We start from the raw sequence: 461,373 nt of genomic DNA, 5'->3' as shown, positions 1-461,373 counted from the left end.
AACTTCCTAATGGGACAGGTAATGAAATTAACAAGAGGAAGAGCAGAGCCTAAAAAGGTCGTAGAAATTCTAAAAAAGAAATTATAAACTTTTATTTTATTATGATATATAGTGATAGATTTAAAATAAATAATAATATAATTAATCTTAATTTTTTTAATATACTGACAGTGTGATTACGGTATTCCTCTCTTTATTAGTTCTTTACTACACGATTTAACCACTTCATAAAATGATAAACCATATTTATGGCTTAAATATTCTATGCAATTTGAAACTATTGCTAAAAATCTAATAAACCCTATATTACTATTTTTAGATGTTAAATAGTTCCCTTCAATTTTTAAAACTGATTTATCCCTTTGATGCTTTTCTTCTATCATAGGTCTCTTGATATATTCCCCTATTATATTTTCTGCCTTCTTTTTATGGTCTATACATACCAAATACTTGGGTTCCTCCTGGTTTCGAAGCGAATCTGAAAGATTCGCTGACTTACAAAAACCCCTTGGGTTTTTGTTAAGTTTCATTAGCACTGCAACGATTTTAACCCTACCTACATTAGGGATATTAACCACTTTATGATATAGTTTAACTTCTGTTTCGTTAATTGTCCTTAATTTAAACTTATTTTCTTCCAAATCCTTCTTAAATAGTTTTTCTATTTGGACTTTCTTACCAAAATACTCAACTATGATGTTTTTCTTAATTTTCCCAATGTAACATAGACCCAATTTCTTAGACTCCTTCATAACATCCTTTGTAGTTATAAAAGCGTCTCCTATTACCGTCCTGATATCGGTGTTGGATAAGAACCCAAGAATATCTATAAATATATTTGTAGATTTTTTGTTTAAAGGTTTTGTTGTAGTATAAATTGAGTATATCCCTTTTTATTATGATAAATACAGCAATTTATTTGTTCTTGATATAATTTTCTATGTTCTTCGATGTAATTATATCTAATAATACATCCATAAACCTTTTCACTCCATCTCCTTATGAATGTTGAATCAATTATTGCAGTGAATCTAAACCTTTTATCATTCAAGATATCGGGAAGGCTTGCTAATTGGTTATATACGCAAATCTCATTTTTTGATAGTTTTTGAATGTTTTTGATGATGGTAGTTCTGTGGATTTTTGAAATACTCTCTGAAAATGCTTTAATGGTCTTTATTGGGGTTAGCACTCTAACCTGTGCAAACCTGGATAACTCATCTGAATAGTTAAATCCTAAACTATTTATAGAATTAGTGAGTACATTATTAAGTGTTTCTAACCTGTTATCACTAAACTTTTTATTTGAGTATGTTCCTTTTAACTATTTTATTTTTCGATGTTAAGGTTGATATCGTTAAATCAAACTACAGTTATTTATGTTATTATGTAGTATTATGGTGAAACTTTGAAAATAGCTTCATTATATTCTGGTGGAAAAGATTCTGCCTATGCACTTTGGTGGGCATTAAATCAAGGCTGGGATGTTAAATATATGGTTAATGTAGTTTCTAAAAATAAAGAGAGTTATATGTTTCATATTCCAAATGTAGAATTGACGGATTTGGTTTCTGAAAGTGCTGGAATTCCATTAATAAAGGTTATTACAAAAGGAGAGAAAGAAAAGGAAATATTGGACTTAAAAAAAGCATTGGAAAAGTTAAATATAGATGGTGTCGTTAGCGGAGCTCTGGCAAGTGAATACCAAAGAACAAGGATAGACCATATATGTGAGGAGCTCGGAATAAAATCCTTTGCTCCACTATGGCACAAAAATCAAGAGTTAATATTACGAGATACTTCAAAGTTCTTCGATTTTAGAATTGTTAGTGTGGCAGCCTATGGACTTGGCAAAGAATGGCTTGGAAAAAGAATAACTGATGAGAATATTGAAAAACTACTTAAAATTATGGAAAAATACCAAATAAATAAAGCATTTGAAGGCGGAGAAGCTGAAACATTTGTTTTTGATGCTCCATTTTTTAATAAAAAGATAGAAATTTTAGATTATGAAATAATTTGGGACGGCATAAGTGGATTCTATATTGTTAAAGATGCCAAATTAGTTGATAAATAAGTTTATCCATATAAATTTATAAATATTTATGTAAAATAAAAATCCAACCTCGCTTCGCTTCGGTTGGAGCCTAAATTAAACCTAAAATAGAACCATTAAAAAGTGGGCTCGGGGAGATTCAAACGCAACTTTTGGAAAAAGTTGCATCAAAAGTCCAAAACTCACTTCGTTCGTTTTGGAATCTAAAATAAACTCTATAAAAAAATATTAAATAAAAGTGGGCTCGGGGAGATTCGAACTCCCGACCACCGCCGTGTCAGGGCGGCATCATAGCCAACTAGACTACGAGCCCAAAGCAATCTATAACCTAATAATATAAATTACTATATAAATTTTTCGGTTTATAATATTTAAATTAATTGGTTATTTGGTTTTTAGGTATTTTAACAGAAGTTTCATTTTTTAAAATTTTTCATAAGTTTTTCCATGAGCTCACATGCTTCATCTTCATTTATTGGTATATAGGGTATTACTTCGTTTCCAAATTTATCTTGAAGTCTTTTAAATAATTTTGCTATTTCTGGAACATCCAAATTTTCATTTTTTAGGAGCTCTATATTTGAGAATACCTCTTTTGGAGAACCTTCATAAACAATAGTTTTGTTTAAAACATAACATCTGTCGGCAATAGACACTAAACTCGGGTCATGTGATACAAATACAATAGTTTTTGATTTTTTATTTAATTCTTTTATTAATTCTTTTATATATCTTTTATTTCTCGGGTCTAAATAGGAAGCAGGCTCATCCATAAGGATAACATCAGGTATCATTGATAAAACAGATGCTATTGAAGCTTTCTTTTTTTCTCCACCACTTATATTGTAGGGATGTCTGTCTTTTAAATTGGTTATTTTTAATTCATCTATTGTTTTTTCTGTAAGGTCCAATGCTTCCTCCTTAGAATATAGATGTAAAGGTCCAAATGCTACATCGTCCCAAACTGTTGGACTGAAAAGCATGATATCGGGGTCTTGAAAAACAAATCCTACTTTACTTCTAAAATACTTCATAAATTCTTTATTTCTAAGTTTTTTTTCTGTAAGTTTTTCTCCTTCAAAATATATTTCCCCACTATCTGGAAATTCCAAACCATCGATTATTTTTAACAATGTGGTTTTTCCTGCACCATTTGACCCAATTATTGCTAAAATTTCTCCCTTATATATTTTCATATTAATATTTTCCAATGCTACGGTTCCATCGGGATATGTATAACCAACATTGTTTAATGAGAATATTACTTCTTTCTTCTCCTTTCCCTCATTATTCATTAAATCACCTAATATATATTTATTATAATTTATTTACAAGTTGTTATCATTTATTATATTTATTGTAATTATATTTATTATATCTATTTATTTTAATTTTATAATATTCATTATGCTATTTTAAATTTAAAAATATCCATTATCGATAAAGTAAAAAGAAAGCCCAATACTTAGCATTATTATCAAGAATAATATATCTTTTACATTAATTTTATATGTCGAATAAGATTTTGCCTCATTTAAATATCCTCTTGAACACATGGCATAATATACATCTTCCCCCATTTGATGAGTTTTTATAAATAATGCCCCCATATTTTTTCCAGCTTCTATCCAACTTTCTTTCATTCCCAATTTTTTGCAGGTCCTTGATTTTCTTGAATACATGGACTCCAAAAGTATATTCATAAGAAGAAATATGTATCTATATGCAATGGTCATAATGGTTACCACAATGTCAGGCATTCCAAGTTTATTTAGTGATTTTATAATGTCGTTCCATGGTGTTACAATAGTCAATAAAATTGCATAGGAAACAGCAGTGGCAACCCTCATAGTAAATACAATGGCATAATTTACGCCTGCATCTGTGATGGTAATGTATGGGTGATTTAACAATATATATATAGGAGCTCCGGGAGTTGTAAATAATATGGGAAGTGCAATAATTCCTGTGAAAATTGGTATAAATAACCATACTCTTTTTATATAATGCAAAAGTGGAATTTTGGATAAATACGCCATAACAAGAGACAATAGATACATAATTAATATAGTTTCTATGTTTTTCATAAAAACCGTTATTATTACAAATGAAATTATAACAATAAGTTTTACTCTTGGGTCAATGTTCTGTAAAAATCCATTTTTATTCTTTGAATATTTTTCTGCAAATACTGATTCATTGATGTATTTTATTACCCCTTCTATTGTTTTATCAAATAATTTCATAAAATCACCAAAAAATGACAATTTGAATTATCTCTTTAATAAATTTAAATTAAAAAAATTAATTTTAAAAAAGTAAGCATAATATAAATAACAATAAATAATTATATGTAATAATATGTGATATATAACTATAATTGTGTAATAACATATATAACCATGATTATGTAATAATATATAACTATAATTAGTAATAATTATATGTCCATTAATGAATTAATAAAAAAATTAAAATAAAATAAAATTATAAAATAAAATTAACCATTATTATTTATTTTTATTTTATATTCCGTTTATTGCCTTGATGCAGGATTTACTATTTTTATCAATGCGTAATATATTGCAATACTTAATATCACTCCAATTATTGCAGAGATAATATATCCTATTGAAGCCATTGTAGGATTATCCCATCCAGGAATATCGTAATCGGGCAATGGGGCATAAGACCATGCATCAGATAAAGATTGAAGTCCTGAAATATCGGCATGGACTTCGTTTGACAAATCTTCAACTCCCCACTCTCCCCATGCATCTCCATTATTCCATGTTAAAAGGATACCAAGGGGAGATAATACAACAAGCACTCCTATTACAATTAAAAATTTTTTAACCAATGGGTCATTAAAATTCAATTCCATTATATCACCATTTAGATTATTTAATTTATTTTATTGTTCCTTATTGGCAATGTCTAATAAATCAGGTCTTGATTTTTTTACATACCAAACTACTATTGCCGTTACTATCGCTGCTGCTGGACCTGCGGTGACTAAATGTGCAATAGCCATTGCTGGAACTGATATTGTAAATGGATATGGACAATATCCTGGCTGAATAAATGGTTGCAATCCAAATTCAAATCCTGCTACGATTGATGCTACAACAATACCAACATAAGCTCCAATTCCACTTGAAGCAACATCCCCTATTTTATTTCTTAATATTTTATAAGTGTAATATCCTACAAATGGCAAAACCACACCCATATTAAAACAGTTTGCTCCAAATGATGTAACTCCTCCATCTCCAAAGAATAATGCCTGTATTAACAAAACTATGGATATTGCAATAGTTGCAGTCCATGGATTTCCCATTAATATGGCTATAAGTGTTCCACCTACCATGTGTGCAGTAGTTCCATCTGGAACTGGAAGATTATACATCATTACTAAAAATGAAAACGCTGTTAAAACACCCAATAAGGGTATTTGTTTTGGATGTAAGTTTTTCATCTTTTTTAATGCCATGACCCAAAAGAATATCATCACTATATAAAATATTGCACAGGTGATAGGACCTAAATATCCATCTGGAATATGCATAAACTCACCTTTTATATTATTTTTTATTATAATAATTTTTTATTTTAAAGTTTGGTATTACTATTCAATATAAAATTAATAACAAGAATAAAATTATCTATATGGTATATATATTTTTCGATTAGAATTTACAATTAGAAATTATATGTGGAGATAGTAAATAATTGGGATAAATTATCGCTCAATTAGAAAAGAAGTATTTAATTTATGTGATATTATGAAACACTTGAAAAGAATGACCTTGATATTATACAATTCCTACGATAAAAGTAGATGGCACGAAGCCCATAAAAGGGCAATAGCAAGGGCTGCACCAATATGCTATGCTTTTAATTGTAATCTGGCTATAATGGATTTTCCATGCAAAAAAGAAGATATTTTATCAATAGAAACCACCATAGGAAATTCAGGGGAATATTTGAAAGAATTAATTGATAACAACCGATTCAGTATTATCGATAAATACAGAGCTCAGTTTGGAGTACCGATTATTACCACATCAAAACCTGATGAAAGAAAATTAATAACTCCAAGGGAAATAGCCAATCTCCTGCTAAAAAAACCCTGTGGGATTTTTGTCGGTCTCGGGAGGCATGGACTTCCTAAAAATATTATTAAACTAAGTGATTATCAATTGGATATAACTGAAAAAAGGGTTTCATTAGAAACATGCACTGCAATAGCTACAATACCTTCTGTAATATCTACATATCTAAAATTTTTATAATATAACTTCTATACTTATAGAAAATAATATAACCTTAAAATTTGATTATAGCATATTAATTACTTAATTTTTAATAATAATTTATTAATACTTATTTATTAGTACTTAATTTTTTTAAATATTTTAAATAAGTAAATTTGTAATGATTATTCATTATAATTAGATTTAAAAAGAAAATTATATATATATGATAAATTAAAGAATGGTTTAAGCATTTTTAAGGAGGTAATCCTGTGGTTGCAATAGACGCTATTAGACAGATAAAGCATGCAGAAAATAAAGCTGTTGAGTTAATAGAAAATGCCAAGAAAGAGGCGGAAATGATAAAATTGAATGCCATCGAAGAAGGTAAGAAAATAATATCTGATGCCGTATCTGAGGCAGAACAGAAGGTTAAAGAAATAATATCAAAAAATGAAGAAGAAGGTAAGATAAAAGCAGATGAAATCGTTGCAATAGAGGAAAAGAAAATACATGAGACTGTATCTGTTGCAAAAGTAAAAATACTGTCTTTAAAATTAGAGGATGTATTGGAACTCTAATAAAAATAAGAAAAATTATGGCATGAGTGCATAGGAATATAACATTTAAAGGTGGTTTTGGTGAAACCCGCAAGGATGAATAAAGTTAGAGCGGTGATATTAGATGAAAAGATGGATTCTATTGTAAGGAATCTCCATGAGAGCGGGTTAGTAGAGTTATGTGATTTAACTCCAAAGCTCGAAAATCCTGAATGGGCTGCACTTCTATCTCAGTCATCACCTGCAAAATACGGTAGGGATGTATCGTCATTAATAATAAAAATAGGAAGGATTCTCGATTTATTTGACAGCGTAAAAGTTGAAGAAAAAAAGGGATTTTCAGAATTGTTAAACCCAGTAATTCCTGAAAAAAAGAGAGTTTCGTTTTCATCAGCTGAGGAAGCGATAACTTATGCAGAAACTACCTTAAATAATGTAGAAAATGAAGTGCAAGCACCTTCTAACAAATTATCTGAGTTAGAAACTAAAAAGAACAATCTCCAAATGTTAAAAAAACAGTTGAAATATCTTATTGATTTCGATTTAGATTTAAAATATATTGGAGAAGGTCCCTTTACTTACATAGTTTCAGGTTTGATTCCAAAAGAAAATTTGCCTGAGCTCGAAAATAACCTATCAAATATAACAAATGATTATGTTGAAATTGTTAAAGGCGGTTCTTTTATCGGTGAAGATAAGGAGGAAAAAGTTTCATTAATTTTAGCTACATTGAAAGAATATAAAGATGTTGTTGGAGCAGAATTAAGAAAATCTGGCTTTGAAAGATTTGAAATATCCAATGTTGAAGGAGCTCCGAAAGAGAACCTAGCTAAAATTGAAAAAGAATTATCAGAATGTGAAAAAGAAATAAGCTCTATTTTGGATAAATTAAACGCCATATCAAAAAAATGGTATGATGAATTACTTGTATTGCATGAAATACTTGAAATTGAAAAGGAGAGAGCAGAGGCATATTCATACTGTGGTAAAACCAAAAGAACATATTTATTGGAAGCATGGGTTCCTAAGAAATATGCAAATAAAATAAAAGAAATTATTGAGAACGCATCAGAAGGTTATGCCGTTGTTGAGATAGCAGAACCTGATGAACCTGAGGAAAAAATCCCTGTGATGTTAGATAATCCAAAGTCTATAAAACCATTTGAAATGCTAACCGAAATGTATGCTCCACCAAAATATAATGAAGTGGACCCTACTATGTTAATAGTCCCAGGATTTTTATTATTCTATGGGATTATGCTTACAGATGCTGTTTATGGTCTTTTATTGACAATTATTGGACTTGCTGTTTGGAAGAGACTTGGGAAAACTAGTATGGGAGCTCACAATCTTGGATATATATTAACACTTGCAGGCGTCTCTACCATAATTATTGGTATTATAACAGGAGGTTATTTGGGAGATTTTGCAAACGAGTTTTTAGGATTTGACATATTTAAAACACCTTATGCATTGGTAAATACCTTTGGAAGTAGTTTATACATTGGAGAAAATAATCCATTGCTTAATTTGTTTGGAATATCCATAAACAACGGTCCAATAACAATATTGGTCTTTTCAATTGCAGTAGGTATATTGCATTTATTTATTGGATTATGCGTTGGTTTCAAAGAGTCATTGAAAGAAGGATTTGGAGAGGCATTTTTAAGCCAAGGTATATGGATATTGTTAATAATCGCCCTTATAGTAGGTATTGCCATAGCAGTTGGTGGTGCTACCTTAATGGGAGGCGGAGTTATACTTGGTGCTGTATTATTGACAGTAGTTTGTTGTATGTATAAAGGTTATAAAGAAGGAGGAGCAATTACCGGAGCTCTTGGATGGATGGACATTACTGGATTCTTAGGTAATGTTTTATCTTATGCAAGGCTTTTAGCTTTATGTTTAGCTACTGGTGGTCTTGCAATGGCTGTGAATATCATGGCTAAATTACTTGGGGATAGTGTTCCAATAATTGGTATAATACTCGCAATAATTGTGCTTATATTGGGTCATTCATTTAACTTTGTAATGAATGGACTTGGTGCATTCATACATTCCCTTAGATTGCATTATGTGGAATTCTTTGGTCAGTTCTATGAAGGAGGAGGTAAAAAGTTCAATCCTTTCAAAGCCAAAAGAGAATATACAATGCAATAATATAATAAATAAAATAAGAATAACAATAATATAGAGTTATAACGCCTATAAATAAAATAATGTTTCTAAATTAAAACCATCTAAAAGGAAGTAAAAGAAAAAAATAATAAATAAAAATAAAATAAAAAAGAAAAATAAGAGAATAAAAAAGGTGATAAGAATGGTATTTGAAAACCCATTATTCCTTGGAGCCGTTGGAGCAGGTTTAGCAGTAGGTATAGCAGGTTTAGGTTCTGGTATTGGTGCAGGTATTACAGGAGCAAGCGGTGCAGGAGTTGTTGCAGAGGACCCAAATAAGTTTGGTACTGCAATCGTATTCCAGGCATTGCCACAAACACAGGGTCTTTACGGATTCCTTGTAGCAATCCTTATATTGTTCGTGTTTAAAACAGCACCAGAATGGGCTATGTTAGGTGCAGGAGTTGCAACAGGTTTGGCAGGTTTGTCAGCAATTGGTCAAGGTATAGCATCATCAGCAGGTCTTGGGGCTGTTGCAGAAGATGAGGGAATATTTGGTAAAGCTATGGTTTTCTCAGTTCTTCCAGAAACACAGGCTATCTATGGTTTGTTAGTATCAATCCTTTTATTAGTTGGAGTATTTAGTGGAGCAGGTGTTACTACAATAGCTGCCCTTGGTGCAGGTCTTGCAGTTGGTTTTGCTGGTCTTTCAGGTATTGGACAGGGTATTACAGCAGCAGGTGCTATTGGAGCTACTGCAAGAGATCCAGATGCTATGGGTAAAGGTCTTGTTTTAGCAGTTATGCCAGAAACATTCGCTATATTCGGTTTGTTAATAGCAATCTTAATTATGCTTGGAATTATGTTCTAAATATATTAAAAATTTTTAATTTTAATTTTTTAAATAATCGATATTATCTATCATAAGGTGGAAAAACATGGGAGCAGATAAAATAACTTCCAAAATATTAGATGATGCACAAAAAACAGCAGATGAAATCAAATCAGAAGCTCAGAAGGAAGCTAATTCCATTTTAGAAAAGGCAAAAAGTGAAGCAGAAATAAAAAAGCAAAATATTCTCAAAAAAGGAGAAAAAGAAGCTGAAATGGTTAAAAATAGAATAATTGCAGAAGCAAGATTAAATTCTAAGAAAAAAATGCTTGAAGAAAGAGAAAAATAATTAATATGGCTATCGAAAAATTAAAAGAAGATTTAATAAAATTACCTCAAAAAGATGATTATAAAGACAAATTATTAAAACTCATAATAGAAGGTATAATATCAGTCGGAGGAGGAGAGGTAGTTTTAGAATTAAATGAAAAAGACCTTGGATTGATTGACGATTCAACATTATGGGCTATTGAAAAAGAAATGGAAGATAGGTTAAAAAAATCTACAATATTGAAAAAAGGAGCTCCTGTGGATATCATAGGAGGATGTATAGTAAAAACAGCCGATAACTTGAAAGTCTGCGATAATAGTTTGGAATCAGTATTTGAAAGAAATCTGGAATCCATAAGGGCAAAGGTTGCAGAATTGTTATTCTAAGGGAGGTGATTATAAGATTTATTTATAACTTAAAGGTGATTCTAAATGGATATGGGTCAAATAATTGCTGGATTGCCTTCCAATATATTTATAATATTGCTTGTATTGGCAGGTATTGTAATATTTTTGGTAGTAATCATATATTTAATAAAATATTTAATGGAGAATGCTCCATTCGCTTATGTTAATGCAAGAGTAAGAAGCATGGAATCCAGATTGTTGGATGAACATAAATTAAATGAATTAATAGAATCCGCTGGAATAACCGAATTGATAGGATTATTGGAAGATACCGATTATGCTCCTTATATTACAGATGCCTCCAATGATGCTATGGGCATTGAAAAGGCATTGAATACTCACATGGCACATGTTTATCAAACACTTTCGGAGATGTCTCCAAGTAAATCAAAGAAAATATTATCATTATTTGAAAAAAAGTTTGATGTTAAAAATATTAAAACACTTTTAAGAGCTAAATATGTTGGATTAAATGCAGAAGAAACTTTTAAATTACTTATTCCATTGGGAACAATACCAGAAAACAAGTTAAGGGAATTATGCGAAACAAAAACCATTGAAGAACTATTAAATGGTTTAGAAGGCACAGAATATTCAAAAATATTGTCAAATGAAGCTGCAAATTATGAACAAACAGGTAAGTTAATTCCATTTGAACTTGCATTGGATAAATATATCCTCGAAAATCTCTGGAAATCCGTAGGCACAGAAGGAACCAATGAAGACATATTTAAAGAATTTATTGGGGCAATAGTTGATATTGAAAACTTAAAAGTAATTTTGAGAGGAAAAGCTGATGGGTTATCCTCAGAGGATATTTTAAACTACATATCAAATGTTGGGTATGAGCTCGCACCATGGAAGTTAAAGGAGCTCGCTGAATCTGAATCCATTGAAGGAATAATAAGTTCATTGGAAGGCACAAAATATGGAGATATAATTTCAGAAAACCTTGAAGAATATGAAAAAACCAAAAGTGTGTATGTATTTGAGAAGGCTCTTGATAAATATGTTGCAAAGGTCGGCAAAAAATTATCCCTTAGACAGCCATTTGGCGTTGGACCAATAATTGGATTAATAACTTCAAAAGAGCAGGAAATAAAAATTTAAAAATAATTATAAAAGGAAAGATGGAAGGACTCTCTTCAAACCAAATAAGGGACTTACTTATGGCATAATAAATTAAAGAAAATATTAAAGGGATATTATGAAAATAGGTGTAGTTGGAGACCTTGATATGACTATTGGGTTTAGATTAGCTGGTCTCGTAGATGTTTATGAGGTTAAAAATAACAATGAGGCAATAGATGCTCTTAAAAAACTCAGTAGTAGAGAGGACATTGGATTGATTATAATTCCTGAAAAAATAGGTGAATCCATAAGGGATGAGCTCTCCAAATTAAATAAATTTGTTGTAGAAGTTCCAGATAAAAATGGACCAATTGTTAGAGAAAATGACCCTGTTAAAGAATTAGTAAGAAAAGCTGTGGGTATTGAACTTAAATAAATAAAAATTAAAAGCATATTAAAAAGCTTAAAACTTATTAAAAATATTAAATATTAAAACTTAATATACTTATTAGCTTAAATTAGCTAAATATATGGAGATATTGAGGTGAAAAAGTATGGTATCAGGCAAAATTATAAAAATAGCAGGTCCTGTTGTTGTAGCCGAAGGTATGAAAGGAGCTCAGATGTATGAGGTTGTTAAAGTAGGTGAAGAAGGATTAACAGGAGAAATTATTCAATTGCAAAATGATAAAGCAATTATTCAGGTTTATGAAGAAACCTCAGGCATGAAACCAGGAGAACCAGTTGAAGGTACAGGAGCTCCGTTGTCAGTAGAGCTTGGACCTGGTATGTTAAGGGCTATGTATGATGGTATCCAGAGACCATTAACAGCAATTGAATCCGAAACAGGCGATATATTTATACCAAGGGGAGTTAGTGTTCCTTCATTACCTAGGGACATAAAATGGGACTTCACACCAACTGTAAAAGTTGGAGATTATGTTGAGGAAGGAGATATTATTGGGACAGTCCCAGAAACAAAGTCCATTATCCATAAAATATTAGTTCCCGTTGGAGTAAAAGGAAAAATTAAAGAAATAAAATCAGGAAGTTTTACTATTGAAGAAACTGTTGCCGTAGTTGAAACAGAAGATGGTGAAGAAAAAGAAATTATAATGATGCAAAAATGGCCTGTAAGAAAACCAAGACCTTATAAAGAAAAATTACCACCTGTTATTCCATTGGTGACAGGACAGAGAGTAGAAGATACCTTCTTTGGTCTTGCAAAAGGTGGTGCATCAGCAATTCCTGGACCATTTGGAAGTGGTAAAACAGTTACACAGCACCAGTTGGCAAAATGGGCAGATGCAGATGTTGTAGTATATATCGGATGTGGGGAAAGAGGAAACGAAATGACTGAGGTAATTGAAGAATTCCCACATTTAGATGATATTAAAACAGGAAATAAATTGATGGACAGAACAGTTTTAATTGCAAATACCTCAAATATGCCTGTTGCAGCAAGGGAGGCATCGGTTTATACTGGAATTACAATTGCAGAATATTTCAGAGATATGGGATATGGTGTTCTTCTAACGGCTGATTCCACATCAAGATGGGCAGAGGCTATGAGGGAGATTTCAGGAAGATTGGAAGAAATGCCTGGGGAAGAAGGTTATCCTGCATACCTTGCTTCAAGATTGGCACAGTTTTATGAAAGAGCAGGAAGGGTTGAATGTTTAGGTAAGGATGAAAAACAAGGATTTATATGTATTGTTGGTGCTGTTTCACCACCTGGTGGGGACTTCTCAGAGCCAGTTACCTCAAATACATTGAGAATTGTTAAGGTATTCTGGGCATTAGACGCTAATCTTGCAAGAAGGAGACACTTCCCTGCTATTAACTGGTTGCAGAGTTATTCCTTATATCTGGATGATATTTCGGAATGGTGGAAACAAAATACGGGAGCTGACTGGAGAGAATTAAGAGACGAAGCTATGAATCTATTGCAGAAAGAAGCAGAATTGCAAGAAATCGTTCAGTTAGTTGGTCCTGATGCACTTCCAGATAGGGAAAGAGTTATATTGGAAGTTGCAAGAATGCTTAGAGAGGATTTCTTACAACAAGATGCTTTTAACGAGATAGATAGTTATTGTTCTCCAATGAAACAATATACTATGTTAAAAGTAATCATGACATTCTACAACAAGGCATTGGAAGCTGTTTCAAAAGGAGCAGACCCAGCAGAAATTTCAAAAGTATCTGTTAAAGGAGACATAGCTAAAATGAAATATGTTCCAGAAGATGAATTCTTAAATAAAAATGCTCCTGAAATTATAAACAAAATAGATAGCGAATTAGGTTCATTAATGTAATTAATGTAAAAACTTACAATAATATTTAATATTTACCATATTAATTATTTATTTTGAATATTTTTAACATTATTATAGTATATAACATTAAAAATAAAGGAGGGTTATATATGGATGCTTTGGAAAAGAACATAGAATATACATCAGTATCAAGTGTTGCCGGTCCATTGATGGTAGTGGAAGGTATTAAAGGAGTAGCTTATGGAGAAATTGTAAATATTACATGCCCTAATGGAGAAAAAAGAACTGGACAGGTTTTAGAAGCAAGAGAAGATATTGCAGTTGTTCAGGTTTTCGAGGGAACAACAGCACTGAACACAAGTGAAACAAGAGTAAGATTTACAGGAGAAACTGCAAAAATCGGAGTATCTCCTGAAATGCTTGGTAGGATATTTAACGGTGCTGGAAAACCAATTGATGGCGGTCCTGAAATTATACCTGAGAAAAAACTTGACATTAACGGATACCCATTAAACCCTGTTTCAAGAAGAAACCCAAACGACTTTGTTCAGACAGGTATCTCCACAATAGATGGAACAAATACGCTTGTTAGGGGTCAAAAGTTACCTATATTCTCAGGTTCAGGTCTTCCTCACAACCTTTTAGCAGCACAGATTGCAAGACAGGCAAAAGTTAGAGGAGAGGGAGAACAGTTTGCGGTTGTATTCGCAGCTATGGGTATTACAGCAGAGGAAGCAAATTACTTTATGGAAGAATTCAAAAGAACCGGAGCTCTTGAAAAAGCAGTGGTATATATCAACCTTGCAGATGACCCAGCCATTGAAAGAATCCTTACACCAAGGATTGCATTAACAACAGCAGAATACCTTGCCTATGAAAAAGGTATGCACGTTTTAGTTATTTTAACAGATATTACAAACTACTGTGAAGCTTTAAGGGAAATTGCAGCAGCAAGAAACGAGGTTCCAGGAAGAAGAGGTTATCCTGGTTACATGTATACAGACCTTGCTACACTCTACGAAAGGGCAGGAAGAGTTAAAGGAAGAGAAGGAACAGTTACACAGATACCTATCTTAACAATGCCACACGATGATATTACCCACCCAATTCCTGACTTAACAGGATATATTACAGAAGGTCAGATAGTTCTTTCAAGAGAGCTCAACAGGAAAGGTATATACCCACCAGTTGATGTTCTTCCATCACTTTCAAGATTGGCAGGAAATGGACAAGGAGAAGGCAAAACAAGAGAAGACCATTCAAAAGTTATAAGTCAGGTATATGCGGCTTATGCAGAAGGTAGAAGTTTAAGAGACCTTGTTGCCGTTGTTGGTGAAGAGGCACTTACCGAGAGGGATAGGGCATATTTAAAACTTGCAGAGGAATTTGAAAAGAAATTTGTCCAGCAAGGAAAAGATGAAGATAGAAGTATCGAGGAAACATTGGATATAGTATGGGAATTATTGACAATATTACCAAGAGAGGAATTAAAGAGAGTTCCAGATGAGTTAATTGAAAAATACCTTCCTAAGAAATAAAATAAAAAGTAAAAATAAAATAATAAAATAAAAATATATAAAAAAATAAATAATAATTCTAAATTCTTAACTATATATATTCTTAATAGTTCTTAACTTTAATTTTTTTATTTTTAATCATCATAATTTCGCTTTTGAGGGATATAAAATGGCAGATGTTAATCCTACAAGGATGGAACTGTTAAAGCTTAAAACCAAAATTAAACTTGCTCAGAAAGGGCATAAGCTATTAAAACAGAAAAGAGATGCTCTTATAATGGAGTTTTTTGAAATATTAGACCAAGCTTCTGGTATTAGGGATAAAGTAAATGATGCCCTTGAAAAGGCATATAAAAACTTAATAATGGCTCAGGCAGTAATGGGAACTTTATCAGTTAAAGAAGCTTCCTTTGCATCTAAGAATGAAAATATTAAATTAGATGCCGATACAAGAAATATTATGGGAGTTACAGTTCCAGTTCTTGAAATTGAAAATGTTAAAAGAAGCATGGCAAACAGGGGCTACGGTCCTTATGGTATATCTTCAAAACTTGATGAAGCTGCAAAAAATTTTGAAGAGGCTTTGGAACTCATTGTAGAGCTCGCAGAAATAGAAACTTCCATAAAGTTACTTGCAGAGGAAATAATTACAACAAAAAGAAGAGTAAATGCCCTTGAATATGTTGTAATACCAAGAATGGAAGAAACAAGAAAGTATATTGCCATGAGATTGGATGAAATGGAAAGAGAGAATTTCTTCAGATTAAAATTAATCAAAGCTAGAATCGATGCAAGAGAAGAAGAGGCATGATGAAGCATGATAATAGGTTCCAAAACGAACGAAGTGAGTTTTGGATTTTTTGATGCAACTTTTTTTAAAAGTTGCAGGGGGAATTTCTTCAGATTAAAGTTAATTAAAGCTAGAATCGATGCAAGAGAAGAAGCATAATAATAGCATAATAATAGATTATATTTCAATAAATAATTGATTTAAATAATTACTTTTTAAAAGCCTTGGTGGTTTTATGTTTAAAATTGTAGGGAGAATCAAAGAGATTGAGGAAGAATTAAAAGAAAATAAATATCCCGGGAAAATTAAATTGGAGGTTCTGGGTAAAAAAGAATGCATAATAGCTGATGAAGATGCAGAATTTAAAGCTGGAGAGGTTAAAGCTATAAAAATAAAAAAGATAGAGCTCTTACCCTATACAATTTCAATTATCAGTGCCTATGCGAAACATAGTATAGGAACAACTCTATCAATTGGAGAGGAAACTCCAATGCCTTATGGTTCAAAAAGAATTGGTGAGTATGCAATATTTGCAGCTGTAAAGGATGGGATTGTTAAAAAGGGAGATGTTATAGGTAATTTATTACTTTTGCATGGAAAAGAGTAAATAGTTTTTTTAAAATATTTTATATACCTTTTTTATAATTCTTATAATTGTTTTATATTATTATAGTATTTATTATTTTATCGTAATTATGGAATTTTGGAATACTTTTTTATAATTTTAAACACTATATATTATTAGGTCAAATATGTTTTTATAATATGTGATAGTATGGATGACAAATCTATTTATAAATTTTTGCATGGTTTAAATACAAATTTTAAGAGAAAAACATTAAAAGAATTATTAAAAGAAGAAAAGCCACATGTAATTATAAATGGAAAAAGACATAGGATAAAAAAAAGGGAACTTGAATTACTGAAAGAATTAAATATTGATGAAAACTTAAAGATACCAATAATTTTAGAAATCGATGCTTCCCTTGAAAGTGGAACTGTAAAAATAGAAGGATATGAGGAGGTAAAAGTAATTTCAAAGATATTAGGTAAGGAAATAAATTTATTTGACGAAGAGAAAATAATTTATATATATAAACCGGAGCTCCGAATATTAAGAAGAGAGTTACCTACAACCACAACCTACCTATTTAAGATGAGCTCCTATTAAGTGATACAATGAACAGAATAAGAAAGAAAAAATATCGAGGCACCGACCCATTTAAAAAAATAATGAATGACCAGAAAAATGTGGAAAAATTATATAAAATATACTACATAATAAATATATGGGTTTGGTTTGCTATATTGTTAGGTTCTATAATTTTTATAATATGGGCATTTAAATATTTGAGTGGTTATTAATTTATAATTATGAATCTAATAATTATAAGTATATATGTATGTTTATTTGTTATATCTATAAAATAAAGATTTATCAAAAGAGGGGATTTTATGAACGAATATGTGTTGTATTTTACAATGTTTGCTCTATTAATCGGTGCGTTATCCTCATTAAAATTATGTTTTCACAAAAATACCTCAAATGTATTGATAGGAGAAGGATTAATGGCAATTATAATAGCTACCTTCTTGGTGATTCTTTCAGCAGAATTCAATGTATCCTTTGGTGAAACTGTGGCACTATTTATACTTGTAGCAGGACCTGTGGGAACAATAGCATTCTCAAAAGTTATGAAAAGGAAATCTGAAAATATAGAATAAAATAAAAATAAATAAAATGAATAATAATAATTAAAATATAAATAATAGCAATAAAAAAAGATATATTATTTATTTTTTTCCTTAAAAGCACACATTAATGTGTTTGCCTCTTTTCCACTGATAAATGCTCTGCTTATTATTCTTTTAAATATTGTTTTACATAATTCTTTCCTATATTCTGGAATATACTCATTTTTATCCACAAATTCATTGAAAATATTTAATAAAACATCTTTTTCAAGTTTAGAAGCCTCCCTCATATTTACATTGTAGGGTTTATTCAGTGATGATACATATAATTCATATAGTATAATAGAAACTGCATGGGATAGATTCATTATAGGATATTTCTCAGATGTTGGTATGGATACAAACAAATCACATAATTCAAGTTCTTTATTGCTCAATCCATCATCTTCCCTTCCAAAGACAATACCCATTGTTCCATCAACTATTTTATACTTCTCTGCGAGCTCATGTGGTGTAATAGGAACTCTTTTTAGATTTCTATCACCTGAAACTGCACCAGAAGTTCCAACTATAAAATCAATATCCTGTGTAGCATCATTTAAATTATCATAAAATTTTGCATTATTCAAAATCTCTTTTGCATGCACCGCCCTTATGTATGCCTCATCATTTAATATATCTTTACTACCAACAATCCTTAATTCATTTACTCCAAAATTCATCATATTTCTTGCAATTGCTCCAACATTTCCACTATATTTTGGATTTACTAAAATAACTATTACCTTCATTCCACTATCACTTTAATTCTTTTTAAATTTTAAGTCATGGTTAAATATAAAGTTATTGCACATAAACTACCCATAAGTGTGCATGTAATATTAACATGTTCGTTGTTAAATATACCTCTTCTTTCAAGCAGAGCTCCGAAAAGACTGTCGGATAAATTTCCAACTATCCCTGATATTGTTCCTACCCATATTAAATTGTAATTATTAAATAATATACCCGATATGATACCTATTAAAAATGCTCCCAAAATCCCTGCTAATGTTCCATATAATGATATCCCTCCATCAGTCCCCCTTTCAACCTTTTCGAGTGTAGTTATTAATCTTGGTGTTTCATCCGATAAAACCCCCAATTCCGATGAGAATGTATCAGATGTGGCAGCTGCGATTGAACCAATATATCCAAATAATGCCATGTTATAATCGATAATTCCAAATATATAAAATAATATAATTATAACAGCCAGAGCTCCGTTTGCAAGCACATTTTTTACCGTTCTTTTGCATTCACCCATACCCATACTGTATTTTTTGGAATAACCCACTTTACTTACTAAGCTTCCAAAAACTAAAAAACACACCATAACAATTAACCAATTTATATTTGTTCCCATCAATATTATAAAAGCCATTATAGATGAACATAAAATCCCACAATTATCCAAAAATCCCTTTTTCTTTGTAATATATGCCAATATTAGAATTACAATTAATGAGGTAACAAATTTTATGTAAATGTCCATTTTTTCCACCAAGACTAAAAATAAATAGAAACATAAAAAATAAAACTTATAATTTATGGATTAAAGCATATATCTAATAAAATTTATATTATCAATTTATCAATTAACTAAATATATATAATTTTTGAATAATTAAATTTTTTTAATTTATATTTTTATTTTATATTTTATTTTATACTATATTATAATTTTATTTAAATATACTAAATGCGATATATAAATATATATGTAGATAAATGTAAAATTAATACATATTTAATAAATGTTATAATAATGTAATAATACAATAATAACGTTTCTAAATAATTATTTGATTATATTTTATATATTAATTTTTATTTTAACATTATGGTGATAATATGGTAAAATTAATGCTTGCTCTTGATGTGATGGATAAAAATAAGGCATTAACAATGGTTGATGAAATTTCTAAATATATCGATGCAATTAAAATTGGATATCCCTTAGTATTATCTTCTGGGTTAGATATTGTTAAAGAAATAAAAGATAAAACAAATAAAGAAGTTATATGCGATTTTAAAGTGGCGGACATTCCTTCAACAAATGAAAAAATTGCTAAATTAACATTAAATTATGCTGATGGAATTATATGCCATGGGTTTGTTGGAAGGGATAGTGTAGAAGCTATTCAAAAGATAGCAAAACAATATGAAATAAAAACACACCATAAAAAAAAGGTTATAATGGTTACCGAAATGTCCCATCCTGGTGCTGTGGAGTTTATGCAACCCATTGCCGATAAACTTGCAGAAGTTGCTAAAATATTAAATGTGGATGGTATTGTTGCTCCATCCACAAGACCTGAGAGATTAACTAAGATAAAAAAAATTGTTGGAAATATTCCTATAATATCTCCGGGCATTGGTGCCCAAGGTGGTGAATTGAATGCTGTATTGGATATATTAGGAGAAGATGACTATATTATAGTGGGAAGGGCAATATATAAAAGTGAAAATCCAAAAGAAAGTGCTTACAAATACAGTATGTTATTAAAAGGACATAATGGATAAAAGACGATAAATAAAGTAAATAAGCAAAAGTAATAGGAAATAACTAAAAAAATAGAAAATGATATAAATAGCAGATAAATTGATTAATAATTAAAATATTAAATAAATTATTAAGTAAAATAAAAATAAAAATATTTAAAATATATATTCATTACATGTTATGGGGATAATATGAAGTTGGATAAGTTAGATAATGTAATAGTGCATGTTGATGATAAAGTTATAGCGAAATCCATGAAAAAAGTTTTTAAGGAAGAAATTGACAAAATAGAGCAGGAGTTAAATGAATTATACAACAAATACAACATTAAAAGTAGCAAAGAAATGGAGATAATGGCATCTCAGGATGAAGAAATTAATAAGGATTTGGAAAAAATTAAGGAGCTCGAAGAGGAATTGGAAAAACTAAATTCTTATTTAAGGGAAGTAAATATGAAAACCATATAAAACTACAATTAATAAATTAATATAAAAGTGGTATTTATGAAAGTAGTAATTACAAGGCCACCAGAGCAGGGAATTGAATTTGCCAATCTGTTAAAGGAAAATACTAATAATAATAGTAATAGAAATAGCAATAACGATTTTGAACCAATATTAATTCCAACATTGAAATTGGTATTTAAAGATGTCAGTGTAGATTTAGATAAATACGATTGGGTGGTATTTACAAGCCCTAGGGGGGTTTTAGGATTGTTTAATAATTTGGATAAATCAGATATAAATAAGATAAAAAACAAAAAAATAGGAGTAATTGGGATAAAAACTGCAAAGGAATTTAAGAGGATATTTGGGAGGGATGTAGATGTAATGCCTAATGAATATACAGCAGACTATCTTTTAAAGGTTTTGAAAGAACATATTAATAAAGATGAAAAGATATTGATACCTACAACACCATCTGCAAGAGATATTTTGCACAAAAATCTAAATGCAGATATAATATATGTATATTCCTCCGAAGAACCCAATAATCTAAAAGATAAACTTAAAGAATTGAAGGACATTATAATTGAGGAGGAGAAAAATAATAAAAAAATAATATTAACCTTTACAAGTGGTTTAACTGCAAAGAATTTTTTTAAAAATTCAGATGACGAGTTATTTAATCTACTAAAAAATCATTATATTGTTTCAATAGGTCCAATTACAAATAGAATTGTTGAGCACTATGGATTTAAAGGCTATATTCCAAATGAATATACAGTTGAGGGTATGATTGAAGTTATTAAATCTCTAAAAAATAGACACTAAATAAAGGTGGTTTTATGAAGATAGGTATTATATCGGATACCCACGATTATTTACCGAATATAAGAAAAGCCGTGGATATTTTTAACAATAAAAATGTTGATATAGTTGTTCATTGTGGTGATTTTGTTTCCCTATTTGTTATAAAAGAATTTGAAAGATTAAATGCACGGATTGTAGCAACCTATGGAAATAACGACGGTGAAAGAACAAAGTTAAAAGAATGGTTAAAAGAACTAAATGAAGAAAATGAAATAGACGATTATTTAAGTTTTGAAGCAGATTCTTTAAAATTTTTTGTTCTTCATGGGACCAACAATGAGATTCTTGATGCAGTAATTAAATCTAAAAATTATGATGTTGTAATATACGGACACACACATGAAAGATTATTTAAAGAAATCGACAATGTTTTAGTTATAAATCCTGGGGAGTGTTGCGGATATCTAAGTGGAATTGCCACAATTGGTATATTGGATACCGTATCAAAAAAATATGAAGAATTTGAATTATAACTTAACTTAATTATTGTTAATTTTAATTATAATTATTTAACTATTATTTTTTCTATTTATTTTATTTATTTAATTATAATAATAAAAATTATGAGGGATTATATGGAGCATATGGAATATATTGCCAAAAAAGAAATAGATTTTAAAGAACCAATAGTAATTACGGGTTTTCCAAGTATTGGACTTATTGGAAATATTGCAACCCGTCAAATCATCAAAGAACTTAATTTAGATTATATAGGTTATTTTGATTCTCCAAATATTCCACCCATTATGACTGTGGAAAACGGAAAGATATATCCACCAATCAGAGCTCATGCAAATGAAAACATAGTGGCAATATTTTCTGAGGTTTTAATTCCTCAAAATATTGTTTATAGTTTAACCGATAAATTATTGGAATATACTTCACATATAAATCCAAAGGTTATTGTTAATTTGGACGGTATAACTTCATTAAATCCAAAAGATATATATGCTGTTTCCACTTCCGAGGATATATTAACTAATATAAAAGAACAAAAGATACCAATTTTAGAATTTGGAATGGTTGGAGGAATGTCTGGGCTTATATCTTTAAAAAGTGCCGATAAAAACATTCCCTCATTATGTTTAATGGCTGAAACTCCTGGTTTAAGACCTGACCCTATGGGAGCTTCCAATGTAATTGAAGTTTTAAATAAATTATATAATTTGAATGTAAATACCGAGGAATTAATAAAAGAGGATGAAAAGATAAAAGAAAAACTTAAAAAACTTGCTGAGGAACACCTTAAACTTATGACTAAACAACAGAAAGTCGAAAATCCTATGTATCTATAAATTAAATAAATAAATTAATTAAATAAAATTATAATTGTTAAAAAATTTATATAATCCATATTACGGATAATATTTAAAATAATAAGATAATAACCTAATATGATAATGAAATAGCAATAATAATATAAGAATATAGAGTAATACAATAAGATATATAATAAAAAGTGATATTATGGAAATTACTGCCTTAACAGGAATATCTCCAACCAATATTTCAGGATTGGTTAAAAATCATGTGAAAACATTTAATCTAAAAAATTTCTCCAATATTCTTGCCTTAACTTCCTTGGATATTGGTGATTATGTATTTATAACTGATGTATCAAAGGAAGATATCATTCCAGGCACAGAGGGAATTGTAGCACAGATAAAAAAATTATCAATATGTTCTCAAAAAGAAAATCCTATGTATTTTGAAGAGATTGATACTGTTGTAGCAAAAGTTCAATTTGAAGTTGTTGGGTATGGTATTTGTATTGATGCCGTAAATAATGATGTATTAAATCCTACCATGGTAGTGGTGAAGATAAAATCTATATATGGATAAATAAAATGAATAAATAATAAAAAATATGTTAAAAATTAAATTAAAAAATAAGAATGATTATAGTAATTAAAGAACAATAATTAATGAATGTATAAAAAATAAAAATTAAAATAAATATAAAATATAAAATAATATAAAATGGTGATTTAATGAAGATTATAGGGATATGTGGCTCTCCAAGAAAAAATGGAAATACATCATTTTTAGTAAAGGAAGCATTAAAAGCTGCCGAAGAAGAAGGTGTAAAAACAGAATATGTATCATTGTATGATAAAGAATTAAATCCATGTATTGCCTGCGATGTGTGTAAGCAAGAAGGTAAATGCGTAATTATGGACGATATAAATGAGATTTTAGAGAAGATGGAAGAGGCCGATGGTATTATTATAGGCTCACCAGTTTATTTTGGAGGGGTTAGTGCCCAAACAAAGATGTTATTTGACAGGTCTAGACCATGTAGGATAGGATTCAAATTAAAAAATAAAGTTGGTGGAGCAATATCTGTTGGAGCTTCAAGAAATGGAGGTCAAGAAACCACAATAAGACAAATTCATGACTTCATGTTAATACACTCTATGATTGTTGTTGGAGATAATGAGCCTACTGCCCACTATGGTGGAACAGGTGTAGGCGGAGCTCCGGGTGCATGCCAAGAAGATGAGTTCGGTATAACTACTGCAAGAAATTTGGGTAAAAAAGTAGCAGAAGTTGTTAAATTAATTAAAAAAGAATAAATATAATTCTTTATCTTTTTTTACAAGTTATTAAATTACATTTTATTAAATTACATTTTATTTAATTACTATTTTATTATTCAAAAATGTATTTAAAAATGAAATATTAAAAATAATATAAATAATTACATAATATAAATAAAATTATGTTCCTTCTCTCCAATCACTTAAATACTTTCTCTGTTCAGGAGTGAGCTCATCTATTTCAACATCCATAGATTTTAATTTTAATGAAGCTATTCTTAAATCCTGTTCATAAGGAATTTCATATACCTTATTTTCAAGCTTTTCGTGATTTTCTTTTATAAACTTAGCACTAAGAGCCTGGTTTGCAAAGCTCATATCCATAACTTCGCATGGGTGGCCATCTCCACATGCAAGATTTACGAGCCTTCCTTCTCCAAGAAGATATAATTTTTTATTTCCTAAATCGTATTCTTCAATATTCATCCTAACAGTTTTAACTGATTTTGAAAGGTTCATTAAGTCATTTTTGTTTATCTCATTATCAAAATGACCTGCATTTGCTAAAACTGCTCCATCTTTCATTACTAACATGTGTTCAGCTCTTATTATATCTTTACAGCCTGTTGTAGTTATAAATATATCACCTATTCTCGCAGCTTCGTCCATTTTCATAACCCTGTATCCATCCATCTTAGCCTCTAATGCCCTAATGGAATTTACCTCCGTAACTATAACATTTGCACCCATTCCTGATGCTCTCATTGCTACTCCTCTACCACACCAGCCATATCCAGCCACTACAACATTTTTTCCAGCAATTAAAAGGTTTGTAGTTCTTATAACACCATCCATTGCACTTTGTCCAGTTCCATACCTATTGTCAAATAGGTGTTTTGTGTAGGCATCATTTACATTGACTACTGGGAATTTTAGAGCTCCTTCCTCAGCCATGGCTTTTAATCTTATAACCCCAGTTGTGGTTTCTTCACATCCACCCATGATGTTATCTAGGAGCTCGGTTCTTTTGGAATGCAGTAAGAATATTAAATCTGCACCATCATCTATAACAATGTCGGGGTTATGGTCTAAAACTTTATTTAAATTTTCATAATATTCTTCGTTTGTTTCTCCTCGCCATGCATAAACATTCATGCCTTTTTTTGCACAGGCAGCGGCTACATCATCCTGAGTAGATAATGGGTTACATCCTGTAATGGCAATTTCTGCCCCACCATTCATTAAAGTTTCAGCCAATACCGCGGTTTTAGCTTCTAAATGAAGTGCCATACCAATAGTAATACCTTTAAATGGTTTTTCTTTTATGTATTCTTCTCTTATTAATTTTAAAACAGGCATGTGTTGTTTAGCCCATTCTATCTTTAATTCTCCATCAGGAGCAAGACTTAAATCCTTAACTTTACTCACAATTTCACCAAGAATATTTTTATTTATCATTTTGTGCTAATTTCTATATTATTATATTATTCTTAAAATTTTATTCTATTTAATTTATTATATTTATTATAATTATGTTTATCATTTTTTAATTTTATTTAATTATATTTATACAATGAAGATTTATGCCTCTTTTTAGTTTTTATAGTTTTATTCTAATTTTATTTAATTATTACATTTATTATTACATTTAGTATTATAAGATATCATCCTATTATTTTATTATTTTATTATTAATTAGTTATTTCTATTATTTTATTATAATTTATTATTTTTTATTATATTGCATAATTTATCATTATTTTACTGTTTTATTATATATTATCATTTTATTCGTTAAATAACTCCCCAAAGTATTTTTCAATAATATACCAAGCACCCTGTGGGGGTATTACACCTATTTCCGTAATAATTCCATCAATATATTGTGCTGGTGTAATATCAAAAGCGGGATTTCTTAATTTTATTTTATTTATATATTGCTCTTCAAATACATGTATTTCATCGGAGCTCCTTTCCTCTATCTCTATCAATTCCCCAACTATGGTTTTAGGATGAAACTTATAAGTCTCAGCAGCTGTTAAAAATGGAACTCTTCTTTCATGTGCAATAAGTGCTATTTGGGATGTTCCTATCTTATTGACCAAACACCCATTTGAAGTGATGGCATCAGCCCCAACAACAACTAAATCAACTTCTTTTATAAAATATCTAACTGCACTATCAACTATCAATGTAGTATCTATTCCTTCATTAGCAAGGTCTTTTGCCGTTAAATATCCCTGATTTCTTGGGCGTGTTTCTGTGCAAATTACCTTTATATGTTTCCCGTTTCTATGGGCTGTTTTTATAACATTCAGGGCAGCCTCTGAATTGCAGTGGGTTAATATTCTATATCCATCTTTTATTCTATTTGAACCGATTTCTCCTATTTTTTTTGTAGCATTTGATGAGGATATTATAAACTCTTCTGCCTTTTTTATTACTGCCTCTTTTGGATTTTTATCATTTAATCCATTTAAAACATATTTTATAGCATTTGGAAGGGATACAGCAGTAGGTCTTGCAGATTTTAAAATATTGCCTGCATCAATCATCTTATTTTTAAATTCATTATCATCTATATCAGTTATGGATTTTGCATAATCCCTTAAAGCTTTTGCCGCAGCTCTTCCTATTCGTCCAGCCCCTCTTATTTCCATGCTTTTTATTTTTTCGTAGGTTTCATAAATAATATCCATACCCATAATTTCATCTCAAAAATTTAAATTAATAAAATAATTAATAAATATTATAAAATAATATATCATTTATATGTTATTTTTTGATTATTATTTATGATTTATTAATTAAAATAATTAAATGGAATAAACAATAGACTAAAATATAGTAAATTTAATAAAAATATTATATGAAATTTATTGGGAGCTCAGTTTTTCTGATATCAATTTTACAATATCCTTTGAACTTAACACTCCAATAATCTTATCTTCCCTGAGCTCAGAGACCACATATAAATGATGTATATTATTCTCAGCCATAAGTGCGGCTGCTTTTTCAAGAGGGGCTGTTGGACTTATTGTGATTAATTTGGATATCATGATGTCTTCTGCTTTTAATTCATCCAAGTTTTCAGTATAATGTTTTAATATATCTATATCAGTTATAATTCCCCAATATACATTGTTATCATCAGAAACTACCACCGATGAAATATTATTTTCACCCATTAATTTGATTACATCCGATACCTTATCCTTTAAAGATACTTCATATATGCCCCTATTCATTAAATCTCTAACGAAATAGTTTGAAAGCATTATTTCACCATCATATTCATTTTATATATTTAATAATCTTATTATCTATTTGATATATGTTCAACATGTTTTATATATTTTATTAATGCATGATTTATTTTATACTTATGAAATATTATAGCTATATTATGGCTTTATAGATTAACTATTGCTGCATAAGTTATACCTATTTACAATAATTACTATAATTATTATTTGTGAAATTATGAGACACAGAACAAATGTTAAAAAAATAAAAAATATAGCACTTGAAAGGATAGATATATTGATGAATCTTGCAGAAGAAGAAGCTAAACAAAACCGAATGAATAGGGCAAGACGATATGTGGAATTAAGTAGGAAAATCGCAATGAAAATAAGAATGCCATTTCCAAAAAAATGGAAAAGAAGGATATGTAAAAAATGTGGAACGTTTTTAGTTTTTGGAAAAAATGCTAGGGTTAGGATAAAAAGTAATGAAAACCCTCCAAATGTAATGATTAAATGTTTAGAATGTGGTAATATTGTTAGAATACCAATAATTAGGGAAAAGAAATTAAAAAGGAAGAAGAATCCAAAGCAGTAAAATTATAATTTAATGCCTCTCAACACACATAAGTATATACACAAAAAATATTAATATATTGAATTAAAAACATTCTAATAAGCACTTATAGGGGCATACTATGGAATCTCCAAATGATATTAAAAAGGATGAAGAATTAAAACCTGAAATAGAGCAGGAATGTTTAGAATCTAATCTGGATATTGAATTTAATAAAAAATCTGAAAATCTAAAAAAAATAGTGAATAGATTACAAGATAGAATAAAATATGCAGTTATTAATAAGGATAATACGGAAAAATCCAATACTGATGAGCAGTTTAATTATTTAAAAGAAGTTAATGAGAAATTGGATAAATTATCCTCTACACTATCTGATACGGATAATTCGAAAATTGAAGATACACTAAATCAAATACTTGAAAAGATAAACATACTGATTGATAAAAATGACGAGTATTCTTCAAAATTAGATAATATCATCCTTGAAATCGATAAAGTATTGGCTAAAATAGATGATATATCTGAAAAAGCTTTAAGATTGTACGAAAGCGGGAACATAACAATATTAGACATTATAAATCTTATAAAAGAAATAAATTTAGGAATTAATGAAATAAAAGATATATTGAACAACTATAAACATGAAAACATAGATAAAGCCATAGAGATAGCAGATAATTTAAATAATAAAATGGATAATTATATAGAAGAATTTAAAAAAATAAAACTAAGTGTAAATGACTAAGAAATAATAATTTAGAAAGAAGGTGATTGTATGATAAAAGTTGCTATTACAGGAGCTCTTGGAAGAATGGGAAGTAATATAATAAAAACATTATATAACAATCCAGAAGACTTTAAAATAGTTGCAGCAATAGATATGCCAAATCATCCCAAAAAAGGAGCAGATGTTGGTGAATTAATAGGTTTGGGAAGCATTGGAGTTCCTTTGGAGACCTCCGATAATTTAGATAATGTCTTAAAAGAAACTAAACCTGATGTTTTGATTGATTTTACTGCCCCTGCACCATGCGTAAATACCGTTAAAATAGCCTCATCAAATGGTGTTAATTTAGTAATTGGAACCACAGGATTTACAGAAGAACAGAGAAAAGAAATAGAGGATAACATTAATAAAAACAATATTGCAGCAGTAATTTCCCAAAATTATGCCATAGGTGTAAATATATTCTTTAAAACATTGGAATTTTTGGCAAAAAAACTTGGGGATTATGACATTGAAATTGTAGAAATGCACCATAGATTTAAAAAGGATGCTCCAAGTGGAACTGCTTTAAGGGCTGCTGAAATTATTCAAAATAATTTAAATAGGGATTCTAAGTTAATATACGGAAGAGAAGGGCTTGTTGGAGAAAGAACTAAGGAAGAAATATGTATCCATGCTCTTAGAGGGGGAGATGTGGTTGGAGACCACACAGTGATATTTGCAGGAGATGGTGAAAGATTAGAGCTCACCCATAAAGCAAGTAGCAGACAGGCATTTGTAAATGGAGTGGTTTTGGCAACTAAATTCATTTCACAGAAAAAAGAAGGAATATACAATACATTTGATGTTTTAGGATTAAACGAGTAATAATTATTATTAATATATTTTAATATGTTCATTTATATTATTTATATTGTTTATTCTTATTTTTTATACTCATGCATGGTGAAAATTTGAGAGAATTTATATTAAAAGCAAATAAGGCAATAACCTCAGGAGATGTCAATTTAAAAGACCTCCCTGGAAGTTGTGGTAGGTTGGATTTGGTATGTAGATGCGTCAGTAGTGCATTTTTTCTTTCCCATGATTTGAGAAGGGATACTGTATTTTACTCGGTTCATTATGGAAATCCAAATCCTCCCGTGGCGTTAAAATTTGTAGGTTCTGAATTAAAAAGAGTAAGTCCCGATGAAAGAAGTATTGCTATTTTCATAAAAAAGGCATTAGAAAAAGAACATTTGAGTGTTTGGAAAGAAAGCACCTCTGGGATTTACCATGCTAAAAAAGAGTTTAGAGATATTATATTGGAAAGAAAAAAGGAAGGAAAACAAATCTTTTATCTTCATAAAAACGGAGTTCCTATTGAAGATTTGATTAATCCATCTAACTGTAAAAAAGATATTGTTTTTGTGTTGGGAGACCATATAGGTATTGGGGAAGAAGACGAGAAATTTTTAGACGAAATTGGAGCAGAACGGGTTTCAATATCTCCATTAGAATTGCATGCAAACCAATGTATTGTTATTGTTCATAATATTTTAGATAAAATTAAATGCACATATTTCTCAAATAGTGTTAGTTAGTTTTTGTAAAAATAATTTTATATTTTTATATTTTTTTAAATTTCTTAATATCAATATTTTATTAAAATTTATAGGTTAATAACTTATGTTAATAGCTTATGTTAATATCAGATAGGTGATGAGATATGGAAGATATGCCAAAAGTTGTTGTTTTTAAACTCTCTTCGAATGAATATGGTTTAAAAGTAGATGAGGTCAGGGAAGTTTTAAAACTTCAAGACATTACAGCATTACCTAATACCCCAGATTATGTTGTTGGTGTTACAAATATCAGGGGTGAAATAACCCCTATTATCGATTTGAGAAAAAAATTAAATATATCCAGTTTTGAAGAAAACCATGATGATAAAGAAATGTTGGTTATGGTAATAGAAATTAATGGAGTTCCAGTGGGTATTTTGGTAGATGCGGTTAATGATGTTATACAGATATCCCATGAGCAGATTGAAGATTTAGGGGAAATCGGGAAAAATATAAGTGGAGAACATATTGAAGGAATTGCAAAAATCGACAACAGGTTAATAATATTGTTAAATATTGACAACCTCATAAATCCACAAGAATTTTAAAAACTTATTATTTTTACGCATATGAGAGGGAAATAATGAAAAAGATAAAAGTATTGGTAGTGGATGATTCTGCATTTATGAGAAAAATAATTTCTGACATATTAAACTCTGATGATGATATTGAGGTAATAGGCACAGCAAAAGATGGTTTAGAAGCTGTCGAGCTCACGCAAAAATTAAATCCAAATGTAATTACAATGGATGTAGAAATGCCTAGAATGAATGGGATTGAAGCAGTTAAGAAAATAATGGAAATAAAACCCACACCTGTACTGATGATATCTGCATTAACAAGAAAGGGCTCCATGGCAACATTTGAAGCTCTGGAAGCTGGTGCAATCGACTTTATTCAAAAACCCTCGGGGACTATATCATTGGATATTAGAAAAGTGGGTGATGAATTAATAAAAAAAGTAAAGTCAGTTTCAAAAGCATATGTCAGGCAAAAGGTCTCTCCGCCTAAAAATGAAAAAAACGAAAAAATACCAGAAAATCAAAATCAAAAAAGTAAGGAAGAAAATCAAAATGTTGGAATATCTAAACAGGTGTCAGCTCCCGATATTAAAATGCCTTCTGAGAAACTTAAAAACATGGCTATTATGATAGGTTCATCAACAGGAGGTCCCCCCGTAGTTTCAGAAATTATAAACAATCTCCCGAAAAACATGCCTCCAATATTTGTAGTTCAGCATATGCCAAAAGGATTTACAAAAATGTTTGCAGATAGAATGAATACAGGAGCTAAATTAAATGTGAAAGAAGCACAGGATGGGGAGTTAGTTAAACCTGACTATGTTTATGTAGCACCGGGAGATTACCAAATGCTTCTTAGAAAAAGAGGAAATGATGTTTATATAGTATTGGATGGTAAGATGCCAAAAGTTCATGGAACAAAACCTTCAGTGGATGTTACTGCGGAATATGTATCAAAAATATATGGTAAAAATACAGTAGGAGTAATTTTAACAGGAATTGGCAGAGATGGAGCATATGGTCTGAAATTAATAAAAGAAAAAGGAGGAAAAATAATAGCCCAAAATAAGGATACCTGTGTTGTGTTTGGCATGCCAAAAGCTGTTATTGAAATGAATATTGCAGATGCAGTATTGCCTCCATCAAAAATACCAGAAACTATTGTAAAATTAATTAAAAATATCGGGGGCGTTGAAAATGGATGAAATGGAACAATATAAAGAGTTATTTATGGCTGAAGCTACGGAACATCTTGAAGCTTTAAATCAAAACTTAGTTGAACTTGAAAATAATCCCGATAATAAAGACATTATAAATTTAATATTCAGGTCTGCCCATACATTGAAAGGTTCTGCAAGAACCCTAGGTTTTGATAATATCTCCAACCTTACGCATCATATGGAGGATATATTGGATAACATAAGAAACGGTGAAATAGCTGTAAATTCAGAAATTATGGATTTGTTATTTAAATGTCTTGATGCTCTTGAAACCATGGTTAATGAAATTGAAGAAGACGCTGAGACTAGCTCTATCGATGTTGATAGTATAGTTAATGAAATAAAAACATTGAAAGAAAAATACATGGGTAATGGGGGAAGCTCTGCCTCAGAAGCTTCAAAAAGTAATGTAAATATTTCAAAAGTTGCAGAAAATGAAGAATCGAAGAAAGAAAATAACAATACTCAAAATACCAAATCCACCATTAGTATAGTGTTAAAGGAACCAAAAACAACAGTAAATATTAAAACAAATTTAAACGATGAAAAAAATGAAGGAAATGAAAACGAGATAAAAAAACCGAAAAATCTTGATGAAATCCTTAGTCAGATGAGTAAATCTGTTGAAGTTCTTAACATTGTTGCTGACGCCTTTAATTATGATGATTTAAAAGAAACACTAACAAAAATAAATGATTTAGTTAATTATGTTCTAAATGAGGATATTATATTTAACAAATCAGTCATGGAAGCATTGAAATGTTCATTAGATGCAATGGAGAAAATTGCAAAATCATTCGAGGAAAATGGCGGTATTGATAATTTAGACATTGATTTATCTAAAATAAATAAAAAAATAGATGATGCAATAACATTGAAGCATGAACATCGGAGCTCATCTGATAATGTTAAAGAATATGGGGTAATATTAGACCATTCCAAGTTTGATTTTAATAAATATGCTGAACATATAAAGGAAATGGTGGATAACGGATATACACTATATCATTTAAAATCCAAAGTCCTAGAAGATTGTGATTTAAAATCTGTTAGATTATCCATGGTTATATCCAATATTAAAAAAATTGGAGATATATTAATTTCAACCCCCAGTGAAGAAGAAATTAAAGAAAAAAGCCATGATGAGCTTGAAATTATTTTTCTATCAAATAAACAATTGGACGAAATAACAAAGGTTTTCGATACCATGTGTGAAATGGAGTACATTGCGGTAGCTCCGATAAACATCGATTTTAAAATTGGAAATATTGGAGGGGTGGATGAAGGAGGTAATAATAATGAAACTGTGAAAGATGATAGAATAAAAGATGCATATAAATTAAAAATAATAATCGATGAAGAGTGTATTTTAAAATCTGTTCGTGCCTACATGGCCATTAAAGAGCTTAAAAATGTGGGAGAAATAATTAAAACAGAACCTTCTTGTGAAAAACTTCAAGAGGGAGAATTTGATGGTAATGAGGTTGTAGTTTATATAATTTCAAATAAAGAAGAGGATGATTTAAAAGAAATAGTGTTTAGTATTCCAGAAATAAAGAATGTCATAATAGAAACCCCTGAATATCTAAAAGAACAGTCAAAAATGAAAAAAAATTCCAAACCACATGAAAAAAGCAGTACATCTACTAAACCACAAAACTCAAAAAAGAAACCTTCTGAAAAATCTGGAGAAAAGAAAACATTAACCCAGACTGTAAGAATAAATATTGAAAAATTGGACAAACTTATGAATTTAGTTGGTGAATTAGTTATAAATAGAGCAAATTTTACTCAAATCGCAAATAAATACAATATTAAGGAATTACACAATGCTGTGAATAGACTTAACATGCTTGCTACTGAGCTCCAGGAAGAAGTAATGGCTATGCGGATGATACCTGTATCTTTTATATTCAACAGGTTTCCTAGAACTGTGAGAGATACCTCAAAAGCCCTTAATAAAGAGGTTGAATTAATAATCGAAGGTTCAGATATTGAACTTGATAGAACTGTATTGGATGAGCTCGCGGAACCATTAACACATATTATTAGAAACTCGTTGGACCATGGTATCGAAACCCCAGAAGAGAGGGAGAAAAAAGGAAAGCCTAGAAAGGGAACGCTAAAATTAGTAGCTACAAGAGAAAGAAATCATGTGCTTATTACAATTGAAGACGATGGTAAAGGAATAGACCCTGAAATTATAAAGAAGAAAGCTGTGGAAAAAGGAATTATATCGGAAGATGATGCCAATAAACTATCAGACCAGGAAGCCATTAATCTAGTATTTTTACCGGGATTTAGCACTGCTGAAAAAGTTTCAGATGTTTCTGGAAGGGGTGTAGGAATGGATGTTGTAAAATCCAAAATAGAGTCCCTCGGAGGTAGTGTATCATTATACTCTGAAAAAGAAAAAGGAACAAAGATAATACTTCAATTACCTTTAACAATGGCAATCATTCTTGCATTGTTGATTAAATTAAGAGACCAAGTTTATGCAATACCATTAACAAGTGTTTTGGATGTTACTCATGTTAAAAAAGAAGATATATCAAATTTAGAAGGTCAGGATGCCATAATATACCGAAATCATATCCTACCTGTGATTTGGTTAAGAGATATACTTAATGATTATTCCGCTGAAGAGTCTGAAGATGTTTATATAATTGTTATAGAACGAAATAGCGGAAAATTAGGCGTAGTGGTTGATGATGTAATTGGAAGGGAAGAAATTGTTGTTAAACCTCTCACAGGTATTTTGAAAAATATCCATGGTCTTGCTGGAGCCACAATATTGGGTGATGGAAGGGTAGCACTCATATTAGATTTAAACAATATTTAGGTTGTTAGCATGGTGCTTAAAGTTAAAATGGGTGGTTTTGAAGTTTCAAAAAGTCCCGAGGTGCTTGAAACATTGCTGGGTTCTTGTGTGGCTATAATGTTGTATGATAGAGGTAAAAAGATTGGAGGGATGGCTCATGTAATGTTACCAAAAACCATGGATGACAATATTAAAAATCCGGGAAAATATGTTAATACTGCCATTCCTGCCATTATTGCAAAGATGGTTATATTGGGTGCAAGAACTGACAGACTTACTGCAAAAATAGTTGGCGGTGCTGCAATGTTTAAAAAATCTAGTGCGATAGACATAGGTAAAAAAAATGCTGATGCGGCAAGACAGGAATTAAAACAGTATAAAATACGCATAATTGGTGAAGACATAGGTGGGGATGTCAGCAGAACAGTTAAATTTTTTTTGAAGGATGGAAAAGCAGTTATTAGATATAGAAATAATGAAAAAATTATTTAAAGGTGAAACAATGGATAAAAAATTGATGTTACTATCTTCGACGCCAGCAATAATTTTATTTTTGACCCTTTGTATGTTGTGTCCTGATATTATAGAAAAGATGATTATATATCTATTCGGTGCTTTGATTATATCCATAGTAATTTCATATGCAATAGGATATAACATTTTAAAAAAGGATTCAAAAACCATGTGTGTTTTTATTGGAGATATGGGTAAATTATTGAATAAAGACTTTACGAAAATGAAAAATAATTCTGAGGTATTCGATGAAATAATAAAAGAACTTGGCGAAGTAATCAAAAAACTTAATTCATGTGAGGAATATAAAAAAGGAACTAGAAGAACTTTTGAAGAAATTACAAATGCCATGATTAAACTTGAAAATGGAGATTTAACTATTAGACTAGATGAATCTGGGAAACATAACAGGCTTCAAAAGGCGTTTAACAAAGCATTGGACAATATAGCAAACATGACAAATGACCTGAAAAACCAAATATCCCAACTAAACCAAGAGATAAACACTATGCAGGAAGAATCTGAAAGGGTAAAGGAAATCTCTGACCAGGTGGCTGATGCAGCATCACAGGTTGCCACAGCAGCAACTGACCAATCTACAAAATTACAGGACCTATCACAAGATTTAGGCGGAACTGCTGAACTTGTAAAATTAACCACTGAAAAGGCTGAAGAAGGAGTAGAAACTGCAAGGGAGGTGGAAGGTTACTCAGAAACAGGTGTTAAGAAGGTAGAAAACGCAATAGATACCATGCAAAATATAGCCAACGTGATAGATGATTTAGGAAGAACTATTCAAGAGTTAGGGGATGAGAGCAAGAAAATCAACGAAGTTACAGTATTGATTAAAGATATTGCAGAACAAACTGGTTTATTGGCATTAAATGCATCCATAGAAGCTGCACGAGCGGGTGAAGCTGGAAAAGGATTTGCAGTAGTTGCAAGTGAAATTAAATCACTTGCAGAAGAGATTGGAAAATCCGTTGATGACATAAATAAAACTATTTCAAGTATCCACAACAGGATTGAAAAAACTATTGACTTAGGTCTAACTGGTAAGGACGAAGTAGATAAAGGCGTTGTTGCAATAGATGAAGTGAATGGTGCATTTCTTAAAATTAAGGATGGAATAGATAAAACTTTGGAAAGAATAAATGCAATTAAAAAACAGGCTCAGGATTCTACTGATAATATTCAGAATGCGTTGAAAAATGTTCAAGATATAGCTTCAATATCCGAAGAGTTTGCTGCTACTGCTGAGGAATTAACAGCAAGTGCCGAAGAACAAGAAGCAGTTGTTGAAGAGAGCGGCAGGGCTATTAAAGAGGCTGTTAATATTGCCAATAAGTTAGCACTATCTGTTGATAAATTTAAAGCTTAAATTATTTTTTAACTATTTTCTATTTTATATTTATAATTTAACTGCTATAACACCTTTATTTTTAAAAATATTGATGCTACACAATTACATACACAAATAATTTATATAATTCTTATTACTAAATTCAATACATCGAATTTTTTAGAGATAATCAAAAATTTTAAATTCATGTTAATTAATGGGGATATTATGAAATTGAACAAAATATCTGTTAAAACCAAGATTTTATCAATTTTAGCGATATTAATACTAATTGTTGCAATAGTATCTTTCACGACCATGATTGTGCATAGTAGTATGCAGCATGATGGAAATATAATTAATCTTGCTGGAAAACAGAGAATGCTGAGTCAAAAAATGACCAAAGAGGCATTTATGATAAGTGCAGGTCATGTTGAGGATAAAAAAGATTTGAAAGAAACATCAGACTTATTTGACAAAACATTAAATGCTTTAATATATGGTGATAAAAAATTAGGAATTCCACCAGCTTCCAATGATGTTAAAGCTCAACTTCTTAAAGTAAAAGAGATATGGAATCCATTCTATGAAAAAATAAAAATAATATGTTCAAAAAATCCAAATGACCCTGAATTTAAAGAAGCGTTGTTGTATCTAAAAGAACATAATATGGAACTGTTATCTGAAATGAACAAAGCAGTTACATTATATAATAAATTATACGATGAAAAACTTAAATTTGCAAATGATGTGGCAATAGCATCTGTTGTATTTGCCCTATTTACAGGCATACTCTCCATAATTATTATACGAAAAACAGTGTTGAATCCTTTAAAAGACCTCGAAAGAATTACTAGTGAATTAGCCAATGGACATTATGATATAAAAGAAAATGTAAAATTCAATGAGGATGAAATTGGAAATATATATCTCAATATCAAGAAACTACATAATAATTTGCGGGAAGATACAAAAAGACAGGAGCAAGAGCGCAAAAAATTGGAAAGCATGTTTATCGAGATACATAATACAATGAATAAGGTAGCTGAGGGTGAACTCACCGTTAGATTAGATGATAGTGGAAAAGATAAAGAAGTTGAAAAAGTTATCAATAAAGCATTGGACAATATAGCAAACATGACAAATGACCTGAAAAACCAAATATCCCAACTAAACCAAGAGATAAACACTATGCAGGAAGAATCTGAAAGGGTAAAGGAAATCTCTGACCAGGTGGCTGATGCAGCATCACAGGTTGCCACAGCAGCAACTGACCAATCTACAAAATTACAGGACCTATCACAAGATTTAGGCGGAACTGCTGAACTTGTAAAATTAACCACTGAAAAGGCTGAAGAAGGAGTAGAAACTGCAAGGGAGGTGGAAGGTTACTCAGAAACAGGTGTTAAGAAGGTAGAAAACGCAATAGATACCATGCAAAATATAGCCAACGTGATAGATGATTTAGGAAGAACTATTCAAGAGTTAGGGGATGAGAGCAAGAAAATCAACGAAGTTACAGTATTGATTAAAGATATTGCAGAACAAACTGGTTTATTGGCATTAAATGCATCCATAGAAGCTGCACGAGCGGGTGAAGCTGGAAAAGGATTTGCAGTAGTTGCAAGTGAAATTAAATCACTTGCAGAAGAGATTGGAAAATCCGTTGATGACATAAATAAAACTATTTCAAGTATCCACAACAGGATTGAAAAAACTATTGACTTAGGTCTAACTGGTAAGGACGAAGTAGATAAAGGCGTTGTTGCAATAGATGAAGTGAATGGTGCATTTCTTAAAATTAAGGATGGAATAGATAAAACTTTGGAAAGAATAAATGCAATTAAAAAACAGGCTCAGGATTCTACTGATAATATTCAGAATGCGTTGAAAAATGTTCAAGATATAGCTTCAATATCCGAAGAGTTTGCTGCTACTGCTGAGGAATTAACAGCAAGTGCCGAAGAACAAGAAGCAGTTGTTGAAGAGACTGCTAGAGCTATTAAAGAGGCTGTTAATATTGCCAATATAGTCTCTCAAAAGGTAGATAAATTTAGAGTATCAGATACTGAATGTGTAAACCTTCCAAAATGTCCATTTGTGCATGACCCTGAACTCAATCCAGAAGTAGCCGAAAAGTTAAAAGATAAATATTGTAAAGGTAATTACGAAATGTGTGAGAGATATAAGTTGAAAAAAATGGGAAAACAGGTTCCTAAAAACCTGTCTCCCGATGGAACATTGGTTAATGATTTCAGAAATTACAGATATTAAGTTTATTCTTTTTTAATCTTTTTTGAACTATTTTTTAATTTTCGATTATTTTATTTTTATAACAATAAACAAAGGTAATGTCTATGAAAACTAACGATGACATATATTTTGATAAAATAAAAAGGGAAATTAGATTTAAGTTAAAAATAAATATAGAACAATATAAAGACGCATATATAAAACGAAGAGTAGCAGTTAGGATGAGGGCATGTAAATGTAAAAATTATCGAGAGTATTATGAATATTTAATCAAAAATAATCCAGACGAATATAAAAAATTGGAAGATACCTTAACAGTAAATGTAACAGAGTTTTGGAGGGATAATACTGTATATAAAGAGATATACAAAATATTGGAAAATCTTATAATGGATAAAAGGACTATTAGGGGTTTAAAAATATGGAGTGCAGGCTGCTCCTCAGGTGAAGAGCCATATGGACTGGCAATTATGATAAATGAATTAAAAGAAAAACATAACAGAAAATTTATGCCTGTAAGTATTATTGGAACTGATTTGGATAGCAAAATATTGGATAGGGCTAAAAAAGGGGTCTATATTCATAAACAGCTGAAAAATATTGATAAAGAATTGATATCCAAATATTTTATAAAATTAAATGAACAAGAATACGAACTTAAAAAGGATATTAAAAAATATGTTAAATTTAAAAAGCATGATTTAATAAAAGAACCCCCTTTAAAAGGAATGAACATTATACTTTGTAGAAATGTCATAATATATTTTGATAAAAAAATTCAAGCTGAATTATTTTTAAAATTTTATGAGGGTCTTGTTAATAATGGATATTTAATTCTTGGAAAAACTGAAATATTGCATGGAAAAGCCAGAACATTATTCACACCAATAAATCATAGAGAAAGGATTTACATGGCTAAAAAAAATTAATTATAATTATATTCTAATTTTTAAAATTTAAAGGATATTAAGATTTTCGACAGTTTCTGGATTAATTAAAATCAGAAGATTACACTTTATTGGGAATTTACCAACAATATCTATTTTATTATCAAATACAAGAGCAATGTCTAAATTGTCACCCATTTCAAGAATTAATGATTCTACCACTGAGAATCCACTGTCTTCAATAAACTCAGGGGGCGTAATATTTATTTCATCCTCTAAGGTATTAGCAAAAACATTTAAAAATGCAGCCACTACAATATTTGCCACTTCACCTATTAGGGAAACTTCCATCTCAGAATAATCCGGCAGTTCTACTTTATTTACTAAACTATCCCAAAGAATGTCTAAAAGAAGAAGTTTCTCTAATTTTACAGCATCTTCTTTTGGCAAAATCATTAAAGTTCTGCCTGAAAGCACACCATTAAAATCTATACGAACAATTTTACAGGTTTCATCTCCAAATTGCTCAGGTAAATACTCCACTGGTACAAATCGAGTTCCTAAAAATTGAACCTCAGTATTTTCCCCAGTTAATCCTTCAAAAGCCTTAGCAATATTCTCCGATGCATCCTGCCCTATGCTTGTTATTTTTTTCATAGATTCTAAAATACTCATTAATAACCCCCTAATTTTAATTTATAAAAGATTATAATTTTTTAAATAATGTATTTATTGAATTTGGAGGCATTACAATCAATACTTCAAAACCTGAACCAATTCCTTGAGAAAAAAGCCCAGATTTAAAGGTTAATACTAAGTCCTGGTTATTTACGCCACAATCTCCAAAAATATTTTCAATTATTTCATATTCAATACCTTTGATAAAAAACGGTGGGGACATGTTCAATGATATATCCATAAAATTAGCTATGGTATCTACATAAGCAGATATAATCAAATTACATGTTTCATTAAGGGCAGATATTTTCATTTCATCTAACTCATCGCTGTAATCCTCCATGCCCATTCCTGCGAGCATAGATTTCGACAGTTTTAATGCACAATCTTCTGAGAATATTAATACACCAATTCCATTTATATCTCCACTGAAATTAATTCCAGTTACTATTTTATAGTCATTTTTAATTTTTTCTTCTTTAATCTCCAATGGAGTAGTAATCATAACATTAACTGATTTGGTCTCCACATGATTTCCAGTCATATCCCTTATAAAACCACATGCTTTTTCAGCAGCAGATTTTCCTATTTCTTCAACTCTGGTTAATCCCATTATACGAAAATTTTTTACAAAATTACATTCCTTTTCAGAATATATCATTTTTTCTTTCATTTCTTCATTAATAATATCTTGCATTATAATATCCCATGATTTAGGCGAAATATATACATTGCCACATTTCATAATAACCCTTTGAAAATTTTGTAATGAAAATAATTATTTATTGAAATAATTTATTAAGTTGTTCAAGAATTTTTGGAGCTTGAAATGGTTTAACTATATAGCCATCCGCACCTGCATCTATGGCTTCAATCATCTTTTTTTCCTGATCAACTGAGGTGCACATTACAATCTTTATATCAGGAAACTCTTTTTTTATTTCCCTTGTAGCTTCTATCCCCGTGAGCTCAGGCATTACAATATCCATAGTGATTAAGTTAGGATTTAGTTCTTTTGTTTTTTCGATAGCTTCTTTACCATTTGATGCTTCTCCCACTACAACATATTTGTTTGTTGAGGCTAAAATTTTTTTTAAAATATTTCTCATAAATGCAGAATCATCAACCACCAGAGTTCTTACAACATCTGCCATATTACTTCACCTATTTAGTTTGTATATTCATATAAATGTACATTTTTAGAGACACGGGTATTTATACATTACGTCCATTAAAAGTTAGATATAATATAGTTAGTAATTGCCCTACCTTTTTCAGTTAATTCTGTCTCTTTTCTTATTCTTACCAAGTCAAGAAGTCCTTTATCAATTAATTTTTCCAATATTTTCTCCACTTCATCAACTTCCAAACCCATCATAGGGGGCAATTCAAGGGATGATATTCCAGTATATAATGCAGTCAATATTTCCTGTTCCTCAGGTTCTAACTGTTCAATTTCACTTTTTATTCTATCGCCACTCCAACTTTCAGATGCTAACTGTGATTCCAATTCATCTTCCGTTTTTGGCAATAGTTTCTTAACCGAATTGGAATATTTTGTTAATGTTGCAATATATCTTAGAACAAATAGCCTTTCTTTTTGAGGTAAGTAAATATATGAAGTCATAGTTTCTCCGCCTTTAATTTGTTTTATTTCAAGAACTTCCACTTCATCTTCTTTTTCCCCCATCGTGATGGTTTTAGATACTCTATCTACTGATTCTATATTGTTAAATAAGTCATAAACTTTTGGTTTTCCGCCGCTTGTTACAGCTACGGCTAAAACCTGCTCATTAACTACTGAGACTCCTTTTTTTATAGGTTTTTGTGCAAACACCAAGAATCCATCTTCCCATGACACTGATGTATCAAAAGAACCTCCCTTAATTATACCATACTGCACTTTTACTTCTTTTTTACTGAGTAATATATAAAAAAGTTTTTTTAAAAACGAATTTACCAATGTTTTTCCATATAGTGATGTTTCCGGTGCAAAACCAATTATAGTCCTATCACTGTCTGGAAGTCTTATAGTGATTGAAGAATAATGGGATATATCTTCAAGAGACGCCTTTGCAATTTCCATAGCTCTTCTTGGTAGTTCAGCGCCTATGTCTTCTATATATTCAAGATTAGCTTCAATTTTTTTATTGCCAAAATTAAATTCAATTTTATCATTAAATAACATTATTTGAAGCTTATTCCACTTTGTGAATGGGTCTTTTAATGTATATGGATTAACAATTATGCCCTTGCCTTCAAATCTAGCGATTGCTTTAGATTTGGATTTTGTCATTGGAATCAACTCCTTTTATAATAATAAGTTTTTAGGTTAACTTAAAATCTTCCTTTATTAAAATTTAAAATTAAAAATAATCAAAATATATATTATTGCATCATTGGGTATTTGATTTATATTTTAAACTTTAAACAAAGAGTTATATATTATAACTACTTAAATTTTTTAAATTTTAGCTTTCATTATATAAATTTATCAAGATTTAATATATTGTATAATCATATTTATAAATTTCCCAAATAAAATAGAATATTGGTGATTATATGCTATCAATAGCCACAGCAGAGTGTTTTACCCATGGAAAAATAGGGACTACAATACATAAAATTGCATCGGGATATAACGAAGTTAAAGAGCATCCATATTATCCTTACATCAATGGTCATGTGAAGGTAATGGCTTCAATGTTTATTCCACTAAAATACAGTGCCGAGAAACTTTTAAATATTAAGTTGCCAATTCCCGATTATAAATACGAATATGCAAAGGCATACTCTGAAAAGAATGATTTAAAAGTATCGTATTTAATGGCAAAAGGTGTTAAAGATATTTTAAACTGCGATATATCCATAGGGACTACCGCAGGTGTTGGAAGGGGGGGTATATGTATTTTAACGAATAAAAATAAATATGTATTTACAACAGATGTTTATGGTGACCTAATAAATGGAAAGAATATAATTGAGAGACAGAAAAATGGTATTAAAAAAACACTTGATGTGTTAGTTAAAATCTTAAAAGAAGAATATAATATTACATATTAATATATTTTAAGTTTTTATTATAGGACAATATAAAAAATGATAAAAATACTATAAAATATTATATCCTACTGAATATATTATATAACATATAAAACTAAATATATATCTCAAATCATATTATTTTTATATATAATTAGAACAAATAATTATGTTTAGATAATAATGATTAATTTATATTAACTTACAGAGGGTGAAAAAGATGAAATCTATTATATTGGCAGGGGGAGTAGGCAGTAGATTATGGCCATTAAGCAGAGAATATTATCCAAAACAATTTATAAAATTTAAATCATTTAAAAAATCTCTTTTTCAAATGACTTTTGAAAGATGCTTAGCACTGAGCAATAATAATTTAGATGATATTTATATTGTAACAAATGAAAAACATAAATTTTTGGTATTGGGTCAAATTGAAGAGCTCGGTTATAACAATTTTAATGAGGATAATATATTGATTGAACCGATTGGAAAAAATACACTTCCAGCAATATATTATGGAGTAAAAGTCATTAAAAATAAGAATAATAATAATGAAAACGACAATAATAAAAACATCGTTGGAGTATTTCCATCTGACCATCTAATCGACAAAAATGATGAGGAATTGTTTATAAATACCATAATGGAAGGAAAGAAAATCGCAAAAGATTATTTAATAACATTTGGAATAACTCCAACAAAGCCACATACTGGATATGGTTATATAAAGCCTTTAAAGAAACTAAATATTGGATATACCGTTGATGAATTTAAAGAAAAACCTGATTTAAAAACCGCAGAGAAATATATTAAAAACGGTTATCTTTGGAATAGCGGGATGTTTTTATTTGATGCCGATTTATTTGAAGAGGAGGTAAAAACATATAAACCTGAGCTCTATGAATTGTTTAAATCTGATGATATAAATGAAGTATATAATAATGTCCCCGATATATCGATAGATTACGGTATAATGGAAAAATCAAAAAATGTAGCAGTTATACCTTTAAATATAAAATGGAATGATTTGGGTAGTTTTGATGCCTTTTATGATGAATTTAAAACGGATGACGCTGGAAATATTGTTCATGGCGAAAATCTTTTTATCAATTCAAAAAATAACTTGATAAATACTGAAAATAATAAATTTACATCGTTGATTGATGTAAATGATTTGATAGTTGTCGATACAAGGGACGCCTTAATGATTTGTAAGAAGGGGAGCTCCCAAAAAATTAAAGAGGTATTCAATACATTAAAAAGAAAAAATGATGAAAGGGTTTTATATCATAAAACGGTTTATAGGCCTTGGGGCTCATATACTATATTGGATGAGGGCAAATTTTATAAAATAAAAAGAATCACAGTTCTTCCGGGGAAAAAATTAAGTTATCAACTTCACCACCATAGAAGCGAACACTGGATAGTGGTTAAAGGCATGGCAAAGGTAGTTGTCGATGATAAGGAGTATTTTGTTAGAAATGGTGAAAGCACATTTGTCAAAAGTGGATTAAAGCATAGATTGGAAAATCCTGGAAAAATACCTTTGGAAGTCATTGAAGCTCAAATTGGGGAGTATCTTGAAGAAGATGATATTATTAGATTCAATGATGATTGGGGACGAAAATAGGTGAATAAATGAATTTTAAAGATTATTATAAAAAATACAAAAAAACACTGGAAAAATCATTAACAATTATATTACTTATTCTATTAATCGCTTCAATAGGTTTAACGATATATTTAATCAATGCTCCGAAGATTGGGGAGAGATTTACAGAATTTTATATATTGAACGAAGATTTAAAAGCTTATAACTATCCTACACAATTACATGAAAATGAATCTGGTATTGTGATTATTGGGGTTAGGAACCTTGAATATAGACCTATGAATTATACAGTATGGGTATTTTTATCAAACGATACCTACGATTATAATTATTCTATAAATATATCTCCAAAAAATGAATGGAATGGAACCTTGTCTTATAATTACGCCTTTTCTAAGAAAATTAGTTTAATGCATAATGAAACGGCTTTGATACCTTTAAATTTTTCAATAGACCGCACTGGAAAACATAAGGTGGAATTTATATTAACCATTGATGATAAAAAAAAGGTTTATAGGGAACTTCATCTCTGGGTAAATGTTTCAAAACCTACTGAAAAATCTTTAATATAACAATATATAATAATTTAATTTTACATTCTCTTAATTATGCCTATTAAATTTCCTGTTTTTATATAAATTATAATATAAATTATAAAGAATAGATATTTTATAGCATTATACTAAATAAAAAATTTATTAAAATTTATATATGGGAAATTAATAATATTAGATGATTAAACCTTTTAAGATATATTTTAAAGGAGATTAAGAAATTAAAAATAAAGTTATTATAAGCAATAAGGGTATAAAATAATATTTAATTTAGATTTTATAAAAATGGATTTAATAAAAGTAATAGAATGATTGTTATATAAAATTATTTAAAATTTTAATAGAATTAAGTATTGAACCTATATATAGCATATAAATTTATTATTTTTTTTATTTTTTAAATATCTTGGAGGAATTTACATGATAGATAATAACAATAACAGTAATAATAACAGTAATAACAGTGATGATGATGATGTTGAATTAATTAAACATAAAAAATTAAGAACTAAATTTCTACTAAATATTTCTAATTTTAAAAAATTTACTGCTATAATTGTAATTGCTGCGGGTTTTGGATTTTTAGGTTATGGATATCTCAATAGCATTATTCATTTTATAAATTTGGGAATTGGATTATTATTGATAGGTTGGGTTTTATTGTCGTTTTCATACGAAAAATATTTAAGATATAATATAGGTTCAAGTGTTTTTAATGATTATATGGATTTGGTTGGAAAATTGATAAAAAGTTTGGATATAAAAAACAGTGGAATAATCATTCCTCCAAGAGAAAACTTAAAAAATGGTGCCATATTTCTTCCACTAAATGAAAATTTCAAGATAAACTTTGGATTAATTGATGACAGTGTTTTATTTGTAAATTCGGATAACAAAAAAGAAATGGGTATTGTATTTACGCCATTGGGGAAAAGCCTTATAAATATATTAAAAAAATATGATGATTTGGATGAGCTCACCCTTGATGAGTATGATGATAAATCTAGTATGATAATAAATATAGAAAACTATTTGGATTATTCCTTAAATCTTTTTCAGCTTGGAAGTAATGTTAATGTAAATTTTAACGATAATAAAACCATCACAGTATCATATAAAATAAACGATAACTCAGTATGTAAAAAACTTCAAAAAGATGGACTATGTAAAAAATGTCCCTGTCCAGTATGCGGTTTTATAGTATTAAGTATTGCAAAATCGTTAAATCGCATGTTAAAAATAGAGGAGATAATCGAAGATAATAGGAATATAATTATTAAATTAAATGTCTTGGATAATAATATATAAAATAATAAAATAATATTTAAAATTATTAAAATAGATAATTTAAAGATATAAAATAGAATATCAAAATAATAATATAATTAGCTCTTTTATATTTAGGTGATTAAATGAAATATGAATTGATATTTTTAATTATACTTATATCATATATTACATTTATATCTATTTTTGTAAATGATATTAAATTATTCCTTGTTTTATTGCTTATATGCTTCTTAATATTGTATGAGTTATTTAGACCTTATTTTAAAAAAGAGTTCAGGAAAATCTAAATATTATGGTTTATATAGGTATTGGAATATTTATTATAATAGTATTTCAAAAAGTATTGGAAATTCTTAATCACTGATGTTTAATTTTATATGTCAGTAAAAAAATACCAGTAAATCCTATTATAAGAGATATTTGGGATTTTGGATTGGACAGTAAATCTGGATAGAATATATACAATAGATATACAATAAATATTGGAATAACAACCATAGACATAATTTTTAATATTAAAATTTTATTTATTTTATACAATTCATCTTGGAAATTTAGATATAATGCATAAATCAAAAATATGCCATATACAATAGTTATTAGATTCTGAAAATTATTTAATACCCTAAATATATCATCTATGAAATACAGTATCAAAGGGATGATAAAAATTGCAGTTTTATCATTTAGGGAAATATCCTTTTTCAAAATGGTTTCTAAACTTAGCAGTGATGGAAATATTAAATATACCAGTGCATATATAAAATCCAAAGAAAAAATATTTTTAATAAATAATTCATTGGATAACCATAACAATACTATTAAATAAATGATAAATCCTAAAAATTTTTTAAAATATATGGCTAACAATGACAGAAAAATACCTACTATCAAATATTCTTTATAAGGAATATTTAAAAAAATTATTCCCTCCAACAGTAATAATATCCTATACATAAATAACACATTAAATCTTTTTAAATTTTACATCTTTTTAATTTATCTATTATATTTTTCATACCATCTTTATTATTTAAATCAACAACAACAATGCCTTTTCTTCTCAATATTTTAATAATTTTTTGCCTATGTATGTAATGCTTATAAATTTCTTGTAATATTTCTTCATTGGATAACTCCTCTTTATGAATATTAAAAGAAGGGCTATATAATGCATATATTATTATGTTAAATCCTTTTTTAGTAAGCATATTTATACTTTTTAAAAGTGGTATAATATTTGAATCCAAATCGGTAAATATCATTACATTTCCAGTTTTCATTTTCATTAAATACCTTGCACATTCAAATATACCTGAGCTCCCTTTTTTCCTCCTCGATAAATATGAATGAATAATATTATTGTCATTATATTCTTGATTTTTATAGTTATGTTCAACACCACTACTACCGAAACTACTACCATTATATCTTTTATGCTCTATATTTGTTATAGTTGGTATGTATTTATCTACCAAAATAGGCTTAATATTTAAGAGCTCTTTTTCAATATACTGTTGAAAGGTGGTATTTTTAGAAAACTTTTTAATTCTTCTTTTATTATTATTGTTTATTGCACTTGATTTTACAATTTTGTAATCATCATACAAAAAAAGATAGTTATCATTTTCATTGTATTTTATAAAATTTAACAGAACTCCTGTTGCATAGTTGATTTTGTTGTTATTTTCATCAATGGAGATTCTCATGCTATGTCCTATATCCAAAAAATAATATATGCTCTGAGCTTCCATGTGAAGTAGTTTTCTAACAATTATAGAATTACTTCCAATGGATTTTTTCCAATCTATTCTCTTAATATCATCGCCAATTTCATAAATTTTTAATTCATCAAGTTCTGGCTCAACAATGCCTCCAAATGTTGATTTTACATACTCATTTTGTTCAATATTGTGTTTTAACCCTTCAAGAGATGGTGCAACATCAAATTTAAAAGATTTTGAATAATCAATGTAATTCAATGTTCTTTTATCGAATATTTTGCCCATTGCATCAACAATAAATTCTCCTTTTTTATAGGGCATTACATTTACCAAATATTTAATAATATGATTATAGGTTTGTAAATTGGATAAATTAGTGTTATTGGAAGAGTTGGAAACATTAAGGGTATTAGTAGCAATATCGGTATTATTAATATTAGAATTATTATAATTGGGGGAATTATTGAAATGATTAAATGAATATTCACTGAAAATATTTGATGAAATTACACCATGTTTTGATTTAAACTTTAAATAAGGTTTTGCATTATTTTTATAGATATTAAATATTAATTTTGTAGGCATATATTCCTTTAAATCCACAATTCTATTGTTATTTTTATCCACAACTGTATCTATTTCAAAATCTACTATTTTTTCTGTAAAATATAGGTATAGAAAAATAAAAACGCCTATGAATGTGGAGTATAAATTATTTAATAAATAGCCATTTGCATAACAAATTATTCCAAATATGGACAATATCTTTGAATATGGTGTTTTATTCATCAAATCCCCTTTTATCCTAATATATATTAAACGCATAACGACTTTTATTTTTATTCTTAAAGTAAATGTTTATGATTATTTTATCTCATATCTCCTAAGTAAAATAATATTAATGATTATTCCCATCTAAATTCCCCCTTTGGAACCTCTATTCTATCGATTATATCAGTTAATATTTCCTTAGTTGGTGTTTCTTCCTCATAATCTACTATCATTCTATGGGATAAAACTTTAACGACATTGTTTTTAACATCATCTGGGAGTACATAAGTTCTATCGTCCAAATAGGCATTTGCCTTTGCAACTTTTAGTAATTGAATCCCTGCTCTTGTGCTTGCCCCCAACACTATACGATTATCATTCCTTGTGGCAACCACAATATCCCGTATGTATTTTAATATAGGTTGCGAAACATGAATACTCTTTACAGTATTGAATACATCGTTAAGGGTTCTTTTGTCCAAAACCGTATTTATTTGTTCAATATTGTTTCCATTACTTTTTTTTAGATTCAATACCTTTAATTCATCATCCTCTTTCAAATAATCCAAATTTAGCTTCATCATAAACCTATCAAGCTGTGCCGCAGGTAATGAGTAAGTTCCTTCAAATTCAACAGGGTTTTGAGTGGCAATTACTATGAAAGGTTTTGGTAAGGTGTATGTTTTTCCACCTACTGATATACTATTTTCTTCCATAGCCTCTAATAGTGCGGACTGAGTTTTTGGAGACATTCTATTTATCTCATCCACTAAGACAATATTTGCAAATAATGGTCCAGGAATATATTGAAATTCACCTGTTTGCATCTTGTATATTTCACCGCCTGTTATATCCGAAGGTATTAAATCTGGAGTACCCTGAACCCTTGAAAAATATAAGCCCATACATTTTGAAAATGATTTCGCCAATGTGGTTTTTGCCAAACCTGGCACTCCCTCTAATAAAACATGCCCCTCTGAAATAAGACATACAAATAAATCTCGAATAATGTCATCCATCCCAATTATTTCTTTTTTCATCTCATTTTTGAGTTTTCTAAATACCATAATACCATCCTATTTTATTCTAAATTTTTTTAAATTTTATTTTAATTTATATTATTTTAATTTACTCAATATCTTATATAATGTAGATTTATCCATATTGTATTTTTTGGCAATATCGTCTAAATTATAGAATTTAATATCATTAATATTATTGTTTTCTTCTGTTAAATATTTAAATAATTTATTATTTCCTACCATATTAGCAATATCAATAATAATGTTATGTATTCTGTTTATCAATATTGTTTGTAATTTATCGCTCTCCAATATAACGACAATTATCAATACAATAATCGACAAATAACTTAGAAATTTGGGGGTTATATTGTTGGAATTTACAACGATTGTAGCAATATTTTGTGGATTTACATCTGAATGATGGTATTCATCGAAATATACAATGCTGTGTTGATTACTGTAATTAAAATAAGTTTTTAAAAACTTTTTATTGGTATTGAATAATTGGTTTGTAAATATATTTGGGTCAGAAATTAATATTATTTTTCCGTTGCCATAATCTTTTTCCACCATTAAAGGATAGGATTTTTCATTGTTTGGTTTTGGATAATTGATTATATTACTCGATGCACTGGATGATATAATTATATGCCCATTTGTGTTGGATATGTCCTTTATTGTTGTAGGATTTTTTAATAAGATATATCCCCCATTATACAATGCTATTGGTTCTATGATATCATAAAGTGGCTTATTGGAAAATCTCTCCGAAATGTTCATATATTTTAAAATACTATTTCCTCTGTTAAAATTATCGGCAATAACAAGGGTATTTCCAGAAGAAACATAATTTTTTAGGAGCTCACCCTCATCTTTTGTAAAATCAACATCTGGACCTATAATAAATAAAACTGAATTTTCTTTTAAATCTGTATCTTTATAGGGATATATCAATGGTTTTACATTGCCTTCTCTATGCATTAAAATTAAAAAATTTGAACAACCCTCATCTTTTGTATTAAATACACTATAAGGTTGGGTGGTTTTAATCGTTGGGATTACCAAAGGCATAGATATAAAACCTATTAGTATTATCATAAGTAAAATATACTGTTCTATTTTCATATATTCACCATCTGCGAGGGGAAATTGGATATTATTATTTTATATTTTATATTATTTTATATATTTTCAAAATACATAATTAATTCTAATTAATGTATTTATATTTAATTATAAAATGTATTATTATACGTTTATTATTTAATTTTTTTATTATTTTAAATCGACATTTAACGAATATATCTTTGTTAAAAATCGAAATGCTTATATAGTAGTATATAACGATAATTATAATGATTAATAATTATAAATTAAGAGGTGTTAATATGAAATCTGGGGATAAATATATACCTCTGGAAAAATTAAATAGTATAAAAAAAGAAGCACTGGAAAATCCTGAAAAATTTTGGGGGGAACAAGCAAAATGTTTAGATTGGAACAAAACATGGGATAAAGTTTTAGAGTGGCATGTTCCCTATGCAAAATGGTTTATTAATGGAAGGTTGAATGCCTGTTATAATTGTGTAGATAGACATATACTAAACAATAGAAGAAATAAGGCTGCCATAATATGGGAAGGAGAAAATGGAGAATGTAGGATATTAACATACTATGAATTGTATAGAGAGGTTAATAAATTTGCAAATGTTTTGCAGAATTTAGGTGTAGAGACTGGCGATAGGGTAGCAATATATATGCCCATGATACCAGAAGCTGCAATAGCTATGCTTGCATGTGCAAGGATTGGGGCTATACATTCAGTGGTATTTTCAGGATTTTCAGCTGATGCACTTGCAGAACGAATAAATGATGCAGAGGCAAAGGTTTTGATAACTTCCGATATACTTTATAGAAGGGGTAAAAAAATAGATTTAAAGGGTATAGTTGATAAGGCACTTTTAAACTGCCCCACTATAAATCATACGGTATATGTAAAAAGAAATAACGATTTAAAATTGATGGAAGGAAGGGACTATTGCTGGGATGAGCTCATGAAGGGGGCAAAAAATTATGTAGAACCTGTGCCTGTGGAAGCAAATCATCCGCTATTTATATTATATACGAGCGGAACTACTGGAAAACCAAAAGGGGTTGTGCATTCAACAGGAGGATTTATGGTTTATACCACAAAAACACTTGAATGGACATGGGGCATTAACGATATGGATGTGTTTTGGTGCACAGCAGATATTGGATGGATAACAGGACATAGTTATGTGGTATATGCACCGTTGGCATGTGGAACTACTATTGTAATGTATGAAGGGGCAATAGATTATCCAAATCCTGGAAGAATATGGGAAATTATAGAAAAACATGGAGTTACCATATTATATACTGCCCCAACGGCAATAAGGATGTTGATGATGTATGGGGAAGAATGGGTAAAAAAATATAATTTATCCACCCTTAGAATGCTTGGAAGCGTTGGAGAACCGATAAACCCAAGGGCTTGGAAATGGTATTACGAAGTTGTAGGTCAGAAAAGATGTCCAATATGTGATTGTTATTGGCAGACAGAAACGGGAGGTCATGTTATATATCCACCAATAGGCATACAAGATATTCCTTTAAAACCAGGTTCAGCCACATTCCCCGGCATAGGTATAGATGCTGATGTAGTGGATGAATATGGAAATAGTCTTCCACCAAATAAAAGGGGGTTGTTGGTCATTAAGAATCCATGGCCTGGAATGTTGATGGGATTATGGAAGAACGATGCACGGTATAGGGCAGCATATTGGGAAAGAATAAAAAATTGTTATTGTCCATCAGATTATGCTATAAAGGATGAAGATGGATATTTCTGGATATTAGGTAGGGCTGATGAGGTTTTAAATGTAGCAGGGCATAGGATAGGAACAGCAGAAGTTGAACATGTTCTCATCTCCCATCCCGCAGTTGCAGAAAGTGCAGTTATTGGAAAACCAGACGATATTAAAGGAGAAGTTCCAGTGGCATTTGTGGTATTAAACAAAGGTTATCAAAATAAAAAGGAATTGAAGGAAGAGCTCATACATTATGTGAAAGAAACAATGGGTCCTATTGCCACACCACACATGATTTTATTTGTAAATAAACTCCCTAAAACAAGAAGTGGAAAAATTATGAGAAGAATACTTAAAAAACTAATAATGGGAGAAGAATTAGGGGATTTATCTACCATAGAAGATAATACAAGTGTAGATGAAATCAGAAAAGAATTAAGTGATTTTAAATATTTATAATATTATTATTTTATTATTTTATTATTTTATTATTTAAATTATTTTTTAAATCATTATTTTATTATCATTTTATTTCCTATATATTAATTTTTATGTTTTGATTATTTTATTTTTTAGGTTTCATTATTCTTTTTTATAGACATGCACATATCGGGTTAAACTCTTATGGATGTATATCTCATACATATCCATTAATCGTAAATCTTCTAAATATACCTTTTTTGAAGATGCAAAAACCATATATCCATTATCTTTTAGAACATTCCCTAAACTATTTAATATACTTTCAATGTCCCCCTTTTTAGATGTCGAGATACCATAGGGAGGGTCTGTAATAATTCCATCTACTTCTTTTATTTTCAATGTATTTAAATAATCTTTTATATATTTTGCATCCCATTTTTTAATAGATATTATATTATCCATTAAATTATAAGATTTAAGATTTAACAATGTTCCTTCAACCATTCTGTCATCGATGTCACTACCAATTAATTTACATCCTATAAATCCCCCTTCAATTAGAAATCCACCAGTTCCACAAAATGGGTCAAGTAATATATCTCCTTCTTTTAATCTTGCTAAATTAACCATACATCTTGCAAGCTTTGGAAGTATGCACCCAGGATGAAAATATGCCCTTAGATGAGGTCTGTTTTTTTGGAAATACTCCTTATCTCTTTTTTCAATTAACAATGCCAAATAAATTCTATCCTTTAATATTATAACTTTTACAACTTTTGAGGGATTTTTAAGATTTACCTTTGCACCAGTTTTTTCTTTTATTATCCTTCCCACTTCTCTTTCAATATCCATAGAATTTGGCTTTTTTATATCTTTTATATCTTTTGTATTTTTTATAATATTTTTTTCATTTTTATCTTCTTTCTGTTTAATTTCCTTGGGAACTTTGAGAGCTCTGACTGCAAAGGTATCTTTTGATATATCTATATTCAATATATTATCAAGAGGCAAATCTATCAAATTTTTATAAAACATATTAATATTTTTTTGTAAATCTTTATCTACATACAGCATTTCAAATAATATTAAATGGCTTTCGTTTATATAGGCACTTCTTTTTGTTATACTTTCTATATTGTTTATAGTTTCCATATATTCTGCTTTTGATATGTTGTTATTTTTGTTATCTTTATCGTTATCGCTATTATCATCATCTAATTTATCTAATACCACATAATTATCAAATATACTCAAATTTTTATCAATATCATATATTTCCAAAAGTGCATTTAGTTCTGAATATGGAAGTGTTTCATGTTCTTTTCCAAGCAAAAATCCTACCTTCATGTTATCAAACTTTATTTTTTATAAAAATATATTTTTATTATTTTTATAATATACATTTTTTAATTTTAATTTTTTCAATTATTTATCTGGGATATATTTTCCACAATATATTTAATATATGAAATTTATAATTTCAGCAATAGTTATCATTTATTATTTATTTAATTTACATCTAAATTACACCTATATCATTTACATTTAAATACTATAATGGTGAGTAATAATTATGAAATTATATATATATCACACAAACCAGTGTGACCCTAAAAAATGCACTGCATTGAAAATGGGAAGACTTGGAATGGCAAAAATTATAAAAAACCATTATAAGATACCAAGGAACAGCATTTTATTAAATCCTTTTGCTGAAACTGCGGTTTCTGTTGAGGATAGACCGATAATTGAAAAATATGGGATAATGGCATTGGATTGTTCTTGGAAACAGGCTGAGAAAGTATTTAAAATGACTAATTCCAAAAACCAGCGAAGTCTCCCATTTTTAGTAGCAGCGAATCCTGTAAATTATGGAAAACCTTGCAAACTTTCAACCTTGGAGGCATTCATTGCTATACTTTATATCACAAACTATAAAAAGGATGCCCTCTCTTTATTAAATGGTTTCAAATGGGCAAAAACTTTTATAGATGTTAATAAAGAATTGCTTGAAAGTTATTGCGGTAAGACTTCCAAGGAAATTATCCAAATTCAAAATGAAGTTTTGCAAAAAATTAAAAATAGATGAAAACTTAATGTTTTCTAATTTTTCTAAAATATTATAAAAGAGTAAATAATATATAGTGGAAAAAATATTTAACTTATTATAACATCAAGGTGAGAAACATGGCATTTGAAGAAGCAATGAATAGAATTTTTAAGAAAAAAATTTGCATGAGATGCAATGCAAGAAACCCATGGAAAGCTACAAAATGCAGAAAATGTGGATACTCAAAATTGAGACCAAAAGCTAAGGAAGCAAGAGGATAAACGAGTTACTTTTCGTTTATTTATTTTTTTTATTTATTTAATTTTTTAATTTACATTTTATATTGCATATAATATTTTGTATTTTCATATCTTTTATATCTTTATTTTTACATTTTTTGAGATATTATTTAATTCTTAATTATTTTAATGTTAATTTATTTTTTATCATTACTTAATTCTTTAACAATTTCTACACATTCTGAGATGGCTTTTTTTAGAATCTTTTCACCAAGCCCCCTATCAATTTTTACACCATGCTTTTCAACAAATTTTGCCTCTTCATCTATGTATTTATTTTGTTCTCTGGCTTCTTTTAATCCAACCATACCTATTTCAGGATATTTATTAAAGTCATGCTCTTTTAATCGGTTTTCAGCTTCATCAGCTATTCCAATTACACTTCCAACAGAGAGCTCCTCCGTTGCAGCATGGGTAAATGTTATATTTTTTAATATTATTCTTACACTATACTGGTTCTCCAAGTCATTTAATAGATTGGATATAAGTGTATTTCCACCATGACAGTTAATTATTAAAAATTTTTTTACACCAAGCTTTTTTCCTTCATTTATAATATATTTTAAATATTCTATAACTTCCTCTGGTTTGTTGTGTATTCCGTGCTTTACATAATCATACTCAGTAGATGGTAGAACCACGCCTAAAAATTTTGCACCAGTTAATATTGCTACATTTAAAGATATATATGAGGCTATTTTTGCATCGGTATCTATTGGCAAAATTGAACCATGGTTTTCCAAAAAAGAACCCAATGCTATTATTCCGACCTCATGAACATTTTTGTTTAATATGTTTCCAGAATTCAACCTTAACTGCACAATATCACCAAAATATTTTAATCAAATGTGAAGTTATATAATATTAATATTTTTATTAAACATATAAACTACCCTATATATAATCAAAACATATTATAGAATATAATTAAAATATAACATTTTTAAAGAAATATTAAAATATAATAATATATAATTAATAAAATATTAAAAATAATAAATATATTATAGAAAATTATTAAAATTATAAAAATAATTAATAAATAAAATAAAAATACATAAAAACGGTGATATAATGGATTATGAAGAATTGACGGATAAATTAACTAATTTTGTAAATAACATGGTTAAAAATGCCAATGCAAATGGGGTAGTAGTTGGTTTAAGTGGGGGCATAGATAGCTCATTGGTGGCTACCTTATGCGTAAAGGCACTTGGAAAAGATAAAGTTTTAGGTATAATAATGCCAGAGAAAAACTCAAATCCTATGGATAAGGAACATGCTGAATTAATTGCAAAAAAACTTGGCATAAAATATATTATTTCAGATATAACAGATATTTTAAAGGCATTCGGAGCAGGAGGGTATGTTCCAACAAGAGAGTTTAATAAACTTGCAGATGGAAATCTTAAACCAAGAATAAGGATGTGTATCTTGTACTACTTTGCAAATAAAAATAATTTACTTGTTGCAGGGACTTCAAATAAATCAGAAATATACATGGGTTATGGAACAAAATATGGGGATTTAGGAAGTGATTTTTTATTAATAGGGAATCTCTTTAAAACGGAAGTAAGGGAGCTCGCAAAATATTTGGGTATTCCCAATGAAATAATAAACAAGGCACCATCAGCAGGACTTTGGGAAGGTCAAACCGATGAAGCTGAGCTCGGTATAAGCTATGAACTTCTCGATAAAATTTTAATAAGAATTGAACATAATATGGACAAAGAATCAATTTCAAAGGAATTGAATGTGCCTATTTTAACAATAGATGATATTCTAAAAAGAATAGCCTTAAACAAACATAAATCAGAACCATTACCTATTCCAAAATGATTTTAATCTTAATTTTAATATATTTTATATGTATTATTTATTTTATGTATATTATTACACCATATTGGTTTTTGCATTATTAAGATTTTTTTATTTATTGTGATAATATGAAAAGAGAGGAATACTTTTTAAAACTTATTGAAACCATTGACGAACTTAAAGAGGAAAGTAAAAACGGCAAACCAATACTTGTTGAAGGAAAAAAGGACATTGAATCATTAAAAAAATTAGGGATAGATGGTAATTTCATAACTGTATCACATACGCCTTTTTTTGAAATTGCAGATGAGCTCGTAAAAAATGGTGTTAAAGAGGTTATTTTATTAACCGATTTTGACAGGGCTGGAAAACACTATGCCAAGGAAATCATAGAAGAACTGGAAAGCAATGGTATCAAAGTAAATACCAATATTAGAAGGGATATATTAATATACAGTCATGGTGATTTAAAGGACATTGAAAGTTTGTATTCTTATATTATTAGGAAATGTAGGGAATACCAATTCAGCGGTAAATGTATGGAATTTATAATGTCCGAAGACGGCAAATAATATATTATTTTAAAGAAAAATATTATTACTGTTTTAGACATATTCATTTAAACTTTATTATTTAACTTTATTCGAGGTGGTATTTTTGGGTGAGCTCCTTAAACCTTATGTTATCTCCAATGTTGGAATGTCATTGGATGGAAAATTGGCAACAATTGACAATGATTCAAGAATTTCAGGTGAAGAGGATTTAAAAAGAGTCCATAATATTAGAAAAAATGTTGATGGTATAATGGTGGGCATAGGAACGATTTTAAAGGATGACCCAAGATTAACAGTTCATAAAATAGATGCAAAAATAGGGGATAATCCCATAAGAATTGTCATCGATAGTAATTTAAGGATACCATTAAATGCAAGGGTATTGAATAAAGATGCCAAAACCATAATTGCCACGACTTTAAAGGATACTCCAAATAAAATAGAGAAGATAAATAAATTAAAAGATATGGAAAATGTAGAAATAATTAGAACTGGAATTGAAAAGGTAAATCTAAAAAAATTAATGGAAATATTATATAAAAAAGGCATAAAAAAGATACTTTTGGAAGGAGGTGGCACATTAAATTGGGGCATGTTTAAAGAAAATCTCGTTGATGAGGTTAGTGTATATGTAGCTCCAAAAATATTTGGAGGAGTAGGAGCTCCTACTTATGTTGATGGGGAAGGCTTTAAAACCGTTGATGAGTGCGTAAAACTAAAATTAGAAAAATATTATCCCTTTGATGAGGGAATAGTCCTTGAATTCAAAGTTAAAAAATAGCATAAATATTATAAGTTATGTTCGGAATATATCTATCCTTCTATTACAATATTAATTTATTATTTTTAAGATATACAAAAATAGAATGTAAATAAAACCGAAAAGTTTAAATATAGGTAAAATACCAACTTAAAGTATAATTAAAATAGATTACATACTTAAATCTAACTATTAAATAAAGATAGGTGATATATATGACAGAACTTCCAATAGCTCCAATGGAAAGAATATTAAAAAAAGCTGGTGCTGAAAGAGTAAGCAGAGAAGCCGCAGTTCTTCTTGCTGAGCAATTAGAAGAAATAGCAATGGATATTGCTCAGACTTCCGTAGAATTGGCAAAACATGCTGGTAGAAAAACAGTAAAAGCTGCTGATGTAAAAATGGCATTGAAATAATTTCTATTTTATTTATTTTATATTTATTATGTTTTTATTTACTTTTTAATTATTATATTGGTTTTTAGTTTTTATATATTTTATATACTTATATTAAAATTTATTATTTACTGGATGAGGTATTTCTACTTTTATTTATCAAATAATCAAATAATTCAAATGCATCATCCATTTTTTCCAATTCTTTTATACTTATGGTTTTTATATTTCCTATATCTCTTGCTCCCTTTTCTAAAATTAATAACGAATGACTATTTAATATAGATGATAATTTATTTACAATTAATGCTTTCTTTCTAGTTTCTTCGGTTTCTGTTTCTTCAATATTTGTTAATAATAATGCATTTATGTTGTATTCCTTATACTCATAAATATCATGTTTTTCAGCAACTGCATCAAATGGAGCTTTTTTTGTCTCAATCATGTTAAATCCCAATTCATCAAGTAATTTCATAACATGCATTTTAAATTCTTCCTCGTATCCACTACTGCTATTATTGTCGTGTTCATTACCATACTTGTCGTATTTATCATATTTATTATATATATTATCCTCGTTGTTTGTTTCAGTGCTTAAAGGTCCATTGTTGTAATTTAGTTCCAAAGGTATTCCTTTGACCAATGGAGCATCTAAATACTGTTCTATTTTTAAAGCAACTTCAATAGAAGGATTTGCTTTATTCTGTTCATATTTATATATGGCTTTTCTTGAAACATTTGAAAACTCTGCGAGCTCACCTACTGAAATATTTAATTTTTCCCTAATTTCTTTCAGTGCCTCTCCATCAATATTTACAAAGAATCCACCCCTGCCTGCATAAATAATAGGGGGACTACCTTCTAAATATAATTTAAAAGTTCCAAGTGTTATTGCCTTTACATTGTGCCGTTCATACACCACATCATTTTCCATTGGAACATTCCTTGTTCTTACCCCGATTAATAATGGAATAGCATTTAATATACGAGATATCTTTATAAGTTCCATGGACTGTTCATGGCTTAAACTGTCTATATTTTTTAATACTTTTATTAGATATTTTTCATCATCTTTTCTAGCAAGTATATCAAAGCATGACCTGCTAAATGACTGTGAAACTATAAAATCATATTTGGTTAATAGGTCCATACACTCTGAAATTATAATCTCTCTCATAATCCCACCTATCTCTATTTTTTAACATATATTTAAATACACCGATAATATCTAATTCTAAACTACCTACTATATATTATTTACGGAAATATATATAAATATATTTCTTCATATAGTGGTAATAATAAGATAAAATAATAGTATGGTAAGATATAACAATACAATAAGATGATAATAAATTTAAATAACTATAATATAATAATATAATTACATATATTGATATAAAATAAAAGGATAATATGATAGAATTAAGGGGAAAATCTGCAAAAGAACTTATTAAAAGGATTGATAATCTAAATTTTGGTGATGAAAAGGAAATATATATAAACACAGAATTATCCAAAAATTTAGTTATTGAGCTATTGGAGAACTCAAATATTGAGATTATATATTTGCCAAAATCAAAATATGAACGAACAAATAAAAAACTAATTGAAGCATTAAAAGACATTGGTTTGGAAGTTAAGCCCATAACGGTAAAAACAGGGAGACCTTCAAAAAATGAAGAAATTATATCTAAATATCTTGACAAACATCCAAAAGAGATTTCAGAACTAACTGGAATAAACTTAAAAACTGTTGAATATCATTATTATAAACTTAAAAACAAAGTATAAATTCACATTTTTAATTAATTTTTCTTTTTTAATAATCTTTTATTCTCATATTTAATTAAAAAGCAAAATATATTTAAATTAATAAGGAGTAAGTTAATCTCCAATATCTCGGTGATTGTATGGTAATCTGTTGTAAAGTTGATATAAAAGAAGGGGAGAAGATAAGAAGATTTCTTTTAGATAATAATTTACTAAATAAAAATTATAGCTTAAAAAAAGAAGACGATTATTTATACATCCCCTTGATAAATTTAAATGAAGATATAAAAAAAGATATAAATGAGCTGATTAATAAAATAATTAATAAAATTGAATTTGTTGAAGTGAATGATGAATATCTAAAAAAAGCAAAAAAAAGACAGATGAATTTTAGAGGATACTTACTTAAAAACTTTAAAAAAGAAGTAGAAGAAGGACTTATAGCTTTATCCTACGATGTTATTGGAGATATTGTAATACTTCAAATATCGGATGAAATTAACGAAGAAATGAGAAAAAAGATAGGAAAAACTGCATTAAAATTAATTCCATCCATTAAATCAGTGTTTAGACGAAAAAGCAATATAAAAGGAGAGTTTAGAATTAGAGAGTTAGAGCTCTTAGCAGGTGAGTATAGAACTTTAACACTTTATAAAGAAAATGGTTATAAATTATGGGTGGATGTTGAAAAGGTCTATTTTTCACCTAGATTGGGATGGGAGAGAAAAAGAATCATGGAAAAAGTAAAATTTGACGATGTTGTTGTTGATATGTTTTGCGGAGTTGGTCCATTTTCCATAGCATGCAAAAATGCAAAGAAAATTTATGCCATAGACATAAATCCTAATGCCATAGAACTTCTTAAAAAGAATATAGAATTGAACAGACTCCAAAATAAAATAACTCCAATCCTAAAAGATGTGAGAATGGTAGATGTAAAAGGAAATAGGGTAATAATGAATCTTCCTAAATATGCTCACTTATTTGTGGATAAAGCCCTAAATATTGTCGAAGATAATGGTATAATCCATTATTATACTATTGGTAAGGATTTCAACGATGCCATTGAGTTATTTAAATCTAAATGTAATTGTGAGATTTTGGAAAAAAGAGTTGTAAAATCCTATTCTCCAAGAGAGTATGTGTTGGTATTGGATATATTGGTTAAAAATATATAAATAAAATAAATAAATAGATAAATATAAATAAAATAGAATATAAGCATGGAACTTTAAGAAAGAAATTAAAATTTTAAAAAAACGCTTCCAATGTTATTTGTTTAGGCTTTTCTTTATTTTTATCCTTCTTATCCTTTTTAGCACTGGATGGTTTGGATTTGTTATCATCTGTTTTATTAAATAGTTCTTTTTCTTTTTTCTCTTTATTTTCAGTATCTTTAATAATTTCTTCAATAGTTTCAATACTGTCTTTTAGATTTTTTTCGTTATTATTTACTTTTTTATCTTTAATCTTCTTTTTCTTTTTAGTCTCATTTTTATCTTTTTCTATTTCAGAAGTCTTTAATTTTGATTTTAATTTTTCTTCTAATTCTCTTTTTTCCTTTATTATCTTAAATATCTTTTTAGCAGTGGTTTTATTTGTTAAATATTCCACTTCATCAACAGTAAATTCATAAAATTCTACGAGCTCCGCTCCAAGTTCGGGATTTGATTTAAGTATAAGTTGTAGATATGATAAATCTTCTCTGGCTCTTTTGGTGGCTACATGGGTTTTTGAACTTATTTTATTAAGTATTTTGTTTAAAATATTTCGTTTTGCCTTTGTTTTCATAAGTTTTGTAAATACCGTAGGTCTAACATAAGAAACAAAACCTCGGTATTTTTCATCCTTTGCAAGAGCTACTCCCGCAGTCATGAGTGCAGAGGCATATCTCCAAAGCCCATAATACTGCCTTTTATAAACTCTTCCTAAAAATATATCTGCCTTTGAAAGATAATCATAAGCACGGACTATATCCTCTTTCTTTTTGTATTCCCTTGGTATATTCTCGGCAATCCACTCTTCAACAGTTCCAATATCTTCCTTTACATCATACACAGAAGATACCGCAATATCGTAATGTGTGGTTTTAAATATAATTCTTATGGCATCAAATATATTTTTTTCAACATCCCTATCTGGGAGCTCCTTAACCTCTTCTAGATTTAAATCATTTCCAAGGGCAAGGGATTCTAAGTCGTTAATGGCAGCCCTAACATCGCCACCTGCATGTTTTGCTATTATTTTAAGAACACTATCATCTACATTAAAACCTTCTTTTAGAGCTATTCTTCTCAATACTGGGACTATGGAATTTGTATGAACAGACCCAATTTTCACGATTTTACAGGCATTTCTCAAAGACATTAACGATGGTTTGTAAATATCATTTGCAGTTAATATTATAGGATTTTTTGCTGTTTTTATTATTTTTAATATCTCGCTCACCCCTCCCCTATCGCTGTTTCCCGATATTCCATCAACTTCATCCAAAATAATCAGAGCTCTTTTTCCAGATAATGACTTTGAAACTGATGCACTTCCAACTACCTGCTTAATAACATCCTTATTTCTTTTATCACTTGCATTTAACTCAATTATTTCAAAACCATAATCATTTGCAAGGGCATTTGCAAGTGTTGTTTTACCGCATCCCGGAGGTCCAACAAGCAGAACAGGTTTTACAGGCTTACCCTGTAAATAATCCTCAATCCATTTTTTTAATTCTTCTTTAATTTTTGTATTTCCAACAACCTCAGCCATGGTTTTTGGTCTGTATTTTTCAACCCAATTCATAAAATCACCAAAAAGATATGAAGATATAATAAAATATTATAATAAAATATAATATTATAATAGAGTATAATAAAATATAGTAAATGATGTATAAATGTAAATTAATATATAAATAAATTTTAATATATAATTAAATATAAATAAAGCTAAATAAGCGTTATAAATTGATAAAATCATATGCTAAATAAATATACTAACTAATAATGTTAATAAAATTAAATAAATAATAATATAATATATATTATGGTAATTATAAATTATTGTTAATTGTAATTATAAATTAGTTATATGTATTTTTTATATTTTTATGTATATTTTGAATAAACCATTTCTGTGATAGATATATGCCACCTGAAAGATTGGATTTTAAGAAATATGGAAAGAATTTAGATTTTTGGACATTTTTAGAACATGCCTACGAGAAAGATTTAAAATTAGATTTAGGTCATTTTATAATATTGTGCATATTGTTAGAAGTTAATAAAACATACGCTAAACTTATAGAAGAGTTTGGGAAAAAAAAAGCCAGAAAAATACTGGAAGAAAAAGGAATATTTTCAAAAAATTCTGATTATATATCTGGTGAATATTTAAAAAAATATATTAACAGGGAGAGCCGTGGAGCAGTTCATTCAAGAATTAAGGATTTAAAAAGTTTGGGTTTTGAAATACACACTAAACCAGGTTTTTTAGGAGGTTATAAATTGTTAAAAACGCCTGAATGGTTTAAATAATTAATGTAAAAAAACTTTAAAATAAATACATATAATAACATCAAGTTTAAATATCTTTAATATATAGATATATAAAAATTATTATAATTTAGTCAAAAATTTTTTTAATATATGGTTCAAATGGGATGATTTCATCCCTTTTCCTTGGACTTATTGTGGCAACTTTTAATACTCTTTTTTCAGGAGACAATCCTATTGTTAATGTTCCAGGTGTTAAGGTGATACTACATGCTAAAAGAACCTGACCTATTAAATTATTAATATCAGTTTCTATTTCAACAATTTGAGGATTTATACTCCCATTTATACTTCTTCCTACAACATCAAGCCATGCTTCACTTAAAGCCTTCAATAAAACAAATACATAACCTACGACACCGAAAACATTCATGATATCACCATATAGCATAATAACAATAATAATAGATTATGCAAAACTAAATTTATAATTATTAATAATTATAAATAGATATATATAGTTTGTGATTTATAAACCATAAAAATAAGATGTATAAAGAGGAATTAAAAAAATTTAGAAAATAAAATATAAAATATAAAATGAATAAAAAAATATAAAAGTAAATATAATAATAGAAATTAATATTTATATTGAATCACAGGTAATTGCAGGTGAAAAAAATGACAAACGAAGAGATACAGAAACAATTTTATGAGTTGGAATTATACAATCAGCAGGTTAAAAAACTTCAAGATGAGCTCGGGAAAATAGAGATTATGAAGATGGAATTAATGAAATCTATTGAATCCATGAATGGATTGAAAGAATCAAAGGAGATTTTAATTCCATTAGGCGGTGGAGCATTTGTAAAAGCAGAGGTTATTGACAGTGAAAACATTATAGTTGGAGCTGGTGCAGATGTGTTCCTTGAAAAAAACATAGACGAAGTTGTTGAAGACTTCAAAAAGTCCTCAGAAGAGCTAACCAATGCAGAAACCATGATTAAAGAACAGATAGAAAAAACTGTCAAATTTATGGAAAAGATGCAGAAAGATTTGGAGAAAAAAGTTAAATTGATGGAAAGTCAAAAACAACAAACTCCTACGGCTCCTGCTCAATAATTGAGATATGGATGTCCATAATAACTATAATATACTTAACATATAATTTTATAATAATTTTTATAAAGTCTCCAAAATAAATTCTGATAAAAAATATAATAAAATTTAGAAAAAATTAATAATAATACCAAACTATATATATGATAAAACATAAGTATAAATAAGTTTTTAGTTAAATTTAGCTAAATTGAAATTAAGCGGAAATCTTTGATTTGATATTTATACACCATATAATTGAAGAAGATTATTTTTTCAATTTAAAAAGTTTTTAATTTTTTGGTAATTTAGCTAAAAATGTGGTGCTTCCATATTTAACCTTTAATATAAGTATCCGTGGAAGTGCCAGTGCTTTCACATACTTTATCCAAAAATGGAAAATCTGCATGATGATGTATTGATGTATATGGCTTTTTTGGAGATATTATATAGATAGTGGGAGCTCACATAACATCATATTTATTCATATTTTGTTATATACAGTAATACATATCATATATAATATGTGATACATGAATAATACACATGAAATAATTAAAAAAATTAAAATAAAGATTAATAACGATTAAATAAGGGGGTTAAAACTTACTTCTATGGACTATTATTTTATAATATTGGGACATTTAAGAGTTAGTTTTATACCCTCCCGATAAAAATTAAAATAGGTTGATTATATGACTATGGCAGAATTTAAAGAATTAGGATTATCTGAAAATGTAATAAATGCATTAGAAAAAAAAGGATTCACAAGTCCAACACCAATTCAAAAGAAAGCAATACCTATCTTATTAAAAGGAAACTTGGATATTATAGGACAGGCACAAACTGGAACTGGAAAAACTGCGGCATTTGGAATACCAATGATTGAAACACTTAAAGAGGATTCAAAGGATGTTCAGGCACTTGTTCTTACACCAACAAGGGAGCTCGCAATACAGGTTTCAGATGAGATAAACTCATTAAAAGGAAATAAAAAGTTAAATATACTTCCTGTTTATGGGGGGCAGTCAATAACTGAACAGACAAGGAAATTAAAAAGAGGGGTTGATATTGTTGTAGGAACTCCTGGAAGAATATTGGACCACTTAAAAAGAGGAAATCTAAAATTACACAATGTTTCTTATGTTGTCCTTGATGAAGCTGATGAAATGCTTGATATGGGCTTTATAGATGATGTTGAGGAAATTTTAAGATATACAAACCCCGATAAAAAAATGCTTCTTTTCTCTGCCACATTACCTAGGAAAATTATGGGATTGGCTAAAAAACATATGAGAAAATATGAAGTAATAAGTGTTAAAAAGGAGCAATTGACAACAGATATGGTAGAACAGATTTACTATGATGTTAGGAGCTCCGATAAATTTGAAGCATTGTGTAGAACAATAGATATGAACAATGATTTTTACGGATTGGTATTCTGTAAAACAAGGGCCGATGTAAATGACATAGCAAATAAGCTTGCAAATAGAGGATATAAGGCAGAAGGTATTCATGGAGATATTGTTCAAAATCAGAGAGAAAGAATATTATCCAGATTTAAAAACAAAAGGTCAAATATCCTTGTAGCAACAGATGTTGCAGCAAGAGGTATTGATATAAATAATCTTACCCATGTTATAAATTATTCCCTTCCACAAAATCCAGAATCTTATGTTCATAGAATCGGAAGAACAGGAAGAGCTGGAAAAAAAGGAACAGCAATTACATTTGTTCAACCAGATGAATTTAGAAAATTGAAATACATAAAGAAGATAGCAAAAACAGATATTGAAAAAAGGGAGCTCCCAACTGTGGAAGATATTATCCATGCTAAAAAGTCATCAGTTATTGAAAATATTTCAAAGATTGTGAGCTCAGGTGAGGTTAGTCAAGAATATCTTGATATTGCTAAAAAATTATTGGAAGAAAATAACAACGATGCCGAAAAAGTTATAGCATCCCTTTTAAAATATAGTTTAAACGATGAATTAAATGAAAAAAAATATGGCAAAATCAAGCACAGTAGAAATAGTAATGTTAAAGAAGTTAAAGAGGGTCAGACAAGATTATTTATAGCTCTTGGAAAAAAAGATGGAATGAACCCTAGAAAACTTGTAGAGTATATTGAAGATGAAACAGGTGTAAGAGGTAGGTATATAGATGATGTTGCAGTATTTGAAAACTTCTCATACATTACAGTTTCTTCAAGGGATGCCGATAAGATTATGAAGACACTTGGTAGAACTAGAAGAAATGGAAAGTCTATTGTAGATTATGCTAAACAGAGAAGGAACTATTAAATAATTTATCTTTTTTATTGTTTTAATTTTATTTTTTTAGGATTATGAGTATCTATTTATTTTCTATTACTTTTTATTTTATTATTCTTATTTTCTTATTATATATTCTTATTATTAATTAAATCTATATATGTATATTAATGAATATATATTCCTAAGCGAGCTTTAAAAAAGCTCGCCAAGCAAAATCCAACCTCCACATTCGTGTCGGTTGGAACCTAATAAATAGTGTATGTATATTAATGAATATATGCTCCTAAAATAAAAATAGTGGGCCCAGCCGGATTCGAACCGGCGACCCTCGCCTTGTAAGGGCGATGTCATAGCCAACTAGACCATGGGCCCAATGTGCTTTTGATATTTCTTATATTATAAGCTTATGGGTTTTTCTTTCCCATGATATTTCAGCAAAATAACCAATGCAACTATCATATATAAAGATTTTGGTTTAGTGATTATTTTTACACTACCGTTAATTAGTATATTATATAAGTAGGTATCTTAAATTATCTTAAACTTATATCTTAAAGTAATATTTTAAAGTATTTAAAAAATAATTCGTAGAAAATTAATATAAAACATAAAAATGTAAGAGGGTAATATGAGCTCACATTTAAAAAATTTTTTAAAGGATAGGAATGAAATAATAAAGTATTCAAAAGAAAAGGATAATAATTGTATAAACCATCTAAAAAAGATTATTGATAATATCAAATCCAAAAAAGAGGGGGAAGAAAAACCAAGTAATATTGTTGCAGATTTCACAGAATACAATCCATTACATAATGGGCATAAATACTGCTTAAATGAAGGTAAAAAATACGGTATCTTTATAAGTATTCTTCCAGCACCGCTTGAAAGAAGTGGAAGAGGCATTCCATATCTTGTTGATAGATATATCCGTTCTGAAATGGCTATAAAAGCTGGTGCAGATGTGGTTGTTGAAGGTCCTCCTATGGGAATAATGGGCTCTGGTCAATATATGCAGTGTCTTATAAAGATGTTTTATAACATAGGGGCGGAAATTATACCAAGAGGGCATATTGAGGAAAATGCCATGGAAAAGGTCATAAACTGTATAAATAGTGGATACCATATAAAAGTTAAGCCCTATAATGTATCATGCATTGAAACGGGTGAGCTCCTATGTGAAAAACTTGAAATAGATAATTATGTTATAGCTTCTATGTCAAATACTATTTATAAAGTTAATAAAAACTACAATATCAATTTTAATCCAAAATTTGTTTTTATAAAACGAATAGAAGGCATAAGTGGGACTAAAATTAGAGAAAGCATACTTAACGGAAAATTTGATGAGATAAGAAATATGCTTCCAGAAACCACATTAAATATTTTAAAGAGATATTATGATAAAGGGAAACTTAATAGTATTATTTTAAAAAGGTTTGAAGATAGGATACTGGAAACTGCAAATGAATATGATTTAAAAAGATATATTCCAAAACATATAGCAGAATATTTAGAAAAGAACAGGCCTTATACTACTGTTGATGAGATAAAAAATGCTATTCCCTATGGATTTTCAAGACATTATAAAGAGAGAATCATATCAAAGCTCGAAGCTCGAATAGATAATAAAATTATTTCTGAATATATAAAAAATTATCCTTCAAAGATAAAAATACTTGCAGTAAATGACGATTTTTAATTAAATAATTAAATAATATAAAATGGTGATATTTTGCAAAAACAAAGATTTTGTTTGGATACTACGGCAATTACAGATAGTGAGGTTAGAAAATCGCTTGGGGCAAATACGATTTCTGAATCTGCTGAGATGATACTTGATTTAATATCAGAATCAAGGGTTCATTTGGATATTTCATGCCATATTCCGTATCCAAGTGTATATGATGAGCTCGCAGGATTTTTGAAAAGGGAGGGGTGTCCAGAAGAAATTTTAATTAAAGTAGATACTTGGCTTGTAAAGAAAACACCAAATAGGTATGAAATAAAACTCCCAGCAGAGATACTTTATGAATATATAAAGGATTTAAGGGAAAGAATAAACAAAGGCATGAGAATAAGTGAAAATGCAATGTATGAAACAGCATCAGAAGCTTATGTGCTTTCACAGGATGACAAGTTAAAGGATGAAAAAGATAAGAAAGATAAAAAATTATTAATAGATGATGTTTTATCAAAAACTGTAAATTCATTTAGGAATAAATATAGAAGTGCTTTGAGAACTGGAACTCTTGATAGTGCCCCAGATTTAGATGTGCTATTACTTGCAAAGGAGCTCGACGCCGCAGTGGTGGCAAGTGATGAAGGTATTGAAAAATGGGCTCAACGCCTTGGATTGAGATTTGTTAAGGCAAGGGATTTTCCATTTATACTTAAAGAATATTTAAATGTCTATGGAAAGAAGATTTAATTAATATATTAATATTTATTTAATATTTATTAATTTATATTTAGTAAAATTAACATATTCGTTATTACAGTTATTTAACTTTAAAATAAAAAACATTTAAAAAAGATAAAACATAATTTACATTAAATTACTTTATTTTAATATCTGCTATTATTTAAAAAAGGGATAATATGAAGTTAAAGAAGAAACAGGAAATGTTAAAAAAACTTGAAAAAACATTATGGGGTAGTGCTGAAAAACTAAGGGGTAGTGTTGACCCTTCAAGATATAAAGATATAGTATTGGGCATTATATTCTTAAAATATGCTTCTGATATGTTTGAAGAAAGAAGAAGAGAATTAATTGATTTATCTAAAAATCCCAAAAGTGATTATTATTGTGAAACAGAAGATGAGCTCATAGGACTTTTAGAAGATAATGAGGAATATATTTCTGAAAATGTTTTTTATGTTCCTGAACAATCAAGGTGGGATTATTTAATAAAAAATGCGAAAAATCCAAATATTGCCAAGTTATTGGATGATGCAATGATTTTGCTTGAAAAACATAACAGTAAATTAAAGGGAGTATTACCTAAGGAATATGTAAGGGCAGAAATTCCACATGAGAAATTAGGGGCATTACTTGATTTATTTAATAATATTAATTATAAGGAATTTATAGAAAACAAGGATGAAAGTATAGGGGATGTATTCGGAACAATTTATGGGTATTTTATGAGGAACTTTTCCCAGAAATTGGGGCAGAAAGGGGGTGAGTTCTTTACTCCTGAATGTATTGTAAAACTGCTTGTTGAGTTGGTGGAGCCGTTAAGAGGTAGAATATACGACCCTGCATGTGGTAGTGGTGGAATGTTTGTTCAGAGCTCTAAGTTTGTAAAGGAGTATTTAAAAAATGGAAATGGTATAGATTTAGCAATATATGGTCAGGAGTTGAATTCCTCAAATGTTAGAATATGTAAAATGAACCTTGCGATACATAGATTATCCCATGACCAGATAAAACAGGGAGACACGCTATCAAATGATAAACATAGGGATTTAAAAGCAGATTATATTATTACAAATCCGCCGTTTAACTACAAGGATTATGACCAAAAGGTTTTGGAAGGAGATGTAAGGTTTCCCTATGGAATTGTTCCAAAAAAGGCAGAAAATGCAAAAAGTGGGAATGCAAACTTTTTATGGATACAGCATTTTATTTATCATTTATCGGATAATGGCATAGCTGCTTTTATTATGGCTAATGGTTCCCTATCTGCTGGTGGTAAAGAAGGGGAGATAAGAAAAAAGATAATAGAAGAAGGTATTGTAGATTGTATAATATCACTACCTAATAAGATGTTTTATACTACGCAAATTCCCGCTTGTATATGGGTAATAGACAAAAACAAAGAGAATGGAAGGTTTAGAAGTAGGAAATGGGAAACTCTATTTATAGATGCAAGGGAAATTTACACCCCCGTAGCAAGAAATCAGAACGAATTTTCAGATGAACAGATTAAAAAAATAGCTGATGTTTATAGATGTTATAGGGGAGAGGATGGCTATCCAGATTATAAGGATGAAAAGGGATTCTGTAAAGTTGCTACGATAGATGAAATAAGAGAACAAGATTATATTTTAACTCCTGGGCGTTATGTTGGAATTGCAGATGTTGAAGAAGACTCAGAACCTTTTGAAGATAAAATGGAAAGATTGACTAAGGAATTATCAGAACACTTTAAAAAATCGAGAGAATTAGAAGAAAGAATAAAGAATAATTTAAGTGAATTGGGATTTAAGGCATAATTTTAATTTTTATTATTAATAAATTTATATGTTGTGATATTATGGACGATTTATATTTACCTGATGGTTGGGAAGTTCGAAAATTGGGAGAAGTTGCAAATGTTATAGGGGGTGGGACTCCTTCCACTAAAAAATCTGAATATTGGAACGGTGATATACCATGGATTACTCCCAAGGATTTATCTAATTATATTTTTAAATATATATGTAAGGGAGAAAGAAACATAAGTCGAGAAGGGCTTAAAAATTCTTCTGCAAAATTACTACCTCCTGGAACCATTTTATTATCATCCCGAGCACCAATTGGTTATGTGGCTATTGCTAAAAATGAACTTACAACTAATCAAGGATTTAGAAGTTTTATAACTAATGAAGATAAATTAAACTATGAATTTCTTTATTATTGGTTAAAAACTAAGAAAAAAGTATTAGAAAGTTTGGCTGGAGGTTCCACTTTTAAGGAAATATCTGGAACCACTATAAAAAATTTAGAAATCCTACTTCCACCACTTAAAGAACAGCAAAAAATAGCCGAAATATTATCAAGTTTAGATGATAAAATTGAATTAAACATTAAAATGAATAAAACATTAGAAGAAATGGCAAAAACAATTTTTAAAAGATGGTTTATAGATTTTGAATTTCCAAACGAAGAAGGAAAACCATATAAAAGTTCTGGTGGAGAGTTTATAAATAGCGAGCTCGGAGAGATACCGAAGGGTTGGAGTATCAAACCTATAAAAAATATATTGAACTTTATAAGGGGGATTGAACCAGGTTCTAAATATTATACACTTATAAAAAAAGAAAACCATATTAGATTTATTCGAATTAGAGATTTAAATTCTAATTCTGAAAAGGTATATATTCCAAAAGAAATGGCAAAAAATAAAATTTTGAATTCTGAGGATATTATAATATCATTAGATGGAAGTTTGGGTGTTGTAAAATTTGGATATAATGGTGCTTATTCATCAGGAATACGTAAAGTATGTCCAATATCAGAATACGATATTCCAAATATGTATATATACTGTCTTTTAAAAAGTGATAATATTCAAAACACTATAAAGAATTATGCTAGTGGGACAACTATATTACATGCTGGAAAATCAGTAGAACACATGAAAATAACATTACCTAAAAAAATAGATGAGATGAAAAGAATTTTAAAATTATTTGGAGATTTAACAAAACCCATATTTAACCAAATTTTAAATAATCAAAAAGAAATCCAAACCTTAACTAAAATAAGAGATACACTACTACCTAAACTTATCACAGGGAAAATTAGAGTAAAACCATAATATATCCAATTAATTTTAAAATATAAACTTTATATTTATTTATAAAAAAATGTTTGATTTATCTTTTAATTTACGGAACTTATCGGAGCTCCGAAGGTGATTATATGAAAACCTTAAACGAAATTAAAAAGATTATCTTAGAACATAAAAAGGAACTAAGAGAAAAATATAAGGTTAAAACTATCGGAATATTTGGAAGTTATGCAAGAGGGGAACAAAAGGAAACATCAGATATAGACATATTAGTTGAGTTTGAAGAAGGATACAAAAATTTTGATAATTTTATGAATCTTTACTATTATTTAAAAGATATTTTTAAAACAGATGTTGATTTATTAACCAAAGAAAGCATTTCTAAGCATTTAAGAAATGAGATACTATCAGAGGTTGAGTATATTGAAGGATAAAAGAAAATACTTACTACATATACTCGATGAGTGTGAATATTTGCTAAACACATCACATAACTTAGATTATAATACATTTATAGAAGACGAAACATTAAAACGAGCATTTGTTCGAAGTTTGGAAATAATTGGTGAAGCTGTTAAAAACATACCAAATGAAATAAGAGATTCTCATCCAGAAATACAATGGCGAAATATCGCAGGCATGAGGGATGTTTTAATTCATAAATACTTCGGGGTAGATTATTATTTAGTTTATGATGTAGTAATAAATAAAATTCCAAAACTAAAACCCATCATTGAAAAAATTTTAAAAGAGTGAATAATATATAAGTCGGAGCTCCGAGGGGAATATATATTAGGTGATAGAATGGGAAATACCAGCGAAGATAAGATAGTAGAACAGCCCGCTATAAATTGGTTAAGTGATGGGGAGGGATACCAATATATACATGGAAAGGAGCTCACCCCAGAAAAAGGAGAAAGGGAAACCTTCGCAGATGTGATTTTAAAAGAAAGATTTCTAAAAGCCATAAGAACATTAAATCCAACTATTCCAGATGCCGCACTAAAAGAAGTATATAAACGAATAATATCATTATCAAACATAAGCATAGAAGAGGCAAACTATAATTTTCATAGATTACTTATAAACGGAATACCCATAGAATATAGGGACAAAGAAGGCAATATAAAAGCTGATATAGTAAAATTAATAGATTTTAACAATATAAATAATAACTCTTTTTTAATATCAAATCAATTTGTGGTAAAGGAAGAAAATAAGGATGGAGTAAGATTTGATTTAATCCTATTTATTAATGGATTACCGATAGCATTATTTGAATTTAAAAATCCAGCCAACTCATCCATAAAAAGTGCATATAAACAAATTCAAAATTATAAGGAGCTCGCACCCCAAATATTCTACTACAACGAAATATTAGTAATAAGCAACCTATTGAAAACTAAAATAGGAAGTATCACAGCAAATTACGAAAGATTTTCAAAATGGAGGGGGATTAACGATAAATACGACTACGAGGAAAAAACAACCCCTTCATTAGAGGTTTTAATTAAAGGATTATTCAATAGAAAAAGGCTTTTAGAATATATTCAGGATTTTATAGTATATGAAATCGACAAAAAACAAATTATTAAAAAAATAGCTATGTATCACCAGTTTTACGATGTTAGAAAAGCAGTAAATAGAACCCTGAAAGCCATAAACTCAAAAGATAAGAGAATCGGAACATTTTGGCACACACAGGGAAGCGGTAAATCTTTATCCATGTTATTTTACACGAGAAAAATTATAAAACTTCCAGAACTAAATAATCCAACAATATTAATTTTAACCGATAGAAACGATTTAGACGACCAAATTTATAAAACCTTTATAAAAACTGAGTTAGGAACATACGGAAAAAAGGCAGAATCAATAGAAGACCTTAGGGACAAGTTAAACATTAAATCGGGGGACATAATATTTACAACCATTCAAAAATTCCAACTAACAAAGGATGAAAAAGGAAATAATAATAAAGATAATATATTCCCTAAAATCTCAGATAGAAATAACATTATAGTGATTGCAGATGAGGCACATAGGAGCCAATATAAAAAACTTGCCCAGAACATAAGAGGAGCTCTACCAAATGCAATGTTTATTGGATTCACAGGAACGCCAATAGAACTTGAAGATAAATCTACAACAAATACTTTTGGAGATTACGCAGGAATATATACTATAAAGGATGCGACAGAGGATGGGGCTATTGTTCCTATTTACTATGAGGCAAGATTTTCAGAGCTCCATCTTTCAAATGAATATTTGGATTTGGATTTTGAAAACATAACAAAAGAGTTGGAAAATTCAAAGGAAGAAAATATAAAAAGAAGATTTTCAGCAGTTGAAACCCTTATTACAACACCATCAAGAATGGAAAAAATAGCAAAAGATATTATTACCCACTTTAACGGCAAAGAATTAAATACAAAAGCCATGGTCGTATGTATAAGCAGAAATGCCGCCGTAGAAATGTATAACTATATGAAAAAAATAAAAGATTGCCCGGAAATAGCCGTAGTAATGTCTGGAAATAAAAGCCACGACCCTAAGAAATTTTGGGAGCATATACGAACAAAGCATGAATTGGAGGAGCTCGCAGAAAGATTTAAAAATCCCAATGACCCTTTAAAAATTGTTATAGTTGTGGATATGTGGCTCACAGGTTTTGATGTGCCTGTTGTGGATAGGATGTATATTGATAAACCTATGAAAAACCACAATCTATTACAGGCAGTTGCAAGAGTAAATAGGGTGTATCCCAATAAAGCAGGTGGCTGGATAATCGATTATATTGGAATTACCGACGACCTTAAAAAATCGCTTGATAGATACAGTGGAAAAGTTGTAAAAGAAACCATGCTCCCACTTAACGAAGCGTTAAAGCTAATGAAAGATAAGTATGATATAGCAAGGCTGTATCTAAATAAAATAGATTATTCCAATTGGAAATCCTTATCAAATACGGAGCTCGCAAAACTTATACAGATGGCATATTACAAAATCACAGAGGATGACAAAAAAGAAAAAGGAATTTTAAGAAATTATTTAAAATTGGTATCGGAATTAACAAAGGTTCATGCACTTGTGAGCCCACACCCTGAGGCAATGAAAATTAGGGATGATTTAGAATTTTTCCAATTGGTAGCAAAAAATCTTAGAAATTATACCTACACCAAAAATAACGAAATATCGGACTCCTTAGAAGATGCACTTATAGAGCTCGTAAATAGAAGCATCCAAGCAAAAGATGTTATAAATATCTTTGGATTAAAGGATACTAAATCTATATCGATATTTGACCCCAAATTTTTAAAATATCTTAATAATATTAAGGTTAAGGATGTTCAAGTTAAGGTTTTAGAAAAACTACTAAATGACCAGGTAAAAGTATTACTTAAACGAAATAGAATTAAAAGAAAATCTTTTCAAGAAAAAATAGAGGAAGCTATAAGAAAATATAACAATAGATTAATTACTGTTGAACAGGTAATGGAGCAGCTTATGAATATCGCTGAGGAATTGAAGTATTCCTCAGATAATGCTAAAAAACTTGGTTTAACTGATGAAGAAGAGGTATTTTATGATGCTCTAATATACTTATATAGCAATTCAAATTTAAACGACGATGAAATGGAAATTATTATAGAAATTGTAAGGGAAATTACCGAAAAAATAAAGAAAAATTTATCCACAGATTGGTTTAGATATGAGAGCTCAAAAGCAAGAGTTAGAGCATCTATAAAACGTATATTGAGAAAATATGATATAAAACATAAAATATTAAAACAGAAAAATATGGATGAATTAACAGATATAATTTTTAAACAGGCTATTGAATTATATCGAGATTATCCATTAACTTCATAATGCAAAACATTTTGATAAATAATTTAACTTTATAAATCAAAAACATTTAAAAAAGATAAAACATAATTTACATTAAATTATTTTATTTTTTATTTTTTATTTATTTTTTAAATAATTAAAAGAAACACGGTGAAGAAGCTATGGTATTACTACTCATACGGGGCGACAATTACGAAAAGATTAAGAATGCTTTGGCAGATATACATAGACATGCAAAATTAACAATAATTGGAAAGCCAAAAATCATGGTTCCAGAGGCTGCGGATGAGCTCCTAAAATACATACTTGGAGGTATTAAAAAACCATGCAAAAAAGCATGTTTGGTTAAAATCGAAGAAAACGCTCCAAGAGCAATAGATAAAATAAGAAAAATCCACCCTCCTGCACATATCGTGGTGATAAGTGAAAGGCATGAACCGTATCCTTATCTTATTGAAGACCTTCCAAAAATGCCTCCATTAAAAGGATATTATAAAAGTAAGGGTGGCGATGAAGAAGAGAACGAAAAAGAAAAAATGGCAGGCCTCCAAAAAAGCAAAAAATTTATAAATCTTCTTCTCAATCTAAATTAAACATAAAAACAGCAAAAAATAAAAGTAAAAAATGATAAAATCAAATAATGATATAATAATGGTATAATAATAATTAAATAATAAAAGGGTGAAGGCATGAAAGAGGTTAAAGGAGCAGTTAATTTTAGAGAAATGGACAAGGAAATAAAAAATTTTTGGGAAGATAATAAGATATACCAAAAGGTAAAAAAGCTAAATGAGCACTATCCAGAATATTATTTTGTAGATGGTCCCCCATACTGTTCTGGTGCAATACATTTAGGAACTGCATGGAATAAAACAATAAAAGACACAATATTGAGATTTAAGAGAATGCAAAAATACAATGTTCTTGATAAGGCAGGATGGGATATGCACGGTCTTCCTATTGAGGTAAAGGTTGAAAATGAATTTAACATAAAATCAAAAAAGGACATTGAAACAAAAATTGGAACAACAGAATTTATTGAAAAATGTAAGGAATTTGCATTGAGAAATAAGGAAATAATGGAAAATCAATTTAAAAACCTTGGTATATGGCTTGATTGGGAAAATGCATATTTACCTATAAAAAACGACTATATAGAAACAGGATGGTGGAGTTTAAAAAAGGCCTATGAAAAAAATCTTCTTTCAAAGGATTTGAGGGTAGGATACTGGTGTCCAAGATGTGAAACTTCACTGGCAGAGCATGAGGTTAGGGGAGAATATAAAGAAGTTCTTGACCCATCAGTTTATGTTAAATTTAAATTAATGGACGAAGAGGATGAAGAGGATGAAATTAAAGAAGGAAATAAAAATAAAAATAAAGAAGAAAAAAACACATACTTGGTAATCTGGACAACAACCCCATGGACCTTAATTGCAAATCTTCTTGTTTCAGTTCATCCAGATTATGATTATGCCTATGTTGAAGTTGTTTTAGAAAGAGATGGGCAAGAAATAAAAGAAACATTGATAATAGCTGAGGCATTAGTTGAAGAAGTTATGAAGAGAGCTCGTAAAGATAACAATATAAAATCATATAATATAATAAAAACTGTAAAAGGAAAGGATTTGGAAGGTAAAAAATACATTCATCCATTGTTGGAAGAAAACGAAAAACAAAAAGAATTTTCAAAACTAAAAAATGTCCATACTGTGGTATTGGGAGAGCATGTTACATTGGATGGCGGAACTGGTTTAGTTCATACTGCACCAGGATTTGGTGAAGAGGACTTTGAAGTTGGTAAAAGATACAATGTTCCAATTTACTCTCCAATAGATGATGAAGGTAAATATATAGAAGGAAAATGGAAAGGAGTGTTTGTAAAAGATGCTGATGAACATGTTATAAAAACTTTAAAAGATAAAAATCTTTTAGTTTCAGCAGGAAAAATAAAACACACATATCCGCACTGTTGGAGATGTAAAACACCACTTTTATTTAGAGCTACTGAGCAATGGTTCTTAAACATATCAAAGATAAAGGATGACATAATAGAACATACTAAAACTGTTGATTGGGTGCCAAATTGGGTAGAAACAAGATACATAAATGGAGTTAAATTTGTTGGAGATTGGAATATAAGCAGGCAGAGATATTGGGGAATACCACTTCCAATATGGGTATGTGAAAAATGTGGAAAGTATGAGGTAATAGGAAGTGTTGAGGAATTAAAGGAAAAGATGATAAACGATGTCCCTCTTGATGACCTTCATAAACCTACAATGGATAAGGTTATTTTAAAATGTAGCTGTGGAGGAGAAATGAAAAGAGTGCCTGATGTTCTTGATGTATGGTATGACTCAGGATTGGCTCCTTATGCATCAATAAATGCAAAAAAACTTAAAAAAGCTGATTTCATTGTTGAAGGAAACGACCAGGTTACAAAATGGTTCTACTCCCAGCATGCATTGAGTGAAATTGTATTCAATGATATACCCTATAAAAAATGCATGATGCACGGATTTGCACTTGATGAAAACGGAAACAAAATGAGCAAAAGTTTAGGCAATGTGGTAAATCCAGATGATGTAGTTGAAGAATATGGTGCGGATTTATTGAGATATTATTTACTCAGTGCAAATAAGGCATGGGAAGATATAAGGTTCTCATATAAGGAGCTCGGTGAAATAAAAAGTTTATTCAATACTCTTTGGAATTCCTACGCCTTTGCAGTAAATTATATGGTGCTTGATAACTTTGTGCCAAACGATGAATATATGAATTATTTAAAGGATGAAGATAAGTGGATAATAAGTAAAATAAACAGTTTAACAAAGGAGATAATTGAAGATTTAGAAATGCCTCATTTACATTCCTATACATGGAAATTAAGAGAGTTCATATTAAACGATTTAAGTAGATGGTATATTAAACTTATAAGAAGTAGAACATGGATGGAAAAGGATGACCCTGAAAAACTTTCAGCATATCAAACATTATACTATGTATTGATGAAGTTAATTACAATTCTAGCACCTGTTGCACCACACATAAGTGAAAAGATATATCAAAACATGAGAACACAAGGCATGCCAGAAAGTATATTTATGAATAAAATAACTGTTGATGAGAAGTATATAAATAAAACACTTGAAGAGGATATAGAAGTTGTAAGGGAAATTGTAGATGCCATATTGAGAGGAAGGGATAAGGTAAAACACACATTGAGATACCCAATATCAAAAATAATACTTCCAAAGAGCCTTGAAAATGTGGTGGAGAAATATGGCTATATCATAAAAGAGCAGGGCAATGTTAAGGAAATAGATGTTGAAGAGTTCAAAGGAAACATGACTGTTAAGCCAAATTATAGGGAGCTCGGAAAGGTATTCAAAAGTGAGGTTCCAAATGTTGTAAAAATCATTAACTCCATAAATCCAAATGAGCTCAGTGAAAAATTAAAAGAAGAGGGAACAGTTGAAATTAATGGATATGAGATAAAACCCGAATATGTCGAATTTAAAATAGAAATTCCAGAAAACATCGTAGGCATGGAATTTTCAAAGGGAAGTGTATATATGGATATTGAACTAACCGAGGATATTATAAAAGAGGGACTTATGAGGGAGGTCATTAGAAGAATTCAATCTATGAGAAAGGACATGGATTTAGATATTGAAGAGAAAATAAAGGTAAAAATAGAAGGCATAGAATTTAACGAAGATATATTAAAGTCCATTGAAAAAGAAGTAAGAGGTATGTTTGTAAATGAAATAAAACCAGATTATGAACAAGAATGGGAAATAAAAACCCCTAACAAGGAAGTTTATAAAATAAAAATATCAATACAAAAATTATAAATAAAAACTATAATGTTCTATATTTTATTATCTTTATTTCTTATTATATTTTATTAAATAATATTTTTTACGGTATATTTTAAAAAATTTAATATAATTAATAATAATTTTAATAAACAAATGAAAAATATATTTATTACTCTATTCTAATTTTATAACATTTTAATTATAAATTTATATATAGTTAATATATATCAATTGGTGAAATTGTGGATGCCTATTTGATGTTTTTTATAATAATCTCATTCATATTTATAATGCCTGAAATATTAAAAAGATTCAATGTTCCGAGTATTACTTCAGTGATGTTGGCAGGCATAATTGCTGGACCTTATGGACTTGGGCTAATACAGCCGGATAATGTAATAGAGTTGTTCTCGTCATTTGGAGCTATATTTTTAATGTTTTTGGCAGGTATGGAAGTAGATAATGAGACTTTAAGGAGGGAATTCAAAAGTTCCATATTCATAAGTTTATTTTCTCTTATCATTCCAGCCATAGGGGGTTATTTAATAGGGACATGGTTTGGACTTAACTTTATAGGAGCTCTGCTATATGCCATAATATTTTCATCCCATTCTGTTGGTATAGTGTATGCATTAATGAATGAATTGAATCTTACAAAATCAAAATTTGGAACTACGGTTCTTGGCTCTACGATTTTGGTAGATTTAATCAGCCTTATAATTTTATCGATAATAATCAGATTAAGTACAGATGGTCAAAATTTTAATGTGGGTTATTTTATAACTTCCGATGTGGTGTATATTGGGGCATTATTACTAACAATCCCGTATATTTCAAAAATAATATTTGAAAAATTCGAAAAATTACATATTAAAAAGATACATTTTGTAATATTTATCATATTAATATCTATTCTCATAGGGGAACATTTAGGCCTTCACCCAATAATTGGAGCATTTATAACAGGAATAGCAATTTCAGAATCATTGACAAAAAAAGAACATGACGAATTGCTAAATAAAAACCTAAATGCCATCGGTTATGGTTTTTTTATACCGATATTTTTCTTTGCATTGGGGATGAATACAAATATCTCAGTATTGTATAATTTAAGTAATGTTGGATTAATTTTAGCCACTATAATCGGTGCAGTAGTTTTAAAAGTTATATCTGGCTATATATCATTTAAACTTGTAGGATATGATAAAATAAAAAGTATGTGTGGAGGATTATTAACCATACCAAAAATTTCAGCATCCCTTGTTGCAGCATCTGTTGGCAAGGAGCTCGGCATAATATCCAATGAATTTTTTGTTGCCATAGTGGTGTTGTCCTTAATAACCTCAATGATAGCTCCAATATTGGTTAAGAATTTAGTTAATAAATATCATGATTCATTTACCGCTTAAAAATAAATTTTCCAGTTTCATCCCTAACAAATTTTTTTCCATTATTTAATTTATATATCAATTCCTTTTCCTTTTTAGACACATTATCAACCAAAAGTTTTGCAAGTGAGGGTTCTATATTTAGTCCTGCTACCGATGTTGTAATTCGTGGGTTTATTTCGAGTATATATATATCGTTATTATTTACAATAACATCTACACCGACATAACCGTTTAATCCTTCTATTCTCTTTAATGCTTTTTCTGATTCTTTAATAATTTCATCTTTCAATGGATGAGATATGTTTATTTCACCGCCACAGTACTTTTTATTTATATATTGCTTATTTAAGCATAACGGATATATTTTTCTATCATAGTCCATATTTTGAACTATAAAACTTATTGAATATGGTTTCCCTTCTACAAACTCTTGGACAATATAATTTTCATCTACTATTTGGTGAGCTCCTCCGCAACCATCGATTTCTTTTACAATATATTTTTTTAATGGAAATGTTTTTGGTGTTTTTACATAATCCTTAATTTTGTTGTATGTTAAATATTTATTTCCTGCTATCTTAATGCCTTTTGAAGAAGAGCCTAAATTTATAACATTGTCATATTTTTCAACTATTTTGGTTAAATCGTATAATATATTGTCGCTTTCTGGTGCAATTATTAACGCCATATCTATATCTCTATTGGATAGTAATTCATTTAATTTTGATTTATAATTTTCTTCTGGTGCATGTATCTCTAAATTCCTGTTTTTTAAATTGGAATAATAATTGCTATTTTTGTTATCAACAATAGAAATAACAGAATAACCCTCCTTTAAAAAGTCGTTAAGTAATTTATCATACATTAATTTTCCTTCTTCAAAGATAGTGTTTTCTACGATTTCACCACTGCCTACTGCATATTCAAAAAGCAATACCTTCATAAAACCACCAAAAAATCGAAGTTTTAAATTAAGTATCATATGTATTAAATTACATATTTTTAAATATTAGATAAAAAAATTAATTTTAATGAGAAATAGGGATTAAATATACCTAATGATATTTTTTTATTTTATCAATAATATATTCACACGCTAAAAATCCCTCTTTCCTATGCCTTGCAAATACATAAATAGATGATACCACATCTCCAACTTTTAAAGTGCCTTTGTTGTGGTAAATTGCAACATCTAAAAGGTTAAATTTTTCAATTGCATCTTTTCTGATATCTTCCAATATATCAAGAATATCTGGAATTACCATATTGTCGGTGGGAATCTTATGTCCTTCTTTGTCAATATTGTAATTTCTTACAAATCCCGTAAATGATACATGGCAACCCATATCGCCCTTGTATTTTTCTATCAATTCATCAACCATCCCTTTAAACTTTTCATAATTGTTGGATATCATTTTTTCACCGTTAATATTAGTTAATATTTATATTTTAATATTTTAATATTTTATTTATATTTTAATTAGTATTTTAAAGAATTATAAAGTGTCCTTTTCATAATATCAATATCTGGCTTAACACCAGTCCATATTTCAAAAGCTATTGCTCCTTGATATACCAGCATCCCAAGTCCGTTAATTGTTTTTGCCCCATGCTTTTTAGCCTCTTTTAAAAGTATGGTCTCTTTTGGATTATATATTAAATCCATTACAACCATATTATCTTTAATCCCATCTGTATCTATAATAGGTTTAGCTTCAATATTTGGATACATACCTATTGGTGTTGTATGTATAATTATATCAAAGTCATCAATATCTACATCTAAATTGTTGTAATATATAGGTTTATTTAGTTTTTCAGATATTTCTTTTGATAGGAGCTCCGCCTTTTCAACAGTTCTATTTATGATTGTTAAATTGTTATTTTTTGCAAATTCAAATGCTACTGCCCTTGCAGCTCCACCTGCCCCTACTATTAAGATATTTTTATTTTCTACCTTTCCAATTTCTTCTTCAAGAGACCTCCTTGCCCCTAATCCATCGGTGTTATATCCTACTGCTTTATTATTTGCTATTTTTACAGTATTTACTGCACCTATGAACTCAGCCTCTCTGTCTATTTCGTCAAGATATTTCATTATATTTACTTTGTGAGGGATAGTTACATTAAATCCGTCCACTGTTCCAAGAGATTTTAACCCATCAACAACATATTTTAAATTTTCTGGAAGAACATCAAATGCGAGATAAACATAATTTAGATTTTTATCTCTTAATGCCGCATTATGCATTATAGGGGATAATGAATGCTCAACAGGATGACCAATAAGACCTAACATCTTAGTTTTTGAATCTATCATATTATTTACCACCATATTATATTTACTTTTTTTACTTATTACTTTTTTATTCTTTTATTTTTATATTATTTTTTATTTATTATTACTTTTTTATTCTATATTTTATTCTATTTCCTTTATTGCGGTATTTATATTAACTTAATTTTTCATTTAAACTAAAAGATATACTATTAAAATATAAATTAATAAACTATTAAATAACTATTAAATTAAAATAAATAAAAAGATGATATACTATATTGATATAAATTACAAAATAAATAAGGGATTTAAAAAATGGAATCATTAGAGCGAATAAAATTAGGGATTGGAACGATATGTGCTATTGTATTATTAGCAACCATAGGACTCATGCATTTTGAGAATTGGGATTTTTTCACAGCCCTATATGTTGTAATAATCACAATGTCCACCGTAGGTTATGGGGATATTATACCCACCACATTTGACGGAAGAATTTTAACATTAATATATGTTATATGCGGCACAGGGGCTATGGCTTATACCGTAGCATCTATTGCAGGATTTTTTATAGAGGGGCAATTCAAAAAAATATTAAGGTTGAAAAAAATGCAAAATAAGTTAAAAAAGATGAATAATCACTATATATTATGTGGATTTGGAAGAATTGGAAAAATAGTGGCTAAAAAATTTGAAAAAGCTGGAGTTCCATTTGTTGTAATTGATGCAGATGAAAAAAAGATTTTAGATGAATTAGACCGATATAAAAATTTGATATATGTTGTAGGTGATGCTACATCGGATGATGTATTGGAAAGGGCTGGTGTAAAGAAAGCAAAGGGATTAATTGCATCAGTTAGTTCAGATGCCGAAAATTTATTTATCACCCTCTCAGCCAAAGGATTTAATCCAAATCTTTATGTTGTTGCCAAAGTGGATAATGATACCTCAGTTAATAAGCTTTTGAAAGCAGGTGCAGACAGAGTGGTCTCTCCATATACCATAGGTGGTTTAAGAATAGCAGAGCTCACATTGAAACCAGAAATTTTAGACTTTGTATCTACTCTAATGGACACCACCCATGATATGGAGATAGGGAGATTTACAATTTCACCCAATTCAGTAGTTGTGGGAAAATCAATCAGTGAATCAAAAATAAGGCAGAGTTCCGGTGCAACAATACTTGCCATAAAAAAGGGAGATAATGTAATTATTAACCCCAGTCCTAATGTTATATTGGAAGTAAATGATGTTATATATGCATTTGGAACTAAAAAACATCTTGATGAGCTTAAAAAAATATTAAAAGATAATAATCATTAATTTACTTATTTTATTTATTATTATGGAATAGTACAAATTTTGCAACCTCTTTCATAACATCAAGTATCTTTTTTGTTGTAATATGGGATGTTGCATCAGGATGATATTCAATTTCAATATATTCTTCAACAATTTTAGCTTTCTTTTTTGCCAATTGGAGGGCTATTATATGCTCTACACTATATCCTTCGCCGAAATATGCATCATTTAAAAAATCACTTTTAATAATCCTAAATCCACTCTGTATATCCCTAAAAAAGTAAATTTTTTTAGAATATATCGAAATTACCAAGGACATAAAAATACTTGCCAAAAAATTCGATATTTGCCTATGTAATGGAATATGGTTATACTTCCTAATACCAAAAACAGCATCTGCATTAGTTTTTTTTAATTTTTTAAACATTTTTGGAATATCTCTTGGTTTATGCTGGTAATCCCCATCCATATATATTATATAATTATATCCTTGTTTTAGCGCAAATTTAGTTCCATCTTCTAATGCTTTTGATTTGCCTTCATTTTTGCTTTTAAATATAGTGTATATTTTATAGTTAAGAGAGTTATTTTTTATATAATTTTCAATAATCGTTTTTGTTCCATCGGTACTTCCATCATCTACAACTATTGAATCAAACTGCTCACTTAAATCACTTAATTTATTTAAATCATCCAATACTTTTAAGATATTTTTTTCTTCATTATATGCAGGTATTACTACGACGGCTAAGTTGTCCATAATTTTCCCTTAAATTAGCTGTATCTGTAAATATATAATAATATAAAAATAGGAGGAGAAATTATAATCTATAAACATATATTACTATCAATGCAGAAATAACACCCATTATTAAACCAATTATACCATAAACTACATAATTTAGCTGATTATCATTATTATTATCATTTGAAGGCTTATTGACTATATTGTTGCTATTGGCAGTAATGCTGTTATTGGTGATGTTGGTATTATTTGTTATTATTGAATTTGCTTTGTGTGTCTTTTTACCATGGGTTTCATTTTTTGATATAGTTGTGGAATTGTTGTTATTGGTATTATTGGTGATATTAGGGGTTGATTTTGATGATTTATTCTCTGTATTTAATAAGGTTTCATTATTGTTTATTAATTTGGAATTATTTACCTTATATACATGAAAATGTTTTATATAACTTATTAACGAATTATTTAATACATATCTAACCGATATAATTATATTGTAATCATTTATACTTTTATTTATAATTTTACCACTAAAATTTTTATATATTCCTTTACCTCCTTCGACATAGGATATATTTAGTGTATTATTCTCAAATGCTATCCCATCAGAAACTAAATTTAAAGTAAAATTGTGTATTGCAAGTGAATTATTTAGATTATATTCAATATATACATTATTCGTAGTATTATCCACTAATTTTGGGCTTATATTTATATTCTCATAACCATAGTTGCCTGCCAATATCAAAAGAGAGATTATCAAAAACAGCCTTTTCATAATATCACAACAATATATTTTAATTTAAAATAATTAAAATAATATAAAATATAAATAATTAAAATATATAATATAAAATACAATTATAATAATATAAAATTTGGAGCAATTAATATTTAAAATCAATTGCAATTATAATGACTTAATCCTTTTTAACCTCTCATTTAATTTTTCCACCTCTTCTCGGGTAAGTCTTGTAGAGTGTTTAACATTATCTAACTCGTTTTTTAACTGCATAAGCTTAGTAAATAAAAGGATATTGAGTATTAAGCTGATAATAGCTATTGCAAAGACTACTGTTATATCTATCATTTTTTACCTCCCCCAAATAATCCTTTAATGAATTTTTTAATAAACGATTTTTCCTCAGTTTTTTTAGGAATATATTCCTTCCCAGTTAATCTTGCTGCAATTTGCATTATAGCTTGTGAAGCAGGAGAATCAGGGTACCTTATTACGATAGGTTCTCCAAATGCTGCGCATCTCCTTATATTTGGGTCTTCAGGAATTATTCCAAGTATAGGGACTTCCAATATTGTTTCAATTGCCTTAGCACTGAGCTCGGAATCCTCTGCGGTAGTCCTGTTAATTATTGTTCCCAATATATTAGTTTCAAATCTTCTTGAAATAGCTACAACCTTTAAAGCATCAGAAATGGATGATATTTCGGGATTTACCACCAATATTAGATGTTCAGCAGTTGATATTGCGGTTAATGCTTCTTTTCCAATACCTGCTGGACAATCAATTATTATAATCTCCCCTAACTCATGCAACTTTGTTAATACCTCTAATAATTTCTCCGGTTTAGCTTTTTTGAAACTATCCAATGATACACCGGCCGGAATAACCTTTACACCAGCAGGACCTTCATAAATAGCCTGCTCTACACTTACACTACCTGCAAGAACATCATTTAATGTTATAGGTTTCCCATCTAAACCCATTACGAGCTCCAAATTAGCCATAGCTATATCTGCATCAAGCACAATTACATCTTTTCCAAATTTTGAAAGTGCTACTGATAAATTGGCTGAAATTGTAGTTTTACCAGTGCCTCCCTTACCAGAAGCTATTGCAATAGTTATTGCCATATTTTCACCGATATTTAGTATTTTTTATGATATGACATTTTTTAATCTTTCAACTGCAACAATAATATCCTTATTTTTAACACCAATTGCTGCATTCATAACAACATAATTATAAGGATAATTGCCCAAATAACAATTACCAAATTTATCTGAGGACATTATTCCCCTTGGACCTGTAATTCTTAGATTGTATAATTTCCCTGCTATTTCCACAGGGTTTGAACCTACGGTAATACCTAATGATATGGGGTTTTTAATATTTAAAACTTTATTATTTGTTTTTTCCGCTAATTCCTTTAAAAGATTATTCAGAAGTTTTCTGCTTTCTTTCTGCTTTTTCATAAGCTCCAAATATTTGTTTAAACCCAAGGATAACATTGAAACCAACATAGTTACAATTGGTGTTGCACATGCTCTGCCTGGATAACAGAATGATACTTCATTTAAGAATTCTTTGTTTTTTGAATAAACTATCCCACCGCCTATTGGGGTAAGTAAATTTTTATCGGATGAGCTCACCACTGCATCCACCCTATATTTAAATGCTTTATTCAATTTATTTATATAAAATTTATTTTGAATGGCATAAGCTCCATTTATTATGTGGGGAATATTATACTCATCACAAATTTTTGCTATTTCTTCAATATCATCACTTTCTCTTGGGGGAAAAAATGTAAGGGTGCTTAAAACACATGGATTATTGTTGGATTTTATTTCCTTTTTTATGGCATCTTCTATATCCCCAACATCAACCTTTACAGCATCTTCATATAACTTAGTTTCAACCAATCTCATTCTAAGTCCTGCAAAAGATACGGCTTTTATCGGACTTTTATGTGCTGCATAAGGATATATAGCTACATTTGAATTGTATTTTTTTCTTGCCGCACTTAAACACAGTGCTATTGACATTCCAGTAGCCACAGGAGTAGCTATTGAATAAACATTCAATCCCAAATTCTTTAAAAAACTTTTTAAAATATTATTTGTCAATTTATACATCACACTTGCTCCGGGGGCCTTAGGCTGAGGGTCGATTAGATTTCCGCTTCTTCCAACGCCATGGCAAAATCCAGAAACAAGTTCTTCCTGAATTTTTGAGGATATCCTACCTTCCCTTTCTCCTATCCTTATAGCTTTTGGGTCTTTATCAGTATCCATAAGAGACAGTAATTTTAAGAATATTTTTATTTTTTCATCATCTAATCCATTTTTTGGTATAGTTCTGTGGTTTAATATCTCTTCAATTTCTTTTAAATTGTCTCTCAGTATTAATTTACCCCTATCCTCCATATTTTTAGGTAACATGCCGTTTATATTTAAATTAAACATGATATATCACTTTTGGATAATTGCATTTATATCGTATATATTATTACGATAAAATCTTACCATATATTTAACAATGTTAATGCCAAGTATAATAATTATTAGTTTATATTGTTTATATTTTAGATATAATTACTATATTAGTCTTCATCTTACTTTATTTTATTTATGCATTTATTTATATATATCATTGTATTATATTTCAAATTACATTATATTATGGTATATATCCTATTATATTTATTAATTATATTTATTATATATTTACATATAAAATTATACCTTTATATTTATGTAGGTTATTAAACCATATAAGCATTAATAGATATTAAAAATCAAATACTATTATTTTTATTATCATTTATTTAGAATCTTAGGCGATAATATGAAGATAGCGATTACTGGAAAAGGCGGAGTAGGGAAGACATTTATATCATCATCACTGGCAAGATTATTTGAAAAAAATGGATATAAAGTTATAGCTGTTGATGCAGACCCTGATATGAACCTTGCATGTGCATTAGGGATTGATGAAGATATAGTTCCCTTATCGAAAATGGAAGAACTAATAGCAGAAAGAACAGGAGCAAAAGTTGGAGAATACGGGGCAGTTTTTAAGATTAATCCAAAAGTAGATGATATTGTTGAAAAATACGCTTATAAAACTGAAAATGGAAATATTCATCTACTTGTTATGGGAACAATTGAACAAGGCGGAGGGGGATGTGTATGTCCTGCTTCGGTGTTGTTAAGGCGACTTTTAAGACATCTTGTATTAAAAAGAAACGAAGTAGTTATAATGGATATGGAAGCAGGCATAGAACATCTTGGAAGAAAAACCACAGAAAATGTAGATATCATGATTGTTGTAGTAGAACCATCAAAAAAATCTCTTTTAACTGCAAAGAGAATAAAGAAGCTTGCAAATGATATAAATATAAAAAATTTATATGCCGTTGTAAATAAAATAAAAAATAACAATGAAAAAGAAACATTCACAAGAATATTTGAGAAAGAGGTGAATATTCCTATAATTGGATATATCCCATACAGTGAAGAAGTTTCATCATCTGATTTAGTGGGAAAACCTGTTGGTTTGGACTCAAATGTGGGGAAAGAAGTTGAAAAATTATACAATAAAATCGTAGAATTTAAAAGTAAATAATAAATCATTAAAATAACCATAAATAACATAAAAAGTAAAAAATAAGGAAAATATAATATGTAATAAATTAAAAAATATAATATATTCAGGATATTTTTTAATCATAGAATATAAACCTTAGACATATATTTGGTGTTATTATGGATAATAAGTTTTACATGTTAATAACAGCCATTTGCTTGTTATTTCTTTCTATATTTACATATTTGCTTCATTTTTTAATATTTAAAGATTTTGGACATATATTTAGTTATTTCCTATTGCATTTAGCCTTTTTACCAATTGATGTATTGTTTATTAGTTTAATTATTGAAAAGATATTGGAATATCAGGAAAAAAGGAAAAAATTAGAAAAATTATATATTCTTTTTGGATGTTTTTTTAACGGAATTGGGGAGGAATTGTTAAAAATTATATTAAAAGCTGATATTGGAGATATGTCCAATTATTTAAAAATATCTGCGGATTGGAATAATAAAAAAAATAAATTATTAAAAAAATCATTGATGAGTTATAATTATGATATAGATATGGAAAAAATAAATTTATATGATTTAAAAAGTTTATTAATAAATAATAGGGATTTTCTCATTAGAATATTGGAAAATCCAATACTATTAGAACATGAAGAATTTACAGAATTGTTATTGGCAGTATTTCATTTAATGGATGAATTACATAGAAGGAAAAATTTAGAAAACCTTCCAAAAAGTGATTTGGAACATTTAAAGAATGATATACTAAGAGTATATAAATTATTGGTTATTGTATGGATATCCTATTTAATGCATTTAAAAGATAGTTATCCTTATCTATTTTCATTACACATGAGGGCTTGTCCCGTTAATCCAGAATCTTCCGTCATAATTAACGATATAAAGAAAAATGAAAAAAATAAATTAAAATAATTAAAAATTAATAACTAAATAAATAATAATTAAATGATATATAGGTATTATTAAAATGTAATAACATTATCGCTTTCTTTTACAAATGCCACCAAATCATGCATTGTAGCAAGTTGCACACCATCAAGTATGTCTTCTTCACTTAACCCCCTTGCTTTACTACATGGACCGCATGCCTTTACAACTGCTCCTGCTTCAATACAGTTTTTTAAGTATTCTAAGTAGTTTGGAACCTCTGCTGGATTTTGAGATGTTTTTGCAACATAAACGCCATCTTCAAGAAGAAATATATTAACATCAATACCTTCTAAAAGTGAGGTCAATGCAAACCTAAGACCTGAATATGCCCTTTCTTTTCCGTATGGTGCTGTTGTAATTATTACTGTAAATTTCAAAAATATCACCTTTTTATTTTTTAATTACAATTTTAAATCCTTTTTCAGTTTCTTCGGTAGATACAACTGTGTGTCCATGTTCTTCAACAAACCTTGCTATATTTTCGAGTGCTGGTTTGTAATTCCCTATTACAGTTAATTCTTCCCCATCATCTATGGAATCTAATGCCTTTTTTGTTTTTAATACTGGAATTGGGCATACCGTTCCACTAACATCGAGCTCCATCCTATCACCATATATTAGATTTTTTAATAACATTCTAAGATATTAACTATTCAAATATAACTAAAAACATTAATAAAATATGGTATAGTAATTTGTTATATAAATATTTTCATTAATTAATCTAATATACTATCAATTATTAATTAATCTAATACCAAATTACAGAATATATAATTTAAATTTTAAATTTGGATTAATAGTTACTTTAAAAAATGCAGTTTTTAAAATAGTAGTGAATTAATATTACCTAATTTACTTTATATTATAGGAGCTCACTTAGTAATTATTCATCCTATATAGTAATTATTTATTACTCATGATTTTTTCCAATCTTTTTTTATCAATTTTTGCTAGAAAATACTTTGGGTTTATTTTCAACGCTTTATCGTAGCATTTAATAGCCTCCTCATATCTCCCCAATTTTTCAAGAGCATTTCCTTTAAACCTCAATACTTTAGTGTAATTCGGGTTTATTTCCAATGCTTTATCGTAGCATATAATAGCTTCCTCGTATTTTTCCAATTTTTCAAGAGCTATTCCTTTAAGCTTCCAGGCAAGAGTATTGTTTGGATTTATTTCCAATGCTTTATCGTAGCATTTAATAGCTTCCTCATATCTACCAACTTTTTCAAGGGCAATTCCTTTAAGCTTCCATGATTTAGCATAATTCGGGTTTATTTCCAATGCTTTGTTGTAACATTCACTGGCTTCTCTATATCTCCCCAATTTTTCAAGGGCAATTCCTTTAAGCTTCCATAACTCAGCATAATTTGGGCATATTTCCAATGCTTTATCATAGTATTTAATAGCTTCCTCGTGTTTCCCTAATTTTTCGAGAGCAATTCCTTTGATTATCCATGATTTAGCTTTTTTTTTCGTATTAAAAAATTTTTTAATAGTATTGAAAAACCCCATGGTATCACATCCATTAATTTAAAATAGGAAATAAAAATAATAAGAGACTTTTATATGCCTCAGATTCCAAACTTATAGTTTAGATGTTATTAATAATAAATTATATTTTGTTAATGATAAATATATTTTGTTAATAAATTATATATAAGGTTAACTTTTGAAAATAACAAAAAGCGCATTTATTATATATTTTATCAATAGATTATCATCAATAGGAGCTCATGTGTTTAATACATCTTTAACTATATTATTATATATATTATAATTGCAATATTTAATAATATATTGATATTTAATTATTATTTAAATTATACCCAATTTTATTATTTATTTAGATAACTAATAACTAAAATTAATAATATAATATTTTTATAGTAATATCATAATTACAGGCAATAAAAAATAAATAAAGGAATTATCACATTATTTAAACTAAAATAATATGTGATTATTATGAAACTTTATTATAAAAAAGGTCAAATTTCTATTGATGCAGTTCTTGCAATTATGTTTTTATTGTTGATATCTACATTAATATATTACAATGTGTTTAATACATCTAAAAGTTTTAAAAATGCTGAATTAGCCGATAGGCTTTATTCAATTGCAGATAGTTTTGAAAATTATGCCTTACTAAGTTATTCAAAAAATGTAACTATATCAATGGAATTAAAACCAATAGGTCTTAAATCATATACTCTGTATTTTGGCAATAAAAGCATTGTTGTAGATACAACAAGAACTATATTTTTTATACCTACTGATAAGGGGGTTAATATAACAGGAGATATCCTATCATCATCGGGAAAAAACCTAAATAAAACCATAAACATAACTTACGATAATAGTAGATATTATATTTTAAAAAATACTTCAATTCAAATTCAATAAATTCACTCAAATAAATAATACAACACCTGAAGCCCATATCAAACGAAGTGCATATAACAAGAAAATAATAATATACCCTAAGTTGATTAGTTATTTTATTTTAAATTTTAATTTCAACGTATATGTGTATAAAGTTAGTGCCAATCACAATGTTTTCTATATGATAAGTGGTGAAATTATGAATACTAAATATATAATTCAGATAATTATTTTGTTTGGTATTGGAGGATTTCTATGGTCATCAAATGGTTATATAATTCCAATTCACTCAGATACTATGAATATAACAAATAGCTCAAACTACACAAATAACTATAACTCTTATATTATTGCATATAACGTAAATGATACTTTAACATTTAAAGCGTTAGCAAAAGATAACATATCCCAAAATATTATAAATAGCGGATTTACAAAATGGGATTTTGGGGATTTAACAGAAACAGATTATGGTTCTAATAAAATAGTTACACATAAATATAACATTCCATTTCCATATCCAGTATCATGGTGCGGATATCTAAATAATACTGCATATTCTAAGGCATTGACTTATAACTGGCTTGTAGTGGGGGACATCTCCAATACAAAATATATTTTTAATGGTAGTCCTTCAAATTCTAAAACTACTTGGGATATTTTATACAACGGCTCAAATAATACTGTTATAATAAAATACTTCTCAAACATTAAAATGAATGAAGAATTTTCTGGATTAAGTATAGATACAACACAAGTTAATGTAAATGCTGATAAAACTGAAATTGTAGAAGGAGACACTGTTAAATTTAGTTATTCGGTAAGTAGAAATATAATATTTACTATGTGGAGTTTTGGAGATGGAACATTTTCCTTTGAAAAATCTCCAACACATACCTATACAAAACCTGGATTTTATTTTCCAAGGGTTTTAGTTGTTGATGATTATGGAAGGGTTATGGTTGGTTATTTAGATGAGGGAATACATGTAAAAAGACATAGGGGAGGGTATATATATTGGGTCATGGGGCCTAATCACTACAATGGAGAAGCTCATACCTATGTATATAATAGTTCAGGCAAACATAACGATAACAGAGGAAATACATATGTTAATCCATATAAAATGACATATAATGTGAATGATTCTATAAAATTTAAAATGAGTGGAGCTTGGGGAAAATTGTGGAAATGGGATTTTGGGGATGGAAAGGAAACAAATTATGCTCATAAAAATTCATTTAATCCATCTTACCATAAATACAAATTTCCGTTTATGTGGCCATTCTTTTGGATGAGCTATGGAAAAGGTAGCTGGTGGAAATCGGATACCTTGAATTTTATAGTTGTTGATGATGTGGGAAATACGAAATACAATTTTCATCCATCAAAAACACATGATAAAAAAAGTTATGATTATGAATATGATAAAGAAAATCATACAGTTGATTTATACTATTATTCAGATAATCCAATAAATAAATCAGATGTTAAATTGAAAGATGGATATTATATTGATATAACGGCTACTGCAAGTCGCACAGAGGTTTCTGTAAATAAAAAAGTTAAATTTAACTGCTCTCCAGTAAATAATCCAATATTTATTATGTGGAGCTTTGGAGATGGAACAATTTCTTTTAAAAAAGCTCCAACGCATAAATATAAAAACTCAGGTCTTTACTATCCTCATGTGTTTATTGTTGATGAATATGGAAATATCGAAGTAGGTATTCCTTCACCAATAGGTGTTGGAGGTTATAATAGTTATCCTCAAATTTATGCCAATCCTACAATAGCCCCAACAAACTTTCCAATAAATATCACAATAGTTGAACCAGCACATTATATAAATAAAATTCACAACATATATTTTGGAGATGGAAATTCTATTTCTATTAAAACGTATCACTCCCCATATACTCTCAACCATAGTTACTCATCCGAAGGTGTATATCACATAGATATGAAAGTGGCACGTTGTGAAAATGGAAAAACTGTGTATATAATTGATAATAAAAATCCAGTAGCAAAATTATATGTTTATCCAAATCCTGCAAGTTATATTGATATGGTATCCTTTAATCCATTAAATAGTCATGACCCAGATGCAAATAGAAATATTCCAGAATATGATTATAAGGGAAATAAAATAGGCAATTATACAATTCCCCAAAACTCCCCAATGGCAAAAATATATGGATTTAACTTAACCGTTTATAATAGTTCAAGAAATATAGTATGGAATTATTCATCAAATGAATTAAAAGTAGTAACTCACAAATTTAAACCTGGAAATTACACTGCAAATCTAACAATTTGGGATGGAATGGGAGGTAAAAATTCCACAATTGTTGAATTTAAAGTTATAAATAATCCACCAGTGGCTGATTTTACCTATTCACCAACATATCCAAAAGTTAATAAACAAGTAATATTTAATGCTTTGTCATCATATGACAAAGAAAGTGGTATAAATTATTCATGGGATTTTGGAGATGGATTTAATGCAAATACAACAAATCCTATAATAACCCATACATACAACAACCCTGGAAATTACACCGTTACACTTACAGTTCATGATGAATTAAACGCTTCAAGTTCAATATCAAAGATATTAACTGTATATTATGTTAAAGCAGATTTCGGATATCCTTCTTCATTAAAGGTTAATACAACGATAAACTTTATAGATAAGTCAAACTCAACACCTGGAAAAATTGTTAGATGGACATGGGATTTTGGAGATGGAACTTCATCAAATAAACAAAATCCAAGCCACATCTACCCAAAAGAAGGACCTTATTACATAACATTAACAGTTTGGAATAATGTAGGCATAAGCGATACAGTGCAAAAACCAATATTCATTGAAGGGATGACAAGTTATCCCCCAATAGCAATATTTGATTTTACAGTTAATGGCTCAAATGTGACATTTAACGCTTCAAAATCTTATGATATAGATGGAAAAATTGTAAAATATATATGGGATTTTGGAGATGGCACTAATACAACCACCACTAACAAAATAATTTCACACAAATATAATAACAGTAAAACATATACCGTTAAATTAACTATTGTAGATAATGATGGAAATAAGGATTCAACCATAAGATTTGTTTCAATCAATGTAGGGGGAATAAAAAGAAGCATACCGATTCCTTTACCAATAAATATACTGTTATTCATAACTACCATTATAACAATAGCTTATATAGGTAGGTGGTATAGATGATAAAAAAAATATTTTCAAACAAGGGGCAATTATCATTAGAATTCGCTATATTATTGGCTGCTGCTGTTGCAGTAGCTTCAATTGCTTCATTTTATTATTTAAAACATGTGAAATCCTCATCAACCACTGCTGAAAATTCAAACACTGAAATCACGACCACCGCCGATAACAATGTTATGAAACAGGTTGATGGAATAAAAGAGGTCACGACCCATGGAAAATAAAAGATATTTAGTAAATTTTTTAATATTATTAATTATAACATATCTTTTTTTAAGAACTTTTGAGATGGAAATTGCTAAGATATTAGCTGTTATAGTTGGTTATTTACTGACGACACCATATTTTGAAAACAATGTTATTTACAATGGAAATATATTTTCTATAATGCCTGCCTGCACATGCTCTTTTGAAATGTCATTATTTTTGGCTTATGTATTTGGAACTCCTAAAACACCCATTAAATATAAATTAATATATTCAATTGTAGGAATAATTATTATAACACTTACAAATATATTAAGAATAATATTTATTTTAAAAAATTCTTCTTATTTAGCGGATTACACTACCATTCATGATATAATAAGTTTTATAATATTTCCAGTGGCTTTAATTTTAAATTTTATATGGGTTAAAATATTATTAAAAATAGGGATAATTAATAATAAAAATAAAAATTATTTAAAAAATGAATAATATAAAATGATACATAATAAATAAAGGACACATAGGAACCCATATATATTAAATAAATAATTCAATAAACAAATATAAGACATTATTGTGGGGAAATTTGGTGAAATTATGTTTAAATCAAAAATTAAATCTAAAAAAGGATATATTTTTACTTATGAAGCTATAATAGTATCTATTATATTTGTCATGGTTTTTTATATTGGTAGTATGGCATATACCCACAACTTTTTAACTGCACTCGAAACTAAAAAAGATATAGATGAGGCACATAATTCATTATTGTTAAAAGATTATTATTTAAAAAAATATTCATTTCCAGGGGATTTTTACAACAACAGTGGCAATTTTAAAGAACACATTGTGGATAGTTTAAGAAATAACAATCTTAAAACTTTTGATATATACCACAATTTTTCAGATGCTGATAAAAAAATGTATTTTATAATATATCCCAATAAATATGATGAGGAATTGTATAATTCAAGTGCCAATATCACAAACAACAATTATATCCTCAACATTACTTTTGACAAATCAAACATTACATGTTATACAAATGTGGCTGATAAAATAAAAACTAAAAATTCGATAAATAACCTTAATAAAAGGGTTGAAGGGAGAGATATTACTGTATTCCACGATGTAGTTTATATTCCATTAATTACAATGGATAATAATTCGCAATATCCAAATGGTTATAAGGCCTATGGTTCCAATGGGGATATCATTTATTTCTACATATCGGGGGTGAATAAAGATTTCTCTGCGAGAATTTTGACCAACAACAGAAACAGATTTAGAGCTTATGCAGACTGGAAATATGCCTCTCCAATAAATGTGCATAGTTTTAATCAAAACGGTTATTATGATGTAAAGGTAGTATTCGATTCTCAAACATACATAAATGATGGAGAAATGAATAAATATTGTAAAGATGTTAGATTTTTAGATGAAAACGGAAATTCCCTAAATTATTGGATTGAACCTCAAACAATAAATACCCATCATACCATAGCATGGGTTAAAATGGATTTAATTCCAAATGAACATACTATAATATATATGCTTTATGGAAATCCAAATGCAGAATCTGAAAGTAATGGAGAAAATACTTTTGAATTTTTTGATAATTTTTCTTCCGGACATATAGATACAAATAAATGGAACAAAAATTTCAATGAAAATAATTTTAGAAACAACTGGAATTTGTTTAAAAATGGCACATACCCCAATGGTATAAACTATACCTATTTAAGATTAAATTATAGTGCCTATACTGGTGCTAATGACTGGATAAGAATATATTCTAAGGATAAATATGGTAGTATCTATGCAGTGAAATTCCATGTGAAATTCCATAAAAAATATGATGAGTGGGCTGGTTTTTATTATGGTAATAATAATGATTATAATAGACAAATAATTTCAAATTACCACTGGGGTGGTGACCATTTAAGATTTGAATCATCAAAAGATAACGATAATGATATAGATTATAGCATACTTCCTATGAGTTTGTACGATAATTGGAATGCCTATGAAATCCAAAGGGATGGGATGAATAGTGTAAATTTAATAATTAACGATAGTGAAAATAATATCTATCAAAGAAATGCCTACATATATGATGGAGATATGCCTATTTCCTTTGTAGCTAGAAGATATGACACTTCAACGGGTGGATATACGCCACCTGAAAATGAAAAAAATGGATATATTGACATAGATTGGGTATTTGTTAGACCTTATATTTCTGAGGAACCAGTATTATCATATGGAGCTCCTGTTGTATTTTCTATAAATGGCAAGGTATTTAGTAAAAATATGAAAACTACATTTACATCCTATGATGATGTAAAAAATGAATTAAATGATGGATTAAATGAAATAAGAATACTCCATTCAGATTACCCCATAGAATTTAATTTAGGAAATGGCAACGGAGGACAATTTCAAACCATTACATTTTCACCAAGAAATATTTCAATAGTGGTGGTAAAATGATATTTGATAGTGATTTGGTGATTGGAACTATTATTCTTATAATCGGTATGGGGTATTGGTCTGTATCGGTGGTAGAGCATAATAATGTATATGTAGATGCCGTTAAAAATGAATACCAGTTTGATAAGGCAGTATCTACAATGGACAACCTTGCAAGTAGTGGGGTATTACAGGACGCTGTTCTTTTATATTATTTTGACAATGGAAGCGGAGCTCTGAAAAATGAATCGGCTAAATTGTTAAATGAATCAATACATCTAAATAATTATAAACTACAAATCGATAATAACACGATATTAAGTAAAAATTTCAATGGGAGCTCCTCTTGTTATGTGATTGCCACCTTAACATTAAATAGAAGTGAGGGTTGGTATGTGATTTATGGAGATGAAAATAATATCCATATTTCAAATGAGCGATATATCGATTATAGTGATGCCATACATGCACAGCCATACACCCAATATAAACTTCACATGCCAGTATATTATTCAAGAAATACAGGCATATCAACTGTTAAATTATATATTAGAGGATGATTATATGTATTTCTCACAAAATTCGATAGTATTGGTTTTATTGGTATTTTTAACCTCTACGATATTTTACCAAACAGTAAATATAAAAACCAACGATGTTGAAAATTCAATAGAAATTAAGAAAATAGCATTATACACAAATAACATAGAAACTGCTGCAAATAGGAATTTGGACAAGATAGTAAATGATGTATTTGTAAATATTTCTTATTCTATTATGAATGGAGATATTCCATTTTATAATAATGCATCCAATGCAAAAGAATCCATTGAAAACAATATATCATATAAATTAAACAATTCATTATCTAAATTAAATAATAGAAATATTACATTATCTGTTGGAAATATCAGTATAACACACACCAATAACCCACTTGTTGTTAATATAAAGGGTAATGTTAATTTATATTACACAAAAGAAGTAAATAATGTATCTATATTATCTCATAAAAATATAGAGGTAAATAAGAATATTAAATTATCCAAAATTCCAGACCCTTATGTTTATAAAAATCATTTTTATTATACTTGGCATAATGAAAGAGAAATAAATATAGATAATTTTCCAAATGATAATAATAATAACAATCATACATTTTGTATTATATTAAACAACTCTAATTTTAATTATAGTCACATGTATAACTCTTCATCACCGAGAGAAATACGAATAATTGGATGGAATTCTACAAGTAATAAGTGGAATGTTCTACTGCCTTATTGGGTTTATATGTGGAAAAATGGTAATAGTAATATGTCGATAATATGGATAAGATGTAATAAAAATCAAATCTATAACTATAACAATGGACAAGGATATATTAAATTATTGTATAATTCAACTACAAAAGTAGATAGACAAAATCCAGAAAATACATTCATATTATTTGATGATTTCAACAATAATAGGATAAACAGGGATATATGGAATGTTAGTGGAGCCTATTATATTGAGGATGGTAAATTGATTGTTCAAGGTCTTGGTTCAAGCGTTTGGACTAATAAAACATACGGACCAGGATATGAGCTAATGTTTAAAGGAAATTTCACACCGGTGCATGCTCAGGCTGTTGGATTCTTTGAAAATAAATCTGACACTGATGGTGTAGGATGGGATTGCTATGAGTGGGATTCTAGATGGTTGTATATGAGAATTAATAATATGACTAATGTTTTTAGTGGAGATTATGTAACTAATGGAGAAAATTATTTAAATAAATTTTATATCTATGACATAGATAGAATGGATAAAGAAGTTAATTTTTCAATAATGGATGGCAATTTATCTGTTGAATATAATAAATCATTCTCTTCATCATTACTCCCCCCTCCATTAAATTTAATTATCGATAAAAACAATCGTCCAATTTCAATAAATACATTTACCAATAGTAATGCAACAGTTTCAATAGATTGGATATTTTTAAGAAATATATCTGATGAAAATATTAAAACAACAATAGGAAATGAAAATACAAACCCCACCTATAAAGAAGAGAAACCAAAAACCTTCACTGGCACTATATATTATGGAGACCCTACTCAATATACACTTGATAATAGTACAGATGGAGGAAATTACTCCATAATAGGCATATTAACAAATGCCACAGATTCGTGGGGTACTATTGGATATAAACCAAAAATAGAAACAGAATAAAAGTAAAATATTTAATTTATTGTTAATTTAATTTTTCCAATTTTCCTTCTAAATATAATTTTATACACTCATCCACATCATCGGTTTCACAGGTATATATTTCAACACCTCTTTTTGATAAATTCTCCATACTATTCCCACCCATATTTATACAAATCACTACATCCGGTTTTTCATCTATTAAAATTTTGACGGCTTTACCATGACCTTGACCATCGCAAGGGACATTTTCTACAACTTTTGTATTTATTATCTCTTTTTTCTCGTTATCGATATTGGCAATTAAAAAATACGGAGCTCTTCCAAAATGAGGACATACTTTATCGCTTTCCATAGGTATTGCAATTTTCATAATTTCACCTTCTTTCTTATGGGATTTCATCTTTTTATTTATATTATTTTAATTTTTTTTATTACATGTCCATTATTTTATTTATTCCATCAATTATTGCCTCAACAGATGCCCTAACTATGTCTTCATTTGCTGCTTTTGCCGTAATTTCTTTTCCATAGCCTTCTAATTTAACAATTACTTCTGCTAAGGCATCAGTTCCACCTGTGATGGCATTTATATGGTATTCTTTTATCTTTATTTTCTCCCCTATCACAGATTGAATGGCTTTTAATGCAGCATCTACTGGTCCTACTCCAACCTTTGAAGTAATATATCTTTCATTGTTTATTATTAATTCTACACTTGCCGTAGGAATTAGCTTATTTCCTGTCATTACTGCTATTTGTTCTAAATTAACAGTTCTTTTTGATTTTATGGTTCTCTTTGTAATATCCTCAACAATTGCTATTACATCGGCATCGGTAATCATCTTACCTTTATCTCCAATGTCTTTTATTCGATTTACAATTTCCTTAAACTGCTCCTCTGAAACATTTTTACCAACTTCCAACCCGAGCTCCTTTAACTTTGATTGGATAGCATGAGCTCCTGTATGTTTTCCAAGTATGATTTTTCTTTTTTGACCAACAATTTCAGGAGGTATTGGCTCATAAGTGAGAGCATGGGCAAGCACGCCGTGGGCATGTATTCCACTTTCATGGGCAAATGAATTTTCTCCAACAACTGCCTTATTTGGCTGGGTGTTTATACCTGTAAGTTTTGACACTAAATTTGATATTTCTGTCAATTTTTCGGTATTTATATTGGTATCTATGCCATAAATCATCATTAATGACATTACTACCTCTTCAAGAGCTGCATTTCCTGCCCTTTCACCTAATCCATTTACTGTGCAATGCACCTGCTGAGCTCCGCCTTCAACTGCACCCAATGAATTTGCCACTGCAAGACCAAAATCGTTATGGCAATGAACTGAAATAGGAATGGAGATTTCCTTTTTTAACTGGCTTATTAAATATGTCATTGCTCTTGGAATCATCACTCCAACAGTATCTGGAACATTTATTCTGTCAGCACCTGCATCTTCTGCGTTTTTATAAACTTCTATCAGATAATCAATTTCCGTCCTTGTGGCATCCTCTGCTGAGAATTCTACTTTTAATCCATGTTCTTTTATATATTCTATGGCATCTACTGCTCTATTTATTATCTCTTCTTTGCTCATCTTTAATTTATATTCCCTATGGAGTGGGGATGTTGCTATAAATGTATGTATGCTATCAACACCGCAGTCTATTGCAACATCTATATCTTTTTTAACAGCCCTTGCAAGACCGCAAATTTCTGCATTCATATTTAGTGATGTTATTTTTTTAATGGCTTCCTGCTCTCCATGGGATGAGATAGGAAATCCTGCTTCTATAATATCTACGCCTATATTATTTAGGTTTATAGCAATTTCTACCTTTTCATCTGGGGTTAAGGATACTCCGGGTGTTTGTTCTCCATCTCTTAGCGTAGTATCAAAAATCTTGACATTTTTTGGTAGGTTTAGATTATTAATGGAATTTTTAATTATATTGTTGGTTTTAGAATAAGGCTCCATAATTTCACCGAATTTTTACTGAATAAATATATGTTATATATTGCTTCTTAAAATAATTTTATATTTAATATTTAATAATTTTTAATGATTTTTCTGATAATTACGAAATAAATAGTTAATACTTATAAAAAATAAATTATTAAGTTAAATATTGAGTTAAATTATGTATTTAATAGTATTAATACTACTAATATTACTAACTAAAATAATCAAATAAATATAAATTATAATATAATAATTAAAATAATATACTCAATATAATGAATGATTAATAATAACTGATAGAATGATATAAATAATTAATTATTAAATTAAAACATATTTATGTTTTTTACCTTATTTTATAAGTTTTTCTTATTTGGTGAGATTGTGGAAATTTTATTGAGTATATTTATTCTTTTAATGGGATTGCTGTTATTAAACTATGGAAGCGATTGGTTTGTTCTTGGGAGCTCGAGGATAGCAAAATATTTAAATGTATCAGATTTCGTTATTGGTGCCACCATAGTTGCATTTGGAACATCATTACCTGAGATAATCACAAGCGTTTATGCATCCTATGCACATTTACCAGGTATTGCAGTTGGAAATTCTCTTGGAAGCTGTATTGCAAATATTGGGTTGATACTTGGAATAAGTGCTTTAATAAGTCCTGTAATAGTTAAACATAGTTCAATTTTAAAAAATTCTTATATTTATTTGATATATACAATTATACTATTTATAATAGGATATAATGGTTTTGGATTTGTTGATGGATTGATTTTATTTGTTCTGCTTTTGGGATATATCTTATATACCATTAAAAATGGAGAAACTCCAAATGTTGAGGAGGAGTCTTCTAAAAAAATGTCTATAATCACAGCAGTAATATATACTATTGTAGGATTATTGGCTGTAATTATTGGAAGTGAATTATTTGTCGATGGGGCAAAAGATATATCCACATTTCTTGGAGTATCCGATAAGATTATTGGATTTACCTTAGTTGCATTTGGAACATCCTTACCTGAGCTCGTAGTTTCAATTACTGCCATTAGGAGAAAACTTGGAGATATAGTGCTTGGAAATGTAATAGGTAGTAACATGGCTAATATAGGATGTGCTTTGGCATTTTCTGGAATGATATGTTATATACCACCTGTTAAATTTGAAATGGAGGTAAATTTAATTCTCGTTATTCTTATGGTTGCCTACATGAGTAAAAATTTAATAATTGATATGGTAAAAAATAGAATTAATAAAACTAATACGACAAATATTACAAAAATTATGAAAAATTTCAAGTATTCAAAAATAGGCAGAATAGAAGGATTATCGCTCATTTTAATTTATATGTTATTTATTCTAAAATTATCCAACATTATTTAAAATAAAATAATAATTACTAAAAATAAATAAAATTAATAAAATAAAAATTAATAAAATAAATATAAGCTGAGAATAATTAAATTAAAAATAAAATAATAAAAATAATAAAATAAATAATAAAAATAAAAATGTGAAATTATGAAAACAGTAAAAATAAAAGTAAGTAGGAATGGAGTATTTGAGGAGTATGAGGTTCCCGAAAATATAACAGTTTTAGATGCCTTAAATTACATAAACAAAACATATAATAAAAATATACAATATCGGGCATCATGCAGGGCAGGTCAATGTGGAAGCTGTGCCATGACTATAAATAACGAACCTAAACTTGCCTGCAAAACTAAGGTCGAAGATGGTATGAAAATAGAGCCATTAAGAGGTTTTAAGGTAATTAAGGATTTAATCGTTGATAGGTCATCGTATTATAAAAAATTATACAATTTACGAAACTATTTACAGTATGATGAAGAGGAAAAAGATAAAGAGGGTGAGCTTCTATCCATATGCCCAAATGACATAAAAGATTTAAAAAATGTAAGAGGATGTATAGACTGTTTGAGCTGTCTTTCCATATGTCCATCTAGGAAATTCTCAGATTATGCTGGACCAACATTTATGAGACAGCTTGCAAGATTCGCATTTGACCCAAGAGATAAGGGAGATAGGGAGAAAGAAGCCTATTTTGAACATATATATAATTGCACAACCTGTGGAAAGTGCGTTGAAGTATGCCCGCAAGAGATAGATATTGTCCATAAAGCCATAGAGAAATTAAGGGCATTATCCTTTAAAAATGGATATTATTTGAATAATCATTTAGCAGTTAGAGAAAATGTTTTAAAAGGCAATAGGTCTGTGGTAAAAGAAAAAACCCCATTATTGGAGGATAAAAATATAAAAGAGGAATATATTGTAGAAAATGAAAAAATGAGGGTGGCATTTTTTACAGGGTGTTTGGTTGATTATCGGCTTCAAGATGTGGGGAAAAGTGCTATAAGGGTATTAAATGCCCATGGGATTTCTGTAATAATTCCAAAAAATCAGGTTTGTTGTGGTTCTCCATTTTTAAGAACTGGTCAAAGAGATGTTGCCCATAAGTTAAAAAAGCATAATTTAAACATATTTAATAATTTAGATGTAGATGCAGTGGTTACTATATGTGCAGGATGTGGAAGCACATTGAAAAACGATTATGTGGAAAAGGACTTTAAGGTCATGGATATTACAGAGCTCCTAAATAATGTTGGACTTATTGAATACAAACCATTAGATATAAAAGTAACATATCATGACCCATGTCATTTAAAAAGAGGACAGGGCATATACCTTGAACCGCGAAATATTTTGAAAAATATGCCTAATTTAGAGTTTATAGAGATGGAAATACCTGACCAATGCTGTGGTGCTGGTGGTGGCGTTAGAAGTGGAAAACCTGAGGTAGCTTCTGCAATAGGTAAGAGAAAGGCTAAAATGATTTATGATACTGATGCGGATTGTGTAATTACAGTATGTCCTTTCTGTGAATATCATATAAGAGATAGTTTAAATAAATTAAAAAGTGAAAAGGCTAAAAAAGAGAATTTAAAGGATATAAAGGATATAAAGGATATAAAGGTTATGAATATAGCTTCACTGCTTGATAAGGTCATTTAAAGAATAAAAAATATATAACGATAAATTAATAAAAAATAAAAATTAAAAGGGTAAAAAATCTATAATAACGAATAAAAATTAAAAATAAAATAAAATAAAAATTAAAAATAAATAGAAAAATTAATTATATTTAAAATAAACATCGATTAAAAATATATTATAGGCTATTGACTTATTAAGTAATATCTCAATATTCAATAAATCATTTTAACTAAATATAAGAAGTGGTATGATGGAAGATATAACAAAAATCGTAGAAAAACTAAAAAACAAGGAGATAAAACCCTATCAACTTGACAATATGTTTGATTCAAAAAAATCTGTTGAGATAAGAAGAAAATACATAGAATCTTTGACAGATACAGCATTTAAACATATCGATAAATACTCTATAAATGAAAAAGAAGCCATGGAAAAGAATATAGAAAATATGATTGGAGCAGTGCAGATTCCTTTGGGTTTTGCAGGACCTTTAAAGATAAATGGAAAATATGCAAATGGGGAATATTATATACCGTTGGCAACAACAGAAGGGGCATTGGTTGCTTCGGTAAATAGGGGTTGCGGAATTATTACCAAATGTGGTGGATGCACAGTTAGAGTAGTCGATGATAAGATGACAAGAGCTCCGGTAATCAAAACCAACTCCATTATCGATGCCATTAAATTAAAGGAATGGATTGAAAATAACTTCCAAAAAATAAAAGAGGTAGCCGAAACCACCACAAAACATGGTAAATTAATATCTATCAATCCCATAATAATTGTTGGTAGATATGTATATCCAAGATTTACCTATAAGACAGGGGACGCTATGGGCATGAATATGGTAACCATAGCCACAGAAAAGGCATGTAATTTTATTGAAAACGAAATGAAAAAGGAAGAGAATGGAAGTATTAAAGTTCATACTGTGGCATTAAGTGGAAATGTCTGCACAGATAAAAAACCTGCTGGAATAAATTTAATAGAAGGTAGAGGAAAAACAATAATTGCAGAGGTCTTTTTAAAAGAGGAAGAAATAAAAAAATACTTAAAAACCACTTCAAAGGCAATAGAACAGGTAAATATGTATAAAAACTTTATAGGTTCTGCCATAAGCAACTCAATGGGATTTAACGCTCATTATGCAAATATAATAGGAGCTCTGTTTCTTGCAACAGGTCAGGATGAAGCCCATATTGTTGAGGGAAGTATGGGGATAACAGTTGCAGAGTGTGTTGATGACGGCCTTTATTTCTCTGTTACACTTCCAGATGTTCCTATTGGGACTGTTGGAGGAGGAACAAGAGTAGAAACTCAGAAAGAATGTTTGGAGATGATTGGTTGTAGAGGTGGAGATAAGGCACTTAAATTTGCTGAAATAGTAGGTGGAGCAGTTTTAGCAGGGGAGTTATCACTTATGGGAGCTCTTGCAGCAGGTCATTTGGCAAAGGCTCATTCGGAGCTCGGAAGGTAAAATATAATAGATAATGGATAACATAATTAAATAAATCTGTTTAAATCTATTTAAATGCATATTATAATAATTTTATAATATTACACGATATGGTGATATTGTGAAAAAGCCAGTATTGCATGTTAAAATACATTACCCAGGTAGTGTATTGGAAGGAGACTTTGATTTTGATGCGGTGGTAAAGCTTAAAGATAAATATCTAAAATTTTTTGAGACAGGCAAGGGACATGGTATGCTGCTTTTTAATGAAAATGAAAAAAAATTTGCAATAATAAACTTTAAGAATATATGTGCAATAGAAGTTGAAAAAACTTTAATATTTATGGATGAATATGAGAAGAAATGGAAAAGCGTTGCCAGTATTAATAATAGGTTATAGATTATAAATAAATTATAATGTGATACTATGAAAAGTGAAAATAATCCAAAAATAGCAAAAAATGCCACAGTAGTTGGAAATGTAGAACTTGGAGAAAATGTAAATATATGGTATGGTGCAGTTTTAAGAGGGGATGTTGATAATATTGTTGTTAAAAAAGGTTCGAATATTCAGGATAACTGTGTAATCCACTGTTCAAAGGGACATCCTACAACAATTGGAGAATATGTTACAGTTGGGCATGGAGCAGTTGTTCATGGATGCACTATTGGAAATAATGTTCTTATAGGCATGAACTCAACAATATTAAATGGTGCAAAGATAGGAGACAACTGTATTGTCGGAGCTCACTCATTAATTACTCAGAACAAAATAATACCACCAAATAGTTTGGTTATCGGAGCTCCTGCAAAAGTGGTTAGGTCATTAACTGATGATGAAGTGAAATCCATAAGGGATAATGCACTGAGATATATTGAATTATCAAAAAGTTTATAAAATGAAGAATATAAAGGAATAATTAATAAAATAAAAATAAATCATATAATATAAAAAATAAATGATATTAAAAAGAAATATAATAAAAATATAAAAAGGTGCAAAAATATGGATTCAATAAAATTAGGATTTGTAGTTGCAGAGTTTAATAGAGATATAACATATTTAATGGAAAAAGTCGCAGAAGAGCATGCAAAATTTTTAAATGCAGAGGTAAAATATAAAATAGTTGTTCCAGGGGCATTTGATATGCCTATTGCAATTAAAAAACTTTTAGAAAAGGAAGATGTTGATGCAGTAGTAACTATTGGGTGCGTAATTGAAGGAGATACTGAACACGATGAAATCGTTGTCCAAAATGCAGCAAGGAAAATAGCAGATTTATCATTGGATTACAACAAACCTGTTACTTTGGGCATCTCAGGACCAGGAATGACAAGATTACAGGCTGAAGAAAGAATTGAATATGGTAAAAGAGCAGTTGAGGCTGCTGTAAAGCTGGTAAAAAGATTAAAAGAATTGGAATAATAAATTATATAAATTAAATGTAAAAATTAATAAAAAAATAAAATAAAATTAAAGATAAGAAGATAAATTATAATAAAATTTAAAGAAATATAATTCCTATTTATAAAATATCGTGGTTCTCATGAAAGATGTATTAAGGGAAGAATTTGATATAATAAAACAGCGTATTAGAGATAAACCCGAAGGTTCTTATGTGGCTTACTTAACAACAGATGATAAAAAAACAGCCTTAAACAAAATCTGTGAAAAGGTAGGAGAAGAGGCAACAGAAACAATACTATCTGCAAAGGATGGAGTAAAGGATGATATTATATATGAAAGTGCGGATTTAATATTTCATACATTGGTATTACTTGCATACTGTGGTGTGGAATACGACGAAGTAATGGATGAGTTTGATAGAAGAAGAAAAAAATAAAATAAGAATATATATAATTTAGTTAATAATTCTCACATTAATAGCTTTTATAATTGCATAAACTTCATCTCCTTCTTTTATTTCCAACTGAGATAATGCATTTGGTGTTAAAATACATTTTGTTGGTGTTCCACCTATATTTAATATTAAATACACCAAATTACCTATTTTTTTAATTTCTTTAACTTTGCATTTAAATTCATTTCTTGCAGAGATATTTATTGGGTTTTTTGAGATTATTATATCCTCGGGTCTTATGGACAATTTTACATTATTATTTTTATCAATGTTATTATCTTTATTGCTTTTATTATAATTGTTATTATTTTCACTATCATCAATACTTAATAAAATACAATCGCCTACTTTTATTTTCGATAGTCCGTCTTCCTTTCCAATTATTTCGCCTTCTAAAACATTTGTTCCAACAAAATCAGCAACAAAGTTTATGGAAGGTCTGTAAAATATGTCATTAATATCTCCCTTTTGTAATATCTTTCCATTTCTCATAACTAAAATTTTTGTTGCCAAATTCCAGACATCGTCAAAATCATGGGTTACATGCAATATAGTAGTTTCATATTTTTCAATAGCTTTTTTAACCAAATTTCTTAAATTTTCCCTAGTTTTTACATCCAAAGCACTAAATGGCTCATCCATTAATAACAATTTTGGTTTTACCACTAATGCCCTTGCCAATGCTACTCTTTGTTGTTCTCCTCCACTTAAAGTATCTGGTTTTCTATGAAGTAAATGAGCTATATTTAATATTTCAGCAATTTGAGTTACCTCTTTTTTAATCTCCTCTTTATCATTAATCTTTTTCTTTAATCCATAGGCTATATTTTCAAAGACTGTTTTAGTGGGAAAAAGGACATAATCTTGATATACTATGCTCATATTCCTTTTTTCAGGCGGTAGATTTGTTATATCTTCCCCTTCAAGAAAAACCCTCCCTTTTTTAGGCTTGTAAAATCCTGCTATTGTTTCTAATAATATGGATTTTCCACTGCCCGTAGGACCTATAATTGTTAGATAATCTCCTTTTTTTATTTCAAAATCAATATCAACAAGGTGGAATTCACCTAAATCTATGCTTAAATTTTCTACCTTTATAAAACCCATTTCATTCACCTGTTATTCCCTTCGAATTTTTCAAATATCAATATAGCTACAAATGATATTAGTATAAGCAATATTCCACTTGTTATAGCCATTCCAAGATTTCCATAGGATATATTTAAATACAATGTTATAGGCAGAATCTCAGTATTCATATAAGAACCGCCAGCAAGGATTAAAACCGCCCCAAATGCTCCCATACATCTCGCAAATGTGATTATTGTAGAGGCAAATAATCCGTTCTTTGCCAAAGGCATTACAACATTAAAAAAAGTCTCAAACTCATTATATCCCAAAGACCTTGAAACAAGTTCATATCGTGGAGATATTCCTTCAAATGTTGTGTAAAGAACCCTAATAGCATAGGGCAGTGCCGTAAAAAATTGAGCAACAACAATGCCTAACTTTGTAAAAACCACATTTATTCCAATATTTTCTAATGCCTTTCCAATAAATGACTGTCCAAACAGTAAAAGCAATGCCAAACCTAAAACTAACTCTGGAAATGCCATAGGTAAATCAAGAATCGATTTTACAACATCTTTTCCTTTAAATTCATACCTCGATAATGCATAACCTATTGGCACCGATAATAATATAGCAAGAAATGTGGATATTAAAGAGGTTAGTATTGACAACTTTAAAGAATATATCATTTCCTCAGTTTTTAATGAATTTAAAACATCCGAAGGATTAGGAACCAAGAATAATGAAGCAATAGCCAAAAATAATAAAAAAGTGAATAAAAATGATAACAATATACAAAAACCCCTAAAATTAACATTGATATACTTCATTGAATCACCACATAAATATTTAATAAGTAATATTAAATGAGTAATAATTATAAATAATTTAATAATAAATAATAACTATTAATCATTGCATGGAACAAAATTCCATTTTTTCCATATTTCTTTTGCCTTATCACTTGAAATATAATCGTTAAATGCCTTAGCAACTGCTAAATTATTATCTTTTTTAGCATAGACTGTTATGGCTGTTGGAATTGTTTTTATCATATTTTTATTCTTTGGGATTTTAACAACCTCGATTTTGCCTTTTCCTTCTGACCAAACAACCATATCTTCCCATATAATTGATGCATCGGCCTGATTCGTTGCCAAATAAATAAGAAGTTGATTAACCGTTGGGGTCTTGACAATAATATTTTTGCTAACATTTTTCCATAAATGGTTCTTTTCTAAAATTTTCTTACTTACCTTTCCAATTGCACATGCGTTTGGGTCTCCTACTACTACTCTAATCCCAGGTTTTGCTAAATCATCCAAATCTTTTATATTCTTTGGATTTCCTTTTGAAACCGCTATAACAGGTATATGATAAGTTATATTTTTTACGGTATTGTTGAGGATAAATCCTTTATTCATAGCATCCTCGGTATATTTGTAAGCCCCAGGAATAAAAATATCGCCTCCTGTTGTTGCTAATACTCCAAATATCTCAGCACTACCGCCGTAATGAACTTTTACATGAGCTCCTGTTTTGTTCTCAAAATTTTGTATAAGCTCATTCATGGGTTTCATCAATCCAGCTCCACATAGAACTACGATGGTTTTTCCCTCAAATGATTTGTCATTATGGATTGTTGAGTCGCTATGGATTGTTGATTGGTTATTTTCATTTAAACAGCCACATAATAACCCAGTGGTTATAATGACTATTGATGAGATAAAAACAAGGATTTTATTGTTCATTTTTTTCACCTCAATAAACTCTAATTAATTATATATAGTTATATATATAAGTTATGTTAATTTAAAAAGATTAACAAATAATAAATACCTATAAACTTTAAAAATTAGAAAATTAAATTATAAGATAAATTAGAAGATTAAATTAGAAGATTAAGTTAATACTACTTATGATAAAATATAAAATAGATATTAAAAAATTAAATAATTATGCTAAAAAATAAAATAATAAATTTAAAAAAAAGATAATAAAAACATAAATAAGTTTAATAATATAAATAAAAATAAAATTAATATAAAATTAATATAAAATTAATATAAAATTAATATAAAATTATCCTAAATCCATAGTCTTTAACCTATTAGATATATAATTTAACATTTCCTTCAAATTTTCTTTATTATCATAATTATCTACAATATTCTTTAACGCTTTCTTATCCATTTTTTTATACTCTTTAACATATTTTGTTAATAATGGAATACATCTTGTTATTTCATCCACTATTGTAATGGTAGATTTTCTTGCAGTTCTTGAAAGTGGATTTAAATCTATGGAAATTACCTTTTTACCCATATTTACAAGAGCTTCTGTTCTATCTCCATCTTCCAAAGGAACTAAAACTACATCTGCGGAATATATCCCTTTTTCTGAAACTTTACCCCTTAAACTGTCTAAGTTTGGTATTTGCCTATTCGCATCATTTAGTCCAAGCAATTTTATTTTATTATTGTTTAGTTTTTCTTTTATAGTTAAATCTTCTTCAAAAGCTTTTTTTATGTTTTCTTCTCTTTCTTTTGTTCTGTAAAATAGATTTACCTCTATTTTTCCATTTAATTCCTCTGCAAGTTGAACAATCTCATCTTTTGCAAGGGCTATTGTATTTCCATTAATTGAAATTACTGGATTCTCAGCCAATACAAGCATTGCAGCAGAAGCTTTTATTGATTTTAATGCTATATCGGTAGTTTTTTCACCAATTAAGTAATCGAATGCCTCACCCCTGCCATGTGCAGTAAGCCCAGCTTTTGCAAGTATTCCTTTATCCAATGCTTCTACTACCTTTTCACGATTTAATAGTGATTTGTATCTTGGATGTGTTTTTGGAACAAAACTTATTTTTTTATTATTATCATTATCCTTATGCTTCATAATGCTTACCTCTAAAATTTATCATATTTGTAAAAATAAATTATATTAAGTATAAATTTCTTAAAATTCATATAACTTAATATAAATTTAATATATAATTCAATATAAAAAATTAAAAAATATAATTAAATATAATTAAAAAACTACAATAAAATTATAATACATAATAAATAAAGAAATATAAAAATTAAAAATTAAAAAAATAAAATAAAATAAATTTATGTATCATATCCTAATTTAATGTCCTAACTCAACAATCCATGATGGAATTTCGGATATTGAGTTTGAAGAAATATCTGATTTTAATTTGTTGATTCTTTTTCCATAATATTTTTTCCATCCTATTAAATTAGGGTCGGAATTTAAGTTTTGAGATATTTTATTGATTATATTTTCAGCATCTTTTTTATCATCTAATTTTTCTTTCACACAACTTAATGCTAAACTTCCCTTAATATAATAATTTTGATGTGCCACTTCTCTGTTTGATATTTCTGGATGATTATATAGGTATTCAAAATCATTCATAGCTTTTTTATAGTAGGTAGTATCGTTTGTATATTCCCCAATTAAATAGTATGACAATCCTCTTTCAAAGTATGCCCCCGGAATATCTGATGGTGAGGTATCCTTTGAGGTAAGTGCATTTGTGCATGTTTTTATGTCATCGTTTAAATACTTAATTGCATTATTTTTATTTCCTTTTTTCATGTTGGATATTGCCATATACCTGTATGCTTCACCAACATAGGCAGAATCTGGGAATTTGCTTGGTATTTCACTGCATAATTTTATAGCTTCATCGTATTTTCCAAGATGGTAGGCACAGATTGCAGCAGGCATCAATCCTAAATCTGAATCCCAGCCATATTTACTTCCAAGAGTTAAATAATCCTGAGCATATTTATATCCTGTATTGTAATCTCCTAAATTCACATATACCCATGTAATATGCTCATAAGCAGAATCAACAGGTGCAGTATTTACGGATAATTTGTAATATTTTAGTGCATCGTCTAATTCAGACATTGCTAAATAAGTTCTTCCAATATTTGCATACAATGCTGCCACTCCTTCTTTTCCAGAATTTTTTGAAATCTCGTCTTTATGTTTTAAAGCCTCAAATAAATAGGGCAATACCTCATATTTTCTATCCAAATAAGAATCATAATAGAGATAATTGCTATTGCCTATACCTGAATACCCAAGGGCGGCATCTTTTGGGTCTAATTTAATAAATATATTATAACATTTTATAGCTTCATCGTATTTTTTCTGTTCATCGGGTAATCCAGCTTCACAGTATGTTTGGCTTGGTAATTTATCGTAATGATGGAATTGATTTTCATTTCCATAGGCATTTCCCATATTATACCATGCCCAAGGATAATTAGGGTCATATTTTAAAGCTTCTTTAAAATATTCAATAGACTTTTCATAGTTTCCGTCGCTGTATTCTTTAATGCCCATATTTGTATATTTTGCAGCCATTTCTTCAGTATGATAGGCTGAATAGGCTGAACCAGCAAGGATTATCACACCTATAAAACATATAATCCCCACTGCTAATTTTGGTATATTCCAATGTATCGAACTCAAATTTATCACCAATTAAGTCTATTACTTAGTGAATATTTTATTTTATTTATTAATATTATAATATAAAACAGTAATACCTATTGATATCTAATATTTAAATTTTACTATTTGATAGTAAATAAAAAATAAATGTAATACTATAAAACGATTATATAAGAAAAATATAAAAAAGTATGATAAAATTTTAATTAATTTTTTTAATGTGGCTTATGCTGATGTATATGAATTATAACCAATATTTAAACAAGTTTTAAAAATTTAAATAATTATTATAAGGATAATTATAATTTAGGGATATTCATGAACTATGATAGTTTATTAAAAATATATGCCAGTTCTTATGAACATGTTAAAGTAGATGAAATTAAGGCAATGCCTATGATTAAATTAAAAGATGTAAGGGAGTTTTTAAAGTTTGCCAGCAAATATAAAGCTAAAATTATCTGTGAATATGATGGCAATAATGGGGATAATAATACTGCTAATAAATATGATAATAACATTAATAAAGGTAATAAGGACGCCACCAATAAACAGGATATTAAAGATTCAGGAATGTTTTTTATTACATTAAATGGAGCAATATATTGGATACCAAATAAAGGATATAAATCATTGTACGATTTATTTGATGGTGTTGAGAAGGGATTTGAATTTGGTGAAGATTATTATAGATATAAAGAATTAGGTTTTTCAAATGCAAAAGAATATTTTGAGTTTAAAGAATCTGGTTTTAAAGATAAAGATGATTATAAAAATGCTAAGAAATTGGGTTTTATCGGAGCTCTAAATAAATTGAAAAAAGAAGGGTTAGCATATGATGATTTACTTAGTGGATGTAAATATATAACCTGCTATACAGAAGAAGGGTACAGGGATGAATACAGAATATGTTCAGATGCAGATTTATATTATTATGCCATTGAAGAAGGATTTAAGGATTTTAAAGAATTATTCAATGCATTATTGTTGGAATTTGGAAATGTTGAGATATATAGAGATGCATTAGATAATGGATTTCAAAATGCTGAGGAATATTACAATTGTTTAGAGAGAGGATTTAAAAACATTGAAGAATACAACAAAGCAAAGAAATTAGGCGTATGTAGTAAGTCCTCTTATGAATTGTATTTAAAGTTAAAAGGTATTATGTCGGAATATAGACTAGCTACCTTTGAGGAGGCTCTCCTCTATGATATAATATTGGATATACCATTTGGTAGCGAGATTACTATTGATGAGATATGGGATAAATTGAAAAATGATAAAAGGATAGAGCTCACACCAGAAGAAAAATTGCAGGTAATGGCAGGTCATAAAGAAAAAGATAAGATAATAAATTATACTCAAAAATGGTTTTCAAAGAGATTTGATAATAAAGAAGACTTAAAAAAATATATGTTAAACGATGAATTTATTAATTCAATGTTAAATTATGATTTGGATAAATACAACTTCAAAAAAACCTGTCCTGTAATACTTTCAAAAAGATACATAATTATAGATGGAATAAATATAGCTCAAAATATCAAAGATGACACGATATTTAAGTATATACATCGCACAATCAACATGGCAAAAAAGATAGGATTTGAAAATATAATTTTTGTAGTAGATAATAGTGATCCCTCCATCCCAAAAACATACTATCATTAAATGTAAAAAAAGTTAATTCAAGAGAGGAAGCCTATAGTTTAATATTAAATTATATAAAGGGGGTTGCTGCATTGGTAATTACAAATGAAACATTTGATGAGTGGAAACAGAAAGATAAGTGGATTGCCAAGAATATCAACAACTATATTATTAACTATACTGTTAAAAATGGAAATATTGAGGTGGATAAAAAGATAATCAAAGGATTATTTGAAAAAATGGTTGAGGATAGATTAGTCAATATAAAAAATAAGTTTAAATAAATACCATATATTGCATTAAATGCTTCCAATTATCTCCAATATAATTCCCACAAAAACTGGAAGAATTAAATTATCATCTATCTTTATTTTTTTACTAATAAATTCAATGCATGCTCCAATAAAGGCAACGGCAATGCCCAATATTCCATAAGGATAATATAAGACAATACCTGCTGAAATAAAAAACGCCAAAAATCCTTCAATAGTTTTTCCAAAATATTCTATTTTTAATTTCCCCCTAACCCCAATTAATGTAGCTAATCCATCTCCAATGGCAAAAACCAATATGGAATAGAATATGGCATTAATATCCTTAACTACAATCAATGTTATCAACAAACCAATTGCAAATAAAATTGCCCCTTTTCCAAATTCTTTTTTCCTTTCACACCTGCTAAGTAAATCAGATATTATTGGGAGGTAATGCTCTTTTAAATAATAATATAAGAAGATTCCAACAACAATTAAGGCTACTAATAAAAATATAAGGGTGTATTTATTAATATACAATACAGAAAAAGCTACAACAATTCCAAAGATTATATGAATGGTTTGACGATATAACTCCCTTATTTTCATAAAAATACCTTATAACATCGTTCTAATTATTTAATAATTAAATAGTAATTACGATAATTATTATTTAATAAAAACTATAAAGTTTCTTTAATTGATTCATATAACTTATCACATAAAAACTTTATTTCTTCCCCAGTAATTGTTAATGGTGGGATAACTATCAAAGTATTAAATATGGGTCTCATATATATGCCCTTTTCAAGCAATTTATCCGCAACTTTGTATCCTGCTTTAAATTCATAAGGATATGGTTCCTTAGTTTCTTTATTCTTTACGAGCTCTATACCAATCATAAAACCTCTCTTCCTAACATCACCAACATGTTCGAGCTCCTTCAATTTATCCAATGAGTTATGTAGTAATTTTATTTTTTCGCCAATATTTTCAAATATCTTGTCGTTTTTTAATATGTCCATCGTGGCAATAGATGCAGCACATAATATTTGATTTCCCGTGTAGGTATGTCCGTGGAAAAGTTGTCTGCATTCTTCAAAATCCCCTAAAAATTGATTATATATCTCTTCTGTTGTAATGGTTGCTGCAAGTGGCACATACCCCCCAGTTATTCCCTTTCCAAGTGTAATTATATCTGGCTTTCCCAATTTCTTCAATGTTTCATTATCTGAAAAAAGGTGTTTTCCAAGTCTCCCGAATGTTGCCACCTCATCGAGTATTAAGATTATGTCGTTTTCCTTACATTTTTTTGCAACTTCTTCTATATATCCATCAGGATATGGTATCATACCTGCTGAACCCATTACCCCTGCTTCAAGAATTACACAAAAAATCTCATCCTTATGATTTTCTATAAGATTCAGCATGTTTTCAAGACATTTCATACTGCATCCCTTTTCATCCCTCTCATCGGTATCTTTAAAATTGTGGTATTCGCACCTATAACAGTACGGAGCTCCGGCATGATATCCCTTAAATAAAAGTGGTTTAAAACATCCATGGAATGTTTCACTACCTCCCACACTCATTGTTCCAATTGTGTCTCCATGATATCCTTCTTTCACTGAAACAAATTTTGTTCTTTTATTATTTTTACCATCTCTTAATTGGTAATATTCAAAAGCCATTTTAACAGCTATTTCTACTGCTTCTGCACCATCTTCTGAATAAAATACCTTATTTAAATGGGGTGGAGTTATTTCAACAAGTTTTTTTGCTAAAACTATTGAAGGGATATTTCCACAGCCTAAAAGTGTAGAGTGACATATCTTTTCAGCCTGATTTTTTATGGCATCTATTATTCTTTTCTCGCTATGACCAAATAAATTGCACCATATAGATGAGACTGCATCGAGGTATTTTTTTCCATTTATATCCACTAAATAGTTTCCTTCACCCTTTTCTACAATTATATTTTTTAATGGTGGATTATACTCTTTCATCTGTGTGTATGGATGCCAAACATATTTTTTATCCCATTCAGCAAGATTTTCTGTGAATTTATCCATTATATCACCTATTGAACTAACATATTTTAAAATTATTGAAATTATTAAAATTATAAATCTTGGAATCATCAGACTAAATATTAATATAGATATTATAAAATATTAAGTATCATTGCTAAAAATAAAAGTAAATAAATAAAAATAAATTAAATTAAAAAAATAAAAAATAAAATATAATGCATAAAATAAAATATAATATACTCATTTTTATTAAATTATAATTATTTAATTTATTATTGGTTCCTTATATTTTTTATTTTTAATGTTTTCTCCAAATTCCTACAAACAGCATGTGGTCTTTTTCAAATGGTTCAATATTTACTTCGTCGATAATTTCAAAACCGCCATTTATTAAAATTTCTTTCTGTTCTTTAAATATCTCTTTTGGATTTCTCACAACATCAACACTTCTGGCTTTTATGGAAATCATTCCATATCCATTTTCTTTTAAAAACCATTTTGCATTTTTTACAAGTATTTCTGCCTGATTTGGTTGTGCAACATCCTCAAATATTACATCCACTTCCTCAACCATGTTAGCATATACATTTGGAGTATTAGCATCTCCCAATATCGGAATTAAATTTTTCCTATCGTTGCAAACTTCTAAAAACTCCCTCATAATCCTTGGTGCAAATTCCACAGAATAAACTGGTCCTTTTTCAGTTATATCGGCAACATGAGATGGTGTTGTTCCCGCAGATACCCCTAAATAAAGGACTTTTGTGTTCCTTTTGATTGGCATATATTTTAAACCATTTATTATGGAAGCTCCCAATTTACTTTTATTTGGATTCCAAATTCTATACTCTACGCCATCTACTTCTATTAATCTTTCTCCATATACTCTTTTTGATGGAACAAGCGATTTTGTAGCTATTCTTTTTATTCCATCGCCCATATCTACTTCGTAAATATTATCAAAAATCTCCTTAATTTTCACAGTATCACCAAATATTTAATTATAGAACATTTAATACATATTTAATATTTAAAATATTTAAAAATGATAATTTAATGTAATTTATAGTTCTCGACATAACAAATTTAACTAATAGAAATTTATTAACCTAATATTATCTCATTTTATTGTATAGAAACTGTAAGTATCACATAGGTTTTATTGTATGTGAATTAATAATTAACAAAGTTCTGTCTTTGACTATATATAATTTAAAGTAATTTATAATACTTAATTACAATTTAGAGGATGTTTTTCCTATTACCTTTCTTTCAGTTTTAGGTCTATCCTTTTTATGACTTTTCTGTTTAGTCTTTTCTGATTTTGCAGCTTTAAATTTTGTCTGTTTTTTTCCTTTTCCAGCGGGTTTGCCCTTGGTTCTACTTCCATCTTTATCTCCTCTACCTTTAACATCTCTTCTACCTTTATCTTTTCCGCTTCTGCCTCTATTACTACCTCTTCTATTATCGTCCCTTCTTACTGGTTTTTTCTTTTTTGGTTCTGGATATTTTTCTTTTATGGATTCTACCTTTTTATTGAGGTCATCTAAGAGCTCATCTGCAATATAGTTTCCATACACATCAGCCCTTACTGCAATTGAAAGTTTGCATGCAAGAGCTCTTGCAACCTTACCTCTAATCCACCATGGTGATGATTGAAGAAGTGGATGCTGGAATATCACACCATGTTTTGGAGGCAGAGCTCCCTCTCTAAGATGTGCAAATAATGCCTTTTCTGCACCCATTACCTGTATTGTAGATGCTGGAAGTTTTGACAACCTATCTATACCCCCTGTTAAACTTATTAATCTTGCACCCAACGATGAACCTGCTATTTTTGTTAAGTTTGGTGCTATTTCTTCCATCAATTCTTCCAAATAATTCTGTAAATTTTCTCTAAGTTTATACATGGACTTTATTTCTTCTGCAAATGTTTTTATAATACTTAGGTCTCTATCTGATAATTCTGCACCCATTGATTTTTTTGCAACTGTGGATAATGTCCTTGCTAATTTTGAAGGGAGAGATTTTTTTAATCTAGTTCTTGTATAATTCTCCCTCTCTGTATATGTGGATGCTACATCTACATAGAGCTCATGTTTTTTTATTAATTTGTCCATTTCTGGAAAATACAATGAATACCACTCTCTAAACCTCTCAGAGAATAAATTTAAAGATTCGTCTAAATCATCCAATGCACTTACTGTCTGAATTATTAATTTATCCCTCTCCTCAGAAGATTTTTTCATGAGTAATTTTGTAAATTCAGTGCCCCATAAATTCATTTTTTCAATGAAATTGTTATAATCTTCAAAAACATTATACTTTTTACCGAGCTCATATAAGTTTTTTCGTATGAGCTCCCCTGCTATGTTAGGTTCGTTCTCGGATAATTCAATGCTTATTTCTTCTTTTTCTTCGTCTTTATTTAAATTCCACTCTTTTTTTAGTTCCTCAACGATTTCAAAATTTCCATTTCTTAAATTATACATAATTTTAGGAATATCTTCTTCTTCAAAGATTTTGCAATATTTTAAGTCGTTTAGTGTTAAATTCTCTAAATTTCCATTGGATTCCAAAGCAAATGCTCCATATGGTGCAAATGTTAAATATATCATAAAATCACCATTGATTATATATATTATTGATAAAATAAAAATAATTAAATAATTACCATATAATAACTAAAAATAGAGTTAATAAATTTCTATTTTTTATTATTTATTCTTTTAATTTTATTATTTTAGTTTTTGTTTTTTAGAATTTTTATATAGAGCTCTATAATATTTAAACTATGGTATTATTTTTTATTATTTATACATTACATTTTTATTATTATTTTATTATTATTTTATTAATTATCTCAATTTTTTATGCTACCTTATGCTTTATTTATTTTTTATTTTTATATTTATATATTAATTTCGTTCCATTTTAAATTAATTTTTTCATTAGAAAACTATATATACCACAGTATATATTATGCTATTGTTAATTTTTTAAAGTAGTTTAACAGAAAAATAAAGATTAAATAATCTAAATAATATATGAACAACATATAAATAAAAAATAAAATAATATATATTAAACATAAATTTAAAATTACTTAAAATCTTAAATAAAAAATGGCTTTGTTTTTAAGCCAGAAAACCACTTTTTTGGAGGAGCAAATATGACAGATGAAAACCTATTGACAACATTAGACACATATTTGGCGTCTGGAATCCATATAGGAACTCAGCAAAAAACAGAAGATATGAAAAGGTTCATTTACAGGGTAAGGTCTGATGGACTCTATGTTTTAGATGTTAGAAAAACAGATGAAAGAATAAGATTGGCAGCAAAATTCTTATCAAACTATGAACCAGAAGATATTTTAGCAGTTTCAAGAAGAATTTACTCAGTTGGACCTTTAAAAAAATTCGGTCAAGTAACAGGCATAAATACAGTAGCAGGAAGATTTGTTCCAGGAACATTAACAAACCCATCATCAAGGAAATTCCTTGAACCAGAGGTTTTATTTTTAAGTGACCCTAGGGTTGATAGACAGGCATTAAAAGAAGCCATAGAAATTGGAATCCCTATCATTGGAATGTGTGATACAGAACATTTGACCTCATTTATTGATTTCATAATTCCAACAAACAATAAGGGTAGAAAGGCTGTTTCATTAATATACTATCTTATAGCAAGAGAATATTTAAAAAACAGAGGATTAATTGGAGAAGATGTGCCATTCACATATGAAGAATTCTTGGAAAGAGCTATGAATGTTAAGGTAAAAATTACCCCACAACAATTCCAGAGAGGCAGAGGAAGGAGAAGAAGAAAATAAGAAAAAAGTAAATAAATTATGCAAAATATGAAATATGATAGATACAAAATATATAAAAAATAATAAAATATATAGGCATATCTCACTACGCCAAGGATGATGAAAATGGATGAAGAATTATTATTTGAATGCCCAATATGCGATGATATAACCCCTCATGAGATACTAAAAAGTCAAGAATCTAAGAAGCATGTTAAACTAACTGTAAAATGTTTAAACTGTGGATATGTTCATGATATTGAAAAAACTTTAAAATTAAAAGATGTAAAGATAATCATAAGCAGATATGGGGAATCCGAGAAAAAGGTTTCTCAACTTCCAGTAGATGAGATTTTAAAAGTTGGGGATGTAATAAATATTTTTGGAGAAGATGTGGAGATAACAAGTATAGAAACTACAAAGAGGGTTATGTCATCGAAGGTTGAGGATATCCAAACCATATGGGCAAAATCTTTAAATATACCTAAAAAGGTCGGTATTTCCATAAATGATAGGAATACTACCTATTCCGTCAATATATTGGTCCCTCAGGATTATGTATTTGATAACGAAACAACCTATCGTGTGGGGAGAATGTTCTTTAAAATAAAGATGATAAAAACTGAGAAAGGAACATTCAAGAGGGAAATTGCAAGAAAAATAAAAAGAATATATGCAAATACTTCAAGACCCATTAGAAACTATGAAGATTTAACAGATAATGTTGTTGTATAATATTTATCCTATACCTAATAATATCCATTACCTATTATATTATAAACTAAGGATATGTTTAGGATATTGATTATTAAGTATTATTAATATTAAAATCAAAAATTGAATTAAAATCACCATAATAAAATACTAATATCACTAATGAGGTGTAATTCATGGCAAGAATGAAAGCTAGGGCTGGCAAAGGAAGAAGAATGGCCAGAGATACTTGGAAAACAAAATCATGGTATAACATATATACTCCACAGACATTTGGTGGGGATTTGATAGGTCATACCCCTGCAAATGACCCATCATTGGTTATTGGAAGAGTGGCAGAAACAAGTTTAAAAGACTTGACAAATGACCATTCAAAACACATGGTAAGAATGTATTTCAAAATAGACGGAGTTAGCGGAACAAACGCAACAACCCAATTCGTTGGGCATGATACAACAAGAGAATATCTAAAATCATTAATTAGGAGAAGAAGAAGTAAAATAACAACCGTAACAGATGTAAGAACAAAAGATGGATACAAAATAAGAGTTAAATCTATGGTATTAACAGCTGTTAGAGCAAGGGACCATCATAAAACAGATATAAGAAAGAAAATGGAAGAAATTGTTAGAGATATGGCTAAAAACGCAACATTCCCAGAATTCGTTCAGGCAATGTTATTGGGTGGCTTAGGTTCAAAAATATATGGGGAATGTAGAAAAATATTCCCTATGAAAAGGGTAGAAATATATAAATCAGAAGTTTTAGAATTTGGAAAACCAGTAGGAGCTCCTAAACAGGAAGAAACCGAAGAAGTAGAAGAAGCTACCAATGAGGCAGTAGAGGAAAATGAGGAAGTAAAAGAAGTAAAAGCAGAATAAATAACATAATTTTTTATTTTATTTTTTAATTTTTTATTCTTTTAATTTAATTTTATTTTTTTATTTTAGAATTTTTATTATTATGGTTGTAATCATGGTGTATTAATTCATATTCAATATTTTTATCTTCAACACATTTTTTAATCAGTTTTTCCCTATGTGATAAAGTCCCTTTTTTTCCAGTTTTTACCTCTATAAATACTATTTTTTTTAAATTATCCTCGCTTAATCCATCAAATACTATAAAATCCACAGGGCTTCCAACGAATCTTGCATCTTTTGGATTATATTTAAACTCTGGAAAGTATGGGACTAAATGTTCTGTTATTTTTCCCATTACAACAGCTTCGCTTCTTTTAATAGCATCCCTTCGTATATTTTTTTCTTCTTTTTGTTTCCACTCACTAAATAGTATTTTTGCTTTTTCCTCAACTTCTTTTTTTAACTCTGTGCTTCTCCATTCCTCGAACAAACTCAATGCCCTGCGTTCTATTTCGTCTTTTAATTTTAAATATTTCAAAAATAATATAATTAATACAAATACCAGCAACAATACTATTAAGTTTAAAATTAAATCCATATTATGACCTTTTAAAATGATTAGTTAATGATATAAGTATAAGAATATAACAGATATAAAAATAAAATATTAAATAAATTATAAAACCAAATAAATTAAAGAACTAATATATATATATATTTTATTTATATTTTTAGCTATAAAAATTATTATTATTTTATATTGCCATATATGAGGTGAAATTATTAAAAATAAATTGATGGTTATTAGTATAATAATGTTTATGAGTATTTTTATAATTTTTTCCGGATGTTTAGATATATTTTCAGATAACAATGGCAATAATAACAATTACAATGGTAATAGTTATGAATATCAAAAGTTTCTCAATAGTCATGAGCATTTCACTGCCAAGGTTATAAAAATCACGGATGGAGATACTATATGGGTTATGGATAAAAATGGGAAAAAATACAAAATAAGACTTTTAGGGGTAGATACTCCTGAAATATATCATAAAAATAGCCCTGAAAAATTTTATATAAATAATCATCCAATTAGTAACATAACTTATTTAAAAGTTTGGGGATATAAGGCAAAAGATTATGCGGAAAGGATGCTGGGAAATAAAACTGTCATTGTAGTTTTTGACAATGAGGCTCCAAGAAAAGGGTACTACGGTAGATATCTCGCATATATATTTATAGATGGAGATGATTTTAACGAAGAATTACTTAAAAATGGATATGCAAGGGTTTATGTGTCTAATTTTGAATTGAAAACTAAATATTTAAAAGAGGAAAGATATGCAAAAGAACACAAAATAGGATTATGGAATGTAAGTAATAATTAAAAAATTAAAATTAATGTATGAGTTAATAATTATTTAGCTATTATTTAAAATAATTTAAAATTAACATTATTCAATGTTGATACCTTTTTTGATAGATACTTCGCTTTTTGGTAATTCTACTATAAGCATTCCATTCTCAAATTTAGCAGATGCATTATCCTCTTTTACAGTTGCAGGTAATTTTATTGTTCTGTATATTTCTTCATCTTCTGGAATTTCTGAATAAACAATTCTTTCGGATTCGGTTATCATCAATGGTGCTCTTTTAGCTCTGATTTCCAAGGTATCTCCAACAGCATTAACAACTATATCTTCTTTATTTACCCCAGGAATCATTGCTATGACCTTTACATTATTATCCCCTTCAATTAATGTAATTGGCATGTATCCCTTACCTGAAATTTCAAGACCTGAGCTCATGGTTTTCATAGTTCTCATTCCAGCCATTGGAGACATGAACATTTCACTCATTAATTTTTCAATTTCTGAAAATGGATCTCTTCCAAACATAACTTTCACCCCATTTTTTTCTATGTTAATATACCGTAATGGTTCTATATAAATATTTTGGTTTAGTGCATTAATATGGCACAACCATATAATAAAATAACTATAAAAATGAAAAAATAAAAAACATTACTGAACAGATATACTATCTATTTTATATTTAGTTATTATCTTTATTACATTTATTATATATTATATTATATTTATTACGGTGATATTATGTTTGGAAGCTTAAAGAAAAAATTAAGTAAGACTGTCTCAAAAATTGCCGATAAAATTTATTCAAAGGGAAATGAAGAAGAAAAGACAGAAGGAAATAAAATAAATAAGATAAATAATGAAAAAAAGGAAATACTTAATAAAAAGGAAAATGAATTATCAGAAGTAGCACAATCTAAAACAGAGGCATATACAAAAGATACAGGAGTTGTAGCTAAATATAATGCACAAATAGAAAGTCCCTCTAAATTAGAAGAGGAGATAGAAAAAAAAGAAAAAATAGGATTTTTTGATAAGTTTAAACTAACAAAAACTATAAAAAAAGTCCTTGGTAAAGATGTAATACTGACTGAGGACGATATAGCAGATATTTTAGAAGAATTGGAATTGGAATTATTGGAGGCTGATGTGGCGTATGATGTTGTTGAAAGGCTTGTTGAATCGTTAAAAAATCAACTTGTAGGAACAAAAATAACAGCAAAGGATAACCCTGAAGAAATTACAATAAATGCTCTAAAAAATGCCATAAAAGAAATATTATCTCAAAAGAATATGGATATATATGAGCTCATAGAGGAAAAGAAAAAATCAAAAGAACCCGTTGTAATAGTATTTGTAGGTATAAATGGAACTGGAAAAACTACATCAATAGCTAAATTGGCACATAAATTAAAAAATAAAGGATACTCCGTAGTTTTAGCAGCAGGCGATACATTTAGAGCAGGAGCCATTGAACAACTCGAAGAGCATGCTAAGAACATTGGAGTTAGAGTTATAAAACATCAAAAAGGTGCAGATAGTGCCGCAGTAATATACGATGCAATACAGCATGCAAAAGCCAGAGGAATAGATGTGGTTTTAGCAGACACTGCTGGACGACAGGCTACAAATATTAACTTAATGGATGAGATTAAAAAGGTAGTTAGGGTAACAAAACCAGATTTGGTTGTATTTGTGGGTGACTCCCTTGCTGGAAATGATGCCATAAATCAGGCTGAGGAATTTAACAATGCTGTAAATATAGATGGGGTAATTCTAACAAAAGTAGATGCCGATGCAAAAGGTGGTGCAGCTCTATCCATTGCCTATGCAATTGGAAAGCCTATTTTATTCTTAGGAGTGGGTCAAAGATATGAAGATTTAGAAGAATTTAATGTAGATTGGATGGTAAATAAATTATTTGGAGATGAGGAAGTCAAATATTCTACTGAAAGGGAATTTTAACCGCATGTTATTAATTTAGTTATTTTTTAATTTTATTTATTATTTTTTATTATTATTTTTCAATATCCCATTTTAAAATACCATATCCTACATATCCAATAGCACAGATTGCCAATGGTTCAAATATTCCAAATAATGCTAAGATTAAAGATATTGCAAATATAATCATTCCTATTTTATTGGGATATTTTGGATATCTAATATCGCTTATCATTAACAACCCAAATATTATTGCCAATATTGGAACGATTATAGAAGCCAGGTTATAATTTACGATATTATATTTTAAAAATAACTCACAGGTAACACTTAAAATAAGAGCTCCCGCAGGTATGGGTAATCCGACAAAATACCTAACATCCAATATACCAAATCTTGCCAGCCTCAGAGCTCCGCATATAAGAAATATTAATGAGGCTATTAATCCAAAGGTTCCTTCAAAATAGTAATAAAGTAAGTAAGCAGGAGCTACTCCAAAACTAACAACATCGCAGATACTATCCAATTCTGCCCCAAAATCTGATACAGTATTTGTTTTTCTCGCAACATAACCATCCATGGCATCAAAAACTATCGCCAGATATATAAATCTAAAATCCTGAAACAATATGGCAAGCATACCAAAAACAATATTTATAACAGTTACATAATCCGATATGGTGATAATATTCTTAATTTTGAACATCTTATCATCTTTTATTTTTTATAAATGATTTTAATTTTTATTTTTAATTTTTATTTTATAACTTTTTGTAAAATCGATTCAAACATCTTCTTGATTTTTCGAGTTTTTTATTCCCCACATCTAACAATATTTTTAAATAATCATCATTCACTATGAGCTCACCATTTATACCTATTGGAACATCCATTTTATAGGTGCTTAATATTTCAACTATTATTCTCCTATCAGTTATAGATTTTATAGATGATGCCTTTAAACCGTTATGGATTGCAAGTTCTAAAAGTTTTTTTGCATAATATATATCCTTTGAAGCAACATGGAGAATTGGAGAATTCATGACAAAGACCATATTTTCAAAATCCTTAGACCTTTTATTTAGAGCTTCAAATAATTCTTTTTCATTGGCGTAATGGTGCCATTTCCCAAGCCATTTTGAATATATCTTAGGATTTTTATTTTTTGGAAATTCCATAATACCACATCTTCCTATACAGGAGCTCGTGGTATAGTAATTATCCATTTCATTTATCTTATTCACTATGAACATTACGCCTTCATCAACAAGGTTGTTTTTTATAGCCTCATTTAACTTTTCCATAGTCCTTTTTTTATCTTCTTTGAACATATTTTCACTATTATATGTACATAAATTAAATTTTAATAGATTAAATTTTAAATTTAAGGAAATTATAAACTACATAAAATTATTTACTATAAATTATCTATAAAATTTATCTATTTTTTATTTTATTATTTATTATCTTATTTTTATTTTATTAATTATTATTTTATCACATCATATCTATCATAGTTTATATTTAAAAATATATGATATAAATATCACAGCCGAAATAAATGCCAAGATTCCTCCATATATAAAAGTTATAGATGGGTTAATTTGCCATAAACATCCTGCAATTAAACTCGAAGGTAGGCTTGCCAATCCTATAACCGTGTGAAATGTTCCAAGTGCAGTGCCTCTTATATTGCCGGAGCTCAGGTCAGAAACATAAGCCCGCTGATTTCCTTGGATTATAGCATAGGATATACCGTATAATGCAAATAATACTATAAACCAACTTAAAGAATGGAGATATGCAAAACCAAAAGAAGTTAATCCATACAAAAAATAACCTGAAATAATAACCTTTTTCCTACCTATTTTATCCGAAAGAATTCCAAATGGGATGGCAAATGATGCATAAAATATATTGAATAAAACATACAATAAAATAGGGATTCCCACAGATAATTTTCCTACGAAATATTCCTGAGCTCGTAATATAAAAAACATATAACTAAAATTGGCTAATGTAAATATGGCTGAAACCAATATAAACAATTTAAGGGGTTTAGATAAACTTTTTAAACTTAATCTTAGTGATAAATACGATTTATTGCTTTTTGGTTCTTTAACAAAATAAATAGGAATTACTGCAAAGAATGAAATTATGGCGGCAATAAATATGATTTCATTAAATCCATATTTTAAAAACCAATACAATATAAAGACTGTTATGGAACCAATAATAGCTCCCAAGGTATCAAATGCTCTATGAATACCAAAACCCTTTCCTCTTTTTCCTACTGTGGAATCCGCTATTATAGCATCCCTTGGTGCTGTTCTAATGCCTTTTCCAACCCTTTCTAACACTGCAAAAGATAAAATACCTAACCATGTCTTTGAAAATGATAATAGTAATTTAAATATCGAGGATGTAAAATATCCCAAAAGAACGAAAATCTTTTTTTTACCTGTTCTGTCGGAGTAATATCCTGATATTACTTTTAAGATGCTGGCTATACTGTCCCTCAGTCCTCCAACTAAACCTATAATTACACTTGAACCCCCCAATGATGAAATAAACATTGGCAAAATAGGCATAATCATTTCGCTACTTACATCTGTTATAAAACTTACAATACTCAACAGAAAAACATTTTTGTTTATACCAAAATATTCTTTTTCTTTAATATTTCCTTTAATTTCCATACCTTATCACAAATTAGTTGAAATAAGAAATATAATGAATAAAAAAATTAATAAAAAAATAAAAATAAAAATAAGATAATAAATAAATTTACAAGAATAATAATATTAATAAGAGAGAAATAAATTATAAGGAAATGAATATATATGGAGATTTAAATAATAATATCAATAATTTCCCCACATTCTGGACATCTCGGAGCTCCTGTTGAAGTATCCAGGTTGTTTTTGATTATTGAAAATCCAGTTCTATCAATTAGCAGAGCTCCGCAGTTTGGGCAGTAAGTATTTTCTCCGTCATGACCTGGGACATTTCCAATATATACATATTTTAAACCTTCTTCAAGTGCTAGTTCCCTTGCTTTCACAAGTATTTCCACAGGAGTTGGTGGAATATTAGTTAATTTATAATCTGGATGAAATCTCGTAAAATGAAGCGGAGTTTCTTTACCTAATTTATCCCTTACAAATTCTATTATATTTCTTATATCCTCTATATTGTCGTTATAGGTTGGAATTATTAAATTGGTTATTTCCACATGTATGCCCAGTTTCTTTGCAACAATACATGTTTTTAATACAGGTTCTAATTTCGCAGCACATATTTCCTTATAAAATTTTTCATTACCTTTTATATCTATGTTCATGGCATCTATTTTTAAATGTTTAAGCGGCTCTTCTTCGATATATCCATTTGTTATCATCACATTGTATAGTCCATTTTCCCTTGCAATGTTTGCCGTATCATACATGAGCTCATAAAATATTGTAGGCTCCGTATATGTATATGCTATCCCATCGCATTTGTATCTTAAAGCTGTTTCTACAATATCCTTGGGATATAACTCATTATATGGTATTTCATCTGGTGGAAACTGACTTATCTGCCAATTTTGGCAGTGTTTGCATCTAAAATTACAACCTCCTGTGGCAATTGAAAACACCGAAGAACCGGGATGAAAATGAAACAGTGGTTTTTTTTCTATGGGGTCAATTGCAGCAGAGCATACCTTTCCATAATTTATAGCATACAATTTACCATTTATATTTTCTCTTCCTTTACAAAATCCCCTTTTTCCCTCAGGTATTATGCAGTGCCTTGAACAAATATTGCACCTAACCTTATTGCCTTCCAATATATCATAAAACATTGCTTCGTGAAGTTCTGATTGCATGATTTAACCCCCATTTTTTAAATAATCTGCTATATTAAATATTTCTGTAATTTCCATAAGAACTCTGTTGTTATAAATTATATCATAGGTTCTTTGAGGTAGTGCATTTTTGTCTGTTTTAAGGTATAATTTAACCGTATTATCTATATCCCCATAATAGATATTTTTAATTTCTCTTCGCGTTTCTAAATTATGTATCTTTAATATTTTTCCAATAGGTATATCAGCAGATAGCAGGTCTTTTTTTATATTTTCCCTTATATTATCGTCGTTAATATTTTTAAGGGGAATTTTTGAAGTTGCATATATCAAAGGAATTCCCTTAATTTCAAGTATAACACTTCTATAATTTACATTGTTTATAATCTCTTGATATATGGTTTTTACAACAACTTCATCATTGAACAATATTTCCAAAATGTTTGTAATGCTTCCATCAGTCCCAAGGAGTATTTTTTCCTCATTCCTTAGGTGGTATTTTTTTGAAAGTTCATTAATTACCTTATATGGCTTTATTATTGCATCTGCCATTATTAACACTCTTGTTATTTATTATTTACTGTTTTACTGGTTTATTGCTTATATATTATTCTGGATTTTTGTTATTTTCTTCTTTTTCTTCTCTTTCTGTTATGTTTTCTTTATTGTTATGTTCCTTCAATTTTTTATACAATTCCTTGGATTTTTCTTTTAATTTATTTATTTGAGAATATATCTCTATCAACTTTTGATGACTTTCTGCACTTATTTTTGCATTTTCAAGGACTTGCTTATGTTCTTCTGCTGATTTTTTAACGAATTCTGAGATTTCTTCTGAAATTTCGGCTATTTTCTTGTTTAATTCGTCAATAACATTGCTTTTTTCAAGAAGTTTTTTGTATGATTCAATTTCAGCAACTAATTCTCTCTCTTTTTCTAATGATGGGCATTTGGTTTCAATTATTGTTTCCAATTGTTGTATCTTTTGATTTATTGAATCCTTATTTACCTTCAATTCTTTAAATTCAATTAATAACTCTCCCCTTTCTTTTTTTAGATTTCTTATAAGTTCTATTTTTTCTTTAACTATTTTATTAATGTTTTCTCTTTTTTCTTTATGTAATTTTACCTCTTCATTTGCATTATTTCTTTTTTCCTTTAATTCTTTTGCCTTTTCATAGAGCTCTTTTATTTTATCATTTAATGTTTTTAATTCTTCTTTTTTTATGTTGGTAGTTGTTTCCATTTTTCACACCCAAATTTTGGATATTATATATTATACTACTGTTGATATATAAATATTTTTAGATTTATTAAGTCATATTTATAGTTATATTTATGTTCATATTTTTATAAATAGGTCATATTTTTCATATTTTTATATTAGGTATATATTTTACATTTTTACACATACTTTAAAATTTCTCTTAAATCCTTTTTATCTATGCATATATCAGCATTTTTCTTTAAAATATCCTTTGCACAAAATGCTATTTTTAAACCTGCCTTTTTAAACATACTTATATCATTTGCACCATCCCCTACAACTACGGTATCTTTTAAATCGATACCTTCTTTTTTTGCTATTTTTTCTAATATTTCCCCCTTTGCATATGAGCTCATAATAGGTCCTACCACTTCCCCAGTTAATTTTCCATCTTTTGTTATAAGTTCATTTGAATAGGCATAGTCAAGACCAAGGATATCTTTTACTCTGTCTGTGGCTATCGTAAAACCCCCACTTACAACACCTACTACATATCCTCTTTTTTTAAGTTCTTTAACTGTTTCCTCTGCTCCTTTTGTGAATTTTAGATTTAAAACCAATTCCCGTATATTTTCCAAAGGGAGACCTTTTAAAAGCGATACTCTTTTTCTCAAAGCTTCTCCAAAATCCAATTTTCCGTCCATGGCTTCCTTAGTTATTTTTTCCACCTCATCTCCAACACCAGCTAACTTCGCTATCTCGTCTATTGTTTCACAGTCGATTAATGTGCTGTCTAAATCAAATAAAATAAGCTTTTTTTTATTTTTTTTATGATTATTATCCATTTAATCACCAATAATTAAAATATATATTGATATTATGTGATTAATTATTTTTTTTTAATATTTTCTTTTATTTCTATAATATACTCACTTTTTATAAATATAAAAATATAATAATTATTGCATTAAATTTAGGGTTTAAGATTTAAAATATATAAAATAATAATTCCCTATACACTTCAACCATAACCTGTATTATGTTTAGATTATTATACTTTGCATATTCATATATAAGCCAATCCAATGGCTCCAATGATGCCGCAATTCCAATGAGTATAAATATAGCTATAATTTTTAACATATCCTTTAATATGCTTTTATCATTTATCCCCTTTATTATACTCATTATATTTATGGATAGTTTTCTATCTTTTTTATTTTCACCTATATATATCTCATTTAATGGTAGAATTTTATTTGCTATTGTGATACCCATCACTATTGAAAGTGCAAATCCTGCAAATTCAAAAATACCATGAGGTAATAATACTGCTATATCTTTAATATTGATATTATAACCCAAAATTCCAGTTAATGGATTTATTACAGTTATGATATAAAATAAAATCATGGTATTTAAATAATCTTTGAGGGAGCTCCTATTATTTTCTATATTATTTTTTATATTATCTTTCATATTATTTGCCATATCTTTTTTATACAAATAGGCTACAAGAGGAAATACCAACAGTATTACCACACATGCTATAGAATTACTTATAAAATACGATAAAGATATTGAAAGATAGTTATAGCCAACCTGGTGTGAAACTGCACCAGATATAACTTCAAATTTTTGAGATGCAACATTTCCCGCGACATTTAAGGTATTTCTACCAAAAAGAAAATACAATATTTTAGAAAAAAGAACCATGGATAAAAATCCACTCCAACAGGCAACATATGTTATAAAAAATTTCTTCAAAAAACTTAATTTTAAAAAATATTTAAACATATTTTGTAAAAATTCGGCTTTATTTTGCATATTAATCCTCTTTAAAGAATTTATCATATTTTTCGATATCTTCTTTTTCAGGTTTTATATTACCATAATATACCTTTTCAAAGATTTTTGTTATAGTTTTTAAACCTTTTATATGGTTATATCTATTACATATTTCCCTTGGAGTTAAAGATTTTTTAATATTTAATTTATTAACAAACGAGCAATATGCTTTAATTATTCCTTCGACATATTTTTTATTAGATATATATTTTTCAAATTCTGAATATATGTTCTTTATTTTTATATCGATATTGTTGTAAATGGTATCATCACTTTTAGCATTTATATTTACCATGTTTTCATGTTTTTTCATCCTGTATGATATCAAAACCATCAAAATAATTAGTATTATAAAACTTAAAATATATCCATTGTTGGAGGTTTTGCTGAATAATGGCATGATATTTTTATCATTAATTAACTTTTTAGATGGCAGGTATTTATAATCCCCTTTGAAAAATATATAACATCTACCAAGGCTATTATTTGATATATTAAATTCAAAAATTCCATTTTTTGTTTTTGAAGTATATGTTTTATTATCAATTACCAAATAGATAATTTTATTGTTCAATAAATTGTTATTTTTATCAAATAGGTTGCCAATTATTTTATCTTTATTATAATTTGCAGTTATATAGGTAGGAATCCTCACAAAATTTATGGTGATTGTTTTTTTGGAGTTGTTATGGATATTATTTCCGTTATATATTATATTTACAGTTATATTTTTCTCTAAATTTGATTTTATACTTAGGTTTGTAGGAGCTCTAACAGTTTCATGTTTGTTTAAATAATGAATATATATATTATCCCTTAACTCATTGCCGTAATAATCGTATAATTTTATTTTTAGGTTTGCATTATTGCCCACATATTCTTTATTATTGTAAATTACATCTATATATGTTGGAATCTTTAAACAGGTTATATTTAGTATGTTTGAAGTTTTTGACGATGATTTTGCGTAAAATATATGGTTCCCAAGTTTATTTAGTAAAAATGTTTTTGAAAAACTATTGTTTTTTAGTGTAATATTGTATGATATATTATTGTGATAGAGAGTTATTGAATTTGCTGTTTTATTTAATGTTTTGTTGATTATTGTGTTATTTATTATGTTATTACCAACATATCCATATATTGTTATATTAGAATTAATAAAAACGCTATTTTTATCCGAGTATATAACAAAACCTTCTGGTTTGATTTTGTTTAATTTATTGGAATACTTTATAGTATCTTTTAGCATAGTATTTATATCGCTTCTAACATTGGAAGTATCAAATTTTAAGACTTTTCCGTCCTTATCAGTTAAAGCTATGTTATCTATTTTATTTAACGAATCATTTAAAACCATTAAATTTCTATGAACATTTTTTAAAGATGTTTTAAAGATTATATAATCGTGTGAATTTTTAACATCCCTATATTTTATCATATTGTTGTAATTGATTGTAATATTGTTGATAGAATTGTAAAATTCCTCAAAAACTGGGGCAATATTTAAAATTGTATGATTTACATTGTGCTTTTTTAAATCTTTTGAAACATTAAAAACATTGGCAGATAGGAGCTCTGCTTTATTGCCCTCAATTAATAAATTTAGATTGGTATGTCCATCATCGATAAGGCTTTGAAAATAATTGAATATTATTTCATTTTCACCAATAATCTGGTCGCCAAACACTATTGGACATGAAAATAATATTATAGTTAGTAATAGACATTTTTTCATTAAAACACCATAATATCTATATTTTCTGAAAATAATAATTTAATCTACCATATATTAGATTATAGAATAGTAAGATTAATATATTAAGAAATATCAGGTATTAAACATTAATTAATATAAACATTATTAAATTTTAAATAATAAACTTAATATAATAAAATAACTATAAATATATTATGTATAACATACAGCAATATACATACCAAATAAAAAAATGGGAGGATTTCTATGAAAGCATATTCTATACTGCTATCTTTGATAGTAATTTTAGGGGCATTACCTTTGAGTTTTGCCTCAGAGACTACTGAAAATGTAGCAGTTGTAGTATCTACCCCAGCAGATGCCGTTGTTGCAGCACCATACGCCAAAGCAATGGGATACAAGCTGGTATATACTCCAACAGATAAATTATCAGATAACGCCAAAAAAGAACTTGAAGTAAATGATATTAATAAAGTAATAATTGTCGGAGGTCCAGTTGCAGTTAGCAACAATGTGGAAAGCCAAATAAGTAAGTTAAATATAAATACCAACAGAATATGGGGAGAAACAAGGGTTGAGACTTCCCAAAAAATGTATGAAGTTATTAAAAAAGAAAAGCCTGAATTGGCAAATAATATTGTAATTGCAGAAGGATTTGATGAGAAAATAATTCCTGTGGCAGTGAGCTTCGGAGCTCCTGTTGTATATTATGGATTAAATAAAGATGATAAAGTAGCAGATTTATTAAAAACTACAAAACCAGAAAATGCAGTAATTATAGGCAGTAAAGTTCCAAAAATAATAACAAATACAGTATCAACACAGGCAAAAAATACATTTATTGCATCAGGCAGTGAAGATTCAGTTATAAAAACTGCATTATCGTTTGTTCCAAAAATAAACCCTAATGCTGAAAATAAAGATGTTGCAGTTGTTTATGCTGAAAAAACCAACAATCCAGTAATGGATGCAATAGTAAGTTTTGTTAAGGGTTATGTGGGTGCAATAGCTCCAATTCCAGTATCAAAAGAAAATATAATAGATAACATAATTTCAAAACTTACATTTGCACCAGGGATTTCAGTTTCAAGTGATAGCACATCAATATCAAGCATTATATCAAATGTTGCAAGTAATTTGGGGGTATCATCTACCACAATAAAAACTACTCCATCAGTTAGTGGAGGTAGATACACACCACCAGTAGATGAAAAACCAGTTATAAATAAATTTGATATTTCAGTTGACGGATTAAAGGCAACATTTAACATAAATGTAAGTGATGACAAGGAATTGAAAAAGATTGTATTAAAATACGGTGATGGAACAAAAGAGATAAAAAATATCTCAGGAAAATCAAACAGTTTAACAATATCAAAAAATTACTTAATGCAGGGAAAATATACTGCAACACTAACAGTATATGACGATAAAGACCAAGCTACTACATCATCTGAAACTGTGAATTTAAAATACTTTGATATAAGTCCAGAATATTTATCAAAAATTGTTAGTGGAAATGTAGATGAATCTATTCCTATAACCATTACAAATTATAAAAATAAGAGCATAACTATAACAAACACATCTACAAGTCTTAATGTTAATACAAATACTAATTTAGTAAATACTTCTGAAAATATAACATGTAACATTAAAAATACCTCAGCATTATCCACTGGAAAATCATATCAGGCAAAAGTTATATTTGCTTTGAAAAATCATCCAGAAATAAATAAAACATTTGTGATGGATGTTGTAATTCCTAAGATAGAAGTAAAAACCACGAGCTCAGGTAAAAGTGTTTCGTTGCAAGTTGTAAATACAACCACAACAACAAACACAAGCATTGAAATAAATGATAATGCTACAAATGCATTTGTTATAAATACCACAGTAGGGGCTAAATCGTTAGATATTGCAATACCTACAACAAATACTTCAAATACATCTGGAATAGAAAATACTACAATTCATTTAGAAAATGTTAAAGATGCATTAGACAGGGCAGAAGAAATCCAAAATACTTCAACCTTAACAGAAACACTTATAAAACCAGTAGTTGTTGCAAGTAAAGATGTAAGTGATATATCAGTAGATGTTAAAAATATCAGTATTAATGGAGATACAAATAAAGCTACGGTAAATACAGAGATTAAATTTAATAAATCTACAAACGATACCTACGCAGTAGTAGCCATACCAGTGGGCAATAACCCAGTAGATAATGTATATAAGGAAGGATTGGGAGCTATACCACAATATGATGGAACCGGAACGCAGAGAAACTACTACAAATATGATGCAGCTAATGGGGTTTTAATATTATTCTTAAAAGATGACCCAATAGTAAGTTTTACATTGAGTATGAAAGCAATAAACCAACCACCAATAATAGATCATCCATGCATCGAAAATGGATTAAATGTATTAATAAATGCGTCAAATTCGCATGACCCAGAAGGTAAAAATTTAACATTCACATGGTCAGCACCAGGAGCTCAGAGTGTTTCATACCTCGATGGTGGAAAAACAATAAACATAACCTATCCAGCAGATGGAACCTACAATATTACATTGACAGTATCGGATGGAGTATATGATGTTTCAGCTGTAATAACAGTTTCAGTAACTCAGCCAGTTGCAGAAAAACCAGCAATAAAAATTATAGCAAATGGAAAAACTATCGAATTCGCAGGGCAGGATAACAATACATTATCAATTGCAGGAACTAAAACTATTAATCTACCACATATAACAGCAAATGTAAATGTTGTTAATAAAAAGGATACAAACAAAGGTATAGATATATACTTTAAAGATAATGCAAGTGTGGAATCAGTAATTGAAGCAATGAACAATTACAACACAGTATCATACAATGGAGATAACATTACAATAACCTACAACAATGCAAATATGAATGGTAAAAATGTTACACTTTCAGTAATAAGCAATAGAAAATCTCTAAGAAATGCCATAAATAAAATGCTCAATGGAAATGCAAGTGATTTAATTGGACTCATTGAAATGAACCAGTATAGCAAATACAACTGCGTCCAAACAGTATCTAATAATAAGGCTACATGGACATTACCAGCAAGTGATTTCAGCGGTGATGTAGCCGTAGTAATTACAGAAGGAGGATATACTCCATGGAATGCCACTTATGTAAAAATCCTTGCAGTAGGCGGATTTGAAGTAATGAAATACAATATGACATTAACCTATGTAGGAACAAATCCTTTCGCCAATGGTTCAATATACAACATCTCAATAAATGACACTCCAACACATAATGTAAGATATGGATTGGCAATGATAAATAAGAATGCAGGAATAACCTTAAATGTAGTTGGAACAAATCCAAACAACAACTTATTCAATGTTTCAGTAGCTGGAAACAGTGGAACAGAAATAGTAGTAAATAACAATGATTTAATACCAATAAATGCATCAAAAATAAACGATATAGTAGGAACAATATTCACGCCAGATACTGCATCAGCAACATACAGTCCATCTACAACAAGTAGTTCAGTTACCTTAAAACTACAAAATATATCAAATGCCTATGTTATAGGAACTGCCTACGATACAGTAGATAAAAAAATTGTTGCAGTAGAGCAACAATAAATAATTATTTTATTTCTTTCTTTTTTAGGATATATCTTTTTTAAATTTAAAAAATTATAAATATGATAATTAAAATTTTATAATTATTAAGTCATAAGGAGGGGTGATTTTTATTAAAAATATAACATTTTTTACAATGGTGGTTATTTTTGGATTATTTTTGATTAACTCAAATTGTGCTATTTCAAGTATATTTATAAATCCATATATTCCAAATATAGATGATAATATAACATTAACAGGAATGGCTAATCCAAATGAAGATATAAACTGTCAGGCATGGTTTGAAGTAAATCCTATGGTATCACCACCCTATTATGGATATATCATGAATAATGTTGAGATACCAAATACTCCAAATAATTTTAAAGTTATTGGAGAAAATGTAAATGATTTATCAATTTCTGTAAAAATGGGTATTTGGGTCACAAAAAGTGCCAATGCAAATTCAGAAGGAATAGCAACAGTTTCTCAGTCAAATGTGCCTACTGGAACCTACGATATAAAAATTTGGGGAACTGTTAAGGACACTTCAAAACCTATAAAATTAAAAATCATTGCATCTACAACTGTAAAGGCAGATGATAATGGTAATTTTAAATATTCATATAAGGTTATAAATGCCATACCTAAAACCACAATCTTACATCTAACTGTTGGAAATATTAGCAAAAATATATCCATTGCAGGACATAAATTATACCTAAATAAGGGATGGAATGCCATATCTGTTCCTTATAATTCAAATATATCATTTAGCAATAATTCCAATATCAAATTGATAATATCATATGGCAATCAAAAATGGATTTTAAATAGAAATAATAGTTTAAATGCACTTTATGGATATTTTATATATACTAAGAATGATACAGAAATGAATGTATATTACTCCAACAAAAAATCCAATTATTCAAGAATTGTTTATAAAGGGTACAATTTAATAGGAACTACACCAAATAACAACGATTGGAATCTTAGAAATGGCAATATTCCAATTAATGAATTATTCAAAAATTCCAATATATATTATAGGATAATATCTACCGAGGGTGAAATCTACCAAAATAACTCATACCTAAAACCTTTTAAAACATACTGGCTATTTACCGATAAAAATACCACTTTGTCGAGGTGAGGCATATTAAAAAAATACCACTATTTCTAATCATTTTTGGATTTATTGTTTCATCGGCATATGCAACAGTATCCAATATTCAAATAACGCCCTCAAACCCAAAAGTAGGGGATACTTTAACATTAACAGGAATGACTAATCCAAATGAAGATATAAACTGTCAGGCATGGTTTGAAGTAAATCCTATGGTATCACCACCCTATTATGGATATATCATGAATAATGTTGAGATACCAAATACTCCAAATAATTTTAAAGTTATTGGAGAAAATGTAAATGATTTATCAATTTCTGTAAAAATGGGTATTTGGGTCACAAAAAGTGCCAATGCAAATTCAGAAGGAATAGCAACAGTTTCTCAGTCAAATGTGCCTACTGGAACCTACGATATAAAAATTTGGGGAACTGTTAAGGACACTTCAAAACCTATAAAATTAAAAATCATTGCATCTACAACTGTAAAGGCAGATGATAATGGTAATTTTAAATATTCATATAAGACAAACAACATTCCAGAGGGAACCACTGTATATTTGAATATCGGGGGAGTAAATAAGGCAATAACAATAGAAGGCAATACGCCAGTTCCACCTGCTCCGCCAGTAGTTAATAATACGAATTCCTCCAATAATAGCACGGATAAAGAACCTCCAAGAATAACAATATTATCTCCATCAAAAAGAGATTATAATATCTCTAATGTTAATTTTGATGTAATTGTTGAAGATAAATCGGATTATAATGTAAAATTTTATTTAAACGATAATAAATTAAATTATAAAAAATCAGGCAATCATTACACCGGAGCTCTTACTTTAAAAGAGGGCAACAATACATTCAAAATAATTGCAAAAGATAAATACAACAATGAAAACAGTAAAATTATATACATTAACTATCAAAAACAGGAAAATTCTGAAAATAAAACAGTTAAAAGTGATAACAATACAAATAATATGACATACCAAAATAAAAGTAAAAATGATGCAGATAACACAGATAATAAAAATAATATAAATAGTAATAACAATAAAAATAACAATATAAAAGAAAACAACACCAAAAACAGTCAAAATCAAGGAAATATAGTATATGGCACAGTAATAAACCATGTGGGAAATGCTACATTGATAATATCCGATGGAACAAAAATTAGCAAAGCTGGAGATATACAGATAAAAGAGGTAAGTCTTCCAAATATTACATTAGCTTACTACATATCACCAAATAATGCAGAATTTAACAAGCCCTTAATTCTTAAAATATCCATAAATATTCCAAAAGACAAGGAATTAAAAATACTATATTATGACGAGCAGATAAAATCTTGGAAAAGCATACCTTATGTTTATGATAAAAATAACAGTAAAATAACCATTGACATATCAAAATCAGGATATTATGCCATTAAAGAAAAGAATATTTCTAAGGAAAAAAATAATACCTCCATATTCGGTGAGATAGCAATGGTTGTTAAAATCGTTATGAATGTCATTATAAATCTGATAAAATCCAAACTAGGTATTACATAATACATAATCCTGTCTAAAATTAAAATGAAGCCAAAACTAAAAAAATTTATTAGGAAAAAGGTAATAATTTAGAATGATATTAAATTAGAAGAGCTCCTCCTTATATATAATATCGGAGCTCCAAATGGAATTTATAAAATTATCTCTCAACCATAATGGTGGTTAAGGCTAAGTTTGGAAAATAGGTGGTTTCATGGAATTTTTTGATAGAAAAAAGGAGCTAAATGATTTAAAAAAACTATTACTATTTGAACCTAATTTGATATATTTTATATATGGTCCTATAAATAGTGGCAAAACCACTTTAATAAATGAAGTAATTAAAAATTTGGATGAGGAATATGTTGCTTTTTATATAGATTTAAGAGCTCACTTTATATCAAAATATGATGAGTTCATAAAGGTTTTATTTGAGGTTTCATCTTATGACAGTAGGAATATTAAAAAATACTTTAAAGATTTATTAATTGATATGCCACACAGTTTGGAGGGTATTCCAGTACCTAAAACACTATTAAATGAAATATTAGATGAAAATAAATCAGAGGATGTATTTATTATATACTAAATGTTTTTTTGAGAATTTAAAGAATAATGGGAAAAAACCAATACTAATAATCGATGTCTTGGAAAACTTTGTTTTCCAAAATCTTTGTCGCTCCGCTCCAAAGAACCTTCAAGTGATAGAGGATTTAAAAATAAATGGATACTTAATTTATAAATTATTTAACTTTTTTATAAGTTTAACTGAACAGAGGCATCTTAGTCATGTGGTTGTTTTAACCTCTTATAGTTTGTTTATAAATAAAATATACAATGAGGCAATGTTGCAGGATAGATACAAATACTACTTAGTAGATGATTTTGATTATGAAACTACAAAAGAGTTTTTAATGAAAAATAATTTTAATTTAGAAGAAATAGAAACTGTATGGCATTATTTTGGTGGAAACTTATAAAATTAATAGATATTATCCAAGAAAAATCACTCAATAATAATGTGGAAGAATACTGTAAAAGTTCGTTAATATTCAGAGCTCGGCAGATAAAAGATACTCTATAAATTGAAAAGAGAGAACAATATATTATATAAAAATGTTTTAGTTTTATTTGGCAGATATAAACATGCTGATAGTTTTATTTATGAGGAATTAACGGATGATATAATTTGGGCAGTTAAAAAGAATATACTATTTGTTAATATCAAAACTGGGGAGTTAAAACCACAGGGGAAGTTGGAATTATTGGCAATTAATGAAGTGTTGAAGGATTTTCAAAGTACTATTTCCTAAGCTTTCTAACCTCGTTTTTTATATATTGCATTTTATATGTTAGTATAAATAATAAAAAAATGAGTTAAAAATATAAAAGTATGGGAGCTCCGAATAGGGTTTAACTTTATTATATGAGAGCTCCAAAAATTATGATTATAAAATATAGAGGGATGAATTATGAAATTCTTTAACAGAGAAAAAGAAATTAAAGAAATAACTTCAATACTCGAAGGAGAACCTAACCAGATATACTTTATCTATGGCTCTATAAACAGTGGTAAAACAACCTTAATCAACCATATAATAAATAATAAATTGGATGATAATTACAAAGTATTTTATATAAATTTTAGGACTTATTTAATATCTGAAAAAAAGGACTTTATAGAGGCGATATTTTCAACTAAAAAGGATGATTTCCTTGAAACTATAAAAGATAAATCAGAGGTATTAAACCTAATCACAAAAGGAGCTCGGATACTAACAGGAGTTCCTATTCCTGAGGTAGAGTTTAACAAATTATTTGAGGAAAGAATAAATGATGCATTTCAATATCTAAATAATATAATGTTGGAAACAAGAAAAAATGGAAAAACTCCAATTTTAATTCTCGATGAGTTGCAGATGATAAAAGACATAACTACCAATGGACAGAAATATCTTTTAAAAGAACTATTTCAATTCTTAGTATCTCTTACAAAGGAACAACACTTATGCCATGTGTTTTGTTTAACATCCGATAGTTTATTTGCCGAATATGTTTATAATACAGGGGAGCTCGAAGGTAGGGCAAAACATCTTTTAGTTGATGATTTTGATAAGGAAACCTCTTTAAGATTTATGGATTTCTTAGCAAAAGAAATATTAAACAAACCAGAACTGCCAAAAGAACAAAAGGAACAAATCTATTCATTAGTTGGTGGAAAACCAGCTGATATTTACAATATAATTGATGAGATAAGATATAAAAAACTAGATGATATATTAAACCAAATGCTTAAAGTAGAAGTCTCTAAATTAAATATGTTTTTAGAAATAATGGAATATTCCAAACCAAAAATAGAAATTGGAAATAATATTATTGAAATCAATAAAAAAGATGTATTAAACGCCTTAAAATTATTTAAAAACAAATATAAGATACCTATAAAAGAGATTTCACTACATATTTACAGTTATTTGATTAAGGAAAATATTTTATTCTTAAATCCTACTGAGGAAACATTAAAACCACAGTCATTCTTGGTATGGAATGCTATTAAAAGAGTAGTTTAAGATAAACTAACTAAATAAGAAACTGTATGGCATTATTTTGGTGGAAAACCTATAAAATTAATAGATATTATCCAAATCACTTGGTAATAATGTGGAAGAATACTTAAAAGTTCTTTAATATTCGGAGCTCGGTAAATAAAAGATACTCTATAAATTAAAAAAACTGGGGAGTTAAAACCACAGGAAAAGTTGGAATAATACTTCGGAGCTCCGATAATATAAATGAAAATTAATAAATAATACTTTATTTAGAAAATTATATAAAATAAAAACGATAATAATATATATACATAAACATATACATAATAATATAATACAAAATAAAATGAGAGGTAATTATGAGAGCTCTTATTACAGGCGGTGCAGGATTTATAGGTTCCAATATTGCATTGGAATTGCAGAATAAAGGATACGATACAGTAGTTTTAGACGATTTTTCAAGTGGGAATTTTAAAAATCTCCATGGTTATGAAGGGGATGTTATTTCTGAGAGTATTTTAGATGTTGATTTAAATAAATTTAAAGATATCGATGCTATATTTCATGAGGCTGCCATAACAGATACAACAGTTAAAGACCAAAAATTAATGATGCAAATAAATACAGAAGGTTTCAGAAGACTTCTAAATTTTGCCGTTAAAAACGATATAAAGTTTATTTATGCATCCTCTGCGGCAACTTATGGTAATGCCAAATCTCCTCAAAAGGAAGAATACGCTGGAAAACCAAATAACATATACGGTTTTTCAAAATGGATATGTGACTGCATAGCTAAAAAATATATGAAAAAATATCCTGACAGTCATATAGTAGGATTAAGATATTTCAATGTTTTTGGACCAAGGGAACAGTATAAAGGAAAAATGGCCTCAATGGTTTGGCAGTTGGCTAAACAGATGGCTGATGGAAAAAATCCAAGAATATTCAAATGGGGAGAACAGAAGAGAGACCAGGTTTATGTTAAAAACATTGTTCAAATAAATTTATTGGCATTGGATGCTAAGGAGAGCTACATTGTAAATGCAGGTAGTGGAAATGCTGTTTCGTTTAATCATATTATAGAAGTTTTAAATGATGTTTTAGGTTTTGATTATAAACCTGAATATTTTGATAATCCCTATGAAGAATTTTATCAAGATTTTACTCAGGCAGACCTAACAAATGCTAAAAAATATTTAGGTTATGAACCTAAATGGAATTTTGAAGATGCCGTTAAGGATTATGTTGAATGGTTAAAGGAAAATAGGTATATTTAAAAATATTATTGGTGATATAATATGAAAAAGGCACTTATAACTGGTATAACAGGACAGGACGGGTACTATTTAACAAAATTACTTTTGGAAAAAGGATATGAAATTCATGGAATTGTTAGGAGAAATAGCCAAAATTCCTTGGGAAATTTAGAACATCTACCAAAGGAAGAATTGGAACAAATAAATATTCATTGGGGAGATATTACAGACAATTTGTTTATTGATGAGACTATTAAAAAAATTCAACCTGATGAAATTTATCATTTAGCTGCTCAAAGTTTTGTTGGATTCTCCTTTAAAAACCCAAGATTTACCTATGATGTTAATATTGGTGGAACTTTAAATGTAGCTAATGCAGTGAAGGAATATTCACCATCTTCAAAACTTTATTTTGCTGCAACATCTGAATTATATGGAAAGGTTCAAGAAATTCCACAGAAGGAAACCACACCCTTTTATCCAAGAAGCCCTTATGGAGTTTCCAAATTGGCAGGATTTTGGACAATTAAAAATTATAGGGAAAGCTATAACTTATTTATGAGCAATGGTATCCTGTTCAATCATGAGAGCCCCATGCGTGGCCCAGAATTCGTAACAAGAAAAATAACAATGGCTGTTGCCAAAATATATAATGGATTACAAGATTATGTTGAATTGGGGAATCTAAGTGCTAAAAGGGATTGGGGTTATGCTGGGGATTATGTTTATGGTATGTGGAAAATATTACATCACGATAAACCAGATGACTTTGTTTTAGCAACAAATGAAACCCATACAGTTAGAGAATTTGTTGAAAATGCCTTTAAGGTTGTAGGAATTGATATTGAATGGGAAGGGGAAGGAATTAATGAAATTGGTAAAGATGCTAACACTGGAAAGGTTTTGGTAAAGGTCAATCCTGAATTTTTCAGACCTGCGGAAGTTGATATATTAATTGGTGATTACTCAAAGGCTAAGAAGGAGCTCGGATGGGAACCAAAAGTTAAATTTGAAGAATTGGTTAAGATGATGGTTGAGAAGGATTTGGAAAGGATTAAATTGAAATAAATTTAAAGGGGAGTCATATGCTCAGTAATAATTTTTATTTTTAAAATTTTTAAGATGAGGATATCATGAATAAAAAGAAACTTTTAGCATTAATACCCGCCTATAATGAAGAAAAATCTATTAAGGTAGTAATTGAAAATATCAAAGATATTGTTGATGGAATTTTAGTTGTTGATGATGGGAGCTCCGATAATACCACAGAGTATGCAAAGGAATGCGGTGTTGAAGTAATTACCTTTGAAGAGAATAAAGGGAAAGGGGTTGCAATTAGGGAAGGTTATAAATATTTTATTAATTCTGAGTATGATATTTGTTTTATTTTTGATGCCGATGGGCAGTATAGAAAGGAGGATATTTTACCAGTTTGCGAACCTATTATAAATGATGAAGCAGATATAGTTGTAGGTTCAAGATTTATTGGTAAATATAGTGATGGAGCAAATATAAATTATAAGACAAGAATATTATGCAACAATATATCCACCACTGTAACAAGGATTATGTCGGGAGTTCCAACAACAGATTCACAAAGTGGTTTAGTTGCAGTTAGCAAGTATGCAGCCAAACAACTTGATTTAAAGGCTGATAGATGGGGTATTCATCAGGAAATTATAATAAGGGCTGGTAAAAAAGGTTTGAGATATAAAGAAGTTCCAATTATATTTGAAAAAAGAATGCATGGAGTTTCTCGATTAAAGGTTTTGAAGTATCCATTTATAGCATTTCCTGTAATGTTAAAAGCATGGATTAGGAAATAGCTTTTATTATTATTGCCATTGCGATTTTTTCTATTCTTGATAATAGTATTAAAATATAAAGGTGAAATTATGAAAAATGTTAATGTTGGACTAATTGGACTTGGAAAAATGGGGATTCTTCATACAGGCATATTAAATAGTTTTAACGATGTAAATGTTGTGGCAATAGCTGAAAAAGAAAAATTAATATCTTCAAATATTAAAAAAGTTTTAAAAAATGTTAATGTATATACAGATTATCAAAAAATGTTTAGTAAAGAAGATTTAGATTTGGTATATATCACAACACCTACCGCGTTTCATACAAACATGTCAAAAAGTTGTGTGGAATCGGGAATAAATTTTTTTGTAGAAAAACCACTCGGAATTTCAAAGAATGATTGTAGCGATTTAATCAAATCAATGAACAATGCAAAAGAAGTTATAAACATGATTGGATACTGTAAGCACTTTGTGGATACTTTTGCAAAGGCAAAAGAGATATTAGACAGCAAAATAATTGGGGAGCCAATATATCTTAATTCACACATGTATGTGTCTCAATTATTTTCTAAGGGAAAAGGATGGAGATATAAAAAAGAATCAAGTGGTGGAGGAGTGTTAAATATACTTGCAACACACTTGGTTGATGTATTGTTATGGTATTTTGGAGATATAGCAACAGTATCGGGGAGCTCGAAATCATATTATTCTAATGAAGTGGAAGATTTTATCCATTCATACATAATATTTAACAGTGGATTAGAAGGATATTTGGATGCTTCATGGAGTGTAAGGAATTATAGACTTCCAGAAATAAAAATAGAAATTCAATGTAGCGAAGGCATGCTTGTTGTGAATGACGACTATCTAAAATATTATAGAGACAGCGAAGAAAAATTTACAACTCTCTACAAACAGGATTTATATAGAGGCGTAGAAGTGGATATTGGAGGTCCAGAATATACTCGGGAAGATAGATACATGGTAAATTGTATAAAAAATAATGAAAAATCAAATATTGATGTATTTTATGGATATAAAGTCCAATGTGTTAATGATGCAATATATGAATCTGCAGAAGAAAGAAAAACTGTGGATGTTGATTATGAGGTGATTTAAATGACTACTAATATTGACCCGATTGTTTTAGGACATAATCAATTTTTTGGAGTTAATCATCTTAGCCAGGACGCTGCAAGAAGTAGAGTTGAGAAATTTAGTCAGATGAAAAATATAGGGGATGTTATAAAATATTCATTGGATAATAATGTAAAAGGAATGATGCTATCAACACACCCAAAGGCAAAAGATATACTCAGTTATCTAAAAAATGAAGGATTAGCTGATGAGATAAATTTTTATCCAATGTTGCCTTATGCTCAGGGCTATGTTAGAAAAGCAAATGAAAAGGGAGTTATGGGGTTGTTTAATGAAATATTCGGCTCAGTAAGCACATCTAAAAAGTTGAAAATATTATTTAAAGGAGGTATGGGCGTATTGCAACAAGATATTGGTAAATTACTATCAACGCTAATTGATATAGAATTAATTCCATTCAATGATTTAAATGTAAAGGCAGTGTTTTTTCACAATGTATTTGCTGATCTGGCTCTTGCAATGGATGCTGAAGAGATTTTTGGAACCTATATTGACCATGTGAAAGATGAATACGATGCTATTCCTTCATTTGGAACATTTAATTTTGCAAGAATGGTTATGAAGTTTGATGAATGGGGGTTTAAAAAACCGCTTATTATGGCATCATTTAATAAAGTTGGTTTTCAGATGAACCCTTCAAAAGAAGAATGTGAAAGAGTTTTAAATGAATATGATGTTGATGTAATGGCAATGAGTACATTAGCCGCAGGTTATTTAAAACCAAAAGAAGCTTACGAGTATTTAGGCACATTACCAAATATAAAATCTGTTGTTGTTGGAGTATCCACAAAGGAACATGCTGATGAGACATTTGGGCTTATTAGGAAATATTGCTTATAAAGAAATATTTAATATGATAAGATACAACTGATAAATGGGAAATTATGAAAATATGTATTCTTGCTACAGGGTATCCTCGATGGAAAGGGGATTTTGATAGTATTTACCTACATCAACTAGCTAAAAATCTTGTAAAATTAGGTGCTGAAGTTCATGTTATTGCACCACATGCAAATAATTTATTAAGTGAAGAAATTATGGATGGAGTGCAAATACATCGATTTAAATATATGTATCCACAAAAATTTGAAAATGTTGCATATTTTCCAGGAATTCCTGAGAATGTCAAAAAAAACATGGTTAAAATTCAACTTTTGCCGTTCATAACATCAATGAGCATCGCATTGCTAAAACTTACAAAAAAATATAATTTTGATATAATAAATCCACACTGGGCTATTCCTTCAGGATTTCTCGCAACAAGTTTAATAAATTCTAAAAAAATACCTATAGTCACGACTATTTATGGTGCAGACATTGCATTAACAATAAACAAATATTCCTTTTTAAGATATATATTGAGGAAGTCCCTGCTTTATTCTAATAAAGTGGTATCCATAAGTACATTCACAAAAAAATTTACATTGGATAATCTCGAGAATATCCCCAAAGAACATATAGAAGTAATAGTTTATGGAGTAGATGAAAAATTCTTTGAAAATTATGATCCAAATGAATATATGTCAAGTAAATCCTCTGGGAAATACACAATAATGACTTGTGGAAGGTTGGTTAAAAGAAAAGGTATTAATTATCTTATAGAATCAATGAAAGAAGTTTTAAGGGTATTTCCCGAATCTAAATTGATTATTGCAGGAGACGGGCCTGAAAAAAATAATCTTATAAGATTATCTCAAAAATTAAATATATCAAAAAATGTTGAGTTTTTAGGGGCAGTCTCCGAAGAAGAACTGATAAAATCATATAAATCCTGTGATTTATTCGTACTGCCATCAATTGTGGATTCTTCAGGAGATACTGAAGGTTTAGGATTAGTATTGGTTGAAGCGATGGCATTAGGCAAGCCAGTAATTGGGACAAATGTTGGAGGAATTCCAGATATTATTCCAAAAAATGCTAATTATGGATACTTAGTAAATCAAAAAGATCCAAACGAACTTTCTGAAAAAATTATTAAAATATTATCTAATGACGAAACCCGATTGAAAATGGGTATCAATGCACGAAAAACTGCGGAACATAAATTCCGTTGGGAAAATATTGCAAAGAAGTACTTAAATGTGTTCCAAGAAGTTATAAGTAAATAATAGTCTAAAAAGGTAATAATTATGAAAATAGGTATTATTTCAGATAGATTAAATAGAACATTAACTGGAAGGGGATATTATATTTAAAATTAAATTATTAGGTGAAATTAATGAAGGTATATTTTATAAGTACTTTTCCAACGAATGGTTGTGGGATTTCAGAGTATTCTTTAAATATTATAAATGAATTAAAATCGCAAGGAATAAATATAATTTCTCGTAAGTCAAATTTTTTAAAATCTAAAAACCCATTTAACCTACTTATATATTTTTTAGAAATAATATTAAAAAAACCTGATATAGTTCATATACAATATACTCCATCATCAGTAGGTATATTTTTTCCGTTATTTATGATTCTCATGAAATTATTTGCTAATTCAAAGGTAGTGATAACCTCCCATGAAAAACCCGAATCATATTTAAAACATTTGGACGCCCCAATTTTAAAAAAATTATTTTTGGCATATGAAAAAATATCTTTGAAATTTGCAGATATTGTATTAGTACATACCGACGAACATTTTGAGAAACTTTTAAAATATTATGGATTAAAAAACATTCAAAAAATACATTTTCCAATACCTACCCCACAAAAAACTAAAGATGGCATTAAACATATTCTTAAACATTATGGCCTTGACAACATTCCATGTGATACAATATTATTTTTGGGTGCAATACGTCCAAATAAAGGGCTGGAATATTTAATAGATGCGGCGGTTATCTTAAAAAATAAAGGTATTAATTATAAAATAATTGTAGTTGGAGGCATACCTAAAACATCAAAAAATTATTTTAAAGAACTATTGGGGAAAATTAATGAGTATGGATTGATGGATTATTTCAAAATATTAGGATATGTTCCAGACAAAGACCTTCCTGCCATATTTGCCATTTCAGATATTGGTGTATTGCCATATACTGAGATAACACAAAGTCAAACACTACATCAGATGATAGCTTATAAAATACCTGTAGTGGTTACGAATGTTGGAGGCATTAAAGATATTGTTAAACCTAATAACATAGGGATAATTGTCAAAAAAAAAGATCCTGGAAATCTTGCTGAAGGTATTTTTACATTGTTAAATAATAAAAATAATATACTGACATTTAAGAAAAATTTGGAAAAACTAAATGATGCATTTTCATCTAAAAAAATAGCTGAAGAGCATGTTTCCCTATATAAAAAACTATTAAATGAGGGGAAATAATGAAAATAGGAATTATTGCAAATTCAATTGACGATATAAAAACTGGAATAGGTTCATATACTTATAATGTATTAGTGGAACTTTTTAAAATAGAATATGAAAAAAATAGTGATAATAAATAACTATAATTCATCGTAAAAAGTGCGAGCATTTAAATAATATGTTAAACAAATACAATTTTTTAAATGAACTTATAATTCCCGTGCCTAATATACCTTTTGGACATGAAATTCAAAAGATGATAATAACACCAAATACATTAAAAAAACATGATTTTGATATAGTTCATGATGTGTATCATTTTGGACCTTTTTTATCATTAAAAAAACCTAAAAAAATTTTAACTGTTTATGATTTAACTCCATTACTGTATTCCGAAACCCATAAAAAAAGTAAAGTATTAATGCATAAATACTTATTTCCATTAATTTTAAAGAATTCAAATAAAATAATCTCAATCTCACACCACACAAAACAAGATATAATAAAATACTTTAAAATTCCTGAGGATAAAATAAAAGTTATTCATTTAGCAGCAAATGAAAACTACAAACCACTAAAAGAAAAAGAAATAAATGAAGTAAAACAAAAATACAATTTAAATTATCCATTTATTTTATATGTTGGAGGATTGGAACCAAAGAAAAATATTCCAACATTATTAAAAGCACTTTACAAACTCAAAAAACAAGGTATAAATCATAAATTGATATTAACTGGAGTAAAAAGATGGAAATACAAATCTATCTTTGAGACCATAGAAAAACTAAACCTCCAAAAGGATGTTATATTCACAGGCTATGTTCCAGATGAGGATTTACCAGCATTATATAATGCAGCGGATTTATTCGTTTATCCTTCTCTTTATGAAGGTTTTGGATTACCTCCTTTGGAAGCTATGGCATGTGGAACACCAGTTATAACCTCAAATACTTCTTCATTACCTGAGGTTGTAGGGGATGCTGGAATAATGATTAATCCTTATAATGTAGATGAATTAGCTAAGGCAATGAATGAAGTTTTAACCAATGAGGGATTAAGGGAAGAACTATCTAAAAAAGGATTAGAAAGGGCTAAATTATTTAGTTGGAAAAAATGTGCTGAGGAGCATTTAAAAGTTTATGAAGAAGTTTATAATAAAAAATTAAGGGATAATTATGAAATTTGAAAATCCATTTAAATTACAAAACTGGAAATTTAAAAAATTTTTAATAGTTATTTTATTTTTTCAAATATCTTTATTGGGCTTATTTGCACTAAATAAATTAGGGGTTAATACTCCAATTATAAGACCGTTAGTTGGATTTATTTATTTATCTTTTATTCCCGGGTATTTATTGTTAAGAATTTTAAGATTGCATAATTTAAGTAGTATTGAGAGTTTTTTATATGCCATTGGGCTGAGTTTATTTATGGATATGTTTGTTGGATTTTTAATAAATATGCTTTATCCAATTTTAGGTATTACAGATAAACCAATCTCAGAAATTCCTATAACTTTAACCATGGCAGGGGTTATATTTTTATTATGCATTGTTGCTTATTTTAGAGATAAAAATTATAATAATCCTGATTTTATAGATTTAAAAGATATATTAAACCCACAGGTTTTGTTTCTTAGTTTAATTCCATTTATGGCAATATTTGGAACTTATTTAGTGAATTATTACCATAATAATATTTTGTTAATGATTATGATTGTTGTTATTGCATTGGTTGCATTGATTGTTGGTTTTACCAACTGGATTGATAAAAAATATTATCCTTATGCTATTTGGGTTATGGCTATTGCATTAGTATGGCATATTACATTAATAGGAAACAATGTTCATATAGCAGATGGTGAAAGATATGTTCCAATATTAACATTAAGTCATGGCATGGCAAATCTCAACATAAATAATAATTATTTCTCAATAGTTGGAAATACTATATTAACGCCAATGATGGTATTGTTCTTTGGATTAAGCATTACTACAATCTATAAATTAGTATATCCCTTTATTATCTCTTTTATTTCATTAGGAATATATTCATATATAAAAATTTTAAAAATTTTAAAAATTGAAAAAGAAATATTTTTTGCAGTGTTTTTGTATATCTCAAAAGGTTCATTTTTCAGTGTAGTTATTCCTAGAAAGCAAGAATTAGCAATGTTTTTTTTAGTTTTGATATATATGGTATTGTTCAAATCAAAGTCAAATTTAACAGCTAAAAATATATTATTAATAATATTTATGATATCCTTGTTGTGGTCACATTATGGAACTGCAAGTTTATTTATTGGTATGATTTTATCAGCACTGATAATAATGCATTTATTGAATATTTATATTAAAAACATAAACTTTAAAACTATAAATTTTGTTGTGTTGTGTTATATTATATTATACGGAGGATGGTATATCTTTATTTCGAATTCATCAGTTATTGATAGTATAGTTAATATTGGAAACGCAGTAATAAATTCAATAATCTACGATTTTAACATTGAATCATCAAGAGGAGGAGTTGTATTAACTGCGGTAACATCAATATTTTCTATAATATCAAAAGCGATAGGTATATCTTTACTTTTATTTGCAATTATAGGCTGTCTAAAATCAACAATAGACATAATACTTAGAAAGGTAAATAATAAATATTTACCAATATATTTATCATTTTCATTATATTGGTTTGTGATATTGATATCCACATTACTTCCATATTTCGCAGTTATGGGTGTAGATAGATTATCTCTTTTAGCATACATACTACTATCACCATATACAATAATAGGTTTTAAAACTATAATTTTTGAAATTTATAAGAGATTAAGAATCAATAATACAACAACCTACAACTTGATTATAACGAAAAAAAGCATTAAAATTTTTTCTGTAATTTTGTCTTTTTATTTGCTATTATCCACGGGATTTATTAATGAAGTGTTTAAATGTGATGTTCATTCAATATCTTTAAGTAGGGACTCTATTATGAATTATGGAGATATGCGAGATATTGGAACACTTTATTTGTTTTCACCCCAAGATTGTGATATTTTAATGGCAAAATGGATATCAAAAAACAGAAACAATTGTCTAAAAATATGGATAACCAAAGGTAATTTAGATGCAACAGGAGTATTTCAAACATTTGGGCTTATACCTTACAATGAACTACATCCTTTAACGCAAAATATAAACATATCAAAACTTCAAAGTTGCTATATTTGTCTTGTTAGATTAAATATCAAAGAAAAAATAGGTGTAGAAAACAATAAATATGCATCTAAATTAATTTGGTATAATATTACAAATTCTAAATATTATTCTCAATTGAAATTATGTAATAAAATCTACGATAATGGTGGAAGTCAGGTTTTATTATCTTAAATTCCTTTTCCACCTTTTCCTTTAATTCCATCTAAAATTCCTTTATAGTAATATTTCAATAAATAAGGTTTTTTCTGCAAAAAAACAAAATTAACAAATCTTCGAGCGTGTTTATATGTTAGTAAATATATTAATGAACAATACATCCATTTTTTGTTATTTTTCTTTATAAAGTATAGACAATTTCTAGCAGTAAGATATGCGGTGATTGGAGAGCTATCTCCTCCAGAACTAACAGAAACCTTATGCCATAAAACAGATTTAGTAGCACAAACTAATTTATAACCTAAATTTTTACATCTAATGGATAAATCAGTATCTTCATAATAACAGAAATAATTTTCATCAAATCCATTTAATATTTTTAAGACATTATTTTTAACTAACATTGAACATCCTGTAATATATCCACATTCAATAATATCTTTATATGTTTTATCGTCTATTTTTTTAAAGTAATAATGCCAAACCCTCCCAGTTTTTAAATCAACTCCTCCGCCACCCAATCCCCAAATCACATCGTCCCTACCTTTATAATCATAATAATAAATCTTACTTCCAACTATCCCAATCTTTTCATCACACTCAGCAACTTTAACCATTTCTATTAAAAAATTCTTATCTACAACAGTATCATTATTTAACAACAAAATATAATCAGGATTTAAAACATCCAAAGCAAATTTAATACCAACATTATTCCCCCCAGCAAAACCATAGTTATCTTTGTTCTTAATTAGAATCATTCTTTTATTTGGTTCTAATGTTTCATATTTTTCTTTATCTAAAAATTTATTATTTCTTGCTTCATTCTCTGAAAGTTCAAAAACTCTAATGGGTTTGTTTTCATTTGAATATTTAAAAAACTTAGAATTAACTTCAATCGGAGCGGAGCGAAGAGCTACAAATTCTGGAAGAATTTGTTCAATATTACCATTGCAATATTCTTTTATTTTCTCAATAGATTCATTTTGAGAATTATTATCCACAACAATTACATCATAATTTGGATAGTTAATTCTATAAAGAGATTCTAAACATTCTATTGTATCTTTCCAACCATTCCAGTTTAAAATTATTATTGAAACTCTTGGATAGTTCATAATTTCACCATTTAAAATATATTGTATTTCTCATTTAATTCATTTATGGCATCAATAACTTTTTCAGGTTTTATGTTTTTTATACAGGGTGGAACTTCTCCCTTTTTTAAATTTACATATTTACATCTCCAACCACACTGAAAACAGTCCATTTTATTATATGTACACTTAACAATATCATCAAATTCATCCCAAGGTAAAAATCTGCCAAAATGCCCGCCCCCAAGAATACAAACAGTTGGAACTCCTGACAAATAACCTAAATGAGTTAAACCCGTTTCATTACCTATAACAAGGGATGCATTCATTACTATTGACATAGCCTCTTCAAGTGAGGTCTTTCCAGTTAAATCTATAAGATTTGGATGTTTTAGAGGAAATTTATTTAATCCTATTTGAATAATTTTAACATCTTTTGGTAAATTATTTAGTATTATTTGCCATTTATCTCGTGGATATTTTCTAAATGGTGCAGATGCATCAGTAATAATACAAACATATTTAAAATTGTATTTTTTGGTCAATTTCTTTTTTAAATCCATAAATGCATTTAAATAAAAGTCTTTTATGTTGGATTTAAATTTGTTTTCTTTACATAAATGATAATAAATGGTTTTTTCATGTTCAAATATATGATAATATTTTTTATTCTCATTTTTTAGACTTTCTAAATAAGGAATTTTTTCATTATAAAATTTATTATAATAATATTCTGAATTATTGATATTTATATCATCCCCTACATAACAAATTTTTTTATGTGAATTACATATAACAATTAGTTCGTCTGCGATTTTTGGATATCTATGTGGTATAAGATTAATAGCATAGTCAAAATAGTAATCATTTATTAATTTTAAAATATATATCCTATATTTTAAATTTAAACGATACTTTTTAAAATCAATTGCAATATAATTTTTTGTATATTTTTTAACAATAGGTTCATGGATTTTATTTATCAAAAATATATGGTTATTAAAAATTTTTATATATCTTAAAAAAACGGAAAAAATACAAAAAAATCACCTAATAAATCCATCCTTACTAATAAATATTCTTTCCTTTTTAAATTTTCAGTCCTTTCAACATTTGTAATACATTTATCCAATAAAATTAATATATCTTCTTTAAATTTTTTGATATATCCCTTTAAGCTTCCCATAATAACCACCTAAATTATTTTTTACCTTTTAATAATTCTTTAATTATGTATAAATCTTTTTTTGAAAATATAAATAATGATAAAATTTCTGATTTATTTATTTTTAAAAATTTACAAGCTGAATAAATATATAGCACAAACATTAATATTTCGGTAATAACGGTGGCTATTGCAGCACCCTCCATACTATATTTTGGAATTAAGATTATATTTAATATTACATTAATAATTGCTCCAGCACCTGCTCCAAAAGTCACCAACCTTTGTTTATTTGTAGCATTTAATAATCCACTAGTTATGGAACTAACGCATATTATAAAAAATGCCCATATTAAAATTTGCAATACCATTACACTAGGTAAATAACCATATCCATAAACAATTAAAATAATATATTTTGCAAAAACTACGACAAAAATCGAAGTAGTAATACCAACAATAAAGGATAAATTAAATGCTTTAATCCAAACTTTTTTTAAATCATTTATTGAATTTAAATATTTAGACATTACGGGAAACATTACAGAATATATTATTGAAGGTACAAGCGATGATAAAGCATCAATAAGCCTATATGATGCTGAGTAGTATCCAACAACTTCATTTCCTTTCATATAGGATAACATTATAGAATCTATTCTAAAATAGATAATAACAAAAAAACCTATAAGAGCAAAAGGCCAAGCCTCTTTTAACAATTCCTTCCAAAATTTTAAATCAATTTCAATTTTTGGTTTAACAAACTTCCATGTAGAAATAATTAAATTATACAGCAAAACACCAATTCCAGAAATCAAATATATATATGCAAACCCTTCAACATTAAATCCAAGATATATGGCAATAAAAACACCCACAAACATTAAAGAACTATTAATTATATTTCCAATACCAACATACTCCATCTTTTCATGACCTTGATAAATGGAATAAAACATACCATTAAATGAATTAATCAACACACTAAATGCAATTAAATAAACAACATAAACAGTTTCTGCTGGATAGTTCATTAAATTTATAGTTAAAACAATTAACACAAAAGTAATTATTCCTAAAATAGATTTTATCGCTGCAATATTTCCCAAATACTTTCCACTGAGCTCAGTATTTCTTGCAACCTCTCTAACAGTTAAAGGCTGCAAACCCATATCTGCAAGCACACCGAACATTCCAGTAAATGCTAATGCAAAGGATAAAATACCAAACCCCTGAGCTCCTAAATATCTAGCCATATATATGGTATAAACAAAACCAAATAATTTGGATATAATATTGGATACAAATAAAATCCCCGTGTTCTTAGCAATCCTTTTAACTGAGCTCATCCTATACACCAATACCAAAAAATTAAATCTTAACTTATATTACTCCTCTTTTTATTTAAATATTCTCATTGGTTTTAATAATAATGGGAGCTCCCACAATAAAAATGAAAATTTATCGGAGCTCTACAAAAATCTAAAAAATAAAATTAAAAATATATATTATGTTTATCGGAGCTCATAAAATTAAACTACTCTCTTAATGGCATTCCATACTAAATAAGATTGTGGTTTTAATATTCCTTTTTGAGGATTAAGGAATAAAATATTTTCTTTGATTAAGTAAATATATACAGGCGTGCTAATAGCCTTTTTATCAATCTCATATTTAGTTTTAAATAATTTTAGTGCATTTACAACATCTTCTTTTTTGATTTCAATAATTTCACTTTCAATGGATATTTTTGGGGTTATATAATCCAATTTATTTAGAAGCATATCTAATTTTTGAATACTGTCATTTAGTACTTCATTTAAAATATCCTCTAATTCCTTATATCTCATTTCATTAATTATATAGTATATATCAATGGGTTTTCCACCAACATAGGAATAGATTAGTTCTTTTTGTTCTTTTGATAATTCTGATTTTAATAATTCTTTTGCCAAAAAATCCATAAATATTAAAGAGGTTTCTTTATCAAAATCTTCTATTAATATATATCTTGCCCTTCCTTCGAGCTCACCCGTATTATAAACATACTCAATAAATAAACTATCAGAACTTAAACAGAATACATGGCATAGATGTTGAACCTTAGTTAATGCCACTAAGAATTGAAATAAACTCCATAATACCAATCTATTTCCATTTAAGGTTAGTCCTTTAATCATTTGGAGCTCATCGAATATCAATATTGGTGTTTTACCTTTTTCATTTAATTTAGCAAATAAATATTCTATATATTGATAAACATCGCCAGATTTATCTTTTTTAGTAAAAATTTTGTCAAATAATGATTTTGGAATTTTTATCGGAGCTCCTAAATAATACTTGCTTAATTCCTCCGACCCATTAATCAACAAATCAGCTAATGATTTGGCATACTCCCTAAAATCATCCACTTTTGATTTTTCATCCACTTCAAATAAACATTCAATAAAGTTATCCACATTTAATACATTCCTTGTTCTAAAATCTATAAAGAATGGAATATATTTTGATTTATCCAACTTATTTGTTATGATTTCTCTAATTAAAGTGGATTTTCCACTATTTATAGGGCCGTAGATGAAATATATTAAGTTGGGTTCCCCCTCTAAGATATGAAGGATTTCATTAATTTCCTTTTCTCTATTAAAGAATTTCATGGTTTCACCAATATATACATAGCTAATATATATTAATATGAGCTCCTATTAAAAATTAAACCACCCTCTTAATAGCATTCCATACTAAATATGACTGTGGTTTTATCAATTCTTCAATGGGATTTAGAAATAAAATATTTTTTCTTATTAAAAATTCTTTTATGTCCTCATCTATGTTATATTCGTTAGTTATATATTCTTTTTTAAATAAAAAAAGGGCATTAATTACATCATTATATTTTATTCCTTCATATTTGCCATTTTTTATTCTAATCAACAATTTTTTTAGTTTTGACATTTCTATTTTAAGCATTTCATTTAAAATATCCTCCAATTTCTTATATCTCATATCGTTAATAACTTTGTAAATTAATATGGGTTTTCCACCAACATAAGAATATATCTTTTCTTTATCTCTATTGGAAAGTGAAACTCTATTTTCCTTTGCTAAAAAATCCATAAATCTTAAAGCAGTTTCTTTATCAAAATCATCTACCAATATATAATCGGCTCTATCTTCGAGTTCACCTGTATTATAAACATACTCAGCAAATAGACTATCTGAGGTTAAACAAAATACATGGCATAAATGTTGTTCCTTTGTAAGAGATACTAAAAATTGGAATAACTCCTTTAAAAGATACTTCTGTCCGTTTGTTGTAACATCCTTTATCATCTGCAATTCATCCAGTATTAGTATTGGTGTTTTACCACTCTTTTTGGTTTCCAAAAACACATCGTTTAGATACTGAAAGGCATCGTTTATTCTTTCCTCAAATAATTTGTTAAACTCTACTTCTGGAATAGGGACTCCTGTTAAAGTTTTTGTAGTTTTGGTGATTAAATTTATTACCTCTGATTTATTCTTTATTTTTTCTAAAATACCCTCTTTTTTTGTTGTAAATATGGCTTCTATAAAATCTCTTTTTTCTGATACTAAGTAGGTTCTAAAATTTATATAAAATACCTTATAATTATCGTTTAATTCATTATTTATTATATGGTTGATTAATGTAGTTTTACCACTGTTTATAGAGCCGTATATAAAGTATATTAAGTTGGGTTCCCCCTCTAAGATATGAAGGATTTCGTTGATTTCCTTTTCTCTGTTAAAGAATTTCATAATTCCAACCTCTTAATAGCATTCCATACTAAATAGGATTGTGGTTTTAATATCCCTTTTTGTGGATTTAGGAATAAAATATTTTCTTTGATTAAATAAATGTAGATGGGCATACTAACATCATTTTTATCAATCTCATATTTAGTTTTAAATAATTTTAGTGCATTAACAACATCTTCTTTCTTAATTTCAATAATTTCATTTTCAATGGATATTTTTGGTGTTATGTAATCTAATTTATTTAGGAACATATCCAATTTCTGAATACTATCATTTAGTAAATATTCCAAAACTTCTTTCAAATCTTTAAAACTACTTTCTTCAACTACATAAGCTATATCCTTTGGTTTTCCCCCAACATAGGAATATATTTTTTCTTTATCACTATCGGAGAGTGCGACCCCATTTTCCTTTGCTAAAAAACTTATGAATCTTAAAGAGGTTTCTTTATCAAAATCATCTACCAAAATATATTTTGCCCTTCCCCCTAATTCTCCCGCATTATAAACATATTCGGCAAATAGACTATCTGAGGTTAAACAGAATACATGACATAGGTGTTGTTCCTTTGTAAGAGATACTAAAAATTGGAAAAGCTCTTTTAATAAATATTTTTGTCCGTTGGTGGTTATGTCTTTTATCATTTGAAGTTCGTCAAGTATTAAAATGGGAGTTTTCCCATTTTTTCTGGTTTCCAACATTATATTATTTAAATATTGAAATGCATCATTTATTCTTTCCTCAAATAATTTGTTAAACTCTACTTCTGGAATAGGAACTCCTGTTAATATTCGAGCTCCTTTTGTGATTAGGTTCAATACCTCTGATTTATCTTTTATGGTTTCAAGAAAATCGTCCTTTTTAGTTGAAAATATCGCTTCTATAAAGTCCTTTTTTTCAGATATTAAGTAGGTTCTAAAATTTATATAAAATACCTTGTAATTATCGTTTAATTCATTGTTTATTATATGGTTGATTAATGTAGTTTTACCACTGTTTATAGAGCCGTAAATAAAATAAATATCATCTGGTTCCTTGTTTAAAATATGAAGAATTTCATTAATTTCCTTTTCTCTATTAAAGAATTTCATGGTTTCACCATATATAGTAAATTATTCAGTTATGTATAATATGAGCTCCTATTATTTCTTTATTATTTATATTATATTATTGCTTATATATATGGCTACATTAAAAGAGAATAGAAACACTTATTAATGATTAAATAAAATAATAATTAATAAAAATAATAACTGCTGTGATGAGTGCCGACTTCACTGATTTGTGATGACAACGGGGACAGCTGAGCGGTTCTTTTTATTTATACAGTCATTATTAACTGTATATTTATATTATTCAATAGAATTATATTGAAAGTCTCATCTGACCAAATTTAGTATCTACACCGAGCTCACTTAAAATCTTCCTTGCTATTTTTTCACCCAATAGATTTATAATATTTTTTTGGTTATTGATAATATCATTTGCATTTTTTATGCCTGCATTGTATAATATCCGAGCTCTGGCTCTACCAATATGTTTTATTTTTAGGAGCTCTATAATATCCTGTTTTGCACCATATTCCATTCTTATCTCTAAATCATTTAAACAATCTTTTATAACTTTATTGTCGATATTTAGTAAATTAAATATTTCCTTTGCAGAATGAATCATCCATTTTGCCTGTTCTACATTATACCTTAAAATTCCTGGTTCGATATTATAACCCAGCAATAGTTCTTCCTCTGGAATTTCATTAATCCAATCATAAAACAATTTAGCATTTTTAAAATATTCTAAATTTTCCGAAGATATGCCATATATAACATCATCAACATCTATATCCAACTTTATCATATCATTAATTAAATCATTCTCCTCCTTTCTTCTTACTCTTAAAACTGGTTGCATTTCAGTAGTTTTTGAGATAATATATAGTATGTGAAGGATATAACACTCCATATTTTTAGGATTAGATAATGTTTTTTTATGTAGATTTTTCAATCCATCAATAATATACTCTGCACTTAATGGGTCTATGTAGAGCTCCGATACCTTTTTTCCAAGGGGCGTAATGTTGTAATATACATCTTCCTCATGCCTTGATTTAATGGTTAATGAATTATTATTGTCCAATACAAGCATTTTAATACTGTTGTTAGTATTTGAAATATTTTTTTTGTTGTTATGGCTATTATTACTTTTATCTTTATTTTCATCCCTTCTATAATTTAATTCTATAAATCCATTTTTCTCCAAAAAATTAGTTATTTCGTAAATATTTTCTAAAATTTTTTTAGTATTTTGATATTGATAGGCGTAAAATGTATTTTTTATAAATTCCTCCAAATCATTTTTATTTTTTATATCCCCTGTGGTAATCAGCCCAAGCATGTGGGTTCTTAATACTTTTTGGTTGGATAGTTTTGAATAGATTTCCTCCACATTTCCAATTAAATAGTTTTTTGCATTTTCTATGAGCTCTGGGTTTTCGGTGTTATTTATATAAATTATTCCCTCACCATAAGGGTCTAAATTTGGCCTGCCTGCCCTTCCAATACATTGGTGGATTTCCATTTTTGGAATTGGTATATATCCCCTACTTGAAAATCTTTTTAAATCCCGTATAATTGCCCTTCTACACGGCATATTAATTCCAGCGGAAAGCGTTGGAGTGCAACATATGGCCTTTATAAGCTTTTTTCTAAATCCCTCTTCAACAATTTTTCTCTGTTCATAGGTTAAACCTGCATGATGAAATGCCACGCCCTTTTCAATACATTCTGCAAGGTCTTTACAGGTTTTGGTTGGATTATCAAGAACACTTAGAACTTCCTCTTTCAAATGTCGGAGCTCCGATATTTCATCAGGTGATAAATATTTTTTTAGATTTAATTTCTTTGCTTCACCAACTGCTCCCCTCTTTGAATTGCAAAATATTATGCATGAACCGTCCTTTAAAATACTATCCACTACAAGATTAAACATATTATTTTTAGAAATTTCATCAACAATAACTTCATTTATTGTATTTCCATTATCATCGATAAACATTATTTTATTTCCATATCCAATGCCTTTTTTTAATTTAACAGGTCTCCATTCATCCACGATAAGTTCAGCATTTAACCATTTGGCAAGTTCTTCTGGATTTCCTATTGTGGCAGATAATCCAATTATTTGAATAGTTTTTTTAGTTTTTAATTTTGTAAGCAATACCTCAAGGGTGCCTCCCCTACTTTCATCCCCTATTAAATGGATTTCATCTATAACTACAACAGATATATCTTTTATCCATTCTACCTTATGCCTTATAAGTGAATCAAGTTTTTCAGCAGTGGTGATTATTAAATCATATCCCTTTAAGTCCTCTTTTTCGTCAAAATCTCCAATAGATAATGCTATTTTTAATCCGTATTTTTCATATTTTCCTTTGAATTCCTCATATTTTTCATTTGCAAGTGCCTTCAATGGAACGATAAACAGTCCTTTTTTATTTGTGGGTGTTTTATTATTATCCAAAAGATGATTTATAAATGCCATCTCACCGATGAGTGTTTTGCCACTTGCCGTAGGTATGCAGATTAAAAAATTTTTATTTTTATTTAATAACCCTCCCTCGACTACTTTTTTTTGTGGTGGCCTGAGCTCGGCAATACCATTTTCTTTTAAAACTTCCATTAACATTAACATCAATTACACCACATATTATATTTTATTTATTTTTATTCATTCATCATATTTTCTTTTCTTTTTTTATTTTTTATCTTTTTAGTTATTTTAGCTAAATAAAAGTAGAACAATGATAAATTTATTATAATATTTATAAACTATAACATAATTAAGTATATTTTAATATCTATGTCTATTATGCTTAAATTTCATAAGATATATATTTGATTAAAATAAAAACCATATATAACCATATATATGGTAAATCATATAAAATCATATAATATCTCACTAAAAAGGTGAAAAAATGAATGTGGAAAAGTTATATGTCATTCATGCGTTGTGTGAATCGGAAATATTTGACAACCTAAGAATTTTAATTGCAGAAAATGTTTCAAGAATCTACGATGTAAAAATTACAAACACATTAAATCATAAGTATTATTTTTTAAAATTTATAGTAAAAACCACTGGTGAAAACTGCACAAGACTCTGTGAGATTTTACAGGAAAATAATGTTATACTATTAAATTGTTATGAATTGGTTTTTCCATCATATAGGGTCAGGATAAAAGGAGATGCAGAAAAATGTCTTAGTATCCAAAAAGAACTATTGAATGCATTTATATCTTGTGGTGCCATTCCAATCAAAACTGAAATTACATCTAATGATTTTATAATTGCTACCTGCGATATTATTGTGACTAATAAAGACCCATCAACATGTGTGAAATTTTTGGAAATCCTTAGAAAAAACAAAGATATATCCTATACTGTAACCCCCGTGGAATCCTATGAATGTTAATTTAGGATTACTGCATTTTGATATTCATGGTAAATCATTTAAAATATTGGGTGATTCAATAATGACTATCCCTTTTTTTCGCTCAAAATCTAGCAAACTAAAAAAACTTATAGAGGAGGGGCGACTTCATGAAGCTCGGAAATTCGTAGAAAATGACATATCACTAATGGATTCACTCATGGGGTTTATAAATTCAAATAATCCTAAAATAGTATCAAATTCAATATATCTTACAACAAAAATATTTCTAAAACATAATAAAAATATTGAACAGCTTATGCCTTACATTAAAAAAGGTCTAAAAAGTGATAACGAAGACCTTATACTAAACACACTGATTTCTCTGAAAGGTATATTGGCTCATAAACCAGAATATTTTAATATGGTGGAAAAAGAACTTACTGAGATAAATGAAAAATATATTAACCTTCAAATAAGAGAACATACATGGGAATTGCTAAAAAAATATGGCAAAACTACTACTGATGTAGAAATTGAGACACGTCAGAAAACATACGAGAAAATTAAACAGTTAATGAGGTCTGCCAAACAGGAGTCATTAATTAAAAGATTATTTAATACAGGATTGTCATTACTTAATCTAGATAAAATAAACAAGCTAAATATAACAAAAGAAAAAATTAATTCATCAATATCTAAAAAAGACCTAAAAGGGACTCTTGAACTCATGAAAAATGAAAATATTGAGAAGTTAAGTCCATTAAATATAGCCTATTGCCTCTCCACATTATCAACCTTAAATGAAAAGGAATTGAATGGTGTTATTGAAAATGTTTTAAAACTTTTGTTTAGTGAAAATGATATTGTTAGACATATGGCACTAAATGCTGTTTATGAGGTTTCCAAACGATACCCTGATATAATATATAAAAATATAGATACATTAACAAAACATGGTAGGTTATATGGAGAATCTACACTATATATTTTAGTACTAAAAGAGATTTCAAAAAAATATGATTTAAGAAAAATAGTTAGGGTTCCACGTTAATATTTATAAGGGAATTCTTTTACAATATTGTTCATTTTTTCTTCATCAATATATTCTTTATTTCCTATTTTTAAGGTTTTTTCCTCGGTTATTTTTCCAAATGGAATAATTGGACATCTATTGTTAATTGCTATATCCATGGCATCATTTAAATCATTCTCATCCATACAAACAAGATAGGTTCCCAAATATCGTGTAGCCCTTGGATATGGAATTGCATTTATATTAATGCCTTTTTTTGCCTTTGCAAGCATTTCAAGTATGTTGCATAACCATCCGCCTCTTGAAGCATCTTTGCAGGCATGCACATCTACTCCACTTTCTAAAATTTTTAAAAATGTATCGTATTTATTTTTTGCCCTTTGAACCCTATCCCCAACATCCCCCTCTACGGGATGACCAAGCATAACTACAACATCACCTGCCTGAGCTCCTCCATCAATAATTACCTTATCATGTAGGAGCTCACCAAATATTACAATACTAACGCAAGATTTTAATTCTTTTTCTGTCTGAGTATTTCCGCCCACAATAGGTATATTTAGCCCTATGGATTGTTTTTTTAATCCATCTACCGCCATTTTTATTTCTTCCTCATCCCTTGCCTGAATTGCATCCATGGCATACAATGGTTTTGCACCCATTGCCACTATATCACATGATGTATGGATTAAAGCAGTTTTTGAACCAAGTTTTAAAGGATAAGGTCCCTCCATATTTATAACCCTTTTTCCTATTACTACTGCGTCATCTCCTGCCCTTATTCCCCTTATTAAATCTGGAATTTTTGAATCCATATCCCATAATTTTTTTCTTGGATAATTTGTTTCCATCATATGCCCTATTGCGTGTTTTATTTCGTATTCAATATGTTCCATATTTTCATCTCGTTTTTATTTTTTTATTTTATTTTCTTTTATTTTATTTATCTTATTATTTTATATTATTTCTTTTATTCTACTTTATTTTGCTTATAATATATTCACCACCATGTATTTTATAATTTTATAATAATTTTATAATAAATCTTTATAATCCTAAGTTTTCTAATTTATAATTTTTTTAATTAATTTTTTATTTTATTTTCTCATTTAAGATTTATAATTATATTCAATATTAATCACTATATGTTATACACCATAATGATATACAATTATAATATAGCTTAAAAATTCAAAAAAGTTAATGTAAATTTCATTATAATTTTTATGTTTATATCATATATACTGTAATACTGATTAATGATTTAAAGAATAATAAAAAATATATACGATAATAACATATTATGCATATTTTTAAGTTATATTCCATTAATAAAAATTAGTATATAATATAATCTTATTTTAAACATAATTTTTTCTTTTAATTAGTTTTTAAAATTTTTTACATTTTTTTATTTTGGTGATTTAATGAAGAAATATAAGATATGTGTTATAGAAGGAGACGGGATAGGTAAAGAAGTAATACCTGAAACTATAAGGGTTTTAAAGGAGCTCGGAGATTTTGAATTTATCAAAGAGCATGCAGGTTATGAATGTTTTAAGAGATGCAATAGTGCCATACCTGATAGAACAATCGAAACTGCCAAGGAATGCGATGCAATATTGTTTGGTGCAGTAACTACACCAAAACCAAAAGAATTAGAAAAAAAACTATATAAAAGTCCAATATTAACACTAAGGAAAGAATTGGATTTATACGCAAATGTTAGACCTATTAATAACTTTGAAGATATTGATTTTGTAATAATAAGAGAAAATACCGAAGGATTATACACAAATAAAGAATATTACGATGATAAAAAAGAAATAGCTATTGCAGAAAGGATTATTTCTAAAAAAGGGAGTAGTAGGATAATTAAATTTGCATTTGATTATGCATTGAAACACCACAGAAAAAAGGTATCTTGCATACATAAGGCAAATATTTTAAGAATAACCGATGGTCTTTTTTTAAAAATATTCAATGAAACTGCTGAGAAATACAAAAAATTTAATATAAATAGCGATAATTATTTAATAGATGCCACTGCCATGTATATTATAAAAAATCCAAAGATGTTTGATGTTATGGTAACCACAAACTTATTTGGAGATATATTATCTGATGAAGCTTCTGGATTGCTTGGAGGTCTTGGATTGGCACCTTCTGCAAATATTGGAGATAAACATGGGTTATTTGAACCAGTTCATGGTTCGGCACCAGATATTGCAGGTAAGGGTATAGCAAATCCAATAGCTTCAATATTAAGTGCATCTATGATGCTTTATTATTTGGGTATGAAAGAAAAAAGTAAATTGTTAAGGGATTCCGTTAAATCTGTATTAAAAAAAGGATATAAAACCCCTGATTTAGGTGGAAATTTAAAAACTACTGAGCTCACGGATAAGATAATTGAGGAAATAAAAAATAAATAAAATTAAAAAATAAATAAAATTAAAATCATTAAATTTAGTAATTAATGATTAAATTTAATATAACTATCAATATATATTACTTAAACCTATAACCATAAATATTAGTAAATTAAAAATGGATTTATTTTATAGTTTAATGTTATATAGTTTATTTATTAGTAGTTTTTATTTATTAGTTTTTTAGATTATTATATTATACTGGAAATTCATTAAAATTAAATTATAAAATATAAATTAAGATATAAAAATTGAATAGGGAGATAAAACGGTGAAATAATGAAATTTGAGTTAAAAGGAAAAATCATATTTAGTAAGGAATTAAATGAAGATGCACAGAAAGATATATCAGAAGTATTAGACAATAGCAGGGAGATATTTTTAAAAGGAGTTCCAGAAGGAAAAGAAAATGAAGCTTCAAAAATAATAAACTATGATTTTGATGGAAAAGAACTAAAATTAAATATTGTATCAGGAACTTATGCACGAGCTCATGAGGCATTGATGAGATTGAAAAAACCAATAATGGAAAAGATTGGAAAAAAACATAAAACAGGTATAAGGGATATAATTATAGAGCACTACGAAATAACCATACCTGCTGAAAAACAGAACCTTGAAAATATAAAAGATATTAAAGTTCCAGAATGTGAAACAGAGATTGATTATAACAACAATGCTGTAAAGATAATATTTGAAAATATTGGAGATAGTGAATTAAAAAGAAATATTGTAGATAGAGCCATAAAATTCGTAAGAAATGAACTTGAAAAGGGAGAAGAAAAAGATTTAACCTTCGATGTTTGTGCAATAGCTCCTGGAACGATAGTTAGTGAGTATAAAGCAAAAAGAGAAATTACATTTGATAAAGACCCAACAGAAGTTGCCGAAAAACTCGGATGGGTCAAAAGATTTGTTGGAAAGGGACAGTGGTTTTATACGCCTCCTATAACAAAATTGTTTAGAGCATTTGAGGAGCTCATAATGGAAGAATGTGTAAATAAAATAGGTTATAATGAGTGCCTATTTCCAAAATTGATTCCATTGGAAGTTATGTATAAAATGAGGTATTTGGAAGGTCTTCCTGAGGGCATGTATTATGTCTGCCCACCAAAAAGAGACCCTGAAATGTTTAGGGAGTTTGTAAATGAAATGATGATAAAAAAAGAAATACCTATCCATAAGTTAAATGATTTATTGAGAAATCCAGGTTATGTTTTAGCACCTGCTCAGTGTGAGCCATTTTATCAATTCTTTGACCACGAGCTCGTGGATATAGACAATCCCATAAAATTCGTGGATAAAAGTGGATGGACATACAGATGGGAAGGTGGCGGTGCAAAAGGTCTCGATAGGGTTAATGAGTTTTTAAGAATAGAATGTGTAGAGCTCGGTAGTCCAGAATTTGTTGAAAAAACAAGGGATGAAACATTAAAATATGCTGAAAAACTTGCTGAAAAACTAGATTTGGAATATTGGACTGAGGTTGGAGATGACCCATTCTATCTTGAAGGTAGAAAAAAAGAGGATAGAAATATAGAGTTCCCAGAAATTCCAAAATATGAAATGAGATTATGGTTACCACACATAAAGGATGAGAGAAAAGGAGTGGCTGTAACATCTGCAAATGTTCATGGAACTCATTTTGTTGAAGGATTTGGAATAAGAGACTATAAGGGAAGAAAGGTATGGACAGGATGTACAGGATATGGTTTAACAAGATGGGTAGTTGGTTTCTTAGCACAGTATGGATTTAATTATGAGGATTGGCCTGAATTGGTGCAAAAGAAAATAGGAAAAATGCCAGAAATTCCAAAGGTAATTACTTGGCCATAAATCTTTTATTTTTTTAATTATACTGTTTTATGTTATTATTTTTTATTTTATTATTATTTTATCATTCATATTTAGTTTAGTTTTGTTATAAAATAAATTATTATTTTTAAAGTATCAGATATCCTAAAATCAAACTTAAAATTATTACTAACAGTATATTATATTTCTTATACAACCCAATAAATGCTATTAAACCTATTATTACAGCAGATAATGTCCAATCTACTGATAATGCAAACCTTATAGTTACAGCAATCATTAAACCAACAAAAGACACCAATATGCTATTGAATATATTTTTAAAAATTATGTTATTTTTAAGGCTGTCAAATATTGGCACAGTGGATAGCAATATTATAAAAGATGGAGTAAAAACGCTTATAGTGGCAATAATGCTTCCAACTAAACCTTTAACCAAATAACCAACAAATGTAGCAGTTATTACAATAGGTCCTGGTGTTATTTGACCCAATGCAATACCATCCATAAATGTTTTGGCATCTATCAATTTTTCAACATCTACAACCTCGTGCAACATAAACGGCACAGAGCCATAACCCCCACCAAATGCCATTACATCAACCTTCATCATAAGCGTTGAAAGCGAAAAGAACTCTGGATTGATTAACCACATTAATAAATTAAATAATGTAACAACAATCAAGATACAGGCAACATATTTATATATTTTTAATTTTTTTCCATCAATGTGAGGTTTAGATGATAGTAATAACGATAATTCTGTAAAATCTTCCCTATGCATTAAAAATCCTATAATCATTGCAATAAAAATAACAACAAATGGGCTAAATTTTAATATAAACAAAATTGCAGCTACTGCAAGCAAAAATACATCCTTTATATTTTTAATACTTTTTTTACCAAAATTTAATGTTCCATTGGCTGCTAATGCTACAACTACTATTCTTAAAGCCTCAAATATAGATGCTGTTTCAGGAACTGTTTTTAAATGAATATATATAATTGTTAAAATTAACATCATAAAAAATGCAGGTAATACATATGCCATGAAAGCTGCAAGAGCTCCTGCAAAACCACCAATATTAAGCCCCACATATGCCACAACCTGCATTACAGAGGCACCCGGAATTATCTGAGATAATGCCACTCCATTGTTAAAATTTTTTTCATCCATCCATTTCTTCTTATCCACAACCATTTCTCGAACATAGGCAATAGCCGTAGGTCCTCCAAATGCTATTAATCCAAGTTTTAAAAACGAAGTAAAAATTTTTAAAGCCGATGGTTTAGGTTCCATGTTTTCACCAAAAAAATAAAATTATAAACTAAATTTAATATAAAAAAAATTATAAAATTTATTTATTAAAAAGTAATCTTTTATAAAAATAAATAAAAATAAATAAAAAATATAAATTAAAAGATATTATAAAAGATTTATTATTTCGTTATTTAGTTTATCAAATATATTTTCTTCTTTTCCATTATTGTTATCTTTGATTGCGATTTTAAGGAATTCTGATTTAATAGCATTAAAATATCTATCAATATCACAATTTTCAATGCCATTTGATTTTAGCATATCATTTATTCTACCTTTATTTATGCCTTCAAACCCATGAGCTACTATTGTTGTATGTCTTAAATTGTTATAATCCTTTTTATACATCTTTTGTATTTTTTCATATACCCTAATTTCATCTGAATAATTTCCATACAGATATTTTATTAATTTGTAATATAATGGTGTATTTATGTTAATTTTATAATTTATCGTGTTATTGTTGATATTTTTACAGTTTTCTTCAATAAAATTTACTAACTTTCGCACACCTGAATGATGATAATTATTATTGTATTTATTATTTTTAATACCATTTGCTAAATATTTTAGATAACTTTCGATTTTTTTATTTAAATTATCTACGCCTACATCCTTAGCGTCAATAAGACCTGATGAAGGGGCATCTTTGCTTAATTTATAGCTAATTTTAGTGTTAGTTTTTTCAAACCACTTTAAAACAAAATACTGACCCATGGCTTCTTCCAATCTATAAACCCTTGCTAAAAAGTTTGCATAGTTTCTATTTCTTAATTCGATTTCCATGTTATCTAAAAGTTCAAGAATAAGGTATTTTAGTCTTTCAATAGTATTGTTTTCATTATCAAGTTTCTCCAATCTTTCTTCATTATAAGATTTTAAGGCATTGTCAAAATCAAAATTTAATCTATAATTTAAATGTTCTATTAGATTTAGTATTTTTTTATCATCTGTATAGTATTCTTTAAATGATAATGCCCCTACATAATTGTAATTTTTAATTAAATCTTTTACTTTTTCTTTTATTATTTGTTTTTCAAATGAGCTCATATTTTTGTTATCAATTTTTCCTTTAACTTCTACTACCTCTATTTTTTCTTTAAATAATGATGCCAATCTTATGGCTTCCTTGCTTGTTGGGACTCCCCCGCTTACTTCAAATATTATTTTATCAAATATATCGTGGTTATTATCGATTATAGTTAGTATATGTTTAAACCACCTATCCAAATTTGATGCATCGAATCTGGCTTCTTTTATCTCAACTTTACCTTTAAAACCATTTTCTTCTAAAAATCTTTTAATAATTTCTGCTTCAATAAAGGTATCTCCTGCTTTATGATTAGGACTTACATTTTCTTCATTTTGTTGATTTGTTGGAACTAAAATAATTTTTTCTACTGTTCCATTTAATTGCTCTTTTATATAATCCAAACAGGTCTGCATAATCGCTAATACAATATAGTCCTTTACTCTATCATAATTATCTAATATTTTTTTTGAATATTCTAAGAAATTTCCTTTTGCTATGATTAAGTCATTAGAATCATGGTCTTTATTTTTATCTAATATGTTTCCCAAAATATCTTTTAATTCATTTTCATACTCTTTTTTAAATTGAATATCCCTATTTCCAAGTGTGCAAATTAAACAGGTTTTATTCATATATTCACCTATTATATTTATTATTGTCGATTATTTTATTTATTATCAATTAATTCACTAATTATCTCTTTTATATTATCTAAATCACTAATTATTTTCATTTCGTTATTGTTATTTTTATCATATCTATTTACTATATCAGTTTTAGATATGCCCTTAAAACCATGTGCCAATATTGACTCATTTCGGAGCTCCGATAATTTTTCCAAGTTCTTACTAAATCCATATATTTTAGCATATTTTTTCCATTCTTTTTTACCTTTATTTACCATATAACCCAATATCCAATCTAAAACTCTGTTATTTGGTTCTTTTCTTCCGTTCCAATCAGTTTCCTTTTCTAAATAATCGTATATCTTTGGATTGTTATCCAAAAACTCTTCAAATTCCAACCATCTTTTAATCTTTTTCCCATTTTCTTCAACATTTTTAGGATTTGTTGATATGTTAAATTCTTTTTCTATAATCATTCTAAGTAATGCCTCTTTTAATCGAAATATTCTTCCTATAAAATCTACATATTCGCCATTCTCCCATTTAATTTTAGCATTTTCAATTAATAAATCAATTAATTTAGCGTAAAGATTAATATTGTCTTTAATTACAATATTATTAATATCTATCTTTTCAAAATCTTTTATACTATTAATTTCCTTTTGAATTTCTTTTTTATCCTTAAAATTAACATTATCGCATTTGTATGCCTTATCAAACTCTTCTAATGCCCTTTTAAAATCAAAAAGTTCTTTATAATGCAATCCCAATAAATAATGGTATTTCCAATCTGGTATTAAATTATAATCCTTTCCAATTTCAGCACAGAGCTCATACAAATGTTTGTCATATAATGTGATATATTCTCTGTTTTTTAGTATATTGAATAGTTTATAACCTATATCCATATAAGTAGGTTCATTTTTGAATAATGATTGGTATAATACCTTAGCCTTCAATTCCCATTTCAGAGCTCCACATATTATTAGACCAAAAGATAATGCAGGAGTTCCTCCTGTAATTCCTAAGTAAATGGATTCGTAATCTTTATCATTTTTAAAATTGTTAAGTGTCTTTTTATAATATTCAAACATTAATGAATAATCCGATGGATTGTCGTTAATTGCATAAACCTTTATACTATTTATTTTATCTCCAAATTCTTTTTTTATAATATATTCAATAATACTTGCAGAATAATATGCGTCTGTTTTATAACCCCCATTTTGTAGAGTTCCAAATAATACTACATCTATTGAATCGTGGAGTTCTAAAATTTTTTTTATCTGGTATTTTATTATTATTGGTTCCAAATCTAATTTCCTATAAACTCCACTTGAATAAAGTTCTTTTGTAAAACTGAACAATTCATCAGCTTTTAAATCTTCTCCTGTGATTTTTTTATATTCTTCTCTACAATATTCCTTTAATTCATCCGATTTTTTATTCGGTTTGTTATCAAACAATGGCGTTTTATCCTTTCCTAAATCCCTATTTCCAACATTTGATAAAAACAATGCTTTACTCATTTTTATCCTCCGTTATTTTTACCCATCCCATTGGAATGTTTTTATTACTGTCTAATACCCTTGTTCTTGGAAATTCAATATAATGTCTTGCACCTTTTAAGGAAGCCTTTAATTTTCTATTTCTCTCCTTTTCAAATATGTTTTTCATAATATTTAAGTATCCTTTTTTATTACCTTTGTCGTGTTTCCATAATAGTAAATATATAGTTTTAGATAAATAAGAACTTCCAGAACCAATAGCCAAATAGAATGAATTGTCGTTATTTTTTATGTTGTTAAGTAAATTGTTGTAAAATTTAATTGTTTCCTGCGGTAAATATTTGTTATTTAATTCAAACTCCACTACTGTTTTTGAAAACTTGTTGCACATGTTTTTTATATCTTCAAAATTTTTTGGAAAACCATCTTTTATGGTGAGCTCTACCCTGAGCTCTGAATTTTTTTTAAGGACTTCTTTTGGTTCTGGGATAGTATTGGATTTTTTACCTTTTTTTGCATCCATTGTATTGTATCTTATAGTATTGATAAATTCAAAATTTTCTGGTGGTATAATATTGCTATCGGTAATTAATAAATATTTAAAGAAATCATCTTTGATACCACCAATAGCAGTTTTTACAACCTCATTTCCTTTTTTATTGTCATGTATTTTTTTATTTTCTAAAATATTAACTAATTTATCAATATGTTTATCATAATAGTCAAAGATATAAGCCGTCCTTATGGCACCTTTTAAGGAGCTCCCTGGAACATAGTATTTTCCATTTTGATTTATGAATTTTTTAACCTGTATTTTTGCGTCCATTTTAATATTACAATTGACTTCTTTTAAAATATGCTCATCAAGATAAAGGCCTATACTTTCATAAGCTTCTTTTACGCTAAGTTCCATTCTATTATTGTTCATATTATGTTTTATTAATTTTGTTAATTCATCTATTTTATGTATGTCTTTTATATTTTCAAATAATTCTTCCATATTGATTATTTTTGCTTTACCATTTTCAATATAATAATCCATATTGGAATAAACATCTCCATTACCAATATTTAAAGGAGATATTGTAGTTATTTTTAGAACTTTTTTAGTGGATTTTATTCCATTATTTTTAGTTTTTGATTCATCTGGTCTAAATATATTCATAATCAATTCACCCCCTCTTCATTATAATCTTTAAGTTCTTCATAGAATACTACGGGAATAGTAATGATATGTCCATTTAATATTACTTCTTGATTTATGCCATCAGGTTTTAAATCTTTTACATCACCGCTAATTTCTTTATCACATATAGAACCTTCTGCAATTGCATATATATTCTTTTTAAGTTTTGTAATATATTCCATTTTATTTGGTGAAGGATAGATATAACCGCCAATTTTAATCAGTTGATAATTACAAAAACTTTTAAATTCCCCTTCATCTTTTGGAACGGTAATTGACAAAGTTAATCTTTTCTCTTTGGAGATATATTTTTTATTTAAATCTTCATATTTAATATCTAAATCTTCTTCATTAAATTCATCAATTATAATATCCTCAAAAGTTCCAGCACCAATACTCCTTTTTCCACCCAATCCCTCATCTTTGATTAAATTTATGGATGCATTGATTTTCTTTACTATATCTTTATCTTCATTAATGCTATTAAAATCAATTAAAAAATAAAATCCAACGATATTTATTATATTTTTATTTTTATCCTTTTTTCTCAAAGGTTTTATAAATTCGATTGAATATAACTGCCCCTTTTCATTATCTTCAAGAGTAGTTCCTTTTATTCTATCTATTGAAACCTTTTGTTCCATTATTTTTTTAAATAAATCCATATTTTTTGGGTTTTGATATTTAAAATCGTCTTTTTCTTTATTAGTTATTAGATACTCTTCACCAATAGTTATTTTTTTCAATTCCTTTTTATTATGCTTTTTTAAGGCATTTAATGATATAAATTTAATTTTTTTAATATCCTTTGGTTTTTCTTTAATTTTTTCCTCAGTTTTACTATCAAATCCCAATTTTAACATAGGTTTTGGTATAAATAATATTTCTTTATCGATTTTATTTAAATCTAAATCAAATTGATATATTGCAGGATATAGCGATGATATTTTCAATTCTTTTATTTTCTCCTTATATTTCTCAAATTCCCCATCGCCGTATAATTTAACAAAATTATTTACAATCGCAGAAAACAAACTATAGGAATGAAATACTATTGAACTTTCGGTTAAATCTCCTTCTCCAAAATGGTATTTGCTGTTTTCCTTCGGGATAAGTTTTATAATATTATACATTGTTCCCCTCTAATAATTTTAAAAAATAAAAAAATAGTTATTGATTTTTAATTAAAATAATTCGCTAATGTCATTAGTTAATTGGTTTAAATCATCTGTTGATTTAGTCTCTTTTAGATTTTCTTCTCCTTCATAATATTCTTTTGGTTTATATGTTGCCTCTAATTCTTTGAATTTTACCTTACCGTATCCTCTTGAACCACTTCCTCCCAAATAATCATCTTCCAATAGTTTCATACCTTCAATAAATTTTTTAATTAATTCTTTATCTTTATTTTTATCATATATATTAAAAACAACTTCATAATTGAATTCGCTTCCTGCAACCACTCGTTCAATATTCCTAATCCCTCCTTTAATGGTGGTTCCACTAACTCTATCTATTGTATTCTCTGCTTTTATTTCCAATTTTTCATATACTTCGCTCATATCATTAGCTTTAAGGTATCCATCCCTTATAATAACTCTTGATGGTTCTTTTATATTTGAACTATGTGGTCCAAATATCAAGCACACATCACACTCTCCGCATTCACATGGTTTTCCAGGTTTTCCTTTTTCATAAGTTATCTTGGCGTATCCACTTATTTCCATTAAACTCCTAATTTTTCCCTTCAATGAACTTCCTGGAATAAATACATTTCCATTTTTATCTTTTATTACAGGGTTATCAGCACCCCCAATCTTTAAGGTTTCTGCTGTTCCTCCTATATGCATTCCTGTTAATAATTCAATTTTACCATTTATTATTAATTTTCCTTTTAATGTTATATTATCCATATAATATCCCCTCTCTTTATTTTATTTTGATTTTGTATATTGTTTATGATAAGCTACAACAGCCTCAAAAAAACTTCATAAAATTATCAAAATGAGATTTATTATTTTTATCAATTTTATTTAATATTTTATCAATTTCTCTATTAAATAGTTCTAACGCCTTTCTTCTATCTGATTTCTCAGGTTCTTTACTTGCATTATATACCATTTTTGGTTTTAACAACATTAATTTAAGATACCAATCAGACCTTTTAGACTCTTTAATTTGAACTGCATAGTCATAAAAATTCCTCAACTTTGATGATGAAATTCTTTCAATTCTTTTCCTTCCTTCAATTTTATCTCCTATTTGTTCCGCCAATAATTTTGCTTTTTCAATAAATAAATTAACATTTTCAGAGCTCAGGTTTAATATATTATCTATATCCTTATCATTTAATATTGATGGCATCTCATTCTGATTTTTTGTCTGATTTTTTGGTTTTGGGTCTTTTTGGGTTTTCATAATATTACCTCCCTTATTTTTGAATTTAACATTTGGATGATTTTTCCAGTTCATTATTTCCCTCCTTTCTACTTTTTAACTCTGCAATTCTTGAAGCTATTATTATATCATTGAAAATTATATTTGTTTTACAGGATTTGATATTGTCTTCAATATTTGTCAGATATTTATCTAAAAATTTCACATATTTCCACTCCTTGTCATTTTTATAATTTCTATAAAGATAATATTTCATTCTCCAAAGATAAGGAATATTTACTCTTAACTCTTCATTATCATTATCATTTCTAACCAATGCTTTTTTTAGATTAGAACAAACTTTCTGACTTAGATGGATTATTCTTTTTTTGTTTGTATTTTTAATGGCTTTTTCGAATTTTGTTTCATAATCCCCTTCCTTTTCAATATAATCCCATGATAAAGCATTATTAAATATACTTATTGAATTTTTTTCTTTTTTTCTATCTTTTTCGTTTTTATCTTTTTTTCTATCTTCTGTTTCATCATTTTTCTTATCTTTTTCTTTTTCGTCTTTTTCTACGATGTTATCTTTTGCATTTTCTAACTCTTCTTCTGCTAAATATGCTCCTTTTCTGTATTCAAATTTTGGATTGACAATAACCATTCCTGCACTTAATGTAATATCTGGATTATTACAAACAAATTCTTTAAACTTATCGTTTATCTCTTTTGCCAAATCCCATACTCTATCCCATGCTCCAACAATTAATGTGTCATCACCTCCTGAGTAAGTTAAATAGATAGTGTCATTATAATCATTATTTGATTTGATTAAATAAGGTATATAACCTGTAAAGAACAAAGTTAGCATAGAGCTCAGGGTACTTAACCTTGATATTGTTGCTATATCACCAAGACCTCTTGTGATGATTTTACCTAAATTATCAACATCCATTTTTAAGATGCCTATTTTGTTTGTGCCCGTCCTTTTTTCTGCATCTTCTCCTAATTCAGAGAAATCTTTTATTATTTTTTTATCTTCCATTGGAAATGCTATTGAACCTAATTTATATGGAATATCTAAATCTCCAGCATTACTTTTTTCTGAATCTCCAGCATTACCTTTTGGAAGATTGTATTTTGTATTTTCAAATTCAACTAAATCAAAAAATTCCTTTAATGATGGTAATTTATCAAAAGTTACAGTTTTTTTAAATATATTTGAGTACCCATATAATTTATAATCCATAACATTATCTTCCCCAAATTTCTTTAAAAAATTGGTAATTTCAACGAATGATGCACAATTTTCACAAACTTTTGTTTTATCGTCTAATTCATAAATTTTATTTTCTTCTTCTTTTTCTTCTTTTTTCATTTCAGCTTTACATATTTTACATCTTTTGTTTTCATCCCCGCTTCCTTCTGCTTTAAATAATTCCATTCCTTTATATTCAAATTTTTTCATTTTCTTCTTAGAAGTCTCCTCTGCTGCTTCCTTCCATTTATAAGGTATTCCAATTTTGGCATCTTCATCCATACAATCTATTAAAAAATCAATAGGTCTTAAATCCACCATTCCAATTGCCACATATAAATCTGCACCGAATTTATCAAATAATATGTCATTTATTTTTTCTTCAAATACTGATAATTTATTATTATCAATTTTATGACTTAAAATGTAAAAATGACCTCCTCCGTAAAATAGTATATTTGCAACAGGCAACTTTAACTCTTTAATAATATATCTTGCACAGAGCTCCGTTAAAAAATCCAAATAAAAACTTCTACCTTTAAGGGATTTATTTGCTCCTTTTGATGTTATATTGAATATAAAGTCCTGAACTCCTGAAATATCCCCATGTATAAGAGAGAACATATTTTTATTTCCATATTCCATATTCTTTAATGTTTCTTCTATTTCTTTTGGTTTATTACTGTTTTCTTTATTGCTCCTATTTGCTCCTTTTTGATATTTCTCTTTAATATCTTTTATTTTATCTGATTCCTTTTTTAGATTATTTAATAGATTTTTAAAATACTCTTCATACTCTTCGTTAAGTTCATTAATTTTATTATTCTCTTTATATAACCTGTATAAACAACAGGCAATAGCACAGGTAGTTTTTGAGTGGTCAAATAATGAAACATCAGGCAAATAATTACTATGCCCTATTTTGTTGTATGTTGAAGGAACGCACCAGGTGTATTTTTGAACAAACAACATTAAATTTTCAAAATTAACCTTTTTTCCAGATGTATCTTTTTTTACTAATTTTTCAAATTCATTATCGAGAGTATTACAATCTACATCATAACTATCTTCGCTATTCTTCTTAGGAAATGATTTATTAGATACATTTAAAGGTATTAATGGATATTTATGATATTTTTCATAATTTATAAAATTCTTACTATTTTTTTCATTTTTATTTTCATTATTTTCATTATCTTTATTGTTATTTTCATTGTTATTTTTGGGAAGTGATATATTCTCAAAAATAGATATTAATTGTTTATATTTTTCGGAGCTCACATCTTTATTATATCCTATTAGTTCTCCATTGCTTAATTTATCTGAAATCTTTAAAATATTTAATAAAAAATGTTTTTTAACATCATAAGGATTTTCAATATTGTTGTGATGATTTTCTACCAAATATTTTACAATTTCAATATTATCATTATTTTCATTTCCTAAGTGTTTTTTAAATTCATCAACAAATTTAACTCCTAATGATATATGGTCTTTATAAGATTTATTGGTGGTATTATCATCATCCACAAGTTTATACCATTTTCCAATATCATGCAATAATGCACCTATCTTCAATAATTCATACTCATTATCTAAATCTGTCTTTTTAGATACCATTATATAACCCCCGATAAATAATACTTTATTATTCTACTATGATGTTGAAATTTATAGTATATAATGATTATTATTAACTATTATAGTTAATAAAAATCTCATTAATTATAATTATTACCCACATTATAACTTTTTTACTATTTTATTACAATTTTTATTAATTAAGTTAAAAATTTATTTACTATAAAAAATTAACGCTCATTTATACATTATTTCGTTTAGATATTTTTAAATATATACCTAAATTTTGCCATAAATAATAAATACATATCTATAAAAACTTTGAAAAGAGAAAATTTATCGGAGCTCCGATAAATAATAAAATTATAATTTATTTAACTTTTTATTAATATTTTTAATCTTCCTTTATTTTCCAATCAATATTTAGTAATCTACTGTATTCGTTCATAACTCTTTTTATGTATTCTTTTAGTTTGACTTCCCCCTTACTGTTAAATTCCAATGCCCACTTATCATTTCCAAACTCCCCTGCACCAGCCATTATCAAATCTTTAACTCTTTGACTTTCTATGTAGGGTGGATATCCTATTTTTTTATCGTATTCACAGATATCCTTAATTAATTCTTTAATTGTGCTATCTAAATCTACATCGGTTATTTCCTTTAAAAGTGGTTTAATTATTGGATAAATCCATTTTCTGTGGAATCTGCAAATACCTAAATCTTCTATTGTTATTTCCATTATAACTCTTTCAACACTAAGTTTTGCCAATTCTTCTGGTTCTAAGAATTCCCCACATTGATAATATGTTAAATATTTCCCTTGAATTAAATAAGGCATAAAATTTCCAATAGCCCAATATTGAGTTGGGGATATCTCTCCATTATCACCAAAAGGAATATATACACCAAAATCTTCGAATTTCTCATAATTGAATTTATCAGCATTTTTAGTCATTAACCTATCTTTAAATTTATCGTTAAGTATTTTTGATGCCTTTCTTTTTCCAAGTGATAGTATTTTAGCCAGTTCATTCTTTTTAAATGCTATTATATTTGCAAGTTTCACTGCGAGCTCTGCATTATATTGCGAATTTTTTAAAATATCATCGTCGGTTTGGTAGTGTGTTATATCAAATATGGGTTTATCTATCCCAACTTCCTCTGGTTTTAAAAGCCCCACATGAAGTAGTTCAAATACATAGGATGCCAAATTTCCAAATTCTATGGCATCAAAACCAAGGGCATCCACAGTATGCACGATTTTATCTGCGGCATGTATATCAAATATACCAAGTAATGGACCATTGGACTCATAAGGTTCATAATCCACTTTTAAGCCATTTCTATATTTTTTGCACAATACAGGGCATGGTTCTCCACAATTAGTCCATTTTTTAGGTTCTATGGATTCTTTATTAAATGTTTCTACAAAATACTTCATTATTTTTTTATGAAGTTCTATTCTATCATTTTTATGAATATAGGGCATTCTCCAGTTAAATATAGGGGTAATATCAAGTGTATAATGGTAATTATTTCCAAAAGTTCCCCCTGTTTTTGTTTTTTCATTATATCTGTATTTTTTAGTATGTTCAAGAACAACAGTCATATACGGTTTTTTATAGTGTTCTTCTACAATATTCCTCAGTCTTTTTTCAATATCCTTCTGTTTTTTTACCTCTTCATCCGTTCCATTTTTACCATAATATACCACCCCTAATATGTTATGAGCTCGGCATAATACAGAACCTACACCACCCCGTGCAGCCCAATCCTCAGAGCCTTCAACTAACTTTCCGTTTCTTACAGTTTGAGAGAATATTCCCCCCATATTTGTATTTAACGATGCAGGACCTACAATAAATGCCCTATAATTCTTTTCATTGAATTTTTTTAGAATATATTCATTCAAATCATATATATTTTTATAATTTTTTATATCAAATCCATTACTTTCGTTAAGTTCCATAAATTCTACTTTTAAATCTTCTCCTTCACCATCCAATATCAATAAACTTGGTTTTTCACATTTTCCAATTATTGCAACATTATGTAATCCTGTGTTTTTAAATACATATCCTGCACCTCCCATTGCTGAGAAATGGAATCCATCCCAAAGTGGAGACCTGAAAGAAAATATAAGCCTATGACCTCCAATTATTGGTATAACCCCTCTTCCAAAGCAGAATATATTATGTTCATCATAAACATCATATTTCCAGGTTTCATATTTCTTATGGAGGTATATTCCCCAATTTATGGGAAAAAATTCTTTATTTATAGTTTCATATTTTTTATTGGAAGCATTTATTAAAATATTCATACTCTCACCAGTTTTATTTTTTTATAAGATTATTTAGTCAAATAGTTGATAGTTAATATAGTTAATATAGTTAATAATTTAGGCTAAATTTAGTTATTAGTTATTGATAATTTAATAATTTATAAATATATAATTATGGATATATAATAATATCGTGAAATAGTATAAAATAAATATTTTTTATATTTGATATAATGTATAAATTTAGTTAATTTAATAATATTAATAATACTTATTATGTTTGGATTTTATGTTTAAAATATGGTGGGGATGCAGAACATGAACAACGAAGAATATCGATTATTAATGAAAATATTTGTATTGGGGGTATTTTTAGCCATTGTTTATATGACATACCCCTTTTTAGATACGCTGGCACTTTCATGTGCATTTGCCTACATGGGAAAGCCCATATACGATAAACTCAAACCTCACACGGGAAATACATTAGCTGCAATAATATGCCTGTTGGCATTTATCATACCAACAGTTATTGTGGGATATATTGTATTAAAAGAATTGTTGATATTTTTACAGCAAATTAACATACAAAGTCTGAATCTGCAAAGTATGGATACTGTTGAAAGATTGAATAACTTACTCTATAAGGTATCAAGCATTTTTGGATACTCTTGGCAGGTGGATGAACAAACATTATCCAACTATATCTCTCAAATTTTGTCGTATTTGGAACCTTACATAAAAAATTCATTGGCTCAACTTATGATTTTGCCAGAAATAGCCATAAAAACGATGATTGTTTTATTCATGACATACTATTTTTTAAAGGATGGACATGTGGTGAAAAAGGCTATATTAGCACAGGTGCCTGATAAATACTATGAAAAAACAGAACTATTTCTAAATAATTTGAATGAATCCTACAAGAATCTATTTATAGGAAATGCCTTAACATCCATAGCCATTGGTGTAATTTCAGGTATTGGTTATTATATTATCGGAATCCCCAACGCTTTTATTTTGGCAGTTATAACGGGTGTTTTTGCACTTTTACCAATAATAGGAGGATGGACAGTATATATACCTCTGTCTATATATTACTTAATGACGGGTGAAATTGTAAAAGGTATTGAATTACTGCTATTTGGATGGATATTCTTATCCACTCTGCCAGATTTTGTCATAAGACCATTAATTGTTAAAAAAGAAAGTGATGTCCATCCTTCTCTAATATTGATAGCCTTCCTAATAGGACCTCTTACATTGGGACTTGGTGGATTTGCAATGGGTCCTTTAATTGTTGGGGCATTTGATGCTCTATGGCGGGTGAAATTGAGAGAAAGTAAATAAACTATAAAATTTGTTTATTATATTCTCCTTTTTTTATTCTATTTTTTTATAATTTTTTTATTTTTTATATAATTTTTATTAATTTTTCTTATTCATTAGATAATTTTTCGAAACATTCCTTACATACAACTTTTCCGTTTATTAATCTTCCTTTAATTTCCATAAAATATTCCCCACATTCTTCACATTTAAGTGATGGATATATCTTAGCTTTCTTAGGTTCTGGAATATCCACCTCTTCAATATGCAGGAGCTCATCCTCAGGTAAATTCAATATCATTTCTATACTTTTATTTTTTAATTCATCGCTAAGTTTCTTTTTTTCATCTTCATCAGAGATGTCCTTTAACTTCTCCTTCATTTTATTCATTTCTTCATACAATATATCTTTAAATGAAATTCTAATGCCTTTTTGATGGTCTCTTGAATAAAAGACATAAACATATTTTCCATAATCCTTAAATATTAAATTTCCTTTTCCAAATGTGCATCCAAGTAAATATTGAATTGCATCGATACTGCACGATTTATTATATACTATTGCCACGAGCTCCTCATCTTCTGACCTTTTATAGTGATTTTTAACATATTTTGCCACTCTATAACCCATAGCTAAACCTGCGCAAAAATGTCCATGGAACTCTATTGTTTTTTTTAAATCCTCTTCCACTGTAATCACCTATGTTTCATTATTATTTTTTAATTTTTTTATTTCTTTTTATTTTATTATTTTTCCAATCGTTATTATATTATAGTATTTATTTAGATTATTCTAAGATATTTACAACATCTCCAATTACTATAATGCCCGGTGGTGCAATATCGTTTTCTTCTGCCTTTTTTACTATATTTTTTAGCGTGCCTTTTACTATCTTCTGGTTTGATTTAGTCCCATTTGTGATTATAGCGACTGGTGTTTGTTCATTTCTACGACTATTTTTTAGGAGCTCTGCAACATGATGCTTTAAATTTGTAATGCCCATAAGTATTACAATAGTATCTGCGTTTAATTCGCTTAATTTAACCTGTTTTTTATCCTTATCTTCTGCTTCATGTCCTGTAACTACTGTAAATGATGTAGCCACTTTTCTATGTGTTAATGGAATATCTGCAACCTCTGGAACAGCTATTGACGAGGTAATACCCGGGATTACTTCATAAGGTATGTTGTGTTTTTTCAGTTCAAGTATTTCTTCACCCCCTCTTCCAAATATAAAGGAATCTCCACCTTTTAATCTAACTACGGTTTTATTTTCTTTTGCCTTTTCAACCAATATTCTATTAATTTCTTCCTGTTTGTGAGAGTGCTTTCCTTTCCTCTTACCTACATATATCAATTCTGCATTATCTTTTGCATATTTAAGAAGATTTTCACCAATTAAATCATCATAAACTATTACATCAGCATTTTTTATTGCATTTAATCCTTTTAATGTAATTAATTCTTCATCTCCTGGTCCAGCACCCACCAATATTACCTTCATTATCTCACCATATTTGATTTTAATATATAATTCTCATTTTATTTTTTTATTTTATTTTTTAATTATATTACTTATACTAATCACTTCTATTTAATTAATAATTTTTTATTATTCTTTTATTATTTTTTTATAGATTAATGATAATAATGGTATTATGTTATAATCTTATATTTGGGATAGGTTATAGGAAATATTTATATTAATCACTATGAGGGATAAGATGATAATAGTTGGAGTAAAGGATGCAAAAATAAGAAAAGATATATTCTATTTAAAACATCCATTTCAAATATTAAATGCCGACTTAATAGCCACAAAAAAACATATAATTCATGCCATAAATCAGGCAAAATCAAAAAAACCAATTACAAACAGTTTTTGGATGGAAATACTTGTAAGGGCATCGGCACAACGGCAAATATCCAATGCCATAAAAATTATTGGAGTGAATCCTGAAAAGGAGAAATCAAATGTCTGTATAGTATGCGAAGATAAAGAAACACTAAATAAACTGATAAATATGATTGGTGGTGTAGTTGATGATTCAGTTTTAGAGCTCACCCAATCAAAAATGGAAAATATAATAAGGGCATATAATATCAAGGGATTAAGTTATGATTATAATAATAAAGACGAATTAATTAAAAGAATATGTGAAAAAATAAGTATTATCGAAGTGATGTAATAATTAAATTACTATTAAATTTAGATATATAAATGTTATTAAAAAGTTAAAAATTAAAAAATAACTAAATAACTAATTTAAGATAAAAATAATAGATGATAAAAGTTAATAAAAGAAATAATTAAAAGAATTAAAATAATATGCTGAAAAATAGGAATAATAAAAATATAATTTAATATAAAATTTAATATATTAAATAAAAAAATAATAAATAAAAAATAATAGTAAAAAATAAGATAATGAATAAAATAACAAAAAGGAATAGGTAATAAAAAATAAGAGAAAGAATAAATTAATATTATATCCATCATTATCATCAATTGAGGAGAAATTATGATAATTAAGAAAATAACTGATTTAACAGATGAAGAGAAAACTACACTAATTAATAGAAATAAAATGAATCTTGAAAATATATATCCTATTGTAAGAGAAATATTGGATAATGTAAAAAATAACGGGGACAGTGCATTAAAAGAATATACAAAAAAATTCGATAAAGTTGATATTGATGATTTTAAAGTCCATAAGGAAGAAATTGAGAAGGCTTACAACAGGATAGATTATAAAATCATAGAGGCAATAGAAAAAGCTCACGATAATATAAAATCATTCCATGAAATACAGTTTAAAAACCTTAAAGAATGGGAAATAAATAAAAACGGCATAAAAGCCGGGCAAATAATAAGACCAATAGAAAAAGCAGGATGTTATGTTCCTGGGGGAAGAGCATTTTATCCATCAACAGTTTTAATGACTGTGGTTCCTGCAAAGGTTGCAGGTGTGGAAAAGGTTGTTGTGGTTTCACCGCCAAATGGAACAGAAGGTAATCCTGCAACGCTTGTGGCATCGGATATAGCAAAGGCTGATGAGATATATAAAATTGGAGGAGCTCAGGCAATAGGAGCTCTGGCTTATGGAACAGAAACTATACCAAAGGTAGATATTATTGTTGGACCGGGAAATATATTTGTAACTGCGGCTAAAATGATGGTTTATGGCAATAATGTGGCAATAGACTTTCCAGCAGGACCTTCTGAGGTATTGATAATATGCGATGAAAAAGCAAACAATGATTATGTGGCGATAGACTTTTTAGCACAGGCTGAGCATGACCCTAATTCTTCATGTATAATTACAACTACTTCAAAGGAAAAAGCAGAAGCTATTAAAAATAAAATTATGGAGTTAATAAATAAAAATATAAAACGAAAGGAAATAATAAATAGCTCATTAAAAAACTCTGCAATATTATACGGAAACCTTGATGAATGTATAAATCTATCAAATGAGTATGCACCAGAACATTTGGAAATAATTACTGAAAATCCAAGGGAAGTTTTAAAATATATAAAAAATGCTGGAAGTATATTTTTAGGGAGCTATTCACCAGTTCCTGTTGGAGATTATGCAAGTGGAACAAACCATGTTTTGCCAACAAGTAGATGTGCAAAGATGTATTCAGGTTTAAGCGTTGATACATTCATAAAAAAACCTACTGTGCAGGAGCTCACAAAAGAGGGGTTAGAGAGTATATCCGATATTGTAATCACACTTGCAGAAGCAGAAGGATTATATAATCATGCTGAATCTGTTAAAAAAAGGTTAATTTAACTATTATCTAATAATTAAATGTATAAAAAATATTTAATTTTTGGTGGATTTTATGCTGTTAAAATTTTATAAAACCATATTGAAGTTAGTCATTCTACTCGTTATTTTTGGATTTCTTGTTAAATTCATGTCAAATACTGGATATGATGATATATTGCAGAATTTTCAAAAAAATACCGATGAGGATAATTTGTTTAATGTAAATAACTATCTAAAACTTACTGAAAAATCCCTGAATACTACGGAAAATATACTGAGTAATGATGTGATAAATGGTAACCTGAGCTCCGTTGATAACAATAGTTTAAAAGAGATTGACAGCAGTATTAATGAATTTAACAGCACTTTAAGCACTATGGTAAATTTAAGTAAATAAAATGAGTAAATAATAAGTGTAATATTAATATTTTAATTATAAATTATATTTTATCTTATTATAGATTATTTAATTATCTTAATAATTATTTTTAATTGATTTTTTATATTTTGAAATTAATTTATTGTATTAATCATAAATATATCTTTATTTTAGTTTTAATTTTACTGGTGGAATATATGCTGTTTAAAGAAGTATGCGATATATTTAATAAAATAGAAAGCACAACAAAAAGATTGGAAAAGATGGACTATTTTATAGAATTAATAAAATTAACAAATAAAAAAGGTTCAGCAGAGGATTTAAAAAAAATATGTTATATTACCATAGGGCGAGTATTTGCAGAGTATGAAAATAAAGAGCTCGGTATAGGTCCAAGCCTTTTGATAGAAGCTGTGAAAACAATAGGCATAGATGAGAAAAAGTTATTGAATACCATAAAAGAAACTGGGGATATGGGAATGGCAGTTGAAAAACTGAGCTCCGATATAAAACAAATATCCCTATTTCAAACACCACCGACTCTTGACGATATATACGACACTCTAAAAAAAATATCGGAAATTGAAGGAGCAAACTCTCAGAAAAAAAAGATAAGACATATTTCAAGCCTACTTCTAAAAGCTTCGCCACTGGAAAGGAGGTATATTGTAAGGCTTATTTTAGAGGATATGAGAATAGGAATGAATGTTCCAACAATTTTAGGTGCATTTTCTGTGTATTTCAATATTCCAAAGGAAAAATTGGAGAAAATCTATGCAGTTGTAAATGATATTGGGCTTATTGCAGAAAAATTAATGTTAAATGTAGATATTGACAATGACGAGGATTTAAAGCTAAGAATATTTAGACCTATTAAACCCATGCTTGCACAACTTATACCTTCAATTGATGATGCCATAATTGAAATGGGAGCTCCGCAGTTTGAAACAAAATACGATGGTGCAAGGGTTCAAATCCATAAAAAAAATAAAGATGTTAAAATATACAGTAGAAAACTGGAAGATATTACAAATTCAATCCCTGAGATAGTGGAAGAAGTAAAAAATATGGATGTAAATAATATAATAGTAGAAGGAGAATGCGTAGCTATCGACTTAAAAACTGGACATCCAAGACCATTTCAGGACATATTACGAAGATTTAGAAGAAAATATGATATTGACAAAATGAAAGAGGAAATAAATTTAAGGGTTTATTTATTTGATATTTTATATTATAATAAGCCATTAATTGATTTACCACTAAAAGAAAGAAGAGAAATACTTGAAAATATAGTAGGAACAAATGATTGGGAAAAGGATAAAATAAAAATAGAAAATGAGATAAAATCAAAGAAGAAAATAGATATATCCTATAAACTAACAACAGATAACATAAAAAAAGCATTGGAATTTTATAAGTGGAGTTTAAGCATAGGTCATGAGGGGGTGATGATTAAAAATCCAAATGCACCATATACCCCAGGTAGCAGAGTAAAAACGATGTATAAATTTAAACCTACATTGGAAAGCCTTGATGTAGTGATTACAAAGGCAAAAATAGGTATGGGTAAGAGGAAGGATTGGTATGGTTCCTTTGAAATATCTGTTAGAGATGAAGAAGGAAATTTATATCCAATTGGTCATGTTGGAAGTGGGTTAAGTGAGGAGGAGCTCGGCAAATTAACGGAAATGATAAATTCAATTAAAATAAATGAAATAGATGGAGAAACAATTGTAGAACCAAAAATTGTTTTAGAGGTGACCTATGAAGAAATTCAAGAATCCGATAAATATGAATGTGGTTATGCCCTTAGATTTCCAAGGGTTGTTAGGATAAGAGATGATAAATCGGTTGATGATATAAATACCATTGATGATGTAAAAAGAATATTTGCAATTCAAAAAGGTAAATCTAAAAAATTTATGAAAGGAGATTAAACTCTACTAATAAGTTTTTTAATAATGCATAAACTATCCCTGTAAATATTCTTTATTTTTTTATTATAAGAATTATTTAATCTTTATTTTTTTAAATCTCTTTAAATCATCCGTCGTAAATCGATGGATTTTTTAGTATAATTAATATATTTAAATAAACAAAATTATAGAGATTTTTAGGAGATTTTTTATATATTATGTTATTTTTAATCCTTCCTTGTAAATTTTTTAGATTTTAAAAAAATATAAATTTAATATCGTTTATATTCCTAAATATCTATAAATCATCCGTCGTAAATCACCCTTAAAACTATATAAATAACAAAAATCAATGTGATTCGAGATGCAAGGTTTATATAGGAGTAATGCAAAGCTATTTTATGTAAAATAAGAAAAATTTTAAACTGTTAAAATCAGACCATTGATGGATGGAAATTTACGGCTCCGAGGATTGCCCTCATCATCGCTCAAAGTTAAAATCAGACCATTGATGGATGGAAATTGTGTATAGTGTCACAGGGACATAATTATTGTATATGTTAAAATCAGACCATTGATGGATGGAAATTAATTTACAATACCAGCGTTTATCATATTTACATTATGTTAAAATCAGACCATTGATGGATGGAAATAATTTTGCACATACTCCGTTAGGTGGACAATCTAAGGTTAAAATCAGACCATTGATGGATGGAAATGTAATCATATTGGTAGGAATTACAGAATTATTACTTCCGTTAAAATCAGACCGTTAAAATCAGACCATTGATGGATGGAAATAATCATGCTGGGGGAAGGCTCATCATCAGAATGTGTTAAAATCAGACCATTGATGGATGGAAATCATGATTTAGTTTTAAATTTAGACATATTATATACCACGTTAAAATCAGACCATTGATGGATGGAAATCCAAACCCCATTGATATAATAATAACGGGAAAATTATGTTAAAATCAGACCATTGATGGATGGAAATTAATATTAATTTTATCGATAACATAATAATAACTGGGTTAAAATCAGACCATTGATGGATGGAAATTTGAATATAAAAATGGAGTCAGAACTTTATGGTATGGGTTAAAATCAGACCATTGATGGATGGAAATATATAAAAAAGAATATAATGTGTGGCGTAATAAAAAGTTAAAATCAGACCATTGATGGATGGAAATACAAATTCTACGATGCGATACATTTAGTTCCAAGAGAGTTAAAATCAGACCATTGATGGATGGAAATTCTTATATGCTTCATCTGTTGGGTCATAAAATAAGCGTTAAAATCAGACCATTGATGGATGGAAATTCTTATATGCTTCATCTGTTGGGTCATAAAATAAGCGTTAAAATCAGACCATTGATGGATGGAAATTTGAATTTATTAACATATCTATTTTATTTATACAGTGTTAAAATCAGACCATTGATGGATGGAAATTCGATTAATTCATAAGTCCTTGTTTTGCTTTTATTAAGTTAAAATCAGACCATTGATGGATGGAAATTTTTAGTTCCTTCCTCCAATAATCCCTTTTTAGTTGGTTAAAATCAGACCATTGATGGATGGAAATGATAAACAGATTGAAAAAGAAGTTAAAGAGATAGAAGGTTAAAATCAGACCATTGATGGATGGAAATGGGTTCAGTGCTGTAAATGAATGGGGGCAAAATCTCGGTTAAAATCAGACCATTGATGGATGGAAATAAAGATACTGCAAGTTATAATTTTTATGCAAAATCGTTAAAATCAGACCATTGATGGATGGAAATGTAATTTGTAAGGATGTGAAATGATGTTTTTTAATTTAGGTTAAAATCAGACCATTGATGGATGGAAATAAAGTTATTCAACGATTCGCTAATAAATTATCGCTAGTTAAAATCAGACCATTGATGGATGGAAATTATATGAATACATCCCCCAATCTGCTAATATTGCAGGTTAAAATCAGACCATTGATGGATGGAAATTTATATATTGATTTTTGAATATTACTAAATAATTAAGTTAAAATCAGACCATTGATGGATGGAAATTTACTTTTTTCATTAGCTTTATAATATTTGTTAAGTTAAAATCAGACCATTGATGGATGGAAATTATTGGGCAAGAAGCAGTGTAGCACCGTGTATAATCCGTTAAAATCAGACCATTGATGGATGGAAATGCAATATTGTTTTCAGGGGGAAAAGATAGCACTGTTGGTTAAAATCAGACCATTGATGGATGGAAATCAGTATATATAATGTCATTGATAATAAAATACGCGAGTTAAAATCAGACCATTGATGGATGGAAATACATCTCTTTTAAAAAATAATAATCATTCCTGCTATGTTAAAATCAGACCATTGATGGATGGAAATATAATTATATCCTTTCCCTTCTTTGTTTTAATTTTATGTTAAAATCAGACCATTGATGGATGGAAATTTATATAATTATATAACTAATTTGTCCTGTTTTATCAGAGCTCCTATTACACTTTTTTTAACACATTTTGCAATTATTTCCCCCAACTTAGTATGACCACCAGTATAGTCTGCCTTTTTTCCAAATCCTTTGACAACAATTATATTATCTGTCCCTGTTCCTGTGGCGGTTAGTTCTGGATGTTTCGTGCTTTTTATATTTAATTCCTGAAATGCATTTGTTTTTGCTTCGGTGATTGTAATAATTGCCCTTGCCATTGCTCCGTCCGTTAAATCCGCATTTGTTATAAGTATTATATTAACAGTCCCAATTTTTTCTTTTTCCTTTTCTTTTTCGACCAATTTTCCATTAACAACTTTATATGTCTTGAAGTCCTTTTCAATATAATCGGCCTCTTCATCGCCCAACCTTATGGCATTATATTTTGCCCCTGCTGTTGTAAATGCTATTGCGTAAAATTCATCAAATTCCTCCTTTGCAATGGCTAAATTGTCCATATTTGCACCAGTGGATAATAGGGCAATATCTTTTTTATTTATGCCTATCCTTTCCAAAACCTGATTTTCATAATCCTTGTAATCATGGACTTTATCCCAAAATGGAACTGGTATTGAGTTATTCCCAACATATTTAACAGTTTTAAATCCCTCTCTTGTAGATAAAACTCTTCTATTTTTGTTAAATTCAATTACCAATGTTTTTGTGCATTCTGACTCGTTTTCAATTTCTACTGTATGGGGTATTTTCAGAGCTCGCCAATCATCCATACTATAAATGTTTTCAATCATGTTATCACCAAATTTATTTATAAATTTTAAATGGTATTTATTATACTTATAATTTAACCAATATTCAAATATTTTAAAATAATTTTAAATAAAAATTGAATAAATAAAGTTATAAATATATAACCATATAAAATTTATGATAAATACAACAGTAATAAATAATAATAAATAAAATAAAAAATATTATTTGATAATATGATGGATAAAGTGCATGATGACATACTGGATGAAAATAAAAAAATATTCGATATAGTAAAAAAACATTATAAAGAATATTTTATTTATGCAATTAAAAGAAAGTGGCTGGAAATTCCTGATGAATTGCCATATAAAGAAATAGGTTTTGGATATTTAAAAAAGGTAGATAACAGAAACATATCTTTTGACTCTGAAAAAGAATATTTAAGATGGGTTTTAGAAAATGCTCCATTTCATCTATATAAATCTCTATCATATATGGAGTATCCAGAAGCTGTTGGCGGAGCTCACCAAAAAAAGATATTAAAAAGAGAGATGGCATTTGACATAGATGTCCATAGGGTAAAAAAATGCACACATAAAGACGATAATTGGATTTGTAAATACTGTTTGGAGGAGGCAAAACATCAGGCTTTTATTTTAATCGATGAATTTTTAATACCTGATTTTGGTCTTTCAAAAAATGATTTAAAAATAGTTTTTAGTGGAAATAGGGGATACCATATTTATATAAAACCACAGGACGAGGATATAAAAAATATTATAGAACATTGGGATAGGTATCAAAGGCGGTATTTTATAGAATATATAATGGGAAAGAATTTAAATTTAAATTATGTTGGGAGTGGATGGAGAAGGAGGATATTAAATAATATAAAAAATAAGCAGATAAGAAATCAATTAAGTAAAACAAGAAATTGGAGACAAATAATTGATAAAAAAAATGAAAATGATAAAAACAAAATACTGTCTGCAATAGAAAATACTAAAAATAGGTTAGAACTTGACGAGAAGGTTATGGAGGATGATATTAGACTATTAAGGGTAGTAGGCTCTTTACATGGTTATACGGGATTTAGGGTTAAGGAGATAAAATATAATTCATTGGAATATTTTAATCCATTAAATCATGCGGTATTTTCTAAATTCAATAAAGAATATTACAGTATAAAAATAAATCAAAAGATTGATTCATTGAGAATAGATGATAAACTATATACAAGTAGAAGTAAAGAAATACCTGTAAGTGTGTTATTATTCTTATTCGGTCATAATGTAGATTTTGAAATATTGGATTAATCTTAATAATATAGTTAATTATTTAGATTTTAAATAAATCCAAACTTATATCAATAGCACGGGCTGAATGTATCAAACATCCCATGGATATTACATCAATATCGTATTTTGCATAATCCAACACATTGTGTTCATTTATTCCACCGCTAACTTCAATAAGTGGTCGATATTTGTTTTTATTTTCAAATTCATCTATTATATTAAGGGCATTTTCAATATCATCCGGTTTAAAATTATCCAACAATACAATATCTGGTTTGTGTTTTAATACCTCCTTTAACTGCTCTAAATTATCTACTTCAATTTCTATCTTTTTTGAGAAACTCAGTTTTTTTATCTCTTCAAAGCATTTTTCAATTCCAACGGCTTCGATGTGATTATCTTTAATCATCACCATATCATCCAATCTAAATCTATGGGTATCACCTCCTCCTATATAAACTGCATATTTTTCAACCATTGATAACATAGGCAAGGTTTTTCTCGTGCAGGCAATTTTTACATTTTTGTTTATTTTTCTTACCATTTTTACTATACTGTAGGTTTTTGTAGCTATCCCAAATAGATGCATTAAGAAATTTAAAATTGTTCTTTCAATAGTTAAGATTATTTTTGTATCTCCATAAATCTCCATAATATTGGTATTTTTCTTAACAATATCTCCTTCATCTACAAAGGTTTTGTGTTCTAAGTTATAATCCTTTAAAAAACTACCTATAAAATTTAGACCACAAACTACTGCATCCTCCTTAACTACTATTTTAGCCTTGGATTTTTGGTTTTTTGGAATAATTAACTCTGTGGTTAAATCTCCAAAACCAACATCGTAAATAAGAGATTCTTTTAATAATTTTTTTGCATAATCATCCATCATAAAATCAACCTTTTTTATGAATAATATAACTTTTATATATTTACATCACTTTAATTTTTATTGCATTTTATTATAATGTCATATTTATACCCTATATTGATATATTACTATATTTTTATTGTATATTATAATTATATATTTTTTATTTATTTTTATTTATCTTATTTTAAGGGTATAATATTTTTTATACCATAATTTTAATACCATAATTTTAATTCCTACGGTTTTATTAAATTCTATTTTAATTTTTATGTAAATATAATTTTATATATAATTATAAATGTTAAATGGTTATAATTTATAATACTTATCGGTGGTAATTATGCTTAAAACACTTCCTCCCACATTAAGGGAAAAGAAAAGATATATTTCGTTTAAAATTCTTTACCATAAGGAACTATCTGGAAGCGAGGTAGTGAATATAATAAGGAATGCTGTTATTAATTATTATGGTGTTTGGGGATGTTCAAAGAGCAATCCTTGGCTAATTGATTATAATCATCCAAAGGGTCTTTTAAGAGTATGCCGTGATGAAGTGGATTTTGTTAAATCTGCCCTTATATTATATAATGAATATAAAAAATATCCAATAAATATAATAATATTGGGTGTTTCTGGGACTATTAAGAAGTCAAGAAAAAAGTTTTTAAAAGTGCCTCATGAGGAATACTATAAGGTTATTCAGAGAAGAAAAAGGGAATAATAAATAAAAAAAGAAGAAATAAATTATAAAATAATAGAATAATAAAAAAAGTAAAATATAATTGATAAAAAAATAATAGATAAAAATAAAAACTAAATTAACTAAGAAAATTAATATTTATTAATATAAAGGTGTTATTATGTTAAAAACCTGTATATTTGGTATTGATTTTAAAAATCCTGTATTTTTAGCTGCTGGTGTTATGGGAGAAACTGGAAGTGCATTAAAAAGGATGGCAAAAAATGGTGCAGGAGCTCTATGCACAAAGTCAGTTGGAATAGAAAGAAGGGAAGGACATCATAATCCAACAGTGGTTGAAGTTAATGGCGGTTTCTTAAATGCTATGGGACTTCCAAATCCCGGAGTAAGGGAATATATTGGAGAACTTGAAAGAGTGAAGGATGATTTAAAACGAATAGATACAAAACTAATAGGTTCTATATATGGTAAAGACCAAAAAGAGTTTTCAGAGGTTGCAGAAATTATAGAACCCTATGTGGAATTAATAGAATTAAATATATCATGCCCACATGCAGGAGGTGGCTACGGAGCTCAGATAGGTCAAAACCCAGATTTATCATATAAGGTTGTTTCCGCTGTAAAGGATGCCGTAAATATTCCTGTTATAGCAAAACTCACTCCAAATGTGGTAGATATAAAAGAGATAGCAAAAACAGTTGTTGAAGCGGGAGCTGATGGCATTACTGCAATAAACACATTGGGTCCTGGTATGGTAATAGATATAGAAACTCAAAAACCAATACTTGGAAATAGGTTTGGAGGCATGTCTGGACCTGCTATAAAACCAATAGCTATAAAAAATGTATATGATATTTATTCAGTTGTTGATGTCCCAATAATTGGAGTCGGTGGAATAACTACTGGATACGATGTTATTGAATTTATGCTTGCAGGAGCTCAGGCTGTTCAGGTAGGAACTGGTATTTATTACAGAGGATACGATATATTTAATAAAATCTGCGATGAGATGAAATTGTTTTTAAAAGATAAAAATCTTAAACTTAAAGATATTATAGGGGGAGCTCATGAGTGAAGGTAATAATAAAAATAATTTTGATGATTTTAATGAATTTGTAAGATTTTTAAACTCAAACGACCCATCCGAGGTAATCGATAAGTTAAATCTAATAAATAAAATAGAAAGCGGTAAATGCAATAATAATGTGGATAATGATAAAAAATATGATAATAATAAGAATAATACTAAATATAATAATAAGAGTAATAATAATAAAAAATATATAACCTATTCAAAAAATGTATTTATACCATTATGTAATTGGTGCAGGAATATTTGCGGATACTGCACATTTAGAAAGGAAAATTACAAATTAATGAATAAGAACGAGGTTAAAGAAATCCTATTAAAAGGGGATAAATACGGTTGTAGAGAGGCGTTATTTACATTTGGAGAAAAAGTCGATGAAAACGAAAATATAAGGAATGATTTAAAAAAAATGGGATATGATAATATTTTAGAATATCTCTACGATTTGGAGGATTGGTGCCTTAACAATACTCAGTTATTACCCCATACAAACTGTGGAATATTGGATTATGAAGAGCTAAAATTATTAAAAGAAGTTAATGCCTCTATGGGACTTATGCTTGAAAATTCAAGCGATAGACTTTTTAAAACCATTGCACACAAAAATAGTCCCGGAAAAGAACCAAAAAAACGACTAAAAATGATTGAAAATGCTGGAAAATTAAAAATTCCATTTACAACTGGTATATTGGTTGGCATAGGTGAAACAAACGAAGAAATTGTTAAATCACTATATGATATAAAGGAGCTCAGTGAAAAATATGGTCATATTCAGGAAGCCATAATCCAAAATTTCAGGTCAAAAAAAGGCATACCTATGGAAAATTTTAAAGAGCCGTCCCCTTTAAAAATGTTGAAGGTCTTAATAGTGGCAAAACTAATATTAAACGATATATCTATACAGGTTCCTCCAAATTTAAATTCTGAAACTGGGCAACTATTCCTATTTGCAGGTGTTGATGACTGGGGCGGTGTTTCTCCATTAACAAAAGACTATGTGAATCCAGAAGCTCCATGGCCAAAGATTGAGGAATTAAGGCGATATACTGAGGAATTTGGATATAATTTAAAGGAGAGACTGCCAGTTTATGAAAAATATATAAATAAAACATGGTTAAGCGATAGGGTGTTCGAAAAAATTATGTCTTATAAAAACAGAATAATATAAGTGGATAATAAATAAAATAAAAATATAAAATTAGTAATAAAATAAAAAATAACAGAAATAAATTACTTGATTTTAAACCAGCAATAGCCATCTTTTTTCATTAATATTTTCCCATTTATTAAATGTATCTTATGTGTTTTTTTCCCATTTAATTCATTTAACATGGAAACAATCATTGATGGAATAGGACATGCACTTCCAGGTATTTCAGCTTCTCCTATTTGTTTTGGGCAATATCTACATTTATCTGACTTTATTCCAATTATTTCATCTTCAACGATGTAGTCGTCACACATATCACAAAATTTTATTAAAAATTTTATCAATTCTTTTTCATCGTTTGGAATATCTGGATGTATATCTTTTATACATCTTGCAACCTTCTTCCCTACCCCTTCACCTACAACATTTGTAGTTCCTTGATTTAATATACCAATTTTTGAGAGCTCCGCCATCAATGAGGTTAAAACAATATGCAAATTTTTTAAGTGTCTATCTTCTACTAATTTTTTATAGGAATCAACTACCATGATACCTCCCCTATAAATAATGTAATTCATAAATACATACTATAAAATCTTATTAAAATATTATCCAAGCAATATATAAATTTTTCCATAATATTTTATTATTCATAAAATTAATTTTAATTAAAATAGATGTAAATTATTATAATATTATCGTGTATATTTACTTAAAAATTTAATTACTTCTGTTAAAAATAAAATGGATTCAGGTCGGGTAAGTATCATCATAAAATCAGATAACCCTCTTTTCATCATTATCCATTTTTGTTTTATATTATTTTGAGTATAAGCTAATCAATACCTCCTACTATATATAGTTTTTAATGAATTTATAAATTTTATAACATTATAACTATAAAATTATATATAGTTAAATTTAAATAAGATATTTATCTTAGTATTTTCTGATATATTCTAAGTTTTATAGATTTTTATATTAATAATAACAATACCTATTGGAGATAGAATGTCCAACCCAAAAGCTAAACTTAACGCCATTAGATGTAGAATAAATGAAATAGACGAACAATTAATAGCACTGATGGCTGAAAGGACGCAGTTTGCAGGAGAAATTGCTCGTCTAAAAATGGCATTAGATATGCCGATAAACGATGAAAAGAGAGAACGAGAAATTCAGGAAAAAACACGAAAATTGTGTGAAAAGTATAACAATTTCAACCCTGATTTAGCGTTAAAGATACTAAAATTACTTATGGATTATAATAAAGAAATACAGATGAAAGAATTAAAAAATAAACAATAAATTATTTAAATAATGATTATATTATATTAGTTGATATTACAATAATAATTAATAGAAAAATTAAAAAATATTAAAAAATAAATAATAACTAATAGTTACTTCCAATAATAAATAAAAATGAATAGAAAATAAATATATAAAAAAGATAAAAGAAGAAGTAAAAAGGTGATACTTTGGGAAGAATTAGACAAACATTCATAAAAAGAACAGGCGATGAACTTTTAGAAAAGTTCGAAGATAAATTCACAACAGATTTTGAAACAAACAAAAAAGCTGTTGAAGAAGTTGCGTTAATCTCTACAAAAAGACTCAGAAACAGGATAGCAGGATATATCACATCAAGAGTAAAAAAAATGAGTGCATAATTGGAGATGATTTTTTATGCAAGGAGTATTTCCTGCAATTGTAACTCCGTTTAAAGATGGTGGAGTATATTATGAAGGACTGGAAAAAAATATAAATTTTTTAATTGATAACGGTGTTAGTGGCATTGTTTCAGTAGGAACAACAGGAGAATCCCCCACCTTAACCTACGAGGAACATCAAAAAGTAATCGAAAAAGCTGTTGATACAGTTAATGGAAAGGTAAAGGTAATAGCTGGTAGTGGCTCGAACTCTACAAAAGAAGCCATCGAGCTCTCACAATTTGCAGAAGATGTTGGTGCTGATGCAGTGCTTTTAATAACTCCCTACTATAATAAACCTACTCAGGAAGGTTTAAAAAAACACTTTGGAAAAATAGCAGAATCTATAAATATTCCAATAGTATTATACAATGTCCCGTCAAGAACAGCGGTTAATCTTGAACCAGAAACAATAAAGTATTTGTATGAAGAATACAGTAATATTACAACGGTAAAAGAGGCTAACCCTAACTTATCACAGGTTTCAGAGATTGTGAGCTCCTGTGATATAAATGTTCTTTCTGGAAATGACGAGCTCACCCTCCCAATAATATCACTTGGAGGGAAAGGAGTAATTAGTGTTTTGGCAAATATTGTTCCAAAGGAATTTGTTGAAATGGTGGATTACGCATTAGAGGGTAAATTTGATAAGGCGAGAGAAATCCACTGTAAATTATTTAATCTTATGAAATTAATGTTCGTCGAAACAAATCCAATACCTATAAAAACTGCCATGAATATGTTAAACATGCCTGCTGGTGAGTTAAGGCTTCCATTATGCGAGATGTCCCAAGAAAATAAATTAAAGTTGGAAAGTGCATTAATTGAAGCTGGCCTATTGAAGAAAAAACTATAAAAATTTTAAAAATATATAATTAAAAACATAACCTATATATATAATAATCTTTGTGATATTTATGGTCGATATAGAAAAAATTCAAAAGCAGGCAGAAGAGATTGTTGAAAAGTTTTCAACAGTCCTTGAAAGTTTCGAATTAGGAAATGAAGAAGAATATTATATCCTTGAAACTAAAAATGTTTTAAGGGATGATGACGAACCTGTTTCAGATACTTCATTTAGAAAAAATGCATTAAATATTGCTCCAAAAACAAAAGATGACTATATCGTCGTTGAAAAAAGTAAATGGAGCAATTAAAAGAAAATAAAAAAGAAAATTCAGAACAAAGTGAGGAATTTTCACTTTTGATGCAACTTTTTTTAAAAGTTGCGTTGAGAAAAGTAAATGGAGCAATTAAAAAAATAGAAAAATAAAAAATAAAAAAGGAGCGTGGTACTATAAAAAGAAGTTCAAGAAGATGGAAAAAGAAAGGTCAAATGAGATGGAAACACTACAAAAAGAGAATTAGAAGAATGAAAAGAGAAAAAAGAAATAAATAATTAAAATAACTTTTTTATTTTTCAACTAATAATAATTTTATTTTTTAGATTTTTTTAAATAATTTGATTTAAATAATTTTATCTAAAATCATTGAATGATATTTCGTCAAATTTATAGTCGAAATCTTTTGAAATATACATTTCAAATTCCTTAGGTGTCAATAGTGGTTTTTTATAATTTAAATAATCGTCCAATACTATTCTTGGACAGGCACATATTATGTATGCATCGACATCATATATCAAATAATTCGGTGAGATGTTATTTAGGAGTATAGGCGTATAATTTATACTATTTTCTTTTAAAATACCCAATATATTGTTAAAAACATTTATTCTACACTGTCCTTTTTTTGTTGAAAGCACCACTCCTATTTTTTTTGGAGGATTTAAAAGCAACTTTGAAATAGCCCCTATTCTTTTTTTAATGAATTTTTTTATTTCATCATCTGTGATTTTAGAGAGCTCACCCGTTATTGGATTGTATATATCCACAGGCTTTTTAAATTTATATGCCAGCATTAAAGGATGAAATCTTCCCGTTCCAACAAATAATATATTATCTATATCTTCTGCTTCTTTATCACCAATATTAGCCCTACAACCTAATATTACAGCAGGATTATAATCCTTTAACATTTTTTTAAACTGTATGGTTGTAGCTACAATGGTATGACCTTTACCGTAGGTATTTAAAATTTTTTTAATGTCATCTCTAATGATTTTTAGCCTTTCATCATCTGGTTTATAGTAGGCATGAACAAATATGGTCGGTATTTCAGGTTTGGCATAGGGGAGCTCCTCATGACCATAGTGAATTATCAAATCAATACCAATAGATTTCAATCCTTCAATATCACATAAATCACAGGCTCCAAAACAACTTTCACCCCACAGGATGAGCTCTACCTCTTCACTATTGTTATCGATATTATTATAGTTATTATCCGCTTTAAGATATTTTTTTATCCTATCTATCTCCTTTTCAACGGATAATTTTAAACCCTCAGGAGCTTGAAATAATATTCTTTTTGCATTGTTTTGTTTTATTTCATTTATTACTCTTTCTGTTTCTAAATCCCACATCATATCACATACTAGTTATGTATTACTATATAAGATAAGGTTATTTAATGTATTTATTTGCATAATTCAATATGTTATCAATTAAATTATTATTCCTTAAAATGTATTATTAACTACATTATTATTCATTTTTGATTTTCTTTATAACTTTTATCCCATATATTTCAGTACTTTGATATTGGCCATTTTCGTCCTTCTCAATAGCTTTTACCATATCCCAAATTGTTAAAAGTGCAACAGAAACTCCTGTAAGTGCTTCCATCTCTATACCTGTTTTATAGGTAGTTTTTACCCTTACCTCAACTTCGATATTATCCTCATGCACTGTAAAATCTACATTTATAGAGGTAATAGGTAATGGATGGCACATGGGGATTATATTTGAGGTATTCTTTACAGCCATAATTCCTGCAACCTGTGCTGTTGTTAATACATCCCCTTTTATAACTTCCTTTTTAGTTATGGCTTTTATTGTAGAAGGTTTTAACCTTATAAATCCCCTTGCAATACATATCCTTTCAACATCTTTTTTATTTGATACATCAACCATTTTTACGCCTTTTTTATCAACATGAGTCAGCATAATATCTCCTCTGTATTATTTTATATTTTATATTAAATATTAGATATTCAGCAGTATGTTGCTAATATTATAAATATTATATAAAATAAATAATGGAAATTAAATAAGAAAAATAAGAAATTTAAATATAATTAAATATAACTTAAATAATGATTAATATTAATAATTAAAAGATTAGGGATTAAATAGATAAAAATATAATATAAAAGGCCAACATCTAAATAATAGGATATTTAATTCTTAAAAGCCGTGAAAAAATGAAACTTGAAGGGACTACAAAAAAGATAATGGAATTACTAATTGAATATTCAACTACTAAGGATATTGCAGAACATTTAAATTTACATCCAAAAAATGTAGATAGGTATATTAGGGTTTTAAGAGATTTAGGTCTTGTGATAACAAAAAAAGGAAAAAACGGCGGAGTATTTTTAACTGAGGAGGGAAGATATTTAATTGAGAAAAAACATATAAGCTTAATAACTGTAAAAGTTCAGATAGTGGCAGAAGACAGGATAGGACTTTTAGCAGATATTTCATCTAAAATATCTAAAATGGGTGGAAATATATTATCCACTACCCTTGAAAGAGAGAATGACAATGTAATTATTTGGCTTGTAATAGAAAATATTGAATTTAAAAAGCTAAAAGATATTTTAAAAGATGATGTAAAAAAACTGGTGATATTATGATAGAGGTTGAGTTAAAAGCTAAATTGGAAAAAGATGAAATATTAAATTTTATTCGTAAATTAGAGGACTTGGGATTTAAAAGGATTATTAAAAAAGAGGAAACAGATATCTATTATAATGGTATAGATAGAGATTTTAGAAAAACTGATGAAGCACTTAGAATTAGAAAGTCCGTGAATATGGATGGTATAGATAATATGGATATCAAATATGTAAGATACTATTTGACATACAAAGGTCCAAAAATGGACAATATTTCAAAAACTAGAGAGGAGCTCGAAGTTCAAGTAAGTGATGGAGAAACTACAAAAAAAATCCTTGAAAAACTTGGTTTTAAACCTGTGAAACCAATCGTAAAAATAAGGGAAATATATAAAAGGGATGATATAGAGATATCCATAGATGAAGTAAAAGATGTAGGAAATTATGTTGAATTTGAAAAGATAGTGGAATTTACATCCGAAAAAGAGAATGCCATAAATGAACTTATAAATTTAATGAAAAGTTTAAATATTAGTAAAGATAAACTAATAAAAACATCATATCTGGAACTGAGGGATAAAAATGAGTAAAAAATACTATAATAAATCCAACAAAAAAATAAATGGTAGAAAATTGGTAGCAATATTCATTGGAATAGCCATGATTTGCTCAGTTATTCCATTCTTTTTAATGAAATTGTAACTATAGTTGAAAATTATTTTATATTTATTTTATTTATAGTTATATATAATTATAAATATAACCCAAACCACTATTTAGCTACTATTATATTAGCTACCCTTATATATAGTAGGATGTATATTATTATCTATAATCTTTATCCATAATCTAAATCTTTTTTATAAAAGTTATCATAAAAAAAGTTATCATATGTTTAACATGTTTATATATCAATATTTCCTTTTTTAAATAATATCAAAATTATGTGTTTATTTTAATTTAGTATAATATGGTGATAGGTATGGCTTTAAGATGTCCAATAGTAAGTGTTCTCGGCCATGTTGACCATGGAAAAACGAGTTTGCTTGATAGAATAAGAAAAACAAGAGTTACAAAGAGAGAAGCAGGGGGAATTACTCAGCATATTGGTGCAAGTGAGATTCCAACAGATACTATAAAAAGAATATCAAAAGATTTGCTTGGGATGTTAAAGGCTGATTTAACAATTCCGGGGATTTTGGTAATTGATACACCCGGTCATGAGGCATTCACATCATTGAGAAAAAGAGGAGGAGCTCTGGCAGATATTGCTATATTGGTAGTTGATATAAATGAAGGTTTTAAACCTCAAACTGTTGAAGCGGTTAATATATTAAAACAGAATAGAACACCTTTTATAGTTGCAGCAAATAAATTGGATTTAATTCCCGGGTGGAACTCTGTTGAAGGACCTTTTGTTTTAAATTTCAATGAAAAAAAACAGCATCCTAATGCATTAACAGAATTTGAAATCAAACTATATGAAAATGTAATAAAACCATTAAATGAGCTCGGTTTTGAGGCAGACCTTTTTACAAGAGTAAAGGACATCACAAAAACTGTAAGTATAGTGCCAGTATCTGCCGTAACTGGGGAAGGCATTCCCGATTTGCTTGTTATGCTTGCAGGATTGGCACAGAAATTTTTAGAACAGAACCTAAAATTAGATGTTGAGGGTCCTGCAAAGGGCACAGTCCTTGAAGTTAAAGAAGAGAGAGGATTAGGAAAAACTATTGATGCTATAATATATGATGGAGTTGCTAAACAGGGACATTATCTTGTGGTAGGTAATCCAACAGGCGTGGTAGTTTCAAGAATTAAGGCACTTTTAAAACCAAAACCTTTGGATGAAATGAGAGACCCACGAGATAAATTTAAACCAGTAAAAGAAGTAGCTGCGGCATCAGGGCTTAAAATATCTGCACCAGATTTAGATACTGTTATAGCAGGTAGTCCATTAAGAATAGTTCCAAAAAACAAAATAGAAGAAGCTAAAAAAGAAATTATGGAGGAAATAGAAGAAACTGCTATACCAACAGATGACGAAGGCATAATTATTAAGGCAGACACTATGGGCTCATTGGAAGCTCTTGCAAATGAATTAAGAAAGAAAAATGTCCAAATTAAAAAGGCAGAGGTAGGGGATGTTTCTAAAAAAGACATTATAGAGGCTTCTTCTTATGGTCAATCCAATCCACTTAATGGTGTTGTAATAGCCTTTAATACAAAAATACTACCCGATGCAAAGACAGAAATGGAAAAATCAGATGTAAAAGTGTTTGAAGGAAATATTATATATAAGTTAGTTGAGGATTATGAGGTGTGGTCCAAAGAAATGGAGGAGCTCATGAAATCAGACGAATTTAACAAACTTACAAAACCTGCAATTTTGAGGATACTTCCAAATTGTATATTTAGAAAAAGCAAACCTGCAATATGTGGGGTAGAAATTGTATATGGAACTTTAAGGGTAGGAAGTCAAATAATGAGTGAAGATGGAAAAAGATTAGGTTATGTCAAAGAAATAAAAAATAAACAGCAAGAAAATATAAAAGAAGCAAAAGTTGGTATGCAGGTGCCTATTTCTATTGAAGGCAATATTATGCTTGGAAAACATGCAAAGGAAAACGATATATTATATGTGGAGGTTCCTGAAAATGAAGTTAGGAAACTTCTTCACGAATATATGGATGAATTAAGGGGTGATGAAAAAGAGGCTTTGGAGAGATATGTTGAATTAAAAAGAAAATTGGAAAACAACATGTTTTGGGGTATTTAATTTAAATATATAACATATTATACTAATTTTTTATAATAATTTTTTAAATAAACTAAAATTATATTCAAGTGAAGTACTCCTCCCTTACGGGAGGGGCTTCCTGACTCATAGGGGATACTTGCCCAGAGATTACCCTTATATAAGATATAACTCTGAGTAGAGGTTTCCCCTCCGCAGGCACAACGGACTCTCCCAGCCCTGACTTAATACCGTTTTAGAGGACTAAAACAAAGAATGATTATAAAATAATTTATCATCTGAGTAGCACTCTCAGCCTTCTCAGATGATAATAGTGTAGATACCTCTATAATTACATGGTTATATATGATAATACTACCATATAAATGTTTTGCCCGCATTTCCGAGCGAAGCGAAGGAAACCGTACAAATCCCGAAGGGATTTTGAGGATTCATCCCCTCCCTTACGGAAGGGGACTTCTTGCGGAATAAGTTAAAAAATCGTAAATAATATAAACAATATCTGCAAATAAATAATAAATAAAAATTTAAGTTTAATATATCAATAGTATATATCAATAGTAATTTTAACTTAAATTTCTCTATTCTTTGGAGGCATATTATGATATTAATTATAGGTTATGGCTCTTTTGGTCGTAAGGTTGTAAATTATGCCAAAACCATGGATAAAGTCGTTGTAATTGATAAAAATGCTTCGGTATTTGACTCTCTTGAAAAAGTTGATTTTACCTATGTTATAGGAGATGCATCTGAAAAAGAAACGCTCGAAAGGGCATTTATTAAAGATGCAGATACTATATTGGTACTAACTAATGAATATGAAATAAATAAAAAAATAGCAGAATTGGTGTCTGAACTAAATCCAAAAGGATATTTGATAGTTAGAGGAATTGTAAAATATCCTGAGTTATATTCGGGCATTAAAGTAAATAAAATAATTTATCCAATAGAATGTGCGGCTAAGGAAGTCATACATGAAATTGAAAAATCTAAGCTAAGAAGAAAATTAATGGATTTAGAAGAAGTAGTTATGAATGTTAAAATAAGGCATCACAATAATATTTCCGAAAATCCAAAAACAGCTGAAAACAGCGAAAATGGTAATGGGGATAATAAAGTTCCTTTTTTAATAGTTATGCATAATAATCCAGACCCTGATTCAATAGCTAGTGCAATGGCTTTAAAAAGAATAATGGAAAAGTGGGGCGTAGATTCTGATATAACCTATGGTGGAAAAATAGGTTTTGATGAAAATAAGGCTATGATTAATTTATTGGGTGTGAAATTAACCCATATAGAGGATATTAATTTGGAGAATTACGCAGGTATTGCAGTAGTGGATGCTTCATCCTCAAAGGTATTGCCGATAGATACGAACCATTATAAAATTGATATTATTATTGACCATCATGATAATGGGGATTTAACTGCTAACTATATGGACATTAGACCAGATATAGGAGCTGCGGCAACTATTTTGACAGAGTATATAATACAGTTAAACATGACACCAAAACAGGATTTAGCCACTGCCCTTTATTATGCCATATGCACAGATACAAACTATTTTAAAAGAAAGACCTCTAAAAAAGATTTTGAAGCTGCGGGATATTTGCAGGATTTGATGGACCCAAAAACACTGGAAATGATAGAAAATCCTGAAATGGATACTGAAACTATGGATGTATTGGCTAAGGCAATTATTAACAGAAAGATAATCAGAAGTAGTATAGCTTTATCCTATGTTGGAATGATAAAAAACAGGGATGCTCTACCAAAAGCTGCTGATTTCCTACTTAAAATGGAGGGAATTACAACGACTTATGTTTTTGGAATCTCTGAAAATAAAATACATATAAGTGCAAGAACAAAGGATTTAAGGATTGATGTAGGGGACATAATGAAAAGGGCTTTTGGAGGGGGAGGACACCAAAATTCTGCTGCGGCCAGCATAGATTTAGGAATTTTTGAATCAGTTTCAGATAAAGATTCCCTTAAAAAATTAGTTGAAGAGGCAATCCAAACCAAAATACTTGAAGCCATGGGCATCGAAGAAAGTAGTGGTGGAGAAAAACCCAAAGCTGAACAATAAAAATAAAATAATAAGATAATTAGATAATAAACATAAATTAAATAATATTATCAATCAATAAATAACGATTATATATGATATCATGCTCAAAGAACTAATTAATAAAATAATTTGGCATCCAAGCTATGACCCAAAGGATTATGAAATAGTTTATTTACATAGGGTTAGCAATAGCGAAAAGAAAGAATATGAAGGTCAGTCTGTTCTTAATAAAACTATTACAATGGACAAAATATCCATAGAAGACTCATTTATAGTATATAAGGTCAATAACCAAATAAGGCATATCCCATTTCACAGGATTTTAGAAATCAGAAATAAAAATACTGGGGAGATATTATATAAAAAAGTAAAGAAATAGATAAAAAAATGATATTTATACTTAATTTTTTATATTATTTTATTAATTTTAAAGTAAAAAAGGTTATCTATATGGTGAAGGTAGAGGAATATATGACTAAGAATGTGGATTATGTCAATCCTGAGGATAAAGTAAAGGATGTGATAGAGCTCATTAAAAAAACATCCCATGATACATTTCCTGTGGTGCTAAATGGTAAATTAATTGGCATTGTTTCAGTCCATGATTTAATTGGTAAAGATGAAAATGAAAAAATAAAAAACCTTATGACTAAAAGAGAAAATATGATTGTTACTAAACCTGATGCAAATGTTAGGGATGTTGGAAGAATTATGTTTAGAACGGGATTTTCAAAACTTCCTGTTGTAGATGATGATAATAATATATTGGGCATAATCACAAATACCGATGTAATAAGGTCCCAAATAGAAAAAACTACACCAAAAAAATTGAATAAGATAATAGAAACCTATAAAAATTTGGGATATGACCTTAAATTAAAAAAAGGAGTAGTGCCTGTTGAGAAAATCAAACCTACTCAATCAAAGGTATATGAAGATGAATTGTTTGGGAGACTTTATGAGTTAAAAAGGGGTTTAGCAGAACCTATAATAGTTATTAAAACAAAAAAAGGGGATAATTATATATTGATTGATGGACACCACAGGGCAGTGGCATGTTATCTATCCAAAATACCAGAATTGGATGCATATATAATTGAAATAAATACGGATAAACCATTGGGTATAGAAAAAACCGCTGAAAAGCAGGGTTTAAAAACACTATCTGATATTGATATAATAGATGAAGATAAAAATAATTCATGCGAGATGTATGAGCTCGGCTCTAAGATAGCACATTTGCATTAATATTGCAATATAAATTTATTATTTAAATTATTATTATTTAATATTTTACCTATTGTTTATTTTTTGGTGTTTTTTTATTATTTAGTAGTTTTACAATTTCCATATAGATAAATGTGGAAAAAGATGCAACCAAACATATTGTCAAATCTTTTAATCCCAGTGTAGTAAATTCAAAAATGCCCCTCAAATATGGGGTGTATAAAATAACCAATGTTATTATGGATATAAAAACTACTGCTAAAATCAATATCTTGTTCATCGGAGCTCCGATTTTAAATACTGATTCATCCAATGACCTAAAATTAAATGTATTGACTATTACCATCCCCACCATTGTTGTAAAAACCATGGTTCTTGCGTATTCTATATTTACTATTGGATTGGATATAATAAACACTATAAATGTTACAAAAGCCATAAAACTGGCTAATTTGATTACTAAAAAAAAGTTTCTTTTAGTCAATATCTCTTGCCCGATTTTTCTCGGTGGTTTGTTCATGACATCCTTTCTTACAGGGTCCATACCTAATGATATGGAAGGGAGCTCTTCACCAACTGCATTTATAAATAAAATATGTAATGGTAATAACGGCAGATAATTAAATCCAAATATAAATATTCCAATGGCTATAAGAATAATCTGCATAAAATTGTGGGATATTAAATAACATGTGAATTTTTCTATATTTTCGTATATATTTCGACCACTTTTAACTGCTTCCACTATTGTGGCAAAATTATCATCTTGGAGAATCATATCACTGGATTCTTTTGCAACATCTGTTCCTTTTATACCCATGGCTATGCCGATATCTGCCATTTTTAAAGCTGGGGCATCATTAACACCATCGCCGGTCATAGCTACAATATGGCCTTTTCTTTTTAGGGTTTTAACAATCTTTAATTTCTGTTCAGGCATAACTCTTGCGTATATCTCCACAACATCAACAACAGATTCAAATTCTTTTTCATCCAATATATCCAGTTCGTTCCCAGTCATGATTTTTTTGGATGTTTTATTGATATTGTAGTCATTATTATCATCTATCAACCCAATTTTTTTACCTACTGCCTTTGCAGTTTCTTCGTTATCTCCTGTTATCATTATTACCCTTATACCTGCTTTTTTACAGGTTTTTATTGCCTCTTTTACCCCCTCTCTTGGCGGGTCAGTCATACCAACTAACCCTAAAAAAATTAAATCATCTTCAATTGATTCTTTCTTTAAATTGTTATGGCTGTAATCTCCACAAATTTTTTTATATGCCACACCAAGAACACGATAGGATGAGCTCGCCAGCTCCTTATTCATCCTAATTATTTTTTCTATTTCATCAGTATTAATTTCCCTTATTTCATTATCTTTTTTGATAAATTTACATTTTCTTAATATAGCCTCAGGAGCCCCTTTTGAAAACACAATTAACCCATTATCTTCTTTATGAACTGTTGTCATCAATTTTCGTTCAGAACTAAATGCTATTTCTTTTATTCTTGGGTATCTTTTTTCTAAATCCTTTTTCCATAAATCAGCCTTTGCACCAGCAACGATTAATGCCACTTCTGTTGGGTCTCCAATGGTTTCCCACATACCATCTGTCTTTCTAATTACTGCATTGTTGCACAAGGAAACAGCCTTTAACAGTAAAACTAAATTTTTATGGGCATTTACTTCAATATTTTTATTTCCTATAATAAATTCTCCCTTAGGTTCATAGCCCTTTTTAGCTGTTATCTCATAGATTTTATCGTAGATGAAAATCTTTTCCACAGTCATTTCATTTTTTGTTAAGGTGCCTGTTTTATCAGTGCAAATCACAGTAGTTGAACCAAGGGTTTCCACCGCAAGCATCTTTCTTACAACTGCATTATGCTTTGCCATATTATGCATACCTGCCGATAAAGTAAGTGTTAAAGTAAGTGGAAGCCCCTCGGGAACAGTAGCCACGGCAAGAGCAAGTGCAACCATTAACATCTCAGTAATGGGAGCCCCCATAAAAATACCAAATCCAAATACTACTGTGCTAGATAATAATGCAATTAATGCCAATCTTCTTCCCAAATTGTGTATTTTTATTTGAAGTGGTGTTTTTTCCTCTTCTTTTTCAATCATTCCTGCGATTTTTCCCAATTCTGTCATCATTCCAGTATATATTACATATGCATTGCATTTTCCCCGCACTATCTGAGTCCCAGCAAAAATTAAATCCTCCTTGGATTTTTTTATCGCTTTACTCTCCCCAGTTAATACTGATTCATCAACCTTAAACTCCCCGATAGTATCTATAATTTTTGCATCAGCAGGGATTTTATCCCCCATTTCTAAAACAAGAACATCTCCTGGAACAACTTCCCTGCTATATATTTTTTTTAATCTCCCCTCCCTTATAACATGAGTTTTGTACTGAACAAATTTTTTTAAAGATTCCATGGCTTTTTCTGCCTTGTACTCTTGAATAAAACCCATAATGATAACAAAAATAATTACAAATAAAATCATCCAGAAATTAATTATCTCTCCAATAATAACAGATATGGCCATCGCTACAATAAGCACCCACACTAAGAAATTACTTACAAACTGCCGGATTAAAATATTAAGCCATGTTATTCTTTTTTTAGCTTTTAACTCATTGTATCCGTATTTTTCCAATCTCTCCTTAGCTTCCCATTCCGTTAAACCCAATGTCATTGTATCACAAAATAATATAATAATAAAAACCGATAGAGAACAATAAAAATATATATTAATAAAAATGAATATCTAAATAAATATAAATAAATGATATTTAAAACTTGTAATATTTGCAATTTATAATTTATAATTTTTGTATTTGTAAAATATTCTGCAAGTTCCCTCCTCAGAAACCATACAACTTCCAATAGGATTTAATGGATTACAAGGGTTTCCAAATAATTTACAATCAGTTGGCAATTTTTCACCCCTTAATATTTCACTACAAATACAACCTTTAATTATTTTTTCCTTTATTTCTGGGATATCTTCATGGTTAAATATGTCAAACTTTGTATATTTTTCTCTAAGTTTTAAACCACCATCTTTTATAACTGGAAATCCTCTCCAAGCAACATCAGCAGGTTCGAATACTTCGTTTATCATTTTTTGAGCTACAATATTACCTTCATCCCTTACTCCTCTTTTATATTCATTTTCGACCTTTGGAGTGTTATTCACTATCTGTTTTAAAATCATGGCAATGGATACCAAAACATCGATAGGTTCAAATCCCGCTACAACCATCGGAGCTCCGTATTTTTTACAAGGTTCATAATATGGTTTTAAACCTGTAATTGTTGAAACATGCCCTGGGCATATAAATCCATCTATATTTGTTTTTCCACTGCTAAGCAAAAAATCCATTACAGGTGGTGTTTGCCTATGGCAGTTTAATATATAAAAGTTTGAGTCATTTTTATCATTTTTGCCTAATTTATTGTTAAGATGTAGGAGCTCTGCGGCTGTTGTTGGTGCTGTTGTTTCAAAGCCTATTGCCACAAATACAACTTTTCCTTTATTGTTCTTTTCCTGCTCTTTTGCAATTTTTACTGCATCTCCTATACCATATACAATCCTTACATCAGCCCCTTCTGATTGAAGTTGCATCAATGATTTTTCACTTCCCGGAACCCTATACATATCTCCCAATGTAGCTATTGTATATCCATTTTCAGCTAAATAAATTGCAGTATCTATCTCTTTTTGAGTGGTCACACATACTGGACATCCAGGACCTGGTATAACGGTAATATTTTCAGGAAGAACATCCCTTATCCCATATTTACATATGGTATGTTCATGAGAACCGCAGACATGCATTATATGTATGTCGTGGTTTATTTTATCCGATAATTTTTTGATAGATTCTATTGCTTTTTTTATCAAAGTTTTGTCGTTAATGTTTATCATAATAATCCCTACCATTTAAATAATATAATTCTCAATATTTATAAAAAATAAAATATTTATCCCATATAAATTTATTTATGAATTATAAAAATATAAAATTAATATAAAATATATAAATCTAAGTATAAATATATAATAATTAAAAAATATAAAAGTATAACTAAATATAAATAAAAAAAGGTGAAATATATGTTTCCTGGAAGAATGAATCCAAGAATGTTAAAACAAATGCAAAAGATGATGAAAGATTTTGGAATGGACGCTGAGGATTTAAAAGCCATTAAGGTAACAATCGAGTTAGACGATAAAATACTCGTGTTTGAGAAACCAAAAGTTCAAGTAATGGATATGATGGGAAACAAAACCTACTCCATAACAGGAAAGGCAAAAAAGGTTAAGAAAGAAACCGAAAAGTCAGAAATAAAAGATGAAGAAGTTAAGTTAGACATCACAGAGGAGGATATTGAAATGGTAATGGACCAGTGTAATGTTTCAAAAGAAGAAGCCAAAAAAGCACTGGAAGAATGCAAAGGAGATATAGCCGAGGCAATTTTAAAATTAAGTGAATAAATATAGTAATTACTTATAAAATCCCTCTACCTTCTTGTAATATCTAATTACCCATTATATCAGTTATTTACAGTTATTTATTTACTATAATATAATATATTTATATATTATAATTTATTTTTTAAATTTTCAAATTTTATTAATTTTATTTTTATGTATTATTACTTATTATTATGATTATTATTATATTTTACAAATAGCATATATTTGTGGTGAAAAAAGATGGATATTGAAGGATATGTAAAAAGATGTTTGGAGAAAAAAATCCCTGAAAATAAAATAATAGAAGATGGATTCAAAAGAATTATGGAAATAAAAAAAATAGATGAAGATATAGCAAAGGAATTTGTTGAGGCAGTCATTAAAGAGGTAAAAACCACACAGTCCTATAAAAAAATAGATGATAAAAAATTAAAATACCTATTGGATTATAAAAAATCGGGGGTAAAAATGGGAGAAATGGGAGGAGGCAGTAGAGGAAAGGGGGATTTTTATATTCATAGGCAGATAGCAAGGATAATTGAAAGCACAAATCAAAAAACAGAAGTTGATAGCAGGGAGCAGGATGATGCAGGGGTTGTAAAATCAAAGGCAGATTATATAGTCGTTGCAGTTGATGGAACTCATTCAAGATTAAGCGATTTTCCTTTTTTAGCAGGTTTTCATGTTTGTAGAGCATGTCTTAGGGATGTTTTTGTGATGGGTGCAGACCCTGTTGCACTTATAAGCGATATCCATTTGGCAGATGACGGGGATGTATCCAAGATATTTGATTTTACGGGTGGTATTTGTGCAGTATCTGAGGCAATAGGCGTTCCTTTGGTTTCAGGAAGCACATTAAGAGTTGGAGGGGATATGGTATTGGGGGATAGAATGGTGAGCTCCGTAGGGGCAATAGGTGTAATTAAAGATAACAAACCTACGGCAAGAAAAAGGGCAGAAATTGGAGATGTAATTTTAATGACCGAAGGAAGCGGTGGAGGAACAATATCCACAACGGCTTTGTATTATGGCATGTTTGATGTAATTTATGAAACACTCAATGTGGATTTTTTAAAGGCATGCAAAAATCTCATAAAATATGATTTATTAAAATATATCCATGTAATGACCGATGTAACAAACGGGGGGCTTAGAGGGGATGCCTACGAAATTTCAAAAACTGCAAATGTTTCACTGGAATTTTATAAAGATAAAATATACGATTTGATAAATCCTAAGGTTTTGGATATGCTTAATAAATTGGATATTGACCCATTAGGTGTTTCAGTTGATAGTTTATTGATAATAGCTCCAAAAGAATATGCAGATGAAATCATGAAAAAAACTGGTGCAAAAATAGTTGGAGAGGTGAAAGAAGGAAACATTAGTTATTTAATCGATAATGATAAAAAAATACCATTAATTCCAGAATTTAGGGAAGCTGCATACACCCCAGTTAAAAAAGTAGTAGGTAAGATGAAACCTAATGAAGAAGAATTTGAAATTATGAAGGAAAAGGTTAAAAAGGCATGTGATGAAGCCATCAAAAAGAAGGAATTTGTAAAGGAATTATTGAGCAAGGATTAATATAATATTATTTATTATAATATCTTCATTATACATTATATTGTTTATAATTAATTTAAACTATTATTACTTATTATTATTACTATTATTATCGAGTATTGGTATTTTTAGAATTTTGTAATGTCCTAATATTTAATTAAAATTTATAATTTTTAATATTATTTGATTTAGTTTTTTTATTTTCTACATTATTTTATTTTTTAAATAAAACTGTCTAAAAATGTTCTATAAATAATATATATAACTTTTATAAATCATAAATATATAACTGGAAAAAGAAATTAGGTGATAGCATGAACTGCATAGAATAATAATATATAAAAAACACTTTACTAATCCTTTTATATAATTAATGATTTATTTAACTGATGGACATATAACTAATAAAAACTCTTTAATATTAATATGGAGGTGAGTATATGTTAAAAAAATTAATGGTGCTATTAACACTTATAGCATTATCGGCATCCGCAGTGTCTGCATTTTCAGTCTCTTCAAAAGATGTTATACTTGTAAGTGATAATTGTGCAGACCAGACCGCAGCTTTAGAAATTGCAAATGTATTAAACGCAACAGTGGTTACCACAGCATGGGGAATATACAACGAAAGTATAGTTGAAAATATAAAATCACTTAACCCAGACAAAGTAATAATCATCGGTGGAAGTTCAGCAGTTGTTGATGACTATGTTGAGGCATTGAATAATGATGGCATATCAGTTGAAAGAATAGGTGGCAAAACAAGATATGATACAAATGCAAATATTACATTGAAATTCCAAAGTAAATTTGCCAATACATACGGTAATACAACAATATGCGTTGTCCATGGATTAGATGAAGCATCATTAAATGAAACAGCAACAAAAGTAAAATATAATCATTGTTTGGTAATATTATCAAATGGCACAAACTTATCAGTAGAACCTACAAAATTACATTTAAAAATTAATAAGGTAGAAGTAATTGAAAATCCGGCATGTCCATGCAATAATTCAAAAGTAATAGCTAGATTGACGCATAAAGGATTTAATGTATCGGTAAATAGCATCCCAGAAAATAAATTAAAAATGATAATACAGAATAGAATAAGACATATGGATATGAAAATCAAGATGTTAAAGAGAAGAGGAATAGATACTACCGAATTAGAAGTAAAATTAAACGAAGCTAATGAGTTAATGAGTCAAAATAAATATAAAGAAGCATATAAGACAGTTTTACAGTTAGAAGGAGAGCAGATGGCATTGGTTAAATTAAAATTGCATGCTAATGGCCATGGTCATGCTAAACTAAAAACTAATATGACACTCAATACTGAAACCAATTCCAGTTCAGGAGCTCATGCAAATGGTAAGGCATCTGTCCATGTAAAAGCTCATGCAAAAACTAACTCAAATGCAAATAGTGATAATAACTTTACAAACGCAAATGCCAATGCAAGTGTTAGCATATCTACAAATGGTGGTATGAGCTCATCACAGTAAAACTATATTATTATTAACCTTTAAATCTTTTTTATTATTTTATTAATCTTATTAATTAATTTTATTCTACTTTTTAATTAATTTAAATTGACACATTTATATGTTTTATAGTTATAGTTATATTTAAGTAAAATATTAATAAAAATATAATTATTTTTTAGATAATTATTTTTTTAGTTTTTATTTAATTTTTCATTTTTTTATTTACTGCAATAAATTAAATAATTAAAATAATTAAAAATAGTAATAATTAAAGTAATTAATATAAAATAATAAAATAAAATTTATCGATGATATTATGATAAAATTCGGTGAAGCCATTCTTGGAAAAGATTTAAAAGCAGTAGTTAATGTTATAATTGGTAAAGGAAACGAAATAGATATTGCTTTCTCAAACGCATTAACCAGAACACCATCCCCAATATTTGCCAATTTAAGAGATAATTTAATTGTAAAACCGTTATCCATTGTTGTTCCAAGACATAACATTGACAATGAAATACAAGCTGAGCTCCTACATGGAGTGATACAATATGGTGCAGCAAAAGCCATTGCAGATTTAGACCTCGATGAAGATTTAAAAATAGTAATTACTGTTTCAGTTCCAGATGTCCCCTACACTACATTGAATAAAAGAAAGCTGTTCCATTATTACTACGGTGCAACAAAACTTGCTATTACCAGAGCTCTGAATGAATACCCATCAAAAGAAAAAATAAAAAAAGAAAAATATAGGGCATTGCATCCATTGGTAGGTTTTAGAGATGTTAGGTTGGAAAGACCACCCTATTTACAGGTTGCCCTCGATGTTCCCACAGTTGAAAATATGGAATTTATAATCGAATCCCTTCCAAAAACCGATAGAATAATAATAGAAGCAGGAACACCACTTATTAAAAAATACGGTATAGAAATTATAGAACATATAAGGGAACTCTACGATGGGTATATCGTGGCAGATTTAAAGACAATTGATACGGGTAGAGTAGAGGTTAGAATGGCTTTTGAATGCACGGCAAATGCAGTAGTTTTAAGCGGTGTTGCTCCAAAGGCTACGATTTTAAAAGGTATTCATGAATGTGAAAAATGTGGAATAATGAGTTATTTGGATACCATAAATATAGAAAACCCATTGAAATTATACAATTCCTTAGAATTAAAACCTGATGTTTTAATGGTGCATAGGGGTATTGATGAGGAAACATTTAATAAGGATAGGTTATATTTAGATACAGATAATGAAAAAGACAAAAAATTAATATTGGGAGTTGCAGGGGGCGTTTCAATAGATAATATCGATGAATTAAAAAATAAGTATGATATATTGGTTGTTGGACGAGGCATTACAAAATCAAGAGACCCGGGAAGAGTTGCTAGGGCTATTGTAAATAAATTGGGCGATGATATAGAACAGTATAGGTTATACTTAGATGAGGATGAGGATATTAATTTATAAATATAATTAATACAAAAGGAGAATTTTAATAAAACTAAACACTATGAAATTAGATTGGAACTTAGGAAGAGGATTTACCTGATGAAGAAGAAATACTTAAAATCATAACTGAAAATAAACCCGTGGGAATACTAAAACAAAAGGATGGAAAATTTAAAGTGTATTATGAGAACAGCGAAGAGTATGATATTGTAGTAGTTATTAGTATAAAATCAGTAGAACCTTTGTCCATTAATTTAATCACAATATATCCACAAAATAGGAAACGGAGGGAGAAATAATGACTATTAGTGTTGATTATGATTTTGAAAATGATGACTTATTTGTATATAAAAAAGGTGCAAAATCAAAAATGACTATTGATTTAGATGATGTTTTATTGGATTTTGATAACAAAGGTATTGTAGGGATGGAGATATTGGATGCTTCAAAGATATTCAAAGTTGATAAATACGATTTATTAAAAAATTTAATTAAATTTGAAGCTGTAATTAAAATAACAAAGGATGTAATTAAATTAAATATGAAATTGGAAGTATTGAAAAGAAATAAAGAGATAGTTAGAGAATCTACCATAAAAGGTTTAAATTACAATGGATTAAATGAAGGTGAAATGGAAATTACCTGCTAAATATTATATTTGCCTATAAGCCTATAAGGTGGTGTTATGTCAATAATATCTATAAATGACAATAATGGATTTTTAGATAAAATAAAAAATAAAAAAGTCCAATTTTCCTGTGTAATTTCATCAATAGAAACCACAAAATATATTCCAATATCTGGGGTAAATAAAAAGGTAATTGAATATACTCCAGCAGCAGACATGGAGCTCGTAATAATGGGTAAGAGCTTATCCATACCAACACCACCAATAGATGCCACAGGATGTCCAAGCCCAGCTACCATTACAAGGGCAAATGTAGATTTAAAAAATATTCCAGTTTTAACGGTGGATGCAGGAAGTGCTATAAAACCAAAAATACCATATATCTCCGTGGATGAAAAACCAACGGGGGATATTTACAAAGGCAGAGCTATGAACAATTCAAAGGAATTATTTAAAATGGGGGAAATAATTGGAAAAAATTTAACATCCGATGCTTTAATAATTGGAGAAAGTGTTCCAGGTGGGACAACCACGGCATTGGGTGTGTTAATGGGATTAGGATATGATGCAAAAAACAGGATGAGCTCAGGCTCTGTTAAAAATCCAAAGGAGTTAAAATTAAATGTCGTTGAAAATGGTTTAAAATATGCAAAATCAAAGGATGTATTTGATATTTTAAATGCAGTAGGCGATAAAATGATGCCTGTTGTTGCAGGTATGGCGGTCTCATCAGTTAAAAAAGGAAAACCCGTAATATTGGCAGGTGGAACTCAAATGGCTTCTGTGCTTTCTGTTATAAAGGAAATAAATAAAAACCATACAAAAGAAAATATATTAAAATCAGGGTTGATATCAATAGGAACAACAGAATTTGTTTTAAATGATAAAAACGCAGACTTAAAAGGAATTATTGAGCAAATAGATGAGAATGTGCCTATATTCGCTTCAAAATTCAATTACGATAAATCACATATTGAAGGTTTAAAATCATACTGCAAAGGTTCTGTAAAGGAGGGTGTAGGAGCAGGTGGAATTTCAGTGTATTCTTATGTAAATGGGCTAATTCCAGATGATATAAGGGCTTATGTTGAGAAAAACTATTACAGATGGTTTAAAAAAGATGTAGAATAATATAAATTAATAAAAATATAAATTAATAAAATATTAATAAAATTATAAATTGTAAAATATAACTAAAATGTAATAACTAACATATATATAAAATAAAAATATTATATTGGATATGAGATTATATTTTTAGATATAATGTTGAAAAAATTAAAAATATATTTAATTTAAAATTATATTGTAATTGGTGGTAGTATGAAAACAAAGGTAATTGTTTTAGCAGAGGATGCCAATACTTCTCCTTCAAAGCTATTCAGGTATTTAAATTCATTGAATTATGATATAAAAGTTAAAGAAACATGTTTTGGAGCATATATTGAAGGGGAAGATGAACTTGTAGATAAAATAGCAGACATGGTTAGAAATCTTGAAAAAAATAAAATATTTTGTAAGGATAGGGGATTTCCTATATGGGATAAGAGAAGATGTAGGGCATTTAGAAAAGGAGGTCCAAGAGAGGGATTTCACCAACTTGAAGCAGAACAGAAAGCATTGGAACTAATTTCAAAAGGTTTGGAAGAGGTTGAAAAAGGAGAATTAAATATCGATGAAATTGACAGAAAATACAATTCCATATTGGAAAAAAATAAAAAAATAAGTATAGATGAATTTAAGAAGATTGCTGAGGCTGTTAAATAATATTTATAAGATATTGATATATTATTAGCATTATATCTATTTTTATTATTTAATATGCTATTTTATTTAATATGGTGTCTATTTGAAAGGATATAAATATAAAAAAGGTTCTAATTTTGAAAGAGAGCTCAAAAAAATGTTTGAAAATAAAGGATTTGCAGTTGTTAGAAGTGCTGGAAGTCATGGTATCGATTTAATTGTTGGAAAAAAAGGAAATATCTATGCATTAGAATGTAAAATAACCTCAAAAGAAAAATTTTATATTTCAAAGGAAGATGTGGATAAACTTATAAATTTTTCAGAAATTTTCGGAGCTCAGCCATATATTGCATTAAAGATGAATGGAAAAATTTTGTTTATAAATCCATATCTTTTAACAACATCTAAAAAGAATTATTTATTGGATTATTATAAGATATGCCCTATTGCTAAGGATTTTAAAGAATTAATAGGGGAAGGAAAGCAGATGAAATTTACTATTTAGAATTTAAAAGTTATTATTTAAAATTTGCTAATTCTTTTAAGGAGCATGCCTTCGACTTTCACAGGATAGGTTCTTCTTGCAAGATTAACTGCGGCATTTAGCCTCTCTTCCGAGCTCGAATAAATGGTATATAATACTTCCCCTTTATCCACCTTATCCCCTACTTTTGCATGCAATAGAATTCCTGCCTTTTTATCCTTCGGAGCTCCTGCCTCTTTTGCCACATTTGTAATTAACTTATTTGATATATATGTTATATATCCATTATCAGGAGAAATTATATCTGCACTGAAATTTCCCACTTCAATTTCATCGGGTTTTGTTTCTTTTCCACCCTGTTCAGTTATTATCTCATTAAATTTCTCCAATGCTTTTCCTGATGATAAAATTTCCCATGCCAATTTATTACCTTTTCCGGGCTGTGCTGCTCCTCCAAGTTCTAATAACACCCCTGCAAGCGAAGTGGATTTTTCAATTAAACTGTTTGGAGCTGATTTGAAATCTGTTAATGCCATTAAAGCTTCCCTCGCTTCAAGTGCAGGACCTATTGCCCTACCTATTGGCTGACCACCGTATGTCAAAACACATTCAACACGAATTCCAAGTAAGTCCCCGAGCTCTATAAATTTCCTTGCTAATTGGTTTCCCTCTTTTTCATTTTTTATCTTTACACCAGGTCCAATGGGGATATCAATTACGGTGTAGTTTATACCTGTTGCAATCTTCTTTGCCATAACACTTGCAAGCAATTGAGGTTTAGGGTCTATTGCAAGTGGTCTCTCCACATTTATTATGATATCATCTGCTGGTGCAAGATTAACAGCTCCTCCCCAAACTAAACATCCGTTTGTAGCTTTTACCACTCTTTTTATCTCTTCTGCATTTAAATTTACATTTGCAAGGACTTCTACAATATCAGCTGTCCCAGCTGCTGAGGTAATGGCTCTTGATGAGGTTTTTGGAATGATTATACCGGCAGATGCCACTATTGGGATGGTGAGGAGTGCATATTTATTTCCAGGAACACCCCCAATACTATGAACATCCACAATAGGGCTATTCTCCCATTCAAGTTTTTCTCCTGTATCAGCCATTCTCTTCGTCATTTCGACAATTTCATTTGTTTCCATACCATTTATATAGTTGGAAACTACAAATGCAGTTAATTCAATGTTTGATAACTTTTTAGATACAATTTCATCCACTATCGTATGTATCTCATGAGGTTTTAAAGTCTGACCTTCCATTTTTTTCTTAATATAATTTAAAGATGAAGGTTTTTGAGCGTGTCTTATTCTAACCTCTTCCCCTTCTTTCAAAGGCATAGGCATGATAGTCTTACTAAAACCCACTTCTCCCGGAGATACCATCGTTTTTGTTGAGTATAATGTTCCTATAAAAGAACCTCCTGAGGTTTCCACTAAAACCCTATCATGAGGGTAATATGCAGTTCCTTTTAAGTCTTCCTCATTTATAATAATTGCATTAGTTTCTAAATCCAAATCTAAATATTTAACCTTTAAAAACAGCATAATATTCCCTCCTATCTATTAAATAATGAGATTATAAAATATATGTTTTAATAATATATATAGTTTATAAAATAAATAAAAAATAATAAAAAATAGAATCCATTGAGAATTATAATTAACTGATAGTGTGATTTAACGATATCAACCTTAACATCGAAAAATAAAAATAGTTAAAAGGAACATACTCAAATAAAAAAGTTTAGTGATAACAGGTTAGAAACACTTAATAATGTACTCACTAATTCTATAAATAGTTTAGGATTTAACTGTTCAGATGAGTTATCCAGGTTTGCACAGGTTAGAGTGCTAACCCCAATAAAGACCATTAAAGCATTTTCAGAGAGTATTTCAAAAATCCACAGAACTACCATCATCAAAAACATTCAAAAACTATCAAAAAATGAGATTTGCGTATATAACCAATTAGCAAGCCTTCCCGATATCTTGAATGATAAAAGGTTTAGATTCACTGCAATAATTGATTCAACATTCATAAGGAGATGGAGTGAAAAGGTTTATGGATGTATTATTAGATATAATTACATCGAAGAACAATAGAAAATTATATCAAGAACAAATAAATTGCTGTATTTATCATAATAAAAAGGGATATACTCAATTTATACTACAACAAAACCTTTAAACAAAAAATCTACAAATATATTTATAGATATTCTTGGGTTCTTATCCAACACCGATATCAGGACGGTAATAGGAGACGCTTTTATAACTACAAAGGATGTTATGAAGGAGTCTAAGAAATTGGGTCTATGTTACATTGGGAAAATTAAGAAAAACATCATAGTTGAGTATTTTGGTAAGAAAGTCCAAATAGAAAAACTATTTAAGAAGGATTTGGAAGAAAATAAGTTTAAATTAAGGACAATTAACGAAACAGAAGTTAAACTATATCATAAAGTGGTTAATATCCCTAATGTAGGTAGGGTTAAAATCGTTGCAGTGCTAATGAAACTTAACAAAAACCCAAGGGGTTTTTGTAAGTCAGCGAATCTTTCAGATTCGCTTCGAAACCAGGAGGAACCCAAGTATTTGGTATGTATAGACCATAAAAAGAAGGCAGAAAATATAATAGGGGAATATATCAAGAGACCTATGATAGAAGAAAAGCATCAAAGGGATAAATCAGTTTTAAAAATTGAAGGGAACTATTTAACATCTAAAAATAGTAATATAGGGTTTATTAGATTTTTAGCAATAGTTTCAAATTGCATAGAATATTTAAGCCATAAATATGGTTTATCATTTTATGAAGTGGTTAAATCGTGTAGTAAAGAACTAATAAAGAGAGGAATACCGTAATCACACTGTCAGAAAATTAAAAAAATAAAAAATAAAAAAGTAATTAAGGTTTATTTATTTTAATTGCTTTGTTATCTTTCCATTCTACGAATATAGGTTCTGATGGAATATCATCCAATGTTTTAAAGTATTCTACTGCTGCTTTTGTTCCGTATCTATCTGAACCTGCCAATAATATTACATTATGTCCGTTTATTATCTGTTTTTGGATGACTCCCATATGAGCTCCTGGGTAATCATTTGTTACTTTAACTGGGAATGTCCAGAGGAATTTTTTAACCAATGGGTTAGCTACTGGACCTCCTATTAATATACAGTCTTCTTTTATTTCCAATGGTTTATTTATTAATTCTGATGTGTTTTTAAGATGTTTTGCTGACATGTTATTGTCAATTTCTGAACCTAATATTAATTTGTAGTTATGAACGATTTCTTTAATCTTTTCTGATTTAATATCTTGTGCTACATCTGAATAAGTTTTTATCGTCATATGGTGGCTTCCACCACCTCCACTGTAATATGTTGTAGTTATTGATGGAAGTGTGGCAGATAATATAACATTTACTTCAGGGTCCTTAACTAAGGTTATTTCTAATACCCCCTTAGTTGGTATTGTATACCATCCTATTTTACTGGAATAATCATTTTCTTTTAAGGTTATGTTTTTTGTTCCATTATTTACAGTTATACCTTCAACATTTAAAGGACCTATTGGAATTCTTGTTATCGAAAGTCCCTTAGTTGATGTGTTTGTTACATTAAATTTAATTGAAGATATCACTTTATTGTTTTCTTTTTTAGTTTCCTTTGTTATATTTGTTATGTTAAATCCTGTATTTACGATAGGTTTGATTTCCGTATTATTTATTATTTTATATATATCATTTTCATTTTCAATTTTAATATTGTTAAATTCAGTAGCTTTTTGTTTAACCTCTTCCAAAGTCTCAACATTTTCTTCAGTAAGGTTTATGGATATATTTTCTAAGATAGGTATTCTAAGAGTATCATTTTCTATTGGAACTACTGTTATATTAAAGCTTTCAGAGATTATATCTATCTTATCTAATTCAGTTAGATTCCATACTTTAGAATCCATATTAATGGATTTTAATGCTTCATTTATTGTTTTAGTTGTAATTGTATTGTTTAGGAATATTCTCTTAAATTTATACCCCTTCCAATCTGACAATACTGCATGTTTTATTATCAAGTAAGAGGTATCATTTTTATTAATAACTTTAAATGTTATATTTCCAATATTGAATTTTCCAGATTTTGAGAAGTTGTATCCACTTACAAATAAACTGCCATTAGTTAGATTCCAATAACATGTACCAATTCCACTTATATTTAAAATTTCAACATTTTTTAAGGTTAAGCCAAGGTCATAACCACTGCAAGGTCTTTTAGGATTTATGGAGTCTACATCAATAGATGCCGTTATGGTTCCATTAGATTCAGATCTGTTGTATAATTTTAGCCAAACAGGTTCTTCAACAACATTCACCTTCTTAACCAACTTATTATCGCTTTCGTTTTCTTCTTTAACAGCATTGAATTTATCTGCTATTGCAACAACTGTATATGTTTTAATATCTGTTGGTGTCCAATTAAATGATAAAGTTTTTGTTTCCCCAATTAACAAATTATTTACTGTTTTTGTTCCTAAATCATTTGAATCTACATATAAATGAACATCAAATGACTTGTTTATAATATCCTGATGACCATTATTGGTTATTGTTATATTTATTGTAGTAGGTGCTCTGTATAATGATGGATTTGAAACATCTATACTTGTAATTTTAATATTTGGTCCTTGAACTACAACAGTTTTCGGAGTAGTAATTACATTATTAAATTTGTATCCGTTTATATCCGATACCGCAACTCCACATAATCCAATTTCTGAGTTTCCAACATCCAGTGCTTTAAAGGTTGCTTTACCTATAACAGTTGGTTTGGTTATATTTCCATCCATTATGCTAAATAATACCTTTCCATTTTCGAATGTTATATTTTTAAGGTTTTCTGATGCATTTATTGAGAATGTAACGTTTGTGCATTCCAATATTTTTGAATCATAAGTTAAAACTCCATCTATACCCTTAGCAGGTCTTTTATCAGTTATGTTGTTCAATTTAATATCTACTGTAAATGTTTCGCCTGTTTTTGTTAAGTTTGTCGATGGAACTAAGTTTAATGAAATAGGTTGTTCAACTATCATCACTTTTTTAACTAATTTATTATTTGATACATTCTCATCAACTGTTGGATTTATTAAAGCTACAATTGTATAGTTCTTTTTATCTTGTGGTATCCAATTAAATGATATGGTTTTTGTTTTTCCAATTGATAAATTATTTACTGTTTTTGTTCCTAAGTCATTTGAATCCACATATAAATGGACATCAAAAGTTTCTGTTGAATCCGCATGTCCTTTATTAGATACTTCAACTTTAACTATTGCAGGTTCTAAATAATATGGATTTTCAACGGATATATTTTTAATATACGCATCTGGACCCTCAACAGTCATTGTTTTTGGATATATAAATATCTTATTAAATTTGTATCCATTTATATCTGAAACAACGACATTTTCTAATCCTATGTTTGAGTTACCTACATTTATTGCTTTAAAGGTTGCTCTACCTATAACAGTTGGTTTGGTTATATTTCCATCCATTATACTAAATAATACCTTTCCATTTTTAAATGTTATATTTTTAAGGTTTTCTGATGCATTTATTGAGAATGTAAAGTTTGTGCAGTTTAATACTTTTGAATCATAAGTTAAAACTCCATCTATGCCCTTAGCAGGTCTTTTATCAGTTATGTTGTTCAATTTAATATCTACTGTAAATGTTTCGCCTGTTTTTGTTAAGTTTGTCGATGGAACTAAGTTTAGTGAAATAGGTTGTTCAACTGCTTCAACAATTTTTACATATTTATTATTGGTTTCATTAGTTTCTTTTATTTTTCCAGATGAATCAACAACTGCAACTAGGGTGTAGTTTTTATTATCCAAAGGCATAAATGTAAAGTTTGTAGTTTTTGTTTTTCCAATAGTTAATCCATTTACTGTCTTTTTACCAATTTCATTAGCATCCATATATAATGTAACTGTGAAATTATTTGAAATGTTTCTTTCTCCAATATTTTTGACAGTGATTGGTATTATATTGTCTTGATATGATTTTAAGCAGGGTATTGAGATATTAGTAATTACCAGATCCGGTCCAGGGATGTAAATATTTATAATATCAGAATTTTTAACGACACTGTAATTTTCAATATCTTTAATTGCAACATCTCTTAACTGAGTTGCAGTAGATCCTACATTTATTACATTATAAGTGACATTTATTGTGAAATTTGATGATTTATTAATATTTTCTATTTTAAAGAATCCATTTGATATATTAAATGAAACTATTCCATCACTTGATGATAAATTAACAGGATTCACTATTGTTTTATCATAACTTAAAGTTCCACAAATTTCATTTATAGTTTCATTTTCTTTTGGTGATATAATTATAGGAATAGTTATATTCTCTCCGAGCTCACTATTTGCAATTTTAGGAGTTATTATATCAGCTATGGGTTTGATAATTATATCCATATTTGAGTTTTTAAGAACTAATGATATGTTAGGATTATCCTCAATATGCTGTCCATTTGCATCAGATACAACAGTATTGTGGAGTGATACATTTCCAGTTCCCTCATTTAATGCCTTAAATGATAAGGCTGCTATGGTAAAATTACCTGAAAAATCTTTACTAAACCATAATGAAATCCAAATTTCTCCATTAGATACAGTTATATTTTCTTTGCTTATGCTTCCGGATACATCTTTTAAAACAACATCGTTCTTTGATATATTCAACATACTTGAATTATAATAAATATATGTTTCAAAACCTTCACATTTTAAGTTATCTGGCACATTTTTTACAATCAAATCTAAATTAATAGTATCTCCAACATTGGCTGATATATTATTTGGGATTAACTCTACGGATACATTTTCTGCATAACACATCCCAATTAATGAAATCATCAAAACTGAGAGTGTAAAAAACTTCCACTTCATAAGGTATCACCAGGTATAATATCATATAATAAAAAATCAATAATAAAAGAAATAAAGAATATTTTATTAATAATTATTTAATATTAATTTGCAGTGTATGGAACTGCTGTATTGTTATTTGGATAATACCTAAGGAAATAATGTGTTGTTCTTCCTTTAAAGGCATCTGGGTGTATGATTGTTCCTAAATCCATTAATACTTCATCAGTATTCATAAGTCCTAACTGCCAATAATCTCCGCTTATACAGAATATTCTACCATTCTGAACTGATTTAAAGGTATCATATCCTGGGTTATTATCTTTGAATGAAGATAACCAAGTTGTTGATGACGGCACAACCCAAACATCAGCACTTTTTGCTCTTTCTGCAAATGTTTCATAATCTATATTAGTACTACCTGTTCCAGGATAATCACTGAATATATAATTTCCGTGACAATCATCCATTATTGCCTTAGCCACATAGGATTGAGCCTTAGGTACATAAGTTCCCCATGATGACTTTGAACCCCATGCAACTGAAACAGGTTCTTTACCTCTTGTTAATCTTCTAACATTCAAAGCCTTTTTTTCAACTTTTGTAAAGTATTTATTTGCTACATCTTCTTTATTGTAGAATGCGGCAAACATCTTAACCCATTCACATCTTGCAAGATATGAATCTTCCAAATATTCTGCATCAGCCACATAGGTTATATTCAAGTCTTTACATTTTGCAATAATACCATTACCACTGTATCCAGGATATACAAATACAACCTGTGGAGATATGTTTATTATTTCATCATAATTTGGACTGTATGATGAACCAACATCGATTATTGAACCATTTTTAAGACCTTCTTCAATGTCTTTGAAATACCATTTATATTTTCCGCCCCACATAATTCCTTTAACGGAAGCAATTACTGAACCATCAGTATTTAATGGTTCCATTAGTGCTATATGTGTAGAGCTCATAACAACTACATTTTTTAATGGAACATTTATTACTTTGTCATATTTTCCATTTGCCCATGAAGGTATAGATTGAGATGCATTTTTTAATAAGAATTTCTGCCCTGTGGCATCTTCAACTATTTTATAAGCGTATGAATCGCCATTGTATGGATTTACTTCATTTCCATTACTGTCGTAGTATGTAATTTTTATATCGTTAGCGTAATGTATAGGTTCTCTATATTTATCGTAGTTTTTGAATAGATATACAACATCTGCAATATCTATGGAATTATCGCAGTTTAAATCTCCATCTTCAATAGGCACATTTCTATGCTTGAATAGATATACAACATCTGCAATATCTATGGAACCATCTCCATTTATATCGCCTAATCTGTGGTTGTAATCTCCATCTGCAAATGATGGAGTTATGCATATTAATAAAGATAATACACTTAGTATTATCATAGGATGAGTATTTATATTTTTCGACATACATATTCACCCAAAAAGTTTTTAAAGTAGTATTATTAATTACATCTATATTAATTATTAGTTATATACAAGAAAAATTTAATAATGATATATTATATATAGATTACGGTTTAATTTATATTATATAAAAATATGTTTATTACATGGTTGGACATTATGAATTATAGTAATGAAATGGTGATGGTATATGAAAAAAATAATTTTATTTATTATTATGTGTATATTATCCACACCTATTGTATTGGCAAACAATATCCATTTAAATGTAGATATGCCAAGCAAAGTCAATGAAGGAGATAATTTTACCATTAATGTAAATGTCAATCCAATGGCTAATAATATAACAGGTTTTGAATGTGCAATGAAACCCCCCTTTGGAAAAGAAAACTACATTAAAATAATAAATGTCAAAGGAAATGAAAAGATAAAAAAAGAAGCAGGAAAATTTTATAGTATTGATAAAAAAAATTCATCAGTATCTATTAAATTTATCAGTTTTAACAAGCCTTTAAATTCAGATTTTCATTTAATGACTATAAAAGCAGTAGCATTAAAAAGCGGTAATTTATCGCTTACATTTGAAGCAGTAGCCTCTGACAAAAATGGAGAAAAGATACCTGTTGATGAAAAAACTATTAATTTATTAATAATCAATAATAGCAATAATGGAAATGATATTCAATCCTCCTCTAATAGAAATTTTTTATCATCCTTAATTAATGCCCTAACAAATTTCTTAAAATCTATACTTGGTGGTTAAATGAAAGTGAATAAATTATTAATTATTCCTCTCCTTTTTTTGATGTTAATTTCTGAAAATTTCGCATTAAATGATGTAGTTATAAAATTAACTCCTGATAATATAGAAACAGATGGAAATTTGGTAAAGTTTAATATTACAGTTGAAAATATACCTCCAAAGGAAAGTTTAGGTATGCCCTCAGGTTATGATGACTCAAAAATAAAAGATGGAGGATGTCAAGGTGTAGATATTTGCATAAATTATTCAAATGATTATTTAAGCCCCATAGGTTTTAATTGGAGCGATAAATATAAGGATGTTAAGATAAAGGAATATCACTTCGAAAATGGAACTTTTTTTTTATCCATAATGTTTGATGAACCTATATACGACAGTAGTATAAACTTAGGAACAATAGTATTTAACCCAATTAAAAAGGGAAAAACGAACTTAAATGTTAGTGGTAAGGTGAGCTCCGAATATGGTATTAAATACGATAGTCATAACCAATATTACATTGATTATGGTGGAAAATCAGGTAGTAAAGTGCCCTACCCCGACACCAAATTTTATGGAGCCACAGTAAATATTAAAAAAACAGGAAATTACACAGGTTCTACTAATTTAAATGGAGAATTAAATGAAAATACAGTTTCATCCTCTTCATCAACAACAATTAATAAAATAAATATCATTACAAACCAAAGTATGCCTGAAATTATTGTAAAAGAGGTAAATATTTCGGAGGAGAAGCCAAATATAACCGTTATAATAAACAGTGATGGAAAAAGTAGTCTAAATTATAATTTATTGATATCTATTTTTATCGGGAGTATATTATCTGGAATTATATTTGGATTAATATTTAGAAGGATGATACTATGAAATATGCAATAATATTATTTTTATCTTTTTTTATTCTTATATCTGGTGTATTTGGTGAAAATGTATCCGTAGAGTTAACCCCAAATAATATATCAGCCAATGTTGGAGATACTATTAATTTAGATTTGGTTGTAAAAAATATTCCTTCTGATAAAAAATGTGCTGGGTTTGAAACTAAAATACATTATAACACTAATCTTTTAAATTTAACAAATATTGTATTAAGCAATACATCCAATACTGCTAGCCTAAAAACAGTGGATATTTCTAAGGGAAAAATAAGCTTAATATGGTTTAATAACCCCCCATACGGAAACTTCACAATAGCAACCCTATCATTTAAAGCTTTAAAGGATGGAAATGATTCAGTGGATTTAACTCAAACTTCCGTATCTGATGCAAATGGTGTAAATTATGATATAACTTTAAAAAACTCAAATATAACAATAAATCCATTAAACCAGACTTTAGGAATCATTGCATTGAAAGATTTTGAACTGAATAAAAATATCGATGCAGTTTTATCTATAACTGGGGCAAAAACTCCTATAAAGAATATTTCAGGTATCATTTCATTCAAGAACATAACAATAGAAAATAATCCTACTCTAATAGATATATTTTGTAATAATTTCAGCTATGTAAAACATAATAATAATATTTCATTTTTTATTATTCCAAATGAAAAGGACGAAAATAAAACCATATTTAATCTTTTAAAAATACCCATTAATGTTAATGATACTAACTATAATATTTCAGTGGATTTAATGATAAATGGGGAGCAAATCAAGAACATAACAATAAAAACGGAAGAAAAACATGAAAATATCTCAGAGTATAAAGGGTTGGCATTCTATGTAGATTCCGGACATAATGAAAAAACAAATATAACTTTTGGTCATTCAAAAGAAATTAAATTAAAAGTATTTAATATTGACAAAAATTTAACAAATATTTCAGGATATATTTTTATAAATAATTCCTTATTTGATGTTTCAGATTATGGAATTCCAGAATATTCTGACATATATAATACGATAAACACATCAAATATTACTTTAAACAATAATTATCTATATTTAAATATTTCCCTCATAAATGGAACAAATGGAACATTTAGTATTTTAAAGTTTAAAATATCCCCAAAGGTGGATAAAAATATTTCTTCAACAATATATCTTAAAAATCTATCGGTATATGCCAATAATACAAAGATAAACCTAACTGTTAAAAATTTGACAATAGATATTGTAAAAAGAAAAACAAATCATCCACCAAAATTAAAAATGGCCTATAATATATTTAATAACAATGAAGTCCATTTTTATGCACTGAGTTATGATGAAGATAACGATGATTTAAAATATATATGGAATTTTGGAGATGGGCAAAATTCAACAGATGAAAATCCAATCCATAGGTATTCGAATTATTCAACATATAAAATAAAATGCACTGTTAAAGACCCATTAAATGGAACAGATGAAGTAGTGACTATTATAGAACTCAAAAAATATTATGTGGTGAATTATTCCTTTTCAAAAGATTCTTTCTTGTCAGACGATAATAAAAATAAAACCGTTTATTTAAATATGACATTAAGAAATCCACTTACCCATAATGTTAATGGATATATCAATTTTTTAGATTATAAGGATTATACTCCTTTAAAAACCCAGTACAATATAACATTAAAACCAAATGAAACAAAAAAACTAATTATTCCTATAAATGTATCAAAATCATGCAATATTAATTGGAATGTTGTGTATTATCCTGCTATAAAAAATAATGGAAAATATAATGTTGAGATGGGATATTACCAATGGAATTTTGAAAAAAAGATAGAATTCACATCCAAACCACAAGTAAAAGTAAATAATTATACAAAAATTATTAAACTCAATAATACAAAGGTGGTGTTAAAAGTAAATAAAGTCAAGACTGTTAAAAATTATGTTATAAATAAAACCATAACATCAAGTGATAATTATATGGCTCCATATTATTCATTTGTATCTCTATTTGGATTTATGATAGGGCTTATATTGATTAGATTTAAAATTAAATAATTATACTTATTCCTTATGTATTTTATGTAATATTTTATTATTTATCTTTTATATTTTTTATATTAAATTTTATTTTATAATTATTACAATTTTCTTTTATAATATTTATATGATAATAATTATTTAAAAATAAGTAGTAAATTTTAAATACTATTTTTATAATATTATCATTTTAGTAATAATATAATACTAATTATTAATAAATAAAAAAGGTGTTATCATGAAAAGAATATTAACACTTACTATTTTGACATTAATATCACTAGTTCCATCAGTAATGGGAACAGAGATAGGCGATATAAATGGAGATGGTTCCATAGATATTGCAGATGTTGTATATCTATTCAAGCATAGAAATGTGCCTATCGAAGATGGAGATTTAAACTGCGATAATTCCATTGATATTGCAGATGTTGTATATCTATTCAAAAACTACGATAAATATAGAGAACCTGTTATATTTGCTAAAAACTTCCAATTGGACCCTCACTGGGATGAAGGATACTGTTATGTAGTGGATTCAAAAGGACATAAATTTGTTTTAGTAAATGAAAATGCAACAGCACCAAATATACAAGGTGCAAAGATACTAAGAGTTCCTGTAAAAAGCATTGATACCATATTTTACTGTCCAATCGTTTCAACAGCAGATATATTAAACGATTCCTCATGTTATGATAGTATAAAAGGAGTTTCGAGTTCAGTCTTGAAATATTCACCTGAGCTCTCAAAAAGATACAATGAAGGCAAAGTTGCAAATATTGGCACATCATCTACTATGAAGTATGATGTGGTAATCAACACAAGCCCTGATATTGTAGTATTAGGAGCATGGTCACAGCATGACGAAATGGAAACTAAATTGAACGAGTTAGGAATTACTGTTTCAAGGGCTTTTGCCTATGATGGGCCCACATTTCTGGGAAAAATAGAATGGACAAAATATGCTGCTGCATTATGGGGTAAAACGGCATATGACAAAGCAAATGATTATTTCCAAACATCATGGAAAAAGAAAAATAAATTGGTAAGAATTACAAGAAATGCAAAAGAATACCCAAAAGTTGTTAATTTCTGGAAATACAGCGATACAAGCACCCCATATATTCCAGAGGCACAGAATTATTACAGTAAATTAATAAACAATTTTAGAGGAGATTATGCATTTAATGATTTGCCAGGAACAGGCTCCGAAAAGATAGATACTGAAACATTTATGGAAAGGGCTTCAAATGCCGATGTAGTGATATTAAGACAGTGCAAGGATATAAAAACAAAACAGGATTTACTAAATAGGTATCCAAATTCAGGCTTTGAAAACTTTAAAGCATATAAAACTGGAAGATTCTATGTTTCAAAACCTGATTACTATATATGGGAGGCAAAAGACCCTATCGGAACTATGGAAGACTACGCTAAAATGGTTCATCCAGAATTATTTCCTAATGGAGATAATGATTTAAAATATTATGTCAAACTTCAATAAATTTTTATTTTTTAGTTATCTTTTATTTTTTTATTTTAGTATATTTATTCTATTATTTTTAGTTTTTAGTTTTATTTTAGTTATTTTTATTTTTCATTTTTATATAATTAATAAAGTTATATAACTTAAAATGTTAAGTAAATATATTAAAAATATTACATTATTAAAATAAAATTTAGAAATATAAAGTGAAATAATGAAAATCATGCAAAAATATTCGGTATTTGTAAATTGGTTTGAGGATTATGTAAATAGTTATAATTTAAATCCAAAAGACCAAGAAAACATAAATTTAAAAATACACCACACCTATCGTGTTTGTAAAGAGATAGTGGATATTGGCAATAGTTTGAATTTAAATGAGCTCGACATATTTTTGGCAAAAACTATTGCATTGTTCCATGACATTGGAAGATTTGAGCAGTATGCAAAATACAAAACCTTTTCAGATGCCAAATCCGAAGACCACGCATTATTAGGTATAAAAATACTTCTAAATAATAATATCTTGGAGGAGCTCGGTAAATCCAATATTAAAATAATAATAAATGCAATTCAATATCATAATAAGGTAAAAATACCTTCCAATTTAGATGCTAAAAGTTTATTATTCACCAAATTAATCCGCGATGCAGATAAACTTGATATTTGGCGTGTTGTAATTGATTATTATGAGAAAAAATCAAACAACGAGAAAATAGGGCTTGGATTACTAAATGAGCCATACATATCTGATGAAATATATAACGCTATAAAAAATAAGGAAATTATTGGATATGATAAATTAAAAACAATAAATGATTTAAAACTGCTACAAATGGCGTGGATTTATGATATAAACTTTCATAGAACCTTTGAAATAATAAAAGAAAGAAATTATTTAAAAAAAATATACGATACATTGCCAAAATCTGAAAGAATTTATAATATATATAAAGAGATGGAAAATTACCTAAACGAGATGGCTAAACAATAAGAATAAAAATAAAATAAATAATTAAAAAAATAATAAGAATTTAGATAAATAATAAAAAATTAAAAAAATAAAAATTATAGAAATAAAGAATATGAGGCATATTATGGATATATTTCATTCAAAATATAAAACACTAAAATATGATAGAAATATGGTAATTAAGATAAGTGGTGAGCTCTTCCAAGATGAGCTCTGCAAAAGATGTGGAAGATGTTGTATAGTAAATGTATATATCGACCCTGAAAATAAAAGCCCTGTAATCACATACTGCAAACATTTTGATAAAGAAACAAAATTATGCAAAATTTATAAAGACAGATTTAAAAAGGAAAAAACATGCCTGTCTATGATGGAAGCCATAATGGCACAGGCTTTACCTAAGGATTGTCCCTATGTAAAAAATATAAAGAATTATAAAGAACCTAAATGTTATGAAATACTTAGAAATTATGAAAAAAATAATAATAAAAATAATAAGTTATAATAAATAATAAAATAAATAAAATAATAAATAATAGTATAATAATATTACAAGTTATTAATTAAATATTGCCTGAGCTCGTCAATACTCATCCTTTCCTTTGCCTGTTCTGTTGGTATAATGTATATGAATTTTGGTTTATCGGGCTTTCCCTTTAATCCTAAAATTATTGCATCAGTTTTAGGTTTATTGTCTTTATCGTATAATCTAATAATCTCATTTATTGGATAGGATTTTTTATAAACTGGATAAACCAATTTATCGTTATAATACAATAAATTATTTTCAAATTTAAGTCCTTTTTCTATCAAGTATCTAATAAATTCTTCTGTTTCTTCGTTTATCTTTTTAATTCCTTCTTTCTCTTTTTCCATTAATGGCTTATTTACATTTATAATAGTGTCTTTGTCATTTACATTTTTAGTAGTATTATTACTGTTATTATCTTTTTCTTCTTCTATTGAGATAGATTTAGCAAAATGTATCTTTACCTCCCCATTTTCTGATTCATTTTTTATTTTTATTTTTTTCTTTCTTATTTTCATGATAAACCTGTTTATAGATTTTTTAAATTTTTTATAACCCAAATAAATCAATATTAATAGGATTAGTCCAATAAACAAGGGAGATAATATTATTGCCAGTATTATTAATAAAATAATCAATAACAATAAAATAATAATCCCCGAAACTCCGTCTAATCGATATACCTTAATCATATTATCACTTAAATAAATTTAAAACCATGATTCAATAGTGGTTTGACTTTTTTTCTTATTAACTATTTTTTCCAACTTTTTAAGGGATGGCAATATCCTATTTTCTGAAAAATTATTTTCATCAATTAAAAATTTTCTTAATTCTTCAATATTGGGAGCTCCTAATTTTAAACTATATTCATCCGTTACTTTTGGATGTTTAAATATATTTTTTATAACTTCATAGTTTTCAATGTTTTTTATATATTCCCCCATTTTATTATTTTTTACTATATCCAATGCCTTTTTTGGACCTATGCCTTTAACACCGCCTATATTATAATCTGTTCCTATTAATATAGCCATATCTATAAGATTATCAAGTGTTATATTCAGAGCTCCTAAAACCTCATCAAGTTCGATTAACTCCAATGGTTTGTTTGATGCTGTGATGTTCCTAACAGTTCTCGGAGCTCCGTATAATAAAGCATCGTAATCCTGACTTACAACTGCATAGACATCTCCTTTTTTTGCCATATATGAGCACTGAGCTTCTCCTTCTGATGGTGCATTTATGAATGGTATGCCCATTAAATTTAGAAGTCTTTTTGAATTTTCCACAACTTTTGGCTCTAAATAGTTAATTCTTTTTGCATATTTCTGCATATCTTCGAGATTTCCTTCTTCTTTTGCTGAGATGTATTCTTCCATTGCTTTTTCTTTTACCTTTTTTCTTTCTTCCCTTGTTTTATGTTTCAATTCTGGCGGTTTTCCATCAAATACCCATATAGGTGTAATATCATTTTCAAGCATATATATATTTTTATAGAATATGCCGTTGTATGTTGAAGTGATTTCCCCCTTTGAATTTCTAAGCGGACTCCCATCCCTTAATCTTATACTTGATAGAAATTGATATAAAATATTCATAGAATCTATTGCTACGGTTTTGTTTTTTAAATCCTTTAAAGATATTTCTTTTTTAGGGATTAAATCATTGAATTGCACTCCCATTCTATTCACCGAATGTTTAAAATTTATATAAAATTATATAAAAATTATAGTATTTATATTAATCATATATGTTAATCATTTGGTTATTTAGCTATTATTTAACTATTATTATTTAGTTATACCTATAAACTATACAATTATCTTTCCATTAATAAGCAATGGTGGTGAAATAAGCTTTCCACGCTGTTCAACATTATCCAATGGTATGGCATCTTTAAAAATTTCAAATATATTTCCAGAAAGCATACCTTTTTTAACTGGTATCTTTTCGCCGTTTTTCACTATATAACTGTTTCTTATTTCTACTGAAAAGTCCCCTGTGATAGGATTCGAAGTATGAGCTCCGATTAAATTATTTATGCATAAATATTCATCAAAATCATCAATTTTTTCAACGGGTTCTATAATAAAATTTGAAGCTGAAACACTTGGCAAACTGCTGTATCCCCTCATTCCATTTCCCGTAGATTCTTTTCCTTCTTCTATATTTGCCCTTTTTATATCATACAAATAATTCTTTAAAACTCCATCTTCAACGAGAATTGTTCTTTTTGTGGGTGTTCCCTCACCATCAACCTTGGCAGAGTAAAGTGCATTATTTAAAGTTCCGTCATCGATGATATTGATATTATCTCCAAATATTTTTTCTCCAATTTTTCCAGTAAGAACAGACCTTTTTCTTTGGACATTCTCAGCATTGAAGGAAGGTATAAGAGTATATCCCAAAAGAGAGTTTAAAGCTTTTGTATTTAATACAATATTTCCTTTATATTCTGTTTTAATACCTTGTGGTAAGGTTAGTAATTCTTTAACCTTATTTGCCATTTCTTCGACATTGAATCTGTGAGTTTTTGTCAAATAGTCATAGGCAGTTTCACCATCTTTTATCCCAGAAATTGATGCTGAATAGTATGTAAATTCCTCTCCAATATCCAATCCTTTTGAATTTACTATCCTATTGTATTCGTAGGATTTGCCTATGCCACCACCTGTAATAGTAATATCACTTTCTTTCAATATATCTTCCATAGTAATTAAATCACTTATGAGCTCCTGCTCGTCCATATTTAGTATATCTTTATAGAATATACCACTTGGATTTGGGTAGTTTTTTGCGAGCTCTGGAAAATCTGTATATTTATCTAGAACAAGGTTTTCCATGGCTTTATATATCACCTTCTCATTTTCATCGGATGAATATGCAAAGCCTATTTTATTATCCTTTAATACCCTAACTCCAATGCCAAAATCCTTATTTTCTTCAATACTATCTAAGCTATCTCCATCCAAATCTGCACTTGTGCTTTCTGATTTTGATAAAAAAATATCCACTTCAAAACCATTTTTTTCCCCAATTTCTAATATTTTATCTATTAAATAATCATTATCCATAATAACACCTAAAAATCTTTTAAAAATAAAAATTAAAAATTTAAATAAAAATTTAAATAAAAATAATTTTATAATATTTTATAATATAACTATATAATAATATATAATATACCATTTTAGACACTAATATTATAAAATAATGTATTACTTAGTTCTTTTTTTATTCAAATACAAATTCAATTTCTGATAATCTCCTTTTTACCTCATTTAATACTCTGTCTTCCTCCTCTTCTGATACCTTTCCGTCTTTAAATGCTGAGAAACATGCAGCCAACCTTACAAAGCTTCCTGCATCATCCCATGGAACAGTTGAAATAAGTTTTTCTTTTATTAAATATTGTGAAAACTCCTCAGCATTGTTGAATACAATACCATTCTTTGTTCCTTTTGGTATTTTTAGGTATAAATAAAATGTTCCACCGGGCATTTTAGCATCAAATCCTAATTCGTTGAATATATTTACCATTTTCTTCAATCTTCTTTCGTATTTTTGTCTTGTTCTTTCAGTAATCTCCGGATGTTTTAAGCAGTATATGCCTGCCTTTTGAATGGGTATAAACTGACCACTATCAAAGTTATCTTTAACTGTTGCAAAACCTTTCACTATTAACTCGTTTCCAACAACAAAAGCCAATCTCCAACCTGTCATATTAAATGCCTTTGAGAAGCTGTGAATTTCCACACCAACATCCTTTGCACCATCTACCGATAAAAACGATAATGGCTTGCTGTTGTAAGTAAGAGCTCCATAAGCAGCATCCTGAACAACAATTATATTGTTTTCCTTTGCAAATTCAACAACTTTCTTATAAAATTCCACAGTAGCCTGAGCTCCGGTTGGGTTGTTTGGATAGTTTAAGTATAATATTTTTGCCCTCTTTTTTACATCCTCAGGAATGCTTTCTAAATCTGGTAAAAATCCATTTTCTTCCAATAATGGGAGCGTATAAACCTCCCCACCATACCATTTTGTGTGTGTTGCAGTTACTGGATAGCCTGGTGCAGTCATAAGTGTAATATCTCCTGGATTTATGAAAACCGATGTAATATATGCCAATGCAGGTTTTGAACCTACTGAATGTATTACTTCATTTACTGGGTTGATACCTTTAACACCATATACCTTTTCCATATATTCAGCAGCAGCATCTTTTAATTCTTGAATACCGTTGTCTGCATATCCCCTGTTTTCGTGTTTTTTTGCCTCATTATATAATACATCTATTACCTCTGGGTCTGCCATTTCATCTGGTTCTCCTACACCCATGTCTATTAGTTCAACATCTGGAAATCTACTTTTAGCTTCCCTTTTTGCTCTTTTTATCTTCTCGAACTTATATATTACATCCTCTTTACCAAAATTTTTTCCTCCAATTCTCTCAGCAAACAGATTTTGGATATAGCTTTCCATATTATCACCCGTATATGTTTTATTATGATAGTTTATAGTTTTAAATTATTTTAATTAAATTGATTTATACTTATTACATTATTACCAATATTATTTATTTATTGATTTAATTCTTACTTCTTACTTTTTGTACAATATAATCAAATAATCGATTATATAATAAGTATTATTATAATTATTAATATTATTATTTGATATTGTAAGATAAGATTAATATCTAATCATACTTTTATAAAATTTAAATATATATTATTATCATCCCACTACATTTACTTATAATTTTTTATTTATTATTGCTAAATTACTGTTTATATTTTTTTATTTAATTAACAAGTTATATGTATATTAGTAATAAAATAAATACTTAAATACTTATTAATTTTGGTGAAATTATGAAGATTGTGGTAGTTGGTGGGGGAACATCGGGTTTATTGTCTGCCTTAGCACTTGAAAAGAAGGGTCATGATGTAGTAGTCCTTGAAAAAGATAAAGTTGGCGGATTATGTAGAAGCGAATATATAGATGGTTATACTGTTGATATTGGAATCCATGCCATCACCATGTTAAACGATGGACCGTTGATAAGGTTATTGAAAAAATATTCAAGATATCTTCCAAATTTTAGACCTTATGGGGATTACTACATTAGAACGGATAAATTATACAATATTCCCGTATCCATGCAGGAATGGACAACCACACCAGTAGTGCCAAATAAGGATAAAATTTTAATTACTACAAAAATAATAGACCTAATGACAAGCGGTTTTTCAAAAGAAACCTCCGTTTATGATATAATTAAGGATATGAATTTAAGCAAAACATCTATTGATTTTTTTAACACAATATGCTATTTTTTAAGCGGAGAAGATGCTAAAAAAACACCATTATGGAGATTATTCACGGGTGCAGGGTATATACCAGAAGATGATATATTACCTTTTATATATAAAGATTTAAAAATAAATCCATTAAAAACCGTATTATTTAAAAAATTTAGCAGAAATAAAATCATGGATATATTAAACGCGGGTTTTTTATCATCTATAAAAAGTGGCTCCAAGAAGTATATCAACAAATTTATAAATAAAAACAGATACTGGACACAGGGTTATCCTCTCGGAGGAGTTCAATCCATTTGTAATTGCATATTATACTCACTAACCAAAACAGATATTAGAAATGAAGAGGTAAAAAGAATTATTGAAACGAGCAGTGAAACTAATAGTAATAGTAATGATAATAGCAATAATAATAGCAACAATAACAATAATCATAAAAATGGCTATATTGTTGAAACCGATAAAAACAGCTATTATGCGGATATTGTAATATATTCAGCTCCTTCTCGGTATCTTCCAGATATTGCACAAATACCTGAAATTCAGAAAAATAAAAAGGATTTTAAAAATATAAAATTTACAAAATCATTAACTGTTTGGATAGGTCATGAAGAAAATCCATTTCCATATATGGGTTCAGAGGTTTGGATAGACTATCCGTGCTGGGCAACATGCACATCAAATTACGATAAAAGCTTAGCACCCAATGGAAAGCATTTGCTTGGATTTTCATTTACCAATACAAAAAAAGAGGAAGTTTTAAATATTATAGAAAATAAACTAGGTTTAAATCTAAATAAAGCAGATATGATTCACTTTCAAGAGGCTATTCCTGAGCAGGCATCCTGTGCAGTTAATCAATTCTTTGTTTATCCAAAGGTTAAGGATAATTTTTATGTTGTTGGAACAGATGCTGACCCGAGAAGTATGGGTATTACAAGGGCAGCATATTCTGTTGAGGTAATGTTATCTGAGCTCGACAATACATTTAATAAAAATAATAAAAATAAATAACAAATTAAGTAAAAATAATTAAAAAATAAAAAGATTTAAAGATTAAATTAATATATATCAAGTATATGTATAAAAAAATGTAAAATAAAAATAACCAACATAAAAAACTATACTGGTGATACTGTGAATTTATTGGAGGATACCTTAAAATCATGCCCAATTGTAAAAAGAGGGGAATATAATTATTTTATACATCCAATAACTGATGGAGTCCCTTTAATGAATTCTCAACTGTTGAGGGAAGTAGCCACGAAAATTATAAAAATCTCAGATATGGACATTGATAAAATAGTTACGGCTGAGGCTATGGGCATACCTATTGCAACCACGATATCGTTATATACGGATATACCTTATGTTATCATGAGAAAAAGGAAGTATTTACTTGAAGGGGAAATTCCTGTTCATCAGGAAACTGGATATAGTAAAGGTGAATTGTATTTAAATGGGGTTAATAAAGGAGATAAAGTTTTGATAGTTGATGATGTCATATCAACAGGAGGAACAATGGTGGCAATAATCAAAGCCTTGGAAAAAGCAGGAGCCCATATAAAAGATATTGTTTGCGTAATTGAAAGAGGAAATGGTAAGGAAGAGGTAAAAGAGAAAACAGGTTATGATGTAAAAACTCTTGTTAAAATAGATGTAGTGAATGGAAAAGTCGTAATTTTATAAATTTTATAAAAATAACATATATATAATAAAATAAATTAAATGAAAATAATAAAAATAAAATAAAAAAATAAATATAAAATTAAATAATTATTTTTTTGGGATTTTATGGGAGCTATGAGAATATTAGATATAGATTTAGATTTCTTTTTAAACAAAATAATGTTTTGGAAAAAGGACAATAAACGATTAAATGAAAAGGAGTACATACCTTGGAAAAAAGAGAAAGTAATTGATTTTTTAGAAAATAGATGTGGATTATCATCAGATAATAAAATTAAAGGTAGAATTATCAAAAAACATCATGAGGCATTTTACTTTTGGAGGGAGCTCATATACAGAGGTGAGCTCACCCTACCATTTGAGGTTGTGCATATCGATGCCCATGCTGACTTGGGATTGGGAGACCTGTCTTATAAATATATCATGGAGGAGCTCCTTCATAAACCATTAAATGAACGAGATAATCCTAATCCAAAATATATATGTGAAGGAAATTATTTGGCATTTTCAATTGCTAATAGTTGGATAAGTAAATTAACTTATATTACCCATCCAAAAGGTGGAAATGACCTTTTAAAAGAATATTTTATGGATTATAATTTGAATAGTGGATATATTCAAATGAAGAAAATGAACGATGTAAATAACCCAAACAGCATAATATCCCTTGAACCAAAGGTAAAGTTTGAGAAAATACCTTATAAGGATTTTAAGGATAATGGGAATTTCAACTATATTGTGTTGGCAATTTCACCGCGATATACTCCAAAGCGGGCAGATGCACTTATACCAATATTTAGAAAATATATCGATGAGATATAAATTTATAAATATACATGCATATTATATTTAATATTACATTTATATACTGCATCATTAAAATAATAGATAATAATAAAAAAGGATTTGATACTATGACATTGAATATAAATCCAACAAAGATAATCTGTGTAGGTTTAAACTATATTGACCATGCAAAAGAACTTAATATGAAAATTCCAGAAGAACCAGTTATATTTTTAAAACCAACATCCTCCATAATATATAATAACGATAAAATAGTCATACCCCCACAATCCCATCGAGTAGATTATGAGGCGGAGCTCGCAGTAGTGATTGGCAAAAAATGTAAAAATGTAAAAAAAGAAGATGCATCAAATTATATCAAGGGATATACCATATTAAATGATGTTACGGCAAGAGACCTTCAAGAAAAAGACGGACAATGGACTAGGGCTAAATCATTTGACACATTCTGCCCAATAGGTCCAAAATTAGTTAAAGATGTTGACCCTCATAATTTAGATATTCAATTAAGGGTAAATGATGAAATAAAACAAAAATCTAATACAAAAAATATGATATTTACCGTTGAAGAACTGATAGAATTTATATCTTCCATTATGACATTATATCCTGATGATATAATTTCAACAGGAACTCCCCCTGGTGTTGGAAAATTAAACCGTGGCGATATAGTTGAGGCAGAAATCGAAAATATTGGCATTTTAAGAAATTATGTAATATAAAAGAAATAAAAATAAATAAAATAAATAAAAATTAAAATGTAGAAATGAAAAAACAAAAACGAATATTTATTCAATTAATATATTGTAATTATTATAATTTAATCTTTTTTATTATTTTAATCAATTTTTATTAATATAATATTTACAGCATAAAATTTATTGCATATAATATTTTTCCAAAGGAGGAACGACCTGTTTCTTTCTTGACATCACACCATCTAAAAATATGCTGTTATTATTTAGTTTTACATTGAATGCCTTTTCAAATGCTTCTTTATTCCCTACAACTAAAACTTCGCTTCCTTCCTTCATTATGTCAGTGATAAGGAACAATATTAAGTCATAGCCTTCTTTGAATTTTTCTTCAAGTGCCTTATATATGTCCTGTTTTTTTGCCTCAACTTCTGAAACATCTATTACTTCAACCTGTCCAATGCCTACTTTTTTACCGTTAAACTCAAAGTCCTTATAATCCATATTAACAATTTCCTCGGGGTCCATACTACCTACTGTGGATTTTGCTTTAAGCATTTCCATACCATAGGCATATATATCGTTGATACCTGCAATTTCTGCAAGTTTTTCTGCGAGCTCCCTATCTATATCTGTTGTTGTAACAGATTTAAACAATATGGTATCTGATAAAATAGCTGAAAGTAATAATCCTGCTAAATCAGGTTTTAACTCCTTATTTTTTCCGCCGATAAATTCCATCATTCCTCTAAAATAAAGTTCTGATATTACTGTTGCTGTTGAACCTACGGGTTTTGCAATATACAATATTGGTTCTGAGGTGGTAATGCCGATTTTGTGGTGGTCGATTATTCCAATAAGTTTTCCGTCATCTAAATCATCTAAACTTTGGGATTTTTCAGCGTGGTCCACAAGTATAATTTCTTTATCCTTTGCAGATTTTATTAATTCTGGTTCCATAACGCCAAATTTTTTTAACACAAATTCAGTTTCTGGATTTAATTCTCCCAACCTTGCCGGAGCTCCGTCTAAAAAATGTGCCAAAACTATTGCTGAACATATACTATCTGTATCTGGGTTTTTATGTCCTGTAATATACAACATAATACTTCCTCCATTTATATTTTTATATTTTCAATTATTTAGTTTTTTAGTTTTTTATTTTAATTTTATTTATTTTTTATTATCCATTTTATGATTATGTATTAAATATTTTTCCAATTAATATACATTATATAAAAATAGTTAGCTCCACATAATTTTCTTAAATATTCTATTCTTAAAATCGTATTAATTTAATTTATTTAATTTATTTAATTATTATTATTTATTTTAATTTATTATTACCAAAAGGTATTTTAAAAGAAAAATCCATATTTATAAAAAATCTTTATAAAAAATCTTAAAATAACAACTTAATTTATATAGAATATATGGTGAAATTATGGAAAATAAGGGAAAAATAGAAACTGGTGAAAAAATACAATTCAGAGCAAAAAGAGGAAAATGGTTTGTTGTTAAAAAAATGGATATTAATGAAAACACCGAAGACATTGAAATTGCAAGGCTTTTAAATTCCATTGACAAAACCATTAATAAGAAGATATTGGAATTCCTTCCATTTGATATAAAAAAAATCGAAGAAATGGCTGATGAAATATATCAAAAGAAAAAAGGTAGAGTTAAAGAGGAGGATATAGCAAATGCACTTTCAAAATTAAAATCTCCATCAACAACAAGAAAATTAAATAATATAACGGAATTAAAAGAAGGTAAAGAGATATTGAAAATAATATTGAATAATATTATATTAGAAAGATTAGGTATAAAAACAAAATTAGACACTAAATTAATTGATAAATACATAGAAAAAAGCAGTGATTAAAAATTAAATAAAAAAGATTAAATAAAAAATATCAATAATAAATAAAAATCATTTAATCATTAACTAATTACTCCTTTTCCGAACCATACATTGGAGGGAGCTCATCATCTACACCAGGTATAAATCCAACAGTGTCTCTATACCTTAACTGCATTCTATGATATATACAGCTCAATGGAATCTCCATTGGACAGACATCCTCACACTGACCGCAATTTACACAGCTAAAACTCATGTGGGATAGCCTTATACCTTGGAACATTATAGGGTCTGGTGGAATTTTTCCTTTATCTACATAATCCTCATTTAAAACACATTCCTTACAGAAACATATTGGACAGACGTCCCTACAACCGTAGCATTTTATACATCTGTTCCAATACTCATTCCATTTTTCAATGGATGGATATTCCTCTTCAAGCTGTTTCTTTTGAGATGATTTGGATAATTTAATCATAATTTTTTCAATCTTTTCTCTGATTTTAATGTTATTTTCAGATGGGGTTTTAATCTTAATATATCCTTCTTTTTCAGCACTTTCAATTAACTCTCTTCCTTTTTCTGAACACACTTCAACAAAAGTCCATCCTTTCTCTGCCCCCCAATTTCCACAGGCGATATCGGCATTTCTTGGTATTTTTAATTCACATCTTTGACAGTTTTTTCTTCTACCATATCCCTTTTCTTCCAATTCATCTATTTTTATTCCTTTTTCTGTTCCATCCTTTAATTCAATTATAAATTTTCCTTTATCTATTTCTTCCTTAACAACATCCTCAGGATTTACATCATAAAATAATTCTATCATTTTTATGGCTGTTATGGGTGGAACTGTTCCACCGCAGTTTAAACCTATGGTATAGATATTATCCTTATTTATTTGATACCTTTTTTCGAGCTCCTTTATAGCCATAGCATCACATGGTTTTACAGCTACTGCTAACTTTAAATCGTATAGATATTTGCTTATAATTTTAGCAATATTTGTTGGAGCACAGTGTAATGAACCGCATGTTTGTATTAATTCCTCTGAATTTTCTACAAGAGTAGGTATTCCGTCATAAACATCTTCTCCTTTTTTTAGGGTTAAAACTCCATCAACAAGTTTTTTATCAAGTAGATATTTGAATAACGAAGTTACTGCCCCACCACATTCTGCATGTTTTAATATATTTTCATCTGTTGATTGGACTAAGAGATATTTCATGGTACCACCATATATAATATAAATTAAAATAAATATAAAATATAAAAAAATTATAATAATTATAATTTATCAATTTTTACTGCACATACCTTAAATTCTGGTATTTTACAATACGGGTCAAATGCAGGATTTGTAAGCACATTTGCAGCACTTTCTGCAAAATGGAATGGCATAAACACTACTCCTTTTTTAATATTCTCAGTGATTTTTGCCCTAACTTTTACATCCCCTCTTCTTGATGAAACCTTTACCAATTCTTTATCCTTAATATTTAATTTTTTGGCATCCTCTGGATGTATCTCTATAAATCCTTCGTTTATTTCAGATATTATGTGCTTACATTTTCTTGTCATTGTTCCCGTGTGATAATGGAATATCACCCTTCCAGTAGTTAGCATCAATGGATATTCCTCATCTGGAAGTTCTGCGGGTTCTCCATATTCAATAGCAAATAGATTTCCTAATCCATCTGGTGTAAGGAATTTTTCAGCATGTAATACTGGGGTTCCATAACTATCTTCTGATTTACATGGCCATGGTATTCCATTTATACCTAATTTTTTATAGGTAATTCCTGAATACTGAGGCGTGACTTTCCTAATTTCTTCAAATATGTCAAGTGCTGAATTGTAATTGAACATGTTTCCATATCCCATTTTTTCAGCAAGTTTTTTTATAATAACCCAGTCTTCAAGTGCCTCTCCTGGTGGATTTACAGCTTTTCTTATAAGCTGAACTTTTCTTGCAGTATTTGTAAATGTTCCGTCTTTTTCAGCCCAACATGCAGATGGCAATACAACATCAGCCAGTTGAGCTGTTTCAGTTAAAAATATATCCTGAACTACAAGGAAATCGAGGGATTTTAATGCATGTTCTACATGGTGTATATCAGGGTCAGAAACCATAGGGTTTTCACCCATAATATATAAACATTTTATACTTTCTCCAGCTTTTTCAAGCATTTCTGGAATAGTTAAACCTTTTTCATGATTTAACTCTGTGTCCCAGAGCTCCTCAAATTTGTTGTATATTTCAGGGATATGTACTTTTTGATAACCAGGATATACATCAGGCAGAGCTCCCATATCACATGCTCCTTGAACATTGTTTTGTCCCCTTAATGGATTAACTCCTGTCCCTCTCTTTCCGATATTTCCGGTTATTAGTGCTAAATTACAGCAACTTTTAACATTATCCACACCGTGTGTAAATTGAGTAACTCCCATACAGTATAATAGTGATGATTTTTCAGAGCTCGCATATAATTTTGCTGCTTCTTCTATTAATTCTGGTGAAACCTCGCAAATCTTTGAGGCGTATTCTGGGGTGTATTTTTCCACAGTCTTTTTTAACTCTTCAAATCCTTTTGTTCTGTTTTTTACAAAATCTTTATTTACTAAATTATTATTTATGATTACATTCATTAAAGCATTTATTAGAGCAACATTAGTTCCAGGGGTTATTTGCAGATATATATCTGCCTGGTTTGCAGTCATTGTTTTTCTAGGGTCAATAACTATAATTTTAGCCCCATTTTCTTTTGCTCTAATAACCCTTCTTGCAATTAAAGGATGCTGTTCAAATGTGTTAGAACCTATAATAAGTATGCAATTTGCCTCTTCAATGTCTTCAATTGAGTTTGTCATGGCACCAGACCCAAAAGCTTCCCCAAGACCTGCAACAGTAGCAGAGTGTCAAATTCTCGCACAATGGTCTATATTATTGGTTTTCATTACCGCTCTCACAAATTTTTGGAATACATAATTGTCTTCATTTGTGCATCTTGCAGATGAGAAAAAGCCCATTTCATCAGGGGCATATTCCTTTAATTTACTTGCAATTAAATTTAGAGCTTCTTCCCAAGTGGATTCAACAAATTTTCCATCTTTTTTAATTAGTGGTTTTTTTAACCTCTCATCGCTATGGACAAATTCATAACTATAATTACCTTTAATACATACCTTTCCTTCATTTATAGGATGTCTCTTAAATGGATGAGTCCCAACGATTTTATCATCTTTTACGACTAAATCTATTCCACATCCACATCCACAATATGGACATATTGTATGGACCATTTTTAATCTGGTCATATTATTCACCTTTTTTAAGTTAAATTTGCCATAAATTATTAATTATTAATTATATCTATTAATCATTTATTTTTCATTTTGGGAAACTTTTTGGTCTTTTTTCGATTATCTACTCCAATGGTTCGTAGATAACAGGGTGCCTAATTAAATGATAATTTATTATAAATTATAATAATCATAATACTTAAATATTAAAATGTAAAAAGTATATTTTAAAGAAAAATGTTAATATGGTGACTCATGGGCATGTGTCGGCATATAGCTTCATCCACATTTAAATATACTTAATTATTTAGCATAACTGTTTTAGATTTCCAGTAACAATATCTAATATGTATCCTTTAACCTCGATATCTTTTGGAATTGCAGGATGGTTTTTTATTAAATCTGTTCCCTTAATAACATTGTCCTCCTCAGAATCAATTTTACCTATCCACTGTTCTAAATTTGGAGTAAAATATGGATTTGCCCCTCTCTCAATCATTTTATTTTTAATATCCTCAATATCCACTGATTTCATTCCACAGTCTGTATGTCCTACAATCATGATTTTATTTACATCAAGTAAATATATTGCAACTACAAGTGACCTCAGCGTATCATCGGTTATTATATTTCCAGCATTTTTAATCACTTTGGCATCTCCGGGACCTATTCCAAGTCTTTCAGATAGGAAATTAACCAATCTGGTATCCATGCAGCTAACAATTGCAAGTTTTTTCCTAGGCTTGGCATTATCGCTCAAATTATGACCTCCAATATTTCGACGTTTTTTACTGTATTTATATTATATTATGATATATGTAGAGCTCCTATTCTATTCCTCCAACATTGCATAAATCCAAGTATCAAAATATAAATATAATATAAAATTACAGTATATAATAACATTAGAGTTTATCAACACCAATTCCAAAAATTTTTGGTTTCCACAATTTTGGTATTCCCATAAATCCAAAGTATTTATAATGTTTTGATACAATCCCGTATAGAGCTATTTTATCCCCTTTTTTTACACCCTCAGGAAGTGGAACAATGAGAAGTGTGTATATCTCTCCGGTATCGTCTCTAATTTTAATGGTGGGTTTTGGAGAAATGCCATAAATTATTTTTTCCACAGTTCCTTCAACTTTAACCTTTTGATTTAACATCTCTTTTGTAATATTTCCTATTTTAGTTGTGGAAAGGGTATTTTCATACTTTGGAAGCAATTCCTGGGAGATATCATAATTCATGCTTGAAATTTTTAAAGGAATTAAGGTAAGTGCTATTATAAATGGTATGGAACACACTAATATCCATATATTTTTGGACATTATTGTGGCCCATATTGCTATTGCAGACCAGATTATCAGAGATAATGTGGCAGAAGGCATGGTTTTAGCATGCCTTAAAATATTATTTAAATTAAATTTTTTTACCATATGCATACTGATACACCATCGCTACAAATATTACTGCTCCTATAATATTTCCTATTGTGGCGGGCAACTCGTTCCATAGCCACCATCCCGATATAGATACATTTGCACCAAGCATCATTCCAGCAGGGATGAAATACATGTTTGCAACACAGTGCTCGAATCCAGATGCTACAAACGCCATTATTGGGAACCATATCATAAAGAATTTACCCAATACGCTTGTTGCAGTCAAAGAACCGATAACTGCAAGATTAACAAGCCAATTACATCCTATACCTTTTACAAGACAGGACAGCCATCCAAGAGCTCCTCCTGCCATGTAGGGTAAAACTTTTGCTTCTGCTATATGTATCGCAGTTTGACCAAATGAATTAACAGCCCATTCTCCAGTTTTGCTATTGAATGACCTTAATGGTCCATATACCATTATTGCAGCATATATCAAAGAACCTATAAGATTTCCAATATATACCCAAAACCAAACCTTTAAAAGTTGGGAAAATGACGCTTTTTTTTGGAACATTGCAATAGGTAATAACATCATGTCTCCTGTAACCAGCTCCATACCGGTTAATATAATTAATATAAGCCCAACAGGGAATACTGCTGCACCTATAAATTTTGCGATACCTGCTCCGAGATATTGAGATACACCCGTAACACACACCGTGCAAAGCCCCGCACCTATTGCGATGTAGGCTCCCCCCATAATTCCTCTTATAAATAATTGATTAGCTCCTAATTTCCCTTTATATCCTCCTACATTTCCTGCTAATTCAACAGTTTTATCAGGTGGGTTAAAATCCATAATATTACCTCCTTTCCGGTTTTTGTTTATTGTGGTCTTGTGGGGTGCTAACCACATATATGGAAGTCATCTATTATATAATTTTTGGTTTAAATCATTTCAAAAACTATATATACTAGTTATTTTAAAAAATTGGCAATTTAAAAGCATTAATCAATAAACAAAAAAGAAATTAAAATTAATTACCAACATAAGAATGTTTCTAACATATTAAAGTTAAAAATAAAAATAATAAATAAATAAAAAAATAATAAAAACTTATATTTTTTAATAAACAGCCCATTGACCTTCAACATCTTTAACAGCAGTTCCATATCCTATTAATTTTACATTATTTCCATCATATACCGCAGTTGTTTTAAATCCTATTATGGCTATGGCTTTCATAGATTTTGCTTTTTCTTTCATTAGGTTTAACAATTTATCCATATTATAGCCTTCAACAGACTCTGAAACTATACCTAAATAATATAGCTCTATCCCAGGTATGGTATTTGTAGTTGTAATTATAAATGAATCCAATTTCATGCAAACACCTCTGCTTGTGAATACCACACCCCACAATCCACATAATTATATTGTTCTTTCCAATATATATAATTTTTGATATGTATCTTTCATTTATTCAATAATAATTATAAAATTAACTCAATATAAAATAAAAAATATTAATTTAAAATAAAATAAATAAACTTAACTAATTTTGTTAGAGCCCCAATAATGCAAAAATAAGCCCTATAAATGCTATTATTGTAGTATATAACGAAATAGGGTATAATTGCCTATATGTTAAGACTGGTGAATATGCACTAACAACCGAGCTCAGTATGGGGAATATCAATGCCACTGCAAAATTCTCAACAATTGTTATTGGGTTAGATATCTCTGGTGCAATGCCGAGATAAAGTGTTGCAAATAAACTTCCAAGTGTTATCATTAGGAGCTCCTTTACAGATAAATATATTGCCCTGTATTTTCCAGAATATTCCAAGGTTGGACCTTCAATAACATCAGCCTTTGTATGCATAATGGCAAATGGATAATCATTTGTTAATACGAGATAACCTATAAAATATGCTATTGCCCCAAATATCCCGCCTATTGTAAATAAAAAATTATTTCCAACTATGCTATCCAAATATATGCTTTTATGAGCTATAAATGGAATGAACATGGCAGTATAAAATGGAAATGAACCTATTGTAATCATTTTAAAAGCCCTAACAGCCCCTAATTGTTCAAGGGACATTTTAAGAGTATTTAAAAAATTACTGCCTTTACATTCATCAACATAAGGCATCCTTACTCCCATAACCGAGCTCGCAAGGGAACCCATGATTACATAATCCATCTCCTCTATTTTCAAAAGCCCTACTATAAAAATTAAGTTAGATACAGCCTTAACCTCTGTAATTGAGGTAGATGCAAGAATTAACCATATAGCTATAAAGCTCACTATGGGAAGAAATTTGTATAATTTTGGCATTGTGCTATATGGTTCTTTTGTTTTTTTTGCTAAAAACTTAAATAACGCCCAAAAACCCGGCGTTAATATTGAAGGTCCTATTCTCTGCTGAATTCTCGCTTGGATTTTTCTATTAATGCCTGGAATCCATGTGGATACTCCAAATGCTATCAACGGAACGCCCAATATTGAGAGTATCTCTTCAATCATTGCATACATAAAAATACACCTCATTTATTTAATCTCCATTTATAACCTTTGGAAGTGCCTGCACGATACCCTGTATAACATCCTCAGGTCTTGGAGGACATCCTGGAACTTTAACATCTACTGGAATAATATTTTCAACAGGACCATCTATCCAATCGGAAGTTCCCAAATCTCCACCTATATTTCCATATACTCCGCCCATCAATGCACAGCATCCTACTGCGACTACTGCCTTAGGTTCAGGTATAGCCTCATATATCTTTTTAAGTGGTTCAGTCATTACCTTTGTAACACATCCACTTACAACCAATATATCGGCTTCTCTTGGATTCCATGTTAAAAGAACATTGTATTGCTCAGCGTCATAAAATGGAGATAAAACACAATTCACAACCTCGATATCGCAACCATTGCATCCCCCCGTATATGCCACCATGATATGAATACATTTTTTTCTTGCATGTTTTTTAACCATGTATTCACCTTTTTCTTTTTTTTCCTTTTTCTTTTTCTTTTATTACTTTTACTTTTTATTGCTTTTTTAATTTTTATCTTATTTTATTATTATTTTTTATTTTATTATTTATTTATTATTTCATTTTTGGATTATTCATTTTTCTTTTCTTCTTTAACCATTTTTGAGAGATTTATTGAAAGGATATTGGCTATCTTTTTTAACTGTTCTTTTGGAATATCCACAGGTTTTTCAAACATTTTAGTTAAATCAACTTCAATATATTCATCACCAACATGCCTTGGATGAATAGGAGATATTTCATTAAATATAGAAAATACAGGGCAAAAATCATGACAGTATAAACAATAAACACATTTTTCTGAGTTTATTACTGGAATATACTCTTTTGTGTAATTTTCAGTTATTTTCACAGGTTCGATTTTTACCATCTCAATACATCCAGTTGGACAGGCATTTGCACATCCTCCACATCCAATGCAGAGCTCATTAAACACACTCCTTGGAAGCTTTACCCCTGAAAGTATATTATTTCTCATCTCCATAGAAGTATATCTATCCGTTCCAAAGATTATCCGTTCAAGATTTTCATAAAATCCAGAAATGAATATTTTTGCAAGATTTTTAAAGGATGGATTGCTCATAATATGCACCTTAGAGGAAATTTTATCCATTTTTTTAGTACTATTATTTTATTTTTATTTTTTAATAATAATTTATTTTATTTTTCAATCCATGTTCTATATATTGTAATGGCATGTGTAGGGCATATATTTGCACATGCTGAACAAAATTCGCATTTATCCAAGTCAAATTTACCCTTATCTACTGCATTATTTGGACAGATTTTATTGCATAATCCACACTGCACGCAGAAATCAAAGTCTGTTCTTATAAATGAGTTATTTTTATCGACAATCTTTTTATATCCTGTGATATTTGGAATTACATCCCTTGGACAGTGTATGGCACAATTTTCACACATTACACAGTTTTCATTAAATATAACTTCTCTTTTGATGGATTTACAGATTTCATTTTTGAATTTTATAATTTTTACTGTAATGGCATCGTTTGGACATACATTTGAACAGGTTCCACATCCTATACAGTTATCATCCCTAATTACATCGAATTTTTTGATTTCTTTTATAGATATGGCTTTATTTGGGCAGTTATTTTCACATATACCACATAAAACACATCCACCATCTATAAATTTTCCTTTATTGATTCTAACCCCTTGAGGACATATATTTACGCAGGTATTGCACAATTTACAGGAGCTCGGGTCATAAAGCACCTTGTTATCTTCAATCTTTAAAGCACCAGCTGGGCAGTTATCAGCACATAAACCGCAATTTATACAGTGTTTTAATGGTATGGTCTTTTTATCTTCTTTAATTTTAACTACCTTAAAGTTTGATATTTGCAGGGCATCCTTTGGGCATTTTTCAATACAGTTTCCGCACAATATACATTTTTCATTTTTCACTTCACCACAGTTTATGGCATCCTTTGGACAAACATCTCCACAAATATTACATCTTGTGCATCCATCTACATTCTCTTTTTCTAATATCGTGTTTTTTGGACATAGGTAGATACATTTTCCACATTCTTCGCATTTTTCTCTGTCTATATTTATTGAAACTCTAACACCTGACCTATCGGTTTTTGGTTTTGATAGTTTTGATTTTTCTTTTTTACCCTCCTCGTTTTTTCCTTTTAGTTGCTCTACACTTCCTATCTCCTTAATACCTCCTTTATTAAATATATCTAAATACCTCTCTGCCAGAGCTCTGTTCTTTTTATCCTTCAAATCTTTCGGGTCAAAATACATTCTTGCATCATAGGGACAAACTTCTACACATAATCCGCACATTATACAAATTCCATCGGGATATACAAAAGCCCTTTTACCGTTCTTTACAGTTTTTTCCACTTTTTTCATTTTGATTATATTTATTGGACATACCTTTTCACAGGTTCCACAGCCGTTGCATCTTCTCCTATCCACATAATATCCGCCAAATTCATTTTTCTTTATGGCATCGTTTGGGCATTCCCTTGCACAGGTCCCGCAGGTAATGCAGGAAAATGCTTTATTATCTATCAATATAATAGCGTTTGTAGGACACACTTCCATGCATTTTGAAATTTCCTTAAATGGACAGGTTTCACACTTTTCAATGCCTCTACATTTGTTTATATCCGTTATAATCATAATATCACATTATTATTTCAGTTTAATTTTTTAATTTTTAATTTTATGTTTATAATTAAGATTTTTATATCCTTTTTACTTCAATATCCTGTTTATTATATTTCCAATTAGCAATCCTATCAATGACAGTATAAACGAATAAGACATAGGAAATTTGTAATAAGGTAGAGCTCCTAATAGGTATGCTATGAATACCCCTACAATCAAATAAAACCATATATTTAATTTTGCATTTACCCTTATTCCCAGCACAAGACCCACAAGCATGCCTATAATCGGCAAAAACATGGTATTTACTGTAATCAAGCCATAGTTTATCATAATATCACCATTTAATTAATCCGCAATATTTTTCATGATGATTTTTTCACCTGCCAATAATGTGGTAATTGTGGATAATCCAGCCAATACCTTTAAACCTACTACTATGTTTAGATATGGTATTATCCCAGCATGTTCAAGTCCTAATGGCGAAGGAAATATGCTTATTCCAAATAATGTGTGTATATTAAGCAAGTAATATCCTGAAAATACCATGCCCAATACTCCAAATAATAAAAATAACAGAGCTCCGAAACTTTCAAGAGTTTCCAAAAATTTATGGCTGAAATTAACAGGGCAATTTTTTAATCCAAATGAAACAATTGCCAATATATAAGCACCTGCTATCAATGAACCTCCCTGGAAACCACCACCAGGCGTAATATGTCCTCCAAGTATTACCACTATTCCAAGAACCATCAATATTGCACTCATAGGCATTGCTAAAACTTTAATTATAGGCGTAAATCCACCCATATCGCCATTTTTAATGTTATTATTGGTAGTATTTTTATTTATTCCATAAACCTCTTTAAGAAACTCAGAATTAAATAATCCTCTTCCAAATACCATTCCTGTAACAAGAACTGAATTAATCAATATCAAACATTCTCCAAGTGTATCAAATCCTCTCCAATCGAATAAAACTGCACTTACAAAATTAGGTATAATATAATTGTGGGTATAAATGGCATTTACACCTTCAACTACATTTATATTATAAACAGAATAAAGTATGGCTGCACCGAAGAACATAAAAGACAATGAAACTGCAATTTCCCTGCTATTGTTAGATTCAGGCATTGTATCACCAAAATATTAATAATATTTATTATTACTTAGCAAAGTATACCACAACGGATAAAATACCTACAAATATGGATATCCAGAATAACTGCATGTTTATATGATTTGAATTTTCTTCATTGAATTTAAACAATACTGGCATAACTGAAAGCATTAATCCAATTACTGAAACCCCCATAATTGCAAATAATATATCGCTGAATACCCTAAATAACAGCAAAACAGACATAATCAAAAAACCATATAATATGGATTCACCTGTTAGCCCTGCACCAACGGATATTCCATCTCCATGTCCTTCTTTTTCCATTTCCTTCTGAAATTTATCGTATTCCATAAAACCACCATTAGTTATATTGCATATTATTACCTATAATCTTCAATATTTTCTTTTACATCCTCATATTCCTTATATTCCTCATCATTTAAGATTTCAGTAATAAATGGGTCGATATCTTCCTTTTTAAGAAGAGCTCCGGTTAATAATTTTCCAGTATATTTGTTATTTTTAATCTCCCAAAACATATAATATTCAGGATATTTTTCCTTTAATTTACTATATGCTACGCCATATTTTGATTTTTTCAGTGGATTCTGCTCAATAAAGAAATGATTATCTGAAAGTTCAATTACATAGAGCTCGGCACCAGATTTTGTTATTACCTTTTTAAGTTCAAGGCTTTTTGACTCCAAAGTTTTCATAATTATCCCCTTTTATTTTTCCATTTTTTACTCTTCGTTTTATTTTATTATTTTAATTTATTATTTTTATAATATTTTTTTATTTTAACTTTAATTTAATTTTTTATTATTTTTTACTTTAATATCCAAGATTTTCCGAGTTCATTTGCATAAGGAGCTATGTTATTTATTACAATATCTGGATAAACACCTAATAAGATACACAATATCGTCAATATAGCCAAGGAGAATATAGAATATTTGGATACCTTTGTATTTTTATATTCTTCAATCCTTTCTTCACTGCAAGGTTTTAAGAATATTAAGTAAAATGCTTTCATCATTGAAACAAATGTCCCTATACTTACCAATATCATTATAACTGCAAGTTCTGGCATATTTACATTCATAGCCGCTTCTGCGAGCAATAATTTACTTTGAAATCCATTAAATGGCGGAACTCCACTTATTGCAAGTTTTGCACACAATATCATAAACGCTACTGCTGGCATAACAGGTAAAAGACCCCCAAGTTTTGTTAAATTTGATGAACCTTTTTTACTTACAATATGAGCTCCTAAAAATAATGCACTTTTAAATAGAGCATTGTTTATTGCGTGGAATACCCCCGCTATAATACCCAATGGCGTTCCAATGGCAAGTCCTGCTGCAACATAACCGACCTGACTTATGGCGTGATATGAAAGAAGTTTTTTATAATCGCTTTGCAACAATGCCATTACAACACCAAATACCATTCCAAATACAGATAATGCTATCAATACGCCATGAGATGCATTGAAGTAGGATAATCCACCAAATAACTTTAAAATTACAAGCATTATTGCTACAAGAATAAATTTTGAATAGGTTTGCAACATTGAAGCTACAAATGGTTTTGCTCTGGCATATACATCCGCTTTAACTGTGTGGAATGGTGGAAGACCACTACCATAACATAAACCTATAATTAACATCAATAATCCGCCGTATATGGTGGGTGTTGCAGGATTATTTGCAAGGTAATTGTGCATATCGCTTATATTGAGAGTTCCTGTTGCAGACATTAAAAAGGCTATTCCCAACAATAACAACGAACCTGCCATATTACCTACTAACATATATCTAAATCCTGCTTTGTAGGCATTTTCTGTTCCAGATGCCAACACCAATCCAGTCTGAACTATTGCCACAATCTCGTAAAATACATATATGTTAAAAAGGTCATCTGCCAAAATTACCGCTGAAACGCTTGCAAGTCCCATTAATATAAGTGCTACAAATAATCCGTTTAATTTTTTTTCACCCATTCCAGTAATAAGCACCAATGAACCTATTAACATCAATATAAAAATCATTAACTGCTTTGCAGAATTAAATATATATGCTATCCCTGAGACTAAACCACCTTCTACACCATGAGCTCCGAAGAAGTATGCTCCATAACTTCCCAAGAATGGGAGCACCATAAGGGATAATGCCATTAATAATGCTAAAATCCTAATTACTTTACTTTTATAAATGTAATTAAATATTATAGCCATGATTAATGGAAACACTACAATTAATGGCAGTAGATTCATTATTTTCACCATATTATTTTAATAATAAATTAATTTTAATAATTATTTAACAATTATATTGTAATAAATTTAATCTTCCTTCAATATAATCGAGGATTTAAGTGTTTTATATTTTTTATAAAATACTATGGAGAGTGCAAGCATTATAGCGAGCATTGAAGCTTCAATAACAATATTTGTTAATACAAGTGCCTGAGGTAGGGGATAAACTGTTTTTGTAGCAAACAATGTAAATTCCATATTGGGCATTTTAATAGGAACAATTCCACCGACCTTGTATCCAATAGCAATAAGAGTTAAATTTACCCCATTTCCAAGTGCAGACAGGGCTATGATTTTTTTTAAAACATTATCTACAAAGAAGACACCATATAATCCTACAACAGCTAAAATCCCAGCAGCTATAAATGAGGCAAGTTGTAAATCCATATTCATCACCAAAAAGGAAAAATCATTAATTTTAATTATAATTTAATAATTAGAGCTATGTAATAATATAATGATATGAGGTAAATATGTAATAATATGGAAATAATGTGGTAATTATAGCAATATGTAGTATTAATGCCATATAGTAGCATATTGTAATAATATATAATGTAGCAAAATAATAAGTAATACTCTATGATAAAACTATGGTATAGTATTACGATAGGTGATATATTAATATAATAATGCGAAGCTATAAATAATTTGTCATTAATTATAATGATAAATATTTTTTAAAATATATAAATATTATGGTAGAAAATAATAAAAAAGTGAAAAAACTTAAGAAGTTTTATATAAAATTATTATTTAAGGTGAGAACTTTGGATATAAAACCAATTTTAGAGGAATATTTAAAAGACTGTAAAAAAATAGCTATAATGGGTATTGGAAATACTATGAAAGGGGATGATGGCTTTGGAGTATTATTGATTGAAAATTTGGTAAAACATTATAAAAACAAATATAATTTAGACCTTAACAACGAAGTAAATAACATAAGAGATAAAATTATACTTCTAAATTGCGGGGTGGTTCCAGAAAATTTTACGGATGTTTTAAAACAGGAAAAACCTGACAAAATACTTATAATTGACGCTGCACTTATGGGGAAGTCGCCAGGAACATTAAATATTGTAAATAGTGAAGATATATCAGAAATTGGATTTTCCACGCACTCATTACCTATGAGCGTAATAGTTAAATACCTGTCATATTATATAGATACAGAAATACTAATAATAGGTATTGAACCAGAACAAATAGATTTTGGAAAATCATTATCAAAAAAAATTTATGAAAAAAATTTAAAATTTACAGAAATGCTTATTAATTTATTGGATTCTTTTTTAAAAATGAAAATAATGAGAAATAATTAATAAATAAAAAATGAAAAATAATATCTTAAAAGGTGAATATATGTTTTCCATTAAATTTAAAACAACGGATGAACTGCCAGAGCCTTCACCACGACTAATAGACCAAATAATAGGTCAGGATGAGGCTCTTAATATTGTATTAAGTGCGGTTAAAAATAAAAGACATGCCTTACTCTTAGGAGACCCCGGTGTAGGGAAATCCATGATGGTTAAAGCAGTAGGTGAGCTCATAGAAAAATCCAGCACAGACTTTAAACCATACACCATATTGGCAAAACCCAATTTAAAAAATCCTGAAAAACCTATTGTAGAGTTAGTTGAAGGTCATTATGAAGAAAAAGTCGAAATTATAAAACCAAGCATGGTTAGGCAACCACCAAGTATATTAACAATATTAATATTTATGATTGCATTCACTGCAATTACCTCATATTTAATGAAAGGACTTCCAGATTCAAAAGTTCTTGGAATAATAGCTACTGTTTCAATTGTGGCATTTGCCTTGGCATTTGTAATTATTTTCTTAACAGTATTTGGAGCTACAAAAGGTTCTATGTCAAATGCTGTTAGTCCTATGGATTTAAAACCCGTGGTGCTTTACGAATGTAAAAAAAGACCTCTCGTAAGAGCCAGTGCATATAATGTAACCAAATTGTTAGGGGATGTTAAACACTGCCCTCTCGGAGGTAAGCCACCTCTTGGAACCCCACCTCATAAGAGAATAATTCTTGGGGCAATACATGAAGCCCATAAAGGTATCTTATATGTGGATGAGATAAAAACCATGCCTCCAGAAGTTCAGGATTATATATTAACTGCATTGCAGGACAAATGCCTTGCAATAAGCGGTAGAAATCCAAATTCAAGTGGGGCTACTGTTGAGACAAATCCCATACCTTGTGATTTCACATTGATAATGTCTGGAAACATGGATGATGTAAATAATTTAAGAGCTCCGCTACTTGATAGAATTGACTATAAAATTGTTCTCAAAAATAAGATGGAAAATACCCAGGAAAATAGGGACAAATTATTACAGTTCATAATTCAGGAGATAAGAAATAACAATTTACATCCAATGACCTATGAGGCATGTTGTGAAATAGTCAAAATAGCTCAATTGCTTGCAGGTTCAAAGGATAGATTAACTTTAAGACTAAGAAGACTTTCAAATATTATAAAAATGGCAAATGATATAGCAATGGGCAAAAATATAAAGGACATAATAAATGAAATGTCAGAAGAAGAAAATATTAAAAAATCAGAAACACTACCAGTAAATGTTGATAAAGATAAATTAAAAAGCATTATGGGCGTATTAAACAAAATAACAGAAAAAGATAAAGAGAATAAAGAGGAAAAAGAAAAAACAGGAATAACAGCAACAGATAAAACTAAATATTCTAAAAAAGAAATAAAAGAAAAAGAAAAAATTTATATCGATAGGGAGCATGTGCTGTCTGTTGTAAATACTGGTATATACAGCATGACAAAACAGGTTGCCATTGACTACCTGAGAAACTTTAAACGATACAAAAATATCGTCCCAAATGATAGTCCAAAGGTTGGTGTTATATACGGTTTAGCAGTGCTTGGTTCTGATGGTATAGGCGATGTAACAAAGATAATTACCCAAATAGTTGATTCAAAAAATCCAGGAACTCATCTATTAAACATTACCGGAGACCTTGCAAAACATAGTATTACTTTGGCATCAGCATTATCTAAAAAATATGTATCCGAGGGTAAATTACCTTTAAAATCTGAGGAAGAAATTGATTTAAACTCGAAAGAAATATATATACAATTCAGTCAATCCTATTCAAAAATCGATGGTGACAGTGCAACTGCGGCAGTTTGCCTAAGTATAATTTCATCCCTTCTAAAAATTCCATTAAAGCAGGATTTTGCAATAACGGGAAGCCTTGATTTAAACGGTAATATACTTGCCATAGGCGGAGTAAATGAAAAGATAAATGCTGCAAAAGAATATGGATTTAAAAGGGTAATTATCCCAGAATCCAATATGATTGATGTAATAGATTCGGAGGGAATAACGATAATTCCTGCTAAAACCTTGGAAGAAATAATCCCCCTTGTATTTGAAAATACGTCTTTAAAAAGTAATTAATACATAATAATACCTATTAAATTTTAGTTTTTTAATTATGCTCATGTTATATTGGATAATAATTATTTAGTTATGTTATTTATCGGAGTATCAGAGCTCCGATAAAAATAAAAAATTAATCTTTTCGTAATTTTTCTATTACTTTTAATAATCTTTTATTGGTGTATATCTCATCATGATGTGCAAAATCCACAAATATAACCTTCTTTTCATTATCATCTACGGTGAATATTAAAACAAAACTTTTATCAATATGAACTCTTTTAAAATCTTCCATGGGCTTTCTTAAATTTTTATAGTGATGTGGATTTTTAGCTATTTCACTAATTTTTTTCAAAATAATTTCTACTTTTTTTCTATCTTTTTTGGATAATTTTGTAATAGCTCTATCCAATGAAGGCATAATTTCAATATCATACATTTATTCACCTAAATATCTTTTATTTAATTCTTTAACAGAGCCTATATGGATAGGTGTTTCGTTTTTCATAATTTTCTTTATCTTCTCAACATAATCAGGTTTTAACTCAGGTTCTAATAATAATTCCGTATATTCTTCTATTATCTTATTTATAGCTTCACTTTTGTCTTTAAGATTATATTTTGCCTTTATAATGTTAATTATTTGGTTGTTTTCATCTGAAATATTCACTATTGCTTTAACCACTGATACCACCATTTTATTTATACATTATTAATATGGTATTAATAGTATATATATTTTAGGATATGCCATAAAAAAATTATTTATGATGCAAAAAAAATAATTAAGTAATCTATCGGAGCTCCGATAAAATGATAAATATTATTATCTAAATGACTAAGATATAAAAAACATAGCGTTGATTATAATTTATTTTTTATCCTGTAAAGCATATTGCTTAATTCCACTATTTTTTCAATATTTAATGTGAAAACTCTCTCGTTTAAATCAAATTTTGATAAATTTAAGTTATTTAAGGTATCTATCATATTTTTAATTTCATCACGATTCAAACCCATCTCATGGCATGAGTTTATAAGTGCCTTTTTGGCAGTTTTATTTTTATGCTGAAACAGAGCTCTGACAACATTTTCAAAAAACTCCTTATCTTCTAAATAATAAAGTTCATTGGGTTCTTTTTTGGTAATTTTAACAATTGCAGAATCTACCTTTGGTTTTGGTGAAAATGCAGATGGTGAAACCTTACATACAAATTGCACATTTGCATAATACTGCACAGAAACGCTCAATCTTCCGTATTCCTTTGTCCCTTCCTTAGCTATCATTCTTTTAGCAAATTCATATTGATACATCAAAACTGCAACATCAAAATCTTTTTTTAGAAATTTAAATGTAATTGGAGAGGATATTTGATAGGGAAGATTTGCCACGATTTTGTTAAAATTTAATTCATCCAAATTAACCTTTAATGCATCATTCCAAATTATCTCGACATTTGGATATTCGGCAATTACCTCTTCTGCAAAAGGTTCTAATCGCATATCTAATTCTATAACATATACCTTTTTTGCATTTTTTGCCAATTCTTTTGTTAATATTCCTTTACCAAGACCGATTTCTAAGACTATGTCGTTTTTATTTATGTCGGCAGCATTTACTGCTTTTTTTACGATATTTTTATCTTTTAAAAAACATTGCCCTAATTTCTTATTCTGTTTCATAATCTCACATCTAGGTTCCAAAACGAGCGATAGCGAGTTTTGGACTTTGGATAGCAACCTTTTTTAAAGGTTGCTTATAAAAGCACTGTCCTAATTTCTTATTCTGTTTCATAATCTCACATCTAGGTTCCAAAACGAGCGATAGCGAGTTTTGGACTTTGGATAGCAACCTTTTTTAAAGGTTGCTTATAAAAGCACTGTCCTAATTTCTTATTCTGTTTCATAATCTCACTAAAAATAAAAATATTAAGTTAATTAATAAATAAAATAAATAAACTTATGATAAATAAAAATAAAACAATAATAAAATAAATAATAAAATTAAAATTAAAAATTATTATTCTAAAAAGATAAAATTACAGAACTTATATTTATCTTATTATCTTAATAACTCAATAATCCTTTCTTCAATCAGTTCCTTAGGTTTATTTGTTATATTGGCAAGCCCCTCTGCAAATATGACAGCATATTTCAAAACATATTTCTTTTTCTGTTCTTCTTCCTTTTCTCTTCTTATTTTCGATATGTGTTTTTCAAGTCCTCTTGCACATATCATTAATGCCTGCCTTATTTCATTAAATATTTCTTCATTCTCTTCGCTACTGCATGCCACAGCTTGCTTTCCAGCCGATGTATATGGTATATGCGTGGAGATTAAATTTACAAATACCGTCAATGGAACATCTTCATCACTTCTAAGTCCATATCTTCTCCAATTTATACTTTTCACAGCATTTGTTATACCGCATCCTGAGGTATCAAACAACAATGGCACATGATTTGCAAATCTCATTATTTCCATTTTTCGCGTATTATCAGATATCCTACCTGCATCTCCACCGTATGCAAGCCCAGCTTCTACTGCAAAGGGAATACCTCCTTTATAGGTTTTTGGTCTTCTTGTAATAGTTTTAACAAATTCTGGATTTAGGGTTTTTAAGGATTTCTGAATATTTTCTTCACCAATAGGTCTTAAACCTGCTGTTGATGGTGCCATAAAATCCATGTCTTGAATCACTCTAACAATGAGCTCTGCATCGTTCCAATTCATATCCCTTGGATTCTTTTTTAGGAGATTCTTTACTTCATTTTTGAATCTTTCGAGCTCAGCCTCTGACACCATTGCCATATTTACCAATGAATCTACAAATTCTTTTGGACTTTTTGTAATAGTTCTAAGTTTTCTGTTGAATTCATCCATTAATGAAGCATTTAAATAATTTTTCTCTGCAAATTCGATGAAATTTTCAGGTTTCTTTTTAAAGTGCTTCTTAATCTCATTGATGGTTTCTTCATCTAATTTCTCAATTAAATAATCCATTATCAAGTATTTTAAATAATAAATCTTTAATTCTGATAAACTATCTGGAAGTGTGTTTATAATCTCTTTAACATCTGAGATTTCCTTTTTATCCACATATTTAGCATATTTTTCAATATAATCATTAATTTTTACATTTAAATAACAATCCACTACAATATCCCAAAATGTGCTATCCCTATAATTTTCAAGCAGTTTATCTCTCAAAATGTATTCTTGAAGCTCCTTGATTCTTTTTGAAGTCATCCTCGATAATTCACTTGTGAGCATGCTTGAAATTTTTATAGATTCAGTTTTTCTCGATATGTATAGGAGCTCATCTGGAGTTAAACCATAAGGATGAGGTTTCATTTCTTCCGGTCTCTCAGGAATATCCTCAACTGTTCTATCAAAAACCACAGTTTCCTCGGGGTCTTTAAGGGTTATTTTAGCATGAGGTGTGGATAAGCTTATTCTCCTTAGATATTCAAAAGGTCCCTGCTCTCTTCTATTGTATGTAACTTCCTTAAATTCTCCTTCAACTTTTGTTCCCCTCCAAAAACCACTCCTTACTTCATGAGAAACTACATCCCCTTCATTTTTTTCAATACTCATCTTTATTTCCATTGTATGTATTTCTCCGTTTCCTGTTGAAGTGGTAATCTTTAAAGGTTTTCCTGTTGTTATCTGTGCAAACAAAAGAACCCCTGCTGCACCAATTCCCTGCTGACCTCGGGATTGAACAAGCCTGTGCATCTTTGAACCTGCAAGCATCTTACCAAAGACCTTTGGAACAAATTCAGGAGGAATCCCTGGACCATTATCTTCAACAACTACTTTATAATGGTCTGCTCCAAGTTTTTTGATTTCTATGTCAATATCTGGTAAAATTTCTGCTTCTTCACAGGCATCCAATGAGTTTGTTACGAGCTCATGGATAATTGTAGTCATGCTTCTTAATTTACCACTGTATCCAAGCATGTGCCTGTTTTTTCTAAAAAATTCAGAAATTGAATGTTCTTTAAATTCATCAAATATGACATCGCTTTCAGCCATTTTTTCACCAATGCTAAATTAAAATAATAAAAAACGCATAATTTATGTATATAATCATAAAATTAAACTATAAAAATCATATATATTGCAAATATAAATATTTATAAAAATTTTAAATGAATATATAATTTAACATATATTTAAATTATACTATAAAAAATAAATCTGCAAATAACAAAATAATTAAAATAAAATAATAAAAAAATAAATAAATAATTAAAATAAATGATAATATAGACAATTTAAAAATTAAAAAAGTGAATAAAAAGTTACATATAACTTATTTTCCTAATTTTTTATTAGCTCTTATACTAGGTCTTACTTTCTCAGCGCCTTTACCTTTGTTTCTTAATCCTCTTCCTTTTTTACCTGCTGAGGTTAATCCTCTAAATGCTCTACCTCTATGTGTTCCTGAGCATATCCAGTTATAGTTTGGGTCATTTTTAATTGATGGATGGTTAGGGTCAATTAATATAACTTCATACCATTTTCTTTTTCCGTCTTCGCCTACCCAGTAGGAGTTTAAAACTTCCATGTTGGGATATTTCTTTGAGGCTCTTTCTTCGGCTATTCTTTGGATTGATTTAGCCATTGTAATTTTTTTGACACCCATTGTAGCAGGTTTTTTGGAGTGTTTTGGCCTAGGTTTTCTTAAACCTCCTCTTCTTACCTTAACTCTAACTACAATAATTCCCTGTTTTGCCTTGTATCCTAAATTTCTAGCTCTATCTATTCTTGTAGGTTTTTCAATTCTTACAACAGCAGGTTCTTCTCTCCAATCCTGCATTCTTGACCATAATAATTCTTTTACATAGGTTTCCTTTGGAGTTTTCCAAGCATCTCTAACATATTTATACATACTCATGTTTATCTCCTATTTTTACTTTTTTTGCTTTTATTTATTTTTAGCTCTATTATAATTACATCACTGGCTATCACTGTTTATGGGTTCAGCTTTTTAGCCACATACCCTACGGGTTTAATCGCCCGTTACTGATATCAATATTTACCTTTTTATGGTGTGTAGTAAGTAGTATATTAATCTAACGGTAGTTATATATATAAGTCATAGATATATATTTTAATATTATTATCAATGATTAACAGCAATAATAAAATAATTAAAATAAAAAATATAAAAAATTATAAAAGTAAATTAATAATAATTAATTAATAACTAATTAATAACAATAATACTGAATAATAACTAATTAATATAACTTTAAAATTATACTATTATTTCGGTGAGAATATATGAATACAGATAGTGAAAATTATTATGATTATGATGGTCTTTTAAAAAGGGCTATTAGCCAACTTCCAGAAGAAGTATTTAAAGATGTGAGATTTGAAATTCCACATGCAGAAAGTTTTGTTGAAGGAAACAGGACAATAATTAAAAACTTTAGAGATATTGCAAAAGCCATAAATAGGGATGTGCAGTTCTTTGCAAAATATGTAATGAAGGAGCTGGGGACAGCAGGGGATGTTGAAGGTCAGAGATTAATACTTCAGGGTAAATTTGGAAATTACATGATAAATTCAAAGATTAAAAACTTTGTAGAAGAATATGTTTTATGCCCAGAATGTGGAAAGCCAGATACTAAAATCGTTAAAGAAGGTAGGATTCACTTCCTTAAATGTATGGCATGTGGTGCTATGAAACCTATCAAATTAATTTAAATTATTAAATAATAAAATAAGATTAAATTAATAATATTAATTAACTAAATTAATTTATAATTTATATTAAAATGATTGAAATGCTTAAATTGATAAGACATGGCATATGTGATGTGTATTTTACGATATTTTACCTACTTTTTTAATTTTTTATTTTAATAAATTTTATTTATTTTTTATTATTTAGTATTATAATTTAAAAAATTAATAAATTAATATAATAGAAAAATATATGAGTGTGAAATTATGAAAGGATTTTGTTATAGGTGCGGTCATGAAGATGAATTAATCGATGGATTGTGTAAAGTATGTTATGCTCAACTCCATCCATTATTCGATATTCCAGACGAAATAAAGGTTGAAGTATGTCATATGTGTGGCTCCTATAAAAGAAGAACTTGGCAAAACCCAAAAGGTAGGGACCTTTATGGGATACTTGACGAAATAGTCTATTATGCTGCAAAGGATAATTTAAAAACTGCCCATAAAAATATGGATATTGAAATAATACCGCAGGAACCAAGACAACTTCCCGGAGGTAAAAAATCAAGGGTGGAAATTCCTGTAAAAATAATAGCCACAGGAAAACTCGCAGGTGAAGATGAGGAACGAACCGAAGAAAAAGATATAACGGTATATTTAGCAATGGTTCAATGTCCAAGATGTTCAAGATATATGTCCAATTATTACGAAGCCACATTACAAGTAAGGGCAATGAATAGATTTTTAACAGAAGATGAAAGAGAGGAGCTCGACAACTTTGTAAGAAATGAGACAGATAAAAGATTAAAAAAAGATAGAATGGCATTTATATCCAAATTTATACCCCAAAAAGAAGGATTGGACTATCAAATAGGTTCTATGGGCAGTGCAAGAAATGTAGCCTCTGCAATAAAATCTAAATATGGTGGGAAGATAAATGAAACTGCAAAACTTGTTGGTGTTGAAAAGGATACTGGAAAGAATCAATACAGAATAACGGTTGTTGTTAGAATTCCAGAGTATAAATTAGGAGATATTGTAGAATATAAAAATAAACCGCATAAAGTAGTTTCAATGAATGAAAACAAACTATATTTAGAAAATTTAACAGGTAAGCATGAAAAGATATCATTACAGTGGAATGATGCCGAGAAAAACACAAAATTATTAAAAAAAGGTGATGAATGTCCTACTGCCACAGTGATTTCCACATCACCAAACAGGATAATTGCCATGGATGATAAAAACTACGAAGTATATGAATATGACAATTACGGTAATATATATAGCGATATAAAAGAAGGAAATATATTAAAAATATTTAAGAATGAAAGTATAAATTATATTGTAGAAGTTATAAAGTAAAAGTAAAATAACCTAAATTACAATATTCTAATTAATAATGATTTTAACAATTCTATATTTATAGCTAATTTATTTACAGTAATATTTAATATAATATTTTATTAATTTATTCAGTTTATTCAATTTATTATATTAATTTAATTTATAATGTCATAAGTTAATAGTTATTCTAATAATAATTTTATATAAACTTATTAAAAATTTTAAAAAGTTAATTTAAAATAATAACTGAATATGGCAATATACTACGTGTATATTAATTTATACATAATATTATAAGATTATAAAATTTATAAAGGTGAAAATATGGCAATTAACATTAAGGAAATAGAAGATTTAAAACAAATAGCTAAAAAAATAAGATACGATGTAGTAAAAATGATAGGATTGGCAGAATCTGGACATCCCGGAGGTTCATTATCTTCAACAGATATAATTGTGGCATTATATTATAAATTAATGAATCATGACCCAAAAAATCCAAATAAAAAAGATAGGGATAGGTTTGTTTTAAGTAAAGGACATTGCTGTCCCGCATTATATGCAGTTCTTGCAGAGCTCGGATACTTCGATAAGGATGAGCTCTGGAAATTAAGAAAAACCGGAGCTCTGTTGCAGGGGCATCCAAATATAAAAATCCCAGGAATAGAAGCAAACACAGGTTCATTAGGTCAGGGCTTTTCAGTAGCTGTTGGAATGGCATTGGGTTGTAGAATAGATAAATTAAATAATAATGTTTATGTTCTTTTAGGAGATGGTGAGTGTCAGGAAGGTCAAGTCTGGGAAGCTGCAATGGCGGCATTTCATTACAAATTGGACAATTTAATAGGAATTGTTGATAGAAATAAACTTCAAATAGATGGTTGCACAGAAGATGTAATGTGTTTAGGCGATTTAAGAGAAAAATTCAAAGCATTTGGATGGGATGTATTTGAAATAGATGGTCATGATTTTAAACAAATTGTTGATACCATTGAAAAGGCAAAATCTATGAAAAATGGCAAACCAAAAATGATTGTGGCAAATACCATCAAGGGTAAGGGAGTGTCATTCATGGAAAATAATGTTGGATTTCATGGCAAAGCTCCGAATAAGGAAGAGTTAAAAATAGCTCTTAAAGAACTTCAATAAGATAAAAAAGGTTATATATTAAGGCTAAAATTTGATTAAAACCTTTTCATTAAATATGTATTGTTATCAATGTTAAAATATAAATGAATAAACAAAAGAATAAACATGAAAGAAAGAATAAAAAAGGCGTAATTATGGTAAAAATAGGAGCATCCATATTATCGGCAAATTATGGCCATCTTGAAAAAGAGGTAAAAAAAGTAGAAAAAGCAGGCGTGGATTTTATCCATATAGATATGATGGATGGGCATTTTGTTCCAAATCTAAGTATGGGTATTGGTATTTCAAAATATATAAAAAATATAACTGGACTACCAACAGATGTTCATTTAATGGTAGAAAATCCCGACTTATTTATCCCAATACTTGCAGATGATGCCGATATGATTACATTTCATATAGAAACATGTAAATTTCCATTTAGAACTATAAAATTAATAAAAGATAAAGGTGCTGAACCAATAGTAGCATTAAATCCTTCAACACCAATTGATACCATCGAATATATTTTAGAAGATTTATGTGGCGTCCTTATAATGACTGTTGAACCAGGGTTTTCTGGTCAAAAATTTATTAATCCTATGCTAAAAAAGATAGATAGATTAAAAAATATAATTCTTAAAGAGGGATATAATACGAAAATTTTGGTTGATGGCGGCATAAATTCAGAAACTGCTCCAAAGGTTGTTGAAGCTGGTGCCGATGTGCTTATTGCAGCATCTGCAATTTATAATAAGGAAAATATTGAAGAGGCTGTTAAGATTTTGAGAGAGTCTGCGAAATTTAAAAATAAATTTATAGTTCTCGACATAATAATATCAACCAATGAAATATTAATTCAATAATATTTCTCATTAAGTGTTGAAATAATCGTTATTTACATAGTTATTGTTATGAGTAATTCACCAGAAGTATATAAAGTTCCGTCTTGAACTATAATTTTTTATTTAACTATCTACAATACTGTTAGTGTAATATTATAATTATTATAATTATTACTATTATTACCTATTGTTATTAATAATAATTATTTATCGATATAAATTATTTAACGGTGAAACTATGGAATATAAAATTAAACTTGGAGAAAAGAAAGCTATGAGAAATGCCTATGGAGAAACATTGGTTGAATTGGGAAGAAAATATCCAAATTTGGTTGTTCTTGATGCAGATTTATCTGGCTCAACAAAAACAGGTATGTTTGCAAAAGAATACCCCAATAGATTTTTTAATGCAGGTATTGCAGAACAGAACATGATGGGCGTGGCAGGAGGACTTGCAAGAACTGGAAAAATAGTATTTGCCTCAACATTTGCCATGTTTGCAAGTGGAAGGGCATGGGAACAAATAAGAAACACCATATCTTATGCAGGATTAAATGTAAAGATTGTTGCAACCCATAGCGGTATAACCGTGGGAGAAGATGGAGCTACACATCAAATGACAGAAGATATCGCCATAATGAGGGCAATACCAAACATGAAAGTGATAGCTCCAAGTGATTACTACGAAACAAAAAATGTAATAAGATGGTGTGCCGAATATAACGGACCCGTTTATGTCAGAATGCCGAGAGGAAATACCAAAACCATATTTAGTAGTGAAGAGGATGCTAAATTTGAATTTGGAAAGGCAAGATTATTAAAAGAAGGAAATGATTTAACAATCATAGCCACGGGGGAGTTAGTTCCAGAAGCCATAAAGGCATCGAAAATATTAAAAGAAAATGGAATAAATGCGGAAGTAATATCTATGCCCACTATAAAGCCGATTGATGAAGATGCCATAAAAAACTCCAATGATTTTATAGTTTCACTTGAAGACCACAATATTATAGGCGGTTTAGGTGGTGCAATATCTGAGGTTATAGCAACATATGGATTAAATAAAAAACTTTTAAGAATTGGCATAAACGATGAATTTGGAATTTCTGGAAAAGCCGAGGAACTTTTAAAATATTACAAACTTGATGGCGAAAATGTGGCTAAAAGAATAATGAAAGAATATACTAAGCAATAAAACTGCAAATAATAAAAAATAAATAAAAATTAAAAATAAGTAAAAAATAATTAAGATATTATTGTTGATGTAATATAGATGTAATATATATTACATTTGGATAAATAATAGCTAATAATAAAACAATAAATAACAATATTTACTTTATTTTTAGTGATATATATGAGAAAAATAGGGATTCTTGAAATTTTGGTCATACTCGCTATATTGATTACCTCCGGAGCTCTGATATATAAATTTTTAAAATCCAATAGTGAAAATGATAACTACGAATTTGATGGAGACCAAATGTATAAATGTGCATGGATTTCTGAGAAAATACTAAATAAAAATTTTCCATTATATGCTTATGTGGAAGGAAAATGGTCTTCTTCTAAGGAAGAATTTAACGATACTGTATTGATTACCGGAGCTCATGGTGGAACCCTTTATGCAATATATAAAAACCAACCTATTACAATTGGAGGGGAAATGGCATATAAAGAGGATATTGCTGCCAAAAAGATAATTTTAAAGCCATTAGGTAATTCAATAATTACATATTCTCTAAATCCAATTAATGGAAACTCATTTGAAGAAATCAATAAAAAAATAAAAGATTCAGAAAAACCTTATAAGCATAACAATTTAACGATACTTGATACTTACATCGGTGGTTCTCTTGCAGTAGATTCAAAAACCTTTACGCCATCAGAACAGCAAAATATTAAAAATAACCTGCATTTGGATTTAAATAATAGAAATAATAAGTTATCAATTAATTTTGTTGAAAATGGTTTATTTTTAACAGGGAAATTGGATGTGGATACATTAAATATGTTAGATAACCTTATAAAACCTCATAACATCATCACTTCGCAAATAACAGTATATTTAATTGTAAATGAGACAATTAATAACATACCTAAAAACATAACTACATATCACAATAATTCAATGATTATACCTCTAAAATAAATAATAAATGAGTATATTATTAATAAAACATTAAATATAAGGAATTGATATGGAGCTCCTAAAAACCTATTTAAAAAATATGCCTAAGTATGAAAAAATTAAAGCCCATCATTTATTTTTGCTAATTACTTCTTTTTATATTTTAGCGTCCAGTGTATCCTATTATTCAGGTTTTTTAGCTTTATTTAGTGCAATTTTCTTTTATATTTCATTTATTGTTGGCGAAAGGTTATATTACATCTTAAATTTAGACGATATTTCCAAATATTCCAGTATATTTAATTTAAAAAAACCATATAAGCCAAACTATTCAAAACATTATAAATTTGGGATATTATTAATGTTTATAGGTATATTATTCATATTTTTTGATATTTTATGGGTTAGGGATATTCCGCTTTTTGACCCCACTTCAAGAAGGTTTTTAAATGTGCCATTTACTGCTTTATCCCATCTTTTACTTTTAGGCTGGGCAATAGTAGTAGCTTCAAATCTATCTTTGGATAGGGTAAAGATTATTTTATATTCCATTATTTTTTCAGGACTTATCATGCTTTTGGGGTATAGAACAAATGTTATGATATTGTTTTTATCCATATTGTTTGTAATGTATTATTCCAACAGAATAAAAACAAAGGAGCTAATTTATTCGGCATTTGGAATATTTTTAATACTTCTTTTCATGTCAATATTAAGGCTTTATGTATTGGGTAGTGGTGGAAATCCAATATTTTCAAGAGTAGATTTAACCATGAGTATTTTTGATATTATAGTCAAGAATTTTAATGGAATGTTTGGGGGACTTCTACATTATTGTGCAGTTTATTCCTATTTAGGATTATCACCTGGTCCAAGAACAGTTATTGCAAATAACATAGGCGTATATGGAGCCACAATAACTCCAACGATTTTTGGAGCTGTAATTGGAGATTATGGAACTATTGGAATAATTCCATATTTTGGTATTTTGGGCATATTTTTAGGCATATTTTATAAAATCTCTGAAAGTTTAAAAGGCATCTATTTGGGAGTTTATAGTATCTTAGTATCCTATTTGTTGGTGGGTATTGAAACAGGTATTTTAGATTTAGATGTTATTCTTTACTATTTCTTTGGGTTGGTATTATGCATATATGTGATATTATTGAGAATATTAAAAAGATAAACTTATTCCATCCTATTTCTATTGTTGTATTTGGTCATTTGATAATTTTTGTATTGGCATTGCCATATTTGGGAGATATTGGGACATATTCACTACTTAAAATTTTAGGGGTTTTATTTATTTTTATTTTAGGTTTTTCATTGCCGTTTATTTTTCCAGTGCAACTTAATCTTAATAAAAAATCATCGTATATTTTATTTTTATATATTTCATCTTTTATATTGTCTCTAACCGTAATTTACGGAGCTTATGAAGTTAGCCATTCATTACTACTGTCTATTATATACTTGGCATTTATTTTTGTAGTTGTAGAGCTCTATACAAAATTATATAATAAAAAATTATTTGTTGATGCAATCTTTGGTATTGGGGTAATTTCTTTTATACTGGTAATTTTAATATACGGTGGAATACCATTATTTGATTACAACATAAGGATGAGCTCCTGCTCAGAACCTTTAAGATTGATATCCACTGGGGCTTTAATATATGCTGGAATAGAAAATAAGATATACTTTATAATTTCTCTTATAATATTAACACTTTTTGGATATAAAGGAAGTATATTAATGCTATTTGTATCTTATGTAATTTATAAAAAAGCCTCTTTTAAGCATCTTTTAATTTATGGATTTGTTGCCTTAATACTTTTGAGCGTTGTTGGAGAGATTGTATTATTGACATCAAATCAGCACTGGAAAATTCACGCTATTGAAATTTTATGTTACAGAGCTCATCTCGATTTAACGATATTCCTAAAAATAATAAATTCTAATATCCACACCTACGGACAGATACTATTTACACCCAATGGTCAAAATAGTATTGGAGATATATTGTACAATTACCACCATAACCTTACAACAACCATGTTTGGAACATCATATCTTGATTTTGGATATTTTGGTGTTTTGATAGCTGTGGTTTTAGGATTATTCTCAAAATTCATATATGAAGGGGATAAAAAATTATATGCAATTTATGCTTCGATACTGTTATCTTACTGTGAAGTTGGGTTAAATTACGGAATATGGGTCATAGTTGCATTATTATTGTATATAAACATAAGATTGACTAAATATAATAAAGAATAAAAATAAAGGTAATAAAAATAATAATAAAAATTTAAAAAATTAAATATATATTACTTAAAATATATTTTATATTCAAAGAAGCAAAAATTATTATAAATATATATCATATATATTTCTTATCTTGATTTAATTTACTTTATTTTAATCAATATTTAATTATATATTACCATATTTTAAATTATGTATTGTTATTTCTTATAATTTTAATTAATCATTTATAATTAATCATTATAATAATTATGAAAAATAGTAAAACTCTGTGGTAGTTATGGTATCTCATGCAGATAATAATATGAATAACGCTGTTAATAATGTTGTTAATAATGTTAATATTAATAATAATAGTAAAGATTTTCAAACCAAAGATTATAGTCCAATGGAAAAAAACAATAAATATCTTGTTATTGTTCCAGATATGGACGATGACTTAGGCAGAAAGGCAAATATCAAAACACCAATTTTAGGTAGGGCGGATTCTATAAACTCTGCTATAAAATTGGGATTATCGGACCCCGGAGATACCGATGTAAATTCAATACTTGGGGGTATAAAATTCTACGATGAATTGAAAAAAGAAGGAAAAGATGTAGAGCTCGCCATAATATCTGGACATAAAGATGTAGAATCTGAGGAATGTGCAAGAAGAATAAAGGAACAGCTTGATTTTTTAATGTATTTGTATGAACCAGATTTTATATATCTTGTATCGGATGGGCGAGAAGATGAGATGGTATTAAAATATTTAGAAAATAAAGATGCATTTGTGTGGAAAAAGAGAATTATTGTAAAACAAAATGAATCCTTAGAATCTACCTATTATTTAATTCAAGAATTCCTCAAAAAAACCATGTCTCAATATGTTCCTTTCATCTTTACATCCGTTGGTTTTGCCATGGTTATTTATGCCATATTTGCAGATTTAGGGTGGAGAATAATCATGGGAATGGTCGGCTTATATATTCTTTCAGAAGGTTCTGGATTAACCCGTGCATTAAAAAAATCATTTAGTGAAGGTAAAAAAGGACTTGAATTTGGAAAACTCGCGCCAATAGGGAATATTATAAGCGTATTAATTGTTGTTGTGGGAATTATATATTCTTACAACGCCTCTTACCATCTAAATTTTATTAATGCCATTGGGATTTTTATTTACAATTTTGCCAATCCATTGACACTTGGTCTTTTGATATACATTACAGTTCATTTTATAGATGATATAATATATACAAATAAAGAGATATTATCATTATTAAAGAGATTTTTCTTTAAAATAATAGTTATATTTATCACAAGAGAAATGTTATTTGAATTTTCAAAATTCTTAAATGGAAATGCTTTATTTACAGTAGTTATTGCTTATGTAGTGATATATATTGCCATTCTTATTATACTGTCTTCGATATTGTTTTATAAAGAAAAAGAATAATAATAGAGTAATAATTATAAACCACTAAAATTAAAATAAATAAAATAAAAATAAAATATTAAAGTAAAATATTAAAATAGACACTAAAATACTAATATTTTAAAGAAGCATAAGTTATACTAAGAGATATACTAAAATACATTGGAATACTTTAAAATATATTAAAATAATGGTTTTGGGAGAATATGTTAAAAATATTGGGATATATCAATAATGATTTAAAAAAAATAACTCTAAATGAGCTAAGTGAAGAATATTCATTAATTTGGATAGATTGTTATGCTCCATCCGATGATGAGCTCCTACAATTATCCAAAAAAATAGATATTGAAATAGAGGAATTAAAGGTAGGATTGGATGAACAGGAAGTTCCAAGGGTCGAAGAAGAGGATGAATATTATTTAATAATTTATAAAGCACCACTGTTTGAGGAAGATATTACAACTACCTCTTTTGGAATCTATATAAAAGATAATATTATTTTAACCCTCCATATCGATAAAATAAAATCCATAGGTAAGATATACAATCTTTTAAAAACCAAAAAACCAAAAATTCTACTTGATAGAGGAAAAGGGTTTTTTTTATATAATTTATTAAACCAAATTACTTTAAGTTATTCAAAAATTATTCTTAATTTAGAGGATGAATTGGATAAGTTAGAAAGTAATCTTCTACAAGACCAAAACAATATAACGGGGGAGATTCTTCAACTCAGAAAAACACTTGTATATTTCCATAAGGCTTTGGTGTCCAATAAAGATGTTCTTTCTATTTTAAAAAGAAAATATCTTCCAATCACCACACAGGATGATAGGGAACATATTGAAGACCTTTACTACGATACATTGCAGTTAATAGATATGGAAACTACATATAGGGAATTGCTCGTTTCAATGATGGATATGAGCTTATCTCTTGAAAATATAAGAATGAACCAGATTATGAAAGTTCTAACTATGGTTACCACTTTATTTGCAGTTCCTGTTTGGATAACAGGTATTTATGGTATGAATTTTAAATATATGCCTTTATTGAATAATCCTTATGGATTTTGGATTGTTATGGGAATTTCAGCCATTATAATTTTAATACTGTTATATGTGTTTTTAAAGGAAAAATGGATAAAATAATAATTAATTTAAGGAATAAAAGTTAAATAAAAAATAAAATATAAAAATATAAATTAAATAAAAAATAAAAATAAGATATAAAATAAAAATTAAAATATTTAATGTTAATAAAAGTAAAATAACTTAAACTAAGATAATAAAAAATATATTGAAATGTGATATCATGAAAGAAATAATCATCTGGCCTGTATATATAGATGTTGAAAAAAGCAGAAAAGAGGGACGAAAAGTGCCGAAAGAATTAGGGGTTAAAAATCCAAAATTAAAAAATATATTTAATGCATTAAAAAAAATGGGATATTCTGCCGAAATCGTAAAAAATAAATCTTATCCAAAGGAGCATTGGGAAATATCCGGCTATATTAAAGTAAATATTGATGATGAAAATAATATTTCAAAATTGGGTTTAATTAAAAAAATTTGTAGGTATTTAAATTAAAATTAATAATACGGGGAAGATAAGTTAAATATTCATCATCCATTCTTTAACAATGATACATAACCAATAAAAGCACCTGATGATATTGTATCGCCTAATCCTACCGTAGATTTTGGATTTTTAACCAATCTTGATGGCACCAATGCAATTTTATAATTTTTATAGGTTTCATCATTTTTTAAATCATCTACGATTGAATATAATATATTGCCATATTTATTATAGGGAATAAGGATACCCTCTTTAATATCCTCAATCTTTGATATATCTCCAAGTTTTGCCTTAGTAGATGCAAGAATAGTGGCAAATTCCAAGGTTTTTTCAAGGTCTTTTTCAGATAATGGATTATCCTTTCTACATAAACACATAATATAATACATCGTATGGGTCTGCACGAGCTCTAAATTATCATATTTATCCAATAGAATTTTTGAAGCTTTGACAACATCTTCAACCATACTATTTTTAATAATCTTTTTGCTGAGCTCGTCATATCCCATAACATGTATAATATTTGCAATTTCTGTATCATCCATGCCTAAGCAATTAACATTTGGAATTATTTTATCTGCAATCTTTCTTCTAAGATTTATACTCTGAATAGATGCAAATTCTAAATGAATTTTTAAATTTTTATTATTTTCTTTTAAAAGTTTTATATCCTCTTCTGCCTTTTTAAAATAATATTCATCGGTTTTTCCATCGCTATATTTTTCTTTTATGCCTTGATATCCTGAAAGTATTGCACAGTCAATAATTTCTCCTATTTCAGGTAGTTTTTCTTTTAATTCTTCTTTTATCTCAAATCTCAATGCATCGGGTCTTGAAGCTGCAATAAATCTATTGGCCTGTGGAGTTGTTATTTTTTCATCCCCAAGGTAAAATTCAATATTGGCATCATATTCAAAAATCCTATTTATCTTTAAAGGGTCGTTCTTTTTATACGATTCAATGGGTTTTTTTAAAACTAAATTTCCATCTATAACAGATGGGTAAAGTAAATTTTCCCTATTTACAAACATTTCTGCCTGTTTCTTTGACAAAATTGGGGTATATGCTATTACTCGTTTTAAATTCAAAATTGATAAAAGATTGGATATAATCCCAACCTGTCCTCCCATTCTCTCTTCATCATATTTTAATCCATCAAACCATTCATTTAATGATTTATCTTCTGAAATGGGAACTTCTGATGGTTTTCCAGTTTTCATGGAATAAATCAACCGTGCAATGAAATCCAATGGATTATTTATTATTCTTGGATATTTATTAATTGTATTGATAATCTCATTTTCATCAAATAGGTTAATGAGCTCCTGCACCTGTTGCCCATCTTTAAAGAATTTTATGGCATCTACATTGACATTATATGCCAAAAAAACACCCATATTTGAAAAATTATTAAGATGATTAATACATTTATTATAGAGCTCCTCTAAATGTTTATTATTTTTATCCATATATCCCACCATTTTAAAAAAGATAAAAAATTTAAAGATTTAAAAGTTAAAAAATTTTTAGTTTTTAATATAATAATTTTTTATTTTTTGTTATTGCTACATTTTTACTTTTTATATATGTTATTAATTTATAACTAAAATATTATTTCATTAATCTTATATTCTACATCTCAATAATATAATTTTTATCATAAGATTTAAAACCAGTTAATTCTTCGATAGATTTACCTCTTAACAACTCACGGGTTATTCTTTTGCCATCTTCAACAGCAGGTTGGTTGAATGCATTTATTTTTAGGAGCTCACCCATAAATGCAGTTTGCATCTCATACAGATATATAAGTTTCCCAAGGGTGTATTCATTTAATTCGTCGATTACAATAGATACATTTGGGACATTTCTTGAAGTTAATGAAGCCTCGGTGCCCTCCTGTTCTGAAAGTAGGAGCTCCGATAAATTATGACCACTTAAATAATTTGAATTTTTAATAATTAAATCATTTTTAAATTTATTTACCCTTAAAAATGTAATTATTTTATCCTTTGGACCTTCCAAATAAAGTTGAAGTTGAGAATGTTGGTCTTTTGCTCCAACAGATACAACAGGAGTTTGTCCCTTTCCATCTTTTCCAAGGCTTTCTCCCCATAACTGCCTATACCACATACCAAATTTATGCAATCTTTCAATATATGGCATGAGAACAGCAACTGTTTTGCCCTTATTGTATAGTATATAATGGATTACAGCATTCATAAGGGCAGGATTTTTAAAAATATCCTTGTTTTTACATAATTTATCCATATCCCTTGCTCCATTTAATAACATCTCAATATTTATTCCCATACATGAAAGGGGAGCCAATCCAACAGCGGATAGCACTGAAAATCTCCCACCTACATTTTTAGGAACATCAAAAAGCATATAACCCTCTTTCTCTGCCATTTCCCGTAGCATTCCGTCGTTGGCAACTATCACTATATTTTTAACATAATTTTTGATATTATTCTTCAGCCTATCTCTAACAATTAAAAAATTCGCAATTGTTTCAGCAGTATTTCCAGATTTGCTTATTGCAAATACAAGCGTTTTTTCCAAATCAACTAAATTAAGAACTTCGAATGTTTTTTCTGGGTCGGAATTATCTAAAAAATAAACTTTTTTATTGGTAGTATGTTCATTGTAATAAATTCCTTTGATGGCTTCATACACCATCTGAGCTCCTAAAATAGAACCGCCCATTCCTATAATAATAATATATTCAAAATCTTTTGAATATTTTTTTAACTCGTTATATGTAGTCAAATCCTTTTGATATATCAAATCCATAAACCCTAATTCTTTATTTTCATATTTCTTAAATAATCGATTATATGATTCTTCTATTTCATTTTTTATATGTTCAATGTCTGTTGATAATACCCCATCATTACCTATTGTTTTTTCCATAGCATTTGTATAGTTAAATAAACATTTGCCTTTCATCATTCCCCTCTATAATAATTATACTTATTTTACTTTTGAATTACATAATATTAGTTTAGTAATTATTTTTTATCTCTTTCTTATCTATTTTTTATTTATATTTTTTTTATTTTATATATTATTATTAGGTATTATTATTTTTATATTTAATCATATATTATATGATAAAAGTTAATAATAAAATGAATTAAAAATTAGAAATAATGATGATATATTGCTCCACCGTATAATGCCTTGTATTTATCTGCACTGCCGTTATTTTGCCAGCTTAGATTTTTATAAACATGGTTGTGACAGTTTTTCATTAATACCGTTAAAGGACTATCTTTTTCATAAGGACTTTCTGGACAATTAACATGTTTGTAAGTTGTAAATAAACATATATCTTTTAGTCTGTAAAATGTCCAGTTTAAAGCATGTTCTATTCCCCATTTTAAGCCATATTTATCATAATACTTAAATAAAACCCCAGTTGCTTTGTCAAAGTTAGGGTTAGCTAATGGGTCTGGATTTAAAGATATGATAGTATCTGCCAAACCTCCAACTTCCCGGGCTATTACTGGTGTGCAGTATGCCATAGATTCCATCTGAGTTAAACCACAGGGTTCCCAAACTGATGGCACCATTGTCCAATCACTTCCCGTATAAATAAGGGATGTTAATGGAGGGCAATACCCTACCAATGAGATAACCTTACCATCGTATCTTTCAGCTAAATCTTTCATGCCATCTTCTATATATTTCTCACCTTTTGAAAGCATCACCAATCTTAAATCATGTTCTTCAAATAACTCAGGAAATGCCTCAAATATTACATCAAATCCTTTTTGATATGTGGCACGTGCAACAAATCCTATTAATGGAGTAGTTATATCGCCGCCTTTTATATCCCCATATATTTCAACATCTGTTCCAGAAATTTTACTTTTATCCATATTGTTCCAATCTTCGATATACTTTTTTAAATTTTCAGAGTTGTAAAACCATGCATATTTTATCTTAGGTTTTACTATATTGGCATCATTCATGCCGTAATCACAGGTAAATGCATATTTTCGCGGGTCTAATTTATTATCAGATAATGATATCATTCGCTTTATCATATTGCTTGAATTAAATATTTCAAAATCTATACCATTTAATATCCCATGAAATGGCTTTATATTACTTTGTTCTCTTATGAATTCTATTGATTTTATTTCTTCTGCATGAGTGGGGCTTACAGTATTAAACGCATCACTGAAGTAGATACCCAACTCTAAAAAAGACATGACAAGCCCCTTATATTCTTTTATAGGACCTTTAAATGCTTCATTATGTATTGTGATTGTGGTTGGTAAATCGAGTTTTTCATGACATTTCGCAATTGCAAGACCACAAGGCCAGTCATGACCTGAAATACAATCTACCTTACCAAATTTATCAAAATATGCCACCACTAAATCTGCAAAAATATCGTATTTTATAGGGTCCCATTCATCTAATTCATTAAAGTTTTTGTTGCTAAATGCTATTATATCTACGCCTGTAAGCGGATGTTTTGTTTTTAAAACATTAAATTCAAAATTTGACCCCTGGTAAGTTATATTTAGTGTGGCTATTTTTTCATGAGGGATATTAGAAACCTTATTACTATGGTCATAAGTTATAACTATTACTTCGTTTCCACTGCATTTCAAAAATTTTGGTAAATCCTGCATTACATCCCCTAAGCCCCCAATAGATGTCAAAGGTGCTATGGTAGGCGTTAATATTGCCACTTTCAAAATATCACCTTTATAACGCAAATTAATGTATAATTATTATAATCATAATAGCGGATATATCTTCATATACAAAAATATATATGGTATTAATCCTATAAAAATATATGTTAAGAATTATATTAAAAATGCATTAATGTATTAAAATTAAAAATATAACCATTAGTAATAATATTAGTAATAATTAAGTGATAATATGAAAATAGCTATGATAACATGGGAATATCCACCGATTATGGTGGGGGGATTATCTGTTCATTGTAAAGGTCTTGCTGAGGCACTTGTTAGAGCTGGACATGATGTCGATGTAATTACCGTAGGGTATGAGCTCCCAGAATATGAAAATATTAATGGGGTAAATGTTCATCGTGTAAAACCCATAGGGCATCCTAATTTTTTAACATGGGCTACATTTATGGCTCATTTCATGGAAAAAAAATTGGGTTCATTAGGTGTAGATAATTACGACATAATACATTGCCATGATTGGATGACGCATTTTGTGGGTAGTAGTGTAAAACATCTCCTTAACAAGCCATATATTCAATCCATTCATAGCACAGAACAGGGGAGATGTGGAGGAATTTACTCAGATGATTCAAGGGCTATAAATGACATAGAATGGTGGAGCACCTATGAATCCCATGCCGTTATTACAGTTAGCAACTCCATAAAAGAGGAAATTTGTTCAACATTTAATACCCCTTGGGATAAGGTAAATGTAATATACAATGGAATAAATCCATGGGAATTTGATATACCTATGGATGATAATGAAAAAAATGAGTTCAGAGCTCATATTGGAATCCAGCCTTATGAAAAAATGATATTGTTTGTAGGAAGGTTGGTTTATCAGAAAGGTGTAGAATATTTAATAAGGGCCACTCCTAAGATTCTTGAACAGCACCCAAATTCAAAGATAGTAATAGCTGGTTCTGGCGATATGAGGGGATATTTAGAGGATTTAGCATTTCAACTTGGATGCAGGGATAAAATACTATTTTTAGGATTTGTAGGAGGAGATATGCTAAAAAAACTTTTTAAATCTGCGGATGTAGCTGTTATTCCATCTGTTTATGAACCATTTGGAATTGTAGCACTTGAAGCTATGGCAGCCGGAGCTCCGGTGGTTGCAAGTAGTGTTGGAGGATTAAAAGAAATTATACAGCATGAGCATAATGGAGTTTTGGTATATCCTAAAAATCCAGATTCTATTGCATGGGGTGTTAATAAGGTTCTTTCAGATGAAGGATTCAAGGAATGGATTGTAAATAATGCAAAACATGATGTATATACAAAATACAGTTGGGATGTTGTAGCGAATAGAACAGTTGATGTATACAATAAAGTGATAAACTCCATTTAATTAAAAAAATAAAAAATAATATGAACTAATATATAATAAAAATATAATAAAAAATAAATTTTAATAATAATAAAATTAATTAAAATATAATAAAATAAATAAAATAAGTAAAATATTGGGAAATGAAATAAATAGGTATATAAGATTTTTTACATTATATTTATATATTAATTATGAGGTGGGATTATGGAAGATATATGGCTAAAAATAGGTGAAGCCGCTGGTAAAATTTATCACATATTAGAAGAGGGTGAAAGAAATATTTCAAAATTAAAAGAATTACTTAGGAAAGAGGGCTATAATGAAACCATTGTTGTTATGGCAATAGGATGGCTTGCAAGGGAAGATAATGTGGTTATTATGAAAGACGGGAGGAAATGGATAATAAAGTTAAAAAAATGATTTTATTTTTATTTTTTATTTCATTTTTATTATATTTAGCAATAAAGTGATACTATGGTAGGAATTATAGGAAATGGGAAATCTCTTGCAAAATTGGATGATGCAGGGTCTATTGAATACATGTTCTTTCCACATTTGGGTTTTGAAAAGCATATATTCGATTCTGCATTTGCAATATATTGCGAGGGCAAATTAAAATGGCACTGGGATTATTCATGGAAAATTAGTCAAGGATATTTAAAAGATACAAATGTTTTAAAAACAATATATGAAGATGATGACTTTATAATAGTATTTAGGGATTATATGTCCATATCCCATGATGTATTGGTTAGAAGAATAGTTATCACCAATAAAAAAGAAGAAGAAAAAAAACATTTAAAGCTATTTTTTTATGAAAATTTAAGAATTGGTGAATACCCAAAGGAAAATACAGTGAAATTTTTAAAAAATAAGAATTGTTTAATTAAATATGATGGAAAGTATGTTTTCTGCATAGGGAGTGGAAAAAAAATATCATCCTATCAATGCGGTATAAGGTCTTCTGAAAGTAGTGCCTATAACGATATTGAAAACGGCATATTAAAAGAACAGGACACTGCTAAGGGGTTAATAACAGATAGTGCATTATGCTGGGATATTGAACTAAAACCATTCCAAAAGGCAGTTATTCCAATATATATACTTGTAAAGCAATACGATAACGATTACCACAAAATTATGGATTTGATAGATGTATTTAAGGTGGTTGATAAAAATAGTAGGGATATATATAACCTTTCTTTGACATATTGGAAAGGCATTATTCAAGATATGGCTACCCATATATCTACAAATATTGCAATAAATATTAAAAATGGAAAATATATTGATACATGTAAAAGGTCTTTACTAACAATCCTTATGCTATGTAATCATAAAGGGGGCATAATAGCTTCACCATCATTATACCCTGATTATAGGTATGTATGGAATAGAGATGCAACTTATATGGCTGTTGCATTGGATTTATGTGGAATATATGCCATGAGTGAGAAATATTTTGATTGGTGCAAAAAAACCCAAAATAACGATGGTTCATGGATTCAAAATTATTACATCAATGGAAACCCAAGATTAACTGCAATACAAAATGACCAAGTTGGCACCACTATATGGGGAGCCCTTATTCATTATAGAATTACCCATGATAAAACATTCTTAAAAAGACATTGGAATATGATAAAAAAAGCTGCAAATTATTTGGCAAAAACTGCGAAGAACCTTTCTCCATGTTATGATTTATGGGAAGAAAAATATGGTGTATTTGCATATACAGTTGGTGCAACATACGGCGGTTTAAAATCTGCCTGTAATATTATGGATATATTGGAAAAAGAATGTGAATATAAATTCAATGATGACGAAAACTGTTTCGAATTATGGAGCTCAGCTATCAAGTCATTAAAAAACAGCGTTGATAATTTATTTTATTTAAAAGAAGAAAATAGATTTGCAAAATCTATAAATCCACTTGATAAAACCATAGATACAAGCATATTGGGGTTAAGCTTCCCTTATAATTTAGTTCCAGCGGACGACCCAAGGATGATAGCAACGGCATTGCAGATTGAAAAGGCATTTAATTACAAAATAGGTGGAATTGGAAGATATCCTGAGGATGTATATTTTGGAGGCAATCCATGGATAATAACAACCTTGTGGTTATACATGTATTATAAACAGTTGATTAAATTGTTATCAAAAGATATAGAAAGTATGAGCATGAATATTAATACGAATATGATTACGGAAAATATCAAAAGTAATAAAAATAGTAATAAAAATAGTAATAAATATACTAAAAATACTAAAAATAATAATAACAATGAGAAGGAGACAAAAGAAGATAAATTTATTAAATCCCTCAATATAAAACATATAAACAAGGACATACTTACAAAAGAAGACCTTATTAAACACTGTAATGAAAAATGCAACGAATTGTTTGATTGGGTATTGGAGAATCACCAATATAATGGGCTATTTCCTGAACAGGTGCATAAAGATATAGGAGCTCCGATATCTGCAATTCCACTTGGGTGGTCTCATGCCTTTGTAATAATGGCAATCCATAACAATGACTACGATATATTACTTCCATAATATTATTAATAAAAAATAATAAAATAATAAATAAATGAAATAATAATTTTTAATAAAAAAAATAAAAAAATAATACTAAATATCTTATAAGTTATATAAATCTATTAATAAATATAATAGAAATAGGGGGAAAGTATGTTAATTTCATTTAATTTTGAGGTTCATCAGCCCCATAGATTAAAAAAAGCTGTTGATGAACATAGCAATAATATATGGGATAGGTATGTTGATGTTAAATTAAATAAGGAGATATTTAACAGAGTGGCAAATAAATGTTATATCCCTGCAAACAGAATAATTTTGGATTTAATAGATGAATACGACATTAAAGTGGCATACAGTATTACGGGAGTATTTCTTGAACAAGCTATGGAATTTAATGATGAGGTTTTGGATTTATTTAAGGAACTGGTAAAAACAGGAAATGTTGAACTTATAGGTGAAACATACCACCATTCACTTTCAAGTCTATTTGAAAATCATGAAGAGTTTAAAGATGATATTGAAAGACATAGGAATCTTATTAAAGAATTATTTGGATATAAAACTGAGGTTTTTAGAAACACCGAATTAATGTATAATAACAAAATAGCAGAAACTGTTAAAGAAATGGGATTTAAGGGAATATTTACAGAGGGTGCCGATAGAATACTTGGTTGGAGGTCTCCAAATTATGTATATAAGGCACTCTGTGGATTGAATGTTCTTTTAAGAAATTATAGATTGAGCGATGATATTGGATTTAGGTTTTCATGTCCCGACTGGAAAGAATATCCCCTAACTGCTGATAAATATGCATCATGGTTGGCGAGCTCCCCTGGTGATTGCATAAATATATATGTGGATTATGAAACATTTGGAGAACATCAATGGAAGGAAACAGGAATTTTTGAGTTTTTAAAACATCTTCCCAATGAAATTGAGAAATATCCTAACCTTGAATATGCAAAACCTTCTGAAATACTAAATAGATGCATACCAAAAGGCGAAATAGATGTCTTTGAATTTTCAACATTATCATGGGCAGACTCTGAAAGAGATGTAAGTGCATGGTTAGGTAATAGGATGCAAAAACTTTCATTTGAAAGGTTAAAAGGACTTAGACCATACCTTGGAAGGTATCTTTCATCAAAATATGGCAAACAATGGGAAAGTATCAAAGACGATGAAATAATAGAATATAAATTATATAAAAATCTCCAAACAAGCGATAATTTTTATTACCAATGCACAAAAGGATTTAATGATATGGATGTGCATTCATATTTTAGCCATTTTAATACCCCTTATGATGCCTATGCAGCTTATATGGATATTCTTTATGATTTCAAAAATCATTTAATTATTAGCCATATTTTAGATAAATATATTAAAAAAATTGAAAGTTTAAACTTGGAGATAAAATCATTGAAGGAAAATAATAACACTAATAATAGTAATAGTAGTAATAATAGTAATAGTAAAAATAACGATTTTTATGAAAAGAAAAATGAAATAGAGCATTTAAAGAAAAAACTAAACACATTGGAAAATGAGTTAAATATTAAAAATAAAGATATTCAAAAACTGAAAGATGAAAATAATAAATTAATACATGAGCTCGTATTATTAAACTCAAAGATTACTAATAATTCCAAGAATAATAATGAACTAAATAAAAATACAACAATAAAAGAAAAATCGGATAAAGTAGAAAGAGATATGGATGATAAACCTAAAAAGGAAAAAAACATAATCTTGATGAATTTATAATCGGTTCATAAATATATATAATAGTTCATAAATAATATAAAATATATAAATTTAATAATATATATTTTCTAATGGTTTATGAATAACCATATAAACTTTTCAAATTATATTTTATATTTTAATTGCACTTTCCTTATCATTTTATTAATTTTTTAAATTAAATTAATTTATAAATCTAAATTTAAGAGGATAATTATGGACGATGAATTTAAAAAGAATCTTGAAAAATTTAAAAAAATGGCTAAATCAAAAAATATTGAAGAAAAACCTCAAGTTATCGTTGTAGGACGCTCCAATGTTGGAAAATCCACACTTGTAAGATTAATTACTAAAAAAAATGTTAGAGTTGGAAAAAAACCGGGTGTAACCTTAAAGATAAACAAATATGATATGGGAAATTATATATTGGTAGATTTACCAGGATTTGGATTTATGACTGGTCTTGATGATAAGGTTCAAGATAAGATAAAGGATGAGATTGTAAAGTATATTGAGGATAATAAGGAAAAAATTGCCTGTTCTATAATATTAATAGATGCTAAGGCTTTTCCAGAAATCGTTGATAGATGGGATAAGCGGGATGAGATTCCTATAGATATTGAAATGTTTGATTTTTTGAATGAACTAAAATTAAATCCAATCATTTTAATAAATAAAATGGATAAGATAAAAAAGAATTTATGGGATGAACATTTGGATGATATAGTTGAATTATTTGGATATCCTGCACCTTGGAGACAGTGGCTCGATATGGTAGTTATTGGAATTCTAAAAGATGGAGAAGGATTAAAAGATATCCTTTATAAAATAAATTATCATGTGAGCTTATATATAAAAAGGAATAAAAAGTAAAAATAATAAAAACTAATAAAAACTAATAAATAAAAGCTAAGCATATTCACATTTTTACAAAAACTTTATATATCACCTTAACATAATGAGGTTTAACTATTCTATTATTTTTATAAAATGCGAAAATATATATAAAATAATATAATTTTATTATATTATATAATTAAAACAAAATTAGATAAAATTAGATAAAATTAAACACGATGGAGGAATAATTATGGCACTAAGACCAGGTAGATGTTATAGAGATGTAGATAAACCAGCATATACAAGAAAAAAATACATAAGAGGAGTTCCACAACCAAAAGTTGTTCATTATGTAATGGGTAATGTTAGTGTTGAATTCCCAGTAGAAGTGCATTTAATAGCCAAAGATAATGTCCAGATAAGACATAATGCATTGGAATCCGCAAGGATTGTAGGAAACAAATACACACAAAACAAATGCGGTAAATTAGGATATAAATTCCAGATAAGAGTATATCCTCACCAAATATTAAGAGAAAACAAAATGGCAGCAGGAGCAGGAGCAGACAGGATTTCCGATGGAATGAGATTGGCATTTGGAAAACCTATCGGAACAGCTGCAAGAGTAAAAAAAGGTCAAAAAATCATTACAATTTCAACAACTCCTGAAAAAGTAAATGATGTTAAAGAAGCTTTAAGAAGATGTGCTATGAAAATGCCTGTAAAATGTAAAATAGAAATAGGAAAAGGAGCAGAATTGGTTAAAAACTAATTATTTATGCATTTTTTTATTTTATTCTTTTAATTTTTTATTTCTTTTTTTAAAATTTAATTATTAAAAATTTAATTTTATTCTAAAATATTATTATAATTATTCATCATCAGGAATTTTAGCCCTAATAAATTCATCCCTATTTTTCTTTAAGCTTATTGTAGCATCAATGCCCATTTTTGCTGTTAATTTATTTTCATGGTCTCCTGATGGGTCTAATGAGGAACCTTTTGCATCTTTTATAATAATTATATCCCTATCTGCCTGAGCTCTTGTGGCTATGGCATACTCCACATCATTTGGGTCATAGATGTTTATATCGTCATCTACAACTACAACATGTTTTAAACTTGGATGAGAGGCAAGTGCTGCAAGTATAGCATTTTTTCCATCTCCTTCGGTTTTCTTTTCAATCGAAACCACAGCATGTAGCCAGCAACATCCACCTTCTGTTAATGCTACATTTTTTACCGATGGAATGGTGTTTCTAATACCCCTATACATTCTTGGCTCCTGAGGTAATCCCATTAAAATCTTATGCTCAACTCCACCAGGAAGTAAGGCGTGGAATATGGCATCTTTTTTTCTTTTCAGTGCAGTTATTTTTATTACAGGCTGCTTTCTAACAGTATCGTAGGTTCCAGTAATATCCACAAAAGGACCTTCATCATCCATTTCTGAGGTTATCTTTCCTTCAATAATATATTCACCAGCAGGGACTTCTAAATCCACAGTATCGCATTTAACCAGTTTTAAGGGTTTTTTCATTAACGCAGAGGCATATTTCAATTCATTAAATGTTATATCTCCCGAGGTTGCTGCTGCCAATAGCACAGCTGGGTGAGCTCCTATAACTACTGCCACATCTACATCCCCATCTTTAATATTTTTATTGTAAATATAATGCAAATGTCTCTGCTCTACCATCCTAATTACTAAATGGTTATCCTTAACCAATATTCTGTGGATAGAAGCATTTACCCCATAATCTTTATCCTTAACTATTACAACCCCCGATGTAAGATAAGGTCCAGCATCTTTTTCATAGTATATAGGTATGGGATATTCATTTATTTTATCCAAATCATCACTTATATACTGTTCCTTTAAACTATTGTCCACTATCAATTCCCCATTTTTTTCATTATCCATGGCGTTTAACATATAATTCATTAAATCATTTACATCTATTCCAAGACTTCTTGCTATTGTTTCCCTATTGCAAAGATTCCCTATAACTTTATAGCCATTCACATCTTTTATATAAACGGGCTTTCCATCGTATTTTTTTAAAATCTTTGTTATCTCATACTTTTTGTCTGCTGATTCTATTTCAATTTTGTCTATTGAATTAATCAATTCCTTAATCATAATATCCACCAAATCTGACTTATCATTATCAATATATAATATTATACTATTAATATTAACAATATAAACCAGTAAATTTATTTATTTTCTTTTATTTTTATTTTATTTTTATTTTATTTTTTAATTATATTCTTTTAATATTTTTATTATTTTATTATATTTCTTGTTTTTATTTTTATTTACTTAAATATATTAATTATATACTCAAATTTAATATTTCATTGTCTCTTTTTTCTAGCAATTTCTTTCTCTATTTTTTCACCAGTATCCTTTAATCTACTCGATACACTTCTTGGCACATTGCCATATTCTGATAATATCTTTGCAATGCCACTCGAAAGTAAAAATATGGCGTAGGTATGTTCAGATTTTGTTCTATGTATGTGGTGGGGATATATTTTCAATGCATCGTAATTTTCAAAATATTCGTCAATTGAATGCCCAAATTTTTTTGTTAAATTCTTTCTCATATATACCAAAAGTTGATGTAATTGGATGAGCTCATCCTTATGCATGCAATCACCTAAATGATAAAAGGTTTTAAATAAATTTAAATAGATATATCGAATAATTTAAAACTAAATAAAAATAAATAACTAAAAATTATAAAAAAATATAAATAAGAATATATAAACTAATTATGTTGTTTAAAATTATTATATGAAAAAATTCTTAAATTTGCAGGTTTTTTTGCAATATCTACTTCTTTACCTATCATTATTGAAGTATTTTTATAAAATAAATCCACTATCTTTTGAGTTATGGGCATATCCGATATAAAAAAATCGATATTTAAATTATCTGCACATTCGCACAATTCTTCGATAGATTTAACTTCTTCAAATCCTTCTCCAATTATTTTTACTTTGTTAGTTCCTGAAATCTCTCTTATTGAAGATATAATATAATTTAACTGTGCTTCATAGTCATCAGTTTTAAATACCTCACAAGACATTGGAGCATATGAATCTAACTGTAAATAATCATTATTAATATTGTGGATTTCTGTGGTGTTTTCTTTGTTTTCTAATATATCACTTGATGTGTTTAAAACATTGGATGAATCTTCAATATCATTCATATTGTAATTAGTTTCATTATCATAATTATATTCATTATTGACATCATTATTTACATTAATTTTATTATATTTATTGATATTATCGTCATTATTATTATCGATAGCAGTGGTTCTTTCTTCATTAATTAAAGATCCTGCTGCTTTAAATGTAGCTTTTTTATTGCATATATCGTAGGTATTTAAAAGATTAGTTTCTTTTATTACTTCATTAGTTTTACCATTCTTACTACTTATATTAGTATCACAGCAATTTGTAATACTGCTCTTGTTGGCATTTAATTGGATATACTGTTCAATTGGAATCTTTGACCTTAAATATTTCACAATCTCTTTTTTGGATAACTCCTCAACTTCTCTTCCATGCGGAGCTCTTGCAATATAATCTATGTCACATGTTTGAAGAGCTTCCTTTAATATGAGCTCCCCTCCCCTATCACCATCGGTAAATATTGTCGTGGTTTTTTTCCTTGAAAGTTCCATTATAGATTTTGGAATTGATGTTCCTTCAACAGCTATGGCGTTTTTTATACCGCATCTTAATAGATTTATAACATCAGCCCTGCCCTCTACTACAATTATGGCATCTGAATTGTCTATATTAGGTCCAGCTGGAAGTTTATCTTCCCCATATTCAATTATTTCCTCAGTTCTTATGTATTCTTTTATCTCTTCGGTAATTTCGTAGGTATCAACCATGCTATCTACGAGAGTTTTTAGGAGCTCCTTTGCCCTATTTGTAATATATTGTCTCTTTTTAATACGGATATCCTCGACATTCAGCACCTTAACAGTGGCTAAACAAGGTCCCACCCTATCGATTGTTTCCAATGTGGCTGCCAATATGGCTGTTTCCACCTTATCCAAACTCGATGGAAGAACAATTTTAGCATAGGATTTACCATTTGTATTATCCAACTCCACATCTATTCTTCCAATTCTACCGCTCTTTTGAAGGTCCCTTAAATCAAGGTCACTACTCAGAAGACCTTCTGTCTGTCCAAATATTGCTCCAATGATATCGTGTTTTTCAACATATCCATTTGCCATGAGCTCGGCATAAATAATATATTTTGTTGTTCCTAATTCCATCATAATAATCCCTCCAATACATATATATCTCCCCGTCTCTCAGATATGAATAAACAGTCTCTCAATAATATAAAATTCATAAGATATAATAATTGATATTATTAGTAAGTTATTAATACTAAATATTCATAAATTCAACAATAATTAAAATGATATAAAATCATATAAGATATAATTGTTATTTTATATATAAATATAATACGGTTTATGCTTTTTTTAATGTGAAATGGAGTATGGAATAAAAATTCTTATTTTACTATAATATCAGCATAGTGCATTATTGTAGTTAGGATTCATAATGAATTAGAGCTCTAAATTTAGAATTATTCTAAAAACTATTTTAGAAATTTATATATATTATATGAATATACTCTGTAATTGTTATATATTACTAAATTTAATTAATATCAACTATAAAAAATTACTATTATTAAAAAGTTAAAAATTATAAAAAGTTAAAGATTAATTAACAAGATTTAAATTAATAATTAATTAAAGGTTTGATATAATGATTGGTGTATGTGATGCAAAAGATATGTTGAATAAATATTTATTTAATAAATTATTTAACAAAAAATCCTATGTGGAGATATACGATTCATACGGCAAGGTTTTAGCAGAAGACATTTTTTCAACAGTAGATATTCCATTTTTTAATAAATCTGATAAGGATGGTTATGCTGTTGTAAATCTAAATTCAAAGAAATATACTATAATAGATGAAGTCTTTGCAGGAGACATGCGAGATTTAAAAATCAAAAATAATGAATGCGTTTATGTTGCCACGGGTGCAAAGATTCCCAAAGGAGCTAATTATGTAATACCTGTTGAATATGCTAAAAAATATCGAAATGAGCTTCGTTTAATGGGAAACATTGAAGAATCCAATATAATAAATATAGGGGAAGATATAAAAAAGAATAACAAGGTTCTAATAAAAGGAACTATAATAAATGAGAGAAACATAGGAATTCTTGCATCATTGGGCATTAAAAAAGTAAAGGTTTATAAAACTCCTAATGTCGGCATCATATCCACAGGAAATGAATTACAATATATAAATGAAGTTAATTCCAAAACAATTTTTTCCATTGTAAAAAAATCAAACTGCCAACCGATATTTATTGGATGTGCAAAAGATGACATTAGCGACTTAAAACGTAAGATAAATAAAGCGTTGGAGTCTTGCGATATTATTATAACCTCTGGTGGAGTATCTGCTGGAAAAAAGGACTATCTTTCAAGGGTAGTATCAGATATGGGGAATATAATATTTCACAAGGTCAGAATGAAACCTGGAATGCCTATGCTTTTTGGAGAAATTAATGAAAAACCGATTTTCTGCATGCCCGGAAATGTGGTATCCTGTTTAACTTGTAGCTATGTGTTCTTACTTCCATTTTTAAAAAGGATGGCACATATTCCATTTTCAAAGAAAGTTTTCGGAGCTCAGCTATCGGAAGATATACATTCTGAATATGGTATGACTTATTACCGCCCAGTTAAATTAAAAAATGGTATGGCATATCCTACATTTAAAGGTTCTAATTTGATTACTTCAATTGCCTATGCTGATGGATTAATCGAGATAAAAGAAGATGAAATTTTGAAGAAAAAAGGTGATATTGTTAATGTATGGGTTTTTGATTAAATAAAAATAAAATTAAATAAAAAATTATAAAGATAGTCTTTTAACTATGTATTTAGTTTTATAAACATTTAACTTAAATTGATTAATTCCTTTTTTTATATTTATTTCCATCTTGTTTTAATCTCAGAATTCACTTCGTGAATTCATACGACTTACTCGCTGAGCTCGTAAGACTAAGAAAGAAAAATTAAATTTATTAATAACATTGATTAAAATATTATTAACATTTATATATTCCAAAATTTTAAAAATTGATATTTAACTTTTATTTTAAAAATAGTAAATATTTAAGGTATATTTTATTATAATAAACATAAATAAAACAAATAAATAAAAGATAATAAATTTCCACTGATATTAATAGTAATACTTTTTTATATTTTTCTAGTACCATTTGCATAGGGGTATATAAAAGCTAGAAAAATATATAAAAATTATAAAATTAAAATAAAAATTATAAAAAATAAAAAAATATATATTTAAACCTCTATTCTCACATCACTTGCTGTCCTTTCTGGATTATTATTTACTTTCTCTTTTATTTTTTCAAATAACTGTTTTAATGTATCATAATTACTTTCCGTGAATGAAAATGGTGATTTTGTAAATGGTTTATAGTTAATAGGCACATTATCAAATCTATAAAATGTCCCACCGCATTCCATAGCATCAATTACACCGGGCAATACCACATCGGCTAATGCTGTTGTTGGGCATGGTGCTATATCGATACATACCACAGGAATATCTTTCATATACTCCACACACTCTTTTGGTAGGTGAGCTCCTAAATCAGCACCTACTACAAATAAAGCATCCACTTCTTTGTTTAGTAATAAATCAACTGTTGTAGTTTCCCCTGGATTATATCTTGGATATCCTCTAAGAAAATCTATTCCAAATGGATATCCATACATCCAAGAAGCAATCTGGTTAAATCCTGATACATTGCAATGTCCCCTAATTGCCCCTATGGTGAATTTTGTATATTTATTGAGCTCGGCTATTAATTTCATAATCATTTCAATATTTCTATGTTTTCCCTTTGATGAAGCCAATCCCAATCCACCATACAGAGCTCCAAACTGACAGGTGCTCATTTTATGTGCCAATTCTTTTAATGCCTCAATAGATATTCCAGTAATTTCCTCTATGGATGGATGTGGTTCTTTTCCTCTTAATATTGTTAGTAATGCTGCAAATGCCTCATAATCGGAGTTAGGTTTTATAGGAATATACCAATCAGATGCCTTTGCCGTGGCTGTTCTTCTTGGGTCTATTGTAATTACAAATCTATCATTTTTACCTCTTTCTCTAAAAAATCCTCTTGTATATACTGCATATCTTGACATGTGTCTTGGCATTGAGTCCATTGGATTAGTTCCCCAATACACTACTAAGTCTGCTCTATTTTTTATCTCTCCAGCGGTAGCTCCTGGATGTCCTGATTCTTGAATACCCATTACCGTAGGTCCGTGTCATATGGTAGAATTGGAATCAGCAACGCCCCTTAGATATTCTGCCATCTGCAATCCAACTCTCATAGCCTCTGTTGATGTTTCACTTCCCATAAAAAATAGGGGTCTTTTTGCATTTGCAAGTATTTCAGATGCCTTATCCAAAGCTTTATTCCAGCTTACATTTTCAAATTTTCCATCTTTTTTTATCATAGGATTTCTGATTCTGTGGGGGCTATATATCTCTTTAAATTTTGCTGCACCCATCTTACAGGCATTTTTAACTACTATCTCTTCTTTTTCGGAGTCGATTTCCACTTCAATATCATCACAGGAGCCTCCACAGACTGGACATACAATATTTTTATATACTTTTTTCATTATTTCACCTGTGGATTTTTTAATATTTTTTAATAATATTTTTTAATACTTTTTAATATGATTTTATTATATCCTCTGCACTCAATATAGTATCATCATCAGAAGCAGGCTCTACAACTACCCTGCCTCCTTTATAATTTGGAGAACCTGTGCCTTCAGTATAGGCCTCTACGATAACATTTGCCCAAATACTCCTTGGAACAAAAATATTGCCTCTTTGGAGATTATTATTGGGAAATGCTCTTAAAACTACATAATATCCATTTCTTGATACTCTGACCTTTTGCGGTTGCCCCAATATGTCGTAATCATTTGGATGTAAATAACAAACTGCACATTCATTAACATATTCTTCTGTGAATTTATTACCTCCTTTAATAATAGCTCCTTGCACGATGGTGCTTCCTGAGTTAAATATTGCTTCAATTTTATTTTTTCTCATTTCATTAATATCATTGTTAATATTACTATTATTGCTAATATTATCATTAATACAGTTATTAGATTTTGATTTAGATTCTATAAGATGCTTATTATGTTCTTTTAAAACATACAATACCCCTTTTGGTTTTTTTCTGGAATTGTCTCCTATAAATTTAAGGAATGTTCCATCCATCCCGAGCTCCGTTCCATCTATCTCATCGGTTAATTCAAAACCTGGATGAAATTTATCAATAGTTCCACAAATTATAACCTCTCCTTTAACCATTTCAGCACCGACATTTCTTTCAGCATTTCCACCAACAAAGATTTTTCCACCTCTTAGGTTAATACCGCAGAATTGACCCACATTTCCTTTTATAATTATTTCTCCTTTAAGAGCTCCGCCTCCAATGTTATTTCCCGCATCTCCTTCAATAATTATAGTGCCTCCTCTCATCCCCCTCCAATCCCCTCTGTATGCACATCCGATATAATCTTCTGCATTCCCTTTTATGTGGATTTTACCTCCTTTCATTTCACTTCCTACAAACCTATCGGCATTGCCATTTACTGTAATCTCTCCACCTCTCATCTCATAGCCTAACTGCATACCTACATTGCCGTTTATTGTTATTTTTCCAGAGCTCATATTTGAACCGATGTATTTTACCCTACTCACATCACCGTTAATTACAATAGCGGGTTCTTTTGAAGGAGCTCCTATTATGTCAAAAAATTCTGATAACGGAGCTCTCGTATTTCCCTGCCAAACGAGTAACGATTTTATTTCATCGAGGGTTTTATTTGCAAAGACATCGGGAGAAATTACATCAGCCTCAATGGGCATACCAATGTTATTCCTTGGAACAAGCGTAATTGTATCCATTCTATCACCAAATAGTTAATTTTTATTATTTATTTTTAATTTAATATTATTATCATTCTTACTTACAACTGGGGCATATCTTTTCTCCATTGTATGAAATAAATGGTTCTTGACAAATATTGCATAATTCTATTCTTTTTTTGGGTTTATATGGCACTTCAACAGCTAAAAATTCATAGGAATATACTGATTCCCCAGCATTAACAATATCCAATATTACATTATCATGAGGAATCTTTTTTGTATTCATATACCAGGCATGAAGTGCTGGATAATTAACAGTTTTTTTATCGTCAAGAATAATCCTAACGCCTTTAATGGTTTCTCCTTCTTTTCCCATTTTATTTACTATAACCGCCATTTTTCCTGTATCTTTTATTTTTAATCTTTTGTTTCCTATTGTGCATCTTCCAAGAACTTGGAATGCATCAGGTAGGCAGTTGTAAGTTTCACATGTTGCATATATCCGTTCTCCATTACCAATATTTAGAATGCTTTTAGCCATATTAAACATATAAACCCCTATTAATGCCCCAGGACTTAAACAACCATGAAAATCAACGACCTTTTTTATTTGCTCTTTTATTTCATTATTCTTCAATTTTTTTAGAAACGGATAATTATTTATGTCCATGGTTATCAGCTGGTGATATTTCGATATATCTTTTTATTTTTTTATTTTTAGTTTTTATTTTAGCCATACTGCCAATATTGCTATTTTAACATCTGTTATTAATTATATTTAATTACATAATACATTATTTATTAATAGAATATAATTTAACTGTAAATGAGGTAATATATATAAATTTCTATTTGTAGCAATATGAAACTTAATTATATTAAAAATTAGATTAAATATTTAAATACATAGTTAAATCTCAAAATATGCTAGACCATAATCTATATATATAACTTTGAAGGATATAGGCACTAGCCACTCTTTTTAATACCATGATGATATGAGTGGGCATAATCCGGATAAAAAACGATTTTTAAAAATGAAGGAGGTCATACTATGGCTATATATGTAAAATTTGAAGTTCCACAAGAAATAGAAGAAAAAACAGTAAATGTAATTTCAAAATCAGAAAAAGTTAAAAAAGGAGCAAATGAAGTAACAAAAGCAGTAGAAAGAGGAACTGCTAAATTAGTAGTTTTGGCAAAAGATGTCCAACCAGAAGAAATCGTTGCTCATATACCTGTAATTTGCGAAGAAAAAGGTATTCCTTACTCATATGTAGCTACAAAAGAAGATTTGGGAAAAGCCATTGGCTTAGAAGTTCCAACATCAGCCGTAGCTGTTATAGCTGAGGGAGATTCAAACGCATTAAAAGAATTGGTAGAAAAATTAAACGCATTAAAAGCATAAATAAATATAAAATTATACGGATAGGTGATTAAATGTCTGATGACATGGTCTATAAGGAGGCAACAGCCGCAGAAGTTCTCCAAGTAAGCGGAAGAACCGGCGTAACAGGAGAAATATTCCAAGTAAGATGTAAAATCCTCGGTGGAAAAGATACTGGAAGGATTTTAACAAGAAATGTTAAAGGTCCTGTTAAAGTTGGGGATATTATAATGCTTAGAGAAACAGAAAGAGAAGCAAAACCATTAGGTAGAAGAAGATAAGGTGAATAACATGGAATGGAAAACATGTAATTTTTGTGGCGGAAAAATTGAGCCAGGAACTGGAAAAAAATATGTAAAAAAAGACGGTTCCGTTATATTTTTCTGCTCATCAAAATGTGAAAAAAATTTCAAACTCAAAAGAGTTGCAAGAAAGTTAAAATGGACTCCTATATATCATAAAAATAAACAACAAAAATAATTTTATTTCTTTTTTTTAAATTTTGGATTAGGGTTATTATTAAAAAATATATTTATATATTATATCATTAAATTATATCGTTATATGTGAGTATATTAGTATATGTAATTATATTAATATTAATAGTTAAAAAATTATATAAAAAATTACGAAAATTATTAAATTATTAAAAAAATTTATATTAACTGATAGTGTGATTTAACGATATCAACCTTAACATCAAAAAATAAAAATAGTTAAAAGCAATATACTCAAATAAAAAAGTTTAGTGATAACAGGTTAGAAACACTTAATAATGTACTCACTAATTCTATAAATAGTTTAGGATTTAACTGTTCAGATGAGTTATCCAGGTTTGCACAGGTTAGAGTGCTAACCCCAATAAAGACCATTAAAGCATTTTCAGAGAGTATTTCAAAAATCCACAGAACTACCATCATCAAAAACATTCAAAAACTATCAAAAAATGAGATTTGCGTATATAACCAATTAGCAAGCCTTCCCGATATCTTGAATGATAAAAGGTTTAAATTCACTGCAATAATTGATTCAACATTCATAAGGAGATGGAGTGAAAAGGTTTATGGATGTGGTATTAGATATAATTACATCGAAGAACATAAAAAACTCTATCAAGAACAAATAAATTGCTGTATTTATCATAATAAAAAGGGATATACTCAATTTATACTACAACAAAACCTTTAAACAAAAATCTACAAATATATTTATAGATATTCTTGGGTTCTTATCCAACACCGATATCAGGACGGTAATAGGAGACGCTTTTATAACTACAAAGGATGTTATGAAGGAGTCTAAGAAATTGGGTCTATGTTACATTGGGAAAATTAAGAAAAACATCATAGTTGAGTATTTTGGTAAGAAAGTCCAAATAGAAAAACTATTTAAGAAGGATTTGGAAGAAAATAAGTTTAAATTAAGGACAATTAACGAAACAGAAGTTAAACTATATCATAAAGTGGTTAATATCCCTAATGTAGGTAGGGTTAAAATCGTTGCAGTGCTAATGAAACTTAACAAAAACCCAAGGGGTTTTTGTAAGTCAGCGAATCTTTCAGATTCGCTTCGAAACCAGGAGGAACCCAAGTATTTGGTATGTATAGACCATAAAAAGAAGGCAGAAAATATAATAGGGGAATATATCAAGAGACCTATGATAGAAGAAAAGCATCAAAGGGATAAATCAGTTTTAAAAATTGAAGGGAACTATTTAACATCTAAAAATAGTAATATAGGGTTTATTAGATTTTTAGCAATAGTTTCAAATTGCATAGAATATTTAAGCCATAAATATGGTTTATCATTTTATGAAGTGGTTAAATCGTGTAGTAAAGAACTAATAAAGAGAGGAATACCGTAATCACACTGTCAGTTTGTAAATATTTGATATCTGATGAATTCTTTAAAATAATCGAAGAAGAAAATGAGACATATAGTAACGATTATAAATTTAAAACATTGTTTGAAATGGTAGAAACACTACTTTAATTTTTAACTATATACATTCAATTTATAAATAATCATGTCTGAGCTCATACTATAAGTTTTTATTATCACTTCGGAGCTCCGATATAAACCGTATATAAAAATATGTATATATTAAAAGTTAAGATTAATTGATTTTATTTTTGTAAATTATAATATTAATTTTTATTTTATTTTATAAAATAGCAATTAAAGTGATAACATGATATTTATTACAGGAACCGACACAGGAGTTGGCAAAACTTATGTTTCATCCATTTTAGGAAATATTTTAAAAGAAAAAGGTATCAATGTTGGATACCTTAAACCAATAGAATCAGGGGGGAGAGAGGACACAATAACCTTAAAAAATACACTGAATTTAAAGGACGATTTAGACTTAATAAATCCAATAAACTTAAAAAATCCACTATGCCCAAATATTGCCTTTGAAGTTGAAAATTACAATATTTCTTTGGAAGAAATAAAAAACAGAATAAAAAATTCCTTCAATATTTTAAAAAACAAATACAACTTTTTAATTGTAGAAGGGGCTGGGGGAGTTTGTGTTCCAATAAAAGACAACTTTTTGATGTCCGATTTAATAAAATTCTTAGAGCTCCCTACGATTATAGTTTCAAGACCTAACTTAGGAACCATAAATCATACACTTTTAACAATCGAGCATCTGAGAAACAAAAATATATCTGTTAAAGGAGTAATTATAAATTGTATAACTGATTTAGGTGATATTCCTTACTATGAAAAAACCTTTAAAACAATAGAAAAATGTGGAGATATAGATATTATAGGTATCGTTAAAAATAAGGATAAATACGATATAAATGTTAAAAAAATTTTATGATTAATTATTTAATTAAGGGCATTTAATATATTTTCGGAGGATAAATCATCAATTTTATAATATTTAAATCCATATTTTTTAGCAATATTTTCTCCAATACCTATTTTTATAAATGATTTTGGTTCAGTATCTATTAGTATTACATTTATTTCATCTTCTGCAAATTTTTCACAGATATCATATACTTCTTTTATATAATCTTTTTCCATGGCTACATTTGGCTTAAAATCACTTATAAATACAACTATTGGAATGATATTTGGATTTTTTCTCATGTTGTTTTTAATCACTTCATAAGATTTTAAAAATGCCTTTGAAAGAGGAGTTTTACCGCCTGTTGGGGTTTCACTTAAACATTTCTCTGCGAGCTCGACAGATGATGTGAATGGTAATAGGAGCTCCGCACTATCTTTTCTAAATGTAATCATAGATACCTTATTTCTCTTTTGATATGCATCCATTAATAAGGATACCACAGCCCCTTTTGCAGCTTCCATTCTTTTCATAGCCCCCATAGAACCGCTTGCATCCACACTAAAAAGTATATTTGTTGAAATTTTTCTTTCCCTTATTTTTTCCCTTAAATCTTCCTTTTTAAGATACAATGCCACATTTTTATTATCGGATTTTTCTTTTCTATCCTTTTGATACAATGCACTTGCCCTTAGTGTGGCATCAAATGCTATATCGGTCGTTTTTCCATTTGGAATCCTGTATTTTATGTATCTACCTTTTTTACTTATACTTTTAACATGCCTTCCGCTTGAATACCTACTTATATTATCTTTTAGTTGTATTTTTATTATATTTGGGTTTATACCTCCTTTGGCATTAAACATCTGTTCCTGAGCGTTGCTGTCTTTATTATTTTTATTATTACTATCATTATCTTTATCGTTATTATTGTTACTATTATTATCGTTATTGCTATTATTATTGGTATTTTGGTTATTATCGTTTTCATTGGGATTGTCCTTTTTATCTTCTTTATCTTTATTATCGTCATGCACATCTGTTTTTTCGTCCTGTTCTTTTCGTTCTTTATCGTTTTCATTTAGTTTTTTTTTAGATTATCCTCTTGTCCATTTTTATTCTCTTCCTCATTCTCATTTTGATTATTATTATTTTTTTTGTCATTTTCATCGTTTTTATTATTTTCATTATTTTTTTCAAAATCGTTTATCATTTCCTCTATTTTTTCATTGTTTAATTGTGGTGGTTCAAATGGTTTTCTTCTCATCCTATGGGGCAGTGCCAATTCGCATGCTTCCTTGATATCATCGGTATTGACATAATCCCTTCCATTAAAGGAAGCTATGGTTTTTGCAGTTCTTGCCACAGTTATATCTGCTCTATTTGTGGGGATGTTTAATTCTATACAAATCTTTGAGATTAATTCCAATAAATCATCGCTAATTTTTACACTATCCAATATTTTTCTCGCATTTTCTATTTTTTCCCTTAGTTTAATCTGTTCTTCTTCATACTCTTTAAATATTTCGTCTGGATTTGTATTAAACTTCTCAACTCTCTTTATAACTTCCACTCTCTGTTTAACATCATTCAATCCTTCCACATCAACCATTAAACCAAATCTATCCAATATCTGTGGTCGGAGCTCACCTTCTTCTGGATTCATCGTTCCAACCAATATAAAATTAGATGGATGTTTAACTTTTATACCTTCCCTTTCAATAGTATTCCATCCCATGGCTGCTGCATCTAAAAGAATATCTACAATATGGTCATCCAATAAATTTACCTCATCGATATACAGTATATTTCGGTTTGCTTCTGCCAATATACCGGGTTCAAGTGCTTTTACGCCTTCTTTTATGGCTCTTTCTATATCGAGTGTTCCTATTACTCTATCCTCTGTGCTTCCTATTGGTAAATCCACAACCTTCATCTTTCTTTTAATGGTTTTTAATGTTCCTTTTGTTTTGTTTTCTTTACATATATCGCACATATCACCATTTGGATTGCAGTTAAAGGGACAATTTTCCACAACCTCAATTTCAGGCAGGAGCTCCGCCAACGCCCTTACTGTTGTGGATTTCGCTGTTCCCTTTTCACCTCTAATCAATACACCGCCTATTTTTGGATTAATTGCATTTAATATTAGTGCTTTTTTCATTTTTTCCTGTCCTACTATTGCTGTAAATGGAAATACGACCATAAGATTACCTCTTTTAATGTTAAATTTATTATTAATTATTAAAATTATTAAATCTATTAAAATAAATTTAATTTTATTATAAATATTTTTAATTATATATATTATTAGGTTATTTTTATAATTTTCAATTCATCATTATTAATCATTACAATAATAGTAACTTATATATAAGATTAACTATAATTTTTTAATATTGCTATAATAATTATATTAATATATTATGGTGTTAATATGATAATAGACAAAAAAAGTATTACCAAATATATAACACAGGATATAACAATAACTGTGGTAATGTGGGCATCATACTGTTCAATAATGAATGAAGCATACAAATCCTTAAAAAAGGAACTTAAATATAACCATAATATTGACCTTAATTTAAATATTTACTCCACACGAGATATATCCGATAAATTAGAGGAATTTTTAAAAGATGCAAAAAAATCCGATATTGTTTTCATGTATAGGACTTCGTCCGATGAATTTTATGATAGTATAAAGGATAATAATAATATAAACTCAGATTTTAAAAATTTAGTAATTACTGGGCAAGACCCTACATATTGGAACTCCAAATTATCCTCAAAGGCTTATTTATACACGACCTATGGTGGCATTGATAACTTCAAAAATTTAATATTATATCTATTGGCAAATAGCGATTTTGGTAGTAGTAATAATATTAATGAAAATAGTAATAATAGTAATAATAATAGTAATAGTAATAATAACAGTAATTTTGTGGAAATAAATTACAATGAACCAATAAAACTTCCATTTCAGGGCATATATTCAAAAAATAAATTATCCAATAAAGGAATACTTTATGAAAAATTAGAGGATTTCTTAAAAAATAGTGAGTTTGATAAGAAAAATACCATTGGTGTTTTATTTTCTAGACATTACCTTGTAAATGAAGATATGGAGGTTATAGATAAACTAATAAATAAATTAGGTGTATATTTTAATGTTATTCCAGTATTTACCTATGGTGCAAAGGATGAAGATTTAGGTGCCTTAGGAAGTGGAGAGAGTGTTTTAACATATTTCTTTAAGAATGGCACACCTATAATCGATGCATTAATTAATTTATTATCATTTCCATTGGGCACCGTTAAAGATAACCATAACCATTCATTGAAGAAAATTACGAGCTCCGAAATATTAAAAAAATTAAATGTTCCAATATTTCATCCTATAACGAGTTATTATAAATCTTACAATGAATGGAAAGAGGATATTCAAGGATTATCATCTGAAATTGGATGGAATGTTGCATTACCTGAATTTGAAGGAGTTATTGAACCAATAATCATTGGAACTACGGAAAAAAATGAGAGTTTAGAGAAAAAAAAGTCTATTGAAGATAGAATTGATAAAGTGATTAGCAGAATAAAAAGATGGATTGATTTGAAAAATAAAGCTAAAAATGATAGAAAAGTAATATTTATTTTACATAATAATGCATGTGCTTCTGTTGAGGCTACGGTTGGAAGTGCCGCACATTTGGATACATTTCAAAGTGTAGTAAATATCATGAAAAGAATGAAAAAAGAAGGATATTATATTGAAAATATTCCAGAAGATGGAAATAACCTTGCAAAGATGATTCTAAATAAAAAGGCGATATCGGCATTTAGATGGACTACTGTAAATGAAATAATATCCAAAGGCGGAGCTCTGTATTTAATGGATGAAAAAGAATATATGGATTATTTTAATACCCTTCCTGAAAGTGTTAAAAATAAGGTATTGGATACATGGGGAGATTTAAATGGAAAAGACGATGGAGTTCCACCAGGAATGATATTTAAAAAAGATGGGAAGAATTACATTGTAATAACTGGATTGAAATTTGGTAATGTCTATATCTGTGTTCAACCAAAAAGAGGCTGTGCTGGTGCAAGGTGTGATGGAAAGGTCTGTAAGATACTTCATGACCCTGAATGTCCTCCAACTCATCAATTTTTAGCATCATATCATTACTTTAACAAAATTGGCGATGTAATTGTCCATGTAGGAACGCATGGAAGTTTGGAGTTTTTACCTGGAAAAAATGTGGGATTATCGAGTAAATGTTATCCCGATATATGTATAGGTGATATCCCCCATCTATATATCTATAATTCCGATAATCCGCCTGAGGGGACTATTGCAAAGAGAAGAAGTTATGCTACATTAATTGACCACATGCAAACAGTCATGGTTGATGCATTTTATGATGAACTTGAAACGCTAAATAACTATGTAGAAGAATATTTAAAAGAGATGGATATATCAAGAAGACATCAATTAGAGCATTTAATTGTTGAAGAGGTTAAAAAAACCAATTTATTAAAAATTAAGAAAATAATTGAAAATATTGAAAAGGATAGAGATAAATCCATCCATGATAATTTTAATAAAATATTTCCAGAAATACGGAATACATTGGAAATGATAAAAACATCTAAATGTAACGATGGTATGCATATATTTGGTGAGCTCCCGCAGGGAGATAAAAGAATTGAATTTATAAATGCAATATTGGAATTTGATTATAAAGATAAAAATTTAAAGGATTATTCACTTCGAGAGAGTATAAAAAAAGTATTGAATGGTGAAGATATAAATGATGGACATTTAAAAGAAAGGATAATTGATTTAAATAAAAGATTAAATGATTCAAAAGAAATAGAAAGTTTGTTAAATGGATTTGATGCAAAATACATTGAACCTGGACTATCTGGATTAATCACAAGAGGAAGAGACGATATTTTACCAACTGGACGGAATTTTTATTCATTAGACCCATACAAAGTTCCAACCAAGGCAAGTTATAGAGTTGGGGTATTACTTGCTGAGAAACTTATTAATAAATATTTAGAGGAAGAAAAACGATATCCAGAAAATGTGGCTATGTATTGGATGTGTTCAGATATTATGTGGGCTGATGGAGAGGGAATGGCACAAATACTACATTTATTAGGGACAAAACCAAAATGGAAACATGGAAAGGTTGTTGGTGTAGAAATAATCCCATTGGAAGAATTAAAAAGACCAAGAATTGATATAACATTGAGGGTAAGCGGGATTTTAAGGGATAATTTCCCAAATTGCATGGAAATTGTTGATGAGGCAGTTTCAAAGGTTGCAAAGCTTGATGAACCTGATGAGATGAATTTTGTTAAAAAGCATGTAATGGAAGGATTAAATAATGGGTTATCATTTAGGGAGGCAACATACAGAATATTCTGTTCAAAACCAGGAACTTATGGAAATGGTGTTAAATATGCCATATATTCAAGTGCATGGGAAAATGAAGAGGATTTAAAAGATGCATTTATGTTTTGGAATTCCTATGCCTATGGAAAAGGTGTTTATGGAGATAAGGCAAAAAAATCATTTGAAAATATATTAAAAAGTGTGGATTTAACATTTAATAAAACTGTAAGTGATGAATACGATTTATTTGGGTGCTGTTGTTATTTTGGGACTCATGGCGGATTGACAAATGCTGCAAGGGTTATTTCAAAAAAGGATGTTAAAGCATACTATGGGGATACAAGAAATCCAAATAATGTGGAAATGAGGACTTTAAATGAAGAGATTGAAAGGGTCTCACTTTCAAAACTATTAAATCCAAAGTGGATTGAAGGCATGAAAAGACACGGCTATAAGGGGGCAGGAGATATATCAAAAAGGGTTGGAAGGGTATTTGGTTGGAGTGCTACAACAAAAGAAGTTGATAACTGGATTTTTGATGAAATATATAATACATATGTGAAAAACGAAGAAAACAGAGAATTTTTTAGAAAAAATAACCCCTACGCCCTTGAAGAAATTGGAAGAAGATTGTTAGAGGCATATCAAAGGGGATTTTGGAAAACTGATGAAAATAATATAGAGGATTTAAAAAGAATATATATGGAGATTGAAGGGGATATCGAAGATACCTATGGAGATATTGATATTGGGGAATTTCAAGGAGGTAGCATTGATATCGATATGATTTGGAAAGAAAAATTAAAGAAAAATTATGTAAGACTTTAATTTATTTATTTTTTTAAAATCCCTGCTATTTTTAAATGCATATAATTATTTTATACTTTTTAAAAAGAATATGTTATGTATTAAGTAATAAAAATAATAAAAAATAATTTACAGTTCTTTTTTGTCAATTAATTCTTTTAATATCTTTGGAAATAATGCTCCTTCAATGAGTTTTAACACATCTGTTCTTGTAATAATGCCTATTACCTTACTATCTTTATCTACAACTATCAATCTACCAACACCTTGTTTTTCCATTAGAATAAGGGCATCATACACTTTTTTATCGGGCGTTATCGTTAAAGGATTTTTAGCCATAATCTTTTCTACGGATTCATTTTCTAAACTGTTTGAAAGGGCATAGGCAAGGTCGTGAAGTGTTAATATGCCCACCAAGTTGCCGTTGGATATTATCGGAGCTCCGTTTATATTGTTATCATAAAATATTTTAGCAGCATCTTTTATGTTTGTATCTGGACTTAGCCATATTAAATCTTCTTTAATTGCTATGCTTTTAACAGTTATATTTGGAATACTTGTAACACCTATAACATCTATTAGCAATATATGGTCTATGTCATCCCTTCCAGATACCTTACCAAAGATTATTATTTTATTGTGGTATGTGGGCCCTATTTTTACAATATCCCCTTCATTGAATATTTTTGTATCTCCTTTTATATATATCATCGAAGAACAGGATTTTTCATGTGCAACGGTATCAAAAACTATTTTTTCAACATAGACTCCTTCAACCCTTTCATCCCCTTTATAAATAGGCACACTTATTTCTTCTTCACCTGATATTAATCCTACGGCCCTATATGCACTACTTGTTGGAACATATCCCCCTTTTGGTCCAGGCACCCCATCTACTAAATTTAATGCTCTTAAAGCCTGCATCTGATTTCTAATAGTCCCCGGGTTTCTATTTAATCTAATTGCTATTTCTGTTCCTTTAACTGGCCTATTCTTTTCTCTGTATATGGCTATCAATTCTTGAAGTATCTCTTTTTGGACAATAGTTAAATCCATAAAAACACCCATTACAAATGATTATAATTATTATTATAAATTATGATATATAAAATATAAAAATGTTTTTATTTATTTTTTAATTATAAAAAAGAAAGAATAAAAATAAAAAAGAAAAATAAGAAAAAAAATAAAAACATAAAAAAGAAAAGCAAGAATATTATTAAAAATCCAACGAAATCAATTCAACATTTAAATAATCCTCAATATATTTTTTAAATAATTTTAAGCCATAAACTTCTGTTCCATAATGTCCTCCATCTATCACACATAAACCGAGCTCCTCCGCAAGTATCTTTGAGTGGTGGGTTAAATCCCCAGATATATAAACATCTGCAAATTTTGATACATAATTAATCGATTTTTGAGATAATCCATAACCTGAGAGAATAGCAACCTTTAAATCTTTTTTATTGTTGTTTTTACTGTTATTATTTTTATTATTTACAATTTCTGCATTTACAACAGTGGGATTTTTTGTAATATATTCTTTTGTAATATTTAAAATATCCTCAAATGTTCCATTAAATATACCTAACCTACCTAACCCATTATCGTATAGATATTTAACATCTTTTAAGTGATATAAGTCTGCAAGTGCATCATTTAACCCATTTTTACATATATCCAAATTTGTATGGGCAGAGTATAGTATGATTTCATTTTCCATCAATATCTTTAATTTCTCATACATAACCCCAGTAAATGTCCTAATGGGGTCTTTCAAAATAGGATGGTGAGTAAATAAAAAATCGACTCCTTTATTTTTTGCCTTTTTTACAACACTTAATGAAGGGTCTAATGCTATACCGATTTTTTCAATATCTCTGTTTAGATTACCTCCAACTTGAAGTCCTATATTATCCCCTTCAATTGCGAGCTCAGGTGGTGCAAATGTTTCTATAAATTTTATAATATCTTTGCTTTTAACATCCTTAATATGCATACTATCCTCTCTTAGCTGTAATTATCTGTAATTCCTCATAAGGGAATTTCATTGATGCGGTTTTTTTAGCCTCAAATCCATGTTTTTTTAATAATGTTAATGTTTTTTCTTCCCCTGTTAATGATGACTGAACTATTTGAATTATACCATTTTCTTCTAAATAATGGCTAACTTTATGGATAAACCTATCAAGAACTTGTCTTCCATCAATGCCCCCATCAAATGCATAATTTAAATATTTTTCAAGTTTCTCCTCCTCTGAGGTTGGAAGATAAGGGGCATTAAATAGTATTACATCGAATTTTTTGATATTAAGTTTATCCATTATCTCGTCCATATTTTTAAATAAATCACTTTTAAAAAAGAAAATATTTCTGTTTAATTCCAATTTATTCAATAATGCATTTTCCTTTGCTATTTCTATTGAATAAGGATTTACATCCACACCAATTACTATTTTAGCACCTTTTTTTATGGCATTTATTGCCTGTATCCCTGTCCCTGTTCCAACATCCAAGACTGTTTTATTTTTCACATTCACTAAATTATCCAATAGGAGCTCGCTATCCTCAGCAGGTTCATAAACTTTTGAATGGGTTTTTATTAAAATATCTTTTATCTTTAATATTTTCATAATATGCCTGTAATTTTTTAGTTATAATTATTATTAATATTTATAATTAGATATTTGCAATTATTAATATTTATTGATATTCTTAAAATTTCCATATGTCATCCCCAATGTAATGAATAGTTTTAATAGCCCTGCCTTTATTTGATTCTTTCATTTCTTTTCCATCCATTAAAGCTTCTCCAACACATAAAGGTCTGCCATGTGTTTCATCCACCACAAAAACCACATCTCCCTTTTTAATATTTTCATCGGCATCGACTATTCCAGGAGCCATTACATCGGCACCTTTTGCTAGAAATCTCACAGCCCCCATATCAACTACAACCTTACCTTTATTCAACTCATGAGTTAATAAGGTTTTTAATGTTGGATAAATTTTATCATTTAATTTAAATGCTATTGGTTCATTGTTTAGTAATATCATCTCGTAATTGTCTGTTATGGCGAGCTCACCATTGGCATTTTTTGGAATTACTTCAATTCCAAATATATTATTTAATTCTTCTCTTATTCTTTTTAATTCCTTCTTTTTTAAACAATATCTCCTTTTTATTTCCAACTTACCACCAATGCTATATATAATATATTATTATCTTTATATCATTATATACTTATGTATTTATATATATTTAAGATATTTTTTAACAACTATATATTTATACCCTATAAAAATATAAAAATATAAAAAAAGTATAATATTTTTTATTTAATTATTTATTCCTAATTTATTTTAATTCTTCAAATACTTTATTTTTAAGTGTTTTAAGGTCATCTAAACATTTACCCTGTGCTAAGTTATCTTTTCCTCCACCTTTTGCTATTTTTCTCAATAACTCACCCATGCTAATATCTACACCTTCGCCTTTTTTACATAAAATATAACCGTTATTATTTAGAAGAACAACAATAGAACCTTCTTTTATCAGATTATCTGCAATTGACATCAATTCCTTTGGATTTCCTTCAACCTGCTCAACTAATATATCATAATTTCCAACTTTTTCAAATTTATTTGCGAGCTCATATTTTTTATATTCTCCAATTTTCTTTTGAAGTTCTTCAATTATTTTTTTCTGCTCTTTCCATTCTTCAAAGAACCTTTTAACAGTTTTTGGAAGATTTTCAATAGGAACGCCCAATATTTCCGAAGAGTTGATTAATATATCCTCCATTGCACTTACTTCCATAACTGAATTTATTCCGCTTGTGTATTCAAGCCTTTCAACTCCATCTTGGATTCTTTCGGTTTTTAATATCTTTATATAGCCAACTTCTCCCGTATTTTCGCAGTGTGTTCCACCGCAGGCCTCAACATCTATGCCTTCTATATTTATTATTCTTAAAACATTTCCTGGAACTACCCCACCTTGATATATTCTAAATCCATATTTTTGCTCTGCTTCATTTCTGCTCATAAATGTGCTTTTTACGGGAATATTATTTAAAACAATTTCATTTGCAATTCTTTCTATTTCTTTTATCTCATCCCTACTTATTCTTTTATAGTGTGTAATATCCAACCTTGCCTTATTAGGTTCAACATTAGAACCAGTCTGCCAAATATGTTTTCCCAAAACCCTCTGAGCTGCGGCATTTATTATGTGTGTTGCAGTGTGGTTTCTCATTAGATTAATTCTATGATTCCAATCTATTACGCCTTTTACGACATCTCCTTCATTTAAACCATTTACATCGGATAATTTATGATATACAATATCATCTTTTTTCTGAACCTCAATAACTTTTTTGCCGTTGATAGTCCCAATATCGTATTTCTGACCACCGCCTTCTGGATAAAATATTGTTTTATCGAGAATAATATAATTATCAATTATTTTTAAGATTTTTCCTTCAAATTCTTTCTGTTTTGGATTTTTGTAGAATAATAATTCGGTTTTTTCGATATCTTCATTCAGCTCTGGAAGTGCTTTTTTCTGAGAATTTAATTCATCGGATTCTTCTGTTTTTTTCTGCTCATGCCTTTCTGCAACTATTGTATAAAAATTGTCTGGGATATTTAATTTTATGTTTCCGCTTTTTTTGTTTTGAGTATTACTTTTACTGTTTATTTCACTTACAATATCCTTTACTACCTCTGGTGGAAGACCTTTACTATCATACAATTCTATTAAATCATCAAGGGTTATCTCATTTTTGGATTTAACAAGCCTTTCTACAATACCTCTTCCTTTGTTTATTGTTTGAAGATATTTTCTCTCCTCCTCATCGACTACATCCATCATATAATCTCTCATTTCAAGCAATTCTGGATAGAGCTCCTTTAACTCTTCGAGCTGTAAATTTATTATCTCCTTCAATGGCATTGTAATACCAACATTTTTCATATACCTTAATGTTTTTCTTACAAGCAACCTTGCTAAATATCCATCTTTTACATTTGATGGAACGATACCATCTCCAAACATAAATGCAAGGCATCTTGTATGGTCTGCTATGGCATATATATTTTCAAGGGGCGTGAGTAATTTATCAAGTTCATCCACATTCATTTTAAGTTTTTCAGCAACCTTTTGTCGTAAAATTCTCAAATCTCCAACATTTTCTATATCCATAAGTCCCGCAAGTGTGGCACTCTCTGCAAGTATTCTTTCGTCGATATTTTCAATATAATCTATACCTGCATTTTCCTTCAATTTTTTAACGATATTTCCAAATATAGCGTCATATACCGTAGGAGTCCCCTGAGATGCCCATACAAACCTTTCAATACCATATCCTGTATCAACGACTTTTAAGGGCATTTCTTTATATTCATTTCCAATTTTCTCATACTGCATAAATACCAGAGTGGCGAGCTCTACACCATGAGTGATTACCTCATAACATGGTCCAGCATTTCCTCCACCTTCCCACCAACTCTCTATAAAGGTTATGGATTTCTCATCAATACCGAGTTTTTTCATGAAATTAAAGCATAATTCTACGGTTCTGTCTGTCCAATATTTAAAATCATTTACTTTATTGAATGCGTGGTGACCTCCCATTGTAAAGCATGTTAAATGCCTTCCTGTCCTTCCAACATTGTCTATGTCGTTTAATCTAATACATGGCTGAGCTATTACAAGTGGATTTGCAACAGGTTCTACGATTCCTTTTGTTACCCACGGCTGAAATACGGCAATAGATGCAATTGTTAAAAGAATATCATTTCTCCATCTTCTCGCAGTTACGGGATGCCTTTTTATTGGAGTATGTCCATTTTCTTCAAAGAATTTTAAAAACTCCTTCACCATTTCATTATATGTATATTTTTTATTGGTAATCGGGGCTCCGATGAATGAATATTTATCACAGGGACTATCCCCACAGGTTTCTCTCTCTGGGTCTAATGTCCAAAAATACTGTCCGCATTCTTTACATTTTTTCCTCATGAATCCTTTTTCTTCAAATAACTGCACTTTATAATCATGGTTTATTTCCATAAAATCACGCCTTTTTTTAGTTTTTCTTTATTATTTTTTAATATGATATTACTATAAAAATTAACATGATAATGATAATAATGGTTTTTTAAAAAATAATTTTTAAGGATATATAATAGATAAATAAATATTTAAAAATCTTTCGTTTATTTAACCCATTAAAAAAGTAATAATATTTACCAATAATAAGTGCAATAGAGATATACTATTTAGTTTTATATCCAAATTTTTTATTATATTTTTTATGGTCTAAAATATCCAAAATAACCACGATAATATTTATCCCATAATTGGTAATAGTATAAAGCATTCTCCAAAACTGCGGCAATTCTACTCTAAATAAATTAGAAATTCCGTAATTATTAATATATTCTTTTGGAATTAGTCTTTTACTTATTGCATCTCCATAATGAACATTACTTTTGAGAATTTTAACTTTATCGTTTATAGCATTAAATAAAGAATTATTTTGTTTATAATTCAAATTATTTTTTAAATAATTATAAACATCAAATGCATCAGGGGATAAAATTACCCTAATTTTTTTCATAATTCAAACCCTTCATTAATTATCTTTTGTAGTTTCTCATTATTGTTGTATATCCAAGAAATGCCTTTTTTTGATATTATGATTTTATTGGAATTCTCCAAATAATCAAGAATTTCTTTTAATATAGAAATATTTATGTTTGTTTTTTTAGATAGTTCGTCAATTGCAATTATTGAATATTCCTTTAAAGTATTCTCGACTAATAAAATATCATTTAATGTTGGGCAGGTTCTTATTTTCGAAGGATTTATTGCCATGAGCTCACCTATTTTTATTATATTTTAAATGATACATCGGTAAGTTTTAAACATTATTATAAAAATTTATATTTATATCTTAAATATCTTAAAGTTTCTTTTCTATTTTTTCTAATATAGTTAGCATTTTCAATTGGATTTCCTTTATTTCGTCCTGACCTTTTTTAACTTCTTCTAAAACTCCAAATATCATTTTAATATATTTAACCCCTTCATCAAGCTTCTTATTTAATCGGAGTGAGCGAAGCGAACGGAGAGCTACGAAAACATTGGTTTTCGTTCAACTCAATTAAATCATCCGCCGAAATTCTATTTATTCCCCTAGGAAATTCAATAAAGCGTTTAATTCTTTTTCTTCAATTTTTTCTATATTTATTAACTCATCTTTTTTTCCCAGTAGTTTAATATTGTTTTTAAATGCTTCTTTTATTTTTTCATCATCAAAATTTGCCAAAATTCTAACTGTTCCATCCCTATAATTATAAACTACTCCATTAACACCTATGCATGCCCTAATTTTCAATTATGTCCTTAAATCCCACATGCTGAGTTTTACCATATATTTTTAATTCGTAGGTTGTAGCCATGAAATCACCAATTATATATCATGTGCTTTTTATGTCCTTAATTATATATAAATTATTCGATATAATTATTTATAACACCTAAAAATCAATCTTTTGAAGTAATATAAAAATAAAATAAAAAAGTAAAAAATTATAATTAAAAATAAAAATATTATTTATTTAAAAAGGACATCTGAAATTTTTTCCAGCATATTTTGGATAACCGAGCTCCTCTTCAATTCTCATAAGTTGGTTATATTTTGAAGTTCTTTCTCCTCTTGCAGGAGCTCCTGTTTTTATCTGTCCTGTATTCAATGCAACTGCTAAATCTGCTATTGTCGTATCTTCTGTTTCTCCACTTCTGTGGGATACTACAACGCCATATCCGTTTCTAAATGCAAGATTTGCCGCATCTATTGATTCGGACAATGTTCCTATTTGATTTACCTTTAACAATAAGGCATTTCCTGCACCAACTTCAATGCCTTTTTTCAATCTTTCCGTATTTGTAACAAATATATCGTCTCCAACCATTTGAATACCTTTTAATTCCTTTGTAATTGTTGCAAATCCCTTGAAATCCTCTTCATGAAGTGGGTCTTCAAGTGATACTATCGGATATTCATTTACTATTTCTTTATATAATGATATGAGCTCATCTGTGGTCATAGCTTTTCCTTTTACAATATACTTCCCTTTTTCTTTATCGTAGAATTCACTCGCTGCACTGTCCAATGCAAATACAATTTTATCCTCGTATCCTGCTGTTTTTACAGCCTCATTTAATAAATCCAATGCTTCTCTAATGTCATTTACTGGTGGTGCAAATCCTCCTTCATCTCCAACATTTGTAGCATCTTTTCCGTATTTATTTAGAATTACATTTTTTAAGGTATGGTAGGTTTCTGAACACATTCTTATGGCTTCTGCTACTGAATCAGCACCAATCGGCATAATCATGAACTCTTGAAAGTCGAGCTCATTACCTGCATGTTCCCCTCCATTTAAAACATTCATCATTGGAACAGGCATTACATATGAGTTGCATCCTCCAATATATTTGTATAAAGGTAATGATGCATTATCTGCTGCTGCCTTTGCAACTGCCAATGAAACAGCCAATATAGCATTTGCCCCTAATTTTCCTTTATTTTCTGTGTTGTCTAATTCTCTCATTATTATATCGATTTCTCTCTGCATTCTTGAATCATAGCCTATTAATTCGGGTTTTATAATGCTATTAACATTATCTACTGCCAATAATACCCCTTTTCCTCCGAACCTTGGCTCTTTATCCCTGAGTTCTACGGCTTCGTGAGTCCCTGTTGAAGCTCCGCTTGGAACTATGGCTCTACCATATCCACCACCAACTGTTAAGACCTCAACCTCTACTGTTGGATTTCCCCTTGAATCGATTACTTCCCTTGCTTTAATGTCGTATATATCAAATGAATCGTCCATGTTTTTTAACAAATTCTCACCTCTATGCTAATGGTATTTTTATGTTATGTGGTTTATAAAATATATAATAAATGCAATAACAATTATAGCAATAATATGGCAATATTGATAACATAAATTTATTTAATAATAATATATAATAATTATAACTTTAATATTTTAATGATAAATGCAAATAAATGTTAAAGTATAAATGAGCTAAACCTAAAACATTACATAAATACAAAGTCAAAAAACTAAATATAAAGATTAAAAATAACTATTAAAGAATATAAATTAATAGATATGAAATATACCCACCATTGGAAAATCGCATGTTCATTGAAACCTGATGGCTACTCCATACGACCGCCTTATAGGTGGGAATTCTAAACGCAGTATCATCAAAATCAACTGCAATTATAATATTGTCTTTAAACTATATTAATTTTTTTATTCATTTATTTTATATCTATTTTATAGTTATTTGGTTTTAATAAAATTAAGTTAATTTATTGAGGTTTAAAATGTATAGTAAAAATAACTCCATTAATCATAATATATGCAACAATATGGACGATGATATAAATTACAATAATAGTAATAATATAGATAATAATACTAATAATAACAATAATAAAATAATACTTGGTCTGGATGAAGCTGGTAGAGGTCCTGTTTTAGGTCCTATGGTAATTGCACTTGTTAAAGCCACTGAAAAAGACCTGCCAAAATTTGATGAATTGGGTTTAAAAGATAGCAAAAAGTTGAGTAGGCATAAGAGAGAGGAGCTCTATAAAATTATTATGAATAATTATGAAGTTAAGAGCATCATACTTGAAGCAAAAGATATAGATAAAATGATGGAGAAAACCAATTTAAATAAAATTGAAATAATGGTATTCTCAAAACTGATAAATAGCGTTTTAAAGGAAGAATATAAAGATTATAAAAATAAAAACCACAAATTAAATAATAAATTAAATAATAATGAAGTAAATGATAAAATAAATAGTAATAAAGTAAATAATAATAAAATAAATAATAAAAAAATAGATATATACATTGATGCATGTAGTAGTAATGAAAAGGCATTTTCAAACCAGATAAAATCTAAATTAGTAGTATATAATGATAATATTAAGATTATAGCTGAACATAAAGCTGATGATAAATATAAAATTGTATCTGCGGCTTCTATCGTAGCAAAGGTAATTAGGGATAAAATTATTGACAATTACAAAGAAATATATGGAGAGATAGGTAGTGGCTATCCAAGTGATAAAACCACCATAAATTATTTAAAAAATTATGTTAAAGAACACGGAACTCTTCCAGAAATAGCTCGAAAAAGTTGGAAAACTTCTAAAAACATACTGAAAGAATTTGAAGATGAGATGAATAAAACCAATAGAAATAATAGCCAACAAATGAAGTTAATTTAAATTCATTCTTATTCTTATCTTATTATTTATCTTATTCTTATTATTATAATCCTATACTATTCTATGTTTATTATTATTTTGGTTAAAAAAACTTATAATAATTATGCATAATACACATTTTATAAAGATATAATGTATATATAACTAATATAATGGTGAAACTTTGAAAAAGACTAAAAAACTCATAATAGATGAAAGAGGAAAGAAATATCTTATAAAAAATGAAGTGAATAAATTTGGAAATGATTTAGGAGTAATTGATTTAGAAAATATGGATGAAGGAACTGCAATAACTTCACATAACAACCACACCTTTTATCTCGTTGAACCAACAGTTTATGATATTGTAAAAAAGATGAAAAGAAGCGTAACAACTCTTTTACCAAAAGATATAGGTATGATATTAACATACTGTGGGATTGAAGATGGCGAAACTGTTGTGGAGGCAGGCACAGGTTCCGGAGCTCTGACAATATATCTTGCAAATGCTGTGGGAAAAAATGGAAAAGTAATTACCTATGAAAAAAGACCTGAATTTGCAAAGATAGCTAGAAAAAATTTAGAAATTGTTGGAGCTGTGAAAAAAAATCAAAAAATCATTGGTTTAGAAGAATATGAAGAAAGCAATGAAAATAACGAGGATAATAAAAATAATGAAAATAATAAATTAAAGGAAAATGAAAATAATAATAACAATGGATTATACAATGTAATTCAAAAAATCGGAGATATTACCGAAGGTATTGAAGAGAAAGATGTAGATGTGATAGTTTTAGATATGCCTGACCCTTGGAATGTTGTTGAACATGCTAAAAACTCGCTGAATAAAGCAAAGGGGAGAATTGCCATATATGTTCCATATATAGAACAGGCTAAAAAAAGTGTAATGGCTTTAAAGGAGCATAATTTTTTAGATATTCAAACTGTTGAGTGCATTGTTAGAAATATTGAAATTACTGAAAAAGGAGCTCGACCATCTACAAGGATGATAGGTCATACTGGATATATAGTCTTTGCAAGAGTGAGACCAACAATATGTAATGAATAAAAAGTATATCATACTATTTTTAATTTTTCCATACACTAAGAGACTCATCCATTAAGATAAACATGACCACAAACTATATATAATATATAACTATAATTCTAATGAAGTCGTAATGACTTTGAACTGGGAATCATCGGAAAATAAATATAAAATGAATAATGGGCGTGATATAATGGCAAGATTGCATTCAGGAAAAAGAGGTTCCTCCGGTTCAAAGAAACCTTTAAGGACAGAAGCTCCTAAATGGGTTAATTTGACAGCTGAGGAAATTGAAAACAAAATCGTAGAAATGGCTAAGGAAGGAAAACAATCCGCACTTATTGGGACAATTTTAAGAGACTCCTATGGAGTTCCTGATGTAAAATTAATCACAGGAAAAAGCATAAGTCAGATAATGAAAGAAAACAATGTTTATCCTGAAATTCCAGAAGATTTATTCAATTTAATGAAAAGAGCAATTAATTTAAGAAACCACCTTGAACAAAATCCAAGGGATATTCATTCAAGAAGAGGATTACAATTAATTGAATCAAAAATCAGAAGATTGGTAAAATACTATAAAAATACAAAAGTATTACCTGCAAAATGGAGATACTCACCAGAAACCGCAAGGTTATTGGTAGAATAATTTTAATTAATTATTATTTATTTTTTCCTTCTTATTTTTATCTAAATTTTATTATTTTTTTATTATTTTTTACTTCCAAAATTCATTGTAAAACAATTCAAAGTCTTGGTTATACTTTTTTCCAATTTTTAATGCAATCTCTGCCTTTTGTAGTTCTTTACCTAAATATGATGCATGGTCTATTTTTTTAATAAGATTATACCTTATGGCAGTTTCATATATTTCCTTGGGAGTTTTTCCTTTGATAATATATTTTGGGTTTTTTCTTCTGTCGAAGTAGATAACAACAATTAGCTTATTTTTTCTATCCAACTCAATTTTAAAACTACCTTCATCTAAAATCTGCCTTTCATTTTCCTTTGCCATTATTACAGGAACATCTTTATAATTTTCATGGGTGGTGAGCTCATCAAATTTTTTATCCTTGTAATTGATTAAATCAAATCCAACATCTTTTGGAAGTGAATTTCTTTTTTTGGCTAAAAACATCATTTTTGTAGCTATCTTTAACTCCTTTATAGAAAATTTACATTTTGATGAAGCCTCAGGAGTAAATAAAATATTAGCACCAATTTCAGAACCTATTGCAGTAAGCAGTGCATGAGCTCCGTTGCTATCTACATCAAATAATTCGGTAACATTACCTATCCCAAAAAACATTGGAATATTATTTTTCTCCTTAAACATCTTGCATGCAATCACACTTTCTGTAAAATTGCATCCGCTGTTATTTATTGGCTCTAATATTGGGTCTCCAACGACTTTTATATCATTTTCAATTAACTTATTTACATTTCCCTCTAAACTTTTTATTTTGCCTTCTATTGTTTCTGGAACATAATTTATCCTGTAATTCGTTGGAAGAACAACTGCTACTGTATCTCCCTCTTTTAAATATGGTATAAGTTCCTCAGCATTTCCCCCATCTACACTTAATACCATATCCACTCCAAGATTTATGGCTTCAATAAGTTCTTCTGTATTGAGGGTATCTACACTTATGGGTTTATCGGTAATATCTCGTGCAATACCTACTATTCTTTTTAAATCTTTGGAATGGTCTTCATTGGATACCATTCCTAAATCAATCATATCTGCACCGCTGTTTAAGTAATATGTTATCTTTTCTTCAAGTTCCTTATCGCTTAACCATGGGGTATGAACAATTTCACCAAGAACTCTCATGGGATAATCGTCCCCTACTTTCAGAGCTCCTATTTTTATATTAACATTTCCCTTTGAATTCAGCGGTTTTTCTTCTGCTTTTTTTATTTCCTCCTCAGATTTCTGTTTTACAAATTTTATAATTTGGTCATCGGCATAATCTCTTGTGGATAAGGTTATATCTTTTAGGTTATCTATTAAAAGTGGAATATCCGAGGCTTCCCTTGTTGATTTATAACATTTTATTCCGGTTTCTTCTTCTACCTTTTTTAAATCATGTCTAATTAATCCAGTAACCAATACAAAATCGTAAATTTCTGACAATCTTATATTTTTTTCTTTTTCTAATAATTTAATTTCATTAATAATCATATTTGGAGTTAAAAACGCTGCTATGGATATATTTGTTTTATGAACATCTATAAAATTATATTTTTTTACAGCGTTTTTTACCTTCTGATACGCTTGTTTTCCAGTAATTATCAATATTTTCATAATATCACAATAATAATCCATTTTTTACGAAACCGAATAATTTATATATGAGAAAATTTTATTCTATGTGAAAAAATATAGTAAATTTAAAAGATAACATTAAATTAATTATAATATTTAATAATTATATAGTATTACAACGATTATTCGTATCTTCATCAAATTACAGGTATTATATTAAATTATTGATTATTATATAACTTATATAAAATTTACAATATAACATACAACATATACAACATATACGATATATATGGAGGTGCTTATTTTATGGATAATAAATCTTGCTGTTCAGATATGGGAAGTCCTATTCACTCTCCATTCAAAGTTCCAAATACAGTTTCACTTGTTGCTGGAGTTGGTGATGCAAATAATCCATTAAATGCCTTTGATATGGCACTTTTGGATGCAGGAATAGGTAATTTAAATCTAATTAGAATAAGTAGTATCATGCCACCAAAAGCTGAGGTTATACCATTGCCAAAGATTCCAATGGGTTCATTAGTTCCAACAGCCTACGGATACCAAACAAGCGATGTTAAGGGAGAAACAGTATCTGCTGCTATCAGTGTTGCCATTCCAAAAGATAAAGAATTATGTGGGCTTATAATGGAATATGAAGGCATTTGTGGTAAAAAGGAGGCAGAAGATACCGTTAGAAATATGGCTAAGGAAGGATTTGAAATGAGAGGCTGGGAAATAGATAAAATCATCTCAATAGCTTCCGAACATGTGGTAGAAAACATAGGATGTGCATTTGCCGCAGCAGCACTGTGGTATAAATAATATATCTGTTATGTGATATAAGATAAATAAAGTAAATGATATAACTAAATGCAAATAGTGTAAAAATAATTTAATGTAAATAATTACAATTACATAATATCTAATAAAAATAAATAAAATAAAAAATACAGTAATATAATTATTTGCATCAATTTAAGTTATAATTATTAATTTAACAAACTGCAATATTAGGAGGTGAAAATAATTGAAACACTTAGGAAAACACCTGATTTTAGAATTATGGGGATGTGATAATAAAGCTTTGGATGACCAAGTAGGTATTGAAAACATGCTTGTAGATGCTGTTGACGCCTGCGGAGCTACTTTGATATGCGTAAAAACTCATAAATTTTCACCACAAGGAGTTACAGGAGTTGCCGTTCTTGCTGAAAGTCATATATCAATACACAGCTGGCCTGAGCTCGGGTATGCTGCAATGGATATATTTACCTGTGGGGAACATGTGAATCCAGAAGATGCTATTCCAACAATAAGGTCTTTTTTAAAACCTGATAATTTTGAAGTTATTAATATTCAAAGAGGAAATATAGTAGATTAAGTTTATTAATATATAAGAAATATAATATTGTAAAATATTATTAAATATTAAATACAATATTATAAAATAATAATAAATATGTGATATTACATTTATAATTATTACTATTATTATATTCCTCCTACTAAACTTCTATTTTTATTAAAATTTTTATATATGTTAAAATTTTAAGAGGGATGTATTATGAAATGCGAATTATGGTTTTCAGAGTATCAAACAAAAGCACTTAAATTATCAACAAAAGTAAAGGATGTATTATATACTGGAAATTCAAAATATCAAGAGATTCAAATATTGGATACTGAGGAATATGGTAGAGCTCTGATATTAGACAACACCTATCAAACAACAGAGAGAGACGAATTTATATACCATGAGTTAATATCCCATCCTGCATTATTTACTCATCCAAATCCAAAAAAGGTGTTAGTAATTGGAGGAGGAGACGGTGGAACAGTTAGGGAAGTTGTTAAACACGAGACTGTTGAAAAAATTGATTTTGTAGAGCTCGATGAGAAAGTTGTTGAAGTATGTAAAAAATACATGCCAACTCTAAGCTGTGAAATCGACAATGAAAAGGTAAATACAATATTTACAGATGGAATAAGGTATGTTGCTGAAACTAATGAAAAATACGATGTAATTATTGTAGATTGCCCCGACCCTGTTGGACCTGCAAAAGGATTATTTGAAAGGGAATTTTACAAAAATGTATATAAATGTTTAAATGACGATGGAATAATGGTTCAGCAGACAGAAAGCCCACTATTTAATAAAGATTTAATAAAAAACATTCACTTCTATTTAAAAGAGGCTAAATTTAATATAATAAGACCATTGGTAGTAACTATACCTACATATCCAAGTGGATTTTGGAGTTTCACCGTAGCTTCAAAAAAATATGACCCATTAAAAGTAGATTCTGAAAAAATTAAAGAAAAACTTAATAATATAAAAACAAAATACTACGATGAAGAGGTTCATAAGGGAGTATTTTTAGCAGTTCCTAAATTCTTAAAGGAATAATTTTATTTTTTATATTTATTTTCTTCATTATTATTTATACATTTATTTCTTTTAAAACTTCATCTAAATCAGTTTTTATTGGTTCTGAAAACCTTATTATGGCTTCTTTTTCATTGTTATATCTTGGAATTATGTGAAAATGGACATGTGGAATTTCTTGTCCTGCTATTGGTTTATTATTGTTTAATATATTATAACCATCAGGATTAAGTGATTTCAAGATATTAACAACTTTTTTAATAGTTTTTATTAGATTTATAGCAGTTTCTTCTGGGAGCTCGTCAAATGTTTCATAGTGTTTTTTTGGTATTACAAGTGTGTGCCCCTTGCTTCTTGGATTCACATCTAAAAATGCCATGGTATCTTCATCTCCATATATTATTTTTGCAGGAATTTCTTTATTTGCTATCTTGCAAAATATGCACATAATATCACCCATCATTTAACAATAATTTAATTTATAAATAACTATATATATATAAATAACCTATATTATAATCAAATTAATATATTTTCAGTAAAATACCGATTATTTAAATTTATGTTTAAATCATTTAGTAATAACTTTAAATTTATTTTAGATGAAATTAATATTAATTAAGTTTAATAATCAGTAGCATAAATAATAAAATAAAAAATTAAAATAAAATAAAAAATTAAAAAATTTAAAAATAAACATAAAAAATATAAAAATAGAAGGTGAAATCGTGCATAGTAATAACACCCAACAACAACCTACAAGAGTTAGAACACCAAGAAAAGACCAAAATGAAATTTTAGGAGTAATAGAACAAATGTTAGGGGCAAGTAGAGTTAGAGTAAGATGTATGGATGGAAAAACAAGAATGGGTAGAATACCAGGAAAATTAAAAAGAAAAATATGGGTAAGAGAAGGAGATGTTGTAATAGTAGTCCCTTGGGAAGTTCAATCCGATGAAAAATGTGACATAATATGGAGATACACAAAAGGACAGGTTGGTTGGTTAGCTAAAAAAGGATATTTAAAAGAACTATATTAATAATATTAATATAATTAGATAGGATGAAAGGATGGATAACCAAGATAACACCAATACCAATTATAGCAACCATAATAATTATGGCAATGACTACAATAACAATGATAAAAGTGATAATAATAAAAACAATAACAATAAAGACGATAAAGAGCTAAAACACGAAAAACTTTTAGATAAAGAATATCAGAAAAAAATTGTGGAAAGAAAAAAAAGGTTTTTAGAGGAGTTAAAAACAGAAGATAGCGTATTTGATAGTAGAACTCTTTTAACACTTCATAGTTTATTAAATGGAAAACATATCGATGAATTGCTTGGGGTAATTAATTCTGGAAAGGAATCAGTGGTTTTTTCAGCAGTCAAAGAAAATAAATATTTTGCTGTAAAGGTATATAGAGTTTCCACCTGCGATTTTAAAACCATGTGGAAATATATTCAAGGAGACCCAAGATTCCATTTAAGGAAGAGCTCTACAAGACAAATCATACATGCATGGGTTGAGAAGGAATATAGAAATTTAAAGAGGGCAAACTATTATGTTAATAGCCCTAAGGCATTACTAAGAAGAGAAAATGTGCTTCTTATGGAGCTCATACATGACAATAACGGAGCTCCTTCACCAAGATTAAAAGATGTAAATGTTGATTATGCCAAATTTTATGAAATAATAAAAGAGGACTTAAAAACACTTTATAATGATGCTCAGCTTGTTCATGGTGATTTATCAGAATATAATATATTGGTTAAGGATGATAAGCCTGTATATATTGACTTTTCACAGGGCGTTATTGTTCAGCATCCTCTATCAAAATCCCTATTAATTAGAGATATAAAAAACATAACTAACTTCTTTAAAAGAAAAGGGATTGAGTGTGATTACAAAGAATTATATCGATATATCACAGGGGAGGAGCTCCGACCAATAGATGAAGAGCTCGCAAATAACTATTAAATATAACACGATGTAATGGTATAAGAGTTTATAAAATCATATATATTGATAAATATGAAAAAACTATTTTCTATATTTTTGATAGTAATATTGATTACATTATCTGCAATATTGCCTATATGGACAGTAAATCCCAATTTCAAAAAAACCACTTCATCATACGACCCATTAGCTAATATATCTTCGAATACTCATCAAAAACCAATAATACTTATACACGATGTTAGTCCAGTGTATTTTAATGAATTAAAAGATATTGAAAAAATAATAGATAAAAATCATTATCAAAATAGAACCTACCTTTTTGTAATTGTAAATCATGCTAATGAATATAACTTAAAAAATTATCCAAAATTTACTAAATATTTACACCATTTGGATAATGAAGGATACCATATAGAATATCACGCCTATAATCATATAGGAGCAGAATACAAATGCAATAAAACTGTTGCAAGTGAAAAACTAAATGATTCCTTTAAAATATTAAAAGATTGTGGATTTAATACTAAAAAAATAAAATATTTTATTCCCCCAAGATACAAACTATCAACTGATGCAGAAAATGTATTTTTGAATAAAAATATAACCATTATAATGGAATATTATATTTTAAAAAAGGAAAATAATGGTATTAAAAGGGTTATTATTACAAATAAAGAATACACTTGGTATATGCCAAATATTGTTGTTAAACCTATGATTTTACTGGCAATGTTGGATTATAATCTATCAAAACATCAATTTTGCTTATCCATCCATCCAAAAGCTGTAAATTATGGAAATGGATTAATATTTTTAGATAAATTTTTAAATGCTACCAATAAATAACATAATAGCCTAAATTAAATTAAAAATAAAATAAATAAATGATGATATTTTTATATATTATAAACTATGTTATATCGTAAATTATTATATATTTTTAATATTTCAATTATTATCATTCAATATAATAAAATATTATAAATTATAAATATTTCAATAACATACATAGAATATATAGAGCAAAATATAAAAATGTGAGATTATGGATATGGAAGGAAATATCGAAGTTTTAAAAATCCCAAAGGATAGAATAGGGGTTTTAGTTGGAAAAAAAGGAGAGACCAAAAATAAAATCGAGAAGGAATTAGGCGTGGAAGTAGTAATAGATGAGGATGGCGAGATTACAATATTTTCCACCGAAGAGCAGAAAGACCCACTGGCAACATGGAAGGCAAAGGATATAATAAGAGCCATAGGAAGAGGATTCAATCCAGAAAAAGCTTTAAAACTGATTTCAGATGATTATATTCTTGAAATAATTGACATTACAGATTATGCAAATTCAGATAATGCCATTAGAAGACTAAAGGGAAGAGTAATAGGCAGTGGGGGAAAATCAAGAAGATATATTGAGGATTTAACAGATACCGATGTGTCTGTTTATGGAAAAACCATAGCCATACTTGGAGAATATGAACCTGTCCAAATAGCGAAAGAAGCGGTATCTATGATTTTGAGAGGTTCATCCCATGCCAAGATGTATAAATATCTTGAAAGGCATAGGCAGGATATTAAAAGAAGAGAGTTAGAGCTCTGGAAATAAAAGTAAAATATAAAAAATAATAAAAAAAGGAATAAAAATAATAATCTAATTTAGATATTTTTTCTTTTCGGAGCTCCTTTATTCTCTTTATCATAAGTCCTTTTTCTTCTTGAATATCCTCAGTTATATTAATTGTTCCTTTTTCTCCCTTCTCCTCATCAATTGCTTTAAAATCAATTAGTCTTAATATTGGAGATTTTAAATTTCTATCGAATGGTTTTCCTAAAAATTTTTTTCCAACAACATAAACCTCTGCACTTACATCCCTTGAAGCTTTTGGTTTTGTAGTTTGAACCTTTTTAAAGTAATTTTTTAATAGTGCAACATAATCGTTAAATAAACTACCTTGGAATACTTTAACAACAAAATTACCGTCCTTTTTTAACAATTTTGTAGCTGTTATAAGTGCTATTGTAGTCAATTCCAATGACCTTGTATGGTCTCTTTCCCAAACACCACTTATATTGGGTGATGCATCGCAAATTACGGCATCCGCTTTTGAAGGTAGGAGTTTCATAAGTTTTTCAATAGTTTCTTTTTTAGTCATGTCCCCCTTAATTGCTATTACATTTTCATATTTTAAAGGTTTTACGCCCTGTAAATCTACGCCTGCCACAAATCCACCTTCTCCTACAATATCCCTTGCTGCCTGTAACCATCCACCAGGAGCACATCCTAAATCAACTACCACATCATTTTCTTTTATGATATTGAATTTTTCATTTAATTGAAGGAGTTTATATGATGCTCTGGAACGGTATTTATTTTTCTTTGCTAATTTATAATAAAAATCCCTTTTTCTCTGTAAAACCCATCGTTTGTCTTTTTTTCCCATAATTATCACAAAATACTTTATCAGTTATTATTTTATCTATGTTATATTATTAGTTATTCTATCAGTTATTTTTTATTTTTTTAGCTATATTTTTAATTATTAATTAGTTATAATCATTTTATAGTTATAACCTACAAGGATGAATAAAACCGCTTCTAATCATTAAATCTGATAGTGTAATTGCCACCATAGACTCCAAAACAGGAATAGCCCTTGGAACAATTATAGGGTCATGCCTTCCACCTATTATTAGTTCCTGATTTTTTCCTGTTTTCACATTAACAGTATGTTGGATTTTTGAAATAGAAGGTGTCGGTTTAATTGCTACCCTTATTACTATCGGAGCTCCGCAACTTATACCCCCCAATATGCCACCACAGTTATTGGTTTTTAACTGTATGTTATTTTCGCTGTTGTAGTAATATTCATCATTCATCTCGCTTCCATAGAGCTCTGCACTTTCAAAACCCCTTCCTATCTCCACACCTTTAACGGCATTTACACCCATCAGAGCTCCTGCGAGCTCACTATTAAGTTTTCCAAATATCGGATTTCCCACGCCTGCTGGAACATTTAGTGCCACCAGTTCCACAATACCCCCAACACTATCTTTGTTTTCCATAGCATTAAGCACATAATCCTTCATTTCATCAACATTTGAAGAAGGGCATCTCAACGGATTATTTTCGATTTTTTCAATTATGTCGTTTATATCTGAATGGAATATTTCCTGTTTTGAATAATAATTAAAATCTCCCTCAATTTTTCCAATTTTTACAGTATATCCTATTATTTTAATATTATGACTATAATCTAAAAGTTTTTTTGCAATTGCACCACCTATAACATGTCCTATTGTGGTTCTTCCACTACTTCTTCCACCTCCGCGGTAGTCGTAATTCCCATACTTTACGCCGTAGGTATAATCGGCATGTCCAGGTCTTGGGGTATCCTTTATCTTATTATAATCCTTTGATTTTTGATTTTTGTTATAAACCAATGCTGAAATCGGAGCTCCTGTTGTTTTTCCTTCAAAAGTTCCAGAAAGCAATTCAACTTCATCAGGTTCCTTTCTTGGTGTGGAAAAAATACTATAACCCGGTCTCCTTCTGTCGAGCTCCTTTTGAATATCTTCCTCTGTAAGTGGTAAATTTGAAGGACAACCATCAACTACGGCACCTAATGCCTTCCCATGACTTTCGCCCCATACTGTTACCCTAAACATCTTTCCGAATGTATTCACAATATCACCGATTAAATAACTTATAAAATAAAATAGTTTTTCCTTTCATTTATCATTTTTTTTTACTTTATTTTTCTTTTTATCTTATTTATTAATTAATTCTTATTTTATTGTTATTTCTTATTTATTTATTCTATTATTATTTTTATTTTTTATTTATTAACTAATCTTAATTTTATTATTTCTTATTATTATATTTTTTATTTTTTTATTTTTTTTATTATTATTTCCTTAATTTCTTTTGCATGAATCATTTATAACGCCAACCTTAATAACATTGGTTTTTTTCTCACCCATAGGATGACCAAGTGTAGTTATGTATATGCCTTTGTCAATAAAGCTTTCTGCGATTTTATTCGATATTTCCAATATATTATCCATGTTATTCACTTCATCAACATGATAAGGAACTACGCCCCAGACCAATTTTAATTTTTTAAATGTTTTCATATTTGGAGTTAAGGCAATTATAGGAACCTTCGGTTTAAATTTTGATATTAAGGTAGCACTTTTTCCAGACCATGTTGGTGTTATTATTATCTTTGGATTTAGTTTTAAATATAATGTATGTGTGGCATGGGCTATGCCCGTTGAAATGGAGGAACCATCTAAATGAGTTTCTACGGCAAATTTTTCCATATTATTTTCTGAAATCCTTGCTACTTTATCCATAACATTTATAGCCTCTATCGGATATTTTCCAACTGCTGTCTCATTGGATAACATTAAGCAATCTGTTCCATCAAATATGGCATTTGCAATATCCGTTATTTCCGCTCTTGTAGGATAGGGATTGGATACCATAGAATCAAGCATTTGAGTGGCTGTTATTGTTAATTTTCCTTTCTTATTTGTTATATTTATTATATTTTTTTGTTCTATTGGTATGTATTCGATAGGAATTTCAACACCTAAATCCCCCCTTGCAACCATAATACCATCGGAATATTTTGCTATTTCCTCTATATTTTTTAAACCTTCTTTTGTTTCAATTTTGGCTATTATCGAAGTAGCATTATTTTTATCGTATCTATTTAGTATATCTCTTAAATTGATAATATCATTCTTATTTCTAACAAAAGACAATGCAATATATTCAAAATCATGTTCTACGGCAAATTTTATATTATTTATGTCTTCATCAGAAATTATAGGCATTTTTAAATGAGTGTCTGGTAGATTTACCCCCATCCCTTCCTTTATAATGCCTCCAACTAATACCTCTGTATATATTAAATCATTCTCTACTTTTTTAACCTTTAATTTTATTCTTCCATCGTTTATAAGTATGAAATGTTCCTCTTCTGTCTCATCCTTTGGATGGTAGGTTAGTATTATATCCCGTCCAATTACGAGCTCATCCCCAGTTTTAAATACTGATTTAAAAGTCTTTTTTATCCTTATTTTATTCCCCTTTAAATCCATCAACTTTGCAATGTTGTTTTTTTCTAAAATATTTAAGTATTTTTTAATATATTCTACATTTGTATGAGACATATTGAATCTAATACCATCTATCAATTTGACTGCATCTTTTAACTTATTTTCAACTGATGGACCCATGGTTATTAATATTTTTGTTTTACGCTCCAAATTTTTCATTTTTCATCCCCCTCATAATTATTTAAAATTTAAATTTATAATAAAATCAAATTCATAAAATTTTATATTAAAATTATTATATTTTACATTAGTTATGTTAGTTTTATAATTTATAATATATACATCTATTTAATTTTTAATCCAAAAGTAATATACTTTAATTCATATTCCATTGATTATTAAATAATTATTTTAAAAATTAAATCTTCTCCTTTTTTTAATCTTTCCACGATTTCACGATTTAAATCCTTTGCACTTTTATCCGAGTTTATCATTAATGTTCTTGGACATATAAAATTACTTTTTCTTATCACAATATCAGTTGGGTGATTTAAAATTAAATCCTTATGTCCTTTTCCCATTATAGTCTCTTTTAAATTTCCAATAATGAGCTCTACAATAATCTTATCAGAACTTCTAATTTTTTCCCTAATTTCTTCTGAAAAATCAGCCATGGACTTATCGGCTTTTATCCCAATAATACAATCCCCTTTTGGTGTTAAATAATCATCTTTTGTAATTTCCAATGTTGTTTTATGGGTGGATTTAATATTTGGATGTCCCTTTCCATGAATTGTAATTGTAAGTTCCACAATTTCACCATAATTTTATAAGTATGTAAAGGTATAATATCATAAAATAATAAAAAATAAATTAATAAAAAATAAATTATTAACTTATTTAATTATATTAATTTAATTATATTATTATTTATTATTCTTAGGTATTTTAATTATTAATTATAGTTATTTTATTATTTTTATTTAACTATATTTTAATTTTTTAAATTTATTTTTATTAAAGATTTAGGTATATTAAAAATAATTTATTGCGGTGATACCATGAAAGAAAATATGGTGAAGATTAAAGAAAATGTATGGGAGCTCCCAAAAGATTACAAAAAATGCATGAATGTTCCAGGTAGAGTTTATTTAAATGACGAGCTCTTTGAAAATATGGAAAACGATGTGCTTGAACAGGTAGCTAATGTAGCCTGTTTGCCAGGCATCCAAAAATATTCCTTAGCAATGCCGGACTGTCATTACGGCTATGGCTTTTGTATAGGTGGAGTGGCAGCATTTGACGAAAAAACAGGAGTAATAAGCCCCGGAGGTGTGGGCTTCGATATTAATTGCGGGATTCGACTTGTAAAAACCAATCTTACAAAAGAAGATGTTCAACCTAAAATAAAGGAGCTCGTAAATAAACTTTTTAAAAATGTTCCATCAGGTCTTGGGAGTAAGGGAAAGATAAGAATTACAAAAAATGAAATAGATGAAGTTCTTGAAGAAGGGGTAAATTGGGCAATAGATAATAACTACGGATGGAAAGTGGATAAAAAATATATTGAAGAAAATGGATGTGTAAAAGAGGCAGATGCTTCATTAGTTTCAGATAATGCTAAAAAGAGGGGACTTCCACAGTTAGGTTCATTGGGTAGTGGAAACCACTTTTTAGAAATTCAGTATGTGGATAAAATATTCGACGAAGAAGCTGCAAAAGTGTATGGTGTTGAAAAAAATCAGGTATTAGTTATGATTCATACGGGTTCCAGAGGACTTGGGCATCAAATATGTTCAGATTACCTTAGATATATGGAAAAAGCTTCTAAAAAATACAATATACACTTACCGGATAGACAGTTGGCATGTGCTCCAATAACTTCTGAGGAGGGTATTAGATACTTCAAAGCTATGAACTGCGGTGCAAACTATGCATGGACAAATAGGCAACTTATAACGCACTGGGTAAGGGAAAGCTTTGAAGAGGTGTTTAAAACACCAGCGGAAGACCTTGAAATGAATATCCTATACGATGTAGCACATAATATAGCTAAGAAAGAAAAACATAAAATAAACGGTAAGTTAAAAAATGTGATTGTGCATAGGAAGGGTGCCACAAGGTCATTTGGACCAGGTTGTGATGGCATACCTGAGGATTATAATAAAATAGGACAGCCTGTAATTATTCCAGGAGATATGGGAACAGCATCCTATTTAATGCATGGAACAGATATTGCTATGGAGGAAACATTTGGTTCAACTGCCCATGGTGCTGGAAGAACTCTCAGTAGAGCAGGAGCTCTAAAATTATATGACTCAAATAGTGTTAAAGCTGAGCTCGAAAGAAAGGGCATATATGTTATGGCTGATTCAAAAGGTGTAATAGCTGAGGAATGTCCAGAGGCATATAAAAACATTGAATTAGTTGCAGATGTTGCCCATAACTCAGGAATATCTTTAAAAGTAAGTAGGATGAAACCTATGGGTGTAGTTAAGGGATAATTACTTATTATTATTTATTTTATTATTTAATTATTTATTGGTTAAATATCACTTTATTATAAAATACTCTTTCTAATAAACTTTAAAATAAATAGGAATATATTTTAATTATGCCATTTAATTATTTTAGTGGATTATAAGGTTATTTTATATTATTATTTTTTATTATATTTTTTTCATTATTACATAACTTAAATTTAACTAATTTATAATTTTAATTTACCTATGATAGTATAATATGGAGGTTTGTTATGAAACTTAAATTAAGCGTTCCACAGTGGCATTATAGCATGCTTCTTGATAGGGAGAGAGTGGCAATTTTTAAGGAAGCTATTAAAAAAACCGTTAAACCTAATGATGTAGTTTATGATTTAGGAACTGGTAGTGGGATATTGGCAATGATTGCATCTCAAATTACAAAAAATGTTTATGCCGTAGAGCTCGACCCTATCACATACGCATACGCAAAGGAGAATATAAAAATCAATAAATGTGAAAATATAAATTTAATAGAGGCTGATGCTTCGGAGTATAATTTTAAAGAGCCTGCTGATGTGATTATTGCTGAAATGCTCGATACTGCATTAATAACAGAACCGCAAGTTCCAGTTTTAAACGCTATTATTAAAAAAGGACTACTTAAAGAAGGAGGAAAACTAATTCCTGAGCGAGCTCATAATACAGCACAGGTAGTTATAGCTAAAATGGGGCATATTTACTATGATGAGGAGGTAATTTCAAAACCAGTCTCGGAGGAAATATGTTATAGCACGGTTGATTTTTACAATATAAACAAAGAAGAAGTATCATATAATTTGAAATTTAGATTAAAAGACAATAATATTAACAATAACAATACCAACCTAAAAAACATTATCTTAGGCATTCGTTTAAATACCTATACAGAATTAAACGAAAAAATAATTGCTGGAAGCACCCCTATGCTAAATCCACCTTTAATAATTCCAATAAAAAATCCAATAATTGATAATGGAATATTAAATGTTAAATTATCCTACAAAATGGGCGGAGATTTAGAAAGTATTAAAGTAAAATGCTTGTAGGTGGTAATATTAAAATTGCTATACTTTGTCATAAAAAAACACCTGAAAACATGATGATTTACGAAAAATTAAAGGATAACCATGATGTATCCTTTTTAGATTCATTAAATGTTGTTTTTGGACTAAAAAATAATAAAAATAATAATTACGATTATGATTTAATCATATCACGAGTGGAGAGGGATTATCTGTTAGAAGGTATTTATGCATTGAAATATATTGAAAGCATTGCTAATGAAAATAATATAAAAATAATCAACTCATCGGAATGTATAGAAGTTTGTCAAAATAAATACTTAACATATATAAAATTAAAGGAGCTCATGCCAGAATCATTTTTAACCTATACGGGCGATTTCGAAAATATAAAAAATACATTAAAAAATAATAATTTTGAGTTTCCAGTAGTTGTAAAGCCAATATACGGCGGTTATGGTAATGGTGTTTTAAGGATAGGTAGCATGGATGAATTAAAAAATATTTTTGAGATATTAAAATTCAATAAAAGAGAGATATTCATCCAAAAATATATTCCATATAAACATGACATAAGAGCTCTTGTTGTTGGCGATAAAATTATAGGGGCTATGGAAAGGATTCCAAAGAACGATTGGAGGGCTAATTATTCCCTTGGTGCAGAAATTAAAAGGTTTGATTTAGATGCAGAAGTTAAAAATATGGTTTTAAAATCTGTAAAAAAAGTAAGTGCGGGTATTGTAGGCGTTGATATATTGATTGACGAAAACAACAAACCATATATTTTGGAGATGAATATTACGCCACAATTTAGGGGCATCATGCATTTTGTGGATGTTCCAGAGGAGATTTTAAAATATATCGAAAAGATATAAGTAGATGAAAAATAAAATAATAATAAAAAATTAAAATATAAATTAAAAAAAGTGAAAAATTATAAAATTCTTTCAATAGGCACTACAAGTATGTCCTTAGCACCGAGCTCCTCCAATTTAGCTACAATATGGAACACATCTTTTTCATCAATTACAGCATGTATTGCTACAACACCATTATTTGATAAAACCTCTGAAATTGTAGGTCCGCTCATGCCTGGTATAATACTTCTTATCTCTTCTATTTTGTTTTTGGGGGCATTCATCATAATTAATCTTTTTGTTTGAGCATAAAGAACGCTTTTTATTCCTGAAACTATTTGATTTATTTTTACCTTTTTCTCTGGGTCATTTATACTATTCTTATTTGCTATTAATCTCGTAGTGGATGAAACTATTGTTTCTATTGGTTTTAATCTATTCAATTTCAATGTTGTTCCTGTGGATGTTAAATCGCTTATAAGGTCTGCAACACCAATAAATGGTGCAATTTCTGTTGCCCCACTGAGCTCTATAATCTCCAAATTAAGATTTTTGCTTTTTAAATATTTCTCTGTAAGGTGTGGAAATTCCGTTGCTATTTTCATTCCATCCTTTATATCGTTGATAGAATTTATATTTGAATTTTCAGGTGATGCAATTACTAAATTTGCCTTTCCAAATTCAAAATCGAGTAAGAATTCAATTTTATTTTCAACGCCCCTTTCAAGTATTAAATCGTATCCTGTAATACCAACATCTGCTACACCATCTGCAACAAACTCAGGAATATCGCGAGCTCTGGCAAACATTACATTTATATTTTCATCAACAGTTTTAGCAAATAAACTCCTCCCTTGAACAGTCATTTTTAATCCTGATTTATCTAAAATTTCATTGATAGGTTCTGAAATCCTTCCTTTATTTGGTAATGCAAGTAAAATCAAAAATATCACCCAATACTATATATAATAAAATGTAGATATATGGAAACAGCATATAATAATAACATATTAATAAATGTAAGAATAAAATATTATTTTGTATATTATAATTTTATCAGTTATTTTTATTATTTATTTTTATTTTTATCTTTTATTCTTTACTTTAATATGATAAATATATAATATAATAACTATTTAAAAGATAAAAATATAATGTATAATTATATAAATTATAAAAATATAAGGGGATATTATGGAGAAATTAACACTTGAAGAAGGAACTTTTGCAGTTAAATTTGCACGAACAGTTATTGAAAATTATTTAACAGGTAAAGATACGACACTCTGTGATTTTCCTGAAAAATTTAATGAACCAAGAGGGGTTTTTGTATCCTTACATACCTATCCTGAACATAATTTAAGAGGATGTATTGGAATACCTGAACCTGTAATGCCCTTAATTGAAGCATTAAAAGAGGCCTCAATAAGTGCAGCAGTTAGTGACCCAAGATTTCCCCCTGTAAGCCTAAGCGAACTGGATGAAATTGTTATTGAAGTTAGCATATTGACTGTTCCAAAATTAATAGAAGTGGATGACCCCACCGAATATTTAGAAAAAATAGAAATTGGTAGGGATGGACTGATTATAGAATATGGGGCATATAGGGGATTATTATTGCCACAAGTGCCAGTTGAATTTAATTGGGATGTTGCCCAATATTTAGCAAATTTGTGTTTAAAAGCAGGTATGCCACCAGATACTTGGTTAAAGCGTAATGTAAATATATATTCATTCCAAGCACAGATATTTGAAGAAATAAAGCCAAATTCCCAAGTTGTAGAAAAAACTATGTATTCTGGTTGTCAGTAATGCTATATGCCCAATAATATTCATTTAATTATTATTTAATTGCCATATTATATGAGATATTATATATTAATGAATGATATTACACAGTTTATACTGTGGTTATATGAAAATATATTATCATCTATTTTTACATTTTTATTTATAATTTTATAATTTTTTATATTATTATATTTATATTATATATTATTATCCTATTTTTTTAATGCTTAGGAAATTTTAAGATTTTTAAAAAATTATTTCCTTGCATGGCAAATATTTATATTATACATATTATAAACAATAGATATAATTGAAATATTGTAAATAAGCGTAAAATTTAGTTAATAACGATTAATGGGATTTTTATGATAACAAATATATTTAAGGACAAGGAAAGTATTCAGAGATATAGGTCTATTTTAAAGAAGATTACAGAAAGGATTAAAAATCATAATGGGTTGATTAGAGTAATTACACATCACGATACAGATGGACTAACCTCCGGAGCTCTGATTATAAAAATGCTTTATAGATTAAATAAGGAGTTTCATCTTTCTATCGTAGAATATTTATCAAAGGAATTTGTGGATAAACTTGGTGAAGAATATAATAATAGATATAATAATAACGATAATAACAACAATAACAATGAAGACAATATATTGTATATATTTTGTGATATGGGGAGCTCCCGTATAAATGATATATTAAATCAAGGATTGAATGCTATTATATTAGACCATCATCCGCCTGTAATAAATGATTTGGAAGTTAAGGAAATTTATCAATTAAACGCCCATATTCTTGGCATAAATGGGGCTAAGGAAATTTCTGCAAGTGGAGTATGTTATTTGGTTGCAAGAGAATTCGGTTTTTATGATTTGAGTGCTTTGGCAATTACTGGGGCTATCGGTGATATGCAACATAAACCATTCTCTGGAATGAACAAATATATAATAAACGAAGCTCGGGAACATAGGTATTTAACAGGTATTTTAAAGGATATAATCTATAATTGCTATGATTTACCCGTTTGGAAGTCCATGTTATACAACACTCAACCGTATATTAGGGAGCTCAACAATAAAGAAAAAATCATTAATTTTTTGAAAAAACTAAATATAGACCCAGAAAAAAGAAACCTTAATGAAGAGGATAGGCAAAAATTGAAAATTGCACTTATGCCGTATGTAGAAAAGGAAGAGGACATTATTGTAGATAGATATGTTATAAAACATAAAGTGGATGATGCATTTTATCTATCGGAGCTCCTAAATGCATGCGGTAGAAAAGGATTGGGTTCAGTTGGTATCGGAGCTGCGGTTGAGGATGACGAATGTATAAACATTGCAAAGGACATTTACATCGAATATAAGGAGGAAATCATACAGGAGATAAGAAATACTCAAATAAACTCACTAAATAATATAGAATACTTCTTTGGAAAAAAAGGCATGGTAGGTATTATAGCATCATTATTTGTGAAGGATAAGCCAGTTTTAGGTATTTATGAAGAGGGGGAATATTATAAAATATCATCGAGAGGCAACAAAAACCTTGTAAATGAAGGATTAAACCTTTCAGAAGCAATGAAAATCGCATATAAATTTGGAGGAAATGGAGGAGGACATAATGTAGCATCTGGTGCCAGAGTTCCAAAAATTCATTTAGATGAATTTTTAAAAGAAGTTGATGAAATCGTTGGAAAACAGCTTAAAAAGTAAAATAAAAGAATAATTAAAAAATAAATAAAATATAAAGATAAAAAATTAAAATAAAAGAGATAAATAAAAAAGATAAAATAATAAAAATAACAACCATAATAAGATGGTAATAAGATAATAAAAGTTTAAAATAATAATAAAAATAATAAAAATGGTGGTATCTTGCGGGTTTTTGAAATTAAAAGAAAAACGGGTGAAACCGATATAAATTTAAAGATAAATATAGATGGCACTGGAAAATATGACATAAATACAGGAATATCTTTTTTTGACCATGTGTTATCATCCTTTGCAAAACACGGCTCTTTTGATTTGTATTTAAATGCTAATGGGGATTTAGAAGTGGACGACCATCATACTGTTGAGGATATCGGCATTTGTATGGGAATGGCACTTAACAAAATTGAAAAGAAAAATATAAAAAGATTTGGATGGGCTATTGTTCCAATGGACGAAGCAAGAGCCATGGTTTCAATTGATTTGGGTGGAAGGTCTTATGTTGTTGGAGACTATATGCCACATAGAGATAAGGTGGGTGAGCTCTCAACTGAAAATATAATCCATTTTTTTGAATCTATCGCAAACAATGGAAACTTGAATATACATTTTGAAGTTATTGGAAAAAACGAACATCATAAAATAGAAGCACTATTTAAGGCTTTTGGTATAGCACTTGATAATGCCACTCGTATTGATGAGAGAAAAGGTATTATAAGCACCAAAGGAGTTATTTAAGAATATAAACTAAAATAATTAAATATTAATAATATAATATGGCACATATCAACAAATCACTTAGTAATTATTAATATATAATATAGGCGATATCATGGACATATTATGCATAGATATTGGGAAGGGCACTCAGGATATAATCTATTTCAATACTAAAAAAAACAGAAAAAACATAGAAAATGCCATAAAATTAATACTCCCATCACCAACAAGCATGATTGCAAATAATATAAGAAACATGAACGAAGATTTAAGAATAGATGGAAAAATAATGGGGGGAGGTCCAGTAAATAAGGCAATCGAAAATCATATTCAAAAAGGTTTTAAGGTTGAAATCTCCAAAAGAGCGGCAAAAACTATTAGAGACGATTTAGATGAAGTTGTAAAAAAAGGAATAATTATAAAGGACGAAATAAAAAATCCAAATATCATATTTAGAGATTTAGATTTTAACATGCTAAAAAATATTTTTAATGCATTTGGTAAAGAATTTAAACCTGATTTTGTGTGTGTTGCCTGTCAAGACCACGGTTTTGTTAAGGGGCAAAGTGATAGAATTACAAGATTTAAATATTTTAAGGAACAATTGCAAAAAACTACAAATCCCTATGAATATTTATTTTTAGATAATGATAGTTGCAATTTATCTTTATTTTCAAGATTTAAAAGCATACTAAAAACATTAAATGAAAATAACTACAAAGGATTTGTAATGGACAGTAAGATAGCATCTATATGTGGAATACTAAATTATGCCACTGAAAATAATATAAATGAATTTGTGGGTCTTGATATTGGAAACGGACATACTTTGGGGGTTTCCATTAAAGATGGTGAGGTAAAAGGAATATTTGAACACCACACGAAATTATTAACACCTGAAAAATTAAAAAATATTGTTGATAAACTTTCAAATGGAACCTTAATCAACGAAGAAATATTCAACGATAACGGGCATGGTGCAGCAGTTGTCGATAAAATAAATCCTGAGGATATATTAATTGCAGGACCAAATAGAAGTTTATTTAAGAAGTATGGAAAATATGCCTATCCCGGTGGAGATGTGATGATTACGGGATGTGTAGGTCTTTTAAAGGCTTTTGAGTATAATTTTGGTGAAAAATAAAATATCCATTGATTAAAATAAGAATAAATTTAGATGCATAAGGTTGAGAGAATGCAGAGAGAAAATGTAGATGATTTAGAAAAAAAGCTAATACCTAAGGGAGAAGTTTCAGTAATTGGATGTGGAAGGTTGGGAATTAGAGTTGTAATGGATTTGCTCGAAGTTCATAGAGGCGGAGCTCAGAAGATATATGTATTCGATAATGCAAAAATTGATAAAAATGATATAATCCACCGAAAGTATGGCGGAGAAGTTGGAGAATATAAGGTTAAATTTGCAGAGAGGTTTTTTAGCGATAGAGTTGTTGGAGTTGCTGAGAATATAACCCTAAATAATCTTAACCTTATTAAAGGAGATGTTGCCATTGTATGTATTGCCGGTGGGGATACAGCGCCTATAAGAAAAGGAATACTAAAATATTGTGAAAAAAATAGTATAAAAACCATAGGGACTAATGGAGTTTTTGGAATTGACGAGAAAGTTAAAGTTTCCGATGCAAAATATGCTAATGGACCAGTCCAATATATGAACATCAAAGAAGAGGGGCATATTGTTGTTGGAACTGGAAGATTTATAAGGGATGGTGAGCCAATAACACCCTATACCCTTGATGAAATATCAAAAAAGATGGTAATCGAATGTTTAAAGGTTTTGAATAAAAAATAAAAACTAATAAAAAAGATAATGATAAATAATATAACATATTTTTTATTTTAATATTATTTTAGTATAATCCTCTATTACTATTTTAAATATATAATCATAAATAGGCGATATTATGGATATTACAAATATTGTGGAGAGAATAAACACATTAAAAAAAGAGAAAAATGCTATTATATTGGCACATAATTACCAGCCAGAAGAAATACAAAGGATAGCCGATTTTATGGGCGATTCATTGGAATTATGTATAAAAGCTAAGGAAACTGATGCAGATATTATTGTGTTCTGCGGTGTAGATTTTATGGCAGAAACTGCAAAGATACTTAATAAAGATAAAAAGGTTTTGATGCCTGAAATAATAAATACAGAATGCCCTATGGCACATCAACTCCCACCTGAGATAATAGAAAATGCTAAAAAGCAACATCCTAACGCAAAAGTTGTTATATATGTAAATACTCTTGCTTCAGCAAAAGCTCTTGCAGATGCAACATGCACATCGGCAAATGCGGATAAAATTGTAAATTCATTTGAAGAAAATGAAATATTATTTGGACCAGACCAAAATCTTGGGTATTATGTGAAAAAAAGAACAGATAAAAAAATTATAGGCATACCCGAGGATGGACACTGTTATGTTCATAAAAAATTTACAGTTGATGATGTAGTAAATATTAAAAAACAATACCCCAACGCTGAGGTATTGGTGCATCCCGAATGTAATCCAGAAGTTCAGGATATTGCAGATTATATTTATAGCACAAGTGGTATGGTTAAACATGTCCTGAGCTCCGATAATGATGAGTTTGTTATTGGGACAGAATGCGACATGATAACAAGGTTAAAAATTGAACTTGAAAAGCTTGGAAAAACAAAAAAATTAATACCACTTAGAAAGGATGCTATATGCGAACCTATGAAACAGATAACTCTTGAAAAAGTTGAAAAATGTTTAGTTGAAGAAAAATATGAAATTACATTGGATGATGAAATAATAGAAAAGGCGAAAAAAGCTATTGAATATATGTTAAATGTTAAATAGAAATTTCCAAATGTAAAATTAATTACAAGATTATAAAATTATAAAAAATAATATAATAAATAATAACATATATATACTAAATTAATATAATATAATATGCCTTCAATAAACCGACCTACATGGAGCTCATGGATGACCTTGCAATGATAGCGGGTTCGAAATTGAAGGTATAATTTTTAATGGATTTTTGGGCGAGTCGTGTGATAGGGAATTCTCCCTTAGGATGAGCACGATACAGCAAAAATCCTATATCGCTCTCGGCGTGGGTTAGCCCTCAGACATGGCTTTTGCCAAGGATGAAGATAGGGTGTTATCGTCGAGAGATACTTTTAAAATAAAAAATAATAAAAAATTTAGTTTTATAATCTTTATGTAATTTATAATAGATTAATATTATGATTATGCCATACTATATCTAATGCTATATCTATATAGTTATATATTTAGTTAATTTATATTATTATTGAAAAGTTAATACTCCATTATTTTTGCATTGCTCAATTTTTTAAATCCATTTCTTTTAACAAGGTATAAATCTTCAATTCTTACTCCAAAATCATCAAGATAAATACCTGGTTCTATTGTAATCACCATACCTTCTTTTAAAATAATATCTTCTTTAACCTTTGAAGAAACTGCTGGTTCTTCGTGGATTTCTACACCAACGCCGTGTCCCAATGAATGAATAAAATATTTTTCATATTTTCCCATAGATTTTCTTGCTATTGAGTCGAGCTCCTTTACTGAAACTCCCTCTTTAAGATATGCTTCTGCCTCAGTTTTTGCACTATTAACAAGGTTGTATATATCTTTATACCTTTTATCTTGGTTTAAAATGACAGTTCTTGTAATATCAGAATGATAACCTTCATAAACAGCTCCGATATCCATTAAAAGTATATTTTTAATAGTATTACTGGAAGGCATACTGTGGGGTAATGCCGTTTTTTTATCTGAAACAGCTATGGTATCAAATGATGGTTTTATACTGCCTTCCTTTTTCATGATGTATTCGATTTCTGCGGCGAGCTCACATTCAGTGATGGGTTTATCAGTATTTAGTATAAGTTCTGTTGCATGTTCAATTGCCTTATCGCTTATTTTAGCTGCCTTTTGGATTAATCCTATTTCTTTACTGTTTTTTATTCTTCTCATTTCTCTTATTTTATCAGATATTATTTTGTAATTATCAAGATATTTTAAGAATTTTAACGGAAGAGAATCCTCAACACCATCACATCCCTTAAATACCTCTTCAATTTTTTCAAATAACTCAATATCAAGGTATTTATTTTTATATGTCAGAGCTCCCCTATATTCCAATTTTGGAACTTTCAAAACAGCCCTATCATGTTTTACATCAAAGACTAAAATCGAAAATGTTGGAGGATATCTTTCTAAAAAATAATTTATATTTTCTTTTTTTAAAATTACCGCCTTTTTTATGTTGTTTTCATTCAAATAATTTAAAAAACTTTTTATTTTCATTTTATCACTCTTTAATGTTAATTAAAAATAATAATATAAAATAATACATGGTGATGTAATGTTATTATGTCATTTAAGATAAAAATATTTTATTTACATGTAATATTTGCCCCAATAGACTTCATAACATCTACAAAGTTAGGAAACGATATTTTAACAGCATCTTCTCCTCTTATTATTGTTTCACCTTCTGCCATCATTCCAGCAATTGTAAAAGCCATTACAAGCCTATGGTCATGATATGTTTCAAGTTCTGCACCTTTTAATTTTCCAACCCCTTCAATTACAAGACCATCAGGTTTTTCTGTTATTTTTGCCCCCATCTTTGACAATTCTTTTGCACAGGCACTTAATCTATCGCATTCCTTCAATCTAACATGCTCTCCATTATATATTGTAGTTTTACCTTCTGCAAAACATCCCAAAACTGCAATAGTGGGAACCAAATCAGGTATATTTTTCACATCTACCTTTACTCCTTTTAAATTATGAGGTCCATTTATTATAACTTTATCGTCCTTAACTTTAATATGAGCTCCCATATTTTTAACGATATTTATTATTTCTTTATCCCCCTGTTTTGAATCCTTAAATAAATTATTTATGGTTAGCTCTGAATTTAAAAGAACTCCTGCGGCTATAAGATAGGATGCCGATGAATAATCCCCTTCCACAGTATAATTGCAGGATTTATATTTTTGGCTACCTTCAATAAAAAATCCTTTTTCAGCCTTATCTTTTTCGTTATCCAAAGGTTTAACAGTTATTCCAAACTTGCTAAGAACATCCAATGTTATATCCAAATAAGGAGCCGATTTTAAGGGAGTGGTTAAAATTATCTTTGAATCTTCTTTGGCAAATGGTAAAGTCATCATCAATGAGGTAATAAATTGGGAGCTCATATCCCCTCTTATCCTAACAGTATTATTTTTTATCTCACCACTTTTAACAATAATTGGAGCAGTTCCATCCATTTTTGATGAAAAAGCTTCAATACCAAGCTGTTTCAAGGCATCGAGTAGCGGTTGCATAGGTCTTTTTCTTATGGATTCATCCCCAGTTAGTATGGCATATCCCTTTTTTATCTGTGATGAAATCCCCGTTAATATTCTTAAAGTTGTTCCACTGTTTCCTATATCGATTATATTTTCAGGTGTTTTTGGGCTGTTATTGTTTCCTTCCACAATCCATTTATTTTTATCATCTGTATCTATATGAGCTCCGAGCATTCTTGCACCATGAACCGATGAAAGACAGTCAGCACTATTTAACGGATTTTTTATCTCTGAAATTCCATCGGATAAAGATGCACATATTACAGCCCTATGTGTGTATGATTTTGAAGGAGGGGCATAAATATTTCCTTTTATTTCATTAGTTTTTTTCACTATAATCATAATAATCACCAAAAACTCATATTTTATTATTATCACTATATATTTTACTGTAATTTTATATTATTATTTTTAAACTATCATCAAAATATAAAAGTAATATCACCAAATACCATAAGCATAATATTATTTATAAAATGCCATAACAATTATAATAGTTAATTATTTTTATTGGTAAATAATTATTAGGAGTATATTATTTATAAAGGTAAAAACATAACCGTAAATTATATATATTTAAAATCGGAAATTTATTTCCGATAATCTATAAATGAGGTGTAATAGATGACCACTGTTGAACAGGCATTGGAATATATACAGGCAAATGATGTTAAATTTTTGAGATTCCAATTTGTAGATTTATTGGGAGTTCCAAAAAATGTAGCATACCCAGTAAAATCAGGAGAAAAAGGAATTGATGAATTAAGAGATGTTTTAACAGATGGATTATATTTTGATGGTTCATCAATTGAGGGATTTGTTTCCATAGATTGCTCAGATATGATATTAAAACCCGACTTATCAACATTATCTGTTCTTCCATGGAGACCTTCTGAAAAATCAGTAGCAAGAGTTATCTGTGATGTGTATAGAACAGATGGAAAACCATTCGAAGGAGACCCAAGAGGATGCTTAAAAAGAATTATGGGAAAACTTAAAGAAGAAATGAATGGAGAATACTTCGTAGGTCCAGAACCAGAATTTTTCATAGTAAAACCAGACCCACACAATCCACACAAAATGGTTCCAGCTGATAGCGGGGCATACTTTGATTTAGAACCATTGGATGAGGCACCAGATATCAGAAGAAACATTGTATTTGCCTTGGAAAACTTAGGATTCCATGTTGAAGCTTCTCATCACGAAGTTGCACCAGGTCAGCATGAGGTAGATTTCAAATTTGATGATGCCCTTAAAACAGCTGACAGTGTGATTACATTTAAAACAACAATTAAAATGATTGCTAAACAATATGGAGTTATGGCAACCTTCATGCCAAAACCATTCTTTGGTATGAATGGTAGTGGTATGCACTGTCACCAAAGTATATGGTTAAATGGGGAAGCTTCCTTCTATGATGAAAATGCACCATATCAGTTAAGTGCAACCTGTATGAACTATGTTGCAGGTATATTAGAACACGCTAAGGCAATTGTAGCAGTTACAAACCCAACAGTAAATTCGTACAAAAGACTTGTTCCAGGATACGAAGCTCCTGTAAATATTGCATGGGCAAATTCAAACAGAAGTGCCATCATCAGAGTTCCAGCTGCAAGAGGCAAAGGAACAAGAATTGAATTTAGAGCTCCTGACCCATCATGTAACCCATACTTAGCATTCACAGTAATGCTTGCTGCGGGATTAGATGGTATTAAAAGGAAATTAGAAGCACCAGAACCAGTTGAAAGAAATATCTTTGCAATGAGTGAAGCTGAGAAGAAAGAGCTCGGTATTGATTCAGTCCCAGCTAACTTAAAAGATGCACTTGACGAATTAGAAAACGACACAGTATTAAAAGAAGCTCTCGGAAAACATATATTGGAAAACTTCTTAGAATTAAAAACAGCTGAATGGGATAGGTTCAGAATCTCAGTAACAGACTGGGAAACAAAAGAATACTTAAAAATCTAAAATAATTAAAATAAATAATTAATATCTTTTTTATTTTTATTCATAATTTTTAAATTTTTACTTTTTATGGTATATTGAGGTATATTTAAAGGCATTTTTAACAGATTTTAACAGATATATTTATTTTATATCTTATAAATTTATATATTACCTAAATTTTATTATCTCAATTAAATAACCTACTATTAATGCAAAACCCGGTGCAGAAACCCATCCCAATATAACATTTCGCAATGTCTTCCATTTAACCGTCTTAATTCCTTTTGTTAATCCCACTCCAACAACACCGCCGATTATAGCCTGAGTTGTAGATACAGGCATCCCAAACTGAGTAAATACAAAAACCCCTATTCCTGCGGATAACTGAGCTACAAATGCTGCTAAGGGATTTAATTTAACAATATTAATACCAACAGTTTCAGAAACTCCCTTCCCAAAAAGCAGAGCTCCGGTTATAAGTGCAATTCCCCCCATAAAAAAAACATATGTGCTATTGGATATTGCACCAAGAGCTGTGGGAAGGTCATTTGAACCTAAATTATAAGCTATAAGTCCCCCACTTATTATTAATCCATATTTTATTAATTCTACTCTTTTTAACACTGGTATATCTGAATGTTCAAATAATTTATAAAGTGTAAATGAAATTAATGCAGTTAATATTGGTGAAATTACCCAACTCCCAATAATTTTTATAAACAATCCCATGTCAGCTGAGCTCATATTCAATCCAACCAAAGCACATACAATTACCTGGTGAGTGGATATTGGTATTTTTTTGTAGGTAATTATTGTAATAATTAATCCCGCAATAACAAGTGGAAGAACGGTATTTCCCGATACAATAGAACCCACAGTATGACCTACTTTATGGGCATTTAAACATCCTAATAATACAAATATTCCAAATACCAATACCAATTTTTTATAATCCATTAAATTTGCTCCAACTGATGTGCCAAGAGCATTTGCCGTGTCATTTGCCCCAATTACAAATGCAATGTATATCCCGCTTAATAGAGCTATTAATTCAAATATATTAATCACCGATAATTTAAATATATTATTTGAAATTCATCAGATACATTCTCGATATAGTCGCTTATTTCAGTTATTTTATCTACGAAATCGCTCATAAGTTTCCCTTCCCAAAAGGAATCTATTTTCATATTCACCATATATCTATAAATTTCGTGATGAATATCATCGATTGCCTCTTCTCCTGTTTTTATGTTTTTTATATGCTTTTTAAAGTCCCCTCCATTCTCAAATACATCTATTAAACTATACATAGAGTTTAACATATCCAATGATATATTTAATATCAATTTGCACTTTTCTTTAATGGTTTTATTTAGCTCAAAAATTATCAAATCATATATCAGAGCTCCATGTTTGATGCTGTCGAGAACCTCATCAAGAATCTCTATGGAATATGTTAATTCTTTTTTCATACTTGGCAAAAATGCTTCGTAAAGATTTATTATTACTTTTTTTCTTATATCATCCCCTTCTTTTTCAAGTTTTGTAATTTCCTGCAATTTGCTATTATCCTTATCATCGATATATTCATTCAACAGTTTAATACTACTTATGGACAATGAAACATGAGCTCTTAGTAGGTCTATAACTTCCTTTTCAGGTTTTCTTTTAAATAAAAAAATGGTCAAATTACCGCCCCCTATTTTATGATTCATATATGTTAAGATTATTACATCATTATGTATATTATATATTATATGTTGATTGTAGTGGTGCATTTATGAGAATATGAATAAAAATATCACCAACCGATAAATACAGATGAGCTTTAATCTTTTAGTAAGTTAAATAATTCTTTTTTCTGTTTCTAAATATTAAGTATGCAATGTAGTTTTTATATTATATTGTTATATTTTATTATTCAAATTTAAATTAAATTATATATTGAATTAAATAAAGTAAAAAATGATAAAAACTATTAGGTTTAGTCCTATTAAATAGATTAAACAATAACATCGATATTTTTTATTGGACTATACTTATTAAGTTTATAAGAATATTTTAGTTAATTCATCCATAATAAACTGTATTATGTTCCTAAGGAATTATTATTTTATTATGAGATATTATTACCTCTGCAATTATTATTGTTATAATTTATATATCTACATTATTAATTTTTTTATGTGCCAATAAAATATTTGCAAATATATTTAAAAATAAAATAAAAATTCATTAAATTGGTGTATAATTATGGTACAACATCCTAAAATATTATTTGATAAATTTTACACTGCATCATTAGAAGGTTTAAAACTTATAGCATATGCCATGATTATGTTGGTAATTAATGGAGTGGTAAATCCTAATGCTAACATTAAATTAATAGAAGGGTTGTTATTATTATTTAGTATATTATTTTTCTTTGGATTTATGGTATCCTCATTTATATTATATGATTTATATTTACAAATTAAAGATTAATTGCAAGTAGATTCTTTCTTTTTTAGGACTCCAAAGTAAAATATGGCAATCATAATAATTAATCCAAAACCCATTAATGCCAGCAAGATTGCACCATATGTAATTATATCAATGTTCATAACATCACCATTATTATAATCTTAATAATCACATTCAATTTATTAAATAAGTATACTTAACTCATAGTATAAGTTTTTATTATCACTTCGGAGCTCCGATTATAATTATATATAGATTATAATTATATATATCTTGTATTTATATATTATTAATAAATATAAATATACAGCAGTTTTTATAGCAATTATAAAATTTATTTGGTGATTATATATGGTTAATGTAGAATCCGTAATGAAAAAACCTATTGTTGTTAATCAAAATAACGATGTTAGGGAAGTGATTAAATTATTTAGGAAATATAAAATAAGCGGAGCTCCTGTGATAGATGATGACAGAAATCTTGTAGGAATTATATCAGAAAGCGATATAATAAAAACACTTACAACCCATGATGATAGATTTGATATTATATTACCATCCCCCTTTGACTTGATTGAATTACCATTAAAAACCACACTAAAAATAGAGGAATTTAGGGAAGATATAGAAAAGGCATTAAAAACAAAGGTAAAGGATGTTATGACAAAAGATGTAATTACTGTTTCACCGGATACCCCAATAAATGAGGCAGCGGAAATAATGATTAAACATAAAATTAAAAGATTACCTGTAATTAAAAACGGAGAACTTGTAGGCATAGTTACAAGAGGAGATTTAATAGAAGCTTTGGTTTAATGGTGAATATTATGAAATCAAAGATAATATCTCCTTCAAGAATACACATGGGGCTTATAGATTTAAATGGCAGTATTGGTAGAGTAGATGGGGGTATTGGTATAACATTGAACAACCCAAATTTTATAATTGAAGGAAAGGAGAGCTCCGATATCGAGATAGAATTTGACAAAAATATAACAGATAAAAATATAACAAATAATGAGATAGAAAAAAGAATATACGACATATCAAAGAAAGTTTTAGAGTATATCGGAGAAAAAGGTATTTATTTAAAAATAAAAAGTGTAATACCACAGCACAGCGGTTTAGGAAGCGGAACTCAGATGGCTCTTTCAACGGGAAAATTAATATCGTTGATATATCAAAAGGAATTAGATAGTAAAACCCTTTCTACTATAACAGGTAGAGGAGGAACATCTGGTATTGGCGTTAATGCCTTTGAAAAAGGAGGTTTTATAGTAGATGGAGGCCACTCATTTGGAAAAGGGAAGGATAAAGAGGATTTTAGACCATCATCTGCATCAAAAAATGTAAGAGCTCCGCCAGTTTTATTTAGGCATGACTTTAATTGGGATGTTGTTTTGACAATTCCAAAGGGAGAATCTATTTACGGTAATAAAGAGGTAGATATTTTTAAAAAATACTGCCCCATACCATTAAATGAAACTCAAAAAATATGCCATTTAATACTCATGAAAATGATGCCTGCCATAATTGAAAATGACATATCCTCCTTTGGAGAGGTTGTTAATAAATTGCAGTATATAGGTTTTAAAAAAGTTGAATTGGGACTTCAAAAAGATATTGTTAAGGAATTATTGGAAACTCTTCAAAAGGTATCGTACAGTGGTTTATCAAGTTTTGGACCTACAATTTATTCTATATGTGATGGAAAAGATAGTGTAAAAAATGTGGTTGAAACTTCAAAAGAATTTTTTGATAAATATAGAATTGATGGCGATATAATAATTACAAAAGGAAATAATAGAGGATTTGATGTTAAATAATAATAAATGAAATAATAAATAATAAAAAGAATAAAAATAATAAAAATAAAATAATAAAAAAAGTAATAAATAATTATTAAATAAAAAATAAATAAAATAATAATTAATTAAATTAAATACATGGTTTTTCTCATATCTTTTTCTATTTTATCCATTTCTTCCCCATATTTAGTGGCTATTTTTTCCATTATATCAATAATATTTTGATTATCATGTATATCAATTCCTAAATCACCTAATGAAGAAGTATTGATATAATCCGGAGCTCCGATATTTGAAACATTTATACCTAAATGGATTTTTGCCGAAGATATTCCACGGCAGGCTATACTTACAGATAATTTTCCATTATTATAATATAAATCATCTCCATTCCTTTTTAATTTTTTGTTGGTTATTTCTTCAATTATTTCCTTTGCTATTGATACCAATATCCTCTGCCTTAAATATATCATCTTTAAATCAGGGTTATCAAAATGCTCCACTATAAAATTTATGGCATTTGATGATTTTATTAATACATCTCCATATTTAGATTCTTCTTTGATATCTTTTAAATCTTTCATATTTTTTACACTTACATTCAGAGCTCCGTTAAACGCAATTATACTATCCTTTTGAATATTAAATTTTTTAAATGCCCAAAGTGGTTCTATTTCACTACCTGTATAGTTCAATTTTTCATCATCCAATATTACTACTGAGATGCTGTCAAGATTTAGTATTTTCATAATTTCACCTTTATATTTTAAATAAAAAATATATATGGTATAATTTATAATATAACTTAATATAACTTATAAAATCCCTATACATCATATATATCTATTTACAGTATATATTGTAATATATAAACGGAGGAAATTAAATGTGGAAAAATGCACCGTCTCATATATGCAGAGGAGGAGATTTAAGAGGGCTTGCCTTTTGCTGTCCCCCCATAAAAAACTGCCCGATACATAAGGCATTAAATATATTAAAAATGACGCCCCAGGAATTCATAAAAATAAAAGAAAATTTCGGAAAAAAAACAAGATTAGGCGAAGGAAAAAATACCTGCTTTGGTAGTTTAGTGTGGTGCTGTAAAATAACAAAGCCCTGCCCTTTCAGAGATAGCGAACTTTTAAGAATTGGAATGGGTGAAGATGAATATATGGAATTAAAAAAAGAGCTCGCCGAGGAGATTTTAAAAAATTCAAAATTTTTTGAGGAAGCTGTGGAATTTTTCGAAAAAAAAGGTTTTAAAAAGAAGACGCTGAAAAGGCATTGCTTGAAACAGGTGATTTAAAAAAAGCCTTTGATATGTTAAAGAAAAAACTATAATTATTAATAATATATAAAATAATATATAAAGTAAAATAAAAAATTAAATAATTATCCATAATATATTTTTAAAGCTTCATCAACGCTTTTATTTTCAATAGTAATAGCATATATTGCATTACACATCCTTACAGCTTCTTCGTAGGATTTTTGGTGTATATTCCTGCCTGTGGCATTTCCTGCTGCACCACTTATATGTATTTGGTCATAGAGTCTCTGCAAAAATAGTTTTGGGTCTGTGGAGCTCCCACCTGCACATACAACCTTTGTTCTACCTGCGGCTAAAACCGCCTCTTTAAATGCTTCGGCTGGATTTTCACATTCAGGATAATTTACTTTAACAAAATCTGCCCCTAAACATGCTCCAACGCCCGTAGCTCCTGCTATTAAATGTGGGTCTTTTTCGTTTTTAACTGCCTTTCCTCTTGGATATATCCACAATATTGCAATTAATCCATTTTTGTGTGCCTCATATACTACCCTTGATGCCTCTGAGAGCATTTCATGTTCAAACTCGCTTCCCAAATATATTGTATAACCTACTCCAAGTATATTTAAGCCAGAATTATTCTTAAACTCTACAACATCAGCTACATCTATCAACGATTTACTTATTGGGTCTCTTTGAGAGGTTTTAACAAGATTTGTTTTTGAATTTATTTTAACTATATAATTTATATCCCTATAATCTACGCCGTATCTTGCTATTAATCCTAACTGTGTAGCAAAGGCCCCTATTTTTGAATTTGAAGCTACTTTAAAGAAATGTTCAGGTGTGGCATCATCCTTTGATATCCCTTCACCATAAAAATCATCATTTAAATGTTCTATTTTTTGGTCTCCTGCAAAAAGCATTAGCCTACCGGTATTTTTTGTTAATTCAAGGTAATTTTTTATATATTCCTCCTTTTTATTTGCTGGAATATCTGCTGGAACCAGCACATCTTTTTTCAATATTTTAACATCTTTCATAAAACCCCTCCTTTTTATTAATTTTTATTATAATTATATATTGTGTTATTATCTCTATTATATTTTATATTATCTAATTACAGTTTATACTTTTATAATGTTTATATTATTTATTTAATATATATTTAACTTTTATTTTCTTTTAAATTATGTTCCATCACTTAGTATATGTTAATTTTAATTATTTATTTTTATATTTTTTATATTTTTGATTTTTTTATTATATTTTTATTATATTTTATATTTCAGTATTTTCACCTAATGAGCATAAATTATTTTTTTAATTTATTAATTTATTTATTAATTCAAATTTTAGAAATAAAAAGCTTTATATATAATAATCTCACAAGGAATAATTGTGAAACAGGAAATATACTTCCTTATTAATACAATAAAATAGGAATTATATTTCCTAAAATAAAATTAGATAAAATAATTCAAAGAGGTGTATTATATGAGTTTTGACGAAATAGCTCCAGATGCAAAAAAAATAGCAATTTATGGAAAAGGAGGTATAGGGAAATCGACAACAACGCAAAATACTGCCGCAGCTATGGCATATTACTTCAATAAAAAAGTGATGATTCATGGATGTGACCCAAAAGCAGATTCAACTAGAATGATTCTTCATGGAAAACCCCAAAAAACCATCATGGATGTTCTTAGAGAAGAGGGAGAAGAAGGAGTAACTCTTGAAAAGGTAAGAAAAGCAGGATTTAAAGATATATTATGTGTAGAAAGTGGTGGTCCAGAACCTGGTGTAGGATGTGCAGGAAGAGGGGTTATTACTGCTGTGGATATGATGAGGGAGCTCGAAGGATATCCAGATGATTTAGATAATCTATTCTTTGATGTCCTTGGGGATGTTGTGTGTGGTGGATTTGCCATGCCACTTAGAGATGGTCTTGCACAGGAGGTATACATCGTTACATCGGGAGAGATGATGGCATTGTATGCTGCAAACAACATTGCAAAAGGTATATTAAAATATGCTGAACAGTCAGGCGTAAGATTGGGTGGGATTATCTGTAATTCAAGAAATGTGGATGGAGAAAAAGAATTGATAGATGAATTTGTTGATAAATTGGGAACAAAATTAGTACATTTCGTTCCAAGAGACAATATTGTCCAAAAGGCTGAATTCAATAAAATGACCGTTGTAGAATTTGACCCAGAATGCAATCAAGCTAATGAATATAAAACACTTGCCAAAAACATTAATGAAAATGACGAACTTGTAATACCTACGCCATTAACAATGGATGAATTGGAAGGATTAGTATTAAAATATGGATTACTTGATTAAGATAATAAAAAATATTATTAACTTATTTGATTTTTAGCCAATAACGCCTAATCCATAATTAATCGATATTAATAAATAATAAACTTAAAAGGTGAAATAATGAAGTTATTAAAGGCCATTGTTAGACCTGAAAAAGTAGATGATGTAGTAGATGCTCTTGAAGAAGCCGGATATCCTGCTTTCACAAAATTAAATACCGTAGGAAGAGGAAAACAGGGAGGATTACAGGTTGGAGAAATATACTATGATGAATTACCCAAAACTCTTCTATTACTTGCCATAGATGATGACGAGGTAGATGAAGTCGTAGGGGTTATTAAAGCCTCCGCATTTACAGGAAATTTTGGAGACGGAAAAATATTCATTCAGCCATTAGAAGAAGCCTATACCATTAGAACTGGGGAAAAAGGAATTTAAAATTATTTAAATTATGATTATAAATTGGGTGAAATTGTGAAAGAAATAATGGCAATAGTAAGACCAAATCTCGTGAAGAAAACCACCGATGCCCTTTCCAGTGTTGGATTTCCCGCCATGACTATGACAGAATGCTTTGGTAGGGGAAAACAGAAAGGATATTTTGCAGCTAATATGCCCGATGTTGTGGATATGGAGAAGGTAATAAAGGAAGGAAAGGAAATGGGATTGTATTTAAAATATATTCCTAAAAGGTTGATTTCCATAGTTGTTGAAGATGCCGATGTCCCCCTTGTTGTGGGAGTTATTATGAAAATAAACAGAACTGGAAAACATGGGGATGGAAAAATATTTGTTCTTCCAACAGAAGAAACTATAAGGATTAGAACAGGAGAAACCGGAGATATAGCAATAGGAAATTAAAATAAATTAAAATAAAGTGATAAAATATTAATTTAATGGATTATAAAAAATAGCTATTAAATAGGTGAAATAATGCCTTATATACTACTGGATTGTGATAAACCAATCCCTGAAAGAATGAAACATACCTATGTGTATGACCCAGAAGAAAAGATAATCCCAGCATGTAATATAAATACAGTTCCAGGAGATATGACGGAAAGAGGCTGTGCATATGCAGGAGCTCGTGGTGTGGTTGGGGGTCCTATTAAGGACGTAATCCATATGATACATGGGCCTGTTGGCTGTGCATTTTACGCATGGGGAACACGAAGAAATCTATCTGATAATGAATTACATAGAAGATATTGTTGGACTACGGATATGCAAGAATCAGATATTGTTTATGGTGGGGAAAAAACCCTTGAAAAAACATGTATTGAAGCCTTTGATGAATTTCCACAGGCAAATGGTATGATAGTATATACCAACTGTCCTACGGCACTTATTGGAGATAACATAGATGCAGTAGCCGATAAAGTTGAAGAATACGTAAAAAAGCCAATATTTCCAATGAACTGTCCTGGATTTGCTGGAGTATCTCAATCAAAAGGTCACCATGTATTCAATACCATGTTTTACAGATGGTTAAAAAAGAAGAGAGAAGAATATCCTGAAAAATGTTTAAAAGAAGAAGAAAAAACCCCTTATGATGTTGCATTAATTGGGGATTACAACATGGATTGGGATGTTGCAGTAATTAACGATTTATTCAAAAGAATTGGAGTAAATAATGTTGTTACATTTACAGGAAATGCCTCAATAAATGATTTATTTAAACTGCCAGATGTAAAATTAAATGTTGTTCATTGCCAGAGGTCTGCTGAATATATAGCGCACATGATTAAAGATGGATTTGAAATACCATTTGTAAGGGTTTCATTCTTTGGAATTAAACAAACCACCGAAGCTCTATACAATATAGCTGAAAAATTGGGAATACCTAAGGAAAGAGTAGATAAGGTAATAGAAAAAGAATTATCTGCAATAAAAGAAGAGTTGGATTTCTACAAGTCAAAACTTGAAGGTAAAAAATGTATGGTCTATGTAGGAGGTCCAAGAACTTGGCACTGGGTTAGAGCCATGAAAGAGCTCGGAATTGATTATGTGGTGGGATGTTGTACATTCTCACATGATGATGACTATGAAAAACTAAATTCAAACCTCAAAAAAGCTGGTATAAAAGATGCCCTCATAATAGATGCTCCAAATGAGCCAGAATTGGAAGAAGCGGCAAAAATGTATAAACCTGACTTTATGCTCGTAGGGTTAAAAGAAAGGTATCTATTCAGAAAATTCGGAATTCCAACAATAAATTCACACAGTTATGAAGAAGGACCTTATGCAGGATTTAGAGGATTTGTGAATTTTGCAAGAGATATTTACAAGGCTGTTTGTCATCCTGTTTGGAATGTAATTCAGGAAAAAGAGGATAAATTTGAAGAATACAAGGTGAAACAATGAATGATGCTGCTGATGCTGGTGGTAATATAACATATGTTAAAAAGAAGAGAAAAGGAACCATAAACCCCAACAAGATATGCCAACCTATTGGAGCAATGTGGGCAACAGTTGGAGTTTGTGGAGCCATTCCATTTATTCAAGGTGGTCAAGGTTGCACGACTTATGCAAGATATCAGTTTGCAAGGCATTTTAGAGAACCTGTGCCTATTGCATCTGCATCATTCCACGAACATGCTGCTGTTTATGGAGGTATGAAAAACTTAGTTGATGGGGTAACAAATCTTGTATCAAGATATAACCCAGATGTAATATCTGTAATTACAACATGTTCATCAGAAACCATTGGAGATGACATAGAGTCATTTATCAGAGCAGCAAAGAAAAATATTGCAAAAAAACTTGGAGAAGAAAAGGCAAAATTGCCTATAATTCCTATCCATTGCCCATCGTATGTAGGAAGCCATGCCACTGGATATGATAATGCCTCAAAGGCATTTTTAATGTATTTTGCTAAAAAAAATCCAGAAGTAGAACCTAAAAAAATAAATATAATTCCAGGATTCGGAACAAATCCCGGGGATATACTGGAAATAAAAAGGATGCTTAAAATTATGGGTTTAAAAGAAGGGGAAGATTTCTCCATATTATTTGATATTAGTGAGAATCTATATAAGCCTTTAAGATACCCCCTTGAAGAAATACCTTATAAGCCTACTGCTGGAACCAAAATTGAAGAATTTGTAGATGCTGGAAATGCCAAGGCAACATTTGCATTCTGTCAGTCCGCAGGTGGAGCCGGAGCTCTACTATTAAAAAGGAAATTTAAAATACCTGACTTCTACGGTGTGCCCATTGGAATCAAAAATACCGACGATTTCATTATAAATGTTGCAAAAATTACGGGCAAGGGCATACCTGATGAACTATTAGATGAAAGAGGTAAATTATTGGATGCTATTGCCGATACTATTCATTATACAATGGATAAAAAGGTAGGTATATTTGGAGACCCTGACCAGGTAATTGCCATTACAAGATTCTGCTGTGAAATCGGCATGAAACCTGTTGTAGTTAATACCCAAACACCTTCAAAAATTTATAAAAAAGAAATGGAAAAAATTGCAAAAGAATATGGCATAAATATAGAAGTGCAGTTCTCAGACCTTTGGGACTTTGAAAAATCTGTAAAAGAAAAAGATGTAGATTTACTTATTGGACATCCAAGGGGTGGGGCTCTAATAGCAAGGGATATGGGAATTGGACTTGTTAGGACAGGTTTTCCAATTTATGACAGAGTAGGATATGCAAGATGGCCAATAATGGGATATATGGGAAGTTTGAGATTCTTTGACGATATAGTAAATACAATATTGGACACGAAAATCCCATGGGATGAAAAACAGCAATAATAGCACAGGGAATTAAGGATAAAGGTGGTAAAGATGTCTGAGGTGAAGATTGTGAGAACAGGATATTATGATAAATATGGGAAAAAATCAGAAGAGGACGAATTTACATATATCACCTTCAATATAGGTAAAGAAGGTAAGCCAAACAGTGGAGACTTGTTTGTTCAAATTACCAATATTAAAGGTGTTCCTATACTGGTTGCAAAATATGTTGCCGATGAATTCGGTGGTAGTTTTGAAAGACCTGATGATATAATTACATTGGATGAGCTCAAAAAATATGGATTATCCGAAGATATTATCTCTGAATTAAAAGAAATATGTATCTCAAAAGGTATTAATTGGGTTTAATATCTTATTTAATTAAGTTAATTACCTATTATTATTTATTATTATCACTTATTACTTACTACATTTTATTTATTTTTTTAAAAGAGGAATATTACAAAAATAAAATTAATAAAATAAAAAAATCAAAAAATAGCTTGAAAATCAAAATTTAAAAATTATTTAAAATTATAATTTTAAAATATAAAACTACACTTGGGTGAATAATATGGATACAAAGGTATTGAATCAGATAGGTGGAAGAAAAGATAGAATAAACCATTGTATTGTTAAGTGCAATGACCGTACCGTCATACCAGCATGTGAAGAACCTACACAACCCGGGGATTTTTCAGAGAGGTCATGCACATTTCATGGTTCAAGGATTATCATAAACAGTCATATCAAAAATGTAATCCATATTATTCACTCTCATGTAGGTTGTGCATATTATTCGTGGGATTATAGGCCATCCACATATTCATATTGCTTTACAACAGATATGAAAGAAGAGGATATAATATTCGGTGGTGAAAAAAAATTATATGATGCAATAATAAAAACTGCCACTGAATTCAAACCTGATGCCATTTTTGTCTATGAAACCTGCCTTCCTGCATTAATTGGGGATAATGTAGATGATGCAGTAAAAAAGGCTAATGAAGAGCTGAAAAAATTGAAACTAAACATACCAATACTTGCCTTTGAATGTGCAGGATTTAAAGGAAAAACCCAAAATAGGGGACATATGATAGCAAATAAAAAACTCTTTGAATTGGTGGCTACAAAGGAATTAAAAAATCCTTCACCCTATGATGTAAATATTATAGGAGATTTCAGTGTAAAAAGCTCCAATGCAATAGAAGATATGCTAAGTAAAATGGGAATAAGAGTATTATGCTCATTTACTGGAAATGCCACAATTGATAAAATAAGAGTGATGGATAATGCGAAATTGAATATTGTTCATTGTATGAAGAGCTCTATACAATTTGCTAAAATGATGGAAAATGTATATGAAGTTCCGTATATTGTCTCCAATTTCTTTGGTGTGAAAAACTGCTGTAATGAGTTAGAAACCATTGGGAAAATACTTGGTATCGATGAAGAAAAAATAAATGAAACAAAAAATTACTATCTAAAAAAGAACGAGGAAAAATTGAAGTTCTATAAAAAGGAGTTAAGAGGTAAAAAGGTATTTTTATGCCACGGAGCTCAGAGAGTTCTTAACTATATAGGTCCAATAATGGATGAACTTGGTATGGAAGTTGTAGGCGTTGCCACATACTTTGCAAATAAAACCAACTATGAAGAAATTATAAAAAAACTTCCAAATGGTGCCATAATATTAGACAATCCAAATACCTATGAACTGGAAAATGCACTTATGGAATGCAGACCAGATGTGTTTATATCAGATAGTAAAACCAAGGAGTTGGTTCATAAAATGGGTATCCCCTACATAAATGGTAGAGCTCCGAGCACGGTTTATGTAGGATTTGACGGATTTGTAAATTTCGCAGAAGATGTATATGGGACTATAAATTCTAAAATATGGAAGTTAATAAGATAAAAATTAAAAAATAGCCATTAAAGAAAATAAAATTAAAAAATAAGTTAATAAATTAATAAAAATAATTATATTAAAAATAAAAACGGAAAAAGGGGGTGAGAATATCCTAAAAACCAACGAAAATATAATAATGGATAAATATAACCATAAAATAATTACAGAGGGTAATAAAAAATCACTTACAATAAATCCCCCATACATGAATCAATTGATAGGAGCGGTATTTGCATCTATTGGGATATATAAATGTGTTCCACTTGTGCATGGTTCATTGGGATGTGCAAACTATGTAAAGCATATCCTTGTGGAACATTTTAAAGAACCTCTTGATATAGCCACTACGGGATTTTATGAGTCAAATGCCATACATGGTGGTATATCCAACTTAAATACTGCCATTGAAAATATTGAAATTAGTAAAAATCCTGAATTGATAGTGGTATTAACAACGGGACTCATAGAAACCATTGGAGAAGATGTTAAATCAGAAATCAGAAAGAATTATCCAAATAAAAACATTGTTGCAGTAAATACACCATCATATATTGGGACACATATTGATGGATACAACAATGCAGTAAAAAGTATTATTGAAGGTATTTTAGAAAAAAACAAAGATATAATATATAAAACTTCTAAAACTGCTAAAAATGAAATAATTAATGTAATTCCCGGTATTGTAAATCCGGGAGATGTGCATGAGCTCGAACATATATTCAAAACTTTAAATATTAAATACAATTTATTGACAGATATAAAGGCATTGGATAGGCCATTAATACTGCCAAAGGAAGAATATCCAAAGTGCAATACAACAGTAGATAATATTAAAAACGCTATAAATTCAAAAGCCACCATATCCTTTGGAATAGAAGGCGTAGATGGAGGAAAATATTTAAAAAAGTTTGGTGTAGCTTCATATAATCTAAAATATCCAATAGGCGTAAAAAATACAGATGATTTTATAAAAATTTTATCAGAAATATTTAGCACAGAAATACCTGATGAATTATGGGAAGATAGGGGATATGCATTGGATGCCATGGTAGATACAAATCATATCATTAGAAATAAAAAGGTTGCCATATATGGAGACCCTGATAAAGTTATAGGTCTTGTGGATTTTGCTCATGAAATGGGAATGGATGTTGTAGCTGTGCTTCCAAATACTAAAACTAAATATTTCGCAAAAGAGATAAAAAGAAGCAATACTGCAAATAATAAAAACACAGCAATAATTGATGGTGATTTATATGAGCTCCAAAATTTCTTAAAATCTCATACTGTTGATTTATTGATAGGGGATTATAGGGGAAAATATGTGGTTGATATCTTAGATATTCCATTATTAAGAGTAGGATTCCCTGTAATAGATAGATATGGCCATACTAAAAAGCCTATGATAGGATACAATGGTGCTATGAATATAGCAAATGATATTGCAAATATATTATCATAAAATATAAATATATATTATAGATATATAAAAAAGGTGATATTATGTGTTATGGTGAGGTTGGAATTATTAAAGGATTTGTTTATAAATGTGATGTTAAGATTCCATTGGTAGAGCTCGGTGAAAATATTTTAGAGATGGCATTACCTTTAACAGATGATGTAAAGATAGGGGATAAAATTATGGTGTATAACTCCTATAAATTTGATTATGAATTCAAACCTATTGAGATAAATATTAGTGATAGCATGAAATCACTAAAAACTAAAATTAAAACCAAATTAAATATTTTATATTTAAAAAAGACATTAATTCATTTATTCAAACTCTCTAAATATTACCATTATTATTAATCTAAATTTTTATTTTTTTAATTTATTTTTTATATTTTAAGTTATTATTATTATTTTTTATATTTTTTTTAATATTTTTTATTTTATATATCTTTTTCATTAATCTTTAATTTCCTTGCAATATACATTCAATTTAATATAACCGTCAATCAAATAATCAAAATCGATTTCCTTATCCCATCCAGCATTTTTAAAGATGCCCATAAAACAAATACCAACAATCTTTTTAGGTGAAAGTTTTTGTATGAGCTCCTTAATCATACATATATCTGTGCCATATTTTGGCATTGCTAAACCACCAAATAATACCACTGCATCTATATCCCTTAAATCTCCAAAATCTTCCATTTGCATACCAATATCTTTAATAATAAGTTTTTTAGTGTTATTTAAATCTCCACCTGGGATAAAATAACATTCTTTATTTCTTACTGCATATCCAAACAATTCTGCAAAGGGCTGACAAACCCCAATAGAACCAACAAATGCCACACTTTTTATGTTGTTATTTTCTACTAAACTCCTAAATTCCCTTAACATAGGACTAAGTCCATTTTCCTCTTTTAATAATGTTAATACCATAATATCACCGATTTTTTTATTTTTTTATTTCTTCTAAATATTTTATCTTTTTATTGATTTTTATTTTAGTAAATATTTTATATTTAAGAGCGATATAATAATTATAATTAAATTACTAAATCTAATTATATATTTAATAATATTTATTTATTGATATTTTTATTAATTTATTCATTACAACATAGGGAACTTTTAAATATTTTAATTAAATAATAATATATAAAACATAGAGGGATATTATGGCTAAGATATATGTAGATTGCAAAGATAAGGCTGGAAAAGAGATATATGATAAAATTATCCAGACATCTCTTGAAGATACAATACTTGGAAAATCGTTAATTGAAGTAAAAATGATTTGTAGGGAAGATGAACCATTTTTTGTTATCGGAGCTCTTCCAAAATCTACATCAAAACCTATAAAAATGAGGGATATTGTCTCCATAGAAGAAACAAAAAAAGAGAATGGAAAAACCATAACAAAACTAAAAATAGAGGATGAAACTTACGCCCCACAGTTGCTAAAAAAAATAAATATTATAGACCAACCTTCACGATTCGAAATAATTACCGACTCTCCAATAGACATGGATGAAGTAATACACGATGCAAAAGATGATTTTATATTAAAGCTCCTTGATTTTATGAATAGAGTATTTCCCGAAGGCATGAGGATTAGAAAAACCTTTTATGGAAAAAGTATAGTTATGATAGCATCCGAAAAACCATTTACAGAAGAATGGATTAAAAAAGCCTTGGAATTAAAAGAAGAGTTAGAAAAAAATAATTAAAATAAAAAATAAAATAAAAATAATTAAATTCTATGCATGTATTTGAATATATCTTCGTGCTGAATTATTACCTTAACACCAATTTCATTTCCAATTTTTTCCAATTTTTGTTCTAAGACCTCAAAACTCTCCTTTGATTCTGAAATATCTACAAGCATAATCATCGTAAATAATCCATCCATAATAGATTGCCTTATGTCCAAAATATTTACATTGCTTTCTGCTAATGCATTTGCTATTTTTGCTACAATTCCTGTTCTATCCTTTCCAGTAACTGTTATAACTGCTCTTTCCATATTAATACCACCAAATAATTAATTAATATTATTAAATTTTATTTTTTAATCAATGTGAAAAATGTTTTAAATCATATATATTTAACTCTTTCCCTTCACCACCAAGATGCTTTTCCTCAGATAATAATCCTACTGCATCTGCCCTACATTGCCTACATGCTCTAAACTGAGGCAAATACTCCTCGCATTCATCCCTAACTCTGCTAATTTCTTCACATGTAGGCCTTCTTAGATTTTCCATTTTATACATTGGTATAAGCGGTATAATATTTTGAAGATAGGCTGTATCTTTAAATGTTTTTGCAATTTCAACAATATGCTCCATATTTATCTCAGGTATAAGCACGGTATTTATTTTTATAACTAAACCTAAATCATACGCCTTTTTAACACCTTCAATCTGATTTTTAATTAATATTTTTGCTCCTTCTTCACCTTTATGAACTTTTCCTTCATAATAAACCCAATCTACAATATCTTTAAGTATTTCAGGCTTAACTGCATTAACAGTTACAGTTAAGGTTTTTACATTTAAATCTGCAAGTTTTTTTGCATATTTTGGAAGTAAAAGACCATTTGTTGATAAACATTTTATTAAATCAGGGAATTTCTCATTAACTATTTCCAATGTCTCAAATGTTTCTTTATTGAATAAACTATCCCCGGGACCTGCTATACCTACAACTTTTAAATTTGGCATCTTTTTTATTAAATCTCTTAAATATTCCTCAACCTCTTCTGGTTTCATTATATGATGAGCCACCCCAGGTCTATTTTCACAGCATGACTCCTCCCCAATACTTCTTCTGCAAAATCTACATGCTATATTACATTTTGGTGCTACTGGTAAATGCACTCGTCCTATTTTATCGTGTAATTTCTCATTATAACAGGGATGAACCTTTGTAACATGTGCAAATTTGGACATTTTTATTTCTTTATTCATCATGGTATCACGAAAATTTTATTTATTTTATTCATTTTTTATTTTTTATATATTTATTTATTTTATTATATCGATAATATTAATAATATATAATAATGCAATATTATACTATAACCCATAATAATATAAAAAAGTTCTTAATAATTAAAAGCAGATATATAATACTATAAAATAGTTATTAAATTGACTTAATTAACTTAAAAACTTTATCATTTTCCCTTACAATATTATTTAATTTTACCCCAATATTATCTCCTTTTTTTCCAATATTTACGACTTTGTGGTTTATTTGCATAGATTCTATTTTTTCCTCCACACATCCCGTTTTATTGCCTATAATCAATATATCATCTCCTACATTTAAATCGTTTATAAGTTTTATCTCTGCAACTCCAACTTTTTTATAGAAATTAACAACAGTTCCAATTTCAACCTTTTTATATGGTGAAGCATTGCCCTCTATATCATACTGGAAATCGTGATTATTGGTTAAATCCCTAAAATAAAACCCTGTATCATATTCTCGGTTATAGACCTTTTGGAGCTCCTTCTTAAAGTATGGAATTTTTTCATTATATGTTCCATCAATTACAGCATCAATAGCTTCTCGATAGGTTTTAACGGTTCTCATTACATAATCTGCATTTTTTGCCCTACCTTCTATTTTAAAACTATCCAATACCTCCATGAGCTCAGGTATATACTCAATCATGCATAAGTCCTTTGGAGATAAAAGGTATTTTCCTTCACAAATTATCTCATTGGTGCCATCAGCATGTTCATTTATTAATTTCCACTTTCTTCTGCATGGTTGAAGGCAGTCCCCACAATTTGCGTTTCTGTTGAATAGGTAGGAGCTTAAAAAACATCTTCCACTTATGGCTACACACAGAGCTCCATGTATAAATCCTTCGAGCTCTAAATTATGGTAGCATTTATTACTTTTTTCATTACTTTTATTTTTTAAATCATTTTTTAAATTGTTTCTAATATCTTTTATTTGGTTTAAAGTCAATTCTCTCGATAAAATTATCCTTTTTGCAAATTTTGAATAAAATTTAGCAGTTAATGAATTTGTAATATTTGTTTGAACACTTGCATGTATTCTAAGACCATAATCTTTTGCAACAGTCATAGCTCCCAAATCACTTACTATTACTGCATCAACTTCTGAGCTATTGGCAAAATCGAAAATATCATTCAATTTTTTTAAATCATCTTCATAAATAATGCTATTTGTGCATAGATATAATTTTTTGTTATTGTCATGTGCAAATTTTATTCCTTCCTTTAATTCATCTCTATTAAAATTTTTAGCTGTAAATCTCATATTTAGTTCTTTTAAACCGCAATAAACTGCATCTGCACCATAATTAATAGCAGTTTTTAAACATATTAAATCTCGTGCAGGTGCAAGCAATTCAACCATATTCTCACCAATTACTTATTACTTATTTTAATATTTTATCTTATAAAATAATTAGAAATAATTATGTAAATACTCCTATTTTTAAAATACATTTAATATAATTAATATTATATCATAACCTATTTATACTATAAAAATTAAATTATGACCTAATAATAAGGACATAATATGTGTTTAGATGCATCTAAATATATTACTATAATTACATACATTTATATATTTATAACGAGGTGTTAATATGTGTAAGGATACTAATATCAATAACCATGAAAATAATAATAACAGCAATAATAACGACGATGATAACAGTAATAAATCAGAACATCTTGATACGGATAAGATTGATACAGAAAGTGAAGAAATAAAATTAAATAATAATAAAAGTAATAATGATGAAATAAAAGAAATGGTGGAAAATGTTAAAATTAAGGAAAAGGATAAATCAATAGTAATAAAAAAAACCATTGAAAATATAGATAAATCGTTAATAGATAATTTATCAAACCTTTTATCAAGTGAGGTAAAGGCTAAGATATATATCTACCTTAGAAAATATGGAAAAAGCACGGTGGATGAAATAGCCCATGGAACTGGGATATACCCTTCCACAGTTAGGGAAGTAATTTTGGATATGTATAAAAACGGTATAGTATGCAGGGAAAAATTGGATAAGGAAGGGTTGGGTAAAAAACCTTATATATATTCAGCAGTATCTCCATCGGAGCTCGTAAAAAAATTATCAAAAGGACTTCAAAATAAATTAAACGAAGTAATAATGATTGATAAAAAAATTAAAAAGAAAGAAATTAAAATACCATTTTTACCTGTTAAGATAGTTATTAATAATGATATTGATGAAGCGAAATAATTAAATATCAAAACTATATGAGAATAAAACATCAGATATTGTTATTTTATATTATCAATATATATAAATTTATTTATACAATCATGTGGAGGGATTATTTTGAAAACCATATCTTTATGTCCTGTATGTTTAAAGAGAATTGAAGCAGATGTATTTGAGGAAGATGGCAAAGTAATAATAGAAAAAGAATGTCCTGAACATGGAAAATTTAGAGATGTTTATTGGAATGACAGCGAAATGTATAAACGATACAATAAATATGAATATATTGGGAATGGGATAAGAAAAGCAAATACTGAGGTTAAAGATGGCTGTCCTTTTGACTGCGGTTTATGTCCAAATCACAAATCCACAACGGTATTGGCAAATTTGGATGTAACAAATAGATGCAATTTAAACTGCCCCATATGTTTTGCAAATGCAAATAGAACTAAAAAGGTATATGAACCATCGGTTGAAGAGATAAAACAGATGATGATTAATTTAAGGAATGAGGATGTGCCATGTCCTGCAATACAGTTTGCCGGTGGAGAACCAACCGTTAGAGAAGATTTGCCAGAACTAATAAAAATGGCTAAGGAGCTCGGGTTTAATCATGTTCAAGTTGCCACCAACGGTATAAAATTAAAAGATATTGAATATATTAAGAAATTAAAGGAAGCTGGATTATCCACAATTTATTTGCAATTCGATGGCTTAACAGAAAGACCTTACTTAATTGCAAGGAATAAAAATCTCCTGCCTTTAAAATTAAAGGTTATAGAAAATTGTAGAAAGGCCAATTTTAACAGTGTTGTTTTGGTTCCAACACTTGTAAAAGGGGTTAATGATGACCAGATGGGGGGTATAATAAGATTTGCCGCTAAAAATAAAGATGTTGTTAGAAATGTAAATGTTCAACCTGTTTCTTTTACTGGAAGAATCGATGAAAACAAAAGATTGGAGCAGAGAATAACCATTCCAGATTTTGTTAAACTTGTTGAAGAACAGACCGATGGAGAAATATTAAAAGATGATTTTTATCCTGTGCCATTTGTGGTGCCAATATCCTTATTTGTCGAGCTCTGGGAAAATAGAGAAGTAATAAAATTGAGTGCTCACCAACACTGCGGAGCTGCAACCTATGTATTTGTAGAAAATGATAAACTTATACCTATAACAAGATTCTTTGATGTTGAAGGTTTTATAGAAGTTCTTAAAGAAATATATGAGAATTATAATGATAAAAATAAACTATCTAGGATAGAAAAAGGAAAAATACTTTTAAAGATTACAAAAGCACTGCCTAGTTTAGTAGATTCTTCAAAAATGCCATCAAATATAAAACTTATGGAAACTTTAATAAAAATATTGAAGGGAGATTATAATGCCCTCTCAAAATTCCATTTTAATACGATTTTAATTGGATGTATGCATTTTATGGACCCATATAATTTTGATGCTAAAAGGATTCAGAGATGCGTCATACATTATGCATTGCCAGACAATAAAATAATACCATTCTGCACATACAATACATTATATAGAAAACAGTTTGAAGACAAATACTCAATACCTATTGAGGAGTGGAGGAAAAGAAAAAATAATGAATAATAAGTAATTAATAATAATAAGATAATGGTAGGTAAAATACCAAATTATATTTATATTTCTAAGTTTTTATTAATATTTATTTACATGTATTTATGGACATAAATGCAACTTTGAATTATAATATATTCTGAATTTTTAGCGGAGCTCTGCTGATTGGAGGTATATAAATAATACTCTGATGGGACATTGTTATTTACTATATTGTTGATGCCTTTTTTGACATGATTTAAACTTATTTTATTTATCATACCAAGGAATTTTTTGCATTTTATTTTTATGGTATAATCAACCATTATTTTATTATATTCCACCCGTTTTCCGTAATTTTTATATCATAATAATATACACCATCCTGTGAAGATAGAAAAAAATCCAATTTACTATATACATCGCTTTTTAAATTATCTTCCAATTCACTATGGTTTTCAAATGCTGATTTTGTTAATGCCGATATTTCATCCTCTGAGGGTGGTCTAATACCCAGTTTATTTAGGAGCTCCTCCCTCGATAAATCAGTAGTATTATCCCCTACATTAATTTTGTCAGTAGCGGATGTGGTATTTTCCATAATATTTCATCCCCTCATTTTTATGGATTTTTATTTATTATTATCACTATATTTCTATTAATAGATAGGGAAAGTAAGATATATTTATTCAAAATGCTTAAAATCAAATTCTTCTTCTTTTATTCTTTCCCCCGTTATCATATATACCACCCTATCTCCAATTGAAGCCACTAAATTACTACTTCGCTCTAAATACTTCCCAACAAATATAATTTCCGTGGCTTTTGTAGTGTTCTTTGGATTTTCTACTATATAACTAATCATTTCCCTGTAAAGCTGGTTATACAATGTATCTATTTTTTTATCTCTATTATAAACATCCCTTGCAAGACTTTCATTTTTAGTTTTAAATGATATCAAAGCGTCCTTTAACATTTTTTCTAAATATTCAAGCATTACATTTAATACCTCATTCTTAATAGGTCCATCGAGTTTTGATTTTAAAGTGATTTTGGCTATTTTTGAAGCATTATCTCCTATTTTTTCCAATTTTGAAATAATTTTAATAACTGTTAATATGGTTCTTAAATCCGATGCAACAGGTTGTTGAAGTGCTATAATAGATACGCATTTTTCTTCGATTTCCATTTCTTTTCTATCTATTATATCGTCGTTTTCTCGGACTTTTTTTGCTAACTCTTTATCGCATGACAAAAATGATTCCACAGCATCCTTTAAAGCATCCATACACAATGTTCCCATATCCATTACATCATTTTCTACTTCTTCTATTTTAGTATATAGTAATTCTCTTGTCATAATACCACCTATTGATATTAACATATTATATTGGTTTTACTTATAATTAAACTAATTAACCAAATCTACCACTTATATAATCCTCAGTTTCTTTTTTGGATGGTTCAAGGAATATTTTTTCTGTTTTGTTGAATTCTATAAGTTTTCCCATCAAGAAAAATCCAGTATAATCCGAAACCCTACTTGCCTGTTGCATGTTGTGTGTAACAACTACTATTGTATAATCCTTAGCTAACTCTGCCATCAAATCTTCAATTTTTAATGTAGATATTGGGTCAAGTGCCGAAGTTGGCTCATCCATCAATATCACATCAGGTTTCACAGCTATTGTTCTTGCAATACACAGTCTCTGCTGCTGACCTCCTGATAACGAAAGGGCATTTTTATTTAGTTCATCTTTAACTTCATCCCATAATGCAGCCTTTTTTAATGACCATTCTACAATTTTATCAAGCGTTTTTTTATCTTTGATACCGTGTATCCTTGGACCAAATGCAATATTGTCATAAATACTCATGGCAAAAGGATTAGGTTTTTGAAAAACCATACCTACTCTTTTTCTTAAATCATAAACATCTACATCATTGTCGTATATATTTTTTCCATCCAACAAAACATCCCCGTTTATTTTAACGGTAGTTATTAAATCGTTCAATCTATTCAAACATCTTAAAAATGTAGATTTACCACAACCACTTGGACCAATCAGTGCTGTGATTTTGTTTTCATGAACTGGAAGATTTATATTAAACAATGCCTGCTTATCTCCATACCATAGGTTTAAATTTTTTGTTTCCATTTTTATATTCGTATTGTCCATGCTATCCCTTTTAAAGTTTTATTTCGTCTTTTAAAGCATATCTTATAGGTACAAATAATGCCAAGAATAAAATAAGCATAACCAGTGCTGCTCCCCAAGCCATTTGATGGTCTTCTATGGAAGGGCTTTGAACCAATGTATATATCAGCAGCGGAATTGCTCCAACAGGTTCCAGAGGATTTGAGGGATAAGATTCATACAATCCACCCGCTGTAAATAGTAGCGGAGCAGTTTCCCCTGAAACCTTAGCCATGCCTATCAATATTCCAGTTAATATCCCTTTTTTAGCCATTTTTGTAATTACTTTAAATATCACCTGAGCTCTGGTGCAACCTAATGCATATCCTCCCTCCTTATATATTCGTGGTATTTCTGCCATAGCTTCTTCGGTATATACTGAAACATAAGGGGTAAGTATAAGTGCCAATGCCAGAGCTCCTGCAATTGCAGAGAAAGAACCCATAGGAACAACCAATATTCCCATGACAAACACACCTACAAGTATCGTTGGAAACTCCAACATGATTTGTAAGAGCATTTTTGTGGTTCTTCCTATAAAACTGTCGGGATATTCATAGCTGTATGCCCCAGCCAAGAAAGCCAATGGCAACCCTATGAGAGTGGCCAATAATGTCAGCATTAAAGTTCCCACTATTGCTGGACCAATTCCCCCTTCACTCAATGTTCCAAATATAAATGTTGAACCGTTTTTTAAGATAATTGGTAATCCTTTTATAATTATTGAGATGATGATGTGAAAAAGTGGGAGTATGGCAATTAATGTTAGAGCTCCCACAGTTATTAAAAATATCTTATCTTTAACCATTCTAATTTTTTTATGGTGGCTACTGGAATTATTGCTATTATTACCATTGGTGTTAGTGGGTGACATTTTCTCTCCACCTCTTCAAATAATAAAGACCTATAATATTGATTATCAAACCTACGACAAATAGAACCAGTCCAGCAGAGAAAAGAACTGATGTCATGTATTTGTATAGTATGGCATTTCCAAACTGATTTGCTATAAGGGAAGATATGGTATATCCTGGGGCAAATAGCTTATAGGTTAGGTTAAAGGAGTTTCCAATAACAAGGGATACTGCAACCGTTTCACCAAGAGCTCTACCAAATGCCAATATAAATCCAGACATTATTGCAGGTTTTACATATTTAATTAAAACCTTTGTAGTTTCATACCTTGTAGCTCCTAATGCCACCAATCCTTCCCTATACACCGATGGAATCATCGCATAAGCCTCCCTTATAATTGCCGAAGCAAATGGAATAACCATAATTCCAAGCAATATCCCCGCTGACAGATAGGAATATCCGGATAACGGTGGATAATTAAACAACGGTATAAATGAAAAATGATTGTATAAGAATTTCATTAAATTATCCCTTAAAAGAGGCACCAATATAAATGCACCCCAAATACCATATATTATTGTAGGTAATCCTGCCATTATATCGGATATAATAATTAAAGGATATTTTAATTGTTTAGGTGCGTAATCATTTACAAATATTGCATAACATATTGACAGTGGAAGGGCTATTATAATTGCAATTGTGGCAGTGTAAATGCTTCCCCAAATTGGTGCCGCTAATCCATAAACTTCATTTATTGGATTTTCTGTGGCTTTCCAGATATTTTGTAAAAACAGATTTATGCCGTATTTTTCAATAGCTGGTAAAGCATTGTAAAAATAAACAGCAAGCATCAACACGAATAAAACAAAAACTATAGCTATTGCAGGTGAAGTTATCAATTTAAAATCATCTATTTTTTTTAAGAGCTCACCAATACCCATGATTTTCAACCTTGATATATTTTGTAATTATAATATATATTAAAAGAAATAAATAATTATCATAAAATAATTACCATGCTTATTATATATATTTTATTTAATATATTTTTAATGAAATTTTTGAAATTTTAAAAACTATAATTCTTTAAAAAAATAAATAAGAAGAAAAATAATAGTAATAATAATTGTTATTTTTTATCCTTAATATTTTTATTCTTTTATACTATTTACAGCATTTAATCCTATATTTGCTACACTTTTAGGTAATCCTACATATCCTGGAGCCCAATGCTCAGGTTTTTGTCCTTCGGTTAATACCCATGTTAAGAAGTCTTTTATAGCTTTTGCCTTTTCTGGACTGTAATGCTTACCATTTTTATTTTCCCAAACCAATATATGAGTGAATGCTACTATTGGATAGGAATCATCTCCTGGTGCATTTAACATCTGTTTTAAATCTTCCTTGTATCCTTCTGTTGGATTTGGTATTTTGGATTTGACACCTGTAACAGCTGCTGGAATTGATTTGCTATCTGGAACTACGAATTTTCCGTTTTTGTTTTTCAATGCTGCAACAGGCAATTTTTCTTCAATTGCATATGATAGTTCGGTATAGGCTATGGAATAAGGTGTATTTTTTAATATGGCTACAACGCCTGGATTACCTTTTCCTGCTGTTCCTCTTCCTTGTTTGTCAGCAGGCCAGTCAACTAATTTTCCAACTAAACTATCAGGCCAGTTTGTGCTTGCAACACTTAAATATGTAGTAAATATCTCAGTGGTTCCACTTGCATCACTTCTGTGGATAACGGTAATTTCTTTATGGGGTAAATTAACACCGGGATTTAATGCCTTTATTTTTGAATTATCCCAGTATTTTATTTTTCCTGAGAAGATATCTGATAATGTATTAGGGTCTAATTTCAATGGTTTATCTCCAAGTTCTGGAATATTGTAAGATACAACAACAGCTCCCACAATTTCAGGGAATTGTAATGGTTGGTCTCCTGTTGCCGTAAATCTATCCCACATACTCTTTTTAACAGGAGGGTCTGACCTTCCTATATCTGTTAAGCCTTTTAAGAATACTTCCTGTCCATGACCGCTTCCGCCACCTTCATATTCAATTTTAACATTTGGATGGGTTTTTTGATAATCTTCTATCCATTTTTGTATCTGATATTTAGGGAATGTAGCACCTGTGGTTCTTAGACTTATGGTTTTTGTAGCAGAGCTCGCAGAGGATTGTTGTTCGGAGGATTGAGAATTGCCTCCTCCAACACATCCGGCTAAACTTACTATTGGGACTATTAAACATATACCCAATACCAATGCCAGTATTTTTTTCACATCATCACCTTATATATGCCAATTATCACTAATAATTCTTGATATATTTTAAATATATTTACGATAATTCCTATACCTTATTATATATATAAAGTTTTCTATTTAGAATTAAAGTTCATATTTTATGAATAAATGCATTAAAGATTTAAAACCATTAAAATAAAATAATAAAAAATAATAAAAAATAAGATAAATAAAAAATTGATATACCTATGTAATTTAAATATTATTTATATCCTTTAATTTTACCCACTTTTCAAAATATTCCTGAGAATTACAGTCTTTTTGTTCAGTTCTTATATAGGTTCCATCGGGTTGCATAATTCTGGCTTTTGTGGTATCTCTTAGTTGGATGTTTAATATTTCTTTAATATACTCTTTTATGGTGTTAGATTCCACGGGAAACATTGTTTCTACCCTTTTATTGAAGTTTCTTGGCATCCAATCGGCACTACTTAAATACAAAATTTCATCACCATTATTTTTAAAGTAAAACACCCTAGCATGTTCAAGGTATTTTCCAACAATACTTCTTACCCTGATATTATCGCTAATTCCTTTAATCCCGGGTTTCAAACAGCATATTCCTCTAACTATCAAGTCTATTTCAACACCTTTTTGAGAAGCACGATAAAGCTCTTTAATTACATCCATATCCACAAGAGAATTCATTTTAGCTATTATCCTACCGTTCGAACCATGGTTAGCCTCATTTCTTATACATTCAATAACCCTTTCCTTTAATTTATGAGGGGATATATATTTTATTTAGTTTGGGATGTTGGAAATAACCAGTAATGGCATTAAATATTTTTTCAACATCCTTACCCAATATTTCATCGGAGCTCATGATACCTAAATCTGAATATACCTTTGCAGTGGTATGATTATAGTTGCCAGTTCCTAAATGAACATATCTTTTTATACCGCCATCTTCTTTTTTTACAACCATAATCATCTTTGCATGTATTTTTAATTTAGGTATTCCATAAACCACATGCACGCCCTCTTCTTCAAGACATTTTGCCCAAGATATATTACTCTCCTCATCAAATCTTGCTTTTAATTCAATTATAGCAGTAACTTCTTTTCCATTTCTAACGGCTTTCTTCAATGCATCTATTATTGGGGAATGCCTCCCAGTTCTATATAGCACTATCTTTATTGCCAATACATCAGGATTTTCAGCAGCATCGTTTAAAAAATCTATAATAGGTTCAAACGAATCATAAGGTAAAAATAATACTAAATCTTTGGATTTTAAGGTAGAAAATATGTCAATATCAAAAATTGATGATAAATAAGGTATATATGGTTTATATTTTAAATTTATATCATCTATACATTCATAAAGTTGCCATAAATCGGTTAAATTTAGCGGAATTTTCATTTTATATATATCCATATCCTCTAAATCATATTCATCCTTTAAAAATTCTTGGAGATATTTATTTCCCCCTTTACCAGAATTTTCATATATTTCCAACCTAACAGCCTTTCCAAATCTTCTTTCTTTTAGACCTTTTTCAATCTCTTCAAGTAAATCATCTGCTTCATCCTCTTGGATTCGAATATCTGCATCCCTTGTAAGTCTAAATGTTATCATCCTTTTTATATCCTGATGTGGAAATAACTTATTTATATGTTCCATTATCAACTCTTCAAGGAGTATAAAGTGCCTTTCACTGTTTTTGCCATTTTTATTGTTATTGTATATCTCTATGAATCTTGGTATATTTTTAGGTATAGGCACAAGTCCAAGTTTTATACCTTCCTCACTGTTTATCTCGATTAATATGTTAAACCCTAAATTTACAACATGCGGAAATGGATGGGTAGCATCTATCCCAAGAGGCGTTAATACTGGCAATATGTATTTTTTAAAGTATTCCTTTGCCTGATGTTTTAAATCATGGTCTATTTCACTAAATTTATGTATGTAAATACCATGATTTCTTAATTGGTCTATAAGGATATTGTATTGTAATTCAGAATATTTAAGCAGTTTTTTTGTTTTTTTATGAATTTCCACCAGCTGTTCATAAGGTGTTAATCCGTCGGGGGATTTTTCCAAAATATTTGCAGATACTCTCTGTTTAAGCCCTGCAACTCTTATCATAAAAAATTCATCTAAATTTGAATTGAATATTGCCAAAAATTTTAATCGTTCCAATAATGGATTTGATTCATCACTCGATTCTTCTAAAACTCTCTTATTAAACTCTAACCAACTTAACTCCCTATTTATATAATAATTAGGATTATTTAAGTTTAGTTGCGATTCAAAATTATTATGTTCGTTATTATAGTAATTATCTTTGTCATATTTATTATTAATATTGTTGTTATTATTTTCATTATAATTATTATTATCGTTATTTTTTGATAGATATTCTATTTTAGCTATTACCTCATGTTTATTGTTTTTGCCATTGGCATTATTATTACTGTTATTGTTATTTTTATTATTTTTTAATTCTTCTTTTTTTACCATGTATTTTCCGATAGTTTTTGATGAATTGCCTTTATTCTCAGTATTTTTCCCCATAGTTTTATCATTATTGTATTTTTCAGAACCTAATCTATTTATGGTGTCATTTGAATTTTTAATATTCTGATTATTTAATCTATTCTTAACATTTTTTACGAGCTCCGATATATCAATCATACTATCATGATTGGAATTATGATTATCCATATAATCCCTCATCTTTTTTTATTCTATTCTTATTCATTATATTGTTCTATTTTACGATTATTATTGTTTTATATTTATTTTATAGTTATTTCATTATATTTGCTTCTTTTTCTTTTTCTTTTTTTATTTTTCCTATATTTTACGGTTTTTCACCATTTAAAAGTAATTTTAAAATTATGCCCTCCCTAATACCATATTTAGATATATACAAAGTCTTACAACCATAAATATTCATCAATTCAGACATTGCAAGTGCTGCTGAAACTACGGTTTCTGACCTCCTTTCAGATATCATATATTTTTCAGAAATTTCATTAGGTGTCATATTTTTTATTTTATTCAAAGTTTTATCAAGAACCGTTTTTTCTATTTTCTTTTTATGTGTAATTTTTGAGAGAGCTCTTATACTGCCTCCTACACCTACCATTGTTTCGAAATTTTGGCTGGGTTTTTTTATAAATTTTCTAATCTTATTTCTTGCCCCTTCTTCATTTATCAATATTCCATCCGGAAAGAAGTCTTTAAAATATAATGTTCCAAGGGGATAACTATTGCAGTGTTCAATATCGTTGTTTTTTACAGAACATACCTCCAAACTTCCCCCACCCATATCACATATTATTCCGCTTTCTAAATTAATATTCAATAACGCCCCATACGCCGAATAATACGCTTCTTCCTGTTCTGACAATATCCTTATGTCGAAGTAGTCTTTCATTTCATTTAAAAATTCATCCTTATTATCCGCCACTCTTATTACATAGGTTGCAAAAGCTATAAGTTTATCAGGTTTATATTCATCCACTTCCTTTTTAAAATGTTCCAGTACTTCTTTTGTTTTAGAAATACCTTTCTTTGATATAATTAATTTCTCACCATGGGGAGAATTACTTTTAATCAAATAATTAAATAATCTCAAATATATTGATTGAGTATATTTTGGTATTAATTTACCGTTTTTATATTTATATATTACAAGTTTTACAGTATTAGAACCTATATCAATTACGCTGATAATTTTTTCCAAAATAACACCCACTTATTTTTTATAAAATACTAAATACTATATTTATTTATTTAAATAACCTTATAATCGTATGGATTAAAATATATATAAACATTACGATTATTGAACATATATTCATAAATTGTGAACTAAATTAAAAATAAAAATAAGATAAATAATTAAGATAAAATAAAAGAAAGTAAAAAAATCTATATCTTATTATTTATTATTACTATAATAATTTAATATAAGAATAAGGGATATATTTAAAAACCATAAATTCAATATATAATATTGTTATTTTAATAAAGTGGAGGTAAATTATGAAATTGATAGCATGGTTGGACGAACTTTCTAATAAAGATGTAAATCTCGCAGGTGGAAAAGGAGCTTCACTCGGTGAAATGTGGAATGCAGGACTTCCTGTACCCCCTGCATTTGTAGTAACTGCTGAGGCATACAGATATTTTATAAAGGAAACGAAATTAGATGAAAAAATAAGAGAAACTTTAAAGGGTATTGATGTAAATAACACGGATGATTTAAAAGAAAGGTCAAAAAAGGCAAGAGATTTAATTACAACGGCAAAAATGCCTAAGGATTTGGAATTGAGCATCATTGAAAGCTACAATAGACTCTGTGAAATTGATGGAGGGGGAGAAATATTTGTGGCAGTTAGGAGCTCAGCCACAGCAGAAGATTTACCAAATGCAAGTTTTGCAGGACAGCAAGATACATATTTAAATATTAAAGGAGCTGATAATGTAGTAAATGCTGTTCAAAGATGTTTTGCATCACTATTCACACCACGGGCAGTATTTTATAGAGAACAGGAAGGATTTGACCATTTCCAAGTAGCATTAGCCGCAGTTGTTCAAAAAATGGTAAATGCAGATAAAGCAGGGGTTATGTTCACAGTAAATCCAATGAACCAAAATTATAATGAAATGGTAATAGAAGGAGCATGGGGGCTTGGAGAAGGTGTTGTAAGCGGTATAGTAAGCCCAGACACATATATAATCGATAAAACCAACTTATCAATTAAAAACATATACATAGCCAAAAAGAAAACAATGTTTGTTAAAGATGAAAATGGAGATACCAAAGAGATACCTGTTCCAGAAGATATGCAGGAAAAAAGGGTATTATCCGATGAAGATATTAAAAATTTAGCTGAAAAAGGAATTCTTATTGAAAAACATTATAAGAGACCTATGGATATTGAATGGGCTTTGGAAAATGGAAAAGTATATATGCTTCAGGCAAGACCTATTACAACATTAAATAAGGAGAAAAAGAAAGAAGCAGAAAAAACAGAAGAAGAAATCGAAGCAAAAATACTTTTAAAAGGTATTGGAGCATCACCTGGTGTAGCCTCAGGAAAAGTAAAAATACTTCACGATATCGAGGAGATAGATAAAATTAAAGATGGGGATATATTAGTTACAGGTATGACTACCCCAGATATGGTCCCTGCAATGAAAAAGGCAAGTGCTATCATCACCGATGACGGTGGATTGACTTGTCACGCTGCCATTATTTCAAGAGAGCTCGGAACACCCTGTGTTGTAGGGACCCAGAGGGCAACGGAAATTCTAAAAGATGGTATGATAGTAACCGTTGATGGTGAAAAAGGAATTGTATATGAAGGAGAAATTAAGAAAAAAGAAGAAACTGCACCTGCTCAGGTTGTAGTTGCAGGAGCTCCGATAATAACTGCAACAGAGATAAAGGTAAATGTATCCATGCCTGAGGTTGCAGAAAGAGCTGCGGCTACTGGTGCAGATGGAGTAGGTCTTTTAAGAGCAGAGCACATGATTCTTGGAACAGGGGTTCATCCAATTAAGGTGTTGGAGGAAAAAGGTGAAGATGCACTTGTAAATATATTTGCAGAAGGTATTAGAAAAGTAGCAGATGCATTTTATCCAAGACCTGTAACATATAGAACATTGGATGCCCCAACAGATGAGTTTAGAGGTTTGAAGGGTGGAGAAGATGAGCCAGAAGAACACAATCCTATGATGGGATGGAGAGGTATTAGAAGAGGTTTAGACCAGTCAGAAATTTTAAGATGTGAATTACTTGCCATTAAAAAATTAAGGGAAGATGGATATAAAAATATAAACATAATGATACCACTTGTAACAAGTCCTGATGAAGTTAAAGAGGTTAAGAAATTAGCCCATAAAATTGGGTTGGAACTTGGAAAAGATATTGAATTCGGAATAATGGTTGAAACGCCAGCAGCTGCATTAATCATTGAGGATTTTATAAAAGAAGGCATTAACTTTGTTTCCCTTGGAACAAATGATTTAACCCAATATACAATTGCAATAGACAGAAATAATGAATTTGTTGCAAAGTATTATAGGGAAAACCATCCAGCAGTTTTAAAACTTGTAGAATCGGTAATAAAAACCTGTAAAAAATATGGCGTTAAAACTTCAATCTGCGGTCAGGCTGGAAGCAGGCCTGCCATTGTTGAAAAACTCGTGGAATGGGGTATCACAAGCATTTCTGCAAATATCGATGCAATAGACACCATAAGAAAAACAGTTGCAAGAACAGAGCAGAGGGTAATTCTTGATGCCATTAGGAATAAAAAGAATAATAATTATAAAATGGCATTAATTATTTTTTATTTTTTTAAAACATTTTTAAAGATTAAAAGAGGATGCTAATGGATATTAACTGCAATAATGGTAGTAATAACAGTAGTAATATTAACAATATCATCTCGAATAAAAAGTTATATAATTATTTAAGCAGAACAGAAGAAGCAATAAATATTATAAAAAAGGGTTTTCCACCAAAGAGAAGTTTATTGTATGATGTTGCAGAAGATTTTTTATGTATGATTGAATGTTATTTTAACGATGCAAAAACATTTATAGAAAAAGGAGATTATGTTAATGCGTTCGCATCATTAAATTATGCTTATGGTTGGATAGATGCCGGAGCTCGGTTAGGTATTTTTAATGTGGGCGATGATGACATAAGATTTACATTGGCAAAATAAAGGAAAATGCGAGAAATATATAATAATTGGTGAGATTAAATGACAAATTATCATGTAACATTACAGGCGCCCTATATAGTAAAAAATGTTGAAGATGTCGAAGATGCCATAGGAGTGGCAGTATCAAATATAGGCAAAATATTAAACAAAAAAAATATGGAATATGTTGATATAGATGTTGGATTAACCATCTGTCCAAAATGTGGAGAACCAATAGACTGTGTTTTGGTTGTTGCAAGGACGGCTATTGTAGGTATATTATTATCTATGAAGATTTTTAATGCGGAAAGTCCAGAACATGCTGTGAGAATTGCAAAATCTTCAATAGGAAGAGCTTTAAAAGATATTCCTCTTGAAATAGTGGATGTTGTTGAAATTTAAATGGAGTTTATATTTATTTTATTAATTATTTCTTATTTATTTTATTTTATCATAATTTTAATTTATTATTTATCATAACTTATTATTTTTAATTATATTGGTATGATTTATTATTTATTTTTTATATCACTTTCACCCGGTGGTAGAGCTCTGAGTATATCCTCATCATCCACACCGTATTCCTTAAACTCTATTTTAAGTTCTTTTATTAATTCACCTTTTTTCTTTTTAGCAGGTTTTAATAGAACATATTTTTTAAAGTTTTTAATTGTTTCTGGTGGTGCTGTGGTTAATCTTTCCTCATTGTCATATTCAACAATACCTATTCCAAGTTCAAGAGGCACACTTCTTATAAAATTCCTTTTGCCTCTTATTACAAATGCTCCCTTTTTAAGATACTCTCCACTTTCAGCGGTTTTAGAAATTTGCTCGGGTTTTACCCAATAAACATCGGCACTACCCAATCCAAGCCTCCAAGCCTTTGAATGAGATGCTGCAAATTTTGCAGTTTCATTTAATAAAAATTCTCTCTCATCTTCATTAAGTTCATCTATGTTTTTACCATTCATTTTTATTACTGTAAAAGGAGCTCCTTCCATAAGGGTGTGGAATACTATATCGTCCTTTTCAGTATATCTTTTTATAAGCATTTCGTTTGTTGTAGCATCCTTACCTGCAATTATTAAATAATTATTTATTACTGTCCATTTGAATTTTTCATACCATTTTCTTTTCTTTCTCTCTTTTTTCTCCATAGTTTTTTCTTCTCTCTCTTTAAGGGACTCCATTTCAATTTCTTCTTTTTTCTTTAACTTTTCAAGTTTTTCTTTTGATAGGTTTATGGCTGTTTTAACACCTTCTATCTTGTTTTTAAACTTTTTGGATTTACTATAATAGTTATCGGCATTTTCAAAGGCATTTTTCCTTATATCAAGTGAAACATCCTTTTCAATAAGTCCATTTCCATAATCTGCGGATAATTTTAATGTAATTTCTCCATTTTTTTCGTTAATATATACTATTTTGCTCAATATTGGATTATCTTTATTCTCCTTAACTATCTTTTTTATGGAGCTCCAATCCATCTTTTCTCGTGCTGATTTTAAGGTCGTTATTATTTCATCTACAAGGGCATAATTTGCATAAATTAAATCTCCTTTTATCTGGTTCTCTTTTGCCTGTTTTTCATATTTTTTCAAGGATTCAATTTGATTGTTTAATATTCTTTCCTGTTTTTTTACCATCTTCTGCAATTTTGTTTCTTCCTTTTTAATCTCCTTTTTTAATATAAACCGTGAAAAATAATCATCCAATGCCGTTAAAAATTCTTCATAATATTTTTTATCATAATCTTTATCTTTATATTTCATTAATTCTATCGGCGTAACATCGTAGTATTCTCCATTTTTTAACACGATTTGAGGTCTCTTTTCATTGAATAGTTTATTAAAAAATATTTTTGTTCCATCAAATAACTTTTTTATCTCTTCATTAGAGGGATTTTTTATTTTTTTATCAACTTCTGCTAACTCACAAATTTCTTCGGCATATATTCCTGCTAAACCAAATATTCTTGAAATAACCCTTACACATTCTGTATCTTTGTTTTCATCCTTTTTAAACTCGTCTTTAAATATATCATAAGCCACGCCATATTCTATATTGAAAGGTGTCAAATCCTTCTGTGGAGGAAATTTATATATTTCCTTTGGAATAATTCTTCTTGTGCTCCATTTTTCAATTTTTAATGGAAGAATAATTTTATCCTCATTATCAAGTAATATAATGTTTCCATCACCAAAGAGCTCTACAACTAATTTATAACTTATTTCACCCCATTGAAATGTAAATTTAACAATCCTATCAAAGTTATGCTGTTCTATACTTGTTATTTTTATATTTTTCAGATGTTTTCTAAGCAACATCGCAAATGATGGAGGGTTCTTTGGTTTTTCTCTGCTGTATTCTGTCAATGTAATATATTTATATTTGCCTGTGCCTATGGCGAGCTCCCTTGTTCCAATCTCTGGGATATGGAGTTTCAATATGAGCTCCTTACCATCCTGAGAATCCACTAAAAATGCCTTATCAAGTTTTCCATTTATTATTTTTTGGAGCTCCTTTACAGCGACATGGATATCCACATTTGTTAATTCTGTTTTCATAATCTCACCATAAATAAATAATAATGATTAATGGACAATGATAATAATAGAATAAGTTAAATTAAAATTATAAATATAATTTCATTCCTCATATATATTAATAGTAATATAGTAAGTGCAATCTATATAAAATTATGATTATAAAATAACATAAAAATTATAATAAAAATATAAAATTATAGTGAAGTATAATGATATAATAATGATATAATGGAGTATAAAATTACATCTAATTAATTTAAAATTAAAAATTAAAATTAAAAAGATTATGATATAACTATAATAATTAAAGTGATAAAATGATTGAAAAAAACATAATTGAAGCACTGTATAAAAAAATAAATGAATTAACAGGAGAATCAGAAGAAAAAATGGAAACAATAAGATTGGAAGAGCCTCCTTCTCTAAATTTAGGTGATTATTCAACGAACATAGCATTTAGATTGGCAAAATTATTGAAAAAATCGCCCATGGTTATAGCAGAAGAAATAGCAAATTCTTTAAAATCTGAAAATATTGAGGGAATAAAGGATATAAAGGCTGTAAATGGATATATAAATTTTTTCCTAAATTACAATAGCTATTCAAAAAAAGGTGTAAAAAAGATACTGAATGAAAAAGATAATTTTGGAAAAGGGGAAGAAAAAAACAAAAAGATAATATTGGAACATACCTCCGCAAACCCAAACGGACCTTTACACATAGGACATAGCAGAAATGCCATTGTTGGAGATAGTTTAAAAAGAGTGCTTGAATTTGCAGGATATAATGTTGAAACTCAATACTATGTAAATGATATGGGAAGGCAGGAGGCAATAGTGGTATTTGGATTGAGTAAATTTAAATTGGATAAAAATAAAAAACCAGACCATGCCATAGGTGAGGTCTATGTGGAAACCAATAAACTTTTGAATGAAAACCCCGAGCTCGAAAAAAATATATTGGATTTAATGAAAAAATATGAGGAAGCTTCTGAAAAAAATGAAGAAAACGAAATAACCAAAAAATTCGAATATGCTGTGAATTATGCATTAAGCGGATTTAAAGAAACTTTAAAAAATCTCAATATTAAACATGACAAATTTGTATGGGAGAGCTCCTATGTTAAAAACGGTATGGTAAAAGAGGTTATAAAAAGACTAATGGAAACTGGAAAAGTGGAAAAAGATGAAGTGTATAGACTAAACCTTTCAGATTTTGGAATAGAGAAAAAATTAGTTCTTGCAAGATTAAACGGAACAAGTTTATACTCCACAAGGGATATTGCATATCATATCGATAAGATGAAAAACTGCGATATAGGTATCAATATACTTGGTGCAGACCATAAACTCACGGCTGAAATGGTAAATGCAAGTTTAAAATTATTAGGTTATAACACGCCAGAAATCGTATTTTATGAGTTTATATCACTTCCAGAGGGCTCAATGAGCACTAGGAGGGGAAGGTTTATAAGTATAGATGAGCTCTTTGAGGAGGCGAAAAGAAGGGCAATTGATGAGGTTAAAAAAAGAGGCGTGGCAACAGATAAGGATGAAATAAACGAAATTGCCCATAAAATAGCTACGGGTGCTGTAAGATACAATATCGTTAGAATCTCACCAGAAAAACCCATGGTATTTAGATGGGATGAAGCACTTGATTTTGAAAAGGTTGGATGTCCAGTAATACAGTATGCCCATGCCAGATGTTGTAGAATTCTTGAAAATAAAGAAAATAACTACAATGAAAAAAATATTAATTTCAATGAGCTATTTAACTATGAATTAATCGATAATGAAAAGATATTAATAAAAACATTACTAAAATTCCCGAATATAGTTGAAAAATCTGCAAATGCGAGAAAACCGCAAATAGTAGCAATTTACATGCTTGATGTTGCACAGGCATTTAATAGATTCTATGGAAATTGCCCGATATTAAAAGAAGAAAACCAAAATATCGTTTATTCGAGGTTAAAACTTGTAGAATGCACAAAAATAGTTATAGAAAATGGATTAAATATTTTAGGCATTGAATGTCCTGGTAAGATGTAATTATCTATTTTAAATTATTCTTTAAAATATTATTTTTTTTATATATTTTAATTATCTACATTTTAATTATTTTTTATTATTCTTATTTATTATTATTTTTTAGCTCTTCAATTCCCTTACATATACAAAATTCACATAATGAATATTCATTTTTTTGCCTATTTTTCACAGGACAGTAATATATTCCGTTTTTTTCAATGATACGCTTTCCACCGGGAAATCTCATTCCAATAGGATGAAGCGGTTTTTTAGCAATAAAAATTAAATAAGGAGTAACAATATGTGATAATTTGATAAATGAGTCTTCTCCCTTAGTGTTTGTTTTAAATTGATTTATTCGATTATACAGTTTATTTAATATATCTTCATCAATTTCAAAATCCTCCAATTCCTCTTCATTCTTTTTTCGCAATTCTTTCAATGTATTTATAAAATATATAATTTGGTCTTTAAGGTATGATTCCTTATATTCCTTTGGCAAATACTCCATATCCTTTTCCAAAAATAACCTTACATTCATTAAATCATGAATGCTGAATTTAGATGCATCTTCTTTTAGTTTTTTAAGTAATTCTTTGGATTTCATATTTTTACCACTTTTATCACTTAAACATGTGTTCAATTGTAAAACTAATCAATGCTACTATTAATCCACCCAATACCATTTTAAGCCCAGATATTGCTAAATTCTCCTTAGATATTTTACCTATAAATACCCCAAGTCCAAATAATATTGCCAATGTTATAATAATTGCAGTAATTACTGCTAAATCCTTTCTTAAAAATAAGAACGGTATCACTGGAATAACTGAACCAAAGGTTGTAGACACCCCATCGCCTATTCCGCTAACTGCTGTTTTATTAAGTGCTTTTTTGTAAAATAATGTGGTTTTTAAAGAGCCTTCTTCCTTTAAAAGAGCCTTCTCTTGTGATGACCTCATTCCCTCTAAAATTGCTCTTTCTGCTGTTAATGCTCCGAGTATATTGGAAATACCATTAGCCACACCCCCCCCTATGCCTGCGGCAATTATTATAGAAACATCTCCACCACTAGCTCCTATTACAACACCAAGGGATGATAAAGAACCATCAATAAGTCCTCTTATTATATATCTCATATCAAAGTTTTCTATTAACCTCGATATATCTTTTAATTTCACTCCATATCCCCTTTATTTTTTCTTTTTTTAATTTTAATTTTAATTTCTTTTATTTCATTAATTATTTTATTATTTTATTATCATTTTTTTCATTTATTTCAATAATATCCATTACCATATTGTAATTAACAAAATAATCGTCAAGTATATTTTTTAATGAACCTATTGTGTTTGTTTTTACGAGTAATTCCAAATTTTTTAAGTTTTTGTTGTATGTTGTTTTTATAATTAACCCATTTTTTATATCATCAACCTCTAAGCTTTTAACGATATTTTCATTTGAAGGTATTTTCATTTCAAGTGTTATCATAATATCACTTCATTATTTTATCATTATCGTTATTATTGCCATTTTATTTTATTATATTGCTATCGCTATTATAATCGTTATTAATCTTTATCATTATCATAATATTTTAAATCAAGCCCTCTCCTTCGGAGCTCCGAATATATCTCATCAGGAACATCAGGACATTTTAGCACTTCCATGGCTTTTTTTCTATCCATTAACCCATATCTCACCATTGCACAAACCCTATTGAATTCAAAACTAAAACCATGTTTTTTATGGAATTCTCTCAAAGCTGGTGCAAGCACTAAACAGTTTGTGGTATATCCCCCTAATTCTGGGTCTTTCCATGGGAGCTCCTTTAATATATTATACCTATCATCGTCGGTTAATTTATAGCCTGTGAGTAATCTTATCATGGTAATGCTATCCTTTAAATTCTTAAATGGAGAGGTTCCAAATGGGAGCTCATGCCCAGTAATTATTTTGTCAATATTTAGCATTTTTGCCATCTTCCAAATCTCTCTCATTATGAGCTCAGAGCATCTTCTACACGGAGATTCCCCCCTTAAAATACTATCTTTGAATAGTTCTGTATAGTCCCTATTTAATACTATCCAATCTACATTTAAATATCGAGTGATATTATAACAATTTTTAAGAGCTCCTTTTGACATATATTTGTTATCAACTGTAATGCATAAAGGATTTACCTTAAAATCTTTCAAAAGTAAATACAATGCCACAACACTATCTTTTCCACCAGAAAATGCCAATATACAGTTATATTTTTTATTAAGGTTTTTATCATTAGTTTTATCATAACTATTAGTTTTATTTTTGCCCGTTTTATCTTTTAAGATATATTCAATTTCTTTTTTCATTTTTTTAAAGTCCCGTGGATACTTTATAGAATAATAACATTCAATACATATATTTTTTCCATTATATTCTATTATTTTTGATGTTTCACTAGTATTTAAGCACATTTCGCATTTTAATATGTTTTTAGCATTGTCCATACTATCCATTTTTATATTTTTAAATTTTATATCATTAATTTAATTTTTTATATAATAACTTAATTTAGCATATTAACGAATACTGATAATACTAATTGATAATGATTAAGATAATTAATAGTAACTAAATATTAATAATAATAAATTAATATAAATGAAAATTTATTTATTTATAAAAAGCATTATCTATAAATAATATTTAAAATATTAATAATTAATAATTCAAGATTAAGAAATAAATATTAAGAGATAATAATATGAAGTATAATTTATGTTTATATGGTGATTATAAGGAGCATATATTACATCTAATCTATTTATACCTATTCTATTTATTATTTTAATATTTTATTTTTAATTTCATTGGTGGTATCATGACAGTAAAAATAGCTGAATTAACATGCGGTCCAGAATATAGTGGAGTTCAAAGCGAAATTGAAAAAGCAGCAAAGGATGTAGGCGGGGAAATTGTATTTCCAGAGGTAGATTTAGATTACATTAATAAAGTTGATGAGCATATGGGATTTGAAGTAGCATCCCCTAATTTAAAACTCATGTTTGCAAGAGCCATGTCCGTTATTGAGGGAAATACCGATGCAGAGGCAGTTTTTATAGCAACATGTTTTAGGTGTGCTGAGGGAGCTCTGGTTAGAAACGAGGTAAGAAAGTTAATACAAAAAAATACAGATTTGCCTGTTGTTATGTATTCATTTACAGAGAGAACAAAGGCATCAGAATTATCAACAAGAATGGAAGCCCTTGCTACAATTGTAGAGCGAAAATCACTATTGGGTAGAAAGAAACAGGAAGGTATAAGTTTAGGTCTTGATAGTGGCTCTACAACAACAAAAGCCATAATTATGCAGGACAACAAAATCATTGGAAAGGGATGGGTATATACAAAGGATGTTATAGAATCGGCACAAAAGGCTGTTGATGATGCATTAAAAGAATCTGGTTTAAAGATGGATGATATAGAAACTATTGGAACCACAGGATATGGAAGACATACCCTTGGGGAGCATTTTAAGGCAGACCTTGTTCAGGAAGAATTAACAGTTAATTCAAAAGGTGCAGCATTTTTGGCTAATAAACAGGAAGGAGAAGCTACCGTAATTGATATTGGAGGTATGGATAACAAAGCCATATCTTTAAACAATGCCATACCTGATAACTTTACAATGGGAGGTATCTGTGCTGGTGCAAGTGGAAGGTTCTTTGAAATTACAGCACGAAGATTGGATGTTTCTATACAGGAGCTCGGGGATTTAGCAGCAGAAGGGGATTGGAGAAAGGTTATGATGAACAGCTATTGTATTGTATTTGGTATCCAGGATTTGGTTACAGCTCTTGCAGGCGGTGCAGACCCCAAGGATGTAGCAGCAGCAGCAGCTCATTCTGTTGCAGAACAGATTTATGAACAACAATTGCAGGAAGTGGATGTAAGAGACCCTGTAATACTTGTTGGGGGAAGCAGTCTTTTAAAAGGTATGGTGCTTGCATTGGGTGAGATACTCGGTAAAAAAATTGTTGTTCCGCCATATTCACAATATATTGGTGCAGTAGGTGCAGCATTGCTTTCATCAGGATACAAATACTTTAAAAAATAAAAAGATAAAAATAAAATTAAAAAAATAATAAAATAAATAATAATATATAATAATATTTATATTTTTAAATATTTCTTCAAAAAATAAAAAGAAGAATTAATAGGAGCTCTTAGTATAAAGATTTCCAAAGTAATAGGCATAAACTAATTGAAGATAAAATCCTAAAATTGCTCCGATTATCCAACCTATTATTGGAATAGCAGATATAAATCCTGCCACCACATATAACACTATCATTACAACATAGCAAACAATATACTCGCTAACAACAGATTTTATTCTACCAATTATTTCACCCAACTCAAACGCAGCCCCAAAGCTACCCTTAGCCACATAATTTGCAAGAGCCATTGGGAGTATAAATCCAATTATAATCATTAATATCCCAGAAACTGATATTCCACTTACAAACAATCCTGTACTCTTATGTCCATAGCTAAATGTCGTAATTATCATAATTATTATTGGTATAATTAAGTATATTATTGATATTATTATTCCCATAAAACCTTTTATGAACTTAGAACCAAATTCATCCCATTCAGGAAGATTAGTTTGATTTTTATTAATGATGATGGATTCCATGGTTTCCAAGGCATAGCCAAAACTTATAAAATTTACAATTGGGATTATGTTTAATATACCCCCTATAATGATTTTTTTAATCCATTCAGTATCCTCCATAGGATATTTTAATCCATCTGATAACTCCATTTTTTTCACCCCTTATATAAATAAATATTTTTATATATCTATATAGTATATAAAATTTTTTGTAATTAATGATAATATAAGTTTAAGTTTAACAGGAGCTAATGAATATATAGAAATGATAAAAATTAATATGAAAAAATTTTATTTTTATAACTTTTAATATTCTATCCATATTATTTTTATATTGTTAAGTATATATTATTAAGAATTTAAATCAATAAGGTGAAACATTGAGAAATACTATTCTAAAATATGTTCTTCAAAATTCTATTAAATTCAAAGGAAAAGCAAATCCAAAGGCAGTAATAGGTAAAATATTGGCAGAAAATCCAGATTTAAGAGTAAAAGCAAAAGAAGTTTCCAAAATAGTGGCGGAAATAGCAAAAGAAGTTGAATCAATGACTTTGGAAGAACAAAAGGCAAAATTGGAAGAAATAGCACCAGAATTTTTAGAGGCAAAAACTACTACAAGAAAAAGAAAGGAGCTCGCATTAAAAAATGTGAAAGATATTGTTGTAATGAGGTTTGCACCAAATCCTTCTGGACCCCTACATCTTGGACATGCCAGAGCTGCGGTTTTAAATGATTACTTTTCAAAAAAATACAATGGAAAACTAATTTTAAGACTTGAAGATACAGACCCAAAAAGAGTTCTTCCAGAAGCCTATGACATGATAAAAGAGGATTTAAAATGGCTCGGAGTAAAAGTAGATGAGGTTGTTATCCAATCCGATAGAATGAAAATTTATTACGAATATGGGAGAAAATTAATTGAAATGGGACATGCCTATGTTTGCACATGCGACCCTGAGGAATTTAGGAAACTCCGAGAAAATGGTCAAGCATGTCAATGTAGGGATTTAGGTGTGGAAAGGAACCTTGAACTTTGGGATAAGATGTTAAATGGCGAGCTCGAAAATACAGTAGTTAGATTAAAAACTGATATAGCCCATAAAAACCCATCAATAAGAGATTTTCCAATATTTAGGATTGAAAAAACACTTCATCCAAGAACTGGGGATAAATACTGCGTATATCCATTAATGAATTTCTCTGTTCCAGTAGATGACCATTTACTCAGTATGACTCATGTATTGAGAGGAAAGGACCACATAGTTAATACAGAAAAGCAAAAGTATGTATTTGATTACTTTGGATGGAAAATGCCAGAATACATACACTACGGTATTTTAAAGATAGAAGGACCCGTTTTAAGCACCTCAAAAATGCATGCAGGTATTTTGGAGGGAAAATACAATGGATGGGATGACCCAAGATTGGGAACCCTTAGAGCTCTAAAAAGGAGGGGCATAAAACCAGAGGCAATATATAAATTAATGACTGAAATAGGCATAAAGCAGGCTGATGTTAAGTTCTCATGGGAAAATCTCTATGCAGCCAATAAAGATATAATAGATAAAGACGCAAAAAGGTTTTTCTTTGTGGAAAATCCAAAAAAGGTTGTAGTAGAAGGTGCAGAATATAGAGTTTTAAATTTAAGAGCTCACCCAGATAGAGAAGACTTAGGAACAAGGGAGCTCATATTTGATGGGAATATATATGTCTCCGATGATTTAGAAATAGGTAAAATGTATAGATTAATGGAATTATTTAATATAACCGTAGAAAAAATTGAAGATAACACGATATATGCAAAATATCACAGTGATGATTTTAAAATAGCAAGACAGAATAAGGCTAAAATCATACATTGGATTCCAGTAAGTAATGCAGTAAAAACAAAGGTAATTGATACCAATGCAAAAGAACATAATGGATTTGCAGAAAAGGACTTTAATACAGTAAATATTGATGAAATCGTCCAATTTGAGAGATTTGGATTTGTAAGAGTGGATGAAAAGAAGGGTAATGAAATAATATGTTATTTTGCACATAAATAATTAAAATAGTTAAACTTAGATATTTTTCATTTTTTTTAGGCATATCTTAATTATATTAAGTTATATTATTGGAGGTTATTTATTTTAATTTTTTATTTTATTAACTTTTTTATTTTATTTTTATTTACAATAATCTTTTTATTTTAGGATTTACAATAATAATATACGGTGAAAAAATGCTGCTATTAAAAAACTGTAAAATGATAAAAAATAATACTATCATTGAAGGGGATATTTTAATAGAAGATGATAAAATTAAAAAAATAGGTAAAAATATTAATATTAGTTATAATAGCGGGCAAAAAATCGATTTAAAAGGAAAAATTGTTATTGGTGGGGTTATTGATGCCCATGTTCATTTTAGATACGGACAGCCTAAAAAGGAAGATTTTATAAGTGGAAGTGAAGCATCTATTAACGGTGGTGTGGCTTATGCCATAGACATGCCAAATAGCAACCCGCCGACTACAACAAAGGAGCTCTTCTATAAAAAATATCATGAAGGAAAAAAACAAAGTAAAATAAATATCGAGTTTAATTTTGGAATCACCGAAAATAACTACATGGAAACTATAAAAGATGCAAAATCCTATAAGATTTTCATGGTAAAGTCCGTTGGAGACTTATTTATAAAAAACTATTCAAAATTGAAGGATATTTTAAACCAAGATAAACTATTTACGATACATGCTGAACATAAGGACATAATTGCTGAAAATCTGAAAAAATATGAGCTCACCAGTTGGACTGACCACTGCAAGATAAGGGATAAAAAAAGCGAAATTGAAGCTATAAAAGAAGTCCTAAAAAATTTAGAGGCAATCGATAAATTGAATAATAAAACGCCACATATCCATTTCTGTCATATATCTACGAAGGAGGGGCTAAATTTAATATCCAATGCAAAAAATACATTTAAAAATGTTAAAATTACCGTAGAGGTTGCACCACATCATATATTTTTAAATATGGATATGGCTGAGGAATTAAAAGGAATGGGGAAATTTAACCCACCACTTAGAACAAAAGAAGATAATAAGGCACTTATAAATGGAATAATAAATAAAAAAATAGATATAATAGCAACAGACCATGCACCACATACCTATGAGGAGAAAATCAAATCTGTGGAAAATTGCCCTTCTGGAATTCCTGGAATTGAAACCCTTGTTCCATTAACCTTAAATTCAGTAAATAAGAAAATAATTAATATATTTGATGCCATAAGGTTGATTTCAGAAAATCCATCAAAAATATTTAATATTGACAATGAGATAAGGGAAGGAAATAAGGCAAATCTAACGATTATTGATTTGAACAAAGAATATACAATAAAAGGTGAGAACTTTAAATCTAAGGCTAAATTTACTCCATTTGAGGGGTGGCATGTAAAAGGAGCTCCAATATATACCATTATAAATGGAAAAATATATGATGCATGCGGAAATATTTAAAGAAAAATTATTAAAAAAATATATATACTATAATGTCATATTTTATTTTAATTAATTTTTATAGTATTTATAGTATTTATTGTTAAATAAGGTGCAAATATGGAATTATCCAATAGGACAAGACTATCAACTATATATAAAATGGATACTTTTTTTAACAACTACTCCAATGTAGCTTGGAGATGGTGGTAATTTTTTAAATAGTTTTAAGTGCAAATATTAAATGTTTTTAATTATTAACTATACTGTTATTCGTAGTATTATCCAATAATTATTAACTTATATATTTTAATTTAATGATTATAGATATAAATCTAAATAATTTAATAAATAGAATAATTATAAATCCAAAAAAATAAACATAAATTTAGTTATGGGTGGTATTGTGAGAATGACCAATTCAATTATTAAAACAAAAAATAAAAATCTAAATCCTATTATAGCAGAAATAAAAGTCCATTCTCCTAAATATGGAGATATGCTCAAAGGAAGAGATGAATTAAACATTCTTAAAATATACGAAAATGCAGGAGCTGCGGGAATATCATATATTACCGATAAAAAATACTTTAATGGAAACTTTGATATGTTTAAAAAAATATGTACATCATCGGAGCTCCCTGTTTTAAGGAAGGATTTTATCACATCAAAGGATGAGATTGAAAAAACAGCAGAAGCCGAAGGTGGAGCAATATTAATAATAGCACGACTGTTAAAAGATAAAACAGCAGAATTCGTAGATTACGCCCTTGAACATGGATTGGATACTCTTGTAGAAGTCCATAATAAAGAAGAAATTGATATAGCAAAGGATACAAACACCACCATGATTGGTGTAAATAATAGGGACATCTCAAAGTTAGAGCTCGATGATGGAACTGTATCTCTTACAGAACAGTTATCAGATTTAATTCCAAAGAATGTAATATTTGTCAGTGAAAGCGGTATTGGTTCAATAGATGATTTAAGATTGGCTCTAAGGTATGCCGATGCGGCACTCATAGGAACAAGTTTTATGAAAGCAAAAAATATGGAGGAATTTGTTAAATCATTTGTGGAGGCGAAATTATGAGCGATTTATTAAATAAAATAGTAGATAAACATGATTTAACCTATGAAGAAGCATACAGGTTATTCAATAACCTTTTAAATGAAAGTGAAATAAGAATAGGAGCTTATCTTGCAGCACTTCAAACTAAGGGCTTTACTTCCGAAGAAATTGCTGGTTTTGCAAGAGCCATGAGGGATAACGCCGTTAAGGTAGATTTGGGAAGTGTTTGTGATACCTGTGGAACAGGAGGGGACGGTTCTTCTACGATAAATGTTTCCACTGCTGTATCTATCTTATTATCATGCTTTAAGAAGGTTGCAAAACACGGTAATGTCTCCATTACTTCAAAAAGTGGTTCTGCAAATGTTTTAGAAGCATTGAATATTAAAATCGATTCTACCCCTGATGAAGCTAAAAGGATGATTGATGAAACAAACTTTGTATTTTTATTTGCTCCAAAATACCATCCTGCATTGAAAAAAATAATGCCTGTTAGAAAAGAATTGAGAATAAAAACGATATTTAATATATTGGGTCCCCTTGCAAACCCTGCAAACCCTGATTACCAGATTATAGGTGTAAATTCTCATGATTTGGTTGAAAAAGTTGGGAATGCATTAAAACTTCTTGGTGTTAAAAAAGCACTTGTAGTTTATGGAAATGGTTTAGATGAGTTAAATCCAAATAATTATTCCACAATTTTAGAAATAAACGACAATAAAAAGGAAGATGGAAATAAAATATATAAAATACACCCAAGCGATATTGGACTAATCCCTTCAAAGCCTATTCCATGCAATAGTCCAGATGAAAGTGCCAAGAGAATAATAAGCGTCTTCGAAGGAAAAAAAGGAAATTCAGAGATTACTAATGGAGATAGAAACTTTATACTATTAAACGCTGCTGGAGCTCTTTATGCATCAGATGTAGCATCAGATTATAAAGAAGGTCTCGAAATAGCAGAAAATGCCATCGATGAAGGAATCGTGCTTAATAAACTTAGAGAAATTCAAAATTACAGATAATAGATGATAATAAATATTATATTAGATGTAAATTAGATAATAAAATTATAAAAATTTAAAATAAAATAAAAAATAAAAAAATAAAATTAAGTAGGTTAAACTAAATAAAATTAAAAGTAGGCACTAAAAATAAGTTAAATGTAAAAAATGGGATAATATGAAATTATTTAGGCAAAAGTTTGATTATATCGACCCATTGAAATTATATGGTGTTATGAGGGAGGAAGGAAAATATCCTTTTATTTTAGAATCAAGGGATAAACATCCTTCAAAAGCGAGATATACATATATATCTTCAAATCCAGAGTTTGTTGTAAATATTAAAAATAATACAAAAATAGATAATAGCACAGTTTCAAAGGAAAGTAATCCATTTAAGGCATTGAAAGATATATTCGCATCTGAAATAAAAAATAAAAAAGAAATAATGAATATAGATTCAAATGAGAGATTTACAGGAGGTTTTTTGGGATATTTTGCCTACGATACGATTCACAATTATATCGGCGGAGATATAGAAGAGCCTTCTGTATTTGGATATTACAACAGTGTTTATGTTTATGACCATATACTGAATAGATATTATTACCTTTCGTTGAATAATTCCATTGAAGAAATGAAAAACGCCGAAAAGATTATTGAAAAGGCAAAGAAATATGAAATAGTGGATGAAAAAGGTGGAACAAATATTATCGGATGCGATGCAGATAAAAAGGATTTCATGGATATGGTAAAGAGAACAAAAGAATATATTTATAGTGGAGATGCCTTCCAAGTTGTAGTATCAAGGGAATATCAATTAAAAAGCGATTATTCCGCATTTAAAATATATCGAAATTTAAGGGAGCTCAACCCAAGTCCATATATGTTTTTACTTGAATTTGGAAAGGATGTTGTAGGTGCCTCCCCTGAAACAATGGCATCAGTTGAGAACAATATTTTAAAAATAAACCCAATTGCTGGCACTACAAAAGTTGGAAAAACCGAGGAAGAAACAAAAGAACTTGCAGAAAAACTTCTTAATGATGAGAAGGAACGGGCTGAACATATGATGCTTGTTGATTTAGCAAGAAACGATGTAAGAAAAGTATCTAAATCTGGAACTGTTAAGTTGAGCAGATTCTTTGAGATAGTTAGATACAGCCATGTTCAGCACATAGAAAGTGAGGTAACAGGGGAACTAAAAGACAGTGCTACAATGTTTGATGCCTTAGAGGCAGCTTTTCCTGCTGGAACATTAACCGGAGCTCCGAAATATAGGGCAATGGAAATAATAGATAAACTTGAAAAATCACGGAGAAAAGTATATGGCGGAGCTGTGGGGTATTTCTCACTTAGCAATCATGCAGATACTGCAATAGCTATAAGAATGGCAGAAATAGATAATAAGATTAGATTAAGGGCAGGGGCTGGAATTGTTGCAGATTCTGTTCCAGAAAATGAATATATTGAAACCGAGAGAAAAATGGCAGCTGTTATGCGTGCATTGGATGTAGAGCATGATATTGATGAGTAAATTTATAAGATATGATGATTTCCAAAATCCAACTTCGCTTCGCTTCGGTTGGAACCTAAAAAGGTGAGAATATGATTTTAATAATAGATAATAAGGATTCGTTTGTATGGAATTTGGCAGAATATGCCTCTATTTACGATAAGATAAAGGTTGTTCCAAACACCATAACTCTTGAAGAGATTAAAAAAATAAATCCAAATGGGATTATTATATCACCTGGACCCGGAGCTCCGAATAATAAAAGGGATGTTGAAAACTGCCCAGAAATTATAAAAAATGTAGATGTTCCAATATTGGGCGTTTGTTTAGGTCATCAAATTATAGCTCATGTATTTGGGGGAAAGGTAGGCAGAATACCTCCTGTTCATGGTAAATCAAGTTTAATCAGGCATGATGGAAAAACCATATTTAAAGGCATTAAAAACCCATTGAAAGTTGGAAGATACCATTCCCTCGCAGTTCTTGAAGTTCCTAAGGATTTCGAAGTATCCGCTGTTACAATTGATACGAATGAAGAAATTATTATGGGCATAAGGCATAAAACAAAACCTATTGAAGGCGTTCAATTCCATCCTGAAAGTGTATTAACTGAATGGGAAAATGAAGATTTACAATCCAAAGGATTTTGTAGCTCTTCACTCCTTCGGAGCTCCGAAGGATTAAAAATTATAAAGAATTTTGTAGATATAGCGTTGAATTATAAATAGGGATTTATATGTTTATCAAAATATGCGGTATCAAATCAAAAGAGGAGTTAAAAGTAGTTGAGAAATATGCCAATGCCACGGGGGTAATTGTTAAAAGCGAATCTAAAAGAAATATTTCTCTTGAAAAAGCGAAAGAATTAATGGAAATTGCAAATATCCCTGTTTATGCTGTTTCCACTGTAAATAATTACAATGAGTGGAAGGATATAATAGAAAAAACTGGAACAAAATATATACAAATTCATTCAAAGATGGATGCAAATGAAATTGCTAAATTAAAAAATAGTTATAATATCAATATAACAAAAGCGTTTAAAGTTCCCTCGTTAAGTTCAAATCCTGAAAAAGATGCTGAAAATCTAATAAATGAAATAAAAAAATATATTAATATCGTGGATAATATACTTCTCGATACTGGAAAAGGTTGCGGAATTACACACGATTTAAGGGTAAGCAAAATAATAGCAAAAAAATTTAATATAATACTTGCAGGAGGTCTTAATCCCGATAATATTAAGGAAATCGTTAAATATGTGCAACCTTATGGTGTAGATTTATCCAGTGGTGTTGAAAAGGATAATAGAAAAGATGAATCATTGATAAAATCATTTATTAAAAACTTAAATGAAGCATAATGTGCAAAAATAAATAATGGAAATAAAAAATAACACATCATAATTTATAATGAAATAAGAAAAATAACATATGATTAATAATAAAATAAAAAATAATAAGATTTAATATAGATTTAGTATTTAATAAAAAATTGGTGATAGAATGGAATTTAAATTTGGAGAATATGGCGGTCAATATGTTCCTGAGGTGCTTATACCCTCATTAAAGGAGCTCGAAAAAGCATATAAAGAATACAAAGATGACCCTGAATTTAAGGCTGAGCTCGACTATTACCTAAAAACCTACGCAGGTAGGGAAACCCCCTTATATTTTGCTGAAAACCTTACAAGAAAGATGGGCGGAGCAAAAATATATTTAAAGAGAGAAGATTTACTTTTAGGCGGAGCTCATAAAATAAACAACAGTTTAGGTCAGGCTCTTCTTGCTAAAAAAATGGGTAAAACACGATTAATTGCTGAGACTGGTGCAGGGGAACATGGTTTATCAACTGCAATGGTAGGAGCTCTATTTAACATGAAGACAAAAATTTACATGGGGGCAATAGATGTAGAAAGGCAGAAGTTAAATGTTTATAAGATGAAACTACATGGTGCAGAAGTAGAACCTGTTGAATCTGGTTCAAAAACCTTAAAAGATGCCATAAATGAGGCACTTAGGGACTGGGTAGAAACATTTGAAAATACGCACTATCTAATAGGCTCTGCTGTTGGTCCATATCCATATCCTTCAATGGTTAGGGATTTCCAGTCTGTAATAGGTAGAGAGGCTAAAAAGCAAATATTAGAAGCAGAGGGAAGACTTCCTGATTGTATTGTTGCCTGCGTAGGTGGAGGTAGTAATTCAATAGGTATATTCAACGAGTTTAGAAATGATAAAGAAGTTCAACTTGTAGGTGTTGAGGCTGCTGGTGAAGGTCTTGATACAGAAAGACATGCTGCTTCACTGTTAAGGGGCAAAAAAGGAATATTGCATGGTATGTTCTCATACTTCTTACAGAATAACGATGGACAGATAAGGGAAACATACAGTGTATCCGCTGGATTGGATTATCCTGGTGTAGGTCCTGAACATGCCTACTTAAAAGATATAGGAAGAGTGCATTATGCAGGAATTACAGATGAAGAGGCATTAAATGCGTTCTTAGAGTTATCCAGAACAGAAGGGATTATACCAGCTCTTGAATCATCCCATGCAGTAGCTCAGGGTATGAAAATGGCAAAAGAAATGGATAAAGATGAAATTGTAATAGTAAATCTCTCAGGAAGAGGAGATAAAGATTTAGGAACTGTTATGAAATATATTAAATTCTAAGTAGATTTTAAAAATCTTGAAGTAAGCATCTTGGAATAAAATCTTAAAGTTTTAAAATTAAAATTATATAGCATATAAGGTATATAAGAGGTGTTCTTAATGGAAAAAAAACTCGTATCGTTTATTGTTGCAGGAGACCCTTCTCCAAATGCTACATTAAAATTTATGAATGCACTTTCCAAATACTCGGATATTATAGAATTGGGAATTCCATTCAGTGACCCTATGGCAGATGGAAAAACAATCCAAAAGGCAGATGTAAGGGCGTTAAATAATGGCATGAAGGTTTCTAAGGTATTTGATATAATAAAAGAATTCAGAAAAACTTCCAATACTCCTGTTGTCGTAATGACTTACTACAATCCAGTATATACTATGGGTGTAGAGAATTTTATTAAAACACTTAAAGAAGCTGGTGGAAATGGACTTATCGTTGTAGATTTGCCTGTTGAGGATGCTGAGGAATATTTGAATATCTGCAAAAAATACGATATTGGAACAGTATTTCTCGCTGCCCCAAACACATCAAAGGACAGGTTGAAGAAGATTGATGAGGCGAGCTCTATGTTTGTATATCTCGTGTCGGTATATGGAACAACAGGAGCTCGGGAGGATGTTTCAAATCTTGCATTGGATTTCCTTAATAGAACGAAAAACTTATGTAAAAAACCAGTCTATGTTGGATTTGGAATATCAAAAAAGGAACATGCAAAAGAATTCATAAAAAGCGGTGCAGATGGTGTTGTAGTTGGAAGTGCCTATGTGAAAATAATTGAAGAATATGGGGATTCCGACGAAACCGTCAAAAAACTTGAAGAAAAAGCTAAGGAATTAAAAGAAGGAGTAATTGAAGGTTCTAAATAAATTATTTTATTTTTTATTTTATAGTTTTTATTATACTTTTTTAGTTTTATTTTTATTATTTTTAATTATTTTTAGTTATTTTAGTTATTTCTATTATTTTTTTACAATTAATCCATTTCCACATAAATATCTTTGTTCTGTTTCATGGCATTTAGGAGCTCCTTTCCAATATTTGTTTTTTTAGTTATTTTGACAATTCCGCTTGAACCCACTGTTGCATTACATAAGAAATCCCCATCCACATATATCTTAACATTTGCTCCTGCAAATTCTTCTCCAACTTCAACCAAGATATGAGATTTGGACTCCACTAATTTTGTAGTTTCATAATCATTTACAAATTCATATCTTGCGTATTCCTCAGATTCTCCAAAATCCGATGTATTTATGTTATTGATATTATCAGTATTAATATTTCTATTATTTTCATTTGTATTATGGTTTTTTCTTTCAACATTTATTCTAAGACCAAGTATATTTTCCAGTTTTGATATTTCCTTTCCACCTTTTCCAATAATTGCAGGAATATATTTTTCTGGAACTGATAAATTTAAGGTATGCTCATCTACAATATTTAATTGCATATCTTTTCTTGCCTTTTTTGGGATATGTTTCATTAAAATTTCCCTTATTTTTTCTTCCGCATATCTGTAAATTGGAGGTTTAGATGCCACTCCTTCTTCATTTATGGGCATGACCACTACCTGCTCACCATAGGTATATATCTCATATTCTGGTTTTTTTGTCTCAAAATCCCGAACTTCAATTACCGGTCTTGCCAAATCTGCCTCTTTCATACCGTGTGGAACTTTAACCGTGAAATCCACTTCATAGACCTTTTTTATTTGACCGTTTTCTATATATATTACAGTATCTACTATCTGAGGTATCATACCGAGCTCTACCCTACTGATAAGACGCTGGATAGCATCGATTGGTTTTGAGGCATGAACAACCCCAACCATTCCAACACCCGCCATTCTCATATCGGCAAATATTTCAAAGTCCTTTGTTTTTCTTACCTCGTCATATATTGTGTAATCAGGTCTAACAAGCAATAATATATCGCAGGTATTTTCCATGTTACCTTCAAGTGGTGCATACTGCGTAATGGTCTTCCCAACTTGAAGGTCCCTTGGACTCTCCATTGTCTTTACTATTTTGTTGTTATTATTGTAAAATTCTGCCAATGCCGATACAAATGTCGATTTTCCGCTTCCAGGACTTCCAGAAACGAAAATTCCCTCTGCCTTTTCCTTTAATCTCTCCAAAAGTTTATCGGATAATTTATAATCATCAAGAGAAACCTTTGCAATTGGTCTAACTGCGGTAATTTCAAGTCCTTCTGAAAATGGGGGTCTTGCTATTGATATTCTTATGTTTCCAAGCTGAATTACTGTGGCTCCCCTCTTTTGAATCTCGATAAATCCATTATTTTGTTCAGTATATTTTAATATATTATCTATTAAATATTCCATCTTCTCTCTTGTTAATACCTCATCTCCAATTGAAACAAGTTTAACCTCACCAGGTTTTCCTTTTTTTGCATAAGGAACACAGTTTTCTTTTAAATGAACAGAAGATGTTGTTTCATCGAAATAATCCTTTAAAGATAATTCAACTTTTTCTTCTTTATCTTTAACCTCTAAATAATAAGATTCTATACCCTGAGCTCTTGCAAGATTATACTGTATCCTATCACTTGTAAGTAATAGCGAATTTGTTTCTTTTGCTACTTTTCTAATCATGGCATCTATTTCGCCAGATTTTGCAAGTGAAACAATATCTACTGACGGTCTTTCTCCATAATATTCTATTTCAATGTTATGTTCCTTTGCAATATCCACCAATTTTGTTAATTCTTCTATTCCTAAATATCCTATTTCTCTGCCCTTATTTGCCTGAGCTTCCAACTCTGATACAACGGCTTCTGGAATAATTATTTTGCTGTTCTCCATACTGCCCTTTTTTATGAGCTCAGATATTCTCCCATCAATAACCACACAGGTATCAACTGTAATTTTTTTATTCTGTAAATTTAAATTCTCACTATCAATCGTCATCATAATTTCCCTCATGATAAATTAGTATATATTAATATTTATTAATATTTATATATTACTATAATATATTGTTATATTATATATTTATATATTGTATAATGTAAATTAATTAACCTAATGTAAATTAATACATGTGATAATTCCAACTAATATATAACCAAGTAATATATATAAGAAAGTTTTTCTTTTTTATGTTCATAAATATGTGGAACAAGCATAAGAAATGTTCCCAAAAATATCCCTCCCGAAAATGCCAATAATATATGTGTAGATATATTTTTTAATATTATTAATCCAAGTAAAGTTCCAATAACAGTCCCCAATGATACAAATATACCGGGATAAAGGGGATTTTTATAAACTCCTTTTAATGGTGAAATTAAAACAAATCCTGCTGGAAATTTATGAAGCAGTATGGCAAGATATAATGGAAGTCCTACACCGCTTATATAAGAAATAGCAATTATCAAGCCATCTATAAAAGTATGAATAAAAAAGGATATTGGATAAATAAATTTAATTTTAAAATCTTCTAAACTACCACACTCTGCACAATATTTTTTTGACAATGGACAGTAAGCTAAATATCTCTCGATTAAATAAACTGTAATCATCCCTAAAATTACATACAATGCAAATAATACAAACATGTTTGAATATGCCTTTGGAATTAGTATCAGAGTTGCAACCCCAAATATAAATCCAAATGAAACTGCTTCAAATTCATATTTAAATTTCAAAGAAACAGAATAATTGGCTAAAATTTCCCCCATAAGCATGATGATAAAACTTAAAATTGCAATATATATTGGAATTTCGTCCATCATAATAACACCACCAAAAATTAATTTATAATAATTTTAATCCAATAATAATTAATTAATTTTTATTATATTATCTTAATGCATCCCATATATTTTCTATTTAGTTACTACATATATTATGCCATCTCATACATTCAAACTATTTAATTTATTAATGCTACAATATACCTTAATTATTTATTTTTATAGGATATTTAGGTGATACCATGCTATTTAAATACCAAATAAAAACAAATTCAAGGGAGGAGATGATTGATATTACAAATTACATAGTAGATTCCATAAAAAACTCAAAACTAAATGATGGAATTGCCATAATATATATTCCACATACCACCGCTGGCATAACAATTAACGAAAATGCTGACTCGTCTGTTAAAAAAGACATTCTAAAATTTTTAAATGATAAGATACCGAAAAATTATAATTTTACGCATTTGGAAGGCAACTCCGATGCTCATATTAAGAGCTCCCTTTTTGGAAGTTCATTAACTGTAATAATATCACATGGAAAACCACTACTTGGCACTTGGCAGGGTATTTATTTCTGTGAATTCGATGGACCAAGAAAAAGAACATTTTATGTCAAAATTATGGGGTAATTATATGACGATAAAAAAGATAAAAATCATAAATTGGGATGAGCTCACTTCAAGATATGGTGAAGATTATGTATGTGTTGAAAATCATTATAAATTGTATATTAACAATAAATTTATAGGAAATATTACGGCATCACCAAATAATTTAAAGGAACTTGGGGTTGGTCATGTTATTTCAGAGGGCTATTTAAAACCAGAATCCATTAAGGATATTCATATTGATAATAATAAAATAACTGTAATAACTGATGAATTAGGTATAAAATTAATAAATAATGCAAAATCAGGAAATAATATAAAAATACCGTTAAAAACCATTTTTAAAATCATGAAATATATGTCAAATATCAGGGGGATTTGGAATATAACAGGAGGGACTCATTGGGCATGTTTGTTTGATTTAAATGGGAATGAAATAATTACTATTGAAGATATTGGAAGACATAATGCAGTTGATAAAGTAATAGGTTATGGAATATTAAATAATATAAATTTGGATGACAAAATATTGGTTTCAAGCGGAAGACAGCCTTATGGTATGGTAAAAAAAGTAATTAACGCTAAAATACCTGCAATAATATCAAAATCCCCATCAACGGATAAAGGTATAGAGCTCGCAAAGGATAACGATATTATATTAATAGGTTTTGCCAGAAAAAACAGATTTGTAGTATATAACGGTTTTGAAAGAATTATCGATAAAGATAAGATAAATAAAAATGAATAAAAAAAGATATATAAAAAATAAAAAGAATAATATTGTAAAAAAATAAAAATATTGATGGATATTATGGAAAATAATGTAATATTTACTCAATGGACACAGATTAAAAGAAATCTAAAAGATTTAAATCAGTTAAAAAAAGATATAATAAAGAATTTTGAAGAAAATAACTTAAAAGATAAAAAAATAGTTTCTATGCTTAGTGGTGGAAAGGACAGCTCAACAGCACTCCATATTGCAAAGGATTTAGGTTTAGATGTTTGTTTGTGCGTCCATTTTGTTCATAAATGGAGTTGGAATTTGGCTAAGGAACAGGCTAAAAAAATAGCCGATAAATTGGATATTCCTATAATATTTTATGACATAACAGGAGACTTAAAGAAACGAACAAAAGGTGCAAAAGGGGGAAGCATCTGTCGAATCTGCAAAGACATAATGAAGGATAAAATTATAGAAATAGCCAAAGATGAAGGTGCAGAAATCATACTAACAGGAGATACTGCACTTGAAAAGATTTCAGGACCCATATTTCAGCATTTGAGGGAAACATACGGCACTGAAAAATTTGATAAGATGGAGCTCACCCCAGTTCCAAAAAGATATAATAAGATGTTTTTTAGGCCCCTCATAAGGTGCGGTTATGACGATGTTATTAAGCTCAAAAATTATTATGGACTAAATATAGAAAGAATCCACGAAGTAGGGGATAAATTTGGATATTGGAGAGAAGGTTGCCCATTGCAATACTGCGATTATGATACAACAATAACTGAGGAACTTTTAGATAACCTATATCATTACAATAAAAAAATCACAGAATTGGCAAGAAAATACAGGTTTAGAGCATCCATAAAACTTCCTTCAAAAGAATTAATGATTGTTCCAAATAAAAAAGAATATGTAAATATGGTAAAGAAATATTTATATGATTTATATAAAATATAAGGGAATATTATGGATAAAAAATACCAAAATGACGATATGAAATATATTTTTGCAATAATATCCACGCTTATGTTTTTTGTGGTTATCATTACTATTATTATCTTAATAATCACATATAATAATTTATATTGCATATGGGTTTTATTTATACCATTGATGATTCTATTTTGGTTAATATCATTAGGCTGGGCAAATAATGGAGATTTGGATAAAGGTGAAATGAGGAGAGCTCTTGCAGGTGCTATTTTCAGTGTTTTTATAATCATTATATTACTTGTTTTAACGGGAAATAATTTAATAAATGATAATAAAGATATTATTAATTTCTTCTTTGGAGTGGTGTCAACAATCATAGGATTCTATTTTGGATACAGAAGTGGAAGGGAAAAGAAAAATAGTGTATAAGAAGGATAGATAATAAATCTAACTTTCTGTTAGTATTTCTCCAAGGCGACCAGTATCTGCAATATAACAACTTTTTCCTCAAATTTATTATTATTTTACCCAAAAACCTATTACTCGTTTTATGAATTCTGCCTTTTCCAATTTTCCCAGGGGGTTTAAGTTTAGGAGCTCCAAGGTATCAGCCACTTTTATTTTAATTTTATATATTCATTAAAAGCCTCTCTTGAAGTGCCTACGACAACTCTTTTATAATCACCATAAGGTGAGCTCACCCCTTCCAATTTTCCTCTAACAACTACCTTTTCACCATTAAAAGCCTGTCCTGCATATGTGTGAGTAAATGAGGCAATTTCTTTAATATCGTTGGGATTAACTTCCAATTTATTTTCCGCTATATTGGAAAGAATTTTAACATTATCTATCTTGTAAATTGCAGGATTGTCAAAGATATAATCGTCATTAATTATATCGCATTCAATGTTAATAAATCCTAAATTTTTATAATAGAATTCTCCATATTTTGAAGTTATTTCTTCCCAATCTCTCGTGGCTAATAAATCAAACATTGTGTTGTTTATTACGCCCCTATTATATTTCCTCTTCTCATGCCATACAAATTCATCGTAGGAAAGGGTACCATCTTTTATTCTTTTATGGTATGCCTTTTTCCAAAACTCATCGGATAATGGATGTATATTTAATTTTTCATCTTTATCTTTATTTTTTTCTTCCTCAAATATCGTTTTTAAAATATTTCTCGCTTTTTTGTGGTTTTTCATTCCATATATTACAAAGTCAATATCGGAGCTCTCATTGTTTAATTTTACCACAGTTGAACCTGAAACCCCCATATGGTTATAACTTAATCCATAATCATGAAGTTTATCTGCTAAATATTTACATTTTTCCTCAAATTTGCTATTATTATTCTTATTACTATTTTTATTATCATTATTTTTATTTTCGTTTAATATTTCCTTTAATCTATCATTTGGTCTTAAAACATTGATTATATACTCATTTGGAACTGCGTGTAATGTAATGTCCTTTGTTTCATCGTAATATAAATATTCTGGAAAATAATTTTCTAAAATTCCATAAGTTTTTGCAGTATCTGTTATTTTTATATATTTTTTTCCATTTTTCTCCCTTATGTCATCTTTATTTAGATTATATCTATCTATTACATCCTCTCCTACTGATGCTAAGTTTAAATATCTCAAAAAAGCAAAAACTCTATCTTCCGGATGTTCGTAGGCATTTACTGCAAAAAACCCAACTTCTGTTTCTACAAAATCTCTTAATCTTACCTTTATCATGATTTCACTTCATGTTTTTAATATATAATTATGATATTGCATAATACTGAGCATATATATTATTATAATTAATAAGTATATGAAGGATATAAATAGAATATATTTGGTATAATTAAAAATATAATTTATAAGATGATTAAAAATTTAAAAAATAAAATAAGAATAAAATAAGATTATCCTTTTTTAAATCCCAATGCAAATCCAGCAACAAATCCTGTTCCCAAAGATGCGGAATGAATCAATCCCGCAGCCTGACTACCATAAGAAATAATGGAAGATTCAACATTACCCATTAATCCCGTAAATGCTTCTTTATTTATAGATATTACACCAAGTTTTGCCAAATATAGAAGACTTAAAAAATAAAGCCCCACCAATGCAACAACTATTTTTATGGCCTTTTTTATGCCCCATCCTATAATTGCTCCACCTATAAATCCTGTTCCCAAATCTGGTAAAAATTGAGATATATCCATTTGAATCACCAAAATATTTGACTTATTGAATGATTACTTTTTTTATTTTATTGTTTGTCGTAATATTTTTTATTTATTTTCTGAAATACTTATATCATCAAGATTTTCTATTTTATCTGTAATTACACATACTGACCCATATTCCAATTCTTTATAGCATGCATATTGCCTTCCTATGTTTTTGTAAGAATACTCCACAACATCCCATCCATTATAGGAACTCTCTTTTACTTTTTTCAAATTTTGATTTTTTAACTGTTCATCAATTATATTTTTTATAGTTTCTTTATTTACAGGTAATTTATATATTGAAATTATTTCGTTTCCTTTACTGTATGTATTTTGGTCTTTTTTATTCCAACCATTGACTTTAACATCAATTGGAACATAATATAAATCAAAATTGCCCATATTCATAAGTTCATATATGTTGGCATCCAATTTTAATTTTCCTATTAATACATTATCTTTGGTTTCAGCATTTGAACTTATAACCTTTATACCATCAATACTTTTTAATCCACTTATCAACTGCTTTATAGATTCATTGTTATACATTATTATATTTATGTCGGTGTATTTATCATGAGCTCTTGCACATATTGCACTTTCGTTGGAGTATATTATCACATCACTTGGAGTGAGGTAATTTACCCATTTATCATTTGGTTTTCCTACATATTTAGAATTTATAAATATATACCCATTTTCAGGATTGAGGTTATTGCCTGACATAAACAATTTTCCAAAGAACCATAATGGAGTTTTTATAGCTACCTCATTTGGATTATTTAGGTTGGAATATACCCCGTCTATAAAGTAAAATAAAAATGAAGGTATATTTTTTCCAGTATTATGTGCTATAATCTTTGGCACTATGGAATTATCGGCGTATATAAACTCAGGATATGGACTGTTATCCACAATCTTAACAACATCTGCGGCATTTACCGAACATAACATAAAGGATAAAACCCCTATTGCCAATATTGTTTTTAATTTACTTAGATGTGTTAAATTTAAAAAGCCATTTTTGATTTTCTTCATATGTCCCATATAACCACCCATACATATCATTCCACTACGCATACACACAGATATGAAAAATTCATATGCGCAATATTATTTAATTCCTCATATATTATTCTTTCGTTTTTATATGTGAGGTTTTCACAAACTGTTATTTTTTTATTGGGGTTTATGCCGTTGTTTAACAAATATTCAATATCCTCTTTCAAATTATTAGGTAAGAATATTACTTTTTTATTATTTTTTATTAAATTTAGAAGAATTTTTCTGTTTTCCTCCTTTCCATGAAGCGTTAATACATGGTAATCCTCCCATGAAATTTTTAATCTTGAAGCTACGACTTGGATAGAGGATATACCTGGAATTACTTTTATATCTTCTTTTTTTGCAATATCATATTTTAAAACTGTTTTCAACAATCCACTAAAACATGGGTCTCCTGTGGATAATAGAGTAATAGTTTTATTTTTATTGTTTATAACCAAATCTTTTAATTCTTCAACTAAATTTTTTGTTAATATATATTTTTTATCCTCTTTTATATCAAATAACTCCAATGCTCTACGGCTACCTGCTACAATATCGGAGCTCTCCACAGTTTCAATTGCATTTAATGTAAGATATTTTTTATTTCCTGGACCTATTCCCACGATATATATCATAATTAAACCTTAATTTATTTTTTATATTTTTTATTTTTTTTACTATTTACTTTTTTATATTATTATTTTCTTTTTATTTGTTTTTTATATTCTTTTATATTAGTTTATATATTTATATTTTTATATATTTAAGGTTATTTAAGTTATTTTAATTTTTTGGATATATTTTAGATATATTATAATAACAGGACATTATAATTCGATATAATATAGATATATATAGCACACATGTTAAATCCGATAATTTATTAAATTATTAAAAAACTTTATATATTAATATTATTAAATGAAATATTGCAATACTATGATGTGATATTATGAGAGTTATTGGAGTAATTGGTCCAAAAAAATCTGGGAAAACTACCCTTATATGCGATATTTTAAAAAGATTAAAAGAAATGAACATCAATGTCGCTACTATAAAGCATAGCACCCATGATGTAAAAGTGGATAGGGAAGGAACAGATTCCTACAAATTCAAACAATGTTCAAATGTATCTGTTATAGCAGATAACAATAAAACTGCGTTTTTTTATGACAAAATGGACTTATGTGATATACTGCCTAAATTAAATAATAACGACTTTGTTATAGTGGAAGGATTTAAAGAGCAGTTAAAGGAATTAAATATTCCAAAGATACTGATGGTTAAGGAAGATGAAGGTTCGGAGCTCTGGGATTCTCAAACTGTTATGGTAATCAAAGATTACAATTATAACATTGATGAAGTTATGGAAAAAGTGCTTGAAAAAAGTATAGTTCCAACCTACAATCTAAACTGTGGTCATTGCGGATATAACTGTAAAATATTTGTAGAAAAAGTTGTAAGTGGAGAATTGAAATGGAACCAGTGTGTAGCATCCTCAGGGGTAGAAATGGTTGTTAATGGAAAAACTATACCAATGAATCCATTTGTTTCAGACATAATTAAAAATACACTAAAAGGTATAGTGGGCTCGTTAAAAGGTGCAGATAACCCAAAAACTATATCTATAAATATTAAGGATATCTAAAGCCTTCATATATTATTTTTTTATATATTTTTAAAATTCGTTATATACTATTTATCCATAATAATTTATCCACAATAATTCATTACATATGTTATATAAACTAATATAAACCAATAATTAAATATAATTGATAAACATAATTAAATATAAATATTGAAAAATATATAAATACTATAAAGATATTAATAAAGCTGTTAAATAATACAGAATAAAATTTTATATGTAAAAAATTAAAAAAATTTATAAAATCATAAAAGTTTTGGTGATAAAATGGTTGTAGATGAAAGCAAATATGAAAACATGGCAGAAATTTTCAAAGCATTTGCTGACCCAACGAGATTAATGATATTGAGGTTGTTAAGTGAAAACGATAGTATGTGTGTATGCAATATAATAGATAAATTAAAAAAGCCTCAACCAACTATATCCCACCATTTGAATATTTTAAAAAAATCTGGTATAATAAGAGCTAGAAAAGAGGGAACATGGAATCATTATTATATTGTAAATCCAAAAGTTAAAGATATAATATCTTCAATGGATGAGATGATTAATGAATAATATTATTTTTCTTTTTTATTTAAATTTAAACATTTTTGACCTTCTTCTTAATTGATATTGATTATCACAGAGATTTTATATTTTCAACATAATCATAATGAAATTTAAAAATAATTTAAAAATGACCTAAAAGTAATCTAAAATATAATTTAAAAGTAATAATATGCAATAATTAAAATAATTTAAAATTTTGAAATTTAAAATTTATAAAATTAAAACTTATTTTAATCTGGTGAAATTATGGGGATTCAGGAAGAAATTAAGAGATTAGAAGATGAAATAAAAAATACGCAGTATAATAAGGCCACTCAAAAACATATAGGTATATTAAAAGCTAAAATTGCAAAATTAAGGGACTTACAAAACAAACCAAAAAGCACGGGAACAGGATATTCTTATGCAGTTAAAAAAACAGGGGACGCCACAGTAGCTTTTGTAGGGTTTCCATCAGTAGGTAAATCCACATTATTAAATAAACTTACAAATGCCAATTCAGAAGTTGGAGCTTATGCTTTTACAACATTAACGATAATACCTGGAATCTTAGAATATAGAGGGGCAAAGATACAGGTATTGGATGCTCCGGGAATTATTAGCGGTGCAGCATTTGGAAAAGGTAGAGGTAGTGAGGTATTGGCAGCCATTAGAAATGTGGATTTGGTGATGCTTGTTGTAGATGTGTTTTCACCTGAACACATCCCAGTTATCGAGAGGGAGCTCTACAATGTGGGTATAAGATTAGACCAAAGACCACCAGATGTTAAGATTGTAAAAAAGGATAGAGGGGGAATACACATAAATACCACCCTTCCTTTAACAAAAATAGATGAAGAAACCATTATCGCAATTCTACACGAGCATAGAATACATAACGCAGATATTGTAATAAGGGAAGATATTACAACAGACCAATTTATCGATGTGATTAGTGCAAATAGGGTATATATACCATCCCTTGTAGTTGTGAATAAAATAGACTTAGCTGAGAAAGAACATATTCAAAAGATTGAGGAGGTTTTAAAAGACAGAGCTCATATACTTGTATCAGGTTATAAAAATATAAATATTGAAGAATTGAAAGAGAAAATTTTCAACAGTCTTGGATTTATGAAAGTTTATTTAAAACCGCAGGGGAAAAAACCAGACCTTGACGAACCATTAATCATTTTAAGAAATTCTACCGTTGAAGATGTATGTAATAAGCTTCACAGGGATTTTGTAAAGAATTTTAGATACGCTTTGGTATGGGGAAAATCTGCAAAACATCCTGGTCAAAGGGTAGGACTTAATCATGTATTGGAGGATGAGGATATTCTTACTATTGTAATCAAAAGAACATGATATAGTAATTAATTAATAATAAAATAACTTTAAAAATTAAATAATAAAAAAATAAAAATAATTAACAATTAAAAGAAATATATAAAAAATAAAGAAATAAAAAAATATAAAAATATTCATAATTAATAAAAAACTAATAAAAAATAGAAGGGATTACAATGGATAAAAATATCAATAATAATGCGGATGAAGATAGTCTAAATGAAGAAAGTGAAATGGTTAAAAAACTAATGAAAGCTGGAGAAATTCATGCCGAGGTAATAGAAGAAGCAGAAAAACTTATAAAACCGGGTGCTAAACTTTACGATGTGGCAGAATATGTTGAAAACAGAACCCGTGAGCTCGGAGGAGAAGTTGCATTTCCTTGCAATATTTCTATAAATGATATTGCAGCTCACTACACACCCGTTTATAAGGATGAAAAGACATTCTCTGAAAATGATGTTGTAAAATTGGATATAGGAGTTCATGTTGATGGATATATAGCAGATGGAGCAAGAACCATTGATTTATCCTGTTCATACAACGATTTAAAAAAAGCATCGGAAGATGCACTATATACCGTAATTAAAGAAATTGTGCCACCGATGAATATTGGAGATATGGGGGCAATTATACAGGAAGTAATCGAAAGTTATGGATATAAACCAGTGTCAAATTTATCTGGACATGTTATGGAACAATATGTCCTTCATTCAGGCATAAGCATTCCTAATGTAAAAGAAAAATCAAAGGATTATATCGATGTAGGGGATATTGTAGCGATAGAACCTTTTGCCACAGATGGATATGGAGAGGTTATGGATGGAAATGAGAAATATATATTTAAATATATAAAATCAAGACCTGTTAGATTGCCATCTGCAAGGAAGATATTAAAGATTATCGAGAAAAAATACCCCTACCTCCCATTTGCAGGGCGATGGCTTGCAACTGAGGATTCAAAATATAAAATTGCCCTGAGAACTTTAATGAGCTCAGGTTGTCTCTATGGCTATTCAACATTAATTGAGAAAAACCACGGCATGGTAAGTCAAACCGAACATACCGTTTTAATTACTGAAAATGGAGCAAAAATCACAACCAAAAGATAAAAAATAAATAAAATAAAATGTTATTATAAGTGTAATAAAATGGTGATTTTGTGATTGTAATATTAAACAATGGCGGTCAATATGTCCATAGAATACATAGAAGTTTAAGATATTTAGATGTAGATTCAAAAATAATTCCAAATGACACACCATTAAGTGAAATTGAAGAGAATGAGAAAATAAAAGGCATAATATTAAGTGGAGGTCCAGACATTGAAAAAGCTTCTAACTGTATAGATATTGCTTTAAATTCAAAACTACCTATATTGGGTATATGTTTAGGTCATCAGTTAATAGCTCGGGCTTATGGTGGGGAAGTTGGAAGGGCAGAATCAGAAGAATACGCTCACACAAAAATATATGTTAAAAATGAGAACGATTTATTTAAAAACATACCAAAGGAATTCACAGCATGGGCTTCTCATAAAGATGAGGTTAAAAAAGTCCCAGAATGTTTCGAAATTCTTGCATATTCCGATATATGTGATATAGAATCTATAAAACATAAGGAAAAACCAATATATGGTGTGCAGTTTCATCCTGAGGTATCCCATACAGAATATGGCTCTGAAATATTGAAAAATTTTTGTAGAGTTTGCGGATTAAATAAAGAAGAATAATATGTATATAATAACTATATACTAACATTATTCTAAAAATTTCTTTCCTAACTCAATATATCTTTTAGTTCCTACCTTTTTAATGGTCTTAAAATAATGTTCCATCTCATCTTTTATATTTTTTCTTTTCTCATCATTTACAATATTTAATCGTGAATATAGTATTGCCATTTCCACAATAAGACCTTCTGCTCTGTTATATGGCTTAATAGGTAGAATATTTATATCCTTATCCAATACAACAGAGCTCCTAACAATCATAATCTTAGAGCTCCCATACTCATTTTTTGATTCTATGATTTTTCTATTGGTTATTTTTGCCAGATATATTTTATAGGATTCCTTTAAATACGGTATTGAACAGTTGTTATACTCTAAATATCCGTAATTTCCGTTATCGTCAAGGACTGATTTGGCTATTAAATAGGGGGAGCATATATTTATTATAAAATAATCCTCATCTTTTAAATTGTTATAGGTGTGAGAACCTTCGTATAGGTGCATTACAATTTCCTTATTTCCTTTTATAAATATTCCAATAGGAGCTCGGTTGTTACTATTATCTTTATTATTTTTGGATGTAATTACCACTTCACATTTCATAAAATCACTTATTTATTATTAAAATTTAAATCCTCCTATTCTATTCTTATAATATATAATATATAAATAAAAACATTAAAAAATATTTTTTAGGTTAATCTATTAATTTTAATATTATATATTTAATGTAATATAATTATTATATGTGCCTTATATCCGCTTAATGATTAATTATTTTTAATACTTAATAAATTAAAAAGATGATGTATGATGAAGAAAAAAATAGTAGTGACGGCTGGAACTTTTGATTTATTGCATCCTGGACATTATCATACTCTAAGTTATGCGAAAAGTTTAGGGGATGAATTAATTGTTATCATAGCACGGGATGAAACTGTAAAAAAAATAAAAGGTAGAAAACCAGTAATTCCAGAAGAACAAAGGAGAATGATGGTTGAAGCAATTAAACCAGTTGATAAAGCAATACTCGGAAGTTTAACCGATAAATTGGAACCAATATTAAAAATAAAACCTGATTATATTGTATTAGGTCCTGACCAGACCACATTTAAAATTCAGGAGTTAAAGGATGAGTTGAAAAAACATAATTTAAAAACAGAAGTTATAAAGGTCAAAAATTATACAAAATGTCCGTTCCATAGTTCCTACGATATTATTAAAGAAATAGTTAAAAGATGGTGTAATAAAGAATTACAATAATTTAATATATTAATATTTAAGTAATATGATTTATTATTTTAATTTATTTTTATTTTATTATATTTTATATTTTTATCTTACCTTAGCTACTCTTCTGGCAATGGCAATTTCTCCAATTTTTATTAATCCTGCAAAGAATTTCTCCAAACCTCCACAAGCCCATAATGCCTGACCAAATGTTGTGTTTTCTATCCTTTTTTCGTATTCCTTGGCGGATATATCTTCACCGGTTGTATGTTTTGTTACAACCGCCGCTGCCTCCATGAGCTCATCCCATGTTATACCTTTTAACTCCCTTTCAAAAATTTTGAATAAATTATAAACAGGAATGTCGTATAACTTAGCAAGTGTTTTTGTTATATCGCAGTTTCTAACCATTCCCACAACTTTTCCTTCATTATTTAAAACTGGTATGCTCGTTACCTTATGCTCTACAATTTTTATAACGGCATCTCTTGCAGGGTCATTTTCATGCAATATAATTATTTCATTAAGGGGATGCATTATTTCCTTTATCTTTTTAGATTTATCATCAATTAAAGCCAAATCTATCGACATAACCCATCCAACTAATTTATCCTCTTCATCAAGAACTGCGGTGCTATATCTCTTTTTTTTATACATGAGCTCTATGGTTTTTTTAGCAGTGTAATCTGGATATATTTTTAAAAATTTAGTGTCCATTAAATCCTTCACTCTCATAATAACCTACCCTATTTTTAGATTTATTCTACTAATTATTTTTTATTTTTTTATTGCTTATTATTCTTCTTATTTTTATTTTGTATTATTCTTTATTTTTATTATTTAATTTTTTAATTTCAATGGCATGCACAGGACAGACTTTTTCACATCTTCCACAGAATATACATGACGACTTATTTATTTCCACCCCTTCTTTAATCTCTTTTATTGCATTAACAGGACATTCATCAACACAGGAGAGACATTTTATACAGGTATCGTTATCTACTGTTATATCCTTATTAAATGGAATTTCTCCGAGTTCATTTTGGACTTTTATTACTTTTTTTGGACAAACATTTTCGCAGGCTTTACATCCTACGCATAAGTCCAAATTCACATCGAAACTTTTTCTTCTAACAACATGGATTGCATTAGTTGGGCAGTATCTTTGACAAACTCCGCATTTTATGCAATTTTCCAAATCTATATCGTATTTTACTAGTCTAACAGTCCTATGCTGAATTTCGGTTTCTTTTAGTTTATATATTACCCCCTCATTTTCCAAATATACTTTTCCCTCTAAAACCTCAATTGCATTAACAGGACAGGTTTTAGCACATATTTCACATTTTACACATTTTTCAGGTATTATTTCAGCAGGTTTTCTTATACTGGGCTTTGTTATTGCATCAACAGGACATTCCTCATAACACAATCCACATCTTATGCATCTTTTTGGAAATACATATATATACCTTTCAGAGATATTCGGTGTTTCTTTAACTATTTTACGGATTTCTTCCTTATCAAAACCTAAATCATCCGAAATATTTGATATTACCTTTTTAACAGGTTTTTTTATGGTTATCATTAAAACCACCATTTAAATTTTAAATTACTTAGGAGCTCCTTCAAAATCTATGGCATCCACTGGGCAAAGGCTTCCACAATGTCCGCATAATCGGCATTTTTCCATATCAAATTTAAGACCTTCTTTTGATTTAGATATGGCATAAAATGGGCAGTTTTTCATACATACGAGACATGAAACACATTTTAGATTATCGTATATTAGTTTTTCATTTTTAGCCCAATTTTCAATAATAATTTTACCTTTGAATATTTTAGCTACAATATGGGTAATTTCTATGGCATTTACTGGACAGACATTTACACAGGTTGAGCAATAGATGCACTTTTTACGCTTTATTTTTGGCGGAAGGGGGGTATCTGACTCAATAATCCCAATTGGACATGCATTAACACATTTATTACAGGATAAGCATTTTTTACAGTCAATATCAATCCGCTTTCTAACGATTTTGTCATCTATGCTTAATTCAACATCTAAACCCCTAAAATGTCTGGATACTACTTCCTTGGCAGGTATAACTTTCGATGACATATCAATCATTTTTTTACTTTTTTACATTTTTCTCATATGTATCTATCTTCCACATTATTTTCTATGTTTTACCAATTCCTCATTAGCCTTAGCTTTTGCAAATTCCAAAATATCGTTCTTTGACATTAGATAGTTCTTAGAGAATTCTTCTAAATCTGACCTAATTATAGACTCAAATTCATCTCTTATTTTTCTAAGTTTGTATCTTCCGAAAACTTCTTCGGTTTTTGTTAAACCTATTGCATCAACAGGACATTCCCTATAACATAAACCGCATCTTACACAGTATTCTGGATTTATATATGGTAATCGTGTTTCACTTGATATTGATATGGCGTTATCAACATTGCAGACCTTATAACAAATTCTACATCCAATACATTTATTTTCGTCTATAATATAACATTTATCCCTTATTTTTGGAATTCTTGGAATTTCTCCAATTCTCATGGCATTAGTTGGACATACTTCAATACATTCTCCGCATTTTATACATTCCACTACATTGTAGTTTTTTAAATCAATATATCCGGGGCACACATCCACACAGTTTCCACAGGATATACATAGACTTTTTACGATTCTTGGAATCTCTGAGATTTTATTATTTTTATTATTGTCATTACTGTTATTATTTGTATTATTGCCTACACTATCTCCATTACTGCTGTTTTCTTCTTTAATAGCTAAATTAGCATCTAAATTTTTATTATTATCTTTTACACATTCTTTATTCTCATGTGTTAGCAATCTTTCAAATTTTAAATATTGACTTTTATCGATTTTTTCTTTTAATATCTTTTCGTCATAGGTTTTTATAGCATCAATTACAGGGCAGGCATCAATACATCGATTACAACCGATACATATATTTTTGTCAATAACATGAGATACCCCATTATAATCAATTGCATCAACAGGACATACCAACTTACAGGAACTACAATTTACACAGAGCTCCTCATCAATTATCAAATTGGTATATTTTGGAACATTCCAAGGAAGACCTTCTGTTTCTTTCATTAAAACTCCAATCTCTAAAACTTTTGTAGGACATGATTCTACACAATTTCCACAGGATATACAACTCCCTACATCTATTTCGGGGATTTTTTTATTGTATTTTGGATTATTAACCAGTTCAATGGCAAATGAAGGACATGAACCTTTACAGGCTCCACAGCTTATACATTTTTCAGGATAAACCACAGTAGGTGGAACTTTTCGGTATCGTTTAGGTGCTATAACAATCTCTTCTTCTGTTTTAGCGTCTAAAAACTTTTTAATCCATTTTTTTCTTACAAATTCATAGAGATACCATATCGATGATGACATAAATACCCACCCAATTTTTATTATTTAGATATTTTAGATATTTTTCTTAATTACACAGTATATTTGGTTTTTAATTTATTTTTTAATTTATTATTTAGTTTTATTTAATGTTTAAACATTATTTAAACGAATAAGGAGAAATTTTTCCCGTTTTTTATCTTTTAATACAATTGTTCGTTCAGTGCAAGATACACATGGGTCAATTGAAGTATAGGTGGTAACTGCATCTGAAACCGTTGGACAGGTTTTTAGCATGTATTTATAGGCTTCAAGATTCATAACTGTTGGAGTTCTAATCATTATTCTTTTAATCAATCCTCCATCTGTAATGGCTATCTTATAATAAACTTCACCTCTATGAGCTTCATTTTTCCACTCACCATAACCTCCTTTTACATCGGCTTTTATTCTTACGCCACCTGAACTCTCCTCATATAATTCCAAAGCTTTCCTTATAAGACCTATACTTGCCATAACCTCCTCATGTCTAACCATCATCCTAGCGGAATTATCTCCCCCATCTTCCCAGACAGGTTTGAATTTTAGTTCTTTATAGGTGGAGTGCCTTAATCTCCAATCACTTTCAGGTAATGCCGATGCCCTAGCTACTGGCCCTACTGCTCTTGTTTTCATTATTTCCTTATACCCAAGAACTCCAATACCTTTACCCCTTAGATTTATTAAAGGACCAGTTTTAAATACTTCCAATATGTTTTTTACATCTTCTTCAAGTTCATCTACTTTTTTATAAATTTTATCTATTATCTCTTTATTAATATCCAACCTAACCCCACCAATTACATTAAACCCCGTATTTACCCTATTTCCTGATATCATTTCTAATAAATCCATCACATGTTCCCTTGCATTTAAACACCACATTGCAAGTGTTTCATGTTCAATAGACATATCATATACTGCGGCTGCTATTAAATGGCTATGTATTCTCTCCAACTCTGTTGTAATTACCCTTAAATATCTTGCCTTATCTGGAACTTCTATATTTGAGATATACTCAATACATTCTGCAAAGGTCTGAGTATGTATGTATGAACATATACCGCATACCCTCTCTGAAAGGTATATGCCTTTTAAATAATGCTTTCCTTCCATTATTTTTTCAATACCTCTATGGACATAACCCATTTCTATCTCTGAGCCTACAACTCTTTCACCTTCAACCACAAGTTTTATTCGTACAGGTTCTTTTAACACAGGATTTATGGGTCCTATGGGCACTACATTCATTATATCACTATTTTCAATTTTTTATTTTATTTTAGATATTATTAATCATATTAAGTAGTAAATCATCATGTAATTCATTAATTATTTGATACTCATAGCATATGCATATTAATTATACATATTATGCTGATTTAACTGCTTTTTCTTTTTCCTGTTTTTTAAGAAGTTTTTCTTTTGCTGCAATGGCATCTGGTGCTACTTTTAATACTGCTTCAATTATCTCAGCAGGTCTTGGAGGACATCCAGGAACTTTTGCATTAACCGGGATAATCTTATCCACTGGACCGCAAACATGACCTTCTTTAAATATGCCACAGCTTAAAGCACATGCTCCAACAGCTATAACAATTTTTGGTTCTGGTGTTTTTTCATATATCTCTTTAAGTCGATTTTTCCAAGGAAGTGTAACAGGTCCTGTAACAACCAATATATCGGCTTCTCTTGGATTGTTATGCACATGTATTCCATACTGTTCAATATCATACCTTGGAGCAAGGGTAGCTACGAGCTCGATATCACATCCATTACACCCTCCTGTATTTACGATACAAACATTTATGGACCTCTTTCTGAAAAATTCTTTTATCATAATGTTCCTCCAATCATTATCCATATATAATTATTAAATACTTGTTAAATATTTATATAATTATTAATTAACGCCTATTTTAACTCCTATTTTAACTATTCTTCTTTTAACAGGCCTATAACCAATTTTCTACCAATCTCCAATGCTTCCTTATAGGGTTTATGGTGCATCAGTGTATCTTCAACCACTTTTTTTCTTATTAAATCGGCGTCTTCCCTTGAAATTAAATCAAAAAAATCAGAAATCCAGCAAAGTCCTAAGTCTATATCTACTTTTCTTCCTAAACATGCCATTCTTGCCTGTTCAGCGAAGGCATGGGTTTCATACAGTGCAGTTCCATCATACTTTTTTATAAATATTTCAATAACCTCTTCCATTGGAAGTTTTAAGGCATTTGAAATTGGGACAATAACTTCCTCCATTATGTATCTGTTGTCCTTTATGATATTGTATTTTTGCTCCAAAGTTCCTTCACATTGGATTTCATCTATTTTTTTTAAATTATCTGAGTTACATACCTCTGTATTAATATTTCCATTGATATGTCCCTTATTATACTCATTATTACTATTATCCGTCATATTATCACCCCCACAAACACATCTTAATTAAATATCCTGCAAATGCTATAATAAGTCCAATATATAACTCTGCATTTCCATATCCTGGTCTCATTCCAAATGGAATTCCAATTAAAAGGCATGAGATTGGATAATTTATATGGTATGGTAAATCGATTAGGAAGATTATTCCTCCAATTATTGAACAAATTAATGCAAATTTATCCCTAATTTTCTCCACATAAGGCATTTGATATTTTTTATAACTGTACGATAACCCAAAAAATCCTCCAATTACAAGGCAAATGACACTGTAAAGTATATTGTAGGGCACTTCATTCATAGAATCACCTTATTTTATAATAACAAGTTGGTATTTGCAGAATACATTGAATAACCTAAATAAAGTAATCCTACAAATACCAAAAACATAAATATTAACTCTAAATTTTCCATAATATGTGCAGTAGCAGCACTTTTTGGTTTAAGGGCTAATGCTATTATTACAAGAAATATTGCAATAAAAAGCCCAATTACTGATATAATATTAATTTGAAATATATTTATTGAAATCAAGACGCCCACTATGGTAAGGCACGATATAGCCAATAGATAAATGTAATTTCTCATAATATCACCTAATGAATAACCCTATACAGTAAATCTATCATAGTTAGGGATGCAATCAGTATTTGAAGCATAACTGAGTGGTTTGGTGTTAATAGTGGTGTTATAGCACATATCATAGATACGATAAAGGTTAAAATCACCATTCCAACCAATGTTAATAATGGACTTGATACCAATGCTGGACCTATAAATAATGCTATAAATAGCCAAAGTAGAACAAACCATGCTATTGCCTCTGCAATCATTATAATGGATTCAAGAGTCCCAAAGTGTTCTGTTGAATATCCGCTGACAATACATTTGTCCTTAACTATACCAAATGGGCTATGTGGTGCCTTAGAAACAATTAATATAAAGAATGCAAATGCTGCAAATGGTAATTTAAATAATATTGGACCATTTATAGCCTGATAGTTTATTATATCGCTTATCATCAATGAATGGGTCAATATATAGATTATTCCAATTACTGCAAATAATGGAACTTCGGCAGCTGCTGAGAATACACTTCTAACCCCTCCAAGTTTTCCATAAGGAGAACCACTACTAAGCCCGCATCCGTGTTCAACAATTTTTTGAAGAACATATAAACCAATTAATATCAATAAAGAGTATTCAAATACCACTCCAACAAATAATGCAGACATCCAGACCATGATATCCATCAATGCCACAAATAAATAAAGCGGATTTCCAGCAGTTATAGGAAATGTAATTTCCTTAATGTAGAACTTAAATGTGTCTATTATATACTGAATTATTGGAGGTCCAGGTCTTCCCTGCACTCTTGCAGTTATTTTTCTGTGAAATCCAAGCAACAATCCTCCAATTAAGAAAGCATATAATGTATATGAGAGAGCTCCGGTTATGTGTCCAAATGATGATATTATCTCCATAATTACCACCCTCTAAATGGTAGTTGTCCTTCATCTTTTCTTCGAGTATTTGGATTTAGTAATATCCCAAATCCATAAATTATAAATGGTGTAAATAGTGCAGTTCCCATATAAATTAAAAATATATTTGAACATAATATGAGATATACATATCCAATTAATCCTATAATCAATGAAATTACTCCACTCTTTTTTTCTGGCGTCATATAATCACGCTCTTTTATTTTAGAATATAATAATGGTTAAACAATAAATTAATAATTTGATATATCTTAATTGATAATAAATTTATATTAATTAAAGATTATAAGCCTTTAATGGATAGATAGCAATATTTCAGCGGTTCTTATAATTATAAGCAGTGATGAAAGATGTATCATTAATATATATGGAGCTCCCGGAGCTCTGAACATCTCAGCCTTTGCAGCATAAAATGGAGCTATACCTGTTTCACCAACCATTCCCATGGCATAAATTACTTTTTGATAGAATATATCATGGGCTGTCTTGGATAGTTCAAATATTGATAAAGTCCCAGTTTTTGCCAATATTAATCCCGCAGCTCCAAATAATGGAAGGGATGAAATCATTGCAATTATTCCATATTGGTATGCTGCATTTAGCACCCATTCCTTCTTAACTGCTGAAACTATACCTATGTTGGCAATACCTATTACCGCAAGAAATAAGGCATAGTCAAATATATCCCCCGTTAGCATGGCAAATGCTGTGCTTATCCCACAAATAATAGCCATTAATCGTCTTATCTTTAATTCTTTTAAAGATACTGTATTAAACTTATCGCCAAAGTCATTTATCTGAGCTTCCAACTGCTTTTCGGGTTTTGTAAGATACACCACCAATGTAAAGAACAATGCAACAAGAAATGCTATTACTGAAAAATCCGTTAAATAGAATACAATATCCCCGAAAGGCACATACCCATAGAAATTCCCTGTGATTGGGTCTATTAACATAACATCACCATATTTTATCCTATTTGCCCATATTTTATTTATTTTCAGTTATTTTAGTTATTTTATTAACTTTATTTCAGAATGTCACCAATCAATCCAAGTTTAGAACCAACTTTCAATGCCAATGCACATCCTGCTATCAATAGAAAATATAGGTATTTTTGAGGAAATAGGAAGAATCCTATAAATCCAAATAATATCCAGAATGCCCACATAATACCTGAAAATCCAGAAATTGATTCCCATGTATGTTTTATATTATTCAACGATATTCCATTCCCTGTGGCTCCAAGTGATAAGAGGTAAAACAGCAAACCGCTTGCCATTACTGCACCCCCAGTAAATCCAGTTAATAATGCACCGTATATTACCAATATAAATGCCATAAATCTTGGAGCACTAGATAACACCTCCATTTTACCAAATTTAATATCTTTACAATGGGGTATCTCCTTTACAATAAATTCTTCAAGAAGTTTTGATTTTTTATGTTTGTTATAATTATTAGCCCTCATTTCATTTCTAAGAACAAGCACCTCTGAAACTGCCAAGAGCTCTGCCATACTAACAACCAACCCTGGAAGTACAAGTGCCTCTGCAAGGTCTGTTCCAACAGCAGCTATCACCACAAGCATGGCACATTCCACAAGGTCTGTTAATAAAAGCATGTGTATATCGGATTTTTGACGAGATATTGCATACAATGACAATATCCCAATTATAAATCCTGAAACAACAGTTTTATTGAATAAATAACTTACAATATCCATTATTTCACCTCATCTCTATTGAGGTATATCCAGCTAAATATTATAAATGAAATTAACAATGTGGTAGATTCAAGCACCGTGTCAAATCCTCGCGTATAGTATAATATCTCATCCAATATGCCCCCAGGGGTAGAAACTATGGTTGTTCCAAAGTAGGGAGTTTTTTCACTAATCCATATTGATATTGGAGTTAAATATGCCGTTATTTTTCCTCTTATTGGTTCAAATTGTGGGTATTGAGTTTTAATATCTGCGGCTTTTTTAAGGGGAGCTCCTCCTCTATCATAGGGAGCAAGTGGAGTTTTGAATATTTGACCCTGTGGAACATCTTTTGGATAGAGTTGGTTTCCATTAAATGTTGTAGGGGCAAAAAACTCAACAAATAATACCAAACATAGGAATCCTGCAAATAACCTTGGAACTACCTCAGGTTTTGACATGTAATTCCATATTTTACTGAGTTTTCTCATATTACTCCTCCATTTCCTCATTTTTGATAATTGCCCTAACTAACACAAGCATAAGTATGGCATTTACTGCGAGATAAGTCATAAGTGCAAGCGTTTCATTGTATGCCAAGAAGATTAATGATACCCCCATTGAAGGCACTTCCATGTTTAATAGCCTTTTAAATGGGTCATCAACCATTGGACCAAATATTGCACCAATTGTTCCTACTATTAGTAGAAAATAACCAATGTATGTTGTCAATATGATTAGATTCATAATATTCACCATTGCCTCATATTTATCTTGCAAGTATTGGAACTTCTGAACTGTATTTTTTCTTGGTTTTTTGGGTATGGTAGTATTTTAAAGCACCCAATAATAATATGATTGTTCCTATGGGTTCCAATATTGACGAAATCATGGCTACATCCAGATAATAAAACGAAACGATTAATCCCGTTAATCCAGCTTCCAAGAATGCAAACATGATAATCTTATTTATATAATCGGTGTGCAAAATTACACCAATTCCACCAAGGATACAGCATAATATGGATACTAATGGTAAAATATCCATTTAATCACCTGTTTTATCTTTATTTCTTTTTATTTTCTTTATTTTATTTTGATACCTTTTCAATTTTCTTCATTTCACCAATTGTGTGGGCTATGGCATTACTTGATACCGTGGAGAATATAAAATACACTATTGCTGCAATAGCACCCATTGGGCTTTTTACATATAGCACAATTAATGCCGCTATGCAGAAGTTTAGGCAACATATGTATGGTAGTTTCAGAGCCCTACTTCTTGTTAGGAATACCCTCAATCCTACAATAACGGCGACAATACCTATTGACAATGTTACAATATCCATTTATATCCTCCCCATCTTTTTTGCTATACTTCCCAATATTTTGGAGGCATAGGTATGGTAGAATCCTTGAATAGTAAATATTGCAATTACCATTCCAGCTATGAAATATTGGGGTTCTATAAAGCCACTACATAGGTATATCAAGATTGTTGCAGTTATGGTTCCAATGGTTCCAGCATAACCTGGGTCATTACATAACCTATTACCTATAAATACCAAAAGTGCAGCTATAAGGCCGCCTTCAAAACCCATTACATAGTAAAATATAGAGGCCATCAATGTTCCAGCTGAGGCATCAGGCGAACATACTATATTTCCCATGAAATACCCTCCATTAATATTTCCTCCAATTTTGTCTATCTTTTTTCCAATTACATCAGCACCAGATACACCGGGTTTTTTTGGCAATCCAAAGTATGTATCCACTATTACAAAATTTATCCAACATATTACAGATGCAATAATCAACTTCACAACCTCAATGAGTAGCATAATCAACACCTGGGAATATCCTATTTGCATATTTTGAAAATAAAGCAGAAATTATGCCAATTACAATACCTGCAATCAGGTATGAAATAATATCCATATTTATATTGAATAAGAAGTTGGTAATTGCCGTTAATCCCAAAGCAACAAATATATTTGGGAATAGAACATTACCTTCAAAAGAATCCATATCTGGTTTTAAAGGTAATCTTATCAGAGCTCCGATGATTAGTGAAGAAATCACTGAGCTACTATACAAATAAATTAATAATGAATTCATAATATCACCAATATTAGAGCCATTTATAAATTCAAAATATTATTAACCTTATTAATTTATTATAATTTTTTGATTTTATTATTAATTTATTACTATTAATTTATTATTTTTATTGGATTTATTTTTTATTTTACTTATTACCAACAGTGTATTACAATACCATCTTTTTTAATGGAGTAAATTGGTGGCATCTCTTCTTTTGGAAATATCTGGATAATTGTTTTTTTCCAAGGACTTTGGAAATTTTAGTTTCCAATCGTCTAATATCGGAACAATCCAAGAATATGCAAACATCCCTATTATCTGAATATATACCTTTAACCTTTATTCTTCCCCTAAAAAATTCCACATTTTCAATAGTGATTACTTTAAGATTTTTTTTAATATACTCGGTAAATGAATCCCTATCAACAATGAAAACTGGGTATCCTTCAATGTATCTTTTATGTGTGCTATTTTTAGATAGGAGCTCCTTAACAAGTTTAACAATTGTAGATTCAAGTTTTGTCAATGATAGGATATCCAATAGATATAGAATTGGATTCTCTTTATCCCATATATCACTGCATTTTAACAACCCCAAAGTTATTGCCGCAGCATGAGATTTCGTAGCTTCTCTTTTTCCTTTTTCAAGCATGCTCAAATGGGACTGACTAACACCACTTTCCTCAGCAAGTTTTGACTGAGTTATTTTTAATTTATTACGGAATATTTTGATATATTTAGGGTTCAGTAAAATGGCATGTTCTATAATATCAAGCTTTTTGTACATAATGTCCCTTCACATAAGAAATTTAGAGATATATTCAAGAATATTCAAGGTTATTTCACATAGGAATTATACTTCCGATATATATCATATTCAATAATTATCTATTTCATAAGAATAATATTATTCTTGACGGATGATATATATATAATTTTTCCCTACAATCAAATCAAAAATTATATATATTATAAAAAATTTCCAAAACTTCTAAATTTCTAAGCCCGTATAAAAAATAAAATACGCTAATTAGAATTATTTGGAATTAATGAGAATATCTAAATAATATATTATAATAATATATTATAATTAACAGTTTATAATTAATAAATAAGTTATAAAATAATTTAAGTAAAATATGGTAAAATAATATGGTAAAATATATAGTAGAATATAGATAATAATTTTTACAAAAATAACATATTATAATGAATATTGGTGAAAACATGGAAACTAAATCTGTAAATGTCATAGACTGTCCCATATGTGGTGCTAAAAATTCATTGAAAATTATAACAAATGAATTGGATATTCCATATTTTGGCAAGGTTATTGAAACTACTATGATATGTGATAAATGTAAATATAGAAAAAGTGATATACTGCCTGTGGAGGTTAAAGAACCAAAAAGGTTTATTTTAAAAATATGTGGGGAAGAAGACCTAAATAAAAGGGTTATAAAAAGCTCCACAGGTTATATAAAAATACCAGAATTGGGTTTTGAGGTTAAACCAGGCCCTGCTTCACAGGGCTATATTTCAAATGTTGAAGGGGTATTAAATCGTCTTGAAGATTCCCTAAAAACCCTGATTAAGTGGACAGAAACTAATGAGGAAAAGAAAAAAGCAGAAGAAATAATGGAAAAAATTGAAGATATCAAAAATGGTAAAGAAACTGCAACACTCATAATTGAAGACCCACTTGGGCATAGTGCTATAATTGGAGATGGTGTCAAAGAGGAAACCCTAACAGAAGAGGAAGTCAATTTATTGAACAGTATTAATGTTATATTTATGGATAAAAATGAATTAAGTAATAAAAATAATAAAATTATATAAAATATAATGAAAAATAAGAAGTATAACATAATAGAATTTAAAAAATTATATCCAAAGTTTTAATAATAATCTTCCAAAATCTGTTATTTTTATAAGTGCATGTTCCTTTTCAACAAATCCATATTGAAGAAGGGGTTCTATCCTATCATAAGCCGTTCTTCTATGAATATTTAAAGCCCTTGCGAGCTCTTCTATTTTAACTTCCCCACCCATTTCGTTTATTTTTAATATAGTTTCCTTTGTAGCAGGATACTTTGTAACCATGTGAATTCCATCCTTTGCACTAATAGAAGCTAAATCAGGGACTATGGAACACATTGATACTGTATAATTCATATAATCTCTTAAAGTTATCTCACCATAGGTTGAAAATCCAAAAAGATTTAAGGGACAAGATTTCAAACTATCTTTTACAGATTCTTCTGATATTTCAGGCAAATATGTAGATGAACAGCAGAATGTTAATGGAGATTCATATTTTGGAGTGGTATTAATTAGTAAATTTGTAGAGCTCCTAAACAATTCTTTAATTTTTTCGTTGGTTATATTGACCATTTTTAATTCATTTCTTTCAATAACATTAGAACCGCATATTAAAACTCCATTTTTTATAGATATGGGTCCCTTTAAAATTATTTCACCATTTGCATTTAAAAGACCGAATGCATGGGATAAATAAAATTGCCTATCTTTTTGGAGCTCCTCATAAGAACCGTTAAATTTTGAAATGTTTTTATAATAATCGAGTGCATTTATACTGTTTAACTTGTATATATATCGTTTATTTGTTTCTGTTATCACAGTTTTAGTTTCTTCAATGTCATTATATATATATGGTTTATATGGCTTGGATTGTTTATTGGACTCTGAATAATTTCCATAAGCCATTTTAGGTAAAATATCTCCACCAAATGCCACACAAACTACACTATCAAAATAAACATCATTGCAATATTGGTAAGTTTTTTTAAATTCAAAATTGTCGGTGGTAGTTCCACCAAATATCGGAATTGTAATGCCCAATACCTCTGTTATTCCTTTTAAAACCTCTTCTTCAAATTTACAATAATCTATAAATACCATAACGAATTTTGGAACCATGCTAAGGTTTTTCATCGCATCGCTGATGGCTTTTTTCCCAGACTCTTTGGGATTTATAGAGACCCCCAAACCTACTCCAACTCCAACATTAATATATTTTGAAGATAGGATGCCTACCCCTACTCCATTTTTTAATAGTTCATTATTTACAATTTGAAATCTGGAACTTCCTCCTACAATCGGTGTTTTAGTATTGGTTATAAGTTTTACTCCGTTTAATATTTCTTCGGGATCATAATCAGGAGAAGAAAATAAAAAAATAACATTTGGGCGTTCTGAATATTTTAACTGTTTCAATGCATTCGATGTAGCATGAGCTCCTGCTTTTAATGGGTTGTCATCATCGGAAAATCCCTGTCCAAACTCTATGAATCTCACATTAACACCGCCGTATCGTATTTAGATAAATAAATTTAATCTTTTAAATATATTGTATAATTAATACAGACCTATAATAAATAATTATAAAGTAAAATTTTAGAAAATTAAGTAAAATTAAGTGTAAGTTATAGAATTAACAATATTATGTAATTAAACAATATTATGATACTGATTAATCTCATAGTTATACTTATACCTAATAATATGATTATATTTTATTATATCTATTATAATAATATTTATGAATATTTATAATAAATTTTAACCATAGCCTACTATGTATAATTGGATATTCTCAAAAAATTTCGTTAATACTTTTATTAAAAAATAAAAAATAAAAAATAATGATAAAAAATTAAATTAAAATAAAGTAAAAAAGAAAAATAAAAAATAAAAAATAAAATTGTGATAATATGGCTAAAATTCTTGTAGTTGAAGACAATGAGGATATATTAAATCTTGTAAAAATAATATTGGAAGTAAATAATCACGATGTTTTAACAGCATCCGATGGTCATGAAGCCATAAAATTGATGGAAAATAAACCCGATTTAGTATTACTCGACATAATGATGCCTGGAATGAGTGGTTGGGATGTTTTAGATATTATAAGGTCAAGAGACAAGTGGAAAAACACGCCAGTAATAGCATTAACCGCACTTGCTCAGAAAAAAGACATAGAAACGGGAGTAAAAAAACATGTAGATGGTTATATCGTAAAACCCTTTGAAAAAAAGGAACTACTAAATATTATAAATAAAGTTTTAGGAGAACACCCTAATAAATGATATAAACATGAAAAATATTTATTAATTATTAAAAATATTTATTAAAAAATATTATTAATCTCATTAAAAACATATAAATATGTGTAGTATTAAATATACAAATATATGATATTAGGTGTAAATATGGGCAAATTACCCAGTATAAAAAAATTTGGAACTAAATTGACGATTTATTCAATAGTTGTTGCATTAATACCTATATTAATTTTAGGTATTGTATCCATAAATACCATAACAAAAACCATGGATGAACAGGCTCAGGAAAAAATAAACTCTGATTTATCCACTGCTGAGGGCTTTATGGAAGACCAAAACGACAAATTATCTACTGTATGCAAATATGCCTCTAATTCAAAAGATACCATAAACGCTCTTAAAAATGATAATATTTCAAAATTAAAGGAAATAGCTCTGCTAACAAAAAAATCGGGAAATGCAGATTTCACAACAATATTTAACAGTAAAGGACAGGTTGTGGTAAGGTCAAACAGTAATATATCAAATGATACCGAGCTCCTACCACTTGTAAAAAAAGCACTTAACGGAAAAAGTATATCTTCTATTGAACTACTAAATGAAGATATCATAAAAAAAGAAAATCTTGAAAATAAAACAAGAATAGAAATTATTGAATCGAAAAATTATAAAAGTTCAGGAAACTTAATTACAAATAATTCAGTTAAAAACAAATCTGTGGAAAAAGCCCTTGCATTGGTATCCATTAACCCAATAAAAGATGAAAATGGACATATTATTGGAGCTTTAATAGTATCAAAGGTTCTAAATAAAGACAATTATCTTGTCGATAAAATAAAGAGGGATACAAAAGATACTGCAACAATATTTTTGGATGGTCTTAGAATATCCACAAATGTTAAAGAGGATAACAAACGGGCAATAGGAACTTTTGTTTCAGAGGAAGTATATAACAAAGTTATAAAAAAAGGAGAAACCTATTATGGAAAGGCTTTTGTTGTTAATAACTGGTATATAACTGCATATACGCCTATAAAAAATAGCGATGGTAAAATTATTGGAATGTTATATGTGGGAATGCCTGAAAAACCATTTATAGCTCTTCAAAATAGTATTAAAAACTCGATATTTGGAGTCGGAATATTGGGGTTATTAATAGCTTTAATGGTATCTTTTGTAATAAATGATAAGATTACAAAACCACTAAAAGAGTTAAAAAAAGGAGCAAGGACAATAGGTAAGGGAAATTATAATTTTAGAGTTAATGTAAATACAAACGATGAATTTGGAGAATTGGCTAAGGCATTTAATAAAATGGCTGATGAGATAAGAAAATCTAACGAGAAGTTGAAAAAACAGGCAGAAGAATTAGAAAAATCATATAATGAACTTAAAGAATTGGATAAACTAAAATCAGACATCGTAGCAATAGTATCCCACGAGTTAAGAACACCATTAACATCAATAAAAGGATATGTAGAGCTCGTGTTAGATGGAACGATGGGGGCAATAACTGAAAGTCAGAAAAAATGTCTTGAAATTGCAAATAAAAATATTGATAGATTAAAGAGATTGATAGATAACATGCTTGATTTATCAAAAATAGAGCATGGAGAGTTAGAAATGCATATGGAAGAAATAAATTTAAAGGAGCTCGTAGAAAATGTTGTTGATACCTTAAAACCACTTGCGGATGAAAAAAATATTAATATAATCTATAAAATAAATGATATAATTATGAAAGGGGATAAAGACAGAATAACTCAGGTTTTAACCAACCTAATTGAAAATGCCATAAAATTTTCGCCAGTAAATGGAAAAGTAGAAATTCAGGCATTAAAAGAGGGTAATTCTGTCCATATAAAAATTATAGATAATGGCCCGGGTATTCCTAAGAAAGATTTGGATAGAATATTTGACAGATTTTATCAGGTGGATTCCCCTGAAAAACGAATAAAAGGAGGTTCTGGATTGGGTTTGGCAGTATGCAAAAGCATTATAGAAACCCATGGAGGAACTATATGGGTAGAGAGTAAATTAGGTAGTGGAAGCGTATTCCATATAATTATTCCAATAAATTAAATATATTTTTGAAAATTAAAAATAATATACCTAATTAATGATATGTGGTTATATAATTAACAAGTTTTAAATATAATAATATAATTAAAAATTTAATCTCAAATATTTTAATTTTATATTCTTGACTTTATATAATAATTTTATAAAATTTATTTCATGTGATTTATGTTTATTTATGTTATATTGGTGATAATATGCATTTATTGACTTTGGGAGATTTAGAAAGAAACGATGTTGAAAATATTATTAAAGATGCTATTTATTTTAAGCAGAACAGGAAAACCATGGATATATTGAAGGACAAAAATATAGCATTGATATTTGAAAGCCCCTCAACAAGAACAAGAATAAGCTTTGATATTGCAGTAAATGAGTTAGGGGGACATTCTTTAATGCTAAATACAGGGGAAACCCACTTGGGAAAAAAAGAGAGCATAAAAGATACTGCAAGGGTAATGAGTAGGTATGTTGATGGAATTGTTGCAAGAGTTAAAAACCATAAAACACTTGAAGAACTGGCAAAATACGGTAATGTTCCAGTAATTAATGCATTAAGTAATTTAGCACATCCTTGTCAGATATTGGCAGATATATTAACAATAAAAGAGCATAAAAACAAATTAAAAGGTCTTAAATTATCATACTTTGGTGATGGAAATAATGTATGTAATTCATTATTGATTGGGGGAGCTCTACTTGGAATGGATGTATATGCTGCTACACCAAAAGGTTATGAGCCAAATGCAATGTTTGTAAAAAAGGCACTGGAAATAGTGGATAAATATGGAGAAGGTAGCATAACACTAACAAATGACCCAAAAGAAGGAGCAGAAGATGCAGATGTGCTATATACAGATGTTTGGATAAGTATGAGTGATAAAAATAAAGATTTGGATGAAGTAAATAAGATATTCCCCCCTTACCAAATAAACGAAAAACTGTTAAGTTATGCAAAAAATAATGCCATTGTAATGCACTGTCTTCCTGCAAATAGAGGGATGGAAATAACCGATGATGTAATCGATGGAAAACAATCCGTTGTTTATGATGAAGCTGAAAACCGATTACATGCTCAAAAGGCTGTGTTTAAATATATATTTGAAAAGGAATAAAAATGGTTTAATTTAGGTTCTAATACGAACGATAGTGAGTATTGGACTTTCGATAGCAACCTTTCGAGCGATAGCGAGAAATCAGAAAAAATCCTACGGATTTTTTTACTGCCTACGGCATCGTATAACTTGACAAAACCTTTTCAAGGTTTTGTAAGTCAGCGAATCCAAAGGATTCGCTTCGAATTCACGAAGTGAATTTTGAGATTTTTAAAGGTTGCATTTGAATATATATTTGAAAAGGAATAAATAATCATATATTAAAAAATATTTTATTATTTTTATTTTATTTTTTATTATTATATTATTATTTTGCTTTTACTACAAATGAATTGATTTTCTCCATATTTTTTGATAATATCCTATCTATTTCTGGGATAATGTATTCATCCAAACAACTTACAGTTATTGCAGGTGCATTTACCTCACCTATAAACTTTTTAGCATCTTTTTCATGGAATAATATGCCCTCATAATACTTTAAATTAGGTAATGCATAAAGCACACCATCGAGCTCCTTTATTTCAGCACAGGAATCAAGCACAGTGTCGATAGTTAAGGTCATAGTTCCAGAAGTTTTTGAAACCTTTGATGACCTAAAAGTATTCAACAAACCTCTTTTTTTGCCAGTGTTTAATCTATCCATAGAATTATCTATTTCAAAAATATCCTTATCGTATGTGCATTTTGGATTTTCTACGATAAGAACCTCGGGATTAAATTTTGATAAAATTTCAGGACTTATACCACCAATTCCAGTTATATCAACAATTAAATCAGGATTTAGTTTCCCATTTCTCAATGCTAAATTGAATTTGTTTGAATCCATAAAGGTTATTTTTTCACTAACTATCATGTCTTTTAAATGCGGATAAACATCTACAAGAATTACCTCATCAGAATCTTTTAACAGTGCATGTGCCATATAATTTCCGCATAAATAAGCTCCAAAAACAATTGTTTGATTGAATTCCTGCCCTTCTAAGAAATATTTTATAGCGTTTGTCTTCTTTTCTACTATATCGTAAATAATATCTTTAACTTTTATTTTTGATTTTATGGTTTTTACGGTTTCTGTTATACCATATTTCATAATATCACCAATTACTATCTATTACTATCTAATCCCTATCCTTTTTAGTGCATCTATTAATTCACTTTTTACAGTATCTTCAATATTTCTTTTATGGATAACCGATGGTGGAGATAATGAACCAGTTAATATTCTTCCTTTATTATCCATGATTAATAGCATTGAACCAGAACCCGGGACTCCTAACCTACCTCTTGCAATAACAATATCTGCGTTTGAAATATCTACGGCAATTAATCCCTTATTTAATACAGGCATTCTTGTTAAATCTGAAACTTCTGTGTGTAGGTCTATTTTTGATACAGATATATTGTTGTTTTTTTCTTTATCCAATATCTCTAAGAGAATATCCTTTACTACTTTAAATTTTTTTGGATTGTTTGTTGCAATAACAATATTTTTAGCATTTAGTATTGTTTGTCTGATTAATTCAACCTCTTCTTTTTTGTCCCCCATTCTATTTCCATGACATGATTCTTCATAGGCGCGCTTTATCGAATCTTCAATTTTCATAATTTCACTTTATGTGTATTTACTATTTACTACTTCTTTTATTAATTATTCTAATTTATTTTTATTAAATATTTTTAATTATTTTATTAATTTATTACTATTTTATTTACTATTTTATTATTTTATCAGTTTTTTATTATTTTATTAATTTATTAGATATTTGCCCTATATTTAACTTTTTTAAGCCAGTTTAGTTCATTTCTATGGAGCTCCCTTATATCATTTAATCCCAATCTAAGCATAGCTAACCTACTCAATCCAATGCCCCACGCTAAAACGGGTTTTTCTATTCCAATAGGTTTAAGCACCTCAGGTCTAAACATTCCAGCACCTAAAAGTTCAAGCCATCCTTTTCCTTCTAAATAAACCTCTGCTTCCAATGAAGGTTCTGTGAATGGGAAGTATGAAGGTCTTACTCTAACCTTATCAAATCCTAACCTTTTTAAAAACTCTATCAAAATGCCCATTAGATTATCAAAATTAACATCTTCGTCCATAATTATTCCTTCACATTGGTAGAATTCAGGTAGATGCTTATAGTCAATAGCCTCGTTTCTAAATACTCTATCTATGCAAAATACTTTATGAGCTCCATTTTTTTCCTCATCAGATAGTGAAGCCAAATATTTTATGGATGAAACGGTTGTATGGGTTCTTAAAACCGTTCTTTTTGATATATTTTCATCAAATTTATAATTCCATCCCTTAGAAATCTTTTCACCGTTAAATATTCCTTTTTCATGCATCTCCTTAACTTTTTTTAGGAGCTCAGATGGGACATCTCCCTTATTTGGATATCTTAAAAAGAATGTATCTTGCATATCTCTTGCTGGATGGTCTTGTGGTTCAAATAATACATCAAAATTCCAAAATTCTGTTTCAACAATAGGATTTTTTACTTCCTTAAAGCCCATTCCAATTAAAATATCCTTAACTTCATGTATCACCCTTGTCATAGGGTGTAATTTAGCGGGATATATATCTTCTGTTGGAATATTGACATCATAAGGTCTTATATGATATTCTTTCCATTTTCCACTGATAATATGTTCTCTTGTTAATTGTGAGATTTCCTCCTTTATTTCAATTGGATTTTTTATAAATTCTTTTCCTTTTTCTGTCAATTTAATTATTCTATCGATATCTTCTTCAATCTCAATAAATCCTCTTTTTTTTAGATTATCAATGGCTTTTTTATTATCTACATTATTATATTCTTTTAAATTATTGTTTGTTTTTATCTTTTTTAGGAGCTCCTCCTCTTCATCCACATAGTCTAAATCATCTATAACAATATTTCCTTTATCAATCCTTGCAATCTTTTTTTTCTTTAAATTACCTAATGCGGGGCTTATTTCGGATTTATCCAAAATTTTATTTAAATCCTTAATGGGTATTGAATTTATACCTTTTTCTTTTAAATAATTTGCAATTTTTCGTTCTGGAAAACCTTCATTTAGGGCTTTTTCTCCTCTTTCTGTTAATTTAATATATTCTTTCTTATTTTCAATAATTTCTACCAATCCTTTTCCAGACAGCCATAATGCAGTTCTCATAACCTTTGTTTCTGAGCCCATCAATTCATTTTCTGCCAATTCTTTAACATTAAATTCCTCTTTTCCACTATCTTGAAATATTTTTAAGAGTTTTTTTTCATCTATATGTAATTCCATTATTCCACGCTCCAATGTATTCAAAATTATAAGAATTATAATTATAATTTATAATTATGAATATCTTTATATTTTATAATGGTATTGCTAACTTCAAGCTATTTTAACCATATATTCTTCATAACCACATAATATAATATCAATAATAATTAATACTTAATCATTAATACCAATACTTCACATTTATATTCTAATAGATATAATTATAATGCCATAAAATAATAATCATGATTATTCATTATATTCATTATAATTCATTAATTAGTTTATTAATTTTATTAATTTAATTAATTAGTCTATTTTATTTAATTTATTTAAAATATTTTATAATTCGATGAGTGTATAACAATAAAATAATTTAATATTAAATGGTGAGCTCATGGCAATAAAACCTAAAACCAAGTATGAAAAGGATGCTAAAATTGATATTAATAAAATTAATACTAATATAAAAAGTATAGATTGCAATAAGATATCTTCTAAAAATAATAATATTGTTAAACCTATCGATAAAAATATTATTGATAGTATCTATTTGAAGGGATTTACCATAGCACAGTATGGATTATATTTAAAAAAGGCAAAACCCTATAAAACCTTTAAAATACCTGTTGATGCAGGATTTTCATGTCCAAATAAGGATGGCACTCTCGATACAAAGGGCTGTATATTCTGCCCAAAGATGGGAAGGCCTATAAGCGTTAAATATTGTAATGTGAAATATACATTAAAGGAACAGATAGAAAAACAGATAGAAAAACAGAAAAACAAAGGCATTGAGAAATTTTATATATATTTTTATCCTGGAACTAATACCCATGGCACTCCTGAAAGATTAAAGGAGCTCTGGGATTTTGCATTGTCTTATCCCGATGTAATTGGGTTATCCATAGGAACTCGACCTGATTGTCTTGAAGATGAAAAATTAGATATTTTGGAGGATTATGTAAATGAAGGTTATGAGATATGGATTGATTTGGGAATCCAATCCATGCATCAGAGAACCTTGGATTTTCTGAACAGAAGACATAATGTATCCGATACTATTAAGGCAATAAATAATTGCAAAAAGAGAAATATTTTTGTATGTGGTCATGTGATTTTAGGACTTCCAAATGAAACATGGGACGATATGATAAAAACTGCACAAATATTATCCGACTTGGAAATTGATGCACTGAAAATATACCCCTTAGTTGTAATTCAAAATACTGAATTGGAGGAGCTCTATTGGAGAGGAGAGTATAAAACCCTTGATGAAAAACAATATGTAAAACTTGTATGTGATTTTTTAGAACATTTATCCCCTTATGTGCTTATTCAAAGGTTATCAAAAGATAAAACCCCCGATGAAATAAAAGTATCTCCTGAATGGAACTTACACAGATTAAAGATATTAAATGAAGTTTCCAACGAATTAAAAAGAAGAAATACAAAACAGGGCGTATATTATAAATATAAATATTAAATATATAAAAAATATAATAATTTAAAAATATTTATAATAAAAAAGGAATACTAAAAATTAAAAATAAATAAAAAATATATTATAAAAATAAAAAATATTTAATTATTAGCTTTATTTAATTTTTGGGGATGGGCATGGATAGAAAACAGGGTTTAAATGTATTTAAACATATTTTTAAATGGACAATAATATCGGCAATTATTGGGGTAGTTGGTAGTCTAAGTTCTATTATCATTACAAAAATTATTATTTTATTATCCCATTTATCTCATAATAACATATATCTTATTCCAATTGTCCTTGCATTTGCAGGGTATCTTGTAGATAGATATCCTTATTTAAAAGGTCCTGGCGTAGATAGAACATTAAATGCATACAATAACAAAATATTATTAAATCCATTTATTGGATTTTTAAAGGTAATTATATCAGGTATTGTAATAGGTGTTGGAGGAAGTGGGGGGAAGGTTGGTCCGTCCATTCAGGCTAGTGCCTCTTTTGCAGATTATATATTTAAGAAATTTAAATTAAAAAACAGAAAGGCACTTTTTATAAGTGGTATTGCAGGTGGAATAAGCGGTGATTTATGTGCTCCACTTGGTTCTGCAATATTTGCAGCAGAGATTGTAAAGAGAGAGGGATTTGAATATATATCGTGCTTTCCAGCAATAATGTCAAGTATTTTTGGATATTTATCATTTTTTTGGATATTTAAACAGGAGAGATTATTTACTCCCCCTATTTACCATATCACCATATTGAATCTTCCAAATATATTCTTATGTGCCATTTTCTGCGGTGCTATGTCCTATATATACATTCATACTTTTGATATTGTAAGAACCTTTTTTAATAAATTGCCCTATCCTCAATATTTAAAATCATTTATAGGTGGCTGTATTGTTGCATCCATTGGATATTTTATTCCACAGTCATTGGGCTTAGGTGCTGAGTTGGTGCATCAATTTTTAACATTGAAATATGGTATAGTAGCCCTTTTTTTGATTTTATTTGGAAAAATATTTACAACCTCATTTACCGTTGGCTCTGGAACGCCTGGTGGGTTGGTAATACCATCTATTGTTATTGGATCCTCAGCAGGAGCTCTGTATGGAACACTAATCGGAGCTCATACCCTCGTGCCTTTTGTTGTTGTTGGCATAGCAACAAGTTTATCTGCTATGGCAAATGTGCCATTGGCTTCTGCAATATTATGCACAGAGATATTTGGTTTTGATTGTGCAATACCATCAGCAATCGGAGCTCTTATGGGCTTTCAACTTGTAAGATGGAAAACCATTTATGAGAATATTAAATTTTAAATATATTATTAATTTTTATATCATTAATTTTATTTATTTTTAGTTTTAATTAATATATTCTGTTTTATCAATATGTCTAAAAATGTTCTATAAATCATATATATCTTTTTTAAATATTTCAATTATCAAAAAACACTTTAAAAAAAAGATGGAAAAAATAAAAAAAGATAAATAAAGAGGTATGAACATGTGCGAAGTTAAATCAGATAATATAATAAACAAAAAAGAACATAGGGAAGATTTACTGTTAATGGATAAAGAGGGATTAATTATAGTCCCTATTCGTTCATCTGTTGAAGAATATGTAGGAAATATAGCATTAACAATATACTGTGCTTCAAACAATATGATGGATAGATTAAATAAATGCAATGAAGATATCGACAATAACATAACTAAAATAACTATTGAATGAAAAAATGGACAGGTTGTTATTGAAGATATGGGAAATTATTTAAAACTTTCAAAGTTATAATACACGGTAATATTTATTTTTATATTTATATTTTTTATAATATACTACTTTTTTATATTTTATTTGCAACAATTTCAAGAGCATTCATAAAAGCATCCTTCTCGGGTATTACAACTGCAACGGGGACTCTTACTACCTTTTCAATGCTTGAACTTACAATAGGGGCACAAATTATAGCCTTAACTCCTTCCCTTTCTGCCTGTATCGACGCAGTAATACATTCCTCCAAGGAATTTGCAGGATATTCTTTTAATAGATAATCTTTACCATTCACAGAATATATTTTGGTTTTTATTTTATTTAATGAAGGTCTAGCAGCAATAACAGCTATTTTGTCAATTTCATCCTTACCTTTCTCAAATTCCTTTATAGTATCTATAATTTTTTTGAGGGTTGATACCCTAAAATCCCTACCTTGCACTATTTTATAAAGTGTGCTATATGGAATACCTGATATTTCGGAAAATTCCTTTAACGGTATATTAAGTTCCAGTAGAATTTTTTTAAATTCATCTATAAATCTATTTGAATCCAAGCTTAATAAAAGCCTCTCATGCACTTTCATGGTTTCACAAAATAAGTTTTATGGTAATAAATCTTAAAATAAATATTATTATCGTTTAAGTTTATAATTAAGTTAATAATAGGTAATAATGGCTATAAGTGATAAATTATAAAACATACATTCAGTAATATAAAGGGGTAATGATAATATAATAAATTAAAAGGATAAAAAATTAGGGGATAGGCATAATATACATGTAAAAATTAGGTGGGAAATTATACAATATAGTCAATGCCTAATGATTTACTTTTTTGAGAAGATTTAGGAATTATTCTTCTTCTCGGCATATCACCACTTCCAAATATACTTGAAGATTTTACACCAGTTATTATAGCCATAACTCTAATGCAACCTTCCATAGCTGGGTCAATTCTTGCACCCCAAATTACATTTGCACTGGGTTCCATATTTTCAGTGATGCCTTCACCTATTCTGTTAGCTTCTCCAAGTGTTAAATCGGGACCTCCTGTAATATGTATCAGAGCTCCTGTGGCACCTTTATAATCAACATCCAAAAGAGGACAGCTTAATGTATCCTTGACAACTTTTTCTACCCTATCTCCTTTTGTCTCATAATCTACCTCACCAACGCCAATCATTGCCACTCCACCGTCGGTCATAATTGACCTTACATCAGCATAATCTATATTTATTAAGCTTTTCTTTGATATAGTTTCAGTGATGCCTTTAACTGCCTGAGCTATTATCTCATCTGCAACTTTAAATGCTTCATTTATGGGTAAATTTGGCACAAAATCAACAAGTCTGTTGTTGTCAATTACAATAACTGTATCACATCTTTCTGTTAAATTCGCAAGACCTTCATCAGCCTTTTTTAATCTTGCCCTTTCTATCTTAAAAGGATAAGTTACCATTCCAATAACTACTGCACCATTTTCTTTTGCTATTTCAGCTACAATCGGTGCAGAACCAGTACCTGTTCCACCACCCATTCCAGCAGTGACAAATACTAAATCTGCATTTTTTAAAACATCTTCCAAAACATTTTTTGCGAGCTCAGCTGATTTTTTTCCAATCTCAGGATATCCTCCTGCTCCAAGTCCTCTTGTTAATGTGGAACCAATTAAAATTTTCTTATCAGCGTTTATATGCTCTAAATGCTGTTTATCGGTGTTTAAAGCGATAGTTTCTGCACCTTCAATACCTATCTCCATAAGTCTATGAACTGTGTTATTTCCTGCACCTCCGCAACCTACTACAATAATACTGGCATTTCCAAAATCATCTTTTGACATTTGTTTATTGTATAATTCGTTGTTATTTTTTGACAATGCTTCATTGACCAATCTCATACTATCCTCCTTCTTACTGTATAAAAAATATAACTATAATATGATTATAATATAAATTAATATACATTTAATTTTATACTATCACATATTTATATTTTCCTTTTTAATTATATTAAAGATATTAAATAAGAATGAAAATTTAAATAATAAAATGAAAAATGTAAAAATCGTAAAGTATATATACATTAAATATAAATAATAGTTTGGCTAGGCTGGGGGGTTAGGCGTCCCCTGTAACCCGAAATCGCCTTATGCGGGAGCCGAAAACTTGGGGGCGGTATGGGCATCCTCCTGCTCATTCCCAAGTTCTGCGTTGACATTTCGTCCTGTGGGGTAAGGCGGTGGAGGAACCTACTCTGTAAGGAGTGGGCAAACCTCCTTAATCCACCGAACCCCGTCAGGCCCGGAAGGGAGCAGCGGTAGGTGGGACGCTAACGCTCACAGGGTAGCGGAATCGAGTAGAACTTGGGGCAGATGAGCAGGGGGAGCTCATACCCACCCCAAGGAAGCCACTTTTTATTGGTATATAAATAAATTCATATGAGATATATGGATTATTATCAAATTTATTTAACTATTTTTGGATATCTGGTTAATTTTATTTTTATTTATAAAAAATTTTATTGAAATTATTATTTTACGATTAAATTAGTTATATTATATTAGCAATACAATACATAGATATTAATGGATAATATTATATAGCCTATTATTTAGCATATCTCTAACTTAACATGCCCATATTTAAAGAATAGGAGGGAATAATTTGATTATAGGAGTTATTTCAGATACACATATAGGGGATAGGGCAGACAAATTACCAAAAGAGATAGAGGATAAATTTTCAAATGTAGATTTAATTATTCATTGTGGAGATATTACTTCAAAATCTGTTTTGAATGAATTAAATGACATAGCAAATACAATAGCAGTTAAAGGAAATATGGATTATTTAGAACTTCCAAGGGAAGAGATTTTAAATATTAATAACTTTAAAATAGGCATAATTCATGGAGATATAATCCATCCAAGAGGGGATTTATTAAAGATGAAATATTACAGTTTAGAAAAAGGCTTGGATGTTCTTATATCTGGACACACCCATGTTCCCCTTATAAAAGAAATAGAAATATCTGAATTAAACAAAAAAATCCTTTTATTAAATCCTGGAAGTCCAACAGTTCCAAGGTTTCCACTTAAAACCATCATGAAAATTGAAATCGAAAATAACACAATAAATCCAAAATTAATTCCAATAATAAATAAGGAGTAATAATAAGGTCATATAGGTTAAGTAAATAAAAAATATGAAATATCCATTTAATATATAGAATAAACTAAAAAATAATAAAATATTATTATAAATAATTAAAAATTAAAATAATAAAATATAAAATAATAAAAATAAAATAAATAATAAATTAAAAAAATAAAAATAAAATAATTTTAAATTTCAATGTTTTATATATTTATATATTTTTATATTATACTGGTGTTATTAATTAATAATATTTATAATATTTAAATTATATTTATAATTATAATAAAATAATAATTTGGTGAAATAATGATAATTGGAACCCCTCTTTTTTCAAATGCAACTAAGATATTGTTGTTAGGTAGTGGTGAGCTCGGTAAAGAATTAATTTTGGAGGCTCAAAGATTAGGTATAGAATGTGTTGCAGTGGATAGTTATCAAAATGCCCCTGCAATGCAAGTTGCACATAGGAGTTATATCGTTGATATGAAGGACGGAGACGCCCTAAGGGAAATCATTGAAAAAGAAGTCCCTGATTATATTATCCCAGAGATAGAAGCAATAAATACTGAAACTCTCATAGAAATGGAAGAATTTGGAAATATTGTAGTTCCAAATGCTAGTGCTACAAAAATTACAATGGATAGGGAAGCCATTAGAAGATTGGCAGCTGAAAAGCTTAATTTAAAAACTGCCAAATATGAATTTGCAGAATCATTGGATGAATTAAAGGATGCAGTAAGTAAAATTGGTATGCCCTGCGTTGTTAAGCCTATAATGTCATCCTCTGGAAAAGGTCAGAGTATTGTTAAATCAGAAAAAGATATTGAAAAAGCTTGGAATCATGCTACGAGCTCCGCAAGAGGTATCGGAACAAAGGTCATAGTTGAGGAATTTATAGAATTTGACTATGAAATTACCCTTTTAACTGCAAAAACCGAAGAGGGAATTAAATTCTGTCCCCCTATTGGACATATTCAAATAGATGGTGATTATCATGAGAGCTGGCAACCCCATCCCATGAGTGAGGAAACTTTAATAAGAGCTCAGGACATGGCATACAAAATAACAAGCATGCTTGGAGGTCGCGGTATATTTGGCGTGGAACTATTTGTTAAAGGAGATGAAGTAATATTCAGCGAAGTTTCACCAAGACCCCATGATACAGGGATGGTTACTATGATTACCCAAAATATGAGTGAGTTTGAGATACATCTTAGAAGTATATTGGGACTTCCTGTTGATATAAAATTAATAACTCCCGGAGCAAGTCATGTAATAAAATCAGATATTTATAAATGGGCTCCACAATACGATATTTCGGACGCTATGATGGTGCCAAATACAAAGATAAGAATATTTGGAAAACCATTGGCAAAGATTGGGAGAAGGATGGGAGTTGCATTGGCGTCTGCTGATGATATTGAAACTGCAAGAGAAAACGCTAAAAAATGTGCCCATGCCGTTGAAATAAAATAATATAATAATAAAACTAAATATGGGAAACATCTCTCAAAACATTTAAATAATAATATATTCTTAAAATATATTTTTTTTCCATATAAAATAAGCTACAACTAAAAACCATAAAACCATAATTATTACTGCTTCTTTTTTATGAAATTTATAATTTAAAGGATATAATGCATTACATCCAGCAGGGGTTAGACTATCTCCGACTATGTGGGATAAATATCCCAATCCTATGGGTATAATGTAATGATACATCCCCTGAAAAGTTATAAGAGGATTTACTTCCGAAATGATTAAATACACACCTATCCAAACAAAAACACATATTGCTATTACTTTACCGAGAAGCTTATCATTTGTAACCATTATTAAGGCAATTATTCCTGCAATTATAGGAGATATTATAGATAGTTTATAAGCTAAAAATCCTAATATTGGAGAAATTACTACTAAACTTAAAAATGTGTGGGTAATACCCCTATGTTCTGCAAAATAAGGAATTAAATAAATCAACAATATAGAAACTGCTCCGACAAAAAGACCCAAATCAAAATACTGAGGTTTAAATATATAAACCAGAAAATCTATAAGAATAAGAACTCCTGAAAAATATATACCTCTCTTCACAATCTCAGACTTTACATTATGGTCTAAGTCTGGATACAGAGCTCCGGCAACAACCAAAAAAATCTGTTCAGGAGATGACAAAAAAGGCAGTCCCATTATTATTCCCAATATTGTATGTCCTTTCCAGTTCATAATAACACTTTATTTTTTATTATATTTTTTATATTTTTATTTACATTTTTTTTACAATTATTATTTTATCTTTATATTTTTATTATTTTAATATGCTATTATTTTATTTATAAATTAAATTGTTTATTCCTATTAATTATTTTATTTATTTTATCTATAAAATATCTAATATAACATAACTTAAAATATTAAATATTATCATATATGCAATTAAGGTGATAAATTGGATAAATTGATGATTACGAGAATGCAAAAATTCACTGTTGAAGATTTAATGAGGTGCATATTAGGGCTCCAAGAAATAGAAATTAGGGTGTATTTAGAACTTATGGAGTTAAATGAGGCTTCCGTATATGATATAGCAGATAAAATTGGTAAAGACAGAACAACCGTCCAAAAAGCACTTAGAAGTTTAGTAAATTGTGGATTGGTTAAAAGAGAAAAAGTTACAGAAACCGTGGGTTATAAGTATATGTATAGAACTGTTGAATTTGAAAAGGTAAAGGAGCTCATGGAAAAACTTTTGGATGAATGGTATATTGGTGTGAAGGAGTGGTTAAGTAAGAACTAATTTTTTGGTGAAAGGATGGATATGCTTGATATAGTTATAAAAGTGGCTGAAAATATTGAAAAAGGGGTAAAACCATTAATTGGATGGGAGAAATCCGATGAGATTGTAAAGATTGGGGCAGATGGGACTCCAACTAAAAAAATAGACTTAATAGCAGAAAACATAGCTATAAAATCTATTGAAAAATATTGCAGTGCACTGCTTGTAAGTGAAGAAATAGGTTTTAAAAAGATAGGAAAGGGCATTCCAGAATATGTCATTGTCTTAGACCCCATCGATGGAACATTCAATGCCTTAAACGATATACCGATATATTCAGTTTCAATAGCCATGGGGCATTTGAAAAAATCAGCTTGCAATAATATCAAAAATGATTATGATGAAAATGATAAGAATGATGATTTTTATGAAAATCTGTTAAGTGGTATGACTATTAATGATTTAGAAGTAGGAGTAGTAAATAATATAGCAACGGGGGATATTTATTGTGCAAAAGTTAATGAAGGAGCATATATCATAGAAAGTCCCAATAGAGAAAAAAGGAAAATAAATGTTTCAAATATAAAAAATCTGAAAGATGCCTCTGTTGGAGTTTTTGCCTATGGTTTAACAACAAATACGCTTGATTTTATAAAGGATAGAATGGTAAAAAGGATAAGAATTTTTGGTTCCGCAGCATTGGAAATGTGCTATGTAGCAAGGGGGGCTTTAGACGCATTCATAAATGTAAATAAAACTACGAGATTATGCGATATTGCAGGAGGTTATGTGATTCTTAGGGAATCTGGGGGTATAATCACAGATAAAGATGGAAAAATAATCGATATGGGATTAAATGTATATGAAAAAACATCGCTTATATGCTCAAATAATGCCCTTCATAAAAAATTTGTTGGAATATTTGGAAATAAATGGATGCTTAAACCAACAAAATTTGGCATTATTTCAAGGATTGACAGAAGAGATGCCCTTAATTTAGTCCTAGATGTTATAAAATATTTGGATTCAAAACATATTAAGTATGCACTGGAACCTTCACTATGCGAGATTATCAATAATTTCAACAATAACTGCGATAACAAAGATATTAACAGCAATAACAATAACCAGAACAACATGAGCAAGGATATAGGTAATAATAATATAGATAATGATAATATGGATAATAAAAATAATATTACTAGTAATAATAACAAACCCATTGAATACGAACCTATGACTGATTTAAATGATATATCCCATATAATATCTATTGGTGGAGATGGAACAGTTTTAAGGGCTTCACGAGTTATAAATGGTAATGAGATACCAATAATTCCAATAAATATGGGTACAGTAGGTTTTTTAACGGAATTTAATAAAAATAAAGTATTTGAAGCAATAGATAAGATTGTAAATGGAAACTATGAAATTGAAAAGAGAACAAAATGTGCAGGATTGATTAAACATGCAGATTACTCTTTAAGTAGCGGTTGTGAAGATAAAGATAATAAAAATAATTTTAATAACTCACATAATTATAATAATTTCCAAAAAATACTTCCTGATGCCTTAAATGAAGTGGTTATAATAACAAAAAGTCCTGCAAAGATGCTTCACTTTGAGGTGTATGTAAATGGAAACTTTGTAGAGGATGTTAGGGCAGATGGTCTTATTGTATCCACACCAACAGGTTCAACGGCATATTCATTGAGTGCAGGCGGTCCAATTTTAGAGCCTTCGGTTGATGCATTTGTAATTGTTCCAATATGCCCATTTAAATTGTTTTCTCGCCCAATAGTTATTGATGGAAACTCAGAAATTAAAATAAAAGTATTAAAAAAATCCACACTTGTTGTAGTGGATGGAAATATTGAGGATGAGGCTAAAAAAGGAGATGAAATAATTTTAAGAAAATCCAATTCCTACTCCTATTTTGTTAAAGGATGCAATTTCTACAACAAATTGAGAAAACTTAGTATTATTGGAAAAAGGGATGAATGTTAATTTTTTAATTCATCTACCTTTACAAGAGGTATTAATTCAACACCCATATCCTTTAAATATTCCTCAGCACCTTCCATTCTATCTACTATTACAAATACCTTTTTAACAATTCCTCCATTTTTTCTTATTTCATTTACCGCCTTTGCAACACTTCCGCCTGTGGTTGTGACATCCTCCACAACAACAACTTTATCGTTTTTATTCAATGTTCCTTCGATTTTATTTTTAGTACCATAATCTTTTGCCTTTTTTCTTATAATAATCAAATCTTTTTCTGTTTCGATAGATACTGCTGTGGCTATTGGAACCGAACCCAATTCAACACCAGCAATTTTTATATTTTCATTCAATTCATCTTTTAAATAAGATTTTATCAATTGTGCAGCAGTTTTTAAAACCTTTGGATTTGTGGTGGCTTTTTTAATATCCACATAATAATTACTTGTTTTTCCAGAAGCCAGAACAAATTCACCAAATTTTACGCACTGGACTTCTTTTAAAAGAGAAATCAACCTTTCCTTTAATTGAGAAGTTTTGGAGTCAGATTTTGTAGTAATATCGGAGCTCCTATTTAAATGGCTTTTACTATTCAATATATCACCATATATATTAAATCTTTTAAAGTTAATTATATTAATTATAAATAATAATTATGTATTATCATGATATAATATTAATCATAAGTATAAGTTAATGTTATAAATATTTTGGTGATTGTATGAGAATGAAAATGGGATTATTAATATTGATAGGTTTTTTTATAATAATAATGTCGAGCTCTGCCATAGACCTGAGTAATAGTCCGTTGATTGTTGTAAATAAGGATAGTCCAGATGCACCTTATGCCAAAATGATTATGGACGAATTTTATCCTTACAAAAAAATTCAGATAGTTAATAACACAATAAAGGTAAGCGAAAATATACATTACAATATTCCTGCAAATAACAGTTTTAAAATAGATAACAATAGGGGAGAGTTATATATAAAATTTGAAAAAGATTCCAGTGGCGATATTAAATACAAAAATATTGAATATCGTGAAAATTTTGGTAATGATAATATAATGTTTTTAGGCAAAACCTACAAGATATTAAATCGTACAGATGATAAGATTGTCCTTTACAACGATGTTAAAAATATATCCACAAATAAATCATTTGAATATAAAAATTATAAGATTGTTTTAAAGGCAATATCTTTTGACGGTAATGCATTAATATTGGATATATCTAAAAATGGAAAACCAGTATGTAATGATTTAAGAATAACTAAGGGAGATTTAGTAAATATTAAAAATTCAAATATAGCGATATGTTATAAAAATATGAGCAAACAGGGGAAGACCAATATCTTTTTATTCAAGATATATAACACGATTGAATTAATTAATAATAAAGATTTTGAGTTGAATAACAATTTTAAAGTCAAAATTGACAATAATGAAATCATCTTAAAATATAAAAATCCAGAAAATCTTAAAGACTTTAATATATTTAATTACAGTATAAAATTGACGAATAATAATAAAAATGGATTAACCTATTTTGATGTAGATTATAAACATAATTATGAAATAAAAAAAGAGGATATTGATGGAACAGAATGCCTTGGAAACAATATATGTGTAGTTAAAAATGGGGATAACCTTCACCTGTATAAAAATGGAAAAGAATATAACAATATAACACATTATTATGCTTCAAATGTTGTTTTAGGCAATAATATATTAAATACGGACAGTAATTTTATATTAATAGGCGGTCCTGTATCTAACAATATAACAAAGAAGATAGAAAATAATTTAAAAATTCCTATAACAAATAGTAATCCTGGAAAAAATAGGGGGGTTATTCAAGTTATAAAAAATCCATATAATCCAAATTACAAAATAATGGTTATAGCAGGTTCTGATAGAAATGGAACTAAGGCTTGTATATTGGCATTATTAAATGGTATATATAATAGTAGCAATGAAAAAGCAATGACTTTTGAATTGGATAATGGCAATGTTAAAATTGTAAAATAAAAAAAGATAGAAATAAATGTAAAAGTATATATATTATAATTCAATAGGAGCTCCTATCTCAGGAATGATTACTTCGACTCCAATATCTTCTACCTTTTTTACTAAATTCAAAATAGTTTGTTCATCCTGTTCAATTGCAGGAAATGTATTGTAATGCATTGGAATAAATATTTTTGGTTTTAAATATTCAACTGCATTTATAGCTTCTTCTGGACCCATGGTATATCTTCCACCCACTGGAAGCAATGCTATATCTGGACTGTATAACTCAGCTATGAGTTTCATATCGCCGAATAACCCTGTATCCCCTGCATGATATACCCTATCATTTACAATATAGCCCGATGCCACACCCCCAGAGGTATTCAAATCAATATCTGAGGAATGTTCTGCGTTAACCATTGTTAATTTTGAATTATTTATAAATATAGTTCCCCCAATATTCATACCTTCTGCATTTACGCCTTTGTTAGATAAATATATGGATATTTCATGGTTTGAGACTACTGGGACATCATATTTTTTTGCCAAATATTCTGCATTTCCCAAATGGTCAGAATGTCCATGGGTTACTGCTATAACTTCCACATCTTTCATAATTTTATCATAGGAAATGTTGCACATTGGATTTGGAACATAAGGGTCTATTAAAACATTATCTACTTTAAAGCAGGAGTGACCATACCATACTATCATAATATCACCAGAATTATATTCTGTCAATTATCTTTATTATTTTTAGGGTATATATTATTTAATTAACATTTAATAATATTTATTTTAATTAACTTAATTAATAATTCCCCTTAATATTATAAAAAATTTAGGATATTTTTAAAATAAAAATATATAACGCCCCTGCCGGGATTTGAACCCGGGTCGGCGAATCCGCAGTTCGCAAGCATGTCCTGACTAACCCACAGGGGCATATTCTATTATATTATTATCTTATATTTTATTATTTTATATTTATTACCTTATTTTTCTCTTAAAAAATTAAAAATAATATTATTTACACAATTTTGATAATTCTTTTACGAGCTCACTTTTTATAGTGCCATTATTTCTATCCCCTTTTGTGCATGCTGCTCCTCTAACTCCCACAATATCGCAATTTATGTCTTTTAATATAGGTATCTCTTCTTTTTTTATGGAGCCTGCTAATGCACATTTTAAACCATAAGAGTGGGTTTCCTCAACAAATTCAGCGAGTATTTTTTCATTTAAATGGTCAAATAATGTTTTACCATCTTTAACAGCAGTATCCAACATAGCAACATCGCATCCAGCATCCCTTGCAATTTTAGGGACTATAAGTGGCTCAACTGCTCCAACCCTATGAGCATCGGCATATCCAGCAGCTACAACGATTTTATTTTCATCTACTCCTTTAACAGCCTTAACAACTTTTTCCATCAAATCCACAGCTTCATTATAGGATTTTGTTCCGTATAATCCTACTTTTATATAGTCTGCACCACTCATGGCAGCTCCAAGTGCAGCAAGTGCAACGGTTCCTGGTTTATAAGGAACATCCCCAATAGCCGCACTAACAAATAGGTTTTTTGGTGTAATTTCTCTTATTTCTTTTATTATCCATGGGAAGTTCGCACCCAATGAACCTTCTGGTGGGTTTTTAACATCTACAATATCAGCTCCACCTTTTATTGTTTCAATAGCTTCATTTACATCTTTTGGACTAACGAGTAATATCATGAGCTCACCTTTTAATTATAATTTATATGATATCATCATATTTTTATATATTATTATTTTATTAATTATTTTATTATTTTTTACCCTACAAGATTTAATAATAATTGATAAATCATAATTCCAAAAGGATTTAGTGTATATATATTTAACGATTTAATATAATCAGAATATTGATAACTATTAATAGTTATTTATATATAGAAATCTAAAAACATTTTAACATTGGTTAATTTATATTTCATCCTATCGATTATAATATACTTATTATTATAGTAAAAGATTAATAAAATAATATTATTATTTTATTACTTATTTTTTATGTTTTTAATCATTATGTATCATTAATAAATAATTTATTATAATAAATATTATTATCGTTATCACATAATACTTAAATGGAAGTTATGAAAGTTATGTATGTTAAAAAATATATATCATATATAATTACAATATGAAGGATAAAACACGATAAGTATTAGGTTTTAGATATATTTTAATAGATGTTACCATATTATTGTTTAACTATATTTAAGGAAACATGATAAGAAAAGGTGTTTTAGATGGAATTAGCCATTATAATTGGATATATCTCCTTATTGCTAATATCCGGGTCAATAATTGCAAAAATAGGGGAAAAATTAAACATTCCTGATATTCCATTGCTTTTAATATATGGTTTGATTGTGGGTCCTTTTTTAGGGATTATTTCCACAGGTTATGCCCAAGACATTTTTGGATATGTTGCCACTATGGGGTTGATAATTATTTTGTTGGGAGGAGCCTTTGAAATGAGGTGGATTGTATTAAAAAAAGTTTTAAAAACCGTTTTAAAATTGGATACTATTGCGTTGATTGGTACATTGGGTGTTTCAGGACTTATATTCAATATGATATTTAAAATTCCGTATTTTAATCCAATAGGGTATTTATATGGTGCTATAACATGTGCTACTGACCCTGCAACATTAATGCCTATATTTTCTAAATCAGACATTAATCCAGAGGTAGCAATAACTCTCGAAGCTGAAAGTGTATTTAATGACCCACTTGGTATCGTAGCTACAACTATAATTTTGGCAATGATGGGGTTGGCCAAGGCTGTTAATCCAATACTCAATTTTTTAAGTCTTGCAGTTGGGGGGATAATACTCGGTTTTATTGGTGGAAAAATATTTGAAAAGACCATTTTAAAGTGGGATTTTAAAGAATATGTGGCACCGCTTATTATTGGTATGGCTATGGCATTGTGGTATTTTGGAGATGTGATATTTCCATATATTGCAGGCTATGAGATAAGCGGATTTATGGCGGTAGCAATAATGGGTCTTTATCTTGGTAATACTCTCACTAAATATCCTGAACAATCTAAAAATGTAGAGAATATAGTTGGATTCTGTGGGGATTTATCCACATTAATAAGAATATTGATTTTTGTATTTTTAGGGGCAAGTATTAGTCTTTCTATTCTTACAA

At 28.9% G+C, this 461,373-nt stretch carries 446 protein-coding genes, 3 tRNA genes, 1 other RNA gene, 6 pseudogenes and 1 CRISPR repeat array (2 of these 457 cut by a window edge); of the genes and pseudogenes, 249 read left to right on the top strand and 207 right to left on the bottom strand.

Going from position 1 to position 461,373, the window contains the following annotated elements:
* Window positions 1-87 carry the end of an Asp-tRNA(Asn)/Glu-tRNA(Gln) amidotransferase subunit GatB gene (gene gatB / locus METOK_RS07420; RefSeq protein WP_013867602.1) on the top strand. It extends 1,317 nt beyond the left edge of the window, so 87 of the gene's 1,404 nt are visible here — the last part of the coding sequence; its start codon lies off the left edge, out of view; the stop codon is at window positions 85-87.
* Window positions 88-176: 89 nt separating this feature from the next.
* Here the strand turns inward: gatB and METOK_RS08750 are convergent, their stop codons facing one another.
* Window positions 177-752, bottom strand: coding sequence for a hypothetical protein (locus METOK_RS08750; RefSeq protein WP_013866559.1), 576 nt, complete (start codon window positions 750-752; stop codon window positions 177-179).
* Window positions 753-853: 101 nt separating this feature from the next.
* On the bottom strand, window positions 854-1,192 hold the full coding sequence (locus tag METOK_RS08510; RefSeq protein WP_232210803.1) for a hypothetical protein: 339 nt from the start codon (window positions 1,190-1,192) through the stop codon (window positions 854-856).
* Between the two features lie 216 nt (window positions 1,193-1,408).
* On the opposite strand from METOK_RS08510, the gene METOK_RS07410 reads away from it, so the two are divergent.
* Window positions 1,409-2,077 (top strand): diphthine--ammonia ligase, encoded by a 669-nt coding sequence (locus METOK_RS07410; RefSeq protein ID WP_013867601.1) that lies wholly within the window; start codon window positions 1,409-1,411, stop codon window positions 2,075-2,077.
* Window positions 2,078-2,295: 218 nt separating this feature from the next.
* Here the strand turns inward: METOK_RS07410 and METOK_RS07405 are convergent.
* From METOK_RS07405 to cbiM, 5 genes are all read right to left on the bottom strand, one after another.
* Window positions 2,296-2,369: transfer RNA gene (locus METOK_RS07405), tRNA-Val, on the bottom strand.
* 103 nt (window positions 2,370-2,472) lie between these two features.
* Window positions 2,473-3,351 carry an energy-coupling factor ABC transporter ATP-binding protein gene (locus tag METOK_RS07400; RefSeq protein ID WP_013867600.1) on the bottom strand — a complete coding sequence of 293 codons (879 nt, stop codon included), beginning with the start codon at window positions 3,349-3,351 and terminating at the stop codon, window positions 2,473-2,475.
* A gap of 126 nt (window positions 3,352-3,477) precedes the next feature.
* The gene (gene cbiQ, locus METOK_RS07395; RefSeq protein ID WP_048057949.1) at window positions 3,478-4,302 is read right to left on the bottom strand and encodes a cobalt ECF transporter T component CbiQ; all 825 of its coding nucleotides are present in this window, start codon (window positions 4,300-4,302) and stop codon (window positions 3,478-3,480) included.
* A 290-nt stretch (window positions 4,303-4,592) separates the two neighbouring features.
* Window positions 4,593-4,934: a PDGLE domain-containing protein gene (locus tag METOK_RS07390; RefSeq protein WP_048058102.1), complete on the bottom strand. Its 342-nt coding sequence runs from the start codon at window positions 4,932-4,934 to the stop codon at window positions 4,593-4,595.
* A gap of 36 nt (window positions 4,935-4,970) precedes the next feature.
* A complete protein-coding gene (gene cbiM, locus METOK_RS07385; RefSeq protein WP_013867597.1) occupies window positions 4,971-5,624 on the bottom strand; it encodes a cobalt transporter CbiM in 654 nt (217 codons plus the stop codon).
* A gap of 217 nt (window positions 5,625-5,841) precedes the next feature.
* Between cbiM and METOK_RS07380 the strand changes: the two genes are divergently transcribed.
* The 14 genes and pseudogenes from METOK_RS07380 to METOK_RS07315 all read left to right on the top strand — a co-directional run bounded on the left by METOK_RS07380 (window position 5,842) and on the right by METOK_RS07315 (window position 17,939).
* Entirely contained in the window at window positions 5,842-6,351 is a 510-nt protein-coding gene (locus METOK_RS07380; protein WP_013867596.1) for a DUF531 domain-containing protein, read from the top strand.
* Window positions 6,352-6,584: 233 nt separating this feature from the next.
* Window positions 6,585-6,893: an ATP synthase archaeal subunit H gene (ahaH, locus tag METOK_RS07375; protein WP_013867595.1), complete on the top strand. Its 309-nt coding sequence runs from the start codon at window positions 6,585-6,587 to the stop codon at window positions 6,891-6,893.
* Between the two features lie 60 nt (window positions 6,894-6,953).
* Window positions 6,954-9,032 (top strand): V-type ATP synthase subunit I, encoded by a 2,079-nt coding sequence (locus tag METOK_RS07370; protein ID WP_013867594.1) that lies wholly within the window; start codon window positions 6,954-6,956, stop codon window positions 9,030-9,032.
* Between the two features lie 160 nt (window positions 9,033-9,192).
* Window positions 9,193-9,861: an ATP synthase subunit K gene (locus tag METOK_RS07365; RefSeq protein ID WP_013867593.1), complete on the top strand. Its 669-nt coding sequence runs from the start codon at window positions 9,193-9,195 to the stop codon at window positions 9,859-9,861.
* A gap of 67 nt (window positions 9,862-9,928) precedes the next feature.
* Window positions 9,929-10,539, top strand: a pseudogene (locus METOK_RS07360) (V-type ATP synthase subunit E).
* Between the two features lie 45 nt (window positions 10,540-10,584).
* A pseudogene (locus METOK_RS07355) lies at window positions 10,585-11,738 on the top strand (V-type ATP synthase subunit C).
* 29 nt (window positions 11,739-11,767) lie between these two features.
* Window positions 11,768-12,067 carry a V-type ATP synthase subunit F gene (locus tag METOK_RS07350; protein WP_013867591.1) on the top strand — a complete coding sequence of 100 codons (300 nt, stop codon included), beginning with the start codon at window positions 11,768-11,770 and terminating at the stop codon, window positions 12,065-12,067.
* 118 nt (window positions 12,068-12,185) lie between these two features.
* Window positions 12,186-13,946: an ATP synthase subunit A gene (locus METOK_RS07345; protein ID WP_013867590.1), complete on the top strand. Its 1,761-nt coding sequence runs from the start codon at window positions 12,186-12,188 to the stop codon at window positions 13,944-13,946.
* 110 nt (window positions 13,947-14,056) lie between these two features.
* The gene (locus METOK_RS07340) at window positions 14,057-15,445 is read left to right on the top strand and encodes a V-type ATP synthase subunit B (RefSeq protein WP_013867589.1); all 1,389 of its coding nucleotides are present in this window, start codon (window positions 14,057-14,059) and stop codon (window positions 15,443-15,445) included.
* Window positions 15,446-15,593: 148 nt separating this feature from the next.
* Window positions 15,594-16,235 (top strand): V-type ATP synthase subunit D, encoded by a 642-nt coding sequence (locus METOK_RS07335; protein WP_013867588.1) that lies wholly within the window; start codon window positions 15,594-15,596, stop codon window positions 16,233-16,235.
* Window positions 16,236-16,449: 214 nt separating this feature from the next.
* On the top strand, window positions 16,450-16,821 hold the full coding sequence (locus METOK_RS07330; protein ID WP_013867587.1) for a DUF22 domain-containing protein: 372 nt from the start codon (window positions 16,450-16,452) through the stop codon (window positions 16,819-16,821).
* A gap of 168 nt (window positions 16,822-16,989) precedes the next feature.
* Window positions 16,990-17,385: a DUF61 family protein gene (locus tag METOK_RS07325; RefSeq protein WP_013867586.1), complete on the top strand. Its 396-nt coding sequence runs from the start codon at window positions 16,990-16,992 to the stop codon at window positions 17,383-17,385.
* A gap of 8 nt (window positions 17,386-17,393) precedes the next feature.
* Window positions 17,394-17,579 (top strand): hypothetical protein, encoded by a 186-nt coding sequence (locus METOK_RS07320; RefSeq protein WP_048057947.1) that lies wholly within the window; start codon window positions 17,394-17,396, stop codon window positions 17,577-17,579.
* Between the two features lie 90 nt (window positions 17,580-17,669).
* Window positions 17,670-17,939, top strand: a complete 270-nt coding sequence (locus METOK_RS07315; RefSeq protein ID WP_013867585.1) for a hypothetical protein — start codon at window positions 17,670-17,672, stop codon at window positions 17,937-17,939.
* 65 nt (window positions 17,940-18,004) lie between these two features.
* Here the strand turns inward: METOK_RS07315 and METOK_RS07310 are convergent, their stop codons facing one another.
* Window positions 18,005-18,700 carry a TrmJ/YjtD family RNA methyltransferase gene (locus METOK_RS07310; protein ID WP_013867584.1) on the bottom strand — a complete coding sequence of 232 codons (696 nt, stop codon included), beginning with the start codon at window positions 18,698-18,700 and terminating at the stop codon, window positions 18,005-18,007.
* Between the two features lie 29 nt (window positions 18,701-18,729).
* Window positions 18,730-19,443 (bottom strand): TIGR00297 family protein, encoded by a 714-nt coding sequence (locus tag METOK_RS07305; RefSeq protein WP_013867583.1) that lies wholly within the window; start codon window positions 19,441-19,443, stop codon window positions 18,730-18,732.
* Between the two features lie 359 nt (window positions 19,444-19,802).
* Here METOK_RS07305 and pyrF point away from each other — a divergent pair, with 359 nt between their 5' ends.
* The 7 genes from pyrF to METOK_RS07270 all read left to right on the top strand — a co-directional run bounded on the left by pyrF (window position 19,803) and on the right by METOK_RS07270 (window position 24,343).
* Complete coding sequence (gene pyrF / locus METOK_RS07300) at window positions 19,803-20,474, top strand: orotidine-5'-phosphate decarboxylase (protein ID WP_013867582.1); 672 nt, start codon at window positions 19,803-19,805, stop codon at window positions 20,472-20,474.
* A 171-nt stretch (window positions 20,475-20,645) separates the two neighbouring features.
* A complete protein-coding gene (locus tag METOK_RS07295) occupies window positions 20,646-20,921 on the top strand; it encodes a hypothetical protein (RefSeq protein WP_013867581.1) in 276 nt (91 codons plus the stop codon).
* Between the two features lie 36 nt (window positions 20,922-20,957).
* A complete protein-coding gene (locus tag METOK_RS07290; protein WP_013867580.1) occupies window positions 20,958-21,728 on the top strand; it encodes a uroporphyrinogen-III synthase in 771 nt (256 codons plus the stop codon).
* Between the two features lie 14 nt (window positions 21,729-21,742).
* Window positions 21,743-22,240 (top strand): MJ0936 family phosphodiesterase, encoded by a 498-nt coding sequence (locus tag METOK_RS07285; RefSeq protein WP_013867579.1) that lies wholly within the window; start codon window positions 21,743-21,745, stop codon window positions 22,238-22,240.
* Between the two features lie 102 nt (window positions 22,241-22,342).
* Window positions 22,343-23,062 carry a proteasome assembly chaperone family protein gene (locus tag METOK_RS07280; protein ID WP_013867578.1) on the top strand — a complete coding sequence of 240 codons (720 nt, stop codon included), beginning with the start codon at window positions 22,343-22,345 and terminating at the stop codon, window positions 23,060-23,062.
* 172 nt (window positions 23,063-23,234) lie between these two features.
* Entirely contained in the window at window positions 23,235-23,609 is a 375-nt protein-coding gene (locus METOK_RS07275) for a DUF473 domain-containing protein (protein ID WP_013867577.1), read from the top strand.
* Between the two features lie 149 nt (window positions 23,610-23,758).
* Window positions 23,759-24,343 carry a flavodoxin family protein gene (locus tag METOK_RS07270; protein WP_013867576.1) on the top strand — a complete coding sequence of 195 codons (585 nt, stop codon included), beginning with the start codon at window positions 23,759-23,761 and terminating at the stop codon, window positions 24,341-24,343.
* 144 nt (window positions 24,344-24,487) lie between these two features.
* Here METOK_RS07270 and ahcY read toward each other — a convergent pair whose 3' ends face one another.
* The 3 genes from ahcY to METOK_RS07255 form a co-directional block, all read right to left on the bottom strand.
* Window positions 24,488-25,765 (bottom strand): adenosylhomocysteinase, encoded by a 1,278-nt coding sequence (gene ahcY / locus METOK_RS07265; protein ID WP_013867575.1) that lies wholly within the window; start codon window positions 25,763-25,765, stop codon window positions 24,488-24,490.
* A 329-nt stretch (window positions 25,766-26,094) separates the two neighbouring features.
* Window positions 26,095-27,006 carry a ribose 1,5-bisphosphate isomerase gene (locus METOK_RS07260; RefSeq protein WP_048058099.1) on the bottom strand — a complete coding sequence of 304 codons (912 nt, stop codon included), beginning with the start codon at window positions 27,004-27,006 and terminating at the stop codon, window positions 26,095-26,097.
* Between the two features lie 177 nt (window positions 27,007-27,183).
* A complete protein-coding gene (locus tag METOK_RS07255) occupies window positions 27,184-27,585 on the bottom strand; it encodes a CBS domain-containing protein (protein ID WP_013867573.1) in 402 nt (133 codons plus the stop codon).
* 205 nt (window positions 27,586-27,790) lie between these two features.
* Between METOK_RS07255 and METOK_RS07250 the strand changes: the two genes are divergently transcribed.
* The 11 genes from METOK_RS07250 to METOK_RS07200 all read left to right on the top strand — a co-directional run bounded on the left by METOK_RS07250 (window position 27,791) and on the right by METOK_RS07200 (window position 40,062).
* Window positions 27,791-28,150 carry a ribonuclease P protein component 4 gene (locus METOK_RS07250; protein WP_013867572.1) on the top strand — a complete coding sequence of 120 codons (360 nt, stop codon included), beginning with the start codon at window positions 27,791-27,793 and terminating at the stop codon, window positions 28,148-28,150.
* 100 nt (window positions 28,151-28,250) lie between these two features.
* A complete protein-coding gene (locus tag METOK_RS07245) occupies window positions 28,251-28,877 on the top strand; it encodes a hypothetical protein (RefSeq protein ID WP_013867571.1) in 627 nt (208 codons plus the stop codon).
* Between the two features lie 30 nt (window positions 28,878-28,907).
* Window positions 28,908-29,726: a 4-hydroxy-tetrahydrodipicolinate reductase gene (gene dapB / locus METOK_RS07240; protein WP_013867570.1), complete on the top strand. Its 819-nt coding sequence runs from the start codon at window positions 28,908-28,910 to the stop codon at window positions 29,724-29,726.
* 86 nt (window positions 29,727-29,812) lie between these two features.
* A complete protein-coding gene (gene trmY / locus METOK_RS07235) occupies window positions 29,813-30,442 on the top strand; it encodes a tRNA (pseudouridine(54)-N(1))-methyltransferase TrmY (protein WP_048057945.1) in 630 nt (209 codons plus the stop codon).
* Window positions 30,443-30,567: 125 nt separating this feature from the next.
* Entirely contained in the window at window positions 30,568-31,011 is a 444-nt protein-coding gene (locus METOK_RS07230) for a chemotaxis protein CheW (protein ID WP_013867568.1), read from the top strand.
* A 35-nt stretch (window positions 31,012-31,046) separates the two neighbouring features.
* Window positions 31,047-32,189 carry a protein-glutamate methylesterase/protein-glutamine glutaminase gene (locus METOK_RS07225; RefSeq protein ID WP_013867567.1) on the top strand — a complete coding sequence of 381 codons (1,143 nt, stop codon included), beginning with the start codon at window positions 31,047-31,049 and terminating at the stop codon, window positions 32,187-32,189.
* On the top strand, window positions 32,182-35,046 hold the full coding sequence (locus METOK_RS07220) for a chemotaxis protein CheW (RefSeq protein WP_013867566.1): 2,865 nt from the start codon (window positions 32,182-32,184) through the stop codon (window positions 35,044-35,046). Before METOK_RS07225 ends, METOK_RS07220 begins: the two co-directional genes overlap by 8 nt.
* A gap of 9 nt (window positions 35,047-35,055) precedes the next feature.
* Window positions 35,056-35,517: a chemotaxis protein CheD gene (locus METOK_RS07215; protein ID WP_013867565.1), complete on the top strand. Its 462-nt coding sequence runs from the start codon at window positions 35,056-35,058 to the stop codon at window positions 35,515-35,517.
* Window positions 35,518-35,527: 10 nt separating this feature from the next.
* Window positions 35,528-36,919 carry a methyl-accepting chemotaxis protein gene (locus tag METOK_RS07210; RefSeq protein WP_013867564.1) on the top strand — a complete coding sequence of 464 codons (1,392 nt, stop codon included), beginning with the start codon at window positions 35,528-35,530 and terminating at the stop codon, window positions 36,917-36,919.
* 189 nt (window positions 36,920-37,108) lie between these two features.
* Entirely contained in the window at window positions 37,109-39,154 is a 2,046-nt protein-coding gene (locus tag METOK_RS07205; protein WP_232210802.1) for a methyl-accepting chemotaxis protein, read from the top strand.
* Between the two features lie 83 nt (window positions 39,155-39,237).
* Complete coding sequence (locus METOK_RS07200) at window positions 39,238-40,062, top strand: CheR family methyltransferase (protein WP_013867562.1); 825 nt, start codon at window positions 39,238-39,240, stop codon at window positions 40,060-40,062.
* Between the two features lie 27 nt (window positions 40,063-40,089).
* Here the strand turns inward: METOK_RS07200 and METOK_RS07195 are convergent, their stop codons facing one another.
* The 4 genes from METOK_RS07195 to METOK_RS07180 form a co-directional block, all read right to left on the bottom strand.
* Complete coding sequence (locus METOK_RS07195) at window positions 40,090-40,695, bottom strand: chemotaxis protein CheC (protein ID WP_013867561.1); 606 nt, start codon at window positions 40,693-40,695, stop codon at window positions 40,090-40,092.
* 31 nt (window positions 40,696-40,726) lie between these two features.
* Window positions 40,727-41,443, bottom strand: coding sequence for a chemotaxis protein CheC (locus tag METOK_RS07190; protein ID WP_013867560.1), 717 nt, complete (start codon window positions 41,441-41,443; stop codon window positions 40,727-40,729).
* A 37-nt stretch (window positions 41,444-41,480) separates the two neighbouring features.
* Complete coding sequence (locus METOK_RS07185) at window positions 41,481-41,852, bottom strand: response regulator (protein ID WP_013867559.1); 372 nt, start codon at window positions 41,850-41,852, stop codon at window positions 41,481-41,483.
* Window positions 41,853-41,929: 77 nt separating this feature from the next.
* On the bottom strand, window positions 41,930-42,994 hold the full coding sequence (locus METOK_RS07180) for a CheF family chemotaxis protein (protein WP_013867558.1): 1,065 nt from the start codon (window positions 42,992-42,994) through the stop codon (window positions 41,930-41,932).
* A 266-nt stretch (window positions 42,995-43,260) separates the two neighbouring features.
* On the opposite strand from METOK_RS07180, the gene METOK_RS07175 reads away from it, so the two are divergent.
* The 5 genes from METOK_RS07175 to METOK_RS08505 all read left to right on the top strand — a co-directional run bounded on the left by METOK_RS07175 (window position 43,261) and on the right by METOK_RS08505 (window position 47,483).
* Window positions 43,261-43,761, top strand: a complete 501-nt coding sequence (locus tag METOK_RS07175; protein WP_013867557.1) for a UPF0254 family protein — start codon at window positions 43,261-43,263, stop codon at window positions 43,759-43,761.
* 199 nt (window positions 43,762-43,960) lie between these two features.
* A complete protein-coding gene (locus METOK_RS07170; protein ID WP_013867556.1) occupies window positions 43,961-45,370 on the top strand; it encodes a mannose-1-phosphate guanylyltransferase/mannose-6-phosphate isomerase in 1,410 nt (469 codons plus the stop codon).
* An 8-nt stretch (window positions 45,371-45,378) separates the two neighbouring features.
* Window positions 45,379-45,924, top strand: a complete 546-nt coding sequence (locus tag METOK_RS07165; protein WP_013867555.1) for a DUF1616 domain-containing protein — start codon at window positions 45,379-45,381, stop codon at window positions 45,922-45,924.
* A 402-nt stretch (window positions 45,925-46,326) separates the two neighbouring features.
* On the top strand, window positions 46,327-47,214 hold the full coding sequence (locus METOK_RS07160; protein ID WP_013867554.1) for a hypothetical protein: 888 nt from the start codon (window positions 46,327-46,329) through the stop codon (window positions 47,212-47,214).
* Between the two features lie 104 nt (window positions 47,215-47,318).
* Window positions 47,319-47,483: a hypothetical protein gene (locus METOK_RS08505; RefSeq protein WP_013867553.1), complete on the top strand. Its 165-nt coding sequence runs from the start codon at window positions 47,319-47,321 to the stop codon at window positions 47,481-47,483.
* A 70-nt stretch (window positions 47,484-47,553) separates the two neighbouring features.
* Here the strand turns inward: METOK_RS08505 and METOK_RS07155 are convergent, their stop codons facing one another.
* The 4 genes from METOK_RS07155 to METOK_RS07140 form a co-directional block, all read right to left on the bottom strand.
* Window positions 47,554-48,153 (bottom strand): hypothetical protein, encoded by a 600-nt coding sequence (locus METOK_RS07155; RefSeq protein ID WP_013867552.1) that lies wholly within the window; start codon window positions 48,151-48,153, stop codon window positions 47,554-47,556.
* Window positions 48,154-48,173: 20 nt separating this feature from the next.
* On the bottom strand, window positions 48,174-49,709 hold the full coding sequence (locus METOK_RS07150) for a DUF58 domain-containing protein (RefSeq protein WP_048057944.1): 1,536 nt from the start codon (window positions 49,707-49,709) through the stop codon (window positions 48,174-48,176).
* A gap of 116 nt (window positions 49,710-49,825) precedes the next feature.
* Window positions 49,826-50,758 carry an AAA family ATPase gene (locus METOK_RS07145; protein ID WP_013867550.1) on the bottom strand — a complete coding sequence of 311 codons (933 nt, stop codon included), beginning with the start codon at window positions 50,756-50,758 and terminating at the stop codon, window positions 49,826-49,828.
* Window positions 50,759-50,809: 51 nt separating this feature from the next.
* On the bottom strand, window positions 50,810-51,841 hold the full coding sequence (locus METOK_RS07140; protein ID WP_013867549.1) for a DUF4350 domain-containing protein: 1,032 nt from the start codon (window positions 51,839-51,841) through the stop codon (window positions 50,810-50,812).
* 263 nt (window positions 51,842-52,104) lie between these two features.
* On the opposite strand from METOK_RS07140, the gene acs reads away from it, so the two are divergent.
* Window positions 52,105-54,006 carry an acetate--CoA ligase gene (gene acs / locus METOK_RS07135; RefSeq protein WP_013867548.1) on the top strand — a complete coding sequence of 634 codons (1,902 nt, stop codon included), beginning with the start codon at window positions 52,105-52,107 and terminating at the stop codon, window positions 54,004-54,006.
* A 123-nt stretch (window positions 54,007-54,129) separates the two neighbouring features.
* Here acs and METOK_RS07130 read toward each other — a convergent pair whose 3' ends face one another.
* Window positions 54,130-55,317, bottom strand: a complete 1,188-nt coding sequence (locus METOK_RS07130) for a THUMP domain-containing protein (protein ID WP_013867547.1) — start codon at window positions 55,315-55,317, stop codon at window positions 54,130-54,132.
* A gap of 226 nt (window positions 55,318-55,543) precedes the next feature.
* Between METOK_RS07130 and METOK_RS07125 the strand changes: the two genes are divergently transcribed.
* Window positions 55,544-56,059, top strand: a complete 516-nt coding sequence (locus METOK_RS07125; RefSeq protein ID WP_013867546.1) for a DUF367 family protein — start codon at window positions 55,544-55,546, stop codon at window positions 56,057-56,059.
* Window positions 56,060-56,157: 98 nt separating this feature from the next.
* The gene (locus METOK_RS07120) at window positions 56,158-56,301 is read left to right on the top strand and encodes a 50S ribosomal protein L40e (RefSeq protein ID WP_013867545.1); all 144 of its coding nucleotides are present in this window, start codon (window positions 56,158-56,160) and stop codon (window positions 56,299-56,301) included.
* A 155-nt stretch (window positions 56,302-56,456) separates the two neighbouring features.
* Here METOK_RS07120 and arfB read toward each other — a convergent pair whose 3' ends face one another.
* On the bottom strand, window positions 56,457-57,140 hold the full coding sequence (arfB, locus tag METOK_RS07115; protein ID WP_013867544.1) for a 2-amino-5-formylamino-6-ribosylaminopyrimidin-4(3H)-one 5'-monophosphate deformylase: 684 nt from the start codon (window positions 57,138-57,140) through the stop codon (window positions 56,457-56,459).
* A 253-nt stretch (window positions 57,141-57,393) separates the two neighbouring features.
* Between arfB and METOK_RS07110 the strand changes: the two genes are divergently transcribed.
* The 4 genes from METOK_RS07110 to METOK_RS07095 all read left to right on the top strand — a co-directional run bounded on the left by METOK_RS07110 (window position 57,394) and on the right by METOK_RS07095 (window position 59,867).
* On the top strand, window positions 57,394-58,158 hold the full coding sequence (locus tag METOK_RS07110) for an NAD+ synthase (protein WP_013867543.1): 765 nt from the start codon (window positions 57,394-57,396) through the stop codon (window positions 58,156-58,158).
* 107 nt (window positions 58,159-58,265) lie between these two features.
* Entirely contained in the window at window positions 58,266-58,709 is a 444-nt protein-coding gene (locus METOK_RS07105) for a toprim domain-containing protein (protein WP_013867542.1), read from the top strand.
* 127 nt (window positions 58,710-58,836) lie between these two features.
* Window positions 58,837-59,472, top strand: a complete 636-nt coding sequence (locus METOK_RS07100) for a 2,5-diamino-6-(ribosylamino)-4(3H)-pyrimidinone 5'-phosphate reductase (protein WP_048058096.1) — start codon at window positions 58,837-58,839, stop codon at window positions 59,470-59,472.
* Window positions 59,473-59,666: 194 nt separating this feature from the next.
* Entirely contained in the window at window positions 59,667-59,867 is a 201-nt protein-coding gene (locus METOK_RS07095) for a histone family protein (protein WP_013867540.1), read from the top strand.
* Window positions 59,868-59,970: 103 nt separating this feature from the next.
* Here METOK_RS07095 and METOK_RS07090 read toward each other — a convergent pair whose 3' ends face one another.
* The gene (locus METOK_RS07090) at window positions 59,971-61,023 is read right to left on the bottom strand and encodes a transcriptional regulator (protein ID WP_013867539.1); all 1,053 of its coding nucleotides are present in this window, start codon (window positions 61,021-61,023) and stop codon (window positions 59,971-59,973) included.
* A 239-nt stretch (window positions 61,024-61,262) separates the two neighbouring features.
* Between METOK_RS07090 and METOK_RS07085 the strand changes: the two genes are divergently transcribed.
* Window positions 61,263-61,640 carry a hypothetical protein gene (locus METOK_RS07085; protein WP_013867538.1) on the top strand — a complete coding sequence of 126 codons (378 nt, stop codon included), beginning with the start codon at window positions 61,263-61,265 and terminating at the stop codon, window positions 61,638-61,640.
* Between the two features lie 119 nt (window positions 61,641-61,759).
* Entirely contained in the window at window positions 61,760-62,797 is a 1,038-nt protein-coding gene (trm5b, locus tag METOK_RS07080) for a tRNA (guanine(37)-N1)-methyltransferase Trm5b (RefSeq protein WP_013867537.1), read from the top strand.
* Between the two features lie 73 nt (window positions 62,798-62,870).
* Here trm5b and METOK_RS07075 read toward each other — a convergent pair whose 3' ends face one another.
* Window positions 62,871-64,415 carry a replication factor C large subunit gene (locus tag METOK_RS07075; protein ID WP_013867536.1) on the bottom strand — a complete coding sequence of 515 codons (1,545 nt, stop codon included), beginning with the start codon at window positions 64,413-64,415 and terminating at the stop codon, window positions 62,871-62,873.
* Between the two features lie 344 nt (window positions 64,416-64,759).
* Between METOK_RS07075 and METOK_RS07070 the strand changes: the two genes are divergently transcribed.
* The gene (locus METOK_RS07070; RefSeq protein ID WP_013867535.1) at window positions 64,760-65,149 is read left to right on the top strand and encodes an HTH domain-containing protein; all 390 of its coding nucleotides are present in this window, start codon (window positions 64,760-64,762) and stop codon (window positions 65,147-65,149) included.
* Window positions 65,150-65,237: 88 nt separating this feature from the next.
* Here METOK_RS07070 and METOK_RS07065 read toward each other — a convergent pair whose 3' ends face one another.
* Entirely contained in the window at window positions 65,238-65,558 is a 321-nt protein-coding gene (locus METOK_RS07065) for a monovalent cation/H+ antiporter subunit E (RefSeq protein ID WP_013867534.1), read from the bottom strand.
* A 230-nt stretch (window positions 65,559-65,788) separates the two neighbouring features.
* Here METOK_RS07065 and pfdA point away from each other — a divergent pair, with 230 nt between their 5' ends.
* Both pfdA and METOK_RS07055 read left to right on the top strand, forming a co-directional pair.
* Window positions 65,789-66,229, top strand: a complete 441-nt coding sequence (gene pfdA / locus METOK_RS07060) for a prefoldin subunit alpha (protein WP_013867533.1) — start codon at window positions 65,789-65,791, stop codon at window positions 66,227-66,229.
* Window positions 66,230-66,906: 677 nt separating this feature from the next.
* Entirely contained in the window at window positions 66,907-68,508 is a 1,602-nt protein-coding gene (locus tag METOK_RS07055) for a DEAD/DEAH box helicase (RefSeq protein ID WP_048058095.1), read from the top strand.
* Between the two features lie 271 nt (window positions 68,509-68,779).
* On the opposite strand, the gene METOK_RS07050 is transcribed toward METOK_RS07055, so the two are convergent.
* Window positions 68,780-68,853 (bottom strand) — tRNA-Val (locus METOK_RS07050).
* Window positions 68,854-69,109: 256 nt separating this feature from the next.
* Here METOK_RS07050 and METOK_RS07045 point away from each other — a divergent pair.
* The 10 genes from METOK_RS07045 to METOK_RS07000 all read left to right on the top strand — a co-directional run bounded on the left by METOK_RS07045 (window position 69,110) and on the right by METOK_RS07000 (window position 83,067).
* A complete protein-coding gene (locus METOK_RS07045) occupies window positions 69,110-70,180 on the top strand; it encodes a nucleotidyltransferase family protein (protein ID WP_013867531.1) in 1,071 nt (356 codons plus the stop codon).
* A 33-nt stretch (window positions 70,181-70,213) separates the two neighbouring features.
* Entirely contained in the window at window positions 70,214-70,909 is a 696-nt protein-coding gene (locus tag METOK_RS07040) for an RNA ligase partner protein (RefSeq protein WP_013867530.1), read from the top strand.
* A 170-nt stretch (window positions 70,910-71,079) separates the two neighbouring features.
* Entirely contained in the window at window positions 71,080-72,699 is a 1,620-nt protein-coding gene (locus METOK_RS07035; RefSeq protein WP_013867529.1) for a type I restriction-modification system subunit M, read from the top strand.
* Between the two features lie 41 nt (window positions 72,700-72,740).
* Window positions 72,741-74,006 (top strand): restriction endonuclease subunit S, encoded by a 1,266-nt coding sequence (locus METOK_RS07030; protein ID WP_013867528.1) that lies wholly within the window; start codon window positions 72,741-72,743, stop codon window positions 74,004-74,006.
* A 104-nt stretch (window positions 74,007-74,110) separates the two neighbouring features.
* A complete protein-coding gene (locus METOK_RS07025; protein ID WP_013867527.1) occupies window positions 74,111-74,413 on the top strand; it encodes a nucleotidyltransferase family protein in 303 nt (100 codons plus the stop codon).
* Complete coding sequence (locus tag METOK_RS07020; protein ID WP_013867526.1) at window positions 74,376-74,735, top strand: HepT-like ribonuclease domain-containing protein; 360 nt, start codon at window positions 74,376-74,378, stop codon at window positions 74,733-74,735. The genes METOK_RS07025 and METOK_RS07020 overlap by 38 nt, the downstream gene beginning before the upstream one ends.
* 48 nt (window positions 74,736-74,783) lie before the next feature.
* Window positions 74,784-77,852: a type I restriction endonuclease subunit R gene (locus METOK_RS07015; protein WP_013867525.1), complete on the top strand. Its 3,069-nt coding sequence runs from the start codon at window positions 74,784-74,786 to the stop codon at window positions 77,850-77,852.
* 140 nt (window positions 77,853-77,992) lie between these two features.
* A complete protein-coding gene (locus METOK_RS07010; RefSeq protein ID WP_013867524.1) occupies window positions 77,993-78,424 on the top strand; it encodes a DUF356 domain-containing protein in 432 nt (143 codons plus the stop codon).
* Window positions 78,425-78,520: 96 nt separating this feature from the next.
* Entirely contained in the window at window positions 78,521-81,691 is a 3,171-nt protein-coding gene (gene ileS / locus METOK_RS07005; RefSeq protein WP_013867523.1) for an isoleucine--tRNA ligase, read from the top strand.
* Window positions 81,692-81,900: 209 nt separating this feature from the next.
* On the top strand, window positions 81,901-83,067 hold the full coding sequence (locus METOK_RS07000) for a cation:proton antiporter (RefSeq protein WP_048057941.1): 1,167 nt from the start codon (window positions 81,901-81,903) through the stop codon (window positions 83,065-83,067).
* Here the strand turns inward: METOK_RS07000 and mfnD are convergent.
* From mfnD to aroE, 3 genes are all read right to left on the bottom strand, one after another.
* Window positions 83,057-83,992 carry a tyramine--L-glutamate ligase gene (mfnD, locus tag METOK_RS06995; RefSeq protein ID WP_013867521.1) on the bottom strand — a complete coding sequence of 312 codons (936 nt, stop codon included), beginning with the start codon at window positions 83,990-83,992 and terminating at the stop codon, window positions 83,057-83,059. The genes METOK_RS07000 and mfnD overlap by 11 nt on opposite strands.
* A 112-nt stretch (window positions 83,993-84,104) precedes the next feature.
* Entirely contained in the window at window positions 84,105-84,464 is a 360-nt protein-coding gene (locus METOK_RS06990; RefSeq protein WP_013867520.1) for a molybdenum cofactor biosynthesis protein MoaE, read from the bottom strand.
* Window positions 84,465-84,529: 65 nt separating this feature from the next.
* Complete coding sequence (gene aroE, locus METOK_RS06985; protein ID WP_013867519.1) at window positions 84,530-85,369, bottom strand: shikimate dehydrogenase; 840 nt, start codon at window positions 85,367-85,369, stop codon at window positions 84,530-84,532.
* A 276-nt stretch (window positions 85,370-85,645) separates the two neighbouring features.
* Between aroE and METOK_RS06980 the strand changes: the two genes are divergently transcribed.
* The gene (locus tag METOK_RS06980) at window positions 85,646-86,653 is read left to right on the top strand and encodes a potassium channel family protein (protein ID WP_013867518.1); all 1,008 of its coding nucleotides are present in this window, start codon (window positions 85,646-85,648) and stop codon (window positions 86,651-86,653) included.
* Between the two features lie 10 nt (window positions 86,654-86,663).
* Here METOK_RS06980 and METOK_RS06975 read toward each other — a convergent pair whose 3' ends face one another.
* The 5 genes from METOK_RS06975 to spcS all read right to left on the bottom strand — a co-directional run bounded on the left by METOK_RS06975 (window position 86,664) and on the right by spcS (window position 90,584).
* Window positions 86,664-87,392, bottom strand: coding sequence for a glycosyltransferase family 2 protein (locus tag METOK_RS06975; RefSeq protein WP_013867517.1), 729 nt, complete (start codon window positions 87,390-87,392; stop codon window positions 86,664-86,666).
* Between the two features lie 61 nt (window positions 87,393-87,453).
* A complete protein-coding gene (locus METOK_RS06970; RefSeq protein WP_013867516.1) occupies window positions 87,454-88,155 on the bottom strand; it encodes a hypothetical protein in 702 nt (233 codons plus the stop codon).
* Window positions 88,156-88,287: 132 nt separating this feature from the next.
* Window positions 88,288-88,467, bottom strand: coding sequence for a hypothetical protein (locus METOK_RS06965; protein WP_013867515.1), 180 nt, complete (start codon window positions 88,465-88,467; stop codon window positions 88,288-88,290).
* Complete coding sequence (gene minD / locus METOK_RS06960; RefSeq protein ID WP_013867514.1) at window positions 88,464-89,249, bottom strand: cell division ATPase MinD; 786 nt, start codon at window positions 89,247-89,249, stop codon at window positions 88,464-88,466. Before minD ends, METOK_RS06965 begins: the two co-directional genes overlap by 4 nt.
* Before the next feature lie 24 nt (window positions 89,250-89,273).
* Window positions 89,274-90,584 carry an O-phosphoseryl-tRNA(Sec) selenium transferase gene (gene spcS, locus METOK_RS06955; RefSeq protein ID WP_013867513.1) on the bottom strand — a complete coding sequence of 437 codons (1,311 nt, stop codon included), beginning with the start codon at window positions 90,582-90,584 and terminating at the stop codon, window positions 89,274-89,276.
* Between the two features lie 382 nt (window positions 90,585-90,966).
* On the opposite strand from spcS, the gene METOK_RS06950 reads away from it, so the two are divergent.
* Together METOK_RS06950 and METOK_RS06945 are read left to right on the top strand one after the other, a co-directional pair.
* Window positions 90,967-91,746, top strand: a complete 780-nt coding sequence (locus tag METOK_RS06950) for an ATP-binding protein (RefSeq protein WP_013867512.1) — start codon at window positions 90,967-90,969, stop codon at window positions 91,744-91,746.
* A gap of 140 nt (window positions 91,747-91,886) precedes the next feature.
* Window positions 91,887-92,654, top strand: coding sequence for a hypothetical protein (locus METOK_RS06945; RefSeq protein WP_013867511.1), 768 nt, complete (start codon window positions 91,887-91,889; stop codon window positions 92,652-92,654).
* A gap of 50 nt (window positions 92,655-92,704) precedes the next feature.
* On the opposite strand, the gene METOK_RS06940 is transcribed toward METOK_RS06945, so the two are convergent.
* From METOK_RS06940 to METOK_RS06930, 3 genes are all read right to left on the bottom strand, one after another.
* Window positions 92,705-93,049 carry a DsrE/DsrF/TusD sulfur relay family protein gene (locus METOK_RS06940; RefSeq protein WP_013867510.1) on the bottom strand — a complete coding sequence of 115 codons (345 nt, stop codon included), beginning with the start codon at window positions 93,047-93,049 and terminating at the stop codon, window positions 92,705-92,707.
* A 13-nt stretch (window positions 93,050-93,062) separates the two neighbouring features.
* Window positions 93,063-93,275 carry a sulfurtransferase TusA family protein gene (locus METOK_RS06935; protein WP_048057939.1) on the bottom strand — a complete coding sequence of 71 codons (213 nt, stop codon included), beginning with the start codon at window positions 93,273-93,275 and terminating at the stop codon, window positions 93,063-93,065.
* A gap of 303 nt (window positions 93,276-93,578) precedes the next feature.
* The gene (locus METOK_RS06930) at window positions 93,579-94,190 is read right to left on the bottom strand and encodes a tetratricopeptide repeat protein (RefSeq protein WP_013867508.1); all 612 of its coding nucleotides are present in this window, start codon (window positions 94,188-94,190) and stop codon (window positions 93,579-93,581) included.
* A 453-nt stretch (window positions 94,191-94,643) separates the two neighbouring features.
* Between METOK_RS06930 and METOK_RS06925 the strand changes: the two genes are divergently transcribed.
* The 7 genes from METOK_RS06925 to METOK_RS06895 all read left to right on the top strand — a co-directional run bounded on the left by METOK_RS06925 (window position 94,644) and on the right by METOK_RS06895 (window position 103,206).
* On the top strand, window positions 94,644-95,081 hold the full coding sequence (locus METOK_RS06925; protein ID WP_013867507.1) for a hypothetical protein: 438 nt from the start codon (window positions 94,644-94,646) through the stop codon (window positions 95,079-95,081).
* 178 nt (window positions 95,082-95,259) lie between these two features.
* Window positions 95,260-98,301 (top strand): PIP-CTERM sorting domain-containing protein, encoded by a 3,042-nt coding sequence (locus METOK_RS06920; protein ID WP_048057938.1) that lies wholly within the window; start codon window positions 95,260-95,262, stop codon window positions 98,299-98,301.
* Window positions 98,298-98,525 (top strand): class III signal peptide domain-containing protein, archaeosortase D/PIP-CTERM system-associated, encoded by a 228-nt coding sequence (locus tag METOK_RS06915; RefSeq protein WP_013867505.1) that lies wholly within the window; start codon window positions 98,298-98,300, stop codon window positions 98,523-98,525. Before METOK_RS06920 ends, METOK_RS06915 begins: the two co-directional genes overlap by 4 nt.
* Window positions 98,515-99,000: an archaeosortase D gene (artD, locus tag METOK_RS06910; protein WP_013867504.1), complete on the top strand. Its 486-nt coding sequence runs from the start codon at window positions 98,515-98,517 to the stop codon at window positions 98,998-99,000. The genes METOK_RS06915 and artD overlap by 11 nt, the downstream gene beginning before the upstream one ends.
* A gap of 108 nt (window positions 99,001-99,108) precedes the next feature.
* On the top strand, window positions 99,109-101,004 hold the full coding sequence (locus METOK_RS06905; RefSeq protein ID WP_048057937.1) for a DUF2341 domain-containing protein: 1,896 nt from the start codon (window positions 99,109-99,111) through the stop codon (window positions 101,002-101,004).
* Window positions 101,001-101,543 carry a hypothetical protein gene (locus METOK_RS06900; protein ID WP_013867502.1) on the top strand — a complete coding sequence of 181 codons (543 nt, stop codon included), beginning with the start codon at window positions 101,001-101,003 and terminating at the stop codon, window positions 101,541-101,543. The genes METOK_RS06905 and METOK_RS06900 overlap by 4 nt, the downstream gene beginning before the upstream one ends.
* A gap of 4 nt (window positions 101,544-101,547) precedes the next feature.
* Window positions 101,548-103,206 carry a DUF2341 domain-containing protein gene (locus METOK_RS06895; protein ID WP_013867501.1) on the top strand — a complete coding sequence of 553 codons (1,659 nt, stop codon included), beginning with the start codon at window positions 101,548-101,550 and terminating at the stop codon, window positions 103,204-103,206.
* A gap of 22 nt (window positions 103,207-103,228) precedes the next feature.
* Here METOK_RS06895 and METOK_RS06890 read toward each other — a convergent pair whose 3' ends face one another.
* Window positions 103,229-103,558, bottom strand: coding sequence for a NifB/NifX family molybdenum-iron cluster-binding protein (locus METOK_RS06890; protein ID WP_048057936.1), 330 nt, complete (start codon window positions 103,556-103,558; stop codon window positions 103,229-103,231).
* Window positions 103,559-103,619: 61 nt separating this feature from the next.
* On the bottom strand, window positions 103,620-105,167 hold the full coding sequence (locus METOK_RS06885) for a 2-isopropylmalate synthase (RefSeq protein ID WP_013867499.1): 1,548 nt from the start codon (window positions 105,165-105,167) through the stop codon (window positions 103,620-103,622).
* 324 nt (window positions 105,168-105,491) lie between these two features.
* Between METOK_RS06885 and METOK_RS06880 the strand changes: the two genes are divergently transcribed.
* The 7 genes from METOK_RS06880 to hisE all read left to right on the top strand — a co-directional run bounded on the left by METOK_RS06880 (window position 105,492) and on the right by hisE (window position 111,473).
* Entirely contained in the window at window positions 105,492-106,538 is a 1,047-nt protein-coding gene (locus METOK_RS06880) for a calcium/sodium antiporter (protein WP_013867498.1), read from the top strand.
* 138 nt (window positions 106,539-106,676) lie between these two features.
* Window positions 106,677-108,191, top strand: coding sequence for a fumarate reductase (CoM/CoB) subunit TfrB (tfrB, locus tag METOK_RS06875; RefSeq protein WP_013867497.1), 1,515 nt, complete (start codon window positions 106,677-106,679; stop codon window positions 108,189-108,191).
* A gap of 232 nt (window positions 108,192-108,423) precedes the next feature.
* The gene (gene hmgA / locus METOK_RS06870; protein ID WP_013867496.1) at window positions 108,424-109,650 is read left to right on the top strand and encodes a hydroxymethylglutaryl-CoA reductase (NADPH); all 1,227 of its coding nucleotides are present in this window, start codon (window positions 108,424-108,426) and stop codon (window positions 109,648-109,650) included.
* A 97-nt stretch (window positions 109,651-109,747) separates the two neighbouring features.
* Entirely contained in the window at window positions 109,748-110,029 is a 282-nt protein-coding gene (locus tag METOK_RS06865; RefSeq protein WP_048057934.1) for a hypothetical protein, read from the top strand.
* A gap of 27 nt (window positions 110,030-110,056) precedes the next feature.
* Entirely contained in the window at window positions 110,057-110,527 is a 471-nt protein-coding gene (locus METOK_RS06860) for a gamma carbonic anhydrase family protein (protein ID WP_013867494.1), read from the top strand.
* Between the two features lie 108 nt (window positions 110,528-110,635).
* Entirely contained in the window at window positions 110,636-111,055 is a 420-nt protein-coding gene (ribH, locus tag METOK_RS06855; RefSeq protein WP_013867493.1) for a 6,7-dimethyl-8-ribityllumazine synthase, read from the top strand.
* A gap of 121 nt (window positions 111,056-111,176) precedes the next feature.
* Window positions 111,177-111,473 carry a phosphoribosyl-ATP diphosphatase gene (gene hisE / locus METOK_RS06850; RefSeq protein WP_013867492.1) on the top strand — a complete coding sequence of 99 codons (297 nt, stop codon included), beginning with the start codon at window positions 111,177-111,179 and terminating at the stop codon, window positions 111,471-111,473.
* A gap of 18 nt (window positions 111,474-111,491) precedes the next feature.
* Here hisE and METOK_RS06845 read toward each other — a convergent pair whose 3' ends face one another.
* The 5 genes from METOK_RS06845 to METOK_RS06825 all read right to left on the bottom strand — a co-directional run bounded on the left by METOK_RS06845 (window position 111,492) and on the right by METOK_RS06825 (window position 117,062).
* The gene (locus tag METOK_RS06845; protein WP_013867491.1) at window positions 111,492-112,598 is read right to left on the bottom strand and encodes an ATP-binding cassette domain-containing protein; all 1,107 of its coding nucleotides are present in this window, start codon (window positions 112,596-112,598) and stop codon (window positions 111,492-111,494) included.
* A 5-nt stretch (window positions 112,599-112,603) separates the two neighbouring features.
* Window positions 112,604-113,392, bottom strand: a complete 789-nt coding sequence (locus METOK_RS06840) for an ABC transporter permease (protein WP_013867490.1) — start codon at window positions 113,390-113,392, stop codon at window positions 112,604-112,606.
* 78 nt (window positions 113,393-113,470) lie between these two features.
* Window positions 113,471-114,313: a molybdate ABC transporter substrate-binding protein gene (gene modA, locus METOK_RS06835; RefSeq protein WP_013867489.1), complete on the bottom strand. Its 843-nt coding sequence runs from the start codon at window positions 114,311-114,313 to the stop codon at window positions 113,471-113,473.
* A gap of 331 nt (window positions 114,314-114,644) precedes the next feature.
* Entirely contained in the window at window positions 114,645-115,463 is an 819-nt protein-coding gene (locus METOK_RS06830) for a 4-phosphopantoate--beta-alanine ligase (RefSeq protein WP_013867488.1), read from the bottom strand.
* Between the two features lie 237 nt (window positions 115,464-115,700).
* Window positions 115,701-117,062: a tetratricopeptide repeat protein gene (locus METOK_RS06825; RefSeq protein ID WP_052293969.1), complete on the bottom strand. Its 1,362-nt coding sequence runs from the start codon at window positions 117,060-117,062 to the stop codon at window positions 115,701-115,703.
* A gap of 300 nt (window positions 117,063-117,362) precedes the next feature.
* Here METOK_RS06825 and METOK_RS06820 point away from each other — a divergent pair, with 300 nt between their 5' ends.
* Both METOK_RS06820 and METOK_RS06815 read left to right on the top strand, forming a co-directional pair.
* Window positions 117,363-118,718 (top strand): hypothetical protein, encoded by a 1,356-nt coding sequence (locus METOK_RS06820; RefSeq protein ID WP_048057933.1) that lies wholly within the window; start codon window positions 117,363-117,365, stop codon window positions 118,716-118,718.
* Window positions 118,719-118,789: 71 nt separating this feature from the next.
* Window positions 118,790-118,981, top strand: a complete 192-nt coding sequence (locus METOK_RS06815) for a hypothetical protein (protein WP_048057932.1) — start codon at window positions 118,790-118,792, stop codon at window positions 118,979-118,981.
* 15 nt (window positions 118,982-118,996) lie between these two features.
* Here METOK_RS06815 and METOK_RS06810 read toward each other — a convergent pair whose 3' ends face one another.
* The 4 genes from METOK_RS06810 to METOK_RS06795 form a co-directional block, all read right to left on the bottom strand.
* Window positions 118,997-119,560, bottom strand: a complete 564-nt coding sequence (locus METOK_RS06810; RefSeq protein WP_013867486.1) for a diacylglycerol/polyprenol kinase family protein — start codon at window positions 119,558-119,560, stop codon at window positions 118,997-118,999.
* A 74-nt stretch (window positions 119,561-119,634) separates the two neighbouring features.
* Entirely contained in the window at window positions 119,635-121,023 is a 1,389-nt protein-coding gene (gene bioA / locus METOK_RS06805) for an adenosylmethionine--8-amino-7-oxononanoate transaminase (RefSeq protein ID WP_048057931.1), read from the bottom strand.
* A 259-nt stretch (window positions 121,024-121,282) separates the two neighbouring features.
* On the bottom strand, window positions 121,283-121,981 hold the full coding sequence (locus METOK_RS06800) for a fibrillarin-like rRNA/tRNA 2'-O-methyltransferase (RefSeq protein ID WP_269595620.1): 699 nt from the start codon (window positions 121,979-121,981) through the stop codon (window positions 121,283-121,285).
* A 238-nt stretch (window positions 121,982-122,219) separates the two neighbouring features.
* On the bottom strand, window positions 122,220-123,602 hold the full coding sequence (locus METOK_RS06795; protein ID WP_013867483.1) for a hypothetical protein: 1,383 nt from the start codon (window positions 123,600-123,602) through the stop codon (window positions 122,220-122,222).
* 554 nt (window positions 123,603-124,156) lie between these two features.
* On the opposite strand from METOK_RS06795, the gene rpsB reads away from it, so the two are divergent.
* From rpsB to METOK_RS06780, 3 genes are all read left to right on the top strand, one after another.
* Window positions 124,157-124,819, top strand: a complete 663-nt coding sequence (rpsB, locus tag METOK_RS06790) for a 30S ribosomal protein S2 (protein ID WP_013867482.1) — start codon at window positions 124,157-124,159, stop codon at window positions 124,817-124,819.
* Window positions 124,820-124,924: 105 nt separating this feature from the next.
* On the top strand, window positions 124,925-125,533 hold the full coding sequence (locus METOK_RS06785) for an HVO_0476 family zinc finger protein (protein ID WP_013867481.1): 609 nt from the start codon (window positions 124,925-124,927) through the stop codon (window positions 125,531-125,533).
* 155 nt (window positions 125,534-125,688) lie between these two features.
* Window positions 125,689-126,393 (top strand): 30S ribosomal protein S3ae, encoded by a 705-nt coding sequence (locus tag METOK_RS06780; RefSeq protein ID WP_013867480.1) that lies wholly within the window; start codon window positions 125,689-125,691, stop codon window positions 126,391-126,393.
* Window positions 126,394-126,445: 52 nt separating this feature from the next.
* Here METOK_RS06780 and METOK_RS06775 read toward each other — a convergent pair whose 3' ends face one another.
* A complete protein-coding gene (locus METOK_RS06775; RefSeq protein ID WP_013867479.1) occupies window positions 126,446-126,973 on the bottom strand; it encodes a Holliday junction resolvase-like protein in 528 nt (175 codons plus the stop codon).
* 217 nt (window positions 126,974-127,190) lie between these two features.
* On the opposite strand from METOK_RS06775, the gene ecnA reads away from it, so the two are divergent.
* Entirely contained in the window at window positions 127,191-127,766 is a 576-nt protein-coding gene (ecnA, locus tag METOK_RS06770; RefSeq protein ID WP_232210797.1) for a calcium-activated nuclease EcnA, read from the top strand.
* A gap of 66 nt (window positions 127,767-127,832) precedes the next feature.
* Here the strand turns inward: ecnA and METOK_RS06765 are convergent, their stop codons facing one another.
* Complete coding sequence (locus METOK_RS06765; RefSeq protein WP_013867477.1) at window positions 127,833-128,276, bottom strand: Hsp20/alpha crystallin family protein; 444 nt, start codon at window positions 128,274-128,276, stop codon at window positions 127,833-127,835.
* A gap of 216 nt (window positions 128,277-128,492) precedes the next feature.
* Between METOK_RS06765 and ftsY the strand changes: the two genes are divergently transcribed.
* The gene (gene ftsY / locus METOK_RS06760) at window positions 128,493-129,716 is read left to right on the top strand and encodes a signal recognition particle-docking protein FtsY (RefSeq protein WP_013867476.1); all 1,224 of its coding nucleotides are present in this window, start codon (window positions 128,493-128,495) and stop codon (window positions 129,714-129,716) included.
* A 52-nt stretch (window positions 129,717-129,768) separates the two neighbouring features.
* On the opposite strand, the gene pssA is transcribed toward ftsY, so the two are convergent.
* From pssA to METOK_RS06715, 9 genes are all read right to left on the bottom strand, one after another.
* Window positions 129,769-130,401, bottom strand: coding sequence for a CDP-diacylglycerol--serine O-phosphatidyltransferase (gene pssA / locus METOK_RS06755; RefSeq protein WP_013867475.1), 633 nt, complete (start codon window positions 130,399-130,401; stop codon window positions 129,769-129,771).
* Window positions 130,402-130,456: 55 nt separating this feature from the next.
* Window positions 130,457-131,026 (bottom strand): tRNA(Phe) 7-((3-amino-3-carboxypropyl)-4-demethylwyosine(37)-N(4))-methyltransferase Taw3, encoded by a 570-nt coding sequence (taw3, locus tag METOK_RS06750; RefSeq protein ID WP_013867474.1) that lies wholly within the window; start codon window positions 131,024-131,026, stop codon window positions 130,457-130,459.
* Between the two features lie 180 nt (window positions 131,027-131,206).
* The gene (locus METOK_RS06745; RefSeq protein WP_013867473.1) at window positions 131,207-132,394 is read right to left on the bottom strand and encodes an MFS transporter; all 1,188 of its coding nucleotides are present in this window, start codon (window positions 132,392-132,394) and stop codon (window positions 131,207-131,209) included.
* Window positions 132,395-132,546: 152 nt separating this feature from the next.
* A complete protein-coding gene (gene amrS, locus METOK_RS06740) occupies window positions 132,547-133,566 on the bottom strand; it encodes an AmmeMemoRadiSam system radical SAM enzyme (protein ID WP_013867472.1) in 1,020 nt (339 codons plus the stop codon).
* Between the two features lie 3 nt (window positions 133,567-133,569).
* On the bottom strand, window positions 133,570-134,097 hold the full coding sequence (locus METOK_RS06735; RefSeq protein ID WP_013867471.1) for a chorismate pyruvate-lyase family protein: 528 nt from the start codon (window positions 134,095-134,097) through the stop codon (window positions 133,570-133,572).
* A gap of 55 nt (window positions 134,098-134,152) precedes the next feature.
* Entirely contained in the window at window positions 134,153-134,791 is a 639-nt protein-coding gene (locus METOK_RS06730; protein WP_013867470.1) for a DUF7121 family protein, read from the bottom strand.
* Between the two features lie 158 nt (window positions 134,792-134,949).
* Window positions 134,950-135,597, bottom strand: a complete 648-nt coding sequence (gene serB / locus METOK_RS06725; protein ID WP_013867469.1) for a phosphoserine phosphatase SerB — start codon at window positions 135,595-135,597, stop codon at window positions 134,950-134,952.
* A gap of 142 nt (window positions 135,598-135,739) precedes the next feature.
* On the bottom strand, window positions 135,740-136,579 hold the full coding sequence (locus tag METOK_RS06720; protein ID WP_013867468.1) for a hypothetical protein: 840 nt from the start codon (window positions 136,577-136,579) through the stop codon (window positions 135,740-135,742).
* 1 nt (window position 136,580) lies between these two features.
* Window positions 136,581-138,338, bottom strand: a complete 1,758-nt coding sequence (locus METOK_RS06715) for a hypothetical protein (RefSeq protein WP_013867467.1) — start codon at window positions 138,336-138,338, stop codon at window positions 136,581-136,583.
* Between the two features lie 228 nt (window positions 138,339-138,566).
* Between METOK_RS06715 and METOK_RS06710 the strand changes: the two genes are divergently transcribed.
* The 17 genes from METOK_RS06710 to METOK_RS06645 all read left to right on the top strand — a co-directional run bounded on the left by METOK_RS06710 (window position 138,567) and on the right by METOK_RS06645 (window position 158,078).
* The gene (locus tag METOK_RS06710) at window positions 138,567-141,956 is read left to right on the top strand and encodes a PKD domain-containing protein (protein WP_013867466.1); all 3,390 of its coding nucleotides are present in this window, start codon (window positions 138,567-138,569) and stop codon (window positions 141,954-141,956) included.
* A gap of 103 nt (window positions 141,957-142,059) precedes the next feature.
* Window positions 142,060-143,094, top strand: coding sequence for a hypothetical protein (locus METOK_RS08500; RefSeq protein ID WP_013867465.1), 1,035 nt, complete (start codon window positions 142,060-142,062; stop codon window positions 143,092-143,094).
* Window positions 143,091-144,626, top strand: coding sequence for a hypothetical protein (locus METOK_RS06700; RefSeq protein ID WP_013867464.1), 1,536 nt, complete (start codon window positions 143,091-143,093; stop codon window positions 144,624-144,626). Before METOK_RS08500 ends, METOK_RS06700 begins: the two co-directional genes overlap by 4 nt.
* A 193-nt stretch (window positions 144,627-144,819) precedes the next feature.
* A complete protein-coding gene (locus METOK_RS08970; protein WP_269595250.1) occupies window positions 144,820-145,194 on the top strand; it encodes an ATP-binding protein in 375 nt (124 codons plus the stop codon).
* The gene (locus METOK_RS08965; protein ID WP_269595249.1) at window positions 145,157-145,585 is read left to right on the top strand and encodes an ATP-binding protein; all 429 of its coding nucleotides are present in this window, start codon (window positions 145,157-145,159) and stop codon (window positions 145,583-145,585) included. The genes METOK_RS08970 and METOK_RS08965 overlap by 38 nt, the downstream gene beginning before the upstream one ends.
* Before the next feature lie 105 nt (window positions 145,586-145,690).
* Entirely contained in the window at window positions 145,691-145,918 is a 228-nt protein-coding gene (locus tag METOK_RS08665; protein ID WP_157198885.1) for a hypothetical protein, read from the top strand.
* Between the two features lie 159 nt (window positions 145,919-146,077).
* Window positions 146,078-147,175, top strand: a complete 1,098-nt coding sequence (locus tag METOK_RS06690) for an ATP-binding protein (RefSeq protein ID WP_013867463.1) — start codon at window positions 146,078-146,080, stop codon at window positions 147,173-147,175.
* Window positions 147,176-147,513: 338 nt separating this feature from the next.
* Complete coding sequence (rfaD, locus tag METOK_RS06685; RefSeq protein ID WP_013867462.1) at window positions 147,514-148,431, top strand: ADP-glyceromanno-heptose 6-epimerase; 918 nt, start codon at window positions 147,514-147,516, stop codon at window positions 148,429-148,431.
* A gap of 21 nt (window positions 148,432-148,452) precedes the next feature.
* A complete protein-coding gene (gene gmd / locus METOK_RS06680; protein WP_013867461.1) occupies window positions 148,453-149,478 on the top strand; it encodes a GDP-mannose 4,6-dehydratase in 1,026 nt (341 codons plus the stop codon).
* A 65-nt stretch (window positions 149,479-149,543) separates the two neighbouring features.
* Window positions 149,544-150,236 carry a glycosyltransferase family 2 protein gene (locus tag METOK_RS06675; RefSeq protein WP_013867460.1) on the top strand — a complete coding sequence of 231 codons (693 nt, stop codon included), beginning with the start codon at window positions 149,544-149,546 and terminating at the stop codon, window positions 150,234-150,236.
* Between the two features lie 69 nt (window positions 150,237-150,305).
* Entirely contained in the window at window positions 150,306-151,337 is a 1,032-nt protein-coding gene (locus tag METOK_RS06670) for a Gfo/Idh/MocA family protein (protein ID WP_013867459.1), read from the top strand.
* Window positions 151,338-152,216, top strand: a complete 879-nt coding sequence (locus tag METOK_RS06665; protein ID WP_013867458.1) for a hypothetical protein — start codon at window positions 151,338-151,340, stop codon at window positions 152,214-152,216.
* Window positions 152,217-152,260: 44 nt separating this feature from the next.
* Window positions 152,261-153,484, top strand: a complete 1,224-nt coding sequence (locus tag METOK_RS06660) for a glycosyltransferase family 4 protein (RefSeq protein ID WP_013867457.1) — start codon at window positions 152,261-152,263, stop codon at window positions 153,482-153,484.
* Window positions 153,485-153,594: 110 nt separating this feature from the next.
* A complete protein-coding gene (locus METOK_RS06655) occupies window positions 153,595-154,701 on the top strand; it encodes a glycosyltransferase family 4 protein (protein WP_013867456.1) in 1,107 nt (368 codons plus the stop codon).
* Window positions 154,701-154,823 carry a hypothetical protein gene (locus tag METOK_RS08960; RefSeq protein WP_269595247.1) on the top strand — a complete coding sequence of 41 codons (123 nt, stop codon included), beginning with the start codon at window positions 154,701-154,703 and terminating at the stop codon, window positions 154,821-154,823. Before METOK_RS06655 ends, METOK_RS08960 begins: the two co-directional genes overlap by 1 nt.
* A gap of 38 nt (window positions 154,824-154,861) precedes the next feature.
* Window positions 154,862-155,869: a glycosyltransferase family 4 protein gene (locus METOK_RS06650; RefSeq protein ID WP_083810054.1), complete on the top strand. Its 1,008-nt coding sequence runs from the start codon at window positions 154,862-154,864 to the stop codon at window positions 155,867-155,869.
* Window positions 155,859-158,078 (top strand): DUF2206 domain-containing protein, encoded by a 2,220-nt coding sequence (locus tag METOK_RS06645; RefSeq protein WP_013867455.1) that lies wholly within the window; start codon window positions 155,859-155,861, stop codon window positions 158,076-158,078. The genes METOK_RS06650 and METOK_RS06645 overlap by 11 nt, the downstream gene beginning before the upstream one ends.
* Here METOK_RS06645 and METOK_RS06640 read toward each other — a convergent pair.
* From METOK_RS06640 to METOK_RS06610, 8 genes are all read right to left on the bottom strand, one after another.
* Window positions 158,075-159,181 carry a glycosyltransferase family 2 protein gene (locus METOK_RS06640; RefSeq protein WP_013867454.1) on the bottom strand — a complete coding sequence of 369 codons (1,107 nt, stop codon included), beginning with the start codon at window positions 159,179-159,181 and terminating at the stop codon, window positions 158,075-158,077. The genes METOK_RS06645 and METOK_RS06640 overlap by 4 nt on opposite strands.
* A gap of 11 nt (window positions 159,182-159,192) precedes the next feature.
* Entirely contained in the window at window positions 159,193-160,146 is a 954-nt protein-coding gene (locus tag METOK_RS06635) for a glycosyltransferase family 9 protein (RefSeq protein ID WP_013867453.1), read from the bottom strand.
* 32 nt (window positions 160,147-160,178) lie between these two features.
* The gene (locus METOK_RS08660; RefSeq protein ID WP_013867452.1) at window positions 160,179-160,346 is read right to left on the bottom strand and encodes a hypothetical protein; all 168 of its coding nucleotides are present in this window, start codon (window positions 160,344-160,346) and stop codon (window positions 160,179-160,181) included.
* Window positions 160,347-160,360: 14 nt separating this feature from the next.
* Complete coding sequence (locus METOK_RS06630) at window positions 160,361-161,674, bottom strand: flippase (protein ID WP_013867451.1); 1,314 nt, start codon at window positions 161,672-161,674, stop codon at window positions 160,361-160,363.
* A gap of 183 nt (window positions 161,675-161,857) precedes the next feature.
* A complete protein-coding gene (locus METOK_RS06625) occupies window positions 161,858-162,982 on the bottom strand; it encodes an ATP-binding protein (RefSeq protein ID WP_013867450.1) in 1,125 nt (374 codons plus the stop codon).
* Window positions 162,983-163,037: 55 nt separating this feature from the next.
* Entirely contained in the window at window positions 163,038-164,105 is a 1,068-nt protein-coding gene (locus tag METOK_RS06620) for an ATP-binding protein (RefSeq protein WP_013867449.1), read from the bottom strand.
* A complete protein-coding gene (locus METOK_RS06615) occupies window positions 164,102-165,196 on the bottom strand; it encodes an ATP-binding protein (protein WP_013867448.1) in 1,095 nt (364 codons plus the stop codon). The genes METOK_RS06620 and METOK_RS06615 overlap by 4 nt, the downstream gene beginning before the upstream one ends.
* Before the next feature lie 274 nt (window positions 165,197-165,470).
* Window positions 165,471-167,798 (bottom strand): DEAD/DEAH box helicase, encoded by a 2,328-nt coding sequence (locus METOK_RS06610; RefSeq protein ID WP_013867447.1) that lies wholly within the window; start codon window positions 167,796-167,798, stop codon window positions 165,471-165,473.
* Window positions 167,799-168,084: 286 nt separating this feature from the next.
* On the opposite strand from METOK_RS06610, the gene METOK_RS06605 reads away from it, so the two are divergent.
* Window positions 168,085-168,582, top strand: a complete 498-nt coding sequence (locus METOK_RS06605) for a hypothetical protein (RefSeq protein WP_013867446.1) — start codon at window positions 168,085-168,087, stop codon at window positions 168,580-168,582.
* Window positions 168,572-169,594 (top strand): hypothetical protein, encoded by a 1,023-nt coding sequence (locus METOK_RS06600; protein ID WP_013867445.1) that lies wholly within the window; start codon window positions 168,572-168,574, stop codon window positions 169,592-169,594. The genes METOK_RS06605 and METOK_RS06600 overlap by 11 nt, the downstream gene beginning before the upstream one ends.
* On the opposite strand, the gene METOK_RS06595 is transcribed toward METOK_RS06600, so the two are convergent.
* Window positions 169,591-170,472, bottom strand: coding sequence for an AIR synthase related protein (locus tag METOK_RS06595; protein WP_013867444.1), 882 nt, complete (start codon window positions 170,470-170,472; stop codon window positions 169,591-169,593). The two genes, METOK_RS06600 and METOK_RS06595, sit on opposite strands and share 4 nt — an antisense overlap.
* Before the next feature lie 531 nt (window positions 170,473-171,003).
* Between METOK_RS06595 and aksF the strand changes: the two genes are divergently transcribed.
* Together aksF and serS are read left to right on the top strand one after the other, a co-directional pair.
* On the top strand, window positions 171,004-172,011 hold the full coding sequence (gene aksF, locus METOK_RS06590) for a homoisocitrate dehydrogenase (RefSeq protein ID WP_013867443.1): 1,008 nt from the start codon (window positions 171,004-171,006) through the stop codon (window positions 172,009-172,011).
* 276 nt (window positions 172,012-172,287) lie between these two features.
* A complete protein-coding gene (gene serS / locus METOK_RS06585) occupies window positions 172,288-173,844 on the top strand; it encodes a serine--tRNA ligase (RefSeq protein ID WP_013867442.1) in 1,557 nt (518 codons plus the stop codon).
* A 106-nt stretch (window positions 173,845-173,950) separates the two neighbouring features.
* Here the strand turns inward: serS and METOK_RS06580 are convergent, their stop codons facing one another.
* The 9 genes from METOK_RS06580 to METOK_RS06540 all read right to left on the bottom strand — a co-directional run bounded on the left by METOK_RS06580 (window position 173,951) and on the right by METOK_RS06540 (window position 187,041).
* A complete protein-coding gene (locus METOK_RS06580; RefSeq protein WP_013867441.1) occupies window positions 173,951-175,123 on the bottom strand; it encodes a chromate transporter in 1,173 nt (390 codons plus the stop codon).
* A gap of 126 nt (window positions 175,124-175,249) precedes the next feature.
* A complete protein-coding gene (locus METOK_RS06575) occupies window positions 175,250-176,809 on the bottom strand; it encodes a hypothetical protein (protein WP_013867440.1) in 1,560 nt (519 codons plus the stop codon).
* 35 nt (window positions 176,810-176,844) lie between these two features.
* Window positions 176,845-178,332, bottom strand: coding sequence for a hypothetical protein (locus METOK_RS06570; protein WP_013867439.1), 1,488 nt, complete (start codon window positions 178,330-178,332; stop codon window positions 176,845-176,847).
* Window positions 178,325-179,476: a type III-A CRISPR-associated RAMP protein Csm5 gene (csm5, locus tag METOK_RS06565; RefSeq protein WP_013867438.1), complete on the bottom strand. Its 1,152-nt coding sequence runs from the start codon at window positions 179,474-179,476 to the stop codon at window positions 178,325-178,327. The genes METOK_RS06570 and csm5 overlap by 8 nt, the downstream gene beginning before the upstream one ends.
* A gap of 2 nt (window positions 179,477-179,478) precedes the next feature.
* Window positions 179,479-180,630, bottom strand: a complete 1,152-nt coding sequence (csm4, locus tag METOK_RS06560; protein WP_013867437.1) for a type III-A CRISPR-associated RAMP protein Csm4 — start codon at window positions 180,628-180,630, stop codon at window positions 179,479-179,481.
* Window positions 180,631-180,681: 51 nt separating this feature from the next.
* Complete coding sequence (csm3, locus tag METOK_RS06555; RefSeq protein ID WP_013867436.1) at window positions 180,682-181,410, bottom strand: type III-A CRISPR-associated RAMP protein Csm3; 729 nt, start codon at window positions 181,408-181,410, stop codon at window positions 180,682-180,684.
* Between the two features lie 64 nt (window positions 181,411-181,474).
* Window positions 181,475-181,969, bottom strand: a complete 495-nt coding sequence (csm2, locus tag METOK_RS06550; RefSeq protein WP_013867435.1) for a type III-A CRISPR-associated protein Csm2 — start codon at window positions 181,967-181,969, stop codon at window positions 181,475-181,477.
* Window positions 181,941-184,754: a type III-A CRISPR-associated protein Cas10/Csm1 gene (cas10, locus tag METOK_RS06545; RefSeq protein ID WP_013867434.1), complete on the bottom strand. Its 2,814-nt coding sequence runs from the start codon at window positions 184,752-184,754 to the stop codon at window positions 181,941-181,943. Before cas10 ends, csm2 begins: the two co-directional genes overlap by 29 nt.
* A gap of 355 nt (window positions 184,755-185,109) precedes the next feature.
* Window positions 185,110-187,041, bottom strand: coding sequence for an aldehyde ferredoxin oxidoreductase N-terminal domain-containing protein (locus METOK_RS06540; RefSeq protein ID WP_013867433.1), 1,932 nt, complete (start codon window positions 187,039-187,041; stop codon window positions 185,110-185,112).
* A 279-nt stretch (window positions 187,042-187,320) separates the two neighbouring features.
* Between METOK_RS06540 and METOK_RS06535 the strand changes: the two genes are divergently transcribed.
* Complete coding sequence (locus METOK_RS06535) at window positions 187,321-188,352, top strand: AI-2E family transporter (RefSeq protein ID WP_013867432.1); 1,032 nt, start codon at window positions 187,321-187,323, stop codon at window positions 188,350-188,352.
* A gap of 88 nt (window positions 188,353-188,440) precedes the next feature.
* Here the strand turns inward: METOK_RS06535 and METOK_RS06530 are convergent, their stop codons facing one another.
* Together METOK_RS06530 and cobA are read right to left on the bottom strand one after the other, a co-directional pair.
* Window positions 188,441-189,022, bottom strand: coding sequence for an FmdE family protein (locus METOK_RS06530; protein WP_013867431.1), 582 nt, complete (start codon window positions 189,020-189,022; stop codon window positions 188,441-188,443).
* Between the two features lie 97 nt (window positions 189,023-189,119).
* The gene (cobA, locus tag METOK_RS06525; protein ID WP_013867430.1) at window positions 189,120-189,836 is read right to left on the bottom strand and encodes a uroporphyrinogen-III C-methyltransferase; all 717 of its coding nucleotides are present in this window, start codon (window positions 189,834-189,836) and stop codon (window positions 189,120-189,122) included.
* Between the two features lie 220 nt (window positions 189,837-190,056).
* On the opposite strand from cobA, the gene cgi121 reads away from it, so the two are divergent.
* From cgi121 to METOK_RS06505, 4 genes are all read left to right on the top strand, one after another.
* Window positions 190,057-190,521: a KEOPS complex subunit Cgi121 gene (cgi121, locus tag METOK_RS06520; RefSeq protein ID WP_013867429.1), complete on the top strand. Its 465-nt coding sequence runs from the start codon at window positions 190,057-190,059 to the stop codon at window positions 190,519-190,521.
* A gap of 333 nt (window positions 190,522-190,854) precedes the next feature.
* A complete protein-coding gene (hisD, locus tag METOK_RS06515; RefSeq protein WP_013867428.1) occupies window positions 190,855-192,135 on the top strand; it encodes a histidinol dehydrogenase in 1,281 nt (426 codons plus the stop codon).
* Window positions 192,136-192,187: 52 nt separating this feature from the next.
* Window positions 192,188-192,511 (top strand): hypothetical protein, encoded by a 324-nt coding sequence (locus tag METOK_RS06510; RefSeq protein WP_013867427.1) that lies wholly within the window; start codon window positions 192,188-192,190, stop codon window positions 192,509-192,511.
* A 179-nt stretch (window positions 192,512-192,690) separates the two neighbouring features.
* Window positions 192,691-194,433, top strand: coding sequence for an ATP-dependent DNA ligase (locus tag METOK_RS06505; RefSeq protein WP_013867426.1), 1,743 nt, complete (start codon window positions 192,691-192,693; stop codon window positions 194,431-194,433).
* Between the two features lie 406 nt (window positions 194,434-194,839).
* Window positions 194,840-196,875: direct repeats of the CRISPR family, unit length 30 nt; unit sequence GTTAAAATCAGACCATTGATGGATGGAAAT.
* Window positions 196,876-196,883: 8 nt separating this feature from the next.
* On the opposite strand, the gene METOK_RS06500 is transcribed toward METOK_RS06505, so the two are convergent.
* Window positions 196,884-197,663: an adenosylcobinamide amidohydrolase gene (locus METOK_RS06500; protein WP_013867425.1), complete on the bottom strand. Its 780-nt coding sequence runs from the start codon at window positions 197,661-197,663 to the stop codon at window positions 196,884-196,886.
* A 222-nt stretch (window positions 197,664-197,885) separates the two neighbouring features.
* Between METOK_RS06500 and priS the strand changes: the two genes are divergently transcribed.
* The gene (priS, locus tag METOK_RS06495) at window positions 197,886-198,941 is read left to right on the top strand and encodes a DNA primase catalytic subunit PriS (protein WP_048058084.1); all 1,056 of its coding nucleotides are present in this window, start codon (window positions 197,886-197,888) and stop codon (window positions 198,939-198,941) included.
* 22 nt (window positions 198,942-198,963) lie between these two features.
* Here priS and nadC read toward each other — a convergent pair whose 3' ends face one another.
* Window positions 198,964-199,815 carry a carboxylating nicotinate-nucleotide diphosphorylase gene (nadC, locus tag METOK_RS06490; protein WP_013867423.1) on the bottom strand — a complete coding sequence of 284 codons (852 nt, stop codon included), beginning with the start codon at window positions 199,813-199,815 and terminating at the stop codon, window positions 198,964-198,966.
* Window positions 199,816-200,137: 322 nt separating this feature from the next.
* Here nadC and METOK_RS06485 point away from each other — a divergent pair, with 322 nt between their 5' ends.
* The 3 genes from METOK_RS06485 to cofG all read left to right on the top strand — a co-directional run bounded on the left by METOK_RS06485 (window position 200,138) and on the right by cofG (window position 202,755).
* Window positions 200,138-200,518, top strand: a complete 381-nt coding sequence (locus METOK_RS06485) for an Rpp14/Pop5 family protein (RefSeq protein ID WP_013867422.1) — start codon at window positions 200,138-200,140, stop codon at window positions 200,516-200,518.
* A gap of 139 nt (window positions 200,519-200,657) precedes the next feature.
* Complete coding sequence (locus METOK_RS06480; RefSeq protein ID WP_013867421.1) at window positions 200,658-201,572, top strand: dihydroorotate dehydrogenase; 915 nt, start codon at window positions 200,658-200,660, stop codon at window positions 201,570-201,572.
* Window positions 201,565-202,755 (top strand): 7,8-didemethyl-8-hydroxy-5-deazariboflavin synthase subunit CofG, encoded by a 1,191-nt coding sequence (gene cofG / locus METOK_RS06475; protein ID WP_013867420.1) that lies wholly within the window; start codon window positions 201,565-201,567, stop codon window positions 202,753-202,755. The genes METOK_RS06480 and cofG overlap by 8 nt, the downstream gene beginning before the upstream one ends.
* A gap of 62 nt (window positions 202,756-202,817) precedes the next feature.
* On the opposite strand, the gene METOK_RS06470 is transcribed toward cofG, so the two are convergent.
* A complete protein-coding gene (locus METOK_RS06470) occupies window positions 202,818-203,285 on the bottom strand; it encodes a hypothetical protein (RefSeq protein ID WP_013867419.1) in 468 nt (155 codons plus the stop codon).
* A 463-nt stretch (window positions 203,286-203,748) separates the two neighbouring features.
* Here METOK_RS06470 and METOK_RS06465 point away from each other — a divergent pair, with 463 nt between their 5' ends.
* From METOK_RS06465 to METOK_RS08955, 5 genes are all read left to right on the top strand, one after another.
* Window positions 203,749-204,045: a chorismate mutase gene (locus METOK_RS06465; RefSeq protein WP_013867417.1), complete on the top strand. Its 297-nt coding sequence runs from the start codon at window positions 203,749-203,751 to the stop codon at window positions 204,043-204,045.
* A 173-nt stretch (window positions 204,046-204,218) separates the two neighbouring features.
* Window positions 204,219-204,410: a 30S ribosomal protein S17e gene (locus METOK_RS06460; RefSeq protein ID WP_013867416.1), complete on the top strand. Its 192-nt coding sequence runs from the start codon at window positions 204,219-204,221 to the stop codon at window positions 204,408-204,410.
* A 16-nt stretch (window positions 204,411-204,426) separates the two neighbouring features.
* Window positions 204,427-205,305 carry a 4-hydroxy-tetrahydrodipicolinate synthase gene (dapA, locus tag METOK_RS06455; RefSeq protein ID WP_013867415.1) on the top strand — a complete coding sequence of 293 codons (879 nt, stop codon included), beginning with the start codon at window positions 204,427-204,429 and terminating at the stop codon, window positions 205,303-205,305.
* A gap of 61 nt (window positions 205,306-205,366) precedes the next feature.
* Window positions 205,367-205,606, top strand: a complete 240-nt coding sequence (gene gatC / locus METOK_RS06450; RefSeq protein ID WP_013867414.1) for an Asp-tRNA(Asn) amidotransferase subunit GatC — start codon at window positions 205,367-205,369, stop codon at window positions 205,604-205,606.
* The gene (locus METOK_RS08955) at window positions 205,594-205,722 is read left to right on the top strand and encodes a hypothetical protein (protein WP_269595240.1); all 129 of its coding nucleotides are present in this window, start codon (window positions 205,594-205,596) and stop codon (window positions 205,720-205,722) included. Before gatC ends, METOK_RS08955 begins: the two co-directional genes overlap by 13 nt.
* Window positions 205,723-205,926: 204 nt before the next feature.
* Here the strand turns inward: METOK_RS08955 and dph2 are convergent, their stop codons facing one another.
* Both dph2 and moaC read right to left on the bottom strand, forming a co-directional pair.
* On the bottom strand, window positions 205,927-206,934 hold the full coding sequence (gene dph2, locus METOK_RS06445) for a diphthamide biosynthesis enzyme Dph2 (protein ID WP_048057930.1): 1,008 nt from the start codon (window positions 206,932-206,934) through the stop codon (window positions 205,927-205,929).
* A 121-nt stretch (window positions 206,935-207,055) separates the two neighbouring features.
* Window positions 207,056-207,517 carry a cyclic pyranopterin monophosphate synthase MoaC gene (gene moaC, locus METOK_RS06440; protein ID WP_013867412.1) on the bottom strand — a complete coding sequence of 154 codons (462 nt, stop codon included), beginning with the start codon at window positions 207,515-207,517 and terminating at the stop codon, window positions 207,056-207,058.
* A gap of 257 nt (window positions 207,518-207,774) precedes the next feature.
* Here moaC and METOK_RS06435 point away from each other — a divergent pair, with 257 nt between their 5' ends.
* The 6 genes from METOK_RS06435 (at window position 207,775) to METOK_RS06410 (ending at window position 214,271) form a co-directional block, all read left to right on the top strand.
* Complete coding sequence (locus tag METOK_RS06435) at window positions 207,775-208,209, top strand: Rrf2 family transcriptional regulator (protein WP_013867411.1); 435 nt, start codon at window positions 207,775-207,777, stop codon at window positions 208,207-208,209.
* Window positions 208,206-208,781 carry a class IV adenylate cyclase gene (cyaB, locus tag METOK_RS06430; protein ID WP_013867410.1) on the top strand — a complete coding sequence of 192 codons (576 nt, stop codon included), beginning with the start codon at window positions 208,206-208,208 and terminating at the stop codon, window positions 208,779-208,781. Before METOK_RS06435 ends, cyaB begins: the two co-directional genes overlap by 4 nt.
* A 392-nt stretch (window positions 208,782-209,173) precedes the next feature.
* Window positions 209,174-210,970, top strand: a complete 1,797-nt coding sequence (gene infB, locus METOK_RS06425; protein ID WP_048057929.1) for a translation initiation factor IF-2 — start codon at window positions 209,174-209,176, stop codon at window positions 210,968-210,970.
* A gap of 580 nt (window positions 210,971-211,550) precedes the next feature.
* Entirely contained in the window at window positions 211,551-213,041 is a 1,491-nt protein-coding gene (locus tag METOK_RS06420; RefSeq protein ID WP_013867407.1) for a DHH family phosphoesterase, read from the top strand.
* A gap of 82 nt (window positions 213,042-213,123) precedes the next feature.
* Complete coding sequence (locus tag METOK_RS06415) at window positions 213,124-213,402, top strand: RNA repair domain-containing protein (RefSeq protein ID WP_013867406.1); 279 nt, start codon at window positions 213,124-213,126, stop codon at window positions 213,400-213,402.
* A 71-nt stretch (window positions 213,403-213,473) separates the two neighbouring features.
* On the top strand, window positions 213,474-214,271 hold the full coding sequence (locus tag METOK_RS06410; RefSeq protein WP_013867405.1) for a CBS domain-containing ParB/RepB/Spo0J family partition protein: 798 nt from the start codon (window positions 213,474-213,476) through the stop codon (window positions 214,269-214,271).
* Between the two features lie 49 nt (window positions 214,272-214,320).
* Here METOK_RS06410 and METOK_RS06405 read toward each other — a convergent pair whose 3' ends face one another.
* Window positions 214,321-216,963, bottom strand: coding sequence for a cation-translocating P-type ATPase (locus tag METOK_RS06405; RefSeq protein ID WP_013867404.1), 2,643 nt, complete (start codon window positions 216,961-216,963; stop codon window positions 214,321-214,323).
* Between the two features lie 120 nt (window positions 216,964-217,083).
* The gene (gene hypD, locus METOK_RS06400; protein WP_013867403.1) at window positions 217,084-218,199 is read right to left on the bottom strand and encodes a hydrogenase formation protein HypD; all 1,116 of its coding nucleotides are present in this window, start codon (window positions 218,197-218,199) and stop codon (window positions 217,084-217,086) included.
* 189 nt (window positions 218,200-218,388) lie between these two features.
* Between hypD and METOK_RS06395 the strand changes: the two genes are divergently transcribed.
* The 9 genes from METOK_RS06395 (at window position 218,389) to hjc (ending at window position 226,142) form a co-directional block, all read left to right on the top strand.
* The gene (locus METOK_RS06395) at window positions 218,389-218,769 is read left to right on the top strand and encodes a nascent polypeptide-associated complex protein (protein WP_013867402.1); all 381 of its coding nucleotides are present in this window, start codon (window positions 218,389-218,391) and stop codon (window positions 218,767-218,769) included.
* Window positions 218,770-218,991: 222 nt separating this feature from the next.
* Entirely contained in the window at window positions 218,992-220,338 is a 1,347-nt protein-coding gene (locus METOK_RS06390; protein ID WP_013867401.1) for an AIR synthase related protein, read from the top strand.
* A 419-nt stretch (window positions 220,339-220,757) separates the two neighbouring features.
* The gene (locus METOK_RS06385) at window positions 220,758-221,825 is read left to right on the top strand and encodes a cell wall-binding repeat-containing protein (protein ID WP_013867400.1); all 1,068 of its coding nucleotides are present in this window, start codon (window positions 220,758-220,760) and stop codon (window positions 221,823-221,825) included.
* Window positions 221,826-222,123: 298 nt separating this feature from the next.
* Window positions 222,124-223,281 (top strand): bifunctional 5,6,7,8-tetrahydromethanopterin hydro-lyase/3-hexulose-6-phosphate synthase, encoded by a 1,158-nt coding sequence (locus METOK_RS06380; protein ID WP_013867399.1) that lies wholly within the window; start codon window positions 222,124-222,126, stop codon window positions 223,279-223,281.
* Between the two features lie 122 nt (window positions 223,282-223,403).
* On the top strand, window positions 223,404-223,562 hold the full coding sequence (locus METOK_RS08920) for a hypothetical protein (RefSeq protein ID WP_232210795.1): 159 nt from the start codon (window positions 223,404-223,406) through the stop codon (window positions 223,560-223,562).
* On the top strand, window positions 223,562-223,912 hold the full coding sequence (locus METOK_RS06375) for a DUF2283 domain-containing protein (RefSeq protein ID WP_013867398.1): 351 nt from the start codon (window positions 223,562-223,564) through the stop codon (window positions 223,910-223,912). Before METOK_RS08920 ends, METOK_RS06375 begins: the two co-directional genes overlap by 1 nt.
* Window positions 223,913-223,948: 36 nt before the next feature.
* Window positions 223,949-225,022, top strand: coding sequence for a nicotinate mononucleotide-dependent phosphoribosyltransferase CobT (gene cobT / locus METOK_RS06370; RefSeq protein ID WP_013867397.1), 1,074 nt, complete (start codon window positions 223,949-223,951; stop codon window positions 225,020-225,022).
* 192 nt (window positions 225,023-225,214) lie between these two features.
* Window positions 225,215-225,658, top strand: coding sequence for a methanogenesis marker 6 protein (locus tag METOK_RS06365; RefSeq protein WP_013867396.1), 444 nt, complete (start codon window positions 225,215-225,217; stop codon window positions 225,656-225,658).
* 82 nt (window positions 225,659-225,740) lie between these two features.
* Window positions 225,741-226,142 carry a Holliday junction resolvase Hjc gene (gene hjc, locus METOK_RS06360; RefSeq protein WP_013867395.1) on the top strand — a complete coding sequence of 134 codons (402 nt, stop codon included), beginning with the start codon at window positions 225,741-225,743 and terminating at the stop codon, window positions 226,140-226,142.
* A gap of 17 nt (window positions 226,143-226,159) precedes the next feature.
* On the opposite strand, the gene METOK_RS06355 is transcribed toward hjc, so the two are convergent.
* The gene (locus tag METOK_RS06355; RefSeq protein WP_013867394.1) at window positions 226,160-227,674 is read right to left on the bottom strand and encodes an AMP phosphorylase; all 1,515 of its coding nucleotides are present in this window, start codon (window positions 227,672-227,674) and stop codon (window positions 226,160-226,162) included.
* Window positions 227,675-227,977: 303 nt separating this feature from the next.
* On the opposite strand from METOK_RS06355, the gene METOK_RS08915 reads away from it, so the two are divergent.
* The gene (locus tag METOK_RS08915; protein WP_232210793.1) at window positions 227,978-228,232 is read left to right on the top strand and encodes a hypothetical protein; all 255 of its coding nucleotides are present in this window, start codon (window positions 227,978-227,980) and stop codon (window positions 228,230-228,232) included.
* Window positions 228,233-228,418: 186 nt separating this feature from the next.
* The gene (locus METOK_RS08745) at window positions 228,419-228,994 is read left to right on the top strand and encodes a hypothetical protein (RefSeq protein ID WP_013866559.1); all 576 of its coding nucleotides are present in this window, start codon (window positions 228,419-228,421) and stop codon (window positions 228,992-228,994) included.
* Window positions 228,995-229,037: 43 nt separating this feature from the next.
* On the opposite strand, the gene METOK_RS08485 is transcribed toward METOK_RS08745, so the two are convergent.
* Both METOK_RS08485 and METOK_RS06335 read right to left on the bottom strand, forming a co-directional pair.
* The gene (locus tag METOK_RS08485) at window positions 229,038-233,099 is read right to left on the bottom strand and encodes a CARDB domain-containing protein (RefSeq protein ID WP_013867393.1); all 4,062 of its coding nucleotides are present in this window, start codon (window positions 233,097-233,099) and stop codon (window positions 229,038-229,040) included.
* Window positions 233,100-233,182: 83 nt separating this feature from the next.
* On the bottom strand, window positions 233,183-234,538 hold the full coding sequence (locus METOK_RS06335; RefSeq protein WP_013867392.1) for an ABC transporter substrate-binding protein: 1,356 nt from the start codon (window positions 234,536-234,538) through the stop codon (window positions 233,183-233,185).
* Window positions 234,539-234,725: 187 nt separating this feature from the next.
* On the opposite strand from METOK_RS06335, the gene METOK_RS06330 reads away from it, so the two are divergent.
* From METOK_RS06330 to METOK_RS06305, 6 genes are all read left to right on the top strand, one after another.
* Window positions 234,726-235,298 carry a cellulosome anchoring protein cohesin region gene (locus tag METOK_RS06330; RefSeq protein ID WP_157198884.1) on the top strand — a complete coding sequence of 191 codons (573 nt, stop codon included), beginning with the start codon at window positions 234,726-234,728 and terminating at the stop codon, window positions 235,296-235,298.
* A complete protein-coding gene (locus METOK_RS06325; RefSeq protein WP_013867390.1) occupies window positions 235,299-236,165 on the top strand; it encodes a hypothetical protein in 867 nt (288 codons plus the stop codon). It begins immediately after the preceding gene.
* A complete protein-coding gene (locus METOK_RS06320) occupies window positions 236,162-238,240 on the top strand; it encodes a PKD domain-containing protein (protein ID WP_013867389.1) in 2,079 nt (692 codons plus the stop codon). Before METOK_RS06325 ends, METOK_RS06320 begins: the two co-directional genes overlap by 4 nt.
* A gap of 220 nt (window positions 238,241-238,460) precedes the next feature.
* Complete coding sequence (locus tag METOK_RS06315; RefSeq protein ID WP_013867388.1) at window positions 238,461-239,726, top strand: ABC transporter substrate-binding protein; 1,266 nt, start codon at window positions 238,461-238,463, stop codon at window positions 239,724-239,726.
* 196 nt (window positions 239,727-239,922) lie between these two features.
* On the top strand, window positions 239,923-240,702 hold the full coding sequence (locus METOK_RS06310) for an HD domain-containing protein (RefSeq protein WP_013867387.1): 780 nt from the start codon (window positions 239,923-239,925) through the stop codon (window positions 240,700-240,702).
* Between the two features lie 103 nt (window positions 240,703-240,805).
* Window positions 240,806-241,186 (top strand): hypothetical protein, encoded by a 381-nt coding sequence (locus METOK_RS06305; protein ID WP_013867386.1) that lies wholly within the window; start codon window positions 240,806-240,808, stop codon window positions 241,184-241,186.
* A gap of 44 nt (window positions 241,187-241,230) precedes the next feature.
* Here METOK_RS06305 and METOK_RS06300 read toward each other — a convergent pair whose 3' ends face one another.
* The 4 genes from METOK_RS06300 to METOK_RS06285 all read right to left on the bottom strand — a co-directional run bounded on the left by METOK_RS06300 (window position 241,231) and on the right by METOK_RS06285 (window position 245,698).
* Entirely contained in the window at window positions 241,231-241,902 is a 672-nt protein-coding gene (locus METOK_RS06300; protein WP_013867385.1) for a hypothetical protein, read from the bottom strand.
* Between the two features lie 18 nt (window positions 241,903-241,920).
* Window positions 241,921-242,895 carry a flap endonuclease-1 gene (fen, locus tag METOK_RS06295; protein WP_013867384.1) on the bottom strand — a complete coding sequence of 325 codons (975 nt, stop codon included), beginning with the start codon at window positions 242,893-242,895 and terminating at the stop codon, window positions 241,921-241,923.
* Window positions 242,896-243,024: 129 nt separating this feature from the next.
* Window positions 243,025-244,287, bottom strand: coding sequence for a TldD/PmbA family protein (locus METOK_RS06290; protein ID WP_013867383.1), 1,263 nt, complete (start codon window positions 244,285-244,287; stop codon window positions 243,025-243,027).
* 160 nt (window positions 244,288-244,447) lie between these two features.
* The gene (locus tag METOK_RS06285) at window positions 244,448-245,698 is read right to left on the bottom strand and encodes an LL-diaminopimelate aminotransferase (protein ID WP_013867382.1); all 1,251 of its coding nucleotides are present in this window, start codon (window positions 245,696-245,698) and stop codon (window positions 244,448-244,450) included.
* Between the two features lie 392 nt (window positions 245,699-246,090).
* On the opposite strand from METOK_RS06285, the gene METOK_RS06280 reads away from it, so the two are divergent.
* The 4 genes from METOK_RS06280 (at window position 246,091) to METOK_RS06265 (ending at window position 249,758) form a co-directional block, all read left to right on the top strand.
* Window positions 246,091-247,554: an FAD-dependent oxidoreductase gene (locus tag METOK_RS06280; protein WP_013867381.1), complete on the top strand. Its 1,464-nt coding sequence runs from the start codon at window positions 246,091-246,093 to the stop codon at window positions 247,552-247,554.
* A gap of 123 nt (window positions 247,555-247,677) precedes the next feature.
* Window positions 247,678-248,229, top strand: coding sequence for a hypoxanthine/guanine phosphoribosyltransferase (gene hpt, locus METOK_RS06275; RefSeq protein ID WP_013867380.1), 552 nt, complete (start codon window positions 247,678-247,680; stop codon window positions 248,227-248,229).
* A 114-nt stretch (window positions 248,230-248,343) separates the two neighbouring features.
* Window positions 248,344-249,051 carry a peptide arginase family protein gene (locus tag METOK_RS06270; RefSeq protein ID WP_048058080.1) on the top strand — a complete coding sequence of 236 codons (708 nt, stop codon included), beginning with the start codon at window positions 248,344-248,346 and terminating at the stop codon, window positions 249,049-249,051.
* A gap of 92 nt (window positions 249,052-249,143) precedes the next feature.
* Window positions 249,144-249,758, top strand: a complete 615-nt coding sequence (locus tag METOK_RS06265; RefSeq protein WP_198005231.1) for a fumarylacetoacetate hydrolase family protein — start codon at window positions 249,144-249,146, stop codon at window positions 249,756-249,758.
* 156 nt (window positions 249,759-249,914) lie between these two features.
* Here the strand turns inward: METOK_RS06265 and METOK_RS06260 are convergent, their stop codons facing one another.
* Entirely contained in the window at window positions 249,915-250,835 is a 921-nt protein-coding gene (locus METOK_RS06260) for a manganese-dependent inorganic pyrophosphatase (RefSeq protein ID WP_013867377.1), read from the bottom strand.
* A gap of 340 nt (window positions 250,836-251,175) precedes the next feature.
* Here METOK_RS06260 and METOK_RS06255 point away from each other — a divergent pair, with 340 nt between their 5' ends.
* Window positions 251,176-251,616, top strand: a complete 441-nt coding sequence (locus METOK_RS06255; protein ID WP_013867376.1) for a DUF2666 domain-containing protein — start codon at window positions 251,176-251,178, stop codon at window positions 251,614-251,616.
* 67 nt (window positions 251,617-251,683) lie between these two features.
* Here the strand turns inward: METOK_RS06255 and METOK_RS06250 are convergent, their stop codons facing one another.
* From METOK_RS06250 to METOK_RS06170, 16 genes are all read right to left on the bottom strand, one after another.
* The gene (locus METOK_RS06250) at window positions 251,684-252,823 is read right to left on the bottom strand and encodes a Coenzyme F420 hydrogenase/dehydrogenase, beta subunit C-terminal domain (protein WP_013867375.1); all 1,140 of its coding nucleotides are present in this window, start codon (window positions 252,821-252,823) and stop codon (window positions 251,684-251,686) included.
* 59 nt (window positions 252,824-252,882) lie between these two features.
* Entirely contained in the window at window positions 252,883-254,916 is a 2,034-nt protein-coding gene (gene fdhF / locus METOK_RS06245) for a formate dehydrogenase subunit alpha (protein ID WP_083810053.1), read from the bottom strand.
* A 292-nt stretch (window positions 254,917-255,208) separates the two neighbouring features.
* Window positions 255,209-255,661, bottom strand: a complete 453-nt coding sequence (locus tag METOK_RS06235; RefSeq protein WP_013867373.1) for a beta-class carbonic anhydrase — start codon at window positions 255,659-255,661, stop codon at window positions 255,209-255,211.
* 145 nt (window positions 255,662-255,806) lie between these two features.
* The gene (locus METOK_RS06230) at window positions 255,807-256,346 is read right to left on the bottom strand and encodes a hypothetical protein (protein WP_013867372.1); all 540 of its coding nucleotides are present in this window, start codon (window positions 256,344-256,346) and stop codon (window positions 255,807-255,809) included.
* Complete coding sequence (locus METOK_RS06225; RefSeq protein ID WP_048057926.1) at window positions 256,324-257,148, bottom strand: formate/nitrite transporter family protein; 825 nt, start codon at window positions 257,146-257,148, stop codon at window positions 256,324-256,326. The genes METOK_RS06230 and METOK_RS06225 overlap by 23 nt, the downstream gene beginning before the upstream one ends.
* A 267-nt stretch (window positions 257,149-257,415) precedes the next feature.
* Complete coding sequence (locus tag METOK_RS06220; protein ID WP_048057925.1) at window positions 257,416-257,676, bottom strand: selenium-binding protein; 261 nt, start codon at window positions 257,674-257,676, stop codon at window positions 257,416-257,418.
* Between the two features lie 178 nt (window positions 257,677-257,854).
* On the bottom strand, window positions 257,855-258,823 hold the full coding sequence (locus METOK_RS06215) for a respiratory chain complex I subunit 1 family protein (protein WP_048058077.1): 969 nt from the start codon (window positions 258,821-258,823) through the stop codon (window positions 257,855-257,857).
* 28 nt (window positions 258,824-258,851) lie between these two features.
* Window positions 258,852-259,298, bottom strand: coding sequence for an NADH-quinone oxidoreductase subunit B family protein (locus tag METOK_RS06210; RefSeq protein ID WP_013867368.1), 447 nt, complete (start codon window positions 259,296-259,298; stop codon window positions 258,852-258,854).
* A 131-nt stretch (window positions 259,299-259,429) separates the two neighbouring features.
* Complete coding sequence (locus METOK_RS06205; protein WP_048057924.1) at window positions 259,430-259,942, bottom strand: 4Fe-4S binding protein; 513 nt, start codon at window positions 259,940-259,942, stop codon at window positions 259,430-259,432.
* A gap of 77 nt (window positions 259,943-260,019) precedes the next feature.
* Window positions 260,020-261,525, bottom strand: coding sequence for a 4Fe-4S binding protein (locus METOK_RS06200; RefSeq protein ID WP_013867366.1), 1,506 nt, complete (start codon window positions 261,523-261,525; stop codon window positions 260,020-260,022).
* A 75-nt stretch (window positions 261,526-261,600) separates the two neighbouring features.
* On the bottom strand, window positions 261,601-261,846 hold the full coding sequence (locus METOK_RS06195; protein WP_013867365.1) for a hypothetical protein: 246 nt from the start codon (window positions 261,844-261,846) through the stop codon (window positions 261,601-261,603).
* A 15-nt stretch (window positions 261,847-261,861) separates the two neighbouring features.
* A complete protein-coding gene (locus tag METOK_RS06190) occupies window positions 261,862-262,650 on the bottom strand; it encodes an MnhB domain-containing protein (protein WP_013867364.1) in 789 nt (262 codons plus the stop codon).
* Between the two features lie 31 nt (window positions 262,651-262,681).
* Window positions 262,682-262,990 carry a hypothetical protein gene (locus METOK_RS06185; protein WP_013867363.1) on the bottom strand — a complete coding sequence of 103 codons (309 nt, stop codon included), beginning with the start codon at window positions 262,988-262,990 and terminating at the stop codon, window positions 262,682-262,684.
* Window positions 262,991-263,019: 29 nt separating this feature from the next.
* Entirely contained in the window at window positions 263,020-263,355 is a 336-nt protein-coding gene (locus METOK_RS06180; RefSeq protein ID WP_013867362.1) for a DUF7132 family protein, read from the bottom strand.
* 113 nt (window positions 263,356-263,468) lie between these two features.
* Window positions 263,469-264,917, bottom strand: a complete 1,449-nt coding sequence (gene ehbF / locus METOK_RS06175) for an energy conserving hydrogenase EhbF (RefSeq protein ID WP_048057923.1) — start codon at window positions 264,915-264,917, stop codon at window positions 263,469-263,471.
* A gap of 69 nt (window positions 264,918-264,986) precedes the next feature.
* Window positions 264,987-265,346: a cation:proton antiporter subunit C gene (locus tag METOK_RS06170; protein WP_048057922.1), complete on the bottom strand. Its 360-nt coding sequence runs from the start codon at window positions 265,344-265,346 to the stop codon at window positions 264,987-264,989.
* Between the two features lie 311 nt (window positions 265,347-265,657).
* Between METOK_RS06170 and hycI the strand changes: the two genes are divergently transcribed.
* A complete protein-coding gene (hycI, locus tag METOK_RS06165; protein ID WP_013867359.1) occupies window positions 265,658-266,284 on the top strand; it encodes a hydrogenase maturation peptidase HycI in 627 nt (208 codons plus the stop codon).
* 40 nt (window positions 266,285-266,324) lie between these two features.
* A complete protein-coding gene (lonB, locus tag METOK_RS06160) occupies window positions 266,325-268,415 on the top strand; it encodes an ATP-dependent protease LonB (protein WP_048057921.1) in 2,091 nt (696 codons plus the stop codon).
* A gap of 115 nt (window positions 268,416-268,530) precedes the next feature.
* On the opposite strand, the gene METOK_RS06155 is transcribed toward lonB, so the two are convergent.
* From METOK_RS06155 to METOK_RS06135, 5 genes are all read right to left on the bottom strand, one after another.
* On the bottom strand, window positions 268,531-268,836 hold the full coding sequence (locus METOK_RS06155; protein ID WP_013867357.1) for a YafQ family addiction module toxin: 306 nt from the start codon (window positions 268,834-268,836) through the stop codon (window positions 268,531-268,533).
* A complete protein-coding gene (locus METOK_RS06150) occupies window positions 268,837-269,082 on the bottom strand; it encodes a DUF2683 family protein (RefSeq protein ID WP_013867356.1) in 246 nt (81 codons plus the stop codon). It lies immediately after the preceding gene.
* A 179-nt stretch (window positions 269,083-269,261) separates the two neighbouring features.
* Window positions 269,262-270,080, bottom strand: coding sequence for a 16S rRNA (adenine(1518)-N(6)/adenine(1519)-N(6))-dimethyltransferase RsmA (gene rsmA / locus METOK_RS06145; RefSeq protein ID WP_048057920.1), 819 nt, complete (start codon window positions 270,078-270,080; stop codon window positions 269,262-269,264).
* A 379-nt stretch (window positions 270,081-270,459) separates the two neighbouring features.
* Entirely contained in the window at window positions 270,460-272,436 is a 1,977-nt protein-coding gene (locus METOK_RS06140; RefSeq protein WP_013867354.1) for a DNA topoisomerase VI subunit B, read from the bottom strand.
* Between the two features lie 280 nt (window positions 272,437-272,716).
* Window positions 272,717-273,301 carry a 50S ribosomal protein L15e gene (locus METOK_RS06135; RefSeq protein WP_013867353.1) on the bottom strand — a complete coding sequence of 195 codons (585 nt, stop codon included), beginning with the start codon at window positions 273,299-273,301 and terminating at the stop codon, window positions 272,717-272,719.
* Window positions 273,302-273,690: 389 nt separating this feature from the next.
* On the opposite strand from METOK_RS06135, the gene METOK_RS06130 reads away from it, so the two are divergent.
* The 11 genes from METOK_RS06130 to METOK_RS06080 all read left to right on the top strand — a co-directional run bounded on the left by METOK_RS06130 (window position 273,691) and on the right by METOK_RS06080 (window position 284,830).
* Window positions 273,691-274,119, top strand: a complete 429-nt coding sequence (locus METOK_RS06130) for a translation initiation factor IF-2 subunit beta (RefSeq protein ID WP_013867352.1) — start codon at window positions 273,691-273,693, stop codon at window positions 274,117-274,119.
* A gap of 246 nt (window positions 274,120-274,365) precedes the next feature.
* Window positions 274,366-275,466, top strand: coding sequence for a 60S ribosomal export protein NMD3 (locus METOK_RS06125; protein ID WP_013867351.1), 1,101 nt, complete (start codon window positions 274,366-274,368; stop codon window positions 275,464-275,466).
* 306 nt (window positions 275,467-275,772) lie between these two features.
* Window positions 275,773-276,597, top strand: a complete 825-nt coding sequence (locus tag METOK_RS06120; protein WP_013867350.1) for a transketolase — start codon at window positions 275,773-275,775, stop codon at window positions 276,595-276,597.
* Between the two features lie 134 nt (window positions 276,598-276,731).
* Complete coding sequence (gene rpe, locus METOK_RS06115; RefSeq protein ID WP_048057919.1) at window positions 276,732-277,442, top strand: ribulose-phosphate 3-epimerase; 711 nt, start codon at window positions 276,732-276,734, stop codon at window positions 277,440-277,442.
* Between the two features lie 217 nt (window positions 277,443-277,659).
* Window positions 277,660-278,616, top strand: a complete 957-nt coding sequence (locus METOK_RS06110; protein ID WP_013867348.1) for a transketolase family protein — start codon at window positions 277,660-277,662, stop codon at window positions 278,614-278,616.
* Between the two features lie 162 nt (window positions 278,617-278,778).
* A complete protein-coding gene (locus METOK_RS06105; protein ID WP_013867347.1) occupies window positions 278,779-279,573 on the top strand; it encodes a TrmB family transcriptional regulator sugar-binding domain-containing protein in 795 nt (264 codons plus the stop codon).
* Window positions 279,574-279,622: 49 nt separating this feature from the next.
* Window positions 279,623-280,738 carry an oligosaccharide repeat unit polymerase family protein gene (locus METOK_RS06100; RefSeq protein WP_013867346.1) on the top strand — a complete coding sequence of 372 codons (1,116 nt, stop codon included), beginning with the start codon at window positions 279,623-279,625 and terminating at the stop codon, window positions 280,736-280,738.
* A complete protein-coding gene (locus tag METOK_RS06095; RefSeq protein WP_013867345.1) occupies window positions 280,699-281,832 on the top strand; it encodes a hypothetical protein in 1,134 nt (377 codons plus the stop codon). The genes METOK_RS06100 and METOK_RS06095 overlap by 40 nt, the downstream gene beginning before the upstream one ends.
* 268 nt (window positions 281,833-282,100) lie before the next feature.
* Window positions 282,101-283,258, top strand: coding sequence for a DUF373 family protein (locus tag METOK_RS06090; protein WP_013867344.1), 1,158 nt, complete (start codon window positions 282,101-282,103; stop codon window positions 283,256-283,258).
* Between the two features lie 185 nt (window positions 283,259-283,443).
* Window positions 283,444-284,391: a magnesium/cobalt transporter CorA gene (corA, locus tag METOK_RS06085; RefSeq protein WP_013867343.1), complete on the top strand. Its 948-nt coding sequence runs from the start codon at window positions 283,444-283,446 to the stop codon at window positions 284,389-284,391.
* A 163-nt stretch (window positions 284,392-284,554) separates the two neighbouring features.
* Window positions 284,555-284,830 (top strand): signal recognition particle subunit SRP19/SEC65 family protein, encoded by a 276-nt coding sequence (locus METOK_RS06080; RefSeq protein ID WP_013867342.1) that lies wholly within the window; start codon window positions 284,555-284,557, stop codon window positions 284,828-284,830.
* Between the two features lie 35 nt (window positions 284,831-284,865).
* Here METOK_RS06080 and pfkC read toward each other — a convergent pair whose 3' ends face one another.
* From pfkC to METOK_RS06065, 3 genes are all read right to left on the bottom strand, one after another.
* A complete protein-coding gene (gene pfkC / locus METOK_RS06075; RefSeq protein WP_013867341.1) occupies window positions 284,866-286,290 on the bottom strand; it encodes an ADP-specific phosphofructokinase in 1,425 nt (474 codons plus the stop codon).
* A 163-nt stretch (window positions 286,291-286,453) separates the two neighbouring features.
* On the bottom strand, window positions 286,454-287,773 hold the full coding sequence (gene pgi / locus METOK_RS06070) for a glucose-6-phosphate isomerase (RefSeq protein ID WP_013867340.1): 1,320 nt from the start codon (window positions 287,771-287,773) through the stop codon (window positions 286,454-286,456).
* Between the two features lie 194 nt (window positions 287,774-287,967).
* Window positions 287,968-289,539, bottom strand: coding sequence for a glycogen synthase (locus METOK_RS06065; RefSeq protein ID WP_013867339.1), 1,572 nt, complete (start codon window positions 289,537-289,539; stop codon window positions 287,968-287,970).
* A gap of 193 nt (window positions 289,540-289,732) precedes the next feature.
* Here METOK_RS06065 and METOK_RS06060 point away from each other — a divergent pair, with 193 nt between their 5' ends.
* From METOK_RS06060 to rplJ, 6 genes and pseudogenes are all read left to right on the top strand, one after another.
* Window positions 289,733-290,902 (top strand): glycosyltransferase family 4 protein, encoded by a 1,170-nt coding sequence (locus tag METOK_RS06060; protein ID WP_013867338.1) that lies wholly within the window; start codon window positions 289,733-289,735, stop codon window positions 290,900-290,902.
* Between the two features lie 186 nt (window positions 290,903-291,088).
* Window positions 291,089-291,304 carry a winged helix-turn-helix domain-containing protein gene (locus tag METOK_RS06055; RefSeq protein WP_013867337.1) on the top strand — a complete coding sequence of 72 codons (216 nt, stop codon included), beginning with the start codon at window positions 291,089-291,091 and terminating at the stop codon, window positions 291,302-291,304.
* A gap of 54 nt (window positions 291,305-291,358) precedes the next feature.
* Complete coding sequence (locus tag METOK_RS06050; protein ID WP_013867336.1) at window positions 291,359-293,449, top strand: glycoside hydrolase family 15 protein; 2,091 nt, start codon at window positions 291,359-291,361, stop codon at window positions 293,447-293,449.
* A gap of 135 nt (window positions 293,450-293,584) precedes the next feature.
* Window positions 293,585-294,823: pseudogene (locus METOK_RS06045) on the top strand (glycoside hydrolase family 57 protein); the annotation flags it as partial.
* Between the two features lie 573 nt (window positions 294,824-295,396).
* Entirely contained in the window at window positions 295,397-296,053 is a 657-nt protein-coding gene (engB, locus tag METOK_RS06040; RefSeq protein WP_013867334.1) for a GTP-binding protein EngB, read from the top strand.
* A gap of 217 nt (window positions 296,054-296,270) precedes the next feature.
* Window positions 296,271-296,792 (top strand): 50S ribosomal protein L16, encoded by a 522-nt coding sequence (rplJ, locus tag METOK_RS06035; RefSeq protein WP_013867333.1) that lies wholly within the window; start codon window positions 296,271-296,273, stop codon window positions 296,790-296,792.
* Between the two features lie 99 nt (window positions 296,793-296,891).
* On the opposite strand, the gene METOK_RS06030 is transcribed toward rplJ, so the two are convergent.
* The 3 genes from METOK_RS06030 to dnaG all read right to left on the bottom strand — a co-directional run bounded on the left by METOK_RS06030 (window position 296,892) and on the right by dnaG (window position 300,333).
* On the bottom strand, window positions 296,892-298,163 hold the full coding sequence (locus METOK_RS06030) for a UbiD family decarboxylase (RefSeq protein ID WP_013867332.1): 1,272 nt from the start codon (window positions 298,161-298,163) through the stop codon (window positions 296,892-296,894).
* A gap of 218 nt (window positions 298,164-298,381) precedes the next feature.
* The gene (locus tag METOK_RS06025) at window positions 298,382-298,678 is read right to left on the bottom strand and encodes a UPF0058 family protein (RefSeq protein ID WP_013867331.1); all 297 of its coding nucleotides are present in this window, start codon (window positions 298,676-298,678) and stop codon (window positions 298,382-298,384) included.
* A gap of 119 nt (window positions 298,679-298,797) precedes the next feature.
* Window positions 298,798-300,333, bottom strand: coding sequence for a DNA primase DnaG (gene dnaG, locus METOK_RS06020; RefSeq protein WP_048058073.1), 1,536 nt, complete (start codon window positions 300,331-300,333; stop codon window positions 298,798-298,800).
* 508 nt (window positions 300,334-300,841) lie between these two features.
* Here dnaG and METOK_RS06015 point away from each other — a divergent pair.
* The gene (locus tag METOK_RS06015) at window positions 300,842-301,984 is read left to right on the top strand and encodes a molybdopterin molybdotransferase MoeA (protein WP_013867329.1); all 1,143 of its coding nucleotides are present in this window, start codon (window positions 300,842-300,844) and stop codon (window positions 301,982-301,984) included.
* A 479-nt stretch (window positions 301,985-302,463) separates the two neighbouring features.
* On the opposite strand, the gene METOK_RS06010 is transcribed toward METOK_RS06015, so the two are convergent.
* From METOK_RS06010 to METOK_RS06000, 3 genes are read right to left on the bottom strand one after another with little or no spacing between them, the layout of a single operon-like run.
* Window positions 302,464-303,822: a formylmethanofuran dehydrogenase subunit B gene (locus METOK_RS06010; protein WP_013867328.1), complete on the bottom strand. Its 1,359-nt coding sequence runs from the start codon at window positions 303,820-303,822 to the stop codon at window positions 302,464-302,466.
* Between the two features lie 52 nt (window positions 303,823-303,874).
* A complete protein-coding gene (locus METOK_RS06005; protein ID WP_013867327.1) occupies window positions 303,875-305,131 on the bottom strand; it encodes a formylmethanofuran dehydrogenase subunit C in 1,257 nt (418 codons plus the stop codon).
* Between the two features lie 58 nt (window positions 305,132-305,189).
* Window positions 305,190-305,765: an FmdE family protein gene (locus tag METOK_RS06000; RefSeq protein WP_013867326.1), complete on the bottom strand. Its 576-nt coding sequence runs from the start codon at window positions 305,763-305,765 to the stop codon at window positions 305,190-305,192.
* A 384-nt stretch (window positions 305,766-306,149) separates the two neighbouring features.
* Between METOK_RS06000 and rpl7ae the strand changes: the two genes are divergently transcribed.
* The 6 genes from rpl7ae (at window position 306,150) to bioD (ending at window position 309,315) form a co-directional block, all read left to right on the top strand.
* Window positions 306,150-306,503 carry a 50S ribosomal protein L7Ae gene (gene rpl7ae, locus METOK_RS05995; RefSeq protein WP_013867325.1) on the top strand — a complete coding sequence of 118 codons (354 nt, stop codon included), beginning with the start codon at window positions 306,150-306,152 and terminating at the stop codon, window positions 306,501-306,503.
* A 32-nt stretch (window positions 306,504-306,535) separates the two neighbouring features.
* Window positions 306,536-306,763 (top strand): 30S ribosomal protein S28e, encoded by a 228-nt coding sequence (locus METOK_RS05990; RefSeq protein WP_013867324.1) that lies wholly within the window; start codon window positions 306,536-306,538, stop codon window positions 306,761-306,763.
* A 10-nt stretch (window positions 306,764-306,773) separates the two neighbouring features.
* Complete coding sequence (locus tag METOK_RS05985) at window positions 306,774-306,962, top strand: 50S ribosomal protein L24e (RefSeq protein ID WP_013867323.1); 189 nt, start codon at window positions 306,774-306,776, stop codon at window positions 306,960-306,962.
* Between the two features lie 369 nt (window positions 306,963-307,331).
* Window positions 307,332-307,670 carry a hypothetical protein gene (locus tag METOK_RS08480; protein ID WP_232210790.1) on the top strand — a complete coding sequence of 113 codons (339 nt, stop codon included), beginning with the start codon at window positions 307,332-307,334 and terminating at the stop codon, window positions 307,668-307,670.
* Window positions 307,671-307,770: 100 nt separating this feature from the next.
* Window positions 307,771-308,346 carry a hypothetical protein gene (locus METOK_RS08740; RefSeq protein WP_013866559.1) on the top strand — a complete coding sequence of 192 codons (576 nt, stop codon included), beginning with the start codon at window positions 307,771-307,773 and terminating at the stop codon, window positions 308,344-308,346.
* Window positions 308,347-308,673: 327 nt separating this feature from the next.
* Complete coding sequence (gene bioD, locus METOK_RS05975) at window positions 308,674-309,315, top strand: dethiobiotin synthase (RefSeq protein WP_013867322.1); 642 nt, start codon at window positions 308,674-308,676, stop codon at window positions 309,313-309,315.
* A gap of 8 nt (window positions 309,316-309,323) precedes the next feature.
* Here bioD and METOK_RS05970 read toward each other — a convergent pair whose 3' ends face one another.
* Both METOK_RS05970 and METOK_RS05965 read right to left on the bottom strand, forming a co-directional pair.
* Window positions 309,324-310,325: a vWA domain-containing protein gene (locus METOK_RS05970; protein ID WP_013867321.1), complete on the bottom strand. Its 1,002-nt coding sequence runs from the start codon at window positions 310,323-310,325 to the stop codon at window positions 309,324-309,326.
* A 44-nt stretch (window positions 310,326-310,369) separates the two neighbouring features.
* A complete protein-coding gene (locus METOK_RS05965; RefSeq protein ID WP_013867320.1) occupies window positions 310,370-311,494 on the bottom strand; it encodes an ATP-binding protein in 1,125 nt (374 codons plus the stop codon).
* Between the two features lie 231 nt (window positions 311,495-311,725).
* Here METOK_RS05965 and cobN point away from each other — a divergent pair, with 231 nt between their 5' ends.
* A complete protein-coding gene (gene cobN / locus METOK_RS05960; protein WP_013867319.1) occupies window positions 311,726-315,529 on the top strand; it encodes a cobaltochelatase subunit CobN in 3,804 nt (1,267 codons plus the stop codon).
* Window positions 315,530-315,637: 108 nt separating this feature from the next.
* On the opposite strand, the gene METOK_RS05955 is transcribed toward cobN, so the two are convergent.
* The 9 genes and pseudogenes from METOK_RS05955 to eno form a co-directional block, all read right to left on the bottom strand.
* Window positions 315,638-316,564, bottom strand: a complete 927-nt coding sequence (locus tag METOK_RS05955; protein WP_048057917.1) for a CBS domain-containing protein — start codon at window positions 316,562-316,564, stop codon at window positions 315,638-315,640.
* Between the two features lie 163 nt (window positions 316,565-316,727).
* On the bottom strand, window positions 316,728-317,510 hold the full coding sequence (locus tag METOK_RS05950; RefSeq protein ID WP_013867317.1) for a Nif3-like dinuclear metal center hexameric protein: 783 nt from the start codon (window positions 317,508-317,510) through the stop codon (window positions 316,728-316,730).
* Between the two features lies 1 nt (window position 317,511).
* Window positions 317,512-318,144, bottom strand: coding sequence for a HemK2/MTQ2 family protein methyltransferase (locus METOK_RS05945; RefSeq protein ID WP_013867316.1), 633 nt, complete (start codon window positions 318,142-318,144; stop codon window positions 317,512-317,514).
* An 82-nt stretch (window positions 318,145-318,226) separates the two neighbouring features.
* The gene (locus tag METOK_RS05940; RefSeq protein WP_013867315.1) at window positions 318,227-318,703 is read right to left on the bottom strand and encodes an RNA-binding protein; all 477 of its coding nucleotides are present in this window, start codon (window positions 318,701-318,703) and stop codon (window positions 318,227-318,229) included.
* Between the two features lie 166 nt (window positions 318,704-318,869).
* Window positions 318,870-321,587: an alanine--tRNA ligase gene (gene alaS / locus METOK_RS05935; RefSeq protein WP_013867314.1), complete on the bottom strand. Its 2,718-nt coding sequence runs from the start codon at window positions 321,585-321,587 to the stop codon at window positions 318,870-318,872.
* 205 nt (window positions 321,588-321,792) lie between these two features.
* On the bottom strand, window positions 321,793-322,137 hold the full coding sequence (locus METOK_RS05930) for a hypothetical protein (protein ID WP_013867313.1): 345 nt from the start codon (window positions 322,135-322,137) through the stop codon (window positions 321,793-321,795).
* On the bottom strand, window positions 322,134-322,394 hold the full coding sequence (locus METOK_RS05925; RefSeq protein ID WP_013867312.1) for a hypothetical protein: 261 nt from the start codon (window positions 322,392-322,394) through the stop codon (window positions 322,134-322,136). Before METOK_RS05925 ends, METOK_RS05930 begins: the two co-directional genes overlap by 4 nt.
* Window positions 322,395-322,482: 88 nt before the next feature.
* Window positions 322,483-322,981, bottom strand: a pseudogene (locus METOK_RS05920) (acylphosphatase).
* 159 nt (window positions 322,982-323,140) lie between these two features.
* Window positions 323,141-324,421 (bottom strand): phosphopyruvate hydratase, encoded by a 1,281-nt coding sequence (eno, locus tag METOK_RS05915; RefSeq protein ID WP_013867311.1) that lies wholly within the window; start codon window positions 324,419-324,421, stop codon window positions 323,141-323,143.
* Window positions 324,422-324,927: 506 nt separating this feature from the next.
* Between eno and rnhB the strand changes: the two genes are divergently transcribed.
* The 3 genes from rnhB to METOK_RS05900 all read left to right on the top strand — a co-directional run bounded on the left by rnhB (window position 324,928) and on the right by METOK_RS05900 (window position 327,521).
* Entirely contained in the window at window positions 324,928-325,845 is a 918-nt protein-coding gene (rnhB, locus tag METOK_RS05910; RefSeq protein WP_013867310.1) for a ribonuclease HII, read from the top strand.
* A 163-nt stretch (window positions 325,846-326,008) separates the two neighbouring features.
* Window positions 326,009-326,893, top strand: a complete 885-nt coding sequence (locus METOK_RS05905; protein WP_013867309.1) for a tRNA (adenine-N1)-methyltransferase — start codon at window positions 326,009-326,011, stop codon at window positions 326,891-326,893.
* A 172-nt stretch (window positions 326,894-327,065) separates the two neighbouring features.
* The gene (locus METOK_RS05900) at window positions 327,066-327,521 is read left to right on the top strand and encodes a 30S ribosomal protein S15 (protein WP_048057916.1); all 456 of its coding nucleotides are present in this window, start codon (window positions 327,066-327,068) and stop codon (window positions 327,519-327,521) included.
* A 69-nt stretch (window positions 327,522-327,590) separates the two neighbouring features.
* Here the strand turns inward: METOK_RS05900 and METOK_RS05895 are convergent, their stop codons facing one another.
* Window positions 327,591-329,180, bottom strand: a complete 1,590-nt coding sequence (locus METOK_RS05895; protein WP_048057915.1) for a dihydropteroate synthase-like protein — start codon at window positions 329,178-329,180, stop codon at window positions 327,591-327,593.
* 297 nt (window positions 329,181-329,477) lie between these two features.
* Here METOK_RS05895 and METOK_RS05890 point away from each other — a divergent pair, with 297 nt between their 5' ends.
* The 3 genes from METOK_RS05890 (at window position 329,478) to speE (ending at window position 331,551) form a co-directional block, all read left to right on the top strand.
* Window positions 329,478-329,966, top strand: a complete 489-nt coding sequence (locus tag METOK_RS05890; RefSeq protein ID WP_048058070.1) for a pyruvoyl-dependent arginine decarboxylase — start codon at window positions 329,478-329,480, stop codon at window positions 329,964-329,966.
* Window positions 329,967-330,171: 205 nt separating this feature from the next.
* On the top strand, window positions 330,172-330,525 hold the full coding sequence (gene speD, locus METOK_RS05885; protein ID WP_013867305.1) for an adenosylmethionine decarboxylase: 354 nt from the start codon (window positions 330,172-330,174) through the stop codon (window positions 330,523-330,525).
* A gap of 183 nt (window positions 330,526-330,708) precedes the next feature.
* The gene (speE, locus tag METOK_RS05880; RefSeq protein ID WP_013867304.1) at window positions 330,709-331,551 is read left to right on the top strand and encodes a spermidine synthase; all 843 of its coding nucleotides are present in this window, start codon (window positions 330,709-330,711) and stop codon (window positions 331,549-331,551) included.
* Window positions 331,552-331,585: 34 nt separating this feature from the next.
* Here the strand turns inward: speE and METOK_RS05875 are convergent, their stop codons facing one another.
* Window positions 331,586-331,978 (bottom strand): HIT family protein, encoded by a 393-nt coding sequence (locus METOK_RS05875; RefSeq protein ID WP_048057914.1) that lies wholly within the window; start codon window positions 331,976-331,978, stop codon window positions 331,586-331,588.
* A gap of 280 nt (window positions 331,979-332,258) precedes the next feature.
* On the opposite strand from METOK_RS05875, the gene eif1A reads away from it, so the two are divergent.
* From eif1A to METOK_RS05855, 4 genes are all read left to right on the top strand, one after another.
* Window positions 332,259-332,570, top strand: a complete 312-nt coding sequence (eif1A, locus tag METOK_RS05870) for a translation initiation factor eIF-1A (RefSeq protein WP_013867302.1) — start codon at window positions 332,259-332,261, stop codon at window positions 332,568-332,570.
* A gap of 31 nt (window positions 332,571-332,601) precedes the next feature.
* Window positions 332,602-333,519: a serine protein kinase RIO gene (locus tag METOK_RS05865; protein ID WP_013867301.1), complete on the top strand. Its 918-nt coding sequence runs from the start codon at window positions 332,602-332,604 to the stop codon at window positions 333,517-333,519.
* A 54-nt stretch (window positions 333,520-333,573) separates the two neighbouring features.
* Window positions 333,574-334,350: a DUF2334 domain-containing protein gene (locus tag METOK_RS05860; protein ID WP_013867300.1), complete on the top strand. Its 777-nt coding sequence runs from the start codon at window positions 333,574-333,576 to the stop codon at window positions 334,348-334,350.
* Window positions 334,351-334,555: 205 nt separating this feature from the next.
* On the top strand, window positions 334,556-335,110 hold the full coding sequence (locus METOK_RS05855; protein WP_013867299.1) for a KH domain-containing protein: 555 nt from the start codon (window positions 334,556-334,558) through the stop codon (window positions 335,108-335,110).
* Here the strand turns inward: METOK_RS05855 and METOK_RS05850 are convergent.
* From METOK_RS05850 to METOK_RS05835, 4 genes are all read right to left on the bottom strand, one after another.
* The gene (locus METOK_RS05850; RefSeq protein ID WP_013867298.1) at window positions 335,079-335,945 is read right to left on the bottom strand and encodes an RlmE family RNA methyltransferase; all 867 of its coding nucleotides are present in this window, start codon (window positions 335,943-335,945) and stop codon (window positions 335,079-335,081) included. The two genes, METOK_RS05855 and METOK_RS05850, sit on opposite strands and share 32 nt — an antisense overlap.
* Window positions 335,946-336,069: 124 nt before the next feature.
* Window positions 336,070-337,188 carry a chorismate synthase gene (gene aroC / locus METOK_RS05845; RefSeq protein WP_013867297.1) on the bottom strand — a complete coding sequence of 373 codons (1,119 nt, stop codon included), beginning with the start codon at window positions 337,186-337,188 and terminating at the stop codon, window positions 336,070-336,072.
* Window positions 337,189-337,419: 231 nt separating this feature from the next.
* Entirely contained in the window at window positions 337,420-338,790 is a 1,371-nt protein-coding gene (pyk, locus tag METOK_RS05840) for a pyruvate kinase (RefSeq protein WP_013867296.1), read from the bottom strand.
* Window positions 338,791-338,969: 179 nt separating this feature from the next.
* The gene (locus tag METOK_RS05835; protein WP_013867295.1) at window positions 338,970-339,383 is read right to left on the bottom strand and encodes a DUF371 domain-containing protein; all 414 of its coding nucleotides are present in this window, start codon (window positions 339,381-339,383) and stop codon (window positions 338,970-338,972) included.
* 249 nt (window positions 339,384-339,632) lie between these two features.
* On the opposite strand from METOK_RS05835, the gene METOK_RS05830 reads away from it, so the two are divergent.
* The 3 genes from METOK_RS05830 (at window position 339,633) to METOK_RS05820 (ending at window position 342,990) form a co-directional block, all read left to right on the top strand.
* On the top strand, window positions 339,633-341,075 hold the full coding sequence (locus METOK_RS05830; RefSeq protein ID WP_013867294.1) for an RtcB family protein: 1,443 nt from the start codon (window positions 339,633-339,635) through the stop codon (window positions 341,073-341,075).
* 251 nt (window positions 341,076-341,326) lie between these two features.
* Window positions 341,327-342,139, top strand: a complete 813-nt coding sequence (locus METOK_RS05825) for a 50S ribosomal protein L11 methyltransferase (protein ID WP_013867293.1) — start codon at window positions 341,327-341,329, stop codon at window positions 342,137-342,139.
* Window positions 342,130-342,990, top strand: a complete 861-nt coding sequence (locus METOK_RS05820) for an ATP-grasp domain-containing protein (RefSeq protein WP_013867292.1) — start codon at window positions 342,130-342,132, stop codon at window positions 342,988-342,990. Before METOK_RS05825 ends, METOK_RS05820 begins: the two co-directional genes overlap by 10 nt.
* 59 nt (window positions 342,991-343,049) lie before the next feature.
* Here METOK_RS05820 and hisG read toward each other — a convergent pair whose 3' ends face one another.
* Window positions 343,050-343,916: an ATP phosphoribosyltransferase gene (hisG, locus tag METOK_RS05815; protein ID WP_048057913.1), complete on the bottom strand. Its 867-nt coding sequence runs from the start codon at window positions 343,914-343,916 to the stop codon at window positions 343,050-343,052.
* A gap of 250 nt (window positions 343,917-344,166) precedes the next feature.
* Here hisG and METOK_RS05810 point away from each other — a divergent pair, with 250 nt between their 5' ends.
* From METOK_RS05810 to nadA, 6 genes are all read left to right on the top strand, one after another.
* On the top strand, window positions 344,167-344,784 hold the full coding sequence (locus METOK_RS05810) for a TIGR00296 family protein (RefSeq protein ID WP_013867290.1): 618 nt from the start codon (window positions 344,167-344,169) through the stop codon (window positions 344,782-344,784).
* Window positions 344,785-345,128: 344 nt separating this feature from the next.
* On the top strand, window positions 345,129-346,487 hold the full coding sequence (locus tag METOK_RS05805) for a DHH family phosphoesterase (RefSeq protein ID WP_013867289.1): 1,359 nt from the start codon (window positions 345,129-345,131) through the stop codon (window positions 346,485-346,487).
* Between the two features lie 162 nt (window positions 346,488-346,649).
* Entirely contained in the window at window positions 346,650-347,222 is a 573-nt protein-coding gene (hisB, locus tag METOK_RS05800; RefSeq protein WP_013867288.1) for an imidazoleglycerol-phosphate dehydratase HisB, read from the top strand.
* Window positions 347,223-347,316: 94 nt separating this feature from the next.
* Window positions 347,317-348,348 carry a DUF1786 domain-containing protein gene (locus METOK_RS05795; protein ID WP_013867287.1) on the top strand — a complete coding sequence of 344 codons (1,032 nt, stop codon included), beginning with the start codon at window positions 347,317-347,319 and terminating at the stop codon, window positions 348,346-348,348.
* A gap of 51 nt (window positions 348,349-348,399) precedes the next feature.
* On the top strand, window positions 348,400-349,014 hold the full coding sequence (locus METOK_RS05790) for a ThiF family adenylyltransferase (protein WP_048057912.1): 615 nt from the start codon (window positions 348,400-348,402) through the stop codon (window positions 349,012-349,014).
* Window positions 349,015-349,126: 112 nt separating this feature from the next.
* A complete protein-coding gene (gene nadA / locus METOK_RS05785) occupies window positions 349,127-350,056 on the top strand; it encodes a quinolinate synthase NadA (protein WP_013867285.1) in 930 nt (309 codons plus the stop codon).
* Between the two features lie 471 nt (window positions 350,057-350,527).
* On the opposite strand, the gene METOK_RS05780 is transcribed toward nadA, so the two are convergent.
* Window positions 350,528-351,544, bottom strand: a complete 1,017-nt coding sequence (locus METOK_RS05780; RefSeq protein ID WP_013867284.1) for a M24 family metallopeptidase — start codon at window positions 351,542-351,544, stop codon at window positions 350,528-350,530.
* 89 nt (window positions 351,545-351,633) lie between these two features.
* Entirely contained in the window at window positions 351,634-352,941 is a 1,308-nt protein-coding gene (gene aroA / locus METOK_RS05775) for a 3-phosphoshikimate 1-carboxyvinyltransferase (protein ID WP_013867283.1), read from the bottom strand.
* Between the two features lie 282 nt (window positions 352,942-353,223).
* Between aroA and glnA the strand changes: the two genes are divergently transcribed.
* On the top strand, window positions 353,224-354,570 hold the full coding sequence (gene glnA / locus METOK_RS05770) for a type I glutamate--ammonia ligase (RefSeq protein ID WP_013867282.1): 1,347 nt from the start codon (window positions 353,224-353,226) through the stop codon (window positions 354,568-354,570).
* A gap of 147 nt (window positions 354,571-354,717) precedes the next feature.
* Here glnA and METOK_RS05765 read toward each other — a convergent pair whose 3' ends face one another.
* Both METOK_RS05765 and METOK_RS05760 read right to left on the bottom strand, forming a co-directional pair.
* Window positions 354,718-355,617, bottom strand: coding sequence for an inorganic phosphate transporter (locus METOK_RS05765; protein ID WP_013867281.1), 900 nt, complete (start codon window positions 355,615-355,617; stop codon window positions 354,718-354,720).
* Window positions 355,614-356,240: a TIGR00153 family protein gene (locus METOK_RS05760; RefSeq protein ID WP_048058066.1), complete on the bottom strand. Its 627-nt coding sequence runs from the start codon at window positions 356,238-356,240 to the stop codon at window positions 355,614-355,616. The genes METOK_RS05765 and METOK_RS05760 overlap by 4 nt, the downstream gene beginning before the upstream one ends.
* A gap of 565 nt (window positions 356,241-356,805) precedes the next feature.
* Here METOK_RS05760 and METOK_RS05755 point away from each other — a divergent pair.
* Window positions 356,806-357,036, top strand: a complete 231-nt coding sequence (locus METOK_RS05755; protein WP_013867279.1) for a hypothetical protein — start codon at window positions 356,806-356,808, stop codon at window positions 357,034-357,036.
* On the opposite strand, the gene METOK_RS08950 is transcribed toward METOK_RS05755, so the two are convergent.
* The gene (locus METOK_RS08950) at window positions 357,033-357,155 is read right to left on the bottom strand and encodes a hypothetical protein (RefSeq protein ID WP_269595233.1); all 123 of its coding nucleotides are present in this window, start codon (window positions 357,153-357,155) and stop codon (window positions 357,033-357,035) included. The two genes, METOK_RS05755 and METOK_RS08950, sit on opposite strands and share 4 nt — an antisense overlap.
* A gap of 211 nt (window positions 357,156-357,366) precedes the next feature.
* Here METOK_RS08950 and METOK_RS05750 point away from each other — a divergent pair, with 211 nt between their 5' ends.
* Window positions 357,367-357,831 carry a CBS domain-containing protein gene (locus METOK_RS05750; RefSeq protein WP_013867278.1) on the top strand — a complete coding sequence of 155 codons (465 nt, stop codon included), beginning with the start codon at window positions 357,367-357,369 and terminating at the stop codon, window positions 357,829-357,831.
* An 11-nt stretch (window positions 357,832-357,842) separates the two neighbouring features.
* Window positions 357,843-358,841 (top strand): beta-ribofuranosylaminobenzene 5'-phosphate synthase, encoded by a 999-nt coding sequence (locus tag METOK_RS05745; protein ID WP_048057911.1) that lies wholly within the window; start codon window positions 357,843-357,845, stop codon window positions 358,839-358,841.
* Window positions 358,842-358,948: 107 nt separating this feature from the next.
* On the opposite strand, the gene METOK_RS05740 is transcribed toward METOK_RS05745, so the two are convergent.
* Window positions 358,949-359,572 carry a DUF366 family protein gene (locus METOK_RS05740; RefSeq protein WP_013867276.1) on the bottom strand — a complete coding sequence of 208 codons (624 nt, stop codon included), beginning with the start codon at window positions 359,570-359,572 and terminating at the stop codon, window positions 358,949-358,951.
* 137 nt (window positions 359,573-359,709) lie between these two features.
* On the opposite strand from METOK_RS05740, the pseudogene METOK_RS05735 reads away from it, so the two are divergent.
* A pseudogene (locus tag METOK_RS05735) lies at window positions 359,710-360,164 on the top strand (methanogenesis marker 9 domain-containing protein).
* A 51-nt stretch (window positions 360,165-360,215) separates the two neighbouring features.
* Here the strand turns inward: METOK_RS05735 and METOK_RS05730 are convergent.
* On the bottom strand, window positions 360,216-361,136 hold the full coding sequence (locus tag METOK_RS05730; protein WP_013867274.1) for an aldolase: 921 nt from the start codon (window positions 361,134-361,136) through the stop codon (window positions 360,216-360,218).
* Window positions 361,137-361,590: 454 nt separating this feature from the next.
* On the opposite strand from METOK_RS05730, the gene nifH reads away from it, so the two are divergent.
* From nifH to METOK_RS05685, 9 genes are all read left to right on the top strand, one after another.
* A complete protein-coding gene (nifH, locus tag METOK_RS05725) occupies window positions 361,591-362,442 on the top strand; it encodes a nitrogenase iron protein (protein WP_013867273.1) in 852 nt (283 codons plus the stop codon).
* Between the two features lie 99 nt (window positions 362,443-362,541).
* Entirely contained in the window at window positions 362,542-362,859 is a 318-nt protein-coding gene (locus METOK_RS05720; RefSeq protein ID WP_013867272.1) for a P-II family nitrogen regulator, read from the top strand.
* A 36-nt stretch (window positions 362,860-362,895) separates the two neighbouring features.
* Window positions 362,896-363,282, top strand: a complete 387-nt coding sequence (locus METOK_RS05715) for a P-II family nitrogen regulator (protein WP_048057910.1) — start codon at window positions 362,896-362,898, stop codon at window positions 363,280-363,282.
* 72 nt (window positions 363,283-363,354) lie between these two features.
* On the top strand, window positions 363,355-364,785 hold the full coding sequence (locus METOK_RS05710) for a nitrogenase component I subunit alpha (RefSeq protein ID WP_013867270.1): 1,431 nt from the start codon (window positions 363,355-363,357) through the stop codon (window positions 364,783-364,785).
* A complete protein-coding gene (locus tag METOK_RS05705) occupies window positions 364,782-366,194 on the top strand; it encodes a nitrogenase component 1 (protein WP_013867269.1) in 1,413 nt (470 codons plus the stop codon). Before METOK_RS05710 ends, METOK_RS05705 begins: the two co-directional genes overlap by 4 nt.
* Window positions 366,195-366,227: 33 nt before the next feature.
* A complete protein-coding gene (locus METOK_RS05700; protein ID WP_013867268.1) occupies window positions 366,228-366,545 on the top strand; it encodes a hypothetical protein in 318 nt (105 codons plus the stop codon).
* A 205-nt stretch (window positions 366,546-366,750) separates the two neighbouring features.
* On the top strand, window positions 366,751-368,094 hold the full coding sequence (locus METOK_RS05695; protein WP_013867267.1) for a nitrogenase component 1: 1,344 nt from the start codon (window positions 366,751-366,753) through the stop codon (window positions 368,092-368,094).
* Between the two features lie 130 nt (window positions 368,095-368,224).
* A complete protein-coding gene (locus tag METOK_RS05690; RefSeq protein ID WP_013867266.1) occupies window positions 368,225-369,553 on the top strand; it encodes a nitrogenase component 1 in 1,329 nt (442 codons plus the stop codon).
* Window positions 369,554-369,594: 41 nt separating this feature from the next.
* A complete protein-coding gene (locus tag METOK_RS05685; RefSeq protein WP_013867265.1) occupies window positions 369,595-369,903 on the top strand; it encodes a hypothetical protein in 309 nt (102 codons plus the stop codon).
* Between the two features lie 99 nt (window positions 369,904-370,002).
* Here METOK_RS05685 and METOK_RS05680 read toward each other — a convergent pair whose 3' ends face one another.
* The gene (locus METOK_RS05680; protein WP_013867264.1) at window positions 370,003-370,485 is read right to left on the bottom strand and encodes a DUF2124 family protein; all 483 of its coding nucleotides are present in this window, start codon (window positions 370,483-370,485) and stop codon (window positions 370,003-370,005) included.
* Between the two features lie 239 nt (window positions 370,486-370,724).
* Here METOK_RS05680 and METOK_RS05675 point away from each other — a divergent pair, with 239 nt between their 5' ends.
* Window positions 370,725-371,276, top strand: coding sequence for a methanogenesis marker 17 protein (locus METOK_RS05675; protein WP_013867263.1), 552 nt, complete (start codon window positions 370,725-370,727; stop codon window positions 371,274-371,276).
* A gap of 23 nt (window positions 371,277-371,299) precedes the next feature.
* Here the strand turns inward: METOK_RS05675 and METOK_RS05670 are convergent, their stop codons facing one another.
* From METOK_RS05670 to METOK_RS05660, 3 genes are all read right to left on the bottom strand, one after another.
* Complete coding sequence (locus METOK_RS05670; RefSeq protein ID WP_013867262.1) at window positions 371,300-371,572, bottom strand: ACT domain-containing protein; 273 nt, start codon at window positions 371,570-371,572, stop codon at window positions 371,300-371,302.
* 49 nt (window positions 371,573-371,621) lie between these two features.
* On the bottom strand, window positions 371,622-372,521 hold the full coding sequence (locus tag METOK_RS05665; protein WP_013867261.1) for a radical SAM protein: 900 nt from the start codon (window positions 372,519-372,521) through the stop codon (window positions 371,622-371,624).
* Between the two features lie 175 nt (window positions 372,522-372,696).
* Entirely contained in the window at window positions 372,697-373,947 is a 1,251-nt protein-coding gene (locus METOK_RS05660; protein WP_013867260.1) for a peptidase U32 family protein, read from the bottom strand.
* Between the two features lie 406 nt (window positions 373,948-374,353).
* Between METOK_RS05660 and METOK_RS05655 the strand changes: the two genes are divergently transcribed.
* A complete protein-coding gene (locus tag METOK_RS05655; protein ID WP_083810069.1) occupies window positions 374,354-374,815 on the top strand; it encodes a winged helix-turn-helix domain-containing protein in 462 nt (153 codons plus the stop codon).
* 99 nt (window positions 374,816-374,914) lie between these two features.
* On the top strand, window positions 374,915-376,408 hold the full coding sequence (gene tes, locus METOK_RS05650; protein ID WP_013867258.1) for a tetraether lipid synthase Tes: 1,494 nt from the start codon (window positions 374,915-374,917) through the stop codon (window positions 376,406-376,408).
* Between the two features lie 80 nt (window positions 376,409-376,488).
* On the opposite strand, the gene METOK_RS05645 is transcribed toward tes, so the two are convergent.
* The 10 genes from METOK_RS05645 to METOK_RS05605 all read right to left on the bottom strand — a co-directional run bounded on the left by METOK_RS05645 (window position 376,489) and on the right by METOK_RS05605 (window position 385,447).
* The gene (locus tag METOK_RS05645) at window positions 376,489-376,701 is read right to left on the bottom strand and encodes a hypothetical protein (protein ID WP_157198882.1); all 213 of its coding nucleotides are present in this window, start codon (window positions 376,699-376,701) and stop codon (window positions 376,489-376,491) included.
* Complete coding sequence (locus tag METOK_RS05640) at window positions 376,701-376,976, bottom strand: DUF2226 domain-containing protein (protein WP_013867257.1); 276 nt, start codon at window positions 376,974-376,976, stop codon at window positions 376,701-376,703. The genes METOK_RS05645 and METOK_RS05640 overlap by 1 nt, the downstream gene beginning before the upstream one ends.
* Window positions 376,977-377,060: 84 nt before the next feature.
* Complete coding sequence (gene phoU, locus METOK_RS05635) at window positions 377,061-377,735, bottom strand: phosphate signaling complex protein PhoU (RefSeq protein ID WP_013867256.1); 675 nt, start codon at window positions 377,733-377,735, stop codon at window positions 377,061-377,063.
* Window positions 377,736-377,790: 55 nt separating this feature from the next.
* Complete coding sequence (gene pstB, locus METOK_RS05630) at window positions 377,791-378,555, bottom strand: phosphate ABC transporter ATP-binding protein PstB (RefSeq protein ID WP_013867255.1); 765 nt, start codon at window positions 378,553-378,555, stop codon at window positions 377,791-377,793.
* Window positions 378,556-378,565: 10 nt separating this feature from the next.
* A complete protein-coding gene (gene pstA / locus METOK_RS05625) occupies window positions 378,566-379,447 on the bottom strand; it encodes a phosphate ABC transporter permease PstA (RefSeq protein WP_013867254.1) in 882 nt (293 codons plus the stop codon).
* Window positions 379,434-380,372 (bottom strand): phosphate ABC transporter permease subunit PstC, encoded by a 939-nt coding sequence (pstC, locus tag METOK_RS05620; RefSeq protein WP_013867253.1) that lies wholly within the window; start codon window positions 380,370-380,372, stop codon window positions 379,434-379,436. Before pstC ends, pstA begins: the two co-directional genes overlap by 14 nt.
* A gap of 210 nt (window positions 380,373-380,582) precedes the next feature.
* Window positions 380,583-381,722, bottom strand: coding sequence for a phosphate ABC transporter substrate-binding protein PstS (gene pstS / locus METOK_RS05615; protein ID WP_013867252.1), 1,140 nt, complete (start codon window positions 381,720-381,722; stop codon window positions 380,583-380,585).
* A 219-nt stretch (window positions 381,723-381,941) separates the two neighbouring features.
* Complete coding sequence (locus METOK_RS08735; protein ID WP_232210871.1) at window positions 381,942-382,442, bottom strand: phospholipase D-like domain-containing protein; 501 nt, start codon at window positions 382,440-382,442, stop codon at window positions 381,942-381,944.
* A 25-nt stretch (window positions 382,443-382,467) separates the two neighbouring features.
* Window positions 382,468-384,420: a polyphosphate kinase 1 gene (gene ppk1, locus METOK_RS05610; RefSeq protein WP_198005230.1), complete on the bottom strand. Its 1,953-nt coding sequence runs from the start codon at window positions 384,418-384,420 to the stop codon at window positions 382,468-382,470.
* 139 nt (window positions 384,421-384,559) lie between these two features.
* Window positions 384,560-385,447, bottom strand: a complete 888-nt coding sequence (locus METOK_RS05605) for a Ppx/GppA phosphatase family protein (RefSeq protein ID WP_048057908.1) — start codon at window positions 385,445-385,447, stop codon at window positions 384,560-384,562.
* 302 nt (window positions 385,448-385,749) lie between these two features.
* On the opposite strand from METOK_RS05605, the gene ppsA reads away from it, so the two are divergent.
* Genes ppsA through METOK_RS05590 form a run of 3 tightly spaced genes read left to right on the top strand, consistent with a single transcriptional unit; the run spans window position 385,750 to window position 388,826 of the window.
* A complete protein-coding gene (gene ppsA / locus METOK_RS05600; protein ID WP_013867250.1) occupies window positions 385,750-388,107 on the top strand; it encodes a phosphoenolpyruvate synthase in 2,358 nt (785 codons plus the stop codon).
* Window positions 388,107-388,445, top strand: a complete 339-nt coding sequence (locus METOK_RS05595; RefSeq protein WP_013867249.1) for a DUF357 domain-containing protein — start codon at window positions 388,107-388,109, stop codon at window positions 388,443-388,445. Before ppsA ends, METOK_RS05595 begins: the two co-directional genes overlap by 1 nt.
* Window positions 388,446-388,484: 39 nt before the next feature.
* Window positions 388,485-388,826: a DUF555 domain-containing protein gene (locus METOK_RS05590; protein ID WP_013867248.1), complete on the top strand. Its 342-nt coding sequence runs from the start codon at window positions 388,485-388,487 to the stop codon at window positions 388,824-388,826.
* A 110-nt stretch (window positions 388,827-388,936) separates the two neighbouring features.
* Here METOK_RS05590 and rqcH read toward each other — a convergent pair whose 3' ends face one another.
* Window positions 388,937-390,991: a ribosome rescue protein RqcH gene (rqcH, locus tag METOK_RS05585; protein ID WP_013867247.1), complete on the bottom strand. Its 2,055-nt coding sequence runs from the start codon at window positions 390,989-390,991 to the stop codon at window positions 388,937-388,939.
* 299 nt (window positions 390,992-391,290) lie between these two features.
* Between rqcH and argS the strand changes: the two genes are divergently transcribed.
* Window positions 391,291-393,027 (top strand): arginine--tRNA ligase, encoded by a 1,737-nt coding sequence (argS, locus tag METOK_RS05580; protein ID WP_013867246.1) that lies wholly within the window; start codon window positions 391,291-391,293, stop codon window positions 393,025-393,027.
* A gap of 82 nt (window positions 393,028-393,109) precedes the next feature.
* Here the strand turns inward: argS and METOK_RS05575 are convergent, their stop codons facing one another.
* From METOK_RS05575 to METOK_RS05560, 4 genes are all read right to left on the bottom strand, one after another.
* On the bottom strand, window positions 393,110-393,613 hold the full coding sequence (locus METOK_RS05575) for a DUF2115 domain-containing protein (protein ID WP_013867245.1): 504 nt from the start codon (window positions 393,611-393,613) through the stop codon (window positions 393,110-393,112).
* 16 nt (window positions 393,614-393,629) lie between these two features.
* The gene (locus tag METOK_RS05570) at window positions 393,630-394,187 is read right to left on the bottom strand and encodes a TIGR00267 family protein (protein ID WP_013867244.1); all 558 of its coding nucleotides are present in this window, start codon (window positions 394,185-394,187) and stop codon (window positions 393,630-393,632) included.
* A 61-nt stretch (window positions 394,188-394,248) separates the two neighbouring features.
* Window positions 394,249-394,497, bottom strand: a complete 249-nt coding sequence (locus tag METOK_RS05565; RefSeq protein ID WP_013867243.1) for a KEOPS complex subunit Pcc1 — start codon at window positions 394,495-394,497, stop codon at window positions 394,249-394,251.
* A gap of 80 nt (window positions 394,498-394,577) precedes the next feature.
* Window positions 394,578-395,498 (bottom strand): hypothetical protein, encoded by a 921-nt coding sequence (locus METOK_RS05560; protein WP_013867242.1) that lies wholly within the window; start codon window positions 395,496-395,498, stop codon window positions 394,578-394,580.
* A 374-nt stretch (window positions 395,499-395,872) separates the two neighbouring features.
* On the opposite strand from METOK_RS05560, the gene METOK_RS05555 reads away from it, so the two are divergent.
* Window positions 395,873-397,108 (top strand): methanogenesis marker 15 protein, encoded by a 1,236-nt coding sequence (locus METOK_RS05555; protein WP_013867241.1) that lies wholly within the window; start codon window positions 395,873-395,875, stop codon window positions 397,106-397,108.
* 96 nt (window positions 397,109-397,204) lie between these two features.
* On the opposite strand, the gene METOK_RS05550 is transcribed toward METOK_RS05555, so the two are convergent.
* Entirely contained in the window at window positions 397,205-397,822 is a 618-nt protein-coding gene (locus METOK_RS05550; protein WP_013867240.1) for a DUF4013 domain-containing protein, read from the bottom strand.
* Window positions 397,823-398,052: 230 nt separating this feature from the next.
* On the opposite strand from METOK_RS05550, the gene METOK_RS05545 reads away from it, so the two are divergent.
* The 9 genes from METOK_RS05545 to trpA all read left to right on the top strand — a co-directional run bounded on the left by METOK_RS05545 (window position 398,053) and on the right by trpA (window position 408,287).
* A complete protein-coding gene (locus METOK_RS05545; RefSeq protein ID WP_013867239.1) occupies window positions 398,053-399,723 on the top strand; it encodes a glutamate--tRNA ligase in 1,671 nt (556 codons plus the stop codon).
* 179 nt (window positions 399,724-399,902) lie between these two features.
* Entirely contained in the window at window positions 399,903-401,177 is a 1,275-nt protein-coding gene (gene pyrC, locus METOK_RS05540) for a dihydroorotase (protein WP_048058064.1), read from the top strand.
* A 391-nt stretch (window positions 401,178-401,568) separates the two neighbouring features.
* Window positions 401,569-402,249, top strand: coding sequence for an indole-3-glycerol phosphate synthase TrpC (trpC, locus tag METOK_RS05535; RefSeq protein ID WP_048058063.1), 681 nt, complete (start codon window positions 401,569-401,571; stop codon window positions 402,247-402,249).
* Complete coding sequence (trpD, locus tag METOK_RS05530) at window positions 402,246-403,253, top strand: anthranilate phosphoribosyltransferase (RefSeq protein WP_013867236.1); 1,008 nt, start codon at window positions 402,246-402,248, stop codon at window positions 403,251-403,253. The genes trpC and trpD overlap by 4 nt, the downstream gene beginning before the upstream one ends.
* A gap of 157 nt (window positions 403,254-403,410) precedes the next feature.
* On the top strand, window positions 403,411-404,769 hold the full coding sequence (locus tag METOK_RS05525; protein WP_013867235.1) for an anthranilate synthase component I: 1,359 nt from the start codon (window positions 403,411-403,413) through the stop codon (window positions 404,767-404,769).
* Between the two features lie 71 nt (window positions 404,770-404,840).
* Entirely contained in the window at window positions 404,841-405,476 is a 636-nt protein-coding gene (locus METOK_RS05520) for an aminodeoxychorismate/anthranilate synthase component II (protein WP_013867234.1), read from the top strand.
* A gap of 8 nt (window positions 405,477-405,484) precedes the next feature.
* Window positions 405,485-406,111, top strand: coding sequence for a phosphoribosylanthranilate isomerase (locus METOK_RS05515; RefSeq protein WP_013867233.1), 627 nt, complete (start codon window positions 405,485-405,487; stop codon window positions 406,109-406,111).
* 142 nt (window positions 406,112-406,253) lie between these two features.
* Window positions 406,254-407,423 carry a tryptophan synthase subunit beta gene (gene trpB / locus METOK_RS05510; protein ID WP_013867232.1) on the top strand — a complete coding sequence of 390 codons (1,170 nt, stop codon included), beginning with the start codon at window positions 406,254-406,256 and terminating at the stop codon, window positions 407,421-407,423.
* Between the two features lie 99 nt (window positions 407,424-407,522).
* Entirely contained in the window at window positions 407,523-408,287 is a 765-nt protein-coding gene (gene trpA, locus METOK_RS05505) for a tryptophan synthase subunit alpha (protein ID WP_013867231.1), read from the top strand.
* Between the two features lie 107 nt (window positions 408,288-408,394).
* Here the strand turns inward: trpA and METOK_RS05500 are convergent, their stop codons facing one another.
* Both METOK_RS05500 and METOK_RS05495 read right to left on the bottom strand, forming a co-directional pair.
* On the bottom strand, window positions 408,395-410,350 hold the full coding sequence (locus METOK_RS05500; RefSeq protein WP_048058061.1) for a PINc/VapC family ATPase: 1,956 nt from the start codon (window positions 410,348-410,350) through the stop codon (window positions 408,395-408,397).
* 146 nt (window positions 410,351-410,496) lie between these two features.
* Window positions 410,497-411,177: a ZIP family metal transporter gene (locus tag METOK_RS05495; RefSeq protein WP_013867229.1), complete on the bottom strand. Its 681-nt coding sequence runs from the start codon at window positions 411,175-411,177 to the stop codon at window positions 410,497-410,499.
* A 203-nt stretch (window positions 411,178-411,380) separates the two neighbouring features.
* Between METOK_RS05495 and METOK_RS05490 the strand changes: the two genes are divergently transcribed.
* From METOK_RS05490 to METOK_RS05475, 4 genes are all read left to right on the top strand, one after another.
* Window positions 411,381-411,776: a secondary thiamine-phosphate synthase enzyme YjbQ gene (locus METOK_RS05490; RefSeq protein ID WP_013867228.1), complete on the top strand. Its 396-nt coding sequence runs from the start codon at window positions 411,381-411,383 to the stop codon at window positions 411,774-411,776.
* Window positions 411,777-411,780: 4 nt separating this feature from the next.
* Window positions 411,781-412,503 (top strand): formate dehydrogenase accessory sulfurtransferase FdhD, encoded by a 723-nt coding sequence (gene fdhD, locus METOK_RS05485; protein ID WP_013867227.1) that lies wholly within the window; start codon window positions 411,781-411,783, stop codon window positions 412,501-412,503.
* A gap of 63 nt (window positions 412,504-412,566) precedes the next feature.
* A complete protein-coding gene (locus METOK_RS05480; RefSeq protein WP_013867226.1) occupies window positions 412,567-413,445 on the top strand; it encodes a 7-cyano-7-deazaguanine synthase in 879 nt (292 codons plus the stop codon).
* A 9-nt stretch (window positions 413,446-413,454) separates the two neighbouring features.
* Window positions 413,455-413,850, top strand: coding sequence for a hypothetical protein (locus METOK_RS05475; RefSeq protein ID WP_013867225.1), 396 nt, complete (start codon window positions 413,455-413,457; stop codon window positions 413,848-413,850).
* A gap of 188 nt (window positions 413,851-414,038) precedes the next feature.
* Here METOK_RS05475 and METOK_RS05470 read toward each other — a convergent pair whose 3' ends face one another.
* The 4 genes from METOK_RS05470 to METOK_RS05455 form a co-directional block, all read right to left on the bottom strand.
* Window positions 414,039-415,166, bottom strand: a complete 1,128-nt coding sequence (locus METOK_RS05470) for a hypothetical protein (protein ID WP_157198907.1) — start codon at window positions 415,164-415,166, stop codon at window positions 414,039-414,041.
* Between the two features lie 176 nt (window positions 415,167-415,342).
* Window positions 415,343-415,654 carry an FUN14 domain-containing protein gene (locus tag METOK_RS05465; protein WP_198005250.1) on the bottom strand — a complete coding sequence of 104 codons (312 nt, stop codon included), beginning with the start codon at window positions 415,652-415,654 and terminating at the stop codon, window positions 415,343-415,345.
* A 60-nt stretch (window positions 415,655-415,714) separates the two neighbouring features.
* On the bottom strand, window positions 415,715-416,701 hold the full coding sequence (locus tag METOK_RS05460; RefSeq protein ID WP_013867222.1) for a hypothetical protein: 987 nt from the start codon (window positions 416,699-416,701) through the stop codon (window positions 415,715-415,717).
* Between the two features lie 17 nt (window positions 416,702-416,718).
* Complete coding sequence (locus METOK_RS05455) at window positions 416,719-417,336, bottom strand: cobalt-precorrin-7 (C(5))-methyltransferase (protein ID WP_013867221.1); 618 nt, start codon at window positions 417,334-417,336, stop codon at window positions 416,719-416,721.
* 317 nt (window positions 417,337-417,653) lie between these two features.
* Here METOK_RS05455 and mobB point away from each other — a divergent pair, with 317 nt between their 5' ends.
* From mobB to METOK_RS05430, 5 genes are all read left to right on the top strand, one after another.
* Entirely contained in the window at window positions 417,654-418,349 is a 696-nt protein-coding gene (gene mobB, locus METOK_RS05450) for a molybdopterin-guanine dinucleotide biosynthesis protein B (RefSeq protein ID WP_013867220.1), read from the top strand.
* A gap of 270 nt (window positions 418,350-418,619) precedes the next feature.
* Complete coding sequence (locus METOK_RS05445; protein WP_013867219.1) at window positions 418,620-418,910, top strand: ArsR/SmtB family transcription factor; 291 nt, start codon at window positions 418,620-418,622, stop codon at window positions 418,908-418,910.
* Window positions 418,911-419,150: 240 nt separating this feature from the next.
* Window positions 419,151-420,251, top strand: coding sequence for an OBG GTPase family GTP-binding protein (locus tag METOK_RS05440; RefSeq protein ID WP_013867218.1), 1,101 nt, complete (start codon window positions 419,151-419,153; stop codon window positions 420,249-420,251).
* Window positions 420,252-420,409: 158 nt separating this feature from the next.
* A complete protein-coding gene (gene map / locus METOK_RS05435; protein WP_013867217.1) occupies window positions 420,410-421,345 on the top strand; it encodes a type II methionyl aminopeptidase in 936 nt (311 codons plus the stop codon).
* A gap of 50 nt (window positions 421,346-421,395) precedes the next feature.
* Window positions 421,396-421,965 carry a GMP synthase subunit A gene (locus METOK_RS05430; RefSeq protein ID WP_013867216.1) on the top strand — a complete coding sequence of 190 codons (570 nt, stop codon included), beginning with the start codon at window positions 421,396-421,398 and terminating at the stop codon, window positions 421,963-421,965.
* A 27-nt stretch (window positions 421,966-421,992) separates the two neighbouring features.
* Here METOK_RS05430 and METOK_RS05425 read toward each other — a convergent pair whose 3' ends face one another.
* The gene (locus METOK_RS05425; RefSeq protein ID WP_013867215.1) at window positions 421,993-422,568 is read right to left on the bottom strand and encodes a DUF447 domain-containing protein; all 576 of its coding nucleotides are present in this window, start codon (window positions 422,566-422,568) and stop codon (window positions 421,993-421,995) included.
* Between the two features lie 210 nt (window positions 422,569-422,778).
* Here METOK_RS05425 and METOK_RS05420 point away from each other — a divergent pair, with 210 nt between their 5' ends.
* The gene (locus METOK_RS05420) at window positions 422,779-423,228 is read left to right on the top strand and encodes an adenylyltransferase/cytidyltransferase family protein (RefSeq protein ID WP_013867214.1); all 450 of its coding nucleotides are present in this window, start codon (window positions 422,779-422,781) and stop codon (window positions 423,226-423,228) included.
* Window positions 423,229-423,300: 72 nt separating this feature from the next.
* Here the strand turns inward: METOK_RS05420 and METOK_RS05415 are convergent, their stop codons facing one another.
* From METOK_RS05415 to METOK_RS05320, 20 genes and pseudogenes are all read right to left on the bottom strand, one after another.
* Complete coding sequence (locus METOK_RS05415) at window positions 423,301-423,930, bottom strand: CBS domain-containing protein (protein ID WP_013867213.1); 630 nt, start codon at window positions 423,928-423,930, stop codon at window positions 423,301-423,303.
* An 85-nt stretch (window positions 423,931-424,015) separates the two neighbouring features.
* Entirely contained in the window at window positions 424,016-424,786 is a 771-nt protein-coding gene (locus METOK_RS05410; protein WP_013867212.1) for a 4Fe-4S binding protein, read from the bottom strand.
* Window positions 424,787-424,810: 24 nt separating this feature from the next.
* Window positions 424,811-425,320 (bottom strand): 4Fe-4S binding protein, encoded by a 510-nt coding sequence (locus METOK_RS05405; RefSeq protein ID WP_013867211.1) that lies wholly within the window; start codon window positions 425,318-425,320, stop codon window positions 424,811-424,813.
* Between the two features lie 54 nt (window positions 425,321-425,374).
* Window positions 425,375-426,655 (bottom strand): 4Fe-4S binding protein, encoded by a 1,281-nt coding sequence (locus METOK_RS05400; protein ID WP_013867210.1) that lies wholly within the window; start codon window positions 426,653-426,655, stop codon window positions 425,375-425,377.
* 111 nt (window positions 426,656-426,766) lie between these two features.
* Window positions 426,767-427,903, bottom strand: a complete 1,137-nt coding sequence (locus tag METOK_RS05395) for a hydrogenase large subunit (RefSeq protein WP_013867209.1) — start codon at window positions 427,901-427,903, stop codon at window positions 426,767-426,769.
* A 121-nt stretch (window positions 427,904-428,024) separates the two neighbouring features.
* Window positions 428,025-428,492 (bottom strand): NADH-quinone oxidoreductase subunit B family protein, encoded by a 468-nt coding sequence (locus tag METOK_RS05390; protein WP_013867208.1) that lies wholly within the window; start codon window positions 428,490-428,492, stop codon window positions 428,025-428,027.
* Window positions 428,493-428,587: 95 nt separating this feature from the next.
* The gene (locus tag METOK_RS05385; RefSeq protein WP_013867207.1) at window positions 428,588-429,073 is read right to left on the bottom strand and encodes a DUF1959 domain-containing protein; all 486 of its coding nucleotides are present in this window, start codon (window positions 429,071-429,073) and stop codon (window positions 428,588-428,590) included.
* A gap of 4 nt (window positions 429,074-429,077) precedes the next feature.
* Window positions 429,078-429,395 (bottom strand): DUF2104 domain-containing protein, encoded by a 318-nt coding sequence (locus tag METOK_RS05380; RefSeq protein ID WP_013867206.1) that lies wholly within the window; start codon window positions 429,393-429,395, stop codon window positions 429,078-429,080.
* Window positions 429,396-429,409: 14 nt separating this feature from the next.
* Window positions 429,410-429,682 carry a hypothetical protein gene (locus tag METOK_RS05375; RefSeq protein WP_013867205.1) on the bottom strand — a complete coding sequence of 91 codons (273 nt, stop codon included), beginning with the start codon at window positions 429,680-429,682 and terminating at the stop codon, window positions 429,410-429,412.
* 8 nt (window positions 429,683-429,690) lie between these two features.
* Entirely contained in the window at window positions 429,691-430,578 is an 888-nt protein-coding gene (locus METOK_RS05370) for a respiratory chain complex I subunit 1 family protein (RefSeq protein ID WP_013867204.1), read from the bottom strand.
* 2 nt (window positions 430,579-430,580) lie between these two features.
* Window positions 430,581-430,784: a hypothetical protein gene (locus METOK_RS05365; RefSeq protein ID WP_013867203.1), complete on the bottom strand. Its 204-nt coding sequence runs from the start codon at window positions 430,782-430,784 to the stop codon at window positions 430,581-430,583.
* A gap of 108 nt (window positions 430,785-430,892) precedes the next feature.
* Window positions 430,893-431,555 carry a membrane protein gene (locus METOK_RS05360; protein WP_013867202.1) on the bottom strand — a complete coding sequence of 221 codons (663 nt, stop codon included), beginning with the start codon at window positions 431,553-431,555 and terminating at the stop codon, window positions 430,893-430,895.
* Window positions 431,556-431,626: 71 nt separating this feature from the next.
* Window positions 431,627-432,325: an EhaG family protein gene (locus METOK_RS05355; RefSeq protein WP_013867201.1), complete on the bottom strand. Its 699-nt coding sequence runs from the start codon at window positions 432,323-432,325 to the stop codon at window positions 431,627-431,629.
* Entirely contained in the window at window positions 432,325-432,795 is a 471-nt protein-coding gene (locus tag METOK_RS05350) for an EhaF family protein (protein ID WP_013867200.1), read from the bottom strand. The genes METOK_RS05355 and METOK_RS05350 overlap by 1 nt, the downstream gene beginning before the upstream one ends.
* A 1-nt stretch (window position 432,796) precedes the next feature.
* A complete protein-coding gene (locus tag METOK_RS05345; RefSeq protein WP_048057904.1) occupies window positions 432,797-433,051 on the bottom strand; it encodes an EhaE family protein in 255 nt (84 codons plus the stop codon).
* Between the two features lie 22 nt (window positions 433,052-433,073).
* A complete protein-coding gene (locus METOK_RS05340) occupies window positions 433,074-433,352 on the bottom strand; it encodes a DUF2108 domain-containing protein (RefSeq protein ID WP_013867198.1) in 279 nt (92 codons plus the stop codon).
* A 43-nt stretch (window positions 433,353-433,395) separates the two neighbouring features.
* The gene (locus tag METOK_RS05335) at window positions 433,396-433,653 is read right to left on the bottom strand and encodes a DUF2109 domain-containing protein (RefSeq protein WP_013867197.1); all 258 of its coding nucleotides are present in this window, start codon (window positions 433,651-433,653) and stop codon (window positions 433,396-433,398) included.
* Window positions 433,654-434,145 carry a hypothetical protein gene (locus METOK_RS05330; protein WP_013867196.1) on the bottom strand — a complete coding sequence of 164 codons (492 nt, stop codon included), beginning with the start codon at window positions 434,143-434,145 and terminating at the stop codon, window positions 433,654-433,656.
* Window positions 434,132-434,422: an energy-converting NiFe hydrogenase A subunit EhaA gene (gene ehaA / locus METOK_RS05325; protein WP_013867195.1), complete on the bottom strand. Its 291-nt coding sequence runs from the start codon at window positions 434,420-434,422 to the stop codon at window positions 434,132-434,134. The genes METOK_RS05330 and ehaA overlap by 14 nt, the downstream gene beginning before the upstream one ends.
* Before the next feature lie 137 nt (window positions 434,423-434,559).
* Window positions 434,560-435,194, bottom strand: a pseudogene (locus tag METOK_RS05320) (helix-turn-helix domain-containing protein).
* A 440-nt stretch (window positions 435,195-435,634) separates the two neighbouring features.
* Between METOK_RS05320 and METOK_RS05315 the strand changes: the two are divergent.
* Window positions 435,635-436,246: a ZPR1 zinc finger domain-containing protein gene (locus tag METOK_RS05315; RefSeq protein ID WP_048057903.1), complete on the top strand. Its 612-nt coding sequence runs from the start codon at window positions 435,635-435,637 to the stop codon at window positions 436,244-436,246.
* Window positions 436,247-436,291: 45 nt separating this feature from the next.
* Here METOK_RS05315 and METOK_RS05310 read toward each other — a convergent pair whose 3' ends face one another.
* Window positions 436,292-437,725 carry an FIST N-terminal domain-containing protein gene (locus METOK_RS05310; RefSeq protein WP_013867192.1) on the bottom strand — a complete coding sequence of 478 codons (1,434 nt, stop codon included), beginning with the start codon at window positions 437,723-437,725 and terminating at the stop codon, window positions 436,292-436,294.
* A gap of 416 nt (window positions 437,726-438,141) precedes the next feature.
* Between METOK_RS05310 and METOK_RS05305 the strand changes: the two genes are divergently transcribed.
* From METOK_RS05305 to argF, 3 genes are all read left to right on the top strand, one after another.
* Window positions 438,142-438,516: a response regulator gene (locus METOK_RS05305; RefSeq protein WP_013867191.1), complete on the top strand. Its 375-nt coding sequence runs from the start codon at window positions 438,142-438,144 to the stop codon at window positions 438,514-438,516.
* Between the two features lie 123 nt (window positions 438,517-438,639).
* Window positions 438,640-440,574, top strand: coding sequence for a cache domain-containing protein (locus METOK_RS05300; RefSeq protein WP_048057902.1), 1,935 nt, complete (start codon window positions 438,640-438,642; stop codon window positions 440,572-440,574).
* Between the two features lie 194 nt (window positions 440,575-440,768).
* The gene (argF, locus tag METOK_RS05295) at window positions 440,769-441,686 is read left to right on the top strand and encodes an ornithine carbamoyltransferase (protein ID WP_048057901.1); all 918 of its coding nucleotides are present in this window, start codon (window positions 440,769-440,771) and stop codon (window positions 441,684-441,686) included.
* A gap of 307 nt (window positions 441,687-441,993) precedes the next feature.
* Here the strand turns inward: argF and METOK_RS05290 are convergent, their stop codons facing one another.
* The 3 genes from METOK_RS05290 to pheS form a co-directional block, all read right to left on the bottom strand.
* Entirely contained in the window at window positions 441,994-442,779 is a 786-nt protein-coding gene (locus METOK_RS05290) for a DUF1188 domain-containing protein (RefSeq protein ID WP_013867188.1), read from the bottom strand.
* Between the two features lie 24 nt (window positions 442,780-442,803).
* Window positions 442,804-443,292 (bottom strand): FeGP cofactor biosynthesis guanylyltransferase HcgB family protein, encoded by a 489-nt coding sequence (locus tag METOK_RS05285; protein ID WP_013867187.1) that lies wholly within the window; start codon window positions 443,290-443,292, stop codon window positions 442,804-442,806.
* A 152-nt stretch (window positions 443,293-443,444) separates the two neighbouring features.
* Entirely contained in the window at window positions 443,445-444,965 is a 1,521-nt protein-coding gene (pheS, locus tag METOK_RS05280; RefSeq protein WP_013867186.1) for a phenylalanine--tRNA ligase subunit alpha, read from the bottom strand.
* Window positions 444,966-445,344: 379 nt separating this feature from the next.
* Between pheS and METOK_RS05275 the strand changes: the two genes are divergently transcribed.
* The 3 genes from METOK_RS05275 to METOK_RS05265 all read left to right on the top strand — a co-directional run bounded on the left by METOK_RS05275 (window position 445,345) and on the right by METOK_RS05265 (window position 448,170).
* Window positions 445,345-446,433, top strand: coding sequence for a TIGR01212 family radical SAM protein (locus METOK_RS05275; RefSeq protein WP_013867185.1), 1,089 nt, complete (start codon window positions 445,345-445,347; stop codon window positions 446,431-446,433).
* Window positions 446,434-446,567: 134 nt separating this feature from the next.
* Window positions 446,568-447,755, top strand: coding sequence for a chloride channel protein (locus METOK_RS05270; RefSeq protein ID WP_013867184.1), 1,188 nt, complete (start codon window positions 446,568-446,570; stop codon window positions 447,753-447,755).
* Between the two features lie 187 nt (window positions 447,756-447,942).
* The gene (locus METOK_RS05265) at window positions 447,943-448,170 is read left to right on the top strand and encodes a hypothetical protein (RefSeq protein ID WP_013867183.1); all 228 of its coding nucleotides are present in this window, start codon (window positions 447,943-447,945) and stop codon (window positions 448,168-448,170) included.
* A gap of 112 nt (window positions 448,171-448,282) precedes the next feature.
* Here the strand turns inward: METOK_RS05265 and METOK_RS05260 are convergent, their stop codons facing one another.
* Both METOK_RS05260 and ftsZ read right to left on the bottom strand, forming a co-directional pair.
* Window positions 448,283-448,795, bottom strand: coding sequence for a helix-turn-helix domain-containing protein (locus METOK_RS05260; protein WP_013867182.1), 513 nt, complete (start codon window positions 448,793-448,795; stop codon window positions 448,283-448,285).
* 215 nt (window positions 448,796-449,010) lie between these two features.
* Window positions 449,011-450,108, bottom strand: a complete 1,098-nt coding sequence (gene ftsZ, locus METOK_RS05255) for a cell division protein FtsZ (RefSeq protein ID WP_013867181.1) — start codon at window positions 450,106-450,108, stop codon at window positions 449,011-449,013.
* 200 nt (window positions 450,109-450,308) lie between these two features.
* Between ftsZ and ffs the strand changes: the two genes are divergently transcribed.
* The 3 genes from ffs (at window position 450,309) to purT (ending at window position 452,845) form a co-directional block, all read left to right on the top strand.
* Window positions 450,309-450,624, top strand: an RNA gene (gene ffs, locus METOK_RS08465) — signal recognition particle sRNA.
* A 250-nt stretch (window positions 450,625-450,874) separates the two neighbouring features.
* A complete protein-coding gene (locus METOK_RS05250; RefSeq protein ID WP_013867180.1) occupies window positions 450,875-451,381 on the top strand; it encodes a YfcE family phosphodiesterase in 507 nt (168 codons plus the stop codon).
* 297 nt (window positions 451,382-451,678) lie between these two features.
* A complete protein-coding gene (gene purT / locus METOK_RS05245) occupies window positions 451,679-452,845 on the top strand; it encodes a formate-dependent phosphoribosylglycinamide formyltransferase (protein ID WP_198005249.1) in 1,167 nt (388 codons plus the stop codon).
* Between the two features lie 60 nt (window positions 452,846-452,905).
* On the opposite strand, the gene METOK_RS05240 is transcribed toward purT, so the two are convergent.
* The gene (locus METOK_RS05240; protein ID WP_013867178.1) at window positions 452,906-453,598 is read right to left on the bottom strand and encodes a metal-dependent hydrolase; all 693 of its coding nucleotides are present in this window, start codon (window positions 453,596-453,598) and stop codon (window positions 452,906-452,908) included.
* 235 nt (window positions 453,599-453,833) lie between these two features.
* On the opposite strand from METOK_RS05240, the gene METOK_RS05235 reads away from it, so the two are divergent.
* Entirely contained in the window at window positions 453,834-454,169 is a 336-nt protein-coding gene (locus tag METOK_RS05235) for a helix-turn-helix domain-containing protein (RefSeq protein WP_013867177.1), read from the top strand.
* Between the two features lie 15 nt (window positions 454,170-454,184).
* Window positions 454,185-456,155: a bifunctional NADP phosphatase/NAD kinase gene (locus tag METOK_RS05230; protein ID WP_048057899.1), complete on the top strand. Its 1,971-nt coding sequence runs from the start codon at window positions 454,185-454,187 to the stop codon at window positions 456,153-456,155.
* Here METOK_RS05230 and pyrE read toward each other — a convergent pair.
* Window positions 456,152-456,712, bottom strand: a complete 561-nt coding sequence (gene pyrE, locus METOK_RS05225) for an orotate phosphoribosyltransferase (RefSeq protein WP_048058055.1) — start codon at window positions 456,710-456,712, stop codon at window positions 456,152-456,154. The genes METOK_RS05230 and pyrE overlap by 4 nt on opposite strands.
* Window positions 456,713-456,873: 161 nt before the next feature.
* Between pyrE and METOK_RS05220 the strand changes: the two genes are divergently transcribed.
* Entirely contained in the window at window positions 456,874-458,184 is a 1,311-nt protein-coding gene (locus tag METOK_RS05220; protein WP_048057898.1) for an S-layer protein, read from the top strand.
* A 33-nt stretch (window positions 458,185-458,217) separates the two neighbouring features.
* Here the strand turns inward: METOK_RS05220 and METOK_RS05215 are convergent, their stop codons facing one another.
* From METOK_RS05215 to METOK_RS05205, 3 genes are all read right to left on the bottom strand, one after another.
* Window positions 458,218-458,880 carry a metal-dependent hydrolase gene (locus tag METOK_RS05215; protein ID WP_013867173.1) on the bottom strand — a complete coding sequence of 221 codons (663 nt, stop codon included), beginning with the start codon at window positions 458,878-458,880 and terminating at the stop codon, window positions 458,218-458,220.
* Between the two features lie 157 nt (window positions 458,881-459,037).
* Window positions 459,038-459,111: transfer RNA gene (locus tag METOK_RS05210), tRNA-Arg, on the bottom strand.
* A gap of 81 nt (window positions 459,112-459,192) precedes the next feature.
* A complete protein-coding gene (locus METOK_RS05205) occupies window positions 459,193-459,900 on the bottom strand; it encodes a (5-formylfuran-3-yl)methyl phosphate synthase (RefSeq protein ID WP_013867172.1) in 708 nt (235 codons plus the stop codon).
* A gap of 560 nt (window positions 459,901-460,460) precedes the next feature.
* On the opposite strand from METOK_RS05205, the gene METOK_RS05200 reads away from it, so the two are divergent.
* On the top strand, window positions 460,461-461,373 hold the 5' portion of the coding sequence (locus tag METOK_RS05200) for a cation:proton antiporter (protein ID WP_013867171.1). Its footprint extends 344 nt past the window's final position; only the first 913 of its 1,257 coding nucleotides appear in the window; it begins with the start codon at window positions 460,461-460,463; the stop codon falls past the right edge of the window.

It is taken from the genome of Methanothermococcus okinawensis IH1 (assembly GCF_000179575.2).
GTDB classification, from domain to species: Archaea; AGJL01; Methanococci; order Methanococcales; family Methanococcaceae; genus Methanofervidicoccus; species Methanofervidicoccus okinawensis.
Note: the sequence above shows the minus strand (reverse complement) of the source record. Positions and strands in the feature narration are given on the sequence as shown.

Coding starts and splice junctions, on each gene's coding strand:
- METOK_RS08750 (WP_013866559.1), bottom strand. CDS start 752: ATGAAGGAGTCTAAGAAATTGGGTCTATGTTACATTGGGAAAATTAAG.
- METOK_RS07400 (WP_013867600.1), bottom strand. CDS start 3,351: ATGAATAATGAGGGAAAGGAGAAGAAAGAAGTAATATTCTCATTAAAC.
- cbiQ (WP_048057949.1), bottom strand. CDS start 4,302: ATGAAATTATTTGATAAAACAATAGAAGGGGTAATAAAATACATCAAT.
- cbiM (WP_013867597.1), bottom strand. CDS start 5,624: ATGCATATTCCAGATGGATATTTAGGTCCTATCACCTGTGCAATATTT.
- METOK_RS07380 (WP_013867596.1), top strand. CDS start 5,842: ATGAAACACTTGAAAAGAATGACCTTGATATTATACAATTCCTACGAT.
- METOK_RS07365 (WP_013867593.1), top strand. CDS start 9,193: ATGGTATTTGAAAACCCATTATTCCTTGGAGCCGTTGGAGCAGGTTTA.
- METOK_RS07350 (WP_013867591.1), top strand. CDS start 11,768: ATGAAAATAGGTGTAGTTGGAGACCTTGATATGACTATTGGGTTTAGA.
- METOK_RS07345 (WP_013867590.1), top strand. CDS start 12,186: ATGGTATCAGGCAAAATTATAAAAATAGCAGGTCCTGTTGTTGTAGCC.
- METOK_RS07340 (WP_013867589.1), top strand. CDS start 14,057: ATGGATGCTTTGGAAAAGAACATAGAATATACATCAGTATCAAGTGTT.
- METOK_RS07335 (WP_013867588.1), top strand. CDS start 15,594: ATGGCAGATGTTAATCCTACAAGGATGGAACTGTTAAAGCTTAAAACC.
- METOK_RS07330 (WP_013867587.1), top strand. CDS start 16,450: ATGTTTAAAATTGTAGGGAGAATCAAAGAGATTGAGGAAGAATTAAAA.
- METOK_RS07325 (WP_013867586.1), top strand. CDS start 16,990: ATGGATGACAAATCTATTTATAAATTTTTGCATGGTTTAAATACAAAT.
- METOK_RS07320 (WP_048057947.1), top strand. CDS start 17,394: ATGAACAGAATAAGAAAGAAAAAATATCGAGGCACCGACCCATTTAAA.
- METOK_RS07315 (WP_013867585.1), top strand. CDS start 17,670: ATGAACGAATATGTGTTGTATTTTACAATGTTTGCTCTATTAATCGGT.
- METOK_RS07310 (WP_013867584.1), bottom strand. CDS start 18,700: ATGAAGGTAATAGTTATTTTAGTAAATCCAAAATATAGTGGAAATGTT.
- METOK_RS07305 (WP_013867583.1), bottom strand. CDS start 19,443: ATGGACATTTACATAAAATTTGTTACCTCATTAATTGTAATTCTAATA.
- pyrF (WP_013867582.1), top strand. CDS start 19,803: ATGGTAAAATTAATGCTTGCTCTTGATGTGATGGATAAAAATAAGGCA.
- METOK_RS07295 (WP_013867581.1), top strand. CDS start 20,646: ATGAAGTTGGATAAGTTAGATAATGTAATAGTGCATGTTGATGATAAA.
- METOK_RS07290 (WP_013867580.1), top strand. CDS start 20,958: ATGAAAGTAGTAATTACAAGGCCACCAGAGCAGGGAATTGAATTTGCC.
- METOK_RS07285 (WP_013867579.1), top strand. CDS start 21,743: ATGAAGATAGGTATTATATCGGATACCCACGATTATTTACCGAATATA.
- METOK_RS07280 (WP_013867578.1), top strand. CDS start 22,343: ATGGAGCATATGGAATATATTGCCAAAAAAGAAATAGATTTTAAAGAA.
- METOK_RS07275 (WP_013867577.1), top strand. CDS start 23,235: ATGGAAATTACTGCCTTAACAGGAATATCTCCAACCAATATTTCAGGA.
- METOK_RS07270 (WP_013867576.1), top strand. CDS start 23,759: ATGAAGATTATAGGGATATGTGGCTCTCCAAGAAAAAATGGAAATACA.
- ahcY (WP_013867575.1), bottom strand. CDS start 25,765: ATGATAAATAAAAATATTCTTGGTGAAATTGTGAGTAAAGTTAAGGAT.
- METOK_RS07260 (WP_048058099.1), bottom strand. CDS start 27,006: ATGGATATTATTTATGAAACCTACGAAAAAATAAAAAGCATGGAAATA.
- METOK_RS07255 (WP_013867573.1), bottom strand. CDS start 27,585: ATGCTTTCAAACTATTTCGTTAGAGATTTAATGAATAGGGGCATATAT.
- METOK_RS07250 (WP_013867572.1), top strand. CDS start 27,791: ATGAGACACAGAACAAATGTTAAAAAAATAAAAAATATAGCACTTGAA.
- METOK_RS07245 (WP_013867571.1), top strand. CDS start 28,251: ATGGAATCTCCAAATGATATTAAAAAGGATGAAGAATTAAAACCTGAA.
- dapB (WP_013867570.1), top strand. CDS start 28,908: ATGATAAAAGTTGCTATTACAGGAGCTCTTGGAAGAATGGGAAGTAAT.
- METOK_RS07230 (WP_013867568.1), top strand. CDS start 30,568: ATGGAAGATATGCCAAAAGTTGTTGTTTTTAAACTCTCTTCGAATGAA.
- METOK_RS07225 (WP_013867567.1), top strand. CDS start 31,047: ATGAAAAAGATAAAAGTATTGGTAGTGGATGATTCTGCATTTATGAGA.
- METOK_RS07220 (WP_013867566.1), top strand. CDS start 32,182: ATGGATGAAATGGAACAATATAAAGAGTTATTTATGGCTGAAGCTACG.
- METOK_RS07215 (WP_013867565.1), top strand. CDS start 35,056: ATGGTGCTTAAAGTTAAAATGGGTGGTTTTGAAGTTTCAAAAAGTCCC.
- METOK_RS07210 (WP_013867564.1), top strand. CDS start 35,528: ATGGATAAAAAATTGATGTTACTATCTTCGACGCCAGCAATAATTTTA.
- METOK_RS07205 (WP_232210802.1), top strand. CDS start 37,109: ATGAAATTGAACAAAATATCTGTTAAAACCAAGATTTTATCAATTTTA.
- METOK_RS07200 (WP_013867562.1), top strand. CDS start 39,238: ATGAAAACTAACGATGACATATATTTTGATAAAATAAAAAGGGAAATT.
- METOK_RS07195 (WP_013867561.1), bottom strand. CDS start 40,695: ATGAGTATTTTAGAATCTATGAAAAAAATAACAAGCATAGGGCAGGAT.
- METOK_RS07190 (WP_013867560.1), bottom strand. CDS start 41,443: ATGAAATGTGGCAATGTATATATTTCGCCTAAATCATGGGATATTATA.
- METOK_RS07185 (WP_013867559.1), bottom strand. CDS start 41,852: ATGGCAGATGTTGTAAGAACTCTGGTGGTTGATGATTCTGCATTTATG.
- METOK_RS07180 (WP_013867558.1), bottom strand. CDS start 42,994: ATGACAAAATCCAAATCTAAAGCAATCGCTAGATTTGAAGGCAAGGGC.
- METOK_RS07175 (WP_013867557.1), top strand. CDS start 43,261: ATGCTATCAATAGCCACAGCAGAGTGTTTTACCCATGGAAAAATAGGG.
- METOK_RS07170 (WP_013867556.1), top strand. CDS start 43,961: ATGAAATCTATTATATTGGCAGGGGGAGTAGGCAGTAGATTATGGCCA.
- METOK_RS07165 (WP_013867555.1), top strand. CDS start 45,379: ATGAATTTTAAAGATTATTATAAAAAATACAAAAAAACACTGGAAAAA.
- METOK_RS07160 (WP_013867554.1), top strand. CDS start 46,327: ATGATAGATAATAACAATAACAGTAATAATAACAGTAATAACAGTGAT.
- METOK_RS08505 (WP_013867553.1), top strand. CDS start 47,319: ATGAAATATGAATTGATATTTTTAATTATACTTATATCATATATTACA.
- METOK_RS07155 (WP_013867552.1), bottom strand. CDS start 48,153: ATGTATAGGATATTATTACTGTTGGAGGGAATAATTTTTTTAAATATT.
- METOK_RS07150 (WP_048057944.1), bottom strand. CDS start 49,709: ATGAATAAAACACCATATTCAAAGATATTGTCCATATTTGGAATAATT.
- METOK_RS07145 (WP_013867550.1), bottom strand. CDS start 50,758: ATGGTATTTAGAAAACTCAAAAATGAGATGAAAAAAGAAATAATTGGG.
- METOK_RS07140 (WP_013867549.1), bottom strand. CDS start 51,841: ATGAAAATAGAACAGTATATTTTACTTATGATAATACTAATAGGTTTT.
- acs (WP_013867548.1), top strand. CDS start 52,105: ATGAAATCTGGGGATAAATATATACCTCTGGAAAAATTAAATAGTATA.
- METOK_RS07130 (WP_013867547.1), bottom strand. CDS start 55,317: ATGAAGGTAGGATTTTTGCTTGGAAAAGAACATGAAACACTTCCATAT.
- METOK_RS07125 (WP_013867546.1), top strand. CDS start 55,544: ATGAAATTATATATATATCACACAAACCAGTGTGACCCTAAAAAATGC.
- METOK_RS07120 (WP_013867545.1), top strand. CDS start 56,158: ATGGCATTTGAAGAAGCAATGAATAGAATTTTTAAGAAAAAAATTTGC.
- METOK_RS07110 (WP_013867543.1), top strand. CDS start 57,394: ATGGATTATGAAGAATTGACGGATAAATTAACTAATTTTGTAAATAAC.
- METOK_RS07105 (WP_013867542.1), top strand. CDS start 58,266: ATGAAAAGAGAGGAATACTTTTTAAAACTTATTGAAACCATTGACGAA.
- METOK_RS07100 (WP_048058096.1), top strand. CDS start 58,837: ATGTCATTGGATGGAAAATTGGCAACAATTGACAATGATTCAAGAATT.
- METOK_RS07095 (WP_013867540.1), top strand. CDS start 59,667: ATGACAGAACTTCCAATAGCTCCAATGGAAAGAATATTAAAAAAAGCT.
- METOK_RS07090 (WP_013867539.1), bottom strand. CDS start 61,023: ATGAGAGAGATTATAATTTCAGAGTGTATGGACCTATTAACCAAATAT.
- METOK_RS07085 (WP_013867538.1), top strand. CDS start 61,263: ATGATAGAATTAAGGGGAAAATCTGCAAAAGAACTTATTAAAAGGATT.
- trm5b (WP_013867537.1), top strand. CDS start 61,760: ATGGTAATCTGTTGTAAAGTTGATATAAAAGAAGGGGAGAAGATAAGA.
- METOK_RS07075 (WP_013867536.1), bottom strand. CDS start 64,415: ATGAATTGGGTTGAAAAATACAGACCAAAAACCATGGCTGAGGTTGTT.
- METOK_RS07070 (WP_013867535.1), top strand. CDS start 64,760: ATGCCACCTGAAAGATTGGATTTTAAGAAATATGGAAAGAATTTAGAT.
- METOK_RS07065 (WP_013867534.1), bottom strand. CDS start 65,558: ATGCTATATGGTGATATCATGAATGTTTTCGGTGTCGTAGGTTATGTA.
- pfdA (WP_013867533.1), top strand. CDS start 65,789: ATGACAAACGAAGAGATACAGAAACAATTTTATGAGTTGGAATTATAC.
- METOK_RS07055 (WP_048058095.1), top strand. CDS start 66,907: ATGGCAGAATTTAAAGAATTAGGATTATCTGAAAATGTAATAAATGCA.
- METOK_RS07045 (WP_013867531.1), top strand. CDS start 69,110: ATGAGCTCACATTTAAAAAATTTTTTAAAGGATAGGAATGAAATAATA.
- METOK_RS07035 (WP_013867529.1), top strand. CDS start 71,080: ATGAAGTTAAAGAAGAAACAGGAAATGTTAAAAAAACTTGAAAAAACA.
- METOK_RS07030 (WP_013867528.1), top strand. CDS start 72,741: ATGGACGATTTATATTTACCTGATGGTTGGGAAGTTCGAAAATTGGGA.
- METOK_RS07025 (WP_013867527.1), top strand. CDS start 74,111: ATGAAAACCTTAAACGAAATTAAAAAGATTATCTTAGAACATAAAAAG.
- METOK_RS07020 (WP_013867526.1), top strand. CDS start 74,376: ATGAGATACTATCAGAGGTTGAGTATATTGAAGGATAAAAGAAAATAC.
- METOK_RS07015 (WP_013867525.1), top strand. CDS start 74,784: ATGGGAAATACCAGCGAAGATAAGATAGTAGAACAGCCCGCTATAAAT.
- METOK_RS07010 (WP_013867524.1), top strand. CDS start 77,993: ATGGTATTACTACTCATACGGGGCGACAATTACGAAAAGATTAAGAAT.
- ileS (WP_013867523.1), top strand. CDS start 78,521: ATGAAAGAGGTTAAAGGAGCAGTTAATTTTAGAGAAATGGACAAGGAA.
- mfnD (WP_013867521.1), bottom strand. CDS start 83,992: ATGAAGGTATTGCTTTTTGAATATGCAGTAGGCAGTGGTGAAATCGTA.
- METOK_RS06990 (WP_013867520.1), bottom strand. CDS start 84,464: ATGATATCCAACAATTATGAAAAGTTTAAAGGGATGGTTGATGAATTG.
- aroE (WP_013867519.1), bottom strand. CDS start 85,369: ATGATAGATTCAAAAACTAAGATGTTAGGTCTTATTGGTCATCCTGTT.
- METOK_RS06980 (WP_013867518.1), top strand. CDS start 85,646: ATGGAATCATTAGAGCGAATAAAATTAGGGATTGGAACGATATGTGCT.
- METOK_RS06975 (WP_013867517.1), bottom strand. CDS start 87,392: ATGGACAACTTAGCCGTCGTAGTAATACCTGCATATAATGAAGAAAAA.
- METOK_RS06970 (WP_013867516.1), bottom strand. CDS start 88,155: ATGAAAAGGCTGTTTTTGATAATCTCTCTTTTGATATTGGCAGGCAAC.
- METOK_RS06965 (WP_013867515.1), bottom strand. CDS start 88,467: ATGATAGATATAACAGTAGTCTTTGCAATAGCTATTATCAGCTTAATA.
- minD (WP_013867514.1), bottom strand. CDS start 89,249: ATGGCAATAACTATTGCAATAGCTTCTGGTAAGGGAGGCACTGGTAAA.
- spcS (WP_013867513.1), bottom strand. CDS start 90,584: ATGTTTAATTTAAATATAAACGGCATGTTACCTAAAAATATGGAGGAT.
- METOK_RS06950 (WP_013867512.1), top strand. CDS start 90,967: ATGAAGATAGCGATTACTGGAAAAGGCGGAGTAGGGAAGACATTTATA.
- METOK_RS06945 (WP_013867511.1), top strand. CDS start 91,887: ATGGATAATAAGTTTTACATGTTAATAACAGCCATTTGCTTGTTATTT.
- METOK_RS06935 (WP_048057939.1), bottom strand. CDS start 93,275: ATGGAGCTCGATGTTAGTGGAACGGTATGCCCAATTCCAGTATTAAAA.
- METOK_RS06930 (WP_013867508.1), bottom strand. CDS start 94,190: ATGGGGTTTTTCAATACTATTAAAAAATTTTTTAATACGAAAAAAAAA.
- METOK_RS06925 (WP_013867507.1), top strand. CDS start 94,644: ATGAAACTTTATTATAAAAAAGGTCAAATTTCTATTGATGCAGTTCTT.
- METOK_RS06920 (WP_048057938.1), top strand. CDS start 95,260: ATGAATACTAAATATATAATTCAGATAATTATTTTGTTTGGTATTGGA.
- METOK_RS06915 (WP_013867505.1), top strand. CDS start 98,298: ATGATAAAAAAAATATTTTCAAACAAGGGGCAATTATCATTAGAATTC.
- artD (WP_013867504.1), top strand. CDS start 98,515: ATGGAAAATAAAAGATATTTAGTAAATTTTTTAATATTATTAATTATA.
- METOK_RS06905 (WP_048057937.1), top strand. CDS start 99,109: ATGTTTAAATCAAAAATTAAATCTAAAAAAGGATATATTTTTACTTAT.
- METOK_RS06900 (WP_013867502.1), top strand. CDS start 101,001: ATGATATTTGATAGTGATTTGGTGATTGGAACTATTATTCTTATAATC.
- METOK_RS06895 (WP_013867501.1), top strand. CDS start 101,548: ATGTATTTCTCACAAAATTCGATAGTATTGGTTTTATTGGTATTTTTA.
- METOK_RS06890 (WP_048057936.1), bottom strand. CDS start 103,558: ATGAAAATTGCAATACCTATGGAAAGCGATAAAGTATGTCCTCATTTT.
- METOK_RS06885 (WP_013867499.1), bottom strand. CDS start 105,167: ATGGAGCCTTATTCTAAAACCAACAATATAATTAAAAATTCCATTAAT.
- METOK_RS06880 (WP_013867498.1), top strand. CDS start 105,492: ATGTTTTTTACCTTATTTTATAAGTTTTTCTTATTTGGTGAGATTGTG.
- tfrB (WP_013867497.1), top strand. CDS start 106,677: ATGAAAACAGTAAAAATAAAAGTAAGTAGGAATGGAGTATTTGAGGAG.
- hmgA (WP_013867496.1), top strand. CDS start 108,424: ATGGAAGATATAACAAAAATCGTAGAAAAACTAAAAAACAAGGAGATA.
- METOK_RS06860 (WP_013867494.1), top strand. CDS start 110,057: ATGAAAAGTGAAAATAATCCAAAAATAGCAAAAAATGCCACAGTAGTT.
- ribH (WP_013867493.1), top strand. CDS start 110,636: ATGGATTCAATAAAATTAGGATTTGTAGTTGCAGAGTTTAATAGAGAT.
- hisE (WP_013867492.1), top strand. CDS start 111,177: ATGAAAGATGTATTAAGGGAAGAATTTGATATAATAAAACAGCGTATT.
- METOK_RS06845 (WP_013867491.1), bottom strand. CDS start 112,598: ATGGGTTTTATAAAGGTAGAAAATTTAAGCATAGATTTAGGTGAATTC.
- METOK_RS06840 (WP_013867490.1), bottom strand. CDS start 113,392: ATGAAGTATATCAATGTTAATTTTAGGGGTTTTTGTATATTGTTATCA.
- modA (WP_013867489.1), bottom strand. CDS start 114,313: ATGAACAATAAAATCCTTGTTTTTATCTCATCAATAGTCATTATAACC.
- METOK_RS06830 (WP_013867488.1), bottom strand. CDS start 115,463: ATGAAGCATAAGGATAATGATAATAATAAAAAAATAAGTTTTGTTCCA.
- METOK_RS06820 (WP_048057933.1), top strand. CDS start 117,363: ATGAACTATGATAGTTTATTAAAAATATATGCCAGTTCTTATGAACAT.
- METOK_RS06810 (WP_013867486.1), bottom strand. CDS start 119,560: ATGAAAATAAGGGAGTTATATCGTCAAACCATTCATATAATCTTTGGA.
- bioA (WP_048057931.1), bottom strand. CDS start 121,023: ATGGATAAATTCACAGAAAATCTTGCTGAATGGGATAAAAAATATGTT.
- METOK_RS06795 (WP_013867483.1), bottom strand. CDS start 123,602: ATGATATATTTAACATTTGCACCATATGGAGCATTTGCTTTGGAATCC.
- rpsB (WP_013867482.1), top strand. CDS start 124,157: ATGACAGATGAAAACCTATTGACAACATTAGACACATATTTGGCGTCT.
- METOK_RS06785 (WP_013867481.1), top strand. CDS start 124,925: ATGGATGAAGAATTATTATTTGAATGCCCAATATGCGATGATATAACC.
- METOK_RS06780 (WP_013867480.1), top strand. CDS start 125,689: ATGGCAAGAATGAAAGCTAGGGCTGGCAAAGGAAGAAGAATGGCCAGA.
- METOK_RS06775 (WP_013867479.1), bottom strand. CDS start 126,973: ATGGATTTAATTTTAAACTTAATAGTATTGTTGCTGGTATTTGTATTA.
- ecnA (WP_232210797.1), top strand. CDS start 127,191: ATGTTTATGAGTATTTTTATAATTTTTTCCGGATGTTTAGATATATTT.
- METOK_RS06765 (WP_013867477.1), bottom strand. CDS start 128,276: ATGTTTGGAAGAGATCCATTTTCAGAAATTGAAAAATTAATGAGTGAA.
- ftsY (WP_013867476.1), top strand. CDS start 128,493: ATGTTTGGAAGCTTAAAGAAAAAATTAAGTAAGACTGTCTCAAAAATT.
- pssA (WP_013867475.1), bottom strand. CDS start 130,401: ATGTTCAAAATTAAGAATATTATCACCATATCGGATTATGTAACTGTT.
- taw3 (WP_013867474.1), bottom strand. CDS start 131,026: ATGTTCAAAGAAGATAAAAAAAGGACTATGGAAAAGTTAAATGAGGCT.
- METOK_RS06745 (WP_013867473.1), bottom strand. CDS start 132,394: ATGGAAATTAAAGGAAATATTAAAGAAAAAGAATATTTTGGTATAAAC.
- amrS (WP_013867472.1), bottom strand. CDS start 133,566: ATGCAATCAGAACTTCACGAAGCAATGTTTTATGATATATTGGAAGGC.
- METOK_RS06735 (WP_013867471.1), bottom strand. CDS start 134,097: ATGGCAGATGCAATAATAAAGCCATATAAGGTAATTAATGAACTTTCA.
- METOK_RS06730 (WP_013867470.1), bottom strand. CDS start 134,791: ATGGAAACAACTACCAACATAAAAAAAGAAGAATTAAAAACATTAAAT.
- serB (WP_013867469.1), bottom strand. CDS start 135,597: ATGGATAATAATCATAAAAAAAATAAAAAAAAGCTTATTTTATTTGAT.
- METOK_RS06720 (WP_013867468.1), bottom strand. CDS start 136,579: ATGCAAAATAAAGCCGAATTTTTACAAAATATGTTTAAATATTTTTTA.
- METOK_RS06715 (WP_013867467.1), bottom strand. CDS start 138,338: ATGAAAAAATGTCTATTACTAACTATAATATTATTTTCATGTCCAATA.
- METOK_RS06710 (WP_013867466.1), top strand. CDS start 138,567: ATGAAAGCATATTCTATACTGCTATCTTTGATAGTAATTTTAGGGGCA.
- METOK_RS08970 (WP_269595250.1), top strand. CDS start 144,820: ATGGAATTTTTTGATAGAAAAAAGGAGCTAAATGATTTAAAAAAACTA.
- METOK_RS08965 (WP_269595249.1), top strand. CDS start 145,157: ATGAAAATAAATCAGAGGATGTATTTATTATATACTAAATGTTTTTTT.
- METOK_RS06690 (WP_013867463.1), top strand. CDS start 146,078: ATGAAATTCTTTAACAGAGAAAAAGAAATTAAAGAAATAACTTCAATA.
- rfaD (WP_013867462.1), top strand. CDS start 147,514: ATGAGAGCTCTTATTACAGGCGGTGCAGGATTTATAGGTTCCAATATT.
- gmd (WP_013867461.1), top strand. CDS start 148,453: ATGAAAAAGGCACTTATAACTGGTATAACAGGACAGGACGGGTACTAT.
- METOK_RS06675 (WP_013867460.1), top strand. CDS start 149,544: ATGAATAAAAAGAAACTTTTAGCATTAATACCCGCCTATAATGAAGAA.
- METOK_RS06670 (WP_013867459.1), top strand. CDS start 150,306: ATGAAAAATGTTAATGTTGGACTAATTGGACTTGGAAAAATGGGGATT.
- METOK_RS06665 (WP_013867458.1), top strand. CDS start 151,338: ATGACTACTAATATTGACCCGATTGTTTTAGGACATAATCAATTTTTT.
- METOK_RS06660 (WP_013867457.1), top strand. CDS start 152,261: ATGAAAATATGTATTCTTGCTACAGGGTATCCTCGATGGAAAGGGGAT.
- METOK_RS06655 (WP_013867456.1), top strand. CDS start 153,595: ATGAAGGTATATTTTATAAGTACTTTTCCAACGAATGGTTGTGGGATT.
- METOK_RS08960 (WP_269595247.1), top strand. CDS start 154,701: ATGAAAATAGGAATTATTGCAAATTCAATTGACGATATAAAAACTGGA.
- METOK_RS06650 (WP_083810054.1), top strand. CDS start 154,862: ATGTTAAACAAATACAATTTTTTAAATGAACTTATAATTCCCGTGCCT.
- METOK_RS06645 (WP_013867455.1), top strand. CDS start 155,859: ATGAAATTTGAAAATCCATTTAAATTACAAAACTGGAAATTTAAAAAA.
- METOK_RS06640 (WP_013867454.1), bottom strand. CDS start 159,181: ATGAACTATCCAAGAGTTTCAATAATAATTTTAAACTGGAATGGTTGG.
- METOK_RS08660 (WP_013867452.1), bottom strand. CDS start 160,346: ATGGGAAGCTTAAAGGGATATATCAAAAAATTTAAAGAAGATATATTA.
- METOK_RS06630 (WP_013867451.1), bottom strand. CDS start 161,674: ATGAGCTCAGTTAAAAGGATTGCTAAGAACACGGGGATTTTATTTGTA.
- METOK_RS06625 (WP_013867450.1), bottom strand. CDS start 162,982: ATGAAATTCTTTAATAGAGAAAAGGAAATTAATGAAATCCTTCATATC.
- METOK_RS06620 (WP_013867449.1), bottom strand. CDS start 164,105: ATGAAATTCTTTAACAGAGAAAAGGAAATCAACGAAATCCTTCATATC.
- METOK_RS06615 (WP_013867448.1), bottom strand. CDS start 165,196: ATGAAATTCTTTAATAGAGAAAAGGAAATTAATGAAATTCTTCATATT.
- METOK_RS06610 (WP_013867447.1), bottom strand. CDS start 167,798: ATGTTAATGTTAATGGAAGTTTTAAAAGAAAATGGTATTGCCGAGCTC.
- METOK_RS06605 (WP_013867446.1), top strand. CDS start 168,085: ATGAATGTGGAAAAGTTATATGTCATTCATGCGTTGTGTGAATCGGAA.
- METOK_RS06600 (WP_013867445.1), top strand. CDS start 168,572: ATGAATGTTAATTTAGGATTACTGCATTTTGATATTCATGGTAAATCA.
- METOK_RS06595 (WP_013867444.1), bottom strand. CDS start 170,472: ATGGAACATATTGAATACGAAATAAAACACGCAATAGGGCATATGATG.
- aksF (WP_013867443.1), top strand. CDS start 171,004: ATGAAGAAATATAAGATATGTGTTATAGAAGGAGACGGGATAGGTAAA.
- serS (WP_013867442.1), top strand. CDS start 172,288: ATGAAATTTGAGTTAAAAGGAAAAATCATATTTAGTAAGGAATTAAAT.
- METOK_RS06580 (WP_013867441.1), bottom strand. CDS start 175,123: ATGGAACCTAAACCATCGGCTTTAAAAATTTTTACTTCGTTTTTAAAA.
- METOK_RS06575 (WP_013867440.1), bottom strand. CDS start 176,809: ATGAATAAAACCTGTTTAATTTGCACACTTGGAAATAGGGATATTCAA.
- METOK_RS06570 (WP_013867439.1), bottom strand. CDS start 178,332: ATGAGTAAAGCATTGTTTTTATCAAATGTTGGAAATAGGGATTTAGGA.
- csm5 (WP_013867438.1), bottom strand. CDS start 179,476: ATGAATATATTTAGACCAGATGAATCAAAAACTAAAAATAATGGAATA.
- csm4 (WP_013867437.1), bottom strand. CDS start 180,630: ATGTATAATATTATAAAACTTATCCCGAAGGAAAACAGCAAATACCAT.
- csm3 (WP_013867436.1), bottom strand. CDS start 181,410: ATGGATAATATAACATTAAAAGGAAAATTAATAATAAATGGTAAAATT.
- csm2 (WP_013867435.1), bottom strand. CDS start 181,969: ATGAACTGGAAAAATCATCCAAATGTTAAATTCAAAAATAAGGGAGGT.
- cas10 (WP_013867434.1), bottom strand. CDS start 184,754: ATGGTATCTAAAAAGACAGATTTAGATAATGAGTATGAATTATTGAAG.
- METOK_RS06540 (WP_013867433.1), bottom strand. CDS start 187,041: ATGAATATTTTAATAAATGCTTCCAATAAAAAATATGAAACTATAAAT.
- METOK_RS06535 (WP_013867432.1), top strand. CDS start 187,321: ATGAACAACGAAGAATATCGATTATTAATGAAAATATTTGTATTGGGG.
- cobA (WP_013867430.1), bottom strand. CDS start 189,836: ATGAAGGTAATATTGGTGGGTGCTGGACCAGGAGATGAAGAATTAATT.
- cgi121 (WP_013867429.1), top strand. CDS start 190,057: ATGATAATAGTTGGAGTAAAGGATGCAAAAATAAGAAAAGATATATTC.
- hisD (WP_013867428.1), top strand. CDS start 190,855: ATGATAATTAAGAAAATAACTGATTTAACAGATGAAGAGAAAACTACA.
- METOK_RS06510 (WP_013867427.1), top strand. CDS start 192,188: ATGCTGTTAAAATTTTATAAAACCATATTGAAGTTAGTCATTCTACTC.
- METOK_RS06505 (WP_013867426.1), top strand. CDS start 192,691: ATGCTGTTTAAAGAAGTATGCGATATATTTAATAAAATAGAAAGCACA.
- METOK_RS06500 (WP_013867425.1), bottom strand. CDS start 197,663: ATGATTGAAAACATTTATAGTATGGATGATTGGCGAGCTCTGAAAATA.
- nadC (WP_013867423.1), bottom strand. CDS start 199,815: ATGATGGATGATTATGCAAAAAAATTATTAAAAGAATCTCTTATTTAC.
- METOK_RS06485 (WP_013867422.1), top strand. CDS start 200,138: ATGCTTAAAACACTTCCTCCCACATTAAGGGAAAAGAAAAGATATATT.
- METOK_RS06480 (WP_013867421.1), top strand. CDS start 200,658: ATGTTAAAAACCTGTATATTTGGTATTGATTTTAAAAATCCTGTATTT.
- cofG (WP_013867420.1), top strand. CDS start 201,565: ATGAGTGAAGGTAATAATAAAAATAATTTTGATGATTTTAATGAATTT.
- METOK_RS06470 (WP_013867419.1), bottom strand. CDS start 203,285: ATGGTAGTTGATTCCTATAAAAAATTAGTAGAAGATAGACACTTAAAA.
- METOK_RS06465 (WP_013867417.1), top strand. CDS start 203,749: ATGTCCAACCCAAAAGCTAAACTTAACGCCATTAGATGTAGAATAAAT.
- dapA (WP_013867415.1), top strand. CDS start 204,427: ATGCAAGGAGTATTTCCTGCAATTGTAACTCCGTTTAAAGATGGTGGA.
- gatC (WP_013867414.1), top strand. CDS start 205,367: ATGGTCGATATAGAAAAAATTCAAAAGCAGGCAGAAGAGATTGTTGAA.
- METOK_RS08955 (WP_269595240.1), top strand. CDS start 205,594: ATGGAGCAATTAAAAGAAAATAAAAAAGAAAATTCAGAACAAAGTGAG.
- dph2 (WP_048057930.1), bottom strand. CDS start 206,934: ATGTGGGATTTAGAAACAGAAAGAGTAATAAATGAAATAAAACAAAAC.
- moaC (WP_013867412.1), bottom strand. CDS start 207,517: ATGCTGACTCATGTTGATAAAAAAGGCGTAAAAATGGTTGATGTATCA.
- METOK_RS06435 (WP_013867411.1), top strand. CDS start 207,775: ATGAAACTTGAAGGGACTACAAAAAAGATAATGGAATTACTAATTGAA.
- cyaB (WP_013867410.1), top strand. CDS start 208,206: ATGATAGAGGTTGAGTTAAAAGCTAAATTGGAAAAAGATGAAATATTA.
- infB (WP_048057929.1), top strand. CDS start 209,174: ATGGCTTTAAGATGTCCAATAGTAAGTGTTCTCGGCCATGTTGACCAT.
- METOK_RS06420 (WP_013867407.1), top strand. CDS start 211,551: ATGATATTAATTATAGGTTATGGCTCTTTTGGTCGTAAGGTTGTAAAT.
- METOK_RS06415 (WP_013867406.1), top strand. CDS start 213,124: ATGCTCAAAGAACTAATTAATAAAATAATTTGGCATCCAAGCTATGAC.
- METOK_RS06410 (WP_013867405.1), top strand. CDS start 213,474: ATGGTGAAGGTAGAGGAATATATGACTAAGAATGTGGATTATGTCAAT.
- METOK_RS06405 (WP_013867404.1), bottom strand. CDS start 216,963: ATGACATTGGGTTTAACGGAATGGGAAGCTAAGGAGAGATTGGAAAAA.
- hypD (WP_013867403.1), bottom strand. CDS start 218,199: ATGATAAACATTAACGACAAAACTTTGATAAAAAAAGCAATAGAATCT.
- METOK_RS06395 (WP_013867402.1), top strand. CDS start 218,389: ATGTTTCCTGGAAGAATGAATCCAAGAATGTTAAAACAAATGCAAAAG.
- METOK_RS06390 (WP_013867401.1), top strand. CDS start 218,992: ATGGATATTGAAGGATATGTAAAAAGATGTTTGGAGAAAAAAATCCCT.
- METOK_RS06385 (WP_013867400.1), top strand. CDS start 220,758: ATGTTAAAAAAATTAATGGTGCTATTAACACTTATAGCATTATCGGCA.
- METOK_RS06380 (WP_013867399.1), top strand. CDS start 222,124: ATGATAAAATTCGGTGAAGCCATTCTTGGAAAAGATTTAAAAGCAGTA.
- METOK_RS06375 (WP_013867398.1), top strand. CDS start 223,562: ATGACTATTAGTGTTGATTATGATTTTGAAAATGATGACTTATTTGTA.
- cobT (WP_013867397.1), top strand. CDS start 223,949: ATGTCAATAATATCTATAAATGACAATAATGGATTTTTAGATAAAATA.
- METOK_RS06365 (WP_013867396.1), top strand. CDS start 225,215: ATGAAAACAAAGGTAATTGTTTTAGCAGAGGATGCCAATACTTCTCCT.
- METOK_RS06355 (WP_013867394.1), bottom strand. CDS start 227,674: ATGCTGTTTTTAAAGGTTAAATATTTAGATTTGGATTTAGAAACTAAT.
- METOK_RS08745 (WP_013866559.1), top strand. CDS start 228,419: ATGAAGGAGTCTAAGAAATTGGGTCTATGTTACATTGGGAAAATTAAG.
- METOK_RS08485 (WP_013867393.1), bottom strand. CDS start 233,099: ATGAAGTGGAAGTTTTTTACACTCTCAGTTTTGATGATTTCATTAATT.
- METOK_RS06335 (WP_013867392.1), bottom strand. CDS start 234,538: ATGTCGAAAAATATAAATACTCATCCTATGATAATACTAAGTGTATTA.
- METOK_RS06330 (WP_157198884.1), top strand. CDS start 234,726: ATGAAAAAAATAATTTTATTTATTATTATGTGTATATTATCCACACCT.
- METOK_RS06325 (WP_013867390.1), top strand. CDS start 235,299: ATGAAAGTGAATAAATTATTAATTATTCCTCTCCTTTTTTTGATGTTA.
- METOK_RS06320 (WP_013867389.1), top strand. CDS start 236,162: ATGAAATATGCAATAATATTATTTTTATCTTTTTTTATTCTTATATCT.
- METOK_RS06315 (WP_013867388.1), top strand. CDS start 238,461: ATGAAAAGAATATTAACACTTACTATTTTGACATTAATATCACTAGTT.
- METOK_RS06310 (WP_013867387.1), top strand. CDS start 239,923: ATGAAAATCATGCAAAAATATTCGGTATTTGTAAATTGGTTTGAGGAT.
- METOK_RS06305 (WP_013867386.1), top strand. CDS start 240,806: ATGGATATATTTCATTCAAAATATAAAACACTAAAATATGATAGAAAT.
- METOK_RS06300 (WP_013867385.1), bottom strand. CDS start 241,902: ATGATTAAGGTATATCGATTAGACGGAGTTTCGGGGATTATTATTTTA.
- fen (WP_013867384.1), bottom strand. CDS start 242,895: ATGGGAGTGCAATTCAATGATTTAATCCCTAAAAAAGAAATATCTTTA.
- METOK_RS06290 (WP_013867383.1), bottom strand. CDS start 244,287: ATGGATAATGATTATTTAATAGATAAAATATTAGAAATTGGGGAAAAA.
- METOK_RS06285 (WP_013867382.1), bottom strand. CDS start 245,698: ATGGAAAGCTATATCCAAAATCTGTTTGCTGAGAGAATTGGAGGAAAA.
- METOK_RS06280 (WP_013867381.1), top strand. CDS start 246,091: ATGAAGATTGTGGTAGTTGGTGGGGGAACATCGGGTTTATTGTCTGCC.
- METOK_RS06270 (WP_048058080.1), top strand. CDS start 248,344: ATGAGAATATTAGATATAGATTTAGATTTCTTTTTAAACAAAATAATG.
- METOK_RS06265 (WP_198005231.1), top strand. CDS start 249,144: ATGACATTGAATATAAATCCAACAAAGATAATCTGTGTAGGTTTAAAC.
- METOK_RS06260 (WP_013867377.1), bottom strand. CDS start 250,835: ATGTTGTATATTACAGGACATAAAAACCCAGATACAGATAGTATATGT.
- METOK_RS06255 (WP_013867376.1), top strand. CDS start 251,176: ATGGAAAATAAGGGAAAAATAGAAACTGGTGAAAAAATACAATTCAGA.
- METOK_RS06250 (WP_013867375.1), bottom strand. CDS start 252,823: ATGAAATATCTCTTAGTCCAATCAACAGATGAAAATATATTAAAACAT.
- METOK_RS06230 (WP_013867372.1), bottom strand. CDS start 256,346: ATGCATATGGTAAAAAAATTTAATTTAAATAATATTTTAAGGCATGCT.
- METOK_RS06225 (WP_048057926.1), bottom strand. CDS start 257,148: ATGGATTTTAACCCACCTGATAAAACTGTTGAATTAGCAGGAAATGTA.
- METOK_RS06220 (WP_048057925.1), bottom strand. CDS start 257,676: ATGAAATTGGATTCATTTATAATTACAACTACAAATACCATACCTGGG.
- METOK_RS06215 (WP_048058077.1), bottom strand. CDS start 258,823: ATGATTGAAGAGATACTCTCAATATTGGGCGTTCCGTTGATAGCATTT.
- METOK_RS06210 (WP_013867368.1), bottom strand. CDS start 259,298: ATGGTTAAAAAACATGCAAGAAAAAAATGTATTCATATCATGGTGGCA.
- METOK_RS06205 (WP_048057924.1), bottom strand. CDS start 259,942: ATGAGCAATCCATCCTTTAAAAATCTTGCAAAAATATTCATTTCTGGA.
- METOK_RS06200 (WP_013867366.1), bottom strand. CDS start 261,525: ATGATTATAACGGATATAAACAAATGTAGAGGCATTGAAAAGTGTGAA.
- METOK_RS06195 (WP_013867365.1), bottom strand. CDS start 261,846: ATGATAAACTATGGCTTGATTACAGTAAATACCATGTTTTTGCCGATT.
- METOK_RS06190 (WP_013867364.1), bottom strand. CDS start 262,650: ATGCCTGAATCTAACAATAGCAGGGAAATTGCAGTTTCATTGTCTTTT.
- METOK_RS06185 (WP_013867363.1), bottom strand. CDS start 262,990: ATGGAATACGATAAATTTCAGAAGGAAATGGAAAAAGAAGGACATGGA.
- METOK_RS06180 (WP_013867362.1), bottom strand. CDS start 263,355: ATGAAAACTTTGGAGTCAAAAAGCCTTGAACTTAAAAAGGTAATAACA.
- ehbF (WP_048057923.1), bottom strand. CDS start 264,917: ATGAATCTACTGCCATTAATTGTAGTGTTTCCATTAATCATGGCTATA.
- METOK_RS06170 (WP_048057922.1), bottom strand. CDS start 265,346: ATGGATTTACAACTTGCCTCATTTATAGCTGCTGGGATTTTAGCTGTT.
- hycI (WP_013867359.1), top strand. CDS start 265,658: ATGGTAGAAAATAATAAAAAAGTGAAAAAACTTAAGAAGTTTTATATA.
- lonB (WP_048057921.1), top strand. CDS start 266,325: ATGTTTTCCATTAAATTTAAAACAACGGATGAACTGCCAGAGCCTTCA.
- METOK_RS06155 (WP_013867357.1), bottom strand. CDS start 268,836: ATGTATGATATTGAAATTATGCCTTCATTGGATAGAGCTATTACAAAA.
- rsmA (WP_048057920.1), bottom strand. CDS start 270,080: ATGAAACAGAATAAGAAATTAGGGCAATGTTTTTTAAAAGATAAAAAT.
- METOK_RS06140 (WP_013867354.1), bottom strand. CDS start 272,436: ATGGCTGAAAGCGATGTCATATTTGATGAATTTAAAGAACATTCAATT.
- METOK_RS06135 (WP_013867353.1), bottom strand. CDS start 273,301: ATGAGTATGTATAAATATGTTAGAGATGCTTGGAAAACTCCAAAGGAA.
- METOK_RS06130 (WP_013867352.1), top strand. CDS start 273,691: ATGAATACAGATAGTGAAAATTATTATGATTATGATGGTCTTTTAAAA.
- METOK_RS06125 (WP_013867351.1), top strand. CDS start 274,366: ATGAAAGGATTTTGTTATAGGTGCGGTCATGAAGATGAATTAATCGAT.
- METOK_RS06120 (WP_013867350.1), top strand. CDS start 275,773: ATGGCAATTAACATTAAGGAAATAGAAGATTTAAAACAAATAGCTAAA.
- rpe (WP_048057919.1), top strand. CDS start 276,732: ATGGTAAAAATAGGAGCATCCATATTATCGGCAAATTATGGCCATCTT.
- METOK_RS06110 (WP_013867348.1), top strand. CDS start 277,660: ATGGAATATAAAATTAAACTTGGAGAAAAGAAAGCTATGAGAAATGCC.
- METOK_RS06105 (WP_013867347.1), top strand. CDS start 278,779: ATGAGAAAAATAGGGATTCTTGAAATTTTGGTCATACTCGCTATATTG.
- METOK_RS06100 (WP_013867346.1), top strand. CDS start 279,623: ATGGAGCTCCTAAAAACCTATTTAAAAAATATGCCTAAGTATGAAAAA.
- METOK_RS06095 (WP_013867345.1), top strand. CDS start 280,699: ATGCATATATGTGATATTATTGAGAATATTAAAAAGATAAACTTATTC.
- METOK_RS06090 (WP_013867344.1), top strand. CDS start 282,101: ATGGTATCTCATGCAGATAATAATATGAATAACGCTGTTAATAATGTT.
- corA (WP_013867343.1), top strand. CDS start 283,444: ATGTTAAAAATATTGGGATATATCAATAATGATTTAAAAAAAATAACT.
- METOK_RS06080 (WP_013867342.1), top strand. CDS start 284,555: ATGAAAGAAATAATCATCTGGCCTGTATATATAGATGTTGAAAAAAGC.
- pfkC (WP_013867341.1), bottom strand. CDS start 286,290: ATGGATAAAAATAATAAACATTTAGAGGAGCTCTATAATAAATGTATT.
- pgi (WP_013867340.1), bottom strand. CDS start 287,773: ATGAAAGGCAAATGTTTATTTAACTATACAAATGCTATGGAAAAAACA.
- METOK_RS06060 (WP_013867338.1), top strand. CDS start 289,733: ATGAAAATAGCTATGATAACATGGGAATATCCACCGATTATGGTGGGG.
- METOK_RS06055 (WP_013867337.1), top strand. CDS start 291,089: ATGGAAGATATATGGCTAAAAATAGGTGAAGCCGCTGGTAAAATTTAT.
- METOK_RS06050 (WP_013867336.1), top strand. CDS start 291,359: ATGGTAGGAATTATAGGAAATGGGAAATCTCTTGCAAAATTGGATGAT.
- engB (WP_013867334.1), top strand. CDS start 295,397: ATGGACGATGAATTTAAAAAGAATCTTGAAAAATTTAAAAAAATGGCT.
- rplJ (WP_013867333.1), top strand. CDS start 296,271: ATGGCACTAAGACCAGGTAGATGTTATAGAGATGTAGATAAACCAGCA.
- METOK_RS06030 (WP_013867332.1), bottom strand. CDS start 298,163: ATGATTAAGGAATTGATTAATTCAATAGACAAAATTGAAATAGAATCA.
- METOK_RS06025 (WP_013867331.1), bottom strand. CDS start 298,678: ATGCATAAGGATGAGCTCATCCAATTACATCAACTTTTGGTATATATG.
- dnaG (WP_048058073.1), bottom strand. CDS start 300,333: ATGGAATTAGGAACAACAAAATATATTATTTATGCCGAGCTCATGGCA.
- METOK_RS06015 (WP_013867329.1), top strand. CDS start 300,842: ATGATTGGTGTATGTGATGCAAAAGATATGTTGAATAAATATTTATTT.
- METOK_RS06005 (WP_013867327.1), bottom strand. CDS start 305,131: ATGGATACAATTACGCTTGTTCCAAGGAATAACATTGGTATGCCCATT.
- METOK_RS06000 (WP_013867326.1), bottom strand. CDS start 305,765: ATGGACATAAATAATTATCCGTTTCTAAAAAAATTGAAGAATAATGAA.
- rpl7ae (WP_013867325.1), top strand. CDS start 306,150: ATGGCTATATATGTAAAATTTGAAGTTCCACAAGAAATAGAAGAAAAA.
- METOK_RS05990 (WP_013867324.1), top strand. CDS start 306,536: ATGTCTGATGACATGGTCTATAAGGAGGCAACAGCCGCAGAAGTTCTC.
- METOK_RS05985 (WP_013867323.1), top strand. CDS start 306,774: ATGGAATGGAAAACATGTAATTTTTGTGGCGGAAAAATTGAGCCAGGA.
- METOK_RS08740 (WP_013866559.1), top strand. CDS start 307,771: ATGAAGGAGTCTAAGAAATTGGGTCTATGTTACATTGGGAAAATTAAG.
- bioD (WP_013867322.1), top strand. CDS start 308,674: ATGATATTTATTACAGGAACCGACACAGGAGTTGGCAAAACTTATGTT.
- METOK_RS05965 (WP_013867320.1), bottom strand. CDS start 311,494: ATGGTCGTATTTCCATTTACAGCAATAGTAGGACAGGAAAAAATGAAA.
- cobN (WP_013867319.1), top strand. CDS start 311,726: ATGATAATAGACAAAAAAAGTATTACCAAATATATAACACAGGATATA.
- METOK_RS05955 (WP_048057917.1), bottom strand. CDS start 316,564: ATGGATTTAACTATTGTCCAAAAAGAGATACTTCAAGAATTGATAGCC.
- METOK_RS05950 (WP_013867317.1), bottom strand. CDS start 317,510: ATGCATATTAAGGATGTTAAAAGCAAAGATATTATAAAATTTATAGAA.
- METOK_RS05945 (WP_013867316.1), bottom strand. CDS start 318,144: ATGAAAATATTAAAGATAAAAGATATTTTAATAAAAACCCATTCAAAA.
- alaS (WP_013867314.1), bottom strand. CDS start 321,587: ATGGAAATAAACCATGATTATAAAGTGCAGTTATTTGAAGAAAAAGGA.
- METOK_RS05930 (WP_013867313.1), bottom strand. CDS start 322,137: ATGAAAAAAATTAGGGTAATTTTATCCCCTGATGCATTTGATGTTTAT.
- METOK_RS05925 (WP_013867312.1), bottom strand. CDS start 322,394: ATGGCAATAAATCCTTCGAAAATAAGAACCTGCCCAACATTAAATGAT.
- eno (WP_013867311.1), bottom strand. CDS start 324,421: ATGGACGATTCATTTGATATATACGACATTAAAGCAAGGGAAGTAATC.
- rnhB (WP_013867310.1), top strand. CDS start 324,928: ATGTATAGTAAAAATAACTCCATTAATCATAATATATGCAACAATATG.
- METOK_RS05900 (WP_048057916.1), top strand. CDS start 327,066: ATGGCAAGATTGCATTCAGGAAAAAGAGGTTCCTCCGGTTCAAAGAAA.
- METOK_RS05895 (WP_048057915.1), bottom strand. CDS start 329,180: ATGAAAATATTGATAATTACTGGAAAACAAGCGTATCAGAAGGTAAAA.
- METOK_RS05890 (WP_048058070.1), top strand. CDS start 329,478: ATGGGAAGTCCTATTCACTCTCCATTCAAAGTTCCAAATACAGTTTCA.
- speE (WP_013867304.1), top strand. CDS start 330,709: ATGAAATGCGAATTATGGTTTTCAGAGTATCAAACAAAAGCACTTAAA.
- METOK_RS05875 (WP_048057914.1), bottom strand. CDS start 331,978: ATGTGCATATTTTGCAAGATAGCAAATAAAGAAATTCCTGCAAAAATA.
- METOK_RS05865 (WP_013867301.1), top strand. CDS start 332,602: ATGGATAACCAAGATAACACCAATACCAATTATAGCAACCATAATAAT.
- METOK_RS05860 (WP_013867300.1), top strand. CDS start 333,574: ATGAAAAAACTATTTTCTATATTTTTGATAGTAATATTGATTACATTA.
- METOK_RS05855 (WP_013867299.1), top strand. CDS start 334,556: ATGGAAGGAAATATCGAAGTTTTAAAAATCCCAAAGGATAGAATAGGG.
- METOK_RS05850 (WP_013867298.1), bottom strand. CDS start 335,945: ATGGGAAAAAAAGACAAACGATGGGTTTTACAGAGAAAAAGGGATTTT.
- pyk (WP_013867296.1), bottom strand. CDS start 338,790: ATGAAAAATTTGGAGCGTAAAACAAAAATATTAATAACCATGGGTCCA.
- METOK_RS05830 (WP_013867294.1), top strand. CDS start 339,633: ATGAAAGAAAATATGGTGAAGATTAAAGAAAATGTATGGGAGCTCCCA.
- METOK_RS05825 (WP_013867293.1), top strand. CDS start 341,327: ATGAAACTTAAATTAAGCGTTCCACAGTGGCATTATAGCATGCTTCTT.
- METOK_RS05820 (WP_013867292.1), top strand. CDS start 342,130: ATGCTTGTAGGTGGTAATATTAAAATTGCTATACTTTGTCATAAAAAA.
- METOK_RS05810 (WP_013867290.1), top strand. CDS start 344,167: ATGGAGAAATTAACACTTGAAGAAGGAACTTTTGCAGTTAAATTTGCA.
- METOK_RS05805 (WP_013867289.1), top strand. CDS start 345,129: ATGATAACAAATATATTTAAGGACAAGGAAAGTATTCAGAGATATAGG.
- METOK_RS05795 (WP_013867287.1), top strand. CDS start 347,317: ATGGACATATTATGCATAGATATTGGGAAGGGCACTCAGGATATAATC.
- METOK_RS05790 (WP_048057912.1), top strand. CDS start 348,400: ATGCAGAGAGAAAATGTAGATGATTTAGAAAAAAAGCTAATACCTAAG.
- nadA (WP_013867285.1), top strand. CDS start 349,127: ATGGATATTACAAATATTGTGGAGAGAATAAACACATTAAAAAAAGAG.
- METOK_RS05780 (WP_013867284.1), bottom strand. CDS start 351,544: ATGAAAATAAAAAGTTTTTTAAATTATTTGAATGAAAACAACATAAAA.
- aroA (WP_013867283.1), bottom strand. CDS start 352,941: ATGATTATAGTGAAAAAAACTAATGAAATAAAAGGAAATATTTATGCC.
- glnA (WP_013867282.1), top strand. CDS start 353,224: ATGACCACTGTTGAACAGGCATTGGAATATATACAGGCAAATGATGTT.
- METOK_RS05755 (WP_013867279.1), top strand. CDS start 356,806: ATGGTACAACATCCTAAAATATTATTTGATAAATTTTACACTGCATCA.
- METOK_RS08950 (WP_269595233.1), bottom strand. CDS start 357,155: ATGAACATTGATATAATTACATATGGTGCAATCTTGCTGGCATTAATG.
- METOK_RS05750 (WP_013867278.1), top strand. CDS start 357,367: ATGGTTAATGTAGAATCCGTAATGAAAAAACCTATTGTTGTTAATCAA.
- METOK_RS05745 (WP_048057911.1), top strand. CDS start 357,843: ATGAAATCAAAGATAATATCTCCTTCAAGAATACACATGGGGCTTATA.
- METOK_RS05740 (WP_013867276.1), bottom strand. CDS start 359,572: ATGAAAATACTAAATCTTGACAGCATCTCAGTAGTAATATTGGATGAT.
- METOK_RS05730 (WP_013867274.1), bottom strand. CDS start 361,136: ATGAAAGATGTTAAAATATTGAAAAAAGATGTGCTGGTTCCAGCAGAT.
- nifH (WP_013867273.1), top strand. CDS start 361,591: ATGAGTTTTGACGAAATAGCTCCAGATGCAAAAAAAATAGCAATTTAT.
- METOK_RS05720 (WP_013867272.1), top strand. CDS start 362,542: ATGAAGTTATTAAAGGCCATTGTTAGACCTGAAAAAGTAGATGATGTA.
- METOK_RS05710 (WP_013867270.1), top strand. CDS start 363,355: ATGCCTTATATACTACTGGATTGTGATAAACCAATCCCTGAAAGAATG.
- METOK_RS05705 (WP_013867269.1), top strand. CDS start 364,782: ATGAATGATGCTGCTGATGCTGGTGGTAATATAACATATGTTAAAAAG.
- METOK_RS05700 (WP_013867268.1), top strand. CDS start 366,228: ATGTCTGAGGTGAAGATTGTGAGAACAGGATATTATGATAAATATGGG.
- METOK_RS05695 (WP_013867267.1), top strand. CDS start 366,751: ATGGATACAAAGGTATTGAATCAGATAGGTGGAAGAAAAGATAGAATA.
- METOK_RS05690 (WP_013867266.1), top strand. CDS start 368,225: ATGGATAAATATAACCATAAAATAATTACAGAGGGTAATAAAAAATCA.
- METOK_RS05685 (WP_013867265.1), top strand. CDS start 369,595: ATGTGTTATGGTGAGGTTGGAATTATTAAAGGATTTGTTTATAAATGT.
- METOK_RS05680 (WP_013867264.1), bottom strand. CDS start 370,485: ATGGTATTAACATTATTAAAAGAGGAAAATGGACTTAGTCCTATGTTA.
- METOK_RS05675 (WP_013867263.1), top strand. CDS start 370,725: ATGGCTAAGATATATGTAGATTGCAAAGATAAGGCTGGAAAAGAGATA.
- METOK_RS05670 (WP_013867262.1), bottom strand. CDS start 371,572: ATGGAAAGAGCAGTTATAACAGTTACTGGAAAGGATAGAACAGGAATT.
- METOK_RS05665 (WP_013867261.1), bottom strand. CDS start 372,521: ATGATGAATAAAGAAATAAAAATGTCCAAATTTGCACATGTTACAAAG.
- METOK_RS05660 (WP_013867260.1), bottom strand. CDS start 373,947: ATGGTTGAATTGCTTGCACCTGCACGAGATTTAATATGTTTAAAAACT.
- METOK_RS05655 (WP_083810069.1), top strand. CDS start 374,354: ATGGTGGAAAATGTTAAAATTAAGGAAAAGGATAAATCAATAGTAATA.
- METOK_RS05645 (WP_157198882.1), bottom strand. CDS start 376,701: ATGGTTGATTATACCATAAAAATAAAATGCAAAAAATTCCTTGGTATG.
- METOK_RS05640 (WP_013867257.1), bottom strand. CDS start 376,976: ATGGAAAATACCACATCCGCTACTGACAAAATTAATGTAGGGGATAAT.
- phoU (WP_013867256.1), bottom strand. CDS start 377,735: ATGACAAGAGAATTACTATATACTAAAATAGAAGAAGTAGAAAATGAT.
- pstB (WP_013867255.1), bottom strand. CDS start 378,555: ATGGACAATACGAATATAAAAATGGAAACAAAAAATTTAAACCTATGG.
- pstA (WP_013867254.1), bottom strand. CDS start 379,447: ATGTCACCCACTAACACCAATGGTAATAATAGCAATAATTCCAGTAGC.
- pstC (WP_013867253.1), bottom strand. CDS start 380,372: ATGGGTATTGGTGAGCTCTTAAAAAAAATAGATGATTTTAAATTGATA.
- ppk1 (WP_198005230.1), bottom strand. CDS start 384,420: ATGGATAATCATAATTCCAATCATGATAGTATGATTGATATATCGGAG.
- ppsA (WP_013867250.1), top strand. CDS start 385,750: ATGAAATTGATAGCATGGTTGGACGAACTTTCTAATAAAGATGTAAAT.
- METOK_RS05595 (WP_013867249.1), top strand. CDS start 388,107: ATGGATATTAACTGCAATAATGGTAGTAATAACAGTAGTAATATTAAC.
- METOK_RS05590 (WP_013867248.1), top strand. CDS start 388,485: ATGACAAATTATCATGTAACATTACAGGCGCCCTATATAGTAAAAAAT.
- rqcH (WP_013867247.1), bottom strand. CDS start 390,991: ATGAAAACAGAATTAACAAATGTGGATATCCATGTCGCTGTAAAGGAG.
- argS (WP_013867246.1), top strand. CDS start 391,291: ATGATTGAAAAAAACATAATTGAAGCACTGTATAAAAAAATAAATGAA.
- METOK_RS05575 (WP_013867245.1), bottom strand. CDS start 393,613: ATGAAATCCAAAGAATTACTTAAAAAACTAAAAGAAGATGCATCTAAA.
- METOK_RS05565 (WP_013867243.1), bottom strand. CDS start 394,497: ATGATAACACTTGAAATGAAAATACCTTCAAATGAAAATATCGTTAAA.
- METOK_RS05560 (WP_013867242.1), bottom strand. CDS start 395,498: ATGGACAATGCTAAAAACATATTAAAATGCGAAATGTGCTTAAATACT.
- METOK_RS05555 (WP_013867241.1), top strand. CDS start 395,873: ATGACAGTAAAAATAGCTGAATTAACATGCGGTCCAGAATATAGTGGA.
- METOK_RS05550 (WP_013867240.1), bottom strand. CDS start 397,822: ATGGAGTTATCAGATGGATTAAAATATCCTATGGAGGATACTGAATGG.
- trpC (WP_048058063.1), top strand. CDS start 401,569: ATGACCAATTCAATTATTAAAACAAAAAATAAAAATCTAAATCCTATT.
- trpD (WP_013867236.1), top strand. CDS start 402,246: ATGAGCGATTTATTAAATAAAATAGTAGATAAACATGATTTAACCTAT.
- METOK_RS05525 (WP_013867235.1), top strand. CDS start 403,411: ATGAAATTATTTAGGCAAAAGTTTGATTATATCGACCCATTGAAATTA.
- METOK_RS05520 (WP_013867234.1), top strand. CDS start 404,841: ATGATTTTAATAATAGATAATAAGGATTCGTTTGTATGGAATTTGGCA.
- METOK_RS05515 (WP_013867233.1), top strand. CDS start 405,485: ATGTTTATCAAAATATGCGGTATCAAATCAAAAGAGGAGTTAAAAGTA.
- trpB (WP_013867232.1), top strand. CDS start 406,254: ATGGAATTTAAATTTGGAGAATATGGCGGTCAATATGTTCCTGAGGTG.
- trpA (WP_013867231.1), top strand. CDS start 407,523: ATGGAAAAAAAACTCGTATCGTTTATTGTTGCAGGAGACCCTTCTCCA.
- METOK_RS05500 (WP_048058061.1), bottom strand. CDS start 410,350: ATGACGATTGATAGTGAGAATTTAAATTTACAGAATAAAAAAATTACA.
- METOK_RS05495 (WP_013867229.1), bottom strand. CDS start 411,177: ATGATGGACGAAATTCCAATATATATTGCAATTTTAAGTTTTATCATC.
- METOK_RS05490 (WP_013867228.1), top strand. CDS start 411,381: ATGCTATTTAAATACCAAATAAAAACAAATTCAAGGGAGGAGATGATT.
- fdhD (WP_013867227.1), top strand. CDS start 411,781: ATGACGATAAAAAAGATAAAAATCATAAATTGGGATGAGCTCACTTCA.
- METOK_RS05480 (WP_013867226.1), top strand. CDS start 412,567: ATGGAAAATAATGTAATATTTACTCAATGGACACAGATTAAAAGAAAT.
- METOK_RS05475 (WP_013867225.1), top strand. CDS start 413,455: ATGGATAAAAAATACCAAAATGACGATATGAAATATATTTTTGCAATA.
- METOK_RS05460 (WP_013867222.1), bottom strand. CDS start 416,701: ATGGGACATATGAAGAAAATCAAAAATGGCTTTTTAAATTTAACACAT.
- METOK_RS05455 (WP_013867221.1), bottom strand. CDS start 417,336: ATGATATATATCGTGGGAATAGGTCCAGGAAATAAAAAATATCTTACA.
- mobB (WP_013867220.1), top strand. CDS start 417,654: ATGAGAGTTATTGGAGTAATTGGTCCAAAAAAATCTGGGAAAACTACC.
- METOK_RS05445 (WP_013867219.1), top strand. CDS start 418,620: ATGGTTGTAGATGAAAGCAAATATGAAAACATGGCAGAAATTTTCAAA.
- METOK_RS05440 (WP_013867218.1), top strand. CDS start 419,151: ATGGGGATTCAGGAAGAAATTAAGAGATTAGAAGATGAAATAAAAAAT.
- map (WP_013867217.1), top strand. CDS start 420,410: ATGGATAAAAATATCAATAATAATGCGGATGAAGATAGTCTAAATGAA.
- METOK_RS05425 (WP_013867215.1), bottom strand. CDS start 422,568: ATGAAATGTGAAGTGGTAATTACATCCAAAAATAATAAAGATAATAGT.
- METOK_RS05420 (WP_013867214.1), top strand. CDS start 422,779: ATGAAGAAAAAAATAGTAGTGACGGCTGGAACTTTTGATTTATTGCAT.
- METOK_RS05415 (WP_013867213.1), bottom strand. CDS start 423,930: ATGAGAGTGAAGGATTTAATGGACACTAAATTTTTAAAAATATATCCA.
- METOK_RS05410 (WP_013867212.1), bottom strand. CDS start 424,786: ATGATAACCATAAAAAAACCTGTTAAAAAGGTAATATCAAATATTTCG.
- METOK_RS05405 (WP_013867211.1), bottom strand. CDS start 425,320: ATGTCATCGAAAGTTATACCTGCCAAGGAAGTAGTATCCAGACATTTT.
- METOK_RS05400 (WP_013867210.1), bottom strand. CDS start 426,655: ATGTCATCATCGATATGGTATCTCTATGAATTTGTAAGAAAAAAATGG.
- METOK_RS05395 (WP_013867209.1), bottom strand. CDS start 427,903: ATGAATGTAGTGCCCATAGGACCCATAAATCCTGTGTTAAAAGAACCT.
- METOK_RS05390 (WP_013867208.1), bottom strand. CDS start 428,492: ATGATAAAAGAATTTTTCAGAAAGAGGTCCATAAATGTTTGTATCGTA.
- METOK_RS05385 (WP_013867207.1), bottom strand. CDS start 429,073: ATGACGGATAATAGTAATAATGAGTATAATAAGGGACATATCAATGGA.
- METOK_RS05380 (WP_013867206.1), bottom strand. CDS start 429,395: ATGAATGAAGTGCCCTACAATATACTTTACAGTGTCATTTGCCTTGTA.
- METOK_RS05375 (WP_013867205.1), bottom strand. CDS start 429,682: ATGAGAAATTACATTTATCTATTGGCTATATCGTGCCTTACCATAGTG.
- METOK_RS05370 (WP_013867204.1), bottom strand. CDS start 430,578: ATGGAGATAATATCATCATTTGGACACATAACCGGAGCTCTCTCATAT.
- METOK_RS05365 (WP_013867203.1), bottom strand. CDS start 430,784: ATGACGCCAGAAAAAAAGAGTGGAGTAATTTCATTGATTATAGGATTA.
- METOK_RS05360 (WP_013867202.1), bottom strand. CDS start 431,555: ATGTTAATAGACCCAATCACAGGGAATTTCTATGGGTATGTGCCTTTC.
- METOK_RS05355 (WP_013867201.1), bottom strand. CDS start 432,325: ATGGATATTGTAAGTTATTTATTCAATAAAACTGTTGTTTCAGGATTT.
- METOK_RS05350 (WP_013867200.1), bottom strand. CDS start 432,795: ATGAGAAAACTCAGTAAAATATGGAATTACATGTCAAAACCTGAGGTA.
- METOK_RS05345 (WP_048057904.1), bottom strand. CDS start 433,051: ATGAATCTAATCATATTGACAACATACATTGGTTATTTTCTACTAATA.
- METOK_RS05340 (WP_013867198.1), bottom strand. CDS start 433,352: ATGGATATTTTACCATTAGTATCCATATTATGCTGTATCCTTGGTGGA.
- METOK_RS05335 (WP_013867197.1), bottom strand. CDS start 433,653: ATGGATATTGTAACATTGTCAATAGGTATTGTCGCCGTTATTGTAGGA.
- METOK_RS05330 (WP_013867196.1), bottom strand. CDS start 434,145: ATGCTACTCATTGAGGTTGTGAAGTTGATTATTGCATCTGTAATATGT.
- ehaA (WP_013867195.1), bottom strand. CDS start 434,422: ATGAATTCATTATTAATTTATTTGTATAGTAGCTCAGTGATTTCTTCA.
- METOK_RS05315 (WP_048057903.1), top strand. CDS start 435,635: ATGGAAACTAAATCTGTAAATGTCATAGACTGTCCCATATGTGGTGCT.
- METOK_RS05305 (WP_013867191.1), top strand. CDS start 438,142: ATGGCTAAAATTCTTGTAGTTGAAGACAATGAGGATATATTAAATCTT.
- METOK_RS05300 (WP_048057902.1), top strand. CDS start 438,640: ATGGGCAAATTACCCAGTATAAAAAAATTTGGAACTAAATTGACGATT.
- argF (WP_048057901.1), top strand. CDS start 440,769: ATGCATTTATTGACTTTGGGAGATTTAGAAAGAAACGATGTTGAAAAT.
- METOK_RS05290 (WP_013867188.1), bottom strand. CDS start 442,779: ATGAAATATGGTATAACAGAAACCGTAAAAACCATAAAATCAAAAATA.
- METOK_RS05285 (WP_013867187.1), bottom strand. CDS start 443,292: ATGAAAATTGAAGATTCGATAAAGCGCGCCTATGAAGAATCATGTCAT.
- pheS (WP_013867186.1), bottom strand. CDS start 444,965: ATGGAATTACATATAGATGAAAAAAAACTCTTAAAAATATTTCAAGAT.
- METOK_RS05275 (WP_013867185.1), top strand. CDS start 445,345: ATGGCAATAAAACCTAAAACCAAGTATGAAAAGGATGCTAAAATTGAT.
- METOK_RS05270 (WP_013867184.1), top strand. CDS start 446,568: ATGGATAGAAAACAGGGTTTAAATGTATTTAAACATATTTTTAAATGG.
- METOK_RS05265 (WP_013867183.1), top strand. CDS start 447,943: ATGTGCGAAGTTAAATCAGATAATATAATAAACAAAAAAGAACATAGG.
- METOK_RS05260 (WP_013867182.1), bottom strand. CDS start 448,795: ATGAAAGTGCATGAGAGGCTTTTATTAAGCTTGGATTCAAATAGATTT.
- ftsZ (WP_013867181.1), bottom strand. CDS start 450,108: ATGAGATTGGTCAATGAAGCATTGTCAAAAAATAACAACGAATTATAC.
- METOK_RS05240 (WP_013867178.1), bottom strand. CDS start 453,598: ATGAACTGGAAAGGACATACAATATTGGGAATAATAATGGGACTGCCT.
- METOK_RS05235 (WP_013867177.1), top strand. CDS start 453,834: ATGATTACGAGAATGCAAAAATTCACTGTTGAAGATTTAATGAGGTGC.
- METOK_RS05230 (WP_048057899.1), top strand. CDS start 454,185: ATGGATATGCTTGATATAGTTATAAAAGTGGCTGAAAATATTGAAAAA.
- METOK_RS05220 (WP_048057898.1), top strand. CDS start 456,874: ATGAGAATGAAAATGGGATTATTAATATTGATAGGTTTTTTTATAATA.
- METOK_RS05215 (WP_013867173.1), bottom strand. CDS start 458,880: ATGATAGTATGGTATGGTCACTCCTGCTTTAAAGTAGATAATGTTTTA.
- METOK_RS05205 (WP_013867172.1), bottom strand. CDS start 459,900: ATGATATTACTCGTTAGTCCAAAAGATGTAAATGAAGCTATTGAAACA.